This window comes from Niabella pedocola (assembly GCF_021044425.1).
GTDB lineage: Bacteria > Bacteroidota > Bacteroidia > Chitinophagales > Chitinophagaceae > Niabella > Niabella pedocola.
Window position 1 is genome coordinate 115,343 of sequence record NZ_JAJNEC010000004.1, and the last position, 461,373, is coordinate 576,715.

Below are 461,373 nucleotides of genomic sequence, written 5' to 3' on the forward strand. Positions count from 1 at the left end.
GGCATAATCGGCCTCGGAATGTTTAAACACATCGTACTCGGCCAGACTGGTCATACCCACCATACCTTCGCACAAATGGTCAACCGTTTCCGCCCAGAAACCAAATTTGGAAACCCCGCTTACAATGGCATCGAATTCTTCACCCACAAACTGTTGCATGTACTCTACCTGTTTGTACTTGTTGGCGCTACGCTCTGCCTCCATGGCGGCCCGTTCGCGCTCGCTGCAATGTTTGCATTTTTCCTCGAGCTTCTTGTCTACTTTAGCCTTGTCTTCCAGGATCTCCAGCAAAATACGGTGTACCATAATATCCGGATAACGGCGTATAGGCGATGTAAAATGACAGTAATTCTCAAATCCAAGTCCGTAGTGGCCAATATTCGAAGAAGTGTATTTTGCTTTCGCCATCGTACGGATACCCAGCTGTTGCAATACGGCTTCCTCCGGACGGCCTTTTATGTCTTTTAATAATTTATCAAAAGAGGCTGCAATGGTTTCTGCACTTGAAATATCAAATTTGTATCCGAACTTATGGGCAAAGGCCACAAAAGGCAATAATTTTTCTTCATCCGGTGTGTCATGGATCCGGTACGGGAATGGCAGTGTCTTATTATTGATCTTTACTTTTGAAGCGGTTTCCGCCACGTATTTGTTGGCCAGCAGCATCAGTTCCTCAATCAGCTGATGGGCTTCTTTACTCACTTTTAATACAATGCCGGTGGGTACACCATTCGCATCCAGTTTAAAGCGTACCTCTGTGGAGTTGAAATTGATGGCCCCTTCGTCAAACCGGTTCTGGCGCAGCCGCTGGGATAATTTGTTAACCAGGGTAATCACTTCCGCATGGTCGCCCTGGCCGGTTTCAATGATCGTTTGCGCTTCCTCATACGTGAACCGCCGTTTGGAACGGATCACCGTTTTCCCCAGCCAGTATTGTTTTACTTCTGCTTTTTCATTTAACTGGAAGATCGCGGAAAAGGTAAGCTTGTCTTCATCCGGTCGTAAGGAACATAATACATTGGATATATGTTCCGGCAACATCGGATTTACCCTGTCTGGCAAGTACACCGAGGTAGCCCGCAGGTATGCCTCATCATCAAGCGCCGTACCGGGCACCACATAATGACTTACATCGGCAATATGCACGCCTACTTCGTAGTTGCCGTTCTTCAATATGCGGAACGAAATGGCATCATCAAAGTCCTTGGCATCTTCCGGGTCGATGGTAAATGTGAGAATGTTACGGATATCCTTCCGTTTTGCCAGGTCTTCCTTTGTAATAGCATCCGGAATCCGGTTGGCCACTTCCATGGCTTCATCCGGGAACGATAACGAAAACCCTTTTTCGAGCAGGGTTTCTTTCATCGCAATGTCGCCGGCCTGTGCATCACCCAGTATGGAAACAATGGCGCCTACCGGGCGCTTGTCTTCTTTTTCCCAGCGCAACATTTTGGCTACTACCTTTTGCCCGTTCAATGCCCCGTTGAGGTGTTCCTCCGATATATAAATATCCGGCAATCCTTTTTCTTTATCGCCCAGTACAAAACCAAATCCTCTGTTTAACTGAAGGTTACCAATGAATTCCGTACGGTTCCGCTGTACCACTTCCATGATCTTGCCCTTGAGTTTTGCATCATAGCCCGATGTAAGTTTTACACGAACCACATCCCCGTCCATCGCATTGCGCAGGTCTTCCGGGCGGACCATCACATCCTCTTCCAAACCAGGAACGATCACAAATCCTCTTCCGGATTTTGTTACCTCCAGTGTTCCCTTCAGCAATTGCTCTCCCCCAGAAGATGATTTACTCTTTTTCTTCTTTACTTTTTTTGCCATAGAATATTTGTGGTTTTTCAAAGTTTTGAATAAAATCCCCGATCAAGGTATCAAATTTTTTGCTCCCGTCCAATAAAAAGCAATGCCGCACGGGTAATGCGAACAACGCTACCTGTTTTAACTGTGTTTTAAACCGGAGCAACCGCACACTGTCCTTCTCCGTGGTAATGAATGCCGCCGTTCCGTTTTTAAAGGCGTTGTATTCAAGCAGCAGCCGGTCGATATCCTCCTGCCTGAAGTCATAATGATCTTCAAAATAAAAGGTGCGGATCTCTTTTTTATATTGCTGCAATTGTTCTTTCAGCGGCTCCGGATTGGCGATGCCGGTTACCAGTAACAAGGTCGCTATCCCTTCCGGGAGCCCTTCCCCTTCACCAAAAACGGAATACAAGGTTCCATACTGCAACGCTGCAAAAAGCACCTGCTGCCCCGGTTGCGGGTCTATTTCATGTATGATCGCCTGTTGCTCATTTTCTGCCAACGCTTCAGGGCATTTTGTTACCACGATACAATCGGCTCTTTTGTAATGTGCCTTCAGATCCCTGAGCTGCCCCGCGGGCAGGTAATAATCGCCGGGAAACCGGTTATAATAGGCCGTAAGCAGGATATTGAACCCCGCTGTAACCGCGCGGTGCTGGAATGCATCATCGAGCAGGATCACCTCCGGCCTTTCGTTCTGCAGCAACGCATCGATGGCTGTTGTTCTTTCTTCAGCAACGGCTACAGTGATCTCTGGGAATTTTGTATGAAACTGCATGGGCTCATCGCCGATCGTTGCCGCCGTTGCCTGTTTATCGGCAACCAGAAACCCGCGGGTTTTCCGGCCATATCCGCGACTGACGGTTGCCAGCCGGTACCGTTCTTTTAACAGCCGCACGATATATTCTACCATCGGCGACTTACCGGTACCTCCTACGGAAAGATTTCCGATGCAGATAACCGGAAGCGGGTAAGAACGGCTTTTTTTTAATCCCGCATCATATAAAAAACTAAAAATGCGAACGCCGGCAATATAAAGCCATGAAACGGGTAACAGTAATTTATACTTCTTGTTGATAACGTTCTTAAAACTCATAAATCCCTTGCGGCGTAATACAATAATTTAAAGGTACGTCAAATTTATCGGTATCCGCAATCAGCGGTACGGGTTCAAAATAACTTAATCCTACAAGCAGCGCATCCGGCCGCACTTCCTTCAGGTAACGATCATATACGCCCTTCCCATATCCTACCCGGTACCCACGTTCATCAAAACACAATAACGGTACAAAGATCAGGTCCAGTTCCCGGGGCTGGGCCACAACACCATTCAGGGGTTCGCTAATGCCAAATTCATTTACACGGAACAAGGTTTCCTCATCTACCCAAACCGCTTCCATTGCGGAAGACCGGGCATCGTAAACGGGATAAGCAATCCGCATACCGGGATTCCGGAATTCGAGATAACTTAAGATTGCATCGGTACTGATCTCCTTACGGCGTTCGATAGCCGCATAACTAAATACAGCATGCAGGGGGGGCATGGGCAGCTGCTGCACCTTTATCAGTAACAGGTCATCCCATATTGCCTGCTGCTTTATTGTGATTTGGGCACGTTTTTGCAAATATTCTGTTCTTGCTTCCGACTTGAGCATTGGTAAAGGTACTAAAAACCTGCGAGGGGGCTACCCGTTTTCAAAACCGGGGATGCATAATGGCTATAGCGCCTTCTCCTGTCATCCGGAAAATAAAAATGTGAGGGAGTCTAATATCACCGGTGATCGCTGTGGCTACACGGGTTCATTGATAAACACGGAAAAAATAGTGGTACCGTAGTTTTTCTCAAAGCTGTATTTTTCAAACTGCTTGTAGTCATTCCGGGGCGTATGTTCCAGCACAAACCAGCCGTTTTCCCTGAGCAGCTGTTTGCCAATGATCAGCTTTGGCAATTCGTCGATGGCCGTAAGCGCATAAGGTGGGCCGGCAAAAATAAAATCATAGGTAACATTGCAGCTTTCCAAGTATTTGAAAACATCCATTTTTACAAATTTCATGTTTTCAATTTTCAGCGTAGCGGCTGTTTTTTTTATAAACTCAAACATCACATTGTCTTTCTCCACGATGGTCAGGTCTCCTGCCCCCCGGCTGGCCAGTTCATAACTGATGCTGCCCGTACCGCCAAACAGGTCCAGGGTTTTGATGTCTTCAAAATCGATCCGGTGCTGCAGCACATTGAAAAGCCCTTCTTTGGCAACATCAGTGGTTGGCCTCGTATAGGGCATTTTTGAAGGAGGATTGATCTTCCGTCCACCTAGTGCACCGGCGATAATTCGCATAGAGCAATTTGTTTTAAAGTAGTAAAATAATGCGGCGGCAGGGTTTGCGCCTCATCGGCCAGCCAGCCGGCATTCATCAGCCGGATGTTCAGGAAATAGGCATACAGCATTTTGTAAAGCTGCGAATCCGCATCGATCAGTCCGGACACGTTTAACTGCACCTCTGTTTGCATCAGTTGATGCGCTTCGGCAATCTTTAACAGGTAAAACAATACGTCTTCCGGTGCGCGGTAGGTATAATGCTGTGCCAGCAGCAGTGTTCCGTTCTTTACCGCTACCACCGAAAATGTATGATCAATCACGTTTACGTCCATTACGGCTCCCTGGTCTGCTACCATGGCTTCCGCAATACGGATCTTTTGCAGGTGCCAGTAAGCGGCGCCCGGGATATGATGAATGCATTGATTCAGCAATGTAAAGGGTACCGAATAATTCAGAACGATCTCACTGTCTATATGTTCGTTCAGGATATGGTCCTGCGGATCTCCTCCGGCAAGGTGCAGCAAGGCGCTGTTGTCGCCTGTGTTTAGCGCCGCTGGTAATAAAGTGTAAGCCGGAAAATCAAAAGCAATGGTCTTTTTCTGAAAAGGACTTTGAATTTCAGGGATCCCGGACAGGAGCTCCTGCAAGCTGTTTTCTTCTGTGGAAAACCATTTAAGTGTTCCCAGTTTTGAACCCAATGCATCACAAACCGCATAGGCCAGATACCCGGGGCCCGTCTGAACGGTTAAAACACTGTTTTCCGGGTCTAAAAAATATGTTCCGTTTATTTCAAATCGAGCCTGCACTTATTTTTTTATTAGGGAGCAAACCTACATAAAATTTTTCATTTCGTTTTTTGTATTGAAGCGGCAGGTCTGTTGTCACAGATCCCGGAGCAAACACCGGAAATTCAGTGAAGGGCTGTAATACCCATCAGCACCATCAACGGGGAAATAAACCGTTGCTACGGATACAGCAAATATTGCCTCCGCATTTTTTTATAGGCCGCCAGTCCCGGCTCCCAGCTCTTGCGGATTTCGGCCTCGGACCGGCCTTCTGTGATCTGCGTTTTAAAATCGTAAACGCCGGCCAGCTTATTAATATCACCGATCTGGTTGCTCTGGGTTTTATCAAAAAATTTCGAAGGGTCCGGATACGCTTTATAAAGATCGATCATCCACCCGATATTGATCTTGCGTTCACGGATCAGTTTTGTCATATCATATTTCCGCAGATCCAGTCCGTAACAAGCCTGGTCTTTATGCAGCGGGGTGGCACTCATTCCTTTAATGGCAACGGGTGTAAATTCAAAAGCATATTTACCTTTCAATGCCGGAGCGCCCAACACAGCAAACGGATAATGTGTTCCACGTCCCTGACTGATAATGGTTCCCTCAAACAGGCAAAGCGAAGGATACAACAGGATGCTTTGCTGGGTGTTTAAGTTGGGAGAAGGTGCTATCGGGAGTGTATAGGACAGATCGTGTGTATAATGGGCAACGGGGATGATCTTAATAGTTGCTTTCATTTTATTGGGTAGCCATCCCTCTCCATTGATCATTTGTGCCAGCTCCCCGATGGTAAGACCATGGGCAATGGGAATGGGATAAGCTCCAATGCCCGATTTCAGGCGCATATCCAACACCGGCCCGTCTACCAGGTAACCATTGGGGTTCGGCCGGTCCAGGATCAGCAGTTCCTTATTGTTCTCGGCGCAGGCTTCCATAATCCGCCCCATAACGTTAATATAAGTGTAAAACCGGGTGCCTACATCCTGCACATCAAAGATCATCACATCCACATCGGCCAGGTCTTCTTTGGAAGGCTTACTCTTTTTGCCATATAACGAAATTACCGGGACGCCGGTTTTTGCATCCACGGCATCATTTACTACAGCGCCGGCATCTGCATCTCCGCGAAAGCCATGCTCCGGACCAAACACTTTTACGATTTTAATGCCGCGGGCCAGCAGGCTGTCTACCAGGTGCCGGTTCCCGATGCGTGTGGTAGGGTTGGCCAGCACCGCAACCCTTTTACCCGTCAGGTACGGGATGTATTTTTCAGTTTGATCCGCGCCGGTTTTTATGGCCTGCTCCGGATCTGTTGGTTGGGTTTTCGGACCCCTTGCTGTGGCACAGGAAATGGATGCGGAAATCAGCAACAGGTTCAAAAGAATCAATTTCATATCGTTTTATTTATCAATGTGGCAGCTGCTAAAATACGGCATCCTTCGGAGAAATGTAAAACGAGCATGGTCCCACGCAGGAAATAAAGCACCGGAAGCGGGAATGCCATGTGCGATCGTTTGATTTTTATAGCATACATCAGGCATTTACGCCCCAAAACACTAACACTTGTTATTAAAAAAGAATTTCCCCTACATTTGTTGAAACGAAAATAAGATGTTACCAAAAGAAGTCTATATCCTCTCCGCTGTTCGTACGCCTATTGGCAGTTTCGGGGGCGCTTTAAAGGATCTTAGCGCTACCCAGCTGGGTGCTATTGCCATAAAGGCCGCACTGGCAAAGGCGGGTATCGATTCCCAACAGGTAAACGATGTGATCATGGGCGCTGTATTGCAAGCCAACCTGGGACAGGCGCCGGCCCGCCAGGCCGCAAGGTTTGCCGGCTTACCGGATCAGGTCAACTGTACAACCATCAATAAAGTTTGTGCCAGCGGTATGAAGGCCATTGCCAGCGCGGTACAGCATATTGCGCTGGGAGATGCGGATATTATTGTTGCGGGCGGCATGGAAAGCATGAGCAATGTTCCGTTTTACCTGGATAAAATGCGTTGGGGCAACAAATACGGCAACAGTGCGGCGATTGATGGTTTGGCAAAGGATGGATTAACCGATGTATATAATGGTGAAGCGATGGGTATGGCGGCGGAATTGTGCGCCGGAGAATGTGGCATTTCGAGAGAAGACCAGGATGCCTTTGCCATTGAAAGCTATAACCGCAGCCAGCGTGCCTGGGAAGCCGGGAAGTTTGATGAAGAAGTGGTACCGGTTGAAATTCCTTCCCGCAAAGGCGATCCTGTTATCGTTTCAAAAGATGAAGAGCCCTTTAATGTCAAATTTGATAAAATAGCGACCCTGAAACCGGCTTTTAAAAAAGACGGCACGGTTACGGCCGCAAATGCCAGCACGATGAACGATGGCGCTGCTGCCCTGGTGCTTATCAGCAAAGAAAAGGCAGAGGCATTGGGCCTGTGTCCTATTGCCAGGATCCTGTCTTATGCCGATGCGGAACAAGCTCCTGAATGGTTTACCACAACGCCCTCCCTGGCTGTTCCCCGTGCGGTTGAAAAGGCCGGACTTGAGATGAGCGCCATTCAGTTCTGGGAATTGAACGAAGCATTCAGCGTGGTAGGTATTGAAAATACCCGGCGTATGAAACTGGATCCGGCAACCGTAAACGTAAACGGCGGTGCTGTATCGATCGGGCATCCCCTGGGTGCCAGCGGCGCACGCATCATTGTAACATTGATCCACGTACTCAAACAAAACAACGGACGTTATGGTGCCGCCGGTATCTGTAATGGTGGTGGCGGTGCCAGTGCAATGGTAGTGGAACGGATGTGATGATTGGCTATCAGCGTTGAGCTTTTGCTATCAGATGCAGGGTTCGGTGAATTTGATTCCTGATTTGAGATTTTACGCTTGTCTCTTTGGCATTTAGGACTTAGCATTTAGAATCAATAGCGTTTACTGAAGCGATTTTTATTATCGCCGCAGATACGCTGATTGCGCTTGGGGCGCTTTCGCTGCGCTATTTTTTAATACTATTAAAGCCTTTGACAAAACGATATGGATTTTAGAATTTCGAGTTTGGATCTTAAGATTTAGAATTTAAGAATGGCTCTTATGATCTTCACCGCGTGCTCCCGGGAGTTTTCGATAAACAGGCGGTGTGTATTCATCCCTCCGCAGATCACGCCGGCGAGATACACGCCTTTTACGCTTGATTCGTTTGTATCGGGGTTTAACAGCGGGCAGCGTACAGCGTCATCGCTCAGCTCAATTCCCATATCCTGGAGAAACTGCAGGTTGGGTTGGTAGCCTGTGGCTGCTATTACAAAATCATTCTTCAGTGTAACCATCCCTTCTGGTGTATCGATATCGACTTCCCGTTCCCTTATTTCCCTTACAGAGGCATTGAAAAATGCCTTGATGGAGCCTTCTTTGATGCGGTTCTCAATATCCGGACGTACCCAGTACTTAACCCGGGTTCCTATTTCCGGCCCGCGAACCACCATTGTAACCCGGGCCCCTTTGCGCCATGTTTCCAGGGCCGCATCCACACCGGAGTTCATAGCCCCCACCACAACCACATCCTGGAATGCATAGAAATGGGGGTCTTTATAATAATGGGTCACTTTGGGCAGGTCCTCACCCGGTACATTCAGCAGGTAAGGGATATCATAAAACCCGGTAGCAATGATGATATGATCCGCAGTATAGGTACCCCGGGAAGTGATCACTTCAAAAAGATCAACGGCCCGCTTTATTTGCTGTACCGTTTCAAACAACCGGATATTCAAATCAAAGGTGCTGGTCACCCGGCGGTAATATTCCAACGCTTCATTCCGGGTTGGTTTGGGATTATTGGAAACAAAGGGTACCCCGCCGATCTCCAGCCGCTCGGAAGTGGAAAAAAACGTCATGTTCACCGGGTAGTTATAAAGCGAGTTGACCAGGCTGCCCTTCTCCAAAATCACATAATCCAGGCCTGCTTTCTGAGCTTCAATGGCACAGGCCAGTCCGATGGGACCGCCTCCGATAATGATGATCGAAAAATGCTGCATCCTGCAAATTTCAAGGATCGGCTCCCCAATACCAAATTTTGTACAAGACCGCCTATAATTTGCCGCTGGCGCGCGGAAATGCAGAAACCCGCGGAGGCTTCGAATGTTTTTACGCTGCCCCCCCTCTTGGTGGTATTCTTTGCATCCCCGGGGCGTTTGAGTCTGAGTCCCCAGCAAAAACCACAGCGGATTGGAGAGTAAACGGCAGCACAACAATGATTCGGCCCTTTTGATTCAATGTATCCACAGCAATCAGCCCCGCCGGCCGGCAGGTGAAAAGAACGGTTCCGTTTTGCAACGGCGTTTTGGAAATTTAAACGGCAAACAGCGAATAATCCTTCTTTGGTATTCTGACGCATCTCACTTAAATTTGCCACTCTTAAAAATGACAATTTACAAAGTATGGCAAGGAGTATAGCTTTCAGAGAAGCCCTCAGAGAGGCAATGACCGAAGAAATGAGAAGAGATGACCGCGTGTTTCTGATGGGTGAGGAAGTAGCCGAATATAATGGTGCTTACAAAGTAAGCCAGGGAATGCTGGCCGAATTTGGTGAAAAAAGGGTTATTGATACCCCTATTTCTGAGTTGGGCTTTGCAGCAGTTGGTGTTGGTGCCGCGCAAAACGGCCTCCGACCGATTGTGGAATTCATGACCTGGAACTTTGCCGTTCTGGCCCTGGATCAAATTTTAAATACCGCTTCTAAAATGCTGGCAATGAGCGGTGGACAAATTTCATGTCCAATTGTTTTCCGTGGCGGAAACGGTTCTGCCGGACAATTGGGTGCTCAGCATTCTACGGCATTTGAAGCACTTTATGCCAATATTCCCGGGCTCAAAGTGGTATCGCCAAGCACGCCTTATGATGCCAAAGGGCTTTTGAAACAGGCTATCCGGTACGAAGAAGACCCGGTAATGTTTATGGAAAGCGAAGTAATGTACGGCGATAAAATGGAAGTGCCGGAAGAAGAATATTATATTGAACTGGGCAAGGCCGATGTAAAAAAAGCCGGAACCGATGTAACCATTATTTCTTTTAATAAAATGATGAAGGTGGCGCTGGGTGCTGCCGCCGAGCTGGAAAAAGAAGGGATCAGTGCCGAGGTGATCGACCTGAGAACCATCCGCCCGCTGGATATGGATACCATCCTGGCCAGCGTGCGCAAAACTAACCGCCTGGTAATTGTGGAAGAGCAATGGCCTTTTGCTTCTGTTTCCTCCGAAATCTCTTACCGGGTTCAGAAAGATGCATTCGACTACCTGGATGCGCCCATACGCCGGATCACCGCGGCTGACGCTCCCCTGCATTATGCACCCAACCTTGTAGCTGCTGCATTGCCGGATGTTCCCCGTACGGTAAAGCTGGTTAAAGAAGTAATGTATACGAAGAAATAACCCGTTGATCGGGTGTCGCTGGAATGCTGATCCCGGATATTGTGTATCCTGATTATTTATATAAAAAGATCCTGTGCCAAAAAATAAAAACAACGATAATCAACACGAGATTCTGATCATAGACGACGAAGCATCCATAAGAAAAACGCTGTCGGAGATCCTTTCTTTTGAAGGGTACAAGATTTCTGAAGCTACCGACGGCGAGGAAGGATTGAAGTTATTTTCAGAAAAAACATTTAATGCCGTACTGTGCGACATTAAGATGCCCAAGATGGATGGCCTGGAATTCCTTGAAAAGGCGGCCGTCCTTGCACCTGATGTTCCAATCATTATGATATCCGGCCACGGCACTATCGAAACTGCAGTAGAAGCGGTAAAAAAAGGCGCTTACGATTTTATTTCAAAACCACCGGATCTGAACCGCCTGCTAATCACCATTCGTAACGCCATGGAAAAAACATCCCTGGTTGCAGAAACCAAGGTATTGCGGAAAAAAGTTTCCAAGGTTCAGGAAATTGTCGGCACTTCTGCGCCCATTCAAAAAATCAAAGAAACCATCAATAAGGTTGCTCCCACTGAAGCCCGGGTACTGGTAACGGGTCCCAATGGTGTGGGAAAAGAACTCGTAGCCCGCTGGGTTCATGAGTTAAGCAACCGTTCCAATAGCCCACTGGTTGAAGTAAACTGTGCTGCCATACCTACAGAACTCATTGAATCTGAATTATTCGGACACGAAAAAGGATCTTTTACTTCAGCTATCAAACAGCGTATTGGTAAGTTTGAACAAGCCAACGGAGGTACGTTATTCCTGGATGAAATCGGGGATATGAGTTTAAATGCACAGGCCAAAGTGCTGCGTGCTTTACAGGAAGGAAAGATCACCCGTGTGGGTGCCGATAAAGATATTAGTGTAGATGTACGGGTTATTGCAGCTACCAACAAAGACCTGCTCCAGGAAGTAGAAGATAAGAATTTCCGGCTGGATCTGTACCACCGTTTAAGTGTGATCCTTATCAATGTGCCTTCGCTTAATGAGCGCAAGGATGATATACCCTTGCTGGTAGATCAGTTCCTGGATGATATCTGCAAGGATTATGGCATCACTAAAAAAGGCATCGATGAAGGCGCTATTGAATCATTGCAACAATATAACTGGACCGGTAATATCCGCGAACTCCGGAACGTGGTAGAACGCCTGGTGATCCTGAGTGGCAAAACCATTACGGCAGGGGATGTACAAAATTATGTAGCCATCGGCTAAACGGCGGCAGTTCCCGGAACAAGGAATCAATGGCATTTTCAAAATGCATCTTTTACTGATGGATCGGTCATGATCAAGAAAGCCATTATCTACGTTTTAGCTAAAAGTCCGGCTCCTTTCAGAGACTTTTTGTTCAGCCTGAAGCGGTATACCCTGTTCGGGAGACCCGTATCTCCCCCTCCTTTTTTTTTGGTACTGGTCGATGGCCGGAATTTTCATGGCGGTTTTGCAGACCGGATGAAGGGCATCGTTTCCTGTTTTGCTTTTTGTCTCCAGCACCAAATCCCGTTCCGGATCCATTATACCTTTCCTTTTGCATTAACCGACTTTTTGATCCCGAATACCTATAACTGGACCTTACAAAAAGGCGAAACCATAGCAGAACATATCGCAGATGTGCAATATCTCAACCTTGTGGGCTCCCCTTCCATCCAACGCCTCCTGCATTTAAAAAAAGCACAAAAACAGGTGCATTGCTATGCCAACCGCGATGTACTGGACGCACTCAATGCCCATTACCATACCCGGCATAACTGGGGCGATCTCTTCCGGCAGCTTTTCCGTCCGGCCCCCATCCTGGAACAGGAACTGCTCAAGAAAAGAAGCCTGCTCCCTTCCCGGTATATTGGCATTGCCTTCCGTTTTCAAAACCTGCTGGGTGATTTTGAAGAATACCAGGTAGCCGCGTTGCCGGAAGCTGCACAAACGGCATTAATGCAGCAATGCAGCAGCTTTCTGATCCGTTTTCAACAGGAGATTGGAGCGCCATTGCTGGTTACCTCCGACAGCTACCGTTTTTCCTGCTCCCTTGTGGGGCTGGAGCAGATCTATTGCTTTCCCGGGCAGAATCATCACTTCGATCACCGGACAAAAAAATCCGGAGAAACCTATCTGAAATCCTTTACAGATTTTTTCCTCTTATCGGAAAGCCTGAAAGTTTATGCGGCCGGAACTGAAAATATGTACCGGACCGAGTTTCCTATGTATGCGGCCCGCCTTAATGAATTACCCTTTGAACGGATCCTGATCGAATGAGTACTTACGGCAATGGGATTTAATTGACATTTAACCTATAAATTTACAACATGATCATTTATGTTATCCAACACGCATCCGTTAATTATTGGTTGTGGAAGTAAATTTTAAATATAATTTCCGGGGGTATTTCCGGTTTTATTATTCCATTCTCGGCAACAAAATATACCTGTTCCTGTTACTGAATGTGCTGGTTGGTTTGCTGGATGGGATCGGCCTGGCATTGATCGTGCCATTGTTTTCCTCGCTTTTCGGTGCCGGAAACGAAGGACTGTTGAATACCGGTAAAATGCATTACATAGCAAACCTGCTTTCCGGGGCAGGTATTCCACTTACCATCACCAACACCATTTTCGTTGTGATCCTGGTATTTTCGATCAAAGGACTTTTACGTTTTTTGCAAATGCGTTATTCATCCCGGATACGTTTCCTGTTCATCCGGGAGCTGCGTGTACAACTGCTGTACCTGCTAAATAATCTTTCCTATACCGGCTTTCTGAAACTGAATGCGGGAAAAATACAGAACGCGCTTACCACGGAAATCAGCGGCCTCTATTATACCCTTACGGCGTATTTAAGTACACTGCAATGCGTGGGTATTCTGATTACCTATTTCACATTGGCCTGTATTACCAACCTGCAATTTGCCATTATTGTGCTGGTTTTTGGTGCTACAAGTAACCTGCTGTACCGGAAGCTGTTTTCAAAAACCCAAAAGATCTCCGCTAACGTATCTAAAGAAAGCGATACCTTTATCAGTTACCTCATTCAATCGATAACGCATTACCGGTACCTGAAAGCCACCAATTATTTCAAACGTTATTTCGGGAAATTAAAAAAAGTCATTGAAGAAATCGAACAACTGAATTTCCGAATGGGGTTCTTCAGTGCCCTGTCGGAAGGCATTAAAGAGCCGGTAGCTATTGTAATGATCACCCTGGTACTTGGGCTGCAATTTTACCTGTTCCCGGGGAGTGATAAAAATGCGATCCTGGTATGCCTCCTGTTATTTTACCGGTCGCTGGCGCAACTGGGCCAGCTGCAAACAAGCTGGCAGTTCTTTGCGCAGAACACCGGCAGCATCCGCTCGGTAACCGGTTTGATCCGCGACGTGCAACAATCAAAAGAACCGGCACCTAAAGATTTGTCGGAGCTCAGCGAAGTAGGTGAAATCCGGCTTTCCGAAGTTTCCGTCGCCTATACCGGACGTGCCATACTCGAAGCTATCAACCTCAATATTCCGCGGCACCGGACTGTTGCCTTTGTAGGAGAAAGTGGTTCCGGAAAGACGACGCTGGCCCATGTGATCATCGGGCTCATTGCCCCAACAACGGGCTCGGTATCTATCGGCAGCCGCCCAATAGGCGCAATAAGCCTGGATGCTTACCGGGATAAGATCGGTTATATTGCCCAGGACCCCGTCGTATTTAGCGACACCATCTTTAACAATGTTACGTTTTTCGATGACCCTACACCAGAAAACCAGCAACGGTTTCAAAAAGCGGTGCAACAGGCTTCGCTGGATGGTTTTATCGACTCCCTTCCCGAAAAAGAGCATACACAGGTAGGTGATAATGGCATTTATATTTCCGGCGGCCAAAAGCAACGCCTGTCCATCGCCCGCGAACTATATAAAAATGTAGAAGTCCTGGTTTTAGATGAGGCTACTTCGGCACTGGACTCCGCCACGGAAAACATCGTTCAAAAAAGCCTGGAGCTGCTGCACGGGCATTGTACCATCATCATCATTGCACACCGCCTGGCAACCATCAAAATGGCGGATACGATCTTTTTAATCAGGAACAAAACCGTTGCTGCGCAAGGGTCCTTCGATGCATTAAAGGAATCTTCGGAGGATTTCCGCCAGATGATCGCAGCTCAGCGCTTCTGATGTGTTTTGGGTCAATGCAACCATAAATATGGCTGGTGTAAAATGCCAACCTGGTTACGATGGATCCTTCAGGCTTTGATACCAGCGGCCGATTTGCTGTCCTACAACCGCATACGAAAATTTACCCAATGCAGCTGCAGCAATCGCATCTGGATTATAATGGTGCTGATGTTCTTTCATCAACCGGATGGCCTTAACCAACGCAGCTTCGTCGCCGGCCTGTATCATCAACCCGTTTTGATCACTGATCAGCTCCGAAATGCCGCCAACATCACTCGATACCACAGGCACCCCGCAACAAAGTGCCTCACCGATTACACATGGCGAGTTCTCTGCATCACTAAAAACGATCAGCAGGTCTGCATCCTGCAGGTGCCGGGCAACGATGTCATACGGCTGCACCCCCATCCAGTCGATCAAAGGATATTGCTGCCGGTAAAACGCATTCCGCGCCGGCTCCAGACCGATCACCGATAACGAAAAAACGGATGCCGGCAACTGCTCAAATGCGCGGATAATGCCGTCTATATTTTTTTTTGGTGCTCCGCTGGAAATATGCAGGCACCGGAACTGCTGTTGCTGTTCTTTTGGTTTCGCAAAAAATATACGGGTATCCGCTACATTGGGTATCACAACAGCAGGAACCGGTTTACCCAATTTATTAATTTCCCGCACCAGATAATTACTTACCGAATGAAAGCCGGCTGCCTTATGAAACGTATTCCGTACGATCGACCGGAACCATCGCGGGCGCTGGTAGAAATTGTCATCTACCACGTTATTGTATCCATCCCAATGTTCGGTAACTACATAGGGGATCCCATATTTCTTTTTGATCCATTGTGCTATCAGTCCCGATTTAAACGGGATGTGCACATGCACCAGGTCTGGCTTGCCATGTGTACGGATATAACGCCGGATGGCTTTTTTATAAAGATGATACCAGTAAAAGTAGGAACCTAGTTTTCCGGTAATGCCCCGCTTCCTGGGATAATAAACGTGTTCTTCCGTAAGGCCCGGATATTCCTGACTTTCCGTTAATTCAAAGGTTACGCCCGCTCCTTCCGGATCGGGCGTAACCTTTATAACATGAATCTGGTGATACAGGGATACTGCCTGTGCATGACGCTGCACAAAATCTCCCTCAAAGGGAGCCCGTTTATTGGGGTACCAGCTGCACAGCCAGAGCACCTTCAGCATGCGCTTCGGCTTATTTCAATGCCTTGATGATCTCTACAAAATCCACCGCAACCAGGGATGCGCCTCCTACAAGACCACCATCCACATCGGGGCAGGAAAACAGTTCCTTTGCATTGTTTGCTTTTACGCTTCCGCCGTAAAGGATCGAAATTCCGTCGGCTGCTTCCTGGCCATATTGCTTTGCAATTACAGAGCGGAGGTACGCATGGATCTCCTGGGCCTGTTCGGTAGTAGCTGTTTTGCCCGTTCCAATTGCCCAGATGGGTTCATACGCAATCACTACATTTTTCAGATCTTCGGCAGACAGGTGGAACAAGGATTCCCGCAGTTGCTTTTCTACATACTCATTTTGAGTACCGGCTTCCCGGATGCTTAACGGCTCTCCGCAGCAGAAAATAGGCTTTAAACCGGCACCCAGCAAGAGATCCAGCTTTTCTGAAATATCCAGGTTCGATTCGTTAAAATACTCGCGCCGCTCACTGTGCCCGATGATGCAATACTGGATATTGATGGATTTCAGCATATCTACGGAAACCTCACCGGTATAGGCACCTGATTTTTTATTTGAGCAGTTCTGTGCTGCCACGTAAAAATTCTTCAGGGTATTCACCTTTTCATTAGCCATCATCAGGTACGGAAAAGGAACACCGAAGATCACCAGCTGGTTCTCGGTTGTTTCAATGTTTTCGTCCAGGATATCTTTTAGCAATTGCTGGCCTTCCACATACGTTAAGTTCATTTTCCAGTTAGCCGCTGCTATTTGCTGTCTCATGATTTCTTTGTTTTTGTTTGATTATAAATTAGGGTAATACGTTCTTTTTCTTCTTCTGAGAGTCGTTGTTTTTTGGTTTGCATCCAACGTTCCAGGTGCGTTAACGCTTCAGGCAACCGGTAAGGAGTTGCATCATTGTACCCCCAGGAAAACGAAGGGATCCATTTAGGGCTGAGTCCTTCACCAAAAATATTCGTACAGATACCTGTAACGGTTCCGGAATTAAATGATGTATTGATCGCAGCCTTTGAATAATCGCCCATCAATACCCCGCATTTCATACCCGCCTGGTAATTTCCAGAGGGCAAAGTTATGCGAATATTTCCGGCAGTGTTTTTTAAGTTGCTGTTGCTGGTGCCCGCGCCCAGGTTACACCACCTGCCAATTACCGAATCGCCCAGGTAACCGTCGTGCGCTTTATTTGAAAACGGGAACAATACCGCATTCTTAATCTCTCCGCCTACGGTACAAAAGGCTCCGATGGTGGTACCTCCATAGATGCGGGTACCCATTTTTACCACCGCTCCTTCACCGATAAATACAGGTCCGCGGATGCAGGATCCTTCCATGATCAGTGCGTTCTTTGAAATATATACCGGACCTTCTTCCGCATTAATGATTGAAAACCGTACATCAGCGCCCGGCTCTATGAAAACCTGCGCCGGGTTAACGGCCTGGTTACCTGCGGCCAGCGGTGCCGGTTCCCGTCCCGCTGTAAGCATTGTAAAATCAAAATGCAATAAGCGGGCATTTTTTTCAAAAATATCCCAGCTATAGCTGATAAAATCCCCATTGCTCCCCGGCAATACTTCCAAAGGCGATTTGCCGGAAAAACCGGCTTCCGATACACCATAACCGATAACGGCCCCGTTTTCGAACTGAAGAAAATCTCCGGGGGAAAAAGCGCGCAGCCGGGCAACCAGGGGTGCAGACGGCAGCAGGTTTGCCGGTATAAACCAATCTCCTCCCTGGCAGTGCTTGAGTTCACTGGCCACAATCTGCTCCCAGCGCCGGCGGTTGGTCATCATTCCGCCCGGGAATGCCTCCACGGCGGTGGTCAGACTAAAAGGGAACAATTGCTCTGCCTGGTACTGTTTATGGGTGAAAATAACTGCGCTCATAAATTGAGGTGCCTAAGATAAACAGAAATAAGGGCAAAACAAAACCCCGGTGTTGCCGGGGTTTGTAAAAATATAAAAACAGCACCAATTATTTTTTGGCGTATTTTCTTTTGAACTTGTCGATACGACCAGCAGTATCTACCAGTACGTTCTTACCTGTAAAGAACGGGTGAGAAGTACTTGAAATTTCCAGTTTGATTACCGGGTACTCGTTACCGTCTTCCCATTGAATGGTTTCTTTTGAATTTGCAGTAGAGCGGCTTAAAAAGGTATCGCCGTTACTCATGTCTTTAAAAACTACTAAACGGTAGCTTTCTGGATGGAGCCCTTGTTTCATAATTATATGATTTTTAAGGTTGTACGGATTTTGCCGTACGGTTATGAATAAAATTTGAGGTGCAAAGGTACAATAAATTACTAATTTCCAGTTACTAATTTCTAATTTTCCGGTTTGCGCCGTTAGCTCCGCATATTTTCGATCTGTAGCGGTACGCCCAGATCCCAGCCTTTTGAGGCCTGGATCACACTTTGCAGGTCATCGATCTTTTTGCCGGTAACCCGCACTACGTCCTCGTGAATGGAAGCCTGCACTTTTAATCCGGCATCCTTGATCAGTTTCACGATTTTTTTAGCGTCTTCCTGCTTAATACCGTTGCGTACCTCCACTTCCTTTTTCCATGCCTTTCCAATCTGGCTTCCGTTCTTACTTAAATCAAAGGCTTCCGGAGCAATCCCCTGTTTATGGGCGCGATTTACCAGTACATCCAGTAGTTGCGTCATCTTCATATCATCCTCCGTTTCCACGTTAATTTTAAACGTTTTTTTATCCAGGTCAATCACCACATGGGACCCCTTAAAATCAAAACGGTTGGTAATTTCCTTTTTCACCACATTAACGGCATTATCCAGCGCCTGGGCATCTACTTTACTGGTAAAATCAAAAGAAGGCATATCAGAAGAATTTAGAATATTGAATGTAAAATTTAAAATTACTAAGAACTACGCAAATATCGAATTTACAATATAAAATAAACACATACCCGGGATCCATTACCTGTTATTCCTGTAAACGGTTCATTGGTCGCGTTATTTTTCCTGCAGGCCCCAGTCCATGCGCAACTGCTGATGATAGGGTGAATCAGCCGCTATTTCGTATAACCCTGCTGCGGACCGCTGGCGGAATGCTTCGTAAATACTAACGGCACAGGCCACGCTGATGTTCAATGACTGGATCATTCCCACCTGCGGAACGATGAAATTGCCGTCGGCCAGGTGCCTTATTTCCTCACTAACACCGGCATGTTCATTACCAAATACCAGCGCAATATCCTGCAGGAAATCCAGCTTATATAAGGGCACTGCATCGGAACTCAGGTGGGTCGCAAGCACTTTATCATAACGACTTTTCAAAACCGAAAAGCAGGCTTCCGCATTATCAAACTGGTGTACCGACATCCATTTTGCGGCACCGGAACTGCTCCTGGCGCCCCATTTTTTATGACGGGGTATCTTTGTTGTTAAAATGTACACATCCTGGATCCCTACCGCGTCGCAACTGCGCATCACCGCCGATATATTATGTGGATCAAATACATTTTCGAGTACAATGCCCAGCCCCTGCTGACGCTTGCCGATCACTTTTTCCAGTGTTTCCCTTCGTTCATTGGTCATGAAAACTTCATCTGGTGAAGCGCAAATGTAATTACAAATTGCGGATGCCCGTGTAACGGGCCTGCCGGCGCTTCATCCTCCCAGTAAAAACACCCGGAAATACTTAATAATAATTTAAAACCCAACCTGGTGTAAACATCGATTATTCCCCGTAATTCTGCCGATAAAGTGTTATTATTGTGAGTATACACCTAAAAGATATGCAGAAGGTTATCCCCAGGGACATCAGTTGGCTGGCCTTTAACGGCCGGGTATTGCAGGAAGCCGCAGACCCCACCGTTCCGCTGAATGAGCGGATCAAATTTCTTGGGATCTTTTCCAATAACCGGGATGAATTTTTCAGGGTCCGGATCGCTTCGCTGAAGCGGATGTTGCGGATCGAGTCTAAACTGAATATGCATCCTGAGAAAAATCCAAAAAAGATCCTGGACCAGATCCACCGCCTGATGACCGATCAGCAGGAAGAATTTGAAAGGGTTTGGAAAAATGTGCAGCGCAGTCTCAACAGGAATAAGATCTATTTAAAAACAGGCCCCCAGCTAACCGTAACCCAGAAAAAATTTATCCGGGATTTTTATGAGTCGGAGATCAGCCCGAACATTATTCCCCTGATGATTGAGAATATCAAAAAGTTTCCCGCACTCCGCGATAAGTCTATTTTCCTGGGTGTGGTGATGCGAAAGAGCTTTAACCGGCAAGACCGGAAATATGCGATCATTGAGGTTCCGGTTACGGCTGTTGGACGCTTTATTGAGCTGCCCTCCCGTTCCAGCCAGCACGATATCATGTTGCTGGAAGACGCCATTATTTCCAACCTCCCGGATATTTTCCGCTTCCTGGGCTATGACGAGTTCAGAGCGCATATCTTTAAATTCACCCGGGATGCGGAACTGGACATCGACACGGCCGACAATACTACGATCATTCAAAAACTGGAAACGGGTCTTAAAAACAGGAAGAAAGGTACACCGGTACGCTTTACCTATGACGAGCGTATGGATCCGGACCTGCTGGACTACCTGGTAACACGTATGGGATTTGGTAAACAGGATGCCATCAGCCCCGCAGGCGCCATTCATAACTTTCGTCATTTCATCGACTTCCCGTCGAAAGTATTTAAGAATGTAAGCCGAAGAAAAGAACCGTTTGACCATCCCCTGCTGTTGGAGCAGCGTATTTCGGATGTGATCATGCACCGCGATGTACTGCTGAGTTATCCCTATCATAACTTCACGCCTACCATCGATCTGATCCGCGAAGCTGCTTTTGACCCGGATGTGGTGTCTATCAAGATCACCTGCTACCGCCTGGCTTCACAGTCAAAGATCGTTAATGCCCTCATTAATGCCGTACGTAATGGCAAGGAGGTTACCGTGATGCTGGAATTAAAAGCGCGCTTTGACGAGGAGGCCAATATGGAGTGGAAACAACGGCTGGAGGATGTGGGTGCCACTGTTTTGACGGGCTTTCCCAATATGAAAGTGCATGCCAAATTATGCGTTATTAAAAAACGTAAAGGCTCCCAAATCGAACATTACGGATTTGTAAGTACCGGGAACCTCAATGAAAAAACAGCGCGCATCTATGCCGATCATTGCCTCCTGACCTCCAACAAAAAAATAATGGCCGATATCAACCGGATTTTTGCTTACCTGGAAAATCCGAAATCCAATGAATTGATCTTACAGAAATGCACGACCATTGTGCCCAGTCCATATCTTGTCCGCACCTTCCTGGTAAAACTGATCGATCATGAAATTGCTACGGCCCGGAAAGGGAAAAAAGCGGAGATGATCATTAAAATGAATTCCCTCTCTGACATTGACCTCATTCAGAAACTTTATGAAGCAGCACGAGCGGGTGTGGTGGTCAAACTGATCGTACGCGGTATCTTCTGCATGCTCTCACAAAACAAAAAGTTCAAGCATAAAGTAACGGCCATCAGCATTGTGGACGAATACCTGGAACATGCCCGTGTTTTTGTGTTTCATAATGGCGGAAAGCCCCGCGTCTTCCTTTCGTCGGCCGATTGGATGCTGCGGAATATTGAGCATCGTGTGGAAGCTACCTGCCCTGTTCTGGATCCCCTGTTAAAAGAAGAACTCATTGATATCCTGAATATCCAGCTGAGTGATAATGTAAAAGCGCGGACCCTTGACAATGAACTTAAAAATAAATATGTACATTCGGCATCTAAAAAAGTAAGATCGCAGGAGGCTATCTACCATTACCTCATCAATAAAAAGTATGTATAGTTGAAATTAGCGGCCATCGACATAGGCAGTAACGCCGCCCGTTTGTTGATCACAGATGTGCGGATGATCAAAAAGAATAAACCGGAGTTTATCAAATCGAATCTCATCCGGGTGCCTTTGCGACTGGGTTTTGATGTTTTTGAAACCGGCGAGATCTCCCCGGATAAAACAGCACATATCCTCAGTACCATGAAGGCATATCGTCATCTGCTGGATGCCTATGAAGTGCAACAGGTAAAGGCCTGCGCTACGGCTGCTATGCGTGATGCCCGGAACGGACAACAGATCATTGAACAGGTGGCCCAAGAAACCGGCCTGCAAATTGAGATCATTTCCGGCGACCGGGAAGCCGCCCTGATTTACGAAAGCCATGTAGCCGAAAATTTAACCCAGGAAGCTGCGTATTTGTACATTGATGTAGGCGGCGGAAGTACCGAACTCACCTGCTTTGTAAACGGGGCCATGCATTTCAAACGGTCCTTCAATATCGGAACCATCCGATTGCTGAAACAGCAGGTGGCGGAGGCTCAGTGGGAGGAGATGAAAACCTATATCCGAAGCAATACCCGGAATATAAAAAAGATAACCGGCATCGGATCCGGAGGAAATATCAACAAGATCTTTTCCTTGTCAAAACGCAAGGAAGGGCGGCCGCTTTCGCTGGAGCTGCTCCGCGACTACTATAAGGAATTCAGCAGCATGACGCTCGCCGAACGGATGAGTAATTACAAATTACGGGAAGACCGGGCCGATGTGATCGTACCGGCGCTACTGATTTATATAAATGTACTGAAGTGGGCCGGAGCCGAAGAGATCCTGGTTCCCAAGATCGGGCTGGCAGACGGATTGATCCAGAGTTTGTACGAGGAGATCGTTCAGCAGGAATGAGGTTCGGCGATCGGCTATCAGCGGTCAGCAATCAGCTTTCAGCATTTGATCATCAAATATGAAACGATGCCTGACCTGAAACGTCAAACAAAATAATATCAGTCATCAGGTATGAGCATTCAGCATAAAACAGATCAAACCGGAACTTTTTACCTGAAACATTAAATAAAAAATATGTCCATCAATAAAGAAGTAAAACGCGTAACCACACATACCCTGGCAAAAATGAAAGAGGCCGGCGAAAAGATCGGCATGCTTACGGCTTATGACTTTTCATTTGCCCGCATTATCGACAGCGCAGGTATTGATGTGATCCTGGTAGGTGATTCCGCCTCCAATGTAATGGCGGGCCATGAAACTACATTACCCATTACACTGGACCAGATGATCTACCACGCACAATCGGTGATCCGCGGGGCCAAGCGTTGCCTGGTGGTAGTAGATCTTCCTTTTGGGGCGTATCAGTCCAATTCTGAAATTGCCCTGGCTTCTGCGATCCGCATCATGAAAGAAACCGGCGCGCACGCCGTAAAACTGGAAGGCGGTGAAGAAGTGGTGGAATCCGTTCGCAAGATTGTATCCGCTGGTATCCCGGTAATGGGCCACCTGGGGCTTACTCCCCAGTCTATTTACAAATTTGGTACATATGCAGTGCGCGCAAAGGAAGATGCTGAAGCCAATAAGTTGCGAAAAGATGTGCAGCTTTTACAGGAAGCCGGTTGCTTTTCCATCGTGCTGGAAAAGATACCCGCCCTGCTGGCAAAGGAGGTAACAGAAAGCCTCTACATTCCTACGATCGGCATCGGAGCCGGAAAATATTGCGATGGCCAGGTATTGGTAATGCACGATATGCTGGGGATCAACACCGAATTTAAACCCAAATTTTTAAGGCAGTACCTCAATATATTTGAGCAGGCCACCACTGCTGTGCAGCATTATATTTCCGATGTACGGGCCGGTAATTTCCCCAATGAACAGGAGCAGTACTAGTTTACGATTTCCGGTTCAATGGTTTTACCCGATCCGTAATTTTTCCTCTTCCATATCAATATGATGCAGGAATTTTCTTACGGTTTCTTCATCCAGCCGCTGTTCGCTGCGGTTTTTATCCAGTAACCACCGGCGCTGCTGTTCCAGTACCTCCCGGTAGATCCGGCGTACCGGTTCCGGATAATGTATAGCGCCTTCCGTTTCCAGATCGATCTGCCATTGCCCGGCCAATTGCTGCAGCACGGCACTGTTCTTTAGTTCGCCTGCATATTGCTGCTCCAGATAATTTAAAGATTCCCGGGCGAGACCGGCCCGCAAACATTCCTCGGTTTCCGCTTCCGGAAAATGATCTCCATAATCCCGGAATTTGAGTTTTTTGATGATCACAGGCAGTGTCAGCCCCTGCAGCACCAGCGTTAACAGGATCACCACAAAAGTGATAAACAGGATCAGGTTACGTTTGGGAAAGGGCACATCATTATCAAGTACCACCGGAATGGACAACGCAGCCGCTAATGAAACCACACCCCGCATACCCGTCCAGCCCAGTACCACCGGGGCCTTTAGTCCCGGATGCTTATCCGCTACCGTAATAAACCGGCCGGCGATCTTCGTTACGACAACAGCTCCAAACGCGGCCAGCATCCGGCCAGCAATCAATACGCCCGTTATAAGCAGGCCATAACCGGTAGCCTCATAAAAACCGATACCTTCCTGCTGCAGGCCGGCCGTGATCTCCGGCAAGTCTAACCCGATGAGCATAAATACCAGGCCATTCAACAGGAACACAAAGCTCTGCCATACATTTTCACCCCGCAACCGGGAAGACACTTTTAAAAACCGGTGCCGTTTTGCCGACAAAAACAAACCGCCGCTAACCACTGCCAGTACCCCGGAACTATGTACCTCTTCCGCCGCTATATACATCACATAAGGTGCTACCAGCGTAAGAATGATGTCCATATTTACATCTGTGGGCAGCCATTGATGCGCTTTCATAAAAACAAGTCCCACCAGCAACCCGATGCCGATACCACCAATGATCATCCATGCAAAGCCCAGTGCGGCATCATGCCATATAAACGTTCCTGTACTTACAGCGATAAGGGCAAAACGCAGGATGATCAATGACGACGCATCATTCAACAAACTTTCACCCTCCAGGATAGAAGAAAGCCGTTTGGGCACTTTTACAAATTTTACGATAGCTCCCGCGCTTACGGCATCCGGGGGCGAAACAATACCTCCCAATAAAAAACCCAATGCCAGCGAAAAGCCGGGAATAAAATGGTTGGCAACAAAGGCCACAGACATCGCCGTCAAAAAAACCACTACAAAAGCAAAACTGCTGATCACGCGCCGCCAGCGCCAAAGCTCTTTCCAGGAAATTGCCCAGGCCGCTTCATACAAAAGAGGTGGCAGGAAAATAATAAAGATCAGCTCCGGGTTGATCTTTAGCACAGGAACACCTGGCACAAAACTGATCAGTAACCCGGCCATGACCAGCAATATCGGGTAGGCAACCTTAATGCGGCTGCCCAGCATGATGAGCAAAACAATCAGGATAATTAATACCAGGTAAAATGGAAAATGCTCCAGCATGCGGTTGGTTTTTGAATCATAAAGATAACCAGCCAACGTATTAAATTCAAAAATCCCCGCAACCTTTGGCTGACTTTTCCTCACTTGACGGATTACTTGTGGTATGCCTGAAGGGAAACACCGGTTAGCAGTACATCGCTCATTGGTACACCGATGCATTGCTACCCACGTAAAGTCCGCCCCCCCCGGGATCAAAAAATATTTCCTTATCTTTAATACCCTCTGTAAAAAAGCACCGGGGGCACCACATGATGAAGGAAAAAAAGTTTGAGTTTTCTTATGCCTGGGTTGAAGACTGCCAGGCATTGAGCGAGGAAGATGCCGCTTTATTGCAGCTGGCGCGTAAAACAACCAAAAAGGCTTATGCGCCTTACTCCCAATTTAATGTAGCCTGTGCCGCTAAACTGGCGAATGGCAAAACGGTGGTAGGCTCCAATCAGGAGAATGCATCTTATCCTGTGGGTATTTGTGCGGAAAGAGCACTGCTGGCTACCGTGGGTACCCAATATACGGATGAACCCATTGTAACACTTGCCGTAACCTATCATTCGCAAAACGGAAACAGCAACCGGCCTATATCGCCCTGCGGCATGTGCCGCCAGGCTTTGTCGGAATATGAAAAACGCAGCGGAAGCCCCATCCGTCTTTTACTGGCTGGGATGGAAGGGCCGGTTTACATCATTAATACCATCAGGGACCTGCTGCCGCTTGCCTTCAGTAATGAAGATTTGGGAAGTATTGCTTAAGCGTTGAAAATAGCATGGACATCAGCCGGGAGGCAGTACTTCTGAAAAATAACGGGTAACCGTTACCTGTACAATATGCTTGCCCGGATACCGGCTCTTATACTCCTTGGTAAGGTCCTGCGTTAACCCGATAACGTTATACTGCACCGGGGTAAGCGGAATTTGCTCCTGCCAGCATTCATGGTTCAGGGTCAGTGTCCAGTTTTTAAACGTATATCCTACTTTATAGAGTTGACGGTCACGGGCATATTCCGCCACTTCGTTTGACCGGAAAATAAATCCATTGCCCGTTGCCCCTTGTTTTAAAGAATCCAGCAGCTGCTGGGCTAATGCCCTGCCCTCTTTGGTACGCCCGGCTTTTACCACAACGGCCGTTTTCCACTGATCATTCTCTATACGCCGCCAGCCATAGGCCGTTTCTACCGACCGGGAAAAAACAGCAATATGCAGCACCGGCTTCCCGGGTTCCACACTGCGCATCGTAATCGTCGTATTGCCGGGAGCATACGCAGTTACCAGCACCCGGTTGCCCTGCCAGGCAGCGGTTGCTATGGAAGAATCTGCTGAAGCCAGCACGGCACCCTGCCCTGCGTAGGCCGGCAATGTTAATTGCTTTTCGGTTTCGGCCCACAAAGAAACCGTTTCCCGCTCGGTTGTTTCTGGCAACCTGGTATCATTCTTACTACAGGCCGTAACCAGCAGTGCCAAAAAAATCAAAACAGTAACGCATTGTTTTTTCATAAATGACAGTAGATGATGCCACAAGATAGAAAACAAACGAACAGTATTGTTAGGAGCAAATCAGAAAGTAGTGTTAAAAGCCGCAGGTTTTTGCGGGCCTCTGTGCCAAGGGCAGCGCTGCAATTACATTTTCATAACCAGAAGCAACCGGCTCCGCTTAAGCCGGCACCTGTCTTTATACGGGTGCTTCATGTATTGGATATCCCTGAGCAAACGGCCATCCTGAAACGAAATTTGCAGCAACATCCGGCAACTGAACACTGTTATGCTAAAAACGGCGTTCCAGCTCCACACCTACTTTTCCGGCAAACCCGTCAATTGGAACCGTAAGCTTATACAAGCTCATCCGGAGCACTGAAATGACCGGGAACCGTTCCTTTAATTTTTCAGCCAGCTCGGTAAGGAAGGTCTCCAGCAGCTCGCGTGGCTCCTGCATCTCCGTTTTCACCAGGTAATAAATTTCGGCATAGTTCAGCGTTTCCTCCAGCTTAATGATCACGCCGTCCTCTTTGGGAAAGGAAATGGTCAGGTTCATTTCAAAAGCATTGCCGGTCTTTTTTTCTTCGGCATACAAACCATGCCCTGCAAAGAAACGAAGCTGCTCCAGGTGTATCGTAACGAGTTGTGCCATTTTATTTGTTTTTAGCATCCCTGCCTAAAAGGAAGATGCAATAAGCCGGAAAACCGCTCAGTACGGCACCGGCCCGTTGCTGAACGGCCATCCGTCCTATACATACGATTACCACCGGCAATGCACGTTTAAAATGCCGGAAGTCGTTTAATGAATTCCCTTCTCTCCCAGGTAACGTTCTGCATCCAGTGCGGCCATACATCCGCTTCCCGCTGCCGTTACCGCCTGCCGGTAAATTTTATCCTGCACGTCACCCGACGCAAAAACACCTTCTATATTGGTTTTGGAGGTACCCGGTATGGTTTTAATATAGCCCGCTTCATCCATATCGAGGAAGCCTTTAAAAATATCGGAATTGGGCTGGTGACCAATGGCCACAAAAAAGCCGTTTACAGCAATATCCTGCGTTTCGCCGGTCTGGTTGTTCCTGATCCGAACACCATTAACCGTTTTCTCTCCCAATACTTCCTCTGTTTCCGTATTGAAATAGATCTTGATATTCGGCGTGTTGAACACCCGGTCCTGCATTACTTTCGATGCCCGCATAGCCTCCTTCCGCACCAGCATATGTACGGTGGTACAAAGCTTGGAAAGGTACAGGGCTTCTTCTGCCGCAGTATCGCCGGCGCCTACGATGGCTACCTCTTTTCCTCTGAAGAAGAAACCGTCACAAACCGCACAGGCGCTTACACCAAAACCATTCAGCCGTTCTTCGCTGGAAAGCCCCAGCCATTTTGCAGAAGCACCGGTGGAAATAATCACCGCATCGGCTTCAATCAGTTTTTCATCATCGATCCAAACCTTATGCGGCTGGCTCGAAAAATCGACCTTTGTGGCAATCCCAAAGCGGATATCAGCGCCCATTCTTTTGGCCTGTTTTTCAAAATCGATCATCATTTCCGGTCCCTGGATCCCATCCGGATATCCCGGGTAGTTTTCTACTTCGGTGGTAATGGTCAACTGTCCGCCCGGCTGGATCCCCTGGTATAAAACCGGGTTCAGATTGGCCCGGGAAGCATAAACAGCCGCCGTATAGCCAGCTGGTCCTGAACCTATTATCAAACATTTAACGCGTTCTGCTCCTGTTTCCTGTGTCATATAGATGGTTTATAAAAATATGCCGAATGATTTCGGCATAACACTATTATTCACAAATTTTTATGTTGTATTTATTACAAAAATAAAGGGAAAATGTTTACCGGTGGTAAACGCTTCCCCACAGGAAGCAACAAAGATGTGGATATCCGGATCTTCTCCGGCGCATCATCCCGGGGCGGGCTGATTGTCCGCTATTTTTTAAAACGATGCGCGGCCGTTTTTCTCCGGCTCCGCCAAAAACGGCAGGAACATCATGTAGAAGGTTTTCTGATAAGCCGCAACGGCCTTTTTTTCATTGAGCCGGTCGGTTAATTCGTTATTGGAAAGCCAGAAATCGGCTACGATGAACAGCTGTTTTACCAATGCCGGCCATATTGAGGGCGGCAGATCCGTCCGGAAGATACCGTTTTCGATCAATCGCTGAAAGATCCGGGTAAACTCCCGGGTACGGCGCCTGGTAAGCACCTGGTAGTCTTTTCCAATTCCGGGAATCCGCCACACAATCTCTACAAAATGCAGGAAAATAAACCGGTACCGGTATACCAGCTGAAAAGATCTGGCCGACAAATCAAGTATTGCATTCATTGTAACCGTTGCCGATTGCTGCAACTGTATCAATTCAAGATCAAACGCCCCTGCCAAACGCGCATAAAGCGCCCGGATAATGTCATCTGTATGTTTAAAATGATAATGCAGGTTTCCGGGACTCATATTGAGGTGTGCGGCTATATGCCGGGTAGTGATCGTGCGTATCCCCTGCGTGTTATAGAGCTCCAGGGCGGCCTCCAGTATCCGGTCTTTGGTATCCATGCTCAAATTTAGAACATTTGATCTAATTCTGAAAAATTAGTACATTTGTTCTAAAATAATCATCATGGAAGATCCTGTTGCGGCGGAAGAAAAAAAATCCTTGTACCGGAAGCTGAGAGAAAACATCCTGCCGGTGAAACAAACAGACAGCCCAATGATAAAACTGGGGAAGCACACCGGTTTCGCCATCGTGCTGGTATTACTGACGGTTGTATCTGCAGCAATTATGATTGCGGTATCCTTCGCGTTATAGATGAAACGATTATTGGACCCGTTATTCCTGGGGTACGGCCTGGCCTGGTGGCTGATTCATAGCTTCCGTTGGGCAGGTGCACCCATTCCCTTCCTGAACAGCTATCTCACCGATTTTGTATTTGTGCCATTAGTGGCACACGTGGCCCTGCGGATCATACGGGTCTTTGTTGTGCAAAATGAAACGTACCGGATTCCATGCTCCTATTTAGTTTTTATGGCATTGTATACATCGGTTGTATTTGAAGGGCTCATGCCGGCCATTGCTAAAACCTATACCCGAGATGCGGGCGATGTGCTGGCTTATTTTGCAGGAGCCTTCTTTTATTACGGTATTCATCAGCCGCGGTGGGATTCTGCTTACCGGGAGCCCTGACGCATTTTTTCCCGGTAGGCCCGGTCCAATTCGCTTACCAGCGTATCATACGCCTGCCGGTCGGCGAATAATGCCGGATTGTACGGACTGCCTGGTAAATGCTTCTCCAGGAGCTTAAACTGGCTGGCGTGTGCGGCTACCCAAAGATCAAACGACTGCTTTTTCAAGGCATCCAATGTATAGGCATAATCCTGCGCAATACCCGGATAGGCCGGAATGGCATCCAGCCGCTTTTCCGTAATAATGGTAGGCATATTGGCGATCAAAATCCGGTAGGAGCGGTTATTATCTTTTACCGTGACCAGGAAGCTGCTGGATCCTTTTGTATGGCCCGGGTGGTGCAACAGGATCACATGGGTATTGGCCAGTGTAATGGTATCCCCGTTATGCAATAACCTGTCGGCGGATACCGGCTCAAACTGCACGCCGTATTTGCCCATTTCATAGTCAGACCGGCCGCCATCTGACAATACAGGTGCGTCCTTCGCATTTACCATCATGCGTGCACCGGTTAACCGCTTAATAGCCGCCATGGCACCCACATGATCATAATGTACCTGGGAGGTGAGCAGGATCTTTATATCGTTAAACCGGAAACCTAATGTTTCAATGCTCTTTCTGATCAGAGGTAGTGATCCCGCCAGCCCGGTATTGATGAGTATATTTCCTTTAGAAGTAACAAGCAGGTAGCAGGCCAGGTCGCGGGTGCCTACATAGTACAGGTTACCGGCGATCCGGAAGGGCGGATAAGGCACTGACCATTCTGCCGGAACATCTTTAGGCTCACTGACCCGCTGTGCAGCAATGGGGTTTGTGGTTATAAATAAGAAGCACACAATGCCGATCAGGAACAACGCCTTTCTTTTATTTTTCATTTTTCTTAAACAGGTTTACCATGGAAGACAAAAAGCAGGCCGTAAATCAACTTATTTAACAACCTGCTTTTTCGTTTTATAGCCGCTTTCCGGATCAGGATTTCATCAATCAGCAAACTTTTTCCGTAGGGCATCCAGGCTCGACTGGAAGTTATTACGGCCCGCAGCTGCTGTTTTTGCCGGCTGTTTCTGCTGATTGCCCGCCGGTTTTGTTTTGCCTTCGCCGGCCGCATCTTTCATACTCAGCGAGATCCGCTTCCGCGCGGGATCTACTTCCAACACGGATACCATTACTTTCTGATTCAGCTTTACCACCTCATTAGGATCGCTCACAAATTTATTTGCCAGGTGCGATACATGCACCAATCCATCCTGCTTTACACCTACATCTACAAAAGCTCCGAAATTAGTAATATTGGTTACAATGCCCGGAACCTTCATACCCGGCTTCAGGTCTTCGATTGCAGAAAGCCCCTCTGCAAAACTGAATTCTTCAATCGCCTCCCGCGGATCACGGCCCGGCTTTTCCAGTTCCTTTAAGATATCTTCAATAGTGTATTGTCCAACTGTTTCCGTAACAAAATCCCTGGCCCTGATTCCCTTTCGCAGTTCGGGCTTTGTGATCAATTCGCCCACCGTACAGTTTAAATTACCCGCCATAGCTTCTACCACCGGGTAACTTTCGGGGTGCACTGCCGAATTGTCCAGCGGGTTGAATGCATTAGGGATGCGTAAAAACCCGGCACATTGTTCAAATGCCTTTGGGCCCAGCATCGATACCTTCAGCAATTCTTCCCGGCTTTTGAACGCGCCATTCTTTACCCGGTATTCTACAATATTCTTTGCAGTGGTTGATGTTAAGCCTGATACATACATCAGCAGGTGTTTACTGGCGGTATTTACGTCTACGCCCACATAGTTCACACAGCTTTGCACCACCTGGTCCAGGCTGTCCTTTAACCGGTTCTGGTTTACATCGTGCTGGTACTGACCGACCCCAATGCTTTTGGCATCAATTTTCACCAGCTCACTCAGCGGGTCCAGCAACCGGCGTCCGATGCTGATGGCTCCGCGTACGGTTACATCTTCATCCGGAAATTCTTCCCGAGCCACTTCGCTGGCAGAATAAATGGAAGCACCACTTTCATTCACCATAAAGATGGAGACGGGTTTTCCGAAGTCGATGCTCCTAACCAGTTTTTCCGTTTCCTTACTGGCCGTTCCGTTTCCATAACCAATGGCCTCAATATCGTACTTGCTTGCCAACCGCTTCAGTGCCTCCGTTGCACCGCGCCAGTCATTTTGCGGTGCATGAGGAAATATGGTTTCATATTTAAGAAAAGTGCCGCTTTCATCCAGGCATACCACTTTGCAGCCGGTTCTGAAACCCGGATCAATGGCCAGCACCCGTTTTTGTCCCAGCGGTGAGGCCAGTAACAGCTGCCGCAGATTCTCAGCAAATACGTTGATGGCTTCTTCATCTGCGGAAGTTTTGCTGCTCATCCGAAATTCGGTTTCGATAGCAGGCTTCAGCAACCGCGCATAAGCGTCTTCAACAGCCAATGCGACCTGGCCGCCCGCCGCGCCCGAAGAGGTAACAAATTCGCTTTTTAACGACCCGATGGCTGAATCCTTCTCGATGGAGATATCCATAATCAGGAATCCTTCCTTTTCGCCACGGCGAATGGCCAGGATCCGGTGTGAAGGACATTTTGATAGCGGTTCTTTAAAATCAAAATAATCGCGGTATTTCTGTGCATCGGCCTCTTCTTTTTTTGTGGTCAGCACACGGGATGCCACCATGGATGTTTCTTCAAACATCGATCGCACCAGGGTACGGGCCTGCTCACTTTCTGCCACACGTTCCGCCACAATATCCCGGGCACCCTGCAATGCCTCCGCAATATCCGCAACCTGCTCATTCAGGAATTTCGCGGCCGCTTCCTCAACAGGTGTATTTCCCTGGGCCCATAACAGATCTGCCAGCGGCTCCAATCCTTTTTCAATAGCTATCGAGGCTTTGGTTTTCCGCTTGGGTTTGTAGGGCAGGTAAATATCCTCCAGTTCGGTGGCGTTGATACAGGCATCGATCCGGTTTTTTAATTCAGGCGTTAGCTTTCCCGCCGCCTCGATCGTTTTCAAAACCGTTTCCTTCCGCTTTTCCAATTCGTCATAGTAACGGATCTTATCAATCACATTCCCCACCTGTACTTCGTCCATATTACCGGTGGCCTCTTTCCGGTAACGGCTGATGAAAGGGATGGTAGCCCCTTCCGCATGTAGTTGTCCCACATTGCCTACCTGCTTTAAGGGCAGGTTCAGGTCTGCCGCAATCTGATGTATGTATTTTGTATCCATTTTAAAAATAGTTGGGGTGCAAATGTAAGTGGTGCTGCTAAAGAAACAAAGGGCTGTGCATAACAATCTCCGCTTTTACGGGTTTATCACAGGCTCCTTAACCGCAAGCCATAAAAGCGCCCCGGGGGCACAATGGTTCCTTCCCGGAAATGGTTAAAAAAACGTAAAGATGCTCCCCTCCTAACCACCGGACTTGTCAGATTACATATGTTGCCATATATTTGTCTATAAATTTAGTAGACTAGTGGATAATAAGTAGTTTGCGGAGTGTTTGTTCTGTTAGGGTGAGCCGATTTAATAAACACTTAAAAGCAAAAAAAATGGCGGCATACTCCATCCTGATCAATGTTCCGAAAGCCGCGGACATTATCCTGATACAACTCGTCCGGCTGTTGAAAGAAGCGGTTTATACCCGCAGTGTAAAATGCTCGTCGGGGGCCATTGCCTCCGATCAACAGAGCATTGAATGGAATATTGAAGGCAGTATCAGCTTTCATGATATCTGTAATTTTATCAATGGCATTACCCGTAATATCCATGCGCCCTACCGGTATTCAATCATCAACCGGGACCCGGCCCTGTTGTCCCGGAACTAAAACGCCTCGCAAATGCACCTTAATTTTATTGCACTTGCTGTGCCCCTGTTCCTGTTGTTTATGGCGCTGGAATACCGTTACGCGTTAAAAAAGAATAGGCCCGTTTTTCACTGGAGGGAGTCCATTGCCAATTTGAATGTAGGCATTGCTGAACGGCTTTGCGACCTGCTTACTTCCGGTTCCTTCTTCTTCGTATTTCTGTGGCTCCACCGGCATTATGCCTGGCTGGATATACAGCCCACAGTGCTTACCTGGATCCTTCTTTTTTTGGTAACGGACCTGGTTTGGTACTGGTATCACCGGTTTGGACATGTGGTAAACCTGTTCTGGAGCGCTCATGTGGTACATCATCAAAGCGAAGATTTTAATTACACGGTATCGGCCCGTATCACGGTATTTCAATCGGTGCTGCGCGGGCTTTTCTGGAGCGTGCTGCCGCTGATCGGGTTTCCGCCTCATATGATCACCCTGCTCCTGCTTATCCATGGCGCTTATCCGTTTTTTACGCATACCCAACTTATCGGCAAGCTGGGCTGGCTGGAGTATGTTCTGGTAACCCCCTCTCATCACCGGGTACACCACAGCAGCAATCCTGAATACCTGGACAAAAATTATGGTGATGTACTGATCATCTGGGATAAACTGTTTGGCACTTTTAAAGCGGAAGACCAAACGCCGGTTTACGGACTTACCCAGCCCCTCAACAGTCACAGTTTCCTTTGGCAGCATTTTCATTTTTTTATGGAGCTCTGCATTGCCGTAAAAAGAGCCCCCGGCCTTCTTCATAAAATAAAACTATTATTTGGCAAACCGGATACCGTAGATGCATCGATCCGCCCTGTACTGGAACGGAAATTCCAACGCAAAAAAAAGCCAACAGCCCCTTCCGCTCCATTACTGAAAGCCATTTCCGTGCAAACGGCGTTTACGTTGGCCATCCTGTTCTTTACAATACTGTTCTCTTACTATTTACAGCCCTTGCAATTGCTGATTGCCGCGGTCTTTATTTTTCTTAGTGTTATTGCAACCGGCGCCATGCTGGAACAAAAGCAATGGGTATTTCCGCTGGAATATATTCGCCTGCTGCTGTTATGCCTGTTCCTGTGCGTTACGGTTCCAAACAAATATGTATGGCTGTGCAGTACCAGTCTGCTGCTGGTGCTCCTGCTCTATTACCAAAGTTTAAAAAGCCGTTATTACGCCCTCTACCCTGCATCCTGATTTTTTGATCAGGATCATCATTATGAAACGGAGGCAACCTTTGCTGTATTTCCCCGGTCTGTTTTGCGGGTACTGACTTTTATGCAATCGTACAGGATTTCGCATCCGGATATTGCAAACAGGAAACCAATCGTTTAACCATAAAACAGTAATGATGAAAAAATTTCAATTAGCAGGCTTTTTATTCTTCGCAATGGCGCTGATCTCCTGCAGTACTACCAAAAAAACCGCAAATACCGTTGAAAGAAATGAAGCGGCACAAAAACAACTGGAGCATTTTCCAAAAGAAAAAAAAGGATATAAGCGGTATGTGATCCTCTTATCGGAAAAAGGGGCATCGGAATCAGATCTTAAGCTGGAGCTGATACCGGGTAAGGTACTGCCAACCGACTGTAACACCCGCTCGCTGAATGGCAAAATTGTTGAAAAAGATGTTCAGGGCTGGGGCTATACCTACTATGAATTCTCTTCTAACGGCACGGTGGTATCTACCATGATGGCATGCCCCGATGGTAAAAAAACAGAAAAATTTGTTGGGGCCAAACCAGAGCAACTCCGCTACAACAGCAAACTTCCGGTAGTTGTATTTGTTCCGGACGGCTATGAATTAAAATACCGGATCTGGAACGCGGGTAATACCGCCGATGCGGCGGTAAAATAAGCACGTTTATAAGGCAGTAACCAATATAAAAGCAGCCGTCTCAAATAAAGGGACGGCTGCTTTATGTTATGTCGATTCACAGAAGAATGATACTCCTGAATTGGAAGGTGCGAAAGCGCGATTACTTTTACCCGTTTCTTTTCACTCATTTATTTTCATGGAGCAGTTCGTGGTGAAGACAAACCACACCGGAACTAAACACATGCGTTTTCAGCAACTTTAACGACTGTTTTTGTTGAATACCTTTAAAAACAGGGATGCCTTCACCTAACAATACCGGATTAACGAAAAGCCAGCACTCATCGATCAGGTTTTCGGCCAGCAGGGCATGCGCCGTGGTAGGACTTCCAAATAACAAGATTTCACCAGTGGTTTCTTCTTTCAGTTTACGGATTGCTGCGGCATAATCTTTTCCAATCACCGTTGTATTGGTGAGTGTTGCCGGATCCAGTGTGTTTGACAATACCACCTTATGCGCGCTCTTATACCAGGCAGCATGTTCCTTATCATGTTTACTGGCTCCCGGCTGCTCCGCTGCCGTTGGCCAGTAGCTTTCCATCATCTGAAAGGTAACCCTTCCATACAGCGCCGTGTTGGTTTTTGTGATCCGTTCCGCTCCAAAATCAAAAATCTCCTGATCTACATGGATCCAATCCATTTCCCCTTTTGTACCGGCAGCAAAACCATCGAGCGATGTATGCATGAATAATACGATTCCTGACATATTGATTCTGTTTGAATTTAGGTTGTTAATAAATGCTATTTAAAATGACCGTTTTGTTTGGGATACAAATCTCATAAAAATAATTGGTAATAGCATTGGGCAATTCCGACAAATAGTGGGTATTTCCGACAAATAGCGGTTTGCTGATGATTCAGTAAATTTGTAGTCATCTGAATAGATTATTTCGCCCGTCCGCCAGAATACTACATTACAGCACATCCTATGTATCACAGAAACGCTTGTCAGGGGTTTACATACCCGTATCAGGGTTGCTACCATTAATCAGCGCATGTATTTTTGCTATAGCCTACCGGCATAAAAAGGGCCGCTCGTTTGAGCGGCCCTATCCAGGAAACGAATTAAAAAATTTATTTAACAGAAGGAATCGGCGTTCCGGTACGTCTTTGCAGACTTATCTTTGAATTGTTAAACGCCTTTGCGTAGCCTTCCTGGTCTTCTCTCCGGATCACGGCATTGATTGCATCGTTCTTGTAATCGAAGAACTCATCAACCTCTAAGCGGATATTGAAACCGGCTGTTTTGTTGTACAGGGTCCGGCCGCTTCCCACCGAAAAATCACCATAGATTACATCATTGATCTCCGGCCAGTAATATTTATCCTTTTCCTGACTGTAAACAATACCGTAAGAACCATCATAGTCCATCCGGACTACTGAATAAGGTGATCCCACTTCGGAAACATAAACAGTAATTGCGGTCTCATTCTGAAGGCGGTCATCGTCCCGCCAATGATCCCGTTTGGAACAACTCGCCAAAACAACAACGGCTAAAACCGATACGATTGAAAATGTAAGAATCCGTTTCATGGTAGTTAAAGTTTAATTGTTTATATATTCGTGATTGAATGTCTTTGATATATAGAAGCCAGATCGGTCATAAAAATTGCACGAGGTTTGTTAAAAAACAGATAAAAGCAGCCGGGCTAATTGGGTATAAAATTCCCGGCCTCAAACCTTAAAACTTATCGTAATTTTGCATTTCAATTTTTTACATGAAATCCTTCTTTTTCGCATTGCTTATGCTATCACTTGCGGCTACCATGAACGCTGCGTTTGGCCAGTATCTTGTAGTAGGTACCTATACCCATCAAAACAGCAGCAGTAAAGGCATCTATATTTATGACTTTGATCCGCAAACGGGAGATCTGAAAATCGCCGGTGAAACAGCAACGACAAACCCCTCTTATCAGGTAATAGCAGCCAACCGGCAGTTTGTTTATTCGGTGAATGAAACTCCTGAGGGAGGGATCAGTGCTTTTGCCATTGATCCAAACACCGGCAAACTGACGTTTCTGAACTCCGTAAAAAGCATGGGCGACGATCCCTGTTACCTGGAAATTGACCGGAGCGGTAAATGGCTGTTTGTGTCCAATTATTCCAGCGGCAGCTTTGCCATTTACAATATTCAAAAAGATGGATCGCTCGGCAGCCTTTCGCAGGTAATCAAACATGAGGGCAGCGGACCCGACAGCTCGCGGCAACAGGCCCCCCACGTTCATAGTACAACCATCGCACCCGATAACCGGTTTCTATTCGTGTGCGACCTGGGCACCGATAAAATTGTAACTTATCCTTTCAACGCAACAACCGGCAAAGTGGACACCGTAAAGGCATTTTTTATCCATACAGCACCCGGCGCCGGACCCCGGCATATGGTCATTTCAACCAACAAAAAGTTTGTTTACAATGTAGATGAAATGTTTGGTACGGTAAACGTTTATACCCTCCGCAAAGGAAGGCTGCAACTGTTACAAACGGAAAATGCATTGAACGCTGAAAAGGGAAAAGCCGCGGGCGCAGACATCCATCTTTCCCCCAACGGTCAGTTCCTTTATGTATCCCAACGCAGTAACAGTACTATTGAAGTGTATAAAACAGACCGCAAAACCGGTAAGATCCGTTTTGTGGGCAGCCAGTCTACCAACGGCAACTTCCCCCGGAATTTCACCATTCATCCTTCCGGGCGCTGGCTGATCGCCGCTAACCAGAAAAGCGACAATATCACTGTTTTTAAAATCGATCCCGAAACCGGTATGCCGGAACCTACCGGTAAAGAAATACGAACCGGCATCCCGGTATCCTTAAAATGGGTACTAAAATAGCGCCGCCGACACTGAAGGCAAATCCGGTGCTGTTAAATAGCAGCCAAGCGGAATATGCTCATAAAGTAACGACGTAATGACCAGGCGCCCGACGTTGAAGATGGAGACAACCGGGATTATCAGACGGCTGCAATCACCTCTTTTAATGCAAGGTTCTTAATATCCTCCAGCCGCATAACGGTTTCTGTTAAACGATGCTTGGGGATACCGACATCCATTACACAAAACAACTGAAGTTCCTGTTTAATAATGGTGCAGTCAAACTGTTTTACCACATTCATCACTTCGTTAAGCTGGGTATAATCAAACTGAAGGTGAAATGTTTTCAGCACGGGTTTGCGTACCAGATGCGTTACCTGTAATGCCATGGCTGCTGCAGATTTATAGGCATTGATGAGCCCCGGAACCCCCAACAGCGTTCCGCCAAAATAGCGCACCACAATGATCAGTGCATCCGTTACCTGCCGGCTATCGATCTGCCCCAATATAGGTCTGCCCGCTGTTCCGGATGGTTCCCCGGCGTCGCTTACGCGGAAGGTATTGCCATCCGTTCCCAGGCGATAGGCAAAACAATGATGGTTGGCCTTGGGATGTTCTTTCTTTACAGCAGCCAGTATTCTTTTAAACTCTTCGGTATTTTTAAGCGGATAGGCTATGGCAATAAAACGGCTTCCCCGGTCCTTAAATTCTGCCTGTCCGCTGGTTTCAATGGTCTGATAGTAGTTCCCCTGCTCCATCTTAAACTATAAACTGATTATGTATATTCTTATAAACGGTTATTTCATCGGTATCGATCGTGCTTGTTTGCAGGAGCGCCTGTTCCTTTAACAAAGGCGCCCGCAATCCGCCGCCTGCGATCATAGCGGTGTTGGTAATGACTCTGGCTTCATCCCATACGCCGGCATCCACGAAGGATTGCAGTAGCTGACGACCGCCTTCTACAAAAACGCTCTGGATCCGGCGTTCAAACAAGATATCCAGCATTCCTTTGATCAGGTGGTCGCTTTCTACATTGATCCATGCGGCCCGCCCCAGTTTCTTTGTCTGCCCCCGGTTGAACACCCAGGTTTCATTCCCGGCGTGAAAAAGCTTCAGTTCCTCCGGCAAGTTGCCGGAACCGGATAGTACGATCTTCAGCGGCGCCTTTCCAAACCAATGACGGTTATCGAGCAAGGGATCGTCTTTCATAGCTGTGCCGGCACCAACCATAATGGCCGCTTCCTCAGACCGCCACCGGTGCACCAACCGGTTGGTTACTGGATTGGAAATCTTTAACCGTTCCGCATTTCCGGAGGCCATGATGCCGTCTCTTGTCTGTGCCCATTTTAAAATGATATAGGGCCGTTTCAATCCGTGAAAGGTGAAAAACCGCTTGTTAAGCGTTATGGCCTCCCGGGCGGCGATCTGTTCAATTACTTCCACACCCGCATTCCGTAGTTTTTCAATGCCTTTCCCATTCACGGCTTCAAAATGATCGCGGCAGCCCACCACCACTCTCGGTATCCGGTGCCGGATGATCAGGTCTGCACAGGGCGGCGTTTTACCGTAATGTGCACAGGGCTCCAACGATACATAGAGAGTTGACTGTTCAATAAGCCCGGCATGCTGCTCCAATGCATGCTGGATACAGTGTACTTCTGCATGCGCTTCTCCGTACTGCTGATGATACCCTTCCCCAATGATACGGTTCTCATACACCAACACGGCACCTACCATTGGGTTGGGGGCCACATTTCCTGCGCCCAGCTTTGCCAGCTGAAAACAACGTTGGAGATAGATTTCGTGTGTTCCGGTATCCATTTTTGCAAAAGTAAAAGAATTAAGTTTGCAGCATGTCTTTAAAAAACATAGAAAAAAGCTTTGTAAGCGATTTGCAGGTACTTTATCCCGAAAATGAGGCGCAGCAGATCTGGTACCTGACCGTGGAAAGTCTAACGGGTTTTGATCTGCGTACGAACAGGAACCAACGTTTCAACCCCGATCCCTGCATGCTGAACATGCTGGCGGATATTAAAAAACGGCTGTTGAAAGCCGAGCCTATCCAGTATATTTTAAACGAGGCCTGGTTTTATGATATTGCCTTTTTTGTAAATAAGCAGGTGCTGATACCCCGGCCGGAAACTGAAGAACTGGTGGATACCATCATCCGGGAACAACAGGGCCGGCCCTCCGTACGCATACTGGATATTGGCACCGGGAGCGGCTGCATCCCCATTATTCTGAAGCGGAAACTTCCGGAGGCCACGGTTACGGCCTGCGATATCAGCCCCGATGCACTGGCGGTGGCCCGTAAGAATGCGGCGAGATATCAGGTGGATATCCGGTTGGTACAGCTTGACTTTTTAAATGAAACCAACTGGCCGGAGCTACCCATAGTTGATGTGCTGGTAAGCAATCCGCCCTATATTCCCGTTGCCGATAAAACATCCATGCATAAAAATGTACTGGACTATGAACCGGGGCTCGCTCTATTTGTGCCGGATGAGGATCCATTGTTATTCTACCGCAAAATAGCAGCAGCTGCAACATCCATCCTTGCGCCCGGAGGCCGCATCTACCTGGAAGTGCATGAAAAACTGGCAACAGAAACCCGGCAGCTTTTTGAAGCAGGAGGATTCCATGCGTCAATTAAAACAGATATGCAGGGAAAACAGCGGTTTGTAATGGCTGCCTTTGCAAACAACGGAAGTTAAACTTCCCCGTGAGGTTTATTGTTACTGATCCCTTTTCAAAGCATCCGTTCCGGACGGACGCATCATCATACCCTGGAATTGTTTCATTGTGCGTTCCATCCCTTCGGTACCGCCATCAAGGAAAATCACGTTACCCTTGCCGTATTCTGCAAAATTCTTGATGGCCTCCGTCCACATGCTGAACAGGATAAAATTAGTATCCAGGTTAGCCTGGCGCAGCTCCACTGCAGCAGAAGACAGCCCTTTTGCCACCTCTTCCCGGAATAAGGCGATCCCCTGCCCCCGCAGCCGCGCAGCTTCCCGCTCTGCCTCGGCGCTGATCTTGATCGCATTTCCTTCCGCCTCGGCCGATTTGGTTTTGGTGATCAGTAATGCCTGGCCTTCATTTTCAGCGGCGGCCTTGAGGTTATTGCTGGCCACCACCTTGCTCATAGAGTCCAGGATCATTTTATCAAAGGTGATATCATTGATCTGCAGATCCAGCAGGTGATAGCCCCACTCTTCAAGCGTATGATCAATTTCCACTTTTACATACTGTACAATTTCACGGCGCAGCCCCAATACCTCTGCCTGTTTTTTAGTGGCTACAAATGAACGGATATTTCCTTCAATCGTACGTATCAGCGCCTGCATCAGATCCCGGTCTCCAATAAACTTAAAGGCAACCTTTTTGATGGTATCTTCCGATTCATTTTGCACCGAATAAAGCAGCATGCTCTTAAAATAAACATTTGCCTGATCTTGTGTTACGGCCTGAAATTCCAATTCAACCGAACGGTTCTGGATCGAGATCCGCTTCATCACTTTTTCGAGAAAAGGAATTTTAAGGTGCAAACCAGGCCCTACAATGCGACGGTACCTGCCAAACATCGTGATAACACCAATATATCCCTGGTTGATGGTAAATAACCCGCTTGCTATTATAAGCAGTATCACAAGCACCCACCAAAAGTTTGTAATAAATTCCATAACAATCATTTATTTTTATAAAGGTACGTATTAACCCACATGCAGAATCATGCATTTTACCCCCAAATCCGGGAAGTTGTCCGCAATAAAGCTATGAGGATAATCCAAGCCGTTTTTTATTAAACCTGGCCTGCATTAACCGGCGCGTTCGTTTTAAACACAAATGGCATTACCTTAAACTGAATACATCCGTACATGTTGTCATTAACAAAGAAGAATCAGGAATCCGTTTTTTCTTCCCAAACCTGTACCAGGTGAACCAATGTTTCTACAGACTTTTGCATATCCTGGATACTTACATACTCATGTTTGCCATGAAAAGCCATCTCCCCTGTAAAAATATCCGGGAACGGGATGCCCATAAAAGATAACCGCGAACCATCTGTACCGCCCCGTGCGCTGCTTTTTTTAAATGTAACACCGCTTCGTTCCATCGCAATCTTTACATACTCGCCAATTTCGGGGTGTTGATCAACGACTTCTTTCATATTGCGGTACTGTTCCCTGCTTTCAAATTCATACCGGCTGCCGGGGTATCGGCCGGTTGCCTGTTTTGCAAATTGCTCCAGCCGGGCCTCGTGCAATTTTAGTTTTGAAGTTTCGAAATCCCGGATAATAAAACTCAGCGAGGCCTTTTCCGCCCCACCTTCCATGTGAACCGGGTGCACAAATCCCTCCCGATCCTCCGTGGTTTCGGGACTAAAGCCATCCTTTGGCAATAGCTCAAGGAAGGTTCCGGCAATTTTTATCGCATTAATAAGTTTATCCTTAGCATAGCCCGGATGGATGCTGTTTCCATAAAAATGGATGGTAACCCCGTTGGCACTAAACGTCTCGTCTGTATAGCTGCCTCTTTCGCCGCCATCAAGCGTATATCCAAAATCGGCCCCCAGCCTTTCCAGGTCAACATGATCCACCCCACGCCCGATCTCTTCATCGGGGGTAAACAGTATTTTAATGGTTCCATGTTTTACGTCGGGATGGGTTGTGAGGTAATGTGCCAGGTCCATAATGATGGCCACGCCGGCTTTATCGTCTGCACCCAAAAGCGTGGTACCGGATGCCGTTATGATGTCTTCTCCCCGTTTTGTTTTTAAATAAGGATGATCTCCCGGCCGGATCACCTGGGCAGGATCATCGGGTAATACAATATCTCTGCAATCATAATCATAATGCACAATAGGTTTTACCCCTTTACCTGAACAATCAGACGAGGTATCAACATGACTGCAAAAACAGATCACAGGAACCTTTTTATCGGTATTTGAGGGTATGGAAGCATATACGTAGCCAAAATCATCCAGGGCTGCGTCCTTTACACCCATCGCCAGTAATTCTTCAACCAGGATTTTGCTTAAGTCTTTTTGCCGGGCAGTAGAAGGTACCGTATCTGATTGGGGATCGCTTTGGGTGTCAATCGTTACATACTTTAAAAAACGGTCAGAAACCGTAAAATGATAGGTCATGATCAATAATTCAGTGAAGCACAAAGATAACCAAAAATTCAACATTCATCAAAGCAACAAGAACATTATCAATATACTATGAAAAATATAAGATATAAAAATAAATATAAAAGCAGCCCGGAAAGCTGCTTTTATCTAAATGATCTTCCGTTATTTTTAAGGCATGATGATCAACGGGCTTCCGCCTTCTATTTCTACCAGTTCCAGGTCAAAAACAAGGTCTTTCCCTGCAAGCGGGTGATTGGCATCCAGAACAATTTTGTCATCGGTAATTTCTTTTACTGTTACCTGAAATTGCTGTCCCTGGGGATCACTCATTACCAGTGGCATTCCCACTTCCACTTCCATATCCTGTGGAAGACGGTCCTTGGGCATTTCGATGATCATATCCGGGTTTACCGCTCCATAAGCCTCTTCTGCAGGGATTGTAATGGTTTTTTTATCACCAACGGCCATACCGGTTACTCCGTCATCAAAACCTTTGATCACCATACCGCTCCCAATCTCAAACGGCAGAGGATCCCGGCCCTCAGAAGAATCGAATGTTTCTCCCGTGGTCAGTTTTCCGTGGTAGTGCACCTTTACTTTATCGCCTTTTTTCGCTTGTTGCATTGATTGAATTTAAAATGAATAAACTTATTTGTGGGCAAGGTAGGCTTTTTTATGCAGATGCCATGATGCTGGTGCTATAATTTGAGATCCCAGGCTTCCGGCTGTTATTTCCGGGGAAAACCGGGGCTTTTCATGAGCTCCTCTATCTGCAATGTGTGCCGCTCGCTGTGTGCTGCCAGCAACAATAATCCCTGAAAAACACTGAGTGTGCCTGCCGGCGTTTGCATATAATGCGTTTCCAATGGCTCCTGTGTTGATTTCAGGAACTGGATCGTGGAATCCCTTTTTGAAAGATAAGCTGCCAGCGCCTCCTTTGCACCGGAAAATTGGTTGCCGGGTCTTAAAACCTCCGGGGCCTGCGCCTTTTTCGACCGGTCGGTTACCGCTGCAATCAGTTGCTCATTGGTAACAGGCGTCCCGGGCTTTATCAGCGTTGCAGAATCGTTTTTAAGCGTCATCATACACCATTGCCATATTCCGTTTTCGGCTAATGCAATGTGCTCGATGCATTGCGCAACCGACCACCTCGAGGAATCTGGTTTGTAATTCAGTTGTGCGTCCGTTAGCTGTTGCACGTCGTTAAGCAACCGCTGTTTTGTTTTCAGATAATAATCGATCGCAAACTTCCGGTCCGCCGGTGTGATCTCACTTTTTTCAGGGCCCGCAAAGCTGCTGGCCAGGATACAAAATAAACCCAGGAATACCTGTTTCATAAAATAAGTTTTAGGTGATTAAGAGGAAGAAACATATAACAAGCCGGCTTGGGATCCTTTGCCAGAAGAACAAGGAACGATCTCCCTGCCGGTTTGGCTACCTAAAGATAGACGATTTACCGTTATTTTTGCGGGATGATGTTGAATGAACAGGCAAAAAGTTTACGCATTGTATTTATGGGAACGCCGGAATTTGCGGTAGCGAGTCTCCACGCGCTGATCCAGGCCGGGAGTACGGTTGTAGGAGTCATCACCGCCCCGGATAAACCGGCCGGGAGAGGGATGGAATTACAACAGAGTGCCGTAAAGAAATATGCGGTGGAACATCAATTGCCGGTGCTTCAACCGGAGAAGCTCCGGGACCCCGGCTTCCTTGAAGCGCTGCGGCATTTAAAAGCAGACCTCCAGATATGTGTTGCCTTCCGGATGCTGCCGGAAATTGTGTGGAATATGCCGCCTATGGGAACTATCAATCTTCATGGTTCCTTACTTCCACAGTACCGGGGAGCGGCACCTATTAACTGGGCCGTGATCAATGGCGAAAAGGAAACCGGGGTTACTACCTTTAAACTGCAACACGAGATTGATACCGGTAATATTTTGCTACAGGACCGGTTTCCCATCGGGGCAGAAGATACTGCCGGAACGGTTCACGATGTTATGAAAGAGGTAGGCGCACAGCTGCTGGTAAAAACTGTACAGGGATTGGCCAACGGTACGCTTACGGAAACGCCGCAGCAGGTACCCGCAACGGAAATATTGCACCATGCACCAAAGATCTTTACAGAAACCTGCCAGATCAATTTTAACCAACCGGCTACAGCGGTACATAACCTGGTCAGAGGCCTTTCGCCCTACCCCGGGGCCTTTACTTTTTTTAATGGTAAAAAGCTAAAGGTATTCAGCGCCACGCCCAAAGGCGAAACCCCCACCGTTCCACCGGGAGAATATATAACAGATGCAAAAACATATCTTTCGTTTGCCTGTACAGACGGATTGCTGGATGTAAAGGAAATACAACTGGAAGGGAAAAAACGGATGAAGATCACCGATTTCCTGCGCGGCTACCAGTTTAAATAACAGTGTGCTTCTGCCGGAGATAATACGGTAAACAGAAATCCGAAAATAACATGCATTTTTTAGTTTAGCATAAAGTTTGCAGCATTATGGGCATGCAGCAACGCTGTATTTTTAAAAAGCCCTACTATGAAAAGAACATACACACTGATCCTGTCTTTTTATATCATTGCATCGGTTATTGTTTTCGCATTCGTAAAATTAAGTCCGGATCATGGCGACGGCACCCCGGGCCTCGGCAGCACGGCTCTTGTCTTTTTTATGGTGCTGATCGCGCTGTTGGTAGTCATCAATATTGTTAAAGGATTCGCAATGCAAAGAAGTTATTTCCTTGTAGCCTTGCTTCACGCGCTGATCCTGCTCCTCCTCTATTTTGGATTATTTTATCGCTGACCTCCGCCTTTGTAATGTTGCTTTAAAAAATCACTGGCAGTTTGCACATCAATAATCGAAAAATAAAAGTCTTTCGTGTTTTCGGTAATAATGTGGGTACAGCCGGAATTATATGCGGCAAAATATTGCAGCCCATCCTCAAAATCATTCACATGCTTATCTGTTGCCGCTTGTTGTACTTCCCTGGTACCACAGTCCGCAATGGAAAAATGAGCAGCCAGTAACCCGATGCGATCCCTGGCAGAGCGGCTGCCATGTTTCTTTTCTGCAAAATAACAGGTGATTGCCAAACTAACCGATGTGGTTACTAATGAATGGCCTTTAGCCGTTGCCCAGCTTAAAACACGGGAAGCATAGGTAAACAACGGGTATTCTTTGTTGATCACGGCTACCAGGATATTCGCATCAATAAACAACTTCATCACTGCCGTTATTTATGGCGCTTATAATATGCGGCCTTTTGTTTTTTGCCCAACGGTTTGGCATTGTAAGTAGCCGGCCCCTCAGCCACCATGCTTACCCAATCTTCGATGGGGATATGCTCAATATGCTGATGCTGACCGGTGGTTATTACTTTTTGCAACAGCAATTCCACGAGCCGGGATAGGCTTAACCCCTGGGAAGCGGCATACTCCTTTGCATCCTCAATAATCGTACGGTTAAAGCTTAAAGTAACTTTGGCGTCCATGGTTGTTTCTTTTTATACGACAAAGTTAAATTTTTTATACGTATAAAAAATTTTTCATTTAAACACCCGACACCAGACACCCGCACGGCGGGCGCCACTGGCTATTGATCCGGTTCGCCAACTGCGGTTTTAGAAAAATTTGTACAAATTCCTCCCGGCATTAATGGGATACGACTACGTCGAAATCCGAAGCATTGATCCGGAGCGCCGTAGCGGCGGCATCACTGATGCGGGCTGCTGGTCCGTTCTTCTGCTTCAGGCTTTTGATATCGCCCAGTACTTTTGCGTAAATCGTTGTATTGGATTTTGGATTAGACAGTTTCACGATCGTTCCGGAAGGAACATCATCGATCAGGGCATAATATTTTCCATCATCCCAGCCTTTATCCGTTTTAAATACCCCGGCATGTACAGACCGCTCTGTTGTTGCGGTTGCCCCCGTCTGCATTTCATATGCATTTTTAAAGAATCCTGTTTCATCAAAACCGGCAGGAGGAGGTGTTACATCTGCCACAGGAGCGGAAGATACGGACGCTGACGTTTTTCCTTTAGATTGCTTTCCGGGTTCTTTTACAGCAACCGCTTCGGGTGCAGGTTCCGTTTTCGCCTCGCGGTCCTTCTGCTCCTGCAGGGCGGCGGCCTGTTCCGGTGTACCCAGGAAACGGGAAGCAATATAACCGGTTATTCCTTCACCGGTACGTATAGCAGCCCACTCATTGTTGGTATCGCCCGTTACCGTAACCATTTCACTATTCTCTGCCTTTCCTACAATCGGTTCGTTGGTGGCCGGCCCTTTGCGGATATTGATGCCAGAGCCTACAATAGCCATTTGTTTTTCGGCTTTTGCAGCAGGCTGTTCTTTTTTTGCAACCGGGCGCTCGGCCGGTTCCGCAGACGGGTCAACCAGGTATTGCGTAGCAGCATACCCTTCTACATCATCCTTGGTGCGTACCTCAGCCCACTCGTCATTTACCCGGCGCACCAGCGTGAGGATCTCATCTTTCTGCGCTTGTGCCACCACGGGCTGACCGGTACCCGGTCCCTTGCGGATATTGATATAGGTATCCGTAGCCGCTTTTACTTTTTGCCCTGTATTCTTTTTCACCTCGGTTCGCGCTACTTCTTTTTGCTCGTCTTTACGTTTTTCAGTCACAGCTTCAAGAAACTGCGAAGCCATATATCCTTTTTTACCATCACTCGTGCGGATCGCCGCCCATTCGTCATTGATCTTACGGGTTACCGTAACCACCTCATCTTTTTCAACACGGCCTATAACCGGCTCATCTGTTCCCGGTGCCCTCCGGATATTTACCGCAGCAGTTACCGTTACCTTCGCACCCGCCTTCAAATCAATACTGGTTGGGGCGGTTTCTTTTTCCTCAGCAGGTTGAGGCGCTGCTGCTACCGACTCAAGAAACTGGGTAGCCATATATCCCTTTTTACCCTCGCTGGTGCGCACTTCCGCCCAGTCACTGTTCGCCAAGCGAACGATGGTCACCACTTCATCTTTCTGCAAAGTGCCTACAACCGGCTGACCCGTACTGGCGCCTTTGCGGATATTCACCGCTGAGGTTACCGTTACTTTCCTGCCAGCCTTTAGATCAGTGCTGTTTTTGGCCGTTTCCTTTTCCTCCACAGGTTGTGGCGCTGCCGCCGGCTCCAGGAACTGGGTGGCCATGTATCCTTTTTTACCTCCGCTGGTGCGTACTTCCGCCCAGTCGCTGTTCGCCATGCGAACGATGGTCACTTCTTCATCTTTCTGTAAAGTACCAACAACGGGTTGATTGGTGCTGGCGCCCTTGCGGATATTCACCGCCGAGGTTACCGTTACTTTCTTACCTGCCTTTAAAGCCGTGTTGCTGTTTTTTACGGTTTCTTTGGGCGCTTCAGCCTGCTCTTTCTTGGCGGCATTGTCGGTCATATATCCTACAAGAATATCCTGGCCTTTAGAAACATCATCTTTCCGTAATTTATTCCATGATTTCAGTGTTTTCACATCCACCCGGTTAAATTTCCGGCTAATGCTGGTTAAGTTATCCTTTGCTCCCGCTTCGTAATAAACAGGGATGCCTTTTCTTGATTTGGTATTCAGATTATCAGCCGTTACGGGAACCTTTACCGTTTGTCCGATCTTCAGATCCTGACTGGTTTTCATACCGTTAGTTTTGGCTAACGAAGAAAGAGAGACCCCATATTTCGTACTTAAATACTTTAATGACTCCCCCGAAGTAACCCGGTGCTCCACTACTGTTCCACGGGAAGTAGCAACAGCAGTCAGTTTTCTTTGCGCCTGGGCAGATCCCATTAATAAAATTAATCCGGCCGTAACAATAAACGATTTCATGTGTTCAAGATGTGTCTTAAAAAAAATCCTTACTAATGCACGAATTTACAATAATATTTACAACTAAACAGCTTTAGAATTTGTTAACAAAAGGAATATTGCGGCAGGAAAGTCCGTATATTTTGGAAAATTGTACCTTTGCGCCCCTATGTTTATAGAAGTTTTTAAATCCAAGATCCACAGAGCCGTTGTAACGGAGGCTTTTCTCAATTATATGGGTAGCATTACCATTGATGAAGACCTCATGGATGCGGCTAACCTCATTGAAAATGAAAAGGTTCAGGTTGTGAATGTGCATAACGGGGAACGCCTGGAAACCTATGTGATCAAAGGGAAAAGAGGATCCGGTACCATTTGTCTTAACGGTCCGGCGGCGCGCAAAGCGCAGGTAGGCGACCCGGTAATTATTATTTCTTATGCCTTAATGGAGCTGGAAGAAGCCAAAAAGCACCAGCCTACGATCGTATTTCCGAAAGAAGGCAATAAACTGTAAACCACAAACAGCACCGGTTCTATTCGGTGCATCTATACACTGTAGTTTACATGCGGGTAATGGTTACTATTTTGCTGTATTCAAAGCTCCCGTCTTTATTAACCTGTTTAATACGTACAAATAACGGGGTTTCGCCGTTATTGATTACCTGAAGTTCGCTTCTGTTACAGGCATTTAAACCAGTCAGCAGCACTGCTACAAAAACCAGTGGTACGGCCATCCATCTTCTTCTCCGGCCGGTCAGTCCCAAAAAAACCAGGCTTATCGCTGAAATCCCCAAAAAGCCTGTCGTGGCCGACGGTTTCCAGGTAAAGCTATAACTAAACGCCTCGCTGGAATGACCATCGGCGGCCTTGCTCTTTACCGCATCTCCTATCTTAATAAAATGTGTTCCATCAGCCGACGCTTCTACTTCAAAATGATCATTACCATTTTCATTGACGGTAATCCAGTCTACTGTTAATTGTCCGCTCCTGAATTGAGCAGCAATGGATCCAAACCGTACGGGCAACGCAATGGATTCGGTGATCGTAACAGCATTAAAACAGCTGGTGGTACTTAAGCCTGCCGGCCAGGAAGCGCAGGTGGCAGCAGTGGCGTTAGGGCCGCAATAGGTAGCATTGCCCTCGTTGATGTTGGCAACCGCTCCGGTAGCAATCCAATCGATCTGCGACTGATCTGAAACCCGGGAAAAACCATTCCCTGTAGCCGGCCCTTTGGTAATAAAATAGGCCCTTCCATCAGTATTGCTTCCCGTGTATACTACTCCCGGAAAAGCCGAAGCGTTCTGCGCATACGATGCACAGATTTCTACCACGCTACCTTCTTTCTGTGTTATATGGGCCGTGCTTGTACTGCCGGTTTGACCAAAAGTTGGATCATTTACGGTTAATGAACCGGAAAAAGAAAGTGCTGCCGATTTTTCCAAATTGATCGCACTCGAAACGCCCGAGCCGAATGCACCAAGCACTGCAGAACCCGAGTATTCAAAAGCAGCCTTATCCAGGATATTCAATTGTCCGTTCACCGTTAACTGTCCGCTTCCCGATACATGTATGCCCGGTTGTATAATTAATATGCCTCCGGTATTAATTGTAAGTCCCGTTACTCCCGTAACATTACTACTTGCACAATAAACCTCCCCGGAAGCAATGCTGGTAATGCTGGCGGTAAAGACTTTTGATCCGGACGGACACTGGCCGGCGGCCTGTTTTGAAATGCCCGTTAACAGCAGGGTTAACAGCAGTATTAGCGTTGTTTTCATATGCTACAATTATTGATGGTTAAATAGTAAGCATCTGTTGGCTTCTGCGGGTATGCAGAGCACCAACAATCATAATCATAGCAATTTTGCAGCCAATTCCCGTGCGTTTACCAAACTGTATTCAGATACAATGGCTTACCTGTAATTTGCGGCGTTGTTATCCCTGATGAAAAATCAACCGGGTATTGCCGATCCAGAAATAATCGCCTTCTTTCAAAAGCACTTCTGTGGTATCCGATAATCGGATCGAATTTTTCTCGGTATTGAAGTAAGTACCATTCTTGCTGGGAGCCTTATCCTGCAAGAAGTACCTATATCCATCGGCTGCATCCGGCTTACGGACAATCTGACAATGATTTTTTGAAATAAACCGGTCGGAAGTCCGGATACCGAAATCGGCAATTGTTCCCGGAAGATCATTCCACCGCCCGATAGTGACCAGGTCTTTATTAATAAAAAAATGCTGCCCCTCTGTAAGAATATTCGGTTCTACCTCGATATAGGCGCCCGCGTTCTTTGCTCCCATGGATGGATCAATATCAATGACCTCAGCCTGCCGTTCCTGGGTTTCGATCTTTCCATCCAGTCCGTTGTAAAAGAACTGGCTCAGTTCCCTACCCGTTTTAAAACGGCTGAGCGGATTTTTCTCAAGACAGCGGCGTACCAGCATTTCCAGCCAGGCCGGTATATCGCAGGTTTCGGGGCGCTGTCCTTCTTTTTTTTCAATGGCCTCCATCCGTTTCCTGCAGATATCCGGCACGGGCGCGCTCTTATGCTTTTCCTCCAGCGCAATCATCTCGTTGGCTTGTTTGTAATCCTTCACAGGAAAGGGCACCTGCCCCACCAACAGCTCATACAGCACAATACCCAGGCTGTAAATATCAGAGGGCGTATCTACCAGTTGGCCACGCCATTTTTCCGGCGCCTTGTACTCGGCCATGCCATCTTCCTTTTTGCTATGCCGCACGGCATCCGGATCTGCAAACGACAAGCCGAAATCGATGAGTACATACCGGTAACCACCATCCGCATTCTTTGTACGGATGATGTTTTTGGGATTGATATCGTTGTGAATAATCGCATCCCGGTTAATGATCACCGAATCTGAAAGCCAATGCTGTGGCGGCGTATCATAGGTATGATAATGATGGCAATAACTCAGCGCCGATGCCATTTGCGTAATCATCTCCAGGGTTTCTTCGATGGAGAAATATCCTTCCCGCTGAATAATGGACTCCAGCGTTTCGCCATCCACGTATTCCATTTCCAGGGAGGGCTTGTTATCCAGTATATACTCGTCGTAGATCTTTACAATATTCGGATGATCCAGCCGTTTCAGGATCTCTACTTCATTCTTAAAGTCGCGGTATTCTTTAGCGTCTTCATTCTCCAATACAAAATCCAGCTGCTTTAAAGCCACCACATGCTCCGGGTCTTCCTTACTCCGGGCTTTAAACACCGCGGAAAACCCACCGTGCCCAATTACTTTAAGAATGTCATATTTAGATGCTAATTCCTGCATTATTTTCGAGCTTTACGCGTAAGACCAAGGGGCAATCTGCCGCTCACTCCTATGCGATTTTTCCTTATTCAATGATTCCTGATAATCTTATCGTATTATTTACATGCCCCGCATATCTAGTCCAGCAATTGAAATTCCAGCACGATCGTATCATTAAAACAAATGGAGTCACCATTCTTTAAAATATGTGGTACTGCTGCATTGCTCAGGCTGATACCTGAAAAATCATCCAGCGATGCGTTAAACACCTTGATCTTATTGGACGGATTATTCAGAAACTTCGAGCGAAAAAGTTTATAGGCTCCGATTTCCTTGTCGAATACGATGGCTGCATTGGAACGGCTAATAAAATTATTGATCTTGTATTGTTCTTCGTTCTTTTCTTCAATTCCCACAAAAGCAATATCATTATGGATCTTGGGACCGTTTTCAATTTTGGGATCCTTTCCCCTTCCGATGAAATAATGTTTGCCACTGGGCTCCAGGATGTATTCAGGCTCCCAGGTAATCCCTTCCGTTGCTACCAGCCGTGCATTCCGCTTTTTCAGTATGTCTTTCGGCGTCAGCACTTCCACCCCGATGCCGTCGGTAATGGCCGTTACTTTTGCCGTATCGGGCGATTCATGGATCACATCCAACCCCAGTTCTTCTTTATAGGCGATACCTCTTGATTTAAATTCACGCTTGATCCGGTTTATAAACTGCGGATCTTTCATCAGGCTCATCAGTCCTACATTTTCGATCGCATTATCCTTATATGCCGAATGAAATACAAGCCCCGAAATCACGGTGTTGCTATACCCCAGCATCCGTACTGTTTGGGATATGGCGCCCAGCGTGATCTCTTTTAACTCTTCTATATTATCCACTCGTGCGGAAGCGATTGCCCGCTCCGGCGTTTTCGGAGTTGCCGGTGTTTTTGCGGCCGCTCCTGCGGCTCCCTTTTTTTCAACCGATCCAAAGGAGGTATCATCCGCATTGAGCTTCTCCGAAAATTGTTCAAATTTTTTCTTAAACCAATTCATATTGTTGGATTAAATGTTTTATCAGCCATCCGTTATTCGTTTTCCTGCCGTTTTGCCGAACACGCGTGTAACGGAATACGATCACTTTAAAAATACCCGGCCCCTTTCAGCTGTTTTAATATATCAGCCGCCAGCGTCTTTGCATACTCCGAATTACCGATCTCTTCAATACGGATCGTAAATGCAATGGGCGCCTTTAATTTAGGCGAAGCTACAAAAAACGTATACCAGGAGTCTGTAACCCGCTTCAGCACTGTTTTGTCGCCTTTCTTTATCAATTTATCCCGCTCGGGGCTGCCGGTTTTTCCATGCACTTCCAGTCCGGATGCGGCGGATACCTTGGCCGATTGCTCCCGCATAAAATCGCTGATCAGTGCTGCAAACCTGGGCTGACTCGCTACCGGGGTTTCCTTTTGCAAAACCGGTTTATTATTCCAGCTTTTAAACAGGAACCGGGAAGGTTGTAAGATGCCACTGTCTGCCAGCGCCCCCGACATTTTAGCCAGATGCAGCGGCGTGGCCGAAAGCTCGCCCTGCCCCCAGGCAATATCCGAATAAGGCGACTGCAGCCTCCGCCGTGTGTTCATCAGCCGCTGGCTGTTAAAGATATTTTTGCCCCGGGCTACAAACGCACCCCATTCTTTAAAATAGGTTTCACTATCGTAATCCTCCGGCCGCTGGAAATGAAATCCCCCGCGGTTCAGGATATTCATCCCGAGGGCATCGTATATATTAAACAGAGATGCCTGCAGGTTTTTATCATTTGCCAGTTTGATAAAGTACACATTGCTGGAATGTACAATAGCCGTACGCATATCCACATTCATATTCACCGGTTCGCCCTGGTGAATGATCTCTTCCGGGTATACAAAGTAACTGAACTGCGCGGCAGACGCGCCATACTGGTTCATGGCAGCTGTTGCGTCAATGATCTTTACCGTAGAACCCGGCCTTGAGTTGAAGGTAATCCCCAGGTCTTGCGGCACCACCACCCGGTCCTGGAAGATCTGTTTAAAAATGGTGCGGTAATCCGAGGGGTCAATATTACTGATCAGCTTCAGATCCTTATAAGAAGGCGCCGGGTTTGAAGCCGAGGCCAGCACATCACCCGTACTGGCATTAACCGCAACCACCGAGGTGCGGAACGGACTGGACGCAGCGGTATTTTGAATCACCGCACTGATCTTCTGGTTTAATGCCACATCGAGCGACAGCTGTATATCCTTGTCCTTGTTGTTTTGCAGTTCTACCCACTGGCCGTCTTTTCCCTCTTTCAAAATAGGTGCCAGGGCACTGTAATCGTATTTTACCAGTTCGGATTCTTTTTGGGTAACCGGCAGGAAACGGTCTTCCCGGTACCGGTCCGATGTTTTTTGCGCGGTTGCATAGGTAACATCAAAACCTTTCAACAGTGTATAATGCCGGTATTCCGCTGCATAGCCCGCCGCCTCTTCATTGGCGATCTCTTTATTGTAATCGCCCAGCCAAAACAAAAGATCTGCACCAAAAGGATAGTACCGGTTTTGATCTCTTTTCAATTGCTCTGCATACAATTCGGGGTTGGCACCCAAAGGAATCAGCTTATTTTTAAACTTGTCAAAAGTAGCCTTGTTGGATGTAGCCAGTAACACCCCGTTGCGATCATAAATATTTCCTGAACGGATCTCCCGCAAAAAGATCCCGATGCGCGGATTATAGCTGTATTGCCAGGCACCCTTGCGATTCAATACCAGCGCCGGTTTGGTAATATAGGTATTCGATTTATACTGGTACCAGAACAGGGTACCGATAAAAAAGATCAATACTGCAAAAAAAGTAAGAATGGCATAGGCATTTACATTGTCATAATTCTTTTTTACATATTCCATCTCCAGTGCATCGCCCTTTTCATTCGAAAGCAATAATACCACCAGGAAGGCGGCCAGGGTAATGATGATACCGGCATTCCCCTTACTGAGGAAGGGCACCGAAATACCCGTGAGTGGAATCAGCCCCAGGGTACCCGCTGTAATCAGGAAAAACTGGAGCATCGTAGCAATAGCAATACCGGCTACCAGGTAAAAAAGAAAGGGCTTACCCGTGCGGCGGGCGGCCAGCAGGGATCGGTAGGTTAACAACCCAAACGCCAGGAACACGGCAACTAGCGCGATGAGCCCCAGCTCCTCACCCATGCTTTCCAGGATCATATCCGTGTGATAAGCGGGCATTACGCTGGAGAATCCTTTTCCAAGTCCCTGGCCAAAGAAACCTCCGGCATTCAACGACCAGATCCCGTGCGCTACCTGATCGCCCCCGATCAGTTTATTTTCCCAAATGTCTTTAAACATCCCGTTCCGGTCGGCCAGCCGTTGCGTAAATTCAAAAGGCAGCGCCGCCAGCAATATAAACGAGGAAATGATCAGGATAATAAAGGCAACGGACTCATACCGCTTTTTGAAGAATGCATAGCCCAGGGTGCCTGCGCAGGCGAGGGCAGCCAGCAACGGCAGGTAATTATGCTGCGCGTTATTAATGAACCGGGAGGTGATTAAAAGTACGATCACATAGATCACGGCCGCCAGCACCATCTGAAAAAATTCTTCCTTTGCAAACGCATAAAAAAATAAAAAAGTGAGGCAAAGTACAATCGCCGGTCCGAGGTCTCCCAAGAGGGCATACACACCTAAAAGGAACACAAACAACAACAGCATCTTTATATTATTCCGCGTGAGCCAGCGGTTATCGGGGATGTTCCGGAAGTATTCTGAGTTGACGGCAAAATAAGCGGCAAAAAACACCACCATGCAGATCTTCGACAATTCGCTTACCTGAAACCCGAACAGGTTTACTTTTACGCCGCTTCCTTCCGGCCCTGTTCCAATAAATGCCAGCAGCAGCATCAGCAGGATCGAGAGCAGCATCCAGGAATAGCCGCGCGGAGCCTTCAGCCCCCCTGATAGCGGCAGCAGGTTATACACCGGATCAAACCACTTTGAGTGGTAAAAACGCATCACCGCATGTTCCCTTAGGAAGAACAGCACCACGGAAAAGAACAACAGCACACCCACCACACACGCTGCCATACCACTTCCATGAATGATATCCCGCAGCGGATCCTGCATGCTATAGAGTACGATAATACCGGTACCGGAAAGAAAGAACAACAGCGGCAGGATGAACTGGTCGCTCCGGTAGTTCTTTAACCAGAGTACAAAATGAAAGATCCAGAACGCCAGCACAAACAATACCAGGTGCGTAAAATATTCCTTCTTAAAATCGGCAGGGGTACGCACGGTGAAGATCTTATCGTTCTTGATCTGGCGAAACTCGGTGCGGTCCAGGATCCGGATCCGGTGCGTTTTGCCGGTGAAATGAAACGACTGGTCGCCCTGAATGGCCGCGATCCCTTTTGCAGGGCCGAAATCAAAACCCGGCTTTATAGCTATTACCCTGTAATTGCTGTTTTCCTTCAGGTTGTAAAATTCATACGATCCGTTTTCGTTGGTACGCGCAAAGAATTCAACCGGATCATTGCCCGCCTGAACACTCAGCGTATCATAATAATTGGATGGAAAAATTTCGGTTAGCTTCACGAGTACCCCCGCCCCGGCCTGCTCACTGCTGCTGTCGGTAGCCGCCAGCCGGATCTTGCCATGAATGGATAGTGTGGTCTTGGTATTCTGTACCGCAACCTCATCCGGATATTTTGCAGGATTTTTTAATTCAGCGGTATAGAGCGTGCTGTCCATATCCAGCTGGGTGATCGCATTTAAAAAGCGGAGCTTCCCCGATTCACTGGAGGTATTTAAAAATTCCGTAGCCGGAATCATCAGGCTGTTCTTATTCAGCGCTCCCAGGTTGGGTAACTGGCCCTGCTTTTCAACCAGCGTTTTTATTTTCCCTGCAATAAAGCGGATGTATGCTTCATCGGTAAAATACCCCCCTTTTGTAAAGATCTGTTGCAGCGTGGAAGCCTGTACCGGAGCAACAAGATTAACCATTTTTCCGCTTTCGTATCCATAGTCAGCATTGATAAAATCATTTTTCTTATGCTGGTAATACTGGAAGGCCATAATACCTACCAACAGGGTAACGGCCGCCAGCAGCACACGTTCTATTCTTCTTGGATATAATGTTACTTTCTTCTTCATTTCTTAATAACCTTGCAGTGCATTGCGGCGAACACTATCCCGGTAGATGGTGTCCGTTGCATTAATCAATGTATCCAGTTGCCGCAACCGGGCGCTGTCCACAACCGGCAAACTATCCAGGGGAACCGCGATCGTATCCGGCACGGGAGCAGGTGGCTCTTTTGTTGCGAAAAAAGACCGTGTTCCCGTCCAGTTCATCAAAAAACCTACGATAAATGCGATGATAACCGGCAGCAGCTTTATTTTTTTTTTGGCAGAAGATGTATTCATAGCAGGCATTATGTCATTGGATTCATAGCTGGGTGTTGCAATGGGAACCTCGATGGCTTCCTTTGTTCTTTTGCGTCCGGGCTTTTTCGCAGCGGTATACGTGGCCAGCACTACGGTGATATTGTCTTTTCCGCCCAGCTCATTGGCTTTATCAATCAGCTGTTGTGTTTTAAGCTGCAGCGACCCGGGAGCAGACAGGATTTCCGCCATCTGAGCCTGTGTTACAAGGTCCGTAAGCCCGTCTGAGCAAAACAGTGCGATATCCTCCGGCAAAAAACTGTGTTCTGCGATATCAAAGTAATTATTGGAATCTTCGGCATCCAGGAATTGTTCCCCGGCCATCTTGCTGATCTCATTCCGGCGCGGATGCTGCATGGCTTCAGCCTCGGTAAGATAACCACTATCTTCCTTCATTCCAACCGAAGAGTGGTCACGGGTGATCTTTAACATGCTGCCGTTGCGGTAAACATAGCCGCGGCTGTCGCCTACATGGGCGATATACATCATTTCCTTATCCGCATCCAGTACCGCCACAGAAAGTACACAGCTCATCCGGCCAAGTGTGGCATGCTCCCTTCGCTGCTCAAAGATTTTATTGTTGGCGGCAATTGCGGCCTCTTTCAACAACTGCAGCGGCGCACCGAAACTGAAATGTTGTAAATATTCCTCAATGGTTTCCTTGGCAATCAGGGCCGCTTCAGCCCCGCCTTCGTACCCTCCCACACCGTCGATAGCGCCGGCCAGCGCCCGGGAAGGCGTTCCCCAAAGACCGGAAACGGTAATGAAATTATCTTCATTCTCCTCCCGTCTGCGGCCCAGATCCGTTTGTCCGTGTAAAACGACCGTCCTGCTCATTATTTCACTTTAGATTGTAACAGAAACACCAGGATGATAAATATCAGCATTATGGTACCCAGCATAATTTCCCAGAATTAGATCCCCGTTGCCACCGGGAACGCATTTAAAATAACAGATCCAAACCCGCACCGGCTATACTGCCGCCTTAAAATCCAATTGAAAAATTCCGCATACAATGGTAGATTCACTTTTCAGCGGATGCCATACAGGGTTTTCGCCTACCCGGCTTAATTCCAGCTTTTGCTCATTTACGAAGGCATCTGCAAACAACGCAATATAAAAAGCCCGCGCCGCCTCATCATACCGGATCATCATATGCTCTTTTTGCAAACTCCCGCTCGGTTCATTGATGCACAGCAATGTAGCCGTACTTGTCATTCCATCGATTGCCTTCGTGATTTTTAGTTGCTTTTCACGCATCGGGAAACTATACCGTTGCTTGTTCAGCACAAACTGGATGGTTGCCAGCTTATCCGGTGCCACACTGTTCCTTGATCCTGCGGGCGGCGCCTGCACAGAGGTAAAATCACCCAGGAATTCTTTCCGGAATTTTACCCGGAAATGTCCCTTGGATAATATATCGATGTTCGAAAAAGTGGTAGGGTTCAGATCATATTTTGAATATTTTGAGTGCTTGCTGCTCACCGAAACCTTAATGTGTTCGGAGGAGAGCTCCGACCAGGACTTCTCAGAAGTGGGTGTGCTAACCACCTGGATAGTGCCCGGCTCAATCTCCTGGTTGTCTACACCGCGTTCTGCCGGACAATACTGAAAATCCCAAAAACTTCCGATGGGTTCATAACGGGGATACTGGTCCTTACGCTGATTGATGTAGTCGTAAAACTCATCCAGGATTCCTTCCGTAATACCCGCCAGCCGCAGCTCAGCATGCCGGTAATCTTCCGGCCGCATCAGGATAAGATAGCTGCAGTCATACATCATCCGTTTATTAAAGGATTCCCGTTCCACCGTTTCCTTAAAGGAAATCAATACCTGGTCCACCAGTGCCTGGTTGGTTAACCGCACTTCTTCTTCCTCCTCCTCATCCGGCAACAGCCATTTTTTCAGTTTATCAAACATAGTATCAATTTGAGATTTCAATAACCATTCATTATTCCCCATTCACAACTCCCGCCCTACAGCTTCTCGATCCTCCGTTCCACGATCCGCACGATCTTCATTTCCTTATCAAATACCACCGATACATCGATATTATAAGGGATCCAGTCATCTTCTTCATTTTGCCGGATCTTATACAGCATGCTAAAATCTACATACGTATTCCCATTCGGATTGTAGGTAAACACATAGGAGGAATTGGTAATATCCGCTTCTGTAAACCGCCATTTTCCATGATAGGCCACACATTCTTTTTGTATACGGGTCAATAACTCATTGGAGCGGTTATAATATTGTTGCACTGTGTCTCTGAAAAACCGGGACAAACTTCCGCAGTCCTGCCGCATGCGGTAATAATCGTTGATCCTGTTTTTAACGGCTGCTTCTTTTTGGCCGAGGTCTTCACTGGTAACCACCTGTGTAGACGTCATGGTATCATTTTGTGCAGCAACCGTATCTTCCGGCTGCGTGAGCTGGGGCTCGGGTGGCTCCTGTTTTTTCTGACGTGGCCTGGGCGCCGGCGTTTCTGTTTCAGGTTTTTTGGTATCAGGAGTTACGCCAAACATACCCAGGATCTCATCCTTGTTCAACGCAAAAACAATTAATCCGCTTACGACCAGGAACACCAGGAAGATATATCCGAAACGGCTGGAGCCCGTCTTTTTTGCCGGATGCTTGGACAGGGGCGGGTAAATATTTTCGATGGGCTGCGGTGGTACCGGGGTGAAAACAATCGTTTCGTCGTTCCTGGTGGTTCCGGCATCCAGCTTCCGGAGTTCCTTCCGGTCTTCCGGATTTTTCCCCAGGTATAACGGAAGCAGACCGCGCCAGGGATCCGGGAGCGCCGAAATATCGATGGGCTTACGTACAATATGCTCCTGGATCTCAAAGTCGGACATCTTAGCAGCATCATAAGGAGCCGTTCCGCTCACAAGATGATAAAACGTTACCGCAAGTGAATAAATATCTGTTTTATACGACAAGGTTTTTACATCGTAAACCTGCTCCGGGCTCATGTACATCAGCGTTCCCATACGGGAGCCGGTTTGCGTTACGGTTACGTTATCCCGCAGTTTGGCAATTCCAAAATCAAGGATTTTGATCTGTCCGTCTTCCGTCAGAAAAAGATTGGAGGGCTTTATATCCCGATGGATGATATTCTTACGATGGGTATACTGAAGCGCATCCACCAGGTCGTTCCACCAGGTGATCAGTTGCAGGTTGGAAAAGCGGGCGCCTTCCTTCATCCGTTGTGCAAGATCCTTTCCCTCGAGGTATTCCATGATCATGCAGGGACAGCCGTCTACGGTAGAGTAATCATAAATATTCCGGATATGCGGATGATTGAGGTGTACCATCAGCCGGGCCTCGTTTTCAAAACGACCCACCACTTCAGGCATCCCGCAAAAACGCTTTTGAAGTACCTTTACAGCAGCCGGCTTTTGCAGGTAGTTTTCTGCATACCAAACCTCGGCCATCCCCCCCTCGCCCAATTTATACTTCAGCTTATAACCGTTGATGGTTGTATTCTCCATTCCTTGTTTTACTTGCTTGATCTGCTTATAATAATCCAGCCTTTAACGGCACCTGCCAATGATATTCCAAACTTACTTTAAATATTTGGATTCCGAACATTCGGCGGACCGATACCTCTTTTTCAAAAAACTGAACCTTCTCATCTATAATACCTGTTTCCAACGATGGTAACCTGTAAAATAACAGCCCTTTTACGATCCAACCCCCAAATTTGGGATAAAACCGGTGAATGGAGGGTTCAAAACGGTCAGTGACGGCAGGCGGCATTTCCGGAAATCTGTTTTAACTTGCCGGTATATGATCCCAGATGCCATTCTCAACCAGCTGGAGTTGCCCGGCGCTACCTATGAACCGGTTCCGGGAGGCGATATCAACCGCTCGTACTGTTTGCATACAGCCCATACAACTTACTTCCTGAAGATCAATCGGCACCATCCTCATACCCGGTTATTTGAAAAAGAGGCCGCCGGCCTGCGTGAACTTGCAGGCGCTGGCATGTTGCGGGTTCCGGCCCCATTGAAATGGGGTGTAGCCGGCCCCGATCAATACCTGCTGCTGGAATGGCTGCATGCCTGTGCCCCGGTACAACATTCCTGGGAAGCGCTCGGATTGAGCCTGGCAAAAATGCACGGGAAACCGCAGCCTTTTTTTGGACTGGCCGAGGACAATTACCTGGCGCTATGGCCCCAGGACAATACCCCGGCGGACACCTGGCCGGAATTTTACAGTAACCGGCGGATCATTCCCCTCGCCCGGTCGCTGACGGATGCCGGGAAATTGAATAAAGCAGACCTGGCCAACGCCGGCAATTTTTGCAAACGGCTGCCGGAGCTTTTTCCAGATGAGCCACCGGCGTTGGTGCATGGAGATCTGTGGAACGGGAACCTCCTATTCCTGCCGGATGGGTCGCCGGCCCTGTTTGACCCTGCGGTGTATTACGGACACCGGGAAATGGATATTGGGATGACCAGTCTGTTTGGCGGATTTGATACCGGCTTCTACAAGGCCTACCATCAAAGCTACCCGCTGCAACCCGGGTGGGAACAGCGGTTGCCGTATACCCAGCTTTACCCGCTGTTGCTGCATGCATGGCTCTTTGGCGGCCACTATATACGCGATGTGCGAAACATCCTCGCTTCCTTTTCTTAGGCTCCGGCCTGGCGGCCGTTATAATCATGTCACCCCTGCGGGGTTTAATCCAATTATCTTGCAACGAATAAAATGCTAGAATAAAGACACCCCTACGGGGTTGGAATAAATGAATTGCGTTGTGACCCCAACCCATTCAGACATTCCATATTCTACCCCTTGGGGGTTTAACGGAATCATCCCTAACGAATAAAATGCTGGAATAAAGACACCCCTGCGGGGTTGGAATAAATGAATTGCATCATGAACCAACCCATTCGGATATTCCATATACTACCCCTTCGGGGTTTAACAAAATCATCCCTAACGCACAAAATGCTGGAATAAAGACACCCCTGCAGGGTTGGAATAAATGAATTGCATCATGAACCAACCCATTCGGATATTCCATATACTACCCCTTCGGGGTTTAACAAAATCATCCCCTGACGAACAAAATGCTGGAATAAAGACACCCCTGTGGGGTTGGAATAAATGAATTGCATCATGAACCAACCCATTCAGACATTCCCATATTCTACCCCTGCGGGGTTTAGCAAAATCATGTCCTAACGCACAAAATGCAGGAATAAAGACACTCCTGTGGGGTTGGAATAAATGAATTGCATTATGAACCCAACCCATTCGGATATTCCATATACTACCCTCACGGGGTTTAACGGAATCATCCCCTGACGAACAAAATGCTGGAATAAAGACATTCCTGCGGGATTTGGTGGATCTGTTTCTTTATTAAAGCACATATATTCCGGCTAAAATTGATTAATTTTAAAACAGGATGGTGCGCATCAGCATAAGTCCGAAGGACTGATACTATTATAACACCCGCGTTGATCCAAACAAAACCCCGGAGGGGTGACATGCTATAACCTGCAAAAAACCAAAATCATGGCTAACACATTCTCCCAGCTCTACATCCAGATCGTTTTTGCCGTAAAAGGCCGGCAGAATCTGATTCATCATGCGTGGAAAGAGGACCTGCATAAATACATTGCGGGCATCATCAAAGGCAAGGGACAAAAACCGATCATTGTAAACGGTATGCCGGACCACCTGCATATTTTTGTAGGATTACGCCCGGCAATGGCTATTTCGGATCTTGTAAGGGATATCAAAAACAATTCCTCCAATTTCATCAATGACCGGCATCTCGTTAATGGCCGGTTTTCCTGGCAGGAAGGCTATGGGGCATTTTCCTACTCCCATTCGCACATTGAAAATGTATACAACTATATTTTAAACCAGGAAACACATCACCAAAAACAAACATTCAAAACCGAATACCTCGGATTGCTGAGCACTTTCGAAATCCCGTTCGACGAAAAATACCTGTTTGAATGGTGCTAAACCGTGCGGTGCACGGTTATTGCCGGGCATTGCCAAACCGGCGCATATTTCAACGAAAACCGGGATAACCTATGCTCCCGCCTGGCAAAACCCATGTACAGGGTTGACCAGGAAGCTTCCCATTTCGCCAAAATATACAAATACAACAGAGGCCCGCTTCATTCCTGCTTAGAGATCGGTGGCCCGCGGCCGGTTTCATTTAAATATTTTCCACAAACGACCGTTAAGCTTTAATAATCTTTAAATAACGGCAAACAGAACAGAATAAAAATCAATTTCTCTTATATTTGCGCACTTAAGTTATAATAAATTGTATATGGAGAAAAGTATTGTAATTCTTGCCGGCGGTGGTCCTGCACCTGGTATCAACACAGTGATTGGTTCCGTAGCTAAAACGTTTTTGAAAGACGGCTACCGGGTAATTGGTTTGCACGACGGCTATAAAAACCTTTTCAACGGGAAAGGACTCACCACTGATATCGACTTTAAACTGGCCGATGATATCTTCAGCCGCGGAGGTTCTTTTCTGCGTATGAGCCGTTACAAACCCAAAGATGACGAATTTACAAGCGAGTTCTTTGAAAAAAACAATATTCAATTACTGGTAACGATCGGGGGCGATGATACGGCTTCTACGGCTAACCGGATCGCAACCTTCCTTCGAAACAAGAACGTACCGGTTCAAAATATACACGTTCCCAAAACCATCGATAATGATCTCCCGCTCCCTTACGGCCAGCCTACATTCGGCTATCAGAGTGCGAGGGAAGAAGGTGTAAAACTGGGTAAAACCATTTATGAAGATGCCCGTACCTCAGGTAACTGGTTCGTGGTTTCTGCAATGGGCCGCGAGGCGGGTCACCTGGCTTTCGGTATTGGTGTAGCCTGCCATTACCCGATGATCGTGATCCCCGAAATGTTCAACAAAACAAAACTGACGCTGGATAAGATCACCAAACTGATCGTTTCGTCTATTGTAAAAAGAAATATCCTGAATATTCCTTACGGAGTAGCCGTAGTTAGCGAGGGGGTATTCCATTTTATGAGCGATGAAGATATTACGGCCTCAGGTATCCAGTTTACCTACGACGATCATGGGCATCCGGAACTTGGAAACGTAAGCAAGGCGCATATCTATAACATTCTTTTACAGAACGAATTAAAAAAACTGAATATTTCCGTTAAAAGCCGGCCGGTTGAGTTGGGCTACGAACTCCGTTGCCTGGCCCCTACTGCTTTTGACCTGGAATATTGCACCTACCTTGGAATGGGTGTAAAGCAACTTTTTGATCAAAGTGTTACCGGCGCCGTGGTTACCGTTGATGCCACCGGAAACGTTAAACCGCTTTATCTCAAAGATGTGGCAGATGAAAAAGGCAAGGTAAAACCCCGTCTGATCGACATGCAAAGCGCAGATACGCAAACAGTATTTGCAAACGCCCTGCATTATCTGACGGAAGCGGATAAAGAGGCTGCCAAGCAGTATCTTGAAAATCCGGATGAATACCTGTTCAATAATATCCTGGAGTGGAACTAAATTTAAAGCCAGATACAATTAAAACCGCCTTTGCTGCGCGGTTTTTTGTTTTTAATTTGTAGCTTCCGGTTTTAATCAGCAATCCCTTTTCCGATGCCATCGGAATATTAACATTAGAAATCGAAAAATGACAGAAACTCAAAAAGTTCGGAAAAAGTCTTTGGAAACAACAACTGTTGTAAAAGATACAGACCACAGCTTCAACCGCACAAAGATCGTGGCTACGGTAGGGCCGGCCTGTAATACTTATGATAAACTGCTCGATCTTGTAAAAGCAGGTGTAAATGTTTTCCGCCTGAATTTTTCTCATGGAGTACATGAAGAAAAAAAACAAATCATCGAATACATCCGCGAGATCAATCGTAAAGAACGGACAACTGTGGCTATCCTGGGAGATCTGCAAGGCCCCAAACTCCGTGTTGGAGAAATGGAAGGCGGCGGCATCATTGTAGAGCCGGGCGATATCTTCACCTTCACCAATAAAAAAATGGTGGGCAACAAAGAAAAGATCTACATCTCCTATCCTAACTTTCACAAGGATGTAAAAGTGGGCAACAAGATCATGATCGACGATGGAAAGCTCGAAGTGATCGTGCGCAAGATCCTGCCCAATAATGATGTAAAGGTTGAGGTAGTGTTGGGTGGATTCCTGTCTTCCAAAAAAGGGGTAAACCTTCCCGATACCAAAATCTCTCTGCCGGCGTTAACACCCAAGGACCTGGCGGATCTCGATTTTATTATCCGAGAGCAACTGGGATGGGTAGCATTGTCGTTCGTACGCCAGGTGGAGGATATTAAAAAACTCAGGAAGATCCTGGATAAACATAAAAGCAAAGCCAAGATCATTGCAAAGATCGAAATGCCGGAAGCCATTCCCAATATCCGGGAAATCATCCATGCATCCGATGGTATCATGATAGCCCGGGGTGACCTGGGTGTGGAACTTCCTGTAGAGAAAGTGCCGCTGATCCAGAAGAGCATTATCCGCAAATGCATTCACCGCGCTAAACCGGTGATCGTTGCCACCCAGATGATGGAAAGCATGATCGACCGTTCCAAACCCAACCGCAGTGAAATCACCGATGTGGCCAACGCGGTACTTGAAGGTACGGATGCCGTGATGTTAAGTGCAGAAACCGCCAGCGGTAAGCATCCTACCCTGGTAGTGCAAACCATGCGGAAGATCATCCTTGAAATTGAAAAAACAGAATACCACTACGACCTGGCCAATGAGCTGCAGCCGCAGCCGCACTCGCCTTCCCTTTCCAGCGATGCCATTTGCTACAATGCCTGTAACCTGGCAAAGGACACAAGGGCGGATGCACTGATCGGCATGACGCAGAGCGGTTATACCGGTTTTATGCTCAGCAGCTATCGTCCGAAAGTGCCGCTGTACGTCTTTACAAAAAACCGTACGTTGATCGATCAGCTTAGTCTGAGCTGGGGTATCCGTGCCTTTTTCTATGACGACGATCAGCACGACCTGGATACCATTTTCTCTGATCAGATCAATATCCTCAAGAAAAACGGATTCCTGAAGCGTGGCGATACTGCAGTAAGTACCGGCAGTACCCCGGTTCACCTCAAGTTACATACCAATACAATTAAAGTAACCGAAGTTCAATAAAGTAAAAGCCTCCCCACGGAGGCTTTTTTAATACCAATCATTTCCTGTACATTACTGTTGCAGCTGCTACCTGGCGATACGGCTCTTTGAAAATGCAACAGGCAGTCGTTTTCGTCCGCACATCTTTATGATTGCCGCAGATGCGCAGATGATTCAAGGGCAGAAAACACCATCAGTAAATTTGCGGTATGTTGGAGTTGAATAAAGCTGACGCCTAACCTGCGTGTCAGCCGCTTTTAGGAGCCGGCATTCATGACCCTATACCAAAATAAAAAGAGGCTGTCTCGCATTTTTGAAGACCGCCTCTTATTTTATTACATTCCATTTATGATCTTAATAAACCAATCTTGTTTTAATGGTATGTTTTACATTGCTCAAAATAGATGCCGCTTTCTTGGATACCCCTTTTTCTACATCCAGCACCACATACCCGATTTCATCGTTCGTTTTCAGATATTGTCCAGTAATGTTAATGTTGTTGTTCGATAATAAGGTATTGATCTCTGAAAGTACGCCGGGTTTGTTGTAATGAATATGAAGAATCCGGTGCACGCCATCCTGCAAAGGCAACGCCAGGGCCGGAACCGTATGAGATCCGTTTGATATTCCTTTTTCAATAAAATTAAACAGCTTGGAACTCACATCCACACCGATGTTCTCCTGCGCTTCTTCCGTGCTTCCTCCGATATGCGGCGTTAAGATCACATTGGGAAGATTTTGCATGGGACTGGTAAATTTATCGCCATTCTTTTCCGGCTCCCAGGGAAATACATCCAGTGCAGCTCCACTGATATGCCCCTCTTTCATAAATTTGCTCAGGTCATCCAGGTTCACCACTTCTCCCCTGGCATAGTTGATAAGAATCGATCCCTTTTTAAAATATTTCAGATTATTCCTGGTGATCAGGTTCCTTGTTTGCGGGTTATCCGGAACGTGCAGTGTAACAACATCCGATTGCTGCAACAATTCTTTCAGTGTCTTCGCATCCTTCGCATTGCCCAATGGCAGTTTTGTTTCCACATCATAAAACAATACTTTCATGCCCATGGCCTCCGCCAGTACACTTACCTGTGAGCCAATATTTCCATACCCAATAATGCCCAGGGTTTTGCCTCTTAATTCATAGCTGCCTTTAGAGTCCTTCATCCAGATTCCGTCATGTGCCGCTCTGATCTTATCCGGCAACCTTCTGATAAGCATAATAGAATTAGCAATTACCAGTTCTGCCACCGAACGGGTATTGCTGTAAGGCGCATTAAATACCACCACCCCTTTCTCGGTAGCAGCGGTCAAATCAACCTGGTTTACGCCAATGCAAAAACAGCCAATCGCCTGCAATTTTTCCGCCGCATCCAACACCTTTTTGGTAATATGTGTTTTGGACCGGATACCCAGAATGTGTACATTTTTTATTTCCTTGATCAATTCTTCTTCTGAGAGCGCCTTCGACAGTTTTTCTACCTTCGAATAGCCTTCTTCCTTAAAACGTTGTACAGCAAAATCACTGATATTTTCCAGAAATAAAATCCGGATTTTCTCTTTCGGGTAACTGGTCTCTTTTTTATTTGTCATACGAGCAAATATCCAAATAAGTTAACAAAAATTAAAATTTTAAGAACATTAGTTTTATGCAGTGGCAGATACGACTAAATTTGTCCCTTTAAAATCTTTGTACCTTGAGAGTTGTTGCAGTTATAATAGCGTGGACATTATTAACGATTGGTTGTAAGTCTAAAACACAGGCCCAGAAAGACAAAACGGAAGACATCCATTCCAACGCCCTTTCTTTTGATGTGGAACAAATGACAGAAGCGGATAAAGCGCGGTATCAGAAAGTGCTCAGTGATTTTTTTGATTCCGCACTGATCCGCCGCGGATTTAACGGAGGCATCCTGATCGCTAAGGGAGGCAATGTATTGTATGAATCCTATCACGGCTTCCAGGATCCCAACAGGAAAAGCGATACCATCAATGCGCAAACACAATTTCACCTGGCATCTACCAGCAAACCGTTTACAGCCGTTACGGTATTGAAGCTGGTACAGGCAGGCAAAATTGGTTTGCAGGACCCGGTTACCCGGTACTTCCCTGCATTTCCCTACCCTGCGGTAACCGTTGAGCAATTGCTTTCGCACAGAAGCGGTTTGCCCAATTATCTTTCTGTAATGGAAGATAAAACCAAATGGAACCCGAAGCAGATGATATCCAACGACGATGTACTGCGGTTCCTGGAGCAATATAAACCGGTTCCGATGTTTAAAGCCGGCAGCCGCTTTGCCTATTGCAATACCAACTTTGTATTGCTGGCATTAATTGTTGAACACGTTACAGGAAAAAAATTCCCGCAGTATGTAAAAGAAACCATCTTTGAGCCGTTGCAGATGAATCACTCCTTTGTGTATACACCGGCAGACAGCGGCCATGTGATCATGTCTTATAAACCTTCCGGAGCACTTTGGGTTAATGATCAGTTTGACAATACTTATGGCGATAAAAACGTTTACAGCACGCCGGAAGATATGTTTAAATGGGACCGGGCATTATACAACCCCAGCTTTATCCGTCAGTCGTTGCTGGATTCTGCCTATCAGCCGCACAGTCATGAAAAACCCTCCATTCATAATTATGGGCTGGGCTGGCGGATGCTGAATTTGCCCAATGGCAAGAATGTGATTTACCATAATGGAAAATGGCATGGCTTTACCCCCGCTTTCGGAAGACTGCTGGATGAAAAAGCCGTAATCATTATCCTCGGTAATAAAATGAATTCCAATATGTACAATATGGCGCGGAAGGCCTATGATTTCTTTGGAGACTATATGCAAAACCGGGTAAGCGGTGGCGAGGAAGAAACCGAAAGCCGGACGGCTGCTGCCACGGCTATGCCGGAATCTACCGTAAAACCGGCACCCCGTCCGGCAAAAAAAACGGTGAAACCCGCTCCGGCGAAACCTTCCCGTACATCCGGTAAGTCTACCGCAAAAAAACAAATTAAAAAAGCACCCGAAAAAAAAGCAGCGCCGGCTAAAAAGAAAGTTACTGCAACCAAAAAGAAAACAAAAAAATAAGGCACGCTGTATTTAAGTGCAACTAACGTTGCAGAGACTCGGAAACACAGAATTGCTGCAGGAGCATACCCGAGCCGCTTCAGAGGCAACAAACGCCTGTTTTTATCTCCTGGCCTAATCATTAGCGCTTCTGTTTTTCAGTGGCCAAAAAACCGGAAACCTTCCTATCTTCGCGCACTTATGAAGTATCACGAGGAGATCATGCACCGGCGCACTTTTGCGATTATTAGTCACCCGGACGCCGGTAAGACCACACTTACTGAAAAATTTCTTTTATTTGGCGGTGCCATCCAGGTGGCGGGTGCTGTAAAAAGCAATAAGATCAAGAAGTCGGCCACATCGGATTTTATGGAAATCGAGCGGCAACGCGGCATCTCTGTGGCCACGTCGGTGATGAGTTTTGAATACCAGAACATCCTCATCAACCTCCTGGATACGCCTGGTCACAAGGACTTTGCAGAAGATACCTTCCGTACGCTTACGGCCGTGGATAGTGTAATACTGGTGGTAGACAGCGTAAACGGTGTTGAAGAGCAAACCCGCCGTTTAATGGAAGTATGCCGGATGCGGGATACACCGGTGATCGTGTTTATTAATAAAATGGATCGTGACGGAAAGAACCGGTTCGACCTTCTTGAAGAAATTGAAAAAGAGCTGAATATTTCCCTGCACCCCATGACCTGGCCCATCAACAGCGGGAAGGACTTTAAGGGTGTATATAATCTGTACGACAAAAACATCCGGTTATTCACCGCCAATACCAAGGCTGATGAAGAAGATACCCTGGCCATTTCAGACATCCACGATCCTGTTTTGGATACCCGGCTGGGGGCTACAGACGCCGCCCTGTTAAGGGAGGACGTGGAACTGGTAGACGGGGTAAATGGCGCACTGAATGTGGCCGACTACCTGGCCGCAAAAGTATCGCCGGTATTTTTTGGGAGTGCCATCAACAACTTCGGAGTAAAAGAAATGCTGGATACCTTTATCCGCATAGCGCCGCCTCCACAAAGCCGCGAAACCTCCACCCGGCAGGTAAACGTGGAAGAAGAAAAACTCAGCGGATTCATTTTTAAGATCCACGCCAACCTGGATCCCAAACACCGCGACCGGATCGCGTTCTTCAGGGTTTGTTCCGGAAAGTTTGAACGCAACAAATATTTCCATCATGTGCGCCTGGATAAAGATGTTCGTTTCAGCAATCCCTACTCCTTTATGGCACGGGATAAAAGCATCATCCAGGATGCCTATGCCGGCGATGTGGTAGGTTTATTTGACACGGGCAACTTTAAAATAGGCGATACCTTAACAGAAGGAGAAAACTTCTTTTTTACAGGGATCCCTTCTTTCTCTCCTGAGATCTTCAAAGAGGTAATTAATAAAGACCCGATGAAAACCAAGCAACTGGAGAAAGGACTACTGCAACTGACCGATGAGGGCGTAGCACAATTGTTTACGCAGTTTGGCGGCACCAAAAAGATTGTGGGTTGTGTAGGTGAACTCCAGTTTGAGGTAATACAGTACCGCCTGCTCCATGAATACGGTGCCTCCGTTGAATTCAGGGCGCTGCCTTTTTACAAAGCCTGCTGGCTAACCAGTACCGATTCTCAAAAACTGGAAGACTTTGGCAAATTCAAACAAACCAATACCGGAGAAGATAAGGACGGCAACATGGTATACCTGGCACAAAGCGAATGGTTCCTGAATACGGAGATCACCAATAACCCCGATATAAAATTTCATTTCAGCAGCGAGATCCACCAGTAATCAGCAGATTTCACCCGCTATATATTCCCACTGCTCCGGGCATTGCTTTTACGTTTTACCGGCTTACCGGCGGGATCAGCCTTCAGGCTTTATCCTGCAGGAGCTCCTGCGGAAACGCATTTTTTATTATCTTTCTTTTTTAAAATGATCCCCATGCGCATTTTTAAACTCCTGCTGCTGGCATTGATTCCCGTTTCGCAGATAGCAGCTCAAAGCACCGGCACCTTCAATACGGCTACGGTTGAAAAGGCGATCCGCTTTCTTGCCGCTGATGAAATGAAGGGACGGCCGGTTTACTCGCCGGAGATCGATAAAGCAGCAGACTTTATTGCGGCATCCTTTAAAAAAAGCGGTTTACAGCCCTTGCAGGGAAGCTCCTTTTTACAGCCGTTTACGGCCTATAGCGCCGCATTCAGAGGCCTTACCGCCCGTATTGATCAAAAAGAAATTTCGAAAGATAAGATCATTGTGATTACCGGGGAGCCGGAACTGGAAGTAACCGAAAAATCAGGATATACCATCAGCGCAATCCCCGCCGGCAGTTCGCTCTTTCAAAAAGCATCTGAAGCTGTAAGCAACGGCAAAAACAATATTGTGCTGGTAGATGAAAGCTTTGCACCGGACTTTAAACGATTGGTATATTTTAAACGGAACTTTCTTAAGCGACCCGGTGCCACCGTTTTTGTACTGGGCAATTACGCCCTGCAAACCTATACCATCAAGGCAGCACATGTTATTACGGGGCATAAACTTGCAAACGTAGCCGGGCTGTTACCCGGTAAATCACGCAAGGATGAATATGTGATCTTTTCCGCCCATTATGATCATATCGGTATTGGAAAGCCGGTAAGCGGAGATTCGATTTACAATGGCGCCAATGATGATGCATCCGGTACCACAGCCGTACTATTGCTTGCCGATCATTTTGCTGCTCAAAAAAACAATGAGCGCTCAATTATTTTTGTAGCCTTTACCGCAGAAGAATCCGGAGGATTTGGCTCGCAGTATTTCAGTCAACAGCTGGATCCATCCAGTATTGCAGCCATGCTCAACATCGAAATGATTGGTACAGACAGCAAATGGGGAAAGAATTCGGCCTATATTACCGGGTTTGAAAAATCATCACTGGGATCCATTCTTCAAAAGAACCTGGCCGGAACGGGCTTTGCATTTCACCCCGACCCATACCCTATTCAGCAGCTGTTCTACCGTTCCGACAATGCCACCCTGGCCAAACTAGGGGTACCGGCACATACCATATCCACCTCAAAGATGGATACCGAGCCGCATTATCATCAACCAAGTGACACAGTGGAAACACTGGATCTTAACAATATGACAGAGATCATCCGGTCTATCGGTATCAGCGCACAATCCATCATTGCCGGTAAAGACACCCCTACCCGGGTGAAGGAAGAATAAATTTTTAAGCCCCTTATGTAAAAACGCGGGTAACGGCATCATATGCAATAAAATTTGCCATGAGAATCTTTTACCTGATGCCCCTCCTGCTTTTGGGGTTTATGAACAGCCATAGTCAGAACAAAAAGTTTGAGGCGCTGCTGCAAAAAGGGAATCTTACTTTTAAAATGCCCGACAACTTTGACACCCTGGCCGTTGTAAACAACCCCGATATGAACTATGAGCTGGCATTAAAAAGCAAAACAAAGGACCTGGAGATCCGGTACGCCATACGCCCGCTGAAAGAACGGATCGAACAATTTGAACAAAAACAAAAGGACACCTCTTCGAAGATGTTTGCAGGCGCCCATCCCAACAAAATATACCAAACCGTTTTTTTGACCGTGATCATGAACACATCCGGCAATCATCAGCAGGTACCCGGCTTTAAAAGCTTTCCACCGGAAGCGGTAAAAAGAGAGTTTAACGCCGGCTGGGGCGCCACTACGGTTTATCCGCTGAAATCAGTGTTTGGAAAAGGGTATAGCAACTGTATGCTGGTAACCCTGCACCGCGATGACCAGGCCGATGCCTATATTTTTTACCTGTTTAATAACAAGGAAGACCTGACAACCGCTTTGCCGGCTTTTCATGCATTAACGTTCAGCAACTGAACTGTTGGAAAAGTTTCCGGTAGCTACTTATGTAATTTTTATTCTGCCGGCATCCTTGGTATAAACAGCAATTATGAATATCAGCATTCCTGATCCCTGTCATGAAAACTGGGGAAATATGCAGCCTGAAGAAAAGGGGCGTTTCTGTAATGCCTGTTGCAAAACCGTTATTGACTTTACGGATATGAGCCCGGAGGCGATTGGTGCCTATCTTAAAACCCATCAATCACAGCGGGTCTGCGGGCGGTTTACGGCAGGTCAACTCTACGGTGAGCAAACTCTCAACGGTGTGCAGCCAACACTTCTTTCTTTAACAAAGTCGGTATGGCAATCCACACTGGGCTATACACGCAAGCTGGCAGCCGTCTTTTTGTTGTTCCTGGTGTTTAGCCAGAACTCGCAGGCACAAACCGCCAAAAAAGACTCGGGGAAGCATGCTGTAACGGTTGCCCCGGAACCATTGATAGGGAAAATAGCGGTATGTCCACCCAAACCAGAACCGGTAAAAAAGAGGCCATCGCATAAAACGGAGCGACTGCCGGTTTTAAAAAGTGACAGTCTTACTACCGAGAAAAAAATCATCACTATGGGAATCGTTGTATTGAACCCTGCGAAAAAATAATCGCCATGAAAATTCAGATCCCGACCCCCTGTCAGGAAAACTGGGAAGCCATGCATCCCCGTGAAAACGACCGTTATTGCGATACCTGTTGCAAAACAGTAGTGGATTTTACCAGTATGTCGCCCGATGCTATTTCAGCCTATCTGGTACAACACCAGTCACAAAAAATATGCGGGCGCTTCACCAAAAAGCAGCTGACAGTGGAGTATGCGGACATTTACGCAGCTACCACGCATATTGCTGGCTCCGGATGGTCATCCATGAAAAAGATCGTCGCCGTTTTTGTATTGCTCTTTGCTTTGTCCCAGGCGGGGAATGCGCAGACACCTCCAAAAGATACCCAGAGCGTCATCATTGTAACAAGCGATGCTAAACGGCCGCCAAAAACAACGGCGAATGCAGATCCATTTACCAATGCAGTGCCTCAGCTCCCGGCACCGCCGGCTCAATGTATTGAAGTTCGATTGGGTGGACTGGCGATAACACCGCAAAAAAAGCAAACAAAAAGAAAATTGAAACGGCTTCAAAAGCAGGAAGCGCGGAAAAAGCAGGAGGCTTTAGATCAACTGGCCGGAGAAGTGGTTGTGGTTGCCGGAATGGTTCAAACAGACTGATCCTGTTTTATTGGTTTGTTTTTGCTGAGCGCAGCTGATATATGATTTATAACTCCTAAGATGTCATCCCGGACCGTTCCGGGATCTGTTTTTTCTGTCGTCCTGAACTTGTTTCAGGACCTAACAACGATAGATGCTGAAACATCCCGATACATCTGGACAGCATGGCAAGAAGTACAAACTGTCTCTCCAAAAATATCATCCTAGATGCTGAAACATCCCGATACATCGGGACAGCATGACTGAAAATGTGATTTGTCGTCCTGAAGATGCCATCCGGGCTTGTTCCGGGATCTGTTCCTGTTTCAGGACCAGGTGTACAGATATTGAAACACAATTTGTCGTCCTGAACTTGTTTCAGGACCTAACAGCGATAGATGCTGAAACATCCCGATTGATGATAGATGTATAAACTATCTCTTCAAAAATATCCTAGAGATGCTGAAACAAGTTCAGCATGACTGAAAGCGCGATCTGGCTCAACGATTACTGCAACCATTCATCGGAAAGATCTTTCATATCTGAATTTTGTTCCTTGATCAAGTTTAGTTTCCATTCCCGGTGCCATCGTTTCAGCTGCTTTTCCCGTGCGATAGCATTCCGGATGTCGGAGAAATCCTCATAATACACCAGGTAATAACAATGATACCGGGCGGTAAATCCCGCTCCATCCCCGCTTTTATGTTCCTGCATCCTGCGAACAAGATCGTTCGTAACACCGATATACAATACGGTTCTTAAATAATTGGAAACGATATAAACAGAGTAAGTAATGATACGCATAGCTTCACAGGTTATAGGTGCAATGCGTCTGTAAGATAACAAATTTAATTTTGTTAGCCATTAAGATGTAGTATCCTTTGAAAACAATCTTCTTTTGCCGTCCTTAAGATGTCATCCCGGGCTTGTTCCGGGATCTGTTCCTGTTTCAGGACCAGGTGTACAGATATTGAAACACAATTTGTCGTCCTGAACTTGTTTCAGGACCTAACAGCGACAGATGCTGAAACAAGTTCAGCATGACCGAAAGCGTAAACTGCCGTCATAAAAAACCAGCAACCCTCCCGGAAATTCAGGGGAAAAAAACAGGGCTGACCAATAATGTCTTGGTCAGTCCGTCTTATATACATCCGGATCGTTCTTTATTTAAAAATAGAAAACACCGCTTACACCGATGGCACGATGCTGGTTGTTTTTGTTAGCATTATTATCGTTGCTTCCTCCCGGAGCGGTATTGGTAAGACCGATTCCATACTGGGCATGTACACCTACCCTGCCGAAATCCACTCCACCGATAATATTGGCACCAAAATCAAACCGTTTAAACTGCCCGGATCCAACCGTACCGTTGCGGTCACCGCCATCTAACGGGTTATCATTCCCCCATTCAATGTTTTTGGATGATGTAGTACTATTCCCCCCGGTTTCTACGGTTGTTTTTAGCTTACCACCCAATCCTACTGCGGCATAAGGTCCGGCTCCGATGTAGGCTTTTACTTTTTCATTAAAAGGCAACATGATGGCTACATTCACCGGCAACTCCAGGTACAATGGATTCACCTTATACGTAGTTCTTACCCCTTCCGCCAGTGCCGTGGAAGACTCTGTTCCCTTGGAAGTAAGATCAAGCCCCGTTCTGATTTCAAAAGTAGATCCCAAAGGAATGGCACCAATCACCCCGGCATTGAAGCTATTCAACCGTTTACTATCGTCTAAATTACCTTCCCTGCCGTTGGTAATGTTTGTGTTGTTCCAGCCTGCTTTGACCCCAAACTTTGCATCCGTAAATCCCTGTGCATGGGCCACCTGGAGCATCCCAAAAAAGGCCATTGTTCCAATAATCAATTTGCATTTCATAGTTTATGTTTTTTTGAATAAATAATTGCACTACCTGCATAGTACCTATCTCTCTTACTATGTCATATTGCATGCCAAAAACCGGTGCACCTGTATTTCCCGTTATTATTTTCAACCTGCGGGCAACAGCAACATGTTCCTCAAACATCTAATCTCCAATCAATTGGCTCCCGCAATTCATGCTTATTGAGCAGCCGGTAACGGCCTCCCCTTCATATGCTTTAGATTGAAAAACTGATCAGCTCCGTTAACCGGTAAACCTCCGGCTTATAACCGTACCATCAACCGGGAAGGCAGGCATTTCTGCACCCTTACAACCCGGAACCATTTGATGCCGGTATTTGTTACATTTGAGGATGATACGTCCCGTTTGTAATTGTAATAAGAGGTCGTATCCTATAAAGCAAATAAAAAGATCATGAAAAAAATAGGATTTTTATCGTTTGGACATTGGGCCGATCACCCGGCGTACAGCACTAAAACAGCAAGCGATACCTTGCTTCAGTCTATCGACCTGGCCGTAGCAGCAGAAGAAATGGGTATCGACGGTGCCTATTTCCGGGTGCACCATTTTGCCCGGCAGCTGGCATCACCCTTTCCTTTATTGGCGGCCATCGGTGCCCGCACCCGTAAAATTGAAATCGGCACGGGCGTGATTGATATGCGCTATGAAAATCCATTGTATATGGCAGAAGATGCCGGGGCAGCGGACTTAATTTCCGGTGGCCGCCTGCAATTAGGAATCAGCAGGGGATCGCCCGAACAGGTAATGGAAGGATGGCGCTACTTTGGCTATGAACCGGCAGCAGGAGAAAGCGATGTGGATATGGGCCGCCGGAAAGGCCTGGAGTTTTTTGAACAACTGAAGGGCGAAGGATTTGCAGAGCCGAACCCCAACCCGATGTTCCCCAACCCACCCGGACTGCTGCGCCTGGAGCCGTTTGCGCCGGGGTTGCGTGATCGCATCTGGTGGGGATCCGCCTCTGATGCCACCGCAATCTGGGCCGGCAAGGTGGGTATGAACCTTCAAAGTTCCACCCTGAAATTTGATGAAAGCGGTAAGCCGTTCCATATACAGCAGGCCGAACAGATCCGGTTGTTTAAACAAGCCTGGAAAGAAGCAGGGCATCCGCGCGCACCCAGGGTTTCGGTAAGCCGGTCTATTTTTGCTTTGGTAAATGATCAGGACCGTTATTATTTTGGCCACGAGGCCGACCGAACCGATAAGATCGGAAACATCGAAGCAGATAAACGTGCCATTTTTGGGCGGAGCTATGCCGCAGCGCCCGATCAGCTCATTGAAGAACTGTCCAGGGATGAGGCCATCCAGGAAGCGGATACGATCCTGTTGACGATCCCCAATACATTGGGCGTTGATTACAACGTGCACGTACTTTCATCCATACTGGAACATGTGGCACCCGGACTGGGATGGCGGTAAACGGAACAAAAGATGATAACGAGGATCCGATATAAAACCAACATTGTGGTAATAGGTGCCGGGCAGGCCGGCCTTTCCGCAGCCTATCATTTAAAGAAAAACGGACTGGAAACAGGTAAGGATTTTATCATCCTTGATGAAGCACCGCGCCCCGGCGGCGCCTGGCAATACCGCTGGCCTTCGCTTACGTTAAGTACGGTGAACCGGATCCATGACCTGCCCGGCATGACTTTTAACGATACCCTTGCCACCACTGACACGGCCGTCAGGGCCAGTGTAGCCGTGCCACATTATTACGACCTGTATGAAAAGAAAATGGGCATCCGCGTATACCGGCCGTTAAAGGTTGAAAAGGTTTATTTTCATGATGAGCGTTTTTACATCGACTCGCCCACTGCCTTGTTCTCTTCCCTGGGCATTATCAATGCAACCGGTACCTGGGAAAACCCCTACATTCCGGAGTATCCCGGTGCCCGCCTTTTTGAGGGTGTGCAGCTGCATACCAAAGATTTCAAAACTGCTGATGTATTTAAAGGCAAACATGTGGTGGTGGTGGGTGCCGGCATTTCTGCCATCCAGTTACTGGACCAGATATCAAAAGTTGCCACAACCACCTGGGTTACCCGGCGCCCGCCCGAATTCAGGGAAGGGCCTTTTGACGATGTAGCGGGGCATCGAGCCGTGGCGCAGGTAGAAGCAAGGGTGCGAAAGGGATTAGCGCCTTTGTCCGTGGTTTCTGTTACCGGGTTGCCCCTTTCACCTGAAGTGATGGATATGAAAAAAAGAGGCGTCTTAAACCCGCGCCCCATGTTTAGCGAAATAACCAGAGACGGTGTAAAGTGGGCAGACGGCAGCGAAGAAAAAGCAGATGTGATCCTGTGGAATACCGGTTTTAAAAGTGCCCTGGATCATTTAAAGCCCGTTTTGCCCCGGGAGGAAGGTGGTGGCATTCTTATGGCCGGAAGGTTGGCCACCATGGTAGCCAAAGAACCCCGTATCCATCTGGCAGGCTATGGTCCTTCTGCATCCACCATCGGTGCTAACCGTGCGGGCGCAGCAGCAGCCCGGGAACTGATCCATACATTGGGCATTAAATAAATTCCCGTTTAAGAACATAAGCCCCGCCCGAAAACAACCCGTGGATGCCCGTTAATTGTATATGCGTAAGGGTTTGGCATATTTATTTATTATCTTTTAATACCGTTTCAGCGTTCTTATCATAAGAAGGCCTGTACCTATACGGATCGTTTATCATAAACCCCGCTATCATTATGACGGAATTATCAGCAGCAGCCCGTACAAGAAAGCCTGTTACCCTAAAAGGCATATGGAAGGTGATCAAAGAAACTTTTAAAGGATTTTCAGAACATAAGATCACCAAGCTCAGCGGATCATTGGCTTACTATACGGTATTTTCAATGGGGCCGCTGCTGGTTGTGATCATTTCCCTTTGTGGATTATTTTTAGGAAGAGAGGCGGTTGAGGGAGAGGTATTTTCTGTGCTACGTGGTTTTGTAGGACAGGACACTGCTATCCAGCTTCAGGAGATCATTAAAAATGCCTCCCTTACCGGTAAAAGTAAGATTGCGGCCATTATAGGCGGTGTTACCCTGCTGATTGGTGCCACCACCGTATTCGGAGAGATCCAGGACTCCATCAATACCATTTGGGGCCTGAAGGCAAAACCCCGGAGAGGCTGGCTAAAAATGCTGCAGAACCGGTTCCTTTCCTTCTCCGTTATCATCAGCCTGGGATTCCTGCTATTGGTTTCACTAACCATATCCGGGGTTGTAGAAGGCATCAGCAGCGGACTTCGTGCCAGATACCCGGATGTTACCGTAGTCGTATTCTATATCCTGAACCTGGTGCTTACATTAGCGATCAGCACGATTATTTTTGCAGTGATCTTTAAGGTGCTCCCGGATGCTCGGATCCGCTGGCGCGATGTGATTGCCGGCGCATTGGTTACCGCCTTGCTGTTTATGCTGGGCAAATTTGGCATCTCCCTTTATATTTCGCAAACCAAAGTAGGCAGTACGTATGGGGCGGCTGGTTCCCTGGTGATCCTGATCGTTTGGGTTTATTATTCATCCATTATCCTGTACCTGGGTGCTGAATTTACAAAGGCCTATGCCGTAGCATATGGAGCCGATATCCATCCGAATGATTATGCCGTTACCACGAAGGAAGTTACTGTTGAAACCGGCAAAAAAACGGTGCAGGAAACCGAGCAAACCCGGCCGCTTTAAAACGCTTTATGTTTAGCAGCGCGTATGAGCGGAGCAACCATTCCTTTACCCGTTTTTATCAATGAAGTGAAGTGTTTTATGAACGTTTCCATTATGACAGCACCAGCGGATGTTCCGTTCAGGCAACCCGTTCAACGGATGCTACAATCTGCTTAATACTGAACGGTTTGCTGATAAAGTCATCCGCACAGGCTTCTTCCATATTATTAAACTGATGCGCCGACATAATGATCACCGGTATATGCCGGGTGCTACGATCGTTCTTCAGCGCCTTGCACAGGTCTACACCATTCCCGTCCGGAAGCATAATGTCCAGTATAATCAGATCGGGCCGCTTTATTGAAAGCTCCCTGCTCAGATCACCTGCAGAAGCCCCAACCCGAACCTCATATTGCTCCTTTTTAAGCACGTAGGCTATCAGGTAGCGTATATCATCATCATCTTCTATGACTAAAACATCCTTTTTCACGCTGCTAATTTATAATAAACCCCATCATGACTAATATTGCCTGGGAATTGAAAATATAAAAACAGATCCGCTGCCTTTCCGGCTTTCCACCCTGATCGATCCGCCATGTCGCACCACAATCTCTTTACTGATATATAAGCCAATCCCCAGGCCGGAAATATGGGACCCGGGATCAACCGCCCGGTAAAACTGGTCAAAAATCCGGGGCAGATGCTCCGCATCGATGCCTACACCTTCATCTCTTACCGATACCTCAACCTGGTCTGGTGTTTCCCTTACCTCCAACGTTACCGTTCCGCCCGCAGGGGTGTATTTAACGGCATTATTCAGCAGGTTGGTCAGCACCTGCTCCAGGCGGATCCGGTCTGCATCTATCATCACCGGTTGCTGGTTCCTGAAGTCGAACTGATGCTTTGCTGCATGCGTAAAACCGGAAAGGACTTCATGCACCATTGCAACGATATCAAAATGTTCACGCCGAAGCAGCAATTTACCGATCTGAAGCCGCGAAACATCTAAAAGATCATTCATCAATGCCGTTAATTTATTGGTTTGCCGCACACACCGTTCAATCAAACCCAAATGCAAATTTTCCGGGTCCGTATGCATCTGAAGTACTTCCATAAACCCCCGCAACGAAGTGATCGGCGTTTTCAGCTCATGTGCGGTTAATGCAATAAACTCATCTTTTTTCCGGCTCAACGTTTTCACCTCTTCATAAAGCCGCTCTTTTTCCTTCTTGGCCGCAATATTTTCCGAGATATCCCGGGCAATTTTAGAGGCCCCGATAATTTCGCGCCGTTCATTGAATACCGGTGAAATCGTAAGCGAAATTGGAATCAGTCTTCCGCTCTTTGCCCTCCGGATCGTTTCAAAATGTTCGATACGCAGCCCCCTGCCGATCTGCTCCAGGATAAAATCCTCCTCATGGATCCGGTCTTCCGGTATGATCAGCGAAATATGCCGGCCCAGTATCTCCTCCTCTGTATAGCCAAAAAGCCGCCGGGCAGCCGGGTTCCAGCTGGTAATAATTCCTTTTAATGTTTTACTTACAATAGCATCCTGTGATGACGATACGATAGCAGCCAGCAGGGCCTGCCGCTCTTCATCAACCAAACCAGACTTTTGAATATCCATTTTTATAATTCACTTCGTGCCATAAACATTGCAGGCGCAACTGCATCTATCTGAACCGCTGTTGTCATAGCCGGAAATCATTCATTTATCGTTGATAAACACTAACAAAAAACATTCCATTCGTTCACTGCAATATTCCAGTTAAAACTGTTATCACATACGGTGCTGCCACCCTTCCTTCGCTTCCTCCCCGGTGTTGCAACAGCAACCCTTACCGCAGCGCTGGCCCCCTCGCTTGCGCATTTCCTGTCAGGAACATTTCGTCTAATTTACCAAACTTCAATGATACTTTGCCTTCGTTTGCTTCAGCAAAAACAAATGTCAATGGACGTCAGCTCCGTTCGATCATTGCCTGCGACATAAACATGTGGAAAATATTGCCCACTATGTAGAAATGCGGGATACATAGCCCGCCCGTTGACCGATCAGGTACCACCAGCAGCCATCCCGCCGTTTCATATTTTATAAAGGGAGTGTAAAGGAGGAAACAGATCCCTTCCCGGTTTTTGCTTTTGCACATCCAGCACCCGCTATGCCGCCGGATGATCTGCTCCGCAATATAGAGACCCAGGCCGATACCTTGTGAGGTTCCTGTATTTCCGGAATTTGCCCGGCAAACCCGTTTAAATATTTTTTGCAGGTGTTCTTCCGAAATATCATATCCCTCATCCTGTATGCTGTCCCTGATGGCCGCTTCTGTTTGTTCCGTCCGGATAATGATCCTGCTTTCCCGGGGCGAATATTTGATCGCATTCGACAAAAGATTGGTCACCACCTGGCCAATGCGCTCCCGGTCTGCCTGCGCGGTTGGCAGCGCTTCAAACTGCAATTCAAAATAATGTTTCGTGGTTCTCCTGATCTCCTCTACCCGCTCGCTCAACAGTTCATTGATGTTTAACGGCAGCCGGTGCAGGTTCAACTTTCCTTCGGATATTTTAGGTATCCGGCAGGTCATTGATCAGGTTAATCAACCGGTTGATATGGGCATTTTACAGAAAGGCCGGCCGCTGCACATGACCGGGCGCAGCGCTTTCACTAGCATGCTTTTTGTACGGCCTACAATGTATTTCCTAACATAAAAATGCATCCTCATGCCCGAACTGCCCGACCTTCAGGTTTTCAGCCGGAATCTTAGCCACGCGCTTCAAACAAAGCCGCTTCGGCATCTGTATCTTGATACAACCGGAAAAACACGAACCACGGAGAAAGCACTCAATGAGGCACTCGCCGGAAAGAAATTAAAGGCGGTTCCCGGCTCGGGAAACAATTGTTGTTTGATTTTGGTACAAACGCGCAACTGGCATTGCACCTGATGCTTCATGGTAAGCTGCTATGGCTGGAAGCTGGTGATGAGCCTCCCAAACATTGCATCGCACGCCTGGAGTTTCCGGGGATTACGCTTGCCCTGACCGATTTTCAAAAAGCAGCCCATTTCACCTTAAACCCCGAACCCGCAAAGGCAGCAGATGCCCTGTCGGATACGTTATCCGCGGCATGGTTAAAAGCACAGCTCACCGGAAGCCGGGCAACGATTAAGGCCGTGCTGATGGATCAAAAACGGATTGCCGGCATCGGGAATGCGTATGCAGATGAGATCTTATGGGCCGCCCGGATTGCACCCGGTTCCATTGCCGGTAAGATACCGGGCGCTGCCATCACCCATCTTGCAAAAGCCATAAAGCAGGTTTTAAAGAACGCGGAAAAACAGATCCTGAAACAACAACCGGAGGCGATATCCGGAGAGGCCAGGGATTTTATGAAGGTGCACAACAGTCACAAAAAAAACAGCCCCTCGGGTGCTGCCATCCTCAAAACAACGCTCGGTAGCCGCTCCACTTATTATACAGATGAACAGGTATTATATACCTGACACACCGCTTCTACCCTGTTCTTTAATACAGGAAATGCCATTCCCGGTGCATCCCAGGCCTACACATTTTTCCAGGTCTGTAAAGTCTGCCGGGGTTTCTTTTTTTTCCATGGCAGCAATAACTCCTGCCAGCTCTTCCTGGCAACGGGTTAATGCAGCAGCAAAGGGTGTATGAAGCACCCGCTTCAGCGAATCATCGGGAATATCCCAAAGCCCGCAACGATGCCAGCGCCCGGGCTCGTTCCAGTCTGGCCGGTCCAAAACCGGATATAAACAGATCCCCCAAAAGGGAATCGCTTCCTCCAGTACCTTCCGGCATTCGCGTGTGATCATTTGTATCCATTGAGGCCGGTCTTCCAGCGGGTGACTGGTTTCGCTTAAAAGGATGGGGCGTCCGTAACGTTGGTATACTTCCCGCAGCAATATATGCAGAGGCCTTGCTTCCGGCAGGTGCTCCGGCGCCTTCCAGTCTGCAATCCGGTTGCCGGGATAAAACCACTGGCTGTCGTAATAATAGTCGAAGCCCAGTATATCCAGGTATTCCATAGATCCGCCCAGCTCCGGACAAAGCCGTCCGCAAAGCATGTCAAGACATTGAAACCGGTTTTCATTGATCTGCTCCGCGGCTTCCAGCGCGTCCGGATGATGTATATCGGGCAATACCTGTGTAAGTGGCTCCACGGTAAGCATGCGTGCCGCAGGATCAACGGCTTTAATGGCTTTGATGCCTGCGATATAGCTTTTCATCAGCTGGTATTTCACCTGCCATCCAATACCCTGGCAATAAGGAGCTGTATGGCAGACTTCACCGCCCATCCAGGCAAGGAAACCGGCTTCATTGATCGGTGTTATAATCAGCTGCTCGTCGGGGAAACAGGTTTTATGAAAATGCACAAAGGACGTACACATCGCCCGGAACCGGTCCGTAAATTTCGGATGCAGCGGTGTAAGATCATCCGGGAAACCAAAGTGGCACAGATCATATACCACCTGCAGGTTATTTTGAATGGCTGCCGCGCTCCGGTTCCGGATCTCGCTCCAGTCATACTGGTAGGGTTGGCGCTCCACCATGCTCCAGCGGATCCCCTCCCGAACGGTTTTAATATGAAAGGGCTCCAGCAAGCGATAGTCGGTCTGCAACAGGTCTAAATGACCGGTCGTTTTTAAAAGATCGATCCGGTCTCCATGCAGGTTCAGATGATCGCTGCATTCGTACCCGGCCATCCAGAAGCTCCGGAAAGGGTTGATGGCATTCATGGTTTAACTGCATCCTTTAAATTGATCACCGCTCCGTTCGCAGATGGCGGAACCATGGCTGCTTTCAGTTTTTTAAAAAGCGTAAGTGATTGTGCAATCACCTGGTCCATGTTATAGTACTTATATGTACCCAGCCGCCCGGTAAAGTGTACATCCGGCAGCGCTGCTGCAAGCTGGCAGTATTTATTATACATTTCCTGGTTCTCCTTCCTGGGTACCGGGTAATAAGGATCCCCCTGCTCCACCGGGTATTCATACACGATGGTGGTTTTGGGATGATGTTGACCGGTTAGCTTTTTAAATTCGGTGATCCGGGTATACAGCTGCGACATGGGGAAATTTACCGTACCCTTCGATTGGTAGCTTTCCATATCGAAGGTTTCAAACCTGAAATCGATGGAGCGATAAGGCAACCGGCCGTAACAATAGCCGAAGAAACGGTCGATAGGCCCGGTATAAATGGTTTGCTGATGCGGAATGCTGTCCTTTACCTCCTCGTAATCGGTATTCAGCATTACATGGATATTCGGATGTGAAAGCAGGGTATCAAACAACCGGGTATACCCGTGCAGCGGCATTGCCTGGTAAGTATCTGTAAAATACCGGTTGTCCTTATTTAAACGGGTAGGAACACGGGCTGTTACAGATGCGTCCAGTTCTGAAGGGTCGAGGTTCCACTGCTTTTTTGTATACCCCTTAAAAAACTTTTCATACAGTACGCGGCCAACGCTGTTTATCACTACATCTTCGGAGGTAAGTATCGGCGCTACTTTTTCCGATTGCGTGCCTAAAAAAGCAGCCATTTCATCAACGGAAAGGTTCAAGCCATAGAGTTGATTGATCGTGTTGAGGTTAATGGGAATCGGCACCAGCTGCCCGTCTACACTCGCCAGTACTTCATGTTCATAAGGCCGCCAATCGGTAAACCTGCTGAGGTAGGTAAATACCTCCCGGGAATTGGTATGAAATATATGAGGACCGTACTTATGCACCAGTACCCCCTGCTCATTATAATAGTCATAGGTATTGCCGCCGATATGATTGCGCTTATCGATGATCAATACTTTCTTATTACACTGAGACGCCATCCGTTCTGCGATCACGCTGCCCGCAAAGCCGCATCCGACAATTAAATAATCAAACATCATTTTAAACTTTTTGTAGTTGTGTATCATTGATGGTGTCCGCAATACAAAGATTCATTCCCGCCCAGGTATGATCCCATGAGAGCGTTTCGAGGAAATCATCGGTCCGTTCAACCCGTCGGGCATCATAGGTTACCAGTTCCAGTTCACCATATTTTATAAAGTCATCCACCGTATCTGCAATATCCACCAGCCCCATGTCGCCATAAGGCGTTACCACATCCGTTATCGCTGTGGCAATTACCGGTTTCCCGGCAGCCAGGTATTCCGGCGTCTTGGTAGGGCTTATAAACTGCGTATGCATGTTCAGGGCAAAAGGCAGTATGGCCACATCCCAGGTACTGATATACCCGGGCAGGTCTTCATAACGCTTCATCCCTAAATAATGAATATTCTGATGCCGGGGCAACCGTTCCGGGTCAATTTTCACAACCGGACCGATGAATATGAACTGCCACTCGGGTTTGCGGACGGCGAGTGTTTCAATCAGATCTATATCCAGCCGTTCATCGATCACTCCAAAAAAACCAAAGCGCGGAAACGGTATGGCTGTCTGATCCGGCAGGTCGTACCACATATTCCGGGCCCTGAAAAAATGTTCCTTGTCAATACTGCTGGGAAAGCAGTGTATATTGGAATGCCGGTGCTTTTTGGCGTTATACAGGCTTTGTCCGCCCGTAAATACGATGGCCGCTTTTTCCAGCAATTCGTTCTCCAGCGTAAGCATTGCAGCCGGGGCATCTTTAAAGGCCGCCAGCTCATCCATGCAATCATAAATGGTCATTTCCGGTTGCAGGTGCCGGGTGTATTCCAGCGCCATGGGTGTATAATACCAGGCATAAAAGCTTTGTATATTATAGGTGCCGAAAATAGCATCAATAACCCGCTGCAGCCGTTCGTGCATGCAGCTGTGGTCCTCGTCATGAAGATGGGGTGTCATGATCCGGACTCCAGAAGGACTTAACGTAACTTCATAGCCATCCGGCTTTTTATTAAACACCGGTTCCTCAATATAAAAAACGCGGTACAGTTTGGTAAAACGGCTGATAATGTGCTGCGGTCTTTGATAAACAAAGTTCCATCTCAGATGTGAAAACGTGACCAGGTCTGTTTTGCTTTGCATATAATTAATGTTATTAGGTTTGAGCAATATGGATATATCTTTCCCGGTAGCAGTATCCTGCATGTCCGGCCAGGGACCGGCTCCGGGGATTAAGGGGTAATGACAGCAGGGTTGTGTTCTTTCCACCGGACCCTATTTTCCAACATCAGGCAACCGGTCTCTTGGAAGCGAGAAAGCGGCAAGCGGCGTCCATACCGGCAGGGCGCTAAGCCCCCTTTTCAAGAAAGGCATTACGGACTTTATTGTTTGCAAAAAGAAAAACAGGTTTATGTGAAATGTTTTAAAAATCCTGCCGGCAGGTATAGATCCGGCAAATGGCCGGCACCAGGTCCCCGCCATGCAATCCCATAACACATTTATGCGCTTATACGTATATGCTCCTCCAACGGCAGCAATGGTATCACCTGCACTAAACACATTCGTCTCCGATGGCTTCATGTTTTCCTGGTTGCAGGGCGTATTGTTATGATGGATCGCAGAAGGCATATATAAGAAGCGGATTTATGTGGGAAGGAGCCCCGTGTTTAATCTAGGCTTTATCTTTTAATGATCGTAAATGTAAAGGCATTATAGATCTGAAGTCAAATACAATGCCATGTGAAATACCGCCTGCTTTTCTGTTATGAAGCGCCTTCTTAAAAAAAAATGTAGAACGAATTGCCCAGAATAAGTGTTTGGATAAGGATCTGTCCCCAAAATGAGCAACGCAGGTGCAGCAGCGAAGTAACCATAAAGCACAGGCGACGTTGATCAGTCTGCAGGGTATACAGATCACCAAGAAGCCGGCACCTGCTCCATTTCCGGTGGTTTACCCAACCGTTGCTTTATTTTAATAACCACACAGGCCTGAAGCACATCCGCCGGCCAGTTATGTGTAAACCAGGCAGGCATACACTGGCTTTCAGATGCATATGCGGCAACCGCCATTTTATCTGCTCATGCCCGCGGCCGCGTTGGCGCGCAGCAAATGAAACCACATTATGTAGAACCCCTTCCCACTAACAGGAAGCAGATGCGGCATCCCAGCCTCCGCAACATTTAAATAATTCAGACAGCTACGCAGGTTTTATCAAACAACATCCTGATACCGGAATATATTTTGGACCTACGCATCATGGCAGGCATTTTGGACCAAACAAACCATGGCGACAGTAATTCTTGCAACATCGGTTGCACCTGTTCCTCAGGATCTTTAAAGAGATCCGCCATAAATATTTTTTAACGCTCAAAACAATTAATTATGTCTAATCATTCAGAAGGAAAAACCGCTAAAAGTATTGAACAACAAACCGCCAGGATCCCATCGGATGTTTACCTGTGGACCGCTGTAGCTGCGATGGTCACTTCGCTTACCTTAAAAATCTGTAAGCAGGACCACCGCGCCCTTTTTATCGGGCAATGGGTGGCACCGCTTTTACTGTTCGGCGTTTACAACAAAATTGTAAAAACAGAAGGCTCCGACTAGACTTCGGGGAAACAACAACCGGTCACCGGTACGCCTTCATTTTGTAAAATGAGCATCATGCCTATTTAAGAGCATGCAGGCAGCTTCAGCGGGCGGGCACCCGCATGGGTGTAACGGACGTGCATTTTAAGAAGTAAACCTTGCACTCCATGCGGCCGCGTTATTAAAAAATCGTGACCTGGCAGCAGGCATTAAAACATCTGCAACTGACGCCTGGTGCCCTTCCCGATCATAATCATTTATGAACACTTTTCAGGGCTTTCTTTAAAGCATATACGGCGGCTTCCAGTTCTTTTTCGTTCATAGAAGCAAAACCAAAGCGAAAGGCGTTTTGCGTCGCATCCAATCTCAGGATCTTTAATTGCGGTATGGCAACAAGCCGGTCTGCGGGGTATTCCGGCAACAACCGGATCCAAATGGCCATACCTCCGGATGGCAGCTGGTAAGAAAGAACCGTTCCCAGCTGCTCCTTCAGCAGCCGGTCCAGGAAATCTCTCCGCTGATGGTAGCACTTTTTTGCTTTTTTTAGATGCCGCTTCAGTTCCCCGTTTTTTATCAAGGCCGCCAACGCGTTCTGCATGTACCCGTCTCCTCCCACATCAATAAGTGCCCGGAGCGCCGTACATTGCGCGATAAAATTGCGCGATGCCACCATGAACCCGATCCGTAGTGAAGGGTCCAGTATTTTGGAAAAAGAGCCGATGTAAATTACATTTCCGGTATGCGCCCCGCTCGCCAGCGGCAGATAAGGCGCCGATGTATAGTGGTAATCGTAGTCATAGTCATCCTCAATGATGGCAAAAGCATATTGCCTGGATAACTCCAGCAACCTTATCCTCCGCGCTACACTTAAGGTAACCGTTGTGGGATAATGATGATGCGGTATGGCGTATACGGCGGTAATCTTTTGCTTTTTGCAGATCGCCTCAATAGCATCCGTATCGATGCCATACGCATCCACCGCCACTTCAAGCAGGTGGGCCTTTGTTTCCTCAAACGTTTTGTTGGCAACCGGGTAATTCGGCTTTCCAACAATGATCCGGGCCCTTGGATGCAGCAGCAACTGAGCCGCCAGGTAAATCCCCATTTGCGCGCCATGTGTAATCAAAAGGTTTTCTGCGCAAATATTCAGGCCTCTTGTTTCAGATAAATAACGAACCAATTCCTCCCTCAGCCGCAGGGCCCCCTGCTCCGTGCCGATATGTGCATGCTTTATCGCAAACGTTCTTGAAGTATACGACCGGTAGGTTTTCAGCAGTTCATCAACCGGCGACAGCCGCACATCCGGATGCCCGTCGTCAATCATGATTTCCGGAACGGCCCTTGCACCCGTAAGGCTTACAGGCGCTACGGTCCGGAACGGAAGATCGAAATCATGTTCAAAAGATGCGACCTGCTGTTCCGCATTCCATTTCCGGGGCTTTAACAACGGAATATGGTCCGACACCGATACCCGTTTTCTGGGAACGATCCGGATCCAATCCTGTGCATGCAGTTCTTCATAAGCGGCAATCACCGTTTTCCGGTGCACCCCCAGTTTCCCGGCCAGTTCACGGCTGCCCGGAAGCGGCGTACCCGGGGCCAGTGCACCACTACGGATGGCCGCTGTAATGGCATAAACGATCTGTTGATACACCGGTATTTTACGTCCTTTATCGATCAGGATAACGCTTTCTAGTGGAAACATTCTGGACTACTTAATAACTATAATCTGGACCACAAAGGTAGTCCTGTTTAAGAATAGTTTTGTGGCATCAATTAAAAAAAACAGCAATGAATTACAAAATCAGGAAAGCGGGTCTGGAAGACCTGGATGCAACAGCGGAGCTCTTCAACCTTTACCGTATTTTTTACCGCCAGGAGCCGGATATAGAAAAGGGGAAGGCCTTTTTAAAGGAACGGATACTGAACAACGAATCGGATATTTTTTTGATACTGGTAAACGAAAAGGCCGCGGGCTTCGTACAGCTTTATAAATTATTCCACTATACCAAACTGCAAAAGCAGTGGTTACTGAGCGACCTGTTTGTACATCCCGATTACCGGGGCAGGGGATTGTCCGTGGCATTAATTGACCGCAGCAAGCAATGGTGTGCGGAAACCGGGGCCTGCGGATTAATGCTTGAAACGGAAAAGACCAATGCCATCGGCAATAATCTCTACCCCCGTTGCGGGTTTGAATACGACGGACTGCATAATTATTATCACTGGTGGAAATAATGGCAACAAGTTGGTCACCGTTTGGAAGGGTATATAAGCGGACGGTCAAGGGAGAGATATAATCTCCCTTTTATCACTGCGGCAGTACTGTCCCTGTAGGATTATTTCTTTTCCAGCAATTTAAATGATTTTTATTTACTACCAGCGACTCCTCTATTTTGATAAGCGTTGTAACAGGCACCGTAGTTATGAAATTTGCTACTTTGGAGGCCAGCCACAATGTTCCGGGGCCTGCACTAACACAAGCGGCACCGGAGTCATTATAACCAGTTGATCCCAGCAAATAAGTTCCATCTGGGTCCCCCGTTCCTACACAAGAGGTTGTTAAACATTCGATAGCGGCCGATCCATCTTCAATGTATACTCCCGGGTCAATATAGTAATATCTTTTTGAAGCATTATGACTACTATTAATTGAGGTATTTCCAGTGTATAACGTCCCTGTTGCTTAACAAGGAGATACGACACATTTTCAACATCGAAATTTTCTCCTTTATGCAGATTGACCTTTTTCCTGGAAGCGTCTTTATAGACATAGATAGATTGTGTCGCATTCAAATCTTTATCCAATGCGGAGTAAGAAGATCTACTCACGGCCAGCGATACTAAGGCAGTATAGAATAATGATTGCACAAAGTATTTTTTCAAAGATAAAACCAGCGCAGCGGAGCAGCTTACGATATCTGGAAAAACTAACTGCTACTTTGCATTCCTATTCTTTGATTTAAGGTGGCTTACAATTTCCGCATTTCGTAAACGGCAAGAAAAAGCGTATAGTACCTTTGCCCACCAATGCTTAAGAAAATATCGATACTGTCATTACTGACTGTTCTTTTTTATTGTGCATATACCCAAAATACGGGGAATACAATAACTATAAAAGGTTTTGTTATTGATGAAAAGGAGCAACCGATTGAACTTGCCACTGTACGTTTAGAAGAAATTGAACTTGGCACGTCCACTGATGACAAGGGCTTCTTTTCATTGAAAGTACCGGCCACATTTTCAAAAATACAGCTAATTATTTCAGGTGCAGGTAAAAAAAGCGCAACAGTTGAAATAACAAAAGCCGATTATAATAAAACACAAAAAATTGTACTATCAGTATTAAACCTGTCACTTCCCGAGATTGAAGTGAGTGCCGTAAGAAAAAAAACAACAACATCTAACTCATCGATTATATTTGACCGGGAAGCAATCGAGCAATCGCAATCATTAAGCCTGGCAAATGTTCTAAACTACCTGCCTGGCAAAACCATTCTTAAGCCAAATGTATCCATTCAGGGGCCTCAAATGTTAACGCTGAGGAACGCAGCTCCACTTTATGGAACAGAGGCCATGAATAATTCATTTGGCATTGCTGTGGTGATGGATGGAGCGGTTCTCTCGAACGATGCAAACATGCAATCAATGAGCTTAAACACCAGGGGCTCAGCATACCAGATAAATCCTCCGGAAAACTCCAAAGCATACAGGAACGGCACTAATTATGAATATTACGACCATTCGAACAGAGCGGATAACGGCATTGATTTAAGAGAGATCCCTGTTGAAAATATTGAAAGAATAGAAGTGGTTTCGGGTGTTGCATCGGCCCGCTATGGCGACTACAGTACCGGAATGGTGATTATCGATCGCCAGGCAGGTGTAACTCCCTGGAAATTGAATTTAAGAAACAATGAAGGAACACAGAATGTGGCCCTCACAAAAGGGCTGCGTTTGTCACCCCGGCTTGGTGCGATAAATTTTAGTTTAAACTATCTTAACAGTAATGATGACCCCAGAAACAGGTTAAAATCGTATAACAGGGTTTCGGGGAATGCCATGTGGAGTTACCAGCAGTCACGCTTTAAAAACACTGTCAGCATCGATTATTCAAGCACCCTGGACAATTTCAAAATTGATCCGGATGCTAAAGATGAAAGAGCCGCCAACTTTACAAACAGAAGTATCGGGATCAATAACAGATCGACTGTTACAATAAAGAAACCCTGGCTTAACAACATCTCACTACAGGCTAATTACAGGTGGGGATTCCAGGAATCTTACGACCAGTACTATTTAAATTCTGCGATAGCAAAACCCATAGTAGATGTTACCGAAACGGGCATACATGAAGGCTATTATGTAGCCGGATATTATTTAGCCGTAAGACAAATCATAGGCAAACCTGTTAATGCGGCGGCTCGGATAGAGACCAACACCTCTGTAAAACTAAAAGGCGGGGGTTATAATTTATCCATTGGGGCAAACTATAATTATAATGCAAATAAGGGAGCCGGAATTGTTATAGATCCCGACAGGCCGAGATTTGCAGATCAGTCCCGGAACCGACCCTATTACCGAACTCCTGACATACAGAATATTGGACTTTATATACAAAACAATTTAACTACAAGCATTTTTGGAAAATCATTTTCTGCCAATGCCGGTTTAAGAGGCGATATACAAAATCACTTTTTCACATTATCTCCCAGGATCAATATCAACTATAAGCTCAGTAAACAATTAAGCTGGAATGCCGCCTACGGTATCGCAACAAAGGCCCCATCTTTATCACAAATAAGCCCCGGTGACGTATACATCGATCTGCCACTGGCAGACGCCTATAACGGCTCTGTAAACGAAAGCGTATATCTAGCTTATACACAGGTAATCCCTATGCAAAACGAAGCATTAAAACCCTACAAAAGCTATACATATGAAACAGGGCTAAATTATGATCATAAAAAATTTCGTTTATCGACCATCCTTTCAAGATCTGTTTCTTCGAATAGCTTCGCTCCCGCAAGTCAGCTTTTTCATATTACATTGCCCGCCTATACCGTTACCTCTATCCCCGGCTCAAGGCCGGTTTACACTGCCATACCCGACTCCTTTGTTACCTATGTAAGAACGTATAGCAAAATACAAAATGGCAATTATGCGCGGAGCAATGGCATTGAGCTCATGTTCAATACCGATAAAATTAAAGCATTACAAACGTCATTTAATGGAAATGTTGCCTTCTACAGTACCTATTATAAACAAACAGGAACAGTAATAAAAATACCAGACAAACCCCGATTCGACCTGGATGCCATATACGGTGTTTTTGACCGGAACGAAAACAAAGGTACTACCATAAAATCAACATTCATTTCTAATACACATATCCCGAAGATCCGGATGGCAATTATATTAACAGGAGAAATATTTTGGATAAGCAAACAGGAGCTACTCAAGTCTGCCATCTACCCTGTTGGTTATTATACAAAAGATTTCCGCTACTTCCCCCTCGCATCAGAGCAGGCCGCCTTACCTCAATATGCCCATCTGTTGCAAAGCAATCCACGACTGGGGACCACCTACCGACCAAAATTCGTATACGGTAATTTACATGCCCGGCTGAGTAAAGAAATAGGGAATTACCTGAGATTTTCCTTTAACGCTTATAACTTTTTAAACATCCGGCCAAAAGAAAATATAGAAACCGGTATTACATATTACAACGGACAACCTTCTTACGGAGCCGAATTAACAATAACAATAAAATAGAGCATATGAAACAGCTATCGTTGGGCATTTTAATACTTTTAGTTTTTGCTGTCTCCTGTAAAAGAGACGACTTAATGCCCGGGGTACAGCCCGTCACCATCATCGCAAAAGTGAATTATGACGCATCCAATAAAGACTATGGCTTTCCCCTATCAAATATCAGCGTCACCCTCAAAAACACTTCTACAAACTCAAGTTTGTCGCAATCAACTGATAATAGCGGAATAGCGATCTTCAACAGCGTAACCCCCGGCGTTTATAATATTGAAGCCACTTTTAAGATAACCAAGGCTGATTATGAAAATAAAACCGGCGTTGTGATAAATCACGATGAAGTCGTTTTTAATGCCGTGCTGAATAATGTAACATTAAACAGTACAACATCAAATACCCTTGAGCTACCTTTATCTACAGGCAAAATAGGCGATTGGGTAATTAAGCAGATCTATTATGAAGGAAGCGGAACAAATGGTGCAGCCTTCAGAGATCAGTTTATTGAGATTTACAATAACTCAAACGACACTTTATTTGCCGATAGTTTATACTTTGGGCAGCTGGCTGGTACCGGATCCACTGCAGCATCGATCGATTTAGCGAAGGGCTATTACATATCTGATCAGGGAAATATTCTTTATAAACAGTTTGACTGGAGTAAATCTTTGAATATGCCGGCAACGATTGGCCCATCCGCCAACAACAATTTTGTGTATATAAAAAGTTTATACAGAATTCCTGGAAACGGCAGCGATGTTCCCGTAGCACCCGGCAAAAGTATTGTCATTGCAGCTTCTGCTCAAAACCACCAGGCGGCATATGTAGGTGCCGACGGCAAAGAAATATCAGCAAAAGACCCATCATTGACTCTTGATTTAAGCAAAGCAAACTTTGAAGTTTACCTGAGAGATCTTATTACCAACCCATATCCTTCGGATGTTGACAATGCCAATATTAAAAACGTAGTTGTTTGCGAGACAGGTGGCGACAGGGATCTCATCCTGGATTTAACAGGCAGGGATGCGTATTTCATTTTTAAAAGCGACAGGCCGTTCCCCGCATACGGGCAACCTGCCAATCCAAATAGCTACCCCAAATATCCTGACCCTTCAGTAACAGCCATCACTGCAACCACGGACTTATATTACCAGGTGCCGAACTCCATTATTATAGATGCCGTTCAAATACAAAACACGATTGTGAATAACCGGCATCCGAGAAAACTCGTAGCCGCATTAGACGGGGGTGTAACCAATGTACCCGGCGGATTGTACAGTTCACAATCAGCGATAAGGAAAACAAGTAAAATCATTAATGGAAGAGTTGTCCTGATGGATACCAATAATTCCTCTAACGACTTCGATTATTTGCCTAAGGCAGCTGTAGGTGCCTTTAAATAATAAATAACTTGATAACCGTTTTTCACTTAGTTAGCAGGACGCGACAATGAATAAAACAATACTTTCTCTTTTTCTCTTCCTCTATGCAATTGCGACAGCTGTAGCACAAGATACCATATCACCTGCCGTAAGTGCTACCAGGAACTTTGAAAACGATTACAGGGTCTATTCATCGAATCCAGTCACCCAGCCTTTTATCGATTCGGCAAGATACCTGAATCTGGCACTGGGTTACCAAAACAAAAGAGGAGATAACAGGACGGCACAGGAAGCTTCACGCGCCACGGGGTTTTCATTTAGAACAGACGGCTCGAGACGCTTAAAAAAGTATATTGTCAGCGGCAGTTTTGAATATGCCAATAGAAATTCAGATAGTGTTGCGTATACTTTTAGAACTGATTTGTCAAATACAGCCCCTTACTACCTGTATGCCGCCCGGAAAGGAAACTGGAAAAGTATTGACTATGCATTGAACGGCACCGTTTCAAGGCTTTTACTCAATGACAAACTGGTCATCGGAAGCAATATCGACTATGTTACTACCGATAGTTGGCGAAGCAACGACCCGAGACCAGAGTATTTTTCCTATAAAATGAATATCAATACGGCGGTTCTGTATCGCCTATTAAAAAAGCATCAGGTAGGTTTGCAGGCCGGGCTTATAAAAGGCAGCGAAGATACCAGGGTCGGGTATCAGAATGAAGATTACAGAAACAGCAACCAAGCTCCTGAGTATGTTACCTGGCTTCAGGAAGGATATGGTGCTCAAAACAGCAAATCATTTATATTGGATTTAACAGGAAATAGTATCGGCTCAAAATGGATGGGCTTATACCAGGGTTCATTTACTTTTGGGGGATTGCTGGTTACCACAAGCCGTACCAAAACAAATTCAAGGTTTTACAGCAGGGCTGTCCAAAGCACCGTTGGAGTTACAGAACCCGTTTATGGCAGCTATTATGAAGACTTTTGGGATGCGGCCGTTTTGTGGAGGTATACATCTGCAAAAAACATTTGGAAGGTATGGGCAAATTACAAAAATCATTTTGGTCACGATTACAACAATGTTTATGGAGGTAATAATTACATCTACTTTTATGAAAGCTTGAATATTTCACCTCTTTTAGAACACAGAGAAAATAACGTACCGAAATATGAATTAGGCGGTTCAATGGACTTAAACTACCTATCGAGAGCTAACGGCACCAATGCGCTTCGTGCATCCTATCAGTATTTAAACTTCAGCGCTTACGGAGGTTACTTTTGGTATGTATCAAAAAAAGCATTTTTAAAAACTTCGGTGGGCCTTGGAGTATATATACCGGAATCTGCAGCACTTACAGAAGTTTCACAAGTAACAGATTTCATAGAAAACGTTGTTTACAGAGACTATTATTATTATAACGCGCGGGCGACTTCAGCCAGTTTCGATATAAAATATACTTTTCCATTCAAAAAAACGTATCCATTTGTGCAATTTAATATGTACTACCGGAATATAGATGTAAAGCCGGGAAGTGTTGCGACAATGAGCTTACCGGGCAATAACAGATTGTGCTGGCAGTTTACCATTGGAATGGTGCAATTATAGTTTAAATGTATTTTTGTAAGGTTATGCGTAAAATGTATCTGGTACTGGCGGTGGTGCTATTCCTGGGGTTTATATCTTTTTCCTATACCCGATATACCACCCCGGCATTCAGCACTTATAATGATTCCTTAAGATTTTTATACAGCCGGCCGGTAAGTCAGTGGCCCCGGCCCTTTATCGATTCCGGTGCCATCTGGTCCGAAATGGCGGTAATGCCCAAGGATGATACTTCCTGGTTTAAGGCAGACAAGGACCCGGTAACCCACCTGGGCATGCTGCTGTTCTTTGATCCGAGGCTTTCAGGCTCCAGCCAGATCTCCTGCAGCAGCTGCCATGATCCGGATGTAGCCTGGCAGGACGCGCGCGTGGTAGCACTGGGCAACGATCACCTGCAGGGCACCCGCAATACCATCAGCCTGCTGAATGTACATATCTACCCCAAATTATTCTGGGACGGAAGGGCCGGCAGTTTTGAAGCCCAGATGGTGGAGCCCCTGAACGCCCACCATGAAATGAATATGGAAGTGCCCAAACTGGCGGATAAACTGGAAAAAATAGCAGGTTACAAACCCTTGTTTGAAAAAGCCTTTGGAAACAGCGCCGTTAATTTTAACCGGATATCGGCAGCGCTGGCCGCTTTTCAAAAAATTATCAAAAGCCGCGCTACCCGGTTCGATAAATTTATGAGCGGCGACTATGATGCATTTACGGATGATGAAATTTCCGGTTTGAATTTATTCCGTACAAAAGCACGCTGTATGAATTGCCACAGCGGGCCTTTTCTTACCGATACATCGTTTCATAACATCGGGCTTACCTATTATAAACGGAAGTACGAAGATCTGGGCCGGTACAATGTTACGCATGATCCTGCGGATGTGGGCAAATTCAGAACCCCTTCATTAAGAGAACTGGAAAGAACACGCCCCTGGATGCACAACGGGCTATTCGACAACCTCGAAGGGGTGATCAATATATACAACAGCGGAATGCCCCAACCGGCAAAAACGGCGGAGCAAAAAAACGACCCGTTATTTCCGAAAACCGATCGCCTGGTTCAGAAATTAAATCTCACCGCGTTGGAAAAAAGACAACTGGTGGCATTCTTAAACACGCTAACGGGCGTGCCGTACCGGATGCGCCGGCCGCAATTGCCGGAGTAGGCCGGTCCTGGGCTTTATGTTCCCGGGCCGCATTTCCCATACAGCAGGCTGCTCCTTTTGGTTAAGGTGCTCAAACCTGTATCTTTACCGAAAGACGGATTATGAAATATATATTTTTTCTGTACGCGCTATTTTTTTTACTGCCGGAAAACACCACAGCACAAAACAAAAAAGAGCCCTGGAGTGCTGCACAACTGATGCCTACTCAAACCCTCGCCGAGCAAATCAATAAAAAGCAGGACGGCCACCTGCTCATTTTATCCGTGGGGCCTGATGCACTCATAAAAGGTTCCGTTAACATGGGCCCGGCACACGATCCAGAGCAACTAAAAAAACTGAAAAGCTACCTGAAGAAAGTGCCCAGAAGCCGGGAAGTAGTGCTTTATTGCGGCTGTTGCCCGTTTGACCGCTGTCCGAATATCCGTCCGGCTTTTCAAACCCTAACCGATATGGGCTTTAAAAAAGCATGGCTGCTCAACATACCGAAAAATATAAAAACAGACTGGCTGGATAAACAATACCCCGTAAATGAAGAATAATGTTCCGGATACTAGTCATACTCATCATGTGCCTGGTTACCGGCAACAGCATGGGCCAAAGCCTTCCTTTAAAAACCGGGCAAACCGCACCGGAGATCAGTCTGCCGCGCCTTGATGGCAGCCCGTTCTCGCTCCGTTCCATGCAGGGCCGGCTGGTGCTCATCGATTTCTGGGCCAGCTGGTGTGCACCCTGTGTAAAAGAACAACCGGAGTTAAAAGCCCTGTATGAAAAATTTGCCCCCGCTGTTAAGCAACAAAAATTCGACATTGTGGGTGTTTCATTAGACAAGGACAAACGCACCTGGGGAAAAACGGTGGCCCGTCTGAAGATTCACTGGACGCAGGTAAGCGATCTTAAATTCTGGAAAAGCCAGGCAGCCAACGATTACGGTATCGAAGAACTTCCGTTCAACGTACTGGTAAACGGGCAAAACAAGATCGTAGCCATCAACCTTCATGGAAAAGCGCTCGAGGCATTTATACAACAATACCTGGAACAACCAGCCGAATAAGGAAACCGGAAAATACCTGTTAATACAGCCGTGCCTTTTTAGAAATAAGTGGAGATACCAAACTGGAATCCTGCGATCTTTTTAGCCGGGTTTCCCAACAGATCGCGATGCCACTCATACCGGTAGTTGGCACGCAGCACCGTTTGCCCCGAAGGACGGAAACTGATCCCGGGAACAATAGCGGTTACCTGGTCATAGATATTCCCGCCGGTTTCTGTAAACCGCCCCACGTTATAATCGGCATATTCGCCTCTTAAAGCTATATTGACCGAAGCCTGGTTCCACCCCAGCATCGCCTGCTGAATCACCGGCTGCACCAGGTCGATAAAGCCCCCCTGCTGTCGCCGGCCATACTGCTGTGTATAGGTTGGAGGTACATCGATAAAGGCCCATACCCATTCACCTGTAATGGCCGTATTCCATTTAGCCAACCGGTTGTTATAATCCAATGCCAGGAAATCCACCCGTCTTTTTTGATCCAGGTCGATCCCATCTTCCCGGTATTTATTGTAGGCACCGCCCATCCAGGACACACCGATCTCTCCAAACCGGCGATGGCGTACCGCCCCTTTTGCCGTTACCAGCGGCGCACCGTTAAAGCTTTCTTCAAAACGCTCTGCATTGGCTTTAGCGGCAGGCATCCAGGTACGGTTTTGATTGTTGTTGATGATCTTATCATCAAAACCATTTGACAGGTATGCTTCATAAGCCCATACCCAGTTATCCTGCGCATATTTTCCAAACACACCAAACCCCACCGTGCTCCAGGTGGCGGGAATAATGGTGGTAGCAGCCATCGGGCGACTGATAAATTCCCATTTGGGACCATCATGGTTCTGGTTAAAGGCTCCGATCGGGTTCATAATAATGCCCCCGCGAAGGTTCAGCAACGGATCCAGTTCCACATCCACCGATGCAAACTCAATATTGATCTCCCGGCCACCTTCCTCCAGTTCTATTTCCGAAAGGAATTTAATCCGCCTCCGGATCGTAGACGCCACAAACAAGGTCAGCCGGGGCAGCTGGAACGATAATCCTTCCGAAACACCGTTTTCACTAAAGTACGCCGAGTTGGCTTCAACATAACCTCCCAGCGTAGCGGGTAATTTTCCCGCCTGTATAAAAGGCCGGTTGTAAACAGCGTCCATATTCATATGCAGACGGCCGGAGTCGGGAACGATCCGTTTAAAAAGCGCCGTATCCCGCTGTGCCGCAGCAACACCGGCTATGGCCAGCAGCATTGATAATAAAAAAAATCGTTTCATCCGAAAAGTTTCATGGATGCCTGCTCCTGGCAGGCGATCGCAGGTTTTAATAAAATGTGTAAAGCCGTTCATATAAAAACACCACAGGGAATTGGGTCTCAGGAAAGATGGATCAACAGGCGCCCTTCTTCAACCGTTACCGGGAACGCACGCAGCGGTTCCTCCGCCGGCCCCTGCACCACCGCGCCATTTGTATCAAACTCACTGCCGTGCGCCGGGCAGGTAAGCAAGGCCCCTGCTACATTCAGTTCATTGTATTGATGACTGCAGCGCAGCAACAAAGCCGTATAATTGGTGGCCGTTTTCCGGTATACCACAATCGGGTAATTCAACCGATCATTGCTCACCACCAGGTAGCTTTTATATTGCGGGGAACCATTTTTTTCCGCCGCAATAAAGGCCGAAAGCGGTACCTGCAGCTGGTTTTGGTCATTGATGTTCATTTGCAGGTACCTCGAAGGTGTACAGCTTTCGGTAAGCGCTCCCAGTCCCAGGATACCCAAACAGGTAAACCCACATTGTTGTATAAATTGTTGCCGTTTCATGATTCTGGTTTTATTGCGTTACAGACCCGGGACCTGCACCATCACCGGTCGGCACTCCCCATCTGTTTTCAAAAGCAAGATTTGTTTTGTTCACTGTTTAAAGACTTTCTAAAAAGCGGATCAGCTGTTGCTGCTCCTGCTCCGGCAGTTGCTGAAAACGGCTGCTGCTTTGCTGTGCTTCCCCGCCATGCATCCGGATCGCTTCGCGAATGCTTCCCGCCCGGCCGTCGTGCATCAGGAAATATTTTCCACCCTGTGCATTCATCGAAAGCCCCAGCCCCCAAAGCGGAGGCGTTCTCCATTCCTCCGGCAGCGCCGTTCCTTCGGTATAGCCGTCGTTTAGCCCCGGCCCCATATCGTGCAGCAGCAGGTCTGTATAAGGATAAAATACTTTGTAGGACAGCGCCGCAACGGGCGAATAACCGGTCTTTAATTCCGGAACATGACAACTGCTGCACCGGAGTTCCAGGAAAAGTTGCCGGCCGGCTTTTACCTCCGGGTTTTCCGCATTGCGGGGAAGCGGCGCTTTTAGCGTTTTCAGATAAAAAACCACATCCAGCAATTTGGAAGTGCTGATCTCCGGATCAATGGCATGTCCGCTATAGGTATCGTGCGGTTCATATGCGGAAGTAATGCCCATGTCCTGGTTATAGGCGTTGGCCGTTTGCTGCAATAAGTCATACACGGCTGCTTTCTTACCAAACCTTCCGATATAGCGCCCGTTTCGTTGTATGGCATCCGGTCTTAAGGAACCATAGCCCGGCAACGGGATCCAGTTGGGTCTTCCGGAAATACCATCCCCATCCGCATCATCTGGATCCGCATATTTCAGTAGCTCGGCATCCGGCACGGCATCCAGGAAACCCAGGCCTGTATTTGCGGGAGGCATAAACCGGGAAAATGTGGCACCGGCGGGGAGTTGTTCAGGTAAAAAGCCGGGCAGCGCGCGGTGCTGCAATTGCGGGCCGCCCCGCTGCAGGAAGCGGTTGCTCAATGTATCCGGCTGACCAAAACGCGTTAATGTAGTAAAGGGGTGTCCTTTTCCGTCGCCGGCATGGCAGCTGCCACAGGATGTGGCCACAAACAAAGGCCCCAGGCCGGTTTCAGCTACAAACACCTCATCGTTGAAAGCCACGTCGCCCCGCAGGAACTGGAGGTGTTGCTCCGTTGATAGTTCCGCTACCGGGCCATCCAGCAGGCGGTCTTCTGCCGGCGCCCGGGGCAGCATTTTCTGACAGGCTATCATGGCCACCATCAACAACAGGATTGCTCCGGCTGCCCGTATATATTTTTTTGACATTACTGGTTATTTTGTTAGCTTAGTCTAACTTAATTAAAATGCAATCCTAATAAATAATCAGGAGTTTTCCAAAAAATAAAAAAAACCGGGCTGGAAATGATATCCTTACCTTGCGGATAAAACGAGGTTTTGCAGCGCAAGATCATTCATATTGATATGGACGCGTTCTATGCTTCTGTGGAGCAGCGCGATTTTCCGGAATACCGTGGGAAGCCATTGATTGTAGGCGGTTCCCCGGAAGGGCGTGGCGGTGTGGTAGCTACGGCCAGCTATGAAGCCCGGCGCTATGGTATCCATTCGGCCATGTCGTCCAAAACTGCACAGCGGCTTTGCCGGGAGGCGATTTTTGTTTTTCCCCGTTTTGATGCTTACAAGGCGGTATCCCGGCAGATCCATGCGATCTTTCACCGGTACACAGACCTGATTGAACCCCTCTCGCTGGACGAGGCCTACCTGGATGTAACGGAAGACAAGCCGGGCATCGGGTATGCCATGGATATAGCAAAAGCGATCAAACAGGCTATAAAAGACGAGTTGGAGCTGACGGCATCGGCAGGGGTATCGGTTAATAAATTCGTTGCCAAGATCGCTTCGGGTATGCAGAAGCCGGATGGGCTCACGTTTATCGGTCCTTCCAAAGTAGCCACATTTATGGAACAACTACCGGTGGAAAAATTTTATGGTGTGGGCCGGGTCACCGCGGCAAAGATGAAGCAGCTGGGGCTACACACCGGTGCCGATCTGAAAAAGCTGCCCGAAACCGAGCTCATCCGGCATTTTGGTAAGCCGGGAAAATTTTATTACCAGATCGTGCGCGGTATCGACGAACGGCCCGTTGAGGCCGACCGGGAAACAAAATCCATCAGCGTGGAAGATACGTACCAGGAAGATATTACCACAAAAACAGCCATGCTCCGGGAACTGGAGGTACTAACCGAAAAGCTGGAGGAACGCCTGCTGCGCGCCGGTATGAAAGGGCGTACGGTAACGGTTAAATTTAAGTTTCACGATTTCACCATCAATACCCGCAGCCATTCGCTGCTGACCGCATTCAATGACCGCAACCGGCTGCTGGATACGGTTCGCCTCATTTTGGATAAAGCCGATCTCTCCGACCGGAAAGTACGGCTACTGGGTGTGGGACTTTCAAACTTTGAAACCTCCGGGGAGGAAACCGGTATCGCGCGCGGAGGCAACCAGCTACGCCTGTTTTAATTTCCATCTTTCTGTAAATGCAGCACCACAGCAGCCTTAACAGTAAAAACAGCTATAGGGTATCGCGTGCTTCTGCGTCATCGCATAACAGTTGTGTAAACGGTAAAACCACGGCAGATTAGGCCGCTTGTAAATATCAGCATACCCGAAGACGCTAACTGCCGCATAAATATTTCTTTGTGCTTCTTTGTGTCTTCCATTCTTCGTGGCCCATTCTCACCCATTCCTCGTAACGACGCAGATCAACAAGAATGCAGCAACCTAAACACCTGCTATAAAAATTGAAAGGAACCAAACAATAGCATTCAGCACTCAGCACTCAGCATTTAGCATTCAGCTTTTAGCTTTCAGCATCCTTAAAACCGGCATAAAACAAAAAAGGCCTGCCCTGAAAAGAGCTGGCCGTTGCTAACCTATGAAAAACACCACGTGCAAGATACAGAAAAGAAATTAAAAAAAGAAAAAGAATTATTTTTACCAAAAAAAATCCTGGCTGCACCGGTCCGGCGGATTGGTGCAGCGGTTTCCCTGGTTTATGATACCCCAATACCGACCTCATTATACGCTGCTGTTGCTGCTGCTGATCTGCTGCTCCTGCAGAAAGGTGATCTATCCGAAATATGAAGCCGGTGTGGCACCCAAAACCGTCATACAGGCCACCCTTTCCGATCAGAAAGATTCCGCTATTGTATTTATTTCCGAAACCCTGGCCGTGGATGATCCTAATATCTATTCCGGCAAAGACGGGGCCGTTGTTTCCATTACGCCGGAGGGCAGCACTTCCATCCCCCTCAAACCAAGGGGAAATGGCCTGTACAGCGCGCATGTCGATACCCGTACAGGATCCAGCTATACCTTTAATGCCCAGGTAGGAGGTACAGCCTACAGTGCCGTTTCAACGATGCCGGTAAAGGTTGCCTTTGATTCGCTTTTTATTACCCAACGAACGATCCTGGGCAGAACCATGCGGATCCCGACCGTCACTTTTACAGACCCGGCCGCCAGCGGTAATTATTACCGGTTCATTTTGTCGGTAGATGGCTTTGAAAGCACCACTATCTTTATCGAGGACGACCGCCTGTTCAACGGTAATAAGATGACACTGGAACTCCTGGATGTATTTACCGATAGCGATGCGCCTACGTTTATTGATAAATACGACCGTGTTATTGTTGAAATGCAATGCATCAGCAAAAAAACCTTTGACTATTTCAGCCAGCTGAAAGCCGGTGCACTGGGCGAAGGCAACAGCTCCAACCCCGGTAACCCCCAATCCAATATAACGGGCGGAGCGCTGGGCTATTTTAGTGTGCACACCGCTGAGAAAAAAGAGCTGTTTGCAGATTAATTTTCTCACTGGTTACACGGAGGTCACGGATTATTCAGTACCAGGCAGCAGCCCTAATCTGTGCCCGTCTGCGAAATCAGCGAGCACTAATCTATCCGCGGAATGATCTACATTTGAGCCAATGAATCCAAAAACCATTACACCGGCATCCGTAGAGATCCGGCAAATCCAGTTTAACGAAGCCTTCCTGGTGATACCGCTCTTTGATCAGTACCGGGTATTTTACAATCAGGTATCCGATATTCCCCGGGCACAGGCATTTATTGAAGCGCGCCTGCAGCAGAATGAATCTGTGATTTTTGTGGCTTTTGCCAAACAGGATGGACCGCTGCATCCCGCCGGGTTCACCCAGCTCTACCCCACCTACTCCTCGGTAAGAACGGTAAAGAACTGGATCCTGAATGACCTGTTTGTGGAAGCCGCCTACCGGAAAAGCGGGCTTGGCGAAGCGCTGATCCGCAAAGCGATGGCGTTTGCAACTGCAACCGGTGCACATTTTCTGCAGCTGGAAACGGCAACAGACAATTTTACCGCGCAAAAACTGTATGAACGGATCGGATTTCAGCAACAGCAGCCCGGCGCAGATTTCCTTTTGTACCGGTACCCACTTATATAGCAGCCGTTAAACTCAACCGCAAGGAAGGCCAGGGATACGCCGGGTACACAAAGAAATTTCGCAGCAATTCTCCGCGATCATCGTGCCCGCTGCGGTTAAACATCCTCCACGGCGCTGTTGGCAATTTGCCGGATTGCTGTTACCTTTACGCAAAACGATACATCCATGTCACTATTGAATCAGAAGAACCAGAAGGATAAAAAAAATAAAGATAAAAAGGGCGGCGCTGCAGCTTCTGCGAATTCCAAATTCATTCAAAAACCCAAAAGCGCCGGCTTTGTGAGTAAACAGCAGAATACCGGCTCTCAGCGAGGCAGCTAACCGGCTAATCGAATTGTTCCAATATTTTAAAATGCTTTCTGGAAGCGCGGAGGAATGCCTTTCCCTTGCGGAATGACCAGTAGGGTATACCTTGTTGATAATTGTACCGGCTAATGGTATACAGGGCTTTCCAGTGTTGAAGGATCACTTTATAAGCAGTACCCAGCGGCATATTGCAATCGTAAATATGATTGGGCTCCGCTCCTGCCCCGTTAAACTCCAGCACAATAAAGTTTTTTCCGGCCTTAAGATCTTCTATCGACCGGGTTTTGATATCGTAACGGCCATAAAAGAAGCTTTCATTGTAATGACTGAGCCCGTCAAACACCTGTAGCAATGATTCATCTATTTCCGGGTGCAGGTTCGTAAACCGGGCACCCCGGTTGTGATTGCCGGCATAGGACAAATAGAATATCTCCTGGTCTGGCAGCACCCGATTATAACGGTGTTGGTGCCGGTGCTCCATTTCCTGCAGCCGGTAGCGTGCCCGGGGATGCTGCTCAATCAATTCCTGAAGCGTACGCTTACCATCCCCCTTCACCTGCAGCAATTCTTTATGAATAAAGCCGGAAACCACGCCCTTCTTTTCCCAGGGATAGCGGTAATAAAACACACTTACTTCAACCGGGTAGTCGATCTTTTCCTGCGCAATATACTCCACCGGCATCCGGTCGTGGTATTTCTTCAGCTGCTGTTCATTCTCAATTACCCGGAACAGGATGCCCTTCATGCCCACATCGGGCTTTACAACAAAAGGATAGCGAAGCCCCGACTGCTCCAGCTGGGCCAGCACCGCGGCAAAAGGAATACCGTTCCGGATATAAATGGTAAGCGGAATCACCTCGGAAGGCAGTTGCTCATACATTTCCTTTTTCCCTTCTCCTTCAAAACCGCCGAAAGCAATCGTAGGATTACTGGGTGTAAAAAACCAGAAAGACCTGCTGCGTAAACAGTACCAAAGCCAAACCGGACTGATCGGCGCGTACAGCACATTAAAATTCCACAATTCCCAACTAACGATCTTCTTAAAAAAATTCCTTACACTCATTAATAAAATATGCACAAATATAAGCATCCCCCTGTGGGGAATTAAAAATAACCCCTGTAAAATATTGAATGTAACATCAGGCATGCCGCAGAACTTCCGGATCAGGGAGTCGAGCATTCAGATCCGAGCATTGAGCACTGCGCATCCTGCACCGTATTAAACGAAACCCGGCCTGTGCGAAAGCCGCTCCAAAAGAGTCGCGCTGCACCTTGGGAAGAAGATTAAATCCGGGACCCTGCCTCCTGCGGAATATAATATACTCAACGGAAAATATTGAGTGTAAAAGTAATGCCCATTATGGCTGTATGATCTTATAGAGAATCAATGTCATTGCGTTAAGCCGCAAGTGCGCAGGCCTGATACCGGCTTTAATCGTACTCAATAACAGCGCAATAGAAGCGCCGCAGGCACCATCAGCGCATCAGCGGCCATAAAAAAAATCGCCTAAGTAAACAATATCATATCGGGCATCCGGCGCTGCATATTAAACAGCACCCAGCCTGAAGCCGCAGATACGCAGATCCGGTAACCGCTTTAATCGTACTCAACAATAGCGCAGTAAAAACGCCGCAGCCCCATCAGCGTATCTGCGGCAAATAATAAAAAAGCCGCCTAAGTAAACAATATCGCATCAGGCATCCGGTATCGCGTATTAAACAGCACCGGCCTGCACAAAGGGCGCTACCGGTACCACCCGGCACGCTTCCGCTCCAAACGGATCCATAAGTTTATATTTTACAGGGCCCATGGAATATTTCTCATTTTACATTTCTCCCTTCCCTCCGTACCTTCGTGGGTAATAGAATTGACAAAAGAATGAGTATAGCTACTGTAGCGGAATTGTTTGCGAGGGGCGAAACCCCTGAAGTGTTGTTTTGGGTGGGCTGCGCCGGAAGTTTTGACCAGCGGGCCCAGCGCATTACCCGCGCCTTTGCAGCCATGCTGGATAAAACGGGCATTAAATACGCCATACTGGGAAAAGAGGAAATGTGCACCGGCGACCCGGTACGGCGTGCCGGCAATGAATTCATGTTCCAAATGATGGCTTATCAGAACATCCAGATCCTGAATGGCTATGAGATCAAGAAAATTGTTACCGCCTGTCCTCACTGTTTTAATACCCTCAAAAACGAATATCCCGCGCTGGGAGGTCATTACGAGGTGATCCATCATACAACCTTCCTGCAGCAGCTGATCGAGGAAGGACGGATCAAATTAAAAGAGGGCGGCTCTTTTAAGGGTAAAAAAATCACCTATCACGACAGCTGTTACCTGGGCCGTGCCAATGATATTTATGAAGCCCCCCGGAAAGTACTGGAACTACTGGATGCGGAGCTGGTGGAAATGAAGCGTTGCCGCAGCAAGGGCCTTTGTTGCGGAGCCGGAGGAGCTCAGATGTTTAAAGAAGAAGAAAAAGGCACTACCCGCATCAACCTGGACCGCAGTAAGGAAGCCATAGAAACCGGCGCATCGGTTATTGCCTCGGCCTGTCCGTTCTGCAATACCATGATGACCGACGGAGTTAAAAACGCTGAAAAAGAAGATTCCGTACAGGTCCTGGATATTGCCGAAATTATTGCCGGCGAACTGGAGTGATCCGTTCCGTTAAATCAATATATGATTACAAATATTTCAAAAATCACCATCAATGCCTCCCCGCAAAAGGTTTGGGATGCGCTTACCCTGCCCGGGCTGGTAAAACAATGGCAATACGGAAGCGAACTTACAACCGACTGGAAGCCCGGCAACCCCATCCGCTTTACGGCCAAATGGCAGGAGCAGGTTTTTGAACAATGGGGTACCGTACTGGAGGTGCAGCCGTATCAGCTGATCGCTTATACGTTGTTTGCCCCGCGGCCCGGCCTTGAAGACCGCCCGGAGCACTACTTTACCATGCGTTATGTTTTAACGGAAAACAATGGGAAAACCGAGCTGGAGATCCGGCAGCTCGACGACCGCCCCGGCGCCAAACAGGAACCGCCCCAGGGCGAAGACAACCCCGTGCTGCAGGCCCTGAAAAAAGTAGCGGAATTAAACGAAACGGGCCCGCATCCTGTTATACCTTAAACAGATCAATCATGAATTTAGCATATCAACATCTTTTAAATCCCGGATTCTCCCCTTACTCAAGGGTTTGGGTGTACCAATCTTCGCGACTGTTAAGCCTTTCTGAAGCCTTTGACGCCGAAGACCAGATCCGGGCATTTACCAAGGCCTGGGTAAGTCACAGCGACGATGTGCAGGCCGAGGGTCATTTGTTCTTCGGGCGCTTTGTGGTACTCATCGCCGATGAAACCCACATAAAAGTAAGCGGCTGCAGCACAGACAGCTCCGTCCGGTTTATAAAAAAACTGGGGGAAACCTTTAAAGTAGATTTTTTCGACCGCCAGAACCTGGCTTTTGTAAAAGGCGATCACATTGAAATTGTACCCCTGCCGCAGGTAAAATACGCTCTGCAGCACCAGATCCTCACACCGGAAACGCTTTATTTCAATAACCTCGTGCTCAACAAGGCCGAACTGGAAAGCGACTGGATCATACCCGTCAAAAACAGCTGGCTGGCCAAAAAAACGGGTATTGCCGTCTGATACGGAAAGCGGCTTCGGTGCGCCGGAAGGTATCCGAATTGGTAAAAAATGAACAATCCTTATATTTGTTCCTCAAAACATTAAACTAGGAAACTGAATATGTCCAAAGAGATGGAAGATTTTGATGCCGACCTGAGCGGGGCTGGTCAGGATAAAGAAAAAGCAGGTTGGTTCAAAAGAATCAAAAAAGGTATTCTTACCAAAACATCCGAAAAGCGGGAAACGCAGGAAGGGCTTTGGACAAAATGTCCGGAATGCAACTATATTTCCACGCAAACGGAGTTAAAAGAGCAGCAGTATGTCTGCCCGAAATGCGGCTACCATCACCGCATCAGCAGCCTGCAGTACTACGATATCCTGTTCGACGATAAGGAATATACCGAGTTGTTTGACAATATCCGCGGAAGAGATTTCCTGGGTTTTACCGACCTGAAGCCGTACAAAAAAAGACTGGAAGATTTCTGGAGCAATACCGATATGGACGATTCCATGCGGGTAGCCGTGGGGAAAATAGAAGGCGAAGGCATTGTGGTGGCCGCTATGGATTTTGCATTTATCGGGGGCTCCCTGGGCAGCGTGGCCGGTGAAAAATTTGCAAGGGCGGTAGACTATTGCATTCAGCATCGTTTGCCCTTTATGTGTATTTGCAAAAGCGGCGGTGCCCGTATGATGGAAAGTGCCTTTTCATTGATGCAGCTGGCAAAAACCAGCGGCAAGCTGTCCCAGCTTACAGACGCGCAGCTCCCCTATATTTCTTTTTTAACAGACCCGTCGTTTGGTGGCATCACGGCCTCTTTCGGAATGCTGGGTGACCTGAACATTGCCGAGCCCGGTGCATTGATCGGCTTTGCCGGACCGAGGGTCATTAAAGAAACCATCAAAAAAGACCTGCCGGAAGGTTTCCAGCGGAGCGAATTTTTGCTGGAGCATGGGTTCCTCGACTTTATTGTAAACCGGAAGGACCTGAAGCACAAACTGGCAACGGTGCTCCGGCATTTCCGGAATTAATTTCAGGGGCCCGGTGCAATGGGCAGCCCCGTTGCGTCGCACACTTGTGCTGCAGTGCATGTACCTGCTGCAAAATAATGCAGGTACCGTTACTTGTAAACATTAAAACACATTCCAATCCTTGGCCAACCAAGTTTCCATAAAGAACCGTTCGGCATACTTTGAATATTTCATCGATGCTACCTACCTGGCAGGCATGGCGCTGCTGGGCACCGAAGTAAAATCATTGCGTGAAGGCAAGGCCAGCTTTAACGACAGTTATTGCATCATTCACCAGGGCGAGATCTGGCTGAAAAGCCTGCATATATCGCCCTATTCCCATGGTACGGTAAACAATCATAACCCAGACAGGGATCGCAAACTGCTGCTGCAAAAACGGGAGATAAAGAAGATACAGGCCAAACTGAAGGAAAAAGGGTACACCCTCATTCCCCTGCGCATTTTCAGGAACGAGAACCAGCTGTTTAAAATAGAGATCGGCCTCGCCAAGGGAAAAAAATTATACGACAAACGCGAGAGTATTAAAAAGCGGGATGTGGAGCGCGATCTGAAAAAGTATGTAAAGTAGGGGGTTGGGATTTCAGACTTCAGCTATCAGATTTCAGATTCAGACTTCAGCTATTAGCTATTAGCGGCCGGGTTTCAGTGTATTGCACGGAAGCCAACCTGAAACGTCAAACGTCAAACCTGAAACTTCAAACCTGTATCAGCTCCTGCTGCACCGCCTTACGCACAAGGGTTGCTGTATTTTTTGCATCCAGCTTGGTGAGCAGATTCTTACGATGAGTATCGATCGTGGCAGTACTCACAAAAAGACGCTGCGCCATTTCATTGTTGGTGAGGCCCTCCGCAATCAGCGCCAGCACTTCCTGCTCCCGCCGGGTAAGCACCACTGCCGGCGGATTGTCTTTTTTCATGATCTGGGAAGCCTCTTCACTCAGATAGATCTTTCCTTTTACCACATCCCGGATCGCTTCCAGCAACTCTTCCTTGGTAGCGTTTTTTAACAAATAGCCGGAAGCACCGTGCTCCATCATTTTATGAATAAAACTCTGCTGGCTAAAGGTGCTGAGCCCGATCACAAATACCGAAGGATAAAGGGCCCGTACCTCCCTGCAAAGATCCATACCGTTTCCATCCGGTAAGCTAATATCCATCAGGATCACATCCGGCAGCTGCCGCTGCAAAAAGGCCCGGCAGGTGGCAACACTCGTTGCATGCCCTGCTAATTCAATTTCTTTTTCATCACCCAACAGCGACCGGAGGCCCTCGATCACCATATGATGGTCATCCACGATAAATACACGATAGGTCATAAAAATAGTTCTGTTTTTGTTTAAGCTTTTCCTGCAGGTATTTCAATAAATACAGACATGCCCCCGCCCGGCTGCGATTGTACGTCCAGCGTTCCCTTCAAAAAATCGACCCGGTGCTGAATATTCTGCCAGCCCATCCCCCCGCTTTGCGCGAGCCCTGCCAGGTCCATTCCCTTGCCGTCGTCTTCCACCGTAACCGAAAGTGCCCCTTCCCCATAGCTTACCTGTACCAGGGCATTGGCTGCGGCCGCATGTTTGAGTACATTATGGACCAGCTCCTGCACGATCCGGTAAACGGTAACCGCCGTGGTTTGATCAACCGGGGCCTGTTCCATCCCGATGGACTGGTACACAAGGTGCAGCGCACCGCTGAGCCGGATGCTGTTGCAAAAGTCGCGCAACGCCGTATCCAGGCCAAATTTCACCAGCGATTCCGGCATCATGTTGTGCGCCACACGGCGCATTTCCTTAATGGAGCTGTCCAGCATATCCATACTGCGTTCAAAGGCCAGCTGGTTCTCCGGCGTCATGATTAAATTTTCTTTCATAGTCTGAAATGCATGTTTCATACCACTCAGCATACCGCCCAGCCCGTCGTGCAGGTCCTTGGCAAGCCGGGTGCGTTCCTGTTCTTCGCCTTTTAATACTGCTTCCGTGGCCGTAAGCTGCCGTTCTGTTTCCAGCTCCGCAATCCGCTGCTGCTGCAGCTTCTGCCGATGGCGGTAGTTCCGGTACAGCAATCCGAGAATGATCAGCAGCCCCAGTGCCCCCCCAACAAGGATGTAATTTAACGTACTCTTCTGGCGGATAGAAAGCCGGTTGATGGTATCCTGTGTTTTTAACTGTACAATTTCCTGCTCTTTATTTTCAATGCGAAAGCGCACTTCCAGCATCGCTATTTTTTGCCGGCTCTCCTCCGAATTAAGACTGTCTGAAAGTGCTTTTTGCTCCTGTTGAAATGCATACGCCTTTTTATAATTACCCGCCTGTGCATACCATTCTGCATATAATTGCAGTGCATCGGCCCGTACATTCCGCATGCCGTTTTCATCGGCAAGCCGGCACAGGGAGTCGATGTACACAACCGCGCCGGCCTGTTTCAGATCTGTTTTAAGCTGCGCCAGTGCCGTTAATGCCCTGGCGATCTGCGATACATCCTGACTTTCGCTGGCATAGGCATAAGACTGTTTGTAATAGTTCAATGCATTCAGGGTATCCTTTTGATAATAGGCCGTTATATCGCCTTTATTCAGGTAATACGTAAACAGGCTTTTCGTATTCTGCAGTTGCTGTACAACGGGCCAAACGATCTTTAAAATAGCATCTGCAGACGCATACTGACCGATATTCATAAGCATGGTTGCCTTATTCATCAAACAGGTAGCCAATAAACGCGGATCATCAAATTGTTTGGCCGATTCCACCGCCCTGTCGGAAAACTCCAGGGCCTTTTGATCATTGCTCAGCGCCGTAAAGCAATTAGCAATGGAGGAGTAAATACTTGCGATGGTTTTAAACCGTTGTTGCTTCAAAATCTTTTCTGCCTGAAAGTAATCGTCAAGTGCCTTACGATAGTCGCCGATGCTGTAGTACAAATTGCCCCTGTTATTGTGTAAATGTCCCCGGTTCAGGATCAGATTTGAAGCCGTATCGCCGTTTAAAAGCGCCGCGGCAGAGTCCCCATACCGCAATGCGGTTTCATAGTTGCCGATATTTTTATAATAGGATAAGGATAAAATATAGGCGGTGCTCAGTCCCCATTTAAAAGCGATCTTTTTACTTAAACGCACCATTTCCTTCAGGTAAGGCTCAAACCCGGAAGTATTATCATTCAGGGTGGCCCGCATATATTCATACATCGCTTCAATGCGGAGGCTGTCGGTTTGAACGATGCTGATACGCTTGCGCAGACTGTCTTTATTGATCTGCGCTGCCACCTGTACGCTCATGAATAGTAACAGCACAACAAGCAGCAGTATTTTTTCTCCCCTGCAGAAGAACGGTCGCGTTGTCTTCATTCTACAAATAAAAGGTATTGCTACCGCCACCGGCATCCCCTATTTCGGGGATATTTTAAGCGCATGGATAAAAATCCCCCTTTTACAGGATAAGCGGCCCGGTCAACACCGGCTAGTTTTACAGCATCAACAAAAATTAAAACCAAGGCATATGAAACCAATCGCCCCACTCCTGCTCCTGTTGCTTTGCCTCTGCCATTGCACCAAACAACACGAAAAAAATACCGCCGGTCTTACTGCGTTCCGGTCCTATACCGAAAAAGGAAGCCGGACACTCCGGTTAGCCGACAGCATCGACCGTTCTAAAGAATTTCCCCCGCCACCTTCTCCTTTTCCTGCCGACCTGGAAGAGCGGATCGGGGAAATCGTAAAACCGGCACAGGAGAGACTGCAGGCCGTGTTCAGCAAGGATGAAACCGGCATGTACAAGGCCTACCTCCGGGATATCGAACGGTTCAAAGAACTGAAGTCGCCGGAGGAATCGGGCAAAGCGCTGGAGCATATCAAAGCTACCTATTATACATTTATAAAAGCCGCCTGGAAAAAAGCAGCCATCAATGAAAAAGAATACCAGTTAAAAATCATCAATGCCCTGCCGGAAAATTTGAAGAAAAATATCGTATTTGATCCGGAGTTCCTGGGCTTTAAGATAAGTGGCGGCGCCCGCAAACCCGACCAGGATCCGCCGCCACCACCACCTCCCGCACCGGAGCCTCTGAAATGTGTGGATGGAAAAGCCACGATCTTCGAGGTCCCGTATACAGAGCGGATCGTTGGCGCCTCCGCCACCACCATGCTCGAACAAGGCAGGGCCTTATTTGTAACCAGTTTAAGCTTTCCGCCCGGAGGTATTGCCTGGGCCCGCAATCTCGCCGGTACAGATGTTACCATACCCGGCACTTTTGCGGACGATAAACGGCTGATCCGTATAAAAAAACAATTTGAATGGAGAACCGCAGCCACGGCCATTTCCGGCGGATGGGTATCCGTTGCCGAAACCGGGTACCAATCGCATTGGTGGAACTGGGATTTTTCGATAAAAGTAGTAGCGCCCGTAATCTGGTTCAGTGAGTTTAAGGCAACCTGGGACCTGGGCTATGAAGAACTGGTAGAAAAACGGTACCTGCTGAATATCCGGTATGGGTTTGCCACCTATACATCGGCACGTACCTTACCTATCGCGGTTGCAAATGGCTGGTCTTTACTAACCATCCGGAAATGGGAACTATGCGAAGAAGAGCCTCAATAATATTCCTGAAAAATAAATCAAACTTCAATAGTATGCGAACATTTATATCACTCCTGGCCCTCTCCGTACTGCTTCTTTTTTCCTGTACAAAAACAACGGAATATGGAACAACGGATCTTACCGAACAGGCCCTCACCCGGCAACCCGCATTAACGATCACAAAGGCAGCAAAACCTCCGGCACTGAAGCAATACATCACCACCATTACCTGGCGTGGTGCCCGGGTATGGTACACGCCCACTGCGGCATGGGTAGATTCTGTACGCTCCATAAATTTTTATGCCAACGGCACCGTTGAGTGGGTAAAACAGGGTTGGGAATATGTAACCCGGCTGCCGGGCACCTATACGATACAGGGCAATGCCATTACCATCCGGTTCCGGTACCCGCCCTATACACACCAGCTGCAGGGCGTATACGACCGGAATACCGGGATCATCAGCGGCAGCTTTACAGAAACCCGGAACCCGGCTCCGGATGCTCCTCCGGCTTATACACCCGGAACCACCACCGGGGAATTTAATTTCTATAAAAAATAAAAAGCATAAATAACCGCCCGGATCGCTACTGCAGTATCCGGGCATAAAAACAACAACTATGTACAGGCACAGAACAGCGCTACTGGTATGTTCCATTGCCATCCTGGCGTTTAAAACGGCGGATGATATCATCGAAAAACTCGGCCTGTCGGCGCAAACGGCGCAGCAACATATCCTGGGTAATATTGTTGGTGATTTCCGGCACGAGCCCATTGACGTATCGGTTACGGAAGATGACGGCAACGATTCCCCTTCGGCCGATGCACAACGGAAACAATTCCGGATACCGGTAGCAGACCAGCTGCCACAGGCAGCGAGCGGCGACAAGGCAGCCCTGGCAAAGGCGCTTTGCATGTATGTAAAAAGCTATGTAAACAGCCCGGAATTCCGGGCAGCTTACCAGCAGGCCCGGGAGGCGGCCAAACCCAGCTCCGAACCGATGCAGATCGATATCACCGCACTGAAAGCTTCGCTGAAAGAATTGGAAACAAGCCTTACAACAATGAAGGCCCATAAAATGCCGGCAACAATGATTCAGCAAATGGAAAAAGGTATTGCCCAGCAAAAGCAGTTGATCGCTCAAAACAGTGATCCCACACCCAATAAAACCCGGTGGCTGCAGCAATATCCCGAAGATCCTTCAATGGCTGTAAAACGGCGCCTGGAGGAATACCTGAAACTGGCCGCCACAGTCGATTTTAATGCGGCCACCACCGGCAAGTACAGAAAATTTACAAACCCCGTCTATGAAGCCAAAAGCCTGAAATGGAAAGCTATTTACCGGGCGGGCAAAGAAGTAAATGCGGTAACTGCCGCGTTTGTAAAACAATGGCTGCAGGAAGGTATTATGAAAAATTAGGATTCATGCTTGCCGGGGCCCCTCCGGGAGACCCGGCAAGGAAATACCGGTTTAGCCGGCCTTTCCGGGAAGCAGGCGGCCTACTACCGGGACCGTTTACAGGTAGGTTTGAACAAAATCGCTTGCGTATGTTTTTATAAGATCCCTTACGCGCGCAAATGCTTTTGCTACCGCTTCTTCTGTACCCTGAAATTTAGCCGGATCCGGGAAATTATAATGAAGCATTACTGCCCTTGAAGGAAAAACCGGGCATCGTTCTTTTGCATGATCACAGACTGTAATGATATAGTCGAAACCGATATCCCGGTACTCGGTAACATTGTTGGACGTATGCCCAGAAATATCAATACCATCTTCTTTCATAGTGGCCACCGCCTTTGGATTTACCCCATGCGTTTCTACACCCGCGCTATAAATTACTGCCTTGCTTCCCGCAAAATGCCTTAAATAACCTTCCGCGATCTGGCTCCGGCAGCTGTTTCCTGTGCAAAGCACCAATACTTTTTTCATCTGTTCCTGTTATATGAATTTTGATATGGATCCGTTTCCCAGATTTCTGTTAGCAACATCCGCCTCCGGGCGTACAGCAACCATCGGAGCTAACGGACAGTTCCTGCAAGGATACTTTTTGCTTTGCCGGTGGTATGCCGCAATGATCTTTAGCCAGGCAATCGGTAACCGTTGAAACCAGCACGAACGCTGCTCCGTCAAAATCAAGCCCATACCGGCCAATGGTAGCCCCCTGGTATTCTACCTCTACTTCCAGGTCGGCATCAAGCGAAAGCTTTTGCTCGCAGCGCTGAATAATGTTGAGCAATTTGCCGGGCTTTAAGCGGTGCTCGTAATCATTGGCGTTCCATAACTGGAAATTCACTTTCGCTTCGGAACGGGTTGTTCCGCCACAATCAATAAACTGTTTATGAACCATGCCCACTTCTGTTACATGAAAATGTTCCGGCACTTTGGTACCATCCGGCAACAGGAATTCAACGTTGTTTAAACCGGACAATCTATTTTTAACTTCAGACAGCTTCATATGTTTTATTTTATTGTTTATAATATCGTATTATTACGATGAATCTTTTTAAAAAATTTTAGCAGCAGTTTTTTACGGGCGTAAACGATGCAAAAAATCCTGAAAATTCATTGCTGATCTGCACCCACACTTTTTCGTCGATACAATAACAGACACGGGTGCCTTCAATACTTCCTTTGATGATACCTGCATTTTTCAATTCCCGCAGATGTTGGGAAATCGTAGCCTGTGCCAGTCCCAGTTCCTCAACCAGGTCGTTGCATATGCAGGCTTCAGCCTTTATAATATGCTGAAGAATGGCGATACGGGCAGGGTGCGCCAATGCCTTTAAGACCGTAGCCAACCGGTTCTGCTGCCGGTTAAATATTTCTGATTTCGTAATGCCCATACCAAGTATACATCGCAATATTACGATTAATTTATGAGAACAAAAAAAAGTTGTACTTATGCCGCCCTCTTTTCAGCGCTGTAACCGCCTTAGCAAGACCAATAGTCCCGTCAGGCGCTACATTGTACCGGAAGTGTTGTCATTCCATAACTTTCAAATCCAATATGCCCTATTTTTGTTTTAAGAAAACCAACATTCAGATATGCATGAACAACTCCCCTTCATGTTGGCGCTGGTAGCTGCAATTGTACTGATTGAAATGCTGGCAAAAAAATGGCGCGTTGCGTATCCTGTACTGCTGGTGGTTGCCGGTTTGCTGATCAGCTTTGTTCCGGGGTTGCCCCGGGTAGTGATTGACCCCGATATGATCTTCTTTATTTTCCTGCCGCCGCTTTTGTTTGAAGCATCCTGGTCGATCTCTTTTAAAGAAATGAAAAAATGGTGGCGCATCATTGGCAGTTTCGCATTCCTGGTGGTACTTTTCTCTGCATTTGCGGTGGCCATTGTAGCCAACCATTTCATACCCGGGTTTACGATCGCCCTGGGTTTTCTGCTGGGCGGCATTGTGTCACCGCCCGACGCCGTAAGCACCGCTGCCATTACAAAATTTGTAACCATTCCTAAATCAACCTCCGCCGTCCTGGAAGGCGAAAGCCTCCTTAACGATGCTTCCTCACTGATCATTTTCAAGTTTGCACTGGTAGCGGTGGGTACCGGGCAATTTCTTTTCCGGGATGCAATCACCGATTTTTCGTGGATGGTCATTGGCGGAGTGGGCATCGGGCTCCTGTTTGGCTGGTTGTTTATGCAGGCCCACAAACGATTGCCGACCGATGCCCCTTCCGATATCGTATTTACCCTTATTGAACCGTATTTTTTATACTGGATCGCAGAGCAGCTGCACAGCTCCGGTGTGCTGGCCGTTGTTTCCGGCGGCCTGTTCTTATCCAGCCGGAGGTTTACGATCCTGAGCGGCGCCAGCCGTATCAAGGGGTTCAGCTTCTGGGAGGCATTGATCTTTATTTTAAACGGGATCGTATTTATGCTGATTGGCCTGGAGCTTCCGGAAGTAGTGGCCGGGCTGCGTGCCGATGGCATTTCGGTACGCACGGCCTTTGGCTATGGCGCCCTGGTTACCGGCATCCTCATCATCGCAAGGATCATTAGTTCCTATACCGCCATGATGGCTACCTTTTTGTTCCGGCGCAGTGTGATACCGGTTGCTCCCCAACGCAGCTGGCGGAGCATCCTTCACCTGCCATTGCTGATGGGCTGGACGGGTATGCGGGGCGTGGTATCGCTTGCCGCAGCACTGGCCATCCCTTCCATGTTGAACGGCGCACCCTTTCCGCAGCGCAATCTTATTTTGTTCATTACCTTCATCGTCATCCTGCTCACGTTATTACTACAGGGGCTAACGCTCCCCTATTTTATAAAGCGGGTCGGATTCGTGCAATTCTCCAAAGCATTAAGCGAGGAGGAAGCCACACATAAAGCCAAGACACTGCTGCTAAAGGAAACGCTGCGATTTCTGAAGGAAAGCGACCAGGAAGGACCAGGCAATCCGCACCTGTCGTATATGGTGGAGCAATGGGAGCGCAAACTCAGGGAACCTGAAAAATTCAGGATAACCGAGGCTTCAAAAAAAGCCTACCTGGACTTACTGGATCTGCAACGCCGGTTCCTGGTGGGCCTCCACAATGATGATCCGGAGATCCATAGCGACATCATTAACCGGCTTATTCACCAGGTTGACCTGGAGGAAGAACGGATCCGGAGTTAAAATACTTTTTCCGTTCAACGCTTGCCGGGTCCCCTCCGGGAGACCCGGCAAGGAACGGGAAATATAGCCGAAAGACTGAATACCGAATAAATATTTCATCCGCCATTGGCTTACACTACACAGGAATAAAGTATTGCACTAACAGCGTTTGGTACTACCGGGCAATCAAATAAATGATAATTGCTAAAACAACAATAACTAAACCAATAGACACACGTCGTTCTGATTGAAAGTCTTTGTAGGCTTTTTCCATTTGCTCGCGGGTAAGATTTGCATCCGGCACCCCAAAATATGCACGGTAGTGTTTTTCGGCACTATCAAACGCATTGCGCTTCCATGCGTCTTTAAATGCAGCCTTTTGAGCTGACCTTATTACCGCTTGCTGGGTAGCTTTATCGATTTCCTCCTGTTGCACGCGCCGATGTTCATACTTAACCGTTTGGCTTTGATACTGTGAGGGAAACCAGTTGTTGCCGCAGGCCATACAAGTAATTTTGACTTTATTACTCCCAAGGGTACCGGCAAGAATGCCTATTCCTCCCGTAAGCAGGCCGCCGACCACGGCCTTTTTTCCCGAAAAGCCCTTTTTCCCGGCGGCGATTTGAGAGGATCCGCATTTTGGACATTTAATTAAATCCTGAGACATATGGTAATTGTTTTTAAAATCAAGAAAAGAGACGGGGATCAACGCGGTGTTATTCCTAAACCGTCACACTGCTTTTTCAACCGTATGAAAACTTTTCTACAGTATAGTTTTTACATAAAATTTTAAGTCCCCGCACTTTTATCAGCCCGCATTTTTGCTGCATTTTTATATGCGGTCATTCTTTGGCACTAAGATAACGGGCACGGATTGTTCTGGCTTACGGGAAACCATAAAGAACAGTAATTTTCTATAAACTTTAAAAATGACGGTGCTGGTATCCTGACCTGGCGGGTTGATGTAAATTGAACATCTTTTCGTTGACAGACGTTCATACGCAGTACATTATCGTGTCAACTCCGGCAGCCGGCTAATAGATGGATAATTTTTGCCGGTACTCCTTTGGGGTCATGCCGGTTTTCATTTTGAATAAGTACGAGAAATACGACAAGTTATCATACCCCAGTTCGAAACTGATTTCCTTGACCGACTTTTTAGAACTATGCAAGAGCTTTTTGGCTTCAAGGATCACCCGCTCACGGATCAAATCGAGCGGAGACATGCTGAATGCTTTACGGGAAAGAACGCCCAGGTAATTAGCGGTAATGCAGAGCTGGTCTGCATAAAACGCCACTTTTTTTTCTGACTTATAGTGTTGGTCTATCAGGGCATGAAACCGGTTGGAAATATCTGCCCCCTGCGATACTTCGGTGCGCCCGTGTACATATTCTTTCCACAAATGAACGATTAATGCAATAAGCCGCGCCCGCGCATTGATCAATTCGTGAAATACCAGGTTGGATCCGATTTCCTTTTTGATCGCCGCAAACTCATCACTGAATTTACGATAGCCCTCCTCATCCAATTTCAGCGCGATGTGTTTGTTCGCCGCTGAAAAAGTATGCCGGATCGGTACGGTAAAGGTATCCATGAGGGTACGCTTTATCAAAAGTCTTCTGCCATAGGATTCGGGCGAAATATTCCACTTGAATGTTTTATCCGGAAGATGGATAAAGAGCTGTTTAGAACTAAGATCATACATGTCAATATCGGTGGTACAGGCACCCGAACAGTGATCCAGCAGGATGATGGTGAAGGACTGCTCGGGAAAATAATTCAACTCCTCAGAACTTGTAAAGTCCTGGTACACCACATAATTATTTTCAATCAGGTCTTTCGACCCGGTTGCTGCATCCCCTGGAAATCGAAGCTTATCAGCCGGCATAATGCTTTAAATATTTATGGTAAAAATACGCTGAAGAAATAAAATAACGGCAGGATTCCGGATGCCCGGGTAACCGGTAGTTGTTAAAAAAAAACCGCTGCTTGAAATAGTACCGGGCCAGCCGGGTATACCAGGCTTATGTGCGTTGATTTTCTGTAATATCGGCCCGTTGTTGTCCTGCTGCCGGCAGAATGCGCTATTCCGGGAGGAGGCCTCCCTCCGGGATCATTCATCGGCCAATGATATATTTTGTTGGCCGGTAGGGAGTTTGCAGCTATCCGGCGTACTTTATAATACAGGCTGCTTCAATGCGTGTACAAACTACCTGGAGGCGTAAGGAGTCATTGGCTTCAGGCAGCCGGCCCGTACCGTTACATAACATCGTTAATCGTTAGTCGTTAGTGTGCAATTCGAAGCCCCCTTCCGGGGGTTTCTCTTTTTATACCGGATTCTGCAGTCCTGCAACGGATAATACCTGACCGTGCTCCGGAAAGACTTTTCACCATCCTGGTTTCTATTGTATGCAGGCCTTCCCGGTTCGGGTCTCAACCATGCGCACTGCGGTACCGGCATCCACCCGGGTCCTACACTTGCAGCCATAATTTCGTACCGGCATAAAAAAACAGACCCGGACCCCTCCGGTCCAGGCCTGTGCCCTTATTGCATTGCAGTAGCCACCTCGCTAAACAGCATGGCGGGAACAACAACCTACTTTCTACTCAAAAATCATCTTTACAGCCCCGGATCATTCGTGGCTGTAACTCCTTTAATCAGCCCCGCTCCTCTAAAAGAGACCGGGTTATTTTCAGGCTTATTCAACTCCGGAAACTGAACTTACCCTTTCCGTTTACAGATCACGGACCGGGCAAGTTCAGGGAATATAACCGGGTTAGTTCGTTGGTAAGGTAGTTAAATCAACATCCGGAGGCGTGCCGGTTGCCGGCCTGGTAAATGTTGAATTCTGTTGTACAAAATCATTAAAGAATCCACCGTTTTGCAGGAAGAATTTACCGTTTTCCACACCGCCCTTATAGTCTTTCCGCTGGTTGCTGTTACCGGAATTATCCACGGTAAACTTTGTAGATACGGATTCGATCCAGCTGCCCGTTGTTGTGCGCTCCCAAACGTTTGAAAAATAGGCTTTCCGGCCAAGGTATCCGTTGGTGTTAATAAAATTCTCCAGAAAGGAATAAGGCGCCGAAACATACGTAGCAGTATTGGGCCGCTTAAAGGTGGCCATATATTTCCATTTTCCAAGCTCCGGCGCGTAAAACCAGGATGCATACAATGTATTGCCGGCACCATCGGGTTTTATACGTGTGAGGAACCGGTATGTATTTCCGGTAACCCAGTTGAATAACAGGTTGCTTTTGCCTCCGGTGCCTTCGCCGCCAAAGTTTGCATCGATAACGTCGGCACCTTTACTAACCAGCACCGTAGATCCATTGGAAGGATCCCATACCGAGAACAATATTTTCCGCTCCGTAGCGGAGTTTACCTGCATACCAAAATATCCCTCCCCGAAGCCATTGGCCATATAGTAGCTACCGATGACGTCCTGGCCGGCAGGAACATTCACCTCACTATACATCCACTCATAACTGTTGCCAGCCGGCAGGGAATGATTTAAGTGGATGGATGGCCCCCTCCGTGACCAGTAAAAATTGGCCGAATCGGATGCGTAAATCAACCCTGTTGTGCTGGCCGGTCCGCCAATCATCAGGTCGGTCATGTTGCCAATATATGTAGCCGTTTTGCTGAGCGCCTGTATATCTACCTTTACGTACCCGGGGGTGTTGATATCCACCGCACCGCCATAATACACCTTTGCGGGAGCAGCACCGGTCATGGTAATATCAAAGGATTTGCCGTTAGCGGTAAGACGCACCACACTGGTGCCGGTAGTTACGTAGCCTTTCAGGCCCAGGTGTAATTTGCCCGCCGCGCCTATTTTAAAATAAGTACTTACAATTGCCGACAAATTGGTCCAGTCACGCAATCCAAAGTTGGAGCCATCGTAAATCGCAGCACCGGTGGCGCCATTGGTGACAAAAGAATTTCCACCTATCGGTACCGCTTTCGTAAGATCCGCAACCGTGCCGGGTATCGTATCCGTAACCGGCTTTTCGGTTGCTGTTGCCACCTCTTCTTTCTTGCATGAAAAAACAAAACTGCACAAAACAGCTGTTAGTAGTACTAATTTGCCAATCACATTCATATGATCCCGTTCGTTTTTTTTAATGGTTTATAAATTTTTATTGCTTTACCAGTTTAAACTTCTGTGAGTTGTAGGTATGTGCCCCATATAGCTGGATCTTGGTGCCGTTGGTGACAGCACCGCCGTTTACGTCCAGGTTTTTGCCCGGTGCACAAGCCGGCGTAAGGTTGTAATAACCATTGCCGGCATAGTTCAGTTGCCACTGCTGGGCGGTTGAATTGGTGTAATTATATACTTCGATCTGCGTTCCGTTGGCCGATGCGCCACCGGTTACATCCATAACCTTGGTGGTATCGGCCAGCGTTTTAAATACATAGTACCCGTTTGGCAGGACCCTTAATTTCCATACCTGGTTAGGCGTTGTTGGGGTATTATTCGACCATAATGAAACCAGGGTACCGTTTACCGGACCGGAGCTGTTTACATCTAACAGGCTTGTATTGTTAACTGCACTGATGATTTTGTAGTTGGCACCATTCTCCAGCAGGTCAATATTATCCTCATTCAATGTGGTGGGGTCTACCGTTGGTGCCGGCAGGCCAAGATTTGCAATATCCGTGTATACCGATGCGGCCACCTTAAAGCCCCATTTTTGGAAAAACGTGGTCAGATTCCTTCCGCTTACCGTACATGCAGCCAGCATAAACCACCGCATCTTGTCGTTGTCTGTAGACAGGGTCACATTATCTGTACGCATCTTTTTCAGCAGGTTCATATAAAAGGTATCGCCGCCGAAGGCAAGCCAGAGCTGGTGAAACATACAGAGCCGGATCCAGTTGCTGTTAGAGAAATTATCGGAATTAAAATCTTTGCTGGCATTGGTATTGGCCAGGTAGGTAAATGCAGCAGGCCAAACATTATCCCGTTTCAGACGGGAGGGCGTAACCCCAAAGCTGCGTTCCACCTTCAGGGAATATATATTTACAGAAACTTCACCGATCGCACCCCAGGTCCATGCCTGCTGGTGCTGATGGCCCAGCTCATGCCATACGCCCCAGCCATCGATGCCGCCTACTTTACTTACACTGAGTATACGGTTAATATCGCTGCTTGTATAGGCGGTGCGGTAATCGTAAGCGAAAAAATAATACGCCGGGTCAGAATGCTGCGTCAACAGGTATCCATGCGGGCTTGGCTGATGCAGTGATGAAGATCCATCAAGACCGCTGAAGGCATCCTCCTTGCTAATCACCTCCGTTATCTTGTTCAGCAGCGCATCCTGGTCCTCGTTCTGGTAGGTGATCGCATTGGCACGGCTCACCACAATCATACAGTTAGATCCTTTCAACACCACATCCGGAGCACTGGAGTAGGTTTGAAGCATGGCCTTCCAGTCTGCATTTGTTGTTTCCCCAAGAACATAATACGGTGCAAACTTGAAGCCGTTTACAAAGGTCACTTTTGCCTTTGAATTTGCCGCATCATTGGTGTACCGGATCCAGAGTAATCCCGCTTTCGGCGCAGTGATGGTATTGGTGCCGGCGGTCAATTGCACGGCTACGGGCTGATCGTTCCAGGTGCCGTACCGGGAATAGGTACCAAAAAGCAGCACCGGCAACCGCGTTCCCTGTGTTTGCTGTACATTAACGGTAAGCACCGCATTGGCATCCACGTACAGTCCCGTAGACGAAAAATCCGTTAACCGGTAACTGTTCTTAAGCCGGGCTTTGTCGGTAACGGCCGTCGTTTGTTCAATTACATCAAATACGGAATCCGGGGATGCGGACAAGGTCAATGCAGCCGTTCCACTCCCCCTGGTGTCGCCGATTAAGGCGCTTCTTTCGTCTATGGAAGATTTTCTACAGGCAATCAGTAATAGCAGCAGCAGGGCTACATGCGCCAGCAATCCTTTTGTTAACTTCATTTTACAAGCATTTAAAATTATAATTAGTGATATCGAAGTGACCGGTCTACAGGCAAACAGGTATCCTTTAGCGTTCTCATAAATAGCGGCCTCACCAGCTCGCTTGAGCAGGAAGGAGCCCCATGGCACCCGCCCTGCAACGCAAGACCAAACATAGCCCGCACCATATGCTTCCCGGTGCCGGCCTTTTACCGTCGGGTGCAATCGCGCCTTTTGCGGGATGAAAGAGCGGTACCCTATAAAAGAAAGGAATGTATATAAGTGGTCTCACATACAAACACTCCGGATATATAGCATACGAGCGGCAATAGCAACGGCCTTCAAAAATGCTGCATAAGGATCCGGTCCTTTACAACAGCAGTAACTGTTCCCGGATTCCTGCCTTCACAAACATACCGGTTTGGACAGCAGGCTCCCTATCTGCCACCCATTTCAATAAAAGAAGACAGGCAACCGGACGATACGGTTCCGATTCCATGCATCTTTGCAATACATGTACCCGATCCTGCGCTGTGCTGATTTGCATTTTTCCCGTTCTTCTTTTTCCATGACAGGGCAATCGGCCTGATATAATATAAGGTACGCTGTACATGAAACAACTCCCTATCCTCATTGAAAATATTTTCCGGAATACCATTTCACTGGCCGGATCGATTATTGTTCCCGGTCCCTGCATTTAAGACAGGAATCCGTTCCATTCACCATTTACAGCATCGGACAGATAATACTCGCCATCTCCATCCGGTCCGGTACAGGCATTCAATATAGTTTAATCGATTACAGGATCCCCCGTTGTAAAAACATCCATTAAAAAAAGAAAAAAGTCTTACTTTCGGAATCTATGCTGGTCATCAATAGTTTTGAAGAGTTTAAATTGCATTTAGGCAAGGAATTAGGCGTTTCTAATTGGCACACAATAGATCAGGAGCAGATTAACAAATTTGCTGCCGCCACGTTGGATTATCAATGGATTCATACAGATGAAGAAAAGGCCAAAAAAGAAGGCCCGTTTAAAGCGACGATTGCGCACGGTTATTTAACCCTGTCGCTGATCCCCTATCTATGGAAGCAAATAGCCGATGTCCGCAATTTGAAAATGGAGATCAACTACGGCATCGAGCATTTCAAATTCGGCGAGCCCGTTTTGGTGAATAGTGAAATTCAGTTAAGCGCCAAACTCAAATCGATTACAGATTTAAGAGGCATTACAAAAGTCATTATTGAAGCCGTTCTAGCGATCAAAAACCACAAAAAGCCAGCGTATATTGGTGACGTTGTATTTCTGTATCATTTTGCTTAGTCATTTGACGAACTTGTTATTATAAATGCCGCATCATGCATCACAACCAGGCGAGCATAAAGTTTCAATACTAATTCTTTAAGGCTCTTACTATCAACACCTTAGTGTGATCCGACGTACGTAGTAAATAAACCACTTCCCCAATCAAAATAATTATCTTAAAATTGGCTACGCAATCTCCCTTGCTCTGGTTGCTCGGTTGTATCTTTAAGGTATGGTTAATTTATCCGCTGAACTACTCGATGACACCAAGCAGGCATTATTAGCGGCGATTGTTGCTTCCTCCGACGATGCTATTATCAGCAAAACCCTTCAGGGAATTATCACGAGCTGGAATCCTGCAGCCGAACGGCTTTTAGGCTATAGTGAAGAGGAAGCTGTAGGAAAACATATTTCAATGATCATACCTGGTGATCGCGCACAGGAAGAGGATTATATCATCAGGGAAATAGCCGGCGGAAACAAGGTAGAGCATTTTGAAACAGTCAGAAGAACAAAGCACGGGCAGCTCATCCCCCTGTCACTTACCATTTCTCCCGTACGGGATCAGCGCGGAATGGTTATCGGGGCATCAAAGATCGCCCGGGATATTTCTGAAAGATTAGCCCTACAACGCGAGCGGGAACAGCTATACCGGAAAGCGAAGTTCCTGAACAAAAGAAAGGATAAATTAATTGCAATGGCCGCACATGAGTTGAAGACCCCTTTAACATCGCTGAATGGCTTTTTGCAAATGCTGGAACAAGAAATCGGCACTGATCATCGCGGCTATTTTCTAATTGAACGGAGTCTTAAGCAGATTAAAAAACTGGGATCGCTTATTGGTGACCTGTTGGACGTTTCCCGCATTCGTGACGGTAAAGTTCCATTGAATCTCGAACGCTTTGAAATAACAGCACTTCTTAAAGAGGTGCTGATGAACTACCAGCACCTATCCGGTCACCGGTTTGAATTTAACACGGAGGCTCCCGTTTACATATATGGCGACCGGCTCCGGCTGGAGCAGGTTTTCAGCAACATCATTTCCAATGCGGTTAAATATTCTCCCAATGGCGGGAATATTGAAGTTGCAGTTACAGAAAACACCGAAGACACATTGATTTACATCCGGGATGAAGGAATCGGCATCAGTGACGAGCATATAGGGGAAATTTTTACTCAATTCTATAGAGTGGCGGAGCCGGGAGATCCCATACCCGGCTTTGGGTTAGGATTATTTATCAGTAAAGAAATCATTGAACGTCATGGAGGAATAATCAGCGTAAAGAGCAGCAAAGGTATCGGATCAACCTTTATCATTAAGCTCCCCAGATCTTAGGAACAAATTTTGAACTACGCTTATTTTACCTTTTATGCAAGAAAAGCGAATTCTATTAATTGAAGACGACCGGGATATCAGTGATCTAATCGGCTATATTCTTTCAGACGATTTTTATCATGTAACGGTATGCGCAACTGTTGCTGAGGGAGAAAGCGCCATTAATACAGCCACCCCTGATGTACTGATACTTGATATTATGTTACCTGATGGAAACGGAGTAGACTTATGCAATAAGATCAAAGCTCAATCGAATACACGTCACGTTAAGGTAATCCTGATGTCTGCCCTGGAGAAACCGGCCAATTCAACTGCCGATCATTTTATCGGCAAGCCGTTTAATATCCATACGTTAAAATCAACGGTGAGCGCCTGCCTTTATTCACTTGGTGTATTACTTTTCCAGGTAGCCCTCCTGTAAATTAAAAAAATTCCGGACCGGCATGTACCACCACAGAATGTAGTAATAACCGATGCCGGTTAAACGCGCTTTAAACGTTTACCAGAGACTGGAAAAAGCACTTCGCCTGATCCAGTTAAAAGCGGAGATCTCACTTTTTGCCGCGTCCGGCAGATCCCGCGTAATAGCCTGTTCTATAATCCGGCCCTCCCGGAGACTAACCCGGCCGGCCAGTGATGCGTAAAAATTGATCAGGTAAAGCACCTGGTCGCCGTTGTTCTTATCAAAGCTCCTGCGGCTGGGCTGACCGCTAAAAGCAGACTGCGCTCTATTCCAGGTATAATGCGTACCGGAGAGGTCTTGTTTTTGAAAATGCATGGCATGTTATTTTAAATGAAGCGAAAGTGCTGTGCTTAACAACAGGTTGAAAAGAAGAGGCCGTCCGGCCTCTTCGAACATTCATTACCATTTTCTATTAGACCGCTCCTCCCTTTCTTTTGCGGCCGAAACGGCAATTCTTCTGCCATCTACATCCTTGCCATCCAGCTCTTTCATTGCAAGTGCTGCATCTGAAACCGAGCCCATTTCTACAAAACCAAAGCCCCGGCTTCTACCGGTGGTTCTATCCATAATCACTTTAGCAGAAGATACTTGTCCGAAAGAGCTAAAAAGTTCGCGCAAATCATCGTCGGAGGCATGAAACCCCAGGTTTGAAACATACATGTTCATTGTAATAAATTTTTTCTTTAAAAATAGCGGCTAAATGCGGCAGCAAAAAAAGAAGAAGGAGAAAAATAAATGCTATTGGTGTCTAGTAGATATGTAACTGATCCCGCCTTGAAGTGATGGAGTATTTATGCCTATCCCTGTAAAGATAGTGCTTTTCAGACAACCAGGACCATTTATTTATTACCGGAACCCCGAAGACGAAAAGCCGGTGATCAAAAACGAATTAAACCGGCGTCATACTCTTTTAAAATTATAAGGTATGTATTACGGGGAAATATAATTACCCTTGTCAGATAATTAGTCTATCTTTATAATCTTGTATGTTATCCTAACACTGGATTTGTTTTCTTTCCTCCACTCAAATATAGTGATTGCTTAACGTGAGGCAGGTATCGTATTCGCATGGTTTATGCAATAGCCTTACCCATTTATCATTTTTAATTTTTTCAATTTGTCATTTAACAATTTACAGCTTATTGCGCCCTTATTAACGGCGCTGAGCGACACATCCTATACAGCGCCCACTCCCGTACAGGAACAATCTATTCCTATAATTTTAAAAGAAAGAGACGTGCTGGTCTGTGCGCAAACCGGCACCGGCAAAACGGCCTCCTTTGCACTACCCCTGTTGCAGCTACTGCACATACAGGAAACAACAAGGCAAAACAATTGCCGGGCTTTAATTTTAGTGCCTACAAGGGAACTGGCGCTGCAGGTTGCGGACAGTTTTACCATTTACGGGAAATACCTTTCATTAAAGCACCTGGCCATTTTTGGTGGGGTCCCTCAATACAGCCAGGTGAAAGCATTACAACAGCATGTAGACGTGCTTATCGCTACTCCCGGCCGCTTACTGGATCTTCTTGAACAACGTTGCCTTTCTTTAAGCGATATTCAATACCTGGTATTGGATGAGGCAGACCGTATGCTGGACATGGGCTTTGTGAACGATGTGCGAAAGATCCTGTCCAGGGTACCCCGGCAAAGACAAACCATTCTTTTTTCCGCAACCATGCCGCCGGGCATCCAGCAGCTGGCAGATACGTTGTTAAACCAACCCGTAAAAATCGCAATAACGCCGCCGGCAACAACCGTTGACCGCATACAGCAATCGCTCTATTACACAGAAAGGCGGAACAAACCATCATTGTTATTACAGTTACTGAAAAACGAAGCTGTTCAGACAGCGCTGGTATTTTCAAGAACAAAGCATGGGGCAGATAAAATTGCCCAAAACCTTGCCGGTGCGGGTATAAAAGCGGCCGCCATTCATGGAAACAAATCGCAGGCTGCAAGACAAAAAGCCCTCGTGAATTTTAAAAAAGGAGCAATAAAAGTATTGGTAGCCACCGATATTGCAGCCAGAGGTATTGATATAGACCAGATGGGTTATGTGATCAACTATGAGCTGCCCAACGAACCGGAAACCTATGTACACCGCATCGGGCGTACGGGAAGAGCCGGCGCAGAAGGCGTTGCTATTTCCTTTTGCGATTATGAAGAGAAGCTATATTTACGCAACATTCAAAAGCTGATCAGGAAAGCGATCCCGGCTGTAAAAGATCACATGTTTGATGTACCATCGATGCATGGGGATGCATTTAAACAACCAGGCGCATTCCAGGTACCGCACCAGGCGGGTCGTTCAGGTAAACGAAAGCGCCGGCTGTTTATGCAGCAAATGTAACAGGAAAGGATGCGGCCGGCATCCATTAGAATGCCAGCCGCATCAATACAGAAGTATAAAAACGGATCAATGGACAATATAAAAGTTGGAGACACGGTTACCCTAGAATCTCCGTTCGACTCTAAGCGACAATATACCGTAGTAGCAATAAATGGCTCTTATGTAACACTGCGATATACAGGGCAGCATAAAAACCTGGTTATTTATATTAAATGTATAAAGGAACACAATCGAGGAGATCGTATAACCATTTAATACGGGCCGGTAGCGCATTTAGTAACCGATAAACAAAAGTAACATGGAGCAAGCCCCTGTTCTAATTATAAATCGTTTCCGGGAAACGGCATCTCGATTGCTTGAAGAACTTTATCATAATTTTAAAGAGCAAACAGCAAGGTTAGATCGCCAAACAGATGAGAATGTGTTTCAACAGTTGCGCGGAAGATATGAACGCCAGCTACAGCAGCAATTATCCGGGGAGGCCAAAGAACTGATGTATGCCTATAAACGAAATGACATACTGCACCTACAGCACTTGCTTACAGAGTCCATTGCCTATTACCTGTCGGAGTTCAGAACCAAAGCCGGTAGTACCTGATTTCAGTCATTAGCGGGTATCGCCAGCTTTATAAATCCATCTCCGAAAAAAACACGGGCTAACTGCTGATCCCCCGTCTTATCATATTCAGCGATCCTGCGCTCATCTACAATTCTCCAAAAATTCTTCAGCTTTAACTCATTGTAGTCTTTCCCTTTTATAAACAACCCTTTTACCGAAGCGCGGCCTTTAAACCATATTTCAAATATGGGCCGGTGTTGCTTTTGTATGGCATTGCCAATTTGTTCGGATGTCATATATAACCTATTTTATAGAAGTTTCTGGCAGCCATTGCTTCAGCCAGTTAAAAGAGCTTTTTAATACCCTGTAACGATTCTGCATGGAACATATAAAGGCTATCGAACGGCAACCCGTTTCCATTCTTTTGTTGAACATCGCTATCCATGCCGATCCTCAATGATAGCCGTTATATATCCAGTTAAGCCAACCGCTGTGTCAAAAATGCATGGCATCAGATTAATTAGTTATCGAATCACGTAAAGGACTAAAGGAACCCCCTTCAACTCCTACATTCTGTTATCAGGCTCCCCTATAGAAACCTAACTGCTATTTATGATTGATTTTGGTTAAACCGCGTTAGCAAAAGAAGAAAGAGACAGCAATACCGGGAACAGGAAACCGAACCGGCCTATACGCCTTTTGCATTTAGTGAAGATACACTATTTGTTGTCAAACACCGTAAAAATATAAAATTGTGAACAACAGTCTATGATACCGGAAAAATTGAAACCTTTAGGAGAAGGTCCCGCATTTGCCGCCTAAATGAAGTATTACAACAACGTGTTTACGGAAAGCATTATCGGGCGCTCAACCATGATTCATTATAACACAAACGGGTAACGGACCCAATCATTATAAGAGGCTCTATCCATAGAGCAACCACGAAGATTTAAATAAGGATTTTTGACAAAGCTGATCTTTTACATAAATATCCGGCTGCCCGTTTCGCCCATTCTGCCAGGCTTTTTCCTCACTTTTTTAAAGATCACAATGAAGGCAATGATAAGGAATACAGCAACAACACCCCGCACAACATAATATTCATCCCGTTTCCCGTAAGGCGCATTGGTTAACACATTGGGTTGCATATACAGGTAGCCGTTTTTATTGTCGAAAACAAGGTTGAACCGTCGCAGCAGATCATTGCCCAGTATCATGTTCAGGCCGGCTGTTCCCATCTGTCTTGTCTTATATTCAAATCCGGAAAGTTGATAATTGCCGATACGCAGTTTGGGAACAATTGCATCATCTAAACCGATCATATCCGCCAGTTCCGTCATGATACGGAGAGGCATGGAAACGTCTTCACTATTGAGGATAGAGGTTCGGGCACCCGTATCGAACATGACCCAGCCCGTTTGTGTTTTATTCCGGATTGTAAGACTTACGACAATGTAGGGTATTGTACCGCCATCGAGGATAAGGTCATGACGTGAATAAGCAGCTACCTGGGGAGGCAGGGTATCATGAACCACTAAGAGCCTGTTATTGTAATTTATTTCCAGTATTTTGTCTTTAAACAGAGAGTTGCCGATGATAAGGTCTTCATTCTCCTTCATATTCCCGGCAACAGCGATCGATACGCTATCCCACACCAGTTTCCCTATCTGCAGAACATTCTTACTCGCCGAAGACACCAGGTTTACGCCATCTGAGTTAGCAAGGGTTACTTTTTGGTCAAAGTTCATTTTTACCTTCCCTACCGACGCCTTGTTAATGACGGTTCCTCCCGCGCCCATATCCAGCTGTATATTTCTGATCGTTGCACCATTCAATTTTGCCTGAACGTATATTTTACGATTGTCTCCCAGCGTAAAAGGGATGGTGTCAGGCCTGATGCCTGCCCTGCCTCGTATAAACGTATTGAGATTATTGTACCGGGCCGAGATGCGGGTGTAGCAACTGTCTTTTCCATTCAGCAAAATGATAAAATCATAATCGTTTCCATATACAACATCAAATGAAATGGAATCCTGATCTGTAATAAACGTTACCGGATGCGCTTTTTGCGGGAGTTCTACAAAATAACAATCGGGCTTTTTCTCGGGTAAAACAGCCCAGTAGCCCGTCTTTAAATGATTCCCGTCACGGATGGTAACGGTTTTGGAGGTGGCCTTCACCAATGGCACCGCATGTTGCGCGAACAGGGGTAACCTCAGCAGTAAGAAAAGAACGGCAATCATAAAATGGGGAACAACCGTCATTTCTTTAATAGCAGATACGCATCTCATCATATCAGTTTTTAATACCAACCTATCCGGGCAACCGGATACATCTATTTGAATAGCCTGCAAAGCAGTTCAGGACCCGCCACCGGCTCGTTGATATTGGAGCAATGCCAGGCAGCAGCGGCATGTGCTGCCGGGTTTATAGTTGTGCATGATCAGGCCACTACTGTGCAAATTTACTTTGCCATCATAAAAACAAGGCATAATTGTTACAAAGGGGCGGAAAAATGTGATGAATCCGGCCATCAGCATTGGAGCACCGGGAATGCTTATTTATGAAGTCCTGTCAAAGGCCGCCTGTACTATAGAACACCGCTGCATAAGAATAATCCGCAGCTCATATACTCATCTCGTTTACCGGATCAAGCGGTAAAAAGAACAGACCGGAAATGCGCCGTATCGTTATGATCCGGGAAAACAGCAGCCCCCGCCCGCTTGTTTAAATTTAACAATTGCAATAGAAACAAATAACAAATAATCGCTATATTTATAATACAAACAAAATCTAACCGGTATGATACTACAAAAAATGGGGCACAGTCCCCCGGTACGGGCGGCACCTTTACTGTAACCGGCCGACACAAATAGTAAACCTGGAGACCACCGGCGCCGGCAACCATTTCGTCATTTATGAAAAAGATAGCGCTTCACCCGCCATAAAATTTCATTTCCGTATACAGTATGCAGTGCATTCTGGGAACCGGCAACTAACAGCTATTATTACCGCTCTAAATCCATTGCCATGAGCCCGCCACGTAGCAACACCATAGCGCTCTAACCAATATTGCATAGAAACAGCCACGGGTCAGCAGGATGTTCCCGCATTATTTGAAACCGCCTGCCGTAATCGGCATCAGGCGGAAGGCAGGACTATGCAAAAATTGTGCACCGGCTTTTATGAACTTTCTTTTTGTTCCGGGAAAGAAGTTCACCAATACCCTCCGGTGAACCATTACGAAAAATGTTTATTATGATTTATTTCAGACAACAAACAACATTCAGCCAGACAGAACTGGCAGCACTGCTGGACGTATCTAAAAGCAGTATTTCCATGCATGAGAAAGGCGGACGTTCTTTGCCACTGGAGGCCGAACGCCAGCTCCTGGCCTTACAAAAAGCCTGGACCCTCTTTCTGCAGGAACCTCCATTTGCAGATTACGCTTTTATAGCAACGTCCACCGGCTTTACGCGTCTCCGGTCGCTGTTAAACACTTGTACACAAAGGGCTGCGGCCGATGCCGTACGTTACAGCCAGCAACTGGAAAAAATACGTGATACCTGTAAAACCCTCGAGCGAAAACAACGCTTTCTACGCTACTTAATGCAGCAGGAAAGCCCCGCAGCCATTCCGCAGCCGGTTTTAAAAAACCTGGAACTGGAGATCCGGAACCGGCTGAAAAATTGCAGTATGGAACATCAGCGGATCCTCATTTTCCGTATCAATCTTTCCACTGCATTACAGCAGGTAGCCCTGGCAGCCGGCAAAGGATTGCCCTGAAATACCCCTGTTAAATATTCTTTAATGCGGCTCACAGGGGTCCTTTTTGGAACCATCGCCGCCTTAGGTTTGGTATATCGTTAACCGAGGCCCTTGCAATTGCCAGCGGGCCCGTTGGGTTCAACCGGTGGAACCCGGCCGGCCGGCAGCCCGGAAGCGGCTCCTGAAAATCCGCGGACAGGATTTGTTTCCGGGTGGCTCCGGGAAGGGCTTCACAAAAATTTACATTATGTCAGATATTATTCAACAATTCAAGACCACCGCCGAATGTGATGCGGCGTTGTCGGTTGCAGCAAAAAAGCAGAAATCGCTACAGAAAAAACAGCGAACCATATCCGAGCAAAAAGAACAATACCAGGAAACCGCTTCGGATATCCTGCTTGAGATCGCTGCCAGGGAGAAAGACATCGCCGGTTACAGGCAGCGGCTTGAAACGGAACTAAGTCCAAAAGACCGGGATGAAACCCAGGACAAGCTGGTAAAGGCGGAATACAGCCTGTACCTGCTGCAACGCCGCGAGCGCAGCTACAGCCTGCCGGAACTGGCCGTTAAGGATTTCGACCTCAGCGAACTGGATCATGGGGTAACCAGCGTGGCGGAATTTATCGCAGCTGTGGAAGCCCGTAAAGCAGCGATCTAAAAAACTGAAGATTGAGGCTGTTTTAAAAGTCTTGGTATGATGCCGGCCTTGTCCGTTCTTCCGGAAATGATGTGCTAGATGCCGAATCAAGTTCGGTATGACAATGAAACCAAGTTCAAAACAGCAACTAATCAGGCCCGGCATATCCGTGGTTGGTGGCATGACTTTTAAAACAGCCTTTTTCAACATACACCCATTCTTATTTACCAATAAAAAATACCATCATGAAACCCATTGCAAATGCCCTCCCTATATCCGTCAGCGAACAGGCCCGGTTACTGAATATTCCCGTTGCACAGATCCGTCGCATTTACCAGGGTGCTACGAATATTCCCGCGGCGGCCTTAGAAAAAATGGCAACGCTACAACGCATTTGGACCGCTTTAGAAGAAAGCAGCACCGCAAGTGCGTATACCAACCCTGAAGCCGAACATGACGCCATAACAGACCGGTTCCAGCAACTGCAGTATAAAACAAAGAGCAGGCGCCTGCACCTGGAATATGAGGCATTCCTGATTGAAGATCGCGCCCTTCTCCTGATCGAAAAAATGAGGTTGATGCAACAACTGGTAACAGCAGGATCTGAGGAAGGCATTAATAAAAAAGAGTTGGACCTGCAAAAAGACGGGCTCGAAGAAAAAATAAACAATGCCGGCCACTCCCGGCTACCGGCCATCCGTATGGAATTGGCACTTGTGAAAGATATGGAACAAGGCATCGAGGAAGTACTCAGGAAAAATATACGATTTGAGATTTGAACCATTAGATTTCAGCATGGAGATCCATATCTTTTTGTTAAGGCCGCAGATGCGCAGATTTAGTACTGGCTTTAATCATACTCAAAAAATAGCGTAACGAGAGCGCCGCGGGCGCCATCAGCGTATCTGCGGCAATAATAAAAAACGCGCTTAGGTAAACGGCATTGAATGGAGATCCATGTCTTTTCGTTAAGGCCGCAGATGCGCAGATTTGGTACCGGCTTTAATCATACTCAAAAAATAGCGCAGCGAGAGCGCCGCAGGCGCCATCAGTGTATCTGCGGCAATAATAAAAAATGTGTTTACGTAAAGACATTGATTTGAGCATTAAGATCCATGTCGTTTTGTTAAGGCCTCAGATGCGCAGATTTGGCACAGACCAACTTTAGTCATACTCAAAAAATAGCGCAGCGAGAGCGGTGCGCAGGCGCTATTAGCATATCGTTTAGGTAAACAGCATTGATCTGAGATTCGATATTTTAGATTGGAGCACCACAGATATCAAGAAATGAGCAGCCAGCACCGGACAGCATTCCTCCCTAAACCCAAACCTTATTTTTACGAATGCAGGGAGGACTGATACCGCCCATAGACCGGCTGCTCATTACCAGGGGTAGTTTATCGCCCGCGTTTTGTTGCACTAATGGTACAAACGGGCTAATCAAATTTCATTTTTTCTATGTATGCATTGATCGCCTCCTTGGTTTCGCCGGTCTTCTTTTGAATGCGGCCGATCAGCTCTTCTTCTTTCCCCTCTTCATAAAGTAATTCATCGTCGGTGAGCTCCGCCCATTTATGTTTGAGATGTCCCTTAACGATGTTCCAGTTTCCTTTTAATTTGTCTTGCAATGTACTCATGACTTTTTCTTTTAAGGTTAATAATAGTGCGTTGCCCTGCTTTCAGTAAAAGCGAAGCACAGGGGCATACCGGATGTTTCGATACCGGTTTATTTTTTTGATGCCGTTTTCTTAGGGGCTGTTTTCCGGGCGGTCTTTTTCTTAGCGGCTGCTTTACGAGGCCCTGTTTTTTTGGCTGCGACCTTTTTAGGCGCCGCTTTTTTCGATGCGGCCTTCTTTGAAGCAGTCTTTTTCGCTGCTGTCTTTTTTGACGCCGCTTTCTTAGGTACCTTTGCCCCTTCTTCCCGGGCTTCAGACAACCCGATGGCGATGGCCTGTTTCCTGCTGGTGACCTTTTTACCGCTTCTGCCACTTTTTAATGCCCCATGCTTCATTTCATGCATGGCTCTTTCAACTTTACTTCCGGCCTTTTTTGAATATTTTGCCATAGTAAAAAATTTAAAGGGTTTATAATAAAAGATGGGGTCAAAAACACTGCCACTTTTACGTTGCATATGGTGAAAACAATACACGGCACATCTGAAACTGTCTGAACTCAGCAGATCTGGAGCAATCTTTGTACTAAAATAAGCGCATCCTGTAATACATAAAAGAAATCATTATGGAAAAACAGCTTCTTGAACTCGAAAAAAAATACTGGAAAGCCATGGAAGACCACGATTTCAAAACTGTGGAAAATCTTACCCGCTTCCCATGCATTGTAGCCGGCCGTACCGGTGTAAGAACGATGCATGCGGCGGAATTTCAACAAATGTTTGAATCCGGCGCAGGCCGGCAATTAAAGGTCCTGGATATTTCCGGTGCCCAATCGCAGGTCATCAATGAAGACACGGCTATCATTGCGTACCGGATCGGGTTTGAATATATTACCGGGGAAAACCGGTCTTCATTCAGGTGTGTATGTGCATCTACCTGGGTAAAGGAAAACGATAACTGGGTATGCGCGCTGCATACAGAAACAGATTTAAACGAACAGCCCGCGGGGGCCTGAGCACTTACCGGCACCCTTTACCGGGATGCCGGGTTATGAGGCGGGCAACCAGCATTCAGCACTAGCCGGCGCGCCGGTAATATCAGGTCCCAGGACTTCCTAATGCTCCACCAGCAAGCGCTTTATTCTTGTAATATCCGCGGTTGTTACGGGATGAAACTGAGCGCTGTTCATATACGATAATAAGCTATGCAAAAGCTGTTGGGCTTCCGGCCGTTTATCTGCGTCCGATAACAGATCGATCCCGCTGAGCATTAAGGTCCCTTTTCCTACCCGGCATTCGGCAATCAACCCCAGCGGACGGGCGGTTACCCAATCATCAATAACACGCACGATGGGTTGCAGGCCTTTTGAAACCGAATCCAGGATGATGGCACTGGAATGGCTCATCGCATCCCACCACTGCCAGTTGCTATGGTATTGTGTGGGAAATTGCTTTAAGGCGGGGTGTTGCGGATCACAAAGAATGCCCAGGGTATGCGGCGGCTGACCGTGGGTCCACGCCGTATTCCAGAAAATACTGGAAAATCCAACCGCAATGTTACCACCGGCCTCCTTCTTCAAATTTCCTTTTTTTAAGGTCAGCAATACCTTGCTGCCCTTTTGCAAGGCAGTTACAGCGGTTTCATCCAGCTGTTGCGTCACCAGGATCTGATCCGGAGCCGCGGGCAGTACGGCAGGATATACAAAAATATCCCAGGAATTTTCATAAGGCCCGGCCTTCACGGTTACCGTCAGCCGTGAAGGATATTTCACGGGCGAAAGCGCCTGTTCAATGGTCCCCAGCGGATACAGACCGCCCGCAGGCATAACAGCGTGCTTAAACATTCCTTTGAACAATACTTCGCCGGCTTCATTTTTTATATGCCAGGTACCGCGGTCGCTTTTTAAATCAGCAGCGCCGTATTGTGCCAGCACCACCGGCACCTGCAGCCGCTCATTGTTGCGATAGATCATTTTAGGGAAACGTGCCAGGGGTACCACCGCGTTGCAAAAGCGACTGAACGCATCTGCGGTCACATAGCCTTTTTCTTCCCAGAATGGATTCAGCACGCCCACAAGCGCCGTGCCCTGTCCGGGAAAATCATGCAGGTCCAACAGCTGGAAACCCGCAAATCCCGGTGTGCGCAATGCCGCTTCGATATCTGCCTTATAACACAGCGTTTGCAGTTTGCCCGAAGCCAGCAGGAAACTATCTGCCAGGTGCAACATACCGTTCTGCTCCAGTTTGTCCCGGAAGATCTCAAAGTTCTTTGCCTTTAATACGCCGGTATATTTACGGATCTCCTTAAAATCGGGATACACACACCACTGGCCTATTTCATGGCTTACCGTTGGTTGTTTCCATTTGGAGATAATGGAAGTCCAGTCATAATCGCTGCGCGGCGGCTGGCCGTTCAGGATGCTGTTCATTCCCTGGCCCCAACCCTGCAGGCGCGGATCCGGTGTGTTATTATAATCGCTTTCGCTTACTACGGGCCATCCGGCACCGGTAGTATAAAGCCGGCGTGTATCTTTTTGCTGCCAGTGGGCCACAAATTTTTTCAGGTAATCGGTCTGATGCGGCCCTCCGGGTTCATTGCCATAAACCATCATTACAAAAGACGGATGATTGCCGTAACGTTTTACCATACGGTCGCTTTCCGCATAGATCCAGGTGTCTATCGGTTCACCGCTGCCAATGGGGCTGGCCCAGGAAGAGCATTCCACCTGCAAATAAAAGCCCAGCCGGTCCGCCGCTTCAAACGCTGCTTCCGGCGGCGTCCAGGAATGAAAGCGGATATGGTTGAGCCCAAAAGAACGGGCCTTCCTGAGGATCCGCAGCCAGGACGCCGTATCCGTTGGCGGATACCCGGTGAGCGGGAAAATAGCACATTCCAGCGTGCCCCGTAAAAATGTGGTATGGCCATTAATGGCAAATTGTGTTCCCTTTGCCGTAAAGGCACGCATTCCGAAAGGAACGGCCTGTTCATCTGTACCGGCTACCGTGCGCAGGCGTATGTTGAGGGTGTACAGGTTGGGGTGAAATGCATCCCAAAGCAGGGGTTGCCGTCCCATCGCGTATACCAGTTCTACATGCGTTGTGTCCTGGTTGATGGCAACTTTTTGTATCAGCGGTTTCAGCTTTTCAGCATCAGGATTGCCACTGCCCGCAACCGCCTCCAATGTGGCCGTTGTGGTGGAGCCCCCGGTATTTACCAGCACTGTTTTTATGATCACCTGTTTTTTATTGATATCGGGATATACCTGTACATTATCGATAAAAAGACGGGGTCTTACCCGTAGCTCAAGGGTACCGATCATACCATTCCAGTTGCTTTGGGTATGGTCCGTGATGCTGTGCGCGTTCTCACCTACATTAAAGGTTTTGATCCGGTTATCAACCCGCACGGTGATCCGGTGTGTGCCGGGCCTGAGCGTTGCCGGCAGGGAAAACTGGTGCGGGGTGCCCAGGCTGTTTTGCATGCCCAGCGCTACGTCATCAATCCACACGGTGGCTTCCCAGTGACTGCGCTCAATAAAAAGTTCTACCTGCTTTCCGGCCCAGGATGCCGGGATGGTCACTGTTTTCTGGTACCAGGCAGCACCTTTGTAATATTTTACCGGTTGCAGCCAAAAGGGAATTTTGATATTACCCGGCACCCGGTAGGGGGCATATACATCACTCTTAAACCAGGATGAATCCGCGATACTGCCCGTCCATGGCGTATGCAGATCGATCTCATTTCCCTTCCCGTTCGTGGTCATTGAACCCGGCAACCGGATCTGGTCTTCCAGTATGCGGCTGAACCATTTTTCTGCCACACCCTTGTCCAATGAGTCAATTGCAAACCGCCACTGACCGGAAAGATCGATCCGGCGATCCTTATTGCCCTGTGCCTGGGCGATAATCAGCAGCGAAAACTGAAGCAGAAAAATAAGCACGTATCTCATATGATTCTTTTTTTGTTTATCCATGTGCAGCAACAGCGCTATCCCTCCGGGATGATGTGTTCATATACCTGCAATGAGCTGCTAAGATGAACGATCGGCCGTATTAAAACAATGGAAAAGATACTGAAAGAATAGATGATATTATGATTTGGCAGCACGGGTAACAACGTTTCTTTGCTGCAGGCCGGTTGCCAGGATCGAATGACGGCATCCGCCTGTAATGACCGTATATGTTTTGCGTGCCTGCAAGAAACTTTATTCAAAATATAATTACGAATGCTGTTAAATACGTGCCGAATGGAGGGCACGATCGAAGTGACGGCTATTAAGGGGTCTTAGGTGATTTCCTTTCCATCAATATCGTGGGGTGGAGAAATAGGGGTCGATCTGGAACATCTGGGGAAAACTTTACTCAATTCTATACGGCTGCTGACTCAGAATACCCGATAGCGGGATTTGGACTGGATTATCTATCAGCAGAGAAATTGTTGAACGTCATGGCAGAATAATAAGGCAAGGAGCAAAAAGATATCAGATCAATTTTCGATAGCGCTCCGTAAATCTTAGGAACAAAGTTTGCACTATCTTTATATCGATCCAATAATGGAAAAGCAAATTTTACTGATAGAGGACGATAGCGATATCTGTGATTTACTTGAGTATATCTTGTCGGCAGATTCCTATGATTTAACTGTCTGCACAACTATTGCCGAAGGGAAAAAAGAAATTGACAGGACAATTCCCGATTTGATTATATTAGATATAATGCTGCCTGACGGAAACGGAAGTGATCTATGTAATCAAATAAAAAGCACTTTGGGCACTAATAAAATTAAAATAATTTTGATGTCCGCCTTGGAGCAGCCACCCAATTCACATGCAGATCATTTTATCGCCAAGCCGTTTAATATCCACACGTTAAAATCAACGGTGAGCGCCTGCCTTTATTCACTTGGTTTATTACTCTTCCAGATGGCCCGGCTGTAAATTAAAAAATGCCAGACCGGAATGTATCACCACAGGATGCTCAAATAACAAGTGCCGGTTAAGCGCTTTTTAAGCATTTACCAGAGATTGGGAAAAAGCAATTTGCCTGGTACAGTTAAAGCGAAGATTCCACATTTTCCACGTCAGCAAACTTTCATATAATGAGTTGTCAACTAATCCGGCCGTTCCGGAGGTCAAACCGGTAGGGCAATAAAGCGCCTGACCATCATCGCCTGTATAAAATCTTATGTGGCTGGACGACCTGCCCAAACAAGCCGCTCTTTTATTCCTGGTATGAATGATTACAGAACCTTGTTTTGGAAATGCACCATATGTATCGCTGATAAAAAGCAAAATATGGCGCTGAGCGCCCAGACAATAGCTATACTAAAAAAAGAAGGGGCTTCTCGACCCCTTCGAACATTCATTACCATTTTCTATTAGACCGTTCTTCCCTTTCTTTTGCGGCTGAAACGGCAATTCTTCTGCCATCTACATCCTTGCCATCCAGCTCTTTCATTGCAAGTGTTGCATCTGAAACCGAGCCCATTTCTACAAAACCAAAGCCCCGGCTTCTACCAGTGGTTCTATCCATAATTATTTTAGCAGAAGATACTTGTCCGAAAGCGCTAAAAAGTTCGCGCAAATCATCGTCAGAGGCATGAAACCCCAGGTTTGAAACATACATGTTCATTGTAATAATTTTTTTTTTTAAATAGCGGCTAAATGCGACAGCAAAAAGGCAGACGAAGAAAATAAATGCTATTGATGTGTAGTAGATATCTAACTGATCTTGTCTTGAAGTGATGGAGTATTTATGCCTATTCCTGTAAAAATAAGACTTTTAAAGGAAAGCTGATTTTTTCTTTTTTAGGAGGTTAAGTGCATTAAGCTGGTTTAAAAACAACATGAAACAGGAGTGTCATTTGAATCTATATCCACCAGATATTCTGAGCTACAAGGTTACAGGACTTTATAAACAAATGACTTACATCGCACGGCGATGAAAACATGCCCCGCGCCCTGCCGGGTGTTATAAGTTCTATCATATCATTTTCAACGTTTATTGAGCAAATCTCAAATATATCCGTATCCGCTTTACGCGCCTCATCAAATTGCTCTTCAGGAACTCCGTTGGATGGGAACCGCTTTATAATAGTTCCTTTCTGTAATAATGGCACCTGTGCCGCCGAAACTTTTTTGCTGATCATGTCAAACAATTTATCCGGTAAAAAAAACAATGATAGTAGTAGGAACTGGAAAGAGATATTTCATTACCGAGGTCAATAACGCTTTCTTGATGATGCGTGAACCCTGGACAGCTATTCCCGCAGATCAACCGAAGAAAAAACTCATTAACACTTGAAAAAAGATTTAAACTGAGAGAACCGCTTTTTTAATATCGGTAACAATATAGTAGAGCGATCCGCCTCTTAATTCATTATAGCCATCCCAATCGTCTAAATGTATCGCAGTGCCGGTTGCTGCATAAGCGTTCAATAATGCAATAGCGTTTCCGGTGAAACAGACATTCGTTGATACAATTTCTTTACCTCCACCCCGGATATTCAGTTTGCTAACCGTATTAAATTGATCTTTGGACATAAAAGTTGTTTTTAAATTATAGTAAAGAAACCCAACAGAAAAAATATGTTCTCTTAAATCATTACTGCTTTTTTGTGAAACGTATGATACGCAGCCATTTTAATATCAGGACAACCGGGTATACCGGATCTACCTCGTGCCAGCGGTTGCCAAAATTTGCAGAAGACGGATGTTTATGATGATTGTTATGATACGATTCTCCCAGCATCAACAGATCCACCATCAACAAATTACGCGATGTATTCCTGAGTCTAAAGTTTATATATCCGTATTTATGTGCAAACCAATTAACCAAAGCCCCATGAAAAGCTCCCATCGTAATAACAACAGGCAGTAATAGCCACCACCAAAACGAAGAAGAAAAAATCAAAAAAAATGAAATATAGATTACCACCCAAAGCATACGCGATAGTGGGGAATTTGCCCAGCGATCAAAACCGTGCCATTGGGGTAAATTCTTTTCAAATCGTTCCTCTACAGGATATCGATGGTGTACGATCGCTGAATATATCTTTTTAGTACGCCACATCATACTAAACATATTGGAAGAAAATGCAGGCGAGTGAGGGTCTTTTTCCGTGTCTGTATAGGCATGATGCATCCGGTGCATAATAGCATAAGCGCGCGCGCTCATGTAAGAAGATCCCTGAGTCAGGTAGGAAAACAGGAAAAAGAAGCGTTCCCAAAACCTGCTCATCGTAAAGGAACCATGCGCAGCATACCGGTGCTGAAAAAAAGTCTGACTGAATAGCGAAAGATACCACAACGCTATAAAAAAAATCAAAATCGCCATAATAATATGATGCGTAAGACAGGAATGCAGAAAACGGTATGAAAAGGAGCCGCTTTTAAATGAGAAGGAAAAGGGAGCGGGAACCCGCGGGATGTTTCGCTGTATCTGTAACCGGCTAAAGATACAACCTTTTAGTCATATTATCAAATAGAATACAATAACAGCATCGACGAGCGATGGATCTTCTTATCTCCAATAGCTATTATAGCTTATAACAAAAGGGCAGAATATTCCTTTCTGCCCCGGGCTTTCAATAAGATGGATTTTCTTTACTGGTATATAAAACAGATGAACGGGTTAGGCGCTGGGTTGTACTTTCTTAAGAATATTCACAACCTCGTCTCTTTTTTTGTTGAGCCGGGTTCCTACCCTGGCGAGCAAATCATTCTCTTTTCCTTTTTCAAATTTCAAATCGGCATCCGCTAAAAGCGGATATCTTTCTTTAAGTATCTTTGACTGACTGGTCCAATCTCCTATCATTTTAAAATTTTCATTGCTTGTAATTTTACCTGTGTACATGACATTTTATTTAAATTGTAACGAATTTGTTACAAAACAAAGGTCTGGGCTTTTGAAGCGATTATTACTACACATGCATGTATTAAACTTACAAATATCACAGGTTTTCGAGGTTCTGCTTTCGCCTTAACTTCAACTGCCTATAAAAAGAAGGAGTTAGTCCTGTGATTTTTTTAAACTGGTTAGATAAATGTGCTGCACTGCTGTAATTAAGTCTGTAAGAAATTTCAGTCAGGTTCAGTTCATCATATAATAATAATTCCTTTACTTTTTCAATTTTATGCATAATGATAAATTGCTGCAGATTGATGCCCTTCACCTCTGAAAAAGTGTTGGAAAGATAAGTATAGCTATACCCTAACTGTTTACTTATATAATCGGAATAGTTTACTTTAGGTAATTCGTCCGCATGATGAATCATTTCCGTTACAACGTTTTTTATTTTCTCAATGAGGATGCTCTTCTTGTCGTCCAATAATTCCAGGCCATACCGAAGAAGGTTTATTCCAAGCATATGGCGCTGGCTTTCAGTAATTATTTCCCGGAGATCAACTACACCAAGATCTACAGCGCCGTGCTGAATGCCCAGTTTTTTCAACTCTTCCTGTACTACCATTTTGCATCGAAGGCTTACCATATATTTTATATATATCCTCATTACATATGATTTACCCTGGTAAGAATTTACTTTCTGGCCGGTTTCTTCATGTATGGGTACTCGCACGTTGCGGAGTTATTAACCCTGCCTGATTCTGATAGGAGTTAACCGAATCCACTTTTAGGGAACAATGGCCGGTTCGGATCAGATTTTGCCCGGGATCCTCCGTGTGCGTTCCCTCATCACGCAAATGGCCTGTTCTCTGCTTTCAAACGCATTATTGATATTAACCAGATTACTGGCCAGTTTATTATATTGCCGGGTCATTAAATAATAAAAAATATGGAGATAGTGAATGCCGTCAAATACAATGGCCTTCTGGCGTGCAAGCTCATCCTGTCGTTTTAAAAATTCCCGCGGCATGTCTGTATAATGCATCCCTGGTCTTAAATGATGTATGATATGATATCCGTCATTCCAGCAGGTATGATTATAGGGCGTGTTAATGCAATTAATTGAATTTGTATAAATATTTTCAGGATTGCTTCCGTCTATAAACGAATGCTGTGTCCAGTTCCCCAGCATCATCACAAACCGAGCAAATAGCAACGGAAAAACACATACCATTAATGTGGCCTTCAGATTAACAAAACAGAGTATTATACAAAAAACAATATATGACCATTCTCCAACGGTTAGCATGGTGTACATTTTTTTCCTTTTACGGTTATATAAATACTGAAAAGTTTGCATCACTCCTAAAAACAGAAAATTAAAAAAGTAGGATAAAAAGCTTTTAAGGCTATCCCTTTGGTAATGCATGGTACTGCTGGAGTCTTCTTCGTTATTGTTTTCAACATGATGCATTCCCATATGGTGGCTGAAATAACTTTCTGGGGTGTGCCCGAACAGCGGGCAAATGATCCAGCTGATGTATCCATGAATTTTTTGCTGATGACGGGGCTTGAACATTTTCCTGTGGCACAGGCAATGGAACATTAACCCGAAGCGGCCTTTAAAATAAAACTGAGAAAAGTAAAAATAAACAACAGCTACCAGCCACCACGTCCACCCTTTTAACATAGGTGTAAAAAGCAGCAGCGCTACCGGCAATATGAAAATATGAATCCGGGTAAGCAGATACATAAAGGGAAGATCCCGTTTGTCATTCATAAAGCGGAGCCAGAAACTTTCGTAGCGGCTAAAATGACCTTTATTGGTATAAACGGGATCCGTTAAAGCGGATAAAATTTTCATTCGTAAATTTTTATTGTGTTGGCCGCCCAACGTATCGAGGGTGCCTTTAATTTACACACACACACACACCGGGTTTATTCGTACACCTGTCATTGTTCGCCGTTGGCGGGAAGTTTAGCAGCTGAATTGAATTTCGCACTTTTGCGTTATGTGGAGGAAATTGTAAGTCTGCTCTGTTTCAGGCAGATATTTAAATATATAGCTAAATATTTTTGTAAGATACCCATTTAAACCGGTATTATTGATATTTACGGAGTTTGACAACGTTAAAGAATTGCCATTATCGGCTGCAGTTATTTACAATCAATTAAAAAAGTGATGTGACTAACTACCATATTTGCGGCATCGGTTTTCTATAAATAGTTGACCCTAATAGTATAAGATAAGATGCAGATCTTTTTTAAAGGATATTTTCATCAAAGATCCAACTACAGCTTTCCTGTTATAAATTGCCAGCGGAACCCGCCGGCAAGTCATTAATTTTTATTTTCCAGAAAAATACGAATGTATTGCAGCTTTATATAAATGGTCCTTTGATTGAAGAACGCCTTTTAAACCATATCTCGAATACAGGTATGTTTTGTTTTTGTATGCCTGCCTGTTTGTTCGGATGTCATAATAAATATCTTTTTCTTGAAGGTGGGTGACATAACGGCGAAATACCCATCCTTCCCCCCGAAAGGGAAGGATGTTTATAATAATATAGTGCTCCCGCATAATCTTGTTCAACGATTATTCGCAACAGTATGTGTTTCTTTGATCTAGCCAAAGCGCATACGAGCTCAATATTGCTTTTTAAAAATACATGGCACTTAATTAATAGTTATCGAATCACGTGAAGGAATGAAGAAAACTGTCGACTCCTCCATCTCTGTTATCAGGACCGTTATTTATAATTGATTTTGGTTAAACTGCGTGAACAAAAGAAGAAAGAGACAGGGAACAGCAACAATGAAATTAATCGGCTTGTGCCCCTTTGCTATTAGTGAAGGTAGACTATTTGGAGTCAAACACCGAAAAAATAAAATAGTGAGCGAAGTGCTTATAACGCCACCGGAATTCAAACGTTGTGCACAGATCCTAAAATAATTGAAAGACAAAGTAACAACCCTATGGAATCGATAAAGTTCCGTGATGGCCTGCGGGCTTTAGCCCGGGGGGAACATAATAATTAGATTACACATAAACAGGAACTTATGATGCATACGATCTTTGCTGAATGATCCGGTTCTCATCTGTGCTTTTAGGTCCAGTTCAGTTTTATTGCCGCAAAAATCATTAAAGCAATCATCCATATAATGTCGAGGATCAAAAAAAAGAGAAGTACATTTTGTACTGAAAAAATCTTTTTCATACATCAAGGTAAGCCTATTTGAGGACTCGAAGCCATTTATTTACATAGGAAAGATATTATAGGCTACATTTAAAGCAACTTTCATTCAATTTGGCTGCAATGTTGCGTAATTAAATTACATGTAATGTCCCGATTCGATCCGATTTCATTGAGTATCTCCTGTTTGCCAAAGTTAGGAGAATCGAAAAAGTTTGCATTGGTATTTTTTATCAAGCAATATCTTCCGCAGTGCAGCCTCTTCTTGCAGCATACAATCTATTGAGCAGGATCTGACTGATATTAAGCAGATGCCCGTGACAAATTACTTTTGCAATTGTATTTATGTTTAGCCAAAAGGAAAGGAATAGTACAAATTATTTGGTGTAGTATGCATTAATACGGTTAGTGAATTAGTCGTTGAATTGTTTACGATCATAATGATTCCGCTAATGGCCATAACATATCTTCACTTCCATTTTATTATTTATCCTTGCGTTCGTTTTTGAAAACAAATCGCTCATTTATTTATCCACTTCTTCGGTAGTAGTTTCACAACATCCGACGTAGCAGGCAAAGCCGATCACATTAAAATGACCAGGCGCGTTTTGATAATCCACATAGCCGCGGCGGAGACTACCGCATGGCTTGACATCGGAAAAATTAGCTGCCGCAACAAGATTTCCATTGCTAAACTGCTTTTATGATCGATTTTATGCTAAATTAGGATTGTAATGCAGCCCGATTTATGATTTAACACATACAACCCGATGACAGTGATCATTCTGAGATCATAAGTTTTCGCCTCTCTTTGTAGCGGGAATGCAGTGGATTCGTCTTAAAACAGCTCATCAAAAAGCGGTACAAAATATGGCACACACCGAAGATCAATATCTGTTAACCGTAAATGCAGGTTCTTCCAGTTTGAAAATCAATATCTTCAAAGTTACCACAGATTTAGGACTGGTATTGAACGGAAGTATACAGCACATCGGCAGCGATGACTGCCTGTTTCTGGTAACCGCAGAAAAGGGTCAGGTTTTAAAAAATACCAGCGCGCATTGCAACAGCCTTGCCGAAGCCGCCCGGCTCTTTACACAATGGATATTATCTGATAAAGTACCCGTAAACGCTATCGGTTACAGGATCGTTCAGGGAGGTGCTGCCCATCGCCGGCCGGAACGCATCGATGCTGCTTTTCTGGAATACCTCGGTTCGATACAATCACTGGCATCTACCCATATACCGGATGAATTGGAGGTCATCCGGATATTTATGGAGACCTTTCCGGAAATCCGGCACATTGCCTGTTTTGACACTTTCTTCCACAGCTCAATGCCGGCGTACGCAAAATACTATCCGCTACCCAGGGCCTTGCGCGCGGAAGGGGTGCAAAAATACGGGTTTCATGGTCTGTCGTACGAGTACGTTATGTATCACCTGCAGCAGGAGCACGCGGATGAAGCCAACGGAAAAATCATTATTGCCCACCTGGGCAATGGCGCCAGCCTGGCCGCTGTTCACCAGGGGCGATCAGTTGACACTACGATGGGGATGACCCCGATCGGGGGCTTAATGATGGGTACGAGATGCGGCGATATAGACCCGGGCGTACTCCTATACCTTTTACAGCAAAAGCAACTATCCCCGTCGGAGCTGGATCACCTGCTAAGTCATGAATCGGGCCTGAAAGGCGTATCCGGCATGAGTGCAGACATGGAAACGCTGCTTAAACTGGAGCCGGAACACCTTCCGGTAGCTGAAGCCCTGGAGCTGTTCTGTTACAGCATAAGAAAGATGACGGGGGCCATGGCGGCGGCATTAAACGGCATCGATACCCTTGTATTTACCGGGGGCATCGGGGAACATGCCGCCGTTATCCGGAGCAGGGTATGCGATGGCCTCCAATACCTGGGTATAAAGATCGACGCACAGCATAACCGCAGCAGTATGCTGATTTCTTCAGCAGCCTCCACAGTAAAGGTACGGGTGATCAAAACCGATGAGGCCTTTATGATCGCTCACCATATGCTTCGCTTTTCCTGATCCTAATTTTTATTTTTAAAAAACTGATTCCGTTATGATAACCCCTGAACAATTACAGAACATACACCGGTACTGGCAGGCCGCCAACTACCTTTCAGCCGGGCAAATTTATTTGCAGAACAACCCGTTGCTGCGTACGCCTTTGGAAGCCGCGCACATCAAGCCCCGGCTGCTGGGGCACTGGGGCACTTCACCGGGGTTAAGTTTTATTTACGCGCACCTGAACCGACTGATTAAAGAAACAGATGCCAACATCCTTTACATATGCGGCCCCGGGCACGGCGCTCCCGCTATTGTGGCCAATACGTATCTTGAGGGAAGCTATACGGAAATATACCCGGAGGTTTCCATGAATGAAAAAGGAATGAAAAAATTATTCAGGCAGTTTTCAACGCCCGGGGGTATTCCCAGTCATGTAAGTGCCCATACACCGGGCTCCATACACGAAGGCGGTGAATTGGGATATGCACTGGTGCATGCTTTTGGTGCGGCGTTTGACAACCCCGATCTTCTTGTTGCCTGTGTGGTGGGCGATGGCGAAGCGGAAACCGCGCCCCTGGAGGGCAGCTGGAAATCATTAAGTTTTCTGAACCCGGTACGCGACGGGGCCGTGTTACCCATCCTGCATTTGAACGGGTATAAGATCGCCAGTCCAACCGTTCTGGCCCGGAAAACCGATGCCGAACTGGAAGCCCTGTTTACGGGGCACGGATATGAAGTGCTCTTTGTGGAAGGCAGCGATCCCCTGCCCATGCACCGTGCCATGGCCGCAGCGCTTGATAAAGCCTATGCAAGGATCAGTGCGTTGCAGCAACAAGCCCGCACCGCCAATGCGCCCATTATCAAAGGCTGGCCCCTGATCATCCTGCGCTCACCCAAGGGCTGGACGGGGCCAAAGGAATGGCATCATCAACCAATCGAAAACTCTTTCCGATCGCACCAGGTGCCGCTAACCGCGGTAAAAACGGATCCGGACCAGCTGCGGCTCATGGAAGCGTGGATGCGCAGCTATGCTCCGGAAACGCTCTTTGATGAAAACGGCAGCCTGCTTCCGGAACTTCAGGATCTTGCGCCCCGCGGAGATAAAAGAATGGGCATGCTTGCGCGCTCCAACGGCGGCAGGGTGCTTAAGGAATTGAAGCTTCCGGATTTCAAAAAATATGCCGTGAACGTTGCCCATCCGGGCACTGTTGAAGCAGAAAGCACCCGGAATTTCGGCAACTACCTGCGGGATGTTTTTGAGTTGAACGAAGACAATCGGAATTTCAGGCTGTTCTGTCCGGACGAAACAGCTTCCAACCGGCTACAGGCCGTTTTTGAAAAAACAACACGCTGCTTTCTTGAAGAACGGCAGCATACGGACGACCATCTTTCACCGGACGGCCGGGTAATGGAAGTATTAAGTGAGCATCTTTGTGAAGGCTGGCTGGAAGGCTATCTTTTAACAGGAAGGCATGGCCTGTTCTCCTGTTACGAAGCCTTTATCACCATTATCGACTCGATGTTCAGCCAGTATGCAAAATGGATAAAAACCAGTAAGGAACTGCCTTGGCGCAAACCGGTAGCTTCACTCAATTACCTGCTCACATCGCATTCCTGGCGGCAGGATCACAATGGATATAGCCACCAGGGTCCCGGGTTCATTGATACGGTGATCAATAAAAAAAGCAATGTCACCCGTATTTATCTCCCGCCCGACGCCAATACCCTTTTAGCCGTAATGCATCATTGCTTTTCCAGTAAGGACTATGCCAATTTGGTAGTTGCCGGGAAGCAGCCCGAACTGCAATGGCTTACGATTGAAGAAGCTGTTGAACATTGCGCACGTGGCGCTTCTGTTTGGGAATGGGCGGGCAATGCTGCAGACACACATCCTGATGTAATCCTTGCCTGTGCCGGTGACGTGCCCACGCTGGAAGCCGTGGCGGCCGTTGCCATCCTGCGCGAGCAATTACCCGAACTAAAAGTACGGCTGGTAAATGTGGTGGATCTTATGGCATTATCTCCGGAGCACTATCACCCGCATGGTTTAAGTAATGAACAATTCACCGAAATCTTTACAAACGATACCGATGTGGTTTTTGCCTTTCACGGTTATGTTCGCATTATCCACGACCTGGTGCACGGGCGTCCCGATCCTTCAAGGTTCCACGTACGGGGCTATATGGAAGAAGGAACTACCACTACCCCGTTTGACATGACCGTACTGAATAATATAAGCAGGTACCAGCTAGCCATGGAAGCGGTAAAGCGCGCGCCCTGTATGGCTGGTAAAAGCGACCCCTTCAATGCATATTGCACCCAAAAACTGGAGGCACACAACGCATATATCAGTACTTATTTTGACGATCTTCCTGAAATTAAGAACTGGAAATGGCCGTATTGAGGTCAGCTTCAGGGTGGCTTTTTTTCTGATTCCCGCCATTACCGGCAACAGTGTATCGGGTTTGCTAATGCGGCAGTTTCCTTCTTAGCCAGCCATAAACCCAGGTGCCTGCTACAGCACTCAAAAGCGTAACTACCACCACGCCGCCCCCGGTTCCGATCTGTGCAAAAAGCGGCCCGGGGCAGGCGCCGGTCATGGCCCATCCCAAACCGAAGATCAGCCCGCCATAAATCTGCCCTTTATTGAAGGTCTTGGAGGAAAGCTTCACCGGTTCACCATAAATGGTCTTCACGTTAAACTTTTTAATCAGCCATACCGAAAGCATACCCGTGATTACTGCACTCCCGATGATGCCATACATATGGAACGACTGCAACCGGAACATCTCCTGGATACGGAACCAGCTGACCACTTCGGCCTTTACCAGGATGACACCAAACAGCATCCCGACAGCCAGGTATTTAAAGTTGTGGTACCATTTGTGCCTCAGCCGGCTTTCATTGATACAGATCGCATCCAGCGAGCGCATTCCCGGATCCTTATCGGTTACAGGCGCCTGCTGCATTTGATATTGCTGCTGATCTTGCATACACCAATTCGTTTTTACTTAAAGTTTTAAAATAAATGGCAGGATGAGGTTTGCCATAATGAAGCCGCCTGCCATAAAGAAAATAGTGGCCATTAAGGAGGGCCATTGCCGGTTCGATAAGCCCATGATGGCATGCCCGCTGGTGCAACCGCCGGCGTACCTTGCTCCAAAACCTACTAAAAAGCCGCCGCCCACCATTACTATAAATCCTCTTAGCGTAAACAGCGATGACCAGCTGATAAGGGCTCCGGGTACAGGGTGCTCCGTACCTGCAATGCCATAACCGGCCAGCTCACGTACAAGCTCAGGATGCACTTCCATAGAATGGGGTACCGATAACAGGTACAGGGCCATGGTACCGCCCAAAAAGATGCCCAATACAAAAAAAAGATTCCAGGCTTCTTTTCTCCAATCATATTGAAAGAACGGGATTTTACCAGGTACACAGGATGCGCAAATATGCCGCAGTGAAGAACTGATACCAAAAGACTTATTACCTGCCAGCAACAGTACCGGAATGGTCAGGCCAATCAGCGGACCAGCCACATACCAGGGCCAGGGATGTTTTATTAACTCGATCATGTTGGACTATTGATTTTCGTTGATCAATCGCTCCAGCTCACCTGCTGGTAATACACCGGACTGACGCCACCGTACCGCTCCGTCCTTAAACAGGATAAAGGTAGGCACCCCCTGAACCTGAAAGGCAGCGGCGGCCTGCGGGCTTTTATCCACATCAATTTTAATAATGCGTGCACGGTCTCCAATGCGTTGCTTCAATGTTTCCAGTACCGGCGCCATCTTTTTACAAGGGCCGCACCAGGTTGCAAAAAAATCTACCAGCACCGGCTTGTCGCCGTTAATCATTTCCTTGAATGTCATGTGATGATTCCTCCTTCTTTTTAAATATTGAAAATAAAAGTCCGCCCATAACCGCGCCGTAGATCGCACTGTTCAGCGGTTTTGAACTGATCACGCAGCTGCCTGAACTGCAGCCGATGAATTTCCAGTAACAATAACCTGCAATGGCTCCTGCGACCATACCAGCCAGCACCAACAGGTGACTTTTAGCGAACTTCTTCATAGCTGATGGCATTGGTCTGTTTATCATTTTTCCGGACAGGTCTGTTACAGGTGGAACTGCCACAGCAACGTGCATTCAGTAGCGCCATTAAGGCCACCACCACACCACCGGTCATCAGCAACCATTCTTTTGTCTGGAGCGCTGCCAATATGATCAACAGGCCGGCCCCTAACCGCAATAAACGTATCCCGTTCCAATTTGCTGCGTATCTTTTCATGTTTTTCTTTTTTTTATAGTGTTAATACCGAATAACCGGTAAAGCGGGCAAACGCCTGTAACGGCAGTAAGCAGGAAGATACCGGCCAGTATAACCAGGAGCGCTGCGGTTGTACCCGAGATCCGATTTAACAGAAAGGCGCCCATAATGACCACTGCCACAAGCAGGCGCAGCACTTTGTCGGTTGTGCCCATATTCTTTTTCATGCGTAATTATTTTTGAGACCGTATCCTGTTTACCTGTTGCCAGCTGCCGCCATTGATCACTTTATCAAAACCATTTTGTGCCAATATCCGTTTTGCCACACTGCTGCGGCCTCCACTTCTGCAGAACAATACAATGATATTCTTGTTCCGGAATGCTGCTAACCTTCCCCCTAGCTGGTCCAGGGGAATATTCACCGCGCCCTTTACACTGCCTGCTGCAAATTCTTCAGGGGTGCGTACATCCACGAGGAAGGCCCCCTCCGCTATTGCTGCGGTTAATTGAGTTGTCTCTTTTTTTCCAAACAACGACGAAAAAAGTCCCATAATTCTTTATTTTAAATGTTATCCTGCGGTCAGACTCTATCAAAAGCCGTTATTGTGTCTTGCCGGGTTTTTCATTTACATTGCAAAATCGATACGGCGATGACAAAATACGCTTACGGTCATCCTGAAGCATGTCGCCCTGCATTTATCTCAGGGTCTGTTCCTGATTCAGGGTCTATCGAAACGATCCACATAGAAGCTGAAACAGGTTCAGAACGACAATACGCTATAAGGCGACTTTTGATGCAGTCTGAACGACATTACCTCCGGCGTTCAGCCATTCTTTCATTCCGCCCGGGAAATTCTTTATATTTTTAAACCCGTTTTTTGCAAGTATGGAATAGGCAATGGTTGAGCGGTCACCGGCCTGGCAATGAATGATTACCGGTTTGTCCTTACGGATCTTATCCAGGTTTTTTTCAAGCGTTCCCACAAAAACATGGGAAGCACCTGCCACATGTCCCGCTTCATATTCAGCCGCGCCCCGCACATCCACGATCTGTACATCCGCATTGCCAACGGCTGCTTTAAAAATGTCGAAGGAAATAAGATCCACCGTCTGCAATTCCAGTTCCAGATCTTCTATATCTGAAATGTAGCCGTAAATATTATCCAGGCCAATGCGCATCAGCTTACGGGTCAGCTCCTCCATTTGATATTCATCCGCAATAAGCATGAACTGCTCCTGGTAATTCAGCACCCAGCCACACCAGGTGGAAAAAGAATTATTTCCCTGAATGTTCAGACTTCCGGGGATAAACCCTTTTGCAAAATCTGCTTTATTGCGGGTGTCAATCACCCGGATGCCTTTATTGTAAGCCGCAATGAATTGCGCTTTGGATAACCGGGTATGCTGCGGAACCGCTATCAGCAAGGGACGTGGTTCCTTGTTCAGCCGTTTCATCATTGCAAAATAGGCGGGCGGCTCGGGTTGACCTGATAGAAGATACTCCGTAAATGCCGGCTCATCTGCTTCATATTGAAATGCCCAGTTGCGAATCTTTTCATAACCTACCGTACTGCTGTGTACCGCACCCAAGGCCTTCCCGCAGGCCGAACCGGCGCCATGTGCCGACCATACCTGTACATAGTCTGGAAGCGCGGAAAATTTTTTGAGCGACTGAAACAGCTGCCGCGCGCCTGCTTCTTTTGTACCCATGATTCCTGCAGCTTTTTCCAACAGATCGGGACGGCCCACATCTCCTACAAATACAAAATCACCGGTAAACAGCATAACCGGTTTATCTGTAGCCGGATGGTCCGTCAGCAGGAAACTGATGCTTTCTGGTGTATGCCCCGGTGTGTGCATTACTTCAAAACTCAGGTTGCCTACCCTGATCCGGTCGCCGTCTTTCAGTCCATGGTGCGGGAACCGGTACTGCCAGTCTTCACCGCCCTCATCCGAAAGGTACATGGCCGCTCCTGTCACAGCTGCAAGCTCCCTGGATCCGCAAAGAAAGTCGGCATGAATATGTGTTTCGGCAATATGCGTGATGCGCAGACCGTTTGCTGCCGCCAGTTCCAGGTATACATCGGTATCCCTTTTGGCGTCTATTACCATGGCCTCTCCGGTTGCCTGGCACCCGATCAGGTAACTGCCCTGCGCCAGACTTTGGTCGTAAATGTGTTGAAAAAACATACTACTTTATTTTTAATGCTATTGTTTTTGATACTGCAAATTTCTTTCAATGATGGATCTTATACAGCTACTTTTGTTACACAGGCCAGGCAAATTTTAATGCCGCTTTCATGTTGGCTACCTGGTAATTTCTTTAACCAGGATATAAACACCCATTACCAGCACAAACCAGCCAAAAGCAGGTTTTAAGAGCGTCCCATTTACTTTTCCCGACAAATAGCTGCCGATCAGGATACCGGCTACTGCAATAAAAGCAATACCCGCCAACAGTCCCCATTGCACCGGATTATGGTTTAAAGAAAACAAAAAGCCCAATAATGAATTAACCGAGATGATGACCAGCGATGTACCGATGGCGGTTTTTACCGGTAGTTTTTGCAGGTTTACCAACGCAGGAATGATCAGAAAACCACCACCGGCACCTACCAATCCGGTAATGAGCCCGATAAAAGCGCCCTGCATCATCAATGGCAGGTAATGGACCTGCGGGCCTAACACATGGGATCCTGCAGGCTTCCGCTTCCCTTTTATCATGTTGTATGAAGCCAGCAGCATGAGCACTGCGAAAAGCAACATTAACAATATGCCTTTGGTAACTTCCATATCCGCGATGCTGAACACTGTTTCGGGGATAAAAGGAAGGATATAGGCTCTTGTTAAAAAAACGGCACCGATGGACGGAATGCCAAAAACGATCGCCGTACGTACATGCACCAGTCTTTTTTTGAAGTACGTCACCGAACCCACGGCACTGGTAATGCCCACAATAAAAAGTGAATCTGCAGTAGCCGACACCGGGTCGATCCCAAACAGGTATACCAACACCGGAACGGTAAGAATGCTGCCACCGCCGCCGATGAGTCCCAAAGAAATCCCGATAAGAACCGATGCCAGATAACCTGCGATAATCATTGTCATTGAAATTGATGCAGCAAATCTGCAACAATTCCAAAACCTGTACAGCTACTTTGGTTACACAAGCGTGATTTTGTTTCGGCCCAGCTGAACCGCACCGGTTTCCTCCAATTGTTTTAAAAGCCGGGAAACTACTACACGGGCGGTACCCAGTTCATTGGCCAGCTGCTCATGGGTCACGTGTAAGATTTTGTTGCCGGTCAGCTCCTTTTTTTTCTGAAGCAATACCAGTAACCGCTCATCCACTTTTTTAAAAGCAATCGCGTTTACTACTTCCAGTAATTCTTCAAAACGTTTATGGTACAGGCGGAAGATATAATCCAGCCACTGCGGATATGCTTTAATGAACAGGGAAACTTTTTCTATCGGCAGGAAGAGGATCTCTACATCTTCTTCGGCTTCTGCCCGCACCTTGCTGGTTTCGTTATGCAGCCCGCCCAAAAAGGACATGATGCAGCTTTCACCGGCCCTGATATAATACAGCAGGATCTCCCTGCCGTCTTCTTCGGTCCGGATCACTTTGAGCGTCCCCTTTGTAACGATCGGGATTGACCGTACAGAAGCATTTTCATTCAGGATCACCGTGCCTGCTTTGTAATGCTTTTGGATCCCATATTTATACAATTCCCCGATCAATTCCGGGGAAGATTTAAATTCTACGATCTGTTCAAGTAATTCCATAAAAATGAATATAAAAATACATAGACTTTATGAATACAGCTGTTGAGCCCTCATCCGGAACTTTTTTACAAACGGCGTTCCCCGTTTCTCTTTACCCACTTATAAAACTCGAACCACAGTACAGCCAACATAGCCACCAGCAGAACAGCGCTCCATTCAGACAGGCTCAAACCGGTAACCCTGAAAAAACCGGAAAGCGGGCGGATATATAATATTCCAAAAAGAAGCACCAATGTGGCTCCATGCAGGATCAAAAAAAGCGGGTTCCTATTTTTAAAGCTTTCAAACATACTGTAAAAGAACGAACGGTTCACCAGGCTTAACAGGATATTGGCCAGGATCAGCGTACTGAAGACCATAGCCCTTGTTTTTGCCTCATCATTGCCGCTCCGTACACTTAGCTGGTAAATTAACAGCACACCCGCCGTAATAACCAGTCCCTGAATGATACTGATGGCCAGTTCTTTCCGGTTCAGAAAAGTGTCTGTCATCACTCTTGGAGGCAATTGCATCATATTTCTCTCCATCGGTTCATTTTCATAAACAATAGAACAGGTAGGCCCCATTACCAGCTCCAGGAAAATCACGTGAACGGGCGTAAAGATCTGCGGGAATACCCAGCCCAGGAACAAGGGCAGGGATACCGTAAGGATGATCGGAATATGGATGGAAATAATATACCGGATCGCCTTTTTGATATTGGAATAGATCCGTCTCCCTGCGGCGATGCCGGTAACCAGTTTTCCCAGATCATCATTTGTAATGACCAGTGCGGCTGCGGCTTTCGCTATTTCCGTTCCCTTGCTGCCCATGGCTACACCGATATGTGCCGCTTTAAGGGCCGGACCATCATTGACGCCATCTCCCAGCATTGCAACCACCTCGCCTTTCTTTTTCAGCGCGTTTACCACAGACAGCTTTGCTTCCGGGAACATACGGGTAAATAACACCTTTTCTTCGGCTGCCCGTATCAGCTCATCCTCTGTATATCCGGTGATCTCTTTTCCTTCTACTGCCGCCGCTGTGCCACTGATTCCGGCCTGCGAAGCAATACTTCTGGTGGTATTGATATGATCGCCTGTAATTACTTTTACTTTTATCCCTGCATCATAAATATGGCGGAACACTTCGTTGATGCCTTTTTTAGGGGGGTCATAAAATACAACCAGCCCGATAAATTCAAAATTAAATTCCTGCTGTTTTTCCGGAAAGTCGTTTCCCTTAAAATCTGACCGGGCAACACCCAGTACCCGGTACCCCTCCCGTCCAAACCCTTCGACAACCGTTCGTATCTTGCGTGTTGCTTCCGCTGAAAGCCGGGAAACTGCAATAATGGCCTCCGGTGCGCCTTTGGCTGCTATGATCCGTTCTTTACTGGCATTCTCAAAAAGATGGGTCATCATAGGCGGCGTTCCGTCCAACGGATACTCGTGAAAGAGTTTATATGTTTTACGTAAATCCGGTTGCTGTGTGTGTTCATATACCCGGTGCAGCGTTTTTTCCATCGGGTCAAACGGAACGGGCTCACTGCTCCACATCGCATAGCCGATCAGCGTTGCCAGCCTGGCATCGTCAAATGCGCCTTCATTAAATGTTTTGTCCAACGGGTAATCATACAGGTACTTCAGTTCCATACTATTCTCCGTAATCGTTCCGGTTTTGTCTGTACAAATCACCGTTGTACTCCCCAGTGTTTCCACAAGGGCGCTTCGTTTGATGATAATGCCCTCCCGCATCAGCTTCCAGGCACCCAGCGCCATAAAAGTGGTAAATGCCACGGGGATCTCCTCAGGAAGCACGGACATGGCCAGCGTAAGACCGCTGAGCAGGCTTTCAATAAAGTTGCGGGTATGGTAATAGCTGAATGCACAAACCATCAGGAAAATCACAATGCCGATCATCGCCATCATTTTCACAAATTTCCGGATCTGCAGCTGCAGCGGGGATATTTCTTCTTTAATTGCGGCGATCGAAGTGCCAATGTTACCGATGCGGGTTTCATTCCCTATTTTTTCTACTTTAAAGATGGCTAAGCCCGAAACCACAATCGTTCCGCTAAACACTTCGTTATCCTTTGTACCGGCGCTTTTGAATACAGGCAAACTTTCCCCTGTAAGCGATGCCTCGTTTACCGAAAAATCGTTACTGTGCACAATCCGCCCGTCCGCATTGATCATTTTCCCTTCTTCCGTAATGCAGAGATCCCCTACGGCTATTTCATGCGTGGGCACCTGTACCACTTTTGAATCCCGGATCACCACGCTCATGGGCTCATTTAATTTTTCCAAGGCCTCCAATGCCTTTTTGCTGCGATTGTCCTGATAAAAGGAAATGGCCGACACGGCAATGATCGCCAGGAACATAAATGCGGCTTCTCCGTAATCCCCCGTCAGCACATAAATTACCGAAATGGCAAAAAGCAGGATCAGCATGGGCTCTTTCAGTATGCCGATCAATAATTCAAGCCCACTGCTTTTATGCACCCCCCGCATTTGGTTGTAACCATACCGTTTTCTCGAAGCAACGATTTCGCTTTCGTTTAGCCCCTTCAAATAATCAGGAATTGTATAGCTCATCAGCATTTCTTTGTTATTGCGGGTGCCGGTATTATCATTATTTTATTCTACCGGATAATCACCTTATTGAATTTGTTTTTTAACCTCCTTTACCCAGGATTCGATCTCCTTTCTATCGGCATCCGATAATTGAGCATTGCGATGTATCAGTGTATAAGAAGGGAGAGGCATTTCACCTTTATTAACGGTTTCCGCCACCTCATCCAGTTTACGTAACTTTTTCTTAGCAGGATAGGTATTAAATTCATCAAAATTCAAATGTTTTTTCCCGGAACGGATATGGCTGGCAAGCCACCACGCTACCGGCTGTATCCTGCTGTACCATGGGTATACGGTATTATTGGAATGACAGTCATAACACCCCGTTCTAAGCAACGTTTGTATAGGTGGCGGTACCGTGTAATGTTGCTCAATGGCATTTTCCGCAGTAACAGCGCTGCTGTTCTTCTCTGCACCAAAAAACTGAATGATCACCAGCAACACCAGTAGAGCGACGATCACTTTTTTAAAAACAGATTTCCTTTTCATTATATTAAATTTAATGTATTTATGCATTACCGGGTCACAAGAACAATGAGCCGGTCTGTATTTTTATTCATCTGCACTTTCTGTATTCTTTAGTTTCATCAGTAGTGTATATGCATTTTTAGTTACGATGTTTTTTCCAGCAAATACCTGGTTATTCAGCACCTGTACAAATCCTTTTTCCAGCGTACCGGTCGTAACAGGAGTTAACCGGTAGGTCTGGGACTTTTCCTCGATGAAAACATAGGTTTTTCCTTCAAAATCGACTACGCTTTCCTCCGGTAACACTTGTGTAAGAGCTGTTTCTGTCTGGATCTCTGCATTCATATAAACACCGGGAATCAGATCCCGGTCATATTTTTCAAAATGGCAGTGCACTTCTGTCAATCCGCTGGCGTCCACATCTTTACTTATCAGATGAATGACCCCCTCATATTTTTTACCGGGATTGGCATTGGTGTAGGCCACAAGCCGCAGCCCGGGTTTGAGCTGTTTCAGATCCTTTTCATACACTTTAAGATTCAGGTGGACATCATCCGGGTTCACCAATTCAAAAAGAATATCGGAAGAATTTACATACTTCCCGATATTAACGTTCACCTTACTAACATACCCGTTGATGCTGCTGAAAACCGGAATGCTTCGGCGGATATTTTCCGGCGTAACACTTGCAGGGGCTATGTTTACCAGCCGCAATTGCTGTGCAACAGCATTCATCAGGATCTGCTGACTATTCATTTCAGATTGCGCCTGCTGCATTATTTTATCGCTGCTTGCCTGGCTTTGATTTAGCAATTTCTGGCGGTTATAATCCAGGGAGGCAAAATGCAGTTTTGATTTTGCCTCCAGGTAAGCCTGCTGCAATTGTATAAACTGCGGATTTTCAATAATTGCGATCACTTGTCCTTTTGTTACCTGCATCCCTGGAAGCAACCGGGAGCTTTTCAGGTACCCGCCCAAAGGAGTGCTTACAGAGATCATGTTCTGGGGTGGAACATCAATTTTTCCGTTCAGTTTCAGCACCGCTGCAATTTGCTGCGTAGCGAGCTGACGGGTTTCAACCGGCGCATTCCGTAATTGGGCAGCTGTCAGCGTAACACTGTATTCATCTTTGAGAGCGACGACTGATTGCGTTTTTTCCTCTTTCCCGCCACATGCGGCCAGCATTCCTAAAAATACCAGTGCGAGTGATCTATTGTTTAATACTTTTGTTTTCATGCGTTTGTTTTTATTGATCCGGGTCTCTACCCCTTTACTTCATTTCTATTCGTTTACCATGATATACTGAAGTGCGATTGCATTTTCATTCAGTTTCCAAAGGGCCTCTGCATAGTTACTCCTTAGCAAGATGACCTGGTTTTGCAGCATTACAAATTCGAGATAATTGATGGCCCCGCTTAAAAATTGTTTTTTTGCGGTTTCTGCAATGACTGCCGCATTTTTTAGCTCCGAAGTTTCATACTGGTTAACAATATCCTGGTTGCTTTTATACGCCTGCAAAAGTTGCTCATATTGCTTTTTCAAGGTGGCCTCTACGTTCCCAAGCTGATTAATTTCGATTTGCACGGCCATTTTTGACGATTCAACTTTCGCCTTTTGTCCCCGGGTGAACAAAGGAATCGATAGCCCCGCCTGAATCGAGTGAAACCTCGGTGTTGCATTATACAGCTTTTCATCCGGGCCAATGCCTTTAAAACTATTCAGGTTATAACCCAGTTCCAGGCCCGGAAGCAGCCGGGATCTTTCAAGAGCCGTTTGTTGTTCTGCCACTATCCGTTGCTGTTCCAGCAACTTCAGCAGGGGGTGTGTTCCTATTTCAGTCACAATCAACACGGCTTTCGGGGTATCGGCGGGAATATAATCTGTTTCTGTATTCAATAACCACCGAAATTGCAGGCGAAGGGTCTGCAATTCCTGCTGTACCTGCTGCAACTGGATGTATACAGCCGCTTTCTGATTATCAGCCGTGGTTTTTTCCAGCAGATTGCTCTCTCCCGCCTTCAGTCGCAACGCAGCCTTATCCTGAAAATCGGAATAGAGCTGAAGCGCCTCTTTCAGGAGCTGTTCCTTTGCTTTCCAATACAACAGATTATAGTAGGTAAGGCTGACCGCCTTTTTTAGTTCAAATTCCTTCAGAGAAACATTGAGCTGACTTTTTTTCCACTCCTCGGTAAACAGATTCTTTTGCCGCTTATAAACAGCGGGAAATGCAATACTTTGCGCAACACCAACCCGCATATCATTATAAGCACTGTTAAGTTGTCCGTAATCCATAGTGATGCCTGTATGCGGAATATCGGCGGAGGATGTTTTTATTAATGCTCTGGCATAATCGGAACGAAGCCGTGTATGTTTCAGTTCCCGGTTCTGCTGCAGGGCCAGATGAATTGCCTCATCTAAAGAAACAGCAACCTGCGCGTTTGCCGTTCCACCCAGGAACAACATACATAAAATTAACAGAGGCATCGTTTTTTTATAGCTCATTTTTTTTACATTAAATCCTTTTTCGATCGTTATATACAGCAACGGCAATACAAACAAGGTGAGCAATGTGGCGATCATTAACCCACCGATGACCACCGTTGCCAAGGGCCGCTGTACCTCTGCGCCGGCTCCGTTACTAAGCGCCATGGGAACAAAACCCAATGAGGCCACCGACGCCGTCATCAGCACTGGCCGCAGCCGGCTTTCGCCTCCATCCGCCACGATTCTTACAATATTGCGGATTCCGCTTTTATAAAGGCGGTTAAATTCAGAAATCAGTACGATCCCGTTCAACACTGCCACACCGAACAATGCAATAAATCCCACCCCTGCGCTGATGCTAAAAGGCATGCCCCTTAGCGCCAGCAGAAAAACTCCGCCGATAATGGAAAGCGGAATAGCTGTATATATCAATAAACTCTCCTTTACGGATTTAAATGCCAGGAACAACAATATAAAGATGAGAGCCAATGCGATCGGCACCGCGATCATTAGGCGGCGTTTGGCATTGTTGAGGTTTTCAAATGAGCCTCCGTATTTAATCGAATATCCCGCTGGAAGCTTTACCGATTTTTCTATTTTTGCCTGTAGTTCTTCTACAATACTTTGTACATCCCGGTTTTTGATATTGAAGCCAACCACGATCCGGCGCTGTGCATTTTCTCGCTGAACCTGATTTGGCCCCTGCTCAACATTTACATTGGCCAGCTGCGATAGCGGTATCTGGTTTCCGGAAACTGTTGGAACAAGCAGGTTCCGGATATCATTGATATTTTTCCGGTCATTGGCATCAAGGCGCACGACCATATCAAAACGTTGCTCACCTTCAAAAACAAGACCGGCACTTTGCCCGGCAAACGCCGCGTTGACAATTCGATTCACGTCGGCCACCGAAAGGTGATACTGTGCAATTACCGGCCGGTTGTATTTTATAACTACCTGTGGAAGACCCGAAACCGGTTCAATATACAGGTGCTGTGTTCCCTTAACGGTTTCAATGATCCGGCCTATTTTTTGTGCACTCTGAACCAGGGAGTCCAGGTTATCTCCAAAAATCTTCAATACAACATCCTGCCGCGCACCCGTCATAAGCTCGTTGAACCGCATTTGAACGGGGTACTGAAAGCCGACGGTAATACCGGGTACGTCACCCAGTGCTCGCGTCATCTTATCAGCCAGTTGAGGAAAGGTTTTGGCAGAAGTCCATTCTTTCTTGTCTTTCAAGATCACCATCATATCCGAAGCATCCATTGGCATGGGATCTGTGGGCACTTCCCCGCTGCCGATCTTCGTAACCACTTTTTCCACTTCGGGAAAACGGGTTTTCAGGATATGGGCCGCCTTCTGCGTGCTTTCGATCGTAGTATTCAGATTACTTCCCGGTAATACACGGGTGTCCACAGCAAAATCGCCCTCTTCCAGCGATGGAATAAATTCGCCTCCCAGCCTGCTAAGAATGAAAATGGCTAATATAAACAATGCCAGTACCAGCGTAAAGATCACCTTAGGCATGCGCAGCACCCTGAACAGTATCTTTAAATAAAGCGCCTCTGTTTTCTTCATCATGCGATCGGAAAATGAAGGCTTCACATTCCGCTTCCTTAAAAGAAGCGCACTCATCATAGGAATATAGGTAAGCGATAGCAGGAATGCGCCCAGCAAGGCGAATGCAACGGTTTCCGCCATGGGTTTGAACATTTTGCCTTCAATCCCCTGCAGGGTCAAAATCGGGAGATATACAACCAGGATGATCACCTGTCCGAATACCGCACTATTCATCATTCTGCCTGCCGACGTCTCCACTACATCATCCATTTCCCGGGCCGGAACCTTGGTCAGGTGTTTAAATTTTGGATGCAGCATCAACTGGTGCAACACAGATTCTACAATAATAACCGCTCCGTCGATGATCAATCCGAAATCCAGTGCACCCAGGCTCATGAGGTTTCCGCTGACACCGAAGAGGTTCATCATACAAATGGCAAAAAGCATTGCCAGGGGGATCACAGATGCAACAAGGAGCCCTGCCCGAATATTTCCTAAAAACAGCACCAGGATAAAAACCACGATCAATGCGCCTTCCAGGAGATTGGTTTCAACCGTGCTGATGGCATGGTTGACCATTTTTGTTCGGTCAAGAAATGGCTCCACCACCACTCCTTCCGGAAGTGTTTTTTGTATCTCGGATATCCGGGCTTTTACAGCCTTGATCACCTGGCTGCTGTTGGCGCCCTTCAACATCATGACCACTGCACCTGATACCTCTCCGTTATCATTATAGGTCATAGCGCCATAACGTGTGGCATAACCGGTTTTCACCTCCGCCACATCCCTGATAAAAAGGGGCACATCATTTTGTTTGCCGGTAATGGAAATACTTTCAATATCTGCGATGCCTCCAACAAGGCCTTCGCTACGGATATAAAGTACTGTAGGGCCTTTCTCAATATAAGCACCGCCGGTATTCTGATTATTATCACTCAACGCATTAAAAACATCATGGATCGTTATGCCGTAAGCATTCAACCTGTCAGGATGTATCGCAATTTCGTATTGTTTCAATTTTCCGCCGAAACTGCTGACTTCCGCCACGCCCTTTACACTGAGCAGCTGTCTACGAACGATCCAGTCCTGGATCGTTCGTAGCTCGGTAAGCGGATATTTCTGTTCATACCCTTTTTTTGGACGTACCACATACTGATAGATTTCTCCCAACCCCGTGGAAATAGGTCCCAACTGCGGATTTCCGATCCCCTTCGGAATCGCCTGCTGCACCTGTTGCAGCCGCTCGGCAACCTGCTGCCGAGCCCAGTAGATATCTATATCGTCTTCAAAAACAATTGTAACCAATGAAAGTCCGAACCGGGAGAAGCTCCGGATTTCTTTTAACCCGGAAATATTGCTGTTCGCCTGCTCGATCGGAAACGTGACCAGGCGTTCGATATCGGTTGCTCCGAATGACGGTGCGACTGTAATGACCTGCACCTGATTATTGGTAATATCCGGAACAGCATCAATCGGCAAGCGGGTTACCTGGTAAGCGCCAATGCCTATAAGTGCTAAAATGAGCAATACGATGATGAGTTTATTCCTTACGGAAAAGGTTATAATTTTAGTAAGCATAATAATTTCTTACAGCTAAAATATAAATGAATAAATATTGCAGATCGCTTTATTGCAAGTACCGGAAGGACCTGCAAGCAGGAGCCCATGTACTCAGAAAATACAATTACAAGATGTCCCAGGCCACGATATTAACCGCAACAAACACGAGATAATATGTCTCCCGAACACTCAGCATTAATACCACACCTCAGCATAGTATGGCACAATGCTTATAGCAATAAAACGATAAAACGACAAAAGCGGCTAACATACTCGTGGAGGCTGCCAGATAGCCGTCAGAATATCTTTTTCATAAAAGACATTCTTGTAGGGTGGTGCACCTTCCAAAGAGGGGAAGGTCCATTTCTCAAGTTCTAAAGAAAAGCAATTATCTAAAGTAAAAACAAGCGTTAAAGTACCGGAATGCGTTACAAAGGGTAACTTTTGATCTTTCTGATAATCTGCATCTTTAACCGGATGATCATAATGCATTTTTAAAAAAGCCCAAAATGTCAGGCGCGGATCCTGCTTCCGGTGTTCTATAAAATGTTCCACCAGTATAGGGATCTTCAGTAACTGACAAGCCTCAGTCGTGGAGACCAGGTAAACAGAAAGCATACATATAGCGATCCATTTTCTCACTTCCCAAAGGTATGAAAAGCCCGACAAATTAAAGAATAATAACGCCTAATTGATATCATATATCCTTGTGACTGACATCATTGAAGACGCTCAGACGGAGGTGATAATTTTACTACGCATGACCCGGGATTCCGGTCCGGATACTTTAATCAACCAGAGCTGTACAGCCGTTAAAAACTGACAAAAAATGAAAAAATATATCTTCCCTGTAATTTTTATTTCCATCGCCAGCGCTTCGGGGGCGCAACGATATATAGAGATCGCCTTTAAACCAGGTGTCAGCATTCCCAGTTTAAGCTCGGCAAGCTCCGGCAACCCTTTAAGCACCGGATATCGCTCACAACCTTACCAGGATGCCGCTCTGCATGCGGAATACCATCTCCGCAACGATTTTTCGATCCAGCCACAGCTGGAGTATTGCATACAGGGCGGTAAAAAGAACGGGCTGCAGGCATTTACAGTGCCCGGGGAAATAGCTGCTCAATTTCCGCCCGGGGAAGCGCCGGCCTATCTGTACGCTGATTATAAAAGCGAAACAAAGCTGGCGTATTTCCTGTTACCGGTACTGCTCAAATATCACCTGAACCCCAAAAAGAAATGGGATGTGTATGTAGCAGCAGGGCCCTTTGCCAGCTATCTGCTGGGAGCCATAAACAAGACCAGCGGTTCCAGCATCATTTATCTCGACAAGGACAAAACACAGCCACTGAGCATGGAGTCACGGCCGTTCGACAGTGAAACGCATATTGTTAACGACCTGCACCGGTTCAATATAGGTATGTCCGGCCATGTAGGACTGGGTTATAAGATCATATCCGGCTGCATTTTTCTTGAAGCCGGTGGTAATTACGGGCTGATCCTCATTCAGAAAAACAGTGCAAACGGACGTAACAGAACCGGGGCTGCAGTTGTTAGCCTTGGGTATCAATATGAGCTGTGATCCGGAAGGAACCAACCGGAGGCCCACAATGATAGACCATTGCTGTACAAATACAATCCAACGGGCAGATGCTCAATATAACCGTGTATGATTCCACAGAAGCCGGCCATAGCCGTTGGGGGAACCGCATGCATAAAGTTGCCATTAATAATATCATTTTACCGGTAGCTGTTGAGCTTCTCAGTTTTTACGCCGCCGTCGAACGCATCATTATCCCGGTCTCCTGCAATCAGGAAGCGGTATCAGCAATCCTACCCTTCCGTATCGGCAACATGCTCCTTCCTGAAATAAAAGGTGCATACATAAAGAAGGATCCGGATAAAATTGTATGCAAGCCGCTGCATCAGTGTCAGCAATGGATTTTGATGCAAAAGCCCATCCTCAACAATCGCGGTACAGTGAGCAGCGATCAACTGATCCAGTTCCTGCCGTACCTGCCGGACGAAAGGGCGGTTGCGCACATCCAGATTCAGCTCAATGCCTGCATAGGTACTGATATTATTAATATTGAAAGAACCAAGCGTAAGCCACCGGTCATCCCTGAGCCCCATTTTTGCATGTAAAATACGGTCCCGGTATTCATATACTTCTATATGATTGCGCAATAGCCAGGGGTAAAGAAAACGCTCGGCCTGCTTGGCGATCAATACATCTGAACACCCAGCAGTAATTACCCGGATCTTTACGCCTCTCCTGGCCGCCAGCTTCATCTGCCGTCGCAGCCGTCTTCCCGGAAGAAAGTAACTGCTTACAAGATATACATCCTCCCGTGCTTTGCTCAGCAGGTTGAAATAGCTTTTCCAGATTTCATTCCGGTTGTGTACCCAGTCGTTGCGGCGTATTCCTACCGAGATGCCCCTGAGCTTTTTTTCCAATGTTTGCGGCGGGTTCGCAGGTAAGCACAGCTGCCGGCTACGGGCCGCTTCTTTGTTCCACAGTTGTATGCATACCTGCTCCAGGGCTCCTGCCGCCGTACCCTCCACAAATAATGCCATATCCAGCCATGCCGGATGATCGGGGCGGCCGTAGTAATCGTCGTCAATATTATTACTGCCCACCAATGCCTTACGGCCATCGGCCACCACAATCTTATGATGCAGCCTTCTACCAAAATAAAGGCCCCGGTTTCTAAACAGCGGCTCAAAGCGTTCCAGCGCTAGCCCGGCACTTTTAATACGATTCATGACATCAGCGGACAAATGTGTGGCATACCCGTCCACAAGTAAGTAAACACGTACTCCTTTTTCTGAAGCCTGGCGCAACCATTCTATAACCATCCTGCCGGTATAGTCATACCGGAAAATATACATCTGAAGATGTATGCATTGTTCGGCTTTGAGGATCAGATCACGCAATAAGTCGAAATATTCAATACCTCCTCTAACAAGCAGCAGGCTGGCCTGAGGGCCGTAAATGCTTTTCCTGTAATTTTTATGAATAGTCACAAAATAAAATCTTATTAAAAATTAAACTACCGCAAGTAGCCGGTGCAATCAATGATCCTGGTCATCCTCAAAGATGACCGGTAAAAATCCGGTTCAGCGGTGTTCTGCCCGGTTACTGCAGCCGTTGCCTTTTTTATAAATTGACCGGTATCATTTTGCCTCTTGAGGTGTATCATTTTTATCCGCCGTTGATCCGGCTACCTTAGCAATTATTAACATTAAAAAAAAATCATGAATCATCTTAGTAAAACATTAACAGCGGTTGCTGCCGGCCTGGCTGCAGGTGCAACGCTGGGGCGTTTATTTGCCCCGGAAAAGGGCAGCGATACCCGTAAAAAGATAATGGCGGCCTGTAAAAAAATGATGGCGAAAGGCGACAATGCATTTGGAAAGGCAAAAGCCACAAAGCAGGAACCGGCCTGAATACAGCTGCAGTGCTGATCACGTTTTTTTCATTTTAATTTCTTTTTTATGGCAATTATCAAAGTACTGGAACTAATGGCCAGCTCTTCCAAGAGCTGGGAGGATGCCGCATTACAAGCCATTCATGAAGCATCCCGTACCGTTAAAAACATCCGCTCTGTATATATTAAAGATCACAGCGCGGTAGTAAAAAACAACAAGATTACTGAGTATCGCATTGTTGCCAAGCTCAGCTTTGAAATTGAATCGAAGGGATCGGGCTCCTGAATGCGCCTCATGCCGCATCATAACCAACACCAGCTATAAAACCGCAAGCATACACTTCCCGGGATCTCCCTTACCTGCAGTAGTCACCTGCCGGGTAAGGGAGCTTTATAGCATATCGCATCCCGCTGCCATATGCTTTTTTTATTCCCAAACCACCACCTATGCCGGTGCATGCTGCCAGCTTGTCTTTTTTTACCAGGCGGCCAATCATCATCATTTGTCCTAACCAAAAAATGGCAGGTTCCGCTTGAAACCTGCCGGATGGCATTACGGGTTGATGACCGCTGTTGATTGCAGGCCGGGTGTAAACCGGCTTCCGCATGCTGTCTAATCAAAGGCAAATTCTACCAGGTCAATTTCCAGTTCATTTTCCACACTGGATACTCCCGGGGCATTCCAGGCTGCCTGCTCCGCATCTTCCTTCTCTGCGAACGAACGAACTTTTCCATGCAGTGTTACCTTACTGCCGGAAACATCGACCCCGATGCGTTCTGCATCTACCGTTGCGCTGCGTTCAAATGCATCCCGTATTTTTTGCTGAACACCCGAAGTGGTTACCCTGGGTTTTACAGTGATCAAATTCAGCACGCTGCGCACCCCGGCCAGATTTTGTATGGCCGCTTTGGCGTTATTCCGCTGGTATTCCCATTCTACTTCCCCGTCAAGCTGAACAAGACCGTCTTCTACCTTAATTTTGATCTTTTCCTCCTGCACGGCCGAATGCCATTTCAGGGCATTTATTACGGCTTCTGCAATTTCGGCATCTGTTTTACGATAAGCTGGCGAAATACCTACCTGGATATCTTCCGCTACGGCTTTTACGCCGGAAACTCTTTTAGCGTCCTTTTCCGCCGCCAGTTTCTGAGAATAGGTGCCCACCTGTCCGCCCAGTGTTACCACTCCATCTTTTACAGCCACTCCGATTTCCGCAGCACTCAGCACCGGATCCCAATTCAATTCTTCCATTACGTCCTTTTGAATTTGAATGTCACTTTTCATGATTTTTTTTTTAAATGTTTGTAAATAAAGTTCTAATCAATATGTAATTTCTATCGTAAATGTATTTTCATCTGGTGCTGGTTTCAATGACTGCCATCACCGGCCCGTTTGAGGCTCATCATTAAAAAACCAAGCGATTGCCGGTTGTTACCACCAGCACATTCCGGGCTGCTTTATAATAATCCATACACATCCGGGAAATAACCTACCGTACCGGCGGCTGTAACGTCTGCCGTCATGTACAGCACAAAGACCGGAACGGGCTTTGCTATTTTTTTGGGTATGGGTTGCTGGCCTTTAATACCGGCCGTTAAAAAGCCTTCATCGAGCTTTTCTTCCAGCAGCTCATTTGCCAGCTCAAGAGGTTTCTGTATCCGGATGCAGCCATGGCTGAAATAGCGCTTTGCTGCTTCAAAGTTCGATTTGAGGTTGGTATCATGCAGGTATACGCTATAAGGACTGCTCAGATTAAATTTTATAACGCCCAGGGCATTATCGCAGCCGGTAGATTGACGAAACCGGTAGGGAAAATTCTTAGCCGAAAACTTCTTCCAATCCAGCTGCTTCGGATCAACGACCATGCCTTTGCTGTTGATCACCTGCATTCTCAGGATGTCCAGTACCACCAGGTTTTTTTTACAAAAAGGAAGGATTTCATTAACGGCAATGCTCCGTGGCACATTCCAGTAAGGATACAGGATAACCTCATCGCAGTACGTTACAAAGCGGGGGGTCATCGTGGAGGGTTTTCCTGCCACGATGCGCATATTCAATTTTACCGAGTCCTGCTCGAAATAATTCAATTCGGCAGCGGCGATATTGACCACTACAAAATGCTTAAACCTGAAATGAAAGAACCAGCGGCAATTATTGAGACTGATCGCGAGCGAGGCCGCCTTTTTCCGGTCGCCCAGCTCCAGCTGTTGCTGTAACTCCTGTTTTAAGGCCTGATAAAATGGTTGTGACGGTTCCAGTTCGGTTACCAAGGCCCGCAGCAATACGCTGTTGTTTGCCTTGCCCAGAAGGTTAATGACATGCTGACGATCGCTTACCTGGTACTTCCCGGTAATTTCATCACTTCCAACCCGTGTCCGCAACCGGGGATCTCCCGAATAAAGATCCGTAAAATAGGTCAGCGCTGCATCGGTGAACATCCGATCATATACCAGGCTTTCTCCCGGTTCAGAGCTGCTGATAACAGGTGGCAGCAGGGATAGGTATTTCAACGGATCCAGGCCCTGCCGGGGCGCATCCTCTTTAATAATCCGCACCAGTTCCTGCTGTAGCGAATCATCGATCGAAGCTTCGGATTCCAGCCAGAATAAGCGCCCTTCCCGCTGGCGATAAAACGCATCCACCAGGGAAGGATTCGTCAGTGACCTCTCCGTAAGGTGCTTTTGTTGTACCTGAGCAAAAGCGGCCGTTACGGCACCCAGCTGCAGGAAGGCAACCATTAAAACCGCACCAGTTATGCCGGAATAGGACTTTCGCCTTTTTTGCTTCATACACATGTTATTCTTTTAAACGTCCATCAAAACAGTTTTAAATCCGTCGTTCATCGATCCCGTGCCGATCCGTGTCCCGGGATCTGCTGGGGCCGGCCGCCCGTCTGTATGTGCATGGTCTTTAACCCTGCTGCTTCTATTTCACCATTGTTCAAACGTAACTCCGGGGGAATATACTGCAGTCCCAGTGCCCGGTACATTTCCTTCTCCGTTGATCCGGCTATTCTCCGGTGCGTTGCCCGCTCAAAAAGACCGTATTCATTCATTGTATACCCCCGTTGTTTTGCAATCATCCGCAAATGAATCGTATGCCCGCGGGAGCCCGTCATATAAAGTAAGCCCGCACCATATTCGCGGCCATGCAGGAGCCGGATATCCACCTGAATATGCCGGCACCGGAGCAAAACGCTGACTTTATTCGTGCCCCTGACCAATACCCGCAGTACATGTCTGGAGGCGATGAAGGTTTTTATAATGGCTGCACGTTGCTCCGGCTCAGCAATAACCAGTACGTCAATATCTCCTACCAAAGCACTTTTCCGCCGGATACTGCCACATACTTCAGCACGTTGAACGCCTGGTATTTTTTTCAATAAGCCAAGCAGGGCGGTACCGATCCTACGGGCATCGTTTAACGGAACCGGCGCTCCTCTTCTTGTTAGCTCCAGCAGTACCTGCATGTTCTCGATCCTCCGCTTACCAATTCCCTTTATGCCATCCAGGCGATGACCGTTCAGGGCATCCGCAAGCTCCTTTTCGTTTTTTATACCCAGGCGTTCATAGAGTATTCTTAATGTTGCAGGTCCAAAACCGCTTACATCCATTAATTCCAATAACCCATATGGCACCTGCTTTTTCAAATGGCTGAAAACTTCCATTTTACCGGTTTTCAGGTATGCTGCTATTTTCATTGCCATATGCGCACCAATATGATCAAGTGCTTCCAAACGCCGGATATCGGAAGCATAAACCGCAATATCTTCCCGCATATTCAGCAGCATATCGGCGGCTCTCTGATAGGCCGCCACCCGGAATTCTTCGCCCCCCAGGTACCGGTAACAGCGTGCCATTTGCCGGAATATAAAGGCAATAGCCGCATTATTTTTGTATTCGGGAACCTGCATCAGCAATAATTTAAGCGTTCGTTTATCAGAAGTGGGAAATAAAAACGGGATGTTCGATCGCCGCTCCATTTAAATGCATGGCACTGCCAGGTACCAGTCTCGAAAGATCCGTTCTTCCGGATGCACCCATTACAATGAAACAATTCTTTTTTCTCTGGTAAAACTCAAATAGCCCCTTGTCGAAATCCGTGGCATATAAAACCTCAAAATGCATCTTTGCATAATACGCTTTCAATTCTTCCTCAATTAAACGTTCGTGCCTGCAGTCCGGAAAACGTTCTGCAGCTACTACAATTACCGGCTTATGTTCAAAGCAGGGAAACAACCGGGCAAACCGTCTGAAGGCAAATAATGCAGAAGCGGATCCGTCGTAAGTCAGCACAATTTCATCAATTTCCGACGCGGGGCCGGAAACAATCACCAATGGGCATGCTGCCGCCTGGAGCAAGGCCCATACAAATGGTCCGAGGTATGCCGTACCATCCGCATCCGGTGAAGCGGCGGCATCTACCACCATCAGATCTGCAAAACGGCTGGCCGATACCGCCTCCCGCAACGGATCTCCTTTCAGGCAACTTACCCTACCGGAGATCCGTTCCTTCGCACATACTTCCCTGAAATGCCGGATATCATCCTGAAGGTCTGCTCCGGGATGTAATACCTGTTTTTTACCCTGCGCGACCGGTACATGTATTTCCGGTTCAGTCATTTCTTCTGCGTATAGCGCCTCCCCGGTCAGTAAAATACCCTGGAGCGGAGATCGGGTCATTGCTGCCAGATAGCAGGCAAATTCCACCGAGCTGTCATTTAATGCGATATCATTAACAAGCAGGAGCAGATTTTCCATTAGTTTATATTTTTTATCGTTAACGATGAGTAACGAACAACGGCAGTTGCCCGTTTTTTACTATTGCTGACACAAAACTTTTTTTACCAGTTCCGACACCCGCGACCGGCCGCGGGCACCTGCGATCATGATCGCTCCCTGCTGTCCGGTAACCCATTCAGTCCATTCCGCACCGCCGTACAGCTTTAAACAGGCAGCACCAGGTAACGGATAATGGTTCGATGCCCATGTTTGCAGATCCGTTCTTACAATTAAAGAGAAGCAGCTACGACCGGCTCCTACATTTACAAAAACAGTAGCATTGGTTGCAAGACCAGGCAGCAAATCCGCATACCGGCTTTCTTTTTTAAGCTTCAACACGGGCGTTTCCCGGTTCAATTCCCGGATAAATGAAAACGCAGCTTCCTCAATATCGATGCCGTCAGACACAAATAAAACCTTTATCATAATGCATGCCGTTCATGGTTCAAAACTACTGTCCCGTTCCGGTGCAGATCTATGACAACCGTCAATCCGGCCGATGACACTCATTAAATGAAGATCCTGACCATCCTTTTTATCAGCGGGGTATGATTGCAATCACTATAAAGCCCGGTGCTGCTCATTGAACCGGCATCACACCGATACGTATCTTACGCTTATGAAAATAAAACAGGGCAATGCGCTTTCACTTAAATAAATACATCCATATGCCACCTGGTGTAATTACCCGCAGACCAGGCAGGCCGCCGCTATGGCCAGTGGTGCCAGCCGCGAGTCTGTTATTAATGTGTGTCAGCATTTACATCCTTACTTCTCCCTGGAACAGTTATCTTCAGCTGATCAAACTCTCCGGCATCGGTATGCTTTTGAACGGGGTATTACTCCTGACGGTATTTTACACCGGAGGAACATTTTTTAACCGTTCAAACTGGATCCTTGCTGAAGGGCTGTTAAACGGCATATTTGGTTCACTGATGCTGTTTAACCCGTTATTAAATTTTTTGCTCTTTTCTTATTTTGCCGGCACCTGGGCAATCGGCTGGGGCAGTTTAAAGATCGCCCAATCCCTGTTTCAGAGGAAGGAATTAAAAGGATGGCAGCTTTTATCCGCCGAAGGCGCATGTGCGGTTGCGGTGGGTATATTACTGCTGGATCTTCCGTTTATAAAAACAAAAGCAACTCTTCAATGGCTGGCACTGCTGCTGTTGCTGGTAGGTGTTTTAAATATCATGATCAACCTGAAAAATAACGCTTTTAAAAAGGACCGGCCCATTATCCTTTAAATAAAATACGAAAGGCTTGTTTCATTGCCGGCTCGTGCGTACCCTGGCCTCAGCGGCGGCAGCCAGCAAAATCCCCCGATTCATTATAACCAGTCTTCCCTTTTTTTCCCTGCCGTTATAAACGCTAATCCTGCTCCCGCAGGTCAAAATCCTGCGGTTGGTCCGGTACAACAATCCGGCTGTCATCATAACCCTTTTTGTTCTGTTCTTCCAATGTAAGGAGATCCGTACCTGTTGTCTGGATCCAGATACCCGCTGACGCCCGCGCCACCTGCGCAGCGATACCGGTGTTCCGGAAAAATTCAGCCTCAAAGTCGGCTACCGTTGCCCCGGCTGTGAAGCTAAACGGCCGTATGCCTTTTAAAGGAGCCACATCCTTAAACAGTAACCCTTTGCCGAGTTTATCCCTGGCGGGTGACGCCTGCCCCCGGAGATGAGGATGGATGTAACAATCAAGTTTCAGATAAGGAAACAGCTTTTGAAACTGATCCTGGATATCTCCGATGGTACTTAACTGGTGAATATCAATTTTCATTGCTATTTTATTTTATCGTCCAATACGTTTATCAACCCCAGGCGCCCTCTGATCGTTGCTGCAGCATGGTATTATGAATGCAGCGCTATAACAGGTACGCTGCAGTGTAAAATAATTTTTTTAGCATACCCCGGAAAAACCGCCTCCTGCAGTAAGGAATGTACGCCGGGAAGGATCAGCAACAGGTCAAACCCGTTCTTTTCCACAAACGTGATGATGCTTTTTGAAGTATTTTTATCTTCCAGGTAATGAAATACCGGCGCCAAACGCTGAAAACCTGCCTGGGCGTTTAATACTGTGCAGCCAAAATGAAAGGCATCCTCATTTCCCCGGCCTGCGCTAACTATATGCAGGTCCGCACCAAAATCAATAATAAGCTGACCAATTTTTTGTACCGGCAACTGTTCTGCAGGATGCAGAAAATCCCATGCAAGTGCCACTTTCTTTATTGGTGAAAACCGTGCCCTGTAAGGCACCGCGAGCAAGGTCCATGGCAAATGCCGCATTTCATAAAGCGTGTGTCCGCCCCAAACCGCCTTTTCCAACCGCGACGCTCCCTGGCTGCCCATGATGACCAAATAGGGCCGCACATGTTCACAAAACAATTTCACTTCGGAAAAAAAATTGCCGTTGCGCACCTCACTAAAGATCCGGAGCGTTCCTCCGGTCCTCCGGTGGATCCTTACTCTCAGTTTTATCAGCTCTGCTTCCGCGTTGAGCCGGTCGTCGTCCATTTCCAATGATACAGGTACCTGGGTGAAATTAACGGGCAAATCACAAACGTACAACAGCAACAGGCTTGCATCGCAGCTCTTTGCCATTTCAACCGCATAATTAACCGCGTTTAAAGCAGCCTTGGAAAAATCTACCAGAACAAGGATCGTTTTCATGCTATTATTTTAGTGCATCCAACTGCCGCGCTAGTGCAGGTTCCGGGTCTGCAGGGATGATTATTAAAAATAAAATCGATTTGTTATCAGGTCAATGAGCGTCATCAGATCATTTTCTGACCATCATCAGCCGGCAACCGTCGCGGACGATGCATTCCGAAGGCGTCTCCCCTGCCGCATCGCCCCAACCTAATATCCGTCAAACAGGATCATGATCCCCGTCATTGGAAACCCTTATTATCAAGGTTTACTTTAGAGCTGCAAAAGACAGGAATATTTTATCATAATTTGGCAAACGCAGCCGGCAATAATGCACAGAGCACATCTTTTTCAAAAAAGGAATTTCATTGTCCGGGTTATAGACCGGCTTATTCTTCCGTGGATAAGCTGGTTAAGGGCAAAAGGCGTTATCGGGCAAACTTCCGTGCCTTCATTGAACGTTGCCGAAGAGAAGGACCTGTACCGGATTATGGTTGCAGCACCCGGTTTTCAAAACGAGGATCTTTTTTTTAAGACGGAGCATGATGAGCTCCTGATCAGCATATTGGGGCGGGGAATCCGGTCCACACAAAAAGAAACGGTTACCGGGCAGAACGATCAGCGCGATTTTTCCTGTTCGATCCGCTTACCGCCGGAGGTGAGCCGGCATATGATCGATGCCCATATGGGAGAAGATGCGCTTTTTATTTTCCTTCCTAAAAGTCCCGTAAAAAACCGATCGTAAAGTAATCTTATTTTCCATTTATAAACAGCAACGCATGAAATCAGATCAAAAAATTCAGCAGGATGTAATTGCGGCCCTTCAATGGGAACCCGTTCTGAATGCCGCAGAAATCGGTGTAGCCGTTACAGACGGGGTCGTTACCCTGAGCGGTCACGTTGACCAATATATAAAAAAAGGAAAAGCCGAGTCGGTCACCAAAAGGGTTAAGAACGTTAAAGCCGTTGCGGTCAATATTTCTGTTGAAATCTCATCCAAGGACAATAATAATGACACAGAAATAGGGCAAGCGATCGTTGATGCATTCCGCTGGAACAGTCTGATACCACAGAACAATATCATAGTAAAAGTAGAGAACGGTTATGTTACACTGGAAGGACGCGTAGAATGGCAATATCAGAAACAGGAAGCCTACAATGCGGTCAAATCACTGCTTGGCGTTAAGGAGGTCTACAACCTGATATCCGTAAAGCCCGCCATCAGTAAGACCTTGGTAAAAGACCAGATCAAAAAAGCAATGGCCCGGAATGCCGATATTAAATCCAACAAAATAGATATTGACATTTCCGGCAGGAAGGTAACGCTTAAAGGAACCGCGGGCTCCTGGCAGGAACGATCGCTGATTGAAAATGCCGCCTGGTGTTCACCCGGCGTAACAACCGTAATTGATGAAATTGAAGTCCGGTAACCAGGGAGGCGCTTTTCGGCCAACGGCAGCTACGCCCCGATTACTGCACGGCATCACCAGGGCGCCTTTTTTATAAGGATCTAAAGATCGGCACAGGGTATTAGCGGGTGCGTTTAACACAGGTTCAGCCACAGGCACCGGATATAAAATCATGCACTAACAGCCCTTTTTATGGTATATTTGATCAACCAAAGGATAAATAAAGACTCAGCTATAAGGTAAGTTTGTCCTCGTATGCTCCGGCAGATTTTCCGGTAACATAACGCCCTCTTCCCAATGCCGGCAGGACAAATGTATCTGGCACCTTTAAGGCAGGATTTCGGATCGCCTGCATTTTTGAAAACCGGCGCCGTCTGCGGTTTGTCTTTTGGACATTTTTGTACATTAAGAACTGTTACATAATGACAAAGATATTGCTCATTGAAGACAATCCCGAAATCAGGGAAAATATGACCGAAATCCTGGAGCTTGCAGGTTATGAAGTATTTACGGCCCCCAATGGGAAAGAAGGAATCGACACGGCCATCCGGAAACAGCCAAACCTTATTCTTTGTGATATCATGATGCCGGTACTGGACGGTTATGGCGTATTACACATGGTTCAGAAACTTCCCCAGCTGCAAAGTGTTCCGTTCATATTCCTTACGGCGAAATCCGAAAGAAATGAAATCCGTAAAGGCATGGAATCCGGCGCAGACGATTACATTACCAAACCCTTCGACAGCATAGAATTGCTGAATGCGATTGAAATGCGGCTAAAAAAGGCAGAACTGCTGAAACAGTCCTTCCAGGGTAACCTTGAAGGCGTTAATGCACTCATTTCTGTCAACTATGGTAAGGATTACCTGGAAGAGCTGAGAAAGGACCGGAATATCAACCGGTATAAAAAGAAGCAGCTTATCTATTCAGAAGGCAATCACCCTTCCCGCGTATATTATATCCAGAAGGGAAAAGTAAAGGCCTTTAAGCGGAATGACGACGGGAAAGAGCTTATCGTTGGACTTTATGCAGCGGGTGATTTCCTGGGTTACCTCCCGCTGATGGAAGGCCGCACTTACCGGGAAACGGCCGAAGCCATGGAAGACGTGGAGGTATCGATTATTCCGCGTGCTGAATTTGAAGAACTGATCGGCAGCAATCCCGTGGTGATGAAAAAATTTATGGGCATCCTCGCCCGCAATGTTGATGAAAAAGCCGAACAGCTTCTCGCCGTTGCCTACAATTCCCTGCGAAAAAAGGTGGCAGACACGTTGGTAACCCTGAACAGGAAATACAATAAAGACCAGGATGAAGGTTTTCACATCGATTTGTCGCGCGAAAACCTGGCGGCCATCGCCGGTGTAGCCAAGGAATCGCTGATCCGGATGCTCAGCGAACTGAAAGACGAACACCTCATTAACCTGGAGGGGCGCAAGATCAGGATCTTAAACTATGCCAAACTGGAGGATATGTTTAACTAACAGCGCCCCGCTCAACAAACTCAATAAACGCGTTTTTCATTTTTTGAAAGTCCAGCAGGAGCCGTTGCACCGCTGCTTCCAGCGCCATGTATTGTGCGCTGTTGACATCCGTCATTCCCTGGATGGCGATTGCTTCCTTCAACAGCGCCATATCCCTGCGCAACAGATCAATGATCAGATCTTTTTCGCAAAACTCCTGTTGAAACAATTCTGCCTGCTCCACAAAACCCGAAGATACCTGCCCGCTGATGGCTTTCGAAAGCCAATCCTTAAGCAATACATTATCCATTTTAAGTCCTGTTAAAATGCTGCACCATTTCCTGTTTTTATTCATATAGAATGCTGTTCTTTTAAATACCCCGTACTGCTGTTTTATTATTCGCTTTTTTAAAGGTAGCCTTCCGCGGAGGGCATATCTCTAACTTTAATCATCATTTGAAGGAATGTGCATCATTGTTTACAGAGAGTCATACACATCAGTCATCCCCGCAGTGAAAGTGCTACCGGTTATTGCTGTTAAAAAGCCCGATCGCTCTTTCCAGCTGATTGGTGTTCCAGCTGCCATCCACAAGAATGCGCCTTACGGTAAATGCAGGTGCTTCCGGATTAACCGGACCATAAAGCTGGAAGGCCAGTTCGTAATCATCGTTTATCAATTGCTGAATAGCGGCCTTGTTCCAGCTCCCAAACGGATAGGCAAAATACCGGATGCGGCTGCCAGTGAGCCGTTCAAGCTGCTGCGTAGGCTGCACCAGCTGAACAAACCAATCGGCTTGTTTGTAAAAACGTACATCGTGATGATCCCAGGTGTGACAGCCGATTACATGTCCTTCATCAGCCAGGTGACGCAACTGCGTACCGGTCATATACCGGCTTTTATCTACCGACACCGTCATAATAAAAAAAACAGCTTTGAAGCCATAACGGTCCAGTTCCGGAAGTGCATTTTCAAACTGCCCCCGGGTTCCATCGTCAAACGTGAGGATAAAACATTTCTTTGGCAGCAGCACTCCGCGTTTCAGAAAAGCAATCCACTGATCCGGCAGGATGGTATGATAACCGGAATCCTTCAGCATTTTCATATGTTCGTGAAAGGTCGTTAAGGAAACAATATAGCTCCGGTCATGTTTTGTATCGGATGGCAACCGGTTTCTAACCTGGTGATAGCACAACACCGGAGGCTGATAAAAAGAGCTATTGGAAGCAGTAACATCCGGATCCATTAATCCGGTTAAACGAACTGTCCATCCCCTGTCTTGCACTGCCGGAGCAATATCCTTGATTTCATGTGCGCCACGGGGATACAGAAAAATCAGCACGAAGCTGCAGTATAAAGGAATCCCGACTTTTAATTGCTTTACTCTTTTCATTATCGATCAGTTTTTACAAAGCGGGTATTCAGTAAATATCGGATGCTGTTCTCGGCGTTAAAATAACATTTACCAACCGTACTACTGATCAACATCAATCACCATTTCGCTCCTATACCCGGAAAAACTTCGCGGCCGGTTCAAGGGCGTTGGCTGTGACCATAAAAACAATACACCGCACAATACCTGTCAATAAAGAAGATGACGAAGTTCATTGTATCGGACCTGCTTCCGGTGATAGCTTTGGGTATTCTTTCACTAAATCTGTTCATGTTATGCAAGTACCTCCGTATATAAACAAAGAAAAACTGATGGCGTTTATTACAAGTGCCTTTATTATATACTCGGTCCTGTTCTTTGGCCGTCATATAATCAAAGACGCTTTTACCGACCTGTTCTGGAAGCTATATGAGCTGATTGTTAAAGAGCAGCCGGCGCCCGCCCGGTAAGCATTTTGCTACGGATACAACAAGAGCCCGGTTACATTGGTACCAGGCTCCTGTTGGTAACACCGGAAGCATCCGTATAATCATGCCCGCCCGGATGCTTTATGAGAATTCCACATAGTTCTCCCGGATATCCGGAAATCTTCCTCTCAGCGAGCCCATATTGCTTTCACAAATGGAACAACGGCCGGTCATTTGTTTCAGCTCGATACAAAAGAGAACGCCCTCTTTATCCGAATCATCAATCGCAAACGGCCAGTAAGATGATTTCAGCAGATCATCATTTTCAACCTTGGCAGCAACCCGCGCCTGTAATACATGGATCGCTTTCAGACGGGCTTCCGTAGTACTCAGCTCCTTAAATGTTCCCCAGCAAATCACGCTTTCCCACTTAACCATTGTTTCCACATACTCTACCTGAAAACACACTTCCGGATTTGCGCGCATCATTTTCAGTTTTTGCCCTTCTGACGTCCGGCCAAAAATGCAACCCTTGTCATAGGCATAACAAATAGGAACAACATAGGTAAGGCCGTTGGCATGACACCCAATATGGCCAAAAATCCTGTGCTGCAGTATACTTTCAATCTGGCTTCTGCTTAATTCCTGAAACATTGCTTAAACTTAATATGTTAAAAATCAGATTTACTCCCTGCCGGTGATAGCCCCCACTAAAGGGAATCTACCCACCAGCCACAGGTAAAGTTGGGCCTTTAAAGACCGGTTTACAATGACCACCGTCAACAATAATACTAACCTGTATTAAATACCCAACAGCGGGCCATTCATCAGCAGGAAGCGGATAACCGTTATATCCCCCTATTCCAATGCCATTTCCAGGTGATCCGGTACATCCTGGTAGAGTTTTCTTACAAAGTAACCGATACGCTGCCTCAGATCCGCAATGGCCGATGAGCAATGCCTCCTGGCATGAAAACACGTTGCCTGGGCAATCCTGAACCTGATTAAAACTTTATGCAGTGGCGCATTTGTATGCGGTGCAATTGCTGCAGTACCTGAAAGATCAATACTCCACAGCATCCCCTTTTTATGAAAATGCAACCGGGCCGCAAATGGTGCTTTCATTCCATTGATATCAACATATGGCCTTTCCACAAGAAAACAAATATTGTCTTGCGCATCAAAATAAAAAGCTTTGATAAAGGAAGTCGGGCATTGTAGCACCTGATCACTTTGATCGTAGAACAGCGCTGTATCAAATGCCGTGATTTTACGCTTTAAAAATGCTACCTGTATTTCTGTATTCATTGCATCGTTCTTTAAGTCTAAATTAAAGAACGCCACTACCGCCGCCGATGATGGCTGTCGATTTCGCCGTGACAGGCATCATCATATTGGTCATCTGAACGAAACGATCATCAATCTGGGAAACTTCGTTGCATCACCGTATTTTATTCATGATCCATTTCTTAGTCACTTCTGCAGCGGCCATATATGCTGCCACGATCAAGAGAATTATCATTAAAATAGGCACAGGCAACCGATAAAATGCAAACGCTTTCGATAGTGGTGTATAAAGAATAACTACAAACAACACGCAGGTAAACGCACTTGAAAAGAGCAGGGACCTTGAAGGTTTGCTTTTCAGAAAAAAAAGCCGGGTCCTCAATACAAATAAAATAACGATCTCAGACAAAAAGCTTTCCATAAACCAGCCTGTCCTTAGCAGCGCCGGAGCAGAATAAAAATAACGGTATAACACTCCAAACGTTACAAAATCAAATATCGAACTCTGCAGGCCGAACACAAACATAAAACGACCGATATATTTCAAATTCCACCTGGCCGGTTGGAGTTGTGTTTCCTTATCTACATTATCCGAAGCTAGGGCGATTGCCGGCAAGTCGCTTAAAAAATTATTCAGCAGAATTTGCACCGGTAATATCGGCAAAAAAGGAAGCACAAGCGAAGCCACTGCCATACTGATCATATTACCAAAGTTGGCACTGATTGTAATATAAATATACTTCATGGTATTTTCAAACGTTCTTCTGCCCTCCATCACGCCCTCCCTGATCACATCAATATTCCGGTCCAGCAATACAATATCAGCGGCCTCTTTTGCCACGTCTACCGCATTCTCGATTGAAATACCCACGTCGGCGCCCCGTAAGGCGTTCACGTCGTTAATACCGTCTCCCAGATACCCTACCGTATGTCCTGTTTGCCGGAGCAGTTTTACAATCCGCTCTTTTTGCTCCGGCAGCACTTCGGCAAACACATTGACCTGGTTCACCATCCCGCGCAGGGCATCATCATCCATTTGTTCCATATCTCCTCCACAAATCAGTCGTTCCGTTTGCACGTCGATCTGAGCGGCTAAATGCGCTGCAACAAAACGGTTATCACCCGTAATGATTTTCAGAGCGATTCCAACATCCTTTAACTGGTTAATAGATGCAGCAATGTCGTTTTTAGGAACGTCAGACAACGTCATTAACCCTAAAAAGGTCATATCCGTTTCATCCTCTTTTGTAATTCCGGCATCTGCAGTAACCGCTTTATAACAAATACCGAGGGTCCGGTATCCCTGGGAACTGAACCTTTCGAATGCACGTTCTATTTGCCCGGCCAATACCGCGTCAAGCACCGTCTTTCCGTCCTTCGTATCAACTGTATTGCAAACAGCAAGAATATTATGGACGGCACCTTTGGTAATCATGGTACACTGTTGTTCGTTACCAATCAGAACACTTAGCCGCTTGCGATGAAAATCATACGGCACTTCTCCAATTTTTCGATAACCGCTTGTATCATAACTGGCTGCATGTTTAATAGCTTCGTCTATCGGATTGGAAAATCCCGACTGAAAGTAAGCATTAAGATAAACATATAACAATACCTTCGCGCTCTCGTCACCTTCGATATTCACGGCATTGTTAAGAACCATAATTCCGGTGGTGATCGTACCGGTTTTATCACAACAAAGCAAATCAATTTCACCCAAATTTTGTAGCGCCGCCAGCTTTCTGACGATCACTTTTTTCTGAACCATCCGTTTGGCACCCGCAGACAGGGTAATGGTCATGATTGCCGGCAGCAATTCCGGCGTCAGGCCTACCGCCAAAGCCAGCGCAAACAAAACGGAATCAAAAACAGGTTTCCCCTGCAACACATTTATAATAAGTATAATTCCGGAAATAACAAAAGTCAGATACATCAGCAAATAGCCGAATTTGTAGATCCCTTTTTCAAAAGCGGTTGGCCATTCCGCCTGCTGCAGCGAACGCCCGATCTTCCCCAAAACGGTATTCCGGCCTGTATGTACAACCAGGGCGGTGGCCGATCCATTGGTAACGCTTGTACCATTAAAAACAGCATTGGTAATTTTGGACAGGGGGCCTGTTACAGAACAGCTGCCTGCAAATTTTGCCACAGGAAAAGATTCTCCGGTAAGCGGCGCCTCATTAACATGCAGGTCATTTGACTCCAGGAGGAACGCATCGCCCGGAACAATATCTCCTGCATTCAGCAATAAAATATCGCCGGGCACTACCTCCTCAAAAAAAACATCCCGGGTTACGCCGTTGCGCTTTACGCAAGCCTTGATATGCGTCAGTTGTTTTAAGCGCTCCACCGCCTTACCGGCAGTCCGTTCCTGAAAAAAACCAAAAACACCGGTCAGCAACAATACTACGGCGATAATGGCACTTTCGGAATATTCCTGCAACACAATTGACAGCATAACTGCAAAAACCAGTAATATTACCAGTGGGCTCCTGTACTGCGAAAGCAGCAGCAGCAAATCGCTTATCCAGGGCTTCCGTCCAACAAGATTTTCACCGGCCTTTTGTTGCCTTATGCGTTCAATTGCGGAACCTTGTTCCAACCCCTCCCGGCTGCTGCCTAAGCAGGTTAAAAGGGCATTTGCGTCCTGTAGCCAAAATTGTTCCAATGTATTATTATTTGATGCACCAGGGATCCAAGATGATTGGTTACCACAAATAACGCTCAGTCAATAACGTTTAAAAATGATGCCGGTCATCCGGATAGGTGTACCTTATCAATGTGACCACAATCAGGCCGGGTCTTAACGCTTCTCATAAAAAAAGTACCGCCGGGGTTGTAGCTTCATATAAAATTGTAAAAAAAATGAACCAGCATCCGCCAGCAGCAAAACCGCTCATCATGAAAAAATATATTGCAGCATTTGACGGCCTTAAATACGCTGAAAGCGTAAGCAATTATGCTATTCATCTCGCAAAGCAAAACAACGCGCATTTAACCGGCGTATTCCTCGATGACTTCATGCATCATAGTTATAAAATAACCCAGCTGTTAAAGCAGGACGGAGACTTTGAAGCCAGGCGGAAAAAATATGACCAGAAAGATGAAAAAACCCGGAACCTGGCGGTAGCCCACTTTGAAAAAGCCTGCCGGGAAGGGTCCTTAAACTATTCACTGCATCGCCATAAATGCGTTGCGATACAGGAGCTTTTACATGAAAGCATTTTTGCGGATCTTTTATTCATTGACCACGCGGAAACCTTCACTTCCTATACGGAAAAGGTTCCCAGCCTGTTTATCCGCGACCTTTTGAGCAACGTGCACTGTCCTGTTATACTGACACCCCGTTCATTTCAGCCCATTGATCAACTTCTTTTATTATACGATGGAACGCCCTCATCCGTACATGCCATTAAGATGCTGAGCTACACGCTGGATACGCTGAAACAATTGCCAACCACCATTCTTACAGTAAACACCGCGGACCAAACATCCCATCTCCCCGACAACAAACTATTTAAGGAATTCCTCAAGCGCCATTATCCGAAAGCGCAATATATGGTACTGAAAGGAACGCCGGAAACAGCAATCGTTCATTACCTGGAACAAACAAAAAAGGGAACGCTCATCACTTTAGGCGCATACAGCCGCGGAGCGGTTAGCCGCTGGTTCAGGAACAGTATGGCAGATGTGCTGATGAAGGAAATGAAATGCCCGTTATTTGTGGCACACGATTAAGCCGGCCAACAGGTGTATCCATATATCATTTATTCACCGGCGGTATCCCGTTGGAAGTTATTACACATTGCCCCCGCGTATGGACCCCGTTATCGATGATTCAAAAACAGCCGTGGTGTTAAGTATACTCCTGCCCTCACCAATAGCAATTGTTTGTAATTGGTGAACCGGCACAGAAAAAAGCAGGCTTTTCAGCCTGCCTTAAAACGATGACCACAGTGTTATACCCTTTTACAGATTTTATTCTGTGGCAGCTAAATCAATCCGGTAGTATCCTGGCTAAGCAAACAGTTTTTTTTCTGTTTTTTAAAACATTCAGTTTACTGCCTTTTAAACAGATATTTCTGAACTTCCTTACTTTCCGACCAACACTGAATTGAATCTGAGACAAATATAAAACCGTACGCTGGCGTTAATGAATGACAATGATCAACCGGTTGCTGATCTTTATCATCATCTGAATCCTTACAGAATCGGCAAATTCGTTTACGGCAGTACGTATCTGGCAGCATCCGGTTGATTATTAACATATTACTATTTTGTAATACTCAAAAAATAAATAGTACCTTCAATTTACCAAATCAACAGTCATGAATAAGGATACCGGCATTGGCTTCGACGTCCTGTTCACCAATGCATCACTGGGTATAATGGTGGCAAACGAGCAGGGCACCATTGTATTGGCAAATCCCTTCCTTCTCAATCAGTTTGGCTATTCGGAAAAAGAGTTGCTGGGGCAAAAGATTGAGCAGCTGATACCCGAGCGCTACCATAGCCGGCATATTACCCATGTGCATCATTATAATGAACACCCTAAAAACAGGCCCATGGGATTGGGACTGGATCTATATGCAATCCGCAAAAACGGAACGGAATTTCCCGTTGAGGTAAGCCTGGGCAGTTACCAGACAGACCAGGGTAAGTATGTGATCGCATTCTTAAGCGATATCTCCAAAAGAAAGGAAGCAGAACAGGCATTGCAGCAACTCAACGAAGCGCTGGAGCAAAAAGTGGAGGAACGAACGGTAACGCTTAAAAGTACCGTAAAGCAACTGGCGTCGCTTATTGCAGAAACCGAGGCAAAGGATACGGAACTGAACCGGATCAATATATTTTTAAAGAATATCTGGAACCATGCGGAAGCCATTATTATTGTAACAGATGATGCCGGGATTATTAAGATGATTAACCCGGCTGCCGAAAGACTGTTAAGCTATAGTGAAACGGAACTGATCGGCAAAAGAACACCCGCTGTTTTCCTGGATGAAACCGGGATATCGCTGGCCAGCCTGATTGATAAAGCGGGCAACGGAACATCCAATGAAGCGGAAGTATATTATAAAAGAAAAGACGACAGTCATTTCCCCGTTTCGCAAACCTTTACCGCAATGCGCAATACTCAGGGCACAATCGAAGGGTACCTGATGATTGCCATGGATATCTCCAAGCGAAAAAAGGCCGAAACCGACCTGCTGGTTGCACTGCAAAAGGAGAAAGAATTGAGTGAGCTGAAGTCGCGGTTTGTTTCCATTGCATCTCATGAATTCAGAACACCGCTCAGTACGGTGCTGTCATCCGCGTATCTGATCTCCAAATATGCTGAGAAAGAAGACCAGTACCGGAGAGATAAACATATACAGCGCATTGTGTCCGCCGTAAACATGTTAACCGACATTTTAAACGACTTTCTTTCTGTTGGAAAAATCGAGGAGGGTAAGATCCAGTTACGGAGAACGGTTTTTGATATTGAGCAGCACCTAACACAGACCACCAATGAACTGATCGGGCTACTAAAGAACAACCAGCAAATACATTACCGGCATGAAGGTGCATTGCAGATAGAACTGGACCCCTCACTGATAAAGCACATCCTGATAAACCTGCTTTCCAATGCAATCAAGTTCTCACCTGAAGGCAGCGTTATTGAACTACAGAGCACCCGTACACCGGGAAACCTGAAAATATCGGTTACCGATAATGGTATCGGCATATCAGCGGAAGACCAGCTTCATTTGTTTGAACGTTTTTTTCGCGCAGCAAACGCAACAAATATCCAGGGAACCGGTCTCGGGCTGCATATCGTAAGCAAATATGTTGAATTATTAAATGGCACCATTAACTGCAGGAGCCAGCTGGACGCAGGAACCACTTTTGAACTCAATTTTCAGGTAAAACCCTGAAACCATGCGGATATCCCCTGCGGATCCCGGTATTTCCGGCAGCGAATAACGCCCTTATAAAGGAGAATGAAGAGACTAAAAATAGTATTCACCAGTCCTGTTCCTGTTCTTGGAACAATGAAACCGTTCCCAATATACGGGAACAGGCCGGCAAATCCGGGCCGGCATAAGAGCCGAATTTTTAGTTCCTCATTCTCGTCCTGTTATGATCTTCGTTTTCAATACTGGGATGCAGTCAGTCTGCAAGAAGCATCAGACACTTATTTTACATCCACCTTCTTTTCAATACGTGCGTCGCCGTTATGGTTCTTGGGCAGTTCCAGCGTAAGAATGCCTTTATCGTAGTAGGCTTCGATCGCATCGGTTTTAACATCCTGCGGGAGCGTAAGCGTACGGGAAAAGCTGGAGTAACTATATTCCCTGCGACGGTATTTCTTTTCATTTTCCTCGTGCTCCTTTTCAGAACTGGCGCTGATGGTAAGTACATTATCATCTACGTCTATATCAAAATCGCTCTTTTCCAATCCAGGCGCAGCCACGGTAACCTTATACTGATCTTTTTCATCAGCAACATTCAGTGCAGGTACGGTGTCGTGATTCAAAAAATTGTTCCGCTTCAGCCAGTCGCTCCAGGGAGTAAAAAAATCATCGATAACTCCGGGAAAAACTTCTTTCAAATTGATCAGTGATTGTTTAGACATAACATCCTCCTTGTTTTTAAATTTAAATATTTATTTTCCAGATATTTTTTTCAAAACCACGAACGGGCGGTCCCTTATAAAGGTAGAAAACGAGGCACCCGTGTTACAATGATCCGGGTCATTCAGGATAATGACTACGGCGACTGATGAGGGTAACCGTTTCCTTTTTGTTCTGCCTGAACCATATTGGCAATGCCGCTCAACAACGCATCCGGATTAAAGGAGATGCTGTCGATACCCGCACCCACCAGGAATTCGGCAAAGCCAGGGTCATCACTGGGGCGCTGACCGCAAAGGCCTATTTTCTTTCCCCGTTCTTTTGCCCGGGCGATCATGTCTGCGATCATCGCCATTGCCGCAGGATCTCTTTCAGAAAACAGGGTGGCAATAATACCGGAATCCCTGTCTACACCCAGCACCAGCTGCGTAAGGTCGTTGGATCCGATCGAAAAGCCGTCAAAGATCTGTGCAAACTCAGCCGCAAGTAACACGTTGGACGGGATCTCCGCCATCATGTATAATTCCAATCCGTTCACGCCCTGAATAAGTCCTTCCTCTTTCATCACAGCTACTACTTTGCGGCCTTCTTCCACCGTTCTGCAAAACGGGATCATCAGCTTAACATTGACCAATCCCATTTCATCCCGCACTTTTTTCATTGCGGCGCACTCAAGCCCAAAACCTGCTCTATACAAAGGATGATAATAACGTGATGCACCGCGGAAGCCCAGCATCGGGTTTTCCTCCTGCGGCTCAAACGCGTTTCCCCCCAGTAAATGAGCATATTCATTCGTTTTAAAGTCGCTCATCCGCACAATCACCTCCCGGGGATAAAATGCTGCGGCTATTGTTGCTACAGCCTGCGCCAGCTTTTCAATAAAGTACTGGCGTTTATCTTGGTATCCGCCGGTCAACTGCTCAATTTGCTCCCTGGCGACAACATCCTGCAATGTTTCATATTGCACCAGGGCCATGGGATGAATGCGGATTACATTATTGATGATAAATTCCATGCGCAGCAGCCCCACTCCTTTGTTAGGAAGGTACGACCAGAGAAAGGCCTTTCCCGGATCGCTTATGATCAACATCGGTGCGGCTACTTCAGGCAGCTGTATGGTGCCGGGATCTATCTTTTCTTCCGTCCATTCAGCCCGCCCCGCATATACGAAGCCTTCTTTTCCCTCTGCACAGCTAATGGTAACCAGCATTCCGTTCCTGATCTTTTGTGTAGCGTTTTCACAGCCCACCACAGCGGGCGTTCCCATTTCCCGGGCAATAATAGAAGCATGGCTGGTACGGCCGCCTTTGTCGGTGATGATACCTCCGGCTTTTTTTAAGAACGGGTCCCAGTCCGGGCTGGTGAGCGTGGTAACCAGGATGTCACCAGCCTGTAATTGCGTGGCCTCCGATGGTGTGGTCAGTATACGCGCAACACCTGAAACGATCCTGCTTCCTACGGCCATTCCTTTGGTGATAAGCGGATAATTGCCCTGTAACCTGTAAATACTAAAAACGGGTTCCTGTTTTTGACTATGAACGGTTTCCGGTCTCGCCTGTAAAATGAACAATTCATTGGTAAGTCCGTCCATGGCCCATTCTATATCCATCGGTCTTTTGTAATGATCTTCAATGGCAACTGCCCAACGTGCCAGTTGCTGAATGGTCGTATCGCTCAGAATAAACCGGTTCCGCATCGCCTCCGGCGTATCCGTATTAATAATCCCCGCCGTACTTTTGTCTTCACTAAACCGCATCCATTTTTCTTTACTTCCCAATGTCTTTTGCAGAACAGCATATCTGCCCGCTTTTAGTGTTGGCTTAAATACCAGGAATTCATCCGGCGTTACGGTTCCCTGCACCATATTTTCGCCCAGTCCCCATACACCCGAAATATGCACTACCTCCGGGAAACCCGTTTCGGGTTCCAGCGTAAAGCATACACCGGAACAGGATCTGTCGGACCGGATCATCTTTTGTATTCCAACGGATAAGGCAACCTGGTCGTGGGCAAAGCCGTTTTCAATGCGATATTTTATAGCCCTGTCTGTATAAAGCGAGGCAAAACATTTCGCAATCGCCTGCAACAAGGCCTGTTCCCCCTGTATATTCAGGAAGGATTCGTGCAACCCGGCAAAGCTGGCACCGGGGAGATCTTCGGCCGTAGCACTGCTTCTTACGGCCACCGATGTTAAAACAGGCGCTGCCATGGCCCGGTAAGCGTGCAATACCGCTTCTTCAAGGACTTCGGGAAGATTGGCGGCCAGCAATACCCCTCTGCAGGCCTTTCCGATTTCCGCCAGGTTATTATAAGTTGTACTATCCAGCTTTGTTAACAGCTGCTTCAATGGATATGCCAGTTGGTTCTCCTGAATGAAAAAACGGAATGCAGCGGCAGTGACCGCAAAACCGCCCGGTACCTGTATTCCAAGCGCAGACAGGTTATTATACAGTTCACCCAAAGAAGCATTCTTGCCCCCTACTACGCTCACATCGGAAATCCCGATCTCCGAAAAATCCATAATATATTTCATCGCTATTTTTTTTAGAGCAGCCCACACCATAAACCATCAGGACGCCGCATATGCGCGATTGCTATTTCACCTTTGGAGAGATAAACATCACCGGAACCGGGGGTGACAAGATAAAAGATTTCGTTACGCTTTTATGAAAAAGGCCGTGTTGCTGAACAAACATAATCAGCAGGTCCGGGTTATTTTCAGCTACATATGCTCTTATGCCTTCTTCTACATGATCATTGGCAAGAAAACAATACTGCGGTTTAAAACGATCCAGTTGTTCCTGCACATCGATGGTCAGCGGTACGTCCTTCGGGGAGAGTTCCGCATTGGGCGATACGGCCACAATATCAATTGCAGCAGTAAACAGTTCCAGCCAATGGCGCAAAACACGCCATGGCACAGGATCGTTACCTTCCAGATCAATCGCTATGCCGATCTTCTTAAAATCTGTCAGGCTGGCGGTTGCCGGTACAACTACCACCGGGCAGGAACTACGTTTCGCAATAGGAATAGAATGCGTGCCCCATAAGATCCGCTCAAACGCCGTAACAAACTCAGACGCTATAAAAACGGCGAGCGGGTCTTCCTCATCACACAATACATCCAATTGATTCACTACCGTTCCCACCTTATAAAGCGCCTCTATTACAATCTCATTCTTTGTCCGCCTCTTCATTTCCAGAACCAGGTCTGCCAGCAATGCATCTGCCTGTTCTTCTGCCACCTCATAAAAATCCAGGGGCACCTGTATATCGGTGGTCACCGGCAGTATATCCACGGCATTAAATACAATGAGCCGGGCTTTCAGCCCCCGTGCCAGATCCGCCGCAAATGCAACAGCGTGATTTGCGGTTGCTGAAAAATTCGTAGCTGCAATAATTGTTCTCATACCTAAACTATTTATTAAAAAACAATAAAATCTATCCATTGAATACCCAGGCCGGTTTCTATTTATCTGCCGGCAATAAGGGCTTACCGAAGCAGATCTAAAAATGTGTAATAAAAACCGGTTGCTTCAGTAGTTGTATCAGGGGCGCCGCCGTACTGTCCTTAAATAGCTGCGACAGATACGCTCGGCCATAGGCCCCCATCACTATAAAACAATGATCCCTTCTTTTTAAGAAGTTGAACAATTCAAAAGCCGGGTCTTCGCCATGTACAACCTCATATCCTATTTGTGAATAATACCCTTTCAGCAATTCGCTGATCTGCTGTTTATACGATACGGCCGGCATGTCGCCCACCTGAACAACAATGATACGCTTGCTGTCGAAAAAAGGCAATAAATAGGCAAACTGCCGGATGGCAAATACCGCGGAAGCGGAACCGTCATACGCAAAAACAACTTCTTCTATATAAGTCATGCGTTCAGATGCAACAATCACCGGGCATTCCGCTTTCTGCAAGAACGTTTTTAAAAGCGTGGCTGGAAAGTGGTCCTGTTCATCCGGCGCAGCCGTTCTTTCGCCGGCTACAATAAGATCCGCGAACCGGCTTTCAATCAAAGCCTCCGCTATATTATCCTTTCCCAGGCAACGAACGGTACAGCTAATATGTCTTTTTTCACAAAGCTTCCGGAACCGCTGGATATTCAATGCCTGTGTTTCGGTAGTGGTTTCAAAACCGATGGTATCGGGCTCACCAAGGATATCCCCGCACGGATCCGGATCCAAACCGGATAGTGCAGCATCCCGGGCCGCATCCGCATCCTCAAAAAACAAACCCTTTAGCGATGCCTTTGCATTTGTTGCAATGTAGCAGGCAACATCCAGTGCATCGCAATCCAAAGAACAGGCATTTGTAATAAATAGTATTTTTTTCATACTTACGATTTTAAGCTTATATCCGAACCCTAGTAGGAGGCAATAAATAATGGCGCCCCCTGACATTGAATGTCTGGTGCCAGGTTTGCACATCCGGCACTAAAACCCGGCAGTGTCCTATATGAACCGGCAATGATTACGGTTCCCGCTTCATTCATTTCCCCCGAAAAATACTTTAGTATATTCCCCGCCTCCACCTCGATCCGATAGCATGGATAATGACTTTTGACCAATTCAGCAAGCTGTTTTTCATTGAGCACGGCTGCACTTTCAGCGATATGGTTATCCACCGCCATAAACAATGTTTCATTTACCGCAAAACCGGGCAGCAGGTATGAAAATTGTTTCAGTGCATAAACCGCAGCTGCAGTTCCGTCAAAAGCAATAATATTCTTCGTTGGAGCCGTAAACGTTTGAGGAATGACAATCACCGGGCATTCGCTGTCCCTGATCAGATCCGCCAGGCATCTTCCGCACCAGCTGCCTGCCGCTCCGGTCTTCAGCAGTTCCTCCCCAACAATAAGCAAATCAGCATACCGGGTTTCATATTGAAGCTCCGGAAGCTCAAACCGGCCGCTATCCGAATAGAGTGAATAACAGATATTATTGTCCTTGCAAAAATTTATAAATTCGTAAACGATCTCAACCAGTTCCCTATGCATTTTTTTATCACACGGAAGAGCCTGTGCGAGGTAAGCGTTACGGGTCAGTAAATCTATAAAATGCGATTCGGGTAAAAACAAGCCCGCGAGTAAAACCGGTGTCTGCGCGTTCATTTGCTTTACGAACTCAAATACCGCCGGACTAATGCCTGTACCTTCAGAAGCGATCAATACCTTAATCATAATTACCCTTATCATTCAAATATATCCCCCGGCGCAGCGCAAAATCAATGATGATCCTCACTTTCGACACTGACCGCCATCAAATATCTTTGTGCGATAAGAACGGAACCCGTACATTATAAGTTCCCCGGCGAAACAGGCTGTGCTAAGGTGACCTCAATCACCAGCCCTGTTGACAGCCATCATAGCGTTGCCCCCAAAAAGCAATTAGATTGCAAAAAAAACAAGATGAAAGCGTTAGTATATCATGGTCCCGGTAATAAATCATGGGAAGAAAAACCTAAACCCGTTATCCTGCAGCCTACAGATGCGATTGTACGCATCTCCAAAACCACTATTTGTGGCACAGACCTCCATATTTTAAAGGGCGACGTACCGGAAGTAGCAAAAGGACGGATACTCGGACATGAAGGTGTTGGCGTTATCGAAGAAACCGGAGCCGCTGTCAGCAATTTCAGGAAAGGCGACCGGGTATTAATTTCATGCATTACCTCCTGCAGCAAATGCAGCTATTGCAAACGGGGCATGTATTCCCACTGCGTAAACGGCGGGTGGATACTGGGACATTTAATAGATGGAACACAGGCAGAATATGTTAGGATACCTTATGCAGACTCAAGCCTTTACCCGGTGCCCGAAGGAAGTGACGAAGATGCCCTGGTTATGTTAAGTGATATACTGCCGACCGGTTTTGAATGCGGTGTGCTGAATGGGAAAGTACAACCCGGCAGTACCATAGCAATTGTAGGCGCAGGTCCTATAGGGATGGCGGCGCTTTTGACGGCCCAGTTCTATACACCATCGGCCATTATCATGATTGATCCGGATGAAAACCGGCTTTCCATTGCCAAACAATTCGGAGCCACGCATATCATTAACAACCGGCAGGAAAACGGGGTGGAAAAAGTTATGGCACTCACAGCAAACAGCGGTGTAGACACCGCTATTGAAGCCGTAGGGATACCCGCAACATTTGAGCTTTGTGAATCCATTATTGCGCCCGGCGGCGTTATCGCCAATATAGGGGTGCACGGAAAAAGTGTGGCGCTGCACCTGGAAACACTATGGTCCAGGAACATTAGTATCACTACCAGGCTGGTAGATACGGTAACCACTCCTATGCTGCTAAAGACCGTAACCGCCAAAAAGATCGATGCCAAAAAGCTGATCACTCATTACTTCAGGCTGGATGACATCATACGAGCATATCAAACCTTTGAGCAAGCGGCCACTCAAAAAGCGCTGAAAGTGATCCTAAGCAATGCCGAAGTATAAACATTAAAGAACAACCGATCGATGAAAAAAGTACTTTTTGTTTGTGACGGCGATAATTATTCGCATGAAACATTTGAGTTTATAAAACAGCTACAGCAATATGAACCGCTGTTTGTAAAGGGCCTTTTTTTCTCCACTTTGAAAATCAGGGAGCTGATCTATGCCGGTTACGCTTTAGACAGCGATTTCAAGCTGCAGGATACCGAAAAAGGCATCCCGCCACAGGTGGTGGAGCGCTTTATCAACCAATGCAAAACGAACAACATCGGGCACCTTGTTAAAGAAAAGACAGCCGCTTCCTGGAACAAGATATTCTGGGAAAAGGAAAGCAGGTTTGCCGACCTGATGATCATCAGTCAGAAAATGCTCTTTACCCAGGTTGATGCACAGCAGCCCAACACGTATATGTTGGAATTATTGCGCTGGACAAATTGTCCCATACTCGCAATTCCAGAAAGAAAAATAAGCCTAGAGCAAATGATCTGCGCCTATGACGGCTCCCCGGAATGTATGCATGCGCTGGTTGCGTTTTGTAAAACATTTCCTCAGTACACCAGTTTACCTGCAAGTTTTGTGTATATCAAAAATGAAAACAGTGATGACATTCCCGATTTAGACCTGCTGGAAGAATATGTTAATGCACACTTTAAAAATGCAGCAATTAAAAAATTACACTGGAATCATAACCGGCTTTTTACAACCTGGGTAGAGTGCCATAAAAATGCGATCATTGTAACGGGTTCCTTCGGGCGATCGGCCGTTTCCAATTTTCTTCAAAAGAGTTTTGCTGAGCAACTCATGCAGGAACAAACTGCACCGCTGTTTATTGCACACTAAATTATCAGTCATCATTGGATACTCCAACAGAACGTAAGAAATCAGGTCTACTCAATAATGTAAAAAAACAGCACTCCTGCAAACGAAATGCAGGTTGGTTACAATCGGTGCATTTCAAAAAAGCAAAATCGCTATATATAACCGGGCATCGGCCAGCTGCCTGCCGTTAAGGCACCAAATCGGATCCGCAAAAATAAACCGGAAAGCAATAATGCAACTGATGTTTTCATTTTTACGTTAATTGGACTTGTCGCCTATAGAACTATACGGGAATCCAAAGACCGGCTACTCATAAAAATCACCCGTCTTCAGATCAAAGTGAGCAGAAAGTTTATCCGTTACGATACGGGTACGCCGGCCATCAATGATCTCCTCATGCCATTTCCATTCCGCAATATCAATAGAAGTTTTTACCGATGACAAGTGGGATATGGCATTCCCGGTAAACAAAACAGGTAGTGCAGGACCTGGGGTATTTTTTTCTACACTGGTATCAGAGGGTTGAAATATTCGCATAAAAAAAATTTATAATTAAAAGCAATGATTTTACCTTTTACCATCCACATTAAACGTCCTAAAAGCCCCCGTCCCATTCACCGATCATGGATTTTACGACGAGTGTTGAATCTTTTGCTGTTTTAACCATGCCTGATAACCGGCTTATCAAAAGTGCTTATTCATTATGGCTACACCAGGGGCCGCTTAGAATGAAACATATAATGCAATTTGCATACCAAATTAAATCTTCCATTTAGCTATAATAAAAATGGGTGGCCGGGCAAAAAATCATATTTTTAACGATTGATAACTCTCAAAAAATGTATTAAACTTCACTCATTACATATTTATATGCCGGAAACAATCAAGATTAACATATTTCCTGAAGAAGATAAACAGGCGTTGCTTGCGGCCATTGTCAATTCTTCCGATGACGCTATCATCAGTAAAACACTGGAAGGAATTATTACCAGCTGGAATACTGCAGCGGAAAAGGTATTTGGGTACACTGAGCATGAAGCGATGGGCCAACATATTTCGCTGATCATTCCCGAAGACCGGCTGTCGGAAGAAGATTTTATTATAAGCGAAATAAGCAGCGGTGCGCGGATTCAACATTTTGAAACCATCCGGAAAACAAAAAGTAATCAGCTGGTTCCTATTTCACTGTGTATTTCCCCCATAAAAAACAGTAGCGGAGCAATCATCGGTGCCTCAAAAATTGCGCGCGACATTTCAGAAAAAATAAGAATCCAACAAGAAAAAGAGGAATTATACAATGAAGTAAAGATATTAAGTACCAAAAAAGATGAATTCATATCTGCAGTAACCCACGAGCTGAAAACACCCATCACCACATTAAGCGGCTCCCTGCAGATTTTAAAAAAGTATATGCCGATCGATGAGCGTGGGCTTTTGATTGTAGGACGCTGCATGCACCAGGTAAACAAAGTCACGTTGCTTATTAACGATCTTTCGGATTTCTCCAGATCACAGAGCGGCATGTTACAACTGCGGCCGGAAACATTTGACCTGGTGGAATTGATGAATGAGACTATTGATTTTTTTCAAAATGAAACGACGCACACCTTTCTTTTTGAGACCGGTCATTCCATCTTGTTACAAGCAGATCGTCTTCGGATTGAACAGGTACTTATTAATTTGCTGGGAAATGCGGTAAAATATTCGCCGGGGGGCGGTACCATATCCATTTCCATAAAAGAAGAGCACAACACAGTAACCGTATCTGTTAAAGATGAAGGGATAGGCATTGATGAAACCTGCATGGATAAAATATTTACCCGATTTTACCGTGCGGTTGCAAATGACTATAAGATTCCCGGCCTGGGAATGGGCTTATATATAAGCAAAGAAATCATCACGCGCCATAATGGGATCATTAGCGTGGAAAGCGAAGTTGGAAAAGGGTCTATATTTAGTTTCACCCTGCCTCGGGAACCACAGGCGCTCAAATAGATGGACCATTGGATTGTACCAATTGGGCCACCATATTTTCGAGATCCTCCAAGTCAAATGGTTTAGCTAAAAAAGCCTGCGCATTTGCCTGCTCTGCCAATAAGCGCACCTCACGGTTTGCTGAACAATAGATCACAGGGATCTGTTTACAATCCGGATGTTCCTTAAGAAGAAGCGTAGCTTTAAGTCCGCCCATACCCGGTATCCAATTGTCCATAATAATAACATCCGGGTTCACCTCTTTTGTTTTTTCGATAATATTATCGGAAGTCTGGCTCAATGCCACCCGGTATCCTGAACCTTCAAGAACAATTTTAAATATATCCAGTATATTAACATCATCATCAAAAACGAGTATAGTTTTATGCTTCATACACCTATTTAATTTCCATTAAGTTGATTCATAAATCGAGCCATATTTTCCGGTTGCAGAATCTGTTGCACATTCATTCTAAAAAGCACCTGTTTCGGCATAAATGCAACCTCGGCGGTTGCAGGATCCTGCAAAAGTAACATTCCTCCGTATTGAGCTATACATTCCATACCTTTTAATCCGTCGTTATTGGCACCCGATAACAACAAAGCAGCCGTATTCGCCTTAAAGACCCGCGCGGCAGACTGAAAGGCAACATCAATTGAAGGCCTCGAATAGTTTACTTTTTCTGAAAAATCCAGCCCGATCTGTTCTTTGTCTTCAAATAAAAGATGATAATCTGCCGGGGCCAGGTAAACCGTACCGGGCCGAATATTTATTTTATCGTAGGCTTCCATGATCGGCAGGTTGCTGTGCGTGTTCAATAACAGTTCCAGGCCGCTTTCGTTACCTGCTTTCCTGTGCAGCACGATGACAACCGGAAAAGAAAGGTCCCGGCGCAGATCCGGAAGCATTTTCAACAGCACACTGATGCTTCCGGCTGAGCCGCCGATTAATAAAATTTCAGTTTGTTTGTTTGCAGCCATCAGGACTCCCAACTAATTTTTTTCCATATCTTTTCTCCATTCCATTGCCGGTATTTATGTTCCAGGTGCGAAAACCGGATGGTTTCTTTTGCACCCAACGCCAGGTATCCCAGTGGCTGTAAACTGTCATCAAATAATTTAAAGACCCTGTTTTGAAGATCTTTGTCGAAATAAATAAGCACATTCCGGCACAGGATCAATTGAAATTCATTAAAAGACGCATCTGATACCAGGTTATGTGTGGAGAAAATGATTTTTGATTTCAGATCTGAATGAAACCGCACATGATCGTATTGTGAAATATAATAAACAGAAAGGTCTTTACTCCCCCCGGATAAAATATAATTTTCAGCATACTGCCGCATCGGCCCTGCGGCAAAAATTCCCTTTGCCGCTTTCTCCAATACGCCGGGGTTGATGTCCGTTGCATAGATCAGTGCCTGGTTGTATAAGCCGATTTCCTTCAGTAAAATCGCTATTGAATATGCTTCCTCCCCGGTTGAGCAACCTGCGATCCAGATGCGTATAAACGGATACGTGCCCAACGACGGTAAAATATCTGTTCGCAGGGCTTTATAAAAAAGCGGGTCCCGGAACATCTCGGTAACATTCACCGTTATTTCCTCAATAAAACGTTGTAAATAAGATGCGTCGTTAATAAGCCGGTACCTAAGCTCTGCAAAGCTTGTAAATTTGTCAATGATGCAGATCCTGTTCAGTCGTCTTTTCAGCGAAGCTTTGCTATATTGCGTAAAATCATAATCGTACACATCCGCAATATCTTTCAGCAATACTTCTATTTCGGCGTCCTTTATAATATCCGGCTCTATCATTTATAACCATTTTTCAATTAGGTATACCAATTTATCAACGTCAATCGGTTTAGCAACATAGGCATCTGCCCCCGCATCCAGGCACTTTTTTTCGTCACCGGTCATTGCATTCGCTGTAACGGCGATAACAGGCACTGCCGGGTATATTCCGGAAGAGCGAATCGCACGGATCGTTTCATAGCCATCCATTTCCGGCATCATCATATCTATCAGCACCAATCCGATCTCCGGATCCGTTTGTAATACTTTTAATCCATCCGCCGCACTTTGGCAGGATACATAATTATACTTCCTGGATTTTAGTGTTAATTGCAGCGCAAATATATTGCGGCTGTCATCATCAATGATTAAAATCCTTTTTGCATGCTTCATTTCTGTTCCCTTAATTTTCATACAACCAAACTCGTAACAGCGATAATAACTGATCTTTATCTACCGGCTTTGAAATATAATCCGACGCACCTGAACGGATACATTTTTCACGATCGCCGGTCATTGCCTTTGCAGTAACGGCAATAATGGGTATTTTAGTGTACGCCGGTTGGCTCCTGATCCGCTGCATGGTTTCATGTCCGTCCATTTCGGGCATCATCATATCCATTAAAATGATCGAAATTTCCGGATGATCCGCTAACTGCTTCAAGGCATCTTTTCCATCAGTAGCAGATACCACTTTCATTTGATATTCCTCCAGCGCTTTGCTTAAGGAAAAGATATTTCGTACATCATCATCAGCGATTAACACTGTTTTTCCTTTTAATATCTCGCTGAGTGTTCCGGATTTATTGATTTTTCGTCTTTCCGGTTCTGCATTTTCTTCTACCAGGTGCAGGAACAATCCTACTTCATCCAGCACGCGCTGAAAAGAATGCGCTGTTTTGATAACAACGGAATCAGCATATTGTTTTATGCGTAACTCTTCTGCGTGTGAAAGTTTTTTCCCGGTAAAAATAATAATGGGCAGGTCTTCCAGACCCGCTTCCTGCTTAATGGCTTCCAGGGTTTCGTACCCCGTTTTATCCGGTACGCCCATATCGAGGATGACACAATTTACGCGGTCTGACAAGAGCGATGCAATGCTCTCCTGCACGCTGTTTTTGATTTCCGATACAATATTAAAATTGCCAAGAAAATAGGAAAGTGCTGTAGCATGTTTTGTATTTTCTTCTACGATCAGCACTTTGCCCGGGTTCCGGACAAGCGCATCTTCAACTTTTTGGAAAATCGCTCCAAGCTGTTCGGGACCGATGGGTTTACTTATAAAATCAATAGCCCCTTTCAACAGGCTTTTCTTCTTTTCCTGCATTGAGGACATAATATGTACAGGAATGTGGCGCGTTCTGGGATTGCTTTTAATTTCGTCCATGACCATCCATCCGTTTTTAACCGGCAACCGGATGTCCAGTAAAATAGCAACCGGCTGATATTGTTCCGCTGCCTGTGCAGCAATATCTCCTCTAACTACAATGATGCCCTTATAGCCCTGCTGATTACTGAACTTTAAAAGCTCCCTGGCGAAATGCACATCATCTTCTACAATCAATATGATTTTATCCGCGGGCTGAAGATTGCCTCTGTCATCTGCCACCTCCTCCGGTATGCTGGCCACTGTTAACGGCTGCTCTTCGGAAGCCATGGAGGAATGCTCCTCTACTTTACCTGCAGCGGCATGCAATCCGGTTTCCGGTTTAATAAAGGCTTCCGGCTTCTTACCAGGAACGGTAAGTGTGAATATACTGCCTTCGCCCGGTATGCTTTCCACAACGATCTCGCCTCCAAGTAACCGGGCCAGTTCCCTGCTGATTGACAACCCAAGCCCGGTACCGCCAAACTTTCGCCGGGTAGATCCATCCGCTTGTTGAAATGCTTCAAAAATAATTCTTTGGTTTTCTTTGCTGATGCCAATCCCCGTATCATGCACAGCAAACGTTACCGCATCAGCAATATCCGGATCTGGAAATATCTTTAAGGTTACAGCGCCCTGTTGCGTAAATTTAATGGCATTGGAAAGAAGATTGCGCAGTACCTGCTCCAAACGCTGTTTATCAATCACCAGTTCCTGAGCGGCTTCCGGGGCCACTTCAATTGCAAAATGTAAGCCCTTTGCAGTTGCAAGCGGCGTAAACATATTAAACAGATCATTTTTCAGGGCATTTACCGAAATCTCCTGGTAATCCAGCTCCATTTTACCAGCTTCGATCTTGGATAAATCCAGTATTTCGTCTATCAGGCTCAGGAGACTGGAGCCGGAACTCTGGATCACTTTAGCGGATGCCACCTGGTCCTCATTCAGATTTCCATCCGTATTCTCCGTCATGAGCCGGGATAGCAGGAGTATCGAATTCAGCGGGGTCCGCAACTCATGAGACATGTTCGCCAGGAACTCCGATTTATATTTCGTGCTCAATTCCAGTTCCTCTGCTTTTTTCTGTATTTCTTTATTGCGAATGGCAATAAGCTGGTTCCTTTCTTCAAGCAACTTTGAACGTTCCTCCAATTCCTGGTTCGATTGTAACAGCTCCTCCTGTTGTACCCGCAGTTCCTCCTCCGAAGCCTGCAGTTTTTGGGCCTGGGCTTCCAGTTCTGTATTCAGGTTTTCCAGCTCCGCGTGCTGCGCCTGTAGCTCCTCTGCCTGTGATTGCGTTTCTTCAAGCAACATTTGTACGCGCTTCCTGCTCCTGGCTGCCAGTATTTCAAGGGTGACCGTATTGCAGGCATCCCGGAGAAATTCCATTTCCAGTGCGCTAAAAGGCGACAGGCTCCCCAGCTCGATCACACCCATACATTGTCCTTTAACAAGCAATGGCAGCCAAACCAAATACGCAACCCTGATCTGGCCCGTTGCACAGGTAGATATATAGTCCGAATCCGATAAATGTTCCAGCGTCCTGATCTTTTTATTTTCAAATACCTGCCCCACCATTCCCTCGCCCGGGTAATACTGCGTTTTCATATATGGCTCCATAGCATATGCACTTTGCAACTGCAACAGGTCGTCATCGATCAGATAAAGTGCTCCGTTCAGATGTTTTCCATAATTGACCAAATGCGCAAGTGTATCCTTCGCCAGTACCTCTTCCGTTTTATTACCTGCGGTTATCTCACTCAACCGAACAAGACCGGCCTGTCGCCATTCGTTACTGTTAATTTCCTGGAAGGAGGTTTGAAGGGATGCTGCCATTTCATTAAGTGAAGCAGCAATACTACCCAAATCATCTTTTTGCGCGTCATTGACTCTTACCGTATAATCACCTGCTGAAATTTTTTGCGCAATACCCTGAATAATTGTAAGTCTTCTTGTAATTTCTTCATCTTTTGTCTTCAGCGCACGCTGGATTTTTTCCCTTTGTTTAAATTCGCCCCGGATCTGTAAATAAAAATAAATCGTAACCAGTAACGAAGCGATTGCCGCACATAAAATAAAAAGGGCGGTTATATTGGAACTCCGGTGCATTTCCGCATTGCTTTTTTCAAGCATCGCCGTTTCCTTACCGATAAAATCGGCAATAAGCTTACGGCAGTTATCCATTAATACTTTCCCCTGCTCCAGTTCGTTTGTGCTGGCACCCCCACCCGCTTTTTTTGCACCTACGGTTTCCTTCAGGGAATTGAGTTGTTTATTTACAAAAAACTCGATACTATCGATCTGCTGCATTTGCCGGGCGTTGCCATTTGCAAGGATGCGGGCATTTTTTATCGAAGACGGTAAGGCATTGAAGCTGTTGTAATAGGGCTCAAGAAAGCCGGGTATTCCTGTGAGCAAATAACCGCGCTGACCGGTTTCCGCATTCTGAAGATCAGTCAGTATTTGCGTTACAGACAGAATGAGCTGTTGCGTATGAATTACCTGCCTGCGATCATCGATCTGTTTCCGGATACTGATAAATGAAGCAGCCGAGGTTGCCAGCAAAATGAAAAGAGAGATCCCAAATCCGATCTGTAATTTGCGAATAAGTTTCTTGGGCATATAAATTTAGCTAAATGGTAACGTAAAATAAAAGGTTGTTCCTTCCCCCGGAGTGCTTTCCACACCATAAGTTCCGTAATGCTGTTTAATAATCTCTGCGCAAATGTATAAGCCAATACCCAGCCCCTGATATTCCATTGCCGACTCTTCTACACGATAAAATTTACCGAATACCTGGTCTTTTTTATGCGAAGGAATACCTATGCCAAAATCCTGTACGGCTATATATACGTGATCATTATTGATGGCCGTATGAAGTACGATCCGATCCGCCTCAGGAGCATACTTGATGGCATTCGTGAAAAAATTAATCAATACCTGCTCAATACGTATCACATCGCCAACGATTTCTTTGAGCATGGGTACTCCTGCTCTTTCGACACGCAACGTTGAATGATGATTGGTATTGGATACCGTTTCCACAACATTCGCAATCAGCTGTTCCATATCGAACGGTTTTTTATTCATCTTCAGCTTTCCATTCTCTATTTTAGAAATATCAAGCAGATCCGCAATCAGGTGTTCCAGTTTTCCTACTTGTTCATGTGCCCTGCTGATATAAGAAGCGACAACGCTCCCTTCGTTTTTTTTGCTTTCCAGCCGCGCCAATAGTTGTATGTATGCTTTAATACTGGTTAAAGGTGTTTTTAACTCATGGCTTGCAATACTTAAAAATTCATCCTTTTTTCGTTCCGCCTGCTTTTGGTCGTCTATATAAGTAAAGGTGCCAACCCAGTTTTTAATACCGGCATCTTTTTTCATAGGAATGATCCGCAACAAATGATACGGATATAGCCCAGATGCGCATTCCTTAATCCTTACTTCACACTCAAACGGTTCTCCGCCATTTATGGCATTGCGCCATATCTTTTCCATTTCGACGTCGTCCGGGTGTGTTTGCGGAAATATACTGGTACAGTTTGAGTATTGAAACCATTTCTTATTTACAAAGGTTATACGCCCATTACTATCCGCCCGGAATGCGATCTGGGGAAGGCTTTCCAGGGTGGTATTCAAATCTTCTACTTTATCATTTAATTCCTGTTGCGCTTTTTTGCGGATTTCGATCTCCCTTTCGAGCACTTTCTTTGTTTCATTAAGTGCCAGGGTTTGCTCATACAGGCGGTGAAACGTGGTTACCTTTAAAAGCAAAATGTCCGGATCAACCGGTTTCGTAATATAATCGATACCACCTGAAGCATACCCTTTTGTAATAAACTTTTTTTCTGTATTAACAGCAGAAAGAAAAATAATGGGAAGCTCTTTGGTCTTGCTATAACCCGATAATGTTTCAGCCACTTCAAAACCATCAATGCCTGGCATCTGCACATCCAGGATGATCAGGGCATACTCATTTTTTAGCACTTTCTTAAGGGCTTCTTCACCAGAGGCTGCCGTATCCACTTCAAAATCCTGGGATTCCAGCAATTTTTTCAACGAAAAAATATTCTCCGCCTGATCGTCAACAATTAGAACCATGAATAAAAATTTATGCTTTTACAGGCACGTATTACAATTTTCTCCAAACCAACAACTTACTTATAGGAACTCGTAAAATAGTAAAAAAGGCTAACTTTTAAATTTTATTTTTAGATACACCCAAGTCTGGCTGAATCAATCATACGATTCCGGTTAACTGAAATTTCAAAACAGCCATGTTCCCTGCGGATGAGACCCATCATTTTATTAGGCAAGCAGTTAGAGTGTGGAAAATATTCTACACTTTACTCCAATTGTGAACATGGATTGGTTCGCTGTTGAATATCGAAAACTAAATTGAAACATCTGATACTTCGATAGCACGCTTACAATTTAGGAAGCACTTTTTAAAAATTTGCGGGGTAATCATTTTACAGGTTAACGCTTCGTCTTCATCTTATATAAAAAACAGGCGGTATTATCAAAATTGATCCGCCTGTTTGCTAAAACTACGCTTCTTACAGCATGATTTACAATTTCAACTTTATTCCTCCATTTACCACAAATCCATCTAACGGTGCATAAATATCCCTGAAAACAGGGTGGTCAATCGTTCCGGTGTAAATACTGCCAAAGCGGGTTTGGCGGGTATCCGTAAAGTTTTCGAAATTCACAAACAGCGAAAACGTTTCCCAAAGCTTCTCCGCCATAAAACCGGTGATCCAATAAGGCTTTCCGCTGGTGCCATCGCTTAATTGCTGCTTGCTGTAATAATACGCTTCAAGGCCCAGTTTCCATTTATCCTCTACTTCATACATCAGCACATTATTCAGCCGGTACCGGGCTGTTAACGGAAGCCATTCCTTTCCCCCGGTAAAATGGGTATTGGCATCGGTATACGTATAGCCCACAAACAATTTGAAATCGCCATAGCTAACCCTTAAATTGGTTTCCATACCCTTTGTATCCAGATAACCATCCGAGTTTTTAAGCGCCGCAGTTCCGTCATCTTCTGTTACCAGTACCAGCGGGCGGCGCAGCTTTGTATAAAAGAACAGATGATTCAGGCTGATGCCCACAGCTCCGATGGAAGTGCGGTAATTAATATCCCAGTTGCCACCAACAGATCGTTCATTTTCGGCATGATGAATGTCGATCGGAAGCAGATCACGGAACTGCATCCGTTCCGCCTCTTCGGTAAAAATCGTGGGCGTCTTGTACCCATAACCGCCACCGATGCGGGTGGTAAGTGCAGGGGCAATCTTAAACATGGCAGACGCGCGGGGCATCAGCTCAAACCCGTAATGGGTTACATAATCTCCGCGTAGCCCGGTTTCCAATACCAACAGGTCTGAAACCGTCCAGGCATTTTGAGCAAATACTCCATAAGTTACATAAGAATAGTTCCTCAAAGGGAAGTCTGTCTGCTTACGCTCTTTCAGGTCTTCCGTTAAAACATTCGCTCCGATTACCCAGTCAGCCTTTTCACCGGCCCGGTTCCAGGTCAGTTCAGAAAAGGAAGACTGCTGCAGGCCATCAAACCGGTAATCAGGGATCGCGATCAGCCGGTCGAAGCGACTATAGCTGTTCTTTAGCTGTAAGGTTGAATTTTCAGAAAGCTTATGTGCAATGCCCAACTGGGTGGTGATCCGGTCCGTGTTGTTCTTTTCAAAAAATCCGGGAGCTCCATTTTTGATATAATCCATACTTCCACCCGTGCGGTCTTCGGTAATATAAGTAACTCCAAAATTAGCAGTCGTTCTTTTTCCATACAGGAATAAACGGGGGTTGACTGTATAACGCTCAAACTTTGGAATGGCAGATAACCCAATATCAGCCGGATCGTATGCCCTATTACTGTTCCTCGAAGCAAATACGGTCACCCCCGCTTTTCCATATCGCTGGCTGTAAAAGCCGCTCAGGTCAAGGCCTCCGGCGGTAGTTCCGTTCGCCAGGAAGTTCAATTCCCGCTGCTCCCCCGGTGTTTTGGAGATAAGGTTCACCAGTCCGGCAATGGCACCTCCGCCATAAAGCGTAGATGCGGAACCTTTGATCACTTCCACCTGTTTTAGATCCAGCGGCGCGATCTGCAACAAAGAAAGACCACCCGAAAACCCCGAATACAACGGATACCCGTCCCGCAGTATTTGTGTATAACGTCCATCCAGCCCCTGGATCCTGATGCCGGAATTAAACGACGTGGCGGAAGTTTGCTGGGTCTGGATACCGGTGCTTTCATTGAGCATCATCCGGATATCCCCGGGTTTCATATTCCCCTTTTCCTCCAGCTCTTCACCGGAGATCACTTCTGTACGGGTGGGCGTATTGGCGATGGTGCGACTGATACGGGTACTGGTTACCACCACTTCTTCTTCATCCTCATGCCCTTCTTCACCATGTTCCAGCAATACCTCACTACCGGCGGCATCCGCTTGTGGAAGTGTAACGGTTAATTTTTCTTCTTTAAAACCAACAAAACTTATGGTAACGGCATAATTGCCATTGGGCAGGTTTTCAATGACCACCCGTCCGGAACTATCCGCTATCACTGATTTACTGGGGGATTCAATGAAAACAGTTGCTCCCGGAAGCGGGGTTTTATCTTCTTTGTTTTTTACAGACAGGGTTAAGTTACTTTGAGCATACGATACATAAGCACATAGCATTACTATGCTCAGAAATAGTAATTTCTTCATTTTATTATAGTAAAATAAAAATTAGTAAATAGAATTACAGTTATTAAAAAAAACTGCTTATACCCTGGGAGGCTGAAACAAACGGGCGTGATAATCTGACTGGATGCCGATATAAAAATCGGGATAATCCTGTACAATATGCATCTCCGGTACTGTTAAACCCATATTTGCCGGGTTAATTACACAGCCGTGATATACGGAACAAATTGAAAAAGGAGAGCAATTGCTGCAATCATTGTGCTTTTCGGGGTGAGAAGATTGCTCCGCCGTATGTTCATCTTCACATCCATCCAGGACGGAGCACGGCAACATGCTGCTGAACAATACAAAAAGGATCAATATATACCCCAAGCACTTTTTCAAGATCTGCAAAGTTAATATAAAGAAACTCAAAATTGTAAAGCATCAACGGGAATCCGTTTCCTGCCTCAAATTCTTCAAAGGCACGCAACAGCGAGGAGCCTCAGCTCGACTTTTGGGATTAACTATTGAACGTCGCCGATTTTACTGTTCAAACAGCACAACAGTAAAACGGACCATCATTGCTGATGATCCGTTTTGCGGACCGGGCGGAATCAGCCACACGTTCGCAATCTATTGAAAATTAACTAAATTCATTCAAAGTCTACGTTTAAACGCTAGATGGGTGTTTTCTTACACCACTTATAACTCATTTTTCAGTGAAGCCATATCGATCACAAACCGGTATTTGACATCCCCTTTCAACATGCGTTCATATGCCTTGTTGATATCCTGTATCGCGATCAATTCAATATCTGAGGTAATATTGTGCCTGCCACAGAAATCCAGCATTTCCTGTGTTTCCGCAATGCCGCCGATCATGGAACCTGAAAAACTTTTGCGCCCGGGGATCAGGCTGAAGGGCGCAACAGGAAGCGGTTCTTCAGGTGCTCCAACAAGCGTCAGTTGCCCATCTCTTTTCAGCAGCCGCAGGTAGGCGTTTATATCGTGTTGGGCAGACACACAATCCAGGATAAAATGCAATGTTCCGGCATTGCGCTTCATTTGCTCCTCATCGTTCGAAAGGATTACTTCGTCTGCCCCCAACCGTTTTGCATCTTCTGTTTTTGAAGCAGAAGTAGTGATCACTACTACATGAGCGCCCATTGCCTTGGCTAATTTTACACCCATGTGCCCCAAGCCACCGATCCCCACAATGCCTACCTTTTTACCCGGACCAACCTTCCAGTGCCTTAAGGGGGAGTACGTGGTAATGCCGGCGCAGAGCAGCGGAGCTGCTGCCGCCAGGTCCAGGTTTTCCGGCACGCGCAACACAAAATCCTCATCCACTACCACCCGTTCAGAATAGCCTCCAAAGGTTTGTATCCCCAGGTGCTTGTCTGGTGCATTATAGGTGCCGGTCATGCCGTTTTCACAATACTGTTCCAGCCCTTCCTTACAGCTTTCACATTCCCTGCAGCTGTCTACCATACAGCCAACGGCAGCTAGATCGCCTGCTTTAAATTTCGTAACGCCGCTACCCACTTTGGTAATGCGGCCGACAATTTCGTGACCGGGTACATTCGGATAAATGGTTCCGGGCCATTCGTTCCGGGCCGTATGGATATCGGAGTGACATACGCCGCAATACAGGATGTCGATCTCCACATCTTTTGCATTTACCTCCCTGCGCTCAATAGATATTTGTTTTAAATCCGCTTCCGGCGCTTCTGTCCCGAAAGCTTTAACTGTATGAGTATTCATCATTTGTTTTTAAGATTATTTAGTATGTACTTCGTTATATTCTTCTTCAGTTACCGGTTGCAGCCAGGTTACCTGCACATCCTCTTTATAGTTGGTAATGGCGATATGCACCATTTTACCGGTAGCTGTAGCACCGTGCCAATGTTCCACGTTTTCAGGAATGTTTACAACATCGCCTTTTTTGATCGACTGGGCCGGTTTGCCCTTTTCCTGGTACCAGCCGGTTCCTTCTGTAACAATTAAAACCTGGCCTTTGGGATGCGTATGCCAGTTGGTTCTCGCTCCTGGCTCAAAAGTTACGGCCCCGGCGGAAAATTCGTTATTTTTATCTTTTCCGACCAACGGTGTCAGGAAAGCGTCGCCACTGAACCATTCGGCGGGCAGCTGCTGCCCCCTTGGAAAAAGGGTTGTTTCATTTTGCGTTGTCATATTATTCCGATTTTTATTGTTATTGCAAGCTGTAAAATTAATTATTATACCAACAAACAGTATTGCCCCTATAAATCTTAATGAGATCTTCATCATAAGATATTATTTCAAATGCGCTTTAAAAAAGGATTCCAGTTTATCAAAAGGAATTAAATCCGTCTTATCATACAAATCCACATGTCCGGCTCCTTTAACATAGAGCAGCTCTTTAGGCTCTGCCGCCCGCTGATAAGCATCCTCGCTGAACTCTTTTGAATGAGCCTGATCACCTGTAATAAAAAGCATCGGACGTGGTGAAATTGTTTCGATGTCGTTGAACGGGTAGAAGTTCATAAACTTGGTATTGCTGCTCAATGTGGGATGTGTTGTTAATGCGAGCGAGCTGCTTTTGGGGGTGTATGCTCCTCTCGGCGTACGGTAGAACGCGTAGAACTCCCGCTGTACAGGATCTGTGTTTGCATCTAACTGGTGGCAGGTGCCACTGGTATATTGGGTTTTGCCGCCTTCAAATTCTGTGTAGCGCTGTTCGGCGGCTTCAGCAATGAGCTGTTTTCTTTGTTCCGGTGTTTGCGATTTATTCAGCGCATTGCGATTCGCCGCGCCCATATCATACATGCTCACCGTGGCAATTGCTTTCATACGCGGATCAATCTTGGCAGCACTGATGACAAAGCTTCCACTTCCGCATACGCCAATGATGCCGATCCTGTTCCTATCAACAAACAAACGCGTACCCAGGAAATCAACAGCCGCACTGAAATCCTCCGCATAAACATCGGGTGCTACCACCTGCCTTGGTGCACCGGCGCTTTCTCCCCAGAAAGATAAATCAATGGCCAGGGTGATAAACCCGCGATCTGCCATGTTGGAAGCGTAAACATCGGCACTTTGTTCTTTAACAGCACCCATCGGGTGTCCTACGATAATGGCGGGGTGTTTCCGGTTCCTTTCCAGACTTTTTGGTATAAACAAATGACCGGCAACATCCATGTTGTATTGATTCTTAAAAGTAACCCGGTATACTTCTACTTTATCACTTACTTTAAAGGTGGTGTATTTTTCAGTTGATATCTGTATCATGGTTACCTTCTTAGAGGCTTGCCTATCCCGTTGCTGTGCGCCGGCTTGCCACATGAGCATAAGGGATACAGCTGTGGTCATTAATAATTTCTTCATTCGTACGTTTTTTATTTCACATTGTAATACTCCTCATCCGTAACCCTTTCAGACCAATCTGCCAATCCGTTTTCTGTATTCGGCAGCATATAGATCTGAGTCACACTGCGGTCTTGTGAAGCACCGTGCCAATGCAATATTCCGGGCGGGCATTTTATGACATCACCCTTTCTGACAACCTGAACAGGGCCACCTTTTATCTGGTGATAGCCTACCCCATCCAAGACAATAATTATTTGACCGCCCGGATGGGAATGCCAGGCATTTCTTGAACCGGGTTCAAATTTCTCAACACCCACTGCCGTTGTATATATGGAATCTTCATCAACCAGTTTGTTATGCCAGGCAGTTCCTGTAATAATATCTGAAGGCAGCCTTTCACCTTTCTCAAAAATGGCCTCTTTATTTTGTTCACTCATTTTGTACTGGTTTTTATTGTTCCACCTCAATCTTTACAGTAACCGAACCTTTTACGCTAAAGACTTCTATTCCACTTATAATTTTACCCAGTGAAATCAAGCCGCTGGAATAACCGAAATCCTTATAGAAAATGCATATATTGCCCCAGGGTGCGTAATAGGCAATATCGCCAGCGGATGGATCAAAACCATCAGGAGCATTTTTCGCGGATAGCTTTTTGGACAGCGTTGCTATCTTTTCCGTTTGATTATAATCTTCCAATTCCAATGTTACCGGCAGCAAAGTTGCAAAATCCCTGCTGGCCGGGTTATCATACAAAACGGCTGAAGCGGTCTTCCCGCCGATGGTTATTTTCAATTTCATGCTGTCCTTTTTTAAATTATTACTTTCTTCTTGCCGAATGTTCACGGGATTGCCCGTGTTACAGGCATATAGCTGCGTATAGGTTAAAATAATAATGACTGTATAACATAGCTTCCTCATCTTATTCAATGCTTTTAAGAATTTTAGCAGGGATGCCGCCAACGATCGTGTTATCAGGAACATCTTTTGAAACGACCGCTCCGGCAGCCACGATGGCGTTTTCACCAATGGTCACCCCCGGCAGGATCGTGGCATTGGCACCAATCCAGGCATTCTTTTTTATGTGGATATGCCCCACTGTCAGATAATGCCTGTTTTCCGGTGCTACCGGGTGCCCTTCCGATAATAAACAGACCTGGGGAGCGATCTGTACATTGTCTTCAATGGTAATACCGCCCAAATCCAAAAACGTACAACCGAAATTGATAAATACGTTCTTGCCGATCCGGGTATGCTTTCCGTAATTGATATACAAGGGCGTAAACACTGCGACGGATTCATCAATTTCGCTATTCGTGATCCGGCTTAATAAATCTCTTATCTCAGCAGGATCAGCCGAGTTGTTTATCTGTACGAGCATTTTTTTTGTAGCATAGGAAGCTTCCCTCAATTTATAACCATCCGGATCATCTGATGATATGATTGCTCCATTTCTCAATCGCTCAAAAATATCTGTTGCTGTTTTCATCCGCTTTTCATTTATACAGCAAAATTAAAACTTGAGCTCCGCAGCGGGTTTGCTGCAAGGCTCAAGTTTCTTTGCTCAGGAGCTCATTTTCTATAACAGCCCCACTTCAGCGGGCGGAACGCCATATTGCCTTTTAAAGGCGGTAGAAAAATGAGAAAGGTTTTTAAATCCAACTTCGGTATATACGTCCTGTACTTTTTTGCCCTCTTCCTTTAATTTAATATAAGCTGTTTCCAGCCGCCGTTTGATCAGCCATTTTTGCGGGGTAAGATTGCTGATCTTGCCAAAGTCCCTTTTAAAGGTGGCCAGGCTGCGGCCGGTATAGGACGCGATCTGCTCCATCGTAAGCTCATCCATGTAATTGTCATTAAGAAATTCCATGATATCCATTTTCCAGGGCTCGGTAAAGTCGAACAGGATGGGAAAGAATATTTCCGACTGGTTGAGCAACGCATAGATCCCTTCCTGTAATTTCAAATGGGCTACCCCGTCTGATGGTTTCAAGTTTTCATCAAAATAGGGCGTCAGGGATTGGAACAGGCTGATAATGTCGGCCCGTGGTTTTATCCGAAATACATTTTCTTCGGGGATCGGTACTTTTTCAGGCAGATCGGCCTTACTCAGTTTGCTGTAAAATTCTCGTAGTAAGATGCGATTAAATGTGAGGGAGATCCCTTTGTACAACGCGTCTCCTTTGCTGTTCTTGTACATCATCAGCCGGTGATTGCGCCGGATAAACGCACATTCCCCGGCCTGTATCGTAATTTTTTTATCCCGGTCTTCGATTACCTGTTCGCCGGAATACAAATAAAGCAGCACATGCTCGGGAGTAGCGTGCACACATTTTTCGCTGTAATCGGAAAAACAGGAAAGGAATATGCCCGAATAATTGATCGTTCTTAATTTTTCTGCCTGCTTTTCCTCCATAGTACGCCAAATGTCAATTTAGAATGCAGCAAAATTAATCATTCCGTCACAGGTCGTCATTGTTCTGCGGCTCATTTAATATTGCTGACCGGCTCACTTTAGATTCAAGCCTATTTTTTGGTCTGCTCGGCCGACTGGCCTGTATAGCGTTCGCCAACGATTTTTACCTGATCCAGTTTGGTAGTTAAAGTATTCAGTTCTTCCGGTGCAAACGCATAATTAACAACCCACATATTCTCCTGCAAGTGCGCCAACTTGGTAGTTCCGGGAATAGGAACAATGAATGGCTTTTGCGCCAGTAACCAGGCCAGTGCTACCTGGGCTACAGTAAGTCCTCTTTGATCCCCAAATGCCTTTAAAACATCGATTAACGGCCAGTTCGCGATCACGTTTTCCGCCTGATAACGCGGTAGTGATGGCCTGTTGTCGTTATTGGGATTGTATTTCGACCGTTCATTCAGGTAACCGGAAATCATGCCGCGGCTCAGCGGGCTATAAGGAACAAAACCGATCCCCAGCTCTTCACATACCTTTATAACATCCTTTTCCGGTTCGCGGGTCATTAAGGAATATTCACTCTGTAAAGCGGTTAAGGGTTGAACCGCATGCGCTTTACGAATATTGTCCACACCCGCTTCACTCATTCCAAAATGCTTCACTTTTCCTTCCCTGATCAGGTCCTTTACTGTACCGGCCACATCTTCTACAGGTACCTTCGGATCTACCCGGTGTTGATAAAGCAGGTCAATATAATCCGTCTTCAGGCTCCTTAGCGAATGTTCCACCACAGCCCTGATCCTTTCAGGGCGACTGTCCAGGCCCTCCGCTGGCCTGCCATTCTTAAAACCAAACTTGGTAGCGATGATAATATCCTTACGGAATGGAGCCACGGCTTCACCAACCAATTCCTCATTAACCAGGGGACCATAGGCTTCGGCAGTATCAAAATAGGTAACCCCCAGATCGGGAGCTTTGCGCAGTAATGCAATCATTGCCTTTTTATCCGGAACAAAGCTCCGGTGATAGCTCATGCCCATGCATCCCAGGCCAAGAATGGATACCTTCAGTGCCTGGCTTCCCTTCCCAAGTACCCGTGTCTTTTTTTCATTATTATTATTATTATTATTATTATTATTATTGAGATTACTTCTCTCAAGGGGTCGGGCACCGCTGTTGGCTGGTGAAAACAACAATGCCCCGCCCAGTACGGCGCCTGATTTTAAAAAGCTTCTACGGTTATTCATGCCTATTATTATTAGGTTGTGATTAATAATGTAACAACAACGGCTAGGGCCGTTATTTACCCACCCGGGCCTGTAAATGAGATGGGTATCGTTCCCCGGCAATCTCAATACCCTCCAGCGCCGTGCGGATAGCTGCCAGCTCTTTCTCCGTTAAGGAAATACGCACCCCGCCAACATTCTCTTCCAGTCGGTGCAACTTTGTTGTGCCAGGAATAGGCACGATCCATGGTTTTTGAGCGAGCAGCCACGCCAGTGCCACTTGAGCGGGCGTAACATTTTTGTTTTTAGCAATGGAACCAACCAGTTCAACCAATACCTGGTTGGCTTCTCTGTTTTCTTTACTGAAGCGGGGAACGCTATTCCTGAAGTCGGATGGATCAAATGTTGTGCCTGCATTAATGGCGCCCGTGAGAAATCCTTTGCCCAATGGGCTAAACGGTACAAAGCCGATTCCCAGCTCTTCCAATGTGGCAATGATTTCCTTTTCCGGCTCGCGGTAAAACATAGAATATTCGCTTTGCAACGCAGCAACAGGCTGTATTGCATGTGCTTTACGGATGGTTGCTACTCCGGCTTCTGATAAACCCCAATACCTGATTTTACCTTCTTTAATTAGATCCCCGATGGTTCCGGCAACATCTTCGATGGGCACATCGGGGTCCACTCTGTGTTGGTAAAAAAGATCGATATAATCCGTATTCAAATACTTCAATGAACTTTCCGCCACCCGACGTATCCGTTCCGGGCGGCTGTCCAGTCCTTTGGAGGAATCCCCATCTTTAAAACCAAATTTTGTGGCAATCACAACCTGCTCTCTGAAAGATCGCACCGCTTTCCCTAAAAGAACTTCATTTCCTCCCTGACTATAGGCTTCAGCGGTATCGAAAAATGTAACGCCCAGATCGTATGCTTCCCTGATTATAGAAATGGCATCGGCCTCCGGTGTGGCGGGTCCATATCCAAAAGTAAGCCCCATACAACCTAATCCCAATGCCGACACTTCCAATCCGCTATTTCCCAAAAATCGCTTTTCCATTTTTTGTATTTTTTAATTTGATACTGCAAATTTCCGGTCTGGAAATGAGGCTATTGGTATACAGATTACTGCTTTTACTACCATTATTACGGATCGGATGCGGGGAAGAGCGCCTGTTATCAGGGAGTTTGTAATTTTACATTAGAAAACAGGGATATGGAAAGAGCGATCACCTTTAATACCGTTCATGATTATAATGTCTTTAACAATAATGCTACGCTGCATCCGCTGGTAAGCGTTGTTGACCTTAATAAGGCAGCACCAAGATCGGGTCACCGGATGACCTTTAATATTTTTTGTGCCGTATTGAAGCAGGTAAAATGCGGAGATATCCTGTATGGCAATCAAACTTACGATTACCAGGAGGGAACCCTGGTATTTTTTGCGCCCGGGCAGGTAATCGATGTAGCAAACCCCGAAGTTTATCAACCGACCGGAACGGCATTAACGTTTCATCCGGACCTGCTACTCAATACACCGCTTGGAAAGCGAATGCATGCGTTCAGCTTTTTTTCTTACCAAACAAATGAAGCGCTTCATCTGTCAGAACGGGAGAAAAAGATCATACTGGAATGCTTTGATAAAATCACCTACGAATTGACTCAGTCCATTGATAAGCACAGTAAAACACTGATTGCTTCCAATATTGAACTGTTTTTAAACTATTGCACCCGTTTTTACGACCGGCAATTTATTACCCGCGAAAATGTTAACCAGGGTATCCTGGAAAAATTTGAAGAACTGTTAAACCGTTACTTTGCTTCTGAAAAACCACAGCTCACCGGCCTGCCTTCGGTTGCTTATTGTGCTAACGAACTGCATTTGTCCGCCAACTATTTTGGGGACCTTATAAAAAAAGAAACGGGAAAATCCGCCCAGGAATACGTTCAAAGCAAAATAATTGATGTAGCCAAAAACAAAGTTTTTGACGTTAACAAAACCATCAATGAAATTGCTTACGAATTGGGCTTCAAATATCCGCAGCATTTTACGCGCCTGTTTAAACAAAAAGTTGGTGTAACGCCAAATGCGTACAGGCGTTTGAATTAAGAACCGTTTCTTTTTCCCTGCAAAGGGTTCCCGATTTCGCTATCGGGCGCCCTTTCATTAGGAGATCATTTTTACATTCTTTTTCATTGAAATATGCTGTAAAATTAAATTTTCAAACCAAACATACCCGGTAATTCAAAAATCTTTACCACACAATTTCTAACTATCATACTCAACCCCTTACAGCACTTAACATCAACATTAATGATACATCTCCTATTCAGTCTTTTATCAAAAAAGGAATTAAAATCCTGTGGGCAGCAAGGTCTGTTCGGGTCATTATGCGTTGGCACGATTTTCCGTATGCCTAGATGCAATCTTTAGGGATTGCCTTTTAATCCGATCAACTTTAAAATTGGCCCGAAATGGAAACCGATACTTTAAAAGTGAAGTTTCTCAACCGGAATACGATTTTGATGAATATAAAATCAAAGCTGGATATCGTAAACTGGATGACAAAGAATGACTATGATATAACGGTGGTTGAACCCGTCAATAAGTTTATGAAGGCGTATTCCGAACGGAAGCATTTATTTGATAAAATCAACATCAGATATGATAATGCCGACAATTTTGTTTCAGATCTTGTTACCCATAAGATCATCGAATTTCGATAGTTCACTCCGGCTTTTGGATCGTATATGAAATCTTTCCACTGCGTCACCGCTTTACACATGTCCGGTCCTGAAACCTGCAATGGTTATTTTTTGGGGTCTATTGTTCGAATAATATTAATTGCATTTTCATTCTTTGGGTTTAGCTGTACCGACTTCCGATACATCGAAAGTGCTGCCTCTTTCCTATTTACTTTCAGCAACACCTCTGCATAACTGTCATAAGTATTGAAACTTTCAGGGAATAACAGCGTGTTCAGTTTTAACACCTCCAGCGCCAGCTCGGATTTATGATCCTCAAATAGCTTAAGGCCGTAAAAATTCAACTCGCCTTCATCCAATGTAAATGCTTCCTTTGTTCTTAAGGTATGAAGTAAAGCCACAGCGTCATTTGGCCCCTCATCAAGCAATTTACGTACATAGGCCAATGCTATCGATCTTTTGTAGGTAAATGGCTTCCCGGAAAGTATAAGACACACTTCAGGCGCAATGGAGGCATTCTGCATATTGTCGATTGTTATGACCACTTGTTGCTTAGCTATATTGTGTAGTAAAAAGGCATTGATACCAGGTATACCACCGCTGTGAAATACTACCTTACCACCGGTGGTATCCTGAAAAATAAACCAGCCCAGTCCATAGGCTGCTTTGTCGATTCCTGCTCTGAAATAAGGTATGGTTCCGTCCTTCAACCGAACGGGAGTGAACATCAGCTGTAAACTGCTGGCAGATACCAGTTTGCCGGCATGCAGCGCCTGGTCAAAAAGCAGCATATCCTCCGTGGTGCTAACGATATTTCCCTGGCCAACAATACCCGCCCAATTATATATCCATTTACGCAATTCAGGCCGCGCCTCCAGCTGCTCCGGCGTATTTGCATAAGGCGTTGACTTCAGGTAAGGGGTCGCCTGAAGCTTTTTGACTGTTAAAAGATTCTCCGACGTTTGAAGCAGCGTATTTTTCATGCCGGCAGGCTTAAAAATATATTTCTCCAGATATTGAGGAAACGTCATTTTGCTGACCTGTTCTATTAACAATGCCAGCAAACAGTAATTGACATTGGAGTATTCATACCGCTGTCCCGGTGAAAAATGCAAGGGTCTATAAAATAGTTGCAGCTGCGGAATTACATCGCTGTTCGAAACAATATGTTCAGGGTTCTTCTCCAACAAGGGGGTAAACAGTTCTTCAGTATTGGGCAGTCCGGAAGTATGTGATAACAGTTGCCGGATCGTAATACTGTCAAAAGGAAATTCCGGGAGATACGCTTTTAACTTATCGTCCAGTTTTAATTTCCGTTTTTCAACAAGTTGTAAAACGGCCGTCGCTGTAATGGGTTTTGATACAGACGCAAAATTAAAGCGTGTACTCTTTTTGTTCGGTATTTGGCCGGCAACATCCGCAAATCCAAACGCGTGCTCATAGATCTTTAATCCTCTTTCTGATACCAATACATTACCATTAAGTTTCCCGTCTTCAGATAGCCGCGTAAAAAAAGTATCCAACCGGGCAGCGGGAGATTGTGCAAATAGAGCAGATTGCGTCAGCAATAATCCTGTCGTAAGGAAATATACAAGTTTCATCTTATTTCAGTTTCCTGACTGTTTAAATATGCGTATACCAGATAAATGCGATTTAGTTTTTTTATGCTGCCGATGCTGTCTGTCTATCAGGCACCCCTAATTTCACAAAATTTATTACAGCCGTCTTTATCATTGCGCTATTCCGCTGCTATTGATCAGCCGATCTCCGGTGGTTTTGCCCGATTGCCTTTGCCAACTAATTATATAATCATTTAGATCTTGAAATTCCGGAAACTTATGGTCAATAGTGCGCAATAATATGCCAACTTACTAAATAGTTGGTTACTAGCACACCTGATTATCTGTAACACCTGTTATTGTCCATTAACGCACAGAAAACGTCCGTTTTTGATACAAGGTTGTCTGAACAAGCTGCTATCAGACGCAGTACAATGGCAACTAATGGGTACAACAATCAAAAGTAATTCATTCAAAACTGGATCGCGCATGAACTTAAAGGATACCGTTTCCAAGAAAGCAACTTCCCTTCATAGAATTATACCAACATACTGCGCTTACCATTGACAGGTGAGGAGCTGTAAATCTTTTCTGAAACGAATCTTGATGCAGCAAAGATGTCAGCGTTTTTGAGGAACGACTATATTCTCATGTACAGCGCTCCTGAACTGATCCTATCCGCAACAATGAGTGTGTTTGCTTGTCAGCATTTCAGTCGGTCTTCTCCGTAATATGAAGGTTTAACCCCGTTCTTGTCTGCATAACAAAACGAATAATTTTCCCATTGACGTCCCGATACATCTCGCCAATAGTAGAGGTATTATCAAAATAAAATTTGTCCCTGGCATAAGGTATCAATTGCCATTTGGCAGCGTTATTTTTCTGAAAGAATAATTTGCCCTCTTCCAGGCGAATGTCATAAAGGGTTCCCTGTTTATTTTTATAAACTCCCGTGTAAGATTGCAACTGATCCGGAAGCATGGAAAACGGTTTAATTGCAAGAGGCTTACCAATGGTAATTGCCGCGAGATCTGCGGCCAGCAATTCCGGCAGTTTCCCTCGGAAGTTATAAAGCACAACTACAAGCACATCCTCAGTCGGCAGATACATTACATGGCTCATAAAGCCTCCCATATTGCCACCATGTTCTATTACAGGGCTACCCTGTAATTTACCAATAAACCATCCATACCCATAATCCGTTTTACTGCCATCAGTCAGCGTACTTCTTGTCCAGGCTTTCATTAATGTTTCTTTTCGGATGAATTTATCGGACCAAAGAGCCTGGTACCACTTCAGCAAATCTGCTGCGGTCGATTGCAGGGCACCTGCTGCAAAAGCGATCTGCACATTCCCGTTGACTGCATTTTCTATTCCCCGGCGTGTGTACAGGTAAGAAGAAGCCCTGTTGGGAACCAGTCTCATATCATTACCGTAGAAAGAATGATCCATGCCTGCAACGGAAAAAATGGTTTTTTCCATATATTCCGGGTAGGGCTCCCCGGTTACTTTTTCGATAATATAACCGAGTAACTGGTAACCGGAATTGCTATATGCCCAGGCAGTACCCGGTGCAAAATCAAGGGCCAGGTCTTTGAAGGTAGCCATCACCTGCTCTGCACTTAACCATCCTCTTCCCATTGCCAGCAAGCTACTGATACTTTTTGCATTGGGAACTCCGGCGGTATGGGTTAGCAATTGTTCAACACTGATTTTTTTTAATGCCTCCGGGTATGCAGGCAGGAACTTCCCTACGGTATCCTTCACGGAGAGTTTCCCTTTTTCGACAAGATCCAGGATGGCTACTGCGGTAAACTGTTTGGTAAGAGATGCAATACAAAACACCATATTTTTTTTCATAGGCACCCCCAGCTCCAGGTTTGCCATGCCAAAAGCCCGCTCATAAATGATAGCCGATTTCCGGGCTACCAGCACCACGCCGCCCGGTTCTTCCATTTTATATTGAGCGTTGATCATGCTGTCAAACTGGTTGTTTAAATCCTGGGCTGCTGTGGCCAGACTGGTAAGTAAACAGATAGTGATTGTTATCCTTTTCATGACGCGAATATATACCCGGCCGGCAATACCCGATCAGGATAATCTGCCAACACCCCGATCTGCTCTGCAAACCCGAAATGGATTTGTTCGGTTTGGCGTAATTTTGAAATATGAAGGCCAGAATTTTATTATTTCTGCTTTGGTATACGCTGTTCTACTGGTGGCTGAATATATCCTGGGTAAGACCTGTTACCCTTCTGCAGTATCAGCGTGGCCTTTATTGGAATCTAAGAGACTACCTGCTATGGATGGTTATTGCATTGATTCCCTATCTTATGCTGTTAAAGTACTATCCAAACCGGAAATTAAGAGGCATACTGCTGATCATTATATCACTAACGGCTATACATTATCTCCGGCTTAATATAGTTTATGCCTACAGATTTCCCTGGGTTGCTTACATAATGAAAAATGCGCATCTATTCTTCTCAGTGCCTCTGTTTGGTTTTACTTTTTACTTTATACGGCACGGACAATACAAGCAATTGCGGGAAAAAAAATTATTGAAGGACGCCCGGCAATCTGAACTTGACTTTTTGCGTTTGCAGATTAATCCGCATTTTCTTTTTAACAGCCTGAATAATATTTATGGGCTAGTTTATGAAAACGCTCCTAATGCACGGGACGCAATAAGAAGCCTTTCCCGGTTGATACATTATTCTTACCAGGATATGAATAGGAGCAAAAAAGTTTCCCTGCAAAATGAATTGCAATGTATCCGGCAGTATATTGCATTGCAGGAATTGCGTTATGCTGTAGACTTGAATGTATTGCTGGAAATAAAAGATCCACCGGAAACAGTAATGATTCCACCCATGCTGCTGATCCCTTTTGTTGAAAACGCGTTTAAACATGGGGATTTTTCGACTGGCCCGCTGGAGATCAGGGTGCATACAGATAACAGGCAAATGCAATTCTATTGTTCCAATCCCAAAAAAACAGACGGCTGCAAAAAAAAGGCGGGTATCGGACTGCAAAATGTCCGGCGAAGATTGGTGCTGATATATGGCCGCCATCATGAACTAAAAATCAGGGAGACGCGTACGCAATTTTCCGTCTATTTAAAAGTGAATCATGAAATTAATGATCAGAGATAATAGGGACATGTATAAATTTGCTGCCGGATATTTTGTTTTCTATATGATGATCTGCTTTTCCCTTCCTGCGCAGACCACCGGTATCTGGTTGCGCAACGGCATATTTTGCTTTTTCCAGGCGTTTCTCCCATACCTGCTGCTGCTACGTCTTTTTCCCTATAAAAAAGTCCGTTGTATGGTATTCCTCGGCGGGATTGTCTCTTTAAATTATAGTTTAGGTTATGGTCTTGAGCAATTGTTCAGGCCGGTTAGCATTGACCAGTATATTGATGAAACGTATCCCTTATTAATGACCATAGTATTATATGGCGTCCTTTTCTTTTTTGTGAGATATGCCGGTTTAAAGGCCATTGCCGAACAACAGCAGCAGATCGGGGATTATGAGGCCATGCTGGATCAGTATCGCAGGCAGCTTCCGCAGGAAATCCTATTTAAGCAACTTGAAAAGATAGAGGAATTGGTAAACAACGAATCTCCGGAGGCGCTCCCTGCGATTGTGAAGTTATCGGATCAGTTAAGAGGGGTGATTTATTAATAATTGATGCAAATGATAAAAGATATTTCCTGTCTCATCCTGGATGACGAACCCATTGCCGCCCGCCTTCTTGCGCAATATGTAAAAAGGACGGAGGGCATGAAATTGCACCTGCAGACGGATAGTGCTGAAGCAGCGCTGAAGGCTATTACACACCATAATATAGACCTGGTACTGCTTGATATAGAGATGCCTGGCATGAATGGTGTAGAACTGATGAAGATCATTCATGCGAAGACCCACATTATCATCACAACCGCCTACCCCGAATATGCCGTAGAAGGATATGAACATAACGCGGTGGATTTTCTGATGAAGCCGGTCACATTTGAACGCTTTTCCCTGGCTATTTTGAGGGTTAGAGAAAGGATGGTGGCTACGAAAGAAATGGACAGGGAACTTATGGGACATTTTTTTATCAAATCCGGGCATCGGATACACCGGATCAACTACCAGGATATACTTTTTATAGAAGGGCTGCGGGACTATATTGCGATTCACACAATAAAGGGCAAGATAATGAGCCTCGATAGTCTCACCAACATGGAAATACTATTACCGAAAGTACAATTTAGCCGTATTCATAAATCATATCTGATTAATAAAACAAAAATCGACTCCCTGGAAAAATGGAAAGTGGTGATCCATGACCACCCGCTCCCTGTTGGTGAAACATACAGGAAAAAATTGACTGATGAGCTGGGTCTCTGATTGATCTTCTCCCATACAGCTACAAAAAAATCACTTTTCTCCAAATCCCCCAACTTTTTCACTTGTTCCCATTTATCCGCCCTCCTTACAGAAAAGATATTGTTTTAAAAACCGGAAGTCGGCTTTGTGCGTAAAGAGGGATAAAAAGCAAAAAGGACCATCATTGCTGATGATCCTTTTTTGCGGACCGGACGGGACTCGAACCCGCGACCTCCGCCGTGACAGGGCGGCATTCTAACCAACTGAACTACCGATCCTTGTGTTATTTCCGTTGGGAGTGCAAATATAGGCGATGCTTTTTTCCCGTCAAAACTTTTTGCCACTTTTTTTATACAAAATCCAGAAATATTTTGCTGCAGACAGTTCCCCGGCCCTGTCACCCGCCGCTACCTATTACTGCGGTTTGCTTCCAATAGGTAGGTACCTGTTGCAGCTGCCAACAGGTAAAGATTTCCCGGCTGCGCTCGAATCCGATAGCTATCGGATGACAACGGTACTGTTATTATGTGCCATCATTGCTGAGTACCTGGTTTACGACCCGGAAGGGACCCAAACCTGCGACCTCCGCGGCCGAAGGGTGCCATACGGTTGGTGGTCTTTCGTTGCGATAATATCTTCCATAAAAATTGCCATTGCACGCCATCTGTGCTACCTTCGCCGCAGTTTTGCAGAAGCTAGTCGCCACGATATTACTTTTTGCCTTCTTTGGACAGAGTTTCAATCAATACTGGTATTACCTGGATTACCTGGTTGAGAAAAAGGAATACGTAAAGCGCTGCGAAAACAAAGCCCTGCCGCAGTTGCATTGTAACGGAAAATGCCAGCTGATGAAAAAGATCAGGGAGCAGCAGGAAAAAGACCGGGGGCCGGCACCGGAATTAAAGTTGGCTGCCAAATCAGACCTCATTCCCCCCTCTGTTGCGTTTAACCTGGCACCACTTAAAACGAAAGAAGCAACCCGTATCTTTTTAGCCCGCACCATCGGAGCCCCGGTAGACCGGCCTTCCGCTCTGTTTCGTCCCCCGGACGCCCTGCCCCACTCCTCTTGACGCTAACACGTCGGCTTTTCATCTACACGTATTTTAAGGAACCGGTATTCCTATGCCTGTGCTTAGAAAACGTGCATCTCATTGATACCATCAATTTATTAAAATGAAATTTTTCACGATACTCTGTATAGGAGTACTGTATGGCAGCACCCTGCTTGCACAGCCCTCACTTACAGGAAAAATAACAGACAAGCAAACCGGGGAACCCCTTACAGGCGCAACGATCAAAGCAGGAATGCAAACGGCAACCACTTCAGTAAACGGAACATTTACCCTGTTGCTGCAACAGCATCCGATGCAGCTAACCGTTTCGTTTGCCGGGTACGAAACAAAGATCATCCGGATACCGGAGCATCCGCCGTTCCTGCACATTGCATTGGTCGGCAACAGCGTTAATCTCAGCACCGTTTCCGTAACGGGCTATCAAACGAACCGGAAGCTCCTGGAAACGGCCGGTTCCATCGGCGTGTTAAACGCAGGGGTACTCGGACGCGGCGATCATATGGATATTATGGCGGCCATGAATACCATCCCGGGTGTTAAAATGGAGGCCTATTCTGCAGGCAATTACCGGATATCGATCCGGGGCAGCCTGATCAATAATCCCTGGGGGATCCGCAATGTGCGGATCTACTGGAACGATATCCCGCTGTCTTCTCCCGATGGCACGGCGCAAAAAAGCATTGACTTTGATCCGGCCATCATCGGCTCGATGGAAGTACTCAAAGGGCCCTCCGGCAGTATGTACGGTGCCGGTAATGGCGGTGTATTGCTTATAAAGAACACCAGCGCCGCATTGGGGCAGCATACCCTGGAGGCCGGGTATACCGCCGGTTCTTACGGCTTTAGCCGGTTTACCGCTTCCTATAAAACAGCCGACAGTAATTTTAATCTTTCCGCCAATGTGGTGCGGCAGCGCTACGATGGCTACCGTGAAAATAACTGGGGCAATAAGGACCTCGTTAATATTTTCTCGGAGTACCGGCCAAACGAAAAACGGAGCCTGAGTTTCTTTGTAACCCATACAACCGGAAGCCTGGGTATTGCCGGCGGGTTAACAAAATCCCAGGCCGATTCAATGCCGCGTCAGGCGGTGGCTTATAACCGGGAAAATAAAACATCGGTGAAGAACTATAATGCAACGGCATTGGGTGCTTCACAAGCCTATCACTTCAGCGATCATTTCTCCAATACCACCAGTGTGTACGGCAACTTTCAAACCTATGATCATCCGTTTGGCTCCAGCAGTTACTATAACGGCTACCTGAAGGAAAGCCTGACGGGTTATGGCGCTCGAACAAAATTTATGTACGCGCCTTACCTGGGCCGCATCAAAAGCCGGTTTAGCCTTGGGGGAGAATACCAGTATCAGCACCAGTTTGGCAATACCTTTACCATCATCAACGACGTACCCGGTACATGGCCGGAGCCCGGAGACCTGCGTCAGAACGATATCGTTATGTCTGCATCCAGGGCCCTTTTTGCGCAGGCCGAATTCGATCTGCCGCTGCAGTTACTGCTAACGGCCGGTGCCAGCTATAACCATTTATCCTACGATATCCTGGACCTTCTAAAAGATTCAGGGCACGTGAGCTATACGGGGTTGCTGAATTTCCCGGACAGGATCTCCCCAAGGATCGGGCTTGTAAAAAAGCTCACCCGGAATGTAGCCGCACATGCCAGCATGAGCTACGGATACTCTCCCCCGCCTGTTTCTGAAATCAATAATTATGATGGAACGCTGAACAAAGAGATCCGCCCGGAGGATGGGCGGAATTATGAAGTAGGATTGAGAGGCTCCGTTTTAAAAACAAGGCTCAATTTCGACATCACCGCCTACCAGCTATTTTTAAAAAATGCAATTGTTCCCGTTGCAAAACCCAACGGTACCACCGCCTATAAAAATGCAGGCGCTGCCCGTCAAAAGGGGCTGGAAGCCTTCGTTTCCTATATCCTGGTAAATGATCCGCTCAGTCCCGTTTCATTTATGAAACCATGGATCAGTTATACGTTCAACGATTACCGGTTCACGGATTATAAAACGCAATCTTTCGATTGGAGCTCCTCCACCGTGGTTACCCGGGATCATTCCGGGAAACATGTAACGGGCGTGGTTCCGCATAGCTTGTCGGCGGGGGCCGATATCGATACCCGGTATGGCTTATTTTGTAACATCATTTACTATTACTATGATAAGATCCCTTTAAACGATGCGAATACCTACTATTCAGATCCCTATGCACTGCTCAATATAAAGCTGGGGTTCAAAAAGGAATGGGACCGGCTGGGCCTGGAACTCGCTGCTGGAGTTAATAACGCCCTGAATACCGCCTACTCTTCGCTGATCTTATACAATGCAGATGCCAATGGCATACCACCACAGTTTTATAATCCATCGGCAGGCATCAATTATTATACAGGTGTAACATTAAAATACAACTTCAAATGAAACAGTATCCGATTCTTACCGTGCTCATTATGCTGATGGCCGCTTGCGGTATCAATAAAAAAAACAATTCCCGGGAGCAGTCCCAGGTGCTTTCAGATACCGCAAAAAAAGCCAACTGTGTTTTCCTTACCGGTGATGAACAGAACCGGCCCGTGATCAGCTGGTGCGAGACGGATAAAAGCACCGGCATCAAACTTTTTTATATGGCATTTTTTGATGCGGAACGGCAGGGTTTCGCACCAAAGATCCCGGTACCCATTGAACAGAGCGCCCAGTTTCATGAAGAAGGCATGCCCAAAGTTGCTTTCAAAGGCGATGGAACCATTCTTGCCATTTATGAAACTTCGGCTCCAACGGAGCAAAACCGGTATGCCGGTTCGGTAAAATACATGGTTTCTTCAGACAAGGGAAAAACCTGGAGCCCGCCGCGTTATCTGCACCAGGATACGGCCGCCGGCAAAAGTCATTCCTTTGCAGCCATTACCCGTTTAAGCGATGGCGAAATTGGCGCCTGTTGGCTGGATGTGCCGTTGCGCGGCGGAGGCAACGGTCGCTCCGTAAAATTTTCTAAAACCGGCCCGGGGAACTTTTTCCATGAGGAAACAATACTGGATTCTGTTGCCTGCGAATGCTGCCGGATCGCCATCTGCAGCAATGAAAAGGGTAACATAGCCGTTGCTTTCCGCGATATCATCAACGATTCTTTAAGAGATGTATCCATGATCACCTCCGCCGATAACGGCAAAAGTTTTACACCTGCAATGCCTTTCAGTAAGGATGGCTGGGTGATCTACGGTTGCCCGCACAACGGTCCGTCCATCGCCATGGATGATAAAAACATCTACGCCACATGGTTTACGGGAGGTCCTCAAAAAGGTATTTATTACTGCACGCTTAACGATCGGCTGCAGGAAGCAGACCGCATGCTTATCAGCACCCAGGGCCGGTTTGTTCAGGTATGCCGTATGCCGGACGGAAGCCGTCTTTTAGCCTTTAATGAAAGCCGCAGCGAAGGCGCGCTTCAATATAACAGGATCGTATTAAACAAACTGGTCGGTAATAACCGTTACAGTTTCGAAATGGACGCCCCAAAATCGCAGGCAAGCTACCCGGTTGTTAAAGCCTTTGGCACCGGTAACGTTCTTGTAGCCTGGAGCCAGGACGATAAAATTTATTATGGCCTGGTAGATGCCGCAGATATAAACACCCCTGTTCAAAAAACCAGTGTGGCTGCACCCGGCACGGCGCCCCGGTTAAATGCCGTAAAAACAGTAAATCCCAGGGATCCCGTATGTGGCATGGCGATACAGGCGCATCCTGCAGATACCGCCCATTATCATCAACAGGTAATTGGCTTTTGCTCCGATCTATGCAAGGGAAAATTCTTAAAAGATCCGGGCGCTTACCCCCTGCAACAATAGGGCAGCCCTGGATACCGGAGCTTTTTGTAGTGCTTCATTACAGGTATCCCCGGTTGTTTTAATAAAACCGGGGATCAGATCTTAAATAGCTGTAACGGTGCCGGACAGATCACCGGTTGCCGTTTTGCAATATTCAAAGCCGGGGAGTTTATAACTCCCGGACGCGGATATTCCGGATCCGGATCTCTGAATCATGCCCCAGAAATGCGATATGTCCTTTTTCATACAATAACCGGGGATCCTTGGCCCGTGCAGCCGCCGGCAATGCCTGGATATCTGTATCCAGGATGGTTTCGCCGTTCAGCACTATCTTTATTTTAGAGCCCTGCACCGTCACCTCCTGGTAATTCCAGGTTCCTGCCGGCTTTAATCCCTTGCGCTTTGCCGGAACATAACCATAAAGTGATCCGTGATATTGGTAGGGCTTAAGCGCTTTATATACCGCTGCGTCGTTATCCAGGATCTGCAATTCGATACCGTCATATCCTTTTGTGCCTTCTACCAGTTTATGATGAAAGCCCAACCCGTTGTTGGCAGCCGGCGTGAGCAGGAACTCAAAGCGTAGGATACAATCCCGGTATTCATTCCGGCTGTATAAATTACCATAGCCTTTTGTTTTTTTAACAATGGCATTTTCACGAACCTCGTACTGGTTATTAGCGTCGATCCAGTTGTTTAAGGACTGGCCGTCGAACAACAACACATAGCCCTCCTTTTGCTCCTTACGGGATAAGGCATTGCCATCCGCTCCGGCTGAAGGAGCCGTTTTGGGTGCGCAACCAAATACCGTAAAACCAATCAGGCACAGCAATACATTTCTTCTGATACAATTGCTCATAACAATGTTTTGATAAGGTAAATAAGATTGAAGCAGGCCGTTTATGCCGGCATCCGTTGTTTCATGGCTTCATAGAGGATCATGCCGGTGGCAACGGACACATTTAAACTTTCAAATTGATTGTACATAGGGATGGAAATAGCCGTATCGCATATTTTCAGCAGGGCCGGATAGATTCCTTTTTCTTCGCTTCCCATTACAATAGCAGCAGGAATACGAAGATCAGCCGTGGCTACCGGGATGGCCGCTTCCATGGCACTGGCAAATACGGTAACGCCGTTCAGATGCAGCTCATCTACCGCCTTCATTAAACTGTTTACCCGGCATACCGGAATTTTTTCCAGCGCGCCGGCAGAAGTAAGAATCGCATCGTCATTCAATGCGCCCACCCCTTTATCTGGTATAATGATGGCCTGCACACCACAGCACCAGGCCGTACGTGCAATACCGCCAATATTCCGTACATCCGTAATGCCATCCAGTATTAAGAACAGTGGAACCTCGCCGCGCTCAATTACAAAAGAGATGATATCCTGCAGGTTCTGGTAGATAATCTTCGACTTTTGGGCCACTACGCCCTCATGGCCCTCCACATTAAAATGCGCCAGCCGGGCAACAGGTACATAGTTTACAGGCACCAGTTTGGCGGCGGCCAGCCGGCGGATCTCCCCCGCCACCGGGTCATTCAGTTTCTGATCAAGGTAAATACGGTCCAGTGCTTCGCCCTGTTCCAGGGCCTGTATTACAGCCTGCCGGCCATACACCAGGCTGGACTTTTTGGGTCTTTGTTGTTTTTTTCTGAAATCTTTCACCACGCAAAGAAAAGAAAACCCGCTTTAAAAACTGATTTTTAATCCCGACGTTTTTTGATCCCATTCCAGGATCCATTGCAGGAACTTAACGGCCAGTATCACCAGCAGCACCAGGATGGCCCCGGTTACCAGTAAAACCATAAGAATAACCGATCCCGCACCACCCTTATGTTTCCCTTCGGTATAATGTTCGGTAAGCAATTTCAGATTACGCGTATTGGCCTTATATATAAAATCGAAGATCCATCCCAGTATGGGAATCGCACCTATAAAAGCATCGAGGGTTGCATTTACCACCATTTTGGCCACCAGCCTGCCCGATGCGCCGTGCTGCGCCATGGTGATGATGAGCCCTACAGACAACAGGTACCCGCTTACATCTCCCAGCACGGGGATAAAATTCAGTAAAGGGTCCAGTCCGAATTTAAAGCCCCCAACGGAAAACTGTTCATCCATCAGCCGGCTGATGGTTCTTACCGTTTTTAAACGCGGATCGGTTGCGGCAGATACTGCTGCAGGTAACGTTGACCTGTTTTGACGTTTTGCCATGCTTTATAGAATATATGCGTTTGAAGAGCCACTACAAAAGCGCACCCGTATGTTTCAATAACGCGGCCTTCTGAAAAGCGGCTACGGAGATCGCATCGGTGATCACGCCCGTTTCCACCATTTCCAGGGCCTCTACCAGCGGGAGCTTCCGGATGGTGAGTTGTTCCGTTTCCTCCGGATCGGGCGTTTTTTGAACGAGGCCGGTAGCCAGGTATATAATCGCCAGCTCATCCGATACCGAATTGGATAAATGCATCCGCAGCAACTCCTTCCAGTGCAGGGCCTCCAGACCCGCCTCCTCCAGCAGTTCCCTCCGTGCACTTTCCAGCGGATCGCTGCCTTCAGGACAGCCGCCTTCGGGGATCTCCCAGGTATAAGCGTCAATAGCGAAACGGTATTGCCCGATCAGGTAGGTATGTTGATGCGCATCCAATACGAGGATCCCAATGGCAATATTCTTAAAATGTACTTTCCCATAGATCCCCTTTCCGCCTGCAGGATTGATCACATCAAATTCTGTTACATTGATCCAGGGATTATCATATACCTCCTGTTTGCCCAAAACCTTCCATGGATTTTCCATAGCCATCATTCCTGTTTTTTTTGAATCCTAAAATTAATGATTAATATTTCAGTAAGCGGCCGCAACCGATCCAAAATAAAACAGGGCCGCCGCTCACCCCGTGCTAAATTAACAAATCTGCGTGTTGTGCACCCCTTTATAACAATAATTCAGTTAGTTTTGCGTATTAATAGTGAACAACTTAACACTTTAAAAAATAATGATTATGAAAAAAGTTTTCTTCTCCGCGGGTGTTGCCGCCCTGCTTGTACTGGGATCCTGCGGAAACAGTGCTTCGGAAAAAAGCGGAGCCGACTCTACCGCAACCAGCCAGGCAGATACGACCGCACCTGCAGCCCCCGAAACCACAGCCCCGGAAGGAACACCCGTAGCAGTGGCTAATTTACAGCTCACCAGCGACAGCACCCGGAACATTGGTTCTGCAAAATTTTACAAACTGACCGATGGAAAGATCCGGCTGGATCTGGAGATCAATATGAAGGAACGGGCCGACAGTAATGTGGCCGTGCATTTTCACGAACATGGAGATTGTGGCATGAAGGGCGAAAACTCGCATGGCCACTGGAACCCGACAAAATCGAATCATGGAGAATGGGGCTCTGCGGCCTTCCATTCGGGTGATATCGGCAATATTAAACTGGACGCAACCGGGCATGCTACAAAAAGCGTAACCACCGACCTGTGGAGCATTGAGCCGGGCGATAAAGCGATCATCGGACGCGCCATCATTGTACATGGCGGCACAGACGATTACAAGACCCAGCCCACCGGCAACAGCGGTCCCCGTGTAGGATGCGGTGTGATCACAAAGCTTTAAACCAAACTTCGTTTATTTTAAGAGTGGCGGTCTCAGGTTTGAGACCGCTTTTTTATTAGGGAGCATTACCTCCTGAAGATGTCATCCCGGACTTGATCCGGGATCTATCCCTGTTTCAGGACCTAACAACGATAGCTGCTGAAACATCCCGATACATCGGGACAGCATGACTGAAAACGTAATTTGTCGTCCTGAAGATTTTTAACACATAAATGCCGCCCCAATAATCATCAGGGCGGCATAAAAAATGGATTTGTTGTCAGTTAGCCGAGATCCGGCTGTTAATACTTTGCCACGATCCCCGTATAATTATGCGGGGTGATCTGCCGGAGTTCCTTTTTAAGATCCGCAGCAATTTTTAACCCTTTTATAAATTCATGGATAGCGGTCTTAGTGATACCCGCCTTTCCCCTGGTAAGCGCTTTTAAAGCTTCATACGGGTTGGGATATTTTTCCCGGCGCAGGATGGTCTGTATGGCTTCTGCTACCACAGCCCAGTTATCTTCCAGGTCCTGCTTCAGCCTGGCTTCATTAAGCACCAGTTTGCCCAGTCCCTTTTCAATACTCTTTATCGCAATGAGGGTATGTGCCACGGGTACTCCGATATTGCGCAGTACTGTACTGTCCGTAAGATCGCGTTGCAGACGACTCACCGGCAGCTTGGCTGCAAGGTGCTCCAGGAGCGCGTTGGCAATGCCCAAGTTCCCTTCTGCGTTTTCAAAATCGATCGGGTTTACCTTATGCGGCATTGCGGAAGAGCCCACTTCCCCGGCCTTGGTTCTTTGCTTAAAATAATCCATGCTGATATAGGTCCAGATATCGCGGCAAAGATCCAGCAGGATGGTATTTAACCGTTTGATCGCATCAAAATGCGCTGCCAGGTTATCGTAATGTTCAATCTGGGTGGTGTATTGCATCCGCTGCAATCCCAGCACCTCATCTACAAACTCGTTCCCGAATTTGATCCAATCCACTTTGGGATACGCTACATGATGCGCATTAAAATTACCGGTAGCACCTCCAAACTTGGCCGCAAACGGGATATAGGAAAACTGCTGCACCTGGTTATCCATCCGTTCTACAAAAACCATAAATTCCTTACCGAGCTTGGTAGGAGAAGCCGGTTGTCCGTGGGTTTTCGCCAGCATGGAAATATCCTTCCACTGCTTAGCCAGTTCCTTCAGCTGCGATTGAAGGTTTACATACGCCGGCATCAGCTCCTGTTCCATACTGCCTTTCCAGAGCATCGGGATAGCGGTGTTGTTCACATCCTGGGAGGTAAGCCCAAAATGAATCCACTCCTTTGCTTCCTTTGCATCGGTTTTATCCAGTTCCGCTTTCAGAAAATATTCTACCGCCTTTACATCGTGATTGGTCGTTTTTTCGATCTCCTTGATCGCCTTGGCCTGATCGGTGCCGAAGTTTTCAATCACGGCCCGCAGGTGCTTCTTGGCCGATGCCGATAATTTCAGGAATTTTTTCTCCGCCAGGAAAAAAAGATATTCGATCTCCACGATCACACGGTATTTGATCAGCGCATACTCACTGTAATATTCCTGCAGCTGCTGAACCTGTTTATGATAACGGCCGTCTACCGGCGAAATTGCTGTTAAAGACATACGTAGTTCCAAGTTTGAGGTTTCAGGTATAAAGTTTAACGTCAAACATTGAATTTTAACCCCGAAACAAATTAATTTTGCACAAAAATAAAGGATTCGGCGTGGAAGAAAAGATAAGAGTTGGAATAATTAATTACCTCAATACAAGACCCCTTTTATACGGTTTACAGTTTCCCCCTATTACCGAAAAGATCGAACTCATCGAAGATGTGCCCGCAAAACTGGCGGAGTTGCTGCTGAATGACCAGATCGATGTAGGATTGGTTCCCGTGGCCATTACGCGAAAGCTTCCGCAGTACTATATAAACGGCAATTATTGCATTGGCGCCATTGGCAATGTGGCTTCCGTTTGTGTATTCAGCCAGGTACCGCTGGAACAGGTGGAAAAAATTTATCTCGATTATCAAAGCCGGTCTTCTGTGGCCCTATGCCGGTGGCTGATTCTGAACCACTGGAAGATCCACCCGGAGATCATCGATGCCCGCAATGAGGCCTATCTGGATGAGATAAAAGGCACTACTGCCGGTTTGGTGATTGGTGACCGGGCCTTGCAACAGCGCACAAAATTTGAATATATTTATGACCTGGCTGGGGAATGGAAAAATGCAACCGGCCTGCCCTTTGTGTTTGCTGCCTGGGTAAGTACCCGCAAGCTGCCGGACCATTTTATTGCGGAGTTTGATAAAGCCAATGCCTACGGACTGGATCACCTGGATGAGGTGATTGCACGGATACCGGAAGGGATCTATGATCTCAAAAAATATTACTCACAGGATCTGAGCTATACCCTTGATGAAGAAAAACGTAAAGGGCTCGACCGGTTTTTAAAGATCCTGGCGGCACCGCTATAACCCTGCCGATTTTGTGAACGCTGTTGCCGGTATGTGCCCACCGCTATAACCGGAATTTCTTCTTAAAATGATTGGGTGCATCCCCGGTTTTGGCCTTAAAGATCTTGGAAAAGGCATAGGCCGATTCAAAACCGAGTGCATCGGCTATTTGCTTTACAGAAGCATCTGCCTGCAGCAGCAATGTTTTCGCCTTATTGAGTTTCAATTGTAAAAAATACTGATGCGGAGACATACCGGTATATAACTTAAACGCTTTCCGGAAAGAGGAATAGCTGATACAAAGATCACCTGCCAGTTTTTCAAACGACAGGTACGAGTGGATATTGGCCTGCATCACCGACATGGCCTGGTTGATCAGCTCCTCATGTTTATTTTTCTTATCGAAGTGCAACTGTTTAGACAGCGTGAATATTTTTCCAAACAGGTGCAGCAGCATTCCTGATACCAGCTGCTGGTAGCCCGTCTTTTCGGACCGCGTTTGTTCGATGATCGCTGTAAATAAGCCGATCACCGGTTCGTTGACACCCACGTGATATGCCGGCGTTTCTTTTGGGAAAAAATGGTGGTGATAAATATTTTGCAGAATGCTGCCCTTACATCCGATCCAGTACTCTTCCCAACCGGTATCACTATTGGGCTTAAAGCGATGCCATTCGTACGGGTACAGCATCAGCAATGTACCGGATTTTACCGGTATCAGCGGGCAGCTCTTTGATTCAAATACCCCCTCCCCATTGAGGATGTAGATCAGTTGAAACTCATCCAGCACACGCCCTTCTTCCCATTTGAAATAGTGATGCGAGGGATGATCCCCGGCGGGATAAAGCTGCGATTTAACAACCCGGGTACATCCCACGTTTACCACATATAAGCCCCAGCTTTTATCCAAATTACTGGTAGGAAGATATTTATAATAGTTATGCATGGGTTTCCAAATTTATCAAAAAATACAGGTGAAAGATCATTTTTGATATGGCCGGGAGGTGGAATTTTAAGGATTTTTGTATCCCGGTTAAAATTCCGGTATTCAATGATTGCTATAAAAACAAACCTCAGGAAAAGAAAACGGGGCACGGCCGCAGTGTTGCTTTTTTCCCTGCTCTTTGCGGCCGGCACTCATGCCCAATCGCTGAAAAAACCAGCACCTCCCATTCCCTTCTCAACCATCCTGCGTAACTTTTCCAGTCCCGGTAAAGCATTCCGGACGGCACCCCTCTGGGTATGGAATACAAAGGTTACTACCGGCATTATTGACGCTATGTTGCAGGAGTTTAAAGCCAATGCCTTCGGTGGCGTATTCATACATCCACGCCCGGGGCTGATAACCGAATACCTGAGCGAAGACTGGTTGTTGCTGTACAAACATGCGATTCAAAAAGCTGCCGAACTCGATATGCATGTTTGGATCTATGATGAAAATTCTTATCCGACCGGATTCGCCGGGGGCCTGGTGCCCGACCAGATGCCCGAATCCTACAACCAGGGGCAGATGCTGCAACTATTTAAATCCGATACCATTCCCGCTGACCGGAGCGCTTATTTTATCTGCCTGGAAAAAGCACAGGACCAATTTACAGATATTACGGCCCGCGCGATACAACTGGCCGGCAAAAAAGGCAACTATTACCTGTTCCGGAAACTCAGCTATGCGAACCAGGCAGGTATGGTGGGGCCACCGGATTATCCCCTGGTGGATCTGCTGGTGAAAGGCGTTACCGAAAAATTTATCGACGTAACATTCGGCCCTTATAAAAAGGCCTTTGGCGATGCATTCGGGAAAACGGTTCCCGGCACGTTCTCTGATGAGCCCAGTATTCCCACACATGGCAGTGAGACCACGCGCTGGACACCCGATCTTTTTACCGCATTCCGGGAAAAATGGGGCTACGACCTGGTGCCACACCTGCCCTCCCTTTTTGAGGAAACCGGCGATTGGCGGAAGATCCGGCATAACTACCAGGAGACTCTGCTCCAGCTCTTTATCGACCGGTGGTCCAAGCCTATGCAGGCGTTTACCCAAAAGAATCATTTAAAATGGACCGGACACTACTGGGAACACGGCTGGCCGGATCCCGGTGAGGGACCCGATAATATGGCGATGTATGCCTGGCATGATCAACCCGGTATTGACATGTTATTTAACCAGTTCAACGAATCGAGCCCGAATGCACAGTTTGGCAATATCCGTTCGGTAAAGGAGTTGGCCAGCGTAGCCAATCAGCTGGGAAAAGAACGCACGCTTTGTGAAACCTATGGCGGTGCCGGATGGGATTTGACCTTCAGGGATATGAAACGGCTGGGCGACTGGCAGGCGGCGTTGGGGGTGAACTTTATGAACCAGCATCTCTCCTGGATGAGTATGGCCGGAGCCCGCAAGTATGATTACCCTACCACCTTTTCCTATCAAAATTCCTGGTGGCCCTATTACAAACCGCTCAATGAATACTTTGCCCGGCTCTCTTATGTGCTTTCCCGCGGCATTCAGAAAAACACGGTACTGATCCTTGAACCTACATCCACCGCATGGATGTACCATAGCCGTATTAAAAGCAATGAACGCTTTTTTGAAACAGGCAACCGGTTCCAGGCGTTTATTACACAACTGGAAAAAGCGCAGGCCGAATATGACCTGGGATCAGAGCATATTATTAAAGACCATGGAGCCGTAATCAATCATCTGTTCCGGGTCGGGAATGCTGCTTATACAACGGTAGTTATTCCACCCGGAATGGAAAACATCAACCGGCAAACCTACCTCCTGCTAAAAAAATTTGTGGCCAATGGCGGCAAACTGGTACTGTTTCACCCGCTAAGCCGTATTGACGGTGCGGCCATCACATCCGCAGAACAGCTTTTCCTCCGTCAGCAAAACATAACAACCTATCCGCAGCTTGAACCCCGGGTAATGGACGAGGTGTTCCGCACGGCAGGTTTTAAGATTCATATGACCACGCCCATTACAGAAGATGGCGGCCTGCTCCATCACCGGCGCATCATCAGCGATGGACAGCTATTGTTTTTATCCAACGCGAATCTTACAAAAACCGCTGCCGGGCATGTAGAAGTATCCGGTAGTAAATTTATATTATGGATGGATCTGAATACAGGAAAAATCCTGAAATACCCCGAAAACAGGAATGCCGGGTATACCCGTTTTGCATTTGATATTCCGCCCGCCGGCAGTGCGTTATTCTTTATCGCGGACAAAGCGCAAAAAGCCTCCGGTGTTTACAGGCAACTTAAGCAGGAAAAGGAAATCAGGGGAAGCCGCATTAGCGTGGAACGGCCTGCGGAAAATACTTTAATGATCGACTTCTGCGATCTTCAGATCCGGGATACCCAAAAGAAGAACATCCATGTAAAAGATGCCACACAGCTGGTATTTAAAGAAAACGGTTTCCCCGGAGATCCCTGGGACCACCAGATGCAATTCAAAACCAGGTTTGTACAGCGGGATACTTTTTCCAGGGGATCCGGCTTTACCGTAGCCTATCATTTTCTCATTGATAAGGAGGTTAACACCCAAAACTTCAGAGCGGTTATTGAACAGGGACAGTTATGGAATACGATCCAGGTTAACGGCCACACCATCACACCGGGAACCGGATGGTGGATGGACCGTGCATTTACCGTTTTACAGGTAGGTCCTTATCTGAAACCAGGGGATAATACGATTTCGCTTACGATTGAACCGATGCATATCTATGCAGAGATAGGACCGCTTTTTATCCTGGGTAATTACAACCTCGAATCAGCTGAAAAAGGCTGGAAGATCGTTGCGCCGAAGGCCCTGACCACAGGAAGCTGGAAAAAACAGGGACTGCCGATGTACGGGCATACCGTTGTTTACAACAAGGAATACGATCTCAACACGGAAGGACCGTATTTTCTACAGCTTGATTCCTTAAAAGGATCGGTTGCCGCAGTTCGCGTAAACGGGCGCGATGCCGGACTCGTATTTGCAGCGCCTTACCAGCTTGATGTATCAACGTTGATAAAAAAGGGATCAAACCAGGTTGAAGTAACCGTAGCGGGCAGCCTGCGAAATTTAATGGGGCCCCATTACAAAACATACCGGCAGGGATACACGGGGCCTGATAGCTGGAATGGTATAACAGCATACCCTCCGGGCAATAACTACATCCTGTTCGACTATGGGCTCGATGACATCCGTTTATTCCGGAGTGAGTAAGATTGAACAGGAATTTATTTTAATGGATGCGAATAAAAAAGTATATATGTCATCATCTGTTTTAAAGATCGGGTTAATGGGAATTGGCCTGGATGCCTACTGGGACCAGTTTGAAGGATTGGAACAGCGGCTCGAAGGATATCTTCAGTTGGTTGAGGAACGCATCAGCGCGATCCACCCGGCGGTGATCAATGCCGGGTTGGTAGACAATGTGGACAAGGCCTTTGCCGCGGGCAGCCGGTTCCGCCGGGAAGAAGTAGACCTGGTGTTTCTTTATGTTACTACTTATGCCCTTTCCGCCACGGTATTACCGGCGGTACAACGAGCCAAAGTGCCGGTCATTATCCTAAATCTTGCCCCCGGTTTGCACATTAACTACACCGCCCTTAATGCTATGGATGACCGCACAAAGATGACCGGCGAATGGCTGGCCTGGTGCTCGGCCTGCCCCGTACCCGAGATCGCCAATGTATTTAAGCGGACCGGTATCCGGTTTTACCAGGTAACGGGTATGCTGCAGGAAAGCGATCCGGCCTGGGATGAAATACAGGAATGGGTGGAAGCTGCAAAAGTAGCGCATATGATGGCGCATAACCGGCTGGGCTGCATGGGACATTATTACAGCGGCATGCTGGATATCTATACCGATCTAACACAGCAGTATGCCACCTTTGGTGGCCATATAGAACTGCTGGAAGTAGATGAGCTTTCTGCATTACGGAAGAATATTCCCGAAAAGGCCATTGCGGAACGGGTGGCTCTTTTCAGGGAGCTGTTTGATGTACAGCCGGATTGTTTGGAAACGGAAATGCAGCGTGCCGCCCGTACATCCGTAGCGCTGGACAAACTGGTGGCACAATACCGGCTGGGCTCCATGGCCTATTATTATAAGGGAACAGGAAATATGGAGAATGAAGACACCATGAGCTCCATCATCCTGGGCAATTCCCTGCTTACGGCCAACAACATTCCGGTTGCCGGGGAATACGAGATCAAAAATGCCCAGGCCATGAAGATCATGGATGGCTTTGGAGCCGGCGGTTCATTTACCGAATATTACGCCGTAGATTTTAAAGAAGACGTGGTACTCATGGGGCACGATGGGCCCGGCCACCTGGCCATCGCCGAAGGCAAAACCAAGGTACGCCCGCTGGTGGTCTATCATGGCAAAGTAGGCAAGGGACTATCGGTTGAAATGAGCGTTAAACACGGCCCCGTAACCCTGCTGTCCGTAGCAGAAACCGGCGACGGCAAACTGATGTTACTCGTGGCTGAAGCCGAATCCGTACCGGGTCCTGTTTTACAGATCGGCAATACCAACAGCCGCTATCGTTTTGCCTGCGGGGCCAGAAATTTTATCAACCAGTGGAATGCCCAGGGTCCCGCACATCATTGTGCCGTAGGCGTAGGCCATATAGCTTCCAGGATCGAAAAACTGGGAAAGTTGCTAAATATGGAGGTGGTCGTCATCACAACGTAAAATTACAGCCACACCCAACCGGGTAACCCGGATCAGCGAACGGATTGCTTGCCCATGCTTCCTTCCCGGAAATCCTTCCGCGCTTTTAGCAGCGCTTTTAAGGTGCGCATTTTTCCGGATCCGTAAAGCAGGTGATTTTTGATGCGGTTATACAGATCTTTTTTTAACAGGGCGAACTCCTCCGGAAAATCGGCCTCGTATATTTTTGAGAGGTATTGGAAATTCCGGAACATATAATATAACCGGAACGGCGGATGTAGCGCCCGGCTGGTTTGCTGCAGGCTTTTCAGGGAACGAACGGTATGCCGGGTTCCGAGGTTGTGGTTCAGATAAATGCCTGTAAAGCGCACCGTTTCAAAGCCCAGCCTACCCGCCTGGAAGCAGTAGGCATGATCGACCCCGTCTATAAACAGCCGCTCATCAAAACCGCCCGTTTGTTTTGAAAGATGCAGGTTAACCATACTCCCCGAAGTAATCAGCAGGCGCGATGGTTCAAATGCTGCGGAAGGTGATTCCGGTGTTTTTCCGGTTTCAACCCCAAACATAGCCACTGTTTCCTGTTGTTTAAAGTTTCTAATATTGACAAGGTATTGCTGCAGTTGTTCCGCATTAAAACTGGAATCCTGATCCATCGTAAGCATCCAGTCATACCCTTCATTTGCGGCCATCTCCATTACCTGGTTAAGCCTTACCGCAATGCCCCGGTTTACTCCATCCGCCAGGATGGTAATTTTGGGATTATTGCTAAGTTGCTCCGGAAAAGAAAAGGAGGGATCGCTATTGTCTGCAATATAAAGGCGGTCGATATGATTCAGATACGTTGCGATATTATCCAAAAAATCATCCCCGGGAAAATAAGTGATCACAACCGCTGCAAATTTCATATTCCTTTTTCTTATTCGCCAAAAATATCAATTCATTTCAACTTAATGGTATTATTTTGCAACTATGGACCTCATAGAATCGCTTATTACAGAAGTTTCCTATTTAAAAAACCCCTTTAAACGGGAAACGATTCGTTATGCCCAAACCTTTAAAAACCAAACAGGTATCGAAGTCGGTGGCCCCAGCAGTTCCTTTGGAATCAAATCCTTTTTTCCTGTTTACCTGTATGCCCGGAAGATCGATGGTGTAAATTTCAGCAGTAATACGGTTTGGGAGGGACATATTAAAGAAGGTAATACCTATCAATACGGGAAAAATAAGCCGGCAGGTCATCAATATATCGATGAAGCTTCCGAGCTCTCTTCCGTTCCGGACAACCACTATGATTTTTTACTTTCCTGCCATAGCCTGGAACATGTTGCCAACCCCATCAGGGCTGTAAAAAGATGGAATCAGGTATTAAAACCCGGGGGCCGTTTGTGCCTTGTTTTACCCGACAAACGGTATACATTCGACCATAACCGCCCTTATACTTCGTTTGAACATCTGCTTGCAGATTTTGAGCAAAACATAACCGAGCGGGATAATACCCATTTTGAAGAAGTGATCCGGTTGCATGATCTGTCAAAGGACCAGGAGCAAACGAAGGAAGAGCTGATCAGCCGCACACAGAACAACTACATGAACCGCTGTGTACATCACCACGTTTTTTCTTTCGAACTCATCAACCAGATGCTTGAATATGGTGGTTTTAAAACCATTCTCAATAAAGCATTCAAGCCCTTCCATTTATTTACGCTGGCAGAAAAAACAGGCTAAGACCACAATACAGGAAGCGACGAATCATCGATCCGCCACGGATCAGGCTTTGCCAAAAGGAAGATTTCTTTTTATTCGCCTGTGTTTATCAAGATCACTTTCCGGAGCGGGAAATCAGTTTTTTAAGTTGCCCGGTAATCGACCGCTTTTGTCCAAACACGGCGTAGTCGCCGATCGTTACCGTTTCATCACCTTTAAAAAGATTTTTTGGTTCTTTCATTTCCCGTTTTAAATACACCACGATCGAATTATAATAATGAATGGCCCAAACGGATGCCGTGATTTTATTGAGCATTTCCTGCCGTTGCCCTTTCTTGGCGAACCATCCGTGAAGATTATCGATATGCCGCTTACTAAATTCAATAAATGAACCGGCGCGTCTCAGGCCACCCCCGAAATTTTTATAATAAGACGTATGCAGGTCTTCGCACATATAGATCCCATCACGCTTCACATGATCAAAAAGTACATTAAAGGTGGTGATCTGCTGCTTCATGGTGTGCCCTCCGTCATCCAGCAGGATGTCAATGGGCGGAATGGATTTCTTTACAGACTCCAAAAAGACCGGATCTTCCTGTGAACCGATAAATATCTTCACATTGTCATTCTCGAATTTTTTACATTCGGGGTTTATATCAATGCCGTATATTTTAATCTTATTTCCGAAATATTGCTGCCAGAACTGAAGCGAACCGCCATGCGCAACGCCTATTTCAAGGAACACAAATTCCTTATTCCGGTAGGGTGAAAAGTAATAATCATAAATGTCAATATAATTATCCCACTTATTCAAAAGCGGTCCTGAATAATTTTCAAATATTTGCTGAATACTTTCCATGAACTAAAAAAGGGTTTATCGGTTACAAATATAAGCTTAACGGTCTAATTAATACGAAGCCCGGAAGTGCGCAGTGCAAGCCATTGACTTTTGATAAAAAAAAGAATACATTTGCTCATTTAGCTTACGCATGCAACCCCTGATCTCCATTTGCGTTCCCGCATACGAAAGTGCCGGCCTTGTTCAAAGGCTGCTTGACAGTATTGCATTGCAAACATTTAAAGACTACGAGGTTATCATTACAGATGATAGTCGCTCCAATGCAATTGAGACGCTTAGCGACACGTATCATTCTTCCATTCAGCAATTAAGCTATTTCAAAAACACCATACCCCTGGGATCACCCGCCAACTGGAACAAGGCGATCGGCAAAGCCCGGGGGCAATGGATCAAGCTCATGCATCACGATGACTTCTTTACCACACCGGATGCATTGACCATTTTCGCGCAAAAGGCCACAGACGCGCAATCGGGCAACTTCATTTTTTGTAAATATATATCCCGCTCTGCAGATACGGAAACAACCCACCCTGTAACCTCCCTGGAACTCAGGTTGCTCGGAAAGTCGCCCGTCAATCTTTTCAAACGAAACTTTATTGGTCCGCCCAGCACCACACTGATCCGGAATAATGTTACAGACTGGTACGATGAACGGGTAAAATGGGTAGTGGACTTTGAATTTTATATCCGGTACCTTGCACGGGAAACGTTTACCTATATACCCGAAAGTCTTATTGGTATCGGCGTGCATGAAGCACAAATCACTTCCGAAGTATTTCGCCAAAAAGAAACAGAGATCCCCGAAAATTTTTACCTGCTGAAGAAACTGGGAACCGGGATCCTTGATAATATCTATGCATATGATTATTATTGGCGGTCGTTCAGAAATCTTAAGATACGCACCAACGCAGATCTTGTTCCTTATGTAGATATAGCAACCCTTCCTGAAAGCATGTTACGGCTGATGAAATTCCAGTTTGCCATTCCCCTATCCCTGTTAAAGATCGGCCCGCTATCGAAATCACTGATGTTTCTTTCCTACTGCTTCCGGTAGCGATACCGGTAGTTATAAAAGCAGCTGTTTATAGGCGGCATCAAACACTTCCTTGCTAAAATGTGCCTTTGTATAGGTATATGCGTTGGTACCGATGCGCCCGCGTTCCTCCGGATGACGGATCAGCCATGTCAACAGCTGTACCCCCTGCTCCACGATACCCGCCTCTGTCGTTTCGGTGATCAGCAAACCGTTTTCTTTATCGGTAATGTAATCCGGGATACCGTCAACATTTGTCGACAGTACGACTTTTGCCCTGGCCATCATATCCATTACCACCAGCGGAAGTCCTTCGTAGGCCGAAGTCAGGATCAGTACATCTGACTGCCGGTACACTTTATGTAATGCCGCCGCATCAGTGATTTGTCCGTATAACGTACAATATTCCTTAACCTCCGGGGAAAGAATGGCGTCTACATCTCCCACAAAGGAAAAATGTACCGCTTCATCTGCCTGATGCATAGCTTTTGCAATTGCGGCGATCAGGTGCACTCTTTTCTGAGGCGCACCCCGGCCCACAAATAATACCTGCAGCGGTGGCGCCGTATTCATCGGCTGTAACGGAGGTATATCAATTTTATTGTCGATAAAAAGCAGCCGGTCGTAATATTTTTGAGGCAAATGATTCTCAGCATACTGCCGTTCCACATCCCGTTTTATTTTGGGCGTACTAAAAATACGTTGGTCCATGTCATCAATAAAACCCAGCGAAAAAGGAAACCAGGTATTCAGATGACAAAGCTCTATCCGCCGTGTACCTTTTTTAACATGCGGGATGATCTTATAGAAAAAAAGCGATTCCCCTCCAAAAACTACCGGTTGCTCCGCCCGGTTGATCCAGGTGGACAGCACGCCGCGGAAAAAAAAGTTTACAAAATGATACCACTTGTAATCGATGTACCGGTGCAGGTCAAGGATGCGCACGCCCTCCTGCTGAAACATGGGCAGGAATTTATTATTCCGGGGCTTCTTGCTAAAAATGATCAGGGGTTTTTCTTTTGCGATGCATTCGGTGATCTCCGCATTCACTTTTACAGATCCGCCGATATCGGCGCTTGGGAAAAACAAAAAATGCCGGTGCTGCGTCTTCAACGGGAAAAAATATCCGGCAATCTTTCCCAGGAGCACAAAAGGATACATCAGCACCAGCTCCGTTCGCTTCTTCCGTAAGGCGGCTTGATACTTGCTCATCCGAAATATTTTTGTAATAGCCGTAACAGGTAATCCGGCCCGAAATCGATCTGCAGTGCCTGCGCTATACCGGTGATCGCCGACACATCAATTTCAAATGAACTGCCTCTCTCCACCAGCGTATAACTTCCTTCCTGTTGCAAAAACTGCTCAATGGCCTTTACAACAGATAAGACATCATAACTTTTTTTATTAGCGATATTGGTAATCCCATTCTGATACACCCCCTGTTTGAGGATTTGATCCACCAATGCAAATACATCATCGATATCGATCAGGTTACGGGAGGCATGCATCCATATATCAAAGTTGGTATGGGCCCGTATATGATTGATGTAGTAATTAAAAATGGTATTAGGGTTCCCCGATGCACCCACTACATTTGAAACGCGAAAAATATGAAATGTTTCCGCATGCTGGCGGATATACGCCTCCACCCGCTGCTTATGCTGTACATAATGGCTGGCTGCTTCAGTAGGATCGTAAATGCTGCAGGTGCTGAAGTATACAAAATGTTTCTCCTTATGCGCTGCCAGGGTTGCCTGCAACAAATCCATTTCACGGGCATAATCTGCGTCGCGCTGACTTTTTGAATTAGACACGCCGGAAGCGAACACCACAAAGTCATCCTGCTGCTGATAATCTGAAAACCGCTTCGCGATCATGCCATTTCCTATAATCATACCTTCGTCTTTTCAATTGTGTCCATTGCCCGCCGTGCAATTTTGTCCCAGCGAAAATACGCATAAAACGACTCCGGTATGCTGCTGTTTTGTGCTTCCAGTACCGCTATCATTTCCTTAACGAATTGTGAGTTATCGTTATCCGCAACCACCCGGAGATGGGCACCGGTCAACGCCTCGGGCACGCCGAACGCTCCTTTTTTATAGGACACCGCGGGCGTGTTGCTGCCCAGGGCTTCCACCAGCTTGGTTTTTATTCCGCCCCCGTCTGCCACAGGATTAATAAACAGATCAGCAGCTGAAAAGTAAAGCTGGATGTCTTCCACAAACCCCTGATACAGGATATGCTGCGTCTCCTGTTCTTTCATTTCCTGTAAAAGAGCGTCCGGAAGACCTTTTCCGCAAATCAGGATCTTATACGGTTTTGAATACTGCTGTTTAAATAACGGATTTATGGATCTTAAAATAGTCAGTACGGCATCCAGGTTGGGGGGATAACTAAGCGTGCCGTTAAAAAGCACCAGGCGGGTATCCGGATCCAGATCCAATGCTTTACACAAAACGCGCCTGGCGGCCTGTTTCGTTTCGGAAGAAACATGCGCCAGCTCTATGCCATAAGGCATCACAGCACATTTTTCCGGCGCCAGCTGGTATTGCTGAATTGCAAAGCTGCGATCCTCGGGAGAAATAAAGAAGTTCAGGTCTGCCAGCTGGTGTACCTTTTTTTCATACCAGAACAAGCATTTCCACCACCATTTTTTCAGGTCTTTGAAACGAAATGCCTCAATATTGTGCGAGTGAACGATCAGTTTGATTCCGGCCAGCCGTTGGAGCAGGATCCCCAGCCATCCAAAATAGGGATGTTCCAGCATCAGATAGCGGATCCCCCTTTCCCTCAACAAACGCCGCAGCCTGAAAAACAGCAGCGGGTTTATATACCGGAATTGGTTCCGGCTGCTTCCCAATACGGGAATGGTATGGAACAATGTGCTTAGTGACCCGTTTTCAACAACCGTAAAACAGCTCAGGTCTCCAAATGCGGCAAGATTTTTTAAAAAATAGTAAACCCCCTTTTCCCCCCCTGTTACCGGGGGAACGATCTTATACGGAACCAAGGAAGCTATCTTTATCAAGCCGCTGTTGTATTTTTCGTTTTACGGTCCACCCACCACTGCATGCCAAAACCACCCAGCACCAGTATTACCACCAGGATAGAGCTGATATATGAAACGGTAATACCCTTTTTAACGGTTTCTGGTTCAAACGCCAGTTTTACCGTATGTTTTCCTGCGGGAACCACTACACCGCGCATAAAATAATTGGTTTTAATGATCGCCGCATCTTTTCCATCGATGGTTGCCTTCCAGCCGGCCGGGTAATACACTTCGCTGAAAACGGCAAACTGGGGTGCATTACTGGTGGTGGTGTACTCTATTTCATCATTGGTATACTTTGTAAGCGAGATGCGGGCGGTGGTATCGGCCTGTATGGCACCGATGGCAGCTACCGCGGCCTGCGGCACCACTGCGGTATCTTTCAGGTGTGTGCTGCCAAGAGCCTGCAGTTCACTTGCCGCATCCGCCTCCGGTTTCAGTCCTTTTACAAACCAGGCAGCGCCATACGCATCGGGGTTGGGAATGGTTACCAGTTGCCCCTGCTCGTTCTGCGTAATAATATATTTTGTATTCAAGGCGTTCAACAACTCCTGCGAAGGCTGACCAGCGCTGAAATACCGTTCAATTACATCCTGGTAAATACGCAGTTTAGCGGCATGATACCCCAATACAGACCGATGATAATATGCAGTATGATTCCCATTCATTCCTTCTGCAAAATTCAGCACCCGGAAATGCGGATCCTTATCCTGGAGGATCTGCTCATCGGCTGGTGTTTTTGCAAACGCCATTGTGTCGCCACTGTCTTTAGGAACATACATTTCATCCGGCAGGTATTTTTTATCCACCGACCACAGGTCTATAAACACAACCAGGCCCAAAATAACCGTTGCGATAGCAGGCTTCAGTGTATTTTTAAGATAGAAATAAAGCACGCCCAACAACAATGCTATAAAGACCAGCGTGCGTAATAACTGTCCGCCAAACAGGGACTGCCGGTCGGCCTTCAGGCCCGCTAATACCGCAGGATACAGGCTAGGGTTTGACTTATCAAAGCCTCCGCCGGTCAGCATGGTTTCTGCCAGACCCGGCGTATAGCTTTGTCCCAGGTATATCAGGATGATCAATCCTACCAACCCTCCCAAGACGTACAGGATCTGTTTGAAATGCTGTTTTAATACATCCTTTCCATCCGCTGAAAAAAACAGTTTTTGTACGGTAACAACCGCCATCACGGCCAACGTCAACTGTGGAATCACCAGGGCCATGGAGGGCGCCCTGAACTTATTATACAAGGGCAGGTTGTGTAACAGGAACAGATTTACACCCGGGAAAAAGCTTCCCCAGCTCATAATGATACCTAACACCGTTGCCGCTAAAAGCCCCCATTTTAGCGGTCCTTTTACAATTACAAAACCGATCAATGCCAGTAAACAAATAATGGCGCCTACATAGGGCGGGCCATTGGTTCCTACCTCATTGGCGTTGATCATGCCGCCCCAGTAAATGGGTAAATTGGCCAGCTGCGCAGCGGTTTGTGCCGGTACTCCCTGCTCCGACAATTTTTCAATCACCTTGGAATCTTCACCGATCACTGTAGTACCGTCTCCGATACTGGCACCACCTACCGCCTTGGGCATTAATAACACCAATGGTTCCTGCATCCGCATACTATAAGAAAACGCGTAGCTCTCATCCAGTCCCGAGGTTTTGGTATTAACCACTTTGTCGCCCTGTATCTCTACAGATTTGCCACCCCGCATGGTGAACTCCGTGTATTCTTTTGTGGCTGCATAACTCAGGTAATACGCCCCCAACCCTACCAGGGCGGCCACTCCGCTTAGCACAATGGTAATGCCGATGTGTTTAAAATCCTTTTGACGGATCCATTTCACCAGGTAAAAGAGGGTTACAAAAGCAGCGATGATAAAAAAGTAGTAATTGATCTGCGGATGGTTCGACATCAGTTCCTGGTAAGCGCCCAGGGTGGCCACCGCCAAACCGATCCAGTAACGTTTATGGAAGATGAGCAGCAAACCCGCCAGCAACAGCGGCATAAAGCCGATCGCATACATCTTGGTTTCATGCCCCGCCTGGAGGATCACCGGGTTATACGTAGCGAACCCATAAGCCAGGGAACCCAGCACTGCGGTCAGCGGATTCAGTCCCATAGCCAGGGCCAGGATATAAAAGCATACACAGGCAATAAACAGGAAATTGGCCGGGTTGGGCAGTCCCAGTCCAAAGATTTTTGTAAGGTCGGGCAGTACCGATTTCCCCTCCATATAGATCTGGTAATTGGGCATCCCGCTAAAAAGTGCCGTATTCCAGAGAGGTGCCTTCCCGGTTTTTGCCTTTACATCAAAGGCATTTTGTGCCGCCCCCTTCCATCCTACAATATCATGCTGGCTCAATACATTGCCTTCTAAAACCGGCTTGCAGAATATGAGCGATACCACAATAAAAATGACAACAGCAATCAGATGTGGAACAACTTTTTTGACCCAATTATTTTTCATTTCTTCCTTGTTTATTAGCAGGTATCAATGGCTTACCGGTTGTTCTATGAAGTTGTATACCATCATGATAAACCAAAAACCTGGCATATATTTGGGCAAAATAATGCTATTTTACAAGAAATCGGCTTATGCGTTGGTTAATATTTTTATCGAGAGTGGCGTTTTTATGCGGTGTTATGGTGATCCTGGCACTTTCACTCCTTTTTAATGAATGGAACAAAGGGGAAACGATCAGCAGTGCCATTATCACCTCGGGATATGTGCTGGGAATGATCATCCTGCCCCTTGTTAACCTGATTTACCTTATTTGCTGGATCGCGGGAAAAAAGCCCGGCACCATTGTTCCGCGGTGGCTGATTCTTTTTAATATTGCCTGCCTCCTGCTTATTTTTGTATACATATTCTTTGTTGAATGATCCATACTATTACTAAAAATAAACCGACCCGGCTTTTCATACTGCTGGGATGTTTTTTTGTGGCCAATGCCATTATCGCCGAAGTAATCGGGGTTAAGATCTTCTCCCTGGAAAAAACGATCGGGATCTCGCCTTTTAACCTGAACCTTTTTGGCAACACATTTTCCTTTAACCTGACAGCGGGTGTACTGTTGTGGCCTGTTGTATTTATTATGACAGACATCATCAATGAATACTACGGCATGAAAGGTGTCCGTTTCCTGTCGTTTCTTGCCGCAGGGCTCATCGGTTATACCTTTCTGATGTTCCAGGGTGCTATTGTGCTTACGCCCGCAGATTTCTGGGTGTCTAATTATACCAAAAACAATGTGCCCAATGCCGATCATGCGTACCGGGTAATGCTGGGCCAGGGATCCTGGATCATTATCGGGTCGCTTAGTGCTTTTTTACTGGGACAGATCCTGGACGTAGCCGTCTTTCACCGTATTAAAAAGATCACCGGCGAAAAAGCCATCTGGCTTCGTGCCACAGGTTCTACACTGGTTTCGCAACTGATCGACAGCTTCCTGGTGCTCTTTATTGCGTTTTATATCGGGCCGCGGGTTTCAACTAACCAGGGCGAGCCCTGGAGCCTGGTGCTGGTGCTGAGTATTTGTGTAGGCAATTATATTTATAAATTCATCATAGCCGTCATTATGACACCGGTGATCTATTGGGTGCACAATGCCATTGAAAAATACCTGGGGCGCGATCTTGCCGCGCAGATGAAACAGGATGCTATGGCGAAGGGATTGTAAAAATGAAAAATTATGCGTCTGAAATCAGAAATTTTCTTTTATCTTCGCGTGATTTTTTAAATTTATAATAAATATAAATGTCTGATAATCAATCCCCAGCAATTTTATTACTAGAAGACGGAACCATTTGTTCCGGCAAGGCCTTTGGCGCCATTGGCACTACTACCGGCGAAATTTGCTTTAATACCGGTATGACCGGATACCAGGAAGTTTTTACAGACCCCAGTTATTATGGGCAGATCGTGATCATGAATGCCGTACATGTGGGTAATTATGGGGTAATCGATGAAGACGTAGAATCGGACAGTGTAAAGATCCTGGGCGTAATTGCCAAGAACCTGAATGAAAATTATTCACGCAAAAGAGCCAGCGGTTCATTGGATGCTTACCTGAAACAACACAATATTGTTTCCATTCACGACGTTGATACTCGTGCCCTGGTAGCACATGTGCGTACCAAAGGGGCAATGAACTGTATTATTTCCTCGGAGATCTTTGATGTGGAAGCATTGAAAAAACGGCTTGCCGAAGTTCCTTCTATGGACGGGCTGGAACTGGCCTCTAAGGTAAGCACCCGGGAGGTTTATGAAGCCGGCGATCCGCAATCGGGGATCCGCATCGCGGTAATGGACTATGGCATCAAACGCAATATCATTAAATGTATGACCGACCGCGGGGCCTTTGTAAAGGTGTTTCCGGCCAAAACCCCGTTGGACGAAGTAAAGGCATTTAATCCTGACGGATATTTTATCTCCAATGGTCCCGGCGATCCGGCTGCGATGGACTATGCGGTAGAACAGCTGAAACAGATCCTGAACGAAGGCAAACCCATGTTTGGCATTTGCCTGGGACACCAGCTCCTGGCATTGGCCAATGGTATTGCTACCTTTAAAATGCACCATGGACACCGCGGGCTGAATCACCCGGTAAAAAACTTACTTACCGGCAGATCAGAAATCACCACCCAAAATCATGGTTTTGGTGTAGATCCGGAATCCGTGAAGGCTTCAGAACTGGTAGAGATCACGCATGTGAACCTGAACGACCAATCCATCGAAGGCATCCGGATCAAAGACAAACCGGCTTTTTCGGTGCAATACCATCCGGAAAGTACGCCCGGCCCCTACGACTCCCGGTACCTTTTTGATGATTTTATCAATCTGATCAAACAGTCGAAAAATAATTAACACAGAAACGCTCCGGAAACGGGGCGTTTTTGTTTATACAGGAAGCATTTTTTAACCCGCTCTAGGCGGCATGTTTGATAACAGCCCGATCTGTTTACGATCCGTGTCAGGATGCCGTGCCGCCACCCTCCCTGCCTGCCAGCATACTGCCATCTGTTGCCTTTAGCCGGAAAAAGATCAGTCCGGCCAACGCCGTAATGCCACCCATTGTCAGAAACGTATACCGGAAAACGGTAACCGCGTCGCCCGACCGGATCCAGGAAGCACTTCCATACTTTGATAAAAGATAGGCGCCCACAGACACACCCAGGCTTATGGACAACTGCTGCATTACCAAAAGCAGGCTGTTGCCCATGCTGGCATTTTCATTGTTCAGATCCGATAAGGCAAGTGTATTCATGGTGGCCATTTGAATGGAATTTACAGCCCCAAACAATACCAGGCAGGGAATTAACAATGGCAACGGGGTATGGGCGTTGGGAATTGAAAAAAGCATAATTACCGTAGCAATGAGCATGGTATTTACGATCAGTGTTTTCTTATATCCAAAACGCCTTACAATAGGTACCACCCAGGGTTTTACCATAATGGTTGTAATGGCGGAAGGGATCAGCATCATACCGGAAACCATCGCCGTATGTCCAAAACCCACCTGAAAAAACAGGGGCAGCAACAGGGGCATGCCACCAATTCCCAGGCGGGTGAGCAGGTTGCCGAAAACACCGATGCGTAATGTGCGGATCCGGATAAGGTGAAGATCAATCAGCGGATATTTTTGTTTTTTAAAATGCCGGTAATATGCATGCATCAATGCAATACCCAGTACCGCAACGCCGATCAGGTACCACCCTTCTACCAGTTTTTCTGATCCCAGTTCTATTGCTACCGTAATACAGACCAGGGAGCCTCCAAAAAGCAGCATCCCCAATGTATCGAAAGGCTTTCCCCGGTAGATATAATTGGGCATCACCTTCCACGCAAAAGCCATACCCATGATTCCAACGGGGATATTGATTAAAAAAATCCAATGCCAGCTGGCCACATCCACCAGCCATCCGCCCAGCGTGGGCCCAACAATGGGTCCTACCAACCCGGGTATGGTTATAAAATTGATCACCCCCAGCAGTTTGTCTTTTGAATAGGTATAAAGAATCGCCAATCTTGCCACCGGCACCATCATGGAACCGCCAACAGCCTGTACCACGCGGGAAAAGATCAATGCAGCCAGGCTGGTAGAAAGCGCACTGAGCAGCGAACCGAGGGTAAATAACCCCACCGCCCAGATAAAAATCTTCCTGGAACCAAAATGATCCGACATCCATCCGCTCAACGGGATCAGCAGCGCCAGGATGAGCACATAGCTCACAATGATGGACTGCATATTTAAGGGCGAGCGGTGCAAATCAGCGGCAATAGAAGGCAGGGCCGTATTCAAAATGGTACCGTCCAGCGATTGCATAAAGATCGCAAGGGCCGCTATCCACGGCAGATAGCGATAAACAACGGGCGAATTTTCTGTTTCCAAAACATACGGTTTTATCGTTGTGGAACTTTTTTAAGGCTGCAATTTCTGATGCACCCACCGGCCATCGCGCATTTCAAAATAGTTGCGATCATGTAAACGGGTTGCGGAAAAGATCATCAGCTCGATCCGTACCGGGGCGATCGCATACCCGCCCCAATTTTCAGGCCGTTCCTTTCCAACCGCACCCTCCTCCAATACCTGTTGAAACCGCGCTACCATCTGATCATAATCATCCACCGGCGTTCCCTGTGTACACATCACTGATACTACCCTGGCCGCTTCGTCCCTTTCAGCAAAGTAGCGATCTGCTGCTTCCGCAGAAACAGGCGTTGCAATACCCTGTATCCGCACCTGCCTTCCGGTAACCGGCCACCAAAAAGTCAACCCCACCTTATTATCCGCTGCAATCTCCTGCCCTTTCCGGGCATTTGTTGGACCTGTAATAATAAAGCTGCCCTCTTTCACCTCCTTCAGCGAAACAAACCGGCCGTTCGGGAAACCGTCCAGTCCCCGTGTTGTTAAACAACATGCGCCGGGAAGCGTTGCGCCGGAAACCATGTTTTCCTCCTGGTACCAGCGGTCAAAAAGTTCCAGTGGATTCATCGTATTTATTTTAATCAAACCTTTAATTCACCGAGACGCTGTAACGCATAAAGCATACAGGTTACATGCATGGATTGTATGAACTGGTTGGTCCGGAACATTTCCTTGAAGCGTTCCATCGGCACCAGTTCTATGTGAATCTCTTCATTGGGATCCAGCTCCTGCTCACCGGTCTTTTTTCCGCCCGTTGCCAGAAACATATGCATCCAGTTATTATTTGTAGAGGGGTTCGCACAGGTTTTTCCCAGGTATTCATAGTTGGTAAATTCATAGCCCGTTTCCTCCTTTAACTCTCTTTTGACCGCCGCTTCAAGGCTGGCATCGGTATCGTCTACACAACCACCCGGAATTTCATAATGGGTTTCCCCGATTCCGTGCCTGTATTGCATTTCCAGCAACACCTGGTTATCTTCTGTAAGCGCAAAAGCAGTAACCCATGTAGGAAATTCATACACATAATAGGGATCTACGATTTTACCCTGGGGGGTTTCGCACCGGTCCTTGCGCACCGTGAACCACAGATCTTTAAACAGGTACGACGAAGAAAGCGTTTTCCAGTCCATCATTGCCATTTTCTTTTTTCTCTTAAATAATTTACCTGGGCTGCATGGTGTTTTCCATGCCAGGCATACAGTTGCAGGTAATAGGATAATGCCAGAGGCTTGCCGGTAACCGGATGTATCACGGTTCTTGCCCATTGTGCCTCATCCAGATCTTTAATGGCAGCGTACCAGCGGGCATGCAATGCATACAGCAGTGTGATGGAAAGGTTTACAGGTAATGATCGTACATCCTCCAGCGCTGCCCAGGCTTTTTCGTCGTAAGCTTTTATCACCGGTTGCTCCTCCGTTAACCCCAGTTTAAAACGGGTATAGGCATTTATATGACTGTCTGCCACATGGTGCACCAGCTGATGCACGGTCCACCCGCCCTCCCGGTAAGGCGTTTGCAGCTGCGGCTCATCCAATCCGGAAATGGACGCTTCCAGCATATTGGGCAGGAACTGTATCGCAGCCAGGCATTCCTGCTTTACAGATGCTGTAAAATCCCGATGCTCAAATCGTCCTATGGGATATTGATTTTCTATCATGGGTTTTAGTGGTGCAGCCAATAGTAACCGGTTCAAAAAATCTCCGGATCATTCCGGCTTACGCGTATTAAACTATTTATGCGATCAATGTACCTGTAACAATTCTACTTCAAATAACAGGGTAGCTCCTCCGGGAATATCGCGGCCCGCACCCCTGTCGCCATAAGCCAGCTCTGAAGGAATCCACAGGCGCCAGTGGCTGCCCTCTTTCATAAGCGGTATCGCGATCTGCCACCCCTTGATCAATGCACTCAGCGGCGCGGAAAACGGCTGGTTTCTTTTAAAGGAACTGTCAAACTCAGTTCCGTCCAGCAAGGCGCCCCGGTAATGCGCCGTAACCGATTGCTGCACGGTGGGCTGTTTGCCGGTACCTTCTTTGAGTACTTCATACTGAATACCCTCCGGAAGCGTTTGTACGCCCTCCTTATTTTTATTCGTTTCAAGAAATTTCTTCCCTGCTTCTTTTTGCGCTTCAATTTTATTGTTCATAAATGCTTTCAGTTTATCCTGTAATCCCATAATTTATTGTATCGTTTCAATAAAAGTAAATAGGCTCAAAGGTAATGAATCCCGCGCAAAGCACGACGGTGTTTTATACGCATCCGGCAATGCGCTGCGTGCAGGCGTACCCGTTCGACACACCGGACCTTCATGGTTAAAAAGCGTATTCCGGCGCCGTATCCCCATCAGCGTACCCGGTCCAGAAACCATCATCTACGGACATTTCCATAAAATCATATCTCGCCAAAACTCATATTTTATTTCAGTTTTGGCGAGATATAATATACAAGGTATACCATCATCCGGCAATCAACAGGCAGGATATCCGGCATCATCCTGTACAATCGCTTACTGTTAATTACACGGCACTATACATATCAACTGTTTCAACAACGCCGTTTATAAAGCACCCCGATGGACCATATCGGGGGGAAACCTATGAAAATTTATACCTGCCAGAACAGCCCGTTTTTTGTAGTTTTGGCGAAATATAAATCATGGAGGAAATCATTGGAAGAGCCGAAGAACTCCAGCTACTCGCCGATATTAAAAAAACACCGGCAGCAGAATTGGTAGCCGTTTATGGAAGAAGGCGGGTTGGCAAAACCTACCTGATCCGGAGCTTTTTTGAGAACGAGCTTCTATTTGAAATTTCCGGGTTACACAATGCCTCCCTGCAGGAGCAATTGGAAAACTTTAAAGATTGTTTATCCCAAACAGTTCCCAAACATAAAAAGAAACCCGCTATACCGGAAACCTGGCTACAGGCATTCCAGCAGCTCATCAGGGTGCTGCAACCGCAGATCGCCAGAAGAAAAAAAGTCATTTTCTTTGATGAATTCCCCTGGCTGGATTCGCCCCGCTCCGGCTTTATGCCGGCCTTTGAGAACTTCTGGAACAGCTGGGCTTCGCGGCAAAAAAACCTGGTGGTAATTATTTGCGGGTCTGCCGCTTCCTGGATGATCCGCAAAATTGTAAACAACAGGGGCGGCCTGCATAACCGGCTTACCCGGCAGATCCGGCTGCTGCCTTTTTCGCTGGCAGAAACGGAACAGTTTTTCCGGGCGCAGGCGATTAAGCTGGACCGGTACCAGGTGCTGCAATTATATATGGCCATGGGCGGCGTACCGCAATATCTTAAACAGGTGAAGCGCGGTGAAAGCGCCATACAGGCCATCGACCGGATTTGCTTTACCAAAGACAGCTACCTGACCAATGAGTTCAGCAATCTTTACCGCTCTCTTTTTGATAACGCCCAGCACCACATCTCCATTGTAAAAGCCCTTGCCGGAAAGCCCTCCGGGCTCACACGGAATGCGATCATTCATACACTCCGCCTTTCGTCCGGAGGCGGCATTACACAAACGCTTGATGAACTCACCGAATCCGGTTTTATCAAATCCTATATCCCTTTTGGTAAAACCGTTAAGAACAGCATTTATAAACTGACCGACGAATACTCACTGTTTTACCTGAAGTTTATTGCGCCCAACAAACGCCCGGGAAAGGGTACCTGGATCAAATTGTTTAACACCGCTTCCTGGAAAAGCTGGAGTGGTTATGCGTTTGAGGGCATCTGTCAGAAACACCTGGAGCAACTAAAAGCGGCACTGGGCATTTCCGGTATTCATACCCAGGAAAGCATCTGGCGCGCTACGGCCCCAGGCGCTACGCGACAGGGCGCCCAGATCGATCTGGTCATCGACCGCAATGACCGCTGCATTAATATTTTTGAAATGAAGTTTGCTGCCAGTACATTGGTGATCCCCAGATCATACCGGGCTTCCCTACTAAACAAGCAGGCGCTTTTCATAGAAACTACAGGAACAAAAAAAACGGTATTCCTTGGTTTTATGACCACGTTCGGTGTAAAAAATGCAGCTGATTACGCCGGTCTTATCCAGCATCAGTTTACGATGGATGTATTATTCAACGCGGCGGTTGCACTGCTTTAATCCTCCCGTAAATGCTTTCCTGTTAGTTGAATAAATACATCTTCGAGGTTGGCTTTCTTCACCTCTTTCGAGCGTTCAAAACCCGTTGCTACCAGGTTATCAATTAGCTGGTCGGGCGTATCAAGCGCAACGATCTCACCGGAATCGATGATCGCGATCCTGTTGCACAGGTATTCGGCCTCATCCATATAATGGGTAGTAATGATGACCGTAGTACCCTCTGCATTGATCTTCCGGATCAGCTCCCAAAGATTTCTCCGGGCCTGTGGATCGAGTCCTGTAGTCGGTTCATCCAAAAAGACCACCCTGGGTTTATTGATCAACGTAGTGGCAACTGAAAACCGCTGTTTCTGCCCACCGCTCAAGTCCTTGAATTTTGCCCGCGCCTTTTCCTCCAGGTTCACCGTTCTTAACAGATCCATTGCATGAACCCGCTGGTTGTACAACCCGGCGAAAAGATCCACCAGTTGTAAAAGATTCAGACCAGGATAGTATCCGCTGGCCTGAAGTTGTACGCCAATGATCCCCTTAATGGCATCCGGCTCCCTGTCCAGGTTATAACCGCCCACCACTACATCGCCGCTTGTTTTTTCCCGAAGTGTTTCGATAATCTCCAGCGTGGTTGATTTTCCTGCGCCATTCGGGCCCAGCAAACCAAATATTTCACCTTCATACACTTCAAAAGAAATGCCCTTTACCGCGCGAAACTGATCATAATCCTTTACCAGATTGCTGACCGAAATGATGGGAGTAGCCATGCGCTAAAACTACAAATAAGTTGGCAATTGCCCGGGGGATTCTTTTTCTAAAACAACAGCAGTTGCCGTACCGGCGTTTCGATTTATTTTTTTGCTTCCGATTCCGTTTTCCTGAAAAAAAACGACCTTCGTCCGCAAATAAAAAAACAATGAAGGTATATAAGTTCGGTGGGGCCTCCGTAAACAGTGCAGAACGGGTTTCCAATATAGCAGCGATCCTGGAGCGTTTCCCTGACGAAGACCTGGTCATTGTTATTTCTGCAATGGGCAAAACCACCAATGCACTTGAAAAAGTGGTGCAGGCTTATTACAATAACGAAAAGGAGCAGGCCCTGCAGCTCTTTGAAGAAATAAAAAAACAGCATATTACCACGGCCAAATACCTGCTGGTAACCCATTACCTGGCCTGTGAAGCAAGATTAAAGGATTTTTTTACCGAGGTGGAATGGATGCTTCATGATCATCCGGTTCGGGAATTTGATTACTACTATGACCAGGTAGTAAGCATTGGAGAGCTTTTGTCTACCTGCATTGTGAGCGCATACCTTTCCGAACGGGGAATTGCCAACGAATGGATCGATGTAAGAGATATTTTCCGTACCGATGATAATTTCAGAGATGCCAATATTAACTGGGATTATACCCAACTGCAAATTGATACAAAGATCGCGCCCATCCTTCAATCAAAAAAATGGGTGATCACACAGGGGTTTATCGGCGCTACCGATGAAAACGAAAGTACCACCCTTGGCCGGGAAGGCAGCGATTACTCCGCTGCTCTTTTCGCAAACATGCTCAACGCAGAAAGTCTTACCATCTGGAAAGATGTGGAAAGTGTGATGAGCGCCGATCCTAAAAAGATCCCCGATGCCGTACCCATTCATGAGCTGAGTTATAACGAGGTGATTGAGATGGCTTACTACGGAGCGCAGGTCATTCACCCCAAAACCATTAAACCCTTACAAAACAGGAACATTCCCTTATATGTAAAATGCTTCCTGGATGCAGACCTTCCGGGAACCGTTATCCGGGATCACATGAATAAGGATCTGCCCCCCATCATCGTGATCAAAGAGAACCAGGTGATGATGGAGTTAAAAACAAAAGATTTTTCTTTTGTAGGAGATGCCCATGCGTATCAGCTATACCAATGGTTTAACGAACATTCCTTAAGGCCCACGCTTACCCAAAACGGGGCGATCAGTCTTATTTTTGCTTTTGATAACTGGGAAGAAAAGATCAGCCGGTTTTCATCAGCAGCAGCGGAGGTCTTTGATGTACATATTACACCCGGGTTAACACTTACCACTATCCGGCATTATAATCAAGCCGCGCTGGACCGGTATATCGGCAATAAGGAAATACTGGTGCGACAGCAAACGCTAAAGAATGTCCGTGCCCTGCACCGTTAACCATTCATCGCATTCAATTATTCGCCGATCACGGTAATTGTTTGTATCATTTTTTTGGGTATGGGCGACCGGTTGAAGATAGCCGGCGACCATTTTGGCATATTTTCCATCCGGTGAATCAGTTCACCGTTGAAATACTCATCCACGCCCCCTTTCAGCACTTTAAAGTTCACCGGGGTTCCATCTGCATCGATGATAAATTCCAATTGTACAAATGCCTTGCTGACACTATCGGGCAAAAAAGGAACCATGTCCTTACCCAGCTTTTGTATAAATGTTTCGTAAGCCGAAGTGCCACCCGGGAATTCGGGCCACTTGGAAACACCATGTACCACATCGCTCACTTTTCTTACAACAAAGACATGTTTATTCTTTGGACGTATTTTCGGAGGCGGCGGCAGAAACCTGGGTGCCAGTGCCGGTGCATCATTGATCACATACTCTCCGTTGTCTTTAGTCATCACCACCGGCAGCTGCTTATGCTGTTCAAAATATTCAAATGCCTGTTCCAGTTTTACATTGAGGGCCTTGTAGGAAGGATCTGTTTCCAGCATCTTACCCAGGTACTCATAGCTCCGCTTCACACTGTAATTGATCGGGAAAATATGAACCGGGATATAGTCGAGCCCCGCACTTTTGGCGCTGGCCGTTAAAATATATAACTCATCGATCTGGTCATTTTTAATAGGGATACAGCCCACAGTGGCACATCCGCCGTGAATAAAAATGTCTCCCCCCGGCTTTGCCTGGTCGGAAAGAATGCGATCAGATGGATTGGGATAATTCAGGCCCAGCGATAAATAATACGTACTGTTGGGGTTGAATTCGTTGATATAATAGAACCCCTCCGGCACCTGGTAATCCCCTTCAAACCTTTTAGGCCCCAGGGAGCCGGCCAGCGCACATACTTTATAAATTTTCAGAAGTTTGTATTCTTCTTTAGCCGAATTTTTCACCCATACCTCCAGCTGGCTGTCGTACTTAAATGAACGGAGGTATACATATTTTGCGGGCCAGTCGAGCCCCTTCAGTTTAAACAGACTTTTCAGATATTCGCCCTTTTTCTGAAACGATTCTTTAGGACGCGGCAAATTCGTTTGCGCGTCAAAAAAAGCCCCGTAAGATGCCGCGGGTGAATAAGAAGTTTGTGCTGCACCGAATATTGAAAATGCAAAAATGCCTGTTAATGCAAAAAATCCCTTTTTTCCTCTCAGTTTTAAAGCCATTTTAAATCAAAATAATTCGCCGGATAATAAATCGCCGTTTGTTTAAAGAATCGTCATCGCACCGGTATCCATCTCCACGCCCTTACAACGAAAAAAAGAGACAGATATTTCGATAACACGTTACAAATTATCTACAAATTTAGCTTTTCTATGTTAAAAAATATGTAATGTATCCTTCATCGTTGAATTTCATTTATTTACCGGCCTCCTGCAAATTTCCGGTTTGAATGCCGGAAGGTTCTTTCAAAATCCTAATTTTGGAATTCCATGATTGATCTACGCTCAGATACCGTAACGCGCCCTACCCCCGGCATGCTGCAGGCCATGATGGCTGCAAAGACAGGGGATGATGTTTTTGGAGAAGATTCAACCGTAAATGACCTGGAAACCCGCTGCGCCGCATTATTTGATATGGAAGCAGCTCTTTTTTGCTCCAGCGGCACCCAAACCAACCAGATCGCCATCAAATGCCATACGCAGCCCGGTGACGAAGTGATTTGTGATGCAGATGCCCATGTATACCAGTATGAGGCGGGAGGTATCGCCTTTAATTCCGGCGCATCCGTTCGTTTACTACCGGGTAACCGCGGGCGCATTACGGCAGCCCAGGTGGCCGCTGCCATCAATCCGGACGATGTACATAAATCTGCCAGCAAGCTGGTATGTATTGAAAATACCAGCAACCGGGGCGGCGGCAGCTGCTATGATTTTGAAGCCCTGCAGCAAATTCAGCAGGTTTGTAAAGAGCACCAGTTGGGGTTTCATCTTGACGGCGCCCGTTTATTCAATGCACTTGTAGCCCGGAAAGAAACACCGGAGCAGTACGGCCGGTTATTTGACAGTATTTCTGTTTGTTTTTCCAAAGGCCTGGGCTGCCCGGTAGGCAGTGTGCTGCTGGGTAGTAAAACATTTATTGCCCGGGCAAGGCGTTTTCGAAAAGTACTGGGAGGCGGCATGCGTCAGGCAGGTTTCCTTGCTGCGGCGGGGCTCTATGCCCTGGAACATCATGTGCTGCGCCTGGAAACCGATCATGCACATGCAGCGGTTGTTGCCGGCGCACTGCGCGATTGCCACTTTGTTGAAAACATTTTACCGGTAGAAACAAATATCATTATTTTTGAAACAAAGGGAATAACGGCCGCCAACCTGGTTGCCCGGCTCGGAGAAAACGGGATCCGTTGTAATGCCGTAGCCCCCGACAGGGTCCGTTTTGTATTGCACCTGGATATTACTGAAACGATGGTGCATCAGTTGACCAACAACATCCGGAGCCTTTAAAAAAACGACTAAAGAAAAAGATATGTTACCAACCCAAAATCCGTCCAAAACCAAGAGCTGGAAAAAATTAGCCGCGCATGCAGCAACCATGAAACAAGTGCATATGCGGGATCTGTTTGCAGCCGATGCGCAACGTTTTCAAAAATATTCGCTTCGTCATGAAGACCTTCTTTTTGATTATTCCAAGAACCGGATCACCGACCAAACGCTTCAACTACTGACGCAACTGGCAGCCGAAACGCATTTGCAGGATGCCATCCGTGCCATGTTTTCCGGAGCGGTCATTAATCAAACCGAACAACGGTCCGTACTGCATATTGCGTTGCGGTATTTTGGAAAGGATGCTATCCTAAGCAACGGTGAAAATGTAATGCCGGCGGTGCGTAAAGTGCAACAAAAAATGAAGCGCTTTTGCGAAGCAGTGCATAGCGGTGCGCATGTGGGGTATACCGGTAAAAAAATCAAATCCATTGTGAACATCGGTATCGGAGGCAGCGACCTGGGGCCTTTTATGGTTACTGAAGCGCTGAAGCCTTATACGGTAAAAGGTATCGAAGCTTATTTCGTTTCCAATGTAGACGGAACCCAGATCACTGAAGTTCTCAAAAAAGTAAATCCAGAAACCACACTTTTTCTGATCGCCTCAAAAACCTTTACCACCCAGGAAACCATGACCAATGCGCATACGGCCAGAGACTGGTTCTTAAAAAAGGCCAAAGACATCAGGCAGGTATCCAAACATTTCGCAGCCCTGAGTACCAATGAAAAAGAAGTAAAAAAATTCGGTATCGATACGAAGAATATGTTTGAGTTCTGGGATTGGGTAGGCGGCCGTTATTCCCTATGGTCTGCCATCGGTTTATCCATTGCCCTCACTATTGGTTACAACCATTTTGAGGAACTTTTAAAAGGCGCCTACAATATCGACGAACATTTTAAAACCGCACCCTTCGAACAGAATATTCCCGTAATTATGGCCCTTACGGGGCTTTGGTATACCGACTTTTTCGACGCGCAAACAGAAGCCATCCTGCCCTATGACCAGTACCTGCACCGCTTTCCTGCTTATTTTCAGCAAGGCAATATGGAAAGCAACGGGAAAAGTGTGGATCGCAACGGGAAAAGAGTAACCTATCCAACCGGCCCGGTGATCTGGGGTGAACCCGGCACCAACGGACAACATGCCTTTTACCAGCTCATACACCAGGGTACACCCCTGATCCCCTGTGATTTCATAGCGCCGGCGCAAACCCATAACCCGGTAGGCGATCACCATCAAAAATTATTGAGCAATTTCTTTGCACAAACCGAAGCCCTCATGAACGGGAAAACCCTGAGAGAAGTAAAAGACGAATTAAAAAAATCAGGTCTTTCAAAAACCGAAATCGACCGCCTGGCTCCCTTTAAGGTTTTTGAAGGCAATAAACCAACCAATTCATTTCTGGTAAAAATGATCACGCCTTATACGCTGGGACAGCTGATTGCGTTATATGAACACAAGATCTTTGTACAGGGCGTGATCTGGAACATTTACAGTTTTGATCAGTGGGGTGTGGAACTGGGAAAACAACTGGCCAATAAGATCCTGCCGGCCCTTGAAGGAGACGCACCGGTTACGGGACACGACAGCAGTACCTCCGGTTTGATCAATGCATACAAAAAAATGCGTTGATGACCGGAACCCCTGCACACTGTTTTTTATACCGCAAAGGGAATTATGGAGCGTAAAAAGGTTATATTTGTCGGCTAAATACCCCGTATTTAAGAATTGGTGATATATGAAAAAAATCGAGTTAGAAATTGTGGCCTTATCACACAGCATTACGCAAACCCATTCCTATGCCGTTGTGCTGGGTGAAGTAAATGGGTTACGGCGTTTGCCGATAGTGATTGGCGGGTTCGAGGCGCAGGCCATTGCGGTAGCCCTTGAAAAAATGAACCCCAGCCGGCCACTGACTCATGACCTGATGAAAAACTTCCTGGTGGCCTTTAATATCGACCTGCACGAGATCATCATCTCCGACCTGCAGGAAGGGATCTTTTTTAGCAAGCTTATTTGTTCATCCGATCATGATACGGTAGAGATCGACAGCCGCACTTCCGACGCCATTGCGCTGGCCGTCCGTTTCGGATGCCCCATTTATACGTATGAACACATACTGGAAACCGCGGGTATTGTGATGGACGAGAAAGGAGAACCCAAGGCAACAAAGGAAGAAGCCGTTGGTGGTACCACCAGCGAGCCGTCGAGGGATGATCTGAAAACCCTCACCCTTGAGGAGCTCAATACCATGCTGAATGAGGTATTGGAAAATGAAGATTATATCCGGGCCATTGCGATACGGGATGAGATCAATAGCCGGACTCAAAAATAGCCGGGCCGTTTTACTATCTAATACGCCGTGACGTGGTATTCTTCTCCAACTGCAAAATAAATCTGGGCTTACACATAACAGCCAAGCGTGCTGACGGGTTTCACGACCTTGAAACGGTCTTTTATCCCCTCCCGCTCTATGATGTGCTGGAGCTGATGCCCGCTGATGAAACCACCTTGCAACTATACGGGTTACCCATCCCCGGCAACAAGGATCATAACATTGTATGGAAGGCCTGGCAACTGTTAAAGCAGGACCTGCCCAACCTTCCGCCCGTAGGCTTTCACCTGTTAAAAAATATTCCGGCGGGTGCCGGGCTGGGAGCCGGAAGTGCCAACGGAGCTACAGCGTTGATGGCGCTAAACCGTTTTTTTGACCTGCAATTATCCCAAAAACAATTATTAAAATACGCATTGCACCTGGGCAGTGATTGCCCGTTCTTTATTCTCAACAGCCCCTGCCATGCTACCGGGCGGGGCGAAGTGCTAAACCCCATTTCATTGAACCTCGCGGAGTATTACCTGGCAGTGGTGAACCCCGGCGTGCACATCAGTACACCCTGGGCTTTTAGCCGTATTACCCCCGCCCCTCCTGTTCATTCCCTGGAAACCATTACAGACCGTACTCCTTCCCAATGGGAGCAATGGATCACTAATGATTTTGAGCGGCTGGTATTTGAAGCATATCCGGAAGTGCATGCGATCAAAACCCGGTTGCTGGCCATGGGCGCTGTTTTTGCTGCAATGACGGGTACCGGCAGTACGGTATTCGGCTTGTTCAAACACCGGCCGGACCGCATCACGTTCCCGGAAACATATTTTGTCAAGTGCCTTTCCCTGGCGGAGCCATTGTGTCGTTAGAACCGGCGATTTTTCAGCATCCGGATCGTTTCCAACGCAGGATGTCCAATCCCCATTACCAATTTTTCAATGCATCCTGAGCACTGCATTTTCAGATCTTCAACTTTTCAAATTCTGATACTCATCAAAATTTTTTGTTACTCCCGGATCTTTAATGGATCATTTTTTGTATCTTGCGGCTATGCTTATAGCAGGTATTCGCCAACTTCCTTTTTTGCGACAGCATCTTGATCTGTTGAACCACTGACATCTGTTGGGGTATTAAGCCGGTTCTGTTCCCGGTATGTTCTCTTGGTGATCGTATTCCTTATTTTTTATTTCTAATCTCTAATTTTCTGTTTATGTCTGCAATTGCTCAAAATACAGGTAGTTATTTTATGGACCTGGAGGAAGTGTATGGTGCGCACAATTATCATCCGCTTCCCGTTGTATTATCCAAAGGAAAAGGTGTTTTTGTATGGGATGTGGATAACAACCGCTATTATGATTTCCTAAGCGGTTATTCCGCCGTAAACCAGGGGCATTGCCATCCCCGCATTGTTGCCGCCTTTGTAGAACAGGCCCAGCAGCTAACCCTTACCAGCCGTGCTTTTTATAATGATAAACTGGGCGATTTTGAAAAATACATTACTACATTATTGGGTTATGATAAGGTGCTGCCCATGAATACCGGTGTTGAGGCGGTGGAAACAGGCATCAAGCTTTGCAGAAAATGGGCCTATGAAGTAAAGGGCATTCCTGAAAACGAAGCAGTGATCATTGTATGTGAGCAAAATTTTCATGGAAGAACCACTACGGTCATTTCCTTTAGCAGCGATCCTTCGTCAAAGGAGCACTTTGGTCCCTTTACCGATGGTTTTCTGAAGATCCCTTATAACGACCTCGCCGCATTGGCCCAGGCGCTTAAACAAAAAAACATTGCCGGTTTCCTCGTAGAACCCATACAGGGAGAAGCCGGCGTTGTTGTTCCGGATGAAGGATACCTGTCTACCGCAAAACAGCTTTGCGAAGAAGCCGGTGTATTGTTTATTGCGGATGAAATACAAACCGGCCTCTGCCGTACAGGACATCTGCTGGCCTGCGACGCGGAGCAGGTAAAGCCCGATATCGTATTGCTGGGAAAAGCATTGAGCGGTGGCATGATGCCCGTGAGCGCAGTACTGGCCAATAACGAAATCATGTTAACCATCAAACCCGGAGAACATGGTTCCACCTACGGCGGCAATCCGCTGGCAGCAGTTACAGCCATAGCCTCCCTGCAGGTACTCATCGATGAAGATATGGCCGGCAACGCCCTGGAACTGGGTGCTTTTTTCCGCCAACAGCTCCAGGATCTTTCCTCTCCGCATATACGCACGGTGCGGGGAAAAGGCCTGTTAAATGCCATTGAAATAAACGCAGAAAATCCTGAAGCCGCCTGGAACCTGTGCCTGGAAATGAAGAAAAACGGGTTACTTGCAAAACCCACGCATGGAGATAAGATCCGGTTTGCGCCTCCCCTTTGCATTACAAAAGTGCAGCTGGAAGAAGCTATTGAAATCATTCGCCGTTCATTAAACTGCCTCAATGCCTAAAATACCTACGCATTATTTTTCCTCAGTGCTGATCGGAATTATCGACGGTATTATTATTCCGCTTACCGTGTTTTGTTTTCTTACCGGTTTGGGTCACGCCACTGCGGAAGCATGGACTTATACTGCATATACGGCGTTGGCCACCGCCATTTTAATGGCTGTGGGCGGATTTTTTACACGGCGGGAAGAACTGTCGCATACGCACGACAAACGGATCCTGAACGTTTATAAAGGGCTCGATGTGGCGGATCATATTAAAGAAGACCTTATTAAGGATGCGCAGCGGGAAAGCGACGAGTGGAAAACGGAATGGCGTCAGAGGGGCACACCCGACGAGCCGTTGCCCCCCTTTAGTTATGCGCTATCCATTTTTACGGGCTGTATCGCCGGCGGACTTTTAGTTCTCTTTAACGCCCAACGACAGCTTTTACCCGCTTATACATTTTTCCTGGTTCCCGCAATGGTACTTATTGTAACCGGTTTTCTCAAGTACCGCCTGTTCGGACGACCCATTTGGGGAGGCATCGTTTTAACGGCTGGAGGCGGTGTTATGGCCGCAGCAGGGGCTTATTGGATCGGTACGCTTATATAATATTAATATTACAGCCCATGGAACCCGTTCCGGAACAATATACTACCGGTCCTGGTTTCCGGTTATCAGCATTGCGCAAACAGCGTGCAATGCTGAAATTCGAACATAGCTTTTTTCCTAGTCTTCCTGTTCCGCGTCCTCCTTTAACTCCATCTTTGGAAACAAGATCGTCAGCATCAGGATCACGGCAGCCAGTAATACCAGGTACAGGCCGATCTGTCGTTCGGGGCAGTCGCCCGCCTCGCAACGGCCAAAAAGAATAAAGTTCCGGATTGCCCAGGCCAGGTTTAATACGCCAAACAGCAGATTCATCCGCTTTGCCCAGAGCCTGGCCACAAAAGTGAGTAACAGGATCACTCCTGTCAATATAAAATGATTGTATGCCGGTATTCCATAACGGGTGCCGGTGGTATCTACTCCAGATAATGTAAGCCCTATCGACCGGATCTGGGACCAGGGCATAAAACATGCGATCGCAAGAATGATTGCAGCCAGTAATGCCAGCCATTGAGAGCGACTAAGAATTTTCATCCTGCAAATAAAGAACAATCGTTTCTATAAAACAAGAGCGCTCCGTTGAAAAGAGCGCTCTTAAAATTTTATAGGATAAACGGTTGAATGGTCGCGTATTAAAATCAGAAGAGAACTACGCTGATCTTCCTGACCATGTGATGCAGCAACGGCCTACCCTCTTTATGTAAATATTATGCCAAACTTTAAAAAACAGCTTTTTTTGGTCATAAAAATTTACATATCAATACCTTACAATAAAAGAAATACGGCTATCACCGCAATTGATCGGAAAAACGGCACCCACAGTACTGCTTTTTTTAACCCCCGGGATGACAACCATGAAACCAGCCCATGCGGGGAGGATATATGTTCCTCAAAACCCCGGGCTGTGGGAAAAAAAAATTATCTTGCAGACATTAAAAAGCCGTTCCGGTTTTTCATTCATTTGAGTAAAATCATCAGCATACCTGTAGCCGCAGCAGCCACTGATGCGGAGCTTCTGGATCAGTTTAAACTGAAAGGAGATTCCGAGGCTTTGGCGCATTTGTACCTGAGATACAGCGACTTAATTTATGGGGTTTGTTTGAAGTACCTGGAAGATGCTGAGGATGCGAAAGATGCCGTTATGAACATTTATGAAGCGTTGGGAGAAAAATTGCAGCGGCATGAGGTTCAGAACTTTAAAAGCTGGCTCTATGTACTGGCCAAGAATCATTGCCTGATGGAGCTGAGAGCCGCTAAAAAAAATATAACGGTAAATTTGGATACGCAGCTTGTGCAATCGGGCGATTTTTCGCATCTGGATGGTATCATTGAAAAGGAAGAAGCTTTTAAAAAGCTCGAAAAATGTATGGAATCGCTTCCGATGGAGCAGGAAAAAACGATCCGGCTGTTTTATTATGACAATAAATGTTATAATGAAATAGCGGAAACAACAGGAATGGAATGGAATAAAGTGCGCAGCCTGATCCAGAACGGAAGAAGAAATTTAAAAAACTGTATGGATAAACATGCCAACTGATCCTACATATCAGTACACAATTGAAGATATCCGGCGTTATCTCAGCGGCAGTATGTCTCCTGCTGAGATGCACGACATGGAGAAAGCAGCACTGGCAGATCCGTTTCTGGCAGATGCACTGGATGGTTACAGAACGGCCCGGCCCGCTGTAGCCGATATACATCTGAATGAGATCCGGAGCCGCATCAGCGGACAAAAAGTTGAACCAGGGCGGCAAACCCCGGTTGTGGCGCTGCATAAAACAAAATGGTGGCGCGGTTTGGCTGCGGCTGCGGTTATTGGTATCATGGCCGCCGGCGCCTGGTTTTTTATGCGCCCGGACAACAGCACTACCAGCCATATCGCAATACAAGATGCGCGGACGGCACCGCCTGCAACCAAAGCCACTGCGGACACGGCTGCGGCTCAGGACGATCATTTGAAAGACACCGCAATCGCGATGCAACAGCTTGCCGTAACGGGGCGTGAAAGCCATACATCGAAGCCGCTACCCGCAACTAAAAAAACGGTACCCCCGCCCGCTGCTCCGGCGCTCCAGGCAGCCGAAGAGCAGATCGCCGCTGCGGATGCAGTCGTTGTTCCTGCTCTGCCCGCAAAAGCAATGGCCAACCTGCCGAAGGACTCACATTTTTCCGCAAACGCCCGGACTAACAATTCGATGCTCCGCATACGCGGCGTTAGTTCGCTCAAAAAGGCGCCGTCTGAAAACTTAGGGGCGGGTTGGGAAGGCCCCATCGGTGCTACCGGAAATCTGAGTTTTGTAGCGGCCAAAAACGAGGAGCCCCCCTATTATCTGGGCAAGGTTACAGATACTTCGGGCATTCCTATTCCCGGAGTAACCATTACCACCTCCCAAAACAAGTCAACCGTCTCCAATGTGGACGGAAGCTTTCGCCTGCCTGCCCAGGACTCGGCCGGCAGCCTGGCTTTTACAGCCCCTGGTTATAAATATAAAATGCAGCAACTGCTGTCGGGAAAAGTGGCCGGTATCCAGCTGACGAAAACCGATAACGCTTTAAATGATGTTGTTGTAATCGGTTACGGACAACAAAAAAAACGCGCCGTTATTGGCAGTATCAGCAGTTATAAAGTAGATACCCTTCCTTATAAGGAGTCCCCCTATCCGCAGGGAGGATGGGATAGTTTTTATAATAATCTCACCAACGAAATGGGGATCAATAAAGGCAACGCTTCAAAGGAGCTACATCTCCGGTTCACCGTTGAAAACGGTTTGCCGGAAAAATTCACAGTGGTGAAAACACCGGACGAAGCTACGGCCCAAAAAGCCATCTCCATTATTAAGAAAGGTCCCAAATGGAAGACCAGTAAGCGAAAAAAGAAAGTGGATGTAAAAATGAAGGTGGATTAGCGGTGTATCCGTCAACAGCGCAAGCATTTCCCGGTTTCAACCGGGCGGACCATAAGACAACTATCCCGCATCGCTAAACCCCGGATAACGCTTTAACTGCCGGCAGACTTTAAAAAACCGCGATAATTCATTTACATTAGTGGAACAAAGCATTTTGTTTCTATGATCCAGCCGGTATCAGTACTTCGCAGCACGCTTCTTTCAGCGCTCCTCCTTTTTTTGCAAACAACCCGCGCGCAGCAGCCAGTTACCGTCCAACCACCCAATATCATTTTTATTATTGGAGATGATATCAATTGGGACGACCTGGGCTGCTATGGCAACAAACATATTAAAACCCCGAACCTGGACCAGCTGGCGGCCGACGGGGCACGATTTGATCATTTTTTTGTAACCGCCAGTTCCTGCAGCCCCAGCCGTACCAGTATTTTAACCGGGAGATATCCGCACAATACCGGTGCTGCGGAATTACATACCCCGCTTCCTGCTGAGCTCAGCTATTTTCCCGAGCAATTGCGTAACGCCGGGTATTATACGGCCTTATTAGGCAAATGGCATGAGGGGCCCGCTACCAGGCGTGCCTATGACAGTGTGATCACCGGTGTACCCCGGAACGGTTCCGGAGGGGAAGCGCAATGGCTGAATATGATCTCCAGGTGCAAGACAACGGGTAAACCGTTCTTCCTGTGGCTGGCTACTTTTGATGCGCACCGCGACTGGTCGCCGGACACCGAGTTTGCCGTTACCCATGATCCTCAAAAAGACATCCAGGTTCCGCCAACCCTTGTTGATGACAGTGCCACCCGCCGTGATCTGGCCTCTTACTATAATGAAATCGGGAGGATCGATACGTACCTGGGCAGGCTGCGGAAAATGCTGGAGCAGGAAGGACTGGCGCAAAATACCATTCTTGTTTTTACGGCAGATAACGGCCGTCCCTTCCCGGGCAGCAAGACCCGTTTGCAGGACCGGGGGTTAAAAGAACCGCTGCTCATTTACTGGCCCGGAAAAATCCGGCCCGGAACGGTAAGCAAGGCATTGGTCAGCAGTATTGATATCGCACCTACCCTGTTGAACATCGCCGCAATAAAACCGGCCCCTTCCATACAGGGCCGCAGTTTCCTGTCGTTGTTCAGCCGTCCGGAAGGGGCTTTTCGAAACTATATTTTTGGTGAGCATAACTGGCACGACTATGAAGCCTATGAACGCAGTGTACGCACAAAGGATTTTTTGTACATCTTCAATGCCCGTCCGCAGTTCGATAACGGCGGCCCTATAGATGCCAATCAAAGTCCGTCGGCCCATTCTTTAAAACAGCGGGCTGGCCAACTCACCGTTCTTCAGCAGGATGCCCTGCAACAGCCCAGGCCCCGGGAAGAATTCTTTGTAATGGCCGGAGATCCGCTGCAGACACGCAATGAAATTGACAATCCCAAATACAGGGAACAGGTACAGGCGTTGCGTCATAAGCTAAAACAATGGCAGCAGGAAACCGGTGATACGCAGCCGGTACATCTTACACCAGACTGGTATCATCGTATTACAGGCAACGCATTGCCACAAAAAAACATCCGGGGAGCAATGCCCGGAGCAGCCGCAAACGCCATACAGAATAATCATAAAGGGCCCTTTTAAGGCCCTTTATCAATGATCTCTTTATAAAAAATCAGCGATCCCTATTTCGCAGGTGTAATCACGATCTTACGGAACTCGATCGGACCGTGATCGCCCTGGATATAGATCGGTCCGGGTTCGCCTTCGTTGCTATCCAATGCCCCGCCCGTGATACCCGGGATCTCCTGGTTGCTGATCACAGTTTTACCGTTTACCACAACGGTAACCATCCGTCCCACCAGGGTAACATCGTAGCTCTGCCACTGATCTGGCCCCTTAGCATTGATTTCGCTCGGTGTTAAGAAACCGTAGATGCCGCTGAAAAGCACGCTGGACGGATGCGCATCTTTCGGGCTGTCCTCAATCTGGGTTTCGTATCTTCCCCGGAGGTACACACCGCTATTGCTGCCTTTATGATAACGGAATTCCACATGTAATTTAAAATCCGTGAATTTCTGATCGGAGATCAGGTTGGCTCCGGAGTGCGGGCTGGTAAGTACCCCGTTCTTAACGATCCACTGGTTGTCTGCGCCCACCGCCTTCCAGCCATTCAGATCTTTCCCGTTAAACAGGTTTATCGGTTTGTCCCAAACCGGTGCAGCGGCTCTTTTTAAAAGCGGCGCCTTTACCCCTTTCCAATTGTATTTTTTCCCTTCACTGGTTACTACCGTACCTTCAATACCACCATTATTCAGCATGCCTTCAATCACAAAATCCTGGTTTCCTTCTTCCCATTGCGGAGGAATGGTAAAACTGAATTTTCCATTATCGAAATTCACTTTAGCCACCGGCCGGGCACTTCCCGTAATGCCAACGAAATATCCTACCAGCGTTCTGGTTCCCGATAGCTTTACCTCCAGCCAGGACGGTGAGGGTTTGCCATCCACATCTACCGTTATATCCCAGCGGCCGATCAGCTCCTTAGCATCTGCTGCCGCCGTATGCAGGGGCAACGGTTTTTCCGCAGGAACCCGGCCAGCATGAACGGAAGCCGCCGCGAGTAAACAACTCACACCAAAAACAAGAAAACGTTTACGCATAAAAATGATTTATTATTTAATGATTCAGTTTTTGACAACCGGGTGTTTCAAAAAAATGCACGCGGCCTAACAAAACCGGAAGATAAGATTTATTTCTTTTTTTCCGGCAATCCGATCCATAAGCGGTTGTAACGCCTGGTACCATTATATGATTATTGACCGTAAGCGGCAAAGCCATCGAAGATCTTTTTTAACAGCGCTGCCTGCTCTTTATGGGTATTAATGAGGTTCACCCTTTCCGACGGATCTTCATCCAGGTTGAACAATTCCTTTACTGCCGGGATCAGCTGTCCTGTAACCGGATGTTCCCATGCCGGGGCCTCCCGGTATTTCCACTGCCTGAGTTTTACTGCCTCCGGCTTGCCATGATTTACAAGAAATATCGGCCGGTGTTCAAAGCTGCCCGGTTTCACCTTTCCTTCCAGTAAACGGCCAATGTCCTGCCCGTCCAGCTCCCGCCCTGCCGGAAGTCCTGTGCCGGTCCATTTTGCAAGCGTGGGTAATATATCCACATTGCTAATGGCTTCGGAGAGCTGCTGCCCCGCGGGTATCCGGTTTTTCCAATAAATGATAAACGGCACCCGGGCACCGCCTTCGTATGACTGGGCCTTCGATCCTCTGAAAATACCCGCTGCCCCGGCATGCGAACGTTTTGTTACTCCATCTTTTTCCATCCGCGCCGGGTATTCGCTCCAAGGCCCGTTGTCGCTGGAAAAAATAAAGATCGTATTGTCGGCCATTTTTTTCTGTTCCAGTGCGTTCCAGATAGCCGCCAGGCCTTCATCGATTTCTGTGATCACTTTTCCCAACGGACCACCCGCCTTTCCGTTAAGGCCTTCCGCCGCCGCCGCATAGGCCACGGGTAAATGCGGCAGGTTATGGGCCAGGTACAGGAAGAAGGGTTTTCCCGGTTGCTGCTGCCGGATAAACCGGATCGACTCCTGTGTATACAAACGCGTTAACAGCGAGTCTGCCGGCCGCTCCAGCTCCGGTCTTGTATTCCGGAAGATCTTAATCACCGTGTCCGTGTTTACATACGGAAACCGGTAATCGTGGCTGTACAGAAGGCCGTAAAAAGAATCAAACCCCTGGCCATTGGGTTTGTTGAATTCCTTTTGATCCCCCAGATGCCACTTCCCTACCATCCCGGTTTGGTACCCATTTTTTTTCAGCAGCTCTGCAAGGGTTACCTCGGCATCCGGCAATCCCAGCCGGGAGCCCGGCGCAATCGGGTCCGGAAGATTGTAACGCGAAGCGTAACGGCCCGTTAACAGGGATGCCCGTGAGGGTGTGCAGGATGGGCTGGTTACCACATAATTGGTGGCCAGCAATCCGCTGCCGGCCATTTTATCCAGGAACGGCGTCCGGATCACGGGGTTACCATAGCAACCGATATCGGAGTATCCCAGGTCATCGGTCAACACAAAAATGATGTTAGGCCGTTGCTGTGCAATGCCTTTAAATGCTGTGAACAGCAGCAGTGAAAAAAAATAAAGATGTCGCATATAATTCAATCACACTTTTTATATTCTTTTTTAACGAAATATATCTTTCCTTTTATACCTCCCCGCGGCCGGAAGCGGTCAATTGCAACAGGGCATTCAGTACGGCACTCTCGATCCGTTTCTGCCGGCGATTGCTGCCATCGATCGCGTGCAGTTCTATTTTATACTTAACGAAATCCTTGCCCATGTCTGCAATCCGCACCAACACTTCCCCGCCGGGAACCAGGTCCGGCAAGGTTTTCAGCACCGGTTCCAGCTTTGTACCTAAGGTTTGTGCATCCATCCTATCTGCCAGGGGCAGTTCAAACCGAACCGTTAGTTTATCGGATACCTGTGCCGATTTATTGATCACGGTGGCAGTAAAAACAAGATTATTGGGCACCAGTACCATGTCTTCTTCCTCGTTCAATACTACAATATTGGCAAAGGTGATATCGATGATCTTGCCCGAGTGTTCACCGATCCGGATATGATCCCCGATCGAAAACTGTTCGGAGAACATGATGATCAGGCCACTGATCATATTGGTAATATATTCTCTGAAAATAACCGCAATCGCCATCGCCACGATCGTCATGCTGGTGATAAAATCCTTGGGATTGATGCCCAATGCAATCATGACCGATACCACCGCGAAAACAGCATTCAGTATGGCCGCCAGCCGGTTAATACCCAGCACAAAGTTTCCCCTTACTTTATTAGATGCATGTCTGCGGTTGTAAAAGGAAACCATGATGAACTTGCCCGTGGAAATGATCACACTGGCTGTAAGAAAAGTGTTCAGCCCGTATGCCAGTTGCAGCAGGTAGGGATGCTGCGCATAAAAATCGTCAAAAAAAGGAAATGAAATACTTAGCAGGACCCAGGCCAGAAGCCTCAGCAAAAACGACACCGGTATTGTTCCTTTCTTTTGTTCCATCAACCGTGATTTAGCCGCCAAGCTAATCATTTTTGAATGAATTTAAAAACTGTTTAAGAACCACCCGTCACGGTACGTCTTTGCTCCGGAAAAAATATGGTGCCATGTTATTCACCGATGTGGATTTATATTTTTGTTCTGCAGCATCCTGCCGGTTATCTTTGAGCAGATGGATGATAAAAACGAAGTAAATGCATTGCTCAATCTGATTGATGACCCGGACAGTGAAATCTATGAGGCCGTTAGCAGCCGCATTATCACGTATGGTCTTCCGATGATCCCCAACCTGGAACATCTATGGGAAACCACGGAAGATAAGGAAGTACAGGAGCGTATTGAGTTGCTGATTCACCGGCTCTATTTTTCCGGTTTGGAAACTGATTTTAAACAATGGAATGAGGCGGGGCATCATGAATTGATGCCGGCATTGCTTTTGATTGCCAAATTTCTTTACCCGGAGCTGCAGGCCGCCAAAGTGCTGCACCATGTAGAGCGGTTACGCCGGAATATCTGGCTCGAGATCAACAATTACCTTACACCGCTGGAGCAGGTGCACATCATCAACAGCATCATCTACAACTACATTGGTATTAAGGGAAACACAAATAACACCGAGCGCCTGAACGAATACCTGCTTCCGCAGATCCTCGAATCGAAACGGGGCAATCAAACGGGTATTGGCTCGCTGTATTTATTACTGGTAGAGCTATTAGACATTCCGATCCGGCTGATGCGTATTCCCCACCAGTTCGTACTGGGCTATTGCAAACCTGGTTTGGGCGATGCCACGGGAAATTACGAAGTGGATTTTTTTATAGAGCCTTCTCTTGGACAGATTTTTACCCATACCGATCTGCAACATTATCTTAAAAAAATTGGTGCCGAACATGCACCGGACCTGCTGCGGCCCCGATCGAACCGGGAAGTTATTAAACAGGTACTCACCGATTTCAGGGAATGTTTTAACAACGACCTTCAAAAAGTACAGTACCAGGAACTGGGCGCCCTGATCCGGTTGCTGGATTAATGCTCATCATAAGATATGCTTATTTTTAAAGCCGGCCTTTAGCGAAGGTTACCAGCGAAGCGGTTTATTTTACCGGATGACAATCCACAGCCTCAACACCCGCGGGAAATGCCGGACTGATATATGGGATACCCAGGTTTAACCCTCTCAGCACCATTAATACCGCAACAACCGCCACGAAATAAGGCAACAGCTTTTTAATCCGAAGCCGGAATGAAAATGAAAGATGATGCCCGGTAAGCATCAGAGCCGCCATCAACGGGATCGTACCCAGGCCAAATGCTGCCATAAAAACACCCGATGTGAAGGTACTACCCATTACGAGAGCGGTAGCAATGGCCATATAAACCAGGCCGCAGGGCAGTAATCCATTCAGCATGCCAATCAGCAAAAACGAAAGCGGCCGGTTACGGCGTGTAAGAAAACGGCCGAGCGTTCTTTTAATGCCTTGCTGTAAACGGTTAAACCACTTTATCTCCGGGAGGTACCGGGCGGGCAACAGCAGCACCAATAACACAACACCCATGGCAACAGAGAAATACTGCTGGTAGCCGATGATTGCAAACCGGTACCCGGCCCAGCCAAGCATCGCACCCATCAGGAAATAAGTCAGTATCCGGCCCAGGTTATAAAGTCCTACCGAAAGCAACCGTGCAAAGGGCCGGGTGGTATCCAGCGGAATGGACAATGCCAGCGGCCCACACATCCCGATACAGTGAAAGCTGCCCGCTACGCCCATTCCCAACCCTGCAAATAAGGCTTCTATCATTTATGGAATTTGAACATTTTCCTCATAATAATACCCTGTATGGTTGTTCTCCCATGCTACCCTTACGCGGTACCATCCTTTTACAAACGAAGTGCTTGGTAGCGAATAAACAGCTGCCCCCCCGGATTGAATGGGTATCCGCCGGTCTGCCGAACTGGCCGACAACCGGAGAAACTCAATACATCCGGAGTCGAGCTGACCGGATGCCGGTGCCGGAAGCCGTACCCATATGCTGCCGGCAGAATCGCGGATAGATACCCGCTGCCCCAGTGCCGCCAGCTGCTGCTTACCATCGATCACTTGCTGATATTTCAGTTCCTTATCATAATAATTGGCATCTACGGTTTCATTGGTTTGACGCATCGCGAGGCCTACCATAAACGTCATGCCGGCCAGAAAAAGCACCAATACAATAACCACTCTGATTCCCCAGTTCATATGTATGCGTTTTAAATAAAGGGTCCTAAAAATTTTGACTTTACGGTTGCTGTTTTTTTGCCGTCGGTATACACACCGATCAGGATATCTGTGGAGCGGGCCCTGATCCCTGCTGAGGGCAATACGATAAAAAATGTACGGTTGCTTAAGCTTTCCTTTTTGAGTACATTGTGCGTGGAATCGATCATACGAACCTGTCCCGGCACCGGCCCCTCCACCCTTAACTCCAGCCGTACATCTTCCCGTGTTTTATTGATGATCTTTGCCTGAAAAAGATTCGACAGGGAATCTTTACCCACTTCCTGGTACAATTGTCCTTTCACCCGGGATATGGTTGTATCGATGCTTTTTCTCGAAAGAACAAGAAAGCTCATTAAGGTTACCAGCACAATCAGGATCACGGAATAGAATTTCATTCTTCCATTAAACTGAAAAGGCCGCTTTTTTGATATCTGGTTTTCAGAGGCCATGCGGATCAACCCCTCCGGCCGGCCAACCCGGAACATAACCTCATTGCAGGCATCAATACAGGCGGTACAGCCCACACATTCCATCTGTACACCGTTACGAATATCAATGCCGGTGGGGCACACATGCACGCAGAGTTTACAATCAATACAATCGCCCAGCGCCTGCTGTTCCTTTTTTGCCAGTTTGCCCCTTGGTTCACCCCGGTTATAATCGTAGGAAACCTGCATGGTATCTTTATCAAACAGCACGCCCTGAAGCCGCCCGTACGGGCAAACTGTGGTACAGACGATATCCCTTACAAAGGCAAAAACAAAATAGAAAAGAGCCGTAAAAAACAGCAAGCCGGCAAAGAGGCCCATATTTTCCGATACCGGGCGCCGCATCAATGCCATTACTTCATTTACACCGAGGATATAAGAAAGAAAGGTATGCGCGATCAGAAAGGAAACCATAAAAAAGGCCAGGTGCTTTATTGCCTTTTTTGTAAACTTCTGCACACTCATGGGAGTGGCATTGAGTTTCTTCTGCTGTGAAGGCGTTCCTTCTATCCACCATTCAATCTTCCGGAAAACAAATTCCATAAACACGGTTTGCGGGCAAACCCAGCCGCAAAAAACCCGGCCATAGATCACAGTAAACAATGCTACAAATACAATGGCCAGTACCATCGCCACGGCAAAGATGAAAAAATCGTCGGGCCAGAATATGTTTCCAAACAGGATGAAACGGGCCTCCGGAAAATTCAGTTCCACCGCGGGCATGCCGTTGATCTTTATAAAAGGCAGCGCGAAAAACAATAACAGGTAAGCGGCCGACAACCACTGCCGGTACCGGTACAATTTGCCCTTTGGCCGGAGCGCGTATATCCAGTTACGCTTCCCCTTATCATTTACATTGCTGTGGCGGTCTCTAAAGCTGTTGCTGACTTTTTGCGGACCCACGGCTTCATCTTCTGCCTTCATCCTTTACTGTTTCTTTTTATGAACGGATCAGCGGGCGGCACTGCTATCGCCCTTTGCCAAGGCAGCAGTGCTATCGGTTCCCGCAGGTGCTTCTTTATAAACATCTCCCTGCGGCTCCTTTGCCCCCGGAGGATTGCTGCCATGGATGGATTTGATATAACTGGCGATCTCTGCGATCTGCTCCGCGGAGAATACATCCTTCCAGCTCATCATCCCCTTTTCTACCACACCCAGTTTAATCGTTTTAAACACCTCACGGATGCTTCCCCCGTGCAACCAGTAATCATCCGTAAGGTTGGGACCAACACCTCCCTGACCGGCATTACCATGACAGGCCGTGCAGTTGTTCATGAATAATTTTTTACCGGCTTCAATACCGGCCGCATCAGCCATCACCACTGTGTTTTCATTTACCGCGTCACCCTTTGATTTCATATAAGCCGCCACGTTCAGGTTGCCCTTTGTAACCGCAATTTCATATTCCTCATACTGGTTAGGTGCTGCATGCAGCACATGATACCGCCACAGGTAGCCGATACCAAATACAATGGACGCCATAAAGGCTATGGTAAACCAGGGGGGCGTAGCGTTATCCAATTCCCGGATACCGTCATAACTGTGTCCCACATCCAGGGAGCCCTCCTCCTCCATCGGTTTTAATTTATTCGCCTTGCGCCACCAGGCAGTTAATCCCCGGTAGGTTTCCTTTTTGGTGCTTACGCGTGTTTTACGCATTTCTTCAATACCCGTAAAAAACCGGATCCAGTAAATAAAAGCAAAGATGGTAAGCAGCTCCAATGCAATGGCCCCTATTAAAATATACCGCAGGATCTTCGCGTCTGTAAACGGATTGGAAACCGTTACCGCAGCCGCCGCATCCTCCTGACCAAACACCTGCATACCCACAAACACTGCGATCAATGTGAGCAATGGCTTGATAGCGGTGCTCTTGTTTTTGTTATTACTGTCGCCTGCCTCCTGATTTTTTTTCCGCTCGCGGTATACATCCATCGATGCCCGCAACGTAAAGCCCAGCATACCGATGATCAGTAACAGGAAAATGATCACGATTACCAATACCATATTTACATCCAGCACCAGCCGGGGTGTTTGAGGCCCCTGTTCAGCAGCCATTGCCGGTAATGCTGCCAGGCTTCCCCATCCGGCGAACCCTATAATTTTCTTTAACCGTTTTATCTTCTTCATTGCAGCTTTATTTAAGTTCATCAAGTGGCAGGTTTTCCATTTCCGATATACTTTCGTTGCTCGTTTTCATTGCATACAGAACAACAGCAATAAACAGCCCCGAAAACAATACCAGGGAAATGACCGGGTAAATACTCACCCCGCTTATCTTTTCTAAATAGTTTATAAATTTCATGTATATTTCTTTTTATTGCTTTTGGATCACATGGAATTCCGCATAAAAATCTTCATCGTAAAGGATATCAATTTCACCCGAAAGTTTTTGCGCTCCATTTTACAGTACGAATTATTCTGGTTTATGATCTGCCGCCTTAATATCCTTTCCCAGTCGTTGGAGATAAGCGATCAGGGCGATGATCTGCTTATCGCTGCCGATGGTGATCTTTTCCTTTTTCAACCGGCCGGTGATCTCATTGGCCTGTTGCTTCAGATCGTTTACCGCTTCGGCCTCGTAGCCCTCCGGATATGGAACACCTAGCTTACGCATGGTATATATTTTTGAATTGGTAGACCCTATATCAATCGTTTTTTCAAACAGCCAGGGATAGGGCGGCATCACAGAACCCGGGGCCATGGAAACCGGCTCCAGCATATGGTTAAAATGCCAGCTATCCGGATACTTACCCCCAACACGGGCCAGATCGGGACCGGTGCGTTTACTGCCCCAAAGATGCGGGTGATCGTATACCGATTCCCCTGCTTTGGAGTATTCGCCATAGCGGGCTACTTCATACCGGAACGGGCGGATCATTTGTGTATGACAGTTATTACATCCTTCCTGTATATAGACATCCCGGCCCTGCAATTCGAGCGGCGTATAGGGTTTTACACTGGCGATGGTGGGCACGTTTTCTTTCACCAGGAAGGTGGGCACCATTTCGATCAACCCGCCAATGGCTACCACAATAAAGCTTAGTATGAGCAGCATCACAGGTTTCCGCTCAATTTTCGAATGCCAGTGTGCTTTGGCCGGGGCTTTATAGCCGCGTAGCAAAGGCGGAGCGCTGGCTTCCTCGCTTTCCACAAAGCGGCCCTGCCTTGCGGTTTTAACCAGGTTGTATACCATCAGCAGTACCCCGATCAGGTAAATGCTTCCGCCAATGGCTCTCAGCGCATAAAACGGTACCACCGATTGTACGACATCTATGAACTGGTATTGCAGTTGCCCTTCCGGTGTAAAGGCCGTCATCATAAAATAGGTTCTGAATGCCGCCCAGTACATCGGCACCGCATACAGTACGATACCAAAAGTGCCAATCAGGAAATGCGTGCCCGCCAGTTTTGTAGAATACAGTTTCGTGTTGAACAGCCGCGGGATCAGCCAGTACATCATCCCGAAGGTCAGAAAGCCATTCCATCCCAGGGCACCGATATGTACGTGCGCGACCGTCCAATCGCTGTAATGCGAAATTGCGTTTACATTCTTTAGGGAGAGCATCGGGCCTTCAAATGTGGCCATCCCATAACAAATTACGGCAACCACGATAAATTTCAACACAGGATCTTCACGTACTTTATCCCATGCGCCTCTGAGGGTGAATAATCCGTTCAGCATTCCTCCCCAGCTGGGCAGCAACAGCATCAGCGAAAGTGCCGTACCCAGCGATTGCGCCCATTCCGGAAGGGCGGTATATAACAGGTGGTGCGGACCGGCCCAGATATAAATAAAGATCAGACTCCAAAAATGGATAATACTTAAACGATAGGAATAAATAGGCCGGTTGGCAGCCTTTGGAAGAAAATAATACATCATTCCCAGGAACGGGGTTGTAAGAAAAAAGGCTACGGCATTATGTCCGTACCACCATTGCACCAGCGCGTCCTGAACACCGGCATACCAGGAATAACTTTTCATGAAGGACACCGGCAGTTCAAAGGAGTTTACGATATGCAGCATGGCCACCGTAACCCAGGAAGCCAGGTAAAACCAGATGGCCACATATAAATGCCGCTCGCGCCGCGTCAGGATCGTGCCCATCATATTGATCCCAAACACCACCCAAATAATAGTAATGGCGATATCGATCTGCCATTCCAGTTCCGCATATTCCTTACTGGTTGTATATCCCATCAGCAGCGAAACCGCTGCGGCTACAATGATCAGCTGCCATCCCCAGAAATGTATGCGCCCGAGGGCCTTGCTCCACATCGGCGTTTTCAGCAATCGCGGCATTGAATAATAAACGGCCGTAAAAATGGCATTTCCCACAAAAGCAAAGATCACCGCATTGGTGTGCACAGGACGCACCCTTCCGAATGTGGTATACTCCGTGTTGAGATTCATCACCGGAAACGCCAGCTGAAAGGCGGCCAGTACGCCCGCCAGCATACCGATTACCCCCCAGCTGATGGTTGCAATAGCAAACAGTTTTGGTATCCGGTTATCATAACTAAATTTCTGAACTTCCATACATTTTGGTTATTTATTTTTTGATGCTTTTTTTTCCTCAAACAATATCCGGTTGGGCGGGGCATAATCATCTTCAAACTGTCCGTCCCGGATGCTCCAGATCAGCCCAGCCAAAAAAATGACAGCGATCAGGAGACTTACGATAGCGGTGATGATGATGATGTTCATTACGCGGTAAAGGTCTGATGATAGCGGCGCTTATGCATTGACCCAACACAGGTCAGTACATGATATTGATCAGGAAAATGAGTTGTTTAATTTCCGGCCGTACCACTCCGTAAGCAGAAAAGTGATCAGGATGATGCCAATGGAACTCACCGGCATCAGGATGGCGGCTACTACCGGTGTAAGCAGCCCCTGCAGGGCGAAGGCCAAACCGATGATGTTATAAATAATCGAATACACAAAACTGATCTTAATAACCGTATCGGCCTTGCGTGTAAACCAAAGCAACCGATCCAGCCGGGTAAGCGCACGGGCCTCGATGATGGCATCAGAAGCGGGTGTAAAATGCCCTCCATCCTCCATTACCGCAATACCTACATTCGCCTGCCGCAATGCACCGGCATCATTTAAGCCATCCCCGGCCATCAGCACCTGTTGATGCTCCTGCTCCTGCAGTTTTTTTATATAATGGTATTTGTCTTCCGGAGACTGATTAAAGTAAATGGGCGTGCCGGCACCTGTCATTGTTAAGAGGCGGTCCTGTTCTGCATTGTTATCCCCGCTGAGTATGGATAGTGCCGCGTTTCGCCGGATCCGTTCCGCAAAAGCAGCAAAACCTTCGCGGTAGGTATTCCGCAGTTCGAAAAAGCCCCACACTACGCCATCTGTACTGATATACACACAGGAGCTGTCCGCAGCCGTTTCGAGCCCTGCAGCTCCCCGAACAAACAGCAGGCTTCCGGCTTTTACATGTTGTTCCTGTACCCATCCTTCAATACCCATTCCCGGAACATTGCGGAAGCTGTCTACCGGAACATCCGGTGCCGTTTCCAGCTCCTGCAGCACGGCGCGGCTCAACGGATGGGTAGAATGCCGCAACAGGGATGCGATCTGCGATGTCTGCTGCAAATTGAGCGCACGGCCTTTATAGGTTACTTTAAAATGTTTATTCAGCGTGATGGTTCCCGTTTTATCCAGTACGATGTGATCAATACCGGCCATCGCCCGGATAACATCGGCATTTTTAAGGAATAGTCCTGATCGCTTTAAGATCCGCATCACATTGCCATTGGTAAAAGTAGCCGCCAGCAGCAATGCACAGGGACAGGCTACAATCAGTGTGGTTGTAAGCGCATTCCACATGATACCGGTTTCTCCACGGGCATACCAGAAACCCGCAGCCGTCAATGTAAGCAATAATACGCTCCAGGTAAAAATACCGGAGGCCCTATACAGAAAGCTGTCGTTCGTTTCTTTTTCCAGTGCCTCCCGGTTCCATAAGTTGGTAAGGTATCCCTGGTCCGACCGTTTCATTACCATCAGCTCCAGCTTCTCTCCTACCTGCCGGCCGCCGGCGTACACCAATCCTCCCGGTTCAATGCGTTTCGGCAGACTTTCACCGGTTACAAAACTATAGTCAATCAATGCTTTTCCCTTTATCAAAACAGCATCCGCAGGGATGATCTCCTGGTCATAGATTTCGATCCGGTCCTTTTCCCTTAACGCGCTGATGCGTACAGGCTCCGTACCCTGTTCCCGTTTTACAGTTACCGCAATCGGGAAAAATGAACGGTAATCCCGGTCAAACACTAAAAAGCGTTGTGTTTTATCCTGTGCCCATCTTCCGATCAACATAAAAAAAACAATACCGCTCATGCTGTCGAAATAGGTATTGCCATTCAGCAGGAACAGGTTGTAAAGACTACGAAAGAAGGTAACTGCAATGGCCAGTGCAATGGAAAGATCAATATTAAGGGTGCCGCTCCGGATCCCCTTCCAGGCATTGGAAAAAAACTCCCGTGCACAATAGAAGAAAACAGGAAGTGCAAGTGCCAGTGCGATATAACGGAAGGCCGCCCCGATCCGGTCCTGCAGGAATCCCGCTACTGAAAAATACTCCGGCAAGCTCAACATCATGATATTGGCAAAGCAAAATCCAGCGATACTGATCTGTACCATGCGTACATTGTGTGGCCTTCCGGCTTCCTTTTTTCCACCCGGCGACAGATAGGGTTCGTACCCTATGCCCGTCATGGTTTCCACCACTTCCCGAACAGAAGTTTGTGAGGGATCCATTACAATAAACACTTCCTTGGCGGAGAAATTCACCCTTGACGACCGGATGCCCGGCTGCAGCCGGTTCAAATTTTCCAGTAACCACAGGCAGCTGCTGCAATGCATATGGGGTACGGATAACGTCAGATGCATTTGCGTGTCATCTGAAAAAGACACCAGCGAGCCGGCAATGGCCGCGTCGTCCAGAAAGGCGAAACGCCCCTCCCGTGCACGGTGCCGCTGCGACTGTCCCGGATGCGCATTCAGATCGTAATAGGTGCAAAGCGCATTTTCGTTTAAAACCTCGTAAACCAGCTTGCAGCCCTGGCAACAGAAATATTTATCCTCCGTTTTTAAGTGCTGATCGGGACAGGGATCCCCGCAATGATAACAGGCTATTGTTGTATCGATCATTTCCGGTGCTGTTTGCTTTTGCTCGGGCAAAGGTCCTGCTTGAACAAGGTTCATCCCTTGTCCATCGTCATCCATGAACCTGATATTCATCACCCCCGTTAAAAGCCTATCTGAGCACCGGGACCGGCTCCGCGCTTCAAAAATTTGTTAAAAAGCTCCAAAACCCGTGTGTGAAACCGGTTCATACGAAAAAAATCGTAAATTGCGGATAAAAGGAAGCTCTATGCCGGATAACAAATCATTGAAACCAACCGAAAGCGAATTGGAAATTCTGCAGGTTTTATGGGAGAAGGGAAACGCCACCGTAAGGGAAGTTCATGAGAACCTGCTTACGTTTAAAGATGTAGGCTATACAACCACACTGAAGCTGATGCAGATCATGAACGAAAAAGGATTGGTAAAGCGTAATGATTCCTTCCGCACACATATTTATAAAGCGGCCGTAAATAAAGAGGTCACTCAAAAATACATGCTGCACAAATTTGTAAGCAACCTGTTCGGGGGGTCCTCTTCCCAGCTGGTAATGCAGGCGCTTGGTGACGGCAAGGTAACCGAGCAGGAACTGGACGAAATTCAACTGATGATCGATCAGCTTAAAAAGAAAGACTAAACCATGCAAGAGGGATTGTACCATTTATTTACTGCTTTGGGAGATGCGCTGTTCAGCAGCATTTGGCAAATGGGTATTATCTGGCTGATGATTACGGTTTACAGCCGTATACATTCCACAATCTCTGATGCAGCCAATAGCCTGTTGCGGTTTTGTGGTTTAGCAGCCGGTTTTGTATGGTTCCTTATTACCTTTTTTGTTGCGCTTGGCACACCAACTGCAGCACAACCTGTTTTAAAATGGGGCATCGACATAAAATGGTCCCGGCCTTTATTGAATTATGGCGCCGTTCTGTACCTCGTGCTGCTGGTATTTCCGCTCCGTAATATTCTCAGGAATTCATTGCAACTTCGCCGGTTGCGGAGAAATGGTATCGGCCGTGTACCGGGTGCCCTGAAAATTTTTATGCTGGATACCGCCAGCTATCTGAATATTAAAAGAACGATAAAGCTATATACGTCATCGATTATTTCGTCGCCGCTGACCATTGGTTTTTTAAAACCGGTGATCCTGCTTCCGCTGGCCCTGATCAACCAGCTTACGCCGCAACAACTGGAGGTGATCATCCTCCACGAGCTGGCGCATATCCGGCGAAATGATTACCTGATCAATTTGATCACACAGGTTGTTCTAACCTTTTTGTACTTTAACCCTTTTGCGCGCATGCTGGTAAAAGCGCAGGAACTGGATCGCGAAAAATCGGCCGACCAATGGGTCATCCGTTTTGAATATGGCCGTTATATGTATGCTTCCACCCTTTTACAACTGGCCCGCAACCGGGTGCACGCCAATGGATTTGCGATGCAGGCTTCGGGAAAAGAAAGCCAGTTAGGCAGCCGGGTGGCCGCTATTATGGGCAACACATCCAGGCCTGTACTGCCCTCGAAAAAGATAGGCATGCTGGCCTGTTTGCTGTTACTGTCTGGGGGGCTTTACTTCGTGCGCAGCACACAGCCTCCCGCAACGGCTGTTGCTTTTAATGAGCTGCGCCCCATACCCGTGGCCGCCGCCGAAGCCCGTTATGTAACACCGGTTTTTGCTGCCGCACCTGCCGGCGCTGATGAAAAGGATTACCAGATCCGTTCTATTTCTGTGCTGGAAAAACCTGATAGCAGACCGGCCGACGATGCCATCTACCTGAAGAGCGCTGAAGATCCAAATGGAAAAATACAGGCACCGGCTCCGGCGCCAGTGCCACAGATCAACCCTGATCAACCCCTGGTTCTTTTTGCAGACCATCCTACAGTAGTGGTACCTGCCCTAGACAGCGCGTCCGAAGAGAAGGTGCAGCAATCGATGGAAACCTTTAAAAAGGTGATCACCGAACTTAGCTGGAAGCATGTTGAAAACAGTTTGGCTGAAAGCGTGACCGAACAACAGAAAAAGGTATTAAGGGAGCAGTTAAAGCGGAATATAAACCAGGTGAACTGGGAACAAAATGCTAACCTTTTGCGCTCATTTTATAAAGACATTAACTGGGAGCAAACCGATGAGCAGCTGAAAGCGAGTCTGGAAGCATTGCTCTATGCCAGGTCTGCACAATACCGTGCAGCAGTAAAACAGGCCACTGCCGGGCAGCAGCATCGTACTGCCGACAGCATCGCTGACCATGCTGCTGAAGTGCATCATTATGCCGATGCTCCATCCCGGCTTTTATCCAAAAGGGACAGCCTTCTGAACAAGGGGAAAGTTGTAGACCTGTAGATCCGTATAAAATAAGTCGCTCTTCTAAACACTAAGCTTAAACAGGCTCCGCTTGTTGCTTTCGGATGCATTAGTGAACGCCCCGCTATGCCCTTTTGCAGCTTCTTTTTATTAGTTATCTTTACCCTTCAATTCAGATAAGGTATGAGAATAACCGCAGATAACCGTTTCAGAAAATTAATCGTCATTGGCGACCGGCTGTTAATTCAACCCGTGAAAGGGAATGAACGTACAGAAAGTGGCTTATACCTGCCACCGGGTGTTCAGGAAAAAGAAAAAGTACAACAGGGATATGTGATTAAAACCGGGCCCGGATATGCCATCCCCGTTCCGGTTGAAGACGAGCCCTGGAAGTCGGATGAAGACCAGGTAAAATATGTTCCGTTGCAGGCCAGGGAGGGCGATCTTGCCATCTTCCTCATGAGTGGCGCAACCGAAGTGATGTATGAAGGAGAAAAATATTTTATCGTTCCGCAAAGCGCGATCCTGATGCTGGAGCGGGAAGAAGCATTATAAAACCCAAAAACAAATACGATGAAAGGTTTCCATACAGATATTGAAAAAGACACCCTGGATAATAATGCTTTTAGAAAAGTATTATATACCGCCAAGCAGCTGCAACTGGTATTAATGACCTTACAACCCGGGGAAGAGATCGGTGCCGAAGTACATACAGAGAACGATCAGTTTTTCCGGTTTGAAGGTGGTACGGGCAAGTGCGTGATCGATGATCATGAATATACCGTTCGTGACGGATCCGCTATTATTGTTCCCCTGGGTGCCCGGCATAACGTGATCAATACCGGCAATGAGCCGTTGAAAATGTACACGCTTTATGCGCCCCCCCATCACAAAGACGGTATTGTGCGCGATACCAAAAAAGAAGCAGAAGATAACGAAGAAGAATTTGACGGCGTTACCAGCGAAGGGTAACGCAGCTCTGCATATTTACATTACCGCTAAACACCAGTGGCAAAACCGGCCTCGTTCAATACCAACGGGCTATAAAATGCTGCCTATGTTCAACCCGGAATACCCCCACCGGAGCTCCATACCTCTGAACGGTATGACTATGCACAGGCGGGATTTTATTTTATTACCATCTGCTGCCAGGACAGGGCAAGCCTGTTTGGAAAGATCATAGATGAAATAATGCTCTTAAACGATGCCGGGAAAATGATCGAAAAATGGTACTACGAAATAGCCCATAAATTTCCCGGCAAAAATGCCATGCAATGGTGATCATGCCGGATCATTTTTATTGTATTATTGAAGTCCTGAAACCGGAACAACTTTTAGGAACCGGACACGCGGGTGAGGGTTGGGGCGGGTGGTACAATGGGTGAAAACAATGTCGCCAAACGAATATATACGCTGGGTGAAAAACCTGGGCTGGACGCCATCTAACGGCAAATTATGGCAACGCAATTTCTAAGAACATATTATCCGGAATACGGCATCACACGAACGTATTTCAAAATATATTGATAATCCTAAAAAATGGCGGGAGGTGAACAGGATGGTGAACACGTAGGTTCGTTGCAACGTAGATTCGTTACGACCTCGGTTCACCGCAAATAGATTCGATAGAACGCGGGAACGATATCTGAGGTAGGGTGAACACGTAGGCTCGCCACAACGAGGCTCTTTACGATGGGTTCGCCTGGGGATATTACCGTTTCACCATTTTTGCCTTAAGAATCCGGACATTCCGGATGGGGCGATCCCGGTCCCGGCCCTTGCTCGTGGGTACCGCGGCGATCTGATCCAATACCTCATAACCTTTTATCAGCTGACCAAATACCGTATAGTTTTGATCCAGGTGCGGGGTACCGCCAACGGTCGTATACGCTTCCCTGTAGGCGGCGGGGATCTTTCGCCCGTTCAGCCGTTTTACTTCAAGCGTATCCAATCCGCCGCTGGTCCACACCTTCCCCTGTACAATATAGAACTGGCTGCCACTGCTGGCCTTTTGCGGATTAACGTCATCACCTTCCCGCGCCGCGGCCAACGCGCCTTTCCGGTGGAATAGCTCCGGCCGGAATTCTGCCGGCACGGTATATCCAGGCCCACCCTCTCCCAGGGCTTTGCCGCCCGGTGCCTTGCGACTGTCCGGATCGCCCGACTGGATCATAAATTGCCGGATCACCCGGTGGAAAAGCACATTTTTATAATACCGGTGTTTTACCAGTTTAATAAAATTATCGCGGTGCAACGGCGTTTCATCGTTCAACCGCAATACCATATCGCCGTAATTGGTACGTAGCAGCACATCTTTTTTATAATCAGCAGGAACAGGCTTGCCCGTGGCACAACTGCTCAGCAATAGCAGTCCGGCACTACATATCAACAGGAAGTTTTTCATTTCCGGGGAAGTTTTCCTTTTACAGGACATTGGGAGGAATGCCTCATTGCTTCACAAATGACTATTTCGCGCGCTTTTTAAGATCCGTCACTTTTATCGTCATTTGACGGCCGATCTCTTTTTTCCCTTTATAGGAAATAATGCGCAGCTCGTCGGCATCCTTGGGTATCTGTAAGGGTTCTTTATATTTCGGATAAAAACGATCAGGAGCTGAATTATCAAAACTGGTATAAATATCCAGGCCTTCGATCTCCGGCGTCAGCGTCACCAAATACGCATCTCCCTTTTTGGCCACCGATACTGCCGGATCATAGATCGCCGGAGAGTATTTGATCTCGGCTGCATCAAAGCGGTTAAAGAAGGCCTCTGTTTTAACCGCAAATTTATTCCAGTCTTTTTTGTCCAATGGCGACCAAACCGACTCTGCGATCGCCAATCCCCGCGGCCAGGTCATGTATTCTGCCTGACGCATCGTGTACACATTTTCCGTCCACAAATTGGCCTGGCCTCCCAAAATATATTTTGCGTTTGCTCCTTCGGGTATGGGATTAAATTTATAGGTCTGCGATAACCGCAGGGAGGCGTAGATGGGCACTTCTGTGCTTACATCGCCCTGCATATAATCGATATAGGCAAACTGTGTAGGACTCATCACCACATAGTGTTTCGACTTTGACGCCTCAATACCATGTTGCTCACCGCGCCAGCTCATGAGCGCCGCCGTGGGCGAAATACCGCCTTCCAGGATCTCATCCCAACCCATCAGCTTTTTGCCCTTTGCATTTACAATCTTTTCAAGACGTCTTTCAAAGTAAGCCTGTACCTGTGGTATGGTTTTTAATTTCTCTTTTTTCATAAGCGCCTGCACCTGCGGGTTTTTTTCCCAGAAATTATGGGGTGCCTCATCGCCGCCTACATGGATATACGGAAACGGAAACAATTGTGCCACTTCCGTCATTACCTTATCCAAAAATCCATATACCTTTTCGTTGGCCGGACAAAGCGTATTATCAATCAGCGCAATCGGCGGTGCTCCATGCGACCAGTCCATGATGGGCTCACCGGAACGTACCTGGTATTTATCGGCACCCTCTGTACAGGACAACTCCGGGTAAGAAGCAATGGCTGCCAGGCTATGACCCGGAACATCAATTTCCGGAATGATATTGATAAACCGGGCCTTTGCATACGCCACCAGTTCCCTGATATCTTCATGGGTATAATAGCCGCCATAAGATTTAGGTTCATCCGGCGCAGGCGGTGTAAATGTATTAAACAAGCCCACTTTGTTTGCACGCCATGCACCTATTTCCGTAAGTTTGGGCAGGCTTTTGATCTGCAATCTCCAGCCTTCATCATCCGTAAGGTGAAAATGGAACATGTTGTATTTAAAACGCGACATATTGTCGATATACTTTTTTACTTCATCTACCGTAAAAAAGTGTCGCGACACGTCCAGCATCAGTCCCCGCCATCCCAATTTCGGGTAATCCACAATTTCAACGGCAGGCGCCTGCAACCGCAGGCCATCTATACGTTCCACACTTTCGATCTGGGGCGGCAGCAGTTGTAAAAATGTTTGAACCCCGTAAAACAAGCCGGCCGGTTTATTGGCCTTTACGGTTACCTGGTCCGGTGTTACAGAAAGCGTATAGCCTTCATCACCCAGCCGGTTGTCAGCACTTTTATTCAGTACCAGGTTAATAGATGCTTTACCGTTTCCTTTTTGTTCCTGTACCGTAGCACCGGTATTGGCTATCCGGTCTTTTAACAACGCGTAGGTATGCCCCAGGTCCGCTTTTTCGGGAACACCAACGGTTACGTTCTGCGGTAATATAAAAACGCCCTGTTGCACGGTCACCGAAACCGGCTCGGGTATTAATGCGATGGATGGTGATGACGGCTGAGCGGTGCCTAACAAAGAAAAAGCTACAGCAAAAATCGTCAGGGATAGTCTGTTCATAACAATCAATATTATAAGATTTGGCTTCAGCTGCTAATATAGCCAATTCGTGCCGGAATTTTGTCAGATTTAGTCGCGGTTTTTCAACGCTTCAAAGCCGGCTGAGGCGGTATCGGCCACCGTTCCGTTCGCTTTTGTATAGATGAAATACCCTTCCATCCCCGGGTGTTTTTTCAAAAAAGCAAAGGCTTCATTCAGGTGCAGCCCCATAAATACATTATCATAAGCATCTGCCGTTATGCCGTCCTTTGCAACAATGGTTACGCTGATCATTTCATTTTGAAGCGTGTAGCCGGTACGGGGATCGATGAGATGCGAGATCTTCTTATTGCCATTCTGATAAAAATTGCGGTATTTGCCTGAAGTGGTCACCGCACCATCATCTAAAAAAATAGTTTTTATCAATACCGGTTCCGACTCATCTTCTTTATCTGAAGGACTCTCCACCCCAATTTTCATCCGCTCGCCTGAAGGTTGCTTGCGACCTTTGATCCGTATCTCGCCTCCAACCTCTACCAGGTAATGCTGAACGCCTTTGCCTTCCAGGAAACCGGCAATCACATCTACGGTGTATCCCTGTGCGATGCCGTTTACATCAATTGTAAGCCGCGGGTCTTTTTTCAACAGGCTGTCGCCTTTAAAATATAATTTCTGATACCCCACATACGCCAATGCGGCTTTAACCTGCTGCGGCGTAGGTTCCGTTTTGGATCTTCCATCCGGCCCAAAACCCCAGAGTTTTACCAGGGGCATTACGGTAATATCAAAAATGCCTGCGGAGGCCCAGGAAACTTCCAGCGCCTTTATTACCACTTTTTTCAGATGCTTATCCGGTACCAGACCCCGCTTTTCCTTGTTGAATCTTGTAATCTGCGAATACGGTTTGTAAATAGATAAAGAACTGTCTATGGCGGTAAAAATGCTGTCTGTTTGCTCCCGGGTCAAACTACTATCCGGTGCATAATAGGTAATATGGTACGTAGTGCCTTGCGCAAAACCGTTGATATGGAAGGTTTTGAGTGGTAATGATTTTTTAAACGCCATAAATGCAACAATCAGTAACACACATCCTAACAGGCAACCGCTTCTTTGTAAAAATCTCCGCATAACGGTCAAAGATAGGGCAGAAACCGGAAATGGAAGCGCAGGCGTCCGGGCCCGGCAACCGCTGCATGCACCAAGCATTGAAATCTTTCAGATGAGCGGGAGTTCCCGGTTTAAAATAATGCCCGACCTTCCTGGTTCAACCCAACCAAATACCGGCTCCAGTTTTATCATTTAGCGCCTCCATTTTTAGAACATAAAAAAACTGCCACTAAATAGTGGCAGTTTACTGCTAATAAGCGCATATTTTTTATGGTACAATTTTTACAGTCACTTTCGTAGTCATTCCGTTATAGGTAGCCACCAACTCGGTAAGGCCGGTAGTAGTGCCTGCGGTAAACGTTGTTCCGGAAACCGTTCCCAAACCATTCGCCTCAGTGAGTGATACCCCGCTGATATTGGAAGAAACGATATGCCCATATTGATTCAGTCCGTAGAACTTTGGAGTGATGGCTGCACCTGCCTTTACGCGCGGTGCGTACAGGTCTGCTATCAATTTCACCACTACGTTGTCTGTAGGAGCATTAGAGGTCACAAACAGGGCATTACCTGCATTGGGTGCCGTGGTTGTGTTGCCGGGGCGGTTTACCAACCCGGTATTATTAAATCCGGCTCCTTTTACATACATCGTGCTCAAGGCGCCTCCGTTCATATGCACGGCATCGGCAACTCCATATAGTTTCAAAATTTCTGCCAGGTCATTCGTAGAAATCCCCACAGACTCTCCTGCAATGACGCCTTCTGCAGCGCAGAACACGATCACCGACTTATCTGCAGAAGCACCGATCACCGTTCTTGCAGCCCTGGTAGCCACCGGATTCAAGACCTGTCCGTTATCCAAAATGCGTAAATCGCCCGAAACCATTTGCTGTGCAATAGCACCGGTTGCGGTATTCCTGGCATAGTTTGCAATGGTTAACACATCTCCGACACCATACCTGTTCAAAGGAATGGCCGAGAAATCATGACCTGAAATTACGGCACCGTTTGCAGGTATAGCCGTATTTCCGAACTGCCCATATACAACCTTGGTATTGATCTTCACTTTTACGTTGGTATAATCGCCCCAACCACCACTTACCGGTGTAACCGCCATCTCCGTTCCAAAATTGTTGGTCTGCGTGCTTTTTCCCCTTGCCGGGTTGAACAGGATCAGGTCGTCCTGGGCACGGGAATTATTCACATTTTTAATGGCCACTTTTTCACCATCGGGAACCTGAACATATGATACAAATTCAAACGGATCAAAATAAATGGTTTTACCGTTAAAATACACCGGTGCATAGGTAGGTGTGGCATAGTTCATGTTCGTGATCAATCCATCTACGATACAGGTATTATTCACCCTTCCCAGATTGGCATTACCGGCCGTATTATTAAACAAATCTCCATTTATACCTGCAAAATAATTGGTACCCGCAACCGTTTTTCTTACCGCCATGGCCGGCACTGTTTCTGTATTTAGCACCGTATCCCGTGCCAGAACAGTTTTGAATGAGACCCGGGGATTTTTGGCATCAATAAATGTTAAATGAACTTTTAAATGATTTGTTGTGTACCGGTCGGTAAAGTTCAATACCATATATTTTGTGCCCGGGCCCACATCCATTATCGTTGTAGTATCGATATCGTAGTAGTTGTCGCCGATCTTCACACCTTCTTTAGCCGGGGGAAGCATATAGGTAAACGTAACCTTGTTAGAACGGAAAACTCCTGAGTTTACCATAACGAAAGCACTTCCGGTACCAAAGGGAACCACCACCACGATTTCCTTATCGGTGGCCGAAACCACGTCCAGCTTTTGTACACCAAATGTTACTTCTCCTCCATTTGGAAAACTTCCCATAATCCGCAGGGTATCCCCGATATTCCCGGAGGTTTTACTCAGGGCCGAAATATTGGGGGCACCTTTCCCCTCCTCCAGCTCCTGCTCTTTACCCGTATAATCTTTATTACAGGAAACGAAGATCCCCATTATTAAAAGCAGCAGCTTCCAGTTACCAAATGTTTTCATCTCAATCGTATTTAATAACATATTATTTTTTGTTCGTCTGTCGATCCGGGCGCGCCATCCCGGCGTATTTTTAATGATCAGGAAACGTTCTATAGCTCTGCTACATAGAACCCGTTAATATCAAAATCAGCATACCGGATCAGGTCTCCATTTGCCTTTATACCGATGAGATCTTTATTTTTATATGAAAAGATCCGGCTATACTTAAAAAAGCCCTTTCCTACCTGCCACCGGTCTGTAGCAAATGTTGCACCGTTAGCAGCCAACAGGTATACCAGGAGCCCAGTTGGATGATTTACCACTACCGCATTCTTAATGATACAGGGGTCTCTATACACATCTCTAATCCATCCGCCATTGATGTTATTTCTTGTAGCGGCGGTTGCACTGGCATTTAACGTAAAATACCAGAAGGTATTACCGGTAGCATGCACGCCATACCAGGCGCCGTTTACTCCCTGGAAAAAAGTATTGGAAAAAACGGATGCAAAATCCGCAGACTTATACGCCAGCACGGTATCTCCGATTTTAACATCCGGCATATTGGTAATGCTCCAGCTTACCACAGAATTCAGGTAGGGCCCTTCTGTTATCACACCGATCAGCCGGTTGTAACCCGAATTAAAAAACAAGGAGGTTACTTTATCAAATCCCGACGCTACTTTTACCGGTGCTCCCAGGGTTTCCCGGCCCTTTAGCGGATATACCCACAAATCGCCGGCCGCATCACGGAGCATTAAATCGTCGTAGAAATCAAAAATACGCACCCCCGGATCATTGAGCTGGGGAATATTCCCGATGTATTTACCAACAGGTTTCTGCTGACAGGTAAACACATAATAAGCGATCTGCAATTGCGGATCAACAGGAAACGCCGGATCATTGGCTTTGAATTTAACCGGCAACACGTACACATCGCCATTGGACAAGCCATCCAAATTTACCCGCAATGGAAGCGTACCCGTGGTAAGGGTTCCTTTTTTAATGGACACATTTTCATCCAGCGAAAAATTAGCCGCAGGCAACAGTTTAGCAGTCATGCCCTTTTGCGTGTTATAGGCATCCACGTAGGTCTGGTCTAACGTTTCAAATTGAATCGGAATGTCATGATCCGGAGCAGTGGTTCCTCCTATCGTTACATTTACCACGTTAAAGGCCGTATCTCTTTTATCCGCATCTACATATACTTTAAAATTGATATTCCCTGTAAGACCTGCCTGCACCAAATAGATATTGTTATAGGATTTTAACTCCTCCTCGGCTGCCGGCAGGTTTTCCTTTGCACAGGAAGCCATACCCAGCAGCAGCAGGGCGGTGATACCGCTCCTGATCCATTTTAATTTATCCATAATTCGTTCCATTTAATCTCCGTATTACTTTGTTAAAAACTCCAGTTCAAAACGGTCCAGCCAGGAGGATCCGTTGGTCATGGTATTGGGTTTGGGAACCTGCAGCCAGTACAGCATCATAGCAGCCACATCTTCATTCTTTGCCAGGATCGCCGGGTTCAGTTTGGTAATATCCTGGCTGGTAAAGCCTTTATTGTGTGCAATGATAAACCCGGGAATTTTCAGTGGTGAATTGGGCCAGTTCTTTGTAGTGAGCAGGGTATCACTTACCTGGGTGGTGGTGATAACGGTCAGCCACTTTTCATCGTTGTATGTTGCCCGGCTTTTCAGTGCATTCATAATATCGCCAATATACGTATCCACTGTCCGGATCGCGGCTTCATATTCTGCACCGGCCTTGTAACCATACACACTACCTGCCTGCTGTACGGAGGAAAAACGGGCAAATACCACATCCATATTCTCCGACCGGAGGACCTGCTCTACATTGGTTTTGGTTTCTGCATCGCTTGAGGTTACCACCTTTTTATCGCCATCAGCCAGCAGGGTTTTCACAAGATTGGGCCAGTTCGCCACCGCTGCCAGCTTTTTCGAAGGGATGACGTCGTGAATATAACGGAACGTTGTCATGTTCAACGGCACGGGAATTGTGTTCGTACTGTCTACCGGTACCGCGTAAAAGGTGCTGTCCCATAACCGGGTTTCAAAATTCCCGGTAAACATAGAACCCAGAGCTGCGGTATTATTAACCGGCAGGTTGGTAACCGTGCTAAAAGAATACTTGCCGTTTTGCAGCAACGATTGAATGGCGGCCGGCTTTAACGCCTGCAATACATCAGCGGCTAATCCATCGATATTAATCAGCAGCATTTTCCGCTGATTGGACACCGACCGTACCGTTGTATCTGCTTTGTATTCTTCGATCTGTACTCCGGGGTCTGCAAACTTCTTACACCCTGCCAGCAGCACCGTACCTATCAGCGCTCCCGTTGCAATGCCGTATAATTTCTTTCTCATCATAAAAATTGATTCGTCAGTTATTGTTATTCCGCTGTTGGCGGATATACCGGATCCTGTGGTTTATCACCCGTTGAGATACCACGCAGCGCGCCAAATTCTGCCGTTGAAACGGTATTTACCACCGGACTCGCAGGATATGCAAAGGCCGCTTCAAAACGTATATACCGTACTCCTACATAGCGCTTGTTACCATCAAAGTTGGCCGTGTTCACCGTTCCTGCGCCTATATCCCAACCGGCACCGGTGTAGGCCTGCGTCCAGTTAATATTATCCCAGCTTACCCATATTTTAATGTTTCTGGGACGGAAGGTAGATGCACCGTTTACATAGTAAAACCCACCTACATCGGCCATAGTTCCCATATCAAATGTTACCGTATGCGGTGTATGATTTTCTCTTGTCTGCCAGAGCGTATTGACATCTCCATCCAGCAGGTTCACCGCATACAGTTTTGCAGTGGTAGCCTCCTGGCAACAGAAGCCGGTCACCGTCCAGGCAGTTCGCTCCAGTTCCCTGGGCTTCGGCATCAGCGAATCTTTTACACCGGTTTTAGTAATTGGGTTATACAAAAAGACGGTCTTCGTCATAAACGGATATTTTGCCTCCATGGAATCCGCAACAGCTGCCGAAACAGGGATCGACCAGGCCCGGAAAAACGCGGAAAGATCGGTTTTCGTAAAGTCACAGGCTTTTGTAAAAAAGTAGTCCATCCTTTGCCGGTCATTCAATCCTCCTTCTGTATAGTGCCGCGCGTCATACTCGATCTGACCCAGTAAATCGTATCCATAATATTCAAAGAGCTGCACAAAGGGAAGTAACTTGATCAGGTCGCCGTTGGTCCGGTTGCTCAGATCACGGTTGAACTGACTGGCATAGTTTTTTGGTTGCCTTGTGTACCAGATACCGGTATCTACCGCCAGCGACATTGCCGGAACCAGGTTGGCATAATTAATACCAAGCCTGTTAGCCATCTTGGCGGAAAACAGGTTACCCGCGGTAGCGCTCAGTCCGCTGAACTGCCAAAAGCCGGTGCTGTTGTTTCTGCCGATTTCATACAGGGTTCTCCAGGCGCCCTTGGTGGTGAGCGACTGATAGTTGGCAATTTCGTTTGTAAACAGGTTTTCATCCATCTGCATCACCACCGGAAACGAGTTATGCGCATACGTTAACCGCGGTTGTGCATCCATGATCACCCGGATGGGATGATTGGGTGCCTTGTTCAGAGAATCAGCGGAAATATCTTCCAGTCCTTTCCATTTATAAATATCCTCCTCAATAATCCGGTCCCATTCCTGCATTAATGCCGTCGGATTGGCAATGGGATGTTTATCCAGGAATATTTTCGGCAGTTCAAAAATAATACGCCTTCCTCTTAACTGGAACCAGGGCACGGATGATTGCTGTACCTGTGTATTCCAGCCTTCATCGGTGGATGTTCCGAGAATAAAATCCGGAGACCGAACGGCACCCGACACTTTCACCGAAACCGTACCCATATCTTTTATCGTACCATTAGTTCTTAAATAAAGCGTGCCGCCATACAGGTTCCGGATTACATTTTTTCCGGGCTGCAATGCCACCTGGTTATAAATCAGCGGGTCTCTTTTGGTGGCGGGTACGCCATTCAAATTATCGGTCCATCCGCCAATCACCGCAACAATTCCGCTTACGCTCTGCGGGGCCTCAATGGTAACCGGCTCACCGGTGGGTGCATACAACCCGGTGCTATACCAGGGCTGGGGCGAAGCCGTGATCCGGATGTCTGAGCTGGGCACATGGCGCGCCGAAAAGTCGATGGTTACATCTACATTATTCAACCGGGGTTCTTCGTCGCCCACCAGCCCGGGAAAATTACGGGCTGCGGAGAGCTTGGAAAGATCCTTCGCCAGGGAATCCGATTGTCCGCCCGGCATATTGGCCTTATCCTGCCCGCCCTCATAGCCATCTGCAAAATTGTAGCCGTATTTTTTACAGGCTGTAAACCCGATAAGGATCAAACCCGCCAGCAGTGATAATTGTCTAAATTGCTTCTTCATAACTGTGCCATTTATTTTGGTTCCAACCCAATTCTGATGATATTACCCACCGTTTCATTGTCGAATAAATTGAAATTCCCCACAAGGAGCAGCGCTCTTTTGGTACCTGATTTTGTTTCCAGGATATCGAGGATCGTACCGCTCATGGCACCGGTGTTGTTTAGTCCGTTTGCCAGTGTACCATCCGCATTCAGGATCATAAAATTCTGACGTGTTATAAAAACCTCGGAACCCGCGGGCTTGTATTTACCAAAGTTTCCGCCGATCACAATTTTACCATCATTCAACTGACCTGCATATGTAACCCAGTTTCCGCCGGAGCTGGAAGTACGCATCAGATCGCCCATAGTAAACGTGGGGTCTGTGGTGCCATCTTCATTGAGCATGGCAAGACCGTTGGGTGTAGGCATGCCGTTAAATTCGGTAAACATCCCAATTACCAGCAGCTTGCGGGTAGTAGCGTTATAAGTGATCCTGCTGATTGCACCGTTGGCACGGGCCTTAAACGAAGGGTCAGGCTGCCCGTTATCGTCCAGCATCATGATCCGCTGCACGGAGATGTTATTGAAGGTGGTAAAGTTTCCTACCACGATGATTTTTCCATAAGGCGACGCACCGTCGCGGATCTGCACCGCGTCGGTAATTTTCTCATTCGCACCTTTCAGGATCTGCCCCCGGGTATTATCGTAATTGTACGTAGTATCCAGGTTCCCGTTTTGATCCATGGCCCCCACGTTGGGCATATAGGTAACCTGACGTACTACATTCGTGTAGGTAGATAAATTGTAAAGATTCTTCCGGTGGTTTGTAAAATTCCCCACACTGATGATCCGCCGGTTCTTATCCAGGAACGCTCTCAGGGTACTTTCGTTAAAGCCGCCGATAAAGGCCGGGAGGGTATCCACATTATATTGCGGTTCCAGGGGATTGGGGTTGTAAACATTCTGCACAACCGAATCCATCATACCATTCGTGTATATGCGGGTCATATTATTTACCCCATCCCGGTTATTATACAATCCAAACCCGCCATAAACCAGGTATCCCGGAAACTCGGTCAGCGGCAACAGCCCGGCTACGGAACCACTGGGGCCGGCGCCTTTGGCAAAATCGGTTTTAATGGTACCGTCAACAGGATTCAATTTCAGGATATAACTTCTCTTCGAGGGAATGACTCCTGTAGCCGAAGGTGCATCGTAGGAAGTAAGATTATTAAACAGCGTAAAGCTTCCCATAACATAAATACTCTGAACAGCTCCGATATCTTCCTGGTAAACCCGCGAAATGGTATTATTGGAACCGGAACCCAGTACGATATTTCCCTGCTGGTCGTTGGCCAGCCGATTGAATGTAGAGTCGAGCCATACATTTCCCTTTACTTTAAACTGGGGGCCAAAATACATCCGGTCCTTTACCACAATCGTAGCGGCTCCTGAAGATGCATTTTCCGGAACCATAATGGTAATGGTACTATCGGATGGAGACATCAGTTCAATTTTGGCTTCGATGCCATTTAATAAAAACTGTACATCGCCGGGCGCCAGGTTGATCAATGAATCCAACCCTGCTACTTTAAACTTCACCAGCGTTCCCGAGGATCCGGAGCCCGGAATGGGAGCAGCACCGGCAAACTTTACATAAGTTTTCACGGCAGGCTTATACGCTCCGGAAAAGCTTTCCCTGTTCTTTTTTGAACAGTACGCCCCTGCTGTTAGCACCAGCAGCAATGCGATTGACAGACGTATGTTATTGCTCATTCGATTCATGATTCTCTCTTTCAGTTCGTTTTTTTGTTAAATCCATAATACCTTGCCAGCGCCAGCGCGTCTACAGGATTAAATCCGAAAAGATGCGGTGTATACAAAATACCATCAACAGTAGAAGCCCCCTCAATACCTGCATATGCCAGCACGTGCACCATTCCGTTTTTTGGTTTAATATTACAGGTGGCCACCCGCGCCCATATCCAGGAGTTATAGGGCGCCGATTCATTGGGCACATAAGAAATATTCAGGTACCGGTATCCCTGGTATTTGATACCCCGCGCACTGGTAAATATCGCTCCTATATTCATCACCCGTCCTTCTACCGATCGCGAAAATTCACCGGGAAACGCCTGTTTATTCAACAGATCCAGCTGGGGATAGTCCTCCAGGCCCTTTACGCTTCTGAACATATACTGCTGCAGCGTCGCTTTCCAAAAAGCGGGATTTACACTCCCCAGTGAGGTTATGGTGTCTTCACCGAGCCGTTTTAATTCGGAATTAAAATAATCCAGGGTCATATGAATGCTGGAATCTGCAGGTGCAAAAAAAGTAAAACTGCTATCCCTGAACGTAGATTCCAGTCCCGCCAGCTTAATCACCTGTACCAGGGTATCAAAAATAATGGGCTTCGACTCCAGGAACTCCATCATGGAGCCATTGAATTCCGGCCGGCTCAGTCCTGAATCGAAATAATATTCTTTCTGACAGGCCGTTGTCAGCAACACCACCGCCAGCACAGTTCCCAACAAGGTATATTTGAATTTGCTTTTCATCTGCTTTGTTTTACATCCAGAATGGATTGGGTTTAATTTTCGGATTGGACAACATCACGTCCTGATGGATCGGGTACGTCCAGGCACCGTTCAAAAATTCATCATAAGTGATGGGGAATGGAGTGTATTGCCCGCTCAATATACGCTTGGTCCGTACCAGGTCGTAAAAAGTGGAGCTCTCTCCCATCAGTTCGCGCTCGCGCTCCCACCAGATGGCATCGGAAAGCTGTTGTCCGAATTGATTTGTTTCCAGGCCGGTGAACAGCTCCGCTCCCGCCCTGTTCCGGATCACGTTTACATCGGTTACGGCTTCTGCATAGCGGCCCAGTTTTTCCAGGGCCTCCGCTCTTAACAGATAGGCATCTACATAGCGGAACAGGATCTTTGCATCATTTGGGTTTTCTGTTTCCTGCTGGGTAGCAAAGGTGTTCAGGAACTTTTTAAATACAAATTGCCCGGTATTGTTATACATATTGGGTTCTTCGAACCAGTTGTCGATCCGTTTGTCTGTTTCACCGTTTGATTGCTGGTCATAGAGCTGCATCAGGTAAGGTGTGGAGTAATACAGATAGGTTACATTCACATTCTTTTTATACGGTGTTCTTAACACGATATCTGCAATAGTGGCCAGCAGTCCGAATGTTTCTCCGAAGTTGTAATCCTGGCCAATCTCGAACAGGCTTTCTTTGGAAGATCCCTTAAAGATCTCTTTAAAGTTCTCCAGCGGCAGCAGTTCATAAACGCCCCCGTTCTGATCGATCAGCTCTGTGCCCAGGTTAACGGTTTCTTGGTAATATATTTTTTCATTATCCGAGTCAAAACAGGCCATCCACATATTCATTTCCATCATCAGGGCCAGGGCGCCTCCCCGCATGGCCCGAACACCACGCAACGTGGGATCTGCATAGGTCCAGGGCAGGTCATTTTTTGTGGCACTTAACGCGGTCAGGCAGTTTTTAAACACTTCCACCTGGTTCATGCGCTCATGCGGTGTATCATCTGAAGGGTCGGTAACATACGGCACATCACCCCAATGACGTACCATCAGGAAATAGGTGAGGCTGCGCAGAAAGATGGCTTCTGCTTTGTACTTCTTGCGTTCTTCTTCAGTAATATCCACGATATCCTTACTGTCGATATTGGCAATCACCGTATTGGCCGATGTAACGATCCGGTACATATAGCCCCAGTTGGACATATTTTTAAATCCAAACTGGTTAATGCCCTGATCGAAGTTGCCATACGCTCCGGAGGTTCCGGCCGTAGAGCTCAGAATACTTTTGATCCGGTTATTGTTCAGATCGCTGATATAAACCCTCCCGGTACCTTGCGTGGAAGGTATCCAGGCCGTACAGCGGTAATCGGCCATGGCCAGCAGCGAATACCCATCCATCACCGTATAGTTACGGAGCAGGATATACGCCCCTGTCATAAATTTCTCCACATCATCTTTACTTTTCCAGAAGTTGTTTCCCGACATGGAGTCTACCGGGTTTACATTGAGAAACTTTTTACAACCTGTGCCGGTCATCATTCCTGCAATCAGCAGCAGCATCAATATATACTTTCTATGTTGCATAAGTTGAATTTTATAATGTCACGTTGATACCAAGAGAAAATTTACGGGGATTGGGATAACCGTTTGGCTGATCCCGTCCCAGGTCAGAAACATTCTCGGGGTTGGGCCCTGAATAGTTGGAGATCACCCAAAGATTATACCCGGTGAAAAATACCCTTGCCGTTTTGAGCCGGATCCGGCTGATCCAGTCTTTATTTAAACTATAGCTGAGTGTAAACGTGTTGAGTTTAAAATAGGATCCGTCTTCCATAAAGAGTGTCTGATTATACCGGAACGATTCGATGGCTTTATTTTGATCATAGGAATAAGGATTCGGATACGTAGCCACATCCCCCGGCTTCTTCCAGTAATTATAGTCGTCGATCAACGGCAGAGAAGATGCTGAGAAGGGCGTATAGAAATACTGGAACCGCGCTGCCAATGGTGTGTTCAGCACATCCCGGAACAGGGTATATGACCATTGCAAAGACATTGACCAGTTTTTATACGTAAGATTGTTAATAAAACCACCGGTGATTTTTGGCTGCGGATCTCCCACGGCCACGCGGTCGCTATTATCAATTACATAGTCACCATTCAGATCGGCAAAAATCGGGTCGCCTCCTCTTAAAGGCCGGCCATTGATCTGCTGCCGCTGCCCGGTAAGGGGGTCTACCGGCACATCTGCATCCGAAGCATACACACCTTTTGTATTAAACATGTAGTTGGTGAGGGCATTGCTTCCGAGACGGTACAACACAGGAAGTCCTAAAACATCCGTGGCATTCACTACCAATTGCCGTGCACCATTGGGCAAATGGGTTAATACGTTCTTATTAAATGCCCCGTTGATATTCATGTTCCAGGTGAAATTTTTCGTCTGGATGGGCCGGATCCGCAATGATAATTCATGCCCGTAGTTCACCATACTGATTTCGTTGGTGGGTTTATTGGCATAGCCGGATTCCGTAACGATATCTACCTTCCGGCTCAGGTTTTCCACTGTCCGGTAATATACATCATACTCTATGGCAAATCTTCCTTTCAGGAAACCGGCTTCAAAACCACCATTCCAGGAATTGGAGGTATTGGGCAGGAAATAGGCATTGGGGGCCGTTTCAAAACTGAGTCCCACAGATGGCTGTCCCATGTAAGTGCCACCCGGGAAGTATCTTCCGTAAATAGCATACACATCCCCCTGCGGAACAATATTTTTACCCCAGCTACCCCGGAATGAAGCATAATCTACCCAGTTCACATCCTGCATGAATTTCTCCTTGTACAGGTTCCATTTAAAGGACGCAGTAGGGTTATGGCTGTAGCCGGATAACGGTCCGTTGGTAGATGTACCATCAATCCGGTAGCTGAGTTCCAGCACATAGCGTTGTTCATATGCATAACTCACGTTACCTCCGTAACCAAATATCCGGCTGTTACGGGGCACCCCGTTGGTTCCGAACCTGGAATTGGAAAGGTTATAACCGATAGGACCGGAAATATAATCATTAGGTGCCCCGTACAGCAGCAGTGCGTTGCTGCGTACCATATCCACTGATAAATCGGAGAAGGCGTAGGAACTGATATAATGTTTCTCGTTGTTAAACGTTTTATTATACGTTAATACGTTCCGGTTATAGTACCCGTTACCGATCCTTGAAAAGGTATTGTACTGAGCCAGCGGGTTAGCACCTGTAGAAAGATAATAAGAGCTGCCGCTGTTTAACCACGACGGATAAAACGTATTGCTATTGGAATGCGAATAGGAATGGCTTCCCTGCGCCTGGAACCGGAGATTTTTAAGGATCACCAGGTCAAACTGCAGGTTAGACATAATGGTTGCCGTTTTATTATCCTCCTCGATCTGGAAGGCCGCCAGGGCATCACTGTTCTCCGTGTAGATGCTGGGCGGCGGCAATGTAGTAGAGGCCATACCGCTCGTAGCTACCCCCGTTTGCAACAGTCCTACCCCACTTCCATTATTACGGATTGAATTATTGGCATTGATACTGGCAGTAAGTTTCATTTTTTTGGACTTGGGCTCGTAGATGGTATTCATCCCCATCGTATAGCGCGACATCCCTGTATTTTCAATAATCCCCTTTTCATTATAGTATCCCAGGTTGATCTTATAGTTAAAACTGGGATCACCACCTTTGATACTTAAATTATGATTTTGGTTATTGGTGTTTTTAAAGAAATAAGATTGCCAGTTGGTGGAGTTATTATAGTAAGGATTTAAACTGTCCGAGAGGTAAGGCATTGCATTCGCCATTGCCCAGCCGGCATGTTCGGAGAGGTACTGGTTGTACCGGATGATCTGATCGATTTTTGTGTTCCGTTCGATCAGTCCTCCGTATATATCCCGGAGCTTTGGTACGGTACTTACAAAAAAGTTGGAGATATAATTGATCTCCGGCTTTCCGGATCTTCCTTTTTTCGTATTGATGATCCACACACCGTAGGCCCCACGCGAACCGTACACTGAAATAGCCGCCGCATCTTTCAGGATCTGCACATCCTCAATATCCTCTGCAGGAATCAGGGTTAAAGGGCTTACGCCGGCGCCTGCCGTGGCAAAACCATATTCGTAATCGGTATTGGGATCAATCGGTACCCCGTCAATAATAATCAGGGGCTGGGTTGATGCCAGGTAGGCTTCGTTACCGGAGCCGGATACATCCACAGAACTTAAACCCCGCTGAAAGATGGAGCTACGTGCACCGGGCATACCACTGTTGGTTTGAATGTTTACCCCGGGCACTTTCCCCTGCAACAGATCTGCCAGGTTGGCTGCCGGTACATCCTTAATATCATCAGAAGTAATTACTACCGAAGATCCGGTGGAAAGCACTTTGCTTTTTTTCGCAAAACCCATTACCACCACATCATTCATCGCACTCTTGGCATCGTCCGAAACCAGGTAGATCGTCAGATCATTCTCATCGCCGCTCAGCTTGTAGGTTTGCTTTTTATATTCCACATAGGAAAAATTCAGCGTTTCTGTGCGCGTCATTCGAATGGTAAATTGTCCCAGCGTATCTGTATGCGTACCGCGGTTACCCACCACGACAGAAACCCCTTCAATGGCCTGCAGCGTTTTGTCGTCCACTACCTTCCCCCGTATTTCAACCTGTTGTGCATGCAGCAGGTGTGCTGAAAAACAAAAAAGTGTAAGCAATAAGCCCTTCAATATCCTCATAGCTTTTCGTTTATATTTTCTATAAGCAGATTAATCATTCGTGAATTTGGGAGACGTGTTCTTAAAGTGGAAGGCAATCTCCCAATCTCCTTTTTGATAAATGGCGAAATTAAACCCGAGACTTGCGGTTACCCCAAAGCCACCGGGGCCCAGGCGGTAGTACGCAAACTTCACCGCTGCCCGGCTTCCGTTTCCGTTTGTGAAAGGGGTAGCAATCGGTGCCAGCGGTATCGGATAAGCCACGGTATACTTCACCTCTGTATCGGTCAGTTTCATATCGAAGCCATGTACCAGCCGGTCCCATTGCGTTTGATTAAATAATTTAGGATTGATGGGTGCATACGCAGAGTCCAGGAACTTAAACGTAAGCGTGTTGCCCGGCCCTCCTACCAGTTTATTAAAGTATACATCCACTTCTCCGGCAGACATTGCCACATTATCCTTGCTTCTTGCAAAGTTGAGCAATGAAATACCACTGGTACCGGCATTTAATGCAGGACCGGAGGCCATACCGGTATTCAGATCATAGTTATGCGGATCATGGGGTATCGGTTTATAGGGAATAAAGCGCAGGTTGTAAAAATAACGGGTAGCACCGCTATTCGATACCTTCACATCAAACACATAGCCGGAATCCGGCCGGGTGATCAGTTTCGATGTATTTACATCGCCCCATACCACCACGTCTCCCGACCCTTTGCGCATTTCGAAAATGCGGTGATTTTCGATGGTACGCTTGGCCTCAATTTCGGCCATTGAAGTTTCGTATCCGGTATAGGATCCGGCGCCGGTGGTTTTCCATACGGTAACCGGATAAATATCATCGGTCAGCTCCGGAGCAGGCTCTCCGTTAAATCTGCGCATGTTTACTATTTCAAACTCCAGCGGCAATGTAGACTGACCATAGCTGAAGGGATTTCTGGCGATATAATTCCGCCCAAGGATGGGTGAAAAATTGGTCGACAAAAATGTTGCCGCCCGGTCGATCGTATCCAGTTGACGGGGGAGCTGCTTTTTACAGGACTGCCCTGCCACCAGCATCAGCACTACTACAGCCGTTAAAAAAATTCTGTTCATAATAGATTAAAAAAAGAAATTAATAAAGCATCCAGATTTCATCGAGGTTGGAATAGGGCCGGTCGGTATAAAGTCTTCCGGAAAACACCTGGTTTACCACAAACCGGAAATACCTTGCTTCTACCTTGGGCGTAAAGTAAAATTTATGCGGCAGCTTGATCGTAGAACCATCCGGAGGATACGAGAAGCGTTGTCTTGTCCATACCGAAGAGTCTGCAAGATTGGCTCCCTCGGGCGCAAATTCCACAGTAAAATCCACCGGCGAACCGTCGTGTCCTCCATCTTTACGGCACTGGATCGTAACACCACCGATCAAAAGCGTTTTCTTCATATCAACCGTAAAAAACAACGGCAATGGCGGTGGATTTGAAGTAAGGGTATGCCAGCGGGTATCGCCGTCATTATCCAGGGCATGTGCCACTGTACCTCCCCATGAACCGAGGTACTGCGAATGCCAGGCGATGGGCGTCCATCCCGTTCTGTCCCAGGCCGGTTCCAGTAATTTATCGGTAAAGCTGGCAAAGCCAAATTCATGGTTTTGTGTTAACGTGTGTACCAGTGCATTGCTGGTTTGTACCGCCGCGATGGTACTGGTTAATGCAGATTTCCAGAAGCGGTTGAAAATGGAATTGTTCATGTCGCTGAGCTCAATTACCTTGGGACCATCCTTGATGGCACCCACCGCATTTTGCTGCACCGCTCTAAGATTCATATCATAGCCGAGGATCGAAGGTGAACGGAATCCGATACTGGAAGGTTCCAGTTCTTCATATGTATATACCTTATTGAAAATATAACGGGCGATCAGTTTTTCCAGTCCCAGGTAATGGAACATACCTGAATCCGGCCGGCTTAAATTATTCGGAGAAAAATACAACGGGGCACTGTCCAGTTTGGCACGTTCCCGGTTAAAGTTCGTAACCGCCACCTGAAAGGCCGCATTGGGAATGGCGAATACGGTCATGGAACCCGGAGAAGACAATAAGGTTACAAAATGCGGAAAGCGCTTGATCACCACCACCATTGAGTCATACACGCCCTTCTGGCTTTCCAGGTATTGCAACACTGTACCGTTATACTGAACGGTTTCTGTTCCCTGTGATTTATAATAGGGACTGCCTCCTTTGTTACAACCGGAGCCCAGTGAAAGCAGTACCAACAGGAGCACTGTTGCAGATAAGATTTGCTTTTTCATATTGATTCCAATTACCGTTTCCAATAAGAATTTTGTTCAATCAACGGGTTTTTACTAATGATCTCCTGGTCGATCGGCCAATAGATCCCCCCCTCGTCCAACAACTTGTTAAACTCCGGATTATTACGGGCCAACCGGTTATAACGAACCTGGTCGTACCACCAGCTTCCTTCCCCGGCCAGCTCTACCCGGCGCTCACGGAAAATATTATAGAGGATGCCTCCTTCCATGCTGGCCTCCGTTGGCTGCAGGTTAAATCCAGCACGAGTTTGGCTTGGCCGGGCGTAGAAAAAGCCGGGAGAGTTGCGGGGCTCGCGAACATCATTTAACCGGTCAAAGGCAGACCGCATATCCCCCAGTACATAATTGGCTTCCGCCATCAGCAGCAGGTTGTCTTCCCAACGGTAAATGGGAATTGCAGAACCATAGATCGGGAAATTGCTGGAGCCTGTGGCAATATTTTTGAATTTGGCAAAGATGGGAATGTTACCATAGTAATTGGCAAAATAGATATCCTCGTAGTTACCAAATTCAGACTGGAACGGATGGCGCACATCACCCACATAATGGAACCAGCGTGCGATGGTATCCCGGGGTACATAAATATCGGGCTTGGAACGCACCACGTAAGGACTCGCCAGCGTAAGCGATTCAATGTGCCCCACACCACTGGGGCCAGACTCCCGGTTGTTCATATTATAAGGGAACGCTATCATCTGATAACAGAGATTCCCCTTTATACCATTACTATAGAATAAGCTGTTTCTGCCAGCCAGGTATCCTCTTGAGTTGTTATAGCTGATGAGCCCCGAGCGTGCAGCTGCGGCATTGGAATTAATTTCCGTGGTTATCGTAAGTACGGAGCGGTAATCCCCCGTCCAGGCATACATATGGGCCAGCAATCCCAGACACTGGTAATAGCCCCAGAATGCGTTGCCCCAGTTTGACCAGGTTTGACCGTAATACGAGCCATCATAATTCAGCTTGGATTTATCGTCGCCGCCATACTCCGTGGGAAGGCTGTCTTTATATTGCTTAAGCTCGCGGATACAAAAATCCATTACCTGGTCCTGGGGTGTACGTGCTACCTGAACCGTTTCCCCGTTCTTGGATGCGGCCGTGATCAGCGGCACATCGCCCCAGATCCGCACAATATAGAAGTACAGGAACGAACGCAGCATATGGGCCTGTGCAATATCCACCTTACAGTTCATATCGGAATAGCGCAGATCTACCTTACAACGTTCTGCATTTTCAATAAAGGTGTTACAGGCATCGATGGCTGCATAAAAACGGCGCCAGTTCGTTAATTGCTTGATCTGGGTATAGCCCTTATTCAGCTCATTTTTAATGATGGCATCCAGGTAGTTTCCGCTGGATGTTGCCACAAAGTCGCCCTTTCGCAGATCACCATACATCCAGTGACCATTGTTCTCCGCCAATGCAGCGCGGGACAATCCATATAGTGCTACCAACCCATTGCGGGCATCATCATATGACTGCCACATTTTTGTAGCGGATTCGGCCGATGAAACCGCAGTATCCAGTTTCTTGTTGCAACCGAATGCTGCCAGCAATATCATGCCGGACAATAACAGGATCGTTTGCTTTGGATATTTAATAACCATAACTCAATGCATCTTTTTATTTAAAAGTCCAGTTTCAATCCAATAATAAAAGATTTGGGAATAGGCAGGCTTCTGCCGTTATAATATCCCATATAATCCACCTGCTCCGGATCGCCACCTGAAAACGAAGAAATGGTGAACAGGTTCGAAGCCGTAACATATATCAGCGCCTTGTTAAATTTCGCCCTGGAGAAATAAGGAATACTTGAGCAATCATAGCCCAGGGTAAGCGCACGCAATTTTACATAGCTGGCATTTTCCAGGAAAAGGTCCTGATCTAACCGGTATGGAATGGTACTGCTCCAGGGATTGTACAACGGGTAGTCGTTATAGTCAAACGTTTTTTGCCAGAACGTAACCTCTTTGATATAGCTGATATCCCTTGAGTTTTCGTTGTTGATAAAATCGAGCTTACCGGAGGTTTGCCGGTTGAGCAGCTTATGCCCGAATGCCATATAAAACTGGAAGTCGAGTGTAAACCGTTTGTAGGTCAGGTTACTTCCCAATCCGCCGGTATATACCGGCAGGGCATTTCCTTTCAGCACTTTATCATTTTCGTCGATGGTTCCATCGTTGTTATTATCCGCCCATAGTGCATCGCCCGGTGAAAAGTTGATCAGTCCGCTAAACGTAAGCGGGTCGTAGGTTCCGTTCAGGTTCAGCTTGCCCTTCGGAATCTCGCTTTCGTTATTGATGATACCCTTATTTTCATACACCCAGTAAGCATCCACAGGTTTGCCTACTTCAATTTTCTTATTGCCAAAAACCAGGGAGTTAAGACCATACGGCAGCTGTAACAGTTTGTTCTTATTCCAGGAGAAATTACCGAACAGGTTCCAGCCAAAATCTTTTTGACGCTTTATGATCTCTGCATTCAGTGTAAAGTTCAGCCCGCTGTTCTGCACGGTCATCCCCTGTACGTATTTATAAGAGAACCCGTTTTCCGCCGGCATGCTTGTAGGCACCACCAGGTTCTTATTTTTATTGTTATAATAATCCAGTCCGAACAAAATGCGGTTCTGGTACAAACCGATTTCTGTTCCGATATTGGTACGCACGCTAAACGGCCAGTTGTAATATTCATTTACCCAGCCAAAAGAATAGGGCTGTGAAAGTCCGGCCAAACCAGCATAACTACCCAGTGTCGGCTCGTCGGAATAACCCAGATCTACCCGGTATTGCGGACCGATCTTGAAACGGTTATCCGCTAACAGGTTGCCGAATTGTCCCCAGGATCCTTTTAATACCATGGTGCTTAGCACTTCGCTTTTTACCAATTCATGCACGTTGAAGCGGGCGCTTGCCACAGGCGTAAACAGCCAGCGTGCATATTCCGAAAAATTGGAGTACCCGTCATAACGGCCAACAAAATCCAGGTCCAGCAGCTTTTTAAATGAATAACCGATCCGGCCATACAATGAAGAAAGATTGGTCTTTGTTTTATCGGTAAATGGATAACCGAATATATCATTCCGGTTAAGGAAATTCCGGCCGTCACCGGAAAGATAGGTTTCCTTGATCTTTATAAAATCGTTCGGTGTGTTGTAGGCCACCACATAGTCGTACTTGATGAAGTCAGATACATAACTCTGACCGGCTTCCAAACGAATTTCCTGGGCGTTATTATTCAGGGGCAATGAATATTTAATGGTATTCATGATCGTAAACCGCTGGTTGAAACCGGTATAAACAGATCCAAAGTTGTTATTATCCATCAGGGCCTTACCATAAAACACATCGCGTAATGATTCCTCGTAATCTGCAGCCAGCCGGGTATTCAGCTCCAGCCGGTTAAATTTTGCCCGGGCATTAAACGACCCAAAGAAGGAGTTGTTGATATTATCATCTACGGAGCCCTCGTATTTTCTTAAAAACCGGTTGTAGGCATCTACATTCGGTGCCAGCGGGTTGGCAAGATCCGGAACAAATCTTGTTTCAGCAAAGCGGTCTCTCAGGCTGCGGTTACGATCCCGGTCCATGCGGGTAGCGTTTACGTTACCGGATATGGTCAACCATTTAGCCGGTAACATATTAATGCCGAAAACGATATTATACCGGTTCAATGAAGTTGCATCAAAATTCTGGTCCTTTGTTTTGCTGATGTTGAACATGAAGTTGGCGCGGTCCATCCCTCCCAGCAACCCTACTCCAATATAGTGCACCGGTTTAGCCTTGTAGTAAGTATCTGTCCAGTCGGAAGGTCCGTAAAAATTAGGATCCAGCGTGTTGGCCACGTATAACGGCTTGTTCTGTATCTGGTCCAGCGTGGCATACTTTTGATAATAGCGGTCCCGGAACTCGTTTTCATACTGACTGTTAATGCTGTATACAGAAGGTCTTTTCAGGATACCGAAGTAGGTATCCACATTAATTTTCCGGAAACCCGACTGCGCATTTTTGGTGGTGATCCAGATGGCACCATTACTGGCAATGGGTCCCAGTACAGCCAGATCCGAGGGCGTTTTTAATACTTCTATCTTTTCAATATTGTTCACATCAAGTGCAGCGAGCACATTGGTACCGGACCCAATGCTGTTAAAGTCGTAACGCTGTATGTTATAGGTTAAGGCGCTTTGCTGTACCAGCGGTACTCCGTTTACGAACACGGCCGGCTGCTGTGCAATCAGATCCTGCTTGTTGAATATCGGCATATTCAATCCGCGGATATGCATAAACTGTTCCGTTCCCGGTTCGCCGCTTTCTTCATTCACATATAGTCCTGCGGCATTTCCCTTGAGGTATTGCTGTACACTGATAAAGGGCGCTTTTTTTATAGCAGACAGGTTGATCAATGTGAGCAACGAGGTGCTATCACTAAGCCCCGGATGATTGGAACGTTTTAATTCCTGATTGAACTTCTGAGTGGCCGCTACCTTCAATATAGAATCCTGCTTCTCGGCATCGGAGAGCGTATCGACCTGGGCCAGCCCATTTAACGTTATTCCCAGCAGCAAAAAAACAATCAATTGCCTTCCGCAGTGTATAAACAGCTTTTTCAATTGCATACTAAACAGTTAATCAATTCAGAAAGAAATCTATTTTTTATATTCACGCTTACATTATCAAGTTCCGGCTTCGCAGAAAGCGTTTGTTTCGGAACAGTCAATACAAAGCCTATCCAATCGTTTCAAATGCCTTCGCATTTATAAACAAAAGTTTATTTACCAAATAAATGCCCCTTAGAGCGAGAAAAAATACACAAGTAAGCGTTCGTCAATATTCCCAATTCGTTCTGTTAAGCCTCACAAACACCTCACGAGTCGTTTCAAATACATTTAAAAATGTTTATTTCATTTAACAGATTTCAAATATATAAGACTAAAATGTATTCAGCAAAACTTATTTAAAGTTTTTTATAATAATTTTTTTGTTAAAATACAATTAATAAATCCTTAATGTTAAAGTAAAATAAACTCGTTTGGCCGTAAATCTTCTTTAAAAAAATACATCAACTTATTAAAACTTAATTAAAAAAGAGCAATTGCGGTTTTTTGCTGCCTCTTGTTTCAAAATATTTTGGTTGCTTTCTTTATAAAAAACAGAGCGAAATTTCCGCAAGAAATGAAACCATTCGCAATATTTCCGAAACCTGTTCAGCAACGAAAACGTTTGCGGTTGGGTCTTGGTGGGGGAATGTATATTCCCCGTCTTCTGAAGTTCCCATGCCTGCTTCATGTTCCTTTCAAAAGGATCACTGATGTTACCGTCATCCCCGTTATTAAACGGTCGTTGCTTACACAGCGTTTGCTCGCCTGCTTCACTATACGATGGCAGTAATGACCATCCTTGCATGTAAGCGGCTATAAATAAAAGAGACCGTCCTGTTGGGGACGGCCTCCTATTTATACATCTTATAATAATGATGCAGCTTATGGTTTTACTGAAAATTTATAATAAGAAACGGTATGATAGGTTGCACCTGGCTTTAACACTACACTTGGAAATGCAGGCTGGTTCGGTGAATCGGGGAAGTGCTGCGTCTCCGCGCAAAAAGCACCACGGTGAATATCTTTTGCACCGGACTTCAACGTGTTCTTGCCTTCATTAAAGTTTCCGCTGTAAAATTGCAGGCCCGGCTCCTGGGTATAGATATCCATTACCACGCCCGACTGGTCGCCGGTGAAGGTAGCCGCATGGGTTAAGCCGTAGGCGCCCTTGGTTCCGTTTAATACATAGTTATGATCATAGCCCCTGCCGTATTTCAGTTGCACATTATCGGCCCCGATGCGGGCGCCAATGGCTTCCGGTTTTGTAAAATCAAAAGGCGTACCGGCTACGGGCTCCAGCTTGCCGGTAGGGATCAGTGTTGAATCTACCGGTGTGTATTTATCCGCATAGATCTGAGCCGTGTGCTTCAGGATATCACCGCTGCCCTCACCATTGAGGTTAAAGTACGCATGATTGGTAAGATTCACAACGGTGTTCTTACTGGTTTGAGCACTATAATCCATTTTTATCGCGTTATCTGAAGTAACACTGTACGTTACTTTTACCTTCAGCTCACCCGGGAATCCTTCCTCCATATCGGGACTGGTATAGCTTAACTCCAGTGTAGTGTCGTTGGGCTGAACGGCATCCCATACCACGTACTGGAATCCTTTCTTACCCCCGTGCAGGCTGTTGGGCCCGTTGTTGGACGCCAGGGTATATTCCTGTCCATCCAGCTTAAAACGTGCATGTGCTATACGGTTGCCATAGCGGCCGATCGTAGCACCCAGATAGGCTTCTGTTGCTTTTTGATAGCCTTCCGCGCTGCTGAGCCCTATCACCACATCGGTAGGTTTCCCCGACTTGTCGGGCACCCAAAGTCCTACGATACGGCCTCCGTAACTGGTAATGGCCACGCGCATTCCGTTGTTATTTTTTAAGGTATACAACCCGGTTTTCTTTCCGTCGATGGTTGTTTCAAAGTTTGCGGGGCTCAGTGCCGAAGCGCTATCGGTTCCGGCTACCGCGGCACTGTCGGTGCCTCCCTGCGCACCTTCCTTATTTTCCGGGCTCTTGCAGGAAAGGATGCCTGCGGCCATTAACGAAAAGGTTACCATTTTAAGCGTTTGATTCATGTGTATCATTTTCAATTTTGTTTTTGAATATTTAAATTTACAGATCCTTTTTTAAGGTACCACCGGAAATGCCACAACCCTTAAACGGGTAAATCCATACGGGATCAACGTAAGCGGTACTTCTTCTGCAGCCACTGTTCCTTTGTAAATACCTTCCCGGTCAGATACCGGCTGATCGGCTACTTTTCCTTTATCGGCACGCCAGGCCGGTATTTGCTTACCGGTAACCGTGATGGCAACCGGCGCCATGCCCTGTACCCATTTAAAATCCTTACCCAATGGTTGTTCTGTTACTTTTAATTCCGAAGGGCGTTCGATGCTCTTCTTTAATAATCCATAGTTCCAGGGATCTTTTGTCGTTAATGTTTCATAGGGACCTTCAGCCGCCTCGGTATCTGTAGCTATCTGTTCCTGCAATTTCAATGCATATACCAGGGGGCCCCGTTCGATGGTTCTCGAATTGCGCCCCCAATTGCTCACTTGGATAGTCATGGGTAGTTTAAGCCGCACCACATCGCCGGTCTTCCAGGTCCGGCGCAGGGTTACCAGCCCCTGGTGTACATCCGGCTGTTGCCGCCGGTTGTTGATCCAAAGTTCCGGCTGCTGACACCAGGATGGAATCCGCAGTAAAAAAGGAAAAGATACAGCCGTTCCCGTCTTTACTTCAAACAGGATCTCATCGCTGAACGGATAGGTGGTTTTTTCGGTGATCGTTACAGACCGGGAGCCGACGGTAGTGGTTAATTCACTGGGCGCATACACCAACGCGGCAATCCCATCCTGTGCTGTTTTATGCCAGAGGTTACCGGCAAACTTGGGCCAGCCCTGGTGCATATTTGCCAGACAGCAACTGTACCCGCTGCGGGCACCAAATACGTTGTTCATCTGGCGGTCGAAGGGCAGTGAAAAATCATATACTCCCCGCTCCACGGCCACCTGGTTGGCGATCTGGAAATATTGTTTGTTGTTAAAGTCGGCTGTGGTTTGCGGTGGAAACGCATTAAAGGTCATCCGCTCCAGGGCATCTGCAAACTTCAGGTCGCCGGTAATTGAAAGCGCTTCTTCCATAGAGAACATCGTTTCTACAATTGCGCATAACTCCGTACCCTGTGTAGGCAGGTTGCCGTGCAGGTCTTCATCGGCCGAAAAGATACCGTTGGGCAGGCCGTGCAACAGCATGATGTCTTTCCAGCCGGTGTTCAGTATATCAATATATTTTTTATTGCCGGTCCGTTCATAGTTGAGCGCCGGTTCTTTAATGGCCATCCCTACATTTACGCCATGACGGGTCATCCAGGCCTTGTTATTCTGAAATGCCGCCGCATGCATTACCCAGTCGCGCCCGCCAAACATAGAACTCCATGGCAAGGACTGGTCCCGGATCAGCGCCGCCAATTGCAACAGGAACGGTTCTTTGGTAACCTGGTACAACCATTGTGCAACCAGCATGTTTTCAGATCCGCGGGATACCGCCCACTCCGTCCACTTCGAAAGCGGCGCATTTTTTAATGCCGCTTCCTGGTAGCGGAAATAACGCAGCATAAACGGCAGTACCCTTTTGTCCTTAGTGGCACTGTAGTATTGCTGCATTACTTTTAGCATAACCATTTTGGGCCACCAGTCTTCGCCTTTACCGGCTTCTTCGGGGGTGATCGCTTTTCCTGTTTCCCGCTCGTATGTTGTAAGCGGACCAAAATATCCGGAAGGCCGCTGATGTTCCAATGTCCAGTTAATGTACTTCAGCACCTTTGCTTTTAACAGCGGATCGTTCAGCAGGTAGGCCACCGGAACCGCACCGTCTAACCAATAAGGTGTTTCCTCCCACCCGTCGCCTTTTCCTCCCAGCCATCCATTATCCTTCTTTATCTTATCATGTGTTTCATCCAGATGCCCGGTCGAATTCGAGGCCACGGTTTTAAGCTGATCCAGCAGCCAGCCTGCGGGCTTTACGGCCCCGATATCAAAGGGCTGGTAGATACGCGGCACATACCGGATGCTTTCCGCCGGTGCCTGCTGCTGTGCCCGGACTGCCGGCGTTAAAAACAATAAAACAATACCGTAAAACGTATGTAAACGCATGCGCAATCATTAATAAAGGTTAAATATACAATAAATCAATCCCCCGGAAGCGTTACAAATTACCGCTTTTCCCGATGCTGCCAAACCGGATCTTTATATCGTGGCCTCCGCCGGCTCTTTTCCTTGATGTTACGATACCGACCGTATGTGCATCAAACTGATACATACTTTGCCACAACGTTTGCGTCCAGTCGGTTTGAAAAGGTACCGGATGCGTCCAGGGCATAGGCTGTTTTTTCCAGCTGCGGCCATTGTCGCTGCTCACCGTTACAACGCCCAGGTTAGAGGCAAGGAGCAGGCTCCCATCCGTAAGCGCCAATATATACGGCGCGGCCTTTTGTTCGGGCGCTTTGGTTCCCAGTCCTTCATCCCAGCGGAGACCATCGGCACTTGTTTTATAATAGATGCCGCAATCCTCCGGGCCACAAACTTCGTATACAGCCATGTAGTTTCCATTTTGCATCCGGTCTACAACCGGCATACCGGGCCTCGATTGCGGATGGCCGGGTGTATGCGCTACCCATATTTCCATTCCCCAGGTTTTGCCATAATCTTCTGATACTTTTTGTGCAATGATCTGGCTATAAGACGGAGACTCCGTAACATGTTTTTCGCTGGCATACATCACCGCCAGCCGGCCGTCTTTTAAAAAATAAAAATGAGGTTCGTAAATGCCTTTATCCGGTTTTCCCAATGCACCCGGGGCGCCTTCGTTGGTATCAATGATGCTTAGCAGCTGCCAGCTTTTTCCATTATCACGGCTCTTGTATACGGGCAACCGGTATGACTCCTGCCAGCGCACGGAACGGCCTGCCAGCAACACCGCTCCGTCCGGCAAGCGGATCATCTGCGCATTGTCCAGATCCCTTCCCGGGTCCGTGATCCAGCCGACCGGCTTCCAGGTTTTTCCCCGGTTACGGCTTTCTGCAATTTCCAGTTCCAGTCCTCCCCGGGGATCATTGCGGTAGCCTTTATTGCGCAATACCGTGTAGGCCGCCAGCCAGCGGCCTTTTTCAAGCTGTAACAACCTGGGGTATTGTGCTCCATAGTTGGGCAACTCCTCCCCCGATGCATTTTTCCGGTAGCCGGTACTAACGGTTACACTATCCGTCCATCGTATTGAAACAGTGGGAACGCGCTGTTTTACTACCACGGGCCATCCGTTCCGGTATTCAATCCGGTCGATATACATGATCCGCCCATACCGCTTTTGATCAAATGCATCTTTTGGTATTGCATGGTAGGCGATCCATTTTTTTCCGTTCCGGTCTTTGATGATTGAGTTATGACCGGGCGCAATGATATCGTCTTCGCTTTTAAGGATCACACTGCTTTTGTTGGCAGCCACCGTTCCCAGGCGTGTATACGGGCCCTGAATATTCCTGGAGCGGGCCACCATTACCGCATAATGCGCATTTACGCCACAGCAATTATCCCCGGAATAATACAGGTAATAGTAACCGTCATTATAATCGATCCAGGCACCTTCCACCAGTCTTCCATAATCTTTGTCGGCCCCTGCCTGTATCAAAGCACGGTCGGCGGATCCTTTTGCAAAGGCCGTCATCGATGGATCCATTTCGCGGATCCGCAACGGCTGAAAGCCCGATCCCCAAACCATGTAAAATTTTCCGGATCGCGGATCCCGGATCACCATCGGGTCGATCGCCTCAAATTCGGGACGCACGATCAACGGTGTTCCCGAATCTTTAAAAGGACCCTCCGGCCGGTCGGCAAAGGCCACACCAATCGCCTTGCCCGCAGCGGTGTCCACGGTTTCTGCGGAATAAAACAGTACATATTTCTTCAGGCGTTCGTTATACAATACATGCGGCGCCCAGAAGTCCTTATAGCCCCATACCGGTTTTTCCGGTAATGCATCCCCGATGATCTTCCAGTTTTCCAGGTTTTCGGAAACCGCCACCTGTATATGAAAGAATTTTCCTGCCGGACCAGAGTTGGTTGCATACGCATAATACTTTCCATCGGCAGCAATCACCGTGGGATCCGGGAAGTCTGTATGAATCACCGCCCGGCGTTGGGCACCGGCCTGCAGCCAACACACCACCACCAGGAAACAAAGTACTTTTTTCATATTATTTCTTTTTCGAGGGCTCCGGTAACGAATTGCTTGTTGGCAATGGACGGCCGAAATCCGGTGTACCATCTTTACGCCAGGTAAAGCGTTGTGCCCGCGGAGAGCGGTGTCCGCCGCATCCCTGCCCGGGTTGCGGGTTGGCATGATACAGGATCCAGTCTTCCTTACCATCCGGCGATTTGAAGAATGAGTTATGCCCCGCAGCATACACGCCATTTTCTGGAGCGGCTTTAAATACGGGCTCAGGACTCTTTACCCAATGGTTCCGGTCGAGAAGATTTTTATTATTTGTAAGGGTTAACATACCCAGCGTATAATTTTCCGTCCAGCAGCCGCTTGCCGAATACACAATAAAAATACGGTCGTTACGGATCAGGAATTGCGGTCCCTCATTTACATACACATGATCGGGTGTTTCGCCCCTCAGGTATCCGTATTTTTCCCATTTGTGTTCGGGTTCCGAGATCAGCACCCGCTCGCCTTCTATCGTCCAGGGGTTGCTCATTTTTGCGATATAAATATTCTGCTGGCCATTGGTATCACCCGCCCATCCGGACCAGATCATGTACAGCTGCCCCTTATATTCAAATACATCTCCGTCAATGGCCCATTTATCTGTGGGATCCGCCACTTTCCCTTTAAACACCCATTCCCCCTGCATAGGATCAGCAGCACTGTTTTCGAGCACATACATCCGGTGGTTGTGATTGTTGCCGTCATCGGCCGCAAAGTACATATACCATTTGCCGCGCAGGAACAGGATCTCCGGCGCCCACAGCTCTTTTGAATACCGGGTATTGCGCGGGGGTGTCCAGATGATCTTTTGCTCCGCATTTTTCAGATCGGAAAGATTCCTGGTCTTCCATAACACCAACCGGTTCTGTGCGGTGTGGGTATAGTAGTAATAGCCATCTTTATAAAAGCTATAAGGATCGGCCCCGGAAGGTAACAAGGGATTGGTAAACGTGTGTACAGCGGTAGTGGTTCTGGAACCGGTACACCCGGCCATCATTACCACAAAAAAGAAAAAAGAAAGAATTCGGTTCATTATTGAAGATTTAAAAATCGGAATGTTTCTGGATCAGCGGCGATGGTTCCATTGTTATTGCGGGGCAGTACCACCTGTATGATCGCTGTTTTACGGGGGCCTACCCGCGTTGCGGAGAAATGCGTATGCAATACATATTGCCAGTTGCCTTTTTTATCTTTAAAAAGGTCGCCATGCCCGGAGCCATTAAACCCTGTATTTTTTTTTGAGATGATCGGATTGCCATCCTCCTTCTTCCAGGGACCTGCCGGAGCCGTGCTTGTTGCCACTCCGATTGCATAGTCCGGATTCCGGAAGTCGTTTGCCGAGTAAAGCATATAATAGCGCTTCCCTTTTTTAAAAACAGTAGGACCTTCTGTAACCCCCCATTTTGCAGCCGCCGTATTTTCCCAGGGCTCTGCGGCGTGCACACATTCCCTGGCGGTGGCCTCCTTTATGTGCTGCAACGTTGCATCCATTTCCGCAACAAAGATCCGGTTACCCTCCTGCAACCGTACATGGTACAGGTATATATGGCCGTTATCAAAAAATACAAAGGGGTCGATCATCCGTACCGGCGCGTCCAGAGGTTTTACTTCCTTTTGCTTAAAGGGCCCCAGCGGATGATCAGCTACCGCAATGGCGATATGTTCATTTGCCGTATAGGCCATATAAAAATGGCCGTTATAGGCAAATACCTGGGGCGCCCAAAATCCCCTGGTGCCAAACGCCTCACCGGGTGTAAGTACCTGGCCGGCGGCCTTCCAGGTACGCAGGTCCGTGGACGTATAGGCTGTAAAGCCTTTATCGGCATTATGCCCGTTGGTGCCATAGAGGTAGTATACCCCTTTATGATAAAAGATCGTGGGGTCCGCCACCAGCGGGTTGGGGGCCTCCGGTGCCTGACCGGCAGCATCAAAGCGCAGCACCGTCAGGCAGATCAGAAAACTTAAAAAATAGGAATACACTTGTTACGGGTTTGATGGTTCAAAATACGAAAACGGCAGCTTCCAAAAAACAGGTTTTTATGGCGATTGCCTCAAGGCCCCGTGACCGGATCCCCGTTCATGACAACACATAAACGGGGATCCGGTCACGGGAATAACCACTCGGTTTTTTATCGTATCGCGCTATTGCTTTCCGGTCATTGATTTTATAAAGGCTACTTCCTCCTGTTTATAAGGCGTACCATCTTTCCGGAAAATATCATGGAACCACAGCGGCGGTTCACCGGTATAGGTTTTTGTCCAGCTATCCCATGGATAAATGGTTTGCGATTTACCGTCTACAAATCCCCAGTTGATCATGGCTACCTTATACTCCTTACCAATAGGCAACGAGCTCTGGAACGTACTCTTGTTGGGGCGCGCCATATACTCGGTGCACCACATGGGTTTATTGTATCTTTTCAGCTGGTTGATTTTTTTACGAAGCGTAACCGAATCATCATAGCAATGAAAAGAAACGATATCTGATTCCTCAAGTTGCAGCCGCTCAAGAGGCTTCAGCGTACTGTCGGCCTCCCAGTTGCCGGCCCAAACACCGGAAGTAAGGGGCTGCGAAGGATTGGCGCTACGGGCCCATTCAAAGGTCTTTTTCAGCAATGGCAGTACTAACGCTACTTTATTGGGGATCTCTACTTTTTCATAGGATGCGCCGGTCATATTGTCTGGTTCGTTCCAAACATCCCAGGCAATGATCCGCTGATCATTAGCAAATTTACCTACGATGGATTTCACGTATTGTTCCAGTGCCGGATATTGGGTAGAATCTTTCAGCACCGCCTGACCCGGACTTTGCATCCATCCGGAGTTATGGGTAAAAGGCTTGGGATCTCTTTGTTTACCGGCTTTTGGAAAGGGATCCCAGCAGGAATCGAAAATCGTAAACAGTATTTTTATTTTATGACGGTCGGCAATTTCAAGAAATTTGTTGATCCGGTCATAAAACCCCTGTTCATCATTTTTAAACACCAGGTCGTGCAGGTACACCCGCATCACGTTCATACCTATGGAAGCGGCCAGGCCCAGCTCCTTATCGATGGTGGCCGTGTCGAATGTTTCAGCCTGCCACATCTCCAGCTGGTTAATAGCCGTACTGGGTAAGAAATTGGCGCCTACATACCAGGGCTGTGTAGCATACCAATCGTTGGCCTGCTGTGCGCTCCATATGGCTCTGGCAGCAACCGGTTCTTCACTTTCATCGCCGCCTCCGGCTTCCGGATTGTTACAGGAAGCGAACAGCAGGGCTGCGGCCACCCATACCATTGTTTTTTTCATCACGTGTCTGAGATTCAACTTTTTCATAATGCACTATGGTTTTATATAATTGTTTTATTGCTGAAGCACCTATTCATTTTCCGATGGACTACCGTACTGCCCCAAATTTCTGGAATTGTTCCCGGATCAACGGCAGGACTACAGACGTTCTTTTCAACAGTTCCTGCGTTCATCAATAGCCGGCATTCTGTTTCAGGTTGGGATTATTCAACACTTCTGTTTGCGGTATCGGCAGGCGTATATGTTTACCCACAGTAAAGTTTTTAAAATCCGGATCCCGCTGTGCTACCACATCCACCTTCTGCTGTGATTCCAGATCGCCCCAGCGTTTCAGATCAGCCCAGCGTACGCTTTCGCCGCAAAGCTCCAGGGCGCGCTCCATCTTTAACCGGTCGCGAAAATTATCTTTACTTAAAACAGCAGCAGGGTACGCCGTAGCCAGTGGCGCCATTTTTGACCGGGCTCTCACCTGGTCTACATAGGGCACCGCGGCAACTGTTTGCCCCAGTTCATTCAACACTTCGGCGTACATCAATAAAATATCTGCATAACGTACCAGCCGGTTATTCACCTCTGAATAATAATCCTCATTATTCCGATAATAATCTCTCGAATATTTTTTAAACCAGGCCTCATCGGCTCCCCATTCCCAGCTGCGGCCGTATATCTTATCACCGAAATCTTTTTCCTGGTCCGGATAAAACAGCGAATAACGGAGCCGCGGATCGATCTGGTTATCGGTTGTTTTCTCCTTTTTAAACTCCTGTACCAGCCAGAAACGGGCCTGTCCATCGGACCAGCCGATACCTCTTGGAGCAAAGAACTGGGTACGATTGCTTCCCATATTGGCATTTACACCATCGCCTTCCCCGGTCTTGTTAGCATCAGAAAACTGGATCTCAAATATCGACTCTGCGTTATTTTCCTGTGTTGCCCGGAAGTTCTCTTTAAAGTCCACCATCTGGTACAAACCCTTTCCTTCACCTGTAAAGAAATAATCCAGGGCGGTTTTTGCCTCAGCCCACTTATGTTGCTGCATATACATCCGCGCCAGGTAAGCATTTACCGCTCCTTTGGTAGGACGCCCCACATTCGGATTATCCCAGGTTACCGGAAGGTCCGGCAAAGCCTCATTAAGATCTCTTTCAACCTGTGTCCACACATCGGCTAATGTACCGGCAGGTGGTGTATATCCCGGATCATCCAGATGCGGATCGGTTATTACAGGCATATTTTCCCAAAGCAATGCACCATAAAAATAATAAAAGGCTCTAAAAAATTTTGCCTGAGCCAGAATCGCGGCCTTTTTCTTTTCATCCGCGAAAGGGATATCTGGAACAAATTTCAATACCTGGTTGGCACGGAAGATGGCCTTGTATGTATCTTTCCAGGTGTTCCCGTTGCCTTCAAAAAAATTATAATTAACATAGTTAAAACGCGTCCAGTCTGCCAGCTCCACCCAGGGGCTTTTACTCATGCCCTCGTCTGAGGTCAGATCCAGCCTGAAATAGATCCAGCGGTTCCAGCCGCCGTTCTGGTAGAACATGGCATAAATCGCATTCACACCTTTCTGGGCGTCGTCTTCGGTTTTCCAGAATTGGGAAACCGGCATTGCATTCGGGTTTAACTGATCCAACACTGATTTACTACAGGAGGTCAGTGACAGCACAATCAGTATAACTAATAAGCTCTTTTTCATCGGAATATTTTTTTGTAGTTACCGGTCTTTTATATACCGGAATAGTACTTAACTCAGATTGTCTCAAAAACCAAAATTTAATCCCACAGAGAACATTTTCAGATTTGGATACGCACCAAAATCGTATCCTCTTTCATAAATATTTGCATTGTTAAATTCAGGATCCAACCCGGTATATTTGGTAATAGTGATCAGATTCTGACCGGAAACAGATAATTGCGCATTGGTAAACCCGATCTTTGTGAGCCATTCTTTCGGCAGATCATATGAAAGGCTGATCAGTTTTAGCCGGGCAAAAGAACCACTTTCCAGCCACCGGTCAATATCACCCCTCGAATTTAAAGTGGATGCATATAAAGCTCTAGGTGTATTTGTATTCGGATTTTCAGGTGTCCAGGGCTGTATGCCTTTGCGATAGTTTGCGTTATCAGAGAACCCGTCCATTGCAATGCGCGGGCCATTGATTACTTTGGCGCCAAAAGAGCCAAACCAGTCCATTGTAAGTGAAAAGCCATTATAAGAGCCAAACAAATTAAGCCCTGTTTCAAATTTAGGCCATGCATGTCCCATATCCATTTTATCGCTGTTCGTAATCTGTCCGTCATCATTCAAGTCCACAAACCGGAGATCGCCGGGTTTGGCATTCGGTTGTATCAGCTGGCCTTTTGAATTTTTATAATTATTCACTTCGTTCTGTGTTTGGAAAATCCCATCTGTTTTTAACAGATACCATAATCCTAAAGGTTGCCCAACGGTAGTACGGGTCAGTCCCGTAAACAAATCATTTCCCTGGTAACCGAGCTTCAGCACTTTATTGCGTACGGCTGTAAAGTTCAGTGTACCACCATAATTAAAGGCATTTGCATTTCCCCGATATGTAAGGGCAAGTTCAAGACCGCTGTTTTGCAGCGAAAGGGCATTTACCAGCGGGTTGCCCCCGTCGTTTCCGGTTGTCATTAATATGGGAGCGCCGTAAAGTACATCACGGGTTTTTGCAATAAAATAATCCCCGGTCAGCGATAATTTGTTGTTCAGAAAAGACACATCAAATCCATAGTTCTGCTGCTCCAACGTTTCCCAGCGAAGATCCGGATTGGTGAGCTTTACCTGTGTTCCAAGATGCTCTATATGCTGATCCCTTCCCATGGCGATGGTCGGGAATGTATTGATCACGGGGAAAGGGTCATAATACCCGATGTTGGAACTACCCAATGTACCATAGTTTGCTCTTAACTTTAGATCACTGATCCAGCTTACGTTGAAGAATTTTTCCCCACTAATGCGCCATGCAGCAGATATAGATGGGAAATAACCGGTTTTATGGCCGGTACCCAGCCTGGATGTTCCATCATAACGCAATACGCCGTTTATCAGGTAGCGGTTATCATAAGCATATTCTACACGGCCAAAGTAAGAAATCAGATCCGCTTCCTGCCGGTAGCCGCCCAGTTGTCCCCCATCGCCCTGATCCAATACATCATAGTAATGCCCCGATGCATCCTGTACAATATTGCGTTTTGAACCCCATATCTGCGCATAGGTTTGTTTCTGGAACGATTGACCTAAAATAGCAGAGACATCATGTTTCCCATACTTTTCTTTAAAAGCGAGTGTATTTTCAACCAATTTGTTTTCATACGAAGCCCGGTTTTCATTTGCAATGGATGGATCATAAGACTGGTTCAGTGTCCAGAAGCCATCTTTTTTCAAATATTTATAATGGTCCCTGCTCGTTTCATATCCCAGGTTCAGCCGGTACTTTAAAAACGATGTAAATTTCAACTCGCTCCACAGATTACCTCTTACGCGGAAGTTGTCAACGCCTGAATTAACAATATTGGCGATTGCCAGCGGATTGGTTCCAAAGGTTCTTGCTTTTTGTTCGTCTCCATACCCATATCCTCCCGGATGGGTGTTATCATATACCGGTATCGTAGGCAGCAGGCGGTACACATCTACCACCGGGTTTCCCTGCATGTCAGCCACATTGGCATTGCTAATCGCCAGGTTTTCTCCGATACTAAAAATACCTTTTGAGCCCTGTGTATTTACACGCAGATTATACCGGTCAAATTTGGTACCGATTACTGTTCCTTTATTTCCAAAATATCCGCCGGAAACATAATAAGAACCACTGTTGCCGCCACCGGAGAAACTCATGTTCAGATCTTTCGCTGATCCGGTACGAAATGCAACATCCTGCCAGTCTGTATTAACGGTACTATCCAGTTTTTGCCGCGAAACACCTGCATTATCATAGGCCTGATAATTCAGCTTCATGAACTCCGGTGTTTCCATCAGATCATACAACGGCATTTTCTGAACGGTATACCGGGCCGATGCCTGGATCTGCATAGGTCCGCTTTTGCCCTGCTTTGTGGTAATGATGATCACGCCATTTGCTGCTCTGGACCCGTAAATCGCAGCGGCCGACGCATCTTTCAGAATCTGGATGGACTGGATATCAAAACTGTTAAAATCCCGGTTGGCATCCGTGATCAACCCGTCTATCACATAAAGCGGATTGGTTCCTGTGAGATTTTTCGCACCCCGTATCTGTATGAGCGCCTCCGCACCTGGTTGTCCGCCGCCTCTGACCCGGATACCGGTGGTCAGCCCCTGCAATGCTTCGGCTACAGTTGTAGATTGCCGCTTTAATACATCTGCAGCCTTCACCACAGAAACGGCCCCGGTCAGGTCTTTTTTCAATTGCGTTCCATAGCCCACTACTACTACTTCATTGAGATCGGTAGCAGCGGCCCTCAGTACCACATTAATTTCAGAACGGTTCTGTACGGGTACTTCCTGGGAGGCATAGCCGACACTGGAAACCACGAGCGTGCCGTTCCCTCCGACCGTAATTCTGTACATCCCATTTTCGCCGGCTACCGTTGCAATCGATGTTCCTTTTACAGAGATACTGGCACCGGTAAGCGCAGTTCCCCGCTCGTCGGTGACCGTACCTGTAACCGTTTGTTCATTCTGTGCGCTTACTACATTGAATAGGGTGCAAAGAAAAAAGAAAGTCGATAGATACCATTTGCAATGGACGCGACACAATGGCCTTTTAGATCTATATTTCATATAGCATAAAATTTAACAATCTGCGTGCTCCAAAAGTAGGCTACCACTGAGGCGATTCCGTGCTATTTTGTCTCAATCTTTCATCAAATTGTATCAGGGGCCGGTTTTGTTTACATACTAAATACTAAGGATTAAATTCTAAATTCTAAGGGCCAAATTCTAAGTACTAAATACTAAAAATCAAAATCCCAAAAAACAAAATTTGGGATCTACGTCCGGGCGTTGTATTTGAAATCTAAAAACTGAACGCTGATTGCTGATAACCAAAAACACGGAATAAGAAATTTTATGTACGTTTGAAAAAAATCAATTCCGGTTGTACACCCGTATCATTTGTTTCCTGCTGTTGTGCCTGGGGAGCGCGTTTTCCCTCCGGGCGCAGCATTATTATTTTGAACACTTCCAGGTGGAAAGGGGCTTATCGAACAATACCGCCACCTGCGTTATCCAGGACAAAAAAGGGTTTATCTGGATCGGCACCAAGGACGGTTTGAACCGTTTTGACGGCTACAGCTTTAAAGTATTCCGCAATATAGCCGGCGATAGTACCAGTCTTGGAAATAATTCGGTATGGCAGCTGCATGCGGGAAAAGACGGAACGATCTGGGTAGGTACGGAGCATGGTATTTATGCATACAACCCCGAGAATGAAACCTTTGCGCACTTACGCAATACACCACGGCAACTGGTACGGGGCATTGCAGAAGATCAGCAAGGCAATCTCTGGTTTGTGGTCAACTTTAAGCTTTACCGGTTTCCTCCTCATGGTAACGAAGCCCGGCTGATTCAGGGAGCAGGGCTGGATCTTTGTACCACGCTTACCATTACCAATAACAACCAGCTTTGGGTGGGCACCCTATCGGGCATGCTGGGCCGCTACGATACAACAACCGGCCGCTTCCGCTTCCGGTCGGTTTTTGATCACTCGCGCCCGGCCGTTTCCACCTGGCTGGAACGGATCTATGACACCGGGGAAGGGTATTTCCTGGTGGGCACCGCCACACAGGGTATTAAAAAGTTTGATACAGCCACGGAAACCTACACCGACCTGCTCACCTATAACACCGATAATACAGAAATCTATGCCCGGGATTTTGTACGCTCAAAAGCAGGCGAGTACTGGATCGCAACAGAAAGCGGTATTTATATTTACAACACGCAGCAACAACAATTTACCAACCTGAAAAAAAATTACCAGAGTCCTTATGCGCTTACAGACAATGCTGTTTATTCTTTTTGTAAAGACCGGGAAGGCGGCATCTGGATCGGCACCTATTTTGGCGGGATCAATTATTATCCAAAGGAAAATCCTGTCTTTGAAAAATATTTCCCGGGGAGTAGCCCCGGCTCGCTGCGTGGCAATGCCGTCCGGGAAATCACATCCGATAACCAGGGGCATCTGTGGATCGGAACAGAAGATGAAGGACTCAATAGGTTTGACACGGCCTCGGGTGTCTTTACAAACTTTAAACCAACCGGTAAAAGTACCGGGATAGCGCATACCAATATCCACGGGCTGCTGCACGATGGGAACCGGCTCTGGATCGGCACCTTTGAACACGGCCTGGATCTGATGGACCTGCGGACCACGTCCGTGATCCGGCATTTTACCGCAGGACCAACGCCCAACGACCTGCGCAGTAACTTTATTCACAGTTTATATAAAACATCCGATAACCGGGTATGGGTTGGCACTTCCAACGGCATTTACATTTACAACGAGCAGGACAATCATTTTATTTCTCCCGGCTACTTCCCCCGCGGCGGCTTCTACTCCAGTATACTGGAAACAACCGATGGTACCATCTGGGCCGGCACTTTCCAGGACGGGCTGCATTATTATAATGCCCGGAGAAATATTTTCGGCCGGTTGCAGGTTATCCAGCAGGGTAAAGACCGGCTTGCAGAGAACCGGATCACTTCCATTCATGAATCATCCGACAAAACGCTCTGGATCGCAACCGAAGACGGCCTGTACAATCTTGATCCCTCCACAAAAAAGATAAAGATCTACACTACGGCAACCGGGCTTCCCAGCAATCTTATTTACACCATTACGGAAGATGACCGGCGCCGGCACTGGATCACCACTTCCAAAGGGCTGGTGCTGCTGGACCCACAGAACAATATCCTTCGCACGTTTACCAAAACGAGCGGGTTGCTGGGCGATCAGTTCAATTATTCGTCCGGGTTCAAAGCACCCGATGGCCGTATTTATTATGGCAGTGTAAAAGGAATGATCAGCTTCAACCCCGCGGACCTGGAACCCGACAATTATAGTCCACCGGTTTATATCACCAACTTTTCGGTATTTAACGTTCCACTCACTATTTCTGCACAGGAAGGTGCCCTATCCCAATCATTGCTGCTCACCCGCCACATTACCCTCGCGCATGATCAATCTACCTTCAACATCGATTTTGCCGCCATTAATTTTACGGCTCCCGACAATGTGGAATATGCTTATAAACTGGAAGGCCTGGATAAAGAATGGAATTATATAAAAACCAACCGGAGTGTTTACTTTACCAATCTGCCTTATGGTGAATATTTGTTTAAAGTGCGCTCCACCAACAGCAGCGGCCGTTGGCAAAACAATGAGCGTACCCTTCGCATCACGATCCGTCCGCCGTTGTGGAAAACACCCTTTGCCTATTTGCTCTACCTCCTATTGGCGGGATCGGCCACCTACCTGTTCGTTCGCAGTTACCGCCGCAACCTGGCTGCGAAGCAAAAAAGAAAAATGCAGCTGTACGCTATGCAGAAAGAAAAAGAACTGGTAGAATCAAAGATCGATTTCTTTACGAAAGTGGCACATGAAATACGCACTCCGCTCACACTTATAAAAGCGCCGCTGGAAAAAATTTCGGGGCAAATCATCAAAACACCTCAAACCGAAAAATACCTCAACAGTATGAATAAAAACACGGAGCGATTGCTGGAGCTGACGAACCAGCTGCTCGACTTCCGTAAAATTGAGGAAAAGCAACTTGCCCTGAACTTCAGCAGAACCAATATTCCGCAATTGTTAACGGATATATGGAACAGCTTTCAACCAACCGCCGAAAATAAGCATACCGATTTCCGGATCTCGGTTCCTGCCCATGCTTTTGAGGCCTTTGTAGACCGCGATGCCTTTATAAAGATCATCAGCAACCTGCTGAACAATGCTCTTAAGTACGGCAAGCAAAATGTATACACCAAACTAACCGTTCCCGACGATAAAGGGCATTTTAAAATTACTATCTGCAATGACGGAGATCCCATCCCCTTTGCCGACCAGCAAAAGATCTTTGAGCTGTTCTTCCGTTCAAAGCGTACGGGATTCATTGCGGGAACCGGTATCGGCCTGTATCTTGCCAAGTCGCTTACGGAATTACACCAGGGAAGCATCCGCCTGGTAAACGATGAAAAACAGGTTTGCTTTGAACTGGTATTCCCCGATCACCTGGAAATGGCATCGCAGAACAACCCTTAAAAAATGCTATCCGGTTATAAGGCCTGTAATATTATACAACCAATTTATCATAGTTTTTACCTGCAGTTTAATTAAATTTACCGCTTATTCTCCATTTGAACGATTTACACATATGAAACAACGACTTGCATTTGTAACGATTGACAACAAACCTGTATTGCATTTTTTACTTTTACTTTGCTGCTTTTTCGCATGGGACCATGCAGCGGCTCAAATAAAAAATGAACCGGCGATTATCCCCCGGCCTGCAGTTATAACTACCCAGCCGGGCTTCTTCCAGTTGAACGCCGCCACGAAAATCGGCGTTCCCTCCGGTAACGCACCCGCCCGGAAACTGGGCGAGTTGCTATCGCAGGCCATAAAAGATCAAACCGGGCTTTTGATTCCGGTAGCAGAAAAAAATGGTCCTGCATCCAACACGCTTTTTATTGACCTCGGCAAACCCGATTCAATGGGTAAAGAAGGCTACCAGCTAACCGTTCAAAACAAGTCGATCGTACTCCGCGCATCCGAAAGCAATGGTGCTTTTTACGGGATACAGACCTTGTTGCAGTTGCTGCCTTCCGGGCAGAGTGCGTTAACAACGCGACCTGTTCCTATTCCAGCCGTAACGATTATTGACCGGCCGCGTTTTGAATGGCGGGGACTGATGCTGGATTGCGGTCGCTATTATTATTCCATGAACTTTTTAAAAAAGCTGATCGACTATATGGCGATGCATAAAATGAACGTGTTTCACTGGCATCTTACAGAAGACCATGGCTGGCGGCTTGAAATCAAAAAATATCCGAAACTGACAGATATCGGAGCCTGGAGAACCACTACGGAATTTTCCCAGGGACGGTTAAACGGCACCCCCACCGGTGGCTATTATACCCAGGAACAGGCCAAAGAACTGGTGGCCTATGCGGCAGCCCGTTATGTAACCATTGTGCCCGAAATCGAAATGCCCGGTCATGCTTCTGCTGCATTGGTGGCGTACCCGGAGTTATCCTGTACCGGTGGCCCCTTTAAAACGCTAACGCGCTGGGGCATCCAAAAAGAAATTTTCTGTGCGGGGAATGAAAAAACATTTGCGTTCCTGGAGGACGTGCTTAAAGAAGTAACGGCCATTTTTCCGGGAGCCGTTATTCATATGGGGGGCGATGAAGCACCTAAGGACCGCTGGAAAAGTTGCCCCAAGTGCCAGCAACGGATCCGCGATGAGCACCTGAAAGATGAACACGAATTACAGAGCTATTTTGTAAAGCGCGTTGAAAAAATATTTACCGCTCAAAAAAGGAACTACATCGGCTGGGATGAAATTCTTGAGGGCGGGTTGGCTCCTAACGCCTGGGTGATGAGCTGGCGGGGTATCAAAGGCGGTATTGAAGCTGCCCGGCAGCGGCATAATGTGGTGATGGCGCCTTACGATTATTACTATCTTGATTATTACCAGGGGAAACCCTCACTGGAGCCCAATGCCATTTTTGATCATGCAATCAATACACTGGAAAAAGTGTACGGCTTTGAACCCTGCCCCCAGGAGTTAACGGCGGAAGAAGCCCGTTTTATAAAAGGCGTGCAGGGAAATGTGTGGAGTGAATTCATTCATACACCCGAGAAAGTGGAATACATGACCTTTCCCCGGGCGGCCGCGATTGCTGAAACCGGATGGACCCCAAAGGAACGGAAACATTGGACCGACTTTGCCCGGCGGATGGAAACACAATACCAACGCTATGACGGGCTGAATATCAATTATGCAAAAAGCGCCTATAATGTATGGCAGACCACCGTTCTTGACAGTGTGACCAATACCGCCGCGATCAGTTTCAAAACCAATAGTTATCAACCTGAGATCCGTTATAGTACGGATGGCAACGAGCCTACCGCTCAATCTACATTATATACAGGTCCCTTTAAGGTGAAGGCACCTGTACTGATCAAATCTGCAACATTTAAAAACGGAAAGATGATCAGCAAAGTGTATGAAGAAGCCGTACTCAGAAAATAAAAGCGAAAAAGTTCCATTCATCCGGATCATAAAATGCAATCAATAAGGCGATAAAAGAACCGGTTTGTTTCATCGCTGGAGGATGTTAATTTTCCGCCGGTTCTGCGGGAATATGATGAAACAAGTCGTAATTTTCCGCAGGGATATGCAAATAAAAATGCACCGCAGACCCCAGCCTGTTGTTTTCCAGGTTTGATCTGTGAAAAATCAGCGCTGGCCTGCGGAAGCGGTACAACCCGCAATGATTAAAACAATTTCAAATTTTAAAAAACTTGAATCGCACAGAGAACAGTAATCCACCTTCCCATACATTTACCCTTTTGCTGGTAGATGATAACGAGGAGATCCTTGACTTCCTGAAAGATGACCTGGAAGAAAAATATACCGTTCTCACTGCTACAAACGGACATGAAGCATTGAGCCAGCTAAATGCACATATCGTGCACCTGATCATCAGCGATATCATGATGCCGGAAATGGATGGACTGGAATTTTGTGATTACGTAAAATCACATTTCGAATGGAGTCATATCCCCATTGTATTACTGACGGCCAAAAACACCCTGCAATCAAAAATAGAAGGGTTGGATGCGGGTGCGGATGCTTACATCGAAAAACCCTTTTCACCGGAGCATCTGAATGCGCAGGTGGCCAGCCTGCTGAGCAACCGGGTGAAATTGAAAGATTATTTTGCCCAGTCGCCGCTGACGCATATAAAAACCATGGCGCATACAAAGATGGATGAACAGTTTTTAGAGAAGCTGCAACAACTCATTGAAGCGCATTTATCCGATACACTCCTGGATGTAGAATTCCTGGCGCAGCGGCTCAACATGAGCCGGCCAACTCTTTACCGGAAAATAAAATCCATTTCAGATCTTTCACCCAATGAAATGATCAATCTCACACGGCTCAAAAAAGCGGCCTTGCTGATCAGCCAGGGGCACCATCACATGAATGAAATTGCGGAAACAGTGGGTTATAATTCCCTTACGCAGTTTGGACGCAACTTTCATAAGCAATTTGGCATGACTCCAACCGATTATGCAAAAAAGATGAATGGCTAACCTGCAGACCGCTGTACAAGCGCACGGGCGGCCGCGAAACCGGAACTCCAGGCATGCTGAAAATTATATCCCCCGGTAATTCCGTCCACATCGATCACCTCACCTGTAAAAAACAGTCCCGGTACTTTTTTGCTCATCATTGTTTGCGGATCCAGTTCCGCAAGGGTAATGCCGCCTGCGGTAACAAATTCTTCTTTATAGGTTGTTTTCCCTCCTACCGGCAATTCGAAAGCACCGATATTCCGGATCAGCAGGTTTTGATTTTTTGAAGGAAGATCGGCCCAGCGTTTCTGTGCATCAATACCAGACTGCTCCAGCAAAAATTCCCATAAACGGTTTGGCAATCCCAGTTGATTTTTGCTGCCCACCTTTTGTGCCGCCTTTTCTAACCGCCATTGGCCCATGCGCTCCCTTAATAAAGGCTCCGGAATTTCCGGTAACCAATTGATAACCGCCCTGAAGCTCCAGTTCAACGCGGCCAGTTCACGGGCACCCCAGGCACTCAGCCGCAATACAACCGGGCCGCTGATGCCCCAATGCGTGATGAGTAACGGCCCGCGCTGCTGCAGTTTGGTGCCTGTAACCATAACTTTGGCATCGGCTACGCTTACGCCCATCAATGCAGTAACCGGATGGCGGGGACTGTTAAATGTAAATAAAGAAGGAACCGGTTCCGCAATGGAATGCCCCAGGTCCTCCAGCCATTGGAACTGTGCCGCTTTGGGAAACCCGCCGCATGCCACACATACATAATCGCAATGGAATGTTTCTTTTGCAGCCGTATGGATGGCAAAACCGGCATCTGTTTGTTCAAGAGCCGTTACCCCGCACTGCATGCGGATCTCTACGCCATAGCGGCCCGCCTCTTTCAATAAGCAATCGATAATCGTTTGCGAGGAATCCGATACCGGAAACATACGCCCGTCTGCTTCCGTTTTCAATGCTACCCCCCGTTCTTTAAACCAGGCGATGGTATCGCTGGTAAAAAACTGGTGAAACAGCTTTTTTACAAAATGACCACCCCGCGGGTAACGCCGGGTCATTTCTGCAATATCATAACAGGCATGGGTAACATTGCAACGCCCGCCGCCGCTGATCTTTACCTTTGATAACAGTTTATTGCTTTTTTCTAGGATAACCACCCTAAGGCCCGGATCCATACGCGCCGCATTAACCGCACAAAAAAATCCTGAAGCCCCGCCCCCAATGATATAGACCGTTTTTCCCAATTTCCAATTTTCGTCAAAGATAAGACACCGCGTTTTTAGTAATCCCGTCCGGATTACTTAACTTTATGGCTACTGATTTTAAACATCCACTACTATGAGCAAAGCAAGGTATCTAATCGGGTGCATGATTGGTTTGCTGATCCATACCCTGGCAGGGGCACAAAAATTACCGGATTTAGGCGATACCTGGCAGGGATCAATTTCCGGTGATTCCTCTTTTATGCACTTTAACGATAATTATCCAACCGTTCAGCTGTTTGTTGACTCTGTAAGGTATACCGTAGCGGTTGATACAAAAAAAGGGAACCTGGTCAAATGCATTTTTAGCACCGACAAACGGTTTACACTTCATGGTGATACGGTGCTTGGGAAGCCCCTGAACACATTCAAGAACAAGGATCGTGCAAAATACTACAGAGGTCATGGTTATTTTGTACCGCTGGATGAGGACTGGTATGCGGTGTTTCATTTTAACGCCACATCGAACACATCCCGGTGTATTGCGGTACTTAAAGACCGGCTTTAAAGCCTCCTCTTTTATCCAGCTGTTTCCCTGTAGCCCGTTCAAACACCGTTCAGACCTCCTATCCTTATTGGTTTATTATGCTAGCCTGTATCCCTGTCAGCCGGCAAAACAGCTATGCGCGCCCCCTTTTATTTCCGTAGCCGGCAGCGCCAATCAAAAACTATTTGTCATTTTATGAACTTGTAATATTTTCCTGGTATGAATCAGCAATACATTTCTTTTTATAAACGCACCTGTTTTCTTATCGTATGCTGGGCAGCGTTGTCTTGTTCTGCTCAATCCTATTCCTTTCCTATACTACGGTCCGGAAACGAATACCGGGCGGCTATCCGTAAAAACGCTGATAACCGCCTGGTGGAATTAAAAAGCCGTATACCCGGCCTGGTTTATGATCTCCGGTATGCAACCACCGATAATTTCATGCACCGGCGCATGTACCCCGCAGGTACGCGTATTAGTTTTATGCGAAAACCCGCAGCCGAAGCACTGGCAGCGGTACAGGCAGAACTACGGATGCAAGGTTTGGGCATAAAAATATTTGATGCGTATCGCCCGTTTGGCGTTTCCGAAAAATTCTGGGAACTGGTAAAAGATGAACGGTACGTGGCCAATCCCGCAAAAGGAAGCAACCATAACCGCGGAACGGCGGTAGACCTTACACTAATCGATCTGAAAACCGGCCAGGAATTACCGATGGGTACCGGGTTTGACAATTTTACCGATACCGCACATCATAGCTTTAAAGCGCTGCCTCCACAGGTGCTTCGCAACCGGGAACAATTAAAAGCCGTTATGGAGCGGCATGGCTTTAAGCCCCTCGATTCCGAGTGGTGGCATTATACGTATACGGCCGGCCTGTTTGAAGTGCTGGATCTTTCATTTAAACAACTGAACAAATACAATAAATGAACACCGATCATTTTTATATTCTCACCGGCGGACCGGGGTCGGGAAAAACCACATTGCTGACGGCACTGGAAGGGCCGCAATTTCAGGTGGTACCGGAAGTAGCCCGGCAGATCATCCGGGAACAGATGGCTGCGGAAGGGACAGCACTTCCCTGGAAAGACCAGGAGCTTTACACCCGGATGATGCTGGAACGGTCTGTAGAAAGCTACGCCGTAACACTGAAGCAGGCGCAACATAACCCGGATATGCGTTTTTTCTTTGACCGGGGTATACCAGACACGCTTTGCTATGCCACCCTTACCGGCCTGGGCATTTCTGCATATATGAATGATACGGCATGGAAACACCGCTATAACCCAACCGTATTTATGCTGCCGCCCTGGGAGGAAATTTATATAACCGACACGGAACGCAAACAAAGCTGGGAAGAGGCCGTTTTTACCTATGAGCAGCTGAAAGCTACCTATAACCGTTACCGCTACGAAGTGGTAGATGTTCCAACCGGTACCATCGAACAACGCCGCGGGTTTATCCTTAACACCCTGCGGAATTAATTCTTACCCAGATACCGGCATCAATTGCGGGCAGTTTGCAGTGGTGTGCGTAGTTGCAACAGAAAACTGATTCCCCATACCAGCAATGCGCCAATAGCGTTCAGCCACAGGAACCCGAGCGCAATTACCTTATATTCATTCAGGAAAAATAAAAGGACCACAATCAGTTCAGCAATAAGCGCCGCCCAGAATACGGCATTCCCTTTTATTCGTTTGCAGTAGAAGGCTACCAGGAAAATACCGAGAATGGTGCCATAGAACAGCGAGCCCAGTACATTCACCACTTCAATTAAACTATTGCCCCAATTGGAAACAAACATAGCCACTGCAATGCAAAAGAGCCCCCATAAAAGTGTATAGTTCTTTGAGATCCGGTATTCTTTTTCTTCCGGGTACTTTTTTGCAGAAAACCGTTTATGAAAATCAATCACCGTACTGGAGGCCAGGGAATTCAATGCGGCGGCAATGCTGCCCCAACTGGCAAGAAAAATAATGGCAATGATCAGACCTACCAGTCCGGCCGGCAAATAGTCCACCACAAAATGCAGGAAAATATAGTTGGTATCATTATCTGCTCCGCCGTTATTTTTTACCAGTCCCTTGATCTGCACCCGCACCGCATCGGTTTCCTTTTGAAGTACCCGCAACTGCTGAAAAGCTGTTTCCTGCTGACCCGGATACAAGGCCAATGCGGCTTCTTTCCGTTGCTGGATGGATTGCAGCTCCTGTTTTAAATGATGCAGAGAGTCACTGTAAACCGATTGTTCCAGCCGTTTCAGCTCCAGTTCATTAAAAAATGCGGGGGCCTTATTGAACTGGTAAAATGTAAACACCAATACGCCGATCAATAAAATAAAGAATTGCATGGGCACCTTCACGATCCCGTTCATCAGCAGCCCAAGGCGGCTTTCGGTTAAATTGCGGGCAGTAAGGTAACGGCCCACCTGCGACTGATCGGTTCCAAAGTAGGATAACAACAGGAAAAAGCCGCCGATAACCCCGCTGAAAATATTGTACCGTTCGCCCCAGTCGAACCGGCCGTCTTTAAACCCCGTGGTGATCACATTCATTTTCCCAAGCTTTCCCCCTACCAGCAGTGCATCGCTGAAACCAATGCCCGGCGGCAGGTCTTTTACGATAAAATATCCCGCTGTAAACATAGCCCCGATGATGATCAGGAACTGGAAGGTTTGGGTGTAGGCCACTGCGCGGGCACCACCGGTAACCGTATAAATGATCAGCAACCCTCCCATGAACAGGTTGGTGAGGTAAATATTCCAGCCCAGCAATACCGATAAAATGATGGAAGGCGCGTAAATACTGATACCGGTGGAGAGCCCCCGTTGCAACAGGAACAGGAAGGAAGTGAGCGTTCGGGTCTTCAGATCAAAACGCTGCTCCAGGTATTCGTATGCAGTAAATACCTTAAGCCGGCTGAAAACCGGAACAAAGGATATACAAATAACAATAGCCGCCAGCGGTAATCCAAAGTAGTACTGGATAAAGCGCATACCGTCTGTATAGGCCTGACCCGGTGCCGCAAGAAAAGTGATTGCACTTGCCTGGGTGCCCATGATGCTCAACAGGATGAGGTACCAGGGCATACTGCGATTGGATAGAAAGTACCCGTCGAGATCACGCGTGGTACGGCTTTTATATACCCCGTAAAGGATAATGGCGGCTAACGTTATGATGAGTACAAACCAGTCAAGCGACTTCATGAATAGTTTTTTGTAATCCAGTAAAAGCAGGCGATCAGCAGCAAGAGCACCACGATCATAAGCACATACCATCTCGTCCACGACCCGAGCAAGGGCGCCCTATCCTCATCCGGTATGTTATTCCTGTTATGCATTCGTGTTAAATTAAAAATACTTCAGACGTCTGATATTAAATGTTAAACACAAACCGCTCCTGATCTCTATCGGGACAGCAACCCGAACCTGAAACTTGGAACTTGAAACCTGAAACTTGAAACCCTCACCCGCTCACCGCTTCGCCCGCAAACTATTCATAAATACGATTCCCAGCCCGATGATCAGCCCCAGCATCAGTCCCAGTCTTATTTTTTTTATAAGCGTTCCTACCACCAGTCCGATCACGATGGCCACCAAAAACGCCATCTCGCCCCGGCGGATCCCCATGAATTCCTTTTTCTTATCTGTCATTTACTTGTTGTTGAAGTTTGCGAATTTAGCGCAATAATATTTGCAAATAAACGAATAGCCCCCGGAACGGCCGCCGGCAGCTGCCGGAAGAATGCCAGTCCGCAATAGGTAAAATAGCCCTTCCCGTACTTACCCGTGAGCAAGGCTCCGGAATCCTCCTGTTCACCCGGGTCGTGCATCGCCAATACCGGTTTCAGCTCTGCATTCCACGCGGAACCATGATAGGTGCTGCGTTCCTGCACCCAGCCGGAAAAGTCTTCCCGGGTAATTTTATTCGGATAGTTGAGCACGGGCATGGAGGCATCGATAAAGCGTACCGCAGCCTGCTCATCGGTGATCCGGTTCCGGGAAATGGAAAAATCATAGGGGCCTATTTTTGCTTTTACAGGTCCGATATTATTATTGGTATTGTATTGTACAACCAGGTTTCCGCCGTTACGTACATAGGTCATCAACTGATCATAGGCATCATTTAACCATTCATGGATATTATACGCCCGCACACCGGTTACGATGGCATCAAATACCGAAAGGTCCGTTGCCATCAGCCGGTTCCGGTCCAGCAATACCACCTGGTACCCCATTGCCGTTAATACTTCCGGCACTTTATCGCCCGCCCCGGGTATATATCCGATCGTTTTCCCGGCTGTTTTCAGGTCGATATTGAGCAGCTTAACAGAATCCGTAAAGAAATAATTGATATAAGGGATATGATCGTAATGGATCGATTTGAGGGCCTGGGAATATTTTTTGGCCGGCGCCGTCTGATCCCATACCATTCCGTATACCGCGGTTACCGGCTGTTTCAGCTGGCGGTTACTTACCGGTATCTGCACACCTGCACCGGTGTCGGCAACAGCTGCAGCGTTTGCTTCCGGAAGTCCTGCCAGGCCAAAGCCCAGGTGCCCGGGAAGGGGTTTATTGATCACCGGTTGCAGTTTTATGGAACGGGTTTCCGTTGTTCCCTTTTGGAACAACACCAGTTTGGGTGATAGCTGAACGGCTACTTTGGGAGCAATAACCAACGGCTCGTATAACTCTCCCTTCACCGGATCCGCAAAATTATACAATACCGGTTCGGTAAAAGTAAACGGAACATCTTCAACCGCAATGGTTATTTCGGCCCTGTAAGCCGGAATGGCATCCGGGATTCCTATCTGTTGCTGATCCCGTACGGTATAGTTGGCGGGTGTCATCGGTTCGCGCAACCAGTACGGTTGTGTAAGGGCCGCTGTATCGGCAATCGTTACCGCCACCGGCTGGTTTACATTCCGGTTCTTTTCCAGTACCTGGTCTGCAGGCAGATCGCTTTTCCCGATCTTTATACCTTTGAGCTGCATCCGTATATTTGAGCGGTTGATCATATTCGCATTCAGTTTGATGGTTTCCCCGGGAAACACCATCTGCATACTGCTTGTGGCGCGTATAAACAATCCGCTGCACTGCCGGATCAGCTCCTGTACCTCTTCCATTTTTTTTTGTTTCCAGTAAGAGCCGGGTAAAGCGACCAGTTGCCGGTACAGGTCTACCAGCGGCTTCACCGATGCTTCAGGATTCAGAACAGAAAATTGTTCCTCTATTTTTTTTACCGCAGCCGCGATCTTTTGCCCCTCTGTACCGATACGGTTCCAGCTCAGATCCACGCCGTCCATAAGATCTTTTTCCGGTGCAGCACCACCGGTGGTTTTAAAGTATTCCCAGCTCTCGCCCCTGGTTCCGGCAGAACCAAATCCCTGGCTCTTATGCTGGCTTCTGCTGAGCGCAGCCATTTCCCCATAACTTTTCCCCAGCGGTGCATTGTAGCCGCCCGCATCAATTTTAAACTGCGAAGGATCGGTGGTATTGGTACCTCCGAAATTAAATGTATTCCATAGGATCCGCCGGGCCTGCCAGGGTTTCACATATTTTAACTGCTCCGGGTATTGCCGGGGATCTGCGGCCGCCTTAAAAGCATCATTGGCAAGAATCGCCGAAGCCGTATGATGCCCATGGCCACCCTCTCCCGTAGTTGGAAAGCGGGTAATGATCACATCCGGCTGAAATTTCCGGATCACCCATACCACATCGCTCAATACCAGCGCCCGGTTCCAGATGGTAAAGGTTTCCTCCGGATTTTTTGAAAATCCAAAATCAAATGCGCGTGTAAAAAATTGCTCCCCGCCGTCTATGCGCCGTGCCGCAAGCAGTTCCTGTGTGCGGATCAATCCCAGTTCGATCCCCTGCTCTTCCCCGATCAGGTTCTGACCGCCATCTCCGCGGGTCAGCGACAGGTAGCCGGTACGGTAAAACCGGTCATTTGCCAGGTAGGTGATCAGGCGGGTATTTTCATCATCCGGATGCGCGGCCAGGTAAAGAACGGAGCCCAACACATTCAGTTTCCGGATGCCCTGCAGGATCTCGCTGCCCGACCAGCTCCGCGGTCCCTGTGCAATGGCCGCTCCGCAAAAACATACTAAAAACAAAGAATACACAATACGCTTCATCTTACGAATATACAATGGAGAGTTGAGAATCGAGGTTCCAGAGTTTAGAATTGAGAATTGAGATTTGAGATTTGAGATTCCAGATTTGAGAATTCAGATTCGAGATTTCAGATTCGAGATTTCGGATCTGAGCTCGTATTGCTTTATATTATGCTTAGCTCAATTCTCATACCTCAATCAGAAACTTTTTTTACCTTCCGCTAAATTTTATCTCCATGCGTCACCTGATTGTTACCGGAACCCTGTTATTGTTAGCTGCCTGCACCGCCACCCAAAAAACCGGCAGGCCATCCGCGCCCGCTCCCGGTATCGATGCCTATCATTATAGTATTACAAAAAACAGTCATGCTTCGGGCGGAGCCGTTGTATCGGCACATCCGCTGGCCAGTCTTGCAGGCCTGGAGATGCTGAAGATGGGAGGCAATGCGGTAGACGCAGCCATTGCCACGCAATGGGCATTGTCGGTGGTATACCCGGGTGCCGGCAATATCGGCGGCGGCGGGTTTATGGTTGCCCGGCTGGCCAATAATGAAAAAATAGCACTGGATTACCGGGAGATGGCACCAGCTAAAGCCCATCGCGACATGTACCTCGACGATAACGGTAATGCCGTAGCCGAAAAAAGCTTAAACGGGCATCTTTCCTCCGGTGTACCAGGAACCGTGGCTGGTTTGTATGCGGCCCACCGGTATGCCCGCCTGCCCATGGAGGTACTGATACAGCCGGCCATTGATTTTGCAGAACATGGTTTTGCGATCACCGCAGCTGAAGCACATGGACTAAACGCCAACCGGGAAGACTTTCAAAAACTCAGCACGCGGCCTACTGCTTTTGTAAAAAAAGCCGCCTGGAAAAAGGGTGATACCCTCGTTCAAAAAGAGCTGGCGGCTACCTTGAAACGCATCCAAAAAGATGGCCGGCGGGGTTTTTATGAAGGGACCACCGCCCGTCTTATCGTTGAAGAAATGCAACGCGGCAATGGCATTATTAGTCTGGATGATCTGAAAGCCTACCAGGCAAAGCCGCGACAGCCGCTTCTTTTTATGTACCGCGGATACGAGGTCATTGGTATGCCCATGCCCAGTAGCGGCGGATTGCTGCTGAACCAGATGCTGAAGATGATTGAGCCCTACGATATCGGCGCCATGGGTTTTGCATCCCCTGCTGCCGTACAATTGATGACCGAAGCCGAACGCAGGGCTTATGCCGACCGCGCCCGCTATATGGGCGATGCTGATTTTGTACAGGTACCGGTTGCCGCACTTACCGGTGATGCCTACCTCAAAAACAGGATGAAGGATTATGATCCGCAAAAAGCCGGCAACAGCAAACAAACCGGAAGAGGTATAGTGCCCGGTTATGAAAGTGAGGAAACCACGCACCTGAGTGTTTTGGATAAAGAAGGGAATGCCGTGGCGGTAACCACTACCCTCAATAATAACTATGGCAGCAGGACCGTTGTAGGAGGTGCCGGCTTTCTTTTAAACGATGAAATGGATGACTTTAGTGCCAAGCCCGGCTCACCCAATCTTTTTGGTGCAGTAGGCGGAAAGGCCAATGCCATTGCACCTGGCAAACGCATGCTCAGCTCCATGGCTCCCACCCTGGTGTTAAAAAGCGGAAAGCCATACCTTGTAGTAGGCACACCCGGAGGAACCACCATTCCCACTTCTGTATTTCAAACAATCGTTAACATCATCGATTTTAAGATGAGCACGGATGATGCGGTAAACAAGCCAAAATTTCATCACCAGTGGCTGCCGGACCGCATCGATATTGAAAGCGGCTTTCCGGAAGCCACTGCTGCCGCGTTAAAAAAAATGGGTTATGAGCTATACGACCGTAAACAAATCGGCCGCACAGAGGTTATTAAAGTACAGCCGGACGGAACGCTCCAGGCCGTTGCGGATCACCGGGGTGATGACTCGGCCGCGGGGTTTTGAGAAGTTCCAAGTTTAAGGTTTCAGATACGGACCGCTTAAAATTACTCGCTTTCAAACGCCTGACTGATAACAGGTCATTATAAATTCAAAACAATGAACGAAGCACTATTTATACAAAGCGCCATTCAGCAGTTTAAAGACTATAAAGCGCTTGCAGAAAAAACATTTGCACAATTGAGCGATGCTGATTTTCATTTTCAGCCGGATGAAGCCAACAACAACCTCGCGGTAAACATCACCCATATGCATGGCAATATGCTTAGCCGCTGGACCAACTTCCTCACCGAAGATGGCGAAAAGGACTGGCGGAAAAGAGATGAAGAGTTTGAAGAACAACAACTGGACCGGGCTCATTTAATAACACTTTGGGAAGAAGGATGGCAGTGCCTGTTTAATGCCCTGGAATCATTGAAACCGGCAGACCTTGACCGGACGATTACCATCCGCACCAAGCCCTTAACGGTGATTGAGGCCATTCATCGCCAGTTGACACACTATGCCTATCATGTAGGGCAGATCGTTTTTATCGGCAAACATATCCGGAACGGTCAGTGGCAGAGCCTTTCCATAAAAAAAGGGGATTCAAAAGCATTCAATGAACAATTAAAATCCGGAACCCAGTAACCATGGCAGAAGATCTTACCATACATACAGGATCCAAGGAAGCGCAATACAGCGCCCTGCTTCCGCAGATTGAAGCCATCATAGCAGGAGAGCCCGATCTGATCGCCAATCTTTCCAATATAGCAGCGGCGCTAAAAGAACAGTTTCAGTGGTGGTGGGTAGGTTTTTACCTCGTCAAAAACGATGAGCTGGTACTGGGTCCTTTTCAGGGACCAGTGGCCTGTACCCGTATCCGGAAGGGGCGCGGCGTTTGCGGTGCCGCATGGGAACAGGCCGCAACGCTTATTGTGCCCGATGTGGAACAATTTCCCGGACATATCGCCTGCAGCAGTTTCTCAAAATCAGAGATCGTGGTACCCATTATACGCGATGGCCGTGTGATTGGCGTATTGGATGTGGATAGCGAAAAGCCCGATCATTTTGATACCGTGGACCAGCAATACCTCGAAACACTGGTCGGCCGTGTTCTTTTTTAAACTTTTTAAACCCATATATGAGCACAAAAAAAATCATTGTAACCGGAGCCGTACAAGGCGTTTTTTTCCGTAAAACGGCAAAGCAACAGGCCGATATTATGGGAATATTGGGATCCGCACAAAACCAGTCAGACGGCTCTGTACTTATTTACGCGTATGGGGACGCAGAACCGCTGCAACGGTTTATTGACTGGTGCAGACAGGGACCAGCCGGTGCAAAAGTAGAAAACGTAACGGTAACCGATGTTCCCGAAACGGAGGAATACCGGTGGTTCGAGATCCTCGGCTAGCCCTTTGGCCGTTCATGCATCCGCAGCATATGCGCCTATGACTGCTTCACGGTACGGCGATAATGCGTTCTACCACCTCCGGTGTTTTAAATCATTTCCTGATGCACCGGTGCCACGCCCCTTTCATTCCTTCGGAATTGAAAAATAACCGGAACAGGATGTTGCATTCAAAGAACTGCACCGCTGTGGCTATAATTTTATCAGTGCCGAATAAAAGCCTCAGCCGGTTTTTTGCTAGCTTTCAATATTTAAAACCCAAAATCTGCACATCTGCGGCTATATCCTTATCAGTTGCTCGAATAAAAGCCTCAGCTGGTTTTTGCTAGCTTTCAATATTTAAAGCCTGAAATCTGTGTATCTGCGGCTATATTTATCATCCTTACCGCAAACAACACCGCATTAAGCAATCGTGCCGAAGCGCAGCTTTACCAGCCGTTTAAACCGTTTTGCTTATCTTTGACCAGGCCCTTTCTAAATTGCCTGTTCTAAAGGCCCGGGTAGCATCAATATTGAAAACATCAAAATTCATCCGATGATCACAAAAGAAATCACCATCCGGAACAGCAGTATCGGCACCCTCCTATTAACGGAACTTCAATCAAAAGCCGAAGCACTAAATATTACCGGCACCCTGAAGATCGATAAGCAACGTACCATTACAATGATCGCCTCCGGTAATAGAAACGACCTGGAGTCTTATATTACCTGGTGTGAGGCTACGGCAACCGGGCATGGAACAACCATTGCGGCCATCCGGGACCAGGCATTCAAAGCCTTTTACAATTTTTCGCGGGTGTGATGCGCTCTTCGCTACCATTGATACCCTGTCCCTGACCGGTAATCATTTTCCGTTTGAAAAAATATCCGGACGGCGCTTTACTTCTCATCGATATTATGTAAGTTGCTGCTTATTTAATCAATTTTCTTATACATGAAAAAGCAACTCTATGTAGCGTTTGCGGTGCTCTGTGCCGGCCATTCCCTGTATGCACAAAACGGCGACCCAAAGATCACCGAAGTATGGAATCCGGAACCCAGGATCGTAACCCCTGGTGCCACAAGCGCAGATGCTCCATCCGACGCTCTTGTGCTCTTTGACGGATCCGGTCTTTCGAACTGGGAACGCGCAGACGGGAAAGGGCCTGCAAGCTGGAAACTGGACAATAAAGCCATGACGGTGGTAAAAGGATCCGGTGCCATCCGCACCAAACAAAGCTTTGGCGACTGCCAGCTCCATGTTGAATGGCGTTCGCCAGCAGAAGTGAAGGGTGATGGCCAGGGAAGAGGAAACAGCGGCATCTTCTTAATGAGCAACTATGAGCTGCAGGTACTGGACAGCTATAAGAACCGCACTTATAGCAACGGCCAGGCGGGCAGCATCTATAAACAACTGATCCCGCTGGCCAATGCCGCCCGTAAACCCGGAGAATGGCAGACCTACGATATCATTTTCATTGCTCCCCGTTTTAATAAAGACAGCACGCTCAAATCGCAGGCCCGGATCACCGTGATCCATAACGGGGTGTTGGTACAAAACAACGCCGCTATCCTGGGAGCCACGCAGTATATCGGCATTCCCCAAAATACATTTCACAAAGAAAAAGAGCCCATCATCCTGCAGGATCATGGCGACCCGGTAAGCTTCCGGAATATCTGGATCCGTGAACTGGAGTAACTAAAAGATTCCGCAATTACCTTTTAAATATAGCCGGGTGCTCTTTGTGTATGAGCCCCGGCTATATTACATTAAAGCGCGAAATGAATTCGATGAGAAAAAATCTTCATCCGGAGCGGAAGACGGGACTCGAACCCGCTACCTGCAGCTTGGGAAGCTGCCGCTCTACCAGGTGAGCTACTTCCGCTTACAAGAAGCAATAAATCTACTGAAGTTGTTTAAGTTTTTCAAAAACCGGGGCTTATTAAAAAAGCATATACATACAGGGTAACAATCGCGGCCTCCTGTTGATATGCCCTTGTAAAGCATTGTCCGCCCGGCAAACGGCCACTGCACCGGACCAGGTTGTTCCTGCTTAAGGAAAAATGTCAGGGTATCATGAGCGCCCTGGTAAACACAGCGCGTCCGGCATCAGTTGTCATTTACAAAGGGAGGAACAGGAAGAAGGCGATCGGGTGGTTGATACGTTCCGCCTTCTTCCTTTATTACGATGCGGGTTCAGCAAAAACAATGAAGCGCACCGATTTCGCTTTATAAAGCGGTGTTGCATTTTTGAATGCTGTTTTTTAGTTTTTGGACCTTGGATGCTGAGCCTTATTTTTTGACCAATGCCAGGATGACATAAAATCCTCATTTTTTGTTTTTTCTGAACCTTGCAACCATTGGCGGCTCAATTGATTTCCTATAGATCTCAGGCCGATTTTAAGGCAAGATAACGACCCGCTTACCACCCATTCGACAGGAAATACTCAAACGGCACAAAGGAGGCTTAAATTGCCTTATTTTACTTCAAACTATTTTTTCTGTATCCTTTGTATATCGTTTGTATATCCTTTGCATATCGTTTCTGTATCCTTTCTATATCCTAGCTGTATCCTAGCTGTATCGCTCGTATATCACTTTTTTGAGATGGCAGGGAATGATTCCGGGGACGGTTTTGCCAGAATGACAGGCAAAAAACAGACAATTTCAATACGTCTATCCGGGATGCGCATAGCGGGATGTACGCCGTTAAAAATGGATTCCCGGTTCTGTATCGTAGTGACTATGTTCTTTTCAGATAGCCATCTGTATCCCGCTTGTTGCAGATCCCGTCACCGTCCCTTTAGACTGTATCCGCAACCGACCAACCATTTTTCTACAACCCGAGGCTGCAGCTGGCCCACTTAATCATTATCAGCAATACCACCAATCCCTACAAAGGCATCAGCGAAACCGATATTCGCCTGCAGGCACAACCAACCAGCGTTCAGCTTTCAGCCCTCATAAGCGTGAATCGTTTTATATGTTTGAAAAATTCCGGGGTCTCTCTGTTTATGTATCTTCAAAAGGCAATGGTGAACAGGCAATGGATCTGCGCGCATGCAACAGATCCCAACCCGGAACCTCGTTAGATTTGAAGATGTGAAAATATGAAAATGAAATCGCACATCGCGTATGAAACGTAACCTAACCTGAAACGCTGAACCTGAAACAGCTTTGGCTTCCAGCGTTTTTTTTCTACCTTAGCAATACTGCATCCAAATTTCTACATATGAAACAACCCTTTATCATTGGTATTTGCTTGTTAACACTCTGTTTATACAGCTGTGGCTTTGAAGAGCGAAGAAAACAGCTGGATGACCGGGAACAGGCACTGAACCTGCGCGAGCAGGCCGTAATGCTAAAAGAAAAGGAAGTCAAACTAAAAGAAGACAGCCTTAAAAAATTTGCCGCTCAAATAGATTCCGCCAGCCATTTGCCGGTAATACAAGGCGTTCCCCTGCCCGACTCGCTGGCGGGCAGCTGGAATGTGGCGATGGTTTGCACCCAAACCAATTGTTCCGGTTTTGCGGTAGGCGATATCCGTAAGGAAACATGGCTTATTGCCGGAAATGGAACGGCTGTAACGGTACGGGCCATGCAAGGCGATAAGCTGATCCGCGTTTACACCGGAACCTTCACCGGCACTGATCTGAAACTTTCTACTCCCGAATCCGAAACGGCCCAACCCTCGGCTTCAATGGCAGTAGCACTAAAAGTGGATCAGCGGAACAAACTAAGCGGCCAGCGGCTGATCACCCAGGCAGATGGTTGCGAAACCACGTTTAAAGTAGACCTGGATAAATTGAAGAATCCCTAATCTTAACAATTTCCGAATATGCTGTTAAGTATTCTTGACACTACACTGCCGGTTACCGATCCCATATTAAGATACCTGATCGTGATCCTGATCGTGTTGCTGGCGCCGATCCTGCTGAATAAATTAAAAATCCCCCATCTTATCGGGCTGATCATTGCCGGTGCACTTACGGGTCCCAACGGGTTTGGCATACTGGACCGTGACAGCAGCATCGTGGTTTCGGGAACCACCGGGTTACTTTATATTATGTTCTTAGCCGGCCTGGAGATTGACCTGATCGAGTTCAAAAAAAATAAATGGAAGAGCATTACCTTCGGCATGTATACGTTTTGTATCCCGATGATCATTGGCACGCTGGGCAGTTATTACCTGCTGCACTTTAACTGGATGACTTCCATCCTGCTGGGCAGCCTGATCTCCTCGCACACCCTCCTTGCCTACCCCATTGTTAGCAAACTGGGCGTTGCCAAAGACCGGTCGGTAAACATCACCGTAGGCGGCACCATGATCACCGATACACTGGCACTGCTGGTACTGGCCGTTATTGTGGGCATGACCAAGGGGAAGGTTGATACGGCTTTCTGGCTGCGGCTTACCCTGTCCATTATGGCCTTCGGGCTCATTGTATGGTTCCTGTTTCCGGTTATTGGCCGGTGGTTTTTTAAAAAAGTAGAAGACAAGATCTCACAGTTCATTTTTGTGCTGGTGATGGTATACCTGGGTGCCGTGCTGGCCGAGCTCGCAGGCGTGGAAGGTATTATCGGTGCGTTCCTTTCCGGACTTGCATTAAACCGGCTGATACCGGCTACATCACCACTCATGAACCGGGTGGAATTTGTGGGCAACGCGCTCTTCATTCCTTTCTTCCTTATCAGTGTGGGGATGCTGATCGATTTTAAAGCCTTTGTAAAAGATACCGAAACCATAAAAGTAGCCGCCGTGCTTACCGTTGGAGTGATCGTGGCAAAATACCTGGCGGCTCTGGCCACGGCTAAAACCTTCCGGCTCAACAAGCCCCGGCTGCAAGTGATCTTTGGGTTGAGCGTGGCCCAAGCCGCTGCAACCCTTGCCGCCGTAATGGTAGGGTATAATATCATTATTTCTGAAACCCCGGACGGGGAACCCATCCGTCTGCTGAACGAAGCGGTGCTCAACGGGTCCATCCTGGTGATCCTGATTACCTGTACGCTGGCTTCATTAACGGCTCAGAAAGGCGGACAGGAACTGGCAAAGGAAACCGGCGGCGGAGCGGAAGAACGCAGCAGCAATAATGAAGACGGCGAAAAAATAATGATCGCCACCAACGCACTGGACAAAACGGAGCATCTTGTACAACTGGCTCTTTCGATCAAATCCGCCGCAAATACAGACCAGGTATATGCCCTGCACATCATTAATAAGCAGGATGCCCCGGACGAATCCGACCGGGCCGGAAAGAAAATGCTGGAACTGGCCGTGCATACCGGTGCCGCGGCCGATGTAAAAGTTACAGATATCCTGCGCTATGACGATAATATCATCAATGGTATCACCGGTGAACTGAAAGCCAATAAGATCTCCGATCTTATCCTGGGCTATAGTACCAAACCGTATAATTCAGTGAAGAGCTTTGCACTCATCAACGGTATCCTCGACAATGAAAAGATCACCATGTATGTGTACAACCCCGTGCAGCCCCTGTCTACAATAAAAAACAATGTAGTGGTCATTCCTCAACATGCAGAGCGGGAAGCAGGGTTCTTTTACTGGCTGTCGAACTTATGGACACTTGCCAAGCATTGCGGTGGTGGTGTAAAGTTTTTTGCACCCGCAAACATCGAGCCGCTGTTACAACGGCTTAATGAAAAAAATCCCATCGAATATCGTTTCACAGCCTTTACGAATTGGGAAGACCTGTTGATCCTTGCCCGGGAGATCGATAAAAATGATCTGCTTACGGTGGTGCTGAGCCGTCCGAAATATCCTTCCTACAATCAGCATATGGACCGCATCTTTACATATCTCGACCGGTATTTCCGTTCGGGAAACTTCCTGCTCATTTATCCGATACAGGTAAAACCGGCGGATGTGGATGATTTTTATACCAGCGATCACCAGTTCCTCAACCCTACCATGGACCTGGAAGGGCTTGGGAAAGATATCGGACGGATCTTTAACCGCGAGCGGCAGGATTAAATATCTTATGCCGGAAAACAGAATAGTGTCCCTGTTTTCAGCTGCGTCTTACAGGTGGTATGTCCCAACGCCGGATGCACCCGCAGTTCCGGCCATCTGATCTCCGAGGGACAGGTATTCCCGAACCAGCTTTTTTTAACTATCTTCACTCCTATAATCTTCAGATATGAAACCTGCACTTTTTTTCCTGTCTATCCTGGCCGTCGGCTGTTCCTTAACCGGATATGGACAGCATACTATTGTTCAAACATGGCAGACCACGGATTCCATACCGGTTCCGGAATCGGTATTACCGGCGTCCAATAAAAACGAGTTGTATGTATCGCTCATTGACGGCAAGGGTACGGAGAAGGATGGTAAAGGTGGCGTAGGTATTCTTTACAAAGATGGAAGGGTTAAAAATCTTAACTGGGTTACCGGGTTAAATGCACCCAAAGGAATGGCCCTGTACAAAAACCGTTTATATGTGGCAGATATTACAGACCTGGTGGTGATTGATGTAAAAAAAGCACAGGTGCTCCAAACCATTCCCATTCCCGGGTCGGTTTTCTTAAATGACGTAACCGTAGATAAAAAAGGAACGGTATATGTATCGGATACCCGTGAAAACAAGATATATAAAGTAACCAATCATCAGCCGGAGGTATACCTGGAGCAGGCAACCAGTGCAAACGGGTTGAAATCGATCGGCCCCGATCTTTACGTACTGGCCGGAAAAGAATTATGGAAACTGGATCCGAAAAAAAATAAAATAGTCATTGCTTCCGGTTTTGAACAGGGCGGCGACGGGCTGGAACCCACTGGTGACGGTGGTTTTATCGTTACCTGCTGGGCAGGGCTTATTTATCATGTATCCTCCACGGGAGCCATTCATAAAATGCTGGATGTACAGGGCCGCATGAATACGGCAGACCTTGCATACGAAGCATCTTCGAAAACCCTATATGTTCCTACGTTTAACAACTATAGTGTGGTGGCTTTTGAATTGAAATAGCGGGCCGGGATGACGGAGGCAGGACTTCCTTCTTTTCGACGGAGGCAACGCGTAACGGAGCAATCCCTACGTCACCACCATTACCAAACAGATCTTATCACTGTTTCTCTTGCAGATTCATAGAGATCCCTCCGCTGTAGCCGGAGTGACAATGTGCTTTGCGGCTACTGGTATTGAATATAAACCGGCCGGGGCTTAAACTGGAGTAATTCCTGGGGCGTAAACAAACCGGTACTGCCGCGCTTCAGGTCATTTTTATAAAACAGTTTAAACCCGGTAAACTGTACCGGCTGGCGGTATACAAAAGCATTATAGGTTCCGGTTTTCAATGCTTTGCTGCCCCATCCGTCCATATCGATCACCACCTGTACTTCGGGTACTTTCTTAATTGTTTTATATCCTGTTACCATATCATTGGTAAACCGGTGTATGACCAGCACCTTCGGCGGCAGCTGGTTGTCCCGCACGATTTCCGCCAGGTAGTCGATCACAAAATTAATATCATCCGCATCAAAGGTTCCGATCTTACTTCCCGGCGTTGCACCATCCTTCATCGAAAATTCGGGGTCAATGCCCAGGTGGAAACCCGGCAGTTTAAAATATTTTTCAAAGCGGGGAATCTCCTCCTGAAGCGTGCTCTGCCCTACCTGTACATCTATAAACGTAAGCGCTCCGATTTCCTTTGACCATTTTAACACCGTATCTATTTGATGAAACGGCATGCGCAACCGGTACTTTCCATCCCTGCCCGGCGTACCCTGCGCCGTTACCGCAATATAATGCAGGGCCGGAAGCACCGGTGTTCCGGGATCTGCTTTTTCCCATTTAGATACTTCTCCTTTTAATTTCTGAAGCATTGCTTTCCTGGGCAGTTCCCCCAGGATACCCATTCCTTTTGAATAAAGATTGCCATAGTAGGCAATGACCCTGTTAAACGGAAACACCGCGCCAGGCAACGGGTACGGTGCTTTCACCGGCCACCTGCCGGAAGCATCGCCATTGGCCATCAGCTTCATCCGGTTATTATATCCCGCAGTATCTAAAACGGCCGCAACCGCCTGTGCTGCGGGAGGAGCTTCCGGTTTTGCAGCCGCAGCGGCCTTTTGTATAACGGCCGTAGGTTTCTCCTGCGAATCGGAAGTTGTACAGGCCACCAGGCAGGCACTGATCAGCAGTAACTGGATGCATTGAATACGTTTTACCATACATAACTGTTCAATCATAAAGATAGGTTTCATTAACAACAGCAACCGGCATGTTTCTGTTAAAATGGCTTCAGGATGTTTTAAGCATCCGCCCCTGCTCAACCCATACCTTCCGTCAATATCCGCATACGATAGGCATTCATCGCGGTTGTTCCAAGCTTTTTTACCAGTCCGTAGTTAGCAATAAAGCCTACAGGGGCACCTATTACCGGCAAGAGCTGTGCCATTTTTGCCAGGTCGATATAATCGCGGTACTCCTGCTGAAAACGCCGCCAGTCAAACGCAGCAACGTCTGCCGGCATCTGCTTCATTTTTGCATCCCAGTCTTCCATCTTCCGGTATACGGCATTGCGATGCTGTGCACTTGAAAATGCCAGCTCAAAAATATGCAGCAGGTATACCCGTTCCCTGTAATCTTCAAGGTCTATTCCATATAATGAAGCAATTTCATACAATAATTTCAGCTTCAGGGCCAGCAGCAGCGGAAAATCCGCCAGTCCCATCAACAGACCGCCGGCACCCGTTACCCCCCCTTCCACTGCAGCCGTATTCCGGTAAAACTTTATTTTTTCCTTTATCAGCTGTTCCCTTAAAATAAACGGGGCCTCCTTCAGTGGCTTTGCGGTGGTATGTTTGGCACCGAACAATACAGCACGGATCATCTGGCGGATCACGGCCGTAATTCCTTTATGAATTTTTTCCGGTATCAGCGTATTGATCTTATCCTGGGTCTTTTTTGAAAGGCGGTTAAAAAGACCCGGAGCCCGCTGCATCTCCAACTGCCAGCGTTTTACCTCGTTGAAGGCGATCTGTTCATATTGGTTCATAGTCCTTAAATTAAAAAGAGCAGGGAACAACCTGCTCTTATTTAAAACAACTAAAACAAAATAAAGGTTACCAGTATGCAGAATACAAGGCTACCAGCATGGCTACGATAATCAGCGATCCAACGGCAAAACCTGTGGAGGTTTTAAACATACGGGTGTCTACGTCAAGTCCTTTAGACACAATACCTCTTTTATGCTGGTAAATACTGATAAAATACATGCCGATGGCGCAAATCAGGAATACGATCACCATCCGGTCCATAAACGGAATTTCGTAAACGCCGGCTCCGTTTGGTACCGACCAGCCAAACTGATACAGGGGCGAAAGATCTACCCAGCCCGGCAGGAATTTCAGAAGAACGGAAGCAATAAAACCACCGATGGTTGCAAACAATGCGGCACTGGAAGTGGTTTTTTTCCAGAAGAATCCGAAAATAAACATGGCAAAAATACCCGGTGATACAAAACCGGTGTATTCCTGTATGTACTGGAATCCCTGTTTTCCCTCACCCATCAGCGCATCGCCCACCACCAGGGACAGCAATACCGCAAACAACATGGAAACCACTACAGATATCTTTCCCACGTTTACCAGGTTGCGCTCACTGGCATTGGTATTAAATACTTTTTTATAGATATCCAGCGTAAAGATCGTGGCAATACTATTAGCCTTACCGGCAAGAGAGGCCACAATGGCGGCCGTTAGTGCGGCAAAAGACAGTCCTTTAAGTCCGGCCGGTAACAAAGAAATGAGCGCAGGGTATGCTTTATTGGGATCCTGCACTCCCGTAGTAGTAAGCAGCTGATCGGGAGTAATGCCGCCCAGGTTCTCTTTTACAATATAATATACGGCAATACCCGGCAACACCACGATGATGGGCATCAGCATTTTCAGAAAGGCTGCAAACAGCAACCCCTTACGGGCCACCGGCAGCGAAGCGCCTAACGCACGCTGGGTGATATACTGGTTACATCCCCAATAACTCAGGTTTGCGATCCACATACCGCCGATGAGTACGCTTAAGCCCGGCAGGTCGATATAATTGGGATTATCTTTTTTAAAGATCAGGTGAAAATGCTCGGATGCCTTGGACTGTAATACATTAAAACCGGCACCGATACCCTTTCCGCCAGAGATGAGGTTTAAGGCAATATAGGTAGCCACCAGGCCGCCCAGCACCAGGAAAAATACCTGTATCACATCGGTAAAACCGATCACCTTCATTCCTCCCAATGTAATTACGATTGCAAAAATGGCCAGGGCCATAATACAAAATGTAATATTGATACCCGAGATACCGCTGATGGCCAGCGCGCCCAGGTACAGGATCGACATCAGGTTTACGACAATGTACAGCATCAGCCAGAACACCGCCATGATCATGGCCACTTTGGAATTATACCGCTGGCTCAGGAACTGCGGCATGGTAAAGATCTTGTTTTTGAGATACACCGGCATGAAGAAAACCGCCACGATGATCAGCGTGGCCGCCGCCATCCACTCATAGGCCGAAATGGCCAGCCCGAGTTTGAAACCCGATCCGCTCATCCCGATCATTTGCTCGGCCGAGATATTGGAAGCGATCAGCGATGCCCCGATAGCCCACCAGGTAAGCGAGCCCTCCGCCAGGAAGTAATCGTGCGATGCCGAAACGCTTTCCTGCCGCTTCTTGCGGTATACCCAATACCCGTAGGAAGCCACCACGATGAAGTAAATAAAGAAAACCAGATAATCTGAACCTTTCATATATACAAGTTTAATTCGTTAAAAGGAGCGCTAATATATTATTTTTAGCCCGATCCGAGGAAATATTTTAAAATTTCTAAAAAGACCGGCGATTCCTCAAAAAAATTGAAACCGAATAGCTTAGGAGCAAAAAAAAGCCGGACCAGGAAATCATTTCCCGGCCCGGCTCAAAAAATTTGAAGCCTGTTTACCAGAACCGCACGTACAAAGCGGCCAGTATCATTAACGTAATTACGATCAGCACAACGGTACGGGGCTGCACCTTGAACATCGATTTGTCGATATCAAATGCTTTGGGATTGTCTTTGGGACCTGCCAGACTGATGCCAACCATCGCCAGTACCGTAAAGAAAAAGGACCAACCCATATTGATCAGGAAGGGGATCTCCGTAATGGTATGCAATACCCCACCCTCCATTTTTTCGTAGGTAAAGGCCGTGTACAACCAGGTTTCCTTTCCAAAGATGCCCACAGCATAATTGTTAAAGAAAATGGCCAGCACAAATCCCAGGATCACCCCCACCAGCGCTGCCGTGCCCGTGGTCCGTTTCCAGAACATACCCAGGAGGAACATGGCGAAGACACCCGGGCTGATAAAGCCGGTGTATTTTTGGATGAAGGTAAAGCCTCCTTCCCCACCAATGCCCAGCAGGTCCGTCCAGGTAAACAACAGGGCAATTAGCATCGAAAGGATCACTACCCAGCGGCCGATGCGTACCGATTGCAGCTCGGTCATAGATTTGCTCAGGTATTTTTTATGCACGTCCAGCGTCCAGATCGTAGCGATGCTGTTTACCTTGCCGGCCAGCGATGCTACGATTGCCGCCGTAAGTGCTGCAATTGCCAGCCCTTTCAGCCCTGCCGGCAAAAAGCCCAGGATAGCCGAATAGGCACCGTCCTTTACGCCACTGAAGCCTGGCAGGTGATTGTTTTTATAAAGTACATACGCCGCAATCCCCGGCAGCATTACAATAATGGGCATCAGCAGCTTCAGGAACCCGGCAAATAAAATACCGGTACGGGCTGTTTGCAGATCGGCACCCAATGCCCGTTGGGTGATGTATTGGTTACATCCCCAATAGTTCAGGTTTACGATCCACTGCCCCGCAAAATACATGGCAATTCCCGGCAGCACTACATATTTCTGTACATTCAGGTTCTGGGGATGATCGATGGTCGTATGCGTAACCGAAGGTTTGTCCAGCATCAGTTTAAAATGATCGGGCGCCTGCTGCAATAAGGTTTTAAAACCGGCGATGGCACTGCCGCTGGCGGCACCGTTGAGGCGCATATCTACAATCTGCAGGGCCATATACACGGTGGCCAAACCGCCCAGGATCAGTACCCCTACCTGTATCACATCGGTAAAGCCAATCACTTTCATACCGCCGAGGGTAATGATCAGCGCCATCAATAATAATACGATCATGATCACATGCAGGTATTCGCCACCCAGCAGGGTATTGATGGCCACGGCTCCCAGGTACAAAATGGAAGTAAGGTTTACAAACACATACAGCAACAGCCAGAACACCGCCATGATCAGGGATACCGTTTGATTATAACGCCGGTTCAGGAACTGCGGCATGGTATAGATCTTATTCTTCAGGTACACCGGTATGAACCAAACAGCCACAATGATGAGGGCCACTGCGGCAATCCATTCATAAGCGGCTACGGCTACTCCTACAAAAAATCCCTCACCGCTCATCCCGATAAACTGCTCGGCAGATATATTGGATGCAATGAGGGAAGCCCCGATGGCCCACCAGGTAAGTGATCCTTCTGCAAGGAAATAATCATGCGACGCAGAAACGGCCGCCTTTTTCTTCCGGATATATACCCAGTAGCCATAGGAGGCTACTACTACAAAATAGATAAAGAATACCAGGATATCCTGCCAGGCTAAATTTTCTTTCATATTGTGCAAGTGTTATAAAAATAAAAAAGCATTTGAGCATCTGTTTATACCGTATGGCTGATCCTTACGTAACCGGTAGTACAACGATTTTTTTAAACGCTCTCAAAGCATACCGGTCAGTTTCTGTTGAGTTGATAATACACATCGCTCCAGCGCAATTCGTTTTTAAAATGATATAGATCTGTTTTTTGATTGATCAGTACACATTCGATTCCTGCAATGCCGGCAAAATCTTCCAGATGTTCGGCAGTAAGATTTTGCGAATAGCAGGTATGATGCGCGCCCCCTGCCAGGATCCAGGCCGCACAACCGGTATGCATATCCGGGTACGGCTTCCAGAACACCCGGGCCACGGGCAACTTTGGCAGGTCTTGCGATGGTGCCACGGCCTCCACCTCATTCACCAGTAACCGGAACCGGTTGCCCATATCCATCAGCGAGGCATTCAGCGCAGGACCGCCTTTTACATTAAATACCAACCGTACAGGATCTGCTTTTCCGCCGATCCCCAGCGGATGGATCTCGCAGGAGGGTTTACCGTTTGCAATACTGGAACAGATCTCCAACATATGCGAACCCAATACCAACGGTTCACTGGGGTCAAAATGATAGGTATAATCCTCCATAAAAGAATTTCCGCCTTCCAGGCCTGCCGCCATCGATTTCATCGCCCGCACCAACGCTGCAGTTTTCCAATCGCCTTCCCCGGCAAAGCCATATCCCTGCTCCATCAGGCGCTGTACCGCAATACCGGGTAACTGCACCATTCCATGCAGGTCTTCAAAAGTATCGGAAAATCCTTTAAAATCCCCCTGCTCCAGAAATTGTTTTAACCCCAGCTCGATGCGGGCAGCATCCAGCAGTGAACGGTATTGCCCACCGTCTTTTTTCAGCGATGATGAAACGTTGTAGGTATCCAGGTATACCTGTACCAGCGCCTCAGTGTCCGTTTCGCTTACCTGATTGATCACGGCTACCAGGTCGCCGATCCCGTGCGTGTTTACACTGTAGCCGAATTTGAGTTCGGCCTCCACTTTATCGCCATCCGTTACGGCCACGTAACGCATATTATCTCCAAAACGCACAAAGCGCGCGCCCTGCCAGTCGTGCCAGCCGATGGCCGCACGGCTCCATGCCGCAATACGATCCAATACCTTTTCATCTTTCCAGTGCCCTACTACTACTTTCCGGTGTTTATGCATCCGGCTTAGCATAAAGCCAAACTCGCGGTCGCCATGGGCCGATTGATTGGTATTCATAAAATCCATATCAATCGTGCTCCACGGTATATCGCGGTTGAACTGGGTATGAAACTGGAGTAAGGGTTTATGAAAAATCTTAAGTCCGTTGATCCACATCTTTGCAGGAGAAAACGTATGCATCCATGCAATCACCCCGATGCAGGACCGGTTAAAATTAGCTTCCGCAAACAGCTGTTGAATCTCTTCCGGTGTTTTTACCGTATCCTTCCAAACCAGCTTAACAGGTATTTTTGTGGTGGCGTTCATGTGCTGAACGATTTCCTGCGAGTGTGCCGCTACTTCTTTTAACGTATCCGCACCGTAGAGATGCTGACTCCCGGTTACAAACCACAATTCTAATGGCTCCAGATTGATCATGTTATATATTTTCGGTATTGTTGATTATTGTCCGTAATAGCTGTTGGGTCCGTGCTTGCGCTGATAATGCTTATCCATTAATGCCTTCTTCAGCAAGGGTACCTGCGGATTGATCTGCTCGGTGAGGTAAGCCATTTTTGCCACCTGTTCCAGCACCGCGCTGTTGTGCACCGCTTTGGCCGCATTTTTCCCCCATGTAAAGGGCGCATGATTGCCGATCAGGATCATCTCCACTTCCCGGTAATCCAACCCGTTCTCTTTAAAATGATTCAGTACCTGGTGCCCTGTTTCCACTTCATATTCCCCCTGTATCATGGCATCTTCCATCGGAAGTGCGCAGGGAATATTTACGATATTATAATCGGCATGGGTGGTTCCGTAAATCGGGATATGCCTTAGCGACTGGGCCCATGCCGTAGCGTAGGTAGAATGCGTGTGTACAATACCACCGATCCCGTTCCAGTGTTTATAAAGCACGGCATGTGTTTGTGTATCGGAGCTGGGATTCAGCATACCGTCTACTGTTTTCCCGTCGAAATCCACCACCACCATTTTCTCGGGTGTAAGGTCAGTATATGCAACGCCACTGGGTTTAATGGCAAATACCCCTTCCTGATGATCCGCCTCACTGGCATTTCCAAATGTAAAAAGTACCAGCCCCAGTTCGGGCAACTGCATATTGGCCTCATAGGCTTTGCGGCGGATCATTTCGTATTTCATGATTACAAATTGTTATGTTCTAAAAAGGCGCCTATCTTTTTATAGGTTTCCATCCGTTCTTTATAATATGCATGCCGCTCAGGATCCGGGAAATACTCTTTGTCAAATCCCTGCCCCATGGCCTTCATGGCAGCTGCTACCGTTGGATAAATGCCCGCAACCGTTGCGGCAAACATAGCGGCACCAATGGCACAGGTCTGTTCCGAACGGTGGATGCGGATCGGCATATTCATCACATCTGCCATTACCTGCATGATATAGGCCGATTTGCGCGCCACGCCGCCTACACCAATCAGTCCCCTGATGGGTACCCCTTCCTCTTCAAAACGATCTACAATTGCTTTGGCCCCAAAACAGGTCGCTTCTACCAGGGCTTTGAAGATCCCTGGCGCATCGCTTCCCAGGCCCAGCCCGGTTAATGCTCCATGCAACAGCTGGTTGGCATCCGGTGTTCTGCGCCCGTTCAGCCAGTCGATCGCAAAGGGATCTGTTGGTTCCAGGGGCAATGCCGCGGCGGCGGCGGCCAGTGCCGGCAATATCCGGCTTTCCAACTCATCTATCAATGCGGCGGAAGCAGCCTCAGACAATCCGCCGGTTTCTTTTAACAGCCGCAGCGGCCAGGCCAGTACATTTTTTAACCAGGCATATGCATCTCCAAAAGCACTTTGCCCGGCTTCCAGGCCAATCATACCCGGGATCACCGATCCCGTTACCTGTCCGCAAATACCCTTTACCGTTTTATTACCCGAAAGATCATCAGGAGGTACCACCAGCATATCGCAGGTAGAGGTTCCCATTACCTTGCTTAAATGATATGGTTCTATTTGTCCGCCTACGGCCCCCATATGTGCATCCATTGCGCCTATTCCAATCACTACGGCCGTAGTTAATCCCAGCCGTGCCGCCCACTCCGCACAGAGCGTGCCTGCAGCCTGGTCGGCGGCATAGGTTGTTGCGGGCAGATGAGCTACAAACCCGTCCAGCACCGGATCAAGTGTTGCAAAAAAATCATTGGGCGGAAAACCGCTAAAGGCTTCCGACCACAAGGCCTTATGCCCTGCGGTACACACGCCTCTTTTCAATTGTTGTATATCGCTTCCCCCGGTAAGCAGGAAGGGCAGCCAATCTGCATGCTCTACCCAACTTACGGTATGCGCACGTACCGCAGCGTCTGTTTTAAAAATATGTAACAGTTTGGCCCAGTACCATTCACTGGAATAAATGCCTCCCACATACTGGAGAAAATTGGTTTCGAACCGCGCGGCATGTTTGTTAATGGCTGCGGCCTCTGCAGTGGCGGTATGGTCCTTCCAGAGTACAAACATCGCGTTGGGATTGTCTGCAAATTCCGGAGACAGTGCCAGGGGCTGTCCTTTCTGATCAACAGCTGCCGGAGTGGATCCGGTAGTATCGATAGAGATGCCCTTGATAAGCGCAGCAACAGCCGGTCCGGCCTTATGAACACAATCTTTTATAGTGGCCTCCAAGCCCTCGATATAGTCCAGCGGATGTTGCCGGAACTGGTTTTTTGAAGGTACACAATACAGGCCCTGTTTCCAGCGGGGGTATTGAAATACGGCGGCGGCAATTTCTTCGCCGTTTAATGCATTCACAATAACGGAGCGTACAGAGTCTGTACCAAAATCCACCCCGATCACGTATGCTTCTTTCATTGACTACGATCGTTTAAAAGTTAAAAATACAATTTATTTTCAATAATTGTAGAAAGTACAATTATTTTTTCAACCGGGTTATAGCAGGGCCAACAGCCTTTCGTCGGTATAATCCGGTGCAAAAAGCAGGATATTTTCCTGCTGCCCGAATTGCTCCGGGCTATGCCCCGTGGTGAGAATGGCCGCATCCATCCCTGCGTTGGCAGCGGCTTCTGCCCCCTTTGGAGCATCTTCAAATACCAGACAGCCGGAAGGCGCTACCTCCAATAAGCGGGCGCAGCTCAGGAAGGTTTCGGGATCGGGCTTGCTTTTGAGCACATCATTGGCGGTTACCAGCGCCTTAAAATACGTGCGGATGCCCAGGCGGTCCAGCACAAAATCCACATTGAACGGGATGGCCGCCGTACCAATCGCCATGGGAATACCTTTTGCGGCGGCGGCCTCCAAAAAGCTGTGAAGCCCGGGCAACAAGGTTAAATGAGGCAGATAGGCCTCCTGGTAAAGTTCTTCCTTACGCAGAGAAAGCGCCTGTTTCTCTGCTTCCGTAAACCGCTCCGGACCAAAAATCCGGTCGAGCAGTTCACTGTTTTTACCATACATATGACTGCTGACCGCTGACCGGCTCATGCCGGCGCCCAATTCCTGGTTCAGGATCCGGAACCAGGCTTCTTCATGAAAGGCCATATCATCGATAATAGTGCCGTTCAAATCAAAAATAAATGCTTGATATCTCATTGCTTTAACGTTTCAGCATGTAAGATACACAGAAATCCGGAGTTTGTTGTAGCCCTAAAAGTGTAAGCAATCGTGCCTGGCAACGACCGCCGGTTTATGATCATCCGGAGCCTGCCAGCCTGCAGCCGCCCGGTCGCCGGATCTGCCACGCGGTTACATATATGAATGCTGAAACAGCCAGCCCGTCCGGAACCAGCCGGACCAACCTGTAATTGCGCATAACGTAAACGAATCAGAGCGGGTGCCGGCGTACTCCTTTTTTGGTTAATACAACCGGTTGTATAGATCCATCCTTATTGAAATAAAGATGTTCAATGCAGGTTTCGCGGGAGTTCCCATCCTTTTCCGTAAGCGGGCGGCGATGATATATAATATACCATTCATCCTTGCCGGGAACCTGTATCACCGAATGATGCCCTGCCCCGGTGGCAATGTCCGGGTCCTGTTGTAATATCTTCCCTACCCGCCTGAACGGTCCCAGCGGGGAATCGGCTACGGCATAGGCCACGCTGTAGTCCGGGCCCGTCCATCCGCCTTCAGACCACATAAAATAATACTTCCCGTTACGGATAAACATTACCGGGCCTTCTACATACTTTTCGGGTGTGATCTCTTTAAATGTACTGCCATCCTTAAAGGGTATAAACCCGGTAAAATCATCTTTCAACCGGGCAATATTACAATGCCTCCATCCGCCGTAGATGAGGTAGTAAGCGCCATCCTTATCTTTAAATACAAACTGGTCAATGGGCTGTGCCCCGTTATGAAACCGGTCTACCAGCGGATGACCGAGATAGTCCTTAAAAGGCCCTTCCGGTTTTGATGCCACGGCCACACCGATGCCGCCTGTTTGCTGGTCATTCTGAATATCATTGGCTCCAAAAAACAGGAAGTACTGATGCTTCTTCTTTATAATCGCCGGTGCCCAAAGTGCGCGCCGGGCCCATTTCACAGCGGCTGTATCCAGGATCCGTTCATGCTTTTTCCAATGCACCAGGTCGTTGGAGGAAAATGCATCCATAAATACCTGCTTATGATACGGCGCAGAAAAAGTGGGATAGATCCAATAGGTCTTGTTAAAGATCACCCCTTCCGGATCGGCATACCAACCGGGGAAAAGCGGGTTACCGGAATATTGTTCCTGTGCCTGTACAACAGTGGTTGTAAGGATCCATGCCAGCAGCAACATCTTTTTTTTCATATGCATTCTTTTAAAGGAACTCCGTGCCTGAAACCGGCTCGGGTCGCTTATTTCAGCAATCGTTCGGCCACAAAGGTAATGGCTGTTTTGCCATGCGGTGCCGGTTTTCCGTTTTTATCGAGGTTCACAAAAACCATCCGGTCAATGGAAAGAATGGGTTCGTGGGTCATTTTATTTCTTACTTCGCAACGAAGCGTAAGGGATGTATTCCCGAATTTGGTGGCCACGATACCGATCTCGATGATATCGCCCTGGCGGGGAGCCGCTATAAAATTGATTTCGGAGATGAACTTGGTAACCACATGCGTATTCTCCAGCTGGATGATGGCATACAGCGCCGCTTCTTCATCGATCCATTGCAGGAGGCGTCCGCCAAACAACGATTGGTTCGGGTTCAGATCCTCCGGTTTCACCCATTTACGGGTATGAAACCGCATTTCATGTTCACTATATAATTTATCGTCCATAATAACTAACCAGCAGCTGATTAAAAAAATTTATTTACCAGCACCCTTACAGCACTGCAGTCCTATAACCCAATGTGCTTCCCGGGCAATGTCAATATACGATAATTTCTTACTGCAGCCTCAGGTGTTTCTTTTTTTATATTCCGCAATCACCTTTTCCAGGTGGGCTTTAAAGCGCCCTTTCAGATCAGGAAGGGCATCATAGGGAAATCCATCGGGCACCAGGCGCTCTTCCTTTCCATCGAGGAAGAAGTAAAAGGGTTGGGTATTCGACCCGAAACGGGATACCTGTATATCGGTATTCAGCTCGCCCAGGGTCTCAATCTTTTTACCAAGATCTTTCGACACATATTGTTCGGCCTCGGGTATATCCACATCATTGTGCACATCCACAAATAAGGAAGCGATCACAAATTCTTCTTTTAACAACTTCATTACCGCCGGGTCACTCCAAACCTGGGCTTCCATTTTGCGGCAATTCACACAATTGATCCCTGTAAAATCAAGCATTAATGGTTTTTTCAATTTACGGGCCACCTCCAATGCCTCTTTATAATCGAAGTAGGTGATCAAGCCGTTATTAACCACAACATCCGGCTCATTCTTTTTCATGATAGCCGCATATTTCACGGGTTCAGGTAATCCGTCTGTATACTGGGCTGTGCTTCCGGCATGGCCGCCCTGTCCTGTAAGCGATTTTAAATTTACACCCGAGGGCAGGTCATCGGCGTTGAAATCCTGGGTACCCATCGGTGGCAAAAATGCTCCCAGTCCTTTCAAGGGCGCACCAAATAATCCGGGAACGAGGTATACCACCATAAAGAAAGAAGCGATCGCAAACGATAACCGGGTTACGGTAAGGTATGGAAGACCAAAATCATTTTTGGGCAGCTCATCATCGTGTTTGAATTTCAGTTTCCCTAACAAATACAGGCCGAGCAGCAGGAAGATCACCACCCACAGGGCAATAAATATTTCACGGTCCAGGATCCGCCAGTTCTTGGCCAGATCGGCATTGGAAAGAAATTTAAGCGCCAGGGCCAGTTCCAGGAATCCAAGCGTTACTTTAATGGCATTGAGCCAGCCGCCTGCTTTCCCCAATACATTTAACTTACTTGGGAAGAAAGCAAACAGGGCAAAGGGCAGGGCCAGGGCTAATGAAAAACCAAACATTCCTACCAATGGCCCAAAATAGTTTCCCCGGGAAGCTACTACGAGTAAATTACCAATGATCGGCCCTGTGCAGGAAAAGGAAACAATGACCAGGGTTAACGCCATAAAAAAGATTCCCCAGAAGCTTCCGGTACCGGCTTTACTGTCGGCCCTGGTAGACCAGGAACTGGGCAACGCAATTTCAAATGCTCCCAGAAAAGAAATACCGAAGATCACAAAAAGAAGAAAGAAAATAATATTGGCGATCCAGTTTGTAGCAAGATTGTTCAATGCCGCCGGACCAAAAATGAGCGTGATCAAAAAACCCAGCAGTGTAAAGATGATAATAATGGAAAGCGAATACAGAATGGCATTCTTCATGCCCTCTTCTCTTGTTTTGCTCCGCTTGGTAAAGAAACTCACAGTAACCGGTATCATTGAGTAAATACAGGGCGTGAGCAATGCCAGCAACCCGCCTGCAAACGCAGTTAGAAAAATCCAGAGCAGCGACTGATTACCGGCCGCGCCGCTTTTTGTACCGTTGATCGCTGATCCTTCCCCGGAAGCTTCCGTGTTCTTTACATAAAATTTAAACGGCTCTTCAAAAGAAGCAAACGCATCTCCCGCCAGGTACATGTATGTAATGCTTCCTTTTATAACCGCACTATCCCCTTTTTTCAGCGTTACAGCCTGGATCCATTGTAGGGAGTCTTTTGCAAACGAAACGGGCGCATTCAGTACGGGGTCCGTTTGAGAAACGAGGTTTCCCTTTTGAACGAGACTGTCCTTCAAATAGGATGCCGCCGCGCTGTCGAAAACAACGGCCGAAAAAGCATCCTTATTCTGAGGTGTCTGCAGCCCAAACAGTTTTACATCCGCCCCGGTTACATGGGCGGTAATGATCAAACGGATCTCGTCATTGCCCGCCGGCTGCCGGTCGTAGGAAAACCTTATTTTGGAGCTATCCTGCGCCGTTGCCAGTAAAAAGAGAAAAAAAAGAGGAAAGGCCAATAAGATCCGCTTCATACATTTTTGTTTAATTGTGAGATCAGCAAATTTATATAAACAAAAAACGTTAACAAATGTTACGAAACAGAAGGAGCGTTATTTACAGAATATTGAAAAGAAATAGCATTCCGGTTAAGAAGCACTAACAGGCACAAGCTTTTATGCAAAATATTCTCACTGAGTGAGTATTTTAATACATTCTGTTAAACTACCCAGCCAGTAGGGTGTGCTCACTTTATAGATTTCTTTTATCGACGTAGTGTCTAAAACCGAATAAGCAGGCCGTTTTGCGGGCGTGGGATATGCTTCAGACGGGATGGGCGTTATGACACAGGAGCTATGGATCGCTTCTTTTATGGCGGTTGCAAAGTCATACCAGCTGATCGCCCCCTCATTGGTATAATGATAGGTTCCCGGCACCCAACGGGCAGCAGCGATGATGTCTAAAATGGCATTGGCCAGATCTCTTGCATAAGTTGGTGCCCCAAACTGGTCGTTTACCACGCTGATGGCCGGCCGCTCCTGCATCAGCCGCAGCATTGTTTTTACAAAATTCTTTCCAAATGATGAATACACCCAGGCCGTCCGGATCACCACTGCATCTGTATATTGCCGGGCCAGCTGCTCCCCTTTTAACTTGGTAGCCCCATAAACACTAAGCGGATTTGTAACATCTCCCGGCTTGTAAGGTGTTGAAGCGGTACCATCAAAAACATAATCCGTTGAAATATGAATCAATTTTGTACTATAAACAGCACAGGCCCGGGCAAGTGCGCCCACGGCTGTGGCATTGGTGGCGGCAGCAATTTCAGCTTCCCCCGGTTCCTCTGCTTTATCAACCGCCGTGTAAGCCGCAGCATTAATGCAGTAATCCGGCCGGAATGCCTGAAAGTACTGCTGAATCGCAGCCTCATCCGTAACCGGCAGCCGGTCGCGACCGGCGAAATCGAATATCATTTGGCTATGTGCAGCTGCCATTTCCCTTAGCTCGCTTGCCAGCTGGCCGTTTGCTCCGGTTACTAAAACCCTAACAGACTGTTGCATGTTTAAAAATTATTTTGAGCGTCTTTAAAGGCAGGCAGCACCAGATCCTTTTCCGACAGGATCTGCTCCCCTTCCGGTATCTGCCAGTCAATGGCCAGATCCGCATCATTGTAAATAACGCCGCCTTCGCTTTCTTTATGATAGAAGGCATCGCATTTATAAAGAACGGTTGCTGTTGCGCTCAATACCGAAAACCCATGGGCAAACCCGTGCGGGATCAGCAATTGCTTTTTATTTTCTGCAGACAGCTCTACCGAAAACACACGGCCGTAGGTGGCAGAATGCTTCCGCATATCCACTGCCACGTCCAGGATCCTCCCATGAAGCGCCCGTACCAGCTTGCATTGGGCGTTGGGGTTGAGCTGGTAATGCAGCCCGCGTATAACTCCGTATACGGAGTGCGACTGGTTATCCTGTATAAACCGGTGATGAATCCCTGCTTCTTCAAAAACAGATTGGTTATATGCTTCAAAAAAATGTCCGCGTGTATCTTCAAAAACACGAGGTTCAATCAACCACAGGTCTTTTATATCAGTGCTGGTAATGGGCATTATAAGCTAAAATGATTCCGGTTTTGAATGGGGTTCTGATCAATTTCGTTAAACACTGCAACAATAGCATTTGCTTCCGTAATCCCGCAAAAATAAGGATCACCGGCATACCCCCGGCCGGGAACAATGCCTTTTTTCAGCAGACCGGTATCCGCAGGTTTTTCCTGACGGCTTCTCAGTCCTGCGTACATCAGTTATCGTTGTTTTCGATTACGGACAACACGGTGTCTGTAATAAACTTCAGCTGCACTTCGTCCATTTCTGTGTGGACGGGCAGTGAAATTACCCGTTCCGTTAAATAAGACGTCAGCGGCAGATCGAGCGCCCCCACTTCAAACTGCTCAAACATCTTTTGTTTATGCGCGGGCACAGGGTAATAAATCATCGAAGGAATACCTTTTTCATCCAGGCGCGCCTTAAACGCATCCCGGTTCACACCCTCCAGTATAATGGTATATTGATGATACACATGGTCCGAATTCGACGCTTTAAATGGCGTGATGATCTGATCGGTTGTTTCAAATGCCTTATCATAGTAAGCGGCTACTTCCTGCCGTGCCTTGCAATAATCATCCAGGTACGCCAGCTTTACATTCAGGATCGCGGCCTGGATGCTGTCCAGCCGGCTGTTACAGCCTACCACTTCATGATAGTAGCGCTCCTTCTGACCATGATTGGCGATCATGCGCAATTTTTCGGCCAATACATCATCATTGGTACACATAGCCCCGCCATCGCCAAAAGCGCCGAGGTTTTTGCTGGGATAAAAAGAAGTGCAACCGATATGCCCGATGGTACCGGTTTTCTTTGAAGTTCCGTCGGAAAAATGAAAATCACAACCAATGGCCTGCGCATTGTCCTCCACTACGGCCAGGTTGTATTTTTCAGCAATCTTCATAATGGCTTCCATATCTGCAGACTGCCCGTATAAATGTACCGGTACAATTGCTTTTGTTTTTGGTGTGATCGCCTTTTCAATAGCAACCGGATCAATACAAAATGTTTTTGCATCTACTTCCACAAAAACGGGCGTTAGCCGCAACAATGCGATTACTTCAGTGGTAGCAATATAGGTAAAGGAAGGGGTGATCACTTCATCACCCGGCTGCAACCCCAGTGCCATCAGTGCTATCTGAAGCGCATCGGTACCATTCGCACAGGGGATCACATGTTTTACGCCTAAATAACCCGCCAGGTTGCCGGCAAATTCTTTTACGGCCTTACCATTAATAAAGGCCGTGCTTTCCATTACATCCAATACAGCCTTGTCTACCTGGTGTTTTATCTTATGATACTGAGAATGCGTATCAACCATATATAAAGGTCTCATATTTACATCTTTATTTGGGTTGCAAAGGTAACTAAATTTGCTGCAACCAGCGATAGTATTGCGGCTCCATTTGTGAAGCTTGCGCTTCCCTTACTACATTTGCAAAAAACAACAAGTGTCACGATTATTTTATCTGCTTTTTTTATACAGCTACCGGGTGGCGATCTTCATAGCATCCTTTTTTAATAAGAAGGCGCAGCTATGGATCTCCGGCAGAAAGCACCTGCTTCAACGCCTCAAACAAGCAGTTGATGGCCATACGGCGCCGGTGATTTGGGTACATTGTGCTTCCCTGGGGGAATTTGAGCAGGGACGTACCATCCTGGAAACACTTAAGAAGGAATACCCTCACTTCCGGGTGCTACTTACTTTTTTTTCTCCCTCAGGATATGAGATCCGGAAAAATTATGAACATGCGGATTGGGTCTTTTACCTCCCGCTTGACACGCCCGGTAATGCCCGGCAGTTTGTACAGATCGTAAAACCGGCCCTGGCTATATTCGTAAAATATGAATACTGGTATCACCTGCTGTATGAATTAAAAAAAGCAGGTACACCCACCCTGCTGGTTTCGGCGCTTTTCCGGAAAAATGCAATTTTCTTTAAATCCTATGGTGGCTTTCACCGTAAAATGCTCCGGTGCTTTACACATATCTTCGTTCAGAATGCGGAGAGTAAAGACCGGTTAACCTCTGTTATGCCGGAAGACCGGATTACTGTGGCAGGCGATACCCGGTTTGACCGCGTGGCACAGATCGCTTCCGGATTTACTCCCATCCCGGCTATTGAAACCTTCACCCGCCGGAACACCTTTACCGTTGTTGCCGGAAGCACCTGGGCGGATGATGAAAAAAAGCTGGCCCTTTATCTTAAATTAAAAAGTACAAATACTTCATTAATTATTGCACCTCATGAAATTAATGAAGATCATATAAATGAAATATTAACTCAATTTCCGGGTGCCATCCGCTTTTCCCGGCTAAAGGATGACCCACAGCTGGAAAGTCCCGTACTGGTCATCGACAACATCGGCATGTTGTCCCGGCTATATCATTATGCAGATATTACGTATATCGGTGGCGGGTTCAATAAATCGGGAATCCATAATACACTTGAGGCTGCAGTATTTTCAAAACCCGTAATTTTTGGTCCTAATTACGAAAAATTTGCAGAGGCAAAAGCATTGATCAAAAATGGAGGTGCAATAAGTTATAGTACTGAAGATCAACTGACAGCAATAATAGAATCACTAAAGAACAACGTAGAGCTCCGACAAGAAGCCGGCCATTCTGCCGGCCGGTTTGTGGCCGAAAATACGGGGGCTACACAAATTATATGTACCTATATCCGCGAAAACCTGCGATAGATCAGCCGGTCGAAGTATTCCACATCCCGGTTGTTATTCCATCCAAGTTTTGTCTTTAGCTCCCGCTTTACCCAATATTCCGCTTCATCCAGGGTATCAAAATTATTGATCGTTTTAATACTACGGTTATACATTACCGCATCTCCCCGGAAAAGGTTCTTTACAAAGCGCTCCTTATCCATTTCGGAAATATCGTTTGTAAGGTCATCAATCAGCATAGGCGAACTGGTGTCTGCTGGCTGTTCAGTAACAACAGTTCCTTCCGGTTTGGTTTCCCGACCGGTAATGCCCTTTTGAATTTGCTGAAAAAGTGTTGGCACCTCCATAAGCGGATCAAACAATCTATCTGTTAATGATTTAGGAACTTTATCTTTCTTTTCCAAGGAGGTATCTTCCGGCGCGTCGGAATACATGCCGGCATCGTGCTGCAGCTCCAGCAGGCGCAGCTCTTCTTCGTCTGCTTCGTCTTCGCTCAAACCGTCCAATTGGAAATATTCCCGTTCAGCCCCGTTCCTGTCTTTAATAATTACACCGCCTTTGGCAACCGGTGGGGTATTGGGCAAAAAAACCGCTACATTGCTGCTTCCTAAAACAGCCGTCTCTTTCATGGCACCATTAATCTCCTTCTGAATCATTTGTGTGGTGATCAGCAATTGAGATAAATCTGCCTTGTTATTAAATTGAGTTCTTAATTTTTCGATCAGTGCTTCTATTCGCTGCATTATCCTACTTTTGAACAATTATGGACACAATGTAACTATAGCAATATACAAATAACACTCCAAAAATTGTTGTAGTACCAATAAAAACAGCAGATGTTTATTGAACCGAATCTTACAGGAGACCGTCGCGGCTGGATCGAAGTCATTTGCGGCTCCATGTTTAGCGGTAAAACGGAGGAATTGATCCGGAGATTGAAACGCGTTAAATTTGCCAACCTGAACGTGGAAATATTTAAACCGGCGATGGATACCCGTTATGATGAGGAACGTATTGTTTCGCATGATACCAATGCGATTTTATCAACACCGGTCGATAATTCACAAAAGATCCTGTTGCTGGGCCAGGGCGCCGATGTCATTGGTATTGACGAAGCCCAGTTCTTTGATCCGGAACTTCCCGATGTTTGTGACCGCCTGGCTTACCAGGGCATCCGGGTAATTGTGGCCGGACTGGATATGGATTTTACGGGAAAACCTTTCGGGCAGATGCCCTATCTTCTGGCAAAAGCAGATTATATTACCAAGCTGCACGCCATTTGCGTAAAATGCGGAAGCATCGCCACTTACTCTTACCGGAAGATTCCGGATGAGGAGCAGATCATGCTGGGTGCCACAGATGCCTATGAACCCCGTTGCCGCAAATGTTATTTTGATAAAGTTTAAATGCGAGGATCATTTTGTCACAACATCCAATTATACATTTAATAAAAAAAGACATATTGCTGGAAGTCAGACAGCAATACAGTTTTTACGGTATTTTATTATACATAGCGGCAACCGTTTTTGTACTCTTCCTGGTTATTGATGAACCGGAGGGAAATATCTGGAACGGACTTTTCTGGGTCATCCAGCTCTTCATTTGTATCAATGCAGTGGCCAAAAGTTTTTTACAGGAAAGCCGGGGACGGATGCTTTATTTTTACTCGATTTCCTCCCCTGTTCATTTTGTGCTGGCCAAGCTGCTGTTTAATTCGGTATTGATGTTGCTGATGTCGCTGATCAGCCTGCTCCTCTTTTTTGCACTACTGGGAAACCCGGTTCAAAAGATTTCCGCCTTTACCGGCCTGGTATTGCTGGGCGGCTGGAGCCTGAGTATGGTATTTACATTTTTAGCAGCCATTGCTGCAAAAGCACAGCAGAATGCAGCCATCATGGCCATACTGGGCTTCCCCATCATTGTGCCCCAGCTGATGCTGCTGATGAAAATTACAAACGCGGCATTTAACCCCGATCTTACCATCCTTTGGAACGATATTGCGTTACTGGTGGCGCTGGATATACTGGTAGCCCTGCTTTCGGTGATCCTCTTTCCATTTTTATGGAGGGATTAATGCAGATACCACCCGGGAACCTGCACATTTTTTTAATTATAGATCCCGGCAATTATTCGATTTTTTATTGATCAAAACCGGAAGAAGATGATCCAGGCCTTACCGAATTTCTATAAGAAGCCGGTTTTCTTTATGCAATTTGCAAATTTGGTTGAATAAACAACTTTACGCTTACTTTTGTGTTTTGTAGAATACTAAGGTGTACTGTTAAGACTTGAATATGTATAAAACGTGGTGGAAATTCCTCTGTATCATCCTGTTGGTATACGCGCTTGTAGCCGGACTGCTTATTAAAGTTCCCAATCTTCCGATTCTTGGAGAAACCAGTCGTAACCTGTTTTACCACGTAGGTATGTGGTCTGCAATGATGGTGCTTTTTATTTGCTCGCTGGTGCATTCCATCCGGTACCTGCGCACCATGAATCTGAAATATGATATTGCCGCAAAAAACTATGCCACGGTAGGCATTTTCTTCGGCCTGCTAGGCTATGCTACCGGAGCCATCTGGGCCAGTTATACCTGGGCAGATCCGAACAATCCGGCATTCCAGTCGTTCAGCGCTGTAGCCCGGGAGCCCAAGCTGATCGGAACGGCAGTGGCGCTGCTCATCTATTTTGCCTACCTGATCTTAAGAGATTCAATAAACGACCTGGATAAAAGAGCCCGGGTGAGCGCGGTGTATAATATTTTCGCTTTTGCCATGCTTTTCCCCACCATTTTTATCATTCCGAGATTGCTTCCCAGTTTACACCCGGGGCAAGAGGGCAACCCTGCACTGAATTTTAAGGATGTAAGTCCGCAAATGCGCATGGTAGAATATCCCGCATTCATCGGCTGGGCCTTGCTGGGCGTATGGATCGCCACATTAAAGATCCGCATCAATTTATTGAAAGAAAAATCGCTGTTGAAAAAATGAAAAAATCTATTGCCCGCTTCTGCACCTTTATCCTGATGCTGGCCTTGCCCTGTTTCGCCATGGCACAACCCGCTTCTGAAAATCTGATGAGAAGCAACGGAAGAATTTATGTGGTCATCGCTGTACTGCTGGTGATCCTGCTGGGTATCTTCCTTTATATGTTCCGGGTAGAAAAAAAGCTGAAAAAGCTGGAACGGGAATCCGGCGAATAAGCGGTACCCCTGCGGAAGACTGTTGCGTAAATTGCTAATTTGAAAATATAAAAATCATGTCTGAAGTTCAGTACAATTTTTTTGAAGCCGTAGAAAAAAGCTTCCATAAGGCAGCGAAATTCACCAAATGGGATAAAGGATTACTGGAGCAGATCAGCGCCTGTAATTCGGTATACCGGATGCGCTTCCCCATCAAACGTGAAAACGGGAGCATCGAAGTGATCGAAGCCTATCGCGTACAGCATTCACATCACAAAACACCCTGTAAAGGAGGGATCCGCTTTTCCATGCAGGTAACACAGGATGAGGTAATGGCATTGGCGGCCCTGATGACGTATAAATGTGCCATTGTAAACGTGCCTTTTGGTGGCGGTAAAGGTGGCATCAAGATCGACCCGAAGAACTATACCCCCTATGAACTGGAAAAGATCACGCGCCGTTATACATCGGAGCTGATCAAGAAAAATTTTATCGGCCCGGCTACAGATGTGCCCGCTCCGGATTATGGTACGGGCGAACGGGAAATGGCCTGGATCGTAGATACCTACAGCGCCATGAATCCGCAGGAAATTGATGCGGCCGGATGCGTAACCGGTAAGCCGGTAAGCCAGGGCGGCGTAAGAGGACGCCGGGAAGCGACAGGACTCGGTGTATTTTTTGGCATCCGGGAAGTTTGTAATATGCCGGAAGAAATGGCGAAACTCGGACTGGAAACAGGTGTCACCGGTAAAAAAGTAATTGTACAGGGCCTTGGAAATGTAGGTTACCATACCGCTAAATTCTTTCAGGAAGCGGGCGCGCTTATTGTAGGTATTGCCGAGTATGAAGGGGGTATCAGCAATGCGGACGGGCTGGACGTGGAAGAAGTGTTCCAGCACCGGAGACGTACCGGGTCTATTCTTAACTTTAACGGCGCTACGAATCATAAGAGCTCACTGGAAACACTGGAACTGGAATGCGATATCCTGATTCCGGCGGCACTCGAAAATGTGATCGATAAAAACAATGCACCGCGCATAAAAGCAAAGATCATCGGGGAAGCGGCCAACGGCCCGTTAACACCCGAAGCAGATGAGATCTTCCTTCAAAAAGGGGTGCTGGTAGTACCGGATATGTACCTGAATGCCGGTGGTGTTACGGTGTCTTATTTTGAGTGGCTGAAAAACCTGAGTCATGTACGGTATGGCCGCCTGGAAAAACGGTTTACGGAAAATGTAAATACAACCATCCTGGAAGAGCTCGAGCATCTCTCCGGGAAAAAAGTAGCGGAAAAGAACCGTAAAATGATCATGCATGGTGCAGATGAGGTAGACCTTGTGTACAGCGGACTGGAAGAAACCATGATTGGCGCTACCCGGGAAATTATGGAAGAATGGCGCAACAACCCCGAAATACCGGATATGCGTACGGCAGCTTATGTAGTGGCAATCAATAAGGTAGCTACAACTTATGCGGAGCTGGGGATCTTCCCGTAATGAAAATGAAACAGACCGGCAAGGCTGAAATCCGCACCGGTTGCTCCAATTTTCAAACTTATCCACTGCCGATTAGGCAGTTTCAGATAATTTATATACCTTTGCATCCCTAAATACAGGGAGGAGTTGAGCCATGGCTTACCGAAGAGAGTATGATATCGCCTTTGTGGGTTTAAAACCGGGAGTTCATGAGTTCGACTATGAAATAACAGACAGGTTCTTTGAGGCATTTCAACAGCAGGATTTTACCAATTGTAACGCACATATAAAACTGTCGCTTGATAAAAAGAGCAGTTTTATGATGCTGAAATTTGAGGTAGGTGGCAAACTGGATGTAGTTTGCGATCGCTGCAACAACACCATTTCGCTGGATCTTTGGGATGAATTTATCATCACAGTGAAAATAGTGGAAGAACCCGAACTGATGAACGACCAGGAAGATGATCCTGACGTGTACTATATCAGCCGGGGCGAAAGTCATCTGAACGTGGAAGACTGGATTTATGAATTCATAAACCTGAGTATCCCGATGTACAAGACCTGTGGTTTTGACAATGCAGACGGGCCGCAATGCAACCCCGAAGCGTTGAAAATGCTGAATAAACTGGAGGCGGAAGCCAAATCCAAAAAGGATAGCAACCCGCTCTGGAAAGACCTGGAGAAATTCAGGGACCTGGACAATTAAGTTGTATAAAAAGAAGAAATAATAATTTAGAACTATTTAATTTCATTAGTTATGCCAAATCCGAAACGCAGGCACAGCCAGCAAAGAAGCGCAAAACGCAGGACTCACTATAAAGCCACTTCAACTACCTTAACAACAGATGCAGCTACCGGCGAAACGCATGTACGCCATCGTGCTTATGTAAACGAAGGAAAACTGATTTACAAAGGAAAAGTTGTTGCTGAAAAAGCGCCTTCAAAAGCTTAAAAAAAACGTTAAGTCCAGTTTACTTAACTTGTTCATTCCAAATTCATTGACGACCTTTGGTTGGTAATGTATTTGGAATTTTTAATTTTAGTCCGTATATGATGAATATTGGTATTGATACAATGGGGGGTGACTTTGCCCCGCTTGAGGCATTGCGTGGGATTAAAAAATATCTTTCTGAAAATAAAAGCGGAGCGGTACAATTAACCCTGTTTGGAGACGAGGCTGTGTTAAATGAAATCATTGCCGGGGAAGATATCCCAACCGGTTCTATCCGGATCGTACCCACCACACAGGTCATCGATATGCAGGAGCACCCCACAAAGGCATTAAAAGAAAAGCCCCACTCCTCTATTGCCACCGGGTTTCAACACCTGGCACAGGACAAAACTGATGCCTTTATCAGTGCCGGTAATACGGGTGCTATGCTGGTTGGCGCCTTATTCAATCTGAAAACCATTGAAGGGATCCTGCGCCCGGTGATTTCTTCCATCATTCCCAAACAAGGCGGCCGCACCGGACTGATCCTGGATGTAGGTCTTAACGCCGATTGTAAACCGGAGCAGCTGAACCAGTTTGCAACCCTGGGGGCTGTTTACGCCCGACACATCCTGGACATTGAAGATCCTAAAGTAGGACTGGTAAATGTAGGCGAAGAAGAAGGCAAAGGCAACCTGCTTACCCAGAGCGCTTATGCGCTTTTAAAAGCCAACAACACCATTAACTTTATTGGAAATATTGAGGGACGCGATACCTTTAACGACAAAGCCGATGTAATGGTTTGCGACGGCTTTACCGGTAATATCATTCTGAAACTTGCCGAGTCCATCTATGATATCTCCAGGAACGAAGGATTGGAGAATGCCTATTTAAACCGTTTCAATTTTGAGATCTATGGCGGCACACCGGTACTCGGAATTGAAAAACCCGTCATCATCGGACATGGTATTTCAAAGGCTACCGCCTTTTGCAATATGATCTATGTAGCAGAAAAGATGCTGCAGACAGGCGTGTTGCAAAAATTAAAAGAAGCGGTTCAACAAAGTTAAACCGCTTCAAAAAACCGTATCATCTTTTTACTGATACCGGACGGTAACCGGCACATCAATGGTATAATTGTACGGCGTTACCACTTTCAATATAAGATCGTAAGTCCCCTTTGATATCACCCGGCCGCTCCCTACTGGTGTCATCTCCCACTCTACTGAATAGAATTTTGCAGAACCATCCAGCAGCCGGCCCAGGTTTCCAAACATACTGATCAATTGTTGGGCGTCTTTCGCGTACATGAATGCACCGCCGGTAGCAACGGCCTGGTCATAAAGGTATTCATCAGAGGAGGCACCGAGTCCTACGTTATACAGCCGCACAGCATTGCCTTTTGCAAACGCCACTACCTGGGCGCTTGTTTTTACACCCCGGTTATCTTCTCCATCGGTAAACGTAAGCAGGGCTTTTGTTTGTTTGGTTCCTTTTTTTATCAATGCGTCTGTTGCCGCATACTGGGCACCGTAAAGGTTGGTGCCTCCTTTTCCAAGATTGCGTACACTTTCCACATCTTTAACCAGCGCCGCCGTATCGGACTTAAAACCGGCACCCACGGCCTTGTACTCATCGGAAAACCACCAAACCCAGGATTCATGCTCCTGCGCCATATTCCGGCAGAAGATCTTTCCGGCATCGATCCGGAGATCGTCCGGATCCGTACTGCCGGTGCTGCCACTTTGATCCATCAACATGATGGATGAATAACGGGTGCCCGTACCGCCTCCGGAAAGCACCGCGCGAACCTGCTTAAAGGCATAGGCGCTCAGGAAGGTATCGATCCTGAACTGACCGGTACCAAATCCATACTCCATGTTTTTAGAGTCTTTAAACACGGCAAGGTCTACGGAAAAGCGTAGTTTTTTTTCACCGGCCTCCAATACTTTCACATTATACACCGCTGCAGAGGGCAGCGAATGGTCATTGAGCGGAGGCGTAAATTTTATAGTGTCATCCTTTTTACAGGAAAAGCACAGGCCTGTGGCAACTACAGCTGCCAGCAGCGGGCCGGATAACCAGCCGGATCGGGTCATTCGCATGAGGTTTACATTTGACGCGAAAATACCCCCCTTAAAGAAATCAGAAAATACAGGTAAACCGGTATTTTGCCGTTGTTACAGCATTGTCAGCCTCAGGCCAGCCCGATTTCAAAATGCCGTTCCGGGATCAAGACGTCTACAAATCCTTTTTTTATCAATCGTTGTTTAAATGCCACCTGTACATCGGGCTCCCCATGTACCAGGAATAGTTGTTTTATCGCCTGCGGGTTCTGGCAGGCCAGCCACTGGCTCATGTCTTCATAATCACCGTGAGCGCTCATACTCCGGATCTGCCCGATCTCGGCGTTTACCTGGTGCTCCACTCCAAAAATCCCTACTTCCGTTACCCCGTTCAGCAAACGGCCGCCCAGCGAATGCGGCTCGCAATACCCGGTCATCACAATAGCATTCCGCGAGTTTTCAATATTGTTACTGATATGATGCTTTACCCTTCCTGCATCGGCCATGCCGCTGGCAGAAATAATGACCATCGGTCCGTTTTTAAAGTTCAGGGCCTTGGATTCATCCACCGATTTGATATAGGTGAGCCCCGGGAAACTGAACGGATCATCATCATTTTTTAACACGTTTTGAATCTGCCGGTTAAAATACAGGGGAAACCGTTTTACAACGTCCGTGGCTTCAATGCTAAGCGGACTGTCTACATAAAACGGGATCTTCGGAAGTACGCCCTGTGCCTCCAATTGGTTCAATGCATACAGGATCTCCTGTGTACGTCCAACACTGAAAGCAGGGAAGATCAGTTTCCCCTTCCGCTCCACGCAAACCTTCCGGATCCAATCCAGCAGCATCTCGGGTGTATCCTTTATATCTTCATGTAAACTGTTGCCATAGGTGGATTCCATAATGATATAGTCGGCCTGGGGAAATACCTCGGGCGACCGCAGGATCACATCGCGGTAGCGGCCCAGGTCCCCGCTGAACGTAATACGTGTTTCTTTGCTGTCTTCCTGAATGCGCAGGTGCACACAGGCGCTTCCGATAATATGGCCGGCATCCGTAAACATTGCTTTTACGCCATCTGTTACATCATACCAGGCACCGTATTCCTTTGGTTCAAACAGTTCCATTGCCTTCTTGGCATCTTCAAGGGTGTATAGCGGTTGCAACAGATCGGGAGCCATGCCCTGCCTTTTCTTTTCCAGGAAACGCATATCGCTTTCCTGTATTTCGGCACTGTCCATCAACAAAATATTTGTAAGGTCCTTTGTGGCAGGCGTACAGAAGATCGTTCCGCGAAAACCCTGCTTTACCAACCGGGGTATCAGTCCGGAGTGATCGATATGTGCATGCGAGAGGATCATTACATCCACTTCACTGGCTACAAAACCAAAGTCCCGGTTCAGCGCATCCGTCTGGTCTCCCAACCCCTGGTACATGCCGCAATCCAATAATACCTTTTTACCATTTTTCAGTGTAATGAGGTGTTTAGATCCGGTTACCGTTTGCGCAGCGCCATGGAAAGCAATTTTCATATTGTATCTCTTTAATTGTTGGATAAGATTTTTAATGCAACAAGATAAAAAAAGAATTTTACATCCGGGACCCTTTATTGTTTCTTTAACCTGCTTTTGCCTTAAAAGACCAGGTGATACGGAAGATAGCCACGGGTTCTCCCTGCTCGTTTATGCCGGTGGAAGTTGCTGTAAATTGTTGCGGCTGTTTTTGATCGATGGCCTTTTGAACCGTGTTCTGCAACGCATCGCCATCATTACAGGTAAACAGGGTGTTACCGGTTGCTTTCTTAAAATACTCCGACTCCAGCTTTACCACCAATAAGGCTACTTTTACCGGGCGTTCTAATGTGGCGGCCATTGCCAGTACACCGGTACTTAATTCGGCAGCCATAGCCAATGCGGCAAAGTAGGTGGAGCGAAACGGATTTTTATTCATCCAGGAGTAACGTATACTAACTACGCATTGCCTGGAATTTACCGTACGGATGCGCAAACCCGCGAACAACGCGAGCGGTAGTTTCGACAATAAAAACATCCTGAATTTTACAGGATGTTTTAAGACTTTAAAAAACGAGGCAGGGTTCATACAGCGGCTTGGGGTTGGAAAATTATTCTTTATATTTTGCAGGGTTCAGTGCATCCGGTGCCCAATTGGCTAAAAAATCAGACACTTTTTCTGTACTGTATCCCTTTCCGTCTTCCAAATATCCCGAATTCTGTGTATGAATCCGTTTCCCCTCCTGATCCAGTACCAGGAATACCGGGAAACCAAACCGCTGGGGAAAGCCGTATGCAGCCAGAACGGGCAGGTTCTTATTTTCTTTGCTGTAGTTCAGATGATACACGACATAGGAGCGTTTTAAAACGGAATCAACGCTCCGGTCTGTTTTTGAAAACTGATCAAACCGCGCACACCAGATGCACCAGTTACCACCGATTTGAACCAGTACATGTTTGTTTTCTTTTTTTGCCTGGGCCACGGCTTTCCGGATGCCCTCCCGCGCGTTTGCTGCCGGATCGTATACATGAAACCGTTGCTGATCCTGGGCTGCAGCCGTTAATGCAGCCATAAGGATAACTGTTGAAAGTAAAAGTGATCTTATCATTATTTATTGCAGGTTATATATTTCCTGCAACAAATATACTTACAGATCTGCTATTTAATTTTCCAGGTAAACGGGAGGATTAGTCTTGCGGTAAAATTCCTGCCCATGTTAAATACGCCCGTACGTCCGGTTACCGGGTTTTCAGGCGCATATTTCAACCGGCTCAGGTGCTGCTGATACGCCACATCCCCAATATTATTCACCGCCAGCACAACAGTGGCTCTTTTTTGTCCGCCCCAGTACAGGTCGCTTCCAAGCCCTGCGTTAAAGAGCGTATATCCCGGTGTAGCTGTTTCCGTGTTATAACCGGAAAAGAAATGCTCCTGGGCCGCAACATTATCCATTTCTACCTTGGCATAAAAATTACGGAAGGCCTTTAGCTGTGTGGGAAACTCAGCGCGCAGTTCCGTCAGCAACCGCAACGGTGCAATCAGCGGAAGATTGTCTGAGCCATCCACTGCTTTGGTAAACGAGCCCTTCGTCCAGCTAAAAGCGTTTTCAAAATGCAGCCAGTCCAGCGGGTGCGGGTGTATATCCAGCGTAGCTTCCAACCCAAACAAACGGGCATCCTGTTGCGTAAATTGGTAGGCCGTCACATCACTCATCATCGAATCCGTTCCCGAACCGGTAAGCAGTTTCTGATAATAAATGTAATTATTGATCAGGTTGAAATAGGGCGAAATATTCAACGAAACGTGTTGCGTGTTTACATCCAGTCCCAGGTCAAAAGCATAGGCATCTTCGCTTTTCAGGTTCCGGTCGCCGATCTCATACCGGAAGGTACCTTCATGTACGCCGTTTGCAGCCAGCTCGGCCATATTAGGTGCCCGGAATCCCTTTCCCACATTTGCCTTTAATGTTACCTGTTCGCTCAGGTCCTGCGCCAGTCCGATACTACCGGAAAAGCTGGATAGCTTTTTGGAAAACGGCTGAAACTTTTCTTCCCCGTCTTCCAGCGTCAGCTTGCTGTTTACCGTGCGGTGGTCAAACCGTAGCCCCCCGCTTAAGGTGGTTTTGTTGATGGTTTTAGTGGTATACCCATACGCACCAATATCAAACAGCTGATAATCCGGGATCAGGGCCTCCTCCGCCCGGTTCTGATTCTGCTGGCGCATGCCGTTGAAACCCAATGATGTTTTCCAGCCATTCATAACCGGCCAGTGATAGGCGGCCGAATAGTTGATGGTTTTTAAATCAAAATAGGCTTCCGGAACATTGGGATTGTCAACATCCCCAAACTCCTGCCGCTGATTCCGCTGGAAACCAACCAGGGCTGTAATACGGCTTCCGTTATCAAAAGTAAAATTGTTATCCAGTGCAACTTTAAAGTGCTGGATCCGCTGACTGGGAATCAGCGGGCGCCGGCCTTCCAGTTGTTGATCCCCCGCCGCATATCCGTCTAACACAAGACGGCCGTCTTCATCGCGTTCACCTTCTACCAGCCCTACATGCTGATCAAAATTTGAAAAAACGAGGTGGGTATATCCCCATTGCCTGTTAAGCCCCAGGTATCCGCCCACATTCTTTTCATTAAAGCGGCTGTTGAGCACACTTCCATCATATTTATTGGTATAATCCCCGGCAGTTTTTACACTTCCGTACGCATTCCAGTTAAACCCGTTGATGTTTCCCGCCACATTGGCGTAGCCGCCCTGCATGCGATTGTTGTTGTTGAGGCTTCCGGAAAGATTGGCCTTTATGGTATTTTCCGGAACCGGGATATTGGTTTGTATGTTCAGCACGCCCCCGGTGGCATCACTTCCATACATCAGCGAAGCCGGCCCGCGCAGGATCTCGATCTTCTGCGCGCTGTATTCATCTATTTCAATCCCATGCTCATCGCCCCACTGCTGTCCTTCCTGGCGTACCCCATCATTTAAGGTAACCACCCGGTTGTAGCCAAGCCCCCGGATGGAAGGCTTTGCAATGGCCGGTCCGGTGGTAATGATGGCTACTCCGGGTACTTTTGCCACCGCATCCAGCAATCCTGTTCCTGAAGATTGCTGCAATTCTTTTTGCGACAGTACGGAAATATGTGTGGGCGTATGCTTGAGCTGCGTGGAAGCCGATACTCCGGTAACCACCACGGCGTCATTTTCAACTACCGACACTTTTAATCTGAAATCCTGCACCGTGGCGCCATTGATAACAACCGTACCCACAAATGAGCGGTATCCTATAAAGGATACGGAAACCGTGTACCGCCCGTTGGGCATGGATCGTATAAAATAGGCACCATCATTATCGGCGGTGACATCCGTTTTTAAATCGGGAAATGAAATGGTTGCCTCGGGTAATGGCTGCCCGGTAGCATCGTCTGTTACCACTCCTTTAAGCGATCCCGCCGGTGCCGGATCCTCTTTAACAAGCGGGGCCGCATTTCCGATAATAAAAATGAACCATTGCAGGACAACCAGTCCTAATATTTTCTTTTGCATCACTATATTTAATAAAATAGAAAAATGTGGTTTTTTAGAAAAACCGTTTCACCAGGTGTGTTTTTTCCCGGAAAGCTTTTTATTAAATAATAGCGGGGGGACCTCTTAATGTAGTTTGTGCAGAAAAACGGTAGCAAATACCGGCAGTGGGTTCAACAGGATATCCATTTTCCGGAACGGGCGCGATTGCCAGAACAGGTACGGTGGCTTCCAGAAAAGGAGTTGTACCTTCTATATTTATAAATCCGCAGCTGTATTCAAAGGTCCGGATAGTTTGCTCCTGATTACCCGTGCGGCTAAACTGCTGATCCTGATGATGCGAGAAGGCATCGTGAAGATAAATTTTAGGGGTAATGCTGATGGTGAATATCACCAGCAACATCCAACCCAGAAAACGCTGTATTTTATCCCGTTTCTTCAATTTTTTTGAATCTTCGTTGCAAAAATAGCGTTCTATTCTTTCATCCCAAAAAAAATAACGTTTTTATTCAATGGTGATCTGGAATACACTTTCGTCTTCCAGTATTCCTTCCAGTACATCGCCGGTTACGATTTCCCCCACGCCTTCCGGTGTTCCGGTGAAAATGATATCGCCGATATTCAGGGTAAAGTATTTGGAAACGTGCGATAAAATAGATTCAAAATGGTGAATCATTTTTGAAGAATTGCCGTGTTGCACCAGCTCTTCATTTTTGTAAAGCCCGAAGTTGATATTCTTAGTGTTTTCGAAATCATTCACCGGCTTCCATTTGCCGATTACGGCGGAATTATCCCAGGCCTTTGCTTTTTCCCAGGGCAGTCCTTTTTTCTTCAGTTCGTTCTGCAGGTCACGCGCTGTAAAATCAATTCCCAGTGTAATGGCATCGTAATATTGATTCGCATATCTCCTGTTGATATACCGGCCGTTTTTGGACACCCGGATCACGAGTTCGCATTCATAATGTAATTCATTCGTGAACTCGGGATAATAAAAAGGAAGATGCGGCCTTAAAAGGGCACTCTTCGGTTTTAAAAATATTACCGGTTCCTCCGGAATCTCATTTCCCAGTTCCCTGGCATGCGCCGCATAATTTCGCCCGATACAAATAATTTTCATAATACAGTAGGATTTATATCTGTCTTTTACAACGTAAATTCTTTGCTATTTATTTCATTCATAGCAGCTTCGATGCCCTGAAATATGAATATTTCCATGGCTGCTACCGCTTTTTCGATCTTCAATTTTACCAGCGGCTCCTCTTCCTTTTTCCATTTACCTAATACAAACTCGGCCTGCATGCCTTTTGGAAAAGTATCGCCAATGCCAAATCTTAATTTTGGGTAAGCAGTTGTATTTAACAATGCCTGAATACTCCTCAATCCGTTATGCCCCCCGTCGCTTCCCGCGGGCTTTATCCGCATTTTTGATAAAGGTAGCGCCAAATCATCCAGAACCGTTAAAGAACGCTCCAATGGAATCTTTTCTTTCTCCAGCCAAAACTTAAGCGCCTTACCACTTAAATTCATGTAGGTGGTCGGACAGATGCAAATACCGGTACGGCCTTTTATCTTTACCTCTGCAACATACGCCAGCCGGTCGTTTCTAAATTCCCCGCCATGTTTGTGAACAAATGCAGCGATGATATCAAAACCAATATTATGCCGGGTATGCGCATATTCATTTCCGATGTTTCCTAAACCTGCTAATAAATATTTCATCCCGTTTATCAAAAATATTAAAAATAAAAAAACCTACATCAATTTGATGCAGGCTTTTTTATGCTTTGTTAAAAAAAGTTATTTTTTAGCTGCAGCTTCTTCCTGTTTCAGCTGTCTTGTCATTACGATAGATGCGATCGGAATACGTGGAGAGTTCAGGATTTCGATATTTTCTGCTTTTACATCTTCCACACGGATATTACCGTTGATTTCCAGATGATCAACAGGCACTTCGATCACTTCCTTCAGGTCTTTAGGAAGGGCTTTTACTTTCAGCGCTTTGATCTTGGATACAAAACGTCCGCCATCTTTAACCCCTTTTGCACTTCCGGTGAATTTCAGCGGAATCGTTGCAACCACTTTTTTGTCGTCGATCAATTCTAACAGATCTACGTGGATCAGTTCGTCGGAAACTTTATCAAACTGCAGGTCCTTTAAAATACATCTGTAAGTAGCACCATCCAGTTTCACTTCTGCCAGCTGAAAGTTGGGTGTATACACCAGTCCTTTAAATGCTGCCGCCGGCGCACTGAAATTGATCTCCTTGGCACCCCCGTAAATTACAGCAGGCACAGCAGCCTGAGAGCGGATCTGGCGGGTGGCTCTTTTGCCAAATTCGGTCCTCAGTTGTCCTTCGATTGTAATTGTTTTCATTTTATGATATTGTTTTAATTTACTATGGATTGGACGTTCTCAGATTCGAGTGTACAAACAAACTTGTGATACTCTTATTTTCAAACGCGTGCTTAATTGCAACTGCAAATAAGTTGGCTACAGAAATCACCCGGATCTTCGGGGTTATTTTCTGAAGCGGAATGGTATTGCATACTACCAGTTCATCCAACACGCTGTTTTCAATATTTTCGTATGCTTTACCGCTCAAAATCGGGTGCGTGATCATGGCTCTTACACTCTTCGCTCCTTTTTCCATCAGCAGGCCCGCACTTTTGGCCAGGGTACCTCCTGTATCACAAATGTCATCAATGATCACCACATTCCGGCCTTCTACATCCCCGATCACCCGCATGCTGGCAATTTCATTGGCCCGTTTCCGGTGCTTATCGCAAATCACCATTTCTGCATTGAAATAGGATGCAATTTCCCGGATCCGGTTCGTTGCGCCTACGTCAGGGGCTGCAAAGGTAAGGTTTTCCAGCTGTAATTGCTCTACATAAGGGATAAAAACTGCATGGCTGTCCAAATGGTCCATTGGAATGTCGAAATAGCCCTGGATCTGGGGGGCGTGCAGGTCCATCGTAACGATCCGGTCTGCACCGGCGGCCGTTAACATATTGGCAACCAGTTTGGCACCAATTGCCACCCGCGGCCGGTCCTTCCGGTCCTGGCGGGCATACCCATAATAGGGCATTACCACGATCACTTTATAGGCGGATGCGCGTTTCGCAGCATCGATCATTAAAAGCAATTCCATCAGGTTATCCGAAGGTGCATAAGTACTCTGTACCAGAAATACATAATCACCGCGAACACTTTCAAGAAAATTCACGTAAATCTCGCCATCACTAAAGCGCTGTGTATGGATCTGACCCAACTGGCAGCCATATCTTTGGCAGATTTCTTCTGCTAACTGGCGCGATGCCGTACCGGCAAAAATTTTGGCTGAATGCATATTTGAAAACGGAGACTCCATTTGTTATATAAATGAGCGGCGAAGATATTAATAACCGCGGCAAAATTCCAAGCAAAATCGGTCATTAAAAAAAATTTTTTGAACAATAAACATTCTGTACCTTGTATAGATGAAAAACACCAACGCCATCCGGAACTGGGCGGAAGACGACCGTCCGCGTGAAAAGCTTATGACCCGCGGTGCCAGTACGCTTAGTAACTCAGAGTTGCTGGCAATCCTTATCAACAACGGTACCCGCGAACGATCGGCGCTGGATCTTGCCAAAGAGATCCTGAAACTCAGCGACGATAACCTGAATGAGCTGGGTAAACAAAGCATTGCAACACTCATGAAAATAAAGGGAATCGGTGAGGCCAAGGCCATCATGCTTAACGCAGCGCTGGAACTGGGCCGCAGGAGGCAAACCGGCGCATTGCCCCAACGACCGATGATGAATACCAGCAAACAGATCGGGGAATACCTGAGAAGCCGGCTGAAAGACCTGATGCACGAAGTTTTTGCTGTTATTTTCCTTAACCGGAACAACGCCGTAATTCATTTTGAGGTGGTTAGCGAAGGCGGCATCACCGGCACGGTAGCCGATCCCCGCATCATCCTAAGAAAAGCACTGGAGAAAAATGCAGTAGGCATCATCCTTGCCCATAACCATCCCTCCGGCAACCTCTCCCCCAGCAAGGCCGATGAATACCTAACCACTAAGATCCGCGAAGCCGCAAAATTCCTCGACATCCGGGTAATGGATCATATTATTGTAAGCGACGAAGGTTATTACAGCTTTGCCGATGAGGGAATGTTTGGTTAAAAGCAACCGTTTTCATGCAGGAATGTGAGCTGGCCGGCGCATATATGTTGATACCGCATACCGGAAACTAATAATTGTTCGTTTCTTATTACTTTCGCTGGTAATTCATAACCTTTTTTTTATGAGGCGAACATTCCTGGTCATTTCCATTCTTGCGCTGGTCATTACCTTTCTGCTTTCCTGGTATATCAGCAAGAACTGGTATGTTATTTTTGGTGCACTGCTGATCTTTTCCTGTATGGGGTATTATGATATGCTGCAAACCCGGCATACGATCCGTAGGATCTATCCCATCTTTGGCCGCCTTCGTTATGTAATGGAAGAGCTGCGGCCAAAGATCTACCAGTACTTTATCGAATCGGATATTGACGGACGGCCCATCAACCGCATCGACCGGTCTACCGTATACCAGCGCGCCAAACTGGATAACGATACGATGCCCTTCGGTACGCAACTGGATGTTTACGCGCCCGGCTACGAATGGATCTGTCATTCCATTGCTCCTAAAAATTTCCGCACACTCGATCACAATCCGCGGGTGCTGTTTGGCAACAAGGACTGTAAACAACCCTATAGCGGGAGCATTTTGAATATTTCAGCAATGAGTTACGGTTCGCTTAGTTCCAACGCAGTAGAGGCCATGAACGGTGGTGCCAAAATCGGCAATTTTGCCCATAACACCGGCGAAGGAGGCCTGAGCGATTTCCATCTTAAACAGGGCGGCGATATTATCTGGCAGATCGGAACCGGTTATTTTGGATGCCGGGACGAACAGGGAAATTTCTCACCGGAGCTGTTTGCCGAAAAAGCCCAGATTGCAAACGTCAAAATGATCGAGATCAAGATCTCTCAGGGTGCTAAACCAGGGCATGGGGGTATTTTGCCCGCGGCTAAAAACACGCCCGAAATTGCCCGCATCCGGCATATACAACCGGGTACCACGGTGGAATCGCCCCCTTATCATACAGCGTTTGGTTCTCCCCGGGAATTGATCGGTTTCATAAAGCAACTACGGGAACTTTCCGGAGGTAAACCGGTGGGGTTTAAATTATGTATTGGCCATAAGAGCGAATTCATCGCCATTTGTAAAGCCATGATCAGCCAGGATACATATCCCGATTTTATTACGGTTGATGGCGGAGAAGGTGGTACCGGAGCAGCACCGCAGGAATTTTCCAACTATGTAGGCGCCCCGCTGCTGGATGGGTTGGCGTTTGTAGATGACATCCTGCGGGGATTGAATATCCGTCAGCATATAAAGATCATTGCCTCCGGTAAAATCATGACGGGTTTTCATATTGCACGGGTCGCTGCACTGGGTGCCGATGCCTGTAACTGCGCCCGGGCGATGATGCTGGCCGTAGGCTGCATCCAGGCGTTGCAATGCAATACCAACCGTTGCCCCACGGGAGTAGCCACACAGGATCCTAAGCTAACAAAAGGTTTGGTCGTGGACGATAAAAAGTTGCGGGTGGCCAATTATCATAAGTATACGGTAAAAACATTTGTGGAGCTGATGGGTGCTGCCGGCTTAAGCAAGATGCAGGACATAACCCGGTCGCATGTTTACCGCCGGATCAGTCTTACCTCCATGTTTACTTTTGAAGAGATCTACCCGTCTATTCCTCCGGGCGCCCTCATCAAGGGTGCCATTCCGGAAAAGCATCAGCATGATTTTGCGTATGCAGACGAAGACCATTGGGGTTGGCCCAGTATCGGCAGCTGGAGCGAAGAAGGCACAAAGGATAAAGCGGCCGGCTAGGTCCTTTTAAAATATAAAATGCGGCAGCATCCATGGATACCGCCGCATTTTATATTTTGTTATGGTATTAATTCAGTTTCAGATCTGCAATGATGCCTTCAATTTTGGCATCCAGCTGTTGATCTACCGCATCAAACTCATCTGCACGTTCCAGCTTTTCTTTTACACTGAAATAGAATTTGATCTTCGGTTCGGTACCACTGGGACGGGCCGATACCAGGCTGCCGTCTTCCAGCGCAAACTGCAATACATTCGATTTGGGAAGATGAATTTCGGCAACGTCGCCTGTATGCGGATCGGTTGACTGACTGCTCTGGTAATCCAGCACCCGCACTACCTTAATGCCATTGATGGCCTTGGGGAGATGGTTCCGGTAGTCCTGCATCATAGCTGCAATCTGCTGCTGACCATCCATACCTTTTTTGGTAATGGAAATGAGCTTTTCTTTATAAAATCCAAACTTTACGTATAACTCAATGAGTTTATCAAATAAGGTCTTCCCATTATTCTTTTCGTAGGCGGCCATTTCACAGAGCAGGGCCACGGCGCTTACGGCATCTTTATCCCGTACTTTATCGCCAATCATCAGGCCAAAACTTTCTTCCCCGCCGGTGATATAACACTCCTTCCCTTCTTTTTCCCGGATCATTTCAGCAATCCATTTAAAACCGGTCAGTACCCGGTAGCAATGCACTCCATAACCCGCCGCCAGATCGTCTACCATACCGGTGGTTACAATGGTAGTAATGATCATATCATTGGATTGTGCGATCCCTTTTTCCTTCCGTGCTTCCAGCAGGTAGTTAAATGCCAGCACTGCCGTTTGATTCCCGTTCATCAGCACCCATTCCCCGTGGTTATCCTTAATACCGATGCCCACACGGTCCGCATCCGGATCGGTCCCCAGCAGGATATCCGCGTCCAGTTCCCTGGCCTTTGCAAGCCCGATGCTCATGGTTTCCTTTTCTTCAGGATTGGGATAGGCTACGGTAGGAAAATTTCCATCCGGCGTTTTTTGCTCTTCTACGATATGTACATTTTTAAAACCGAATCGGTCCAGCACCTGGGGCACCAGCGTGATCCCCGTACCGTGTATGGGTGTATATACGATTTTAAGATCACGTTGCTTTTCGATCACTTCCGGAAATACACTCAGTCCTTTCACCATTTCGATGTATTGTTCATCGATGTCTTTTCCGATCAACGTGATATTGGCATCTCCCCCGCTCCATTTCACATCATCCACGGAAGCGATTTTTTCCACTTCCCGGATCACATTTTTATCGTGCGGCGGCACCAGTTGCCCGCCATCGTTCCAGTAGGCCTTGTACCCGTTGTATTCTTTAGGATTATGCGAGGCCGTGCACACCACGCCGCCCTGGCATTTTAACGTGCGGATCGCAAATGAAAGTTCGGGCGTTGGCCGAAGTGCTTCAAACAGAAATACTTTGATGCCGTTCGCTGCAAAAACGTGGGCCGTTGTTTCCGCAAAGAAGCGGCTGTTATTCCGGCTGTCGTGCGCTATGGCTACCCGCACTTCTTCGCCCGGATAAGATTGCAGGAGATAATTGGCATACCCCTGCGTGGCCATTCCTATGGTATATTTATTCATCCGGTTGGTACCTACTCCCATAATGCCCCGGAGCCCACCGGTTCCGAATTCCAGGTTCTGATAAAATGCATCCGCCAGCTCCTTGGGGTCCTCCTGCTGAAGCTTTTGAATGCTGTTTTTTGTATCCTGATCATAATTGCCCTGCAACCATTGATCCACTTTCCGCTGAATTGCGCTGTCCATATTTCGAATCATTTTATTGAACTGAAGATAACCACTATTTTGATTTAAAATTTGAAATCTGTTTTTTTCCGGGAAAATATTCGCCGGCATCCCTGAGAATCGAATTTGGTCGTATATTCGTTTATACTTAACCACTGGGGTAATTAATTGCTTATGCCAAAATGCTTTTTTTGGTTATTGATTTCAGGAATATCAATAACACTGGCCTGTAACAAGGAAGACGAGGTTTTATATGCCGAGGATGTTCCCCTGGCAATGGTGAATCATCACTATACTGAACTGCCAGACTATACAACGGATATCGGAGAAATCAATATTTCGGCCATGGCCAATGGAAACTATAACGGGATGGCCGTTCCTTCCTTTATCAGGAGTATTTCAAAACCCAATGACGGGTACTGCCACCCGGATGTGCAGTACTTCCCCGAAGGATATAAGGGGTACAAATACTGGATGGTCTTTACCCCCTATTTTGGATCTGTGGGTACGGCGCAGCACTCAAAACGATTTGAGAATCCTACTGTTGTGGTTTCCAATGACGGTATGAACTGGACAGAACCGGCAGGCATAAAAAATCCGTTGGCCCTTACACCCTCCATCCAGGAAAGTTTCCTGGAAAATAAAAAGGAACACAAACAAGGTTTCTGGTCGGATGTGGACTGGCTCTTTACCGACAATACGTTTTACCTCTACTACAGGGGCAGTTTCATTACCGCCCAGGCGCTGAAAAAAAGAGGTGCTAAAAGCCAAAACAACAATGAAAAATTAAAGCAAAGTGCACAAAGGACAATTGTACGTCAAACTTCCACAGACGGCGTACATTGGACACCATTGGAAGTGGTGTACTCCAGCAACCCACCCTATACCCCTAAGAATGATCATTTACTCTCGCCTTCATTTATAAAAGCAGGGAATACATTTTGCAGCTACGAGGTTGAGCTGAACCGGGGCGGGAAAGTTTTTTCGGGAGCAGAACCCTCCTATGTAATTCAACGGACCTCAACCGACGGGTTGAATTTTAGCCTTTTTAAAAAAAGCAAGATCGTAAATTTTATAAACACCCCCTGGAAAGATATCAATCCCAGGTATGCACCCTGGCACTTACAGGCCACGTACATTGACGGCTTTTATTTTCTTTGCCTGGCCACCGGCGATGTAGGGAAATATACGGCCGACGCGTTGTTCCTTGCATATTCCAAGGACGGGGTTAATTTTGCCGTGTTGCCGCGTGCCATGGTTACACAAAACGTTTACCGGTCTGCCGTGTTCCCCATGATGAGCGATGATAAAACCATTGATTTCGGTGCTGTTATTGGTTACAAAACAGGCCAGTTCAAATACCGGGAATTTTCGCTCAAAAAATCAGAACTGAACAGTACATTGAATATAAAGTAACCCCTATTTTTGCCAGAGCAGTTCTTGCAGACCAAAACCCAAAAGATGCATTTCTGAATGACAACCCTTCCTGAAAAGATAACGGTATCGGTAATTATGCCGGTGTATAATGTAGCCGCTTTTTTAGGAGAAGCGATCCAGAGCGTCCTTGATCAAAGCTTTAAAGACCTCGAGCTGATTTTGGTAAATGACGGCAGTACAGACGGTTCGGCCTCCGTTTGCCAGGCTTATTTGCAACAGGATCCGCGGGTACAATTCATCAACCAGGAAAACTGCGGTGTTTCCATAGCCCGTAATAACGGGTTACTTCGTGCTACCGGGGCCTATGTTTTCTTTATGGATTCGGATGACACGCTGGACCGGGAATTCGTTAAAACTTCACTTGAAACCGCAGAGAGAGGAAATAATGACATCACCGTTATCGGAGCACCGTACTGCAAGCGGGGCCCGCATTTCACTTCATTGCCTACCTGTGCGCAGATGATCCGCATGGATTTTTTAAAGCAGTACCCGGAGATCCGGTTCCCGGCCCGCCTTCAACCCTGTGAAGATGGTTTATTCTCCCATCAGTTACTCGCATTTACAACAAAGGTGGGATCAAATCCCCAGGGCATTTATCACTACCGGCATCATGCCCATCAAAACACCAAACAGATCAATGATAATTGCTGGACGGTGATCCGGCAGATCCCTTCGTGGCTGCAGATTTTGGAGGCATTTTATACCCGTCACCAGCTACTTCCCTCGCACACCCTGCACCTGGCCCGCTTTATCCAGCATGAGCCCTTCGAATTACGTTACCTGGGAATGCCGTTTACCCCGGAACAAAAAAATTATCTTCACGACCTGATCATCACATTCATGAGCCGGGTGGTGCTGCCCACGCTCACAAAATCGGAAAAGAAGCAGCTCAGCAAACCTTTCCGCTATTTTCTTAGTATACAAAACCCGGCCCGTTTCGAAGCATTCTATCGCAGCTATTGCATCCGGAAAAAAAGGCGCCGGGCGTTTTACCTGTTTCTGATACGATTCATTCCGTTCACGCAGTTAAGAAGAAAAACAAGAAAAGCAGTTGCCGAAAAATACAGGCCATGAAACTCTTGCTGATACAACATCAAGGATTTATTAACGGTCAGGGAGGAACAGAAAAGATCTGTGCCTTCTTAGCGGATCATTTTGCAGGTACAGGCCATGCAGTGGAAATTGCCACCTGTGAAAATGTTACCGGAACCGCGGTTTACGTACGCCATCCCAACGTAAAAGTCACCAATATCTATTCCCCGGAAATCATCCAGAAGCATCCCCGCCGGCTATGGAACTATCCCGGGAAGCATCCGTTACGCTGGATCGCCGGAAAGATCCGGAAAAAAAGAGACAAACTGTTCAACCACTTCCTTTATAAAAACACAAACGGAAAAGACGGACTTTATCTATTCAACCTCCGGCACCGGGCCAGGGCCTGGAAGCAGTTTATAGACGCAACTGCACCTGATCTGATCATCACGATGTCGTTAAGTTCGGTGCTGGAAATCACGTATGAAAACACCTACACGATCCCCATCGTCAATTCCACCAACGGCCGTCCGGACTACGACTATTCAAACCAGCTTTGGTACCGGAGCGCCCTGGAGATGCATTGTCTCAAAGCTGCATACGGGCACCTGGCCGCCATGCAAATATTGTTCGATAGCTATCAGTCCGTTATTCCGGATACGTTCACCGGAAAATGTGTTACGATACCCAATCCTGTTCCCCAGGTTACCGCCGCAAACCGCGCCAACCTTTTGATGAAAAAAGCGCGGTACAAAATCGTAAGTATCGCCTCACTCGTCATGAGTTGTAAACAGCAGGATTTATCGATAGCGGTTTTTTCGGGAATCGCACAAAAATATCCCCAATGGGATCTTTATTTTTGGGGAACAGGGCCCGACGAAAGCGTATTGCGTGATCTTGTGGAAAGGGAGGGATTGCAAAACCGGATTTTCCTGGAGGGGTTTACCGACAACCCGATGGAAACATTAAAACAGGCAGATATCTTTATTTTCCCCAGTAAATTTGAAGGATTCCCACTGGCGTTAACGGAAGCCATGGCCGCAGGCTTACCCAGTATCGGCCTTCGCAGCTGTTCGGGCGTTAACGAACTGATCCGGCATGGTGAGAATGGCTTTTTGGCAACCGACTCCGCAGCGCTGCAACAACAACTGGAAGTACTGATCAGCCAGCCGGAAACCCGGCAACAAATGGGTACCAATGCCCATTTATCTATGGCGCGTTATGCTCCCGAACACATTATAGAAAAGTGGGCTGCCCTGGTCAGGGACATGCAACCGCGTTGATGCGCTGTTACCGGCTGCGCTCCTGTTCATCCGGGCCGGCGTCATTGCACAGTACACCTTCTTTTTCTGAGGCCTGTACCGGTGTTCTTTTTTCTCCCAACGCTTCCCTGGCGGCCTTCTTTTCCCGCTCTTTTTTTGCAAGATTGGTAAAAAACACACTCCCTAAAATAATAACCAGGCCTGCAAGTTGCAGGGTTGTAAGATGGTCTCCATTAATCAGCACACCCAATAACACCGCCACCAGCGGGTTTACATAGGCATAACTGCTTACCTGGGCCGCGCTCCGTACACTCAGCAGAAATACATAGGCACTGTAGCCAATAATTGATCCGAAGAAAATCAGGTATAACAACGCGCCCCATCCCTCAGCCGGAACAGAAGACCAGTTTACCTTGGCAATACTTCCGTTAGCAAAACCGATGATAAAAAACACGATACCGGCGGAAAAAATCTGCCAGGCAGAATTTACCGAAGGAGACACCTCCTTTACTTTGTATTTTGAATACAGGGAGCCCAGCACCCATCCGATGTTTCCGATAAAAATCGCCAGCAGCGGTACCAGCCCCTGCTTGCTGTTATCCCCCGTTATCTTCTCATAAAACAATGCAATAACGCCCAGCAATCCGATGGATACCCCCAGGAGCGTATACCGGTTGGTAAAATTATCCGCCCAGTTGGGTTTATCAAATACCAGGAACCAGATCGGAGCTGAGGCCAGAAAAATAGCCACAAAAGAACTGTGAAGATATTGCTCTGCCCAGATCACGGCCCCATTACCTACAAACAGCATCAATATTCCGCTGATAACGGAATGCAGGATAGCCGAACGGTTCCAGACCTTCTCTCCCTTTAAACCCACCCATGCCAGCATCAATATACCAGCGGTAACAAAGCGAAGTCCACCGAGCAACATGGGCGGAATAAACTTTACCGCGCGCTCAATAAAGAAATAAGTGGATCCCCAAATAATATATACTGCTGCAAATGCCAGCACCACCAGCAAAACAGAGGGTGCTTTTTTCTGAGTCATAAAATCAGTCGATTGAAATGTGAGAAGATTCTTTTACCGTTTCCAGCACAATGGTGGTTCGCATGGAGATGATATTGGATATTTTACTGAAGCGCGAGCGCTTAAGCTCCATCAGCTCCGTTGGACCGGAAACCCGGGCCTTTATCAGATAACAGTCGTCCCCCGCAATATGATGAACTTCCATTACCTGGGGAATCGCCGCTAACAAGCGGGCCGACTTATCATCTGCGAAACTATCCTTTGTTTTAATAAAAATAAACACCAGCAGGTCCTTATCAATCCACAGCGGATCTACAATAGCGCTGTATCCCTTTATCATTCCTTTTTCTTCCAGTTTCCGTACCCGCTCCAGTGTAGCCGAAGGCGCCATTTTTAATTGGCCGGCCAGCGCCACATTCGTGATCCGGGCATCCTCCTGCAGAAGCCGCAGAATGGCCAGGTCCGTTTCATCCAGGTTAATTTCTTTTACACGCATGCATCAAATTTAATAATATTCTGAATAAAATCAAAAAACAGAATATTATTCTTAAAATACCGAATTAAATAGCGAATAATTCATTACAGGCAATTGCCCATTTTAAAGCCAGCGTTCCTGTTAAACCTTGGAACAGCGTCGTCCATTCTTTATAAGTTTCTTTATTTTTGCATCCGCCTCCGGAGGGGGCCATAAATCAGTCATTATGATAAAAAGATCTCTTTTTTTAGCACCGGTTATTTTTACAACGCTACTCCTGTCCTGTAACGGGGATAACAAAACACCTGCGCCCGCGCCGGAAGTGCCGGCGGTAAGCAATGTAAAAAGCATTGGAATTGCCGTTGTAAACACCTATCCGCATGATACCGGTTCATTTACTCAGGGACTGGTGATTCATAAAGGACAACTCTATGAAGGAACGGGCGGATCGGATTATGCGCCCGAAGGAAGGGCATCCGAATTGCTGAGGGTAAACCTGCAAACCGGAAAAGCGGAAAAGACCGTCCGTCTGGATACCAAATACTTTGGAGAAGGAATCACCATCCTCAACGATACGGTTTACCAGCTTACCTGGAGAGAGAAAGTTGTATTTGTTTATACCCTTCCGAATATGAAAAAGGTAAAAGAATTCCCGATCAATACCGAAGGCTGGGGTATTACGACCGATGGAAAAGAACTGATCGTAAGCGACGGCACCAGCAACCTTTATTTCTATGATCCCTCCAGCTTTAAACTGTTAAGAACACAATCCGTAACACTGGATGGCAATTTCCTGGATTCGATCAATGAGCTGGAGTTTATCGACGGATATGTATATGCCAACCGGTGGACCTATCCTTTCATCTTTAAAATTGATCCGGCCAGCGGCATTGTTGCGGGCAAGATTGATGTAACGGCTATATGGGACCGCGTAAAACAGATCGACTCCGCTGCGGATGTTCCAAATGGTATTGCATACGATCCTGGCAGTAAAAAGATCTATATCACCGGAAAAAAATGGCCGGAGCTGTACGAGGTGCAGTTTGGGAATTAGGCCTGCACGTTGGGTGCAGGGAAACAAAGTGCAACAAGCCCAACGGCCTGCCATGCGGTATGCGTTTTCTTAATACTTATATCCGGGCGGTAAGGGAAATAACGAAATAGCGCTCTGTGCTACTTTGAGCTTTCGTGTTTTTACGGCCTATCCCTCTTTCCGGATTACGTAGATCACCGAGCTGCATTCCTTTGTATTGCGTGTAGCATTGACATTAGAAGACAATCCGTGCAAGCCTGCTCCAACATACTGGGTTTTGCCATATTTGTATTTGCTGCTCAGCAGGCTTACATAAAAACTGTCGAACCACATCGGCAACATTTTTTTGATATGAAGCCCGTGCCGTTCTGTAAGCACGCCCATTGCCTTTGGCGAAAAATGATACAGGTGCCGGGGTACGTCATAGGCCGCCCAGTACTGCTCGTAAATATCGGCGTCGCGGCTTGTATAATTCGGAACGGCAATCAGCAGCACACCATCCGGTTTCAATATCCTTTTCAATTGCGCCATATATGCGTGCAACTCGTGCACATGCTCCAGCACATGCCAGAGCGTAATGGCATCAAATTGTGCTTCCTCCAGCTGGTATAATTCATGAGATGGAGCAATATCGAGGTTATAAAGTTGTTGGGCCATATCGCGGGCGCCGGCATCCGGCTCCAGACCTGCAACCTCCCAGCCCCTGTTTTTCATGGTATGCAAAAAAGTACCGGTTCCGCAGCCAAGGTCCAGCAAACGGCCGTTACGCTTTTGCGCATACCGCTCCACAAGCGCCGCTTTCTGCCGCATCGTACGGCTGCGCACCATTTGGTACATCCGGCTTACCAATCCCTTATGCGTATTGGAATGGGAGATATAATCCTCCGATTTGTAGTATGGTCCTATGGACGCCTGATCCGGAACATCCTGGGTAAACCGGAGTGCGCAGGAACTGCATTCTTCAACGGGAAATACTTCTCCGCTTACGGTGTAATCCTTTACTAAAAAAACCGGGCGGATCTGCGTGCCACTGCAAACAGGGCAGGCTTCATAATGTATGGGGGGCATGTGATGGGTTTAAACAGCAAAACTGGTTCCGCAACCGCAGGTGCTGGAAGCATTCGGGTTCGAAAAGGTAAATCCACGGTTGTTCAGGCCTTCGGACCAATCAACCTCCATACCCGCCAGATATATTTCATGCGCCTTATTAATGATGCAGGGAATTCCTTCTACTTCAAATTCCCGGTCGTTTGCTTCTTTTTGATCAAAACCAAGCATATAGCTAAGGCCGGAGCACCCGCCGCCTTTTACTCCCAGCCGCAGGTGTTGGCTGGCGTCAAAATCAGGAGCATCCATCAGCCTTTTTATTTCTTTTACAGCACCTTCCGTAAGGATCACCGGTGCCGCTTCTATTACACTATTTTCCATATTACAAAATTAGTATTTTATAACCATTTTGCTGCCGGTGTACCGGGGGCAGCCTCAGAAGCGTTGAAATACAGCGGCTTTGCGGTTTGCTTGAACCACCGGAACGCACAAAGCTTTGTAAAGCACACGAAGATATTCGGACCCACCCCCCTGCCTTACGGATATCGCGGTTATATTTGAACTGCAAAAAGGTCTGGAGGCTTCTTGGCACACGCATTTCATGGCGCTGGAAGCTATAATTCGATATTTTTTAACGTTGCTGCAACAATTCCCCAATTGTAATGTTACTGTAAAAAAAGAGGGGTATTTGATGTACCTTTGCCAAAATTTTAAATCCCGGTAATGAAAAAAATTCATATCATCTTACTGATACTGGTGGCGGGGGCCATTGCAGTTCTGGCAAGCTTTTTAAAGACCACCACCACCTACGACACTGTGGCAACGGCCAAAGCCAAACCGGGCAAATTTGTTCACCTGATGGCCAAATGGGATAAAACGGAGCCGCTGGAATATGATGCGATTAAAAACCCGAATTTTCTGGCGTTTACCGCTATCGATAGCCTGGGACAAAAAATAAACGTGGTATACCACAATCCCAAACCGGAGAATTTTGAACTGAGTGAGCGCCTGGTTATGAAGGGGAAGTATAGCGGCAACGTGTTTGAATGCCAGAGTATACAAACCAAATGCCCCAGTAAGTACAAAGACCAGGACCCCTCCAAACACGTTCCACAGGGAGACACAAAAACTACATATAATAATGCCCCTTCTTCTGCAATAGCGGATAAACAATAGAAACGAATGAATTATATCGGAGAGGATTTATTACCCGGACAAGTAGGACATTTCTTTGTAATCGTATCCCTTGTTGCATCCCTGGTAGCCAGCTTTGCTTATTTTAAAGCCACAAAAGTTACGATTCCGGAAGACCGGAAATCCTGGTTGAAGCTGGCGCGTGGTGCATTCTTCCTTGAAGCAGCTGCCGTCTTTATCATTTTTGCGGCGCTGCTGCATATCCTCTATCATCATCTGTTTGAATACAAATACGCCTGGCAACACAGCAGCCGGTCGCTCGAATTAAAATACATCCTGAGCGCTTTTTGGGAAGGTCAGGAAGGTAGTACCCTGCTGTGGACCATCTGGCACTGCATCCTGGGACTCATTGTAATCCGGAAAGACAAGGAATGGGAAGCCCCGGTAATGATGATCGTTAGTTTTGCCCAGTTCTTCCTGGCTACTATGATCCTGGGTGTATATATTTTTGATGTAAAGATCGGATCAAATCCATTTATCCTTTTGAGGAATTCCGGGGTGCTGGACAATGCGCCCGTGATGCATGTGGGCTTTGACATCGCCAATCCGATACGACCGGATTATATGACCCTGATCAAAGACGGAAACGATCTGAACCCGCTCCTTCAGAATTATTGGATGACCATTCATCCGCCGGTATTGTTCCTTGGATTTGCCTCCACGCTCTTCCCGTTTGCCTACGCGATGGCGGGATTATGGACCGGCAAAACAAAAGAATGGATCCATAAAGCCCTGCCCTGGGCCTTGTTCTCTGTTGCAATTTTCGGACTCGGCATTATGATGGGTGCCAAATGGGCTTATGAATCGCTGAACTTCGGCGGTTACTGGGCCTGGGATCCGGTAGAGAATGCCTCTCTTGTACCCTGGCTGATACTGGTAGCGGGCGTGCATACCCTGCTGGTTTTTAAACATACCGGTTTTTCCCTGCGGGCCACCTTTATATTTTTTGGATTGGAATTCCTCTTCGTACTGTATTCCACGTTCCTTACTAAGAGCGGTGTCCTCGGTGAAGCATCGGTACATGCCTTTGCCGATATCGGAATGAACGGCCAGCTGTTTTTGTTCCTGCTGGTATTTGTATGGCTGATGCCTTTTGTAGCAGCCACTACCAACCGGCAGCGGGCCATCATCGCGCTTACAACCGCCGCGCTTTCCGTAAGCACTTATTTTCTTGCAGAGATCATCCCCGGCTTCCCGCTCTATGTGATCCTTTCCGGAATCATCACCTTTATTGTTCTTATGAACAAGCAGGTGCCGGCAGTAAAAAAGGAAGAGAGCGCCAGTTCCCGCGAATTCTGGATGTTTATCGGCGCCCTGGTATTGTTCCTTTCCGCATTGATCATTATTTTTCAAACATCCTTGCCGGTATTCAATAAGCTGTATAAGCTTAACACGGCTCCCGGGGAGAACAATGAATTTGCTTATAACCAGATCCAGGTACTGGTGGCCATCATCATTGGTATTCTTACAGCAATCGCGCAATACTTCCGGTATAAAAGCACACCCGGCAATATCTTCTTAAAGAAGATTGCAGTACCCACCTTTATCAGTGCGGTAATCGCCACCTTTATTCTTTTGGTGGTAAAGATCAATTACGACAAAGAAGGCCTGGGCTTTCTCATCAATATCTGGATTGCACTGGTAGCTGGGGTATACGCTGTTGTTGCCAACATCCTGTATATGTTTTCCAGTCTGAAAGGAAACGTCAAAAACAGCGGCGGTTCCATTGCGCATTTTGGCTTCGGGCTGGTGCTGGTAGGGATCTTGCTATCTTCAGGTAAAAAGGAAGTACTGTCGCACAATACCAGCGGTATCTCCATTGATTTCGGCAAGGAAAGTAAAGAGATTTCGGGAGAGAACCTCACGCTTGTAAAAGGCGTTCCCATGACGATGGGTAAATATAAGGTCACTTATGAAGGTGATTCTGCCCATCCTAAAAAGGCGCTTACCTATTTCAAGATCCGTTTCAGGTCTGATTCAGACAGTTTTACCCTACACCCGAATGCTTTTATTAATTATAAGGGTAATGAAGGGCTCATGGCCAATCCTTCGGCAAGGCATTACTGGGATCATGATGTATTTACCTATGTATCGGCCCTGCCCGATCCCAGTAAAAATAAAGACACCGCCCAGTTTGCCATCAGTACAAAAAAAGTGGGCGACACCATCTATTACAGCCGTGGGTTTATTACATTGGAAAAGCTGGTTGGAAAAGATAATCTTCCGCTGCAAAACTTTGACCGTTCCGATACCGGCTATACCGCCTCTCTTAAAGTACAATCCATCAACGGCCCTTCTTATCAGTCAGACCTTCTCTTAATCAAAGGCAAGGGGCAGGTCTTGTTCCAGTCGCAGGATACTGTAATGGCGCAGAGCCTGGTATTGCAACTCAACGATGTAAAGAACAGCGTGGCGCAGATCGGCGTAAAAGAATCCTCGGCGGTTATGGAATACGTTACATTGAAGGCTTATAAATTCCCTTATATCAACCTGCTTTGGGGAGGGGTAATCATAACCGTGATCGGTACACTGATCAGTATGGCCCGAAGGCTGCGGTTGAACCGGGTCCGGTAGGCCTTCGGGTTTCAGGTTCTAGGTTTCAAGTTTCAGGTTTGAAGTTCAAGGTTAGATCCGTTTCATACTTGATGGGCCGTTGCCTGTAGCTTATTTTCACATTTTTGCACCTTCAGATTTTCAAATTCCCATATCATTCCGGGTTCAGTTTGTTTCCGGCCCGGGGTTCTATTGTCCGTGGACTATTGACCGCCGATGCTGAAAGCTGACTGCTGAAAACTGATCACCGGTTGCTGACGGCTCAATGCTGCAACACCTCCGGCATATATTGTTTGCTTTGTTCAATAGCATCCATCAGCTGGTTGGTAATTTCCTGTGCAGATGCATCATAATCGATATTCATAGGCGGCTTAAACGTTACGGTGAGCAAGGTTCCTCTTCTCTTTAACGTAATTCCTGTTTTATTGAAGGCCCGGGAAAAGCCGTTGATGACCACCGGAATCACAATCGGTTTATGGTGTTTAATGATCAGCGCCGTTCCTTTTCTTGCCGGCGCATAAGGTGTTGTAGTACCTTGCGGAAAGGTAATCACCCAGTTCCTGTCTAAAGCCCGCTGAATCTTCCGCGTATCGGAGGGATCCAGCCCGGTACGTTTTTCATTGCTGCTTTCATTCCAGGTACGCTTTACGGTAAGGCCACCGGCAAGCAGGAACAGGCGGCTTAGCCAGCTGCTTTTCATTGTTTGCTCGGCCGCAACATAATTTACACGGGTATAAGGATTCAAAAAATAATACGGGAACCCCAGCCGGTCTTTCTTCCCCCATTTATGCGCAGAAAGGATGTGGAAGAACGTGATCACATCCACGAAATAGGTTTGATGATTGCTTACAAATAATACGTTATTCGGAGGCAGGTTTTTCAGATGTTCTGTACCATGAATCCGCAGTTTGTTTGCCATGGCAATACCAGGATACGTAAACAGGCCTACTGTAAAGTGAACAAACTTTCTTACAATATTTATATTTCTAAAGCGGCTGGTTCGTTTGCCCATATTCGTACGAAGATTTTTGGGGGTCAATATAATCAAATAAAAGGTTTAAACCCGCATCCGGATCCTTTTTACCGGTACCGTCTCAGTTGCACTGTTTGATCCAATACAAATCTTACACAGACAATAACCCTCGCCTGTAGATCATTCATATCGGTCATGGCAGATATCTTTTGATAAATATAATACATTTATTGCTGGTTTTCATGCTGCAAGACAGAGCAGAGACCATGCAATTTTTCGCCACATCCAACCTTTCGTCCATTCACCATTCAATCAAAGTGGGAAAATCGCTATGCTGCTGAAGATATCTCCACTATGGTTAGTATAACATTTGCGAAAATTTGAAGCGGGTCCTGCAGAACAACCAGCGCTCTTCGAAAAAGCAGTACAAAAGGGCACCGTAGCCTCAACCGTAACAGAGAAGCCTTTATAGCATCATCCTGACAAACGATGGATTAAATTTTCCTATAAAAACGCTTCCCAAGATTCCTTTCCTGTGGTCCAAATCGATAGCCAGGACTACAAAATTTTATCGCTAAATTCAACTAAATAGCCCGCTATCGGTATTTTTTTTTACTTTTGCCTCCTGACCGTAACGTAAAGCTAAACCTGAATTGTTATTTTGAAGGCGATTATATACAAAACAGCTACATTCCTTATTTTACTTTTTTTTAATCAGCGCCTGCTAGCCCAGGAAGGATTTATTATCGACTCTGTAGAGTTCTGCTCAATAAATATTGCCATCCCCGATACCTGCACGGCAGAAACAAAACGCAGCGTTAAAGGTAAGAATTGGAGTATTGAGTGGAACTACTATGACAAAGGACGATTTCCTTCTACAAGAAAATTTTACTCGGGTTTTATGAAAACGATGGGTTACAAGTTTAAAGAAAAGAAGGCGGAATTTCTGATACTTAATAAACGGGTATCGGGAACCATTGTTACATTTAAATCCGAAAATGAGGAAAACTATTCCATCTATGCATCAATGCTTGTCAACAAACAGATCGTTGTTATATTCCTTTCATTAAATCAGTATCCGGTAAATAACAGCAGCCTTCCCGATTTTGCGAAAGAAATCATACAATTCAAACAATAACTTATGAAGGAACCACTTCTGTTTGCTTTAATAATGTTGCTGTTAACCACGACGAAGGCTCGTGGGCAAGATTCACTTCCCGACAACTTTACTATCGGTGATTTCATGGAGATCTATCATTCAGACAGCATTAAGATCTCCTTCAGTTGCTTCGGAGGCATATCTACTAAACGATGCGCAGACTATTACCGGGTAGGCAAATTAGACCCCTTATACCTTAATGTAACCGGTCGCTTTCATGATTATTTCATGAACGGGAAAGTATATCTGGATGCTACTGCGAAAGATGGCAGTCTGACAGGGCCTGCTAAATACTATTATTCCAATGGACAATTAAAAGAAGAGGGGCAATATAAAGACGGTATCAGAATCGGAACCTGGAGATTTTATTACCCAACCGGAATACCACAAAAAGTATACTTTTATGAAGATGGCGTCCCTCTGGTTATGGAGGCGTTTACAGAAGACAACAAGCAGGTTGTAAAAAACGGAAACGGTCATTTTAAGACAGAATTCAGCAATCGTTCTGCCTGTATAAAATTTAAAACAGAAGGAGATCTGATCAATGGGAAAAGATCCGGCCTCTGGTCATTTTCCAACATCAATGCAATGAAGCCGATCTCTGAAGAGCTATACAATGACGGGATCTATATCCAATCAAGGGCCGATAACACAGATTATATTGAAGCCCCCAATACGGGGCTGTCTGTATACTATGGCAATGAAATTCTTCAATTAATTGCAAGTAGTATCAGCTGTCCCGGTGATTATAGCTCATCTGTGAGGGACGCATTTTCGCTGTCGGCTTTTACTACCAGCTTACAGGCGACATTTGATACCTGTTCTTTAATCTCTAAAAATCAATGGTTGCTCGTTGGCCTGAAGATCGGGACCAGAAGAGATCTATTAAGTCTGAATGTCGCGTCCTCCATTAACGACAAGATACTTGAGAAATATATTTATACTGCCATTATGAACATCAGGAAATGGAAGCCTTCTTTTATTAAAGATAAAAAGATTGAGGCGGATTTTTTCTTTTCCGTTTTGGTCGATAATAATAAAATACTGATACCGGAAGATGTGATACGCAAAACTTTTCACAAACCATTACGGTTAAAGTACCCATCCCCTAGTCAGACAGCACATCCCTGATCTCTTTTATTTTTTCAAACATTGACCGCGCAAAAGGACAAAGCGGCAACACTTTTATATGCCCCGTTCTTGCAAAGGCAACCAGCTGCATCAACAGTTGTTTTCCCACGCCCCTGCCTGAAAATTGCGGATCCACAGCGGTATGATCGATGATCAATTTAGCATCACCGGCCCACACGTAGGTCATTTCTCCCGCTACGGCGTCTTCACTCATCGCCGTAAAACGGCCCTTTCGTCCATCGTCTTCCTGTATAATTTTCATTTTATCGTACTGTCTGCATTTAAATTTATATGCCGGCGGTTTTACCGTCTCATCTAACCGCATGACATGGCGCTCCAGCCTTGCTTACCGCTTTTGGAAGTCCGTCATCTCCCGGGTATTTCCATCAACCGTAAAAACTGCTACAATAAATATACTCCAAAATCAATATACTTCCAACCGGCATAAAAAAACCCCGGCCGGAGCCAGGGTTTTTCTTATTCAATCGGGTTGCTGCAATTATGCAGTAACTTTTCCTTTTGCTTTTGCGATCACTTCCTCGGCAATGTTTGTAGGAGCCGGAGTGTAGTGCGAGAACTCCATGGTGCTGGATGCACGTCCGGAAGTTAATGAACGCAGCTGCGTTACATATCCGAACATTTCGCTCAGCGGCACCTGTGCCTTAATTACCTGGGCACCCGCACGGGTATCCATTCCTTCCATCATACCACGACGGCGGTTCAGGTCACCCGTAACGTCACCCATGTATTGTTCAGGAGTGATTACTTCTACCTTCATGATCGGTTCCAGCAGTACGGGCTTTGCTTTACGCGCAGCTTCACGGAAACCTTGTTTTGCGCAAAGCTCAAACGACATAGAGTCAGAATCCACCGCGTGGAAGCTTCCGTCAAATACACGGATCTTCATGTTATCTACGGGGTAGCTGGCCAGTACACCACTGCTCATTGAGGTTTCAAAACCTTTCTGAATTGCAGGCACAAATTCCCTTGGGATAGAACCACCAAAGATATCGTTTACAAACTGGTAGTTTTTGTCAGGATTCTCTTTCTTCCACTCTTCGTCTACAGGACCTATGCTAAACTGGATATCCGCAAACTTACCACGACCACCGGTTTGTTTTTTCAGGGTTTCCCTGTGTTCGATTGTTGCGTTGAATGCTTCTTTATATGCTACCTGGGGAGCTCCCTGGTTTACTTCTACTTTAAATTCGCGACGCATACGGTCTACGATGATCTCCAGGTGTAACTCACCCATACCACTTAAGATCGTTTGACCGGTATCTTCGTCGGTTTTTACACGCAATGTAGGATCTTCTTCAACCAGCTTCGCGATAGCCATACCCATTTTATCAACGTCGGCCTGAGTTTTAGGCTCTACGGCTACGGAGATCACCGGCTCGGGAATGAACATGTTTTCCAGAACAATCGGGTGGTTCTCGTCGCAAAGGGTATCCCCTGTTTTGATTTCTTTAAAACCAACCGCTGCACCAATATCACCTGCCTCGATAAAATCGATCGGGTTTTGTTTGTTTGCAAACATTTTCATGATCCGGCTGATCCGCTCTTTCTTACCGCTTCTTACGTTCAATACATAGGAACCTGCATCCAGGTGACCGCTGTAACAACGGAAGAACGCCAGACGTCCTACAAACGGATCCGTCATGATTTTGAACGCCAGTGCTGCAAAAGGCTCTTTTGCATCGGGCTTCCGGGTTAATACTTTCTCAGGATCGTTCGGATCATGACCTTCGATCGCTTCTACATCTACAGGAGAAGGCAGGTAACGGCAAACCGCATCCAGTGCTGTTTGTACACCCTTATTTTTGAAAGAAGAACCGCACATCATTGGTACGATGCTCAGATCGATACAAGCCTTACGGATCGCTTCGTGAATCTCCGCTTCAGAAATAGAATTCGGATCATCAAAGAATTTTTCCATCAGCTGGTCATCATATTCAGCTACGGCTTCAATTAATGCAGCTCTCCACTCTTCCACTTCCGCTTTCATATCATCGGGGATCGGTACTTCAGTGTAGGTCATTCCCTCTGTAGCATCATCCCAGATAATACCGGTATTTTTGATCAGATCCACCACGCCTTTAAAGTTATCTTCCGCACCAATGGGTAACTGTAAAGGAACAGCCTTTGCACCCAGCATTTCACGAACCTGTTTTACCACGTTCAGGAAATCGGCACCCTGGCGGTCCATTTTATTTACAAACCCGATACGGGGTACCCGGTAGCGGTTTGCCTGGCGCCATACGGTTTCAGACTGAGGTTCTACCCCGTCTACCGCAGAAAACAGTGCAATCAGACCATCCAGAACCCGCATAGAACGCTCTACCTCCACCGTAAAGTCCACGTGTCCGGGGGTGTCAATAATATTAAATGAATACTTTTTTGTATCTGCAGTAGCCTTTCCTTTATCGGTAGGAAAGTTCCACTGGCAGCTAACCGCGGCAGAAGTAATGGTAATACCACGTTCTTTTTCCTGTTCCATCCAGTCGGTTGTAGCAGCACCTTCGTGTACTTCACCTGTTCTGTGAATCATACCGGTGTAACGTAAAATACGTTCAGTTGTAGTGGTTTTACCCGCATCAATGTGAGCGGCAATACCAAAGTTTCTTTGTAATTTTAAATCTGCCATGATTTTTCTAAAGTTGAAATTATTTGATTTCAGAATCCATCCTACTCATTTCCAATAACTTACAAAATAAAATGCTGTATCGGAACAGAATGAATGGAATTTAAGGCTGCAAAGGTAGGAAAAATTGGCAAAAATCCCGGGTATCCATTTGGTATATTTTCCACAGCTGCCGCCGGGACGTGTTATAGTTTTGTAAATCCCCGATGCAGCCGGGTGCGGCGCGTTCCTAATCCCAGTCTGCCGCTACCCCTTCAGCAAGCATCTTTCCAGCGGCGTCTTTAAATTGTATAAAATGGCCGGAGATCTCGTAAGAACGGATCCGTGGCAATACGTCCAGGTAACGTTTCTCCACTTCCATAAATTCCGTACAGAATTTTTTAGTGGTTGCGATCGCTGAAAAGCGGATGGTCATTCCAGAACCGGCGCTGGTCGTAAACATCGCCCTGTTGCATCCCGCCATACCATTTGTTTGCGCAAAATCGGTCAGATTAACCGAAGCGCGCGATTTTATGACCAGGTCTCCGTTTACCCCGTCGAGCTTTTTCAGCATCCATTCCCGGCGCAGGGGATCCCAGGTGCCAGCCGGAGGCTCTTTTTGCCCGCCGGCATCTGCCACGCCTTCCAGCAGCAACACATCTTCCTTATCAAACAGCTTCAGCCGGTTGCCGATCACCTGGTATTTTGCCATCAGTGGCAGCGCTTTGGTGATGATCGACTCATAACCCGCTGCGTCCCTGCAATATTTATTAGTGCTAACAACCCGGGCAACGGAAATGGAAAAGGGAGCGGTAATGTTCGTAACAAAACGGAGTTGATTGCAACCCACAAAGGCGCCGGATGCCGAAAGATCGGTAAAATCGATCACCGGGCGCAGCATTGCAAAACTGTCGGAGCTAACATTGATCATTTTTGTGATCTGCCACCGGCGCCGGATGCTGCCATTTTCGTCTTCGGGCGCGATCACTGCTTTTAAAAGAGGACCTCCGTCCCTGCCAACCAACTCCAGTTGCCCGCCGGCGATATGGAACCGGTAGGCCGCCGCAAGATTTTCCTTCAGCGCTGTACTCAGCTCATCGTTGCAATTGCGCCTGTTGGGGTAAAATGCCAGTCCATCCAGCGCCACGCGGTTATGATGACCAAAACGCGGTGTAAGCGCCAGCGTATCACAACCCGCCACCGCCACAGAGTGGTATACATTGCGCAGGTCCAGCTCCGTTTGGGAAAGCGGCTGCGTATAACCGCTTAGTTCCGTTATCTTCCATTTATGATGCAGCCCCTCTGTTTGCATGGAGCTCACCAGGGGTGCCGTATGGCGGTTACAACCCGCAATAAGGACCATTGCAAGTACCGGATACATTAAAATTACTCTCATATTTCTTCTATAAAGGTTGGTCAGATATCATATATTTGTATATCAATATATATCCTAATCTTCGAACAATACACAATTCAACACTAAAACTAATGAAATTCAGATTGATCCCACTCTTATTGTTCACGCTTTCCCTTGGAGGACTCTTTGCCTGCCAAAAAAACCGGGAAGTTGAAAGGAAAGCGCCTCCGGCATCCGAAGCCATTCAGGGTACCTGGCTGTTTAGTGCTTATAAAGGCCCGTTGAGAAGTCTTGAAATAGCGCCTTACACGTTACATTTTAGCAGTTCGGGGATCTTCGAATTACGATCACCCGATGGTGTTTTAACAGAAAAAAAAAGATACCAGCTTTTGCGTATGCAGGAAGGCATTCAACTCGATTTTCCCGACCAGCAAAGCGTCCTGTCTGAGGAGCCGTTATGGGGCATGAACGGTGCCACCCATATTGTGCTGCTCAACCAGGATTCCCTGGTACTGGGCGGGCCGCCCTGCTGCCATCCGGAAGAATTGATTTATTTTATAAAACAACCGTAAAGCGGGCTGCCGTTAATGCAGCAGCAATTGTTTCTTTACAACAACCCATTGCCAACCCAAACCTTCATACATCCAAAAGTATAACGCATGAAATTCAGGTTTTATTTATTATGCCTCATCATTGCAGGTTTATATGCCTGTAAAAAAAGCAACCCGGCACAGGAACAGGCCCAACCCGAAGAAAAGCCGGGTGTGCGTACCGAAACAGGTATCAAAGTAGTCATTGATGCAGCTTACCTCACCGATACTACAAAAGCGATCAACAGCAGTTATGAAAAATTTGCCGGGGTATGGAGACTCCAGCTATTTGTGTGTGGTACCTGCGGAGTAGATCCCCGCAAAACAGATACCACTGAAATTCTTACCCTTCGCCGGAACGGACAATATGAGCGCATAAAAAATGATACGGTCTATTACGCAGGTACCTACAAAATACGGTATGATTACCGCTGCGGTAGCAATGCCCTTGAAAAAACATTCCTTTTTGAAGATGCAGCATCTGCGGAAAAAACAAAGGCATCTGGCGTTCCTTTTCCGGCTGAACTACTTTCCTCAACAATTGACATTTCCAATGCTACATTAACTATCGCCGCTCCAAAATGTATGATCGACATGAATGGTTACAGAACCTATAAAAAAATTACCGAGTAATCGTTCTGTTCTTTTTAATAAAAAGTACCGGCCTTTTTTTATATGGGGTACGACGCTGCCTGATCCGGCCCGGTTATCAGTGATTTTGGCATACATTATAAAGCTGCTGCTTACTGCATTCCTGTTGGATCCTGTTGCTTTCCCGGGCCACCGGTAACGTATACATACGGGTATTCCCCAAACTACAGTACGATCATATATGACGCTTACACGTTTAAAATGGGTTATTTTTTTGATTCTTAAAATAATACACTATTTTCCGAGCGAAAACTAATAATTATTTGAATATGGGATTAATTGTTTACGGGAAAAGGAACGGGCAGTATCGGGCTTTTTCAACGAGCACACAAAAAACCAGCACCATCTTCTTATTCTTTTTGCTTCTTGCTTTCCAGGCAAAGGCGGTGGAATCATATAAACACCTGCCAGACCTGAAAGCAGACATTCATAAAAGGAATGCCTTTTTCAACACAATAACCGGAAAGGTTGTTGACCAGGAGGGTAACGCGATTGTGGGTGCAGTGGTGCGTGTTATTGGAAGTACATCCGGCGTTATAACGGCTACTGATGGATCTTTTACTATTACGGCCAATGAGGGCGAAACGTTAGATATTTCGCACGTCTCTTATCTTTCTCAAACCGTTAAAGTGGGAAAGGAAAACAACATCACCGTTACCCTTCAGCAAAACATCAATCACCTGGAGCAGATCGTGGTAACCGGTTATACCCAGTATTCAAAAAGCAAGAGTCCGAGCGCTGCCGTTCAGGTAAATGCCGCCGATATTAATAAAGTACCCATGAGCAGCGTTGAGCAGGCCCTGCAGGGACGGGTACCGGGTCTTAGCATAATTTCAAGCTCCGGCCAGCCGGGCCAGGTGGCTGCCGTGGTTATCAGAGGAATTGGCTCCATCAACGGTTCTACTGCCCCCTTGTATATTATGGACGGTATTCCCATTGAAGGCGGTTATTTCCAAACCATCAACCCGGAGGATATCGAATCTTTTACGGTGCTGAAGGATGCATCTGCCAAAGCGCAGTATGGCTCAAGAGGGTCAAACGGGGTGATCATTATCACCACCAAAAAAGGGAAAAAGGGTAAGCTGAACATCGGTTATAGCGCTCAATACGGCTTTTCAACCCTCACACAGCCCACTTTTGAAATGATGGATGCAAAGGAACGTCTGAAATTTGAAGAAGAAGTTGGTTCGGAAACCGGGCGGGATATTGGTCCCGGATGGACCTATTCCCCGCTGAATCCGGATTATGCCACTCATACGGCAGATTGGCAGCGCAGGGCCAATGGCATATTGGATAGTCTGCAGCAAATGAATACCGATTGGAGAGATCTGTTCTTCCAGCATGGCAGCTTTATGGAGCAACAGGTAAATATGAGTGGGGGCAATGAAAATATACGAACCTATAATGCCTTGGGATTGTGGAAAGAGCAGGGCATTGTAAAAGAAACAGGCCTGGACCGGTATTCGCTTCGCAGCAATACCAATTTTAACTATGGCAAATTCACTGCGGGGATCAATGTTAACCTGGGCTATGCTGCATCCCGCTTTACATACAATGAAGGTGGCACCGGAGTGGGCTCGCCGATGGCATCTGTTTATTATGCCCTGCCTTATGAATACCCATACACCCCGGACGGTGTATTTTATGCTACCGATGCCGGTATCGGATTCCTGGATACCCGCGAGGGAAGCCGGGGAATCGACGTATTGTACGGCACTTCCGATAAAACAGAACAGTTTAAGACCGTGCTTGGTCTGGATATGGCTTACGAGATCATAAAAGGGCTAAAGATCAGCACCCGCGCGGGTATGGACCTGCGCAATTCTGTAGACCAGGTGTTCATCAACCCGCTGTCTTATATCGGAAGCAAACAATCCGGCGGCAAGGGTTCTTTCGGAGAAGGATTCAGAAGGAACTTCAATCTTGTTTCAACCTCCGGTATTACTTATAAAAAAAGAATCAATATTCATGATTTTGAAATATCCGGATTTTTTGAGTACCTGTATAACAATGCGCGGTCTTTTAGTTACCGGGGATACGGACTGGATGACCGGCTGCCGGAAACACCTGCAGGCATAACCGTAAGTACTGCGTTCCTGCCGGGTTTGAGTGGCGGCCGCTCAAACAGTGCCATTCTTTCCTATATGGGCATCGGGCGTTATACACTGAACAATAAATACACTCTTACTGCCAGCTACCGCTATGATGGGGCATCGGTATCATCGGTACCACTCAAGAACCGCTGGCATGGGTTCTACTCCTTTGGTGCCGCCTGGGATGTGAAGGAAGAGGCCTTCCTGAAATCCAGTGAACTGATTTCGCTTCTAAGGCTACGGACCAGTTATGGTCAAACAGCCAGTCCCTTTGGCAGCAGCTTCGCTTATCTCCCTACCTATTCAGCAAATACAACCTACGGCGGCCTTCCGGCCATCCGGCCCACAAATATCGGTAACCCGGATTTTGACTGGGAATATGTGGATGAGTTCAACGCAGGAATCGACCTCTCGCTTTTCAGCACCCAACGCATAAAACTCGTGGCGGATTTCTATAACAAAATCACCCGGAACGTGTTTATAGACCAACCGCTTTCTGCCACATCCGGAGCAGGATCGGGAGGTACCGCACCATTGAGCTCTGCAAGAATGCGCAACAAGGGGGTTGAGTTCAGTTTGAGCGGCGATGTGATCCAGCACAAAGACTTCAACTGGAATATTGGCGCCAATGCCGCCTATAATCAAAACAAAATTTTACGGGTGAGTGATGTTACGGATGAGTTGCCCGATGGCGATACAAGAATCATCAAAGTTGGACTTCCATATGGAACCTATTACGCACCCCGGTGGGCAGGTGTAGATCCGGCAAACGGTGATGCACTTTATTATAACCGCGATGGTTCCGTTACCAACGTATATAATGCAGAGCAACAGTCTGTACCCTTATCCGCAGCCATGTATCCCAAATTAACCGGAGGCCTTACAACTTCCGCCCGCTGGAAAAGCATTACGTTGAATGCCTTATTCTCATTTGTATCAGGTGTGCAACGCTGGAATAATATTGACTTTTACATCGAAAACCAGGGATACATGACGAGCAATCAAAGCAAAAGAATGCTGTACGACCGCTGGAAAAAGCCAGGTGATGAAATGCTCCTGCAACGCATCGATGTGCCCAGGAACTTTACATCCAAAGATATCCAGGAGGCTTCCTTTATGCGCCTGAGAAACGTAAAGCTGAATTACAGCATTCCTCCAACGCTGTTACATGCTACAAGGATCCTCAAATCGGCCGACATTTTCATCCAGGGAGAGAACCTGTACACCTGGACCTCCTGGCGCGGACTGGATCCGGAAAACAACCGCCAGTACGGCCGGTTTGAATACCCCAACGCCCGGAAGTATACGGCTGGTATTAATATTAATTTTTAATCTACGCGTTATGTACATAAAGAAAAGCATTGTTTTTTTATCACTGGCCGCACTTGCATTCCAATCCTGTTCCAAGCTGGATACACCGCCTTCTGATTATATTGACCCTACCAAAGCCTTCCGTAATTTAGACGATCTTAATTTGGGCGTACTGGGCGCCTATGCACCTTTAAGTTCCACATTGATCGAAGCCGTGGCAGTTGTATCGGATGAAGCGATGCTGCCCACAGAGAATACGGTGTCCAATACATCTGCACATAGATGGTTGTACAATTCTTCCTCCGGTTCGGTTACATCGGCATTTTACGAATACTATGTGGCCATAGACCGTGCCAACCGCGTGCTGGAGGCCGTTCCCAATATTCCCGCAAGCGGATCACAAAGCCGGTTAGACCAGTATCATGGAGAAATGCTGGCATTGAAGGCTTATGCACATTTTGAGCTGTTAAGGGCTTATGCGTCTTCCTATGAGCCGGATGGACTGGGTGTACCTTATATGAAAGAGCGAAAATTGGGTTACCCTCCAAGAGAAACCGTAAAATCCAACTTCGATAACATCAACGCCGACCTGAAAGCAGCTAAAGACCTGATCCCCTCGGGCTTCAGCGACAATAGCCGTATCACGAAAACGGCCATATCTGCCATTCAGGCAAGAGTAGCATTATATGAAAAAAAATGGAGTGATGCCATCGCCTATGCATCAGAAGTGATCGCCAGCGAGCCGTTAGCCGCTAAAAATGACTTTGGCAAAATCTGGAAAGACGAAAGTCAGGCTGAAGTCGTTTGGAAACTGGCCAGGGGCATTGGCGACTCCCGCATCGGCGCCGCTTTCTTCCGGGAAACAGGTGAAATCGTTTTATATGCCCCCTCTTTTAAACTTATCGACCTGTTTGGTACCACTGCGCAACGGGGCGATGATGTTCGCTTCAGCAGCTACATCCGGTATGCGCCTACACGGCCGGCCGGTAAATCGCAATACCTGGTGGACAAATATGTGGGCGGCAATCCATCTTACCAGGGGCTTACCGCTGTGAAGCTGTTCCGCACCGGCGAAATGTATTTGATCCGGGCAGAGGCCGAGCTGGAGGCCAATGGCAGTGCCGGTATCACCGCCGCAGCCAAAGACCTGAACGACCTGAGAAGAGGCCGGATCTACAATTATATCGATCAGACATTTACAGATAAACAAAGCCTGCTGAATGCCATCTACAATGAACGGTTTAAGGAACTGGCTTTTGAAGGCCATCGGTTTTTTGACCTTAAACGCAGGAACCTACCGGTAGAGCGTACCACGCAGGATGCGATCAATACATCCGGCGCTATCAAACTCAATCCAACGGCTGCCCAGTACTGTTTCCCCATTCCTGCAGATGAAATGGCCGTTAATAAAGGTATGATCCAAAACCCCAATTATTAATCCCGACATTGTTTAGCAATGAAGCTATTTTACCCCATATTCTTCGCTACGGTTTTGCTTGCAGGCTGCAGCAAATCAGAAGATCCTAACAACCCGTTCAGACCCGGCGCTCCCAAACCGCCGCCGCCCGTAACCCGCCCTGCTTCCATCGGTATTGCAGGCGATGTGGCCGATGTGCAAACAACCACTAAAAGCGGAATCGTGATCATGGGTGGCGGTACCGATGTGAATGCCGCCTTTCAATGGATGATTGAGCGAAGTGGCGGCGGAGACGTAGTCATCATCAGGGCCACCGGCACAGATGCGTATAACGCTTATGTAAAAGGCCTGGGAAACGTGAACTCCGTGGAAACCCTGAAAATAGATTCGCGCAAGCTCGCCGATGACGACGGGGTAGCAACCATCATCCGCAATGCAGAAATGCTGTTTATTGCCGGAGGCGATCAATCGGATTATACGGGTTACTGGAAAGGGACAAAAGTAATGGCCGCCATTAATTATTTACTAACTGAAAAAAAAGTACCGGTGGGCGGAACCAGTGCCGGAGCGGCAATCCTGGGTAACTATTACTTCAGTGCCGAAAGAGGCGGCATCGAATCTGCGGAAGTACTGATGAATCCTTATGCGGAAAAGATCACGATCGGCAGGGATGATTTCCTGAAAGCCCCTTTTCTTCAAAATGTCATCACCGACCAGCATTTTACCCAGCGCGACCGCCAGGGCCGCTCGGCTGTTTTCCTGGGCCGGATCATGAAAGACTGGAGTAAAACGCCTTATGGAATTGCTGTTGACGAAAAGACTGCTGTTTGTATAGATGAAACAGGAATAGCCAGCGTAGTAGGTAGCAACAAGGCCTTTTTCCTGAAAACAGATGCGGCCAAAACGCCCGAAACATTTGAGGTGAACAAACCGGTAACCTGGAACCGCGACGGCAAAGCGATACAGGTGGCGGCTATATCAGCCGCCGCCGCTATCAATAAGTTTAATATGAATACTTTTGAACCGGATAATACCTCCGGACTTGAGAAATTCTGGTGGTCGGTTATTTCCGGCAACTGGACTCAGACAAGTCGTCCCTGAGATTATTTGAGATACCAGGTTGTAAAAAACGACCCGGGCATTTCAACTGATGCGATTCAAAGAAACCTAAAAAGATGCAATGAAAAATATTTTAAAAACAATCTGTTTGGTTGCGGGCAGCAGCGTTATCATGCTCTCGTGTAAAGACCGGGCCGGTACCACCGGAGCTACTAAATACGTTATGGTTATTCATGGAGGTGCCGGAACCATTGAGAAACAGTTTATGACCCCCGAAAAGGAAAAAGCCTATACGGATGCATTGACCAAAGCGCTTCAGAACGGATACCAGCTCATCAAAGAAGGCAAACCTTCTATGGATGCGGTACAGGCAGCCATTAACGTGATGGAGGACTCGCCGCTATTCAATGCAGGGAAAGGAGCCGTATTTACCCATGATGGCAAGAATGAACTCGATGCTTCCGTTATGGACGGGCAAACGCTAAAAGCAGGTGCCGTAGCGGGTATAACCACTATTAAAAACCCGATCAACGCCGCAAGAGCGGTCATGGAAAAATCCGAGCATGTGATGATGGTGGGCAGAGGTGCTGAGCAATTTGCTGCAGCAAACGGATGCGATACGGTTCCTCCCTCCTATTTCTTTACACAGGAACGCTGGGATCAGCTGCAGCGGACTATAAAAGAAGAGGAAAAAGGCCGTGCGGCATTTAACGATGTAGATCCGCGAAAGAGCCGGATCTATGGCATTTCGGAAAAGGATAAAAAGTTTGGAACTGTAGGTGCGGTAGCCCTCGACAAAAACGGAAACCTGGCGGCCGGCACTTCTACCGGGGGCATGACCAATAAAAAGTACGGTCGTGTGGGCGACTCGCCCATCATTGGCGCCGGCACTTATTGTAGCAATGCCACCGCAGGCATCTCCTGTACCGGCTGGGGCGAATACTATATCCGGGAAGTGGCAGCAAACCGTATGTCGTCCCTGATTGAATTAAAAAAGCTTTCGGTACAGGAGGCGGCCAAACAGGTGATCGCGGAAATTGGCAAAATGGGCGGCGATGGCGGTATCATCGGCTTAGACCGCTCGGGAAAAGTGGCAATGGAGTTCAATACCTCCGGCATGTACCGTGGTACGGTGGATGAAAACGGTAAAATAACCATTCATATTTATAAGTGATGAAACAATATCTTAATAAAAAAAATATGCTCCTTGCAGCCTTTGCTTTTGCGGCCATGTTTACATATGGGCAAAACAAAGGCAGCCTGTTCATTATCGGCGGCGGAGAGCGCTCCCCGCAATTGATGAAGGACCTGGTGAAAACCGCTGGCTTCAGGGCCAATGATTATATCGTTGTGCTGCCCATGGCCACCGGCATTCCGGAAGAATCAGTGGCCTATATCAGTGGCCAGCTATCGGAGATCTGTAAGAATCCCATCGCCAGTTTTAACTTCTCCAAAGAACAGGCAAACCATCATCAACGCTGGATCGATTCTGTCCGGAATGCCCGGCTGATCTATATCGTTGGCGGCGATCAGAATAAATTCATGGATGTGGTTAAAGGCACCAAGTTATATACGGCCATGCATCAGGCGTTTGCAAACGGCGCTACGATTTCCGGCACCAGCGCCGGAGCCGCCGTAATGTCGGAGATCATGATCACCGGCGAAGAGCGGGATAAAACCGACAAGGACAGCTTCCGGGAAATTAGAAAAAACAATGTAATCACCGCACAGGGCATGGGCTTTATTACCAACGCCATCGTTGACCAGCACTTTATTAAACGCAGCCGGTACAACCGGCTTTTGAGTGTGCTTGCAGACCATCCGGATAAAATGGTCATTGGCATTGATGAAAGCACCGCCATTATTGTAAAAGGCAAAAAAGTAACCGTAGCAGGCGAAAGCCAGGTACTTGTTATTACAAGTCCCCGCAAACCAACCGTGTTTAACAAAGACAAAATCACTTTTAAAAACGCCTCCTTATCCCTTTTTTCGTCGGGAGAAGGTTTTGATTTAAAATAATGTCCAATATAACTTCCCGGGTAAAATCAGCAACCAGGCAAACAAACTTAAACCGTTAAAAAGATGATCCTATTAAAGAAACTACTTCCCGTTTTTCTACTCGCGTTCGTTGCCATGGCGGGCTGTAAAAAAACGAAATACAATTTTGACGATTTACACCCCACGGTAAAAAGCTTTTTTACCATCGGCAATACGGAGTTGAATATTGACGAAGCCATTCATTTCAAAAATGCATCCCTGAATGCCGAATCCTACACCTGGGATTTTGGTGACGGAACAACTGCTACTGAAAAGGAACCGTCAAAAACATATATCACACCGGGAACCTATACCGTTAAGCTAAAAGCCGTTGGTCCCGGCGGCACCGGAAACTACTCTAAAGACCTCGTGATTATAGACCCCAATGCCGTCATTGATACGGATAAGGAACTTTATTTTATTGAATACGGCAGCAAACTCGTACGCAAAATATCGCTGATACCGGGCTCAGCGGCAGAAACCGTGGTGAATATGACCGGTAAGGAGGCACATGGAATGGCTTATGATTCGGTAAATAAAAAAATCTATTACTGCGATTTCCAAAACGCCAATGCCGGGAAAATCTGGCGCATGGATGCAGACGGCAGCAATCCGGTAGAGGTGCTTTCCGGGCTGAGTGCTCCATATGGCGTTGCGCTGAACCTCGCTGAGGGAAAAATGTATATAGCAGACGGAGCCAATGTTTCAAGAGCTAACCTGGACGGCAGCGGTTTTGAGAAATCCTTTATACCTGTATTCGGCGGTGCATTGAGGGCTATAGGCTTCAACAGCAAAACAAATATCATTTATTTTTACGAGGTGAATAATGAAGATCTGTACGCAGCAAAATCCGACGGAACCGGTGCAGGCAAGATCATTGAAGGAGCGTACGGATATGGCATTTTTGTGGATGTGGTCAATCAAAAGATCTACTACGATGACCGGAGAAAAACAGGTATTATGCAGGCGAACGCCGATGGTTCCGGTATTGTAAAAATTGCGAATGTAGCCGGCAACCGGGGCGGTTCGGGTATAACGGTTGATTACAAAGACAACAAACTGTATTGGGCCGAAACGAATAATGGTTTGATAAAACGTTCCAACCTGGATGGAACGGGCGCGGAAACCTTCCTGTCTGGCGTAAACAACCCAAGAGGTATGTTTATTAAATAGGATGACGTTTACGTAACACATTAAACCTTTTAAATGATGCTGCGGATACTCCATCTCAATAAAGGGAGCATTCGCAGCATTTTTTTGCCATCAAGCAATAGGTACAAAGCGGAGTACTCAAAAGTTGCTTTAATTGCCATGTTATTCGAAGGTTCAATTTATGTGCCCAAAGGAACAACATCACATAAATGCTGAAACAATCCCGATCTATCGGGACAGCATGACAAAAAGTATAATTAATTTTCAATACTAAATTGAACACATTTTTGGATGCCCCAATTGTACTCCGCTTGGTTTGAAAAACCATCCTGGGAAAATCAACCATGATGGATGCCAGTTAAATAATAAATTACGCAAATGCCTTTTATTGATTTTTTATATTATCTGATATACAAAGCTTATGCGGGTTATAGAAACGAAAAAAGTCCGGATTCAACATCTTCCGGTATTCTGGGTGGACTTTTTACCCTAAATATAACTACGGTGTATATCCTTATAGCAATTATTAGTAAGAGTAAAATAGTTCTTAATAAATTATTGATCATCGGAGTGTTTGTCGTTCTCCAGATATGGACTTATATCAGATATATATATAAGGACAGTTGTTCCATCACAGTTTTGGAGAAAGAGTGGCTCAATAAATCAGATGCCTATAGAAATCGGGTAACAATTCTTGCCCGGGTTTATATAATCATTAGTATAGTGGGACTTTTTGCTTTAGCCATCTTTTTAGGAGAACGGAACAGAGCGTAGTGGCTCCTTTTGGAAACTACAGCAAGGGGGCCAAGCATTCATCGCTCCTGCACAACCAAGCTTCAGATACCTGCGTTAACAAACATCCAACCAGCAATGGTATACCAGCCGGCCTTTTACAATCTTATCCCTTATGAAAAAGTACGATAAGGTCTTTATCGTAAATACCCCAGGATCTTCAGCATGCTTTGAGAGGTTTGCTCCTTGGCATATACCCACTCGATCAGTTTGCCGTTCTTATCATACTCGAGTATGATGTGTTTGGGCGAAGGAATCAGGCAGTGCTTAATACCGCCGTACCCGCTGATCTGGTCCTGGTAGGCCCCGGTATGAAAAAAGCCCACATATAATGGTTCTGCATCGCTTTCAGCATTCTTGGGTGTGGCTTCAATAGCCGGAACACCCAATCCGCCCACCCGGTTATCATTATTGATTTTGGGTAGGAACACTTCATTAATATGTTCCTCCGAATCATAGTAATCATGCCCGTCGCAGGTGATGCCGCCCAATACCACCCGCTGGTATTCGTTATTCCATTTATTAATGGGCAGCATCAGGAATTTCTCACCGATGCCCCAGGTATCCGGCAGCGTGGTAATGAAGGAAGAATCGATCATATACCAGGTTTCGCGGTCGTTCTGCACTTTTTCGCCGATCACACTGTAAATATGTGCCATGCTCTCTCCTACCGTAAAGCTTCCGAATTCGGTATAGATATTGGGCACGGGCACCTTTGCCTTTTTGCAGGCCGATTTAATATTGCTGATGATCTCATTGATCATGAACTGGTAATCGTATTCAAACGCCAGGCTGTGCTTGATGGGAAAACCGCCGCCGATATTGATCGAATCCAGCTCGGGACAGATCTTCTTAAGCTGGCAATAAAGATTGATGCTTTTACGCAGCTCACTCCAGTAATAGATATCATCCTTGATCCCTTTATTCAGGAAAATATGCAACATCTTCAGCTGGAACTTTTCCTCATTTCCTTCAATTTCATCTACATAAAATTCCAGTACATCTTTTGCCCGTATCCCCAAACGCGAGGTGTAGAACGGGAATGTAGGTTCCTCCTCTGCTGCAATACGGATACCCAGCTTAAACGGCTCCTTGCTCTTCACACTCCGTTTGTACATCTGCAGTTCTTCCTTATTGTCCAGTACGGGGATCACATTTTTAAAGCCGCTGTTGATCAGCTTTGCAATGCGTGAGGTGTAGGCTTTTTGCTTAAAGCCGTTGCAAACAATATTGATATCTTTAGTGATCTTTCTTCTTTTGTACAACTGGTTAATGATATCGATATCGTACGCAAAAGATGTTTCCAGGTGAATATTGTGCTTCAGCGCTTCTTCTACTACAAATGAAAAATGCGAGCTCTTGGTGCAGTAACAATAAAAATATTGTCCTTCATACTTATGCCGCTTCATTGCGGCGGCAAAGTATTGTTTTGCCTTATTGATATTGATCCCTATCTTGGGCAGGTAGCTAACCTTGAGGGGCGTGCCGTGCTTTTTGATCAGTGCTTTGAGGTCGATACCGTTAAATTTCAAATAGCCATCTTCCACTTCAATTCCTTCCTGCGGAAAGTTAAAGGTCTGGTCTACTAAGCCTAAGTATGAATTATTCATTACCCAACAAATCCGGTGAATGCCGGCAGCTTTTAAGTTTTTTTAAATTGCCCGCTAAATTAGCGTATTTCTGAATAAAAAAACCGCTCCTTAAAAGAACGGTTTTAAATAATTTATGTGAGAAATCGGCTACTTAACAGAAGCAACCAGGGCCTTGAACGACTCGGGGTTGTTCATAGCCAGATCCGCCAGTACTTTCCGGTCCAGATCAATTTGCTTTTCTTTCAGTTTGTTGATGAAAACAGAATACGTTAATCCTTCCTCACGAACGGCGGCGTTGATACGCGCGATCCATAAAGAACGGTAATCTCTTTTCTTTAATTTACGACCCACATACATGTAGGTCATCCCTTTTTCTACAACGTTTTTGGCAACGGTAAATACATTTTTACGTTTGCCATAGAAGCCTTTGGCTTGCTTTAATATTTTTTTCCGGCGGGCTTTAGAAGCTGCTGAGTTTACTGAACGTGGCATATCTGAATAATTTTAATTGTAAATAATAAAATAAAAATCAAGCAATCGCTTACTTTAAACGTAATAAGCGCTGTACAAAATTCATGTTGGATTTTGCAACAACACCATCAATACGCATACCGCGTTTACGCTTGGTTGATTTTTTAGTCAGAATGTGACGTTTGAAACTTTTTTGGTGAGTGATCTTACCAGTGGCAGTTACTTTAAAACGCTTTTTTGCACTGGAATTCGTCTTTACTTTAGGCATTGTACCTTTATTTTTTTGTGACACCTTTGAGGTGTTGACGCCCGGGCGCCACCCTTTTTGAACCTCTTCAGTAATGCTTCCGTTTTTGAAACGGGATGCAAAGGTAAGTAAATAATTGAAAAACTGCCTGTTTTCACGCAAAAATACAAGCTCATCCCGGCTCTTCATTAAAATTATCATAAAATTGGGGGTATAAAGTGCCGGCAAATCCGGCACAAATGTTAATTTTCGCCTTTACTATGATGATAAGATTAAAGTATTCAGCCTTTTATAAAAAAATATTGCTGCTTGCGCTGGTTATTCCCGGTGCAGGAATGTCTGCAAAAGCACAGGACATCATGGGCAATATTGAGCGGTTTGCCAGCGCATTTACCCCCGAGCGGGCCTATATCCATTATGACAAAAGTAGTTACTCGCCCGGTGAAACCATCTGGTTTAAGGCATACCTGATGGCCGAAGTGGTGCCGGCCGAAGCCAGCAAAACCTTTTATATCGACTGGATCGATGATAAAGGTAAGATCCTACAGCACACCATTGGCCCGCTTGTAAATGGCATGACGAACGGTCAGTTTGAACTGCCGGCCAGCTATACCGGCAAATCCATCACCGTAAAAGCTTATACCAGCTGGATGCTGAATTTCGATTCTTCCTTTCTTTACACCAAGAAGATCCCGGTGGTAACGGACGCTCCTCCTTCCGGCAAGACGGGCGCAGACCTGAAACCGACCCTTACGTTCTTCCCCGAGGGCGGGGATGCCATCGCCGGACTCGCAAATAAAATCGCCTTCAAAGCCGTAAATGCCTTTGGCGATCCGGTAAAACTTTCCGGTGTGATCGTGGACGGCGCCGGGAAATTTGTAGACAGTTTGCGGAATATTCACGACGGTATGGGTTATATCCTGCTTACACCCAAGGCCAATACAACCTACACCGCAAAATGGAAGGATGAAAAGAAAACGGAATATACCACCCCGCTTCCGGCAATCCGTCCCGAAGGCATTAGTTTAAAAGTGGCCCTTGCGCAGGGTAAACGGAATTTTGAAGTACAGGCATCACCCGGTGTGGCTGCAGGAACAGACAGTATACACATCATTGGTACCATGTACCAGCACCCGGTGTTCAGCATCAGCAGGAGCCTTAAAGCTACCGCTGTAAGCGGAAGCATTCCGCTGGAAAGCCTCCCCTACGGTATTTTAACGATCACGGTTTTTGATAAAAACTGGAAGCCCCTGGCAGAGCGTATTACCTATGTGGATAATAACCGGGCCTATTCCTGGCCGGCGGCAATGGAAGTAGAGCATTGGGGACTGAGCCACCGCGGACGGAATGAGCTGGTCATTTCACTGCCGGAAGCGGCTCCGGCATCACTTTCGGTTGCCGTTACCGACCTGGCCATTGGTGTAGACAGTTCTGAAAATATTCTTTCCGGGCTGATGCTGACGGGGGAACTCAAAGGAAAGGTATATAATCCTGCCTATTATTTTAAAGACAGTTCGCTGACAACCCAGCAGAAGCTGGACCTGGTAATGCTTACCAACGGATGGCGCCGCTTTAACTGGAGCAAACTGCTGTCTGGTGAATTGCCGGCCATCCGGTATCCGAGAGACTCTGCCTATATTACAGTTTCCGGAAAGCTGGCCGGTATTATGCCGTCTTCCATCTCCCCGGCCTCTTCCATTATTGTAATGATGAAGCAAAAAGATACAGAAGGAAAGATGCTGATGATGCCTATTACAAAGGACGGGCGCTTCAACGATCCTACCGCAGTTTTCTTTGATACGGCGCGGGTGGCTTATAAAATACAGGACAAAACGCTCGACGGGTCGATGGTACAGTTTATGCCGGATAAACTGCGCGTTCCGGATCCGGGTAATGCCTGGATGGTTCCGTTCAAAGCAGATACGGCAGGCAGTGCCTATCACCTGAAACTGGCCGCCGCCGCCAACGCCATTGCCGAAAAAAATAAATACAAGGAACTGGAGGCCGTTACGGTTGCCGCCAAAACGAAGACACCGGTGCAGGTCCTGGATGAGAAATATTCTTCCGGCTTATTCAAAGGCGATATGAACTCCATCCAGATGGATGTATTGAATGATCCCTTTGCCAAAAGCGCCATGGATGTGTTCACCTATCTTCAGGGGAAAGTGGCCGGACTGCAGATCAGCGGAAGCGGCTCCAATGCCTCTTTAAACTGGAGAGGTGGTGCTCCCCAGATCTATATTGACGAAATGCCGGCAGATGTAAGCTTTGCCTCTTCTATCAATGTAAATGATATTGCCTACATCAAGGCCTTCCGCCCGCCGTTTATGGGCGGTACCAACGGGGCCAACGGCGCCATTGCCATTTATACAAGAAGAGGAGACGATGTAAAACCGGAGCCGGGAAAAGGTCTGTCTGCAAGCCGTATTGAGGGATACACCGCCATCAAGGAATTTTATACCCCCAAATATTACAGTCAGTTCGTTTCGCCGGAAGCGGATAAAGACGTACGCACTACCATTTACTGGAATCCCAACGTGGTGGTAGATCCCAAAAAGAACCAGGTCCTGATTTCATTTTATAACAACGATGTCAGTGATGCCTTCCGGGTAGTGATCCAGGGCATGACGCTGGATGGAAAGCTTATCCATCATGAAGAAAACATGGAATAATACGCTTTTTTACAGTGCAAAAAATACCCACATTTGGGCATATACCCTTTCTGAAAAGAAAGGGTATATTTGTAACGGCTCGTCCATATTTAACAGATGACGCATTATTTTTTAAACAGCAGGTGTATGGCGGCCGGTAACCGCCTGCTTAATCCATCGGAACCATGAATCCCAAACCACTGCTGTTTGTGCTGTTCTTTGCTGCATCATCATTGCATGCCATGGCACAGCAGGATACAGCAACCCGCCGCCGGTTCAACAGCATTAAGACAAATCTGACGTCCATTCCGCTTAAGAACTTTTCGTTGCAATACGAACGCATCCTCGGGAAACGCTTTTCTGTAGCCCTTTCGGGCAGGATGATGCCGGAGAGCACCATCCCCTTCAAACGCCTTATATTATCCAATATTGATGAAACCGAGGTCACAAAGGATCTTATTGAAAAAATACATGTAAGCAATTGGGCCATTACCCCTGAACTCCGGTTTTATCCCGGAAAAAAAGGATACGGACAGGGATGGTATATTGCGCTGTTTTACCGGTATGCTCAATATACATCGAACGATCTTACAGTGCGCTATGCAGATTATGGTGGCACGGATGGCACGGTGCTGCTGTCCGGAAAACTGGTAAGCAATACAGGCGGCCTGCTACTGGGTTTACAAAAATCATTGGGAAAAGCCCTCTGTCTCGATCTTTGGTTGCTGGGTCCTCATGTGGGTGCAGGCCAGGGCAACTTTACCGGCATACCCGACCGGCCATTAACGGAAAGTGAACAGGAAGAACTGCGCGGGGCATTGGAAGACATTCAAATAGCCCATGTTCGCTCATCGGCAACTGTGGATAGCCGTTTTGCCAACCTGAAGTTAAACGGACGCTGGGGTGGCGTGCGTGCAGGAATATCCCTGGGTCTGCGGTTCTAACACCGGAGGCAGGATCGTAGCCGGCAGCTTTTTCAACCATTCCTTATAAAAAAATCGGCCCCGGAAACGGGGCCGATTTCATACACTTTAAATTATGAAAAACTAAACCTTACCCATCTTAACTATCTTCTTCCGTTCTCTGAACGGCCTCTGCCTCCACCATCATTTCCACGGGAACCACCCCCTCTGGAAAAACCGCCGCCCTCACTTCTTTGCGGCGCGCTTCTTTGTACCTGCATCTCGCGGCTACGAACGGCTTCCTGCCGTTGGGCATTTTCCTGGCTGCGGCGGGCTTCCATCTGCTGATCGCGCTGCTGACGGGCCTGCTCCATACGTTGCGTATTCTCCTGGTTGCGGCGGGCCTCCATCTGCTGGTCGCGCTGCTGGCGGGCCTGCTCCATACGTTGCGTATTCTCCTGGTTGCGACGGGCCTCCATCTGCTGATCGCGTTGCTGGCGGGCCTGCTCCATACGTTGCGTATTCTCCTGGTTGCGGCGGGCCTCCATCTGCTGATTGCGTTGCTGACGCGCCTGTTCCATACGTTGCGTATTCTCCTGATTGCGGCGGGCTTCCATCTGCTGATCGCGTTGCTGACGCATCTGTTGATCCCGCTGCTGGCTTACAGCATCATTACCCCGTGCATTTTCGATCGTTCCCCGGCGCTGCCGGATGGCGTCGTTTTGCCTTCCCCCCGTGTTATTTTCCACAGCCCGGCCATCTTGTGTACGCCCGTCTGTAACTTCCCGGTTGCCGCGGCTTCTGCCTGCATTATTCCGATCATCTCTTCTGTCGATACCATTGTTGTTATTCTCATAACGGCCTCTTGTGACTTCGCTTCTTCTTCCGGCTTCCACGTTACCCCGGTTGCTGTTGCCACGTTCTGCCCGCGCAGCATTCCGGTCATATTCCTGTACACTTCTGGGAGCATACCGGGAATTATCATTGCCTCTTTGAACCGAAGGACGGTAAACAGAAACCTCATTCCGACCGATTGAAGTACGTCCGGGACGGTTGGCATCCCGTACACGCACCGATTGGATCCGGCCGGCATACCGTTCTACATCCGTGCGACGGGGGCCATTTGTATAATATCCCCTTCCGCGGGAGTTCCGGCCTCCATAGTTATTGATAATGGTCGTGTTGTTAATAATTGTAACATTATTCCGGTATGGATAATAGTATCGGTTAATATAACGGGAGCCCATATACCGGCAGGGAGCAAATGTCCAGTAGTCGTAAGGCGGGTTGTAACTGCCAAACCCGATATTGATACTGATGCCGGGACGTAGCGGGGCCCACCCGTAATAATCGCCGCCGCCTCTCCAGGCTACCCATCCAGGTGACCATTCGTAACCCGGAACCCAGAGCCATCCGTACATCGGATCGTAAAACCAGCGGCCATAGTGGAACGGAGCCCATCCCCAATCATAATCCGAAGCCCACATCCAGTCGTCATTATCCGCATACACCCAGCTACCATTTGTAGAATAGGGACGGAAATCTGACCCTACCCTGGGGCGCCAGGTATACCCGTAATCCGGATAATCGATCCATTCCCCGTAAGGGCTCAGCTCATCATAGAAGGTCTGGAAATTAATGCTTACCCCAACTCTTGGCTGAGCCGAAACCTTCTGAGAAACAGACAAAGCCAGCACCAGGAATAAACCAAAGCTCCATGTGGTAATAAGTCGTTTCATGTTTAAAAAATATTTTGTTTTGAGTTAAAATTGTTACCCGAGGCGGCAGGCATTTCGTGCTGTTGCTTTCTCTTATTTTATAGACGGTAATTTAGTGTTGAAGTTGTCAAATACCCGGAATACGAACAATAGTTATGAAAAATTTAAGCAAAAATCCTTAACATTTTGAAAAGAGCAAGGTTCCCGGAGTTTGGAAGCCGGATATTCAATAAAAAACCGGCGCCAAACAGCCCCCCCGATTCCTTCCCCTGCCGTAAATTTGCCGGTAAACCGTTTTATTTGAAGGATTATTATCAGATACTGGGACTTCCGCCTTCCGCCACTGCCGGCGAAATAAAAATGGCGTACCGGAAGCTGGCCCATCTGTATCATCCCGATAAAAATCCATCCAACGCTTACGCAGCCGCGCAGTTCAACCTGGTTAAGGAAGCCTATGACACGCTTACCCGGGCCGACCTGAAAGCGCAATACCTGCAGGAGCGCTGGCTCAGCCAAACCATGGGCAACCGTATGGAACCGGCCGTTTCCACTCCGCCCCAGGTATTGCAGGCGCTGCTGCATGCCCATCAGCAACTGATCCATTATGATGCATACCGGGTGGATAAAAAAGGGCTGTATCATACCCTGGAAGCACTCATCACGGGTTCCAGGATCGATATCCTGAATCAATTTAACGAAGAACCGGTCAATACAGAAGTGATCCGGTGGATGACCGACAGTATTTTTTTATTATACCCGGAGGATCAGCTGCGGATCCTGGAACAGCTGAAACAGATCAGCGCACCTGCCGGGAGCCGGGATCTTATTGAAAAAAAGGAAAAAGCCATCCGGCGGATGATGCGTTTTAACCGGTATAAGCCCTTTTTGATTTTAGGTTTAATTATCCTACTTTGCATCATCATCGCATATTCCTTATAAAAATCATTGGTTAATTTTAAACTTTATCCGTTATGATGCCAATCGGGGATGACAATACCGGGCGCACCCTTACACCCTATGTAAATTACCTGCTCATTGCCCTTAATATTTTTGTTTTTGTGTATTATCAGCGGTTCGGGACCAATATTGATTTTTTACTGAGCTACGCCGCCGTGCCGGGGGAGCTGCTTACCGGAGCGGATATTGTGGGTACCAACGGCCTCGGCCCCAGCCCTGCTCCTGTTTATACCACCATCTTTACTTCCATGTTCATGCATGGAAGCATTGCACATATTTTTGGCAACATGCTGTACCTGGCGATCTTTGGCGACAATATTGAAAACGCGTTAGGGCATTTCAGGTACCTGGTCTTTTACCTTTTATGTGGTGTGCTGGCCTCCCTTGCCCATGTGCTGATGTCGGCGGTATTGGGCGATGGCCTGCTGGTACCCAGCCTTGGCGCGTCCGGCGCTATTTCCGGTGTGCTGGGTGCTTACCTTGTTTTATTTCCCCGAAACCGGATACGCATCTGGGTACTGCTTTTCACGTTCCGCGTGCCCGCGATCATTACATTGGGTATTTGGATCGTCATGCAGATCGTAAGCCAGGTCAATATGATCGGCGGCAGGGAACAATCCGGGGTTGCCTATGCAGCGCATATCGGTGGCTTCCTGGCGGGAATGTTGCTTGTACGGCTTTTTATAAAGAAGCAGGAGGTTTCACGGGGGTTTTAGAATACATGCGCTGGTCAGCTATCAGTAATTAGCTGTCAGATGATTTGTCTTGATCTAAGAAGATACATGTTTAGCTGAAGGCTGAAGGCCGAATGCTGAATGCTGAATGCTGAACGCTGAAGGCTGAAGGCTGAAGGCTAAACACTTGCCTCCCGCCCTTCCAGCCAGCTTTTAAAAAGTGCTACGCGTTCACGGCTTACCACAGTATCGGTTTCCGCCTCTGGATTGAGCTGAAGGATCAGGCGGCTGTTATAGTAGCTGTTGATTTTTATAATGGCATCTATACATACGATCATTTTCCGGTTGATACGAAAGAACATCGTTTTGTTCAGCATTTTATCCATCTGATCCAATGAGTAATCCAGTGGCAGCTTCCGGCCGCTATGTGTAACGGCCTTTGTAATACCATCGGCATAACAAACACAGGCGATATCCTTCGATTTTACATAAACGATCTGGTTATTGGTGCGGCCTATAAAACGGGTATTTTCCTGCCGGTAGAAGGCTTCGGCAATACGGGAAAGATCCAGTGCAGGGCGCTCCTCCGTCTGCGGTCTGAAATAATTGAATTTCTGCAGTGCCCGCTCCAGTTCTGTTTTATCGATCGGTTTCATCAGGTAATCGATGCTGTGTACTTTAAACGCCTGCAGGGCAAATTTGTCATAGGCCGTTGTAAAGATCACCGGCATCCTCACTTCCGCCTGGTGAAACAGTTCAAAACAATTACCATCGGAAAGCTGGATGTCCATAAATGCTAGATCCGCCTGGTCGCCATATGCGGCCAGCCACCTGGCACCCTCGTCCACCGATTCAATTACCTTAAGCACCTTCAATTCGGGCACCATCCCTTCCAGTAACTGGATCAGCCGGTCTGCATTTAATTTTTCATCTTCAAATATGATCACCTTCATATTGTTGTTCTTTTAAAACTGGTCTTTTAATGTTTCCGGAAGAAAAGGAAGCCGCACCACAAAATTCCCGTCGGCTTCCCGGATATCTACCTGCTCCCCGGTGATCAGTTCATACCGTTTCCGGATATTGGAGAGTCCTACCCCCGTGGAGAAACGGATGCCGTTCCGCTTTCTAAGATCGTTGGTTACGATGATGTGCTGATCGGTAAAACAAATGTTTACGTGCAACGGATCATTCATAGCAAAACGATTATGCTTAACCGCATTCTCTACCAGCATCTGTAATGCCGAGGGCGGCAGCAATGAGTGTTGTTGTTTTTGGGAAGGCACATCTATATGAAAAACGATGGAATGCTGATGCCGTATGCGGATGAGAAACAGGTATGATTCGAGAAACGACAGTTCGGTCTGCAGCGAAACCAGGTTTTCTTCTTTCTGATCAAGAATATAGCGATAGCATTTTGAAAGTTGCGTAATGTATTCGGCAGAAAGATCGGCGCTCTTGTAAACAAGTCCGGTAAGCACACTTAAGGAGTTAAAAAAGAAATGCGGATCAATCTGACTTTTTAACACATCGTACCGGGCCTGCATATTTTCTCTTTTTAAGCGCTCCGCATTCAACCGGGCTTCCTGCCAGTTCTTATAATAAAACAGGATGCCGTTAAAGCTTAAGATCAGCAGGTAAAAAATAAATGCCCCAAAAATAAGATCGTAGCTTAAAGTGCTGAAGCTCTTCCAGGCCTCATAATTATCAAAGAAATAGATATCAAAAAAAGAATAGGTAAGCCCAAAAAGAAAAGCTGCAAAAACCCCAAACAGCACCAGGCCCAAACAGGGAAGAAGAATGGTGTAAGGAAATTTCTTTTTTGCGGTACGTCGCTGCAAGAAACCGGACAGGCGTTCGCCTGCCGTCCAGATCAGCAACCCCAGCAGTACAAACATCAAACTGAAGGACTGGGCTCTGAAAAACGATGCCCCGGCGGCAGTAGTGAAGGACATATCAAAAGACCGGAATACCACGCTGAAGCCATAGAGAATAATGATCCTTGCCAGGTATTTTACCAGCACATGCTGCAGCAACAGCTCCAATTGCCGCCTTGTCATTCTCCGGAGCATCAGTATCAGCGCACCTAATATCATATACCGGTATTATCATTTTTTTGAAACCATTCCAACGCCTCTTCCACAGCCACAGCAACCGGTGTGTACTGCAGTCCCAATGCCCGGGAAGCTTTCTGCCCGGAATAGTAATTCTGCAAACACAATAAATAGGCGGAGGCATAGTTCAGCTTTAGCCGCTTACCCAACAAGTGCCCCATAGCCGTACCCAACAGTCCGCCAATCTTTAATGCGAGCCCGGGAATACGCAATAACACTGTTTTTTGACGCGCCAACCGGTTTACGATCCGGAAAAATTCCCGGTAACTGAGGTTTTCTCCCGCAATCAGAAAGCAGTCGCCGTTTTCCCCGTTCCGGCAGGCAAAAACGATGGCCCGGCTTACATCCCTTACATGTACAAAATTCTTTCCCCCCGGGGGATAAAACAGGAACCCCTTACCCAATGCATATTTCAGGAGCTTGCCGGAACTGGGCTTCTGATCGTGGGCGCCGATCATAAATGTAGGATTCAGGACCAGGGCCGGCAACCCCTTTTCCACCACCGCCTCCAGTACTTTTTGCTGGGCAATGTATTTGGTATTGATATAGGGCGAATTGATTTTAAAAAGCGAAAAGGAGTTTAACTCTGTGCCCGGATATTCGAGCGACCCCGGTGCAATGGTATTGGCGGTACTGATATATACCAGCCGTTTTACATGGTGCAGCATACAGGCCTCAATAATATTTTCCGTTCCCCGGATGTTTACGGCTTCATAATCCGCTAATCCGATCCCCCACTGCTCCGTAAGTGAGGCGGTATGAACCACATAATCACAGCCGCTTACAGCCTCATTGACTGCGGTGGCATCTTCAATGGCACCATAATATACTTCGCAAAAAAGTCCGTTCAGCAGGTCGGCATTGGAAGATTTCCGGATCAGTACCCGCACTTCAAAACCATTTCTGCAGCACTCCAGTGCCGCATTATATCCCAGCAATCCGCTGGCTCCTGTAATCAATACTTTGGGCATATTTAATGTGTTAATTGTAATTCACGTTTGATGGCACCGGAGATCAGGCGTACTTTAAGCGTTGACGGGATCAGTCCCATTAATGCATGATTTATCTGGTTCCACCAGCCGGGAACGATCTCCGCCCTGCCGGCCAGGGTTTGCCGGATAATGCGGCTGGCCAGGTCTGTGGTAGAAAAAAGCCCGAGCCGGCCTTTATATCCCTGTAGCAGGATCCTGCGGGAAGTATCAGAATTGGTCATGATCGGTCCCGGATACGCAACACTTACGGATACACCTTTTTGCTGCAGCTCTTCCCGGAGCCCCAACGAAAAAGACGCCACAAATGCCTTCGATGCAGGATAAACGGTTTTATAAGCGATGGGCGAAAATGCCGCCATACTTGCGATGTTGAGGATAAAACTTTTTTCCTGTTGCAGCAACTGTGGCAGCAGCTCGCGTGTAAGCAAAGCAGTACAACCGATGTTGAGCTGAATAATCTTATCGATGAGTTGCGGGGCACAATCCAGCATCGATACCGTTCCGCCCATGCCGGCATTATTGATCAGGAAGTTGACCGGATAGTCTTTTTTTATGATGGCAATATGCGTATCAAACGCCACCCGGTTTGTAAGATCAAATTCAAAGACCCTTACGTCAATTCCATACAGGCGGACCAGTTCTCCAGCGGTGGCTTTAATGGTACTTCCCGGAAGCGCAATCAGGACCAGGTTCATTTTTAAACGGGCACAGCAAAGTGTAAAAGCACTTCCCAATCCGCTGCTGGCGCCGGTAATTAATGTATACTTTTTGTTCATATGCATTTTTATTGATGCTGCAGTAAAGATTTAAACCGTGCCATTGTTGTAAGGATGTTATCATACACAATAGGGTCCGAAACCCAGCGAGGTACGGTACCGCTTTTATTTGTAAGAATCTGGTAGGTGATGCGCGATGGCCGGTTCTCCTGCTGATCTACCGTCCATTTACCCGATGTGCCTTCCAGGCGGGTTACGTTTTTAAACCGGGGATATACCTGGTGTTGGATACTTTCAAAATAGATCGTATGGGATCCCGCTGTTGCGACTGTTGTATTGTAAAAATACTTCAGGCTACAATCCTGGTCTTCCATCGGCCATGGAAGGGAATAGCGGATGTAGTTTAACCATACGTGCTCATCGGGGGTTCTAGTAACCTTGTACTGGCTGGACCGCACATTCCAGCTGCTTCCCTTTCCGGCGTCCTTCAAAAGTCCTACCACATCTGTAAGACCGGCGCCCGGCGCATCAAAACACACTTTCAGTTCCCTTACCTTGCTGCCGTTATGCATTATCCATCGTTCATATAACATGATCCCGTTAGAAGTTTTTACCCATTTAAAATCGGCCGGACCAGCGGCATTTAAGAAACTGCCAACGAGTACCAGCAGCCATAAGAAAAGTATCTTTTTCATAAACTATTTTTTTTACAAACATAGATGCGTTCTTTACCCTTTTAAAACAATAATAGCTGAGCCGTAAGATTTCGGGTGTGGAATGTTGGTTTCCTTTTTGAACCGCATCCTGTTTTTGCGAATGAAGTATCGTTTAATTTTTTGTTTAAAGAACTTTAACAATATGCAGTGGATAAGGACCAACCGGCTTCCTTATCCACTGCATGTACGGGTGCAAACGGATAACGTTTTTAATAAACGGTGCCGCACGTTGAACACATCAGAGCGCTCTTACGTTACCGGATCCGGTAACAGACGCAGATATAACGGGGGTGCCCGCATAACGCAGATTGCCGCTTCCGGTAATGGTTACATTCAACTGATCTTTTGCCCACACTTTAATATTTCCGGAGCCGGTAATGCGCGCCTTCGTATCCCTGCTTTGCATTTGATGCGCATTGTAGTTACCACTTCCGGTGATGGTTACGTCCTGGTTATTACTTTCCCCGCTGTTAATGTTTATATCCCCGTCGCCGCTGATCTGGGCATTCAGCGTTGCGGCTTTTAACTTTGCAATGGTTACGTTTCCGGAGCCGGTCAGTTTTAAATCCATCGCAGCAGTTTCAATTTCGTCGACAGCATTAAAGTTCCCGCTTCCGGTGAGCGTTACCGCTGTAAGCGAAGGCGCGGTTACATACACCGTCACACTCCCCCTTTTAATGGATACATTATTCGGTGTGCGAATCACCAGCTTATCACCGATCACCTCTGTGATCACATAGCGCTGAATATTGTCTGCAGCCAATACTTCTACTTTAGATGCGCCGGTACGGTATTCCACATGCGCGCTGAAAGTGGTTTCAATCTTTCCAAACCCAGATACATTCCGTGTTTCGGTTACAGCAGGTCCATCGGGATAGACCTTTTTACAACTCTGGGCCAGGATTAACAACGCAGCAATAAAACTTAAAAAAAATGTTTGTTTCATTTTGTTCTGATTTTTATAAATGTTTGATGAATAAATTAAAGACGGATATTGATTCCTGCAACAGCGCCCGGCGCTACCAGGAGAGAGGATGCTCTTTTTTTGAATTTCCAGATATAGTGGCCGGCAAACAATTCTGAATCGGCCTGATCGGTGACATACAATGCGGGCCCGATCGTAAGTTCCAAGCCCGGAGTGATCTTCCAGCCCGCCAGTGCTCTCAACGATTCAACATGTCTGATAAAATTATGCACGTCGGTACGCGCCATAATAACGGCCTCCGTATTCATACGCAGGCGGCGGGTCAGCGGTATCCGGTATCCCAAACCGGTTTCCATTTGAAAAACCGTTTTTTTCTGATCCCTTGCCAGGCCGGCACCAATGATGCCATAGGTTTTATAACTGCCGGTACGCAGCAGTACGCTTGCCGATACGTCATCGTACACCTGTATCCCGATCTGCTTTTCGCCGTTTTTGATGAAGTTTAAAATACCAATGGGGTATGAAGAGCTGTCGGCAATGTTGACGAGGCCAGACAACTGCAGTCCTCTTACGGTTTTGGCTTTATTCACAAGGCCCGCGATCTGATAACCCGCATCATGTGTATTATTTACCAGGCCGGCAAGCTGAAGCAGGCTGTAGTGGCTGCTGTTGCTTAACCCGCCCACCTGTATAAAACCATTACCGGTGTTCTGGTTGTGTAATCCGGCAATTTGTATGCCTCTTCCGTTTTGAGCGGTATTTACCAGGCCGGCAATGGCAATGCCCTTGTCTGACCCTTTTACCCGGTTCATCAGCCCGCTGATCATTACACCGCGGTTGCTTCCATAAAGCGTGGTATGTAATCCGCCAATAGAGGCGCCTTTGTTATCCCGGTTTACACCCTGCAATACATGCAGCGCAAACGCGGGGCTTATTTCGCGGGCATATACGCCCTGGGTACTGATTGGAGTTACCAATCCTAAATGAACGGCTTTACCTGCTTCTTGCTGTGCCGCAAGCTGAAAACCGGTAACGATGAATGCTGGTAGTAAAATGTAATTTTTTATTTTCATATCTTTAGTAATGTATACCAGTAATACATCCTAAAGTGGTTTTACCCCTACGCCCTTATCAAAAAATATTTACGCCTACTACACAACCAAGATCCAGCGGATTTCGAGCGTTCCCGTTTAGAGAGATCATATTTTTCCGGAAACCGTTATACGCGGTTTGGTTGGATTCCTGTGCCGGAAGCTGGTATTGCAGCCGGGGGCCTGCAAACAGCTGCAGTTTTTTATGCGCCTGCCAGATCAACAGGGGTTGAAAGCTGATATTGTTATAATCGGTGTTAAAGTCATGCGCCGGTGTGTAAAATAAATTCACCAACTCCACGGCCATTTTTATTTTACGCCTTAATGTCCATTCGCTGCCCAGTCCATAGCCAAACAGGTAATACGGTACCGGGGTATATGCATTGATCCAGCCCACCTGCAGGATATTATACAACGCCTTACTTCCCGATTTATAGCTGATATTAACCTGGGCATTCTCCTGTACAGAAACTGAAAAAGCATGCTTGCCATTCCTGTGGTAGTTGAAAGGCCCCAGGGCTACACCATGCAGTGTATCGGCCATATTGAATACCCCTACCTGCAGACCGTTGATCTTTTTTGCATAGTTTACCAGGCCGGATACCTGAACGCCTGAGCCCATTGCACCAGTTATATTTATCAGGCCCGAAAGCTGTACTCCGGTTCCGAAATTGCGGGTACGGTTCATAATGCCCGATAACTGCATGCCTTTTTCCACCTGCCGTGCATTGTTGATGATCCCTCCTATCTGTAAGCCGGTGAAGGTTTTGCTTTCATTGTACAAACCGCCGATCTGCAAACCGGTTACAGCGCTTTTGTCGGCATTTGCCAGGCCACCCACCTGCAATCCACGCACCGTATCCCCGGCATAATTATACAAACCGCCGATCTGCACACCGCTTACGCTGCCACCTACAAGATTCGCCAGGCCGCCCACCTGTACCGACCGCACGTGTTTCTGTACGATATTAAACAGGCCTCCTATTTCCAGCGCATCTACCTGTGCGGCGTATCCGCCCAGTACATTAAACGACAGTTTATTTTCCTGCTGTCCTTTCAACACGTTTTTGGTGGCAATGCCCGGAAGCAGTCCTAACTGAAACTTCTGTTGATAAAAATAATTTTTAAGGTTGATACTGCTGAGCCGCTGCCGTGTACCAATGAGCCTGCGCGCCAGCCAGTGCCGCTGTACCGATGTCATGCGTACTTCATTCTCCTCCATGATCCGGGGTACCAGCGGAACGGTCAGGGCCGGATTGTTCTTACTGTCGATCGTTAAAACAGTGTCATAATAAGAGATACGGTTTACGGTTAACGCCAGCTGCTGTGTTAATGGCGCTTTTAACGAAAAAAAACCCTGCTCGTCCGACATGGTTCCAATCTGCAGCTCGGGTATATATACGCTTACATAAGCCACCGGTGTTTGATCGGTATGATCAATAAACCGGCCCTGTACCACGATATGTGGCAACTCCTTTTTCCGGATTACGACCTTATTGTTTTGAATAATGTATTGGTACTCGTTGTCAAATAACAGATCCAGGATTTCCCGCACCGGCTTGTCGGACGCGGTAAAAGACACCCGCTTCTGATTTCTGATCAACTGGTTGTCGTAGGAAAAATAAAACCCGGCCTTGGCCTCAATCTGCATCAGCGCCTCATACATGGTGATGTTCCTGAAATCGACGGTAATCACTTTTTGTAACAGGGCCGGCTGTGCGGATGCCCATAAGCCGGAAATAAACAGCAGTGCGGTAAAAAAGAACTTTTTCAAAAAGGTTTATTTAGTAATGATATAATGGTCGTTTTGCTTACGCCAGGTAGCATTGATCATCAATGCGATGTTCTCCATTACCTGTTCCGGCGATTCATAAGATAAATAAGTGCTGGTGATCCGCTTGCTGCCGATGGCGGGGTCAAACTGCACATCGACATTGTAGAGCTCTTTAAGAATATTCGCCAGGCTGTCAATGCGCATATTATTACACCGGATGGTTTGCGTTTTCAAAACGGTTTCAATTGGGGTACGGATCTCGCGCAACTGTAGTTGACGGGTTTTATTATCCTGCACAATCTTTTGACCGGCCACTGCGGTTACAGTCTGGTTGCCCAGCGTTGCTTTTACTTTTCCGGAATGCACATATACCGTATTAAAGGCCGTGCGTTGCTGTATCGTAAAGGAGGTACCCAATACCTGCACATCCATGGCATTACTATTATGGATGATGAACGGCTTATCGGGGTTCCGGGCGATATCAAAGCGCGCATCTCCTTTTAAGGTTACGGTTCTTGTTTTTTTATTAAACGCCCGGTCTAATTCCAACACACCATTGGTGTATAACTCAATGGTACTGTTATCTTGTAAATGCACTTCGCGGGTGCCGGCGTCAGCTACAAACACCGGAGGCCCGGGTCGATACCAAACGAAGAGCAGCAATACGATCCCTGCAAGCGAGGCTGCAACGGCCGCTGCCCGCCACCATTTCAACGAAACGATCCGGCCCTGGCTCTTTACCGCGGGTGCCTGGTCGATCTGCGCCTGGATCCGGTCCCAGGCCCGCTCCTTATTATAATAGGTATATGCCAATTGATTCCTGGATTGTTCCCATACCCGGATGGTTTTGTCATAAATGCCCTGGTGTGCAGGATCCTGCTGCAACCATTGCTCTACCGCTTTGCGTTCCGAAGCATCCAACAGCTGCTCATGATAGGCTATCAGTTTATGCTCCATATCTTATACATTGAAAAGTTGATAAATGAATAAAAACAGCAGGCTCACCAGGTAAGCCGCCAGGCCGCCACGCAGGAACTTCAATGCTTTTGTCATATGATTTTCCACCGTTTTTATCGACAGGTCCAGCTCCTCCGCCACCTCCCGGTAGCTCAGTCCCAATTGCCTGCACATATAAAAAACAGTGGCACATTTCTCCGGAAGGCGATTTAAAAGTCCCTGGATCTGCTCCTGCAATTCCTTTTGCTCCGCCTTATTGCCATGGTCGGCTTCCGTTCCCGTAACCCTTGCTGTATGCGCGTATACCGCCTGCACCCCTTTGTGCTTTAGCTGGTTGAGGCATTCATTACGCACTGCCGTATACAGGTATGCTTTTACAGATGCCACCTGTATGGTATTGCGGGTTTCCCAAAGCTTTATAAAAATATTCTGCAGAATGTCTTCTACATACACTTCCGATCTCAGTATGGAACAGGCATACCCGTACAATGCCTCATAATGAAGATCAAAAACATGTTTATATTGAGCCTGGTCCAAAGCCATTCTAACCTGCAAATATACTAGCGCTGTTACTGAATACAATCGAAAGAGCTTTTACCCCTATCCCCCGAAAAAGATTTTTTTTCTTTTCCGGCCTTCCGGCTTCTAAACCCCACGTTAAAACCACCTGTCCATGCCATTCACCTGCTTTTTTTTAGCTATCTTTAAAAAAATGTGCGCATGAAGAAGATTTTTACGCTGGTGCTTATCCTTGTTGTCACCGTTGGTTTTGCCCAGGATGGTTACTGGCAGCAACACCTCAAATATGATATGCAGGTAACCCTGAATGACAAAACCCGCTCCTTAACCGGCAAACAGGCGATCCAATATAAAAACAATTCCCCTGAAACGCTCGATTTTATCTGGTTCCATATCTGGCCCAATGCCTATAAAAACGACTCTACGGCTTTATTTAAACAGATCCGGAGCGATCTTTCGCGAACGGAGAAGCTGGAGGCCGTAACTTACGGTTCTATTGATGGCCTGAACTTTAAAGTGGATGGCAAACCGGCCAAAACAGCGCCGCATTCCAACCCTCAATACATCGACATTATAAAGGTATTGCTGCCCGAGCCGTTAAAACCCGGCGCCACGGCTACTATTACCACCGATTTCAACGTAAAGCTGCCTTCCTATTTTTCGAGATCCGGCTTTGCCGACGGGGAGTTCATGATCTGCCAGTGGTATCCCAAACCCGCAGTATATGATAAAAACGGATGGCACGAGTTTCCCTACCTGGATATGGGTGAGTTTTATAGCGAATATGCCGATTACCAGGTTAAAATAACACTGCCTGCGGATTATGTGGTAGGCTCTACGGGCGTTTTACAGGATAAGGAAGAACTGGAGCGGTATAAGTCGATCGGGGCCATGAATGCTGCCGGCCGCAATGCCCCGCCTAAACTTTACAAACCGGCAAAAGCAGGTTTGAAAACGCTCACCTATACGGCGGAAAATGTACCGGATTTTGCGTGGTTTGCTGAAAAAGGACTGGTTATCCAATATGACACCATACAGCTAAAGAATAAAACGGTGGATGCCTTTACCTATTACCATAACCAGCCGGGTACGTTGTGGAATAACAGTATCGACTATGTAAAAGACGCGGTACAGCACTACAGCAAATGGATCGGCGAATACCAGTACCCCACCGTACAGGCTTTTGAAGGCCCCAAAAATAATTCCAGCGGGGGTATGGAATATCCGATGATCACTTTAATTACCTGTCCCGATGCCACCAAGGAATACCTGGACGGCGTGATCGCCCATGAAGTAGGGCATAACTGGTTTATGAGTATGCTGGGTTCTAACGAACGGGCACATACCTGGCAGGATGAAGGATTAAATACCTATTACCAGTTCCGGTACGAAGCGGAAAAATACCGGTACAATTCGGTGGCCCGGGAATCGATTCCTGAAGAGGTCAAAAAACTGCCCGCAAAGGAGTTCCAGGAACGCCTCTATTTTGCGCTTTCGCAAATCCCCATGCAAAGCATGATTGAGCAGCCCGCTGCCGATTTTAAAACCTCCGAGGATTACGGATTGGTTTCTTATATCAAAACCTCCATCTGGATGTACCTGCTGGAGCGCCAGTTTGGCCAGGATAAAATAGACCAGGCCTTCCGCGATTATTTTAACACCTGGGATAATAAACATCCGCAGCCGGAAGACATGAAAGCTTCTTTTGAAAAGAGCCTGGGTACCAGCATGGACCGCTTTTTTGCACTTTTAAAAAAACAGGGTTCCCTTACTCAATAACTATTTGTATGCAAATTTCTTTAAACGGTAAAAAAGCACTGGTAGGCGCCAGCAGCAGTGGGTTGGGAAAAGCGATCGCCCTGCAGCTGGCAGCATCCGGTGCCACGGTAACCCTGTTGGCCCGTAACGAAGCGGTACTGCAGGAACTGGCAGCCACATTGCCGCGTCCCGGGCAGCAGGAGCATCAATACCTTGTGGCGGATTTTTCAGACATCGACGCCTACAAACAAAAGATGGACGATTATTTTGCCGCCAACCAGGCCGACATACTGGTAAATAATACCAGCGGTCCCAGCGCAGGCACGGCACTGGAAAAAAAAGACGCCGACTATGTAACCGCATTCAACCTGTTGTTCCGCACCGTTCAATACACCACTGAAAAGGCATTACCGCATATGATCGCTAACCGGTTCGGGCGCATCATTAACCTTACTTCCCGGTCGGTAAAAGAGCCCATTGAGGCGCTGGCCTTGTCCAATACCATCCGCTCAGCTGTGGTTACCTGGGGTAAAACCCTGGCCACGCAGGTGGCAAAAGACAATATCACCGTAAACAACATTCTTACCGGAAATTTTGAAACCGACCGTATCCTGGAACTTTATGAACGGGAAGCTGCGGCCAAAGGATTGCCACTGGAGACCTACAAGGCGCAGGCCCTGGAAACCATCCCGATGAAGCGTTTGGGCCAACCCGAAGAAATGGGGAACCTGGTCACCTTCCTGGCTTCAGCGCAGGCCGCTTATATTACCGGAACCAATATTGCCATCGACGGGGGATTGATTAAAAGTGTATAAGATTTCCGGGGTTCGCACGCAACGTTAACTTGCCCCCTGAAACGTGCAACTTGAAACCTGAAACCTTACCTTTGCCGGATGCATTATGTTTCTGCGGAAGGATTAGGAAAAAGTTACGGGATCCAGCCCCTGTTTTCAAACATTTCGTTCCATATCGAGGAAGGTGATAAAGTGGCCATCGTGGCCCGCAACGGCACGGGCAAGTCTACCTTGTTGAAAATCCTGGCCGGAAAGGAAACACCCGATAACGGCAAATTGTGGATCCACAAAGATGTGGAAGTGATCCTTTTTGAACAGGAACCCGACCTGGAAGACGAACTTACCGTTTCCGACAATATTTTTTTCCATGATCATCCTACGGTAGCAGCGATACGGGAGTACGAACTCGCCAGTGAAAGCGGCAATGCAGATCGTATCGGCCAGGCGCTGGTGCGGATGGATGAACTGAATGCCTGGGATTTTGACTCCCGGGTGAAACAGATCTTTGGCAAACTCAATATCCACCACCTGGATCAGAAAGTAAAAACCCTGAGCGGCGGTCAGAAAAAAAGAGTGGCCCTGGCCCGGACGCTGATCGACATTGGCTTTGAGCACAAACACGTACTGCTGATTATGGATGAGCCTACCAACCATCTTGATGTGGGAATGGTGGAATGGCTGGAGCATTTTCTGGGAAAGGAAAATGTAACGCTGGTACTGGTTACCCACGATCGCTATTTCCTGGATGCGGTTTGCAATGAAATATGGGAAATTGAAGGCGGTGAATTATTTGTGCACCGGGGCGACTATGAATACTATCTCGATAAAAAAGCACAACGGCTTGAGAACCTGAACGCTTCTATTGATAAAGCCAAAAACCTTTACCGCCGGGAACTGGAATGGATGCGCAAACAGCCGAAGGCCCGTACCACCAAATCAAAAAGCCGCGAAGATAACTTCTACAACATCGAAAAAACGGCAAAACAGCAGGTAACCGACGACCAGGTGCAGCTACAGATGAAAATGAACCGGCTGGGGGGAAAGATCATCGAGCTAAAAAAAGTATATAAATCCTTTGGAGACAAAAAAATACTCGACGGGTTTGACTACACCTTTAAAAAGGGCGAACGCGTAGGCGTGATCGGGAAGAACGGGGCAGGAAAATCAACGTTTATCAATATCCTGCAGGGTATGGAATCTGCAGACAGCGGAAAGATCAATGTGGGTGATACCGTTGTGTTTGGTAATTATTCGCAGCAGGGCCTTATATTAAAAGAAGATGTACGGGTGATCGAGTTTGTAAAAAACATCGCAGAAAATTTTCCGCTGGCTGATGGAAGCACGCTTAGTGCCTCCCAGTTTCTTCAGTTATTTCTTTTCGACCCAGATAAACAATACACCTATGTGAGCAAATTAAGCGGTGGTGAAAAAAGACGGCTGCATTTGCTCTCCATCCTCTTCCGCAATCCCAATTTCCTGATCCTGGATGAGCCCACGAACGACCTGGACCTTCCTACCCTTTCCGTACTCGAAAACTTCCTGAGTGAGTACCCGGGTTGCCTCCTGATTGTTTCGCACGACCGGTATTTTATGGACCGCCTGGTAGACCACCTGTTTGTTTTTGAAGGAGACGGGGTCATTACGGATTTCCCCGGGAACTACACACAATACCGCTTACAGGAAAAGCAGCAACCGGCGCCGGCGCCGCTTCCCGCCAAGGAATCTGCTGCCCCGGCAGCCGCTACTCAAAAGCCCGCCGGGAAAAAAGTGTCCTTCAAGGAAAAAAGGGAATATGAACTGCTGGAAAAAGAAATTGCGGCACTCACTTCCGAAAAGGAATCCATTACAGCCCAGCTATCCGGCGGCAGTTCTAATTTTGAAGAACTGGAATCGCTGTCCCGCAGGATCGGTGAAATTACCCAACTATTAGACGAAAAAGAAATGCGCTGGCTGGAGCTGAGTGAATTGATTGATGGGTGAGAGCGGTGTTCTGGGTTTCAGGTTTCAAGTTTCAGGTTACGTTTCAGGTCGGATGTGTATTTGCATGCCGGAGTTTTGATGCGCTGTGCTTCTTACCACCCGCCAGGCCAGCATCTGTATACCGTTTTTTCAGGCCGCACAGTGCCGGTTGATTATAAGGGTAGTCGCATCTCCAGCAAATTGGCACGGAAGCCGATTTTTTGGTAGGATCTTTTTGCGGCTTCATTTTCCTCGTAAACATCCAGGCGCGCCTCGGTTAGCCCTTGCCCTTTAGCCCATTCAAGCAGCTTTTGTATGATGCGTTGATTTACTCCCATACCCCGGAAAGCCGGCTTTACATACATAAACCCCAGGTAAGCATATTCCTGGTATTGCTGATAGGGTTTTGCCGGTACTATTTTTGCATAACCGGAACCGATGATTTCGTTTCCTGTAACGGCAAGTAGCACGGTGGCCGCCGGCGACCGGATCAATTCAAGAAGATCATAATAATGAATGATGCCCGCTTTTAAAGAATCATCAAACGGCCGCTCGGCCTCTATGATCTTTTGCTCAAATTCCAAAAGCGTTTCCATATCCGTTGCTGTTGCCGCTCTTATAAAAAGGTCCCTGCCTAAAATCATTGTTTCTTATTTACAAGTGTTCGTATCATTTTTTGTTGGTTTTTCATATGCTATCAATGATGACCATTTCTATTCATCAATGTAATGCCCTTTGTTCCTGCTTCAACTTCATATTTACCGGGCCCTGCTATTTTCATTTTCCAGGGATGAACTCCTGCTTCGCGGACCTTTCATTGAACCATTCGTAAACCTGTAAGTAAAGTTAAGCCGCAGCTGGCGTGATTCATAATATCCGTAATTTCTTAAATAAAACCCCTCATATTGCTGCACAGACCTCAACTGATTTCCCTTATAAATATCTGTAGCCACCAGTCTTATTGTGGCTTTTTCATTCATCAGCTTTTGTTGAAGGCCGATATCAACCTGGCTATTTCCGCGGGCTATTTCATTTGCCCCGATCAGCCTTTTGCTGTTAAAAAATCCAGAAACTTCTGCTGTAAGTTTGGAAGACAGTTTAAATGTCTGTTGCAGATTCATCCGCGCAGCCATTTGTTTCAGATTGAAATTTCTGAACTGGTCGAACGCTACGATGTTATGAACCTGGTAAACCGTGCTGTTAAAGTTTAGCTCCCACCATTTATTCACCGCTTTGTTTTGCGTGAGGGACAGCGCCATATTTTTTTGAACCCCCAGATTTAACGGTCTGAAAATAACTACCGAACTACCGGGAATACCATCATTTACCCGGGCACTGTATTGGTCGGTATAAGCATAGGTAAGTCCAACAATGGTTGCGCTTTTATACACATATTGCAGGGTTGCCCTGTGTGTCATTTGAGGAAGGAGCCCGGGATTTCCCTGCCAGTACGAAACATCATCCAACAAATAAACAAACGGGTTCAGATCCGGGTAAGCAGGACGATCAATGCGCCTGGAATACGCAAGAGAGACTCCGGAGTTTTTATTTGCCTTAACCGATACACTAAAGGAGGGGAAGAAATCGGTATAATTTCTCGGGGTCTTCTCTTCCTTTTCAATATCATTGAGCTGATAGTTTAATACTCCGCCGGACATCGTATTTTCCATGCGCACGCCCGCCTGAAAATCCCATTTGCCGAGTGTCTTTTTATAATTGATATAGGCCGCGGTAACCCGCTCCGTATATTTAAAAGTACTGGTTCTCTGGTCATCCACACTATCGCCGGTTGGCAACTGGTGATAAAACTGCGCATCATTATCAGATACAATATTTGCATATTTGGCCCCGGTCTCAAATTTCCCCTTAAACAGGTTTGTCGCATAATCGAACCGGAATCCTTTAAGATCCATATCAATATCATTTAACGAGCGATAAAGATTTTTCCGTACAACACTGTTTTGTTGGGAATAAATATTTGATTGCCGGTTAGCATTCCCCTTATCAAATGTACCGTAATCCAGATCGAAATTAACGGTACGCCCCAGGGAATCTTCATATTTATAATTTACATTGGCCGTATACCGCATGGTTTTTTGATAGTAATAGTCGTTTTCGGCGTTCAAAACCTGGTCAACTGCGGTAGCCGTTCCATGGCCGATATTTGTTTTGGTTTGGGTTAGCCCTCCTCCAAAAATTGAGGAGGCATTCAATAATATACCTACAGTGTTCTTTTTGTTGATTTCATAGTCGCCTCCCAAACGGAGTCCCATATTCATGCGTTTATCGGTATCATCCGTATGACTGTCAAACAAATTCCCTTCCTGGATCCGGTATGAATCGTAGACATAGGTCCGGTATCCTAAAAAATGATTATAGCTACCAAATATATTAACCTGTTTTTTTCTATAATTAAATGAAAGGTCCTGAACATGTTTTAATGTGGCGCCGTAGTTAAGTCCACTGGTTAATGTTCCGTTGAAACCTCTGATTTTTGATTTCGTGGTCTTGATATTGATCATACCCGCTGCACCGGATGCATCATACTTTGCATCCGGGCTATTGATCATTTCGAAAGATTTAATACCGGACGACGGCATAGATTTCAGAAGGTCGATCAATGCTGCCCCCGACAGATAGGTTTGCTTGCCATCGATCAAAATAATTACACCCGCTTTACCATTTAACAATATCGTTCTATCGTTGTCAATATAAACGCCGGGTGCCTTTTTCAACGCCTCAAATGCGCTGACCCCCTGGGCATCGATGCTTTTTGCTACGTTGTAAACAATAGCGTTCGGTTCAACGGTTATCAGTGCTGCTTCATTTTTAACAACCACTTCCTGTAAGGTTTGGGGCAACAACGCCAGCGCTATCGTTCCGAAATCTTTATTCTGGAGCGCGAATGATGCGGATCTAAAGTCTTTATATCCCGAATAAGACACTTCTAACACATACCTCCCGGCAACAGCGTAAGGCAGCTTAAATTGCCCCAGGCTATCAGTATGCGTCTGGAACACGCTTTTATCATTCCCGTCCTTTAAGGCAATATTCGCAAATGGCAATCCAGCCTTTTTCTCATTTACAACCCTTCCCTGTAACACCTTATCCGTAAGCCGGATCTTAGAGGCAGCGGCCAGTTCAATCAGGCCAAAGTCCTTATCGGCAGTGCCAGTCAATTCCAATTGATAATCGTTGTACCCGGAATACGATACAACCAAAATGGAGCCGAGCCCCAGTGAATCAGAAAAATTAAAATACCCGAAGCGGTCAGTGGAAGCATTTAAAACAGCCGTACCATCCTTATTTAGAACACGAATACCGGCCGCATGTACCGGGGCTTTATGCGCATCAACAATACGTCCTTTCAATTGCCTGATAACACCCTGGCAAAATGCGTCGGCACTGTTAAGGAAAGACAATAAGAGCAAAGCAGCTATTTTTTTCATGTTTTCTTATCAGTTAGAACAGGTCATTCAGGACGGCCCGGATGTCATATGATGAACCCGAAACATTTCTTTTTCCATACCCATTCCGGGTTGTCTATTTTTATCCGTATGCCGGATTGCCGGCAGCAGCCGTCTTTTGGCTGTAACAGCGGAACAACGGACCTTTTAAGATATGCGTTCCTTCCTATATTGAAAAATCATTCATTAATCCGGATATAAAAGATACTTTGCCCGTATGGCCTTAAATTTCCGCAATCCGGGTTCCCAGCTTTTTCGAATATCCGCTTCTGATACTCCCGCAATGATCTGTTTTCTTAACTGATCGGTACCTATGCGCAGATCAAAAGCCGATATGTCCTGGTTCGCTCTTCCGGGACTGAAGAAACGGGCTTTATCCGGATAGGCCTTGTATAGTTCAATGACCCATGATAAATTAATCTGGCGGCTTTGCCGAAGCTTGCTAACAGGATAATTGCGAAGGTCAAGACCATAACAAACAGCGTCCTTATGATTGGGTCGCTCACTCATCCCGGGAATACTTACCGGCTTGTACGAAAATGAATATTTGTCTTTCAACGCAGGCGCCCCTAATATGGTAAATGGCATATACGTTCCCCGGCCTTCATTAATAGCGGTGCCTTCAAACATACACAGACTGGGAAAAAGCATTACAGCCTGCTGTGTATTTAAATTGGGTGAGGGATGTACCGGTAGTACGTAAGACATGCGATGGTTATAATTAGCAACTTTTATAATCGTGATCTTACATGGTTTTTTAAGATAGCCCTCGCCGTTCAGATATTGTGCAAACTCTCCTATTGTCATACCATGGGTCATCGGTGTATAATGTATCCCAATGGCCGATTTAAACCGATCATCCGTCATCACCGGGCCGTCTACTACATACCCGTTAGGATTTGGCCGGTCGAGAATGAGCAGTTCTTTATCGTTTTCGGCACAGGCCTCCATCACATATTCAAGCGTATTGATATTTGTATAATAACGGCAGCCCACATCCTGAATATCAAAAACCATTAGGTCGATATCTGCCAGCTGTTCTTTGGTCGGCTTCTCGTTCCTACCATATAATGAAATGATAGGGATGCCCGTTTTAGCATCTTTTTCATCGCCCACCACCGCTCCATTGCTGGCATTGCCCCTAAAGCCATGCTCGGGGCCAAATACTTTTACAATTTTAATTCCAAGACTTAATAAACTGTCTACACTGCTTGTTTTACCAATTATGGAACTTTGATTTGCCACCAGGCCAATCCGTTTCCCTTTTAGATAAGACAAATATTTTCCGGTCTGGTCGGCACCGGTAATAATTGCCGGCTTATCAGGTGCACCGGCAACAGACGATGCATATGTAGTGCATTCAATGTGACCGATTGCCAGAAGTGCTAAAAAAAAAATCGAAGTAATTCTCATCATTTTAAAAAGGATTGTAACGCTATATTCAATTGTAAAAAATGTTACCTAAGCAGATGCAACCAATATAAGGTAGCTTATAGATCGCTATGGCATAATGTGACCGTTATAAAAGTAACTAAATATTCCGTATGAGGAATAAAATATCTGGCTTCACCCCTGTTAACAAGGCCTCGGTTATATCAAAACACCGTTTTAATGACCTGATAACCGATCCTTGTACATTCAACCTGATCTGTTTTTTCTCAAAAAGATAAGGAGCGGCCGTATTAAAAACACCCGCTCCTTATCTTTTGTATCTCCCGGTTCCGGTCAGGAAACGCCCATTACTTTTTTCAGCAAGGCCAGTGTTGCCCGGATTCCGTCATATTCGCCCAGTTCGTTCCCCTCGTACTCAATTCCTACAATGCCCGAAAACCCGGATGTTTTCATAATATCAAAAATCCGCTTATAATCGGTTTCGATACAATTTCCATTGGCATCAAAATCGTACGATTTAGCGCTTACCCCTTTTGCAAAAGGCAGCAGCTCCTTTACTCCCAGATAACGATCATATTCTTCAATGCATTTCCAGTTTTCGCCGCGCTTCAGGCAGAAGTTGCCAAAATCAGGAAGCGTGCCCACCGTTTTTTTACCAACCGCTTTCATTACGCCGCTCAGCCATTTCCCATCGGAGGAATAGCCCCCGTGATTTTCCACGATCACGTTTATTTTTTCCTTTGCGGCGTATTCTCCCAACCGGCCCAGCCCGTCCACGGCGGCTTTCGCCACTTCTTCTGCGGTACCGTTGCCGGCCGCATTTACCCGGATGGTTTTACATCCCAGGTGTTTAGCAGCGTGTACCCATTTATAATGGTTCTCTACAGCTTTTTTCCGTTCGGCATCGTTGGTATTCCCCAGTTCGCCTTCTCCATCGCACATGATCAGATGATTGGTTACACCGTTGTCTTTACATACAGCAAGCAGCTGGTTCAGGTAAGCAGTATCCTCTGCCTTGTCTTTAAAAAACTGGTTTACATATTCCACAATTGAAATCCCAAATTCCTTTTTCGCGATCCGGGGAAAGTCCAGGTTGGTGATCTGCTTTTTTTGCAAAGCGCGATGCAGCGACCATTCTGCCAGCGAAATGGGATAGGTTTTAGGCTTTCCGGTTCCGGCAATCAATGAAGGGCCAGCCAAAACTCCGGCAGCTAAAACAGATGTTCTCTTTAAAAATTCTTTCCGGTTAATATCCATGTTAAAAATTTAGAATATGTCAATTAAAAATAAATAGCCGCAGATTCGCTGACTGTGCCGCTGCACCATGTAATCATTAGCGAATCTGCGGCAAATAATGTATAAAACAGTATTGAAGCAATCCTGTTTTGCCCGCATGTTTACAGCGCCCAGGCCTTATCTCCTTTTTTGTAGGGATAGGCACCATCAAATTTCCCGGGGGTTTCAATATAACGCAACGCCTGCTCTGCGCCGGGCTTGGAAGTAAAGTATCCCCAAAGAGTCAATTGCTTAAGCATGGTAAAATAATGCGGCGGATAACTTTGCTTTAACTTCACCGCACCAAAATTTTTCTTGGCTTCTTCTGCTTTAACCCATTCGTCCTGCTTGGCATCGAAGGCCTCTTTTTCTTTTTTATATGCATCCGTTTTTGAAAATGCCTTTGCCTCTTTATCCAGTTCCGTCAGGAAGGCCGTCTTTTCGGTTGCAGACAGGTCGTTGAAGCCTTTTTTATATTTTGCCTCGCAGGCTTCCTGCAACTTGCCGACGCCCTCATGAAATGCCTTCTGTTCGTTTTCGCGGTAGCAGTCCGTTACAATCGTTTTCATAAAATTACCGATCTGCGCCGCCTTTGCACCCGGAGAATCCGGTGTGGTGGGAATGATCGTTTCTCCAACTTCATCCAGCAATGCAACGATCTCCGGTGAAAAGGTACCGGCCTTGATGGCGGCATTTTTACAACCCGACAAAAAAACTTCAGCGCCAATAACGGTACCCCCTAACAAGATACCAACGCGTGATAAAGCTTCTCTTCTGTTCATTTATCTGTAGTTTAAAAACCCGCAAGGTTTGTGACTTCTTGCAGATTCTATGATTAAAGATTTTGTTTTTTCAATTCATTTACGGCATAGTCTACAGCCCGGGCGGTAAAGGCCATATAGGTCAATGACGGGTTCACGCAATTTGCAGAAGTCATAAAAGAACCGTCGGTTACAAATACGTTGGGCGCATCCCAAACCTGGTTCCATTTATTTACCACGGATGTTTTCGGATCCGCGCCCATACGCGCTGTTCCCATTTCATGGATTCCACGACCGATGGTACCGTCACCCTCCCTTCCTTTTACATCTTTTACGCCCGCTTTTTCCAGCATCTCAATGGCATCATTCTTCATATCGACCCGCATTTTCCGCTCATTGTCTTTCCATTCCGCATCAATCGCTAATACATTCAGCCCCCACTTGTCTTTGGTATTTTTATCCAGTGTTACCTGGTTTTCGTGGTAAGGAAGAATTTCTCCAAAACCTCCGATGTTCATCGTCCAGGAACCTGGCTCCGTTAAGGATTCTTTCAGGGCCACACCAATGGTTTGCTCTTCTGCAGACGCGTTACCCCGGCCTCTTCCGCCACCGCCCTGGTAACCAAAGCCGCGCAAATAATCGCGTTTGTCGCCATTCATGTTCCGGAAACGCGGTATATAAATTCCATTGGCTCTGCGCCCGAATATATATTTATCTTCAAATCCTTCCACACGGCCGGCAGCACCCACACCCAGGTGGTGATCCATCAGGTTATGCCCCAGCTCTCCACTGGCACTGCCCAATCCGCCGGGCCAGATATCGGTGGCAGAGTTCATCAGGATCCAGGTACTGTTTAATGTAGACGCATTCAGGAAAACGATCTTTGCATTGTATACATAGGTCTTATTGGTTTCTGCATCCAGCACCTCTACACCGGTTGCCCGTTTTTTGTCTTTATCATATAAAATCTTCGTTACAATGCTCCAGGGCCGGAGGGTAAGATTACCGGTTTTCATTGCAGCCGGCAAGGTAGAAGACTGCGTGCTGAAATAGCCGCCGTAGGGGCAACCCAGCCAGCATTTATTCCGGTACTGGCAGTTGGTACGGCCGGGCAACGGCTGCGTAATATTGGCCACCCGTCCGATGATCATATGCCGCTGTCCTTTATAAATATCTTTGATGCGGGATGCGATGTCTTTTTCAACGATCGTCATATCCATCGGTGGCAGAAACTGCCCGTCCGGCAAATGCGGGATGCCATCCCTGTTACCACTGATCCCCGCAAATTTTTCCACATAATCGTACCAGGGCGCTACATCTTTATAACGCACCGGCCAGTCAACAGCAACCCCTTCTTTAGCATTGGCTTCAAAATCCAGGTCGGCCCAACGATAACTCTGGCGCCCCCATAACAGCGAACGTCCTCCCACATGATACCCGCGGAACCAATCGAAACGTTTCACCTCGGTATAGGGCGATTCTTTTTCATCTACCCACCAGTCGAGATTGGTTTCATTCAGCGGATAATCGCGGTTCAGCACCGGATGATCCTTGATCATTTCCTGGGTTTTGCTTCCCCTGTGCGGAAGCTCCCAGGGCGCCTTACCGGCATTGACATAGTCTTTTACATGCTCGATGTTTTTACCGCGTTCCAGCATGATGACCTTCAATCCTTTTTCTGTAAGTTCTTTTGCAGCCCACCCTCCGGAAACTCCGCTGCCGATGACGATCGCATCGTAAGTATTATTTTCTGCCATTAAACTGTTTTTAAAAAAATCTAAAAATCGTTAGTGAAAAAATAAACAATCATTTAATAGCCATAAAAGTATCGTTTTAAATTTAAATTCCCTGTTATTTTTTCTACAATTATATAAACGGTATTGTGTGTTTAATACATACCCACTCTTTCTTCATTTTTTTAGATTTTTTTCAATAAAAAATCTGTTCCATTTGACGGCGCAGCGCCATACAAACAGCTGTTCCCGTTTTTCATTTTAATAAAAAGACCGCCTTATTCCTGTAACGCTATTCTCCGTTGCTAAGATGCTGAAACCCAGAAAAAAATCCATGCAGGAAGATCCGTATGCAATAAAAACAGGCGGGTGTCGCCATATGGCTATTGAACGCACCCGCGGCACCACATCGCCCTCCGGCCCGGCGGCGCTTTCCGAAATCAAAAAGGCGTTTACCTTTTGGCGGCGAAACGATCAGCAACACCGCTGCAGGAGGATTTATCCGGAATGATTTATCTTTGCATCATGAGTTTTTCCGGAACCAACCCGTTTACAAAAACAGAGGTAGCAACCGACGTCCTCACGGCAGAAGCCGCTTCCTGGCAACTGATCGTATGGAATGATGAAGTAAACACTTTTGAATGGGTGATCGAAACCCTGATGGAGGTTTGCGGGCATAGTTATGAACAGGCCGAGCAGTGTTCCTATATCATTCACTTCAAAGGTAAATACTCCGTAAAGGAGGGCATGTACGAAGACCTTGAACCGATGTGCAACGCCATCCTCGAGCGTGGTATTTCGGCTACGATAGAAGAGCTGGTATCCTAATCAACACCACTACCTCATTCCATGGCTATTTTTGCGTTGTCAGACGAACTTTATTTTCCGCCGGCGCACCTGGCGGAAAAGGATGGTTTGCTGGCCATCGGCGGCGACCTCAGTCCGCAACGGCTTTTGCTGGCCTATGCCTTCGGTATTTTTCCCTGGTATGAAACCGCTCCCATTCTTTGGTGGAGCCCCGATCCGCGCTTTGTATTATTCCCGGATGAATTCCGGCGCAGTAAAACCGTGCGTTCGCTCATCAACAAGAACGCCTTTCAATTTACCATGAATACGGCATTTGAAGCCGTGATCCGTCATTGCCAGCAGGTAAAGCGCAGCAACCAGGAGGGCACCTGGATCACCGAAGCAATCGTGGCGGCTTATCATACCCTTCACCTGCAGGGATACGCACACAGTGCGGAAGTATGGCAGGAAGGCGTATTGGTAGGCGGCCTTTATGGTATCCGGCTGGGCCGTGTATTTTTTGGAGAAAGTATGTTCAGCCTTGTCAGCAATGCCTCCCGCTACGCATTTGACCGGTATGTAGCGCACCTGAAAAATGAACAGGTCGCGCTGATCGATTGCCAGGTCTATTCAGAATACCTGGAAAGTATGGGAGCGCGCATGATCGATGGCAACACGTTTGATGCGCTTTTAAAAGAATTTATTCCTGCCCGGTAACTTGAAGATACGGGATAGCCTTAGCGTTTAGGTTGCAGCAATCAGTTTTCAGTGTCATTTGTTGATTACATCCGGGCCCGGTGGAAGTAAAGCATCTAAACGTAATGATCTCATTCCTGCTCCTTCATCTCATCACTGCAGAAACCCCATAAAATCCGGAAATTGAGCGTCTCACACCAGACATGCACAGGATCTAACGTAAAACTTTAAACGTTGAACCAGGAACAGAACATGCCTTTTAAAACCGGGTGCCGATATAGTGCGGCAGCATCTCCCTCCAGGTTGGCCAGTCGTGTTTATAATTTTCTCCCCAGTTGTCAAATTCGTAATAGATGCCTTTATCATAAAGGAGCTTTGCAAACTCGCCCCCGGCTTTGGGATCCTCATATGCACCGGCACCTGTTAGAATATGGATATGCGGACTTTTCCGGATCTGTTCCAGGATCCCATGATCGGTAAGGTTGGGCATATAATGCCAGGGACTGTTATAGTATACCGTATCATTGATGAATCCATCGGTATAATAGGTAAGATCATATACACCGCTCATCGCAATCACACCGGCCAGCAGGTCCGGACGTTTTAAGAACAGGTTCATACTGTGCAGCGCGCCGAAGGAAGCTCCGCTGATAAATATCGGCGTATCATCACCAGACGTTGTTTTTATATATGGAATCACTTCATTGTACACATAGGCATTCCATTGCTCATGCCGCTGCGCTTTGTCCCAGTTATTCATGTTTTTATTCAGCCAGCTTTCGTTGTTCACACTGTCAATCGAATACACTTTCAGCTCGCCTTCATTGATGAACGGTGCCAGGCTGTCGATCAGCTGAAACCGCTCGTACTCCAGGTAATCTGCCCCCGCTGTGGGCACCAGCAATAACACGGTACCAAAATGACCATAAGAAACGATCGGCATTTCCTTTTGAAGGGATGGGCTGTACCAGGAGTTGATATGCTTATTCATAAACAGGATTTTAAATCTCCATACAAAATAAGCATTTTTAGTTGTATTATGAGATTCGAGCGGCGAGAATTGAGAACTCAGAATTCAGCCTTCAGCGATCAGCTTAAAATTCGAAATCGGGTGTCGGGTACCGGCATTAAGCACCCGAACCGCCGAACCTTAAACATGAAATACTGAGCCGGCCACTCATTTTGTCTTTTTTGTAACCCCATCCCATTGATCCGTGCGGAAGGGTGAAGCAGGCAAACCGGCTCCATTCACCAGGTTTGCGTCCGGGTTATCGGCCCAGGCATAGCGCACCGCTACCGGTTGTTTTACCTCCGGAGCCTTTACCGTTATAGTGGATCCGTTGATGGTGGCATCTGCCCAGTAAAATTTCTGGTCGGCACCGGCAACAGCAAAACCGGTGAGTTTACCTTCGCCGGCCTTCATTCCTGCAGCATGATCAAAGGTCAGCACGATCCTGTCGCCCGTTATCTTTTGCGTTCTGTAACGCGGTCCGGAATATTCAATGGTCTTTTTATAATCCCTGTTCAGCGCAATCAGGGCCAGCCGGCGTCCTACTTCCTGTTTATTTTTCGGATGAATGTCTTTGGCATCACCGATATCAATGATGGTAGCCATACCGGTATTTGCAAGTTGTGTGGTCATCAACTGCGCCTCCCTCAGCTCGGCCCATGCAGAAGACCCCGGCTGATCGGCCCGTTTCATAAAGTTGGCCAGCTGTACAAAATAGAACGGGAAGTTGCCCGATGAAAATTTCGACCGCCAGTCTTTGATCATGGCCGGAAACAATTCCCTGTATTGATAGGCCCTGCCGGCGTTGGATTCTCCCTGGTACCAGATGGCGCCTTTGATGGTGTAGTTAATGACCGGATTGATCATGGCGTTATAAAGCACTGTTGGCCGGTTGGGATTCTCCGGATTTTCAGGCGCCGGCGGCAGCTCTTTTAATGTATACGGCACCTTGTATAACCAGCTTCCCGGGAGTTCTATTTTTTGCCCTGCAGCGTTTTTTATAAACAGCTGCGCAGGAGTTCCGTAGATGCCGCCGCCATTACTGTTGTCCGATACCCGAACGGTAAGATCGTTTGTTCCTTTTTTTATCAATCGCGCAGGAATCGTATACACCCGTTCCTTATTCCACCCATTGGTGGCACCGATCTGCACTCCGTTAAAATAGGTAATATCATCGTCATCTATGGGGCCAAGATTTAATGTAAGATCAGACGACGGCCAGTTATCGGGAATGCTGCATTTGCGTTTAAACCAGATCACTCCGTCGAACCCCGGTAAGCCGTTATCTTCCACCAGCCCGGGTACCGGCATGGTTTTCCAGTCTGCCGTATTCAGATCCCCAGCGGCCCAAAGGGCAACTCCGTTTTGGATGCCTTTGTCTGCTGCCTGTTTTTTTTCATTCCATTCAGCCATCTGTCGCTCAAACGTGGGCCGGTCTGTCTTTGGCGTTGCTTTAATTTTTTGAGCAGCTGCAGCGAAATCGGGAAGTTGCTGCAAGGTTTCATAACTGGTCCAGGCCTCTGCGATGGTGCCCCCCCAGGAGCTATGGATAAGCCCGATAGGGATCTTTGTTTTCTCATAGATTTCCCGGGCGAAAAAATAGGCCACGGAAGAAAACTCCGCTACTGTTGCGGGCGTGCAAACATCCCATCCGCTATTGCGAACCGATAGTGCATTTTGAGGTTGGTTTGCGGTAACGTGCGTGGCTTGTAATAACCGGATGGATGGAAAATTGGCCCTGGCGATCTCCGCTTCATAATTTAAAATCTTTCCCCAGCCGGCCAGCGGCATTTCCATATTGGATTGACCGGAGCACAACCAGACATCGCCGATGAGTACATTTTCCAGCGTAACGGTTTGGTCTTCCGCAATGGTGATCGTATAGGGGCCGCCATAAGCACCGGTCTTCACATGTACGCTCCAGTTACCGTTATCATCGGTTTTTGCCTGGTAGGTTCTTTTGTCCCATGAGGTTTGCACGGTAACGGTTTTGCCGGCGGTGGCTGTTCCCCAAAGCGCAGGTGTTGCTTTTTGCTGCAATACCATGTTACTGCTGATAACGGCCGGCAGTTTTACTTCGGCGCATATCGGTGTTGACCAACCAATCGTAAGGACAAGGCATAGTAATGCTAAAAAGCGGCAAGATTTCATCTGTTTAATTTTTATTTTTAATGATCCGCAGCAATCCGCAAAAAAAATCAGGGCCAGCAGGAAGCGCATCACTCATTTCAAACAATCATTTTTGAGGGTACTAAAATAAGCATATTCTGCGGACGGAACAAGGGATGTTTTGTTTTATGCAGGATGGAAAAAAAATAGCGAGCAGCAATCATTCTGATAACGAACGGTTGGTTGCTTGCCGCTGCTGTGCATGATTCAAGATTTCTTTAACGCAAGGTGTGCTATGCATCCGCAAGGACGCTATGCGGATGTTCTTAATTATTTGATCGGCTTTATCCTTTTTGAAATTTAAAACCCGGCAACGAAGGATCCTGATGGCCGATGTCTGATAGCCGATAGCTGATGGCTAATGGCTGATCGCTGACTGCCCCCTTGCGCTTATTCCCGTTTAC

407 protein-coding genes, 2 tRNA genes and 2 pseudogenes (2 of these 411 only partly in view) are annotated in these 461,373 nt (G+C 46.9%); 164 read left to right on the forward strand and 247 right to left on the reverse strand.

Annotated elements, in window-relative coordinates; translation table 11 throughout:
* The 6 genes and pseudogenes from rnr to LQ567_RS04340 form a co-directional block, all read right to left on the reverse strand.
* On the reverse strand, positions 1-1,836 hold the 5' portion of the coding sequence (gene rnr, locus LQ567_RS04315; protein WP_231002876.1) for a ribonuclease R. Its footprint begins 165 nt before the window's first position; only the first 1,836 of its 2,001 coding nucleotides appear in the window; the start codon lies at positions 1,834-1,836; its stop codon lies off the left edge, out of view.
* Positions 1,837-1,936: 100 nt separating this feature from the next.
* Positions 1,937-2,911 (reverse strand): annotated as a pseudogene (lpxK, locus tag LQ567_RS04320) (tetraacyldisaccharide 4'-kinase); the annotation flags it as partial.
* A complete protein-coding gene (locus tag LQ567_RS04325) occupies positions 2,901-3,470 on the reverse strand; it encodes a 5-formyltetrahydrofolate cyclo-ligase (protein ID WP_262909550.1) in 570 nt (189 codons plus the stop codon). The gene LQ567_RS04325 and the pseudogene lpxK, both read right to left, overlap by 11 nt.
* A gap of 135 nt (positions 3,471-3,605) precedes the next feature.
* Complete coding sequence (locus LQ567_RS04330) at positions 3,606-4,151, reverse strand: RsmD family RNA methyltransferase (protein WP_231002879.1); 546 nt, start codon at positions 4,149-4,151, stop codon at positions 3,606-3,608.
* Positions 4,127-4,939 (reverse strand): DUF3822 family protein, encoded by an 813-nt coding sequence (locus LQ567_RS04335; RefSeq protein ID WP_231002880.1) that lies wholly within the window; start codon positions 4,937-4,939, stop codon positions 4,127-4,129. Before LQ567_RS04335 ends, LQ567_RS04330 begins: the two co-directional genes overlap by 25 nt.
* Positions 4,940-5,097: 158 nt before the next feature.
* The gene (locus LQ567_RS04340) at positions 5,098-6,318 is read right to left on the reverse strand and encodes an exo-beta-N-acetylmuramidase NamZ family protein (protein ID WP_231002881.1); all 1,221 of its coding nucleotides are present in this window, start codon (positions 6,316-6,318) and stop codon (positions 5,098-5,100) included.
* 217 nt (positions 6,319-6,535) lie between these two features.
* Here LQ567_RS04340 and LQ567_RS04345 point away from each other — a divergent pair, with 217 nt between their 5' ends.
* Entirely contained in the window at positions 6,536-7,720 is a 1,185-nt protein-coding gene (locus LQ567_RS04345; protein WP_231002882.1) for an acetyl-CoA C-acyltransferase, read from the forward strand.
* 260 nt (positions 7,721-7,980) lie between these two features.
* Here the strand turns inward: LQ567_RS04345 and LQ567_RS04350 are convergent, their stop codons facing one another.
* Entirely contained in the window at positions 7,981-8,943 is a 963-nt protein-coding gene (locus LQ567_RS04350) for a YpdA family putative bacillithiol disulfide reductase (protein ID WP_231002883.1), read from the reverse strand.
* Positions 8,944-9,345: 402 nt separating this feature from the next.
* Here LQ567_RS04350 and LQ567_RS04355 point away from each other — a divergent pair, with 402 nt between their 5' ends.
* From LQ567_RS04355 to LQ567_RS04370, 4 genes are all read left to right on the forward strand, one after another.
* Complete coding sequence (locus LQ567_RS04355; protein WP_231002884.1) at positions 9,346-10,335, forward strand: pyruvate dehydrogenase complex E1 component subunit beta; 990 nt, start codon at positions 9,346-9,348, stop codon at positions 10,333-10,335.
* Between the two features lie 73 nt (positions 10,336-10,408).
* On the forward strand, positions 10,409-11,596 hold the full coding sequence (locus tag LQ567_RS04360) for a sigma-54-dependent transcriptional regulator (protein WP_231002885.1): 1,188 nt from the start codon (positions 10,409-10,411) through the stop codon (positions 11,594-11,596).
* 69 nt (positions 11,597-11,665) lie between these two features.
* The gene (locus LQ567_RS04365; protein WP_231002886.1) at positions 11,666-12,631 is read left to right on the forward strand and encodes a hypothetical protein; all 966 of its coding nucleotides are present in this window, start codon (positions 11,666-11,668) and stop codon (positions 12,629-12,631) included.
* Between the two features lie 94 nt (positions 12,632-12,725).
* The gene (locus LQ567_RS04370; RefSeq protein ID WP_231002887.1) at positions 12,726-14,522 is read left to right on the forward strand and encodes an ABC transporter ATP-binding protein; all 1,797 of its coding nucleotides are present in this window, start codon (positions 12,726-12,728) and stop codon (positions 14,520-14,522) included.
* A gap of 54 nt (positions 14,523-14,576) precedes the next feature.
* Here the strand turns inward: LQ567_RS04370 and LQ567_RS04375 are convergent, their stop codons facing one another.
* The 6 genes from LQ567_RS04375 to LQ567_RS04400 all read right to left on the reverse strand — a co-directional run bounded on the left by LQ567_RS04375 (position 14,577) and on the right by LQ567_RS04400 (position 19,286).
* The gene (locus tag LQ567_RS04375; protein ID WP_231002888.1) at positions 14,577-15,722 is read right to left on the reverse strand and encodes a glycosyltransferase; all 1,146 of its coding nucleotides are present in this window, start codon (positions 15,720-15,722) and stop codon (positions 14,577-14,579) included.
* 10 nt (positions 15,723-15,732) lie between these two features.
* Positions 15,733-16,494, reverse strand: coding sequence for a triose-phosphate isomerase (tpiA, locus tag LQ567_RS04380; protein WP_231002889.1), 762 nt, complete (start codon positions 16,492-16,494; stop codon positions 15,733-15,735).
* Positions 16,491-17,615, reverse strand: coding sequence for a putative sugar nucleotidyl transferase (locus LQ567_RS04385; RefSeq protein ID WP_231002890.1), 1,125 nt, complete (start codon positions 17,613-17,615; stop codon positions 16,491-16,493). Before LQ567_RS04385 ends, tpiA begins: the two co-directional genes overlap by 4 nt.
* An 88-nt stretch (positions 17,616-17,703) precedes the next feature.
* A complete protein-coding gene (locus LQ567_RS04390; protein WP_231002891.1) occupies positions 17,704-17,952 on the reverse strand; it encodes a type B 50S ribosomal protein L31 in 249 nt (82 codons plus the stop codon).
* A gap of 122 nt (positions 17,953-18,074) precedes the next feature.
* Positions 18,075-18,566, reverse strand: coding sequence for a YajQ family cyclic di-GMP-binding protein (locus tag LQ567_RS04395; RefSeq protein WP_231002892.1), 492 nt, complete (start codon positions 18,564-18,566; stop codon positions 18,075-18,077).
* Positions 18,567-18,701: 135 nt separating this feature from the next.
* The gene (locus LQ567_RS04400) at positions 18,702-19,286 is read right to left on the reverse strand and encodes a TrmH family RNA methyltransferase (protein ID WP_231002893.1); all 585 of its coding nucleotides are present in this window, start codon (positions 19,284-19,286) and stop codon (positions 18,702-18,704) included.
* A 200-nt stretch (positions 19,287-19,486) separates the two neighbouring features.
* Here LQ567_RS04400 and ppk1 point away from each other — a divergent pair, with 200 nt between their 5' ends.
* The 3 genes from ppk1 to panB all read left to right on the forward strand — a co-directional run bounded on the left by ppk1 (position 19,487) and on the right by panB (position 23,419).
* Complete coding sequence (gene ppk1 / locus LQ567_RS04405; RefSeq protein ID WP_231002894.1) at positions 19,487-21,541, forward strand: polyphosphate kinase 1; 2,055 nt, start codon at positions 19,487-19,489, stop codon at positions 21,539-21,541.
* Complete coding sequence (locus LQ567_RS04410; protein ID WP_231002895.1) at positions 21,542-22,429, forward strand: Ppx/GppA phosphatase family protein; 888 nt, start codon at positions 21,542-21,544, stop codon at positions 22,427-22,429. It abuts the gene before it with no gap.
* Positions 22,430-22,603: 174 nt separating this feature from the next.
* Complete coding sequence (gene panB, locus LQ567_RS04415) at positions 22,604-23,419, forward strand: 3-methyl-2-oxobutanoate hydroxymethyltransferase (protein WP_231002896.1); 816 nt, start codon at positions 22,604-22,606, stop codon at positions 23,417-23,419.
* Between the two features lie 24 nt (positions 23,420-23,443).
* Here panB and LQ567_RS04420 read toward each other — a convergent pair whose 3' ends face one another.
* The gene (locus tag LQ567_RS04420; RefSeq protein ID WP_231002897.1) at positions 23,444-25,021 is read right to left on the reverse strand and encodes a Na+/H+ antiporter; all 1,578 of its coding nucleotides are present in this window, start codon (positions 25,019-25,021) and stop codon (positions 23,444-23,446) included.
* A 248-nt stretch (positions 25,022-25,269) separates the two neighbouring features.
* Here LQ567_RS04420 and LQ567_RS04425 point away from each other — a divergent pair, with 248 nt between their 5' ends.
* Complete coding sequence (locus LQ567_RS04425; protein WP_231002898.1) at positions 25,270-25,767, forward strand: cytidine deaminase; 498 nt, start codon at positions 25,270-25,272, stop codon at positions 25,765-25,767.
* 21 nt (positions 25,768-25,788) lie between these two features.
* Here LQ567_RS04425 and LQ567_RS04430 read toward each other — a convergent pair whose 3' ends face one another.
* From LQ567_RS04430 to LQ567_RS04445, 4 genes are all read right to left on the reverse strand, one after another.
* Positions 25,789-26,508 (reverse strand): hypothetical protein, encoded by a 720-nt coding sequence (locus LQ567_RS04430; RefSeq protein WP_231002899.1) that lies wholly within the window; start codon positions 26,506-26,508, stop codon positions 25,789-25,791.
* A 268-nt stretch (positions 26,509-26,776) separates the two neighbouring features.
* Complete coding sequence (locus LQ567_RS04435) at positions 26,777-27,139, reverse strand: dihydroneopterin aldolase (RefSeq protein ID WP_231002900.1); 363 nt, start codon at positions 27,137-27,139, stop codon at positions 26,777-26,779.
* Between the two features lie 147 nt (positions 27,140-27,286).
* Entirely contained in the window at positions 27,287-28,237 is a 951-nt protein-coding gene (gene trxB / locus LQ567_RS04440) for a thioredoxin-disulfide reductase (protein WP_231002901.1), read from the reverse strand.
* Positions 28,238-28,435: 198 nt separating this feature from the next.
* The gene (locus LQ567_RS04445) at positions 28,436-29,047 is read right to left on the reverse strand and encodes a TetR/AcrR family transcriptional regulator (RefSeq protein ID WP_231002902.1); all 612 of its coding nucleotides are present in this window, start codon (positions 29,045-29,047) and stop codon (positions 28,436-28,438) included.
* 64 nt (positions 29,048-29,111) lie between these two features.
* Here LQ567_RS04445 and LQ567_RS04450 point away from each other — a divergent pair, with 64 nt between their 5' ends.
* Together LQ567_RS04450 and LQ567_RS04455 are read left to right on the forward strand one after the other, a co-directional pair.
* Positions 29,112-29,300 carry a hypothetical protein gene (locus LQ567_RS04450; RefSeq protein WP_231002903.1) on the forward strand — a complete coding sequence of 63 codons (189 nt, stop codon included), beginning with the start codon at positions 29,112-29,114 and terminating at the stop codon, positions 29,298-29,300.
* Positions 29,301-29,675 carry a hypothetical protein gene (locus tag LQ567_RS04455; protein WP_231002904.1) on the forward strand — a complete coding sequence of 125 codons (375 nt, stop codon included), beginning with the start codon at positions 29,301-29,303 and terminating at the stop codon, positions 29,673-29,675.
* Here LQ567_RS04455 and bla read toward each other — a convergent pair.
* Together bla and LQ567_RS04465 are read right to left on the reverse strand one after the other, a co-directional pair.
* Complete coding sequence (gene bla / locus LQ567_RS04460; RefSeq protein WP_231002905.1) at positions 29,660-30,550, reverse strand: subclass B3 metallo-beta-lactamase; 891 nt, start codon at positions 30,548-30,550, stop codon at positions 29,660-29,662. The two genes, LQ567_RS04455 and bla, sit on opposite strands and share 16 nt — an antisense overlap.
* Positions 30,551-30,655: 105 nt before the next feature.
* Positions 30,656-32,908 carry a Tex family protein gene (locus LQ567_RS04465; protein WP_231002906.1) on the reverse strand — a complete coding sequence of 751 codons (2,253 nt, stop codon included), beginning with the start codon at positions 32,906-32,908 and terminating at the stop codon, positions 30,656-30,658.
* Positions 32,909-33,228: 320 nt separating this feature from the next.
* Between LQ567_RS04465 and LQ567_RS04470 the strand changes: the two genes are divergently transcribed.
* The 3 genes from LQ567_RS04470 to eco all read left to right on the forward strand — a co-directional run bounded on the left by LQ567_RS04470 (position 33,229) and on the right by eco (position 35,386).
* Positions 33,229-33,504: a hypothetical protein gene (locus LQ567_RS04470; RefSeq protein ID WP_231002907.1), complete on the forward strand. Its 276-nt coding sequence runs from the start codon at positions 33,229-33,231 to the stop codon at positions 33,502-33,504.
* Between the two features lie 12 nt (positions 33,505-33,516).
* On the forward strand, positions 33,517-34,725 hold the full coding sequence (locus tag LQ567_RS04475) for a sterol desaturase family protein (RefSeq protein WP_231002908.1): 1,209 nt from the start codon (positions 33,517-33,519) through the stop codon (positions 34,723-34,725).
* Positions 34,726-34,876: 151 nt separating this feature from the next.
* On the forward strand, positions 34,877-35,386 hold the full coding sequence (gene eco, locus LQ567_RS04480; RefSeq protein ID WP_231002909.1) for a serine protease inhibitor ecotin: 510 nt from the start codon (positions 34,877-34,879) through the stop codon (positions 35,384-35,386).
* 145 nt (positions 35,387-35,531) lie between these two features.
* Here the strand turns inward: eco and LQ567_RS04485 are convergent, their stop codons facing one another.
* Both LQ567_RS04485 and LQ567_RS04490 read right to left on the reverse strand, forming a co-directional pair.
* Positions 35,532-36,110, reverse strand: a complete 579-nt coding sequence (locus tag LQ567_RS04485; RefSeq protein ID WP_231002910.1) for a dihydrofolate reductase family protein — start codon at positions 36,108-36,110, stop codon at positions 35,532-35,534.
* 368 nt (positions 36,111-36,478) lie between these two features.
* On the reverse strand, positions 36,479-36,937 hold the full coding sequence (locus tag LQ567_RS04490; protein ID WP_231002911.1) for a hypothetical protein: 459 nt from the start codon (positions 36,935-36,937) through the stop codon (positions 36,479-36,481).
* Between the two features lie 185 nt (positions 36,938-37,122).
* On the opposite strand from LQ567_RS04490, the gene LQ567_RS04495 reads away from it, so the two are divergent.
* Positions 37,123-38,232, forward strand: coding sequence for a lactonase family protein (locus LQ567_RS04495; protein ID WP_231002912.1), 1,110 nt, complete (start codon positions 37,123-37,125; stop codon positions 38,230-38,232).
* A 119-nt stretch (positions 38,233-38,351) separates the two neighbouring features.
* Here the strand turns inward: LQ567_RS04495 and LQ567_RS04500 are convergent, their stop codons facing one another.
* Entirely contained in the window at positions 38,352-38,969 is a 618-nt protein-coding gene (locus tag LQ567_RS04500; RefSeq protein WP_231002913.1) for an IMPACT family protein, read from the reverse strand.
* Between the two features lies 1 nt (position 38,970).
* The gene (gene ribD / locus LQ567_RS04505) at positions 38,971-40,032 is read right to left on the reverse strand and encodes a bifunctional diaminohydroxyphosphoribosylaminopyrimidine deaminase/5-amino-6-(5-phosphoribosylamino)uracil reductase RibD (RefSeq protein WP_231002914.1); all 1,062 of its coding nucleotides are present in this window, start codon (positions 40,030-40,032) and stop codon (positions 38,971-38,973) included.
* A 32-nt stretch (positions 40,033-40,064) separates the two neighbouring features.
* On the opposite strand from ribD, the gene prmC reads away from it, so the two are divergent.
* Positions 40,065-40,925 carry a peptide chain release factor N(5)-glutamine methyltransferase gene (gene prmC / locus LQ567_RS04510; RefSeq protein WP_231002915.1) on the forward strand — a complete coding sequence of 287 codons (861 nt, stop codon included), beginning with the start codon at positions 40,065-40,067 and terminating at the stop codon, positions 40,923-40,925.
* Positions 40,926-40,946: 21 nt separating this feature from the next.
* Here the strand turns inward: prmC and LQ567_RS04515 are convergent, their stop codons facing one another.
* The 4 genes from LQ567_RS04515 to LQ567_RS04530 form a co-directional block, all read right to left on the reverse strand.
* On the reverse strand, positions 40,947-41,894 hold the full coding sequence (locus tag LQ567_RS04515; protein WP_231002916.1) for an SPFH domain-containing protein: 948 nt from the start codon (positions 41,892-41,894) through the stop codon (positions 40,947-40,949).
* 218 nt (positions 41,895-42,112) lie between these two features.
* Complete coding sequence (gene pepT, locus LQ567_RS04520) at positions 42,113-43,360, reverse strand: peptidase T (protein WP_231002917.1); 1,248 nt, start codon at positions 43,358-43,360, stop codon at positions 42,113-42,115.
* Between the two features lie 156 nt (positions 43,361-43,516).
* Positions 43,517-43,972 (reverse strand): FKBP-type peptidyl-prolyl cis-trans isomerase, encoded by a 456-nt coding sequence (locus LQ567_RS04525; RefSeq protein ID WP_231002918.1) that lies wholly within the window; start codon positions 43,970-43,972, stop codon positions 43,517-43,519.
* A 104-nt stretch (positions 43,973-44,076) separates the two neighbouring features.
* Positions 44,077-44,685 (reverse strand): DinB family protein, encoded by a 609-nt coding sequence (locus LQ567_RS04530; protein ID WP_231002919.1) that lies wholly within the window; start codon positions 44,683-44,685, stop codon positions 44,077-44,079.
* A gap of 135 nt (positions 44,686-44,820) precedes the next feature.
* On the opposite strand from LQ567_RS04530, the gene fmt reads away from it, so the two are divergent.
* Both fmt and LQ567_RS04540 read left to right on the forward strand, forming a co-directional pair.
* Complete coding sequence (gene fmt, locus LQ567_RS04535) at positions 44,821-45,765, forward strand: methionyl-tRNA formyltransferase (RefSeq protein ID WP_231002920.1); 945 nt, start codon at positions 44,821-44,823, stop codon at positions 45,763-45,765.
* A 126-nt stretch (positions 45,766-45,891) separates the two neighbouring features.
* Positions 45,892-46,155 carry a hypothetical protein gene (locus LQ567_RS04540; protein WP_231002921.1) on the forward strand — a complete coding sequence of 88 codons (264 nt, stop codon included), beginning with the start codon at positions 45,892-45,894 and terminating at the stop codon, positions 46,153-46,155.
* Here the strand turns inward: LQ567_RS04540 and LQ567_RS04545 are convergent.
* From LQ567_RS04545 to LQ567_RS04555, 3 genes are all read right to left on the reverse strand, one after another.
* On the reverse strand, positions 46,146-46,577 hold the full coding sequence (locus tag LQ567_RS04545; RefSeq protein WP_231002922.1) for a type II toxin-antitoxin system VapC family toxin: 432 nt from the start codon (positions 46,575-46,577) through the stop codon (positions 46,146-46,148). The two genes, LQ567_RS04540 and LQ567_RS04545, sit on opposite strands and share 10 nt — an antisense overlap.
* 8 nt (positions 46,578-46,585) lie before the next feature.
* Entirely contained in the window at positions 46,586-46,843 is a 258-nt protein-coding gene (locus LQ567_RS04550) for a DUF6364 family protein (RefSeq protein WP_231002923.1), read from the reverse strand.
* Positions 46,844-47,003: 160 nt separating this feature from the next.
* The gene (locus tag LQ567_RS04555) at positions 47,004-48,998 is read right to left on the reverse strand and encodes an SH3 domain-containing protein (protein WP_231002924.1); all 1,995 of its coding nucleotides are present in this window, start codon (positions 48,996-48,998) and stop codon (positions 47,004-47,006) included.
* 337 nt (positions 48,999-49,335) lie between these two features.
* On the opposite strand from LQ567_RS04555, the gene panD reads away from it, so the two are divergent.
* The gene (gene panD / locus LQ567_RS04560) at positions 49,336-49,680 is read left to right on the forward strand and encodes an aspartate 1-decarboxylase (RefSeq protein ID WP_231002925.1); all 345 of its coding nucleotides are present in this window, start codon (positions 49,336-49,338) and stop codon (positions 49,678-49,680) included.
* A 46-nt stretch (positions 49,681-49,726) separates the two neighbouring features.
* Here the strand turns inward: panD and LQ567_RS04565 are convergent, their stop codons facing one another.
* The 7 genes from LQ567_RS04565 to LQ567_RS04595 all read right to left on the reverse strand — a co-directional run bounded on the left by LQ567_RS04565 (position 49,727) and on the right by LQ567_RS04595 (position 61,403).
* The gene (locus LQ567_RS04565) at positions 49,727-50,944 is read right to left on the reverse strand and encodes a hypothetical protein (RefSeq protein ID WP_231002926.1); all 1,218 of its coding nucleotides are present in this window, start codon (positions 50,942-50,944) and stop codon (positions 49,727-49,729) included.
* 157 nt (positions 50,945-51,101) lie between these two features.
* Positions 51,102-52,466 carry an FHA domain-containing serine/threonine-protein kinase gene (locus LQ567_RS04570; protein WP_231002927.1) on the reverse strand — a complete coding sequence of 455 codons (1,365 nt, stop codon included), beginning with the start codon at positions 52,464-52,466 and terminating at the stop codon, positions 51,102-51,104.
* A gap of 116 nt (positions 52,467-52,582) precedes the next feature.
* A complete protein-coding gene (locus LQ567_RS04575; protein ID WP_231002928.1) occupies positions 52,583-53,491 on the reverse strand; it encodes a hypothetical protein in 909 nt (302 codons plus the stop codon).
* A gap of 86 nt (positions 53,492-53,577) precedes the next feature.
* Positions 53,578-57,621 carry an FtsW/RodA/SpoVE family cell cycle protein gene (locus tag LQ567_RS04580; RefSeq protein ID WP_231002929.1) on the reverse strand — a complete coding sequence of 1,348 codons (4,044 nt, stop codon included), beginning with the start codon at positions 57,619-57,621 and terminating at the stop codon, positions 53,578-53,580.
* 3 nt (positions 57,622-57,624) lie between these two features.
* Positions 57,625-58,746, reverse strand: coding sequence for a PP2C family protein-serine/threonine phosphatase (locus tag LQ567_RS04585; protein ID WP_231002930.1), 1,122 nt, complete (start codon positions 58,744-58,746; stop codon positions 57,625-57,627).
* A gap of 135 nt (positions 58,747-58,881) precedes the next feature.
* Positions 58,882-59,829, reverse strand: coding sequence for a hypothetical protein (locus tag LQ567_RS04590; RefSeq protein ID WP_231002931.1), 948 nt, complete (start codon positions 59,827-59,829; stop codon positions 58,882-58,884).
* 56 nt (positions 59,830-59,885) lie between these two features.
* Positions 59,886-61,403, reverse strand: coding sequence for a serine/threonine protein kinase (locus LQ567_RS04595; RefSeq protein ID WP_231002932.1), 1,518 nt, complete (start codon positions 61,401-61,403; stop codon positions 59,886-59,888).
* Between the two features lie 298 nt (positions 61,404-61,701).
* Here LQ567_RS04595 and LQ567_RS04600 point away from each other — a divergent pair, with 298 nt between their 5' ends.
* The 4 genes from LQ567_RS04600 (at position 61,702) to pyk (ending at position 67,064) form a co-directional block, all read left to right on the forward strand.
* Positions 61,702-62,553 (forward strand): fructosamine kinase family protein, encoded by an 852-nt coding sequence (locus LQ567_RS04600; protein ID WP_231002933.1) that lies wholly within the window; start codon positions 61,702-61,704, stop codon positions 62,551-62,553.
* A gap of 888 nt (positions 62,554-63,441) precedes the next feature.
* Positions 63,442-63,900, forward strand: coding sequence for an IS200/IS605 family transposase (gene tnpA, locus LQ567_RS04605; RefSeq protein ID WP_231002934.1), 459 nt, complete (start codon positions 63,442-63,444; stop codon positions 63,898-63,900).
* A 316-nt stretch (positions 63,901-64,216) separates the two neighbouring features.
* Complete coding sequence (locus tag LQ567_RS04610) at positions 64,217-65,437, forward strand: 6-phosphofructokinase (protein WP_231002935.1); 1,221 nt, start codon at positions 64,217-64,219, stop codon at positions 65,435-65,437.
* A gap of 127 nt (positions 65,438-65,564) precedes the next feature.
* Positions 65,565-67,064: a pyruvate kinase gene (gene pyk / locus LQ567_RS04615; protein ID WP_231002936.1), complete on the forward strand. Its 1,500-nt coding sequence runs from the start codon at positions 65,565-65,567 to the stop codon at positions 67,062-67,064.
* 333 nt (positions 67,065-67,397) lie between these two features.
* Here pyk and serA read toward each other — a convergent pair whose 3' ends face one another.
* Complete coding sequence (serA, locus tag LQ567_RS04620) at positions 67,398-68,636, reverse strand: phosphoglycerate dehydrogenase (RefSeq protein WP_231002937.1); 1,239 nt, start codon at positions 68,634-68,636, stop codon at positions 67,398-67,400.
* Positions 68,637-68,740: 104 nt separating this feature from the next.
* Here serA and LQ567_RS04625 point away from each other — a divergent pair, with 104 nt between their 5' ends.
* The 6 genes from LQ567_RS04625 to LQ567_RS04650 all read left to right on the forward strand — a co-directional run bounded on the left by LQ567_RS04625 (position 68,741) and on the right by LQ567_RS04650 (position 75,210).
* The gene (locus tag LQ567_RS04625) at positions 68,741-70,132 is read left to right on the forward strand and encodes a serine hydrolase domain-containing protein (protein ID WP_231002938.1); all 1,392 of its coding nucleotides are present in this window, start codon (positions 68,741-68,743) and stop codon (positions 70,130-70,132) included.
* A gap of 180 nt (positions 70,133-70,312) precedes the next feature.
* Positions 70,313-71,899: a peptide chain release factor 3 gene (locus tag LQ567_RS04630; RefSeq protein WP_231002939.1), complete on the forward strand. Its 1,587-nt coding sequence runs from the start codon at positions 70,313-70,315 to the stop codon at positions 71,897-71,899.
* 153 nt (positions 71,900-72,052) lie between these two features.
* Positions 72,053-73,321, forward strand: a complete 1,269-nt coding sequence (locus LQ567_RS04635) for a M28 family metallopeptidase (RefSeq protein WP_231002940.1) — start codon at positions 72,053-72,055, stop codon at positions 73,319-73,321.
* 59 nt (positions 73,322-73,380) lie between these two features.
* The gene (locus tag LQ567_RS04640) at positions 73,381-73,974 is read left to right on the forward strand and encodes a hypothetical protein (RefSeq protein WP_231002941.1); all 594 of its coding nucleotides are present in this window, start codon (positions 73,381-73,383) and stop codon (positions 73,972-73,974) included.
* A 73-nt stretch (positions 73,975-74,047) separates the two neighbouring features.
* Entirely contained in the window at positions 74,048-74,596 is a 549-nt protein-coding gene (locus LQ567_RS04645; protein ID WP_231002942.1) for a hypothetical protein, read from the forward strand.
* Between the two features lie 5 nt (positions 74,597-74,601).
* Positions 74,602-75,210: a hypothetical protein gene (locus tag LQ567_RS04650; protein ID WP_231002943.1), complete on the forward strand. Its 609-nt coding sequence runs from the start codon at positions 74,602-74,604 to the stop codon at positions 75,208-75,210.
* A 486-nt stretch (positions 75,211-75,696) separates the two neighbouring features.
* On the opposite strand, the gene LQ567_RS04655 is transcribed toward LQ567_RS04650, so the two are convergent.
* A complete protein-coding gene (locus tag LQ567_RS04655) occupies positions 75,697-75,993 on the reverse strand; it encodes a GIY-YIG nuclease family protein (protein WP_231002944.1) in 297 nt (98 codons plus the stop codon).
* A 363-nt stretch (positions 75,994-76,356) separates the two neighbouring features.
* A complete protein-coding gene (locus LQ567_RS04660) occupies positions 76,357-77,067 on the reverse strand; it encodes a porin family protein (RefSeq protein ID WP_231002945.1) in 711 nt (236 codons plus the stop codon).
* Positions 77,068-77,485: 418 nt separating this feature from the next.
* Between LQ567_RS04660 and LQ567_RS04665 the strand changes: the two genes are divergently transcribed.
* The 3 genes from LQ567_RS04665 to LQ567_RS04675 all read left to right on the forward strand — a co-directional run bounded on the left by LQ567_RS04665 (position 77,486) and on the right by LQ567_RS04675 (position 80,757).
* Positions 77,486-78,508 carry an LLM class flavin-dependent oxidoreductase gene (locus LQ567_RS04665; RefSeq protein WP_231002946.1) on the forward strand — a complete coding sequence of 341 codons (1,023 nt, stop codon included), beginning with the start codon at positions 77,486-77,488 and terminating at the stop codon, positions 78,506-78,508.
* Between the two features lie 12 nt (positions 78,509-78,520).
* Positions 78,521-79,606, forward strand: a complete 1,086-nt coding sequence (locus LQ567_RS04670; protein ID WP_231002947.1) for an NAD(P)-binding domain-containing protein — start codon at positions 78,521-78,523, stop codon at positions 79,604-79,606.
* A 173-nt stretch (positions 79,607-79,779) separates the two neighbouring features.
* Positions 79,780-80,757, forward strand: a complete 978-nt coding sequence (locus LQ567_RS04675) for a YihY/virulence factor BrkB family protein (protein ID WP_231002948.1) — start codon at positions 79,780-79,782, stop codon at positions 80,755-80,757.
* Positions 80,758-80,875: 118 nt separating this feature from the next.
* On the opposite strand, the gene LQ567_RS04680 is transcribed toward LQ567_RS04675, so the two are convergent.
* The 3 genes from LQ567_RS04680 to LQ567_RS04690 form a co-directional block, all read right to left on the reverse strand.
* Positions 80,876-81,226, reverse strand: coding sequence for a response regulator (locus LQ567_RS04680; protein WP_231002949.1), 351 nt, complete (start codon positions 81,224-81,226; stop codon positions 80,876-80,878).
* A 30-nt stretch (positions 81,227-81,256) separates the two neighbouring features.
* Positions 81,257-82,363 (reverse strand): PAS domain-containing sensor histidine kinase, encoded by a 1,107-nt coding sequence (locus LQ567_RS04685; protein ID WP_231002950.1) that lies wholly within the window; start codon positions 82,361-82,363, stop codon positions 81,257-81,259.
* 331 nt (positions 82,364-82,694) lie between these two features.
* Positions 82,695-83,318, reverse strand: a complete 624-nt coding sequence (locus LQ567_RS04690; RefSeq protein WP_231002951.1) for a sensor histidine kinase — start codon at positions 83,316-83,318, stop codon at positions 82,695-82,697.
* Between the two features lie 136 nt (positions 83,319-83,454).
* Between LQ567_RS04690 and LQ567_RS26255 the strand changes: the two are divergent.
* Positions 83,455-83,729, forward strand: a pseudogene (locus tag LQ567_RS26255) (DNA-formamidopyrimidine glycosylase family protein); the annotation flags it as partial.
* A 105-nt stretch (positions 83,730-83,834) separates the two neighbouring features.
* Positions 83,835-84,233 carry an Fpg/Nei family DNA glycosylase gene (locus LQ567_RS04695; RefSeq protein ID WP_394800349.1) on the forward strand — a complete coding sequence of 133 codons (399 nt, stop codon included), beginning with the start codon at positions 83,835-83,837 and terminating at the stop codon, positions 84,231-84,233.
* Here the strand turns inward: LQ567_RS04695 and LQ567_RS04700 are convergent.
* From LQ567_RS04700 to LQ567_RS04715, 4 genes are all read right to left on the reverse strand, one after another.
* The gene (locus LQ567_RS04700; protein ID WP_231002953.1) at positions 84,222-85,490 is read right to left on the reverse strand and encodes a glycoside hydrolase family 1 protein; all 1,269 of its coding nucleotides are present in this window, start codon (positions 85,488-85,490) and stop codon (positions 84,222-84,224) included. The two genes, LQ567_RS04695 and LQ567_RS04700, sit on opposite strands and share 12 nt — an antisense overlap.
* Positions 85,487-86,638 carry a UDP-galactopyranose mutase gene (gene glf / locus LQ567_RS04705; protein ID WP_231002954.1) on the reverse strand — a complete coding sequence of 384 codons (1,152 nt, stop codon included), beginning with the start codon at positions 86,636-86,638 and terminating at the stop codon, positions 85,487-85,489. Before glf ends, LQ567_RS04700 begins: the two co-directional genes overlap by 4 nt.
* Position 86,639: 1 nt before the next feature.
* On the reverse strand, positions 86,640-87,758 hold the full coding sequence (locus tag LQ567_RS04710; RefSeq protein WP_231002955.1) for a glycosyltransferase: 1,119 nt from the start codon (positions 87,756-87,758) through the stop codon (positions 86,640-86,642).
* A 132-nt stretch (positions 87,759-87,890) separates the two neighbouring features.
* On the reverse strand, positions 87,891-88,244 hold the full coding sequence (locus LQ567_RS04715) for a hypothetical protein (protein WP_231002956.1): 354 nt from the start codon (positions 88,242-88,244) through the stop codon (positions 87,891-87,893).
* A 754-nt stretch (positions 88,245-88,998) separates the two neighbouring features.
* On the opposite strand from LQ567_RS04715, the gene LQ567_RS04720 reads away from it, so the two are divergent.
* Positions 88,999-89,223, forward strand: a complete 225-nt coding sequence (locus tag LQ567_RS04720) for a hypothetical protein (RefSeq protein ID WP_231002957.1) — start codon at positions 88,999-89,001, stop codon at positions 89,221-89,223.
* Positions 89,224-89,458: 235 nt separating this feature from the next.
* Here LQ567_RS04720 and LQ567_RS04725 read toward each other — a convergent pair whose 3' ends face one another.
* Positions 89,459-90,910, reverse strand: coding sequence for an aminotransferase-like domain-containing protein (locus LQ567_RS04725; protein WP_231002958.1), 1,452 nt, complete (start codon positions 90,908-90,910; stop codon positions 89,459-89,461).
* 86 nt (positions 90,911-90,996) lie between these two features.
* On the opposite strand from LQ567_RS04725, the gene LQ567_RS04730 reads away from it, so the two are divergent.
* The 7 genes from LQ567_RS04730 to LQ567_RS04760 all read left to right on the forward strand — a co-directional run bounded on the left by LQ567_RS04730 (position 90,997) and on the right by LQ567_RS04760 (position 100,179).
* Positions 90,997-91,443: a GNAT family N-acetyltransferase gene (locus LQ567_RS04730; protein ID WP_231002959.1), complete on the forward strand. Its 447-nt coding sequence runs from the start codon at positions 90,997-90,999 to the stop codon at positions 91,441-91,443.
* 792 nt (positions 91,444-92,235) lie between these two features.
* Complete coding sequence (locus LQ567_RS04735) at positions 92,236-94,980, forward strand: TonB-dependent receptor (protein WP_231002960.1); 2,745 nt, start codon at positions 92,236-92,238, stop codon at positions 94,978-94,980.
* Positions 94,981-94,985: 5 nt separating this feature from the next.
* Positions 94,986-96,374, forward strand: a complete 1,389-nt coding sequence (locus tag LQ567_RS04740) for a DUF4876 domain-containing protein (RefSeq protein ID WP_231002961.1) — start codon at positions 94,986-94,988, stop codon at positions 96,372-96,374.
* 46 nt (positions 96,375-96,420) lie between these two features.
* Positions 96,421-97,965, forward strand: coding sequence for a DUF6850 family outer membrane beta-barrel protein (locus LQ567_RS04745; protein WP_231002962.1), 1,545 nt, complete (start codon positions 96,421-96,423; stop codon positions 97,963-97,965).
* Positions 97,966-97,988: 23 nt separating this feature from the next.
* Positions 97,989-99,128 (forward strand): cytochrome-c peroxidase, encoded by a 1,140-nt coding sequence (locus LQ567_RS04750; RefSeq protein WP_231002963.1) that lies wholly within the window; start codon positions 97,989-97,991, stop codon positions 99,126-99,128.
* Between the two features lie 101 nt (positions 99,129-99,229).
* On the forward strand, positions 99,230-99,667 hold the full coding sequence (locus tag LQ567_RS04755) for a rhodanese-like domain-containing protein (RefSeq protein ID WP_231002964.1): 438 nt from the start codon (positions 99,230-99,232) through the stop codon (positions 99,665-99,667).
* Complete coding sequence (locus LQ567_RS04760) at positions 99,667-100,179, forward strand: TlpA family protein disulfide reductase (RefSeq protein WP_231002965.1); 513 nt, start codon at positions 99,667-99,669, stop codon at positions 100,177-100,179. Before LQ567_RS04755 ends, LQ567_RS04760 begins: the two co-directional genes overlap by 1 nt.
* 38 nt (positions 100,180-100,217) lie before the next feature.
* On the opposite strand, the gene LQ567_RS04765 is transcribed toward LQ567_RS04760, so the two are convergent.
* The 3 genes from LQ567_RS04765 to LQ567_RS04775 all read right to left on the reverse strand — a co-directional run bounded on the left by LQ567_RS04765 (position 100,218) and on the right by LQ567_RS04775 (position 103,289).
* Positions 100,218-101,444, reverse strand: a complete 1,227-nt coding sequence (locus LQ567_RS04765; RefSeq protein ID WP_231002966.1) for a hypothetical protein — start codon at positions 101,442-101,444, stop codon at positions 100,218-100,220.
* 98 nt (positions 101,445-101,542) lie between these two features.
* The gene (locus tag LQ567_RS04770; RefSeq protein ID WP_231002967.1) at positions 101,543-101,989 is read right to left on the reverse strand and encodes a Rieske (2Fe-2S) protein; all 447 of its coding nucleotides are present in this window, start codon (positions 101,987-101,989) and stop codon (positions 101,543-101,545) included.
* A 97-nt stretch (positions 101,990-102,086) separates the two neighbouring features.
* Positions 102,087-103,289 (reverse strand): di-heme oxidoredictase family protein, encoded by a 1,203-nt coding sequence (locus LQ567_RS04775; RefSeq protein WP_231002968.1) that lies wholly within the window; start codon positions 103,287-103,289, stop codon positions 102,087-102,089.
* A gap of 129 nt (positions 103,290-103,418) precedes the next feature.
* On the opposite strand from LQ567_RS04775, the gene dinB reads away from it, so the two are divergent.
* From dinB to LQ567_RS04795, 4 genes are all read left to right on the forward strand, one after another.
* Positions 103,419-104,504: a DNA polymerase IV gene (gene dinB, locus LQ567_RS04780; protein ID WP_231002969.1), complete on the forward strand. Its 1,086-nt coding sequence runs from the start codon at positions 103,419-103,421 to the stop codon at positions 104,502-104,504.
* 535 nt (positions 104,505-105,039) lie between these two features.
* A complete protein-coding gene (locus LQ567_RS04785; protein ID WP_231002970.1) occupies positions 105,040-105,852 on the forward strand; it encodes a DUF4249 family protein in 813 nt (270 codons plus the stop codon).
* 121 nt (positions 105,853-105,973) lie between these two features.
* Positions 105,974-106,468: a GNAT family N-acetyltransferase gene (locus tag LQ567_RS04790; RefSeq protein WP_231002971.1), complete on the forward strand. Its 495-nt coding sequence runs from the start codon at positions 105,974-105,976 to the stop codon at positions 106,466-106,468.
* A 165-nt stretch (positions 106,469-106,633) separates the two neighbouring features.
* Positions 106,634-106,789 carry a hypothetical protein gene (locus tag LQ567_RS04795; protein WP_231002972.1) on the forward strand — a complete coding sequence of 52 codons (156 nt, stop codon included), beginning with the start codon at positions 106,634-106,636 and terminating at the stop codon, positions 106,787-106,789.
* Positions 106,790-106,793: 4 nt separating this feature from the next.
* On the opposite strand, the gene LQ567_RS04800 is transcribed toward LQ567_RS04795, so the two are convergent.
* The gene (locus LQ567_RS04800; protein ID WP_231002973.1) at positions 106,794-107,837 is read right to left on the reverse strand and encodes an ATP-grasp domain-containing protein; all 1,044 of its coding nucleotides are present in this window, start codon (positions 107,835-107,837) and stop codon (positions 106,794-106,796) included.
* Between the two features lie 816 nt (positions 107,838-108,653).
* On the opposite strand from LQ567_RS04800, the gene LQ567_RS04805 reads away from it, so the two are divergent.
* The 5 genes from LQ567_RS04805 (at position 108,654) to smpB (ending at position 112,001) form a co-directional block, all read left to right on the forward strand.
* Positions 108,654-109,433 (forward strand): (Fe-S)-binding protein, encoded by a 780-nt coding sequence (locus LQ567_RS04805; RefSeq protein ID WP_231002974.1) that lies wholly within the window; start codon positions 108,654-108,656, stop codon positions 109,431-109,433.
* Between the two features lie 21 nt (positions 109,434-109,454).
* Positions 109,455-109,904 carry an SRPBCC family protein gene (locus LQ567_RS04810; RefSeq protein ID WP_231002975.1) on the forward strand — a complete coding sequence of 150 codons (450 nt, stop codon included), beginning with the start codon at positions 109,455-109,457 and terminating at the stop codon, positions 109,902-109,904.
* A gap of 11 nt (positions 109,905-109,915) precedes the next feature.
* Positions 109,916-110,425 carry a hypothetical protein gene (locus tag LQ567_RS04815; RefSeq protein ID WP_231002976.1) on the forward strand — a complete coding sequence of 170 codons (510 nt, stop codon included), beginning with the start codon at positions 109,916-109,918 and terminating at the stop codon, positions 110,423-110,425.
* A 99-nt stretch (positions 110,426-110,524) separates the two neighbouring features.
* A complete protein-coding gene (gene accD / locus LQ567_RS04820) occupies positions 110,525-111,433 on the forward strand; it encodes an acetyl-CoA carboxylase, carboxyltransferase subunit beta (RefSeq protein WP_231002977.1) in 909 nt (302 codons plus the stop codon).
* Positions 111,434-111,554: 121 nt separating this feature from the next.
* The gene (smpB, locus tag LQ567_RS04825) at positions 111,555-112,001 is read left to right on the forward strand and encodes an SsrA-binding protein SmpB (RefSeq protein WP_231002978.1); all 447 of its coding nucleotides are present in this window, start codon (positions 111,555-111,557) and stop codon (positions 111,999-112,001) included.
* A 127-nt stretch (positions 112,002-112,128) separates the two neighbouring features.
* Here smpB and LQ567_RS04830 read toward each other — a convergent pair whose 3' ends face one another.
* Together LQ567_RS04830 and LQ567_RS04835 are read right to left on the reverse strand one after the other, a co-directional pair.
* Positions 112,129-112,749, reverse strand: coding sequence for a response regulator (locus LQ567_RS04830; RefSeq protein WP_231002979.1), 621 nt, complete (start codon positions 112,747-112,749; stop codon positions 112,129-112,131).
* A gap of 20 nt (positions 112,750-112,769) precedes the next feature.
* Complete coding sequence (locus LQ567_RS04835) at positions 112,770-114,767, reverse strand: tetratricopeptide repeat-containing sensor histidine kinase (protein ID WP_231002980.1); 1,998 nt, start codon at positions 114,765-114,767, stop codon at positions 112,770-112,772.
* 151 nt (positions 114,768-114,918) lie between these two features.
* Between LQ567_RS04835 and LQ567_RS04840 the strand changes: the two genes are divergently transcribed.
* The 3 genes from LQ567_RS04840 to LQ567_RS04850 are packed head-to-tail and all read left to right on the forward strand — an operon-like array spanning position 114,919 to position 117,414.
* Positions 114,919-116,016, forward strand: a complete 1,098-nt coding sequence (locus LQ567_RS04840) for a hypothetical protein (RefSeq protein ID WP_231002981.1) — start codon at positions 114,919-114,921, stop codon at positions 116,014-116,016.
* Positions 116,017-116,048: 32 nt separating this feature from the next.
* Entirely contained in the window at positions 116,049-116,555 is a 507-nt protein-coding gene (locus tag LQ567_RS04845; protein WP_231002982.1) for a hypothetical protein, read from the forward strand.
* Between the two features lie 58 nt (positions 116,556-116,613).
* Positions 116,614-117,414 carry a hypothetical protein gene (locus LQ567_RS04850; protein ID WP_231002983.1) on the forward strand — a complete coding sequence of 267 codons (801 nt, stop codon included), beginning with the start codon at positions 116,614-116,616 and terminating at the stop codon, positions 117,412-117,414.
* Between the two features lie 96 nt (positions 117,415-117,510).
* On the opposite strand, the gene LQ567_RS04855 is transcribed toward LQ567_RS04850, so the two are convergent.
* From LQ567_RS04855 to LQ567_RS04865, 3 genes are read right to left on the reverse strand one after another with little or no spacing between them, the layout of a single operon-like run.
* A complete protein-coding gene (locus LQ567_RS04855; protein ID WP_231002984.1) occupies positions 117,511-117,924 on the reverse strand; it encodes an arsenate reductase ArsC in 414 nt (137 codons plus the stop codon).
* A 49-nt stretch (positions 117,925-117,973) separates the two neighbouring features.
* Complete coding sequence (locus LQ567_RS04860; protein WP_231002985.1) at positions 117,974-118,450, reverse strand: DUF6428 family protein; 477 nt, start codon at positions 118,448-118,450, stop codon at positions 117,974-117,976.
* A gap of 58 nt (positions 118,451-118,508) precedes the next feature.
* The gene (locus LQ567_RS04865; RefSeq protein ID WP_449585167.1) at positions 118,509-118,856 is read right to left on the reverse strand and encodes an ArsR/SmtB family transcription factor; all 348 of its coding nucleotides are present in this window, start codon (positions 118,854-118,856) and stop codon (positions 118,509-118,511) included.
* A 184-nt stretch (positions 118,857-119,040) separates the two neighbouring features.
* Between LQ567_RS04865 and LQ567_RS04870 the strand changes: the two genes are divergently transcribed.
* Positions 119,041-120,621 carry a Na+/H+ antiporter gene (locus tag LQ567_RS04870; protein ID WP_231002986.1) on the forward strand — a complete coding sequence of 527 codons (1,581 nt, stop codon included), beginning with the start codon at positions 119,041-119,043 and terminating at the stop codon, positions 120,619-120,621.
* 154 nt (positions 120,622-120,775) lie between these two features.
* Here LQ567_RS04870 and LQ567_RS04875 read toward each other — a convergent pair whose 3' ends face one another.
* The 4 genes from LQ567_RS04875 to LQ567_RS04890 all read right to left on the reverse strand — a co-directional run bounded on the left by LQ567_RS04875 (position 120,776) and on the right by LQ567_RS04890 (position 126,571).
* Positions 120,776-121,267: a hypothetical protein gene (locus tag LQ567_RS04875; RefSeq protein ID WP_231002987.1), complete on the reverse strand. Its 492-nt coding sequence runs from the start codon at positions 121,265-121,267 to the stop codon at positions 120,776-120,778.
* Positions 121,268-121,634: 367 nt separating this feature from the next.
* Positions 121,635-122,489: a helix-turn-helix domain-containing protein gene (locus LQ567_RS04880; RefSeq protein WP_231002988.1), complete on the reverse strand. Its 855-nt coding sequence runs from the start codon at positions 122,487-122,489 to the stop codon at positions 121,635-121,637.
* 889 nt (positions 122,490-123,378) lie between these two features.
* Positions 123,379-124,707 carry a DUF3472 domain-containing protein gene (locus LQ567_RS04885; protein ID WP_231002989.1) on the reverse strand — a complete coding sequence of 443 codons (1,329 nt, stop codon included), beginning with the start codon at positions 124,705-124,707 and terminating at the stop codon, positions 123,379-123,381.
* A gap of 37 nt (positions 124,708-124,744) precedes the next feature.
* Positions 124,745-126,571 carry a M60 family metallopeptidase gene (locus tag LQ567_RS04890; RefSeq protein ID WP_231002990.1) on the reverse strand — a complete coding sequence of 609 codons (1,827 nt, stop codon included), beginning with the start codon at positions 126,569-126,571 and terminating at the stop codon, positions 124,745-124,747.
* Between the two features lie 841 nt (positions 126,572-127,412).
* Between LQ567_RS04890 and LQ567_RS04895 the strand changes: the two genes are divergently transcribed.
* The 3 genes from LQ567_RS04895 to LQ567_RS04905 all read left to right on the forward strand — a co-directional run bounded on the left by LQ567_RS04895 (position 127,413) and on the right by LQ567_RS04905 (position 129,610).
* Positions 127,413-127,871: a MaoC family dehydratase gene (locus LQ567_RS04895; RefSeq protein ID WP_231002991.1), complete on the forward strand. Its 459-nt coding sequence runs from the start codon at positions 127,413-127,415 to the stop codon at positions 127,869-127,871.
* A 214-nt stretch (positions 127,872-128,085) separates the two neighbouring features.
* Positions 128,086-129,189, forward strand: a complete 1,104-nt coding sequence (locus LQ567_RS04900) for a PAS domain-containing sensor histidine kinase (protein ID WP_231002992.1) — start codon at positions 128,086-128,088, stop codon at positions 129,187-129,189.
* A 34-nt stretch (positions 129,190-129,223) separates the two neighbouring features.
* Positions 129,224-129,610, forward strand: coding sequence for a response regulator transcription factor (locus tag LQ567_RS04905; RefSeq protein ID WP_231002993.1), 387 nt, complete (start codon positions 129,224-129,226; stop codon positions 129,608-129,610).
* 78 nt (positions 129,611-129,688) lie between these two features.
* Here LQ567_RS04905 and LQ567_RS04910 read toward each other — a convergent pair whose 3' ends face one another.
* Both LQ567_RS04910 and LQ567_RS04915 read right to left on the reverse strand, forming a co-directional pair.
* A complete protein-coding gene (locus LQ567_RS04910; protein ID WP_231002994.1) occupies positions 129,689-129,967 on the reverse strand; it encodes a hypothetical protein in 279 nt (92 codons plus the stop codon).
* 84 nt (positions 129,968-130,051) lie between these two features.
* Positions 130,052-130,318, reverse strand: a complete 267-nt coding sequence (locus LQ567_RS04915; protein ID WP_231002995.1) for an RNA recognition motif domain-containing protein — start codon at positions 130,316-130,318, stop codon at positions 130,052-130,054.
* 451 nt (positions 130,319-130,769) lie between these two features.
* On the opposite strand from LQ567_RS04915, the gene LQ567_RS04920 reads away from it, so the two are divergent.
* Both LQ567_RS04920 and LQ567_RS04925 read left to right on the forward strand, forming a co-directional pair.
* Positions 130,770-132,005: a DEAD/DEAH box helicase gene (locus LQ567_RS04920; protein ID WP_231002996.1), complete on the forward strand. Its 1,236-nt coding sequence runs from the start codon at positions 130,770-130,772 to the stop codon at positions 132,003-132,005.
* A 352-nt stretch (positions 132,006-132,357) separates the two neighbouring features.
* Positions 132,358-132,603, forward strand: a complete 246-nt coding sequence (locus tag LQ567_RS04925; RefSeq protein WP_231002997.1) for a hypothetical protein — start codon at positions 132,358-132,360, stop codon at positions 132,601-132,603.
* Between the two features lie 2 nt (positions 132,604-132,605).
* Here the strand turns inward: LQ567_RS04925 and LQ567_RS04930 are convergent, their stop codons facing one another.
* Entirely contained in the window at positions 132,606-132,860 is a 255-nt protein-coding gene (locus LQ567_RS04930; RefSeq protein ID WP_231002998.1) for a hypothetical protein, read from the reverse strand.
* A 684-nt stretch (positions 132,861-133,544) separates the two neighbouring features.
* Complete coding sequence (locus tag LQ567_RS04935; RefSeq protein WP_231002999.1) at positions 133,545-134,858, reverse strand: pepsin/retropepsin-like aspartic protease family protein; 1,314 nt, start codon at positions 134,856-134,858, stop codon at positions 133,545-133,547.
* Between the two features lie 964 nt (positions 134,859-135,822).
* Here LQ567_RS04935 and LQ567_RS04940 point away from each other — a divergent pair.
* The 3 genes from LQ567_RS04940 (at position 135,823) to LQ567_RS04950 (ending at position 137,748) form a co-directional block, all read left to right on the forward strand.
* A complete protein-coding gene (locus LQ567_RS04940; protein ID WP_231003000.1) occupies positions 135,823-136,350 on the forward strand; it encodes a helix-turn-helix domain-containing protein in 528 nt (175 codons plus the stop codon).
* 229 nt (positions 136,351-136,579) lie between these two features.
* Positions 136,580-136,990 (forward strand): hypothetical protein, encoded by a 411-nt coding sequence (locus LQ567_RS04945; protein WP_231003001.1) that lies wholly within the window; start codon positions 136,580-136,582, stop codon positions 136,988-136,990.
* Between the two features lie 224 nt (positions 136,991-137,214).
* Positions 137,215-137,748, forward strand: a complete 534-nt coding sequence (locus LQ567_RS04950; RefSeq protein WP_231003002.1) for a hypothetical protein — start codon at positions 137,215-137,217, stop codon at positions 137,746-137,748.
* Positions 137,749-138,405: 657 nt separating this feature from the next.
* Here LQ567_RS04950 and LQ567_RS04955 read toward each other — a convergent pair.
* Positions 138,406-138,606 (reverse strand): CsbD family protein, encoded by a 201-nt coding sequence (locus LQ567_RS04955; protein ID WP_231003003.1) that lies wholly within the window; start codon positions 138,604-138,606, stop codon positions 138,406-138,408.
* 89 nt (positions 138,607-138,695) lie between these two features.
* Positions 138,696-139,034, reverse strand: coding sequence for a DUF6496 domain-containing protein (locus tag LQ567_RS04960; RefSeq protein ID WP_231003004.1), 339 nt, complete (start codon positions 139,032-139,034; stop codon positions 138,696-138,698).
* Between the two features lie 173 nt (positions 139,035-139,207).
* Here LQ567_RS04960 and LQ567_RS04965 point away from each other — a divergent pair, with 173 nt between their 5' ends.
* Positions 139,208-139,597 (forward strand): nuclear transport factor 2 family protein, encoded by a 390-nt coding sequence (locus LQ567_RS04965; RefSeq protein WP_231003005.1) that lies wholly within the window; start codon positions 139,208-139,210, stop codon positions 139,595-139,597.
* A 99-nt stretch (positions 139,598-139,696) separates the two neighbouring features.
* On the opposite strand, the gene LQ567_RS04970 is transcribed toward LQ567_RS04965, so the two are convergent.
* Positions 139,697-142,531 carry a sugar-binding domain-containing protein gene (locus LQ567_RS04970; protein ID WP_231003006.1) on the reverse strand — a complete coding sequence of 945 codons (2,835 nt, stop codon included), beginning with the start codon at positions 142,529-142,531 and terminating at the stop codon, positions 139,697-139,699.
* 603 nt (positions 142,532-143,134) lie between these two features.
* Here LQ567_RS04970 and LQ567_RS04975 point away from each other — a divergent pair.
* A complete protein-coding gene (locus LQ567_RS04975; protein ID WP_231003007.1) occupies positions 143,135-143,518 on the forward strand; it encodes a response regulator transcription factor in 384 nt (127 codons plus the stop codon).
* A 427-nt stretch (positions 143,519-143,945) separates the two neighbouring features.
* On the opposite strand, the gene LQ567_RS04980 is transcribed toward LQ567_RS04975, so the two are convergent.
* From LQ567_RS04980 to LQ567_RS05010, 7 genes are all read right to left on the reverse strand, one after another.
* Positions 143,946-144,212, reverse strand: coding sequence for an RNA recognition motif domain-containing protein (locus tag LQ567_RS04980; RefSeq protein WP_231003008.1), 267 nt, complete (start codon positions 144,210-144,212; stop codon positions 143,946-143,948).
* Between the two features lie 238 nt (positions 144,213-144,450).
* Positions 144,451-144,729 (reverse strand): hypothetical protein, encoded by a 279-nt coding sequence (locus LQ567_RS04985; RefSeq protein ID WP_231003009.1) that lies wholly within the window; start codon positions 144,727-144,729, stop codon positions 144,451-144,453.
* A 163-nt stretch (positions 144,730-144,892) separates the two neighbouring features.
* Positions 144,893-145,123, reverse strand: a complete 231-nt coding sequence (locus LQ567_RS04990; protein ID WP_231003010.1) for a hypothetical protein — start codon at positions 145,121-145,123, stop codon at positions 144,893-144,895.
* A 61-nt stretch (positions 145,124-145,184) separates the two neighbouring features.
* A complete protein-coding gene (locus LQ567_RS04995; protein ID WP_231003011.1) occupies positions 145,185-145,916 on the reverse strand; it encodes an acyl-CoA desaturase in 732 nt (243 codons plus the stop codon).
* 297 nt (positions 145,917-146,213) lie between these two features.
* Positions 146,214-146,435 carry a hypothetical protein gene (locus LQ567_RS05000; RefSeq protein ID WP_231003012.1) on the reverse strand — a complete coding sequence of 74 codons (222 nt, stop codon included), beginning with the start codon at positions 146,433-146,435 and terminating at the stop codon, positions 146,214-146,216.
* A gap of 97 nt (positions 146,436-146,532) precedes the next feature.
* Positions 146,533-147,093, reverse strand: coding sequence for a helix-turn-helix domain-containing protein (locus LQ567_RS05005; RefSeq protein ID WP_231003013.1), 561 nt, complete (start codon positions 147,091-147,093; stop codon positions 146,533-146,535).
* A gap of 144 nt (positions 147,094-147,237) precedes the next feature.
* Complete coding sequence (locus tag LQ567_RS05010; RefSeq protein WP_231003014.1) at positions 147,238-148,290, reverse strand: fatty acid desaturase family protein; 1,053 nt, start codon at positions 148,288-148,290, stop codon at positions 147,238-147,240.
* A 2,200-nt stretch (positions 148,291-150,490) separates the two neighbouring features.
* Here LQ567_RS05010 and LQ567_RS05015 point away from each other — a divergent pair.
* Both LQ567_RS05015 and LQ567_RS05020 read left to right on the forward strand, forming a co-directional pair.
* Positions 150,491-151,666 (forward strand): acetate/propionate family kinase, encoded by a 1,176-nt coding sequence (locus LQ567_RS05015; protein ID WP_231003015.1) that lies wholly within the window; start codon positions 150,491-150,493, stop codon positions 151,664-151,666.
* A gap of 34 nt (positions 151,667-151,700) precedes the next feature.
* Positions 151,701-154,052: a phosphoketolase family protein gene (locus LQ567_RS05020; RefSeq protein ID WP_231003016.1), complete on the forward strand. Its 2,352-nt coding sequence runs from the start codon at positions 151,701-151,703 to the stop codon at positions 154,050-154,052.
* A 64-nt stretch (positions 154,053-154,116) separates the two neighbouring features.
* Here LQ567_RS05020 and LQ567_RS05025 read toward each other — a convergent pair whose 3' ends face one another.
* The 15 genes from LQ567_RS05025 to LQ567_RS05095 all read right to left on the reverse strand — a co-directional run bounded on the left by LQ567_RS05025 (position 154,117) and on the right by LQ567_RS05095 (position 169,039).
* Positions 154,117-154,641: a DUF6691 family protein gene (locus LQ567_RS05025; RefSeq protein WP_231003017.1), complete on the reverse strand. Its 525-nt coding sequence runs from the start codon at positions 154,639-154,641 to the stop codon at positions 154,117-154,119.
* Positions 154,642-154,659: 18 nt separating this feature from the next.
* The gene (locus tag LQ567_RS05030) at positions 154,660-155,223 is read right to left on the reverse strand and encodes a YeeE/YedE family protein (protein WP_231003018.1); all 564 of its coding nucleotides are present in this window, start codon (positions 155,221-155,223) and stop codon (positions 154,660-154,662) included.
* Positions 155,224-155,229: 6 nt separating this feature from the next.
* Positions 155,230-155,523 carry a thioredoxin gene (trxA, locus tag LQ567_RS05035; RefSeq protein WP_231003019.1) on the reverse strand — a complete coding sequence of 98 codons (294 nt, stop codon included), beginning with the start codon at positions 155,521-155,523 and terminating at the stop codon, positions 155,230-155,232.
* A complete protein-coding gene (locus LQ567_RS05040) occupies positions 155,501-155,737 on the reverse strand; it encodes a DUF6132 family protein (RefSeq protein ID WP_231003020.1) in 237 nt (78 codons plus the stop codon). Before LQ567_RS05040 ends, trxA begins: the two co-directional genes overlap by 23 nt.
* On the reverse strand, positions 155,709-155,942 hold the full coding sequence (locus LQ567_RS05045; RefSeq protein WP_231003021.1) for a hypothetical protein: 234 nt from the start codon (positions 155,940-155,942) through the stop codon (positions 155,709-155,711). Before LQ567_RS05045 ends, LQ567_RS05040 begins: the two co-directional genes overlap by 29 nt.
* Positions 155,939-156,148: a YgaP family membrane protein gene (locus LQ567_RS05050; protein WP_231003022.1), complete on the reverse strand. Its 210-nt coding sequence runs from the start codon at positions 156,146-156,148 to the stop codon at positions 155,939-155,941. The genes LQ567_RS05045 and LQ567_RS05050 overlap by 4 nt, the downstream gene beginning before the upstream one ends.
* Positions 156,149-156,154: 6 nt before the next feature.
* On the reverse strand, positions 156,155-156,472 hold the full coding sequence (locus LQ567_RS05055) for a rhodanese-like domain-containing protein (RefSeq protein ID WP_231003023.1): 318 nt from the start codon (positions 156,470-156,472) through the stop codon (positions 156,155-156,157).
* A gap of 226 nt (positions 156,473-156,698) precedes the next feature.
* The gene (locus LQ567_RS05060) at positions 156,699-158,111 is read right to left on the reverse strand and encodes an MBL fold metallo-hydrolase (RefSeq protein ID WP_231003024.1); all 1,413 of its coding nucleotides are present in this window, start codon (positions 158,109-158,111) and stop codon (positions 156,699-156,701) included.
* 117 nt (positions 158,112-158,228) lie between these two features.
* A complete protein-coding gene (locus tag LQ567_RS05065) occupies positions 158,229-159,029 on the reverse strand; it encodes a sulfite exporter TauE/SafE family protein (protein WP_231003025.1) in 801 nt (266 codons plus the stop codon).
* A 54-nt stretch (positions 159,030-159,083) separates the two neighbouring features.
* Positions 159,084-159,707, reverse strand: a complete 624-nt coding sequence (locus tag LQ567_RS05070) for a Crp/Fnr family transcriptional regulator (protein WP_231003026.1) — start codon at positions 159,705-159,707, stop codon at positions 159,084-159,086.
* A gap of 65 nt (positions 159,708-159,772) precedes the next feature.
* Positions 159,773-162,283: a cation-translocating P-type ATPase gene (locus LQ567_RS05075; protein WP_231003027.1), complete on the reverse strand. Its 2,511-nt coding sequence runs from the start codon at positions 162,281-162,283 to the stop codon at positions 159,773-159,775.
* A 63-nt stretch (positions 162,284-162,346) separates the two neighbouring features.
* A complete protein-coding gene (locus LQ567_RS05080; protein WP_231003028.1) occupies positions 162,347-162,811 on the reverse strand; it encodes a heme-binding domain-containing protein in 465 nt (154 codons plus the stop codon).
* Positions 162,812-162,874: 63 nt separating this feature from the next.
* Positions 162,875-164,026 (reverse strand): efflux RND transporter periplasmic adaptor subunit, encoded by a 1,152-nt coding sequence (locus tag LQ567_RS05085; protein WP_231003029.1) that lies wholly within the window; start codon positions 164,024-164,026, stop codon positions 162,875-162,877.
* Positions 164,027-164,071: 45 nt separating this feature from the next.
* Positions 164,072-168,415, reverse strand: a complete 4,344-nt coding sequence (locus tag LQ567_RS05090) for a CusA/CzcA family heavy metal efflux RND transporter (RefSeq protein WP_231003030.1) — start codon at positions 168,413-168,415, stop codon at positions 164,072-164,074.
* A gap of 246 nt (positions 168,416-168,661) precedes the next feature.
* Positions 168,662-169,039, reverse strand: coding sequence for a hypothetical protein (locus LQ567_RS05095; protein ID WP_231003031.1), 378 nt, complete (start codon positions 169,037-169,039; stop codon positions 168,662-168,664).
* 187 nt (positions 169,040-169,226) lie between these two features.
* Between LQ567_RS05095 and LQ567_RS05100 the strand changes: the two genes are divergently transcribed.
* Positions 169,227-169,979 carry a porin family protein gene (locus LQ567_RS05100; RefSeq protein ID WP_231003032.1) on the forward strand — a complete coding sequence of 251 codons (753 nt, stop codon included), beginning with the start codon at positions 169,227-169,229 and terminating at the stop codon, positions 169,977-169,979.
* 251 nt (positions 169,980-170,230) lie between these two features.
* On the opposite strand, the gene LQ567_RS05105 is transcribed toward LQ567_RS05100, so the two are convergent.
* Positions 170,231-171,424, reverse strand: coding sequence for a phospholipase D-like domain-containing protein (locus LQ567_RS05105; protein WP_231003033.1), 1,194 nt, complete (start codon positions 171,422-171,424; stop codon positions 170,231-170,233).
* Positions 171,425-171,655: 231 nt separating this feature from the next.
* Between LQ567_RS05105 and LQ567_RS05110 the strand changes: the two genes are divergently transcribed.
* On the forward strand, positions 171,656-171,847 hold the full coding sequence (locus LQ567_RS05110) for a YtxH domain-containing protein (protein WP_231003034.1): 192 nt from the start codon (positions 171,656-171,658) through the stop codon (positions 171,845-171,847).
* 48 nt (positions 171,848-171,895) lie between these two features.
* On the forward strand, positions 171,896-172,114 hold the full coding sequence (locus LQ567_RS05115) for a dodecin family protein (protein ID WP_231003035.1): 219 nt from the start codon (positions 171,896-171,898) through the stop codon (positions 172,112-172,114).
* Between the two features lie 327 nt (positions 172,115-172,441).
* On the opposite strand, the gene LQ567_RS05120 is transcribed toward LQ567_RS05115, so the two are convergent.
* The 5 genes from LQ567_RS05120 to LQ567_RS05140 all read right to left on the reverse strand — a co-directional run bounded on the left by LQ567_RS05120 (position 172,442) and on the right by LQ567_RS05140 (position 177,036).
* Positions 172,442-173,113 (reverse strand): BON domain-containing protein, encoded by a 672-nt coding sequence (locus LQ567_RS05120; RefSeq protein WP_231003036.1) that lies wholly within the window; start codon positions 173,111-173,113, stop codon positions 172,442-172,444.
* Between the two features lie 173 nt (positions 173,114-173,286).
* Positions 173,287-174,618: a L,D-transpeptidase family protein gene (locus LQ567_RS05125; protein ID WP_231003037.1), complete on the reverse strand. Its 1,332-nt coding sequence runs from the start codon at positions 174,616-174,618 to the stop codon at positions 173,287-173,289.
* Between the two features lie 50 nt (positions 174,619-174,668).
* A complete protein-coding gene (locus LQ567_RS05130) occupies positions 174,669-175,742 on the reverse strand; it encodes a helix-hairpin-helix domain-containing protein (protein WP_231003038.1) in 1,074 nt (357 codons plus the stop codon).
* A 25-nt stretch (positions 175,743-175,767) separates the two neighbouring features.
* Positions 175,768-176,589, reverse strand: coding sequence for a hypothetical protein (locus tag LQ567_RS05135; protein WP_231003039.1), 822 nt, complete (start codon positions 176,587-176,589; stop codon positions 175,768-175,770).
* A gap of 60 nt (positions 176,590-176,649) precedes the next feature.
* On the reverse strand, positions 176,650-177,036 hold the full coding sequence (locus LQ567_RS05140) for a hypothetical protein (protein ID WP_231003040.1): 387 nt from the start codon (positions 177,034-177,036) through the stop codon (positions 176,650-176,652).
* A 320-nt stretch (positions 177,037-177,356) separates the two neighbouring features.
* Between LQ567_RS05140 and LQ567_RS05145 the strand changes: the two genes are divergently transcribed.
* Positions 177,357-177,854 (forward strand): DUF308 domain-containing protein, encoded by a 498-nt coding sequence (locus LQ567_RS05145; protein WP_231003041.1) that lies wholly within the window; start codon positions 177,357-177,359, stop codon positions 177,852-177,854.
* A 124-nt stretch (positions 177,855-177,978) separates the two neighbouring features.
* Here the strand turns inward: LQ567_RS05145 and LQ567_RS05150 are convergent, their stop codons facing one another.
* Entirely contained in the window at positions 177,979-178,389 is a 411-nt protein-coding gene (locus LQ567_RS05150) for a hypothetical protein (RefSeq protein ID WP_231003042.1), read from the reverse strand.
* 71 nt (positions 178,390-178,460) lie between these two features.
* On the reverse strand, positions 178,461-179,279 hold the full coding sequence (locus LQ567_RS05155) for a universal stress protein (protein WP_231003043.1): 819 nt from the start codon (positions 179,277-179,279) through the stop codon (positions 178,461-178,463).
* A gap of 310 nt (positions 179,280-179,589) precedes the next feature.
* On the opposite strand from LQ567_RS05155, the gene LQ567_RS05160 reads away from it, so the two are divergent.
* From LQ567_RS05160 to LQ567_RS05170, 3 genes are all read left to right on the forward strand, one after another.
* A complete protein-coding gene (locus LQ567_RS05160; RefSeq protein WP_231003044.1) occupies positions 179,590-180,003 on the forward strand; it encodes an Hsp20/alpha crystallin family protein in 414 nt (137 codons plus the stop codon).
* Positions 180,004-180,037: 34 nt separating this feature from the next.
* Positions 180,038-180,688: a BON domain-containing protein gene (locus LQ567_RS05165; protein WP_231003045.1), complete on the forward strand. Its 651-nt coding sequence runs from the start codon at positions 180,038-180,040 to the stop codon at positions 180,686-180,688.
* A 401-nt stretch (positions 180,689-181,089) separates the two neighbouring features.
* Positions 181,090-182,148: a response regulator gene (locus LQ567_RS05170; protein WP_231003046.1), complete on the forward strand. Its 1,059-nt coding sequence runs from the start codon at positions 181,090-181,092 to the stop codon at positions 182,146-182,148.
* Here the strand turns inward: LQ567_RS05170 and LQ567_RS05175 are convergent.
* Together LQ567_RS05175 and LQ567_RS05180 are read right to left on the reverse strand one after the other, a co-directional pair.
* Entirely contained in the window at positions 182,141-182,482 is a 342-nt protein-coding gene (locus LQ567_RS05175) for a hypothetical protein (RefSeq protein WP_231003047.1), read from the reverse strand. The two genes, LQ567_RS05170 and LQ567_RS05175, sit on opposite strands and share 8 nt — an antisense overlap.
* Before the next feature lie 166 nt (positions 182,483-182,648).
* The gene (locus tag LQ567_RS05180) at positions 182,649-183,518 is read right to left on the reverse strand and encodes a polysaccharide deacetylase family protein (RefSeq protein WP_231003048.1); all 870 of its coding nucleotides are present in this window, start codon (positions 183,516-183,518) and stop codon (positions 182,649-182,651) included.
* A gap of 275 nt (positions 183,519-183,793) precedes the next feature.
* On the opposite strand from LQ567_RS05180, the gene LQ567_RS05185 reads away from it, so the two are divergent.
* A complete protein-coding gene (locus LQ567_RS05185; RefSeq protein WP_231003049.1) occupies positions 183,794-183,967 on the forward strand; it encodes a hypothetical protein in 174 nt (57 codons plus the stop codon).
* A gap of 99 nt (positions 183,968-184,066) precedes the next feature.
* Here LQ567_RS05185 and LQ567_RS05190 read toward each other — a convergent pair whose 3' ends face one another.
* From LQ567_RS05190 to mgtA, 3 genes are all read right to left on the reverse strand, one after another.
* Positions 184,067-184,579, reverse strand: coding sequence for a pyridoxamine 5'-phosphate oxidase family protein (locus tag LQ567_RS05190; RefSeq protein WP_231003050.1), 513 nt, complete (start codon positions 184,577-184,579; stop codon positions 184,067-184,069).
* Positions 184,580-184,783: 204 nt separating this feature from the next.
* Entirely contained in the window at positions 184,784-185,233 is a 450-nt protein-coding gene (locus tag LQ567_RS05195; RefSeq protein ID WP_231003051.1) for a hypothetical protein, read from the reverse strand.
* A gap of 133 nt (positions 185,234-185,366) precedes the next feature.
* Complete coding sequence (gene mgtA, locus LQ567_RS05200; protein WP_231003052.1) at positions 185,367-187,880, reverse strand: magnesium-translocating P-type ATPase; 2,514 nt, start codon at positions 187,878-187,880, stop codon at positions 185,367-185,369.
* Between the two features lie 233 nt (positions 187,881-188,113).
* Here mgtA and LQ567_RS05205 point away from each other — a divergent pair, with 233 nt between their 5' ends.
* Positions 188,114-188,950, forward strand: a complete 837-nt coding sequence (locus LQ567_RS05205) for a universal stress protein (protein ID WP_231003053.1) — start codon at positions 188,114-188,116, stop codon at positions 188,948-188,950.
* A 590-nt stretch (positions 188,951-189,540) separates the two neighbouring features.
* Entirely contained in the window at positions 189,541-191,130 is a 1,590-nt protein-coding gene (locus LQ567_RS05210) for a sensor histidine kinase (RefSeq protein WP_231003054.1), read from the forward strand.
* A 260-nt stretch (positions 191,131-191,390) separates the two neighbouring features.
* Here LQ567_RS05210 and LQ567_RS05215 read toward each other — a convergent pair whose 3' ends face one another.
* The 5 genes from LQ567_RS05215 to LQ567_RS05235 form a co-directional block, all read right to left on the reverse strand.
* The gene (locus tag LQ567_RS05215) at positions 191,391-191,831 is read right to left on the reverse strand and encodes an Hsp20/alpha crystallin family protein (protein WP_231003055.1); all 441 of its coding nucleotides are present in this window, start codon (positions 191,829-191,831) and stop codon (positions 191,391-191,393) included.
* Between the two features lie 134 nt (positions 191,832-191,965).
* A complete protein-coding gene (ppsA, locus tag LQ567_RS05220; RefSeq protein WP_231003056.1) occupies positions 191,966-194,362 on the reverse strand; it encodes a phosphoenolpyruvate synthase in 2,397 nt (798 codons plus the stop codon).
* 61 nt (positions 194,363-194,423) lie between these two features.
* Complete coding sequence (locus tag LQ567_RS05225) at positions 194,424-195,239, reverse strand: universal stress protein (RefSeq protein WP_231003057.1); 816 nt, start codon at positions 195,237-195,239, stop codon at positions 194,424-194,426.
* Between the two features lie 97 nt (positions 195,240-195,336).
* The gene (locus LQ567_RS05230; RefSeq protein WP_231003058.1) at positions 195,337-196,173 is read right to left on the reverse strand and encodes a universal stress protein; all 837 of its coding nucleotides are present in this window, start codon (positions 196,171-196,173) and stop codon (positions 195,337-195,339) included.
* Positions 196,174-196,202: 29 nt separating this feature from the next.
* Positions 196,203-197,018, reverse strand: a complete 816-nt coding sequence (locus LQ567_RS05235) for a hypothetical protein (protein WP_231003059.1) — start codon at positions 197,016-197,018, stop codon at positions 196,203-196,205.
* Positions 197,019-197,246: 228 nt separating this feature from the next.
* Between LQ567_RS05235 and LQ567_RS05240 the strand changes: the two genes are divergently transcribed.
* Together LQ567_RS05240 and LQ567_RS05245 are read left to right on the forward strand one after the other, a co-directional pair.
* The gene (locus LQ567_RS05240) at positions 197,247-198,293 is read left to right on the forward strand and encodes a zinc-dependent alcohol dehydrogenase family protein (RefSeq protein ID WP_231003060.1); all 1,047 of its coding nucleotides are present in this window, start codon (positions 197,247-197,249) and stop codon (positions 198,291-198,293) included.
* Between the two features lie 21 nt (positions 198,294-198,314).
* The gene (locus LQ567_RS05245; RefSeq protein WP_231003061.1) at positions 198,315-199,130 is read left to right on the forward strand and encodes a hypothetical protein; all 816 of its coding nucleotides are present in this window, start codon (positions 198,315-198,317) and stop codon (positions 199,128-199,130) included.
* A 285-nt stretch (positions 199,131-199,415) separates the two neighbouring features.
* On the opposite strand, the gene LQ567_RS05250 is transcribed toward LQ567_RS05245, so the two are convergent.
* A complete protein-coding gene (locus LQ567_RS05250) occupies positions 199,416-199,646 on the reverse strand; it encodes a hypothetical protein (RefSeq protein WP_231003062.1) in 231 nt (76 codons plus the stop codon).
* A 333-nt stretch (positions 199,647-199,979) separates the two neighbouring features.
* On the opposite strand from LQ567_RS05250, the gene LQ567_RS05255 reads away from it, so the two are divergent.
* On the forward strand, positions 199,980-201,104 hold the full coding sequence (locus LQ567_RS05255; protein ID WP_231003063.1) for a PAS domain-containing sensor histidine kinase: 1,125 nt from the start codon (positions 199,980-199,982) through the stop codon (positions 201,102-201,104).
* Here the strand turns inward: LQ567_RS05255 and LQ567_RS05260 are convergent.
* The 16 genes from LQ567_RS05260 to LQ567_RS05335 form a co-directional block, all read right to left on the reverse strand.
* Positions 201,097-201,477, reverse strand: a complete 381-nt coding sequence (locus tag LQ567_RS05260; RefSeq protein ID WP_231003064.1) for a response regulator — start codon at positions 201,475-201,477, stop codon at positions 201,097-201,099. The genes LQ567_RS05255 and LQ567_RS05260 overlap by 8 nt on opposite strands.
* 8 nt (positions 201,478-201,485) lie before the next feature.
* On the reverse strand, positions 201,486-202,064 hold the full coding sequence (locus LQ567_RS05265) for a chemotaxis protein CheB (protein ID WP_231003065.1): 579 nt from the start codon (positions 202,062-202,064) through the stop codon (positions 201,486-201,488).
* Entirely contained in the window at positions 202,064-202,897 is an 834-nt protein-coding gene (locus LQ567_RS05270) for a CheR family methyltransferase (RefSeq protein WP_231003066.1), read from the reverse strand. The genes LQ567_RS05265 and LQ567_RS05270 overlap by 1 nt, the downstream gene beginning before the upstream one ends.
* Entirely contained in the window at positions 202,898-203,269 is a 372-nt protein-coding gene (locus tag LQ567_RS05275; RefSeq protein ID WP_231003067.1) for a response regulator, read from the reverse strand. It lies immediately after the preceding gene.
* Positions 203,270-203,279: 10 nt separating this feature from the next.
* A complete protein-coding gene (locus LQ567_RS05280) occupies positions 203,280-206,864 on the reverse strand; it encodes a response regulator (protein WP_231003068.1) in 3,585 nt (1,194 codons plus the stop codon).
* Between the two features lie 6 nt (positions 206,865-206,870).
* Positions 206,871-208,343: a sensor histidine kinase gene (locus LQ567_RS05285; RefSeq protein ID WP_231003069.1), complete on the reverse strand. Its 1,473-nt coding sequence runs from the start codon at positions 208,341-208,343 to the stop codon at positions 206,871-206,873.
* Positions 208,344-208,813: 470 nt separating this feature from the next.
* Positions 208,814-210,979, reverse strand: a complete 2,166-nt coding sequence (locus tag LQ567_RS05290) for a TonB-dependent receptor (RefSeq protein ID WP_231003070.1) — start codon at positions 210,977-210,979, stop codon at positions 208,814-208,816.
* Positions 210,980-211,642: 663 nt separating this feature from the next.
* Positions 211,643-212,704: an NAD(P)-dependent alcohol dehydrogenase gene (locus LQ567_RS05295; RefSeq protein ID WP_231003071.1), complete on the reverse strand. Its 1,062-nt coding sequence runs from the start codon at positions 212,702-212,704 to the stop codon at positions 211,643-211,645.
* A 15-nt stretch (positions 212,705-212,719) separates the two neighbouring features.
* Complete coding sequence (locus LQ567_RS05300) at positions 212,720-213,133, reverse strand: (R)-mandelonitrile lyase (RefSeq protein ID WP_231003072.1); 414 nt, start codon at positions 213,131-213,133, stop codon at positions 212,720-212,722.
* Positions 213,134-213,235: 102 nt separating this feature from the next.
* A complete protein-coding gene (locus LQ567_RS05305; RefSeq protein ID WP_231003073.1) occupies positions 213,236-214,309 on the reverse strand; it encodes an alpha/beta hydrolase in 1,074 nt (357 codons plus the stop codon).
* Positions 214,310-214,320: 11 nt separating this feature from the next.
* A complete protein-coding gene (locus LQ567_RS05310; protein WP_231003074.1) occupies positions 214,321-214,728 on the reverse strand; it encodes a cupin domain-containing protein in 408 nt (135 codons plus the stop codon).
* A 13-nt stretch (positions 214,729-214,741) separates the two neighbouring features.
* Positions 214,742-215,092 (reverse strand): cyclophilin-like fold protein, encoded by a 351-nt coding sequence (locus LQ567_RS05315; protein ID WP_231003075.1) that lies wholly within the window; start codon positions 215,090-215,092, stop codon positions 214,742-214,744.
* A 121-nt stretch (positions 215,093-215,213) separates the two neighbouring features.
* Positions 215,214-215,780 (reverse strand): DapH/DapD/GlmU-related protein, encoded by a 567-nt coding sequence (locus tag LQ567_RS05320; protein WP_231003076.1) that lies wholly within the window; start codon positions 215,778-215,780, stop codon positions 215,214-215,216.
* A gap of 90 nt (positions 215,781-215,870) precedes the next feature.
* Positions 215,871-216,707: a helix-turn-helix domain-containing protein gene (locus tag LQ567_RS05325; protein WP_231003077.1), complete on the reverse strand. Its 837-nt coding sequence runs from the start codon at positions 216,705-216,707 to the stop codon at positions 215,871-215,873.
* A 110-nt stretch (positions 216,708-216,817) separates the two neighbouring features.
* A complete protein-coding gene (locus tag LQ567_RS05330; RefSeq protein WP_231003078.1) occupies positions 216,818-217,951 on the reverse strand; it encodes an aldo/keto reductase in 1,134 nt (377 codons plus the stop codon).
* 52 nt (positions 217,952-218,003) lie between these two features.
* Entirely contained in the window at positions 218,004-218,987 is a 984-nt protein-coding gene (locus tag LQ567_RS05335) for an aldo/keto reductase (protein WP_231003079.1), read from the reverse strand.
* Between the two features lie 156 nt (positions 218,988-219,143).
* On the opposite strand from LQ567_RS05335, the gene LQ567_RS05340 reads away from it, so the two are divergent.
* Both LQ567_RS05340 and LQ567_RS05345 read left to right on the forward strand, forming a co-directional pair.
* Positions 219,144-220,037, forward strand: a complete 894-nt coding sequence (locus tag LQ567_RS05340) for a helix-turn-helix domain-containing protein (protein ID WP_231003080.1) — start codon at positions 219,144-219,146, stop codon at positions 220,035-220,037.
* A gap of 365 nt (positions 220,038-220,402) precedes the next feature.
* Positions 220,403-220,654 (forward strand): hypothetical protein, encoded by a 252-nt coding sequence (locus LQ567_RS05345; protein WP_231003081.1) that lies wholly within the window; start codon positions 220,403-220,405, stop codon positions 220,652-220,654.
* Positions 220,655-220,737: 83 nt separating this feature from the next.
* On the opposite strand, the gene LQ567_RS05350 is transcribed toward LQ567_RS05345, so the two are convergent.
* Both LQ567_RS05350 and LQ567_RS05355 read right to left on the reverse strand, forming a co-directional pair.
* Positions 220,738-222,234 carry a serine hydrolase domain-containing protein gene (locus LQ567_RS05350; protein WP_231003082.1) on the reverse strand — a complete coding sequence of 499 codons (1,497 nt, stop codon included), beginning with the start codon at positions 222,232-222,234 and terminating at the stop codon, positions 220,738-220,740.
* 669 nt (positions 222,235-222,903) lie between these two features.
* Positions 222,904-224,250: a serine hydrolase domain-containing protein gene (locus tag LQ567_RS05355; RefSeq protein WP_231003083.1), complete on the reverse strand. Its 1,347-nt coding sequence runs from the start codon at positions 224,248-224,250 to the stop codon at positions 222,904-222,906.
* Between the two features lie 110 nt (positions 224,251-224,360).
* Here LQ567_RS05355 and LQ567_RS05360 point away from each other — a divergent pair, with 110 nt between their 5' ends.
* The 3 genes from LQ567_RS05360 to LQ567_RS05370 are packed head-to-tail and all read left to right on the forward strand — an operon-like array spanning position 224,361 to position 226,593.
* Complete coding sequence (locus tag LQ567_RS05360; protein ID WP_231003084.1) at positions 224,361-225,347, forward strand: sensor histidine kinase; 987 nt, start codon at positions 224,361-224,363, stop codon at positions 225,345-225,347.
* A complete protein-coding gene (locus LQ567_RS05365; protein ID WP_231003085.1) occupies positions 225,325-225,882 on the forward strand; it encodes a hypothetical protein in 558 nt (185 codons plus the stop codon). The genes LQ567_RS05360 and LQ567_RS05365 overlap by 23 nt, the downstream gene beginning before the upstream one ends.
* 12 nt (positions 225,883-225,894) lie before the next feature.
* Positions 225,895-226,593, forward strand: coding sequence for a LytR/AlgR family response regulator transcription factor (locus tag LQ567_RS05370; protein ID WP_231003086.1), 699 nt, complete (start codon positions 225,895-225,897; stop codon positions 226,591-226,593).
* A gap of 183 nt (positions 226,594-226,776) precedes the next feature.
* Here LQ567_RS05370 and LQ567_RS05375 read toward each other — a convergent pair.
* Positions 226,777-226,850: transfer RNA gene (locus LQ567_RS05375), tRNA-Asp, on the reverse strand.
* Between the two features lie 375 nt (positions 226,851-227,225).
* On the opposite strand from LQ567_RS05375, the gene LQ567_RS05380 reads away from it, so the two are divergent.
* The 3 genes from LQ567_RS05380 to LQ567_RS05390 all read left to right on the forward strand — a co-directional run bounded on the left by LQ567_RS05380 (position 227,226) and on the right by LQ567_RS05390 (position 231,512).
* Complete coding sequence (locus LQ567_RS05380; RefSeq protein ID WP_231003087.1) at positions 227,226-227,642, forward strand: hypothetical protein; 417 nt, start codon at positions 227,226-227,228, stop codon at positions 227,640-227,642.
* A gap of 103 nt (positions 227,643-227,745) precedes the next feature.
* Complete coding sequence (locus LQ567_RS05385) at positions 227,746-230,091, forward strand: TonB-dependent receptor (protein WP_231003088.1); 2,346 nt, start codon at positions 227,746-227,748, stop codon at positions 230,089-230,091.
* Positions 230,088-231,512 (forward strand): exo-alpha-sialidase, encoded by a 1,425-nt coding sequence (locus LQ567_RS05390; RefSeq protein WP_231003089.1) that lies wholly within the window; start codon positions 230,088-230,090, stop codon positions 231,510-231,512. The genes LQ567_RS05385 and LQ567_RS05390 overlap by 4 nt, the downstream gene beginning before the upstream one ends.
* A 148-nt stretch (positions 231,513-231,660) precedes the next feature.
* On the opposite strand, the gene LQ567_RS05395 is transcribed toward LQ567_RS05390, so the two are convergent.
* Genes LQ567_RS05395 through LQ567_RS05410 form a run of 4 tightly spaced genes read right to left on the reverse strand, consistent with a single transcriptional unit; the run spans position 231,661 to position 234,303 of the window.
* The gene (locus LQ567_RS05395; RefSeq protein ID WP_231003090.1) at positions 231,661-232,350 is read right to left on the reverse strand and encodes a 3-keto-disaccharide hydrolase; all 690 of its coding nucleotides are present in this window, start codon (positions 232,348-232,350) and stop codon (positions 231,661-231,663) included.
* A gap of 41 nt (positions 232,351-232,391) precedes the next feature.
* Entirely contained in the window at positions 232,392-233,162 is a 771-nt protein-coding gene (rlmB, locus tag LQ567_RS05400; RefSeq protein WP_231003091.1) for a 23S rRNA (guanosine(2251)-2'-O)-methyltransferase RlmB, read from the reverse strand.
* Between the two features lie 24 nt (positions 233,163-233,186).
* Positions 233,187-233,711: a DUF4112 domain-containing protein gene (locus LQ567_RS05405; protein WP_231003092.1), complete on the reverse strand. Its 525-nt coding sequence runs from the start codon at positions 233,709-233,711 to the stop codon at positions 233,187-233,189.
* Positions 233,712-233,742: 31 nt separating this feature from the next.
* On the reverse strand, positions 233,743-234,303 hold the full coding sequence (locus LQ567_RS05410; protein ID WP_231003093.1) for an NUDIX domain-containing protein: 561 nt from the start codon (positions 234,301-234,303) through the stop codon (positions 233,743-233,745).
* 196 nt (positions 234,304-234,499) lie between these two features.
* On the opposite strand from LQ567_RS05410, the gene LQ567_RS05415 reads away from it, so the two are divergent.
* Positions 234,500-235,111: a superoxide dismutase family protein gene (locus tag LQ567_RS05415; protein WP_231003094.1), complete on the forward strand. Its 612-nt coding sequence runs from the start codon at positions 234,500-234,502 to the stop codon at positions 235,109-235,111.
* Positions 235,112-235,392: 281 nt separating this feature from the next.
* Here LQ567_RS05415 and purB read toward each other — a convergent pair whose 3' ends face one another.
* Positions 235,393-236,730, reverse strand: coding sequence for an adenylosuccinate lyase (gene purB, locus LQ567_RS05420; protein ID WP_231003095.1), 1,338 nt, complete (start codon positions 236,728-236,730; stop codon positions 235,393-235,395).
* Positions 236,731-236,807: 77 nt separating this feature from the next.
* Between purB and LQ567_RS05425 the strand changes: the two genes are divergently transcribed.
* On the forward strand, positions 236,808-237,581 hold the full coding sequence (locus LQ567_RS05425) for a menaquinone biosynthetic enzyme MqnA/MqnD family protein (protein ID WP_231003096.1): 774 nt from the start codon (positions 236,808-236,810) through the stop codon (positions 237,579-237,581).
* A gap of 43 nt (positions 237,582-237,624) precedes the next feature.
* Here the strand turns inward: LQ567_RS05425 and LQ567_RS05430 are convergent, their stop codons facing one another.
* A complete protein-coding gene (locus LQ567_RS05430; RefSeq protein WP_231003097.1) occupies positions 237,625-238,506 on the reverse strand; it encodes an AraC family transcriptional regulator in 882 nt (293 codons plus the stop codon).
* Between the two features lie 105 nt (positions 238,507-238,611).
* On the opposite strand from LQ567_RS05430, the gene LQ567_RS05435 reads away from it, so the two are divergent.
* Positions 238,612-241,773 carry a glycosyl hydrolase gene (locus LQ567_RS05435; protein WP_231003098.1) on the forward strand — a complete coding sequence of 1,054 codons (3,162 nt, stop codon included), beginning with the start codon at positions 238,612-238,614 and terminating at the stop codon, positions 241,771-241,773.
* Between the two features lie 46 nt (positions 241,774-241,819).
* A complete protein-coding gene (locus LQ567_RS05440; RefSeq protein ID WP_231003099.1) occupies positions 241,820-243,253 on the forward strand; it encodes an arabinose isomerase in 1,434 nt (477 codons plus the stop codon).
* 32 nt (positions 243,254-243,285) lie between these two features.
* Here LQ567_RS05440 and LQ567_RS05445 read toward each other — a convergent pair whose 3' ends face one another.
* Complete coding sequence (locus tag LQ567_RS05445; RefSeq protein ID WP_231003100.1) at positions 243,286-244,137, reverse strand: glycosyltransferase family protein; 852 nt, start codon at positions 244,135-244,137, stop codon at positions 243,286-243,288.
* Between the two features lie 64 nt (positions 244,138-244,201).
* On the opposite strand from LQ567_RS05445, the gene LQ567_RS05450 reads away from it, so the two are divergent.
* A complete protein-coding gene (locus LQ567_RS05450) occupies positions 244,202-244,957 on the forward strand; it encodes a class I SAM-dependent methyltransferase (RefSeq protein WP_231003101.1) in 756 nt (251 codons plus the stop codon).
* A gap of 94 nt (positions 244,958-245,051) precedes the next feature.
* Here the strand turns inward: LQ567_RS05450 and LQ567_RS05455 are convergent, their stop codons facing one another.
* A complete protein-coding gene (locus tag LQ567_RS05455) occupies positions 245,052-245,795 on the reverse strand; it encodes a class I SAM-dependent methyltransferase (RefSeq protein WP_231003102.1) in 744 nt (247 codons plus the stop codon).
* A gap of 130 nt (positions 245,796-245,925) precedes the next feature.
* Between LQ567_RS05455 and LQ567_RS05460 the strand changes: the two genes are divergently transcribed.
* Entirely contained in the window at positions 245,926-246,849 is a 924-nt protein-coding gene (locus tag LQ567_RS05460) for a glycosyltransferase family 2 protein (protein WP_231003103.1), read from the forward strand.
* A 12-nt stretch (positions 246,850-246,861) separates the two neighbouring features.
* Here LQ567_RS05460 and LQ567_RS05465 read toward each other — a convergent pair whose 3' ends face one another.
* Genes LQ567_RS05465 through LQ567_RS05480 form a run of 4 tightly spaced genes read right to left on the reverse strand, consistent with a single transcriptional unit; the run spans position 246,862 to position 252,357 of the window.
* The gene (locus LQ567_RS05465) at positions 246,862-248,040 is read right to left on the reverse strand and encodes a glycosyltransferase family 4 protein (RefSeq protein WP_231003104.1); all 1,179 of its coding nucleotides are present in this window, start codon (positions 248,038-248,040) and stop codon (positions 246,862-246,864) included.
* Entirely contained in the window at positions 248,037-248,723 is a 687-nt protein-coding gene (locus LQ567_RS05470) for an NAD-dependent epimerase/dehydratase family protein (RefSeq protein ID WP_231003105.1), read from the reverse strand. The genes LQ567_RS05465 and LQ567_RS05470 overlap by 4 nt, the downstream gene beginning before the upstream one ends.
* Positions 248,720-249,856, reverse strand: coding sequence for a glycosyltransferase family 4 protein (locus LQ567_RS05475; protein WP_231003106.1), 1,137 nt, complete (start codon positions 249,854-249,856; stop codon positions 248,720-248,722). Before LQ567_RS05475 ends, LQ567_RS05470 begins: the two co-directional genes overlap by 4 nt.
* Positions 249,853-252,357 (reverse strand): YfhO family protein, encoded by a 2,505-nt coding sequence (locus tag LQ567_RS05480; RefSeq protein WP_231003107.1) that lies wholly within the window; start codon positions 252,355-252,357, stop codon positions 249,853-249,855. The genes LQ567_RS05475 and LQ567_RS05480 overlap by 4 nt, the downstream gene beginning before the upstream one ends.
* 128 nt (positions 252,358-252,485) lie before the next feature.
* Here LQ567_RS05480 and LQ567_RS05485 point away from each other — a divergent pair, with 128 nt between their 5' ends.
* From LQ567_RS05485 to carA, 3 genes are all read left to right on the forward strand, one after another.
* Positions 252,486-252,773: a hypothetical protein gene (locus LQ567_RS05485; RefSeq protein ID WP_231003108.1), complete on the forward strand. Its 288-nt coding sequence runs from the start codon at positions 252,486-252,488 to the stop codon at positions 252,771-252,773.
* On the forward strand, positions 252,770-253,570 hold the full coding sequence (locus LQ567_RS05490; protein ID WP_231003109.1) for a queuosine precursor transporter: 801 nt from the start codon (positions 252,770-252,772) through the stop codon (positions 253,568-253,570). The genes LQ567_RS05485 and LQ567_RS05490 overlap by 4 nt, the downstream gene beginning before the upstream one ends.
* Positions 253,571-253,647: 77 nt before the next feature.
* On the forward strand, positions 253,648-254,757 hold the full coding sequence (carA, locus tag LQ567_RS05495) for a glutamine-hydrolyzing carbamoyl-phosphate synthase small subunit (protein WP_231003110.1): 1,110 nt from the start codon (positions 253,648-253,650) through the stop codon (positions 254,755-254,757).
* A gap of 106 nt (positions 254,758-254,863) precedes the next feature.
* Here carA and LQ567_RS05500 read toward each other — a convergent pair whose 3' ends face one another.
* The 5 genes from LQ567_RS05500 to LQ567_RS05520 form a co-directional block, all read right to left on the reverse strand.
* Entirely contained in the window at positions 254,864-256,282 is a 1,419-nt protein-coding gene (locus LQ567_RS05500) for a DHA2 family efflux MFS transporter permease subunit (protein ID WP_231003111.1), read from the reverse strand.
* Between the two features lie 30 nt (positions 256,283-256,312).
* Complete coding sequence (locus tag LQ567_RS05505) at positions 256,313-256,885, reverse strand: pyridoxine/pyridoxamine 5'-phosphate oxidase (protein ID WP_231003112.1); 573 nt, start codon at positions 256,883-256,885, stop codon at positions 256,313-256,315.
* Between the two features lie 14 nt (positions 256,886-256,899).
* Positions 256,900-257,451, reverse strand: a complete 552-nt coding sequence (locus LQ567_RS05510) for an NUDIX hydrolase (protein ID WP_231003113.1) — start codon at positions 257,449-257,451, stop codon at positions 256,900-256,902.
* A complete protein-coding gene (locus LQ567_RS05515) occupies positions 257,448-257,975 on the reverse strand; it encodes a YfiT family bacillithiol transferase (RefSeq protein ID WP_231003114.1) in 528 nt (175 codons plus the stop codon). Before LQ567_RS05515 ends, LQ567_RS05510 begins: the two co-directional genes overlap by 4 nt.
* Positions 257,976-258,059: 84 nt before the next feature.
* On the reverse strand, positions 258,060-258,494 hold the full coding sequence (locus tag LQ567_RS05520) for an FKBP-type peptidyl-prolyl cis-trans isomerase (RefSeq protein WP_231003115.1): 435 nt from the start codon (positions 258,492-258,494) through the stop codon (positions 258,060-258,062).
* A gap of 479 nt (positions 258,495-258,973) precedes the next feature.
* Here LQ567_RS05520 and LQ567_RS05525 point away from each other — a divergent pair, with 479 nt between their 5' ends.
* The gene (locus LQ567_RS05525; RefSeq protein ID WP_231003116.1) at positions 258,974-260,431 is read left to right on the forward strand and encodes an AAA family ATPase; all 1,458 of its coding nucleotides are present in this window, start codon (positions 258,974-258,976) and stop codon (positions 260,429-260,431) included.
* Here LQ567_RS05525 and LQ567_RS05530 read toward each other — a convergent pair.
* The gene (locus tag LQ567_RS05530) at positions 260,428-261,189 is read right to left on the reverse strand and encodes an ABC transporter ATP-binding protein (RefSeq protein WP_231003117.1); all 762 of its coding nucleotides are present in this window, start codon (positions 261,187-261,189) and stop codon (positions 260,428-260,430) included. The genes LQ567_RS05525 and LQ567_RS05530 overlap by 4 nt on opposite strands.
* Positions 261,190-261,338: 149 nt before the next feature.
* Between LQ567_RS05530 and LQ567_RS05535 the strand changes: the two genes are divergently transcribed.
* Positions 261,339-262,601, forward strand: a complete 1,263-nt coding sequence (locus tag LQ567_RS05535) for an aspartate kinase (protein ID WP_231003118.1) — start codon at positions 261,339-261,341, stop codon at positions 262,599-262,601.
* Between the two features lie 17 nt (positions 262,602-262,618).
* On the opposite strand, the gene LQ567_RS05540 is transcribed toward LQ567_RS05535, so the two are convergent.
* Positions 262,619-263,827 carry a L,D-transpeptidase family protein gene (locus LQ567_RS05540; protein ID WP_231003119.1) on the reverse strand — a complete coding sequence of 403 codons (1,209 nt, stop codon included), beginning with the start codon at positions 263,825-263,827 and terminating at the stop codon, positions 262,619-262,621.
* A 267-nt stretch (positions 263,828-264,094) separates the two neighbouring features.
* Between LQ567_RS05540 and LQ567_RS05545 the strand changes: the two genes are divergently transcribed.
* The 6 genes from LQ567_RS05545 to LQ567_RS05570 all read left to right on the forward strand — a co-directional run bounded on the left by LQ567_RS05545 (position 264,095) and on the right by LQ567_RS05570 (position 270,506).
* Complete coding sequence (locus LQ567_RS05545) at positions 264,095-265,105, forward strand: threonine aldolase family protein (protein ID WP_231003120.1); 1,011 nt, start codon at positions 264,095-264,097, stop codon at positions 265,103-265,105.
* A gap of 22 nt (positions 265,106-265,127) precedes the next feature.
* Positions 265,128-266,777, forward strand: coding sequence for a glucose-6-phosphate isomerase (pgi, locus tag LQ567_RS05550; RefSeq protein ID WP_231003121.1), 1,650 nt, complete (start codon positions 265,128-265,130; stop codon positions 266,775-266,777).
* A gap of 106 nt (positions 266,778-266,883) precedes the next feature.
* Positions 266,884-267,480, forward strand: coding sequence for a bifunctional nuclease family protein (locus LQ567_RS05555; RefSeq protein ID WP_231003122.1), 597 nt, complete (start codon positions 266,884-266,886; stop codon positions 267,478-267,480).
* Positions 267,481-267,512: 32 nt separating this feature from the next.
* On the forward strand, positions 267,513-268,340 hold the full coding sequence (gene ispE, locus LQ567_RS05560; RefSeq protein ID WP_231003123.1) for a 4-(cytidine 5'-diphospho)-2-C-methyl-D-erythritol kinase: 828 nt from the start codon (positions 267,513-267,515) through the stop codon (positions 268,338-268,340).
* A gap of 341 nt (positions 268,341-268,681) precedes the next feature.
* Positions 268,682-269,914, forward strand: a complete 1,233-nt coding sequence (rocD, locus tag LQ567_RS05565) for an ornithine--oxo-acid transaminase (protein ID WP_231003124.1) — start codon at positions 268,682-268,684, stop codon at positions 269,912-269,914.
* The gene (locus tag LQ567_RS05570) at positions 269,907-270,506 is read left to right on the forward strand and encodes a VIT1/CCC1 transporter family protein (RefSeq protein WP_231003125.1); all 600 of its coding nucleotides are present in this window, start codon (positions 269,907-269,909) and stop codon (positions 270,504-270,506) included. The genes rocD and LQ567_RS05570 overlap by 8 nt, the downstream gene beginning before the upstream one ends.
* 117 nt (positions 270,507-270,623) lie before the next feature.
* Here LQ567_RS05570 and LQ567_RS05575 read toward each other — a convergent pair whose 3' ends face one another.
* A complete protein-coding gene (locus LQ567_RS05575; protein WP_231003126.1) occupies positions 270,624-271,037 on the reverse strand; it encodes a hypothetical protein in 414 nt (137 codons plus the stop codon).
* Positions 271,038-271,407: 370 nt separating this feature from the next.
* Here LQ567_RS05575 and LQ567_RS05580 point away from each other — a divergent pair, with 370 nt between their 5' ends.
* From LQ567_RS05580 to LQ567_RS05590, 3 genes are all read left to right on the forward strand, one after another.
* Entirely contained in the window at positions 271,408-272,040 is a 633-nt protein-coding gene (locus LQ567_RS05580; RefSeq protein ID WP_231003127.1) for an RNA polymerase sigma factor, read from the forward strand.
* Positions 272,030-273,409, forward strand: coding sequence for a carboxypeptidase regulatory-like domain-containing protein (locus LQ567_RS05585; RefSeq protein ID WP_231003128.1), 1,380 nt, complete (start codon positions 272,030-272,032; stop codon positions 273,407-273,409). Before LQ567_RS05580 ends, LQ567_RS05585 begins: the two co-directional genes overlap by 11 nt.
* 162 nt (positions 273,410-273,571) lie before the next feature.
* On the forward strand, positions 273,572-275,044 hold the full coding sequence (locus LQ567_RS05590) for a sulfatase family protein (protein ID WP_231003129.1): 1,473 nt from the start codon (positions 273,572-273,574) through the stop codon (positions 275,042-275,044).
* Positions 275,045-275,085: 41 nt separating this feature from the next.
* On the opposite strand, the gene LQ567_RS05595 is transcribed toward LQ567_RS05590, so the two are convergent.
* The 3 genes from LQ567_RS05595 to LQ567_RS05605 form a co-directional block, all read right to left on the reverse strand.
* Positions 275,086-276,063, reverse strand: a complete 978-nt coding sequence (locus tag LQ567_RS05595) for a 3-keto-disaccharide hydrolase (protein ID WP_231003130.1) — start codon at positions 276,061-276,063, stop codon at positions 275,086-275,088.
* Positions 276,064-276,215: 152 nt separating this feature from the next.
* Complete coding sequence (locus tag LQ567_RS05600) at positions 276,216-277,568, reverse strand: sulfatase-like hydrolase/transferase (protein ID WP_231003131.1); 1,353 nt, start codon at positions 277,566-277,568, stop codon at positions 276,216-276,218.
* 52 nt (positions 277,569-277,620) lie between these two features.
* A complete protein-coding gene (locus LQ567_RS05605) occupies positions 277,621-278,487 on the reverse strand; it encodes a mechanosensitive ion channel family protein (RefSeq protein ID WP_231003132.1) in 867 nt (288 codons plus the stop codon).
* A 169-nt stretch (positions 278,488-278,656) separates the two neighbouring features.
* On the opposite strand from LQ567_RS05605, the gene LQ567_RS05610 reads away from it, so the two are divergent.
* Positions 278,657-279,514 carry a transglutaminase-like domain-containing protein gene (locus tag LQ567_RS05610; protein ID WP_231003133.1) on the forward strand — a complete coding sequence of 286 codons (858 nt, stop codon included), beginning with the start codon at positions 278,657-278,659 and terminating at the stop codon, positions 279,512-279,514.
* 64 nt (positions 279,515-279,578) lie between these two features.
* Here the strand turns inward: LQ567_RS05610 and LQ567_RS05615 are convergent, their stop codons facing one another.
* The 8 genes from LQ567_RS05615 to LQ567_RS05650 form a co-directional block, all read right to left on the reverse strand.
* Positions 279,579-280,283, reverse strand: coding sequence for a sulfite exporter TauE/SafE family protein (locus LQ567_RS05615; protein ID WP_231003134.1), 705 nt, complete (start codon positions 280,281-280,283; stop codon positions 279,579-279,581).
* Positions 280,284-280,721 (reverse strand): FixH family protein, encoded by a 438-nt coding sequence (locus LQ567_RS05620; RefSeq protein ID WP_231003135.1) that lies wholly within the window; start codon positions 280,719-280,721, stop codon positions 280,284-280,286.
* Between the two features lie 11 nt (positions 280,722-280,732).
* Entirely contained in the window at positions 280,733-282,154 is a 1,422-nt protein-coding gene (ccoG, locus tag LQ567_RS05625) for a cytochrome c oxidase accessory protein CcoG (protein ID WP_231003136.1), read from the reverse strand.
* Between the two features lie 27 nt (positions 282,155-282,181).
* Positions 282,182-283,360, reverse strand: a complete 1,179-nt coding sequence (locus tag LQ567_RS05630; RefSeq protein WP_231003137.1) for a cbb3-type cytochrome c oxidase N-terminal domain-containing protein — start codon at positions 283,358-283,360, stop codon at positions 282,182-282,184.
* Positions 283,361-283,367: 7 nt separating this feature from the next.
* Positions 283,368-283,535, reverse strand: coding sequence for a CcoQ/FixQ family Cbb3-type cytochrome c oxidase assembly chaperone (locus tag LQ567_RS05635; RefSeq protein ID WP_231003138.1), 168 nt, complete (start codon positions 283,533-283,535; stop codon positions 283,368-283,370).
* 111 nt (positions 283,536-283,646) lie between these two features.
* Entirely contained in the window at positions 283,647-285,770 is a 2,124-nt protein-coding gene (ccoN, locus tag LQ567_RS05640; protein ID WP_231003139.1) for a cytochrome-c oxidase, cbb3-type subunit I, read from the reverse strand.
* A gap of 9 nt (positions 285,771-285,779) precedes the next feature.
* Complete coding sequence (ccoS, locus tag LQ567_RS05645) at positions 285,780-285,938, reverse strand: cbb3-type cytochrome oxidase assembly protein CcoS (RefSeq protein WP_231003140.1); 159 nt, start codon at positions 285,936-285,938, stop codon at positions 285,780-285,782.
* A 69-nt stretch (positions 285,939-286,007) separates the two neighbouring features.
* Positions 286,008-288,494 (reverse strand): heavy metal translocating P-type ATPase, encoded by a 2,487-nt coding sequence (locus tag LQ567_RS05650; protein ID WP_231003141.1) that lies wholly within the window; start codon positions 288,492-288,494, stop codon positions 286,008-286,010.
* A 133-nt stretch (positions 288,495-288,627) separates the two neighbouring features.
* Here LQ567_RS05650 and LQ567_RS05655 point away from each other — a divergent pair, with 133 nt between their 5' ends.
* The 4 genes from LQ567_RS05655 to LQ567_RS05670 all read left to right on the forward strand — a co-directional run bounded on the left by LQ567_RS05655 (position 288,628) and on the right by LQ567_RS05670 (position 291,651).
* Positions 288,628-289,014, forward strand: coding sequence for a BlaI/MecI/CopY family transcriptional regulator (locus LQ567_RS05655; RefSeq protein WP_231003142.1), 387 nt, complete (start codon positions 288,628-288,630; stop codon positions 289,012-289,014).
* Positions 289,015-289,017: 3 nt separating this feature from the next.
* On the forward strand, positions 289,018-290,718 hold the full coding sequence (locus tag LQ567_RS05660; protein ID WP_231003143.1) for a M56 family metallopeptidase: 1,701 nt from the start codon (positions 289,018-289,020) through the stop codon (positions 290,716-290,718).
* Between the two features lie 144 nt (positions 290,719-290,862).
* On the forward strand, positions 290,863-291,234 hold the full coding sequence (locus LQ567_RS05665) for a co-chaperone GroES (protein ID WP_231003144.1): 372 nt from the start codon (positions 290,863-290,865) through the stop codon (positions 291,232-291,234).
* Positions 291,235-291,252: 18 nt separating this feature from the next.
* Positions 291,253-291,651: a cupin domain-containing protein gene (locus LQ567_RS05670; RefSeq protein ID WP_231003145.1), complete on the forward strand. Its 399-nt coding sequence runs from the start codon at positions 291,253-291,255 to the stop codon at positions 291,649-291,651.
* A 739-nt stretch (positions 291,652-292,390) separates the two neighbouring features.
* Here LQ567_RS05670 and LQ567_RS05675 read toward each other — a convergent pair.
* The 23 genes from LQ567_RS05675 to LQ567_RS05785 form a co-directional block, all read right to left on the reverse strand.
* On the reverse strand, positions 292,391-293,083 hold the full coding sequence (locus LQ567_RS05675; protein WP_231003146.1) for a peptidylprolyl isomerase: 693 nt from the start codon (positions 293,081-293,083) through the stop codon (positions 292,391-292,393).
* 61 nt (positions 293,084-293,144) lie between these two features.
* On the reverse strand, positions 293,145-295,046 hold the full coding sequence (locus LQ567_RS05680) for a beta-N-acetylhexosaminidase (protein WP_231003147.1): 1,902 nt from the start codon (positions 295,044-295,046) through the stop codon (positions 293,145-293,147).
* Between the two features lie 69 nt (positions 295,047-295,115).
* Positions 295,116-296,090 (reverse strand): FAD:protein FMN transferase, encoded by a 975-nt coding sequence (locus LQ567_RS05685; protein ID WP_231003148.1) that lies wholly within the window; start codon positions 296,088-296,090, stop codon positions 295,116-295,118.
* A gap of 310 nt (positions 296,091-296,400) precedes the next feature.
* On the reverse strand, positions 296,401-298,164 hold the full coding sequence (locus tag LQ567_RS05690; RefSeq protein WP_231003149.1) for a phosphodiester glycosidase family protein: 1,764 nt from the start codon (positions 298,162-298,164) through the stop codon (positions 296,401-296,403).
* Positions 298,165-298,253: 89 nt separating this feature from the next.
* Positions 298,254-299,513, reverse strand: a complete 1,260-nt coding sequence (locus LQ567_RS05695) for a DUF1735 domain-containing protein (protein ID WP_231003150.1) — start codon at positions 299,511-299,513, stop codon at positions 298,254-298,256.
* Between the two features lie 24 nt (positions 299,514-299,537).
* The gene (locus LQ567_RS05700) at positions 299,538-300,533 is read right to left on the reverse strand and encodes an alkaline phosphatase family protein (protein WP_231003151.1); all 996 of its coding nucleotides are present in this window, start codon (positions 300,531-300,533) and stop codon (positions 299,538-299,540) included.
* Positions 300,534-300,556: 23 nt separating this feature from the next.
* On the reverse strand, positions 300,557-302,569 hold the full coding sequence (locus LQ567_RS05705; protein ID WP_231003152.1) for a M60 family metallopeptidase: 2,013 nt from the start codon (positions 302,567-302,569) through the stop codon (positions 300,557-300,559).
* A gap of 11 nt (positions 302,570-302,580) precedes the next feature.
* Positions 302,581-304,326: a DUF5008 domain-containing protein gene (locus LQ567_RS05710; RefSeq protein ID WP_231003153.1), complete on the reverse strand. Its 1,746-nt coding sequence runs from the start codon at positions 304,324-304,326 to the stop codon at positions 302,581-302,583.
* Positions 304,327-304,346: 20 nt separating this feature from the next.
* A complete protein-coding gene (locus tag LQ567_RS05715; RefSeq protein WP_231003154.1) occupies positions 304,347-305,108 on the reverse strand; it encodes a fasciclin domain-containing protein in 762 nt (253 codons plus the stop codon).
* Between the two features lie 10 nt (positions 305,109-305,118).
* Positions 305,119-306,687: a RagB/SusD family nutrient uptake outer membrane protein gene (locus tag LQ567_RS05720; RefSeq protein ID WP_231003155.1), complete on the reverse strand. Its 1,569-nt coding sequence runs from the start codon at positions 306,685-306,687 to the stop codon at positions 305,119-305,121.
* A gap of 10 nt (positions 306,688-306,697) precedes the next feature.
* Positions 306,698-309,865, reverse strand: coding sequence for a SusC/RagA family TonB-linked outer membrane protein (locus LQ567_RS05725; RefSeq protein WP_231003156.1), 3,168 nt, complete (start codon positions 309,863-309,865; stop codon positions 306,698-306,700).
* A 30-nt stretch (positions 309,866-309,895) separates the two neighbouring features.
* Positions 309,896-310,942: a DUF5007 domain-containing protein gene (locus LQ567_RS05730; RefSeq protein WP_231003157.1), complete on the reverse strand. Its 1,047-nt coding sequence runs from the start codon at positions 310,940-310,942 to the stop codon at positions 309,896-309,898.
* A gap of 19 nt (positions 310,943-310,961) precedes the next feature.
* Positions 310,962-312,137: a discoidin domain-containing protein gene (locus LQ567_RS05735; protein ID WP_231003158.1), complete on the reverse strand. Its 1,176-nt coding sequence runs from the start codon at positions 312,135-312,137 to the stop codon at positions 310,962-310,964.
* Between the two features lie 11 nt (positions 312,138-312,148).
* Positions 312,149-313,765, reverse strand: a complete 1,617-nt coding sequence (locus LQ567_RS05740) for a RagB/SusD family nutrient uptake outer membrane protein (RefSeq protein ID WP_231003159.1) — start codon at positions 313,763-313,765, stop codon at positions 312,149-312,151.
* Positions 313,766-313,785: 20 nt separating this feature from the next.
* A complete protein-coding gene (locus tag LQ567_RS05745; RefSeq protein ID WP_231003160.1) occupies positions 313,786-316,770 on the reverse strand; it encodes a SusC/RagA family TonB-linked outer membrane protein in 2,985 nt (994 codons plus the stop codon).
* Between the two features lie 864 nt (positions 316,771-317,634).
* Positions 317,635-318,828, reverse strand: coding sequence for an aldose epimerase family protein (locus LQ567_RS05750; protein WP_231003161.1), 1,194 nt, complete (start codon positions 318,826-318,828; stop codon positions 317,635-317,637).
* Between the two features lie 51 nt (positions 318,829-318,879).
* On the reverse strand, positions 318,880-320,907 hold the full coding sequence (locus tag LQ567_RS05755; protein WP_231003162.1) for a beta-L-arabinofuranosidase domain-containing protein: 2,028 nt from the start codon (positions 320,905-320,907) through the stop codon (positions 318,880-318,882).
* 52 nt (positions 320,908-320,959) lie between these two features.
* Positions 320,960-323,002 carry a family 43 glycosylhydrolase gene (locus LQ567_RS05760; RefSeq protein WP_231003163.1) on the reverse strand — a complete coding sequence of 681 codons (2,043 nt, stop codon included), beginning with the start codon at positions 323,000-323,002 and terminating at the stop codon, positions 320,960-320,962.
* 1 nt (position 323,003) lies between these two features.
* Positions 323,004-324,053: a glycoside hydrolase family 43 protein gene (locus tag LQ567_RS05765; RefSeq protein ID WP_231003164.1), complete on the reverse strand. Its 1,050-nt coding sequence runs from the start codon at positions 324,051-324,053 to the stop codon at positions 323,004-323,006.
* Positions 324,053-325,000: a glycoside hydrolase family 43 protein gene (locus LQ567_RS05770; protein WP_231003165.1), complete on the reverse strand. Its 948-nt coding sequence runs from the start codon at positions 324,998-325,000 to the stop codon at positions 324,053-324,055. The genes LQ567_RS05765 and LQ567_RS05770 overlap by 1 nt, the downstream gene beginning before the upstream one ends.
* 162 nt (positions 325,001-325,162) lie before the next feature.
* On the reverse strand, positions 325,163-326,338 hold the full coding sequence (locus LQ567_RS05775) for a cellulase family glycosylhydrolase (RefSeq protein ID WP_231003166.1): 1,176 nt from the start codon (positions 326,336-326,338) through the stop codon (positions 325,163-325,165).
* Positions 326,339-326,483: 145 nt separating this feature from the next.
* Positions 326,484-328,010, reverse strand: a complete 1,527-nt coding sequence (locus LQ567_RS05780) for a RagB/SusD family nutrient uptake outer membrane protein (RefSeq protein ID WP_231003167.1) — start codon at positions 328,008-328,010, stop codon at positions 326,484-326,486.
* Between the two features lie 63 nt (positions 328,011-328,073).
* Positions 328,074-331,094, reverse strand: a complete 3,021-nt coding sequence (locus LQ567_RS05785; protein WP_231003168.1) for a SusC/RagA family TonB-linked outer membrane protein — start codon at positions 331,092-331,094, stop codon at positions 328,074-328,076.
* A gap of 316 nt (positions 331,095-331,410) precedes the next feature.
* Between LQ567_RS05785 and LQ567_RS05790 the strand changes: the two genes are divergently transcribed.
* The 3 genes from LQ567_RS05790 (at position 331,411) to LQ567_RS05800 (ending at position 337,635) form a co-directional block, all read left to right on the forward strand.
* The gene (locus LQ567_RS05790; protein ID WP_231003169.1) at positions 331,411-334,572 is read left to right on the forward strand and encodes a ligand-binding sensor domain-containing protein; all 3,162 of its coding nucleotides are present in this window, start codon (positions 331,411-331,413) and stop codon (positions 334,570-334,572) included.
* Positions 334,573-334,684: 112 nt separating this feature from the next.
* On the forward strand, positions 334,685-336,568 hold the full coding sequence (locus LQ567_RS05795; RefSeq protein WP_231003170.1) for a beta-N-acetylhexosaminidase: 1,884 nt from the start codon (positions 334,685-334,687) through the stop codon (positions 336,566-336,568).
* 272 nt (positions 336,569-336,840) lie between these two features.
* A complete protein-coding gene (locus LQ567_RS05800) occupies positions 336,841-337,635 on the forward strand; it encodes a response regulator (RefSeq protein WP_231003171.1) in 795 nt (264 codons plus the stop codon).
* Here LQ567_RS05800 and LQ567_RS05805 read toward each other — a convergent pair.
* On the reverse strand, positions 337,632-338,864 hold the full coding sequence (locus tag LQ567_RS05805) for a BaiN/RdsA family NAD(P)/FAD-dependent oxidoreductase (RefSeq protein ID WP_262909555.1): 1,233 nt from the start codon (positions 338,862-338,864) through the stop codon (positions 337,632-337,634). The two genes, LQ567_RS05800 and LQ567_RS05805, sit on opposite strands and share 4 nt — an antisense overlap.
* A 94-nt stretch (positions 338,865-338,958) precedes the next feature.
* Here LQ567_RS05805 and LQ567_RS05810 point away from each other — a divergent pair, with 94 nt between their 5' ends.
* The 3 genes from LQ567_RS05810 (at position 338,959) to LQ567_RS05820 (ending at position 340,853) form a co-directional block, all read left to right on the forward strand.
* Positions 338,959-339,390 carry a hypothetical protein gene (locus LQ567_RS05810; RefSeq protein WP_231003173.1) on the forward strand — a complete coding sequence of 144 codons (432 nt, stop codon included), beginning with the start codon at positions 338,959-338,961 and terminating at the stop codon, positions 339,388-339,390.
* A gap of 198 nt (positions 339,391-339,588) precedes the next feature.
* Positions 339,589-340,299, forward strand: a complete 711-nt coding sequence (locus tag LQ567_RS05815) for a M15 family metallopeptidase (protein WP_231003174.1) — start codon at positions 339,589-339,591, stop codon at positions 340,297-340,299.
* Positions 340,296-340,853, forward strand: a complete 558-nt coding sequence (locus tag LQ567_RS05820; protein ID WP_231003175.1) for an AAA family ATPase — start codon at positions 340,296-340,298, stop codon at positions 340,851-340,853. Before LQ567_RS05815 ends, LQ567_RS05820 begins: the two co-directional genes overlap by 4 nt.
* A 20-nt stretch (positions 340,854-340,873) precedes the next feature.
* On the opposite strand, the gene LQ567_RS05825 is transcribed toward LQ567_RS05820, so the two are convergent.
* From LQ567_RS05825 to LQ567_RS05840, 4 genes are all read right to left on the reverse strand, one after another.
* The gene (locus LQ567_RS05825) at positions 340,874-342,574 is read right to left on the reverse strand and encodes a sodium:solute symporter (RefSeq protein WP_231003176.1); all 1,701 of its coding nucleotides are present in this window, start codon (positions 342,572-342,574) and stop codon (positions 340,874-340,876) included.
* A complete protein-coding gene (locus LQ567_RS05830; RefSeq protein ID WP_231003177.1) occupies positions 342,571-342,708 on the reverse strand; it encodes a hypothetical protein in 138 nt (45 codons plus the stop codon). The genes LQ567_RS05825 and LQ567_RS05830 overlap by 4 nt, the downstream gene beginning before the upstream one ends.
* A gap of 133 nt (positions 342,709-342,841) precedes the next feature.
* Positions 342,842-343,021, reverse strand: coding sequence for a hypothetical protein (locus tag LQ567_RS05835; RefSeq protein WP_231003178.1), 180 nt, complete (start codon positions 343,019-343,021; stop codon positions 342,842-342,844).
* Complete coding sequence (locus LQ567_RS05840; protein WP_231003179.1) at positions 343,018-345,504, reverse strand: PIG-L family deacetylase; 2,487 nt, start codon at positions 345,502-345,504, stop codon at positions 343,018-343,020. The genes LQ567_RS05835 and LQ567_RS05840 overlap by 4 nt, the downstream gene beginning before the upstream one ends.
* Before the next feature lie 215 nt (positions 345,505-345,719).
* Here LQ567_RS05840 and ggt point away from each other — a divergent pair, with 215 nt between their 5' ends.
* The 6 genes from ggt (at position 345,720) to LQ567_RS05870 (ending at position 350,512) form a co-directional block, all read left to right on the forward strand.
* Positions 345,720-347,447, forward strand: coding sequence for a gamma-glutamyltransferase (gene ggt, locus LQ567_RS05845; protein WP_231003180.1), 1,728 nt, complete (start codon positions 345,720-345,722; stop codon positions 347,445-347,447).
* Positions 347,448-347,540: 93 nt separating this feature from the next.
* Positions 347,541-348,071 carry a DUF1572 family protein gene (locus LQ567_RS05850; protein ID WP_231003181.1) on the forward strand — a complete coding sequence of 177 codons (531 nt, stop codon included), beginning with the start codon at positions 347,541-347,543 and terminating at the stop codon, positions 348,069-348,071.
* Positions 348,072-348,073: 2 nt separating this feature from the next.
* A complete protein-coding gene (locus LQ567_RS05855) occupies positions 348,074-348,547 on the forward strand; it encodes a GAF domain-containing protein (RefSeq protein ID WP_231003182.1) in 474 nt (157 codons plus the stop codon).
* Between the two features lie 17 nt (positions 348,548-348,564).
* Positions 348,565-348,837, forward strand: coding sequence for an acylphosphatase (locus LQ567_RS05860; protein WP_231003183.1), 273 nt, complete (start codon positions 348,565-348,567; stop codon positions 348,835-348,837).
* A 532-nt stretch (positions 348,838-349,369) separates the two neighbouring features.
* Entirely contained in the window at positions 349,370-349,636 is a 267-nt protein-coding gene (locus LQ567_RS05865; RefSeq protein WP_231003184.1) for a hypothetical protein, read from the forward strand.
* Positions 349,637-349,768: 132 nt separating this feature from the next.
* Positions 349,769-350,512, forward strand: a complete 744-nt coding sequence (locus LQ567_RS05870) for a 3-keto-disaccharide hydrolase (RefSeq protein ID WP_231003185.1) — start codon at positions 349,769-349,771, stop codon at positions 350,510-350,512.
* Between the two features lie 114 nt (positions 350,513-350,626).
* Here LQ567_RS05870 and LQ567_RS05875 read toward each other — a convergent pair.
* Positions 350,627-350,699 (reverse strand) — tRNA-Gly (locus LQ567_RS05875).
* Positions 350,700-352,046: 1,347 nt separating this feature from the next.
* Here LQ567_RS05875 and LQ567_RS05880 point away from each other — a divergent pair.
* The 3 genes from LQ567_RS05880 (at position 352,047) to LQ567_RS05890 (ending at position 355,803) form a co-directional block, all read left to right on the forward strand.
* Positions 352,047-352,634, forward strand: a complete 588-nt coding sequence (locus LQ567_RS05880; RefSeq protein ID WP_231003186.1) for a hypothetical protein — start codon at positions 352,047-352,049, stop codon at positions 352,632-352,634.
* A gap of 18 nt (positions 352,635-352,652) precedes the next feature.
* On the forward strand, positions 352,653-354,809 hold the full coding sequence (locus tag LQ567_RS05885; protein ID WP_231003187.1) for a cation:proton antiporter: 2,157 nt from the start codon (positions 352,653-352,655) through the stop codon (positions 354,807-354,809).
* Positions 354,810-354,975: 166 nt separating this feature from the next.
* Positions 354,976-355,803, forward strand: coding sequence for an SMP-30/gluconolactonase/LRE family protein (locus LQ567_RS05890; RefSeq protein ID WP_231003188.1), 828 nt, complete (start codon positions 354,976-354,978; stop codon positions 355,801-355,803).
* A gap of 164 nt (positions 355,804-355,967) precedes the next feature.
* On the opposite strand, the gene LQ567_RS05895 is transcribed toward LQ567_RS05890, so the two are convergent.
* The 15 genes from LQ567_RS05895 to LQ567_RS05965 all read right to left on the reverse strand — a co-directional run bounded on the left by LQ567_RS05895 (position 355,968) and on the right by LQ567_RS05965 (position 373,003).
* Positions 355,968-357,008, reverse strand: coding sequence for a hypothetical protein (locus tag LQ567_RS05895; protein ID WP_231003189.1), 1,041 nt, complete (start codon positions 357,006-357,008; stop codon positions 355,968-355,970).
* A gap of 98 nt (positions 357,009-357,106) precedes the next feature.
* Positions 357,107-357,835: an EcsC family protein gene (locus LQ567_RS05900; RefSeq protein WP_231003190.1), complete on the reverse strand. Its 729-nt coding sequence runs from the start codon at positions 357,833-357,835 to the stop codon at positions 357,107-357,109.
* 67 nt (positions 357,836-357,902) lie between these two features.
* Positions 357,903-359,582: a sodium/sugar symporter gene (locus LQ567_RS05905; protein ID WP_231003191.1), complete on the reverse strand. Its 1,680-nt coding sequence runs from the start codon at positions 359,580-359,582 to the stop codon at positions 357,903-357,905.
* A 187-nt stretch (positions 359,583-359,769) separates the two neighbouring features.
* Positions 359,770-361,503: a sodium:solute symporter family transporter gene (locus tag LQ567_RS05910; protein ID WP_231003192.1), complete on the reverse strand. Its 1,734-nt coding sequence runs from the start codon at positions 361,501-361,503 to the stop codon at positions 359,770-359,772.
* Between the two features lie 116 nt (positions 361,504-361,619).
* Positions 361,620-363,122, reverse strand: a complete 1,503-nt coding sequence (gene araA / locus LQ567_RS05915) for an L-arabinose isomerase (protein ID WP_231003193.1) — start codon at positions 363,120-363,122, stop codon at positions 361,620-361,622.
* 24 nt (positions 363,123-363,146) lie between these two features.
* Positions 363,147-363,842: an L-ribulose-5-phosphate 4-epimerase AraD gene (araD, locus tag LQ567_RS05920; protein ID WP_231003194.1), complete on the reverse strand. Its 696-nt coding sequence runs from the start codon at positions 363,840-363,842 to the stop codon at positions 363,147-363,149.
* 2 nt (positions 363,843-363,844) lie between these two features.
* Positions 363,845-365,515, reverse strand: coding sequence for a ribulokinase (locus tag LQ567_RS05925; RefSeq protein ID WP_231003195.1), 1,671 nt, complete (start codon positions 365,513-365,515; stop codon positions 363,845-363,847).
* Between the two features lie 78 nt (positions 365,516-365,593).
* A complete protein-coding gene (locus LQ567_RS05930) occupies positions 365,594-366,250 on the reverse strand; it encodes an HAD family hydrolase (RefSeq protein ID WP_231003196.1) in 657 nt (218 codons plus the stop codon).
* Between the two features lie 232 nt (positions 366,251-366,482).
* Positions 366,483-367,451 carry a glycoside hydrolase family 43 protein gene (locus LQ567_RS05935; protein ID WP_231003197.1) on the reverse strand — a complete coding sequence of 323 codons (969 nt, stop codon included), beginning with the start codon at positions 367,449-367,451 and terminating at the stop codon, positions 366,483-366,485.
* A gap of 47 nt (positions 367,452-367,498) precedes the next feature.
* A complete protein-coding gene (locus LQ567_RS05940) occupies positions 367,499-367,918 on the reverse strand; it encodes an acyl-CoA thioesterase (protein WP_231003198.1) in 420 nt (139 codons plus the stop codon).
* A 120-nt stretch (positions 367,919-368,038) separates the two neighbouring features.
* Positions 368,039-370,096 carry a protein-disulfide reductase DsbD family protein gene (locus tag LQ567_RS05945; RefSeq protein WP_231003199.1) on the reverse strand — a complete coding sequence of 686 codons (2,058 nt, stop codon included), beginning with the start codon at positions 370,094-370,096 and terminating at the stop codon, positions 368,039-368,041.
* A 156-nt stretch (positions 370,097-370,252) separates the two neighbouring features.
* Positions 370,253-371,122, reverse strand: a complete 870-nt coding sequence (gene rfbD, locus LQ567_RS05950; RefSeq protein WP_231003200.1) for a dTDP-4-dehydrorhamnose reductase — start codon at positions 371,120-371,122, stop codon at positions 370,253-370,255.
* Between the two features lie 2 nt (positions 371,123-371,124).
* Positions 371,125-371,673, reverse strand: coding sequence for a dTDP-4-dehydrorhamnose 3,5-epimerase (gene rfbC / locus LQ567_RS05955; RefSeq protein ID WP_231003201.1), 549 nt, complete (start codon positions 371,671-371,673; stop codon positions 371,125-371,127).
* A complete protein-coding gene (locus LQ567_RS05960) occupies positions 371,673-371,864 on the reverse strand; it encodes a hypothetical protein (protein ID WP_231003202.1) in 192 nt (63 codons plus the stop codon). The genes rfbC and LQ567_RS05960 overlap by 1 nt, the downstream gene beginning before the upstream one ends.
* Positions 371,864-373,003 carry a DegT/DnrJ/EryC1/StrS family aminotransferase gene (locus LQ567_RS05965; protein ID WP_231003203.1) on the reverse strand — a complete coding sequence of 380 codons (1,140 nt, stop codon included), beginning with the start codon at positions 373,001-373,003 and terminating at the stop codon, positions 371,864-371,866. The genes LQ567_RS05960 and LQ567_RS05965 overlap by 1 nt, the downstream gene beginning before the upstream one ends.
* Before the next feature lie 115 nt (positions 373,004-373,118).
* On the opposite strand from LQ567_RS05965, the gene LQ567_RS05970 reads away from it, so the two are divergent.
* Positions 373,119-374,369 (forward strand): 3-deoxy-D-manno-octulosonic acid transferase, encoded by a 1,251-nt coding sequence (locus LQ567_RS05970; protein ID WP_231003204.1) that lies wholly within the window; start codon positions 373,119-373,121, stop codon positions 374,367-374,369.
* On the opposite strand, the gene LQ567_RS05975 is transcribed toward LQ567_RS05970, so the two are convergent.
* Complete coding sequence (locus LQ567_RS05975; RefSeq protein WP_231003205.1) at positions 374,345-375,091, reverse strand: hypothetical protein; 747 nt, start codon at positions 375,089-375,091, stop codon at positions 374,345-374,347. The genes LQ567_RS05970 and LQ567_RS05975 overlap by 25 nt on opposite strands.
* 93 nt (positions 375,092-375,184) lie before the next feature.
* On the opposite strand from LQ567_RS05975, the gene LQ567_RS05980 reads away from it, so the two are divergent.
* The 8 genes from LQ567_RS05980 to plsX all read left to right on the forward strand — a co-directional run bounded on the left by LQ567_RS05980 (position 375,185) and on the right by plsX (position 381,005).
* Complete coding sequence (locus LQ567_RS05980; protein ID WP_231003206.1) at positions 375,185-375,754, forward strand: thymidine kinase; 570 nt, start codon at positions 375,185-375,187, stop codon at positions 375,752-375,754.
* A gap of 14 nt (positions 375,755-375,768) precedes the next feature.
* Positions 375,769-376,422 (forward strand): heme exporter protein CcmB, encoded by a 654-nt coding sequence (locus tag LQ567_RS05985; protein ID WP_262909557.1) that lies wholly within the window; start codon positions 375,769-375,771, stop codon positions 376,420-376,422.
* Positions 376,423-376,642: 220 nt separating this feature from the next.
* Complete coding sequence (locus LQ567_RS05990; protein ID WP_231003208.1) at positions 376,643-377,338, forward strand: cytochrome c biogenesis protein; 696 nt, start codon at positions 376,643-376,645, stop codon at positions 377,336-377,338.
* On the forward strand, positions 377,335-377,550 hold the full coding sequence (locus LQ567_RS05995; RefSeq protein WP_231003209.1) for a CcmD family protein: 216 nt from the start codon (positions 377,335-377,337) through the stop codon (positions 377,548-377,550). The genes LQ567_RS05990 and LQ567_RS05995 overlap by 4 nt, the downstream gene beginning before the upstream one ends.
* 56 nt (positions 377,551-377,606) lie before the next feature.
* Positions 377,607-379,025, forward strand: coding sequence for a Glu/Leu/Phe/Val family dehydrogenase (locus tag LQ567_RS06000; RefSeq protein ID WP_231003210.1), 1,419 nt, complete (start codon positions 377,607-377,609; stop codon positions 379,023-379,025).
* Between the two features lie 133 nt (positions 379,026-379,158).
* On the forward strand, positions 379,159-379,710 hold the full coding sequence (locus LQ567_RS06005) for a YceD family protein (RefSeq protein ID WP_231003211.1): 552 nt from the start codon (positions 379,159-379,161) through the stop codon (positions 379,708-379,710).
* Positions 379,711-379,761: 51 nt separating this feature from the next.
* The gene (rpmF, locus tag LQ567_RS06010) at positions 379,762-379,956 is read left to right on the forward strand and encodes a 50S ribosomal protein L32 (protein ID WP_231003212.1); all 195 of its coding nucleotides are present in this window, start codon (positions 379,762-379,764) and stop codon (positions 379,954-379,956) included.
* Positions 379,957-380,054: 98 nt separating this feature from the next.
* Positions 380,055-381,005 carry a phosphate acyltransferase PlsX gene (gene plsX, locus LQ567_RS06015; RefSeq protein WP_231003213.1) on the forward strand — a complete coding sequence of 317 codons (951 nt, stop codon included), beginning with the start codon at positions 380,055-380,057 and terminating at the stop codon, positions 381,003-381,005.
* 27 nt (positions 381,006-381,032) lie between these two features.
* Here the strand turns inward: plsX and LQ567_RS06020 are convergent, their stop codons facing one another.
* From LQ567_RS06020 to LQ567_RS06065, 10 genes are all read right to left on the reverse strand, one after another.
* Entirely contained in the window at positions 381,033-382,034 is a 1,002-nt protein-coding gene (locus LQ567_RS06020; protein WP_231003214.1) for a vWA domain-containing protein, read from the reverse strand.
* A gap of 98 nt (positions 382,035-382,132) precedes the next feature.
* Positions 382,133-383,536, reverse strand: coding sequence for an MBL fold metallo-hydrolase RNA specificity domain-containing protein (locus tag LQ567_RS06025; protein ID WP_231003215.1), 1,404 nt, complete (start codon positions 383,534-383,536; stop codon positions 382,133-382,135).
* An 85-nt stretch (positions 383,537-383,621) separates the two neighbouring features.
* Entirely contained in the window at positions 383,622-384,104 is a 483-nt protein-coding gene (locus LQ567_RS06030; protein WP_317206831.1) for a DUF4442 domain-containing protein, read from the reverse strand.
* A 22-nt stretch (positions 384,105-384,126) separates the two neighbouring features.
* Entirely contained in the window at positions 384,127-384,588 is a 462-nt protein-coding gene (locus tag LQ567_RS06035; RefSeq protein WP_231003217.1) for a thioredoxin family protein, read from the reverse strand.
* 86 nt (positions 384,589-384,674) lie between these two features.
* Positions 384,675-387,062: a TonB-dependent receptor gene (locus LQ567_RS06040; RefSeq protein WP_231003218.1), complete on the reverse strand. Its 2,388-nt coding sequence runs from the start codon at positions 387,060-387,062 to the stop codon at positions 384,675-384,677.
* A gap of 82 nt (positions 387,063-387,144) precedes the next feature.
* The gene (locus tag LQ567_RS06045) at positions 387,145-387,483 is read right to left on the reverse strand and encodes a hypothetical protein (protein WP_231003219.1); all 339 of its coding nucleotides are present in this window, start codon (positions 387,481-387,483) and stop codon (positions 387,145-387,147) included.
* A gap of 63 nt (positions 387,484-387,546) precedes the next feature.
* The gene (locus LQ567_RS06050; RefSeq protein ID WP_231003220.1) at positions 387,547-388,158 is read right to left on the reverse strand and encodes a fumarylacetoacetate hydrolase family protein; all 612 of its coding nucleotides are present in this window, start codon (positions 388,156-388,158) and stop codon (positions 387,547-387,549) included.
* 26 nt (positions 388,159-388,184) lie between these two features.
* The gene (pth, locus tag LQ567_RS06055; RefSeq protein ID WP_231003221.1) at positions 388,185-388,760 is read right to left on the reverse strand and encodes an aminoacyl-tRNA hydrolase; all 576 of its coding nucleotides are present in this window, start codon (positions 388,758-388,760) and stop codon (positions 388,185-388,187) included.
* A 78-nt stretch (positions 388,761-388,838) separates the two neighbouring features.
* Positions 388,839-389,414 (reverse strand): 50S ribosomal protein L25, encoded by a 576-nt coding sequence (locus tag LQ567_RS06060; protein WP_231003222.1) that lies wholly within the window; start codon positions 389,412-389,414, stop codon positions 388,839-388,841.
* A 22-nt stretch (positions 389,415-389,436) separates the two neighbouring features.
* Positions 389,437-390,390 (reverse strand): ribose-phosphate diphosphokinase, encoded by a 954-nt coding sequence (locus LQ567_RS06065; RefSeq protein ID WP_231003223.1) that lies wholly within the window; start codon positions 390,388-390,390, stop codon positions 389,437-389,439.
* 130 nt (positions 390,391-390,520) lie between these two features.
* Between LQ567_RS06065 and radC the strand changes: the two genes are divergently transcribed.
* Together radC and LQ567_RS06075 are read left to right on the forward strand one after the other, a co-directional pair.
* The gene (radC, locus tag LQ567_RS06070) at positions 390,521-391,213 is read left to right on the forward strand and encodes a RadC family protein (protein ID WP_231003224.1); all 693 of its coding nucleotides are present in this window, start codon (positions 390,521-390,523) and stop codon (positions 391,211-391,213) included.
* A gap of 121 nt (positions 391,214-391,334) precedes the next feature.
* Positions 391,335-392,975 carry an FMN-binding glutamate synthase family protein gene (locus tag LQ567_RS06075; RefSeq protein ID WP_231003225.1) on the forward strand — a complete coding sequence of 547 codons (1,641 nt, stop codon included), beginning with the start codon at positions 391,335-391,337 and terminating at the stop codon, positions 392,973-392,975.
* Positions 392,976-393,042: 67 nt separating this feature from the next.
* Here the strand turns inward: LQ567_RS06075 and LQ567_RS06080 are convergent, their stop codons facing one another.
* Entirely contained in the window at positions 393,043-394,770 is a 1,728-nt protein-coding gene (locus tag LQ567_RS06080; protein ID WP_231003226.1) for a phospho-sugar mutase, read from the reverse strand.
* Positions 394,771-394,923: 153 nt separating this feature from the next.
* Here LQ567_RS06080 and LQ567_RS06085 point away from each other — a divergent pair, with 153 nt between their 5' ends.
* From LQ567_RS06085 to LQ567_RS06095, 3 genes are read left to right on the forward strand one after another with little or no spacing between them, the layout of a single operon-like run.
* Positions 394,924-396,165 (forward strand): hypothetical protein, encoded by a 1,242-nt coding sequence (locus LQ567_RS06085; protein WP_231003227.1) that lies wholly within the window; start codon positions 394,924-394,926, stop codon positions 396,163-396,165.
* Positions 396,166-396,222: 57 nt separating this feature from the next.
* Complete coding sequence (locus LQ567_RS06090) at positions 396,223-397,260, forward strand: glycosyltransferase family 2 protein (RefSeq protein ID WP_231003228.1); 1,038 nt, start codon at positions 396,223-396,225, stop codon at positions 397,258-397,260.
* The gene (locus LQ567_RS06095; RefSeq protein WP_231003229.1) at positions 397,257-398,501 is read left to right on the forward strand and encodes a glycosyltransferase; all 1,245 of its coding nucleotides are present in this window, start codon (positions 397,257-397,259) and stop codon (positions 398,499-398,501) included. The genes LQ567_RS06090 and LQ567_RS06095 overlap by 4 nt, the downstream gene beginning before the upstream one ends.
* A gap of 7 nt (positions 398,502-398,508) precedes the next feature.
* On the opposite strand, the gene LQ567_RS06100 is transcribed toward LQ567_RS06095, so the two are convergent.
* On the reverse strand, positions 398,509-399,531 hold the full coding sequence (locus LQ567_RS06100; RefSeq protein ID WP_231003230.1) for an EamA family transporter: 1,023 nt from the start codon (positions 399,529-399,531) through the stop codon (positions 398,509-398,511).
* A 4-nt stretch (positions 399,532-399,535) separates the two neighbouring features.
* Positions 399,536-400,006, reverse strand: coding sequence for an Lrp/AsnC family transcriptional regulator (locus LQ567_RS06105; RefSeq protein WP_231003231.1), 471 nt, complete (start codon positions 400,004-400,006; stop codon positions 399,536-399,538).
* A 205-nt stretch (positions 400,007-400,211) separates the two neighbouring features.
* On the opposite strand from LQ567_RS06105, the gene LQ567_RS06110 reads away from it, so the two are divergent.
* On the forward strand, positions 400,212-401,039 hold the full coding sequence (locus LQ567_RS06110) for a glutaminyl-peptide cyclotransferase (protein WP_231003232.1): 828 nt from the start codon (positions 400,212-400,214) through the stop codon (positions 401,037-401,039).
* Between the two features lie 147 nt (positions 401,040-401,186).
* On the opposite strand, the gene LQ567_RS06115 is transcribed toward LQ567_RS06110, so the two are convergent.
* Together LQ567_RS06115 and LQ567_RS06120 are read right to left on the reverse strand one after the other, a co-directional pair.
* Complete coding sequence (locus tag LQ567_RS06115; protein ID WP_231003233.1) at positions 401,187-402,086, reverse strand: class I SAM-dependent methyltransferase; 900 nt, start codon at positions 402,084-402,086, stop codon at positions 401,187-401,189.
* 9 nt (positions 402,087-402,095) lie between these two features.
* Positions 402,096-402,446: a HesB/IscA family protein gene (locus LQ567_RS06120; RefSeq protein WP_231003234.1), complete on the reverse strand. Its 351-nt coding sequence runs from the start codon at positions 402,444-402,446 to the stop codon at positions 402,096-402,098.
* Between the two features lie 342 nt (positions 402,447-402,788).
* Between LQ567_RS06120 and LQ567_RS06125 the strand changes: the two genes are divergently transcribed.
* Together LQ567_RS06125 and ccsA are read left to right on the forward strand one after the other, a co-directional pair.
* A complete protein-coding gene (locus LQ567_RS06125; RefSeq protein ID WP_231003235.1) occupies positions 402,789-403,241 on the forward strand; it encodes a cytochrome c maturation protein CcmE domain-containing protein in 453 nt (150 codons plus the stop codon).
* 6 nt (positions 403,242-403,247) lie between these two features.
* Positions 403,248-405,833: a cytochrome c biogenesis protein CcsA gene (gene ccsA / locus LQ567_RS06130; RefSeq protein ID WP_231003236.1), complete on the forward strand. Its 2,586-nt coding sequence runs from the start codon at positions 403,248-403,250 to the stop codon at positions 405,831-405,833.
* 241 nt (positions 405,834-406,074) lie between these two features.
* On the opposite strand, the gene LQ567_RS06135 is transcribed toward ccsA, so the two are convergent.
* Positions 406,075-406,824 carry a lysophospholipid acyltransferase family protein gene (locus LQ567_RS06135; protein ID WP_231003237.1) on the reverse strand — a complete coding sequence of 250 codons (750 nt, stop codon included), beginning with the start codon at positions 406,822-406,824 and terminating at the stop codon, positions 406,075-406,077.
* Between the two features lie 622 nt (positions 406,825-407,446).
* Between LQ567_RS06135 and LQ567_RS06140 the strand changes: the two genes are divergently transcribed.
* Both LQ567_RS06140 and LQ567_RS06145 read left to right on the forward strand, forming a co-directional pair.
* Entirely contained in the window at positions 407,447-407,923 is a 477-nt protein-coding gene (locus tag LQ567_RS06140) for a hypothetical protein (RefSeq protein ID WP_231003238.1), read from the forward strand.
* A 3-nt stretch (positions 407,924-407,926) separates the two neighbouring features.
* Entirely contained in the window at positions 407,927-409,075 is a 1,149-nt protein-coding gene (locus LQ567_RS06145) for a toxin-antitoxin system YwqK family antitoxin (RefSeq protein WP_231003239.1), read from the forward strand.
* Here the strand turns inward: LQ567_RS06145 and LQ567_RS06150 are convergent.
* The 3 genes from LQ567_RS06150 to LQ567_RS06160 all read right to left on the reverse strand — a co-directional run bounded on the left by LQ567_RS06150 (position 409,053) and on the right by LQ567_RS06160 (position 413,094).
* Positions 409,053-409,337, reverse strand: coding sequence for a GNAT family N-acetyltransferase (locus LQ567_RS06150; RefSeq protein ID WP_231003241.1), 285 nt, complete (start codon positions 409,335-409,337; stop codon positions 409,053-409,055). The genes LQ567_RS06145 and LQ567_RS06150 overlap by 23 nt on opposite strands.
* A 237-nt stretch (positions 409,338-409,574) precedes the next feature.
* Positions 409,575-411,722, reverse strand: a complete 2,148-nt coding sequence (gene fusA / locus LQ567_RS06155; RefSeq protein WP_231003243.1) for an elongation factor G — start codon at positions 411,720-411,722, stop codon at positions 409,575-409,577.
* A 226-nt stretch (positions 411,723-411,948) separates the two neighbouring features.
* Positions 411,949-413,094: an META domain-containing protein gene (locus LQ567_RS06160; protein ID WP_231003244.1), complete on the reverse strand. Its 1,146-nt coding sequence runs from the start codon at positions 413,092-413,094 to the stop codon at positions 411,949-411,951.
* Positions 413,095-413,186: 92 nt separating this feature from the next.
* Between LQ567_RS06160 and LQ567_RS06165 the strand changes: the two genes are divergently transcribed.
* The 8 genes from LQ567_RS06165 to LQ567_RS06205 all read left to right on the forward strand — a co-directional run bounded on the left by LQ567_RS06165 (position 413,187) and on the right by LQ567_RS06205 (position 423,386).
* On the forward strand, positions 413,187-413,627 hold the full coding sequence (locus tag LQ567_RS06165; protein ID WP_231003247.1) for a hypothetical protein: 441 nt from the start codon (positions 413,187-413,189) through the stop codon (positions 413,625-413,627).
* An 87-nt stretch (positions 413,628-413,714) separates the two neighbouring features.
* Positions 413,715-414,278 (forward strand): hypothetical protein, encoded by a 564-nt coding sequence (locus tag LQ567_RS06170; protein ID WP_231003249.1) that lies wholly within the window; start codon positions 413,715-413,717, stop codon positions 414,276-414,278.
* 287 nt (positions 414,279-414,565) lie between these two features.
* Positions 414,566-417,721, forward strand: a complete 3,156-nt coding sequence (locus LQ567_RS06175; protein ID WP_231003251.1) for a SusC/RagA family TonB-linked outer membrane protein — start codon at positions 414,566-414,568, stop codon at positions 417,719-417,721.
* Between the two features lie 10 nt (positions 417,722-417,731).
* Positions 417,732-419,138, forward strand: a complete 1,407-nt coding sequence (locus tag LQ567_RS06180) for a RagB/SusD family nutrient uptake outer membrane protein (RefSeq protein ID WP_231003253.1) — start codon at positions 417,732-417,734, stop codon at positions 419,136-419,138.
* 18 nt (positions 419,139-419,156) lie between these two features.
* On the forward strand, positions 419,157-420,218 hold the full coding sequence (locus tag LQ567_RS06185) for a cyanophycinase (protein ID WP_231003256.1): 1,062 nt from the start codon (positions 419,157-419,159) through the stop codon (positions 420,216-420,218).
* A gap of 79 nt (positions 420,219-420,297) precedes the next feature.
* Positions 420,298-421,350 carry an isoaspartyl peptidase/L-asparaginase family protein gene (locus LQ567_RS06190; protein WP_231003258.1) on the forward strand — a complete coding sequence of 351 codons (1,053 nt, stop codon included), beginning with the start codon at positions 420,298-420,300 and terminating at the stop codon, positions 421,348-421,350.
* Positions 421,350-422,195, forward strand: a complete 846-nt coding sequence (locus LQ567_RS06195; protein ID WP_231003260.1) for a cyanophycinase — start codon at positions 421,350-421,352, stop codon at positions 422,193-422,195. Before LQ567_RS06190 ends, LQ567_RS06195 begins: the two co-directional genes overlap by 1 nt.
* A gap of 63 nt (positions 422,196-422,258) precedes the next feature.
* A complete protein-coding gene (locus LQ567_RS06205) occupies positions 422,259-423,386 on the forward strand; it encodes a PKD domain-containing protein (RefSeq protein WP_317206832.1) in 1,128 nt (375 codons plus the stop codon).
* 908 nt (positions 423,387-424,294) lie between these two features.
* Here the strand turns inward: LQ567_RS06205 and LQ567_RS06210 are convergent.
* From LQ567_RS06210 to rpmI, 3 genes are all read right to left on the reverse strand, one after another.
* The gene (locus LQ567_RS06210) at positions 424,295-425,767 is read right to left on the reverse strand and encodes a type III PLP-dependent enzyme domain-containing protein (RefSeq protein ID WP_231003262.1); all 1,473 of its coding nucleotides are present in this window, start codon (positions 425,765-425,767) and stop codon (positions 424,295-424,297) included.
* A gap of 129 nt (positions 425,768-425,896) precedes the next feature.
* Positions 425,897-426,241: a 50S ribosomal protein L20 gene (gene rplT, locus LQ567_RS06215; RefSeq protein WP_231003264.1), complete on the reverse strand. Its 345-nt coding sequence runs from the start codon at positions 426,239-426,241 to the stop codon at positions 425,897-425,899.
* Positions 426,242-426,290: 49 nt separating this feature from the next.
* Entirely contained in the window at positions 426,291-426,668 is a 378-nt protein-coding gene (gene rpmI, locus LQ567_RS26355; RefSeq protein WP_449585229.1) for a 50S ribosomal protein L35, read from the reverse strand.
* A gap of 59 nt (positions 426,669-426,727) precedes the next feature.
* On the opposite strand from rpmI, the gene LQ567_RS06225 reads away from it, so the two are divergent.
* Positions 426,728-429,139, forward strand: a complete 2,412-nt coding sequence (locus LQ567_RS06225; protein WP_231003266.1) for a hypothetical protein — start codon at positions 426,728-426,730, stop codon at positions 429,137-429,139.
* A gap of 164 nt (positions 429,140-429,303) precedes the next feature.
* Positions 429,304-430,062: a DUF3575 domain-containing protein gene (locus LQ567_RS06230; RefSeq protein ID WP_231003267.1), complete on the forward strand. Its 759-nt coding sequence runs from the start codon at positions 429,304-429,306 to the stop codon at positions 430,060-430,062.
* A 122-nt stretch (positions 430,063-430,184) separates the two neighbouring features.
* On the opposite strand, the gene LQ567_RS06235 is transcribed toward LQ567_RS06230, so the two are convergent.
* On the reverse strand, positions 430,185-431,759 hold the full coding sequence (locus LQ567_RS06235) for a DUF6600 domain-containing protein (RefSeq protein ID WP_231003269.1): 1,575 nt from the start codon (positions 431,757-431,759) through the stop codon (positions 430,185-430,187).
* Between the two features lie 279 nt (positions 431,760-432,038).
* On the opposite strand from LQ567_RS06235, the gene LQ567_RS06240 reads away from it, so the two are divergent.
* Together LQ567_RS06240 and LQ567_RS06245 are read left to right on the forward strand one after the other, a co-directional pair.
* The gene (locus LQ567_RS06240; RefSeq protein ID WP_231003271.1) at positions 432,039-432,677 is read left to right on the forward strand and encodes a J domain-containing protein; all 639 of its coding nucleotides are present in this window, start codon (positions 432,039-432,041) and stop codon (positions 432,675-432,677) included.
* A gap of 32 nt (positions 432,678-432,709) precedes the next feature.
* Positions 432,710-433,411, forward strand: a complete 702-nt coding sequence (locus LQ567_RS06245; protein WP_231003273.1) for a rhomboid family intramembrane serine protease — start codon at positions 432,710-432,712, stop codon at positions 433,409-433,411.
* 137 nt (positions 433,412-433,548) lie between these two features.
* Here the strand turns inward: LQ567_RS06245 and LQ567_RS06250 are convergent, their stop codons facing one another.
* The 10 genes from LQ567_RS06250 to LQ567_RS06295 all read right to left on the reverse strand — a co-directional run bounded on the left by LQ567_RS06250 (position 433,549) and on the right by LQ567_RS06295 (position 443,194).
* Positions 433,549-434,322, reverse strand: a complete 774-nt coding sequence (locus LQ567_RS06250; protein ID WP_231003275.1) for a LytR/AlgR family response regulator transcription factor — start codon at positions 434,320-434,322, stop codon at positions 433,549-433,551.
* Between the two features lie 12 nt (positions 434,323-434,334).
* Positions 434,335-435,462: a sensor histidine kinase gene (locus tag LQ567_RS06255; protein WP_231003277.1), complete on the reverse strand. Its 1,128-nt coding sequence runs from the start codon at positions 435,460-435,462 to the stop codon at positions 434,335-434,337.
* A complete protein-coding gene (locus LQ567_RS06260) occupies positions 435,459-436,451 on the reverse strand; it encodes an NAD-dependent epimerase/dehydratase family protein (protein WP_231003279.1) in 993 nt (330 codons plus the stop codon). Before LQ567_RS06260 ends, LQ567_RS06255 begins: the two co-directional genes overlap by 4 nt.
* Before the next feature lie 2 nt (positions 436,452-436,453).
* Positions 436,454-437,248 (reverse strand): SDR family NAD(P)-dependent oxidoreductase, encoded by a 795-nt coding sequence (locus LQ567_RS06265; RefSeq protein WP_231003281.1) that lies wholly within the window; start codon positions 437,246-437,248, stop codon positions 436,454-436,456.
* Positions 437,249-437,256: 8 nt separating this feature from the next.
* The gene (locus LQ567_RS06270) at positions 437,257-437,883 is read right to left on the reverse strand and encodes an SRPBCC family protein (protein WP_231003283.1); all 627 of its coding nucleotides are present in this window, start codon (positions 437,881-437,883) and stop codon (positions 437,257-437,259) included.
* A 259-nt stretch (positions 437,884-438,142) separates the two neighbouring features.
* Positions 438,143-438,850, reverse strand: coding sequence for a head GIN domain-containing protein (locus LQ567_RS06275; RefSeq protein WP_231003286.1), 708 nt, complete (start codon positions 438,848-438,850; stop codon positions 438,143-438,145).
* Positions 438,851-438,885: 35 nt separating this feature from the next.
* Positions 438,886-439,902 (reverse strand): hypothetical protein, encoded by a 1,017-nt coding sequence (locus tag LQ567_RS06280; RefSeq protein ID WP_231003288.1) that lies wholly within the window; start codon positions 439,900-439,902, stop codon positions 438,886-438,888.
* Between the two features lie 58 nt (positions 439,903-439,960).
* A complete protein-coding gene (locus LQ567_RS06285; RefSeq protein ID WP_231003290.1) occupies positions 439,961-441,694 on the reverse strand; it encodes an STN and carboxypeptidase regulatory-like domain-containing protein in 1,734 nt (577 codons plus the stop codon).
* Between the two features lie 6 nt (positions 441,695-441,700).
* Positions 441,701-442,651, reverse strand: a complete 951-nt coding sequence (locus LQ567_RS06290; protein ID WP_231003292.1) for a FecR domain-containing protein — start codon at positions 442,649-442,651, stop codon at positions 441,701-441,703.
* A gap of 3 nt (positions 442,652-442,654) precedes the next feature.
* Positions 442,655-443,194: an RNA polymerase sigma-70 factor gene (locus tag LQ567_RS06295; RefSeq protein WP_231003294.1), complete on the reverse strand. Its 540-nt coding sequence runs from the start codon at positions 443,192-443,194 to the stop codon at positions 442,655-442,657.
* Positions 443,195-443,371: 177 nt separating this feature from the next.
* Between LQ567_RS06295 and LQ567_RS06300 the strand changes: the two genes are divergently transcribed.
* The 3 genes from LQ567_RS06300 (at position 443,372) to LQ567_RS06310 (ending at position 447,702) form a co-directional block, all read left to right on the forward strand.
* The gene (locus tag LQ567_RS06300) at positions 443,372-444,949 is read left to right on the forward strand and encodes a M1 family metallopeptidase (protein WP_231003295.1); all 1,578 of its coding nucleotides are present in this window, start codon (positions 443,372-443,374) and stop codon (positions 444,947-444,949) included.
* Positions 444,950-444,957: 8 nt separating this feature from the next.
* Positions 444,958-445,743: an SDR family oxidoreductase gene (locus LQ567_RS06305; RefSeq protein WP_231003297.1), complete on the forward strand. Its 786-nt coding sequence runs from the start codon at positions 444,958-444,960 to the stop codon at positions 445,741-445,743.
* 78 nt (positions 445,744-445,821) lie between these two features.
* Positions 445,822-447,702 (forward strand): ABC-F family ATP-binding cassette domain-containing protein, encoded by a 1,881-nt coding sequence (locus tag LQ567_RS06310; protein WP_231003299.1) that lies wholly within the window; start codon positions 445,822-445,824, stop codon positions 447,700-447,702.
* A 152-nt stretch (positions 447,703-447,854) separates the two neighbouring features.
* Here the strand turns inward: LQ567_RS06310 and LQ567_RS06315 are convergent, their stop codons facing one another.
* The 6 genes from LQ567_RS06315 to LQ567_RS06340 all read right to left on the reverse strand — a co-directional run bounded on the left by LQ567_RS06315 (position 447,855) and on the right by LQ567_RS06340 (position 456,333).
* Positions 447,855-448,325 carry a GNAT family N-acetyltransferase gene (locus LQ567_RS06315; protein ID WP_231003301.1) on the reverse strand — a complete coding sequence of 157 codons (471 nt, stop codon included), beginning with the start codon at positions 448,323-448,325 and terminating at the stop codon, positions 447,855-447,857.
* Between the two features lie 114 nt (positions 448,326-448,439).
* Entirely contained in the window at positions 448,440-451,130 is a 2,691-nt protein-coding gene (locus LQ567_RS06320) for an outer membrane beta-barrel protein (RefSeq protein WP_231003303.1), read from the reverse strand.
* A 204-nt stretch (positions 451,131-451,334) separates the two neighbouring features.
* Positions 451,335-452,564, reverse strand: coding sequence for an exo-beta-N-acetylmuramidase NamZ family protein (locus tag LQ567_RS06325; RefSeq protein ID WP_231003305.1), 1,230 nt, complete (start codon positions 452,562-452,564; stop codon positions 451,335-451,337).
* Positions 452,565-452,873: 309 nt separating this feature from the next.
* On the reverse strand, positions 452,874-453,797 hold the full coding sequence (locus LQ567_RS06330; RefSeq protein WP_231003307.1) for a sugar phosphate isomerase/epimerase family protein: 924 nt from the start codon (positions 453,795-453,797) through the stop codon (positions 452,874-452,876).
* 140 nt (positions 453,798-453,937) lie between these two features.
* Positions 453,938-454,597, reverse strand: coding sequence for a gluconate 2-dehydrogenase subunit 3 family protein (locus LQ567_RS06335; RefSeq protein ID WP_231003308.1), 660 nt, complete (start codon positions 454,595-454,597; stop codon positions 453,938-453,940).
* 53 nt (positions 454,598-454,650) lie between these two features.
* A complete protein-coding gene (locus LQ567_RS06340) occupies positions 454,651-456,333 on the reverse strand; it encodes a GMC oxidoreductase (RefSeq protein ID WP_231003310.1) in 1,683 nt (560 codons plus the stop codon).
* Positions 456,334-456,834: 501 nt separating this feature from the next.
* On the opposite strand from LQ567_RS06340, the gene LQ567_RS06345 reads away from it, so the two are divergent.
* Both LQ567_RS06345 and aat read left to right on the forward strand, forming a co-directional pair.
* On the forward strand, positions 456,835-457,137 hold the full coding sequence (locus LQ567_RS06345; protein WP_231003312.1) for an ATP-dependent Clp protease adaptor ClpS: 303 nt from the start codon (positions 456,835-456,837) through the stop codon (positions 457,135-457,137).
* A gap of 21 nt (positions 457,138-457,158) precedes the next feature.
* Positions 457,159-457,812, forward strand: a complete 654-nt coding sequence (gene aat / locus LQ567_RS06350; RefSeq protein WP_231003314.1) for a leucyl/phenylalanyl-tRNA--protein transferase — start codon at positions 457,159-457,161, stop codon at positions 457,810-457,812.
* Positions 457,813-458,050: 238 nt separating this feature from the next.
* Here the strand turns inward: aat and LQ567_RS06355 are convergent, their stop codons facing one another.
* From LQ567_RS06355 to LQ567_RS06365, 3 genes are all read right to left on the reverse strand, one after another.
* Positions 458,051-458,782: an esterase family protein gene (locus LQ567_RS06355; protein ID WP_231003317.1), complete on the reverse strand. Its 732-nt coding sequence runs from the start codon at positions 458,780-458,782 to the stop codon at positions 458,051-458,053.
* 186 nt (positions 458,783-458,968) lie between these two features.
* Positions 458,969-460,951: a sialate O-acetylesterase gene (locus LQ567_RS06360; protein ID WP_231003318.1), complete on the reverse strand. Its 1,983-nt coding sequence runs from the start codon at positions 460,949-460,951 to the stop codon at positions 458,969-458,971.
* Between the two features lie 408 nt (positions 460,952-461,359).
* Positions 461,360-461,373, reverse strand: partial view of a DUF4855 domain-containing protein gene (locus tag LQ567_RS06365; protein WP_231003320.1) — the end only. It continues 1,090 nt past the right edge of the window; only the last 14 of its 1,104 coding nucleotides appear in the window; its start codon lies off the right edge, out of view; its stop codon occupies positions 461,360-461,362.

Coding starts and splice junctions, on each gene's coding strand:
- LQ567_RS04325 (WP_262909550.1), bottom strand. CDS start 3,470: ATGCTCAAGTCGGAAGCAAGAACAGAATATTTGCAAAAACGTGCCCAA.
- LQ567_RS04330 (WP_231002879.1), bottom strand. CDS start 4,151: ATGCGAATTATCGCCGGTGCACTAGGTGGACGGAAGATCAATCCTCCT.
- LQ567_RS04340 (WP_231002881.1), bottom strand. CDS start 6,318: ATGAAATTGATTCTTTTGAACCTGTTGCTGATTTCCGCATCCATTTCC.
- LQ567_RS04345 (WP_231002882.1), top strand. CDS start 6,536: ATGTTACCAAAAGAAGTCTATATCCTCTCCGCTGTTCGTACGCCTATT.
- LQ567_RS04350 (WP_231002883.1), bottom strand. CDS start 8,943: ATGCAGCATTTTTCGATCATCATTATCGGAGGCGGTCCCATCGGACTG.
- LQ567_RS04355 (WP_231002884.1), top strand. CDS start 9,346: ATGGCAAGGAGTATAGCTTTCAGAGAAGCCCTCAGAGAGGCAATGACC.
- LQ567_RS04365 (WP_231002886.1), top strand. CDS start 11,666: ATGATCAAGAAAGCCATTATCTACGTTTTAGCTAAAAGTCCGGCTCCT.
- LQ567_RS04375 (WP_231002888.1), bottom strand. CDS start 15,722: ATGCTGAAGGTGCTCTGGCTGTGCAGCTGGTACCCCAATAAACGGGCT.
- tpiA (WP_231002889.1), bottom strand. CDS start 16,494: ATGAGACAGCAAATAGCAGCGGCTAACTGGAAAATGAACTTAACGTAT.
- LQ567_RS04385 (WP_231002890.1), bottom strand. CDS start 17,615: ATGAGCGCAGTTATTTTCACCCATAAACAGTACCAGGCAGAGCAATTG.
- LQ567_RS04390 (WP_231002891.1), bottom strand. CDS start 17,952: ATGAAACAAGGGCTCCATCCAGAAAGCTACCGTTTAGTAGTTTTTAAA.
- LQ567_RS04395 (WP_231002892.1), bottom strand. CDS start 18,566: ATGCCTTCTTTTGATTTTACCAGTAAAGTAGATGCCCAGGCGCTGGAT.
- LQ567_RS04400 (WP_231002893.1), bottom strand. CDS start 19,286: ATGACCAATGAACGAAGGGAAACACTGGAAAAAGTGATCGGCAAGCGT.
- ppk1 (WP_231002894.1), top strand. CDS start 19,487: ATGCAGAAGGTTATCCCCAGGGACATCAGTTGGCTGGCCTTTAACGGC.
- panB (WP_231002896.1), top strand. CDS start 22,604: ATGTCCATCAATAAAGAAGTAAAACGCGTAACCACACATACCCTGGCA.
- LQ567_RS04420 (WP_231002897.1), bottom strand. CDS start 25,021: ATGCTGGAGCATTTTCCATTTTACCTGGTATTAATTATCCTGATTGTT.
- LQ567_RS04425 (WP_231002898.1), top strand. CDS start 25,270: ATGATGAAGGAAAAAAAGTTTGAGTTTTCTTATGCCTGGGTTGAAGAC.
- LQ567_RS04430 (WP_231002899.1), bottom strand. CDS start 26,508: ATGAAAAAACAATGCGTTACTGTTTTGATTTTTTTGGCACTGCTGGTT.
- LQ567_RS04435 (WP_231002900.1), bottom strand. CDS start 27,139: ATGGCACAACTCGTTACGATACACCTGGAGCAGCTTCGTTTCTTTGCA.
- trxB (WP_231002901.1), bottom strand. CDS start 28,237: ATGACACAGGAAACAGGAGCAGAACGCGTTAAATGTTTGATAATAGGT.
- LQ567_RS04445 (WP_231002902.1), bottom strand. CDS start 29,047: ATGGATACCAAAGACCGGATACTGGAGGCCGCCCTGGAGCTCTATAAC.
- LQ567_RS04450 (WP_231002903.1), top strand. CDS start 29,112: ATGGAAGATCCTGTTGCGGCGGAAGAAAAAAAATCCTTGTACCGGAAG.
- LQ567_RS04455 (WP_231002904.1), top strand. CDS start 29,301: ATGAAACGATTATTGGACCCGTTATTCCTGGGGTACGGCCTGGCCTGG.
- bla (WP_231002905.1), bottom strand. CDS start 30,550: ATGAAAAATAAAAGAAAGGCGTTGTTCCTGATCGGCATTGTGTGCTTC.
- LQ567_RS04465 (WP_231002906.1), bottom strand. CDS start 32,908: ATGGATACAAAATACATACATCAGATTGCGGCAGACCTGAACCTGCCC.
- LQ567_RS04470 (WP_231002907.1), top strand. CDS start 33,229: ATGGCGGCATACTCCATCCTGATCAATGTTCCGAAAGCCGCGGACATT.
- LQ567_RS04475 (WP_231002908.1), top strand. CDS start 33,517: ATGCACCTTAATTTTATTGCACTTGCTGTGCCCCTGTTCCTGTTGTTT.
- eco (WP_231002909.1), top strand. CDS start 34,877: ATGATGAAAAAATTTCAATTAGCAGGCTTTTTATTCTTCGCAATGGCG.
- LQ567_RS04485 (WP_231002910.1), bottom strand. CDS start 36,110: ATGTCAGGAATCGTATTATTCATGCATACATCGCTCGATGGTTTTGCT.
- LQ567_RS04490 (WP_231002911.1), bottom strand. CDS start 36,937: ATGAAACGGATTCTTACATTTTCAATCGTATCGGTTTTAGCCGTTGTT.
- LQ567_RS04495 (WP_231002912.1), top strand. CDS start 37,123: ATGAAATCCTTCTTTTTCGCATTGCTTATGCTATCACTTGCGGCTACC.
- LQ567_RS04500 (WP_231002913.1), bottom strand. CDS start 38,969: ATGGAGCAGGGGAACTACTATCAGACCATTGAAACCAGCGGACAGGCA.
- ribD (WP_231002914.1), bottom strand. CDS start 40,032: ATGGATACCGGAACACACGAAATCTATCTCCAACGTTGTTTTCAGCTG.
- prmC (WP_231002915.1), top strand. CDS start 40,065: ATGTCTTTAAAAAACATAGAAAAAAGCTTTGTAAGCGATTTGCAGGTA.
- LQ567_RS04515 (WP_231002916.1), bottom strand. CDS start 41,894: ATGGAATTTATTACAAACTTTTGGTGGGTGCTTGTGATACTGCTTATA.
- pepT (WP_231002917.1), bottom strand. CDS start 43,360: ATGACCTATCATTTTACGGTTTCTGACCGTTTTTTAAAGTATGTAACG.
- LQ567_RS04525 (WP_231002918.1), bottom strand. CDS start 43,972: ATGCAACAAGCGAAAAAAGGCGATAAAGTAAAGGTGCACTACCACGGA.
- LQ567_RS04530 (WP_231002919.1), bottom strand. CDS start 44,685: ATGAAACAGGTATTCCTGGGTTTATTTTGTATCCTGGCCAGCAGCTTT.
- fmt (WP_231002920.1), top strand. CDS start 44,821: ATGATGTTGAATGAACAGGCAAAAAGTTTACGCATTGTATTTATGGGA.
- LQ567_RS04540 (WP_231002921.1), top strand. CDS start 45,892: ATGAAAAGAACATACACACTGATCCTGTCTTTTTATATCATTGCATCG.
- LQ567_RS04545 (WP_231002922.1), bottom strand. CDS start 46,577: ATGAAGTTGTTTATTGATGCGAATATCCTGGTAGCCGTGATCAACAAA.
- LQ567_RS04550 (WP_231002923.1), bottom strand. CDS start 46,843: ATGGACGCCAAAGTTACTTTAAGCTTTAACCGTACGATTATTGAGGAT.
- LQ567_RS04555 (WP_231002924.1), bottom strand. CDS start 48,998: ATGAAAACCAGTCAGGATCTGAAGATCGGACAAACGGTAAAGGTTCCC.
- panD (WP_231002925.1), top strand. CDS start 49,336: ATGTTTATAGAAGTTTTTAAATCCAAGATCCACAGAGCCGTTGTAACG.
- LQ567_RS04565 (WP_231002926.1), bottom strand. CDS start 50,944: ATGAAAACAACGCTAATACTGCTGTTAACCCTGCTGTTAACGGGCATT.
- LQ567_RS04570 (WP_231002927.1), bottom strand. CDS start 52,466: ATGCAGGAATTAGCATCTAAATATGACATTCTTAAAGTAATTGGGCAC.
- LQ567_RS04575 (WP_231002928.1), bottom strand. CDS start 53,491: ATGAATTGGTTTAAGAAAAAATTTGAACAATTTTCGGAGAAGCTCAAT.
- LQ567_RS04580 (WP_231002929.1), bottom strand. CDS start 57,621: ATGAAGAAGAAAGTAACATTATATCCAAGAAGAATAGAACGTGTGCTG.
- LQ567_RS04585 (WP_231002930.1), bottom strand. CDS start 58,746: ATGAGCAGGACGGTCGTTTTACACGGACAAACGGATCTGGGCCGCAGA.
- LQ567_RS04590 (WP_231002931.1), bottom strand. CDS start 59,829: ATGTTTGATAAACTGAAAAAATGGCTGTTGCCGGATGAGGAGGAGGAA.
- LQ567_RS04595 (WP_231002932.1), bottom strand. CDS start 61,403: ATGGAGAATACAACCATCAACGGTTATAAGCTGAAGTATAAATTGGGC.
- LQ567_RS04600 (WP_231002933.1), top strand. CDS start 61,702: ATGATCCCAGATGCCATTCTCAACCAGCTGGAGTTGCCCGGCGCTACC.
- tnpA (WP_231002934.1), top strand. CDS start 63,442: ATGGCTAACACATTCTCCCAGCTCTACATCCAGATCGTTTTTGCCGTA.
- LQ567_RS04610 (WP_231002935.1), top strand. CDS start 64,217: ATGGAGAAAAGTATTGTAATTCTTGCCGGCGGTGGTCCTGCACCTGGT.
- pyk (WP_231002936.1), top strand. CDS start 65,565: ATGACAGAAACTCAAAAAGTTCGGAAAAAGTCTTTGGAAACAACAACT.
- serA (WP_231002937.1), bottom strand. CDS start 68,636: ATGACAAATAAAAAAGAGACCAGTTACCCGAAAGAGAAAATCCGGATT.
- LQ567_RS04630 (WP_231002939.1), top strand. CDS start 70,313: ATGAAGTATCACGAGGAGATCATGCACCGGCGCACTTTTGCGATTATT.
- LQ567_RS04635 (WP_231002940.1), top strand. CDS start 72,053: ATGCGCATTTTTAAACTCCTGCTGCTGGCATTGATTCCCGTTTCGCAG.
- LQ567_RS04640 (WP_231002941.1), top strand. CDS start 73,381: ATGAGAATCTTTTACCTGATGCCCCTCCTGCTTTTGGGGTTTATGAAC.
- LQ567_RS04645 (WP_231002942.1), top strand. CDS start 74,048: ATGAATATCAGCATTCCTGATCCCTGTCATGAAAACTGGGGAAATATG.
- LQ567_RS04650 (WP_231002943.1), top strand. CDS start 74,602: ATGAAAATTCAGATCCCGACCCCCTGTCAGGAAAACTGGGAAGCCATG.
- LQ567_RS04655 (WP_231002944.1), bottom strand. CDS start 75,993: ATGCGTATCATTACTTACTCTGTTTATATCGTTTCCAATTATTTAAGA.
- LQ567_RS04660 (WP_231002945.1), bottom strand. CDS start 77,067: ATGAAATGCAAATTGATTATTGGAACAATGGCCTTTTTTGGGATGCTC.
- LQ567_RS04665 (WP_231002946.1), top strand. CDS start 77,486: ATGAAAAAAATAGGATTTTTATCGTTTGGACATTGGGCCGATCACCCG.
- LQ567_RS04670 (WP_231002947.1), top strand. CDS start 78,521: ATGATAACGAGGATCCGATATAAAACCAACATTGTGGTAATAGGTGCC.
- LQ567_RS04675 (WP_231002948.1), top strand. CDS start 79,780: ATGACGGAATTATCAGCAGCAGCCCGTACAAGAAAGCCTGTTACCCTA.
- LQ567_RS04685 (WP_231002950.1), bottom strand. CDS start 82,363: ATGGATATTCAAAAGTCTGGTTTGGTTGATGAAGAGCGGCAGGCCCTG.
- LQ567_RS04690 (WP_231002951.1), bottom strand. CDS start 83,318: ATGACCTGCCGGATACCTAAAATATCCGAAGGAAAGTTGAACCTGCAC.
- LQ567_RS04700 (WP_231002953.1), bottom strand. CDS start 85,490: ATGAATGCCATCAACCCTTTCCGGAGCTTCTGGATGGCCGGGTACGAA.
- glf (WP_231002954.1), bottom strand. CDS start 86,638: ATGATGTTTGATTATTTAATTGTCGGATGCGGCTTTGCGGGCAGCGTG.
- LQ567_RS04710 (WP_231002955.1), bottom strand. CDS start 87,758: ATGCAAAGCAAAACAGACCTGGTCACGTTTTCACATCTGAGATGGAAC.
- LQ567_RS04715 (WP_231002956.1), bottom strand. CDS start 88,244: ATGCCTTCTGCGATCCATCATAACAATACGCCCTGCAACCAGGAAAAC.
- LQ567_RS04720 (WP_231002957.1), top strand. CDS start 88,999: ATGTCTAATCATTCAGAAGGAAAAACCGCTAAAAGTATTGAACAACAA.
- LQ567_RS04725 (WP_231002958.1), bottom strand. CDS start 90,910: ATGTTTCCACTAGAAAGCGTTATCCTGATCGATAAAGGACGTAAAATA.
- LQ567_RS04730 (WP_231002959.1), top strand. CDS start 90,997: ATGAATTACAAAATCAGGAAAGCGGGTCTGGAAGACCTGGATGCAACA.
- LQ567_RS04735 (WP_231002960.1), top strand. CDS start 92,236: ATGCTTAAGAAAATATCGATACTGTCATTACTGACTGTTCTTTTTTAT.
- LQ567_RS04740 (WP_231002961.1), top strand. CDS start 94,986: ATGAAACAGCTATCGTTGGGCATTTTAATACTTTTAGTTTTTGCTGTC.
- LQ567_RS04745 (WP_231002962.1), top strand. CDS start 96,421: ATGAATAAAACAATACTTTCTCTTTTTCTCTTCCTCTATGCAATTGCG.
- LQ567_RS04750 (WP_231002963.1), top strand. CDS start 97,989: ATGCGTAAAATGTATCTGGTACTGGCGGTGGTGCTATTCCTGGGGTTT.
- LQ567_RS04755 (WP_231002964.1), top strand. CDS start 99,230: ATGAAATATATATTTTTTCTGTACGCGCTATTTTTTTTACTGCCGGAA.
- LQ567_RS04760 (WP_231002965.1), top strand. CDS start 99,667: ATGTTCCGGATACTAGTCATACTCATCATGTGCCTGGTTACCGGCAAC.
- LQ567_RS04765 (WP_231002966.1), bottom strand. CDS start 101,444: ATGAAACGATTTTTTTTATTATCAATGCTGCTGGCCATAGCCGGTGTT.
- LQ567_RS04770 (WP_231002967.1), bottom strand. CDS start 101,989: ATGAAACGGCAACAATTTATACAACAATGTGGGTTTACCTGTTTGGGT.
- LQ567_RS04775 (WP_231002968.1), bottom strand. CDS start 103,289: ATGTCAAAAAAATATATACGGGCAGCCGGAGCAATCCTGTTGTTGATG.
- LQ567_RS04785 (WP_231002970.1), top strand. CDS start 105,040: ATGATACCCCAATACCGACCTCATTATACGCTGCTGTTGCTGCTGCTG.
- LQ567_RS04790 (WP_231002971.1), top strand. CDS start 105,974: ATGAATCCAAAAACCATTACACCGGCATCCGTAGAGATCCGGCAAATC.
- LQ567_RS04795 (WP_231002972.1), top strand. CDS start 106,634: ATGTCACTATTGAATCAGAAGAACCAGAAGGATAAAAAAAATAAAGAT.
- LQ567_RS04800 (WP_231002973.1), bottom strand. CDS start 107,837: ATGAGTGTAAGGAATTTTTTTAAGAAGATCGTTAGTTGGGAATTGTGG.
- LQ567_RS04805 (WP_231002974.1), top strand. CDS start 108,654: ATGAGTATAGCTACTGTAGCGGAATTGTTTGCGAGGGGCGAAACCCCT.
- LQ567_RS04810 (WP_231002975.1), top strand. CDS start 109,455: ATGATTACAAATATTTCAAAAATCACCATCAATGCCTCCCCGCAAAAG.
- LQ567_RS04815 (WP_231002976.1), top strand. CDS start 109,916: ATGAATTTAGCATATCAACATCTTTTAAATCCCGGATTCTCCCCTTAC.
- accD (WP_231002977.1), top strand. CDS start 110,525: ATGTCCAAAGAGATGGAAGATTTTGATGCCGACCTGAGCGGGGCTGGT.
- LQ567_RS04830 (WP_231002979.1), bottom strand. CDS start 112,749: ATGACCTATCGTGTATTTATCGTGGATGACCATCATATGGTGATCGAG.
- LQ567_RS04835 (WP_231002980.1), bottom strand. CDS start 114,767: ATGAAGACAACGCGACCGTTCTTCTGCAGGGGAGAAAAAATACTGCTG.
- LQ567_RS04840 (WP_231002981.1), top strand. CDS start 114,919: ATGAAACCAATCGCCCCACTCCTGCTCCTGTTGCTTTGCCTCTGCCAT.
- LQ567_RS04845 (WP_231002982.1), top strand. CDS start 116,049: ATGCGAACATTTATATCACTCCTGGCCCTCTCCGTACTGCTTCTTTTT.
- LQ567_RS04850 (WP_231002983.1), top strand. CDS start 116,614: ATGTACAGGCACAGAACAGCGCTACTGGTATGTTCCATTGCCATCCTG.
- LQ567_RS04855 (WP_231002984.1), bottom strand. CDS start 117,924: ATGAAAAAAGTATTGGTGCTTTGCACAGGAAACAGCTGCCGGAGCCAG.
- LQ567_RS04860 (WP_231002985.1), bottom strand. CDS start 118,450: ATGAAGCTGTCTGAAGTTAAAAATAGATTGTCCGGTTTAAACAACGTT.
- LQ567_RS04870 (WP_231002986.1), top strand. CDS start 119,041: ATGCATGAACAACTCCCCTTCATGTTGGCGCTGGTAGCTGCAATTGTA.
- LQ567_RS04875 (WP_231002987.1), bottom strand. CDS start 121,267: ATGTCTCAGGATTTAATTAAATGTCCAAAATGCGGATCCTCTCAAATC.
- LQ567_RS04880 (WP_231002988.1), bottom strand. CDS start 122,489: ATGCCGGCTGATAAGCTTCGATTTCCAGGGGATGCAGCAACCGGGTCG.
- LQ567_RS04885 (WP_231002989.1), bottom strand. CDS start 124,707: ATGAATGTGATTGGCAAATTAGTACTACTAACAGCTGTTTTGTGCAGT.
- LQ567_RS04890 (WP_231002990.1), bottom strand. CDS start 126,571: ATGAAGTTAACAAAAGGATTGCTGGCGCATGTAGCCCTGCTGCTGCTA.
- LQ567_RS04895 (WP_231002991.1), top strand. CDS start 127,413: ATGCTGGTCATCAATAGTTTTGAAGAGTTTAAATTGCATTTAGGCAAG.
- LQ567_RS04900 (WP_231002992.1), top strand. CDS start 128,086: ATGGTTAATTTATCCGCTGAACTACTCGATGACACCAAGCAGGCATTA.
- LQ567_RS04905 (WP_231002993.1), top strand. CDS start 129,224: ATGCAAGAAAAGCGAATTCTATTAATTGAAGACGACCGGGATATCAGT.
- LQ567_RS04910 (WP_231002994.1), bottom strand. CDS start 129,967: ATGCATTTTCAAAAACAAGACCTCTCCGGTACGCATTATACCTGGAAT.
- LQ567_RS04915 (WP_231002995.1), bottom strand. CDS start 130,318: ATGAACATGTATGTTTCAAACCTGGGGTTTCATGCCTCCGACGATGAT.
- LQ567_RS04930 (WP_231002998.1), bottom strand. CDS start 132,860: ATGACATCCGAACAAATTGGCAATGCCATACAAAAGCAACACCGGCCC.
- LQ567_RS04935 (WP_231002999.1), bottom strand. CDS start 134,858: ATGATGAGATGCGTATCTGCTATTAAAGAAATGACGGTTGTTCCCCAT.
- LQ567_RS04940 (WP_231003000.1), top strand. CDS start 135,823: ATGATTTATTTCAGACAACAAACAACATTCAGCCAGACAGAACTGGCA.
- LQ567_RS04945 (WP_231003001.1), top strand. CDS start 136,580: ATGTCAGATATTATTCAACAATTCAAGACCACCGCCGAATGTGATGCG.
- LQ567_RS04950 (WP_231003002.1), top strand. CDS start 137,215: ATGAAACCCATTGCAAATGCCCTCCCTATATCCGTCAGCGAACAGGCC.
- LQ567_RS04955 (WP_231003003.1), bottom strand. CDS start 138,606: ATGAGTACATTGCAAGACAAATTAAAAGGAAACTGGAACATCGTTAAG.
- LQ567_RS04960 (WP_231003004.1), bottom strand. CDS start 139,034: ATGGCAAAATATTCAAAAAAGGCCGGAAGTAAAGTTGAAAGAGCCATG.
- LQ567_RS04965 (WP_231003005.1), top strand. CDS start 139,208: ATGGAAAAACAGCTTCTTGAACTCGAAAAAAAATACTGGAAAGCCATG.
- LQ567_RS04970 (WP_231003006.1), bottom strand. CDS start 142,531: ATGAGATACGTGCTTATTTTTCTGCTTCAGTTTTCGCTGCTGATTATC.
- LQ567_RS04975 (WP_231003007.1), top strand. CDS start 143,135: ATGGAAAAGCAAATTTTACTGATAGAGGACGATAGCGATATCTGTGAT.
- LQ567_RS04980 (WP_231003008.1), bottom strand. CDS start 144,212: ATGAACATGTATGTTTCAAACCTGGGGTTTCATGCCTCTGACGATGAT.
- LQ567_RS04985 (WP_231003009.1), bottom strand. CDS start 144,729: ATGATCAGCAAAAAAGTTTCGGCGGCACAGGTGCCATTATTACAGAAA.
- LQ567_RS04990 (WP_231003010.1), bottom strand. CDS start 145,123: ATGTCCAAAGATCAATTTAATACGGTTAGCAAACTGAATATCCGGGGT.
- LQ567_RS04995 (WP_231003011.1), bottom strand. CDS start 145,916: ATGGCGATTTTGATTTTTTTTATAGCGTTGTGGTATCTTTCGCTATTC.
- LQ567_RS05000 (WP_231003012.1), bottom strand. CDS start 146,435: ATGTACACAGGTAAAATTACAAGCAATGAAAATTTTAAAATGATAGGA.
- LQ567_RS05005 (WP_231003013.1), bottom strand. CDS start 147,093: ATGAGGATATATATAAAATATATGGTAAGCCTTCGATGCAAAATGGTA.
- LQ567_RS05010 (WP_231003014.1), bottom strand. CDS start 148,290: ATGAAAATTTTATCCGCTTTAACGGATCCCGTTTATACCAATAAAGGT.
- LQ567_RS05015 (WP_231003015.1), top strand. CDS start 150,491: ATGGCACACACCGAAGATCAATATCTGTTAACCGTAAATGCAGGTTCT.
- LQ567_RS05020 (WP_231003016.1), top strand. CDS start 151,701: ATGATAACCCCTGAACAATTACAGAACATACACCGGTACTGGCAGGCC.
- LQ567_RS05025 (WP_231003017.1), bottom strand. CDS start 154,641: ATGCAAGATCAGCAGCAATATCAAATGCAGCAGGCGCCTGTAACCGAT.
- LQ567_RS05030 (WP_231003018.1), bottom strand. CDS start 155,223: ATGATCGAGTTAATAAAACATCCCTGGCCCTGGTATGTGGCTGGTCCG.
- trxA (WP_231003019.1), bottom strand. CDS start 155,523: ATGACATTCAAGGAAATGATTAACGGCGACAAGCCGGTGCTGGTAGAT.
- LQ567_RS05040 (WP_231003020.1), bottom strand. CDS start 155,737: ATGCCATCAGCTATGAAGAAGTTCGCTAAAAGTCACCTGTTGGTGCTG.
- LQ567_RS05045 (WP_231003021.1), bottom strand. CDS start 155,942: ATGAAAAGATACGCAGCAAATTGGAACGGGATACGTTTATTGCGGTTA.
- LQ567_RS05050 (WP_231003022.1), bottom strand. CDS start 156,148: ATGAAAAAGAATATGGGCACAACCGACAAAGTGCTGCGCCTGCTTGTG.
- LQ567_RS05055 (WP_231003023.1), bottom strand. CDS start 156,472: ATGGGACTTTTTTCGTCGTTGTTTGGAAAAAAAGAGACAACTCAATTA.
- LQ567_RS05060 (WP_231003024.1), bottom strand. CDS start 158,111: ATGTTTTTTCAACACATTTACGACCAAAGTCTGGCGCAGGGCAGTTAC.
- LQ567_RS05065 (WP_231003025.1), bottom strand. CDS start 159,029: ATGACAATGATTATCGCAGGTTATCTGGCATCGGTTCTTATCGGGATT.
- LQ567_RS05070 (WP_231003026.1), bottom strand. CDS start 159,707: ATGGAATTACTTGAACAGATCGTAGAATTTAAATCTTCCCCGGAATTG.
- LQ567_RS05075 (WP_231003027.1), bottom strand. CDS start 162,283: ATGAGCTATACAATTCCTGATTATTTGAAGGGGCTAAACGAAAGCGAA.
- LQ567_RS05080 (WP_231003028.1), bottom strand. CDS start 162,811: ATGAAAAGGAAATCTGTTTTTAAAAAAGTGATCGTCGCTCTACTGGTG.
- LQ567_RS05085 (WP_231003029.1), bottom strand. CDS start 164,026: ATGAAAACAAAAGTATTAAACAATAGATCACTCGCACTGGTATTTTTA.
- LQ567_RS05090 (WP_231003030.1), bottom strand. CDS start 168,415: ATGCTTACTAAAATTATAACCTTTTCCGTAAGGAATAAACTCATCATC.
- LQ567_RS05100 (WP_231003032.1), top strand. CDS start 169,227: ATGAAAAAATATATCTTCCCTGTAATTTTTATTTCCATCGCCAGCGCT.
- LQ567_RS05110 (WP_231003034.1), top strand. CDS start 171,656: ATGAATCATCTTAGTAAAACATTAACAGCGGTTGCTGCCGGCCTGGCT.
- LQ567_RS05115 (WP_231003035.1), top strand. CDS start 171,896: ATGGCAATTATCAAAGTACTGGAACTAATGGCCAGCTCTTCCAAGAGC.
- LQ567_RS05120 (WP_231003036.1), bottom strand. CDS start 173,113: ATGAAAAGTGACATTCAAATTCAAAAGGACGTAATGGAAGAATTGAAT.
- LQ567_RS05125 (WP_231003037.1), bottom strand. CDS start 174,618: ATGAAGCAAAAAAGGCGAAAGTCCTATTCCGGCATAACTGGTGCGGTT.
- LQ567_RS05130 (WP_231003038.1), bottom strand. CDS start 175,742: ATGCAGGTTCCCGAATACAAAAATAATGCGGCTATTGCCTTTATATTC.
- LQ567_RS05135 (WP_231003039.1), bottom strand. CDS start 176,589: ATGGAAAATCTGCTCCTGCTTGTTAATGATATCGCATTAAATGACAGC.
- LQ567_RS05140 (WP_231003040.1), bottom strand. CDS start 177,036: ATGATAAAGGTTTTATTTGTGTCTGACGGCATCGATATTGAGGAAGCT.
- LQ567_RS05145 (WP_231003041.1), top strand. CDS start 177,357: ATGTGTGTCAGCATTTACATCCTTACTTCTCCCTGGAACAGTTATCTT.
- LQ567_RS05150 (WP_231003042.1), bottom strand. CDS start 178,389: ATGAAAATTGATATTCACCAGTTAAGTACCATCGGAGATATCCAGGAT.
- LQ567_RS05155 (WP_231003043.1), bottom strand. CDS start 179,279: ATGAAAACGATCCTTGTTCTGGTAGATTTTTCCAAGGCTGCTTTAAAC.
- LQ567_RS05160 (WP_231003044.1), top strand. CDS start 179,590: ATGCACAGAGCACATCTTTTTCAAAAAAGGAATTTCATTGTCCGGGTT.
- LQ567_RS05165 (WP_231003045.1), top strand. CDS start 180,038: ATGAAATCAGATCAAAAAATTCAGCAGGATGTAATTGCGGCCCTTCAA.
- LQ567_RS05170 (WP_231003046.1), top strand. CDS start 181,090: ATGACAAAGATATTGCTCATTGAAGACAATCCCGAAATCAGGGAAAAT.
- LQ567_RS05175 (WP_231003047.1), bottom strand. CDS start 182,482: ATGAATAAAAACAGGAAATGGTGCAGCATTTTAACAGGACTTAAAATG.
- LQ567_RS05180 (WP_231003048.1), bottom strand. CDS start 183,518: ATGAAAAGAGTAAAGCAATTAAAAGTCGGGATTCCTTTATACTGCAGC.
- LQ567_RS05185 (WP_231003049.1), top strand. CDS start 183,794: ATGCAAGTACCTCCGTATATAAACAAAGAAAAACTGATGGCGTTTATT.
- LQ567_RS05190 (WP_231003050.1), bottom strand. CDS start 184,579: ATGTTTCAGGAATTAAGCAGAAGCCAGATTGAAAGTATACTGCAGCAC.
- LQ567_RS05195 (WP_231003051.1), bottom strand. CDS start 185,233: ATGAATACAGAAATACAGGTAGCATTTTTAAAGCGTAAAATCACGGCA.
- LQ567_RS05205 (WP_231003053.1), top strand. CDS start 188,114: ATGAAAAAATATATTGCAGCATTTGACGGCCTTAAATACGCTGAAAGC.
- LQ567_RS05210 (WP_231003054.1), top strand. CDS start 189,541: ATGAATAAGGATACCGGCATTGGCTTCGACGTCCTGTTCACCAATGCA.
- LQ567_RS05215 (WP_231003055.1), bottom strand. CDS start 191,831: ATGTCTAAACAATCACTGATCAATTTGAAAGAAGTTTTTCCCGGAGTT.
- ppsA (WP_231003056.1), bottom strand. CDS start 194,362: ATGAAATATATTATGGATTTTTCGGAGATCGGGATTTCCGATGTGAGC.
- LQ567_RS05225 (WP_231003057.1), bottom strand. CDS start 195,239: ATGAGAACAATTATTGCAGCTACGAATTTTTCAGCAACCGCAAATCAC.
- LQ567_RS05230 (WP_231003058.1), bottom strand. CDS start 196,173: ATGAAAAAAATACTATTTATTACAAATGCCTGTTCTTTGGATTGCGAT.
- LQ567_RS05235 (WP_231003059.1), bottom strand. CDS start 197,018: ATGATTAAGGTATTGATCGCTTCTGAAGGTACAGGCATTAGTCCGGCG.
- LQ567_RS05240 (WP_231003060.1), top strand. CDS start 197,247: ATGAAAGCGTTAGTATATCATGGTCCCGGTAATAAATCATGGGAAGAA.
- LQ567_RS05245 (WP_231003061.1), top strand. CDS start 198,315: ATGAAAAAAGTACTTTTTGTTTGTGACGGCGATAATTATTCGCATGAA.
- LQ567_RS05250 (WP_231003062.1), bottom strand. CDS start 199,646: ATGCGAATATTTCAACCCTCTGATACCAGTGTAGAAAAAAATACCCCA.
- LQ567_RS05255 (WP_231003063.1), top strand. CDS start 199,980: ATGCCGGAAACAATCAAGATTAACATATTTCCTGAAGAAGATAAACAG.
- LQ567_RS05260 (WP_231003064.1), bottom strand. CDS start 201,477: ATGAAGCATAAAACTATACTCGTTTTTGATGATGATGTTAATATACTG.
- LQ567_RS05265 (WP_231003065.1), bottom strand. CDS start 202,064: ATGGCTGCAAACAAACAAACTGAAATTTTATTAATCGGCGGCTCAGCC.
- LQ567_RS05270 (WP_231003066.1), bottom strand. CDS start 202,897: ATGATAGAGCCGGATATTATAAAGGACGCCGAAATAGAAGTATTGCTG.
- LQ567_RS05275 (WP_231003067.1), bottom strand. CDS start 203,269: ATGAAGCATGCAAAAAGGATTTTAATCATTGATGATGACAGCCGCAAT.
- LQ567_RS05280 (WP_231003068.1), bottom strand. CDS start 206,864: ATGCCCAAGAAACTTATTCGCAAATTACAGATCGGATTTGGGATCTCT.
- LQ567_RS05285 (WP_231003069.1), bottom strand. CDS start 208,343: ATGGTTCTAATTGTTGACGATCAGGCGGAGAATATTTTTTCGTTGAAA.
- LQ567_RS05290 (WP_231003070.1), bottom strand. CDS start 210,979: ATGAAGAAATTACTATTTCTGAGCATAGTAATGCTATGTGCTTATGTA.
- LQ567_RS05295 (WP_231003071.1), bottom strand. CDS start 212,704: ATGAATACTCATACAGTTAAAGCTTTCGGGACAGAAGCGCCGGAAGCG.
- LQ567_RS05300 (WP_231003072.1), bottom strand. CDS start 213,133: ATGACAACGCAAAATGAAACAACCCTTTTTCCAAGGGGGCAGCAGCTG.
- LQ567_RS05305 (WP_231003073.1), bottom strand. CDS start 214,309: ATGAAGAAATTATTAATGACCACAGCTGTATCCCTTATGCTCATGTGG.
- LQ567_RS05310 (WP_231003074.1), bottom strand. CDS start 214,728: ATGAGTGAACAAAATAAAGAGGCCATTTTTGAGAAAGGTGAAAGGCTG.
- LQ567_RS05315 (WP_231003075.1), bottom strand. CDS start 215,092: ATGAAATTGAAAATAACCATCGGCGGGAAGACCGCTTCAGCCGTTTTG.
- LQ567_RS05320 (WP_231003076.1), bottom strand. CDS start 215,780: ATGAAAACAGCAACAGATATTTTTGAGCGATTGAGAAATGGAGCAATC.
- LQ567_RS05325 (WP_231003077.1), bottom strand. CDS start 216,707: ATGGAGGAAAAGCAGGCAGAAAAATTAAGAACGATCAATTATTCGGGC.
- LQ567_RS05330 (WP_231003078.1), bottom strand. CDS start 217,951: ATGAATAACCGTAGAAGCTTTTTAAAATCAGGCGCCGTACTGGGCGGG.
- LQ567_RS05335 (WP_231003079.1), bottom strand. CDS start 218,987: ATGGAAAAGCGATTTTTGGGAAATAGCGGATTGGAAGTGTCGGCATTG.
- LQ567_RS05340 (WP_231003080.1), top strand. CDS start 219,144: ATGGAAAGAGCGATCACCTTTAATACCGTTCATGATTATAATGTCTTT.
- LQ567_RS05345 (WP_231003081.1), top strand. CDS start 220,403: ATGGAAACCGATACTTTAAAAGTGAAGTTTCTCAACCGGAATACGATT.
- LQ567_RS05350 (WP_231003082.1), bottom strand. CDS start 222,234: ATGAAACTTGTATATTTCCTTACGACAGGATTATTGCTGACGCAATCT.
- LQ567_RS05355 (WP_231003083.1), bottom strand. CDS start 224,250: ATGAAAAGGATAACAATCACTATCTGTTTACTTACCAGTCTGGCCACA.
- LQ567_RS05360 (WP_231003084.1), top strand. CDS start 224,361: ATGAAGGCCAGAATTTTATTATTTCTGCTTTGGTATACGCTGTTCTAC.
- LQ567_RS05365 (WP_231003085.1), top strand. CDS start 225,325: ATGAAATTAATGATCAGAGATAATAGGGACATGTATAAATTTGCTGCC.
- LQ567_RS05370 (WP_231003086.1), top strand. CDS start 225,895: ATGATAAAAGATATTTCCTGTCTCATCCTGGATGACGAACCCATTGCC.
- LQ567_RS05385 (WP_231003088.1), top strand. CDS start 227,746: ATGAAATTTTTCACGATACTCTGTATAGGAGTACTGTATGGCAGCACC.
- LQ567_RS05390 (WP_231003089.1), top strand. CDS start 230,088: ATGAAACAGTATCCGATTCTTACCGTGCTCATTATGCTGATGGCCGCT.
- LQ567_RS05395 (WP_231003090.1), bottom strand. CDS start 232,350: ATGAGCAATTGTATCAGAAGAAATGTATTGCTGTGCCTGATTGGTTTT.
- LQ567_RS05405 (WP_231003092.1), bottom strand. CDS start 233,711: ATGGCAAAACGTCAAAACAGGTCAACGTTACCTGCAGCAGTATCTGCC.
- LQ567_RS05410 (WP_231003093.1), bottom strand. CDS start 234,303: ATGATGGCTATGGAAAATCCATGGAAGGTTTTGGGCAAACAGGAGGTA.
- LQ567_RS05415 (WP_231003094.1), top strand. CDS start 234,500: ATGAAAAAAGTTTTCTTCTCCGCGGGTGTTGCCGCCCTGCTTGTACTG.
- purB (WP_231003095.1), bottom strand. CDS start 236,730: ATGTCTTTAACAGCAATTTCGCCGGTAGACGGCCGTTATCATAAACAG.
- LQ567_RS05430 (WP_231003097.1), bottom strand. CDS start 238,506: ATGCATAACTATTATAAATATCTTCCTACCAGTAATTTGGATAAAAGC.
- LQ567_RS05435 (WP_231003098.1), top strand. CDS start 238,612: ATGATTGCTATAAAAACAAACCTCAGGAAAAGAAAACGGGGCACGGCC.
- LQ567_RS05440 (WP_231003099.1), top strand. CDS start 241,820: ATGTCATCATCTGTTTTAAAGATCGGGTTAATGGGAATTGGCCTGGAT.
- LQ567_RS05445 (WP_231003100.1), bottom strand. CDS start 244,137: ATGAAATTTGCAGCGGTTGTGATCACTTATTTTCCCGGGGATGATTTT.
- LQ567_RS05450 (WP_231003101.1), top strand. CDS start 244,202: ATGGACCTCATAGAATCGCTTATTACAGAAGTTTCCTATTTAAAAAAC.
- LQ567_RS05455 (WP_231003102.1), bottom strand. CDS start 245,795: ATGGAAAGTATTCAGCAAATATTTGAAAATTATTCAGGACCGCTTTTG.
- LQ567_RS05460 (WP_231003103.1), top strand. CDS start 245,926: ATGCAACCCCTGATCTCCATTTGCGTTCCCGCATACGAAAGTGCCGGC.
- LQ567_RS05465 (WP_231003104.1), bottom strand. CDS start 248,040: ATGAGCAAGTATCAAGCCGCCTTACGGAAGAAGCGAACGGAGCTGGTG.
- LQ567_RS05470 (WP_231003105.1), bottom strand. CDS start 248,723: ATGATTATAGGAAATGGCATGATCGCGAAGCGGTTTTCAGATTATCAG.
- LQ567_RS05480 (WP_231003107.1), bottom strand. CDS start 252,357: ATGAAAAATAATTGGGTCAAAAAAGTTGTTCCACATCTGATTGCTGTT.
- LQ567_RS05485 (WP_231003108.1), top strand. CDS start 252,486: ATGCGTTGGTTAATATTTTTATCGAGAGTGGCGTTTTTATGCGGTGTT.
- LQ567_RS05490 (WP_231003109.1), top strand. CDS start 252,770: ATGATCCATACTATTACTAAAAATAAACCGACCCGGCTTTTCATACTG.
- carA (WP_231003110.1), top strand. CDS start 253,648: ATGTCTGATAATCAATCCCCAGCAATTTTATTACTAGAAGACGGAACC.
- LQ567_RS05505 (WP_231003112.1), bottom strand. CDS start 256,885: ATGAATCCACTGGAACTTTTTGACCGCTGGTACCAGGAGGAAAACATG.
- LQ567_RS05510 (WP_231003113.1), bottom strand. CDS start 257,451: ATGATGGACTGGAAAACGCTTTCTTCGTCGTACCTGTTTAAAGATCTG.
- LQ567_RS05515 (WP_231003114.1), bottom strand. CDS start 257,975: ATGATAGAAAATCAATATCCCATAGGACGATTTGAGCATCGGGATTTT.
- LQ567_RS05520 (WP_231003115.1), bottom strand. CDS start 258,494: ATGGGATTACAGGATAAACTGAAAGCATTTATGAACAATAAAATTGAA.
- LQ567_RS05525 (WP_231003116.1), top strand. CDS start 258,974: ATGGAGGAAATCATTGGAAGAGCCGAAGAACTCCAGCTACTCGCCGAT.
- LQ567_RS05530 (WP_231003117.1), bottom strand. CDS start 261,189: ATGGCTACTCCCATCATTTCGGTCAGCAATCTGGTAAAGGATTATGAT.
- LQ567_RS05535 (WP_231003118.1), top strand. CDS start 261,339: ATGAAGGTATATAAGTTCGGTGGGGCCTCCGTAAACAGTGCAGAACGG.
- LQ567_RS05540 (WP_231003119.1), bottom strand. CDS start 263,827: ATGGCTTTAAAACTGAGAGGAAAAAAGGGATTTTTTGCATTAACAGGC.
- LQ567_RS05545 (WP_231003120.1), top strand. CDS start 264,095: ATGATTGATCTACGCTCAGATACCGTAACGCGCCCTACCCCCGGCATG.
- pgi (WP_231003121.1), top strand. CDS start 265,128: ATGTTACCAACCCAAAATCCGTCCAAAACCAAGAGCTGGAAAAAATTA.
- LQ567_RS05555 (WP_231003122.1), top strand. CDS start 266,884: ATGAAAAAAATCGAGTTAGAAATTGTGGCCTTATCACACAGCATTACG.
- rocD (WP_231003124.1), top strand. CDS start 268,682: ATGTCTGCAATTGCTCAAAATACAGGTAGTTATTTTATGGACCTGGAG.
- LQ567_RS05570 (WP_231003125.1), top strand. CDS start 269,907: ATGCCTAAAATACCTACGCATTATTTTTCCTCAGTGCTGATCGGAATT.
- LQ567_RS05575 (WP_231003126.1), bottom strand. CDS start 271,037: ATGAAAATTCTTAGTCGCTCTCAATGGCTGGCATTACTGGCTGCAATC.
- LQ567_RS05585 (WP_231003128.1), top strand. CDS start 272,030: ATGCCAACTGATCCTACATATCAGTACACAATTGAAGATATCCGGCGT.
- LQ567_RS05590 (WP_231003129.1), top strand. CDS start 273,572: ATGATCCAGCCGGTATCAGTACTTCGCAGCACGCTTCTTTCAGCGCTC.
- LQ567_RS05595 (WP_231003130.1), bottom strand. CDS start 276,063: ATGCGTAAACGTTTTCTTGTTTTTGGTGTGAGTTGTTTACTCGCGGCG.
- LQ567_RS05600 (WP_231003131.1), bottom strand. CDS start 277,568: ATGCGACATCTTTATTTTTTTTCACTGCTGCTGTTCACAGCATTTAAA.
- LQ567_RS05605 (WP_231003132.1), bottom strand. CDS start 278,487: ATGGAACAAAAGAAAGGAACAATACCGGTGTCGTTTTTGCTGAGGCTT.
- LQ567_RS05610 (WP_231003133.1), top strand. CDS start 278,657: ATGGATGATAAAAACGAAGTAAATGCATTGCTCAATCTGATTGATGAC.
- LQ567_RS05615 (WP_231003134.1), bottom strand. CDS start 280,283: ATGATAGAAGCCTTATTTGCAGGGTTGGGAATGGGCGTAGCGGGCAGC.
- LQ567_RS05620 (WP_231003135.1), bottom strand. CDS start 280,721: ATGAACTGGGGAATCAGAGTGGTTATTGTATTGGTGCTTTTTCTGGCC.
- ccoG (WP_231003136.1), bottom strand. CDS start 282,154: ATGAAGGCAGAAGATGAAGCCGTGGGTCCGCAAAAAGTCAGCAACAGC.
- LQ567_RS05630 (WP_231003137.1), bottom strand. CDS start 283,360: ATGAAGAAGATAAAACGGTTAAAGAAAATTATAGGGTTCGCCGGATGG.
- LQ567_RS05635 (WP_231003138.1), bottom strand. CDS start 283,535: ATGAAATTTATAAACTATTTAGAAAAGATAAGCGGGGTGAGTATTTAC.
- ccoN (WP_231003139.1), bottom strand. CDS start 285,770: ATGGAAGTTCAGAAATTTAGTTATGATAACCGGATACCAAAACTGTTT.
- ccoS (WP_231003140.1), bottom strand. CDS start 285,938: ATGAACATCATCATCATCACCGCTATCGTAAGTCTCCTGATCGCTGTC.
- LQ567_RS05650 (WP_231003141.1), bottom strand. CDS start 288,494: ATGAATATCAGGTTCATGGATGACGATGGACAAGGGATGAACCTTGTT.
- LQ567_RS05655 (WP_231003142.1), top strand. CDS start 288,628: ATGCCGGATAACAAATCATTGAAACCAACCGAAAGCGAATTGGAAATT.
- LQ567_RS05660 (WP_231003143.1), top strand. CDS start 289,018: ATGCAAGAGGGATTGTACCATTTATTTACTGCTTTGGGAGATGCGCTG.
- LQ567_RS05665 (WP_231003144.1), top strand. CDS start 290,863: ATGAGAATAACCGCAGATAACCGTTTCAGAAAATTAATCGTCATTGGC.
- LQ567_RS05670 (WP_231003145.1), top strand. CDS start 291,253: ATGAAAGGTTTCCATACAGATATTGAAAAAGACACCCTGGATAATAAT.
- LQ567_RS05675 (WP_231003146.1), bottom strand. CDS start 293,083: ATGAAAAACTTCCTGTTGATATGTAGTGCCGGACTGCTATTGCTGAGC.
- LQ567_RS05680 (WP_231003147.1), bottom strand. CDS start 295,046: ATGAACAGACTATCCCTGACGATTTTTGCTGTAGCTTTTTCTTTGTTA.
- LQ567_RS05685 (WP_231003148.1), bottom strand. CDS start 296,090: ATGGCGTTTAAAAAATCATTACCACTCAAAACCTTCCATATCAACGGT.
- LQ567_RS05690 (WP_231003149.1), bottom strand. CDS start 298,164: ATGAAAACATTTGGTAACTGGAAGCTGCTGCTTTTAATAATGGGGATC.
- LQ567_RS05695 (WP_231003150.1), bottom strand. CDS start 299,513: ATGGATAAATTAAAATGGATCAGGAGCGGTATCACCGCCCTGCTGCTG.
- LQ567_RS05700 (WP_231003151.1), bottom strand. CDS start 300,533: ATGATGAGAAAGAAATTATACGGCATTGCAACGGGAGCGCTGATAGGT.
- LQ567_RS05705 (WP_231003152.1), bottom strand. CDS start 302,569: ATGAAGAAGCAATTTAGACAATTATCACTGCTGGCGGGTTTGATCCTT.
- LQ567_RS05710 (WP_231003153.1), bottom strand. CDS start 304,326: ATGAGCAATAACATACGTCTGTCAATCGCATTGCTGCTGGTGCTAACA.
- LQ567_RS05715 (WP_231003154.1), bottom strand. CDS start 305,108: ATGAAAAGCAAATTCAAATATACCTTGTTGGGAACTGTGCTGGCGGTG.
- LQ567_RS05720 (WP_231003155.1), bottom strand. CDS start 306,687: ATGCAACATAGAAAGTATATATTGATGCTGCTGCTGATTGCAGGAATG.
- LQ567_RS05725 (WP_231003156.1), bottom strand. CDS start 309,865: ATGAGGATATTGAAGGGCTTATTGCTTACACTTTTTTGTTTTTCAGCA.
- LQ567_RS05730 (WP_231003157.1), bottom strand. CDS start 310,942: ATGAACAGAATTTTTTTAACGGCTGTAGTAGTGCTGATGCTGGTGGCA.
- LQ567_RS05735 (WP_231003158.1), bottom strand. CDS start 312,137: ATGAAAAAGCAAATCTTATCTGCAACAGTGCTCCTGTTGGTACTGCTT.
- LQ567_RS05740 (WP_231003159.1), bottom strand. CDS start 313,765: ATGGTTATTAAATATCCAAAGCAAACGATCCTGTTATTGTCCGGCATG.
- LQ567_RS05745 (WP_231003160.1), bottom strand. CDS start 316,770: ATGCAATTGAAAAAGCTGTTTATACACTGCGGAAGGCAATTGATTGTT.
- LQ567_RS05750 (WP_231003161.1), bottom strand. CDS start 318,828: ATGAATCAAACGCTTAAAATGGTAACCTTTTCGTTAATGGCCGCAGGC.
- LQ567_RS05755 (WP_231003162.1), bottom strand. CDS start 320,907: ATGCGTTTACATACGTTTTACGGTATTGTTTTATTGTTTTTAACGCCG.
- LQ567_RS05760 (WP_231003163.1), bottom strand. CDS start 323,002: ATGAAAAAAGTACTTTGTTTCCTGGTGGTGGTGTGTTGGCTGCAGGCC.
- LQ567_RS05765 (WP_231003164.1), bottom strand. CDS start 324,053: ATGAACCGAATTCTTTCTTTTTTCTTTTTTGTGGTAATGATGGCCGGG.
- LQ567_RS05775 (WP_231003166.1), bottom strand. CDS start 326,338: ATGAAAAAGTTGAATCTCAGACACGTGATGAAAAAAACAATGGTATGG.
- LQ567_RS05780 (WP_231003167.1), bottom strand. CDS start 328,010: ATGAAAAAGAGCTTATTAGTTATACTGATTGTGCTGTCACTGACCTCC.
- LQ567_RS05785 (WP_231003168.1), bottom strand. CDS start 331,094: ATGAAATATAGATCTAAAAGGCCATTGTGTCGCGTCCATTGCAAATGG.
- LQ567_RS05795 (WP_231003170.1), top strand. CDS start 334,685: ATGAAACAACGACTTGCATTTGTAACGATTGACAACAAACCTGTATTG.
- LQ567_RS05810 (WP_231003173.1), top strand. CDS start 338,959: ATGAGCAAAGCAAGGTATCTAATCGGGTGCATGATTGGTTTGCTGATC.
- LQ567_RS05815 (WP_231003174.1), top strand. CDS start 339,589: ATGAATCAGCAATACATTTCTTTTTATAAACGCACCTGTTTTCTTATC.
- LQ567_RS05820 (WP_231003175.1), top strand. CDS start 340,296: ATGAACACCGATCATTTTTATATTCTCACCGGCGGACCGGGGTCGGGA.
- LQ567_RS05825 (WP_231003176.1), bottom strand. CDS start 342,574: ATGAAGTCGCTTGACTGGTTTGTACTCATCATAACGTTAGCCGCCATT.
- LQ567_RS05830 (WP_231003177.1), bottom strand. CDS start 342,708: ATGCATAACAGGAATAACATACCGGATGAGGATAGGGCGCCCTTGCTC.
- LQ567_RS05835 (WP_231003178.1), bottom strand. CDS start 343,021: ATGACAGATAAGAAAAAGGAATTCATGGGGATCCGCCGGGGCGAGATG.
- LQ567_RS05840 (WP_231003179.1), bottom strand. CDS start 345,504: ATGAAGCGTATTGTGTATTCTTTGTTTTTAGTATGTTTTTGCGGAGCG.
- ggt (WP_231003180.1), top strand. CDS start 345,720: ATGCGTCACCTGATTGTTACCGGAACCCTGTTATTGTTAGCTGCCTGC.
- LQ567_RS05850 (WP_231003181.1), top strand. CDS start 347,541: ATGAACGAAGCACTATTTATACAAAGCGCCATTCAGCAGTTTAAAGAC.
- LQ567_RS05855 (WP_231003182.1), top strand. CDS start 348,074: ATGGCAGAAGATCTTACCATACATACAGGATCCAAGGAAGCGCAATAC.
- LQ567_RS05860 (WP_231003183.1), top strand. CDS start 348,565: ATGAGCACAAAAAAAATCATTGTAACCGGAGCCGTACAAGGCGTTTTT.
- LQ567_RS05865 (WP_231003184.1), top strand. CDS start 349,370: ATGATCACAAAAGAAATCACCATCCGGAACAGCAGTATCGGCACCCTC.
- LQ567_RS05870 (WP_231003185.1), top strand. CDS start 349,769: ATGAAAAAGCAACTCTATGTAGCGTTTGCGGTGCTCTGTGCCGGCCAT.
- LQ567_RS05880 (WP_231003186.1), top strand. CDS start 352,047: ATGAAACAACCCTTTATCATTGGTATTTGCTTGTTAACACTCTGTTTA.
- LQ567_RS05885 (WP_231003187.1), top strand. CDS start 352,653: ATGCTGTTAAGTATTCTTGACACTACACTGCCGGTTACCGATCCCATA.
- LQ567_RS05890 (WP_231003188.1), top strand. CDS start 354,976: ATGAAACCTGCACTTTTTTTCCTGTCTATCCTGGCCGTCGGCTGTTCC.
- LQ567_RS05895 (WP_231003189.1), bottom strand. CDS start 357,008: ATGGTAAAACGTATTCAATGCATCCAGTTACTGCTGATCAGTGCCTGC.
- LQ567_RS05900 (WP_231003190.1), bottom strand. CDS start 357,835: ATGAACCAATATGAACAGATCGCCTTCAACGAGGTAAAACGCTGGCAG.
- LQ567_RS05905 (WP_231003191.1), bottom strand. CDS start 359,582: ATGAAAGGTTCAGATTATCTGGTTTTCTTTATTTACTTCATCGTGGTG.
- LQ567_RS05910 (WP_231003192.1), bottom strand. CDS start 361,503: ATGAAAGAAAATTTAGCCTGGCAGGATATCCTGGTATTCTTTATCTAT.
- araA (WP_231003193.1), bottom strand. CDS start 363,122: ATGATCAATCTGGAGCCATTAGAATTGTGGTTTGTAACCGGGAGTCAG.
- araD (WP_231003194.1), bottom strand. CDS start 363,842: ATGAAATACGAAATGATCCGCCGCAAAGCCTATGAGGCCAATATGCAG.
- LQ567_RS05925 (WP_231003195.1), bottom strand. CDS start 365,515: ATGAAAGAAGCATACGTGATCGGGGTGGATTTTGGTACAGACTCTGTA.
- LQ567_RS05930 (WP_231003196.1), bottom strand. CDS start 366,250: ATGAGATATCAAGCATTTATTTTTGATTTGAACGGCACTATTATCGAT.
- LQ567_RS05935 (WP_231003197.1), bottom strand. CDS start 367,451: ATGAAAAAAAAGATGTTGCTGCTGGCATGGATCCTTACAACCACTGTT.
- LQ567_RS05940 (WP_231003198.1), bottom strand. CDS start 367,918: ATGGACGATAAATTATATAGTGAACATGAAATGCGGTTTCATACCCGT.
- LQ567_RS05945 (WP_231003199.1), bottom strand. CDS start 370,096: ATGAAGCGGATCTTATTGGCCTTTCCTCTTTTTTTTCTCTTTTTACTG.
- rfbD (WP_231003200.1), bottom strand. CDS start 371,122: ATGCAACAGTCTGTTAGGGTTTTAGTAACCGGAGCAAACGGCCAGCTG.
- rfbC (WP_231003201.1), bottom strand. CDS start 371,673: ATGCCCATTACCAGCACTGATATAAAAGACCTGTGGTTGATTGAACCT.
- LQ567_RS05960 (WP_231003202.1), bottom strand. CDS start 371,864: ATGTACGCAGGACTGAGAAGCCGTCAGGAAAAACCTGCGGATACCGGT.
- LQ567_RS05965 (WP_231003203.1), bottom strand. CDS start 373,003: ATGAGACCTTTATATATGGTTGATACGCATTCTCAGTATCATAAGATA.
- LQ567_RS05975 (WP_231003205.1), bottom strand. CDS start 375,091: ATGCAGCGAATAGAAGCACTGATCGAAAAATTAAGAACTCAATTTAAT.
- LQ567_RS05980 (WP_231003206.1), top strand. CDS start 375,185: ATGTTTATTGAACCGAATCTTACAGGAGACCGTCGCGGCTGGATCGAA.
- LQ567_RS05990 (WP_231003208.1), top strand. CDS start 376,643: ATGTATAAAACGTGGTGGAAATTCCTCTGTATCATCCTGTTGGTATAC.
- LQ567_RS05995 (WP_231003209.1), top strand. CDS start 377,335: ATGAAAAAATCTATTGCCCGCTTCTGCACCTTTATCCTGATGCTGGCC.
- LQ567_RS06000 (WP_231003210.1), top strand. CDS start 377,607: ATGTCTGAAGTTCAGTACAATTTTTTTGAAGCCGTAGAAAAAAGCTTC.
- LQ567_RS06005 (WP_231003211.1), top strand. CDS start 379,159: ATGGCTTACCGAAGAGAGTATGATATCGCCTTTGTGGGTTTAAAACCG.
- rpmF (WP_231003212.1), top strand. CDS start 379,762: ATGCCAAATCCGAAACGCAGGCACAGCCAGCAAAGAAGCGCAAAACGC.
- plsX (WP_231003213.1), top strand. CDS start 380,055: ATGATGAATATTGGTATTGATACAATGGGGGGTGACTTTGCCCCGCTT.
- LQ567_RS06020 (WP_231003214.1), bottom strand. CDS start 382,034: ATGACCCGATCCGGCTGGTTATCCGGCCCGCTGCTGGCAGCTGTAGTT.
- LQ567_RS06025 (WP_231003215.1), bottom strand. CDS start 383,536: ATGAAAATTGCTTTCCATGGCGCTGCGCAAACGGTAACCGGATCTAAA.
- LQ567_RS06030 (WP_317206831.1), bottom strand. CDS start 384,104: ATGAACCCTGCCTCGTTTTTTAAAGTCTTAAAACATCCTGTAAAATTC.
- LQ567_RS06035 (WP_231003217.1), bottom strand. CDS start 384,588: ATGGCTGCATTAACGGCTGCAGCCCAGGATCAGCAACGGTTTCATGTA.
- LQ567_RS06040 (WP_231003218.1), bottom strand. CDS start 387,062: ATGCAAAAGAAAATATTAGGACTGGTTGTCCTGCAATGGTTCATTTTT.
- LQ567_RS06050 (WP_231003220.1), bottom strand. CDS start 388,158: ATGAAAATTATTTGTATCGGGCGAAATTATGCGGCGCATGCCAGGGAA.
- pth (WP_231003221.1), bottom strand. CDS start 388,760: ATGAAATATTTATTAGCAGGTTTAGGAAACATCGGAAATGAATATGCG.
- LQ567_RS06060 (WP_231003222.1), bottom strand. CDS start 389,414: ATGAAAACAATTACAATCGAAGGACAACTGAGGACCGAATTTGGCAAA.
- LQ567_RS06065 (WP_231003223.1), bottom strand. CDS start 390,390: ATGCATTCAGCCAAAATTTTTGCCGGTACGGCATCGCGCCAGTTAGCA.
- radC (WP_231003224.1), top strand. CDS start 390,521: ATGAAAAACACCAACGCCATCCGGAACTGGGCGGAAGACGACCGTCCG.
- LQ567_RS06075 (WP_231003225.1), top strand. CDS start 391,335: ATGAGGCGAACATTCCTGGTCATTTCCATTCTTGCGCTGGTCATTACC.
- LQ567_RS06080 (WP_231003226.1), bottom strand. CDS start 394,770: ATGGACAGCGCAATTCAGCGGAAAGTGGATCAATGGTTGCAGGGCAAT.
- LQ567_RS06085 (WP_231003227.1), top strand. CDS start 394,924: ATGCCAAAATGCTTTTTTTGGTTATTGATTTCAGGAATATCAATAACA.
- LQ567_RS06090 (WP_231003228.1), top strand. CDS start 396,223: ATGACAACCCTTCCTGAAAAGATAACGGTATCGGTAATTATGCCGGTG.
- LQ567_RS06095 (WP_231003229.1), top strand. CDS start 397,257: ATGAAACTCTTGCTGATACAACATCAAGGATTTATTAACGGTCAGGGA.
- LQ567_RS06100 (WP_231003230.1), bottom strand. CDS start 399,531: ATGACTCAGAAAAAAGCACCCTCTGTTTTGCTGGTGGTGCTGGCATTT.
- LQ567_RS06105 (WP_231003231.1), bottom strand. CDS start 400,006: ATGCGTGTAAAAGAAATTAACCTGGATGAAACGGACCTGGCCATTCTG.
- LQ567_RS06110 (WP_231003232.1), top strand. CDS start 400,212: ATGATAAAAAGATCTCTTTTTTTAGCACCGGTTATTTTTACAACGCTA.
- LQ567_RS06115 (WP_231003233.1), bottom strand. CDS start 402,086: ATGCCCCCCATACATTATGAAGCCTGCCCTGTTTGCAGTGGCACGCAG.
- LQ567_RS06120 (WP_231003234.1), bottom strand. CDS start 402,446: ATGGAAAATAGTGTAATAGAAGCGGCACCGGTGATCCTTACGGAAGGT.
- LQ567_RS06125 (WP_231003235.1), top strand. CDS start 402,789: ATGAAAAAAATTCATATCATCTTACTGATACTGGTGGCGGGGGCCATT.
- ccsA (WP_231003236.1), top strand. CDS start 403,248: ATGAATTATATCGGAGAGGATTTATTACCCGGACAAGTAGGACATTTC.
- LQ567_RS06135 (WP_231003237.1), bottom strand. CDS start 406,824: ATGGGCAAACGAACCAGCCGCTTTAGAAATATAAATATTGTAAGAAAG.
- LQ567_RS06145 (WP_231003239.1), top strand. CDS start 407,927: ATGAAGGAACCACTTCTGTTTGCTTTAATAATGTTGCTGTTAACCACG.
- LQ567_RS06150 (WP_231003241.1), bottom strand. CDS start 409,337: ATGAAAATTATACAGGAAGACGATGGACGAAAGGGCCGTTTTACGGCG.
- fusA (WP_231003243.1), bottom strand. CDS start 411,722: ATGGCAGATTTAAAATTACAAAGAAACTTTGGTATTGCCGCTCACATT.
- LQ567_RS06160 (WP_231003244.1), bottom strand. CDS start 413,094: ATGAGAGTAATTTTAATGTATCCGGTACTTGCAATGGTCCTTATTGCG.
- LQ567_RS06165 (WP_231003247.1), top strand. CDS start 413,187: ATGAAATTCAGATTGATCCCACTCTTATTGTTCACGCTTTCCCTTGGA.
- LQ567_RS06170 (WP_231003249.1), top strand. CDS start 413,715: ATGAAATTCAGGTTTTATTTATTATGCCTCATCATTGCAGGTTTATAT.
- LQ567_RS06175 (WP_231003251.1), top strand. CDS start 414,566: ATGGGATTAATTGTTTACGGGAAAAGGAACGGGCAGTATCGGGCTTTT.
- LQ567_RS06180 (WP_231003253.1), top strand. CDS start 417,732: ATGTACATAAAGAAAAGCATTGTTTTTTTATCACTGGCCGCACTTGCA.
- LQ567_RS06185 (WP_231003256.1), top strand. CDS start 419,157: ATGAAGCTATTTTACCCCATATTCTTCGCTACGGTTTTGCTTGCAGGC.
- LQ567_RS06190 (WP_231003258.1), top strand. CDS start 420,298: ATGAAAAATATTTTAAAAACAATCTGTTTGGTTGCGGGCAGCAGCGTT.
- LQ567_RS06195 (WP_231003260.1), top strand. CDS start 421,350: ATGAAACAATATCTTAATAAAAAAAATATGCTCCTTGCAGCCTTTGCT.
- LQ567_RS06205 (WP_317206832.1), top strand. CDS start 422,259: ATGATCCTATTAAAGAAACTACTTCCCGTTTTTCTACTCGCGTTCGTT.
- LQ567_RS06210 (WP_231003262.1), bottom strand. CDS start 425,767: ATGAATAATTCATACTTAGGCTTAGTAGACCAGACCTTTAACTTTCCG.
- rplT (WP_231003264.1), bottom strand. CDS start 426,241: ATGCCACGTTCAGTAAACTCAGCAGCTTCTAAAGCCCGCCGGAAAAAA.
- rpmI (WP_449585229.1), bottom strand. CDS start 426,668: ATGATAATTTTAATGAAGAGCCGGGATGAGCTTGTATTTTTGCGTGAA.
- LQ567_RS06225 (WP_231003266.1), top strand. CDS start 426,728: ATGATGATAAGATTAAAGTATTCAGCCTTTTATAAAAAAATATTGCTG.
- LQ567_RS06230 (WP_231003267.1), top strand. CDS start 429,304: ATGAATCCCAAACCACTGCTGTTTGTGCTGTTCTTTGCTGCATCATCA.
- LQ567_RS06235 (WP_231003269.1), bottom strand. CDS start 431,759: ATGAAACGACTTATTACCACATGGAGCTTTGGTTTATTCCTGGTGCTG.
- LQ567_RS06245 (WP_231003273.1), top strand. CDS start 432,710: ATGATGCCAATCGGGGATGACAATACCGGGCGCACCCTTACACCCTAT.
- LQ567_RS06250 (WP_231003275.1), bottom strand. CDS start 434,322: ATGAAGGTGATCATATTTGAAGATGAAAAATTAAATGCAGACCGGCTG.
- LQ567_RS06255 (WP_231003277.1), bottom strand. CDS start 435,462: ATGATATTAGGTGCGCTGATACTGATGCTCCGGAGAATGACAAGGCGG.
- LQ567_RS06260 (WP_231003279.1), bottom strand. CDS start 436,451: ATGCCCAAAGTATTGATTACAGGAGCCAGCGGATTGCTGGGATATAAT.
- LQ567_RS06265 (WP_231003281.1), bottom strand. CDS start 437,248: ATGAACAAAAAGTATACATTAATTACCGGCGCCAGCAGCGGATTGGGA.
- LQ567_RS06270 (WP_231003283.1), bottom strand. CDS start 437,883: ATGAAAAAGATACTTTTCTTATGGCTGCTGGTACTCGTTGGCAGTTTC.
- LQ567_RS06275 (WP_231003286.1), bottom strand. CDS start 438,850: ATGAAACAAACATTTTTTTTAAGTTTTATTGCTGCGTTGTTAATCCTG.
- LQ567_RS06280 (WP_231003288.1), bottom strand. CDS start 439,902: ATGAAAATAAAAAATTACATTTTACTACCAGCATTCATCGTTACCGGT.
- LQ567_RS06290 (WP_231003292.1), bottom strand. CDS start 442,651: ATGGAGCATAAACTGATAGCCTATCATGAGCAGCTGTTGGATGCTTCG.
- LQ567_RS06295 (WP_231003294.1), bottom strand. CDS start 443,194: ATGGCTTTGGACCAGGCTCAATATAAACATGTTTTTGATCTTCATTAT.
- LQ567_RS06300 (WP_231003295.1), top strand. CDS start 443,372: ATGAAGAAGATTTTTACGCTGGTGCTTATCCTTGTTGTCACCGTTGGT.
- LQ567_RS06305 (WP_231003297.1), top strand. CDS start 444,958: ATGCAAATTTCTTTAAACGGTAAAAAAGCACTGGTAGGCGCCAGCAGC.
- LQ567_RS06310 (WP_231003299.1), top strand. CDS start 445,822: ATGCATTATGTTTCTGCGGAAGGATTAGGAAAAAGTTACGGGATCCAG.
- LQ567_RS06315 (WP_231003301.1), bottom strand. CDS start 448,325: ATGATTTTAGGCAGGGACCTTTTTATAAGAGCGGCAACAGCAACGGAT.
- LQ567_RS06320 (WP_231003303.1), bottom strand. CDS start 451,130: ATGAAAAAAATAGCTGCTTTGCTCTTATTGTCTTTCCTTAACAGTGCC.
- LQ567_RS06325 (WP_231003305.1), bottom strand. CDS start 452,564: ATGATGAGAATTACTTCGATTTTTTTTTTAGCACTTCTGGCAATCGGT.
- LQ567_RS06330 (WP_231003307.1), bottom strand. CDS start 453,797: ATGGATATTAACCGGAAAGAATTTTTAAAGAGAACATCTGTTTTAGCT.
- LQ567_RS06335 (WP_231003308.1), bottom strand. CDS start 454,597: ATGAACAGAAGAGAAGCTTTATCACGCGTTGGTATCTTGTTAGGGGGT.
- LQ567_RS06340 (WP_231003310.1), bottom strand. CDS start 456,333: ATGGCAGAAAATAATACTTACGATGCGATCGTCATCGGCAGCGGAGTT.
- LQ567_RS06345 (WP_231003312.1), top strand. CDS start 456,835: ATGAGTTTTTCCGGAACCAACCCGTTTACAAAAACAGAGGTAGCAACC.
- aat (WP_231003314.1), top strand. CDS start 457,159: ATGGCTATTTTTGCGTTGTCAGACGAACTTTATTTTCCGCCGGCGCAC.
- LQ567_RS06355 (WP_231003317.1), bottom strand. CDS start 458,782: ATGAATAAGCATATCAACTCCTGGTACAGCCCATCCCTTCAAAAGGAA.
- LQ567_RS06360 (WP_231003318.1), bottom strand. CDS start 460,951: ATGAAATCTTGCCGCTTTTTAGCATTACTATGCCTTGTCCTTACGATT.